446 protein-coding genes, 6 tRNA genes, 2 other RNA genes and 4 pseudogenes (1 of these 458 running past the window's edge) are annotated in these 445562 nt (G+C 62.7%); 265 read left to right on the top strand and 193 right to left on the bottom strand.

The window, feature by feature from the left end; genetic code table 11:
* Positions 1-97: 97 nt before the first annotated feature.
* From ABD928_RS03305 to ABD928_RS03290, 4 genes are all read left to right on the top strand, one after another.
* Positions 98-304: a cold-shock protein gene (locus tag ABD928_RS03305; protein ID WP_187714413.1), complete on the top strand. Its 207-nt coding sequence runs from the start codon at positions 98-100 to the stop codon at positions 302-304.
* A gap of 87 nt (positions 305-391) precedes the next feature.
* Positions 392-619: a hypothetical protein gene (locus ABD928_RS03300; RefSeq protein ID WP_187714412.1), complete on the top strand. Its 228-nt coding sequence runs from the start codon at positions 392-394 to the stop codon at positions 617-619.
* A gap of 182 nt (positions 620-801) precedes the next feature.
* Positions 802-2097 carry a metal-dependent hydrolase family protein gene (locus ABD928_RS03295; protein WP_345166059.1) on the top strand — a complete coding sequence of 432 codons (1296 nt, stop codon included), beginning with the start codon at positions 802-804 and terminating at the stop codon, positions 2095-2097.
* A gap of 105 nt (positions 2098-2202) precedes the next feature.
* Positions 2203-2337 carry a hypothetical protein gene (locus ABD928_RS03290; RefSeq protein ID WP_345166057.1) on the top strand — a complete coding sequence of 45 codons (135 nt, stop codon included), beginning with the start codon at positions 2203-2205 and terminating at the stop codon, positions 2335-2337.
* Between the two features lie 104 nt (positions 2338-2441).
* Here the strand turns inward: ABD928_RS03290 and ABD928_RS03285 are convergent, their stop codons facing one another.
* The 8 genes from ABD928_RS03285 to ABD928_RS03250 all read right to left on the bottom strand — a co-directional run bounded on the left by ABD928_RS03285 (position 2442) and on the right by ABD928_RS03250 (position 10202).
* The gene (locus ABD928_RS03285; RefSeq protein WP_345166054.1) at positions 2442-3227 is read right to left on the bottom strand and encodes a sulfite exporter TauE/SafE family protein; all 786 of its coding nucleotides are present in this window, start codon (positions 3225-3227) and stop codon (positions 2442-2444) included.
* Positions 3227-3676, bottom strand: coding sequence for a DUF6691 family protein (locus tag ABD928_RS03280; protein WP_345166051.1), 450 nt, complete (start codon positions 3674-3676; stop codon positions 3227-3229). Before ABD928_RS03280 ends, ABD928_RS03285 begins: the two co-directional genes overlap by 1 nt.
* Before the next feature lies 1 nt (position 3677).
* Complete coding sequence (locus ABD928_RS03275) at positions 3678-4109, bottom strand: YeeE/YedE family protein (protein ID WP_345166048.1); 432 nt, start codon at positions 4107-4109, stop codon at positions 3678-3680.
* Positions 4109-5068, bottom strand: coding sequence for an MBL fold metallo-hydrolase (locus tag ABD928_RS03270; protein WP_345166046.1), 960 nt, complete (start codon positions 5066-5068; stop codon positions 4109-4111). Before ABD928_RS03270 ends, ABD928_RS03275 begins: the two co-directional genes overlap by 1 nt.
* Positions 5065-5463, bottom strand: a complete 399-nt coding sequence (locus ABD928_RS03265; protein WP_187714409.1) for an ArsR/SmtB family transcription factor — start codon at positions 5461-5463, stop codon at positions 5065-5067. Before ABD928_RS03265 ends, ABD928_RS03270 begins: the two co-directional genes overlap by 4 nt.
* Positions 5464-5513: 50 nt before the next feature.
* Positions 5514-7826, bottom strand: a complete 2313-nt coding sequence (locus tag ABD928_RS03260) for an ATP-dependent helicase (RefSeq protein ID WP_345166042.1) — start codon at positions 7824-7826, stop codon at positions 5514-5516.
* A 687-nt stretch (positions 7827-8513) separates the two neighbouring features.
* A complete protein-coding gene (locus tag ABD928_RS03255) occupies positions 8514-9686 on the bottom strand; it encodes a DUF1996 domain-containing protein (RefSeq protein ID WP_187714408.1) in 1173 nt (390 codons plus the stop codon).
* 69 nt (positions 9687-9755) lie between these two features.
* Complete coding sequence (locus ABD928_RS03250) at positions 9756-10202, bottom strand: VOC family protein (RefSeq protein ID WP_223276275.1); 447 nt, start codon at positions 10200-10202, stop codon at positions 9756-9758.
* 176 nt (positions 10203-10378) lie between these two features.
* Between ABD928_RS03250 and ABD928_RS03245 the strand changes: the two genes are divergently transcribed.
* The gene (locus ABD928_RS03245) at positions 10379-10744 is read left to right on the top strand and encodes a PilZ domain-containing protein (RefSeq protein WP_345166037.1); all 366 of its coding nucleotides are present in this window, start codon (positions 10379-10381) and stop codon (positions 10742-10744) included.
* Between the two features lie 23 nt (positions 10745-10767).
* Here the strand turns inward: ABD928_RS03245 and ABD928_RS03240 are convergent, their stop codons facing one another.
* On the bottom strand, positions 10768-11169 hold the full coding sequence (locus ABD928_RS03240) for a hypothetical protein (protein ID WP_345166033.1): 402 nt from the start codon (positions 11167-11169) through the stop codon (positions 10768-10770).
* 176 nt (positions 11170-11345) lie between these two features.
* Here ABD928_RS03240 and ABD928_RS03235 point away from each other — a divergent pair, with 176 nt between their 5' ends.
* Positions 11346-12485, top strand: a complete 1140-nt coding sequence (locus ABD928_RS03235; protein ID WP_345166030.1) for an alpha/beta fold hydrolase — start codon at positions 11346-11348, stop codon at positions 12483-12485.
* Here ABD928_RS03235 and ABD928_RS03230 read toward each other — a convergent pair.
* Both ABD928_RS03230 and ABD928_RS03225 read right to left on the bottom strand, forming a co-directional pair.
* Positions 12482-12850, bottom strand: a complete 369-nt coding sequence (locus tag ABD928_RS03230) for a cupredoxin domain-containing protein (RefSeq protein ID WP_187714404.1) — start codon at positions 12848-12850, stop codon at positions 12482-12484. The two genes, ABD928_RS03235 and ABD928_RS03230, sit on opposite strands and share 4 nt — an antisense overlap.
* 63 nt (positions 12851-12913) lie before the next feature.
* Positions 12914-13636: a sterol desaturase family protein gene (locus tag ABD928_RS03225; RefSeq protein ID WP_187714403.1), complete on the bottom strand. Its 723-nt coding sequence runs from the start codon at positions 13634-13636 to the stop codon at positions 12914-12916.
* Between the two features lie 120 nt (positions 13637-13756).
* Between ABD928_RS03225 and ABD928_RS03220 the strand changes: the two genes are divergently transcribed.
* The gene (locus ABD928_RS03220; RefSeq protein ID WP_345166025.1) at positions 13757-14449 is read left to right on the top strand and encodes a TetR/AcrR family transcriptional regulator; all 693 of its coding nucleotides are present in this window, start codon (positions 13757-13759) and stop codon (positions 14447-14449) included.
* Between the two features lie 54 nt (positions 14450-14503).
* Here ABD928_RS03220 and ABD928_RS03215 read toward each other — a convergent pair whose 3' ends face one another.
* Positions 14504-14959, bottom strand: coding sequence for a ferritin-like domain-containing protein (locus ABD928_RS03215; RefSeq protein WP_187714402.1), 456 nt, complete (start codon positions 14957-14959; stop codon positions 14504-14506).
* A 157-nt stretch (positions 14960-15116) separates the two neighbouring features.
* Between ABD928_RS03215 and ABD928_RS03210 the strand changes: the two genes are divergently transcribed.
* The gene (locus ABD928_RS03210; RefSeq protein WP_345166021.1) at positions 15117-16694 is read left to right on the top strand and encodes a flavin monoamine oxidase family protein; all 1578 of its coding nucleotides are present in this window, start codon (positions 15117-15119) and stop codon (positions 16692-16694) included.
* A gap of 41 nt (positions 16695-16735) precedes the next feature.
* Positions 16736-17545, top strand: a complete 810-nt coding sequence (locus ABD928_RS03205; protein WP_187714400.1) for a TonB family protein — start codon at positions 16736-16738, stop codon at positions 17543-17545.
* A 14-nt stretch (positions 17546-17559) separates the two neighbouring features.
* On the opposite strand, the gene ABD928_RS03200 is transcribed toward ABD928_RS03205, so the two are convergent.
* A complete protein-coding gene (locus ABD928_RS03200; RefSeq protein ID WP_345166018.1) occupies positions 17560-18309 on the bottom strand; it encodes a hypothetical protein in 750 nt (249 codons plus the stop codon).
* 149 nt (positions 18310-18458) lie between these two features.
* Here ABD928_RS03200 and ABD928_RS03195 point away from each other — a divergent pair, with 149 nt between their 5' ends.
* The 3 genes from ABD928_RS03195 to ABD928_RS03185 all read left to right on the top strand — a co-directional run bounded on the left by ABD928_RS03195 (position 18459) and on the right by ABD928_RS03185 (position 20862).
* Positions 18459-19226: a class I SAM-dependent methyltransferase gene (locus ABD928_RS03195; protein WP_187714398.1), complete on the top strand. Its 768-nt coding sequence runs from the start codon at positions 18459-18461 to the stop codon at positions 19224-19226.
* Positions 19223-20521, top strand: a complete 1299-nt coding sequence (locus ABD928_RS03190; protein ID WP_345166015.1) for a dicarboxylate/amino acid:cation symporter — start codon at positions 19223-19225, stop codon at positions 20519-20521. The genes ABD928_RS03195 and ABD928_RS03190 overlap by 4 nt, the downstream gene beginning before the upstream one ends.
* 200 nt (positions 20522-20721) lie before the next feature.
* Positions 20722-20862, top strand: coding sequence for a hypothetical protein (locus ABD928_RS03185; RefSeq protein ID WP_187714397.1), 141 nt, complete (start codon positions 20722-20724; stop codon positions 20860-20862).
* Positions 20863-20937: 75 nt separating this feature from the next.
* Here ABD928_RS03185 and ABD928_RS03180 read toward each other — a convergent pair whose 3' ends face one another.
* Both ABD928_RS03180 and ABD928_RS03175 read right to left on the bottom strand, forming a co-directional pair.
* Positions 20938-21690, bottom strand: coding sequence for a LytR/AlgR family response regulator transcription factor (locus tag ABD928_RS03180; RefSeq protein ID WP_345166008.1), 753 nt, complete (start codon positions 21688-21690; stop codon positions 20938-20940).
* Positions 21683-22909 carry a sensor histidine kinase gene (locus tag ABD928_RS03175; RefSeq protein ID WP_345166005.1) on the bottom strand — a complete coding sequence of 409 codons (1227 nt, stop codon included), beginning with the start codon at positions 22907-22909 and terminating at the stop codon, positions 21683-21685. The genes ABD928_RS03180 and ABD928_RS03175 overlap by 8 nt, the downstream gene beginning before the upstream one ends.
* A 170-nt stretch (positions 22910-23079) precedes the next feature.
* On the opposite strand from ABD928_RS03175, the gene ABD928_RS03170 reads away from it, so the two are divergent.
* Both ABD928_RS03170 and ABD928_RS03165 read left to right on the top strand, forming a co-directional pair.
* Complete coding sequence (locus tag ABD928_RS03170; RefSeq protein ID WP_187715957.1) at positions 23080-23304, top strand: hypothetical protein; 225 nt, start codon at positions 23080-23082, stop codon at positions 23302-23304.
* Between the two features lie 196 nt (positions 23305-23500).
* Entirely contained in the window at positions 23501-24052 is a 552-nt protein-coding gene (locus ABD928_RS03165; RefSeq protein ID WP_395622438.1) for a hypothetical protein, read from the top strand.
* On the opposite strand, the gene ABD928_RS03160 is transcribed toward ABD928_RS03165, so the two are convergent.
* From ABD928_RS03160 to ABD928_RS03145, 4 genes are read right to left on the bottom strand one after another with little or no spacing between them, the layout of a single operon-like run.
* Positions 24049-24540: a 5' nucleotidase, NT5C type gene (locus ABD928_RS03160; RefSeq protein ID WP_345166002.1), complete on the bottom strand. Its 492-nt coding sequence runs from the start codon at positions 24538-24540 to the stop codon at positions 24049-24051. The two genes, ABD928_RS03165 and ABD928_RS03160, sit on opposite strands and share 4 nt — an antisense overlap.
* A complete protein-coding gene (locus ABD928_RS03155; RefSeq protein ID WP_187714394.1) occupies positions 24540-24914 on the bottom strand; it encodes a hypothetical protein in 375 nt (124 codons plus the stop codon). Before ABD928_RS03155 ends, ABD928_RS03160 begins: the two co-directional genes overlap by 1 nt.
* A 22-nt stretch (positions 24915-24936) precedes the next feature.
* Entirely contained in the window at positions 24937-26337 is a 1401-nt protein-coding gene (locus ABD928_RS03150) for a UDP-N-acetylmuramate--L-alanine ligase (protein WP_345165998.1), read from the bottom strand.
* A gap of 27 nt (positions 26338-26364) precedes the next feature.
* Positions 26365-28074: an N-acyl-D-amino-acid deacylase family protein gene (locus ABD928_RS03145; RefSeq protein WP_345165996.1), complete on the bottom strand. Its 1710-nt coding sequence runs from the start codon at positions 28072-28074 to the stop codon at positions 26365-26367.
* 691 nt (positions 28075-28765) lie between these two features.
* On the opposite strand from ABD928_RS03145, the gene ABD928_RS03140 reads away from it, so the two are divergent.
* Together ABD928_RS03140 and ABD928_RS03135 are read left to right on the top strand one after the other, a co-directional pair.
* Entirely contained in the window at positions 28766-29569 is an 804-nt protein-coding gene (locus tag ABD928_RS03140) for an LD-carboxypeptidase (protein WP_345165994.1), read from the top strand.
* Positions 29570-29652: 83 nt separating this feature from the next.
* The gene (locus ABD928_RS03135; protein WP_187714393.1) at positions 29653-29925 is read left to right on the top strand and encodes an SWIB/MDM2 domain-containing protein; all 273 of its coding nucleotides are present in this window, start codon (positions 29653-29655) and stop codon (positions 29923-29925) included.
* A gap of 105 nt (positions 29926-30030) precedes the next feature.
* Here ABD928_RS03135 and ABD928_RS03130 read toward each other — a convergent pair whose 3' ends face one another.
* A complete protein-coding gene (locus ABD928_RS03130; RefSeq protein WP_345165991.1) occupies positions 30031-30774 on the bottom strand; it encodes an NUDIX domain-containing protein in 744 nt (247 codons plus the stop codon).
* 86 nt (positions 30775-30860) lie between these two features.
* On the bottom strand, positions 30861-31142 hold the full coding sequence (locus ABD928_RS03125) for a hypothetical protein (protein ID WP_187714392.1): 282 nt from the start codon (positions 31140-31142) through the stop codon (positions 30861-30863).
* A 61-nt stretch (positions 31143-31203) separates the two neighbouring features.
* On the opposite strand from ABD928_RS03125, the gene ssrA reads away from it, so the two are divergent.
* The 3 genes from ssrA (at position 31204) to ABD928_RS03110 (ending at position 34705) form a co-directional block, all read left to right on the top strand.
* Positions 31204-31559, top strand: a transfer-messenger RNA (tmRNA) gene (ssrA, locus tag ABD928_RS03120).
* 159 nt (positions 31560-31718) lie between these two features.
* On the top strand, positions 31719-32594 hold the full coding sequence (locus ABD928_RS03115) for a hypothetical protein (RefSeq protein ID WP_345165989.1): 876 nt from the start codon (positions 31719-31721) through the stop codon (positions 32592-32594).
* Between the two features lie 77 nt (positions 32595-32671).
* Positions 32672-34705: an amidohydrolase family protein gene (locus ABD928_RS03110; protein ID WP_187714389.1), complete on the top strand. Its 2034-nt coding sequence runs from the start codon at positions 32672-32674 to the stop codon at positions 34703-34705.
* Here ABD928_RS03110 and ABD928_RS03105 read toward each other — a convergent pair whose 3' ends face one another.
* Positions 34706-35158, bottom strand: coding sequence for a hypothetical protein (locus ABD928_RS03105; protein WP_345165986.1), 453 nt, complete (start codon positions 35156-35158; stop codon positions 34706-34708). It lies immediately after the preceding gene.
* A 3-nt stretch (positions 35159-35161) separates the two neighbouring features.
* The gene (gene mscL / locus ABD928_RS03100) at positions 35162-35584 is read right to left on the bottom strand and encodes a large conductance mechanosensitive channel protein MscL (protein WP_187714387.1); all 423 of its coding nucleotides are present in this window, start codon (positions 35582-35584) and stop codon (positions 35162-35164) included.
* A gap of 140 nt (positions 35585-35724) precedes the next feature.
* Here mscL and ABD928_RS03095 point away from each other — a divergent pair, with 140 nt between their 5' ends.
* From ABD928_RS03095 to ABD928_RS03075, 5 genes are all read left to right on the top strand, one after another.
* Positions 35725-36321, top strand: a complete 597-nt coding sequence (locus tag ABD928_RS03095) for a LemA family protein (protein WP_187714386.1) — start codon at positions 35725-35727, stop codon at positions 36319-36321.
* 34 nt (positions 36322-36355) lie between these two features.
* Positions 36356-37222, top strand: a complete 867-nt coding sequence (locus tag ABD928_RS03090) for a TPM domain-containing protein (RefSeq protein ID WP_345165983.1) — start codon at positions 36356-36358, stop codon at positions 37220-37222.
* Entirely contained in the window at positions 37219-37896 is a 678-nt protein-coding gene (locus tag ABD928_RS03085) for a TPM domain-containing protein (protein ID WP_187714385.1), read from the top strand. The genes ABD928_RS03090 and ABD928_RS03085 overlap by 4 nt, the downstream gene beginning before the upstream one ends.
* Positions 37893-38408, top strand: a complete 516-nt coding sequence (locus tag ABD928_RS03080) for an NUDIX hydrolase (RefSeq protein WP_345165980.1) — start codon at positions 37893-37895, stop codon at positions 38406-38408. The genes ABD928_RS03085 and ABD928_RS03080 overlap by 4 nt, the downstream gene beginning before the upstream one ends.
* Positions 38409-38523: 115 nt before the next feature.
* Positions 38524-40668 (top strand): M3 family metallopeptidase, encoded by a 2145-nt coding sequence (locus ABD928_RS03075; RefSeq protein WP_187714384.1) that lies wholly within the window; start codon positions 38524-38526, stop codon positions 40666-40668.
* A 39-nt stretch (positions 40669-40707) separates the two neighbouring features.
* Here the strand turns inward: ABD928_RS03075 and ABD928_RS03070 are convergent, their stop codons facing one another.
* The 3 genes from ABD928_RS03070 to ABD928_RS03060 form a co-directional block, all read right to left on the bottom strand.
* On the bottom strand, positions 40708-40998 hold the full coding sequence (locus ABD928_RS03070; protein ID WP_345165978.1) for a hypothetical protein: 291 nt from the start codon (positions 40996-40998) through the stop codon (positions 40708-40710).
* A gap of 45 nt (positions 40999-41043) precedes the next feature.
* Positions 41044-41607 carry a hypothetical protein gene (locus ABD928_RS03065; protein WP_187715914.1) on the bottom strand — a complete coding sequence of 188 codons (564 nt, stop codon included), beginning with the start codon at positions 41605-41607 and terminating at the stop codon, positions 41044-41046.
* 85 nt (positions 41608-41692) lie between these two features.
* Positions 41693-42763 carry a phosphotransferase family protein gene (locus ABD928_RS03060; protein WP_345165972.1) on the bottom strand — a complete coding sequence of 357 codons (1071 nt, stop codon included), beginning with the start codon at positions 42761-42763 and terminating at the stop codon, positions 41693-41695.
* Between the two features lie 116 nt (positions 42764-42879).
* Here ABD928_RS03060 and ABD928_RS03055 point away from each other — a divergent pair, with 116 nt between their 5' ends.
* The 8 genes from ABD928_RS03055 to ABD928_RS03020 all read left to right on the top strand — a co-directional run bounded on the left by ABD928_RS03055 (position 42880) and on the right by ABD928_RS03020 (position 48624).
* On the top strand, positions 42880-43731 hold the full coding sequence (locus ABD928_RS03055; RefSeq protein WP_187714383.1) for a metallophosphoesterase family protein: 852 nt from the start codon (positions 42880-42882) through the stop codon (positions 43729-43731).
* A 32-nt stretch (positions 43732-43763) separates the two neighbouring features.
* Entirely contained in the window at positions 43764-44618 is an 855-nt protein-coding gene (nadC, locus tag ABD928_RS03050) for a carboxylating nicotinate-nucleotide diphosphorylase (protein ID WP_345165969.1), read from the top strand.
* 89 nt (positions 44619-44707) lie between these two features.
* Positions 44708-45193 carry a glycine zipper 2TM domain-containing protein gene (locus ABD928_RS03045; protein ID WP_223276264.1) on the top strand — a complete coding sequence of 162 codons (486 nt, stop codon included), beginning with the start codon at positions 44708-44710 and terminating at the stop codon, positions 45191-45193.
* Positions 45194-45327: 134 nt separating this feature from the next.
* Positions 45328-46734: an NAD(P)H-dependent flavin oxidoreductase gene (locus ABD928_RS03040; protein ID WP_187714382.1), complete on the top strand. Its 1407-nt coding sequence runs from the start codon at positions 45328-45330 to the stop codon at positions 46732-46734.
* A 5-nt stretch (positions 46735-46739) separates the two neighbouring features.
* Positions 46740-47213: an SH3 domain-containing protein gene (locus ABD928_RS03035; RefSeq protein ID WP_345165963.1), complete on the top strand. Its 474-nt coding sequence runs from the start codon at positions 46740-46742 to the stop codon at positions 47211-47213.
* Between the two features lie 65 nt (positions 47214-47278).
* Positions 47279-47494 (top strand): helix-turn-helix transcriptional regulator, encoded by a 216-nt coding sequence (locus tag ABD928_RS03030; RefSeq protein WP_187714381.1) that lies wholly within the window; start codon positions 47279-47281, stop codon positions 47492-47494.
* Positions 47491-48129, top strand: coding sequence for a hypothetical protein (locus ABD928_RS03025; RefSeq protein ID WP_345165958.1), 639 nt, complete (start codon positions 47491-47493; stop codon positions 48127-48129). Before ABD928_RS03030 ends, ABD928_RS03025 begins: the two co-directional genes overlap by 4 nt.
* 45 nt (positions 48130-48174) lie before the next feature.
* Positions 48175-48624 carry a RidA family protein gene (locus tag ABD928_RS03020; RefSeq protein WP_345165955.1) on the top strand — a complete coding sequence of 150 codons (450 nt, stop codon included), beginning with the start codon at positions 48175-48177 and terminating at the stop codon, positions 48622-48624.
* A 21-nt stretch (positions 48625-48645) separates the two neighbouring features.
* On the opposite strand, the gene ABD928_RS03015 is transcribed toward ABD928_RS03020, so the two are convergent.
* The 3 genes and pseudogenes from ABD928_RS03015 to ABD928_RS03005 all read right to left on the bottom strand — a co-directional run bounded on the left by ABD928_RS03015 (position 48646) and on the right by ABD928_RS03005 (position 51181).
* Positions 48646-49092, bottom strand: coding sequence for a hypothetical protein (locus ABD928_RS03015; RefSeq protein ID WP_187714378.1), 447 nt, complete (start codon positions 49090-49092; stop codon positions 48646-48648).
* A 56-nt stretch (positions 49093-49148) separates the two neighbouring features.
* Positions 49149-49915, bottom strand: a pseudogene (locus ABD928_RS03010) (MauE/DoxX family redox-associated membrane protein).
* A gap of 72 nt (positions 49916-49987) precedes the next feature.
* Positions 49988-51181, bottom strand: a complete 1194-nt coding sequence (locus tag ABD928_RS03005; protein ID WP_187714377.1) for an acetyl-CoA C-acyltransferase — start codon at positions 51179-51181, stop codon at positions 49988-49990.
* 108 nt (positions 51182-51289) lie between these two features.
* Between ABD928_RS03005 and ABD928_RS03000 the strand changes: the two genes are divergently transcribed.
* The 3 genes from ABD928_RS03000 to ABD928_RS02990 all read left to right on the top strand — a co-directional run bounded on the left by ABD928_RS03000 (position 51290) and on the right by ABD928_RS02990 (position 54706).
* The gene (locus ABD928_RS03000) at positions 51290-52441 is read left to right on the top strand and encodes an isovaleryl-CoA dehydrogenase (RefSeq protein WP_187714376.1); all 1152 of its coding nucleotides are present in this window, start codon (positions 51290-51292) and stop codon (positions 52439-52441) included.
* A 108-nt stretch (positions 52442-52549) separates the two neighbouring features.
* Positions 52550-53833 (top strand): MFS transporter, encoded by a 1284-nt coding sequence (locus ABD928_RS02995; RefSeq protein ID WP_187715912.1) that lies wholly within the window; start codon positions 52550-52552, stop codon positions 53831-53833.
* Between the two features lie 51 nt (positions 53834-53884).
* On the top strand, positions 53885-54706 hold the full coding sequence (locus ABD928_RS02990; RefSeq protein ID WP_345165948.1) for a c-type cytochrome: 822 nt from the start codon (positions 53885-53887) through the stop codon (positions 54704-54706).
* Here ABD928_RS02990 and ABD928_RS02985 read toward each other — a convergent pair whose 3' ends face one another.
* Positions 54707-56785, bottom strand: coding sequence for a M13 family metallopeptidase (locus tag ABD928_RS02985; protein ID WP_345165945.1), 2079 nt, complete (start codon positions 56783-56785; stop codon positions 54707-54709).
* An 87-nt stretch (positions 56786-56872) separates the two neighbouring features.
* On the opposite strand from ABD928_RS02985, the gene ABD928_RS02980 reads away from it, so the two are divergent.
* From ABD928_RS02980 to cysQ, 6 genes are read left to right on the top strand one after another with little or no spacing between them, the layout of a single operon-like run.
* Positions 56873-58474, top strand: coding sequence for a carboxyl transferase domain-containing protein (locus ABD928_RS02980; RefSeq protein WP_187714374.1), 1602 nt, complete (start codon positions 56873-56875; stop codon positions 58472-58474).
* A gap of 8 nt (positions 58475-58482) precedes the next feature.
* Positions 58483-58950: a nuclear transport factor 2 family protein gene (locus ABD928_RS02975; protein ID WP_187714373.1), complete on the top strand. Its 468-nt coding sequence runs from the start codon at positions 58483-58485 to the stop codon at positions 58948-58950.
* Positions 58947-59930 (top strand): biotin synthase BioB, encoded by a 984-nt coding sequence (gene bioB, locus ABD928_RS02970; protein WP_345165940.1) that lies wholly within the window; start codon positions 58947-58949, stop codon positions 59928-59930. The genes ABD928_RS02975 and bioB overlap by 4 nt, the downstream gene beginning before the upstream one ends.
* Entirely contained in the window at positions 59927-61804 is a 1878-nt protein-coding gene (locus ABD928_RS02965; protein ID WP_345165937.1) for an acetyl/propionyl/methylcrotonyl-CoA carboxylase subunit alpha, read from the top strand. Before bioB ends, ABD928_RS02965 begins: the two co-directional genes overlap by 4 nt.
* The gene (locus ABD928_RS02960) at positions 61801-62580 is read left to right on the top strand and encodes an SDR family NAD(P)-dependent oxidoreductase (protein ID WP_187714372.1); all 780 of its coding nucleotides are present in this window, start codon (positions 61801-61803) and stop codon (positions 62578-62580) included. Before ABD928_RS02965 ends, ABD928_RS02960 begins: the two co-directional genes overlap by 4 nt.
* Complete coding sequence (cysQ, locus tag ABD928_RS02955; protein ID WP_345165933.1) at positions 62577-63404, top strand: 3'(2'),5'-bisphosphate nucleotidase CysQ; 828 nt, start codon at positions 62577-62579, stop codon at positions 63402-63404. The genes ABD928_RS02960 and cysQ overlap by 4 nt, the downstream gene beginning before the upstream one ends.
* On the opposite strand, the gene ABD928_RS02950 is transcribed toward cysQ, so the two are convergent.
* Positions 63354-63575, bottom strand: a complete 222-nt coding sequence (locus ABD928_RS02950) for a hypothetical protein (RefSeq protein WP_345165930.1) — start codon at positions 63573-63575, stop codon at positions 63354-63356. The genes cysQ and ABD928_RS02950 overlap by 51 nt on opposite strands.
* Positions 63576-63766: 191 nt before the next feature.
* Here ABD928_RS02950 and ABD928_RS02945 point away from each other — a divergent pair, with 191 nt between their 5' ends.
* Both ABD928_RS02945 and ABD928_RS02940 read left to right on the top strand, forming a co-directional pair.
* Positions 63767-64687: a MarR family winged helix-turn-helix transcriptional regulator gene (locus ABD928_RS02945; protein WP_345165927.1), complete on the top strand. Its 921-nt coding sequence runs from the start codon at positions 63767-63769 to the stop codon at positions 64685-64687.
* A gap of 40 nt (positions 64688-64727) precedes the next feature.
* Positions 64728-65348: a hypothetical protein gene (locus ABD928_RS02940; protein ID WP_345165924.1), complete on the top strand. Its 621-nt coding sequence runs from the start codon at positions 64728-64730 to the stop codon at positions 65346-65348.
* 16 nt (positions 65349-65364) lie between these two features.
* Here the strand turns inward: ABD928_RS02940 and ABD928_RS02935 are convergent.
* Positions 65365-65440: transfer RNA gene (locus ABD928_RS02935), tRNA-Val, on the bottom strand.
* Between the two features lie 475 nt (positions 65441-65915).
* On the opposite strand from ABD928_RS02935, the gene ABD928_RS02930 reads away from it, so the two are divergent.
* The gene (locus ABD928_RS02930; RefSeq protein WP_223276260.1) at positions 65916-66080 is read left to right on the top strand and encodes a hypothetical protein; all 165 of its coding nucleotides are present in this window, start codon (positions 65916-65918) and stop codon (positions 66078-66080) included.
* A 9-nt stretch (positions 66081-66089) separates the two neighbouring features.
* Here ABD928_RS02930 and ABD928_RS02925 read toward each other — a convergent pair whose 3' ends face one another.
* From ABD928_RS02925 to ABD928_RS02905, 5 genes are read right to left on the bottom strand one after another with little or no spacing between them, the layout of a single operon-like run.
* Positions 66090-66647 (bottom strand): F0F1 ATP synthase subunit B family protein, encoded by a 558-nt coding sequence (locus tag ABD928_RS02925; RefSeq protein ID WP_187714366.1) that lies wholly within the window; start codon positions 66645-66647, stop codon positions 66090-66092.
* Positions 66640-67131: a F0F1 ATP synthase subunit B family protein gene (locus ABD928_RS02920; RefSeq protein ID WP_187714365.1), complete on the bottom strand. Its 492-nt coding sequence runs from the start codon at positions 67129-67131 to the stop codon at positions 66640-66642. Before ABD928_RS02920 ends, ABD928_RS02925 begins: the two co-directional genes overlap by 8 nt.
* A 44-nt stretch (positions 67132-67175) precedes the next feature.
* A complete protein-coding gene (locus tag ABD928_RS02915; protein WP_187480483.1) occupies positions 67176-67403 on the bottom strand; it encodes a F0F1 ATP synthase subunit C in 228 nt (75 codons plus the stop codon).
* 23 nt (positions 67404-67426) lie between these two features.
* Positions 67427-68203 carry a F0F1 ATP synthase subunit A gene (locus ABD928_RS02910; RefSeq protein ID WP_187715910.1) on the bottom strand — a complete coding sequence of 259 codons (777 nt, stop codon included), beginning with the start codon at positions 68201-68203 and terminating at the stop codon, positions 67427-67429.
* Positions 68204-68245: 42 nt separating this feature from the next.
* Positions 68246-68581, bottom strand: coding sequence for an AtpZ/AtpI family protein (locus ABD928_RS02905; protein WP_345165913.1), 336 nt, complete (start codon positions 68579-68581; stop codon positions 68246-68248).
* Between the two features lie 165 nt (positions 68582-68746).
* Here ABD928_RS02905 and ABD928_RS02900 point away from each other — a divergent pair, with 165 nt between their 5' ends.
* On the top strand, positions 68747-69565 hold the full coding sequence (locus ABD928_RS02900; protein ID WP_187714363.1) for a PdaC/SigV domain-containing protein: 819 nt from the start codon (positions 68747-68749) through the stop codon (positions 69563-69565).
* Position 69566: 1 nt separating this feature from the next.
* On the opposite strand, the gene ABD928_RS02895 is transcribed toward ABD928_RS02900, so the two are convergent.
* From ABD928_RS02895 to ABD928_RS02885, 3 genes are read right to left on the bottom strand one after another with little or no spacing between them, the layout of a single operon-like run.
* Positions 69567-69947, bottom strand: a complete 381-nt coding sequence (locus ABD928_RS02895) for a YdbL family probable chaperone protein (protein WP_187714362.1) — start codon at positions 69945-69947, stop codon at positions 69567-69569.
* A gap of 1 nt (position 69948) precedes the next feature.
* Positions 69949-70116, bottom strand: coding sequence for a YnbE family lipoprotein (locus ABD928_RS02890; protein ID WP_223276259.1), 168 nt, complete (start codon positions 70114-70116; stop codon positions 69949-69951).
* A 52-nt stretch (positions 70117-70168) separates the two neighbouring features.
* Positions 70169-73396, bottom strand: coding sequence for an intermembrane phospholipid transport protein YdbH family protein (locus ABD928_RS02885; protein ID WP_345165906.1), 3228 nt, complete (start codon positions 73394-73396; stop codon positions 70169-70171).
* A 105-nt stretch (positions 73397-73501) separates the two neighbouring features.
* On the opposite strand from ABD928_RS02885, the gene radC reads away from it, so the two are divergent.
* The gene (gene radC, locus ABD928_RS02880; protein ID WP_187714357.1) at positions 73502-74182 is read left to right on the top strand and encodes a RadC family protein; all 681 of its coding nucleotides are present in this window, start codon (positions 73502-73504) and stop codon (positions 74180-74182) included.
* 7 nt (positions 74183-74189) lie between these two features.
* Here the strand turns inward: radC and ABD928_RS02875 are convergent, their stop codons facing one another.
* Positions 74190-74432: a glutaredoxin family protein gene (locus tag ABD928_RS02875; RefSeq protein ID WP_223276258.1), complete on the bottom strand. Its 243-nt coding sequence runs from the start codon at positions 74430-74432 to the stop codon at positions 74190-74192.
* A gap of 107 nt (positions 74433-74539) precedes the next feature.
* On the opposite strand from ABD928_RS02875, the gene purB reads away from it, so the two are divergent.
* From purB to ABD928_RS02860, 3 genes are read left to right on the top strand one after another with little or no spacing between them, the layout of a single operon-like run.
* Positions 74540-75868: an adenylosuccinate lyase gene (purB, locus tag ABD928_RS02870; protein ID WP_187714356.1), complete on the top strand. Its 1329-nt coding sequence runs from the start codon at positions 74540-74542 to the stop codon at positions 75866-75868.
* The gene (locus tag ABD928_RS02865) at positions 75865-76377 is read left to right on the top strand and encodes a biliverdin-producing heme oxygenase (RefSeq protein ID WP_345165899.1); all 513 of its coding nucleotides are present in this window, start codon (positions 75865-75867) and stop codon (positions 76375-76377) included. Before purB ends, ABD928_RS02865 begins: the two co-directional genes overlap by 4 nt.
* 14 nt (positions 76378-76391) lie before the next feature.
* Positions 76392-78968: an HWE histidine kinase domain-containing protein gene (locus tag ABD928_RS02860; protein ID WP_345165896.1), complete on the top strand. Its 2577-nt coding sequence runs from the start codon at positions 76392-76394 to the stop codon at positions 78966-78968.
* Here the strand turns inward: ABD928_RS02860 and dnaJ are convergent.
* Together dnaJ and dnaK are read right to left on the bottom strand one after the other, a co-directional pair.
* Entirely contained in the window at positions 78965-80077 is a 1113-nt protein-coding gene (dnaJ, locus tag ABD928_RS02855) for a molecular chaperone DnaJ (RefSeq protein ID WP_345165893.1), read from the bottom strand. The two genes, ABD928_RS02860 and dnaJ, sit on opposite strands and share 4 nt — an antisense overlap.
* 56 nt (positions 80078-80133) lie before the next feature.
* Positions 80134-82065, bottom strand: coding sequence for a molecular chaperone DnaK (dnaK, locus tag ABD928_RS02850; RefSeq protein WP_187714354.1), 1932 nt, complete (start codon positions 82063-82065; stop codon positions 80134-80136).
* Positions 82066-82223: 158 nt separating this feature from the next.
* Between dnaK and ABD928_RS02845 the strand changes: the two genes are divergently transcribed.
* Entirely contained in the window at positions 82224-83468 is a 1245-nt protein-coding gene (locus ABD928_RS02845; RefSeq protein WP_345165889.1) for a glycosyltransferase family 87 protein, read from the top strand.
* Here ABD928_RS02845 and fabG read toward each other — a convergent pair.
* Positions 83393-84130 (bottom strand): 3-oxoacyl-[acyl-carrier-protein] reductase, encoded by a 738-nt coding sequence (gene fabG, locus ABD928_RS02840; protein ID WP_187715906.1) that lies wholly within the window; start codon positions 84128-84130, stop codon positions 83393-83395. The genes ABD928_RS02845 and fabG overlap by 76 nt on opposite strands.
* The gene (gene fabD, locus ABD928_RS02835) at positions 84130-85068 is read right to left on the bottom strand and encodes an ACP S-malonyltransferase (protein ID WP_345165886.1); all 939 of its coding nucleotides are present in this window, start codon (positions 85066-85068) and stop codon (positions 84130-84132) included. Before fabD ends, fabG begins: the two co-directional genes overlap by 1 nt.
* 70 nt (positions 85069-85138) lie before the next feature.
* Here fabD and ABD928_RS02830 point away from each other — a divergent pair, with 70 nt between their 5' ends.
* A complete protein-coding gene (locus ABD928_RS02830) occupies positions 85139-86476 on the top strand; it encodes an APC family permease (protein ID WP_187714353.1) in 1338 nt (445 codons plus the stop codon).
* A gap of 36 nt (positions 86477-86512) precedes the next feature.
* Complete coding sequence (locus tag ABD928_RS02825; RefSeq protein WP_187714352.1) at positions 86513-87841, top strand: APC family permease; 1329 nt, start codon at positions 86513-86515, stop codon at positions 87839-87841.
* Here ABD928_RS02825 and ABD928_RS02820 read toward each other — a convergent pair.
* Entirely contained in the window at positions 87771-88943 is a 1173-nt protein-coding gene (locus ABD928_RS02820) for an aromatic ring-hydroxylating oxygenase subunit alpha (RefSeq protein ID WP_187714351.1), read from the bottom strand. The two genes, ABD928_RS02825 and ABD928_RS02820, sit on opposite strands and share 71 nt — an antisense overlap.
* Before the next feature lie 56 nt (positions 88944-88999).
* Positions 89000-89518: a hypothetical protein gene (locus ABD928_RS02815; protein ID WP_345165882.1), complete on the bottom strand. Its 519-nt coding sequence runs from the start codon at positions 89516-89518 to the stop codon at positions 89000-89002.
* A 197-nt stretch (positions 89519-89715) separates the two neighbouring features.
* On the opposite strand from ABD928_RS02815, the gene rpsF reads away from it, so the two are divergent.
* The 4 genes from rpsF (at position 89716) to ABD928_RS02795 (ending at position 91737) form a co-directional block, all read left to right on the top strand.
* Positions 89716-90150 carry a 30S ribosomal protein S6 gene (rpsF, locus tag ABD928_RS02810; RefSeq protein ID WP_187714350.1) on the top strand — a complete coding sequence of 145 codons (435 nt, stop codon included), beginning with the start codon at positions 89716-89718 and terminating at the stop codon, positions 90148-90150.
* A 3-nt stretch (positions 90151-90153) separates the two neighbouring features.
* On the top strand, positions 90154-90378 hold the full coding sequence (gene rpsR, locus ABD928_RS02805; RefSeq protein ID WP_187714349.1) for a 30S ribosomal protein S18: 225 nt from the start codon (positions 90154-90156) through the stop codon (positions 90376-90378).
* Positions 90379-90390: 12 nt separating this feature from the next.
* A complete protein-coding gene (gene rplI / locus ABD928_RS02800) occupies positions 90391-91038 on the top strand; it encodes a 50S ribosomal protein L9 (protein WP_187714348.1) in 648 nt (215 codons plus the stop codon).
* 198 nt (positions 91039-91236) lie between these two features.
* The gene (locus ABD928_RS02795) at positions 91237-91737 is read left to right on the top strand and encodes a hypothetical protein (protein WP_187714347.1); all 501 of its coding nucleotides are present in this window, start codon (positions 91237-91239) and stop codon (positions 91735-91737) included.
* Between the two features lie 54 nt (positions 91738-91791).
* Here the strand turns inward: ABD928_RS02795 and ABD928_RS02790 are convergent, their stop codons facing one another.
* Together ABD928_RS02790 and ABD928_RS02785 are read right to left on the bottom strand one after the other, a co-directional pair.
* Positions 91792-92481: a glutathione S-transferase family protein gene (locus tag ABD928_RS02790; RefSeq protein ID WP_425569733.1), complete on the bottom strand. Its 690-nt coding sequence runs from the start codon at positions 92479-92481 to the stop codon at positions 91792-91794.
* A 22-nt stretch (positions 92482-92503) separates the two neighbouring features.
* Positions 92504-93004, bottom strand: a complete 501-nt coding sequence (locus tag ABD928_RS02785; RefSeq protein ID WP_398286219.1) for a DUF6456 domain-containing protein — start codon at positions 93002-93004, stop codon at positions 92504-92506.
* Between the two features lie 100 nt (positions 93005-93104).
* Here ABD928_RS02785 and ABD928_RS02780 point away from each other — a divergent pair, with 100 nt between their 5' ends.
* Positions 93105-93674, top strand: coding sequence for a helix-turn-helix domain-containing protein (locus ABD928_RS02780; RefSeq protein ID WP_345165875.1), 570 nt, complete (start codon positions 93105-93107; stop codon positions 93672-93674).
* Here the strand turns inward: ABD928_RS02780 and paaZ are convergent.
* A complete protein-coding gene (paaZ, locus tag ABD928_RS02775; protein WP_187714346.1) occupies positions 93671-95689 on the bottom strand; it encodes a phenylacetic acid degradation bifunctional protein PaaZ in 2019 nt (672 codons plus the stop codon). The two genes, ABD928_RS02780 and paaZ, sit on opposite strands and share 4 nt — an antisense overlap.
* A gap of 60 nt (positions 95690-95749) precedes the next feature.
* Here paaZ and ABD928_RS02770 point away from each other — a divergent pair, with 60 nt between their 5' ends.
* Positions 95750-96127, top strand: a complete 378-nt coding sequence (locus ABD928_RS02770; protein ID WP_345165872.1) for a VanZ family protein — start codon at positions 95750-95752, stop codon at positions 96125-96127.
* 62 nt (positions 96128-96189) lie between these two features.
* Positions 96190-96759, top strand: coding sequence for a L,D-transpeptidase family protein (locus ABD928_RS02765; RefSeq protein WP_187714345.1), 570 nt, complete (start codon positions 96190-96192; stop codon positions 96757-96759).
* Positions 96760-96761: 2 nt separating this feature from the next.
* Here the strand turns inward: ABD928_RS02765 and paaG are convergent, their stop codons facing one another.
* Complete coding sequence (gene paaG, locus ABD928_RS02760; RefSeq protein ID WP_345165869.1) at positions 96762-97547, bottom strand: 2-(1,2-epoxy-1,2-dihydrophenyl)acetyl-CoA isomerase PaaG; 786 nt, start codon at positions 97545-97547, stop codon at positions 96762-96764.
* A 70-nt stretch (positions 97548-97617) separates the two neighbouring features.
* Between paaG and paaI the strand changes: the two genes are divergently transcribed.
* Genes paaI through ABD928_RS02715 form a run of 9 tightly spaced genes read left to right on the top strand, consistent with a single transcriptional unit; the run spans position 97618 to position 106758 of the window.
* The gene (gene paaI / locus ABD928_RS02755; protein ID WP_187714344.1) at positions 97618-98043 is read left to right on the top strand and encodes a hydroxyphenylacetyl-CoA thioesterase PaaI; all 426 of its coding nucleotides are present in this window, start codon (positions 97618-97620) and stop codon (positions 98041-98043) included.
* A 32-nt stretch (positions 98044-98075) separates the two neighbouring features.
* Complete coding sequence (gene paaA / locus ABD928_RS02750) at positions 98076-99056, top strand: 1,2-phenylacetyl-CoA epoxidase subunit PaaA (RefSeq protein ID WP_345165866.1); 981 nt, start codon at positions 98076-98078, stop codon at positions 99054-99056.
* A complete protein-coding gene (paaB, locus tag ABD928_RS02745) occupies positions 99053-99337 on the top strand; it encodes a 1,2-phenylacetyl-CoA epoxidase subunit PaaB (RefSeq protein WP_345165863.1) in 285 nt (94 codons plus the stop codon). Before paaA ends, paaB begins: the two co-directional genes overlap by 4 nt.
* Positions 99337-100146 (top strand): 1,2-phenylacetyl-CoA epoxidase subunit PaaC, encoded by an 810-nt coding sequence (gene paaC, locus ABD928_RS02740; protein WP_187714343.1) that lies wholly within the window; start codon positions 99337-99339, stop codon positions 100144-100146. Before paaB ends, paaC begins: the two co-directional genes overlap by 1 nt.
* Complete coding sequence (locus tag ABD928_RS02735; RefSeq protein WP_187714342.1) at positions 100146-101219, top strand: ferredoxin--NADP reductase; 1074 nt, start codon at positions 100146-100148, stop codon at positions 101217-101219. Before paaC ends, ABD928_RS02735 begins: the two co-directional genes overlap by 1 nt.
* Positions 101220-101238: 19 nt before the next feature.
* The gene (locus tag ABD928_RS02730; RefSeq protein ID WP_187714341.1) at positions 101239-102438 is read left to right on the top strand and encodes an amino acid aminotransferase; all 1200 of its coding nucleotides are present in this window, start codon (positions 101239-101241) and stop codon (positions 102436-102438) included.
* A gap of 6 nt (positions 102439-102444) precedes the next feature.
* The gene (locus ABD928_RS02725; protein WP_345165854.1) at positions 102445-104502 is read left to right on the top strand and encodes an alpha-ketoacid dehydrogenase subunit alpha/beta; all 2058 of its coding nucleotides are present in this window, start codon (positions 102445-102447) and stop codon (positions 104500-104502) included.
* Position 104503: 1 nt separating this feature from the next.
* The gene (locus ABD928_RS02720; RefSeq protein ID WP_187714340.1) at positions 104504-105706 is read left to right on the top strand and encodes a dihydrolipoamide acetyltransferase family protein; all 1203 of its coding nucleotides are present in this window, start codon (positions 104504-104506) and stop codon (positions 105704-105706) included.
* A complete protein-coding gene (locus ABD928_RS02715) occupies positions 105706-106758 on the top strand; it encodes an AI-2E family transporter (protein WP_187714339.1) in 1053 nt (350 codons plus the stop codon). Before ABD928_RS02720 ends, ABD928_RS02715 begins: the two co-directional genes overlap by 1 nt.
* Here the strand turns inward: ABD928_RS02715 and ABD928_RS02710 are convergent.
* Genes ABD928_RS02710 through ABD928_RS02695 form a run of 4 tightly spaced genes read right to left on the bottom strand, consistent with a single transcriptional unit; the run spans position 106755 to position 110085 of the window.
* The gene (locus tag ABD928_RS02710; RefSeq protein ID WP_345165849.1) at positions 106755-107492 is read right to left on the bottom strand and encodes a metallophosphoesterase family protein; all 738 of its coding nucleotides are present in this window, start codon (positions 107490-107492) and stop codon (positions 106755-106757) included. The genes ABD928_RS02715 and ABD928_RS02710 overlap by 4 nt on opposite strands.
* Positions 107464-108246, bottom strand: a complete 783-nt coding sequence (locus tag ABD928_RS02705) for a hypothetical protein (RefSeq protein ID WP_187714337.1) — start codon at positions 108244-108246, stop codon at positions 107464-107466. The genes ABD928_RS02710 and ABD928_RS02705 overlap by 29 nt, the downstream gene beginning before the upstream one ends.
* Positions 108247-108299: 53 nt before the next feature.
* A complete protein-coding gene (locus ABD928_RS02700; protein ID WP_345165845.1) occupies positions 108300-109154 on the bottom strand; it encodes a hypothetical protein in 855 nt (284 codons plus the stop codon).
* Positions 109155-109176: 22 nt separating this feature from the next.
* A complete protein-coding gene (locus tag ABD928_RS02695) occupies positions 109177-110085 on the bottom strand; it encodes a hypothetical protein (protein ID WP_187714334.1) in 909 nt (302 codons plus the stop codon).
* A gap of 173 nt (positions 110086-110258) precedes the next feature.
* On the opposite strand from ABD928_RS02695, the gene ABD928_RS02690 reads away from it, so the two are divergent.
* From ABD928_RS02690 to ABD928_RS02670, 5 genes are all read left to right on the top strand, one after another.
* Positions 110259-110573 carry a hypothetical protein gene (locus tag ABD928_RS02690; RefSeq protein ID WP_345165841.1) on the top strand — a complete coding sequence of 105 codons (315 nt, stop codon included), beginning with the start codon at positions 110259-110261 and terminating at the stop codon, positions 110571-110573.
* Between the two features lie 43 nt (positions 110574-110616).
* On the top strand, positions 110617-110877 hold the full coding sequence (locus tag ABD928_RS02685) for a hypothetical protein (protein ID WP_187714332.1): 261 nt from the start codon (positions 110617-110619) through the stop codon (positions 110875-110877).
* Positions 110878-110972: 95 nt separating this feature from the next.
* The gene (locus ABD928_RS02680; RefSeq protein ID WP_345165836.1) at positions 110973-112736 is read left to right on the top strand and encodes a copper resistance system multicopper oxidase; all 1764 of its coding nucleotides are present in this window, start codon (positions 110973-110975) and stop codon (positions 112734-112736) included.
* The gene (locus ABD928_RS02675) at positions 112733-113914 is read left to right on the top strand and encodes a copper resistance protein B (protein ID WP_345165833.1); all 1182 of its coding nucleotides are present in this window, start codon (positions 112733-112735) and stop codon (positions 113912-113914) included. The genes ABD928_RS02680 and ABD928_RS02675 overlap by 4 nt, the downstream gene beginning before the upstream one ends.
* 56 nt (positions 113915-113970) lie before the next feature.
* Positions 113971-114414, top strand: a complete 444-nt coding sequence (locus ABD928_RS02670) for a YybH family protein (protein WP_345165830.1) — start codon at positions 113971-113973, stop codon at positions 114412-114414.
* A 187-nt stretch (positions 114415-114601) separates the two neighbouring features.
* On the opposite strand, the gene ABD928_RS02665 is transcribed toward ABD928_RS02670, so the two are convergent.
* Complete coding sequence (locus ABD928_RS02665) at positions 114602-115021, bottom strand: hypothetical protein (protein WP_345165827.1); 420 nt, start codon at positions 115019-115021, stop codon at positions 114602-114604.
* Positions 115022-115187: 166 nt separating this feature from the next.
* On the opposite strand from ABD928_RS02665, the gene ABD928_RS02660 reads away from it, so the two are divergent.
* Both ABD928_RS02660 and ABD928_RS02655 read left to right on the top strand, forming a co-directional pair.
* Positions 115188-116411: an NnrS family protein gene (locus tag ABD928_RS02660; RefSeq protein ID WP_345165823.1), complete on the top strand. Its 1224-nt coding sequence runs from the start codon at positions 115188-115190 to the stop codon at positions 116409-116411.
* 82 nt (positions 116412-116493) lie between these two features.
* Positions 116494-118701, top strand: coding sequence for an adenosylcobalamin-dependent ribonucleoside-diphosphate reductase (locus tag ABD928_RS02655; protein ID WP_345165820.1), 2208 nt, complete (start codon positions 116494-116496; stop codon positions 118699-118701).
* 29 nt (positions 118702-118730) lie between these two features.
* Here the strand turns inward: ABD928_RS02655 and ABD928_RS02650 are convergent, their stop codons facing one another.
* From ABD928_RS02650 to hemN, 3 genes are all read right to left on the bottom strand, one after another.
* On the bottom strand, positions 118731-119513 hold the full coding sequence (locus ABD928_RS02650) for a cytochrome b/b6 domain-containing protein (RefSeq protein ID WP_345165817.1): 783 nt from the start codon (positions 119511-119513) through the stop codon (positions 118731-118733).
* Positions 119510-120124, bottom strand: coding sequence for a DUF6448 family protein (locus ABD928_RS02645; protein WP_223276248.1), 615 nt, complete (start codon positions 120122-120124; stop codon positions 119510-119512). Before ABD928_RS02645 ends, ABD928_RS02650 begins: the two co-directional genes overlap by 4 nt.
* Before the next feature lie 76 nt (positions 120125-120200).
* Positions 120201-121556, bottom strand: coding sequence for an oxygen-independent coproporphyrinogen III oxidase (gene hemN, locus ABD928_RS02640; protein ID WP_345165814.1), 1356 nt, complete (start codon positions 121554-121556; stop codon positions 120201-120203).
* Between the two features lie 111 nt (positions 121557-121667).
* Here hemN and moaA point away from each other — a divergent pair, with 111 nt between their 5' ends.
* From moaA to ABD928_RS02595, 9 genes are all read left to right on the top strand, one after another.
* Entirely contained in the window at positions 121668-122678 is a 1011-nt protein-coding gene (moaA, locus tag ABD928_RS02635; RefSeq protein ID WP_223276247.1) for a GTP 3',8-cyclase MoaA, read from the top strand.
* 91 nt (positions 122679-122769) lie between these two features.
* Positions 122770-125502 (top strand): nitrate/nitrite transporter, encoded by a 2733-nt coding sequence (locus tag ABD928_RS02630; RefSeq protein WP_345165809.1) that lies wholly within the window; start codon positions 122770-122772, stop codon positions 125500-125502.
* Between the two features lie 12 nt (positions 125503-125514).
* On the top strand, positions 125515-129315 hold the full coding sequence (locus ABD928_RS02625) for a nitrate reductase subunit alpha (protein ID WP_345165806.1): 3801 nt from the start codon (positions 125515-125517) through the stop codon (positions 129313-129315).
* Positions 129312-130847, top strand: coding sequence for a nitrate reductase subunit beta (gene narH / locus ABD928_RS02620; RefSeq protein ID WP_345165802.1), 1536 nt, complete (start codon positions 129312-129314; stop codon positions 130845-130847). The genes ABD928_RS02625 and narH overlap by 4 nt, the downstream gene beginning before the upstream one ends.
* The gene (gene narJ / locus ABD928_RS02615; RefSeq protein ID WP_187714326.1) at positions 130844-131542 is read left to right on the top strand and encodes a nitrate reductase molybdenum cofactor assembly chaperone; all 699 of its coding nucleotides are present in this window, start codon (positions 130844-130846) and stop codon (positions 131540-131542) included. The genes narH and narJ overlap by 4 nt, the downstream gene beginning before the upstream one ends.
* A complete protein-coding gene (gene narI / locus ABD928_RS02610) occupies positions 131539-132333 on the top strand; it encodes a respiratory nitrate reductase subunit gamma (protein ID WP_187714325.1) in 795 nt (264 codons plus the stop codon). The genes narJ and narI overlap by 4 nt, the downstream gene beginning before the upstream one ends.
* Positions 132330-133238 carry a peptidylprolyl isomerase gene (locus tag ABD928_RS02605; protein ID WP_345165796.1) on the top strand — a complete coding sequence of 303 codons (909 nt, stop codon included), beginning with the start codon at positions 132330-132332 and terminating at the stop codon, positions 133236-133238. The genes narI and ABD928_RS02605 overlap by 4 nt, the downstream gene beginning before the upstream one ends.
* Positions 133238-133582 (top strand): hypothetical protein, encoded by a 345-nt coding sequence (locus ABD928_RS02600; RefSeq protein WP_345165793.1) that lies wholly within the window; start codon positions 133238-133240, stop codon positions 133580-133582. Before ABD928_RS02605 ends, ABD928_RS02600 begins: the two co-directional genes overlap by 1 nt.
* Positions 133566-133775, top strand: a complete 210-nt coding sequence (locus ABD928_RS02595) for a hypothetical protein (RefSeq protein WP_345165790.1) — start codon at positions 133566-133568, stop codon at positions 133773-133775. Before ABD928_RS02600 ends, ABD928_RS02595 begins: the two co-directional genes overlap by 17 nt.
* Here the strand turns inward: ABD928_RS02595 and ABD928_RS02590 are convergent.
* Positions 133772-134224 carry a hypothetical protein gene (locus ABD928_RS02590; protein WP_187714322.1) on the bottom strand — a complete coding sequence of 151 codons (453 nt, stop codon included), beginning with the start codon at positions 134222-134224 and terminating at the stop codon, positions 133772-133774. The genes ABD928_RS02595 and ABD928_RS02590 overlap by 4 nt on opposite strands.
* Before the next feature lie 248 nt (positions 134225-134472).
* On the opposite strand from ABD928_RS02590, the gene ABD928_RS02585 reads away from it, so the two are divergent.
* A complete protein-coding gene (locus ABD928_RS02585; RefSeq protein ID WP_187714321.1) occupies positions 134473-135084 on the top strand; it encodes a helix-turn-helix domain-containing protein in 612 nt (203 codons plus the stop codon).
* A gap of 41 nt (positions 135085-135125) precedes the next feature.
* Here the strand turns inward: ABD928_RS02585 and ABD928_RS02580 are convergent.
* Together ABD928_RS02580 and ABD928_RS02575 are read right to left on the bottom strand one after the other, a co-directional pair.
* A pseudogene (locus ABD928_RS02580) lies at positions 135126-135245 on the bottom strand (molybdopterin-binding protein); the annotation flags it as partial.
* A 56-nt stretch (positions 135246-135301) separates the two neighbouring features.
* Complete coding sequence (locus tag ABD928_RS02575; protein ID WP_187714320.1) at positions 135302-136543, bottom strand: alginate export family protein; 1242 nt, start codon at positions 136541-136543, stop codon at positions 135302-135304.
* A 117-nt stretch (positions 136544-136660) separates the two neighbouring features.
* Between ABD928_RS02575 and ABD928_RS02570 the strand changes: the two genes are divergently transcribed.
* The 3 genes from ABD928_RS02570 to ABD928_RS02560 all read left to right on the top strand — a co-directional run bounded on the left by ABD928_RS02570 (position 136661) and on the right by ABD928_RS02560 (position 138482).
* Positions 136661-137401 (top strand): sulfite exporter TauE/SafE family protein, encoded by a 741-nt coding sequence (locus tag ABD928_RS02570; protein ID WP_345165784.1) that lies wholly within the window; start codon positions 136661-136663, stop codon positions 137399-137401.
* Positions 137398-137976, top strand: a complete 579-nt coding sequence (mobA, locus tag ABD928_RS02565) for a molybdenum cofactor guanylyltransferase (RefSeq protein ID WP_187714317.1) — start codon at positions 137398-137400, stop codon at positions 137974-137976. Before ABD928_RS02570 ends, mobA begins: the two co-directional genes overlap by 4 nt.
* Before the next feature lie 371 nt (positions 137977-138347).
* Positions 138348-138482: a hypothetical protein gene (locus ABD928_RS02560; RefSeq protein WP_345165780.1), complete on the top strand. Its 135-nt coding sequence runs from the start codon at positions 138348-138350 to the stop codon at positions 138480-138482.
* Here ABD928_RS02560 and ABD928_RS02555 read toward each other — a convergent pair.
* The 10 genes from ABD928_RS02555 to ABD928_RS02510 all read right to left on the bottom strand — a co-directional run bounded on the left by ABD928_RS02555 (position 138479) and on the right by ABD928_RS02510 (position 145735).
* Complete coding sequence (locus ABD928_RS02555; protein ID WP_345165777.1) at positions 138479-139666, bottom strand: molybdopterin molybdotransferase MoeA; 1188 nt, start codon at positions 139664-139666, stop codon at positions 138479-138481. The genes ABD928_RS02560 and ABD928_RS02555 overlap by 4 nt on opposite strands.
* Positions 139663-140148, bottom strand: coding sequence for a cyclic pyranopterin monophosphate synthase MoaC (moaC, locus tag ABD928_RS02550; RefSeq protein ID WP_345165774.1), 486 nt, complete (start codon positions 140146-140148; stop codon positions 139663-139665). The genes ABD928_RS02555 and moaC overlap by 4 nt, the downstream gene beginning before the upstream one ends.
* On the bottom strand, positions 140145-140681 hold the full coding sequence (gene moaB, locus ABD928_RS02545; protein WP_345165770.1) for a molybdenum cofactor biosynthesis protein B: 537 nt from the start codon (positions 140679-140681) through the stop codon (positions 140145-140147). Before moaB ends, moaC begins: the two co-directional genes overlap by 4 nt.
* 3 nt (positions 140682-140684) lie before the next feature.
* Positions 140685-141143 (bottom strand): molybdenum cofactor biosynthesis protein MoaE, encoded by a 459-nt coding sequence (locus tag ABD928_RS02540; protein ID WP_345165768.1) that lies wholly within the window; start codon positions 141141-141143, stop codon positions 140685-140687.
* Positions 141143-141385, bottom strand: coding sequence for a MoaD/ThiS family protein (locus ABD928_RS02535; protein WP_345165765.1), 243 nt, complete (start codon positions 141383-141385; stop codon positions 141143-141145). The genes ABD928_RS02540 and ABD928_RS02535 overlap by 1 nt, the downstream gene beginning before the upstream one ends.
* Positions 141386-141888: 503 nt before the next feature.
* Positions 141889-142767, bottom strand: a complete 879-nt coding sequence (locus ABD928_RS02530; protein WP_345170133.1) for a sigma-70 family RNA polymerase sigma factor — start codon at positions 142765-142767, stop codon at positions 141889-141891.
* Positions 142757-143224 (bottom strand): carboxymuconolactone decarboxylase family protein, encoded by a 468-nt coding sequence (locus ABD928_RS02525; RefSeq protein WP_345165762.1) that lies wholly within the window; start codon positions 143222-143224, stop codon positions 142757-142759. Before ABD928_RS02525 ends, ABD928_RS02530 begins: the two co-directional genes overlap by 11 nt.
* Before the next feature lie 161 nt (positions 143225-143385).
* Positions 143386-143844, bottom strand: coding sequence for a GreA/GreB family elongation factor (locus ABD928_RS02520; protein ID WP_187714315.1), 459 nt, complete (start codon positions 143842-143844; stop codon positions 143386-143388).
* A gap of 66 nt (positions 143845-143910) precedes the next feature.
* Positions 143911-144369 carry a cupin domain-containing protein gene (locus ABD928_RS02515; protein ID WP_187714314.1) on the bottom strand — a complete coding sequence of 153 codons (459 nt, stop codon included), beginning with the start codon at positions 144367-144369 and terminating at the stop codon, positions 143911-143913.
* A gap of 424 nt (positions 144370-144793) precedes the next feature.
* The gene (locus tag ABD928_RS02510; protein ID WP_345165756.1) at positions 144794-145735 is read right to left on the bottom strand and encodes an HIT domain-containing protein; all 942 of its coding nucleotides are present in this window, start codon (positions 145733-145735) and stop codon (positions 144794-144796) included.
* Positions 145736-145926: 191 nt separating this feature from the next.
* Here ABD928_RS02510 and ABD928_RS02505 point away from each other — a divergent pair, with 191 nt between their 5' ends.
* Both ABD928_RS02505 and ABD928_RS02500 read left to right on the top strand, forming a co-directional pair.
* Entirely contained in the window at positions 145927-146511 is a 585-nt protein-coding gene (locus ABD928_RS02505; RefSeq protein ID WP_345165753.1) for a YdeI/OmpD-associated family protein, read from the top strand.
* A 387-nt stretch (positions 146512-146898) separates the two neighbouring features.
* Positions 146899-147390 carry a hypothetical protein gene (locus ABD928_RS02500; RefSeq protein ID WP_345165749.1) on the top strand — a complete coding sequence of 164 codons (492 nt, stop codon included), beginning with the start codon at positions 146899-146901 and terminating at the stop codon, positions 147388-147390.
* On the opposite strand, the gene ABD928_RS02495 is transcribed toward ABD928_RS02500, so the two are convergent.
* On the bottom strand, positions 147387-148148 hold the full coding sequence (locus tag ABD928_RS02495) for a GNAT family N-acetyltransferase (protein WP_345165747.1): 762 nt from the start codon (positions 148146-148148) through the stop codon (positions 147387-147389). The two genes, ABD928_RS02500 and ABD928_RS02495, sit on opposite strands and share 4 nt — an antisense overlap.
* Positions 148149-148266: 118 nt before the next feature.
* On the opposite strand from ABD928_RS02495, the gene ABD928_RS02490 reads away from it, so the two are divergent.
* The 3 genes and pseudogenes from ABD928_RS02490 to ABD928_RS15355 all read left to right on the top strand — a co-directional run.
* A complete protein-coding gene (locus ABD928_RS02490; RefSeq protein ID WP_345165743.1) occupies positions 148267-149025 on the top strand; it encodes a DUF5131 family protein in 759 nt (252 codons plus the stop codon).
* Between the two features lie 10 nt (positions 149026-149035).
* Complete coding sequence (gene tcmP / locus ABD928_RS02485; RefSeq protein WP_345165740.1) at positions 149036-150178, top strand: three-Cys-motif partner protein TcmP; 1143 nt, start codon at positions 149036-149038, stop codon at positions 150176-150178.
* A 364-nt stretch (positions 150179-150542) separates the two neighbouring features.
* A pseudogene (locus ABD928_RS15355) lies at positions 150543-151607 on the top strand (recombinase family protein); the annotation flags it as partial.
* Here the strand turns inward: ABD928_RS15355 and ABD928_RS02480 are convergent.
* The 3 genes from ABD928_RS02480 to ABD928_RS02470 form a co-directional block, all read right to left on the bottom strand.
* Positions 151581-151880 (bottom strand): hypothetical protein, encoded by a 300-nt coding sequence (locus tag ABD928_RS02480; protein ID WP_345165737.1) that lies wholly within the window; start codon positions 151878-151880, stop codon positions 151581-151583. The pseudogene ABD928_RS15355 and the gene ABD928_RS02480 sit on opposite strands and share 27 nt — an antisense overlap.
* 294 nt (positions 151881-152174) lie before the next feature.
* Positions 152175-152251 (bottom strand) — tRNA-Arg (locus ABD928_RS02475).
* 29 nt (positions 152252-152280) lie between these two features.
* Positions 152281-153354: an alpha/beta hydrolase gene (locus ABD928_RS02470; RefSeq protein ID WP_345165735.1), complete on the bottom strand. Its 1074-nt coding sequence runs from the start codon at positions 153352-153354 to the stop codon at positions 152281-152283.
* Between ABD928_RS02470 and phaR the strand changes: the two genes are divergently transcribed.
* The 3 genes from phaR (at position 153353) to ABD928_RS02455 (ending at position 155288) form a co-directional block, all read left to right on the top strand.
* Positions 153353-153886, top strand: a complete 534-nt coding sequence (gene phaR / locus ABD928_RS02465) for a polyhydroxyalkanoate synthesis repressor PhaR (RefSeq protein ID WP_187714306.1) — start codon at positions 153353-153355, stop codon at positions 153884-153886. The genes ABD928_RS02470 and phaR overlap by 2 nt on opposite strands.
* A complete protein-coding gene (locus ABD928_RS02460) occupies positions 153883-154359 on the top strand; it encodes a hypothetical protein (RefSeq protein WP_187714305.1) in 477 nt (158 codons plus the stop codon). The genes phaR and ABD928_RS02460 overlap by 4 nt, the downstream gene beginning before the upstream one ends.
* Positions 154360-154715: 356 nt before the next feature.
* Positions 154716-155288, top strand: a complete 573-nt coding sequence (locus ABD928_RS02455; RefSeq protein WP_187714304.1) for a hypothetical protein — start codon at positions 154716-154718, stop codon at positions 155286-155288.
* 3 nt (positions 155289-155291) lie between these two features.
* Here the strand turns inward: ABD928_RS02455 and ABD928_RS02450 are convergent, their stop codons facing one another.
* Positions 155292-157070, bottom strand: a complete 1779-nt coding sequence (locus ABD928_RS02450) for an ABC transporter transmembrane domain-containing protein (protein WP_345165730.1) — start codon at positions 157068-157070, stop codon at positions 155292-155294.
* 131 nt (positions 157071-157201) lie between these two features.
* Here ABD928_RS02450 and ABD928_RS02445 point away from each other — a divergent pair, with 131 nt between their 5' ends.
* Positions 157202-158434 (top strand): polyhydroxyalkanoate depolymerase, encoded by a 1233-nt coding sequence (locus ABD928_RS02445; protein WP_187714303.1) that lies wholly within the window; start codon positions 157202-157204, stop codon positions 158432-158434.
* 2 nt (positions 158435-158436) lie between these two features.
* Here ABD928_RS02445 and ABD928_RS02440 read toward each other — a convergent pair whose 3' ends face one another.
* The 3 genes from ABD928_RS02440 to ABD928_RS02430 are packed head-to-tail and all read right to left on the bottom strand — an operon-like array spanning position 158437 to position 160689.
* The gene (locus tag ABD928_RS02440; RefSeq protein WP_345165725.1) at positions 158437-159822 is read right to left on the bottom strand and encodes an MFS transporter; all 1386 of its coding nucleotides are present in this window, start codon (positions 159820-159822) and stop codon (positions 158437-158439) included.
* Positions 159819-160070, bottom strand: coding sequence for a hypothetical protein (locus ABD928_RS02435; RefSeq protein WP_187714301.1), 252 nt, complete (start codon positions 160068-160070; stop codon positions 159819-159821). Before ABD928_RS02435 ends, ABD928_RS02440 begins: the two co-directional genes overlap by 4 nt.
* Before the next feature lie 19 nt (positions 160071-160089).
* Positions 160090-160689, bottom strand: coding sequence for a DUF4126 domain-containing protein (locus ABD928_RS02430; RefSeq protein WP_187714300.1), 600 nt, complete (start codon positions 160687-160689; stop codon positions 160090-160092).
* A gap of 81 nt (positions 160690-160770) precedes the next feature.
* Between ABD928_RS02430 and ABD928_RS02425 the strand changes: the two genes are divergently transcribed.
* Positions 160771-161997, top strand: coding sequence for a TCR/Tet family MFS transporter (locus ABD928_RS02425; protein ID WP_345165721.1), 1227 nt, complete (start codon positions 160771-160773; stop codon positions 161995-161997).
* A 25-nt stretch (positions 161998-162022) separates the two neighbouring features.
* Here the strand turns inward: ABD928_RS02425 and ABD928_RS02420 are convergent, their stop codons facing one another.
* Genes ABD928_RS02420 through ABD928_RS02405 form a run of 4 tightly spaced genes read right to left on the bottom strand, consistent with a single transcriptional unit; the run spans position 162023 to position 165910 of the window.
* Positions 162023-163207, bottom strand: coding sequence for an acetyl-CoA C-acyltransferase (locus tag ABD928_RS02420; protein WP_187714299.1), 1185 nt, complete (start codon positions 163205-163207; stop codon positions 162023-162025).
* 10 nt (positions 163208-163217) lie between these two features.
* Entirely contained in the window at positions 163218-163673 is a 456-nt protein-coding gene (locus ABD928_RS02415; RefSeq protein WP_187714298.1) for a MaoC family dehydratase, read from the bottom strand.
* Positions 163674-163721: 48 nt separating this feature from the next.
* Positions 163722-164849: a mechanosensitive ion channel family protein gene (locus ABD928_RS02410; protein ID WP_345165716.1), complete on the bottom strand. Its 1128-nt coding sequence runs from the start codon at positions 164847-164849 to the stop codon at positions 163722-163724.
* A gap of 32 nt (positions 164850-164881) precedes the next feature.
* On the bottom strand, positions 164882-165910 hold the full coding sequence (locus ABD928_RS02405; protein ID WP_345165713.1) for a DNA topoisomerase IB: 1029 nt from the start codon (positions 165908-165910) through the stop codon (positions 164882-164884).
* A gap of 60 nt (positions 165911-165970) precedes the next feature.
* Here ABD928_RS02405 and ABD928_RS02400 point away from each other — a divergent pair, with 60 nt between their 5' ends.
* A complete protein-coding gene (locus ABD928_RS02400) occupies positions 165971-166540 on the top strand; it encodes a DJ-1/PfpI/YhbO family deglycase/protease (RefSeq protein WP_345165710.1) in 570 nt (189 codons plus the stop codon).
* Between the two features lie 35 nt (positions 166541-166575).
* Positions 166576-167103: a hypothetical protein gene (locus ABD928_RS02395; RefSeq protein ID WP_345165707.1), complete on the top strand. Its 528-nt coding sequence runs from the start codon at positions 166576-166578 to the stop codon at positions 167101-167103.
* Here ABD928_RS02395 and ABD928_RS02390 read toward each other — a convergent pair.
* Complete coding sequence (locus ABD928_RS02390) at positions 167100-167285, bottom strand: hypothetical protein (RefSeq protein WP_345165704.1); 186 nt, start codon at positions 167283-167285, stop codon at positions 167100-167102. The two genes, ABD928_RS02395 and ABD928_RS02390, sit on opposite strands and share 4 nt — an antisense overlap.
* A 413-nt stretch (positions 167286-167698) precedes the next feature.
* Here ABD928_RS02390 and ABD928_RS02385 point away from each other — a divergent pair, with 413 nt between their 5' ends.
* Entirely contained in the window at positions 167699-168343 is a 645-nt protein-coding gene (locus ABD928_RS02385; RefSeq protein WP_345165701.1) for a S24 family peptidase, read from the top strand.
* Here the strand turns inward: ABD928_RS02385 and ABD928_RS02380 are convergent, their stop codons facing one another.
* Entirely contained in the window at positions 168344-168514 is a 171-nt protein-coding gene (locus ABD928_RS02380) for a hypothetical protein (protein WP_187714293.1), read from the bottom strand.
* A 108-nt stretch (positions 168515-168622) separates the two neighbouring features.
* Between ABD928_RS02380 and ABD928_RS02375 the strand changes: the two genes are divergently transcribed.
* The 6 genes from ABD928_RS02375 to ABD928_RS02350 all read left to right on the top strand — a co-directional run bounded on the left by ABD928_RS02375 (position 168623) and on the right by ABD928_RS02350 (position 179218).
* Entirely contained in the window at positions 168623-168841 is a 219-nt protein-coding gene (locus tag ABD928_RS02375) for a hypothetical protein (RefSeq protein WP_317617519.1), read from the top strand.
* Positions 168842-168989: 148 nt separating this feature from the next.
* On the top strand, positions 168990-170873 hold the full coding sequence (locus ABD928_RS02370) for an autotransporter assembly complex protein TamA (RefSeq protein ID WP_345165697.1): 1884 nt from the start codon (positions 168990-168992) through the stop codon (positions 170871-170873).
* Between the two features lies 1 nt (position 170874).
* On the top strand, positions 170875-175041 hold the full coding sequence (locus ABD928_RS02365) for a translocation/assembly module TamB domain-containing protein (RefSeq protein WP_345165694.1): 4167 nt from the start codon (positions 170875-170877) through the stop codon (positions 175039-175041).
* A 48-nt stretch (positions 175042-175089) separates the two neighbouring features.
* Positions 175090-176508 (top strand): amino acid permease, encoded by a 1419-nt coding sequence (locus ABD928_RS02360; protein ID WP_345165691.1) that lies wholly within the window; start codon positions 175090-175092, stop codon positions 176506-176508.
* A gap of 2 nt (positions 176509-176510) precedes the next feature.
* Positions 176511-177812, top strand: a complete 1302-nt coding sequence (locus ABD928_RS02355) for an MFS transporter (protein ID WP_345165689.1) — start codon at positions 176511-176513, stop codon at positions 177810-177812.
* A 5-nt stretch (positions 177813-177817) separates the two neighbouring features.
* Positions 177818-179218 carry a hypothetical protein gene (locus tag ABD928_RS02350; protein ID WP_345165686.1) on the top strand — a complete coding sequence of 467 codons (1401 nt, stop codon included), beginning with the start codon at positions 177818-177820 and terminating at the stop codon, positions 179216-179218.
* On the opposite strand, the gene ABD928_RS02345 is transcribed toward ABD928_RS02350, so the two are convergent.
* Positions 179208-180140, bottom strand: a complete 933-nt coding sequence (locus ABD928_RS02345) for a PilZ domain-containing protein (RefSeq protein WP_345165682.1) — start codon at positions 180138-180140, stop codon at positions 179208-179210. The genes ABD928_RS02350 and ABD928_RS02345 overlap by 11 nt on opposite strands.
* Positions 180141-180182: 42 nt before the next feature.
* Positions 180183-181595, bottom strand: a complete 1413-nt coding sequence (gene glnA / locus ABD928_RS02340) for a type I glutamate--ammonia ligase (protein WP_187714288.1) — start codon at positions 181593-181595, stop codon at positions 180183-180185.
* Positions 181596-181830: 235 nt separating this feature from the next.
* Here glnA and ABD928_RS02335 point away from each other — a divergent pair, with 235 nt between their 5' ends.
* Entirely contained in the window at positions 181831-183258 is a 1428-nt protein-coding gene (locus ABD928_RS02335) for a PAS domain-containing protein (RefSeq protein ID WP_187714287.1), read from the top strand.
* A gap of 66 nt (positions 183259-183324) precedes the next feature.
* Here ABD928_RS02335 and ABD928_RS02330 read toward each other — a convergent pair whose 3' ends face one another.
* The 3 genes from ABD928_RS02330 to ABD928_RS02320 form a co-directional block, all read right to left on the bottom strand.
* Positions 183325-183828 (bottom strand): PilZ domain-containing protein, encoded by a 504-nt coding sequence (locus tag ABD928_RS02330; protein ID WP_187714286.1) that lies wholly within the window; start codon positions 183826-183828, stop codon positions 183325-183327.
* A 248-nt stretch (positions 183829-184076) separates the two neighbouring features.
* Positions 184077-184403, bottom strand: coding sequence for a PilZ domain-containing protein (locus ABD928_RS02325; RefSeq protein ID WP_345165677.1), 327 nt, complete (start codon positions 184401-184403; stop codon positions 184077-184079).
* 55 nt (positions 184404-184458) lie between these two features.
* Positions 184459-185205: a queuosine precursor transporter gene (locus tag ABD928_RS02320; protein ID WP_345165674.1), complete on the bottom strand. Its 747-nt coding sequence runs from the start codon at positions 185203-185205 to the stop codon at positions 184459-184461.
* Positions 185206-185265: 60 nt separating this feature from the next.
* Here ABD928_RS02320 and ABD928_RS02315 point away from each other — a divergent pair.
* A tRNA-Gly gene (locus ABD928_RS02315) sits at positions 185266-185339 on the top strand.
* Positions 185340-185364: 25 nt separating this feature from the next.
* Complete coding sequence (locus ABD928_RS02310; RefSeq protein ID WP_345165671.1) at positions 185365-186207, top strand: S1 family serine peptidase; 843 nt, start codon at positions 185365-185367, stop codon at positions 186205-186207.
* Positions 186208-186399: 192 nt separating this feature from the next.
* Here the strand turns inward: ABD928_RS02310 and ABD928_RS02305 are convergent, their stop codons facing one another.
* Both ABD928_RS02305 and ABD928_RS02300 read right to left on the bottom strand, forming a co-directional pair.
* Complete coding sequence (locus ABD928_RS02305) at positions 186400-188301, bottom strand: TIR domain-containing protein (RefSeq protein ID WP_345165668.1); 1902 nt, start codon at positions 188299-188301, stop codon at positions 186400-186402.
* A gap of 63 nt (positions 188302-188364) precedes the next feature.
* Complete coding sequence (locus tag ABD928_RS02300; RefSeq protein ID WP_187714279.1) at positions 188365-189123, bottom strand: competence/damage-inducible protein A; 759 nt, start codon at positions 189121-189123, stop codon at positions 188365-188367.
* A gap of 95 nt (positions 189124-189218) precedes the next feature.
* Between ABD928_RS02300 and map the strand changes: the two genes are divergently transcribed.
* The 3 genes from map (at position 189219) to ABD928_RS02285 (ending at position 192162) form a co-directional block, all read left to right on the top strand.
* Complete coding sequence (gene map, locus ABD928_RS02295) at positions 189219-190049, top strand: type I methionyl aminopeptidase (RefSeq protein ID WP_187714278.1); 831 nt, start codon at positions 189219-189221, stop codon at positions 190047-190049.
* A gap of 59 nt (positions 190050-190108) precedes the next feature.
* The gene (locus ABD928_RS02290; protein ID WP_187714277.1) at positions 190109-190516 is read left to right on the top strand and encodes an acyl-CoA thioesterase; all 408 of its coding nucleotides are present in this window, start codon (positions 190109-190111) and stop codon (positions 190514-190516) included.
* Positions 190517-190623: 107 nt separating this feature from the next.
* Positions 190624-192162: a tryptophan halogenase family protein gene (locus tag ABD928_RS02285; RefSeq protein ID WP_187714276.1), complete on the top strand. Its 1539-nt coding sequence runs from the start codon at positions 190624-190626 to the stop codon at positions 192160-192162.
* Here ABD928_RS02285 and ABD928_RS02280 read toward each other — a convergent pair whose 3' ends face one another.
* Positions 192163-192654 carry a PIN domain-containing protein gene (locus tag ABD928_RS02280; RefSeq protein ID WP_187714275.1) on the bottom strand — a complete coding sequence of 164 codons (492 nt, stop codon included), beginning with the start codon at positions 192652-192654 and terminating at the stop codon, positions 192163-192165.
* A gap of 2 nt (positions 192655-192656) precedes the next feature.
* The gene (locus ABD928_RS02275) at positions 192657-192896 is read right to left on the bottom strand and encodes a type II toxin-antitoxin system Phd/YefM family antitoxin (RefSeq protein WP_187714274.1); all 240 of its coding nucleotides are present in this window, start codon (positions 192894-192896) and stop codon (positions 192657-192659) included.
* Positions 192897-193144: 248 nt separating this feature from the next.
* On the opposite strand from ABD928_RS02275, the gene ABD928_RS02270 reads away from it, so the two are divergent.
* The 3 genes from ABD928_RS02270 (at position 193145) to ABD928_RS02260 (ending at position 195743) form a co-directional block, all read left to right on the top strand.
* Complete coding sequence (locus ABD928_RS02270; protein WP_187714273.1) at positions 193145-194470, top strand: cation:proton antiporter; 1326 nt, start codon at positions 193145-193147, stop codon at positions 194468-194470.
* 65 nt (positions 194471-194535) lie between these two features.
* On the top strand, positions 194536-195228 hold the full coding sequence (locus ABD928_RS02265; RefSeq protein WP_317617518.1) for an alginate export family protein: 693 nt from the start codon (positions 194536-194538) through the stop codon (positions 195226-195228).
* Positions 195213-195743 carry a hypothetical protein gene (locus tag ABD928_RS02260; RefSeq protein WP_317617517.1) on the top strand — a complete coding sequence of 177 codons (531 nt, stop codon included), beginning with the start codon at positions 195213-195215 and terminating at the stop codon, positions 195741-195743. Before ABD928_RS02265 ends, ABD928_RS02260 begins: the two co-directional genes overlap by 16 nt.
* 102 nt (positions 195744-195845) lie before the next feature.
* On the opposite strand, the gene ABD928_RS02255 is transcribed toward ABD928_RS02260, so the two are convergent.
* Positions 195846-196601: a phosphocholine cytidylyltransferase family protein gene (locus tag ABD928_RS02255; RefSeq protein WP_187714272.1), complete on the bottom strand. Its 756-nt coding sequence runs from the start codon at positions 196599-196601 to the stop codon at positions 195846-195848.
* A 95-nt stretch (positions 196602-196696) separates the two neighbouring features.
* On the opposite strand from ABD928_RS02255, the gene ABD928_RS02250 reads away from it, so the two are divergent.
* Together ABD928_RS02250 and ABD928_RS02245 are read left to right on the top strand one after the other, a co-directional pair.
* Positions 196697-197035, top strand: coding sequence for a P-II family nitrogen regulator (locus ABD928_RS02250; protein ID WP_187714271.1), 339 nt, complete (start codon positions 196697-196699; stop codon positions 197033-197035).
* A 43-nt stretch (positions 197036-197078) separates the two neighbouring features.
* Positions 197079-197303, top strand: coding sequence for a helix-turn-helix domain-containing protein (locus ABD928_RS02245; RefSeq protein WP_223276223.1), 225 nt, complete (start codon positions 197079-197081; stop codon positions 197301-197303).
* On the opposite strand, the gene ABD928_RS02240 is transcribed toward ABD928_RS02245, so the two are convergent.
* A complete protein-coding gene (locus ABD928_RS02240) occupies positions 197297-197491 on the bottom strand; it encodes a hypothetical protein (protein WP_187714270.1) in 195 nt (64 codons plus the stop codon). The genes ABD928_RS02245 and ABD928_RS02240 overlap by 7 nt on opposite strands.
* A 158-nt stretch (positions 197492-197649) precedes the next feature.
* Between ABD928_RS02240 and ABD928_RS02235 the strand changes: the two genes are divergently transcribed.
* From ABD928_RS02235 to ABD928_RS02225, 3 genes are read left to right on the top strand one after another with little or no spacing between them, the layout of a single operon-like run.
* The gene (locus tag ABD928_RS02235; RefSeq protein WP_187714269.1) at positions 197650-198093 is read left to right on the top strand and encodes a MarR family winged helix-turn-helix transcriptional regulator; all 444 of its coding nucleotides are present in this window, start codon (positions 197650-197652) and stop codon (positions 198091-198093) included.
* Positions 198090-199172, top strand: a complete 1083-nt coding sequence (locus tag ABD928_RS02230) for an HlyD family secretion protein (protein WP_345165651.1) — start codon at positions 198090-198092, stop codon at positions 199170-199172. The genes ABD928_RS02235 and ABD928_RS02230 overlap by 4 nt, the downstream gene beginning before the upstream one ends.
* Positions 199173-199182: 10 nt before the next feature.
* Positions 199183-200733: a DHA2 family efflux MFS transporter permease subunit gene (locus ABD928_RS02225; RefSeq protein WP_345165648.1), complete on the top strand. Its 1551-nt coding sequence runs from the start codon at positions 199183-199185 to the stop codon at positions 200731-200733.
* A gap of 48 nt (positions 200734-200781) precedes the next feature.
* Here the strand turns inward: ABD928_RS02225 and metC are convergent, their stop codons facing one another.
* Positions 200782-201963 (bottom strand): cystathionine beta-lyase, encoded by a 1182-nt coding sequence (gene metC, locus ABD928_RS02220; RefSeq protein ID WP_187714267.1) that lies wholly within the window; start codon positions 201961-201963, stop codon positions 200782-200784.
* Positions 201964-201990: 27 nt separating this feature from the next.
* Here metC and ABD928_RS02215 point away from each other — a divergent pair, with 27 nt between their 5' ends.
* A complete protein-coding gene (locus tag ABD928_RS02215) occupies positions 201991-202266 on the top strand; it encodes a DUF167 domain-containing protein (RefSeq protein ID WP_187714266.1) in 276 nt (91 codons plus the stop codon).
* Positions 202267-202363: 97 nt separating this feature from the next.
* On the top strand, positions 202364-202714 hold the full coding sequence (locus ABD928_RS02210) for a PilZ domain-containing protein (protein ID WP_187714265.1): 351 nt from the start codon (positions 202364-202366) through the stop codon (positions 202712-202714).
* 206 nt (positions 202715-202920) lie between these two features.
* On the opposite strand, the gene ABD928_RS02205 is transcribed toward ABD928_RS02210, so the two are convergent.
* From ABD928_RS02205 to rplM, 3 genes are all read right to left on the bottom strand, one after another.
* The gene (locus tag ABD928_RS02205) at positions 202921-203694 is read right to left on the bottom strand and encodes a dimethylarginine dimethylaminohydrolase family protein (RefSeq protein WP_187714264.1); all 774 of its coding nucleotides are present in this window, start codon (positions 203692-203694) and stop codon (positions 202921-202923) included.
* Between the two features lie 73 nt (positions 203695-203767).
* A complete protein-coding gene (gene rpsI, locus ABD928_RS02200) occupies positions 203768-204331 on the bottom strand; it encodes a 30S ribosomal protein S9 (protein ID WP_187714263.1) in 564 nt (187 codons plus the stop codon).
* A complete protein-coding gene (gene rplM / locus ABD928_RS02195; RefSeq protein ID WP_187714262.1) occupies positions 204331-204810 on the bottom strand; it encodes a 50S ribosomal protein L13 in 480 nt (159 codons plus the stop codon). The genes rpsI and rplM overlap by 1 nt, the downstream gene beginning before the upstream one ends.
* A gap of 232 nt (positions 204811-205042) precedes the next feature.
* On the opposite strand from rplM, the gene ABD928_RS02190 reads away from it, so the two are divergent.
* A complete protein-coding gene (locus ABD928_RS02190; RefSeq protein ID WP_345165639.1) occupies positions 205043-205534 on the top strand; it encodes a hypothetical protein in 492 nt (163 codons plus the stop codon).
* Here ABD928_RS02190 and ABD928_RS02185 read toward each other — a convergent pair.
* Complete coding sequence (locus tag ABD928_RS02185; RefSeq protein ID WP_317617516.1) at positions 205531-206136, bottom strand: LuxR C-terminal-related transcriptional regulator; 606 nt, start codon at positions 206134-206136, stop codon at positions 205531-205533. The genes ABD928_RS02190 and ABD928_RS02185 overlap by 4 nt on opposite strands.
* 80 nt (positions 206137-206216) lie before the next feature.
* Here ABD928_RS02185 and ABD928_RS02180 point away from each other — a divergent pair, with 80 nt between their 5' ends.
* Together ABD928_RS02180 and ABD928_RS02175 are read left to right on the top strand one after the other, a co-directional pair.
* Positions 206217-207104, top strand: coding sequence for an ROK family protein (locus ABD928_RS02180; RefSeq protein WP_187714260.1), 888 nt, complete (start codon positions 206217-206219; stop codon positions 207102-207104).
* A gap of 72 nt (positions 207105-207176) precedes the next feature.
* Positions 207177-208475: a sugar MFS transporter gene (locus ABD928_RS02175; protein ID WP_345165632.1), complete on the top strand. Its 1299-nt coding sequence runs from the start codon at positions 207177-207179 to the stop codon at positions 208473-208475.
* On the opposite strand, the gene cutA is transcribed toward ABD928_RS02175, so the two are convergent.
* Both cutA and ABD928_RS02165 read right to left on the bottom strand, forming a co-directional pair.
* Positions 208472-208801 carry a divalent-cation tolerance protein CutA gene (gene cutA / locus ABD928_RS02170; protein ID WP_187714259.1) on the bottom strand — a complete coding sequence of 110 codons (330 nt, stop codon included), beginning with the start codon at positions 208799-208801 and terminating at the stop codon, positions 208472-208474. The genes ABD928_RS02175 and cutA overlap by 4 nt on opposite strands.
* Positions 208798-209859: a COX15/CtaA family protein gene (locus ABD928_RS02165; RefSeq protein WP_345165627.1), complete on the bottom strand. Its 1062-nt coding sequence runs from the start codon at positions 209857-209859 to the stop codon at positions 208798-208800. The genes cutA and ABD928_RS02165 overlap by 4 nt, the downstream gene beginning before the upstream one ends.
* A 123-nt stretch (positions 209860-209982) precedes the next feature.
* Here ABD928_RS02165 and ABD928_RS02160 point away from each other — a divergent pair, with 123 nt between their 5' ends.
* From ABD928_RS02160 to ABD928_RS02115, 10 genes are all read left to right on the top strand, one after another.
* Entirely contained in the window at positions 209983-210348 is a 366-nt protein-coding gene (locus ABD928_RS02160; protein WP_187715897.1) for a MerC domain-containing protein, read from the top strand.
* A gap of 43 nt (positions 210349-210391) precedes the next feature.
* Positions 210392-210856: a Fur family transcriptional regulator gene (locus tag ABD928_RS02155; protein ID WP_187714258.1), complete on the top strand. Its 465-nt coding sequence runs from the start codon at positions 210392-210394 to the stop codon at positions 210854-210856.
* A 98-nt stretch (positions 210857-210954) separates the two neighbouring features.
* Entirely contained in the window at positions 210955-212880 is a 1926-nt protein-coding gene (dxs, locus tag ABD928_RS02150; RefSeq protein WP_345165619.1) for a 1-deoxy-D-xylulose-5-phosphate synthase, read from the top strand.
* Positions 212881-212900: 20 nt separating this feature from the next.
* Complete coding sequence (locus tag ABD928_RS02145) at positions 212901-213614, top strand: TlyA family RNA methyltransferase (RefSeq protein WP_345165616.1); 714 nt, start codon at positions 212901-212903, stop codon at positions 213612-213614.
* A complete protein-coding gene (locus ABD928_RS02140; RefSeq protein WP_187714257.1) occupies positions 213607-214107 on the top strand; it encodes a TspO/MBR family protein in 501 nt (166 codons plus the stop codon). The genes ABD928_RS02145 and ABD928_RS02140 overlap by 8 nt, the downstream gene beginning before the upstream one ends.
* A gap of 70 nt (positions 214108-214177) precedes the next feature.
* Complete coding sequence (locus tag ABD928_RS02135; RefSeq protein WP_187714256.1) at positions 214178-215170, top strand: aspartyl protease family protein; 993 nt, start codon at positions 214178-214180, stop codon at positions 215168-215170.
* A 95-nt stretch (positions 215171-215265) separates the two neighbouring features.
* Positions 215266-215565, top strand: coding sequence for an accessory factor UbiK family protein (locus ABD928_RS02130; RefSeq protein ID WP_187714255.1), 300 nt, complete (start codon positions 215266-215268; stop codon positions 215563-215565).
* Between the two features lie 2 nt (positions 215566-215567).
* Positions 215568-216077, top strand: coding sequence for a type III secretion system chaperone family protein (locus tag ABD928_RS02125; protein ID WP_345170132.1), 510 nt, complete (start codon positions 215568-215570; stop codon positions 216075-216077).
* Positions 216058-216912 carry a pyrroline-5-carboxylate reductase family protein gene (locus ABD928_RS02120; protein ID WP_345170130.1) on the top strand — a complete coding sequence of 285 codons (855 nt, stop codon included), beginning with the start codon at positions 216058-216060 and terminating at the stop codon, positions 216910-216912. Before ABD928_RS02125 ends, ABD928_RS02120 begins: the two co-directional genes overlap by 20 nt.
* 26 nt (positions 216913-216938) lie before the next feature.
* The gene (locus ABD928_RS02115) at positions 216939-218048 is read left to right on the top strand and encodes a branched-chain amino acid aminotransferase (RefSeq protein ID WP_187714254.1); all 1110 of its coding nucleotides are present in this window, start codon (positions 216939-216941) and stop codon (positions 218046-218048) included.
* Positions 218049-218051: 3 nt separating this feature from the next.
* Here ABD928_RS02115 and ABD928_RS02110 read toward each other — a convergent pair whose 3' ends face one another.
* Positions 218052-218396 carry a DOPA 4,5-dioxygenase family protein gene (locus tag ABD928_RS02110; RefSeq protein ID WP_345165610.1) on the bottom strand — a complete coding sequence of 115 codons (345 nt, stop codon included), beginning with the start codon at positions 218394-218396 and terminating at the stop codon, positions 218052-218054.
* 105 nt (positions 218397-218501) lie between these two features.
* On the opposite strand from ABD928_RS02110, the gene ABD928_RS02105 reads away from it, so the two are divergent.
* The 7 genes from ABD928_RS02105 (at position 218502) to amaB (ending at position 226979) form a co-directional block, all read left to right on the top strand.
* Positions 218502-218576 (top strand) — tRNA-Gln (locus tag ABD928_RS02105).
* An 83-nt stretch (positions 218577-218659) separates the two neighbouring features.
* Positions 218660-220048, top strand: coding sequence for a family 43 glycosylhydrolase (locus ABD928_RS02100; protein WP_345165606.1), 1389 nt, complete (start codon positions 218660-218662; stop codon positions 220046-220048).
* Between the two features lie 195 nt (positions 220049-220243).
* Positions 220244-220630, top strand: a complete 387-nt coding sequence (locus tag ABD928_RS02095; protein ID WP_187714251.1) for a hypothetical protein — start codon at positions 220244-220246, stop codon at positions 220628-220630.
* 103 nt (positions 220631-220733) lie between these two features.
* Positions 220734-223226, top strand: coding sequence for an FG-GAP-like repeat-containing protein (locus ABD928_RS02090; RefSeq protein WP_187714250.1), 2493 nt, complete (start codon positions 220734-220736; stop codon positions 223224-223226).
* Positions 223227-223279: 53 nt separating this feature from the next.
* Positions 223280-224368, top strand: a complete 1089-nt coding sequence (locus ABD928_RS02085) for a CaiB/BaiF CoA transferase family protein (protein WP_345165602.1) — start codon at positions 223280-223282, stop codon at positions 224366-224368.
* The gene (locus ABD928_RS02080; RefSeq protein ID WP_345165600.1) at positions 224365-225519 is read left to right on the top strand and encodes an aminotransferase; all 1155 of its coding nucleotides are present in this window, start codon (positions 224365-224367) and stop codon (positions 225517-225519) included. The genes ABD928_RS02085 and ABD928_RS02080 overlap by 4 nt, the downstream gene beginning before the upstream one ends.
* Positions 225516-226979 carry an L-piperidine-6-carboxylate dehydrogenase gene (gene amaB, locus ABD928_RS02075; protein WP_345165597.1) on the top strand — a complete coding sequence of 488 codons (1464 nt, stop codon included), beginning with the start codon at positions 225516-225518 and terminating at the stop codon, positions 226977-226979. Before ABD928_RS02080 ends, amaB begins: the two co-directional genes overlap by 4 nt.
* Here amaB and ABD928_RS02070 read toward each other — a convergent pair.
* Entirely contained in the window at positions 226938-227789 is an 852-nt protein-coding gene (locus ABD928_RS02070) for an EAL domain-containing protein (protein WP_345165594.1), read from the bottom strand. The genes amaB and ABD928_RS02070 overlap by 42 nt on opposite strands.
* The gene (locus ABD928_RS02065; protein WP_187714248.1) at positions 227786-228172 is read right to left on the bottom strand and encodes a response regulator; all 387 of its coding nucleotides are present in this window, start codon (positions 228170-228172) and stop codon (positions 227786-227788) included. Before ABD928_RS02065 ends, ABD928_RS02070 begins: the two co-directional genes overlap by 4 nt.
* A 180-nt stretch (positions 228173-228352) precedes the next feature.
* Between ABD928_RS02065 and ABD928_RS02060 the strand changes: the two genes are divergently transcribed.
* On the top strand, positions 228353-229009 hold the full coding sequence (locus ABD928_RS02060) for a PilZ domain-containing protein (RefSeq protein WP_345165591.1): 657 nt from the start codon (positions 228353-228355) through the stop codon (positions 229007-229009).
* A gap of 43 nt (positions 229010-229052) precedes the next feature.
* Positions 229053-229601 carry a peptide-methionine (S)-S-oxide reductase MsrA gene (gene msrA / locus ABD928_RS02055; RefSeq protein ID WP_187714246.1) on the top strand — a complete coding sequence of 183 codons (549 nt, stop codon included), beginning with the start codon at positions 229053-229055 and terminating at the stop codon, positions 229599-229601.
* Between the two features lie 69 nt (positions 229602-229670).
* On the opposite strand, the gene ABD928_RS02050 is transcribed toward msrA, so the two are convergent.
* A complete protein-coding gene (locus ABD928_RS02050; protein WP_345165588.1) occupies positions 229671-230405 on the bottom strand; it encodes an outer membrane protein in 735 nt (244 codons plus the stop codon).
* Positions 230406-231125: 720 nt separating this feature from the next.
* Here ABD928_RS02050 and ABD928_RS02045 point away from each other — a divergent pair.
* From ABD928_RS02045 to ABD928_RS02035, 3 genes are read left to right on the top strand one after another with little or no spacing between them, the layout of a single operon-like run.
* Complete coding sequence (locus ABD928_RS02045) at positions 231126-232130, top strand: KpsF/GutQ family sugar-phosphate isomerase (protein WP_223276218.1); 1005 nt, start codon at positions 231126-231128, stop codon at positions 232128-232130.
* Between the two features lie 53 nt (positions 232131-232183).
* On the top strand, positions 232184-233914 hold the full coding sequence (locus ABD928_RS02040; protein ID WP_345165586.1) for a glycosyltransferase family 2 protein: 1731 nt from the start codon (positions 232184-232186) through the stop codon (positions 233912-233914).
* A 4-nt stretch (positions 233915-233918) separates the two neighbouring features.
* Positions 233919-234683 carry a DUF5672 family protein gene (locus ABD928_RS02035; protein WP_345165584.1) on the top strand — a complete coding sequence of 255 codons (765 nt, stop codon included), beginning with the start codon at positions 233919-233921 and terminating at the stop codon, positions 234681-234683.
* 9 nt (positions 234684-234692) lie between these two features.
* Here the strand turns inward: ABD928_RS02035 and ABD928_RS02030 are convergent, their stop codons facing one another.
* Complete coding sequence (locus tag ABD928_RS02030) at positions 234693-235418, bottom strand: hypothetical protein (RefSeq protein ID WP_345165581.1); 726 nt, start codon at positions 235416-235418, stop codon at positions 234693-234695.
* Positions 235419-235774: 356 nt separating this feature from the next.
* Between ABD928_RS02030 and ABD928_RS02025 the strand changes: the two genes are divergently transcribed.
* From ABD928_RS02025 to ABD928_RS01985, 9 genes are read left to right on the top strand one after another with little or no spacing between them, the layout of a single operon-like run.
* Positions 235775-239332: a hypothetical protein gene (locus ABD928_RS02025; RefSeq protein WP_345165578.1), complete on the top strand. Its 3558-nt coding sequence runs from the start codon at positions 235775-235777 to the stop codon at positions 239330-239332.
* Complete coding sequence (locus ABD928_RS02020) at positions 239329-240813, top strand: hypothetical protein (protein ID WP_345165575.1); 1485 nt, start codon at positions 239329-239331, stop codon at positions 240811-240813. Before ABD928_RS02025 ends, ABD928_RS02020 begins: the two co-directional genes overlap by 4 nt.
* Positions 240814-240871: 58 nt before the next feature.
* Complete coding sequence (locus ABD928_RS02015) at positions 240872-243055, top strand: glycosyltransferase family protein (RefSeq protein ID WP_345165573.1); 2184 nt, start codon at positions 240872-240874, stop codon at positions 243053-243055.
* Positions 243040-243882 (top strand): 3-deoxy-8-phosphooctulonate synthase, encoded by an 843-nt coding sequence (gene kdsA, locus ABD928_RS02010; RefSeq protein WP_345165570.1) that lies wholly within the window; start codon positions 243040-243042, stop codon positions 243880-243882. Before ABD928_RS02015 ends, kdsA begins: the two co-directional genes overlap by 16 nt.
* Before the next feature lie 23 nt (positions 243883-243905).
* Positions 243906-244661, top strand: coding sequence for a hypothetical protein (locus tag ABD928_RS02005; protein ID WP_345165567.1), 756 nt, complete (start codon positions 243906-243908; stop codon positions 244659-244661).
* The gene (locus ABD928_RS02000; RefSeq protein WP_345165565.1) at positions 244658-245734 is read left to right on the top strand and encodes a GSCFA domain-containing protein; all 1077 of its coding nucleotides are present in this window, start codon (positions 244658-244660) and stop codon (positions 245732-245734) included. Before ABD928_RS02005 ends, ABD928_RS02000 begins: the two co-directional genes overlap by 4 nt.
* A gap of 9 nt (positions 245735-245743) precedes the next feature.
* Positions 245744-246874, top strand: a complete 1131-nt coding sequence (locus ABD928_RS01995; RefSeq protein WP_345165562.1) for an NAD-dependent epimerase/dehydratase family protein — start codon at positions 245744-245746, stop codon at positions 246872-246874.
* Complete coding sequence (locus tag ABD928_RS01990) at positions 246871-247857, top strand: FkbM family methyltransferase (RefSeq protein WP_187714233.1); 987 nt, start codon at positions 246871-246873, stop codon at positions 247855-247857. Before ABD928_RS01995 ends, ABD928_RS01990 begins: the two co-directional genes overlap by 4 nt.
* A gap of 20 nt (positions 247858-247877) precedes the next feature.
* The gene (locus tag ABD928_RS01985) at positions 247878-248966 is read left to right on the top strand and encodes a glycosyltransferase 61 family protein (RefSeq protein ID WP_345165559.1); all 1089 of its coding nucleotides are present in this window, start codon (positions 247878-247880) and stop codon (positions 248964-248966) included.
* A 10-nt stretch (positions 248967-248976) separates the two neighbouring features.
* Here ABD928_RS01985 and ABD928_RS01980 read toward each other — a convergent pair whose 3' ends face one another.
* On the bottom strand, positions 248977-249729 hold the full coding sequence (locus ABD928_RS01980) for a class I SAM-dependent methyltransferase (protein WP_345165557.1): 753 nt from the start codon (positions 249727-249729) through the stop codon (positions 248977-248979).
* 163 nt (positions 249730-249892) lie between these two features.
* On the opposite strand from ABD928_RS01980, the gene ABD928_RS01975 reads away from it, so the two are divergent.
* Positions 249893-250546, top strand: a complete 654-nt coding sequence (locus ABD928_RS01975) for a class I SAM-dependent methyltransferase (RefSeq protein ID WP_187714229.1) — start codon at positions 249893-249895, stop codon at positions 250544-250546.
* 2 nt (positions 250547-250548) lie between these two features.
* Here ABD928_RS01975 and ABD928_RS01970 read toward each other — a convergent pair whose 3' ends face one another.
* The 4 genes from ABD928_RS01970 to ABD928_RS01955 are packed head-to-tail and all read right to left on the bottom strand — an operon-like array spanning position 250549 to position 254099.
* Positions 250549-251469: a hypothetical protein gene (locus ABD928_RS01970; protein WP_187714228.1), complete on the bottom strand. Its 921-nt coding sequence runs from the start codon at positions 251467-251469 to the stop codon at positions 250549-250551.
* A gap of 23 nt (positions 251470-251492) precedes the next feature.
* On the bottom strand, positions 251493-252188 hold the full coding sequence (locus ABD928_RS01965) for an ABC transporter ATP-binding protein (protein WP_187714227.1): 696 nt from the start codon (positions 252186-252188) through the stop codon (positions 251493-251495).
* Complete coding sequence (locus ABD928_RS01960) at positions 252185-253000, bottom strand: ABC transporter permease (protein ID WP_187714226.1); 816 nt, start codon at positions 252998-253000, stop codon at positions 252185-252187. The genes ABD928_RS01965 and ABD928_RS01960 overlap by 4 nt, the downstream gene beginning before the upstream one ends.
* Positions 252990-254099, bottom strand: coding sequence for a KpsE/RkpR family capsule polysaccharide export protein (locus ABD928_RS01955; protein WP_187714225.1), 1110 nt, complete (start codon positions 254097-254099; stop codon positions 252990-252992). The genes ABD928_RS01960 and ABD928_RS01955 overlap by 11 nt, the downstream gene beginning before the upstream one ends.
* 186 nt (positions 254100-254285) lie before the next feature.
* Between ABD928_RS01955 and ABD928_RS01950 the strand changes: the two genes are divergently transcribed.
* The 8 genes from ABD928_RS01950 to ABD928_RS01915 all read left to right on the top strand — a co-directional run bounded on the left by ABD928_RS01950 (position 254286) and on the right by ABD928_RS01915 (position 263280).
* Entirely contained in the window at positions 254286-255584 is a 1299-nt protein-coding gene (locus ABD928_RS01950) for a polysaccharide biosynthesis/export family protein (RefSeq protein ID WP_345165551.1), read from the top strand.
* Positions 255585-255847: 263 nt separating this feature from the next.
* A complete protein-coding gene (locus ABD928_RS01945; RefSeq protein ID WP_345165548.1) occupies positions 255848-256750 on the top strand; it encodes a glycosyltransferase family 4 protein in 903 nt (300 codons plus the stop codon).
* 108 nt (positions 256751-256858) lie between these two features.
* Positions 256859-257425, top strand: a complete 567-nt coding sequence (gene rfbC / locus ABD928_RS01940) for a dTDP-4-dehydrorhamnose 3,5-epimerase (protein WP_187714224.1) — start codon at positions 256859-256861, stop codon at positions 257423-257425.
* Positions 257425-258483, top strand: a complete 1059-nt coding sequence (rfbB, locus tag ABD928_RS01935) for a dTDP-glucose 4,6-dehydratase (RefSeq protein ID WP_345170128.1) — start codon at positions 257425-257427, stop codon at positions 258481-258483. The genes rfbC and rfbB overlap by 1 nt, the downstream gene beginning before the upstream one ends.
* 10 nt (positions 258484-258493) lie before the next feature.
* Positions 258494-259396 carry a dTDP-4-dehydrorhamnose reductase gene (gene rfbD, locus ABD928_RS01930; protein WP_187714223.1) on the top strand — a complete coding sequence of 301 codons (903 nt, stop codon included), beginning with the start codon at positions 258494-258496 and terminating at the stop codon, positions 259394-259396.
* The gene (gene rfbA / locus ABD928_RS01925) at positions 259396-260259 is read left to right on the top strand and encodes a glucose-1-phosphate thymidylyltransferase RfbA (protein ID WP_187714222.1); all 864 of its coding nucleotides are present in this window, start codon (positions 259396-259398) and stop codon (positions 260257-260259) included. Before rfbD ends, rfbA begins: the two co-directional genes overlap by 1 nt.
* A gap of 289 nt (positions 260260-260548) precedes the next feature.
* A complete protein-coding gene (locus tag ABD928_RS01920) occupies positions 260549-261970 on the top strand; it encodes a capsular polysaccharide export protein, LipB/KpsS family (RefSeq protein WP_187714221.1) in 1422 nt (473 codons plus the stop codon).
* A 5-nt stretch (positions 261971-261975) separates the two neighbouring features.
* A complete protein-coding gene (locus ABD928_RS01915; RefSeq protein WP_345165543.1) occupies positions 261976-263280 on the top strand; it encodes a capsule biosynthesis protein in 1305 nt (434 codons plus the stop codon).
* A 4-nt stretch (positions 263281-263284) separates the two neighbouring features.
* Here the strand turns inward: ABD928_RS01915 and ABD928_RS01910 are convergent, their stop codons facing one another.
* Complete coding sequence (locus ABD928_RS01910) at positions 263285-264202, bottom strand: L-threonylcarbamoyladenylate synthase (protein WP_187714220.1); 918 nt, start codon at positions 264200-264202, stop codon at positions 263285-263287.
* A gap of 47 nt (positions 264203-264249) precedes the next feature.
* On the opposite strand from ABD928_RS01910, the gene ABD928_RS01905 reads away from it, so the two are divergent.
* Positions 264250-265941, top strand: a complete 1692-nt coding sequence (locus tag ABD928_RS01905) for an acyl-CoA dehydrogenase family protein (RefSeq protein ID WP_187714219.1) — start codon at positions 264250-264252, stop codon at positions 265939-265941.
* On the opposite strand, the gene ABD928_RS01900 is transcribed toward ABD928_RS01905, so the two are convergent.
* Together ABD928_RS01900 and ABD928_RS01895 are read right to left on the bottom strand one after the other, a co-directional pair.
* Positions 265938-266294: a GntR family transcriptional regulator gene (locus tag ABD928_RS01900; RefSeq protein ID WP_345165536.1), complete on the bottom strand. Its 357-nt coding sequence runs from the start codon at positions 266292-266294 to the stop codon at positions 265938-265940. The two genes, ABD928_RS01905 and ABD928_RS01900, sit on opposite strands and share 4 nt — an antisense overlap.
* A gap of 31 nt (positions 266295-266325) precedes the next feature.
* Positions 266326-266913: a nitroreductase family protein gene (locus ABD928_RS01895; protein ID WP_345165533.1), complete on the bottom strand. Its 588-nt coding sequence runs from the start codon at positions 266911-266913 to the stop codon at positions 266326-266328.
* A 110-nt stretch (positions 266914-267023) separates the two neighbouring features.
* Between ABD928_RS01895 and ABD928_RS01890 the strand changes: the two genes are divergently transcribed.
* From ABD928_RS01890 to glmU, 9 genes are all read left to right on the top strand, one after another.
* Complete coding sequence (locus tag ABD928_RS01890) at positions 267024-268835, top strand: peptide MFS transporter (RefSeq protein ID WP_345170127.1); 1812 nt, start codon at positions 267024-267026, stop codon at positions 268833-268835.
* Complete coding sequence (locus ABD928_RS01885) at positions 268822-270225, top strand: amidohydrolase (RefSeq protein ID WP_345165531.1); 1404 nt, start codon at positions 268822-268824, stop codon at positions 270223-270225. Before ABD928_RS01890 ends, ABD928_RS01885 begins: the two co-directional genes overlap by 14 nt.
* The gene (locus tag ABD928_RS01880) at positions 270222-271607 is read left to right on the top strand and encodes an amidohydrolase family protein (RefSeq protein ID WP_187714218.1); all 1386 of its coding nucleotides are present in this window, start codon (positions 270222-270224) and stop codon (positions 271605-271607) included. Before ABD928_RS01885 ends, ABD928_RS01880 begins: the two co-directional genes overlap by 4 nt.
* Complete coding sequence (locus ABD928_RS01875; protein ID WP_345165528.1) at positions 271604-272263, top strand: NnrU family protein; 660 nt, start codon at positions 271604-271606, stop codon at positions 272261-272263. Before ABD928_RS01880 ends, ABD928_RS01875 begins: the two co-directional genes overlap by 4 nt.
* A gap of 40 nt (positions 272264-272303) precedes the next feature.
* Positions 272304-273644, top strand: a complete 1341-nt coding sequence (gene glmM, locus ABD928_RS01870; protein ID WP_187714214.1) for a phosphoglucosamine mutase — start codon at positions 272304-272306, stop codon at positions 273642-273644.
* A 43-nt stretch (positions 273645-273687) separates the two neighbouring features.
* Positions 273688-274908 (top strand): bifunctional hydroxymethylpyrimidine kinase/phosphomethylpyrimidine kinase, encoded by a 1221-nt coding sequence (gene thiD / locus ABD928_RS01865; protein WP_223276208.1) that lies wholly within the window; start codon positions 273688-273690, stop codon positions 274906-274908.
* Positions 274909-275005: 97 nt separating this feature from the next.
* Positions 275006-275677 carry a ribonuclease HII gene (locus ABD928_RS01860; protein WP_345165524.1) on the top strand — a complete coding sequence of 224 codons (672 nt, stop codon included), beginning with the start codon at positions 275006-275008 and terminating at the stop codon, positions 275675-275677.
* Between the two features lie 146 nt (positions 275678-275823).
* Positions 275824-276963 (top strand): site-specific DNA-methyltransferase, encoded by a 1140-nt coding sequence (locus ABD928_RS01855; RefSeq protein WP_345165521.1) that lies wholly within the window; start codon positions 275824-275826, stop codon positions 276961-276963.
* A gap of 21 nt (positions 276964-276984) precedes the next feature.
* A complete protein-coding gene (glmU, locus tag ABD928_RS01850) occupies positions 276985-278337 on the top strand; it encodes a bifunctional UDP-N-acetylglucosamine diphosphorylase/glucosamine-1-phosphate N-acetyltransferase GlmU (RefSeq protein ID WP_345165518.1) in 1353 nt (450 codons plus the stop codon).
* Positions 278338-278367: 30 nt separating this feature from the next.
* Here glmU and ABD928_RS01845 read toward each other — a convergent pair whose 3' ends face one another.
* Positions 278368-279129, bottom strand: a complete 762-nt coding sequence (locus ABD928_RS01845; RefSeq protein WP_187714213.1) for a hypothetical protein — start codon at positions 279127-279129, stop codon at positions 278368-278370.
* Positions 279130-279142: 13 nt separating this feature from the next.
* Positions 279143-279763, bottom strand: a complete 621-nt coding sequence (locus ABD928_RS01840) for a hypothetical protein (RefSeq protein ID WP_345165515.1) — start codon at positions 279761-279763, stop codon at positions 279143-279145.
* A 301-nt stretch (positions 279764-280064) separates the two neighbouring features.
* Here ABD928_RS01840 and glmS point away from each other — a divergent pair, with 301 nt between their 5' ends.
* Both glmS and ABD928_RS01830 read left to right on the top strand, forming a co-directional pair.
* Positions 280065-281888 (top strand): glutamine--fructose-6-phosphate transaminase (isomerizing), encoded by a 1824-nt coding sequence (gene glmS / locus ABD928_RS01835; RefSeq protein WP_187714211.1) that lies wholly within the window; start codon positions 280065-280067, stop codon positions 281886-281888.
* Positions 281885-282607: an aspartate/glutamate racemase family protein gene (locus ABD928_RS01830; RefSeq protein WP_345165512.1), complete on the top strand. Its 723-nt coding sequence runs from the start codon at positions 281885-281887 to the stop codon at positions 282605-282607. The genes glmS and ABD928_RS01830 overlap by 4 nt, the downstream gene beginning before the upstream one ends.
* Here the strand turns inward: ABD928_RS01830 and ABD928_RS01825 are convergent.
* On the bottom strand, positions 282604-283518 hold the full coding sequence (locus ABD928_RS01825) for a LysR family transcriptional regulator (RefSeq protein ID WP_345165509.1): 915 nt from the start codon (positions 283516-283518) through the stop codon (positions 282604-282606). The genes ABD928_RS01830 and ABD928_RS01825 overlap by 4 nt on opposite strands.
* A gap of 150 nt (positions 283519-283668) precedes the next feature.
* Here ABD928_RS01825 and ABD928_RS01820 point away from each other — a divergent pair, with 150 nt between their 5' ends.
* The 3 genes from ABD928_RS01820 to alr all read left to right on the top strand — a co-directional run bounded on the left by ABD928_RS01820 (position 283669) and on the right by alr (position 285530).
* Positions 283669-284016 (top strand): UrcA family protein, encoded by a 348-nt coding sequence (locus ABD928_RS01820; RefSeq protein ID WP_187714210.1) that lies wholly within the window; start codon positions 283669-283671, stop codon positions 284014-284016.
* A gap of 89 nt (positions 284017-284105) precedes the next feature.
* The gene (locus ABD928_RS01815; protein ID WP_345165505.1) at positions 284106-284492 is read left to right on the top strand and encodes a GFA family protein; all 387 of its coding nucleotides are present in this window, start codon (positions 284106-284108) and stop codon (positions 284490-284492) included.
* A gap of 9 nt (positions 284493-284501) precedes the next feature.
* The gene (gene alr, locus ABD928_RS01810; RefSeq protein ID WP_345165503.1) at positions 284502-285530 is read left to right on the top strand and encodes an alanine racemase; all 1029 of its coding nucleotides are present in this window, start codon (positions 284502-284504) and stop codon (positions 285528-285530) included.
* Here the strand turns inward: alr and nth are convergent.
* The 7 genes from nth to ABD928_RS01775 form a co-directional block, all read right to left on the bottom strand.
* Positions 285445-286170 carry an endonuclease III gene (nth, locus tag ABD928_RS01805; protein WP_187714209.1) on the bottom strand — a complete coding sequence of 242 codons (726 nt, stop codon included), beginning with the start codon at positions 286168-286170 and terminating at the stop codon, positions 285445-285447. The two genes, alr and nth, sit on opposite strands and share 86 nt — an antisense overlap.
* Positions 286167-287246 carry a pyridoxal phosphate-dependent aminotransferase gene (locus ABD928_RS01800; RefSeq protein ID WP_345165497.1) on the bottom strand — a complete coding sequence of 360 codons (1080 nt, stop codon included), beginning with the start codon at positions 287244-287246 and terminating at the stop codon, positions 286167-286169. The genes nth and ABD928_RS01800 overlap by 4 nt, the downstream gene beginning before the upstream one ends.
* Entirely contained in the window at positions 287243-288532 is a 1290-nt protein-coding gene (locus ABD928_RS01795; RefSeq protein ID WP_345165494.1) for an APC family permease, read from the bottom strand. Before ABD928_RS01795 ends, ABD928_RS01800 begins: the two co-directional genes overlap by 4 nt.
* Positions 288533-288567: 35 nt before the next feature.
* A complete protein-coding gene (gene dapB, locus ABD928_RS01790; RefSeq protein WP_425569655.1) occupies positions 288568-289284 on the bottom strand; it encodes a 4-hydroxy-tetrahydrodipicolinate reductase in 717 nt (238 codons plus the stop codon).
* Positions 289285-289342: 58 nt separating this feature from the next.
* Entirely contained in the window at positions 289343-289780 is a 438-nt protein-coding gene (locus ABD928_RS01785; protein ID WP_187714207.1) for a hypothetical protein, read from the bottom strand.
* A gap of 134 nt (positions 289781-289914) precedes the next feature.
* Entirely contained in the window at positions 289915-290652 is a 738-nt protein-coding gene (locus ABD928_RS01780; protein ID WP_187714206.1) for a DUF72 domain-containing protein, read from the bottom strand.
* Positions 290652-291671 carry a sensor histidine kinase gene (locus ABD928_RS01775; RefSeq protein ID WP_187714205.1) on the bottom strand — a complete coding sequence of 340 codons (1020 nt, stop codon included), beginning with the start codon at positions 291669-291671 and terminating at the stop codon, positions 290652-290654. The genes ABD928_RS01780 and ABD928_RS01775 overlap by 1 nt, the downstream gene beginning before the upstream one ends.
* Positions 291672-291787: 116 nt before the next feature.
* Between ABD928_RS01775 and ABD928_RS01770 the strand changes: the two genes are divergently transcribed.
* Positions 291788-292501, top strand: a complete 714-nt coding sequence (locus ABD928_RS01770; protein WP_187714204.1) for an NAD-dependent deacylase — start codon at positions 291788-291790, stop codon at positions 292499-292501.
* Here the strand turns inward: ABD928_RS01770 and era are convergent.
* Genes era through lepB form a run of 3 tightly spaced genes read right to left on the bottom strand, consistent with a single transcriptional unit; the run spans position 292498 to position 294985 of the window.
* Positions 292498-293400, bottom strand: coding sequence for a GTPase Era (era, locus tag ABD928_RS01765; RefSeq protein ID WP_345165486.1), 903 nt, complete (start codon positions 293398-293400; stop codon positions 292498-292500). The two genes, ABD928_RS01770 and era, sit on opposite strands and share 4 nt — an antisense overlap.
* Positions 293397-294059 carry a ribonuclease III gene (gene rnc, locus ABD928_RS01760; protein ID WP_187714203.1) on the bottom strand — a complete coding sequence of 221 codons (663 nt, stop codon included), beginning with the start codon at positions 294057-294059 and terminating at the stop codon, positions 293397-293399. The genes era and rnc overlap by 4 nt, the downstream gene beginning before the upstream one ends.
* On the bottom strand, positions 294056-294985 hold the full coding sequence (lepB, locus tag ABD928_RS01755; protein WP_345165483.1) for a signal peptidase I: 930 nt from the start codon (positions 294983-294985) through the stop codon (positions 294056-294058). The genes rnc and lepB overlap by 4 nt, the downstream gene beginning before the upstream one ends.
* Between lepB and pgi the strand changes: the two genes are divergently transcribed.
* The 3 genes from pgi to gorA all read left to right on the top strand — a co-directional run bounded on the left by pgi (position 294984) and on the right by gorA (position 298719).
* Entirely contained in the window at positions 294984-296483 is a 1500-nt protein-coding gene (gene pgi, locus ABD928_RS01750) for a glucose-6-phosphate isomerase (RefSeq protein WP_345165480.1), read from the top strand. The genes lepB and pgi overlap by 2 nt on opposite strands.
* Entirely contained in the window at positions 296480-297316 is an 837-nt protein-coding gene (locus ABD928_RS01745; protein ID WP_223276202.1) for an aspartyl protease family protein, read from the top strand. The genes pgi and ABD928_RS01745 overlap by 4 nt, the downstream gene beginning before the upstream one ends.
* A gap of 62 nt (positions 297317-297378) precedes the next feature.
* Positions 297379-298719: a glutathione-disulfide reductase gene (gene gorA, locus ABD928_RS01740; RefSeq protein ID WP_345165477.1), complete on the top strand. Its 1341-nt coding sequence runs from the start codon at positions 297379-297381 to the stop codon at positions 298717-298719.
* On the opposite strand, the gene ABD928_RS01735 is transcribed toward gorA, so the two are convergent.
* Positions 298720-300051, bottom strand: coding sequence for a S41 family peptidase (locus ABD928_RS01735; RefSeq protein ID WP_345165475.1), 1332 nt, complete (start codon positions 300049-300051; stop codon positions 298720-298722).
* 163 nt (positions 300052-300214) lie between these two features.
* Between ABD928_RS01735 and ABD928_RS01730 the strand changes: the two genes are divergently transcribed.
* Positions 300215-301804, top strand: a complete 1590-nt coding sequence (locus tag ABD928_RS01730; protein WP_345165473.1) for a phytoene desaturase family protein — start codon at positions 300215-300217, stop codon at positions 301802-301804.
* Positions 301801-303000 (top strand): CaiB/BaiF CoA transferase family protein, encoded by a 1200-nt coding sequence (locus ABD928_RS01725; protein WP_187714199.1) that lies wholly within the window; start codon positions 301801-301803, stop codon positions 302998-303000. Before ABD928_RS01730 ends, ABD928_RS01725 begins: the two co-directional genes overlap by 4 nt.
* Before the next feature lie 3 nt (positions 303001-303003).
* Here ABD928_RS01725 and ABD928_RS01720 read toward each other — a convergent pair whose 3' ends face one another.
* From ABD928_RS01720 to ABD928_RS01695, 6 genes are all read right to left on the bottom strand, one after another.
* Positions 303004-303693: a hypothetical protein gene (locus ABD928_RS01720; protein ID WP_187714198.1), complete on the bottom strand. Its 690-nt coding sequence runs from the start codon at positions 303691-303693 to the stop codon at positions 303004-303006.
* Between the two features lie 16 nt (positions 303694-303709).
* Positions 303710-304414, bottom strand: a complete 705-nt coding sequence (locus tag ABD928_RS01715) for a hypothetical protein (RefSeq protein WP_223276201.1) — start codon at positions 304412-304414, stop codon at positions 303710-303712.
* A 1-nt stretch (position 304415) separates the two neighbouring features.
* Positions 304416-304919, bottom strand: coding sequence for a hypothetical protein (locus tag ABD928_RS01710; RefSeq protein WP_187714197.1), 504 nt, complete (start codon positions 304917-304919; stop codon positions 304416-304418).
* Positions 304920-304986: 67 nt separating this feature from the next.
* The gene (locus ABD928_RS01705) at positions 304987-306873 is read right to left on the bottom strand and encodes a hypothetical protein (protein ID WP_345165467.1); all 1887 of its coding nucleotides are present in this window, start codon (positions 306871-306873) and stop codon (positions 304987-304989) included.
* 68 nt (positions 306874-306941) lie between these two features.
* Positions 306942-307709: a hypothetical protein gene (locus ABD928_RS01700; protein ID WP_187714193.1), complete on the bottom strand. Its 768-nt coding sequence runs from the start codon at positions 307707-307709 to the stop codon at positions 306942-306944.
* Positions 307706-308911: a toxic anion resistance protein gene (locus ABD928_RS01695; RefSeq protein WP_187714192.1), complete on the bottom strand. Its 1206-nt coding sequence runs from the start codon at positions 308909-308911 to the stop codon at positions 307706-307708. Before ABD928_RS01695 ends, ABD928_RS01700 begins: the two co-directional genes overlap by 4 nt.
* Before the next feature lie 223 nt (positions 308912-309134).
* Between ABD928_RS01695 and ABD928_RS01690 the strand changes: the two genes are divergently transcribed.
* From ABD928_RS01690 to ABD928_RS01680, 3 genes are read left to right on the top strand one after another with little or no spacing between them, the layout of a single operon-like run.
* A complete protein-coding gene (locus tag ABD928_RS01690) occupies positions 309135-310418 on the top strand; it encodes a pilus assembly protein TadG-related protein (RefSeq protein ID WP_345165464.1) in 1284 nt (427 codons plus the stop codon).
* 2 nt (positions 310419-310420) lie between these two features.
* Complete coding sequence (locus tag ABD928_RS01685) at positions 310421-310876, top strand: TadE/TadG family type IV pilus assembly protein (RefSeq protein ID WP_187714189.1); 456 nt, start codon at positions 310421-310423, stop codon at positions 310874-310876.
* The gene (locus ABD928_RS01680; RefSeq protein ID WP_345165461.1) at positions 310873-311280 is read left to right on the top strand and encodes a TadE/TadG family type IV pilus assembly protein; all 408 of its coding nucleotides are present in this window, start codon (positions 310873-310875) and stop codon (positions 311278-311280) included. Before ABD928_RS01685 ends, ABD928_RS01680 begins: the two co-directional genes overlap by 4 nt.
* On the opposite strand, the gene ABD928_RS01675 is transcribed toward ABD928_RS01680, so the two are convergent.
* Positions 311273-312037, bottom strand: a complete 765-nt coding sequence (locus ABD928_RS01675) for an enoyl-CoA hydratase-related protein (RefSeq protein ID WP_187714188.1) — start codon at positions 312035-312037, stop codon at positions 311273-311275. The genes ABD928_RS01680 and ABD928_RS01675 overlap by 8 nt on opposite strands.
* A gap of 95 nt (positions 312038-312132) precedes the next feature.
* On the opposite strand from ABD928_RS01675, the gene fsa reads away from it, so the two are divergent.
* From fsa to ABD928_RS01625, 10 genes are all read left to right on the top strand, one after another.
* Entirely contained in the window at positions 312133-312786 is a 654-nt protein-coding gene (gene fsa / locus ABD928_RS01670) for a fructose-6-phosphate aldolase (protein ID WP_345165456.1), read from the top strand.
* Positions 312787-312856: 70 nt separating this feature from the next.
* Complete coding sequence (locus ABD928_RS01665; RefSeq protein WP_345165452.1) at positions 312857-313447, top strand: DUF4142 domain-containing protein; 591 nt, start codon at positions 312857-312859, stop codon at positions 313445-313447.
* 47 nt (positions 313448-313494) lie between these two features.
* On the top strand, positions 313495-314064 hold the full coding sequence (locus tag ABD928_RS01660; protein WP_345165450.1) for a DUF484 family protein: 570 nt from the start codon (positions 313495-313497) through the stop codon (positions 314062-314064).
* Positions 314040-314972, top strand: coding sequence for a tyrosine-type recombinase/integrase (locus tag ABD928_RS01655; RefSeq protein WP_345165447.1), 933 nt, complete (start codon positions 314040-314042; stop codon positions 314970-314972). Before ABD928_RS01660 ends, ABD928_RS01655 begins: the two co-directional genes overlap by 25 nt.
* 3 nt (positions 314973-314975) lie before the next feature.
* Positions 314976-316694 (top strand): glycosyltransferase, encoded by a 1719-nt coding sequence (locus ABD928_RS01650; RefSeq protein ID WP_345165443.1) that lies wholly within the window; start codon positions 314976-314978, stop codon positions 316692-316694.
* Complete coding sequence (locus ABD928_RS01645) at positions 316657-317466, top strand: FkbM family methyltransferase (RefSeq protein ID WP_345165441.1); 810 nt, start codon at positions 316657-316659, stop codon at positions 317464-317466. Before ABD928_RS01650 ends, ABD928_RS01645 begins: the two co-directional genes overlap by 38 nt.
* A complete protein-coding gene (locus ABD928_RS01640; RefSeq protein ID WP_345165438.1) occupies positions 317463-319100 on the top strand; it encodes a hypothetical protein in 1638 nt (545 codons plus the stop codon). The genes ABD928_RS01645 and ABD928_RS01640 overlap by 4 nt, the downstream gene beginning before the upstream one ends.
* Before the next feature lie 107 nt (positions 319101-319207).
* Complete coding sequence (locus ABD928_RS01635) at positions 319208-319726, top strand: CAP domain-containing protein (protein WP_345165435.1); 519 nt, start codon at positions 319208-319210, stop codon at positions 319724-319726.
* 64 nt (positions 319727-319790) lie between these two features.
* The gene (locus tag ABD928_RS01630) at positions 319791-320789 is read left to right on the top strand and encodes an NAD-dependent epimerase/dehydratase family protein (RefSeq protein WP_345165432.1); all 999 of its coding nucleotides are present in this window, start codon (positions 319791-319793) and stop codon (positions 320787-320789) included.
* Positions 320789-321742, top strand: coding sequence for an NAD(P)H-dependent flavin oxidoreductase (locus ABD928_RS01625; RefSeq protein WP_345165430.1), 954 nt, complete (start codon positions 320789-320791; stop codon positions 321740-321742). Before ABD928_RS01630 ends, ABD928_RS01625 begins: the two co-directional genes overlap by 1 nt.
* On the opposite strand, the gene ABD928_RS01620 is transcribed toward ABD928_RS01625, so the two are convergent.
* The 4 genes from ABD928_RS01620 to ABD928_RS01605 form a co-directional block, all read right to left on the bottom strand.
* A complete protein-coding gene (locus ABD928_RS01620; protein ID WP_345165428.1) occupies positions 321735-322166 on the bottom strand; it encodes an acyl-CoA thioesterase in 432 nt (143 codons plus the stop codon). The genes ABD928_RS01625 and ABD928_RS01620 overlap by 8 nt on opposite strands.
* A complete protein-coding gene (locus ABD928_RS01615; RefSeq protein ID WP_187714178.1) occupies positions 322163-323308 on the bottom strand; it encodes an iron-containing alcohol dehydrogenase in 1146 nt (381 codons plus the stop codon). The genes ABD928_RS01620 and ABD928_RS01615 overlap by 4 nt, the downstream gene beginning before the upstream one ends.
* A gap of 20 nt (positions 323309-323328) precedes the next feature.
* Positions 323329-323814, bottom strand: coding sequence for a DUF1465 family protein (locus tag ABD928_RS01610; protein WP_187714177.1), 486 nt, complete (start codon positions 323812-323814; stop codon positions 323329-323331).
* 95 nt (positions 323815-323909) lie between these two features.
* Entirely contained in the window at positions 323910-324104 is a 195-nt protein-coding gene (locus ABD928_RS01605) for a YdcH family protein (protein WP_187714176.1), read from the bottom strand.
* 165 nt (positions 324105-324269) lie between these two features.
* On the opposite strand from ABD928_RS01605, the gene ABD928_RS01600 reads away from it, so the two are divergent.
* Positions 324270-324431, top strand: coding sequence for a YdcH family protein (locus tag ABD928_RS01600; protein ID WP_187714175.1), 162 nt, complete (start codon positions 324270-324272; stop codon positions 324429-324431).
* 25 nt (positions 324432-324456) lie between these two features.
* Here the strand turns inward: ABD928_RS01600 and dksA are convergent, their stop codons facing one another.
* Positions 324457-324921 (bottom strand): RNA polymerase-binding protein DksA, encoded by a 465-nt coding sequence (gene dksA, locus ABD928_RS01595; protein ID WP_187714174.1) that lies wholly within the window; start codon positions 324919-324921, stop codon positions 324457-324459.
* A 294-nt stretch (positions 324922-325215) separates the two neighbouring features.
* Between dksA and surE the strand changes: the two genes are divergently transcribed.
* On the top strand, positions 325216-325980 hold the full coding sequence (gene surE / locus ABD928_RS01590) for a 5'/3'-nucleotidase SurE (RefSeq protein WP_345165424.1): 765 nt from the start codon (positions 325216-325218) through the stop codon (positions 325978-325980).
* A 2-nt stretch (positions 325981-325982) separates the two neighbouring features.
* Here surE and greB read toward each other — a convergent pair whose 3' ends face one another.
* Positions 325983-326471, bottom strand: coding sequence for a transcription elongation factor GreB (gene greB, locus ABD928_RS01585; RefSeq protein ID WP_187714173.1), 489 nt, complete (start codon positions 326469-326471; stop codon positions 325983-325985).
* A 9-nt stretch (positions 326472-326480) separates the two neighbouring features.
* Positions 326481-328448: a lytic transglycosylase domain-containing protein gene (locus tag ABD928_RS01580; RefSeq protein WP_345165420.1), complete on the bottom strand. Its 1968-nt coding sequence runs from the start codon at positions 328446-328448 to the stop codon at positions 326481-326483.
* An 83-nt stretch (positions 328449-328531) separates the two neighbouring features.
* Between ABD928_RS01580 and dapA the strand changes: the two genes are divergently transcribed.
* The 7 genes from dapA (at position 328532) to recA (ending at position 336626) form a co-directional block, all read left to right on the top strand.
* The gene (gene dapA, locus ABD928_RS01575; RefSeq protein WP_345170122.1) at positions 328532-329407 is read left to right on the top strand and encodes a 4-hydroxy-tetrahydrodipicolinate synthase; all 876 of its coding nucleotides are present in this window, start codon (positions 328532-328534) and stop codon (positions 329405-329407) included.
* Positions 329408-329424: 17 nt separating this feature from the next.
* On the top strand, positions 329425-329907 hold the full coding sequence (gene smpB, locus ABD928_RS01570; protein WP_187714169.1) for an SsrA-binding protein SmpB: 483 nt from the start codon (positions 329425-329427) through the stop codon (positions 329905-329907).
* Positions 329900-330484 (top strand): DUF2062 domain-containing protein, encoded by a 585-nt coding sequence (locus tag ABD928_RS01565; RefSeq protein WP_345165416.1) that lies wholly within the window; start codon positions 329900-329902, stop codon positions 330482-330484. The genes smpB and ABD928_RS01565 overlap by 8 nt, the downstream gene beginning before the upstream one ends.
* A 13-nt stretch (positions 330485-330497) precedes the next feature.
* A complete protein-coding gene (locus tag ABD928_RS01560; protein ID WP_345165412.1) occupies positions 330498-332561 on the top strand; it encodes a M13 family metallopeptidase in 2064 nt (687 codons plus the stop codon).
* Positions 332561-334927, top strand: coding sequence for a response regulator (locus ABD928_RS01555; protein ID WP_345165409.1), 2367 nt, complete (start codon positions 332561-332563; stop codon positions 334925-334927). The genes ABD928_RS01560 and ABD928_RS01555 overlap by 1 nt, the downstream gene beginning before the upstream one ends.
* Before the next feature lie 46 nt (positions 334928-334973).
* Positions 334974-335327, top strand: coding sequence for a response regulator (locus tag ABD928_RS01550; RefSeq protein WP_187714168.1), 354 nt, complete (start codon positions 334974-334976; stop codon positions 335325-335327).
* Positions 335328-335543: 216 nt separating this feature from the next.
* Positions 335544-336626, top strand: coding sequence for a recombinase RecA (recA, locus tag ABD928_RS01545; protein ID WP_187714167.1), 1083 nt, complete (start codon positions 335544-335546; stop codon positions 336624-336626).
* Between the two features lie 3 nt (positions 336627-336629).
* Here the strand turns inward: recA and ABD928_RS01540 are convergent, their stop codons facing one another.
* Entirely contained in the window at positions 336630-337904 is a 1275-nt protein-coding gene (locus tag ABD928_RS01540; protein WP_187714166.1) for a multidrug effflux MFS transporter, read from the bottom strand.
* A gap of 61 nt (positions 337905-337965) precedes the next feature.
* On the opposite strand from ABD928_RS01540, the gene ABD928_RS01535 reads away from it, so the two are divergent.
* Entirely contained in the window at positions 337966-339225 is a 1260-nt protein-coding gene (locus tag ABD928_RS01535) for a M24 family metallopeptidase (protein ID WP_187714165.1), read from the top strand.
* On the opposite strand, the gene ABD928_RS01530 is transcribed toward ABD928_RS01535, so the two are convergent.
* Entirely contained in the window at positions 339222-340538 is a 1317-nt protein-coding gene (locus ABD928_RS01530; RefSeq protein ID WP_345165404.1) for a dicarboxylate/amino acid:cation symporter, read from the bottom strand. The two genes, ABD928_RS01535 and ABD928_RS01530, sit on opposite strands and share 4 nt — an antisense overlap.
* Positions 340539-340644: 106 nt before the next feature.
* Between ABD928_RS01530 and ABD928_RS01525 the strand changes: the two genes are divergently transcribed.
* Genes ABD928_RS01525 through ABD928_RS01510 form a run of 4 tightly spaced genes read left to right on the top strand, consistent with a single transcriptional unit; the run spans position 340645 to position 344128 of the window.
* A complete protein-coding gene (locus ABD928_RS01525; RefSeq protein WP_345165400.1) occupies positions 340645-341616 on the top strand; it encodes a KpsF/GutQ family sugar-phosphate isomerase in 972 nt (323 codons plus the stop codon).
* A complete protein-coding gene (locus ABD928_RS01520; protein WP_345165397.1) occupies positions 341613-342410 on the top strand; it encodes a 3-deoxy-manno-octulosonate cytidylyltransferase in 798 nt (265 codons plus the stop codon). The genes ABD928_RS01525 and ABD928_RS01520 overlap by 4 nt, the downstream gene beginning before the upstream one ends.
* Entirely contained in the window at positions 342407-343210 is an 804-nt protein-coding gene (locus tag ABD928_RS01515) for a TIGR01459 family HAD-type hydrolase (protein WP_345165394.1), read from the top strand. Before ABD928_RS01520 ends, ABD928_RS01515 begins: the two co-directional genes overlap by 4 nt.
* Before the next feature lie 42 nt (positions 343211-343252).
* A complete protein-coding gene (locus ABD928_RS01510; RefSeq protein ID WP_187714162.1) occupies positions 343253-344128 on the top strand; it encodes a hypothetical protein in 876 nt (291 codons plus the stop codon).
* Here the strand turns inward: ABD928_RS01510 and ABD928_RS01505 are convergent.
* The 5 genes from ABD928_RS01505 to ABD928_RS01485 all read right to left on the bottom strand — a co-directional run bounded on the left by ABD928_RS01505 (position 344108) and on the right by ABD928_RS01485 (position 349788).
* Positions 344108-345097 carry an ELM1/GtrOC1 family putative glycosyltransferase gene (locus ABD928_RS01505; RefSeq protein ID WP_345165390.1) on the bottom strand — a complete coding sequence of 330 codons (990 nt, stop codon included), beginning with the start codon at positions 345095-345097 and terminating at the stop codon, positions 344108-344110. The genes ABD928_RS01510 and ABD928_RS01505 overlap by 21 nt on opposite strands.
* Positions 345097-346395 carry a lipopolysaccharide biosynthesis protein gene (locus ABD928_RS01500; RefSeq protein ID WP_345165388.1) on the bottom strand — a complete coding sequence of 433 codons (1299 nt, stop codon included), beginning with the start codon at positions 346393-346395 and terminating at the stop codon, positions 345097-345099. Before ABD928_RS01500 ends, ABD928_RS01505 begins: the two co-directional genes overlap by 1 nt.
* Before the next feature lie 54 nt (positions 346396-346449).
* Positions 346450-348477, bottom strand: a complete 2028-nt coding sequence (locus ABD928_RS01495) for an elongation factor G (RefSeq protein WP_345165386.1) — start codon at positions 348475-348477, stop codon at positions 346450-346452.
* Positions 348478-348642: 165 nt separating this feature from the next.
* Positions 348643-348897 carry a YdeI/OmpD-associated family protein gene (locus ABD928_RS01490; RefSeq protein ID WP_345165384.1) on the bottom strand — a complete coding sequence of 85 codons (255 nt, stop codon included), beginning with the start codon at positions 348895-348897 and terminating at the stop codon, positions 348643-348645.
* 72 nt (positions 348898-348969) lie between these two features.
* Positions 348970-349788, bottom strand: coding sequence for a BamA/TamA family outer membrane protein (locus ABD928_RS01485; protein WP_223276191.1), 819 nt, complete (start codon positions 349786-349788; stop codon positions 348970-348972).
* 447 nt (positions 349789-350235) lie between these two features.
* Between ABD928_RS01485 and ABD928_RS01480 the strand changes: the two genes are divergently transcribed.
* Positions 350236-350312 (top strand) — tRNA-Arg (locus ABD928_RS01480).
* Positions 350313-350316: 4 nt separating this feature from the next.
* Here ABD928_RS01480 and rpoH read toward each other — a convergent pair.
* The 3 genes from rpoH to ABD928_RS01465 are packed head-to-tail and all read right to left on the bottom strand — an operon-like array spanning position 350317 to position 353538.
* A complete protein-coding gene (gene rpoH, locus ABD928_RS01475; RefSeq protein WP_345165380.1) occupies positions 350317-351219 on the bottom strand; it encodes an RNA polymerase sigma factor RpoH in 903 nt (300 codons plus the stop codon).
* A gap of 57 nt (positions 351220-351276) precedes the next feature.
* Positions 351277-352230, bottom strand: a complete 954-nt coding sequence (locus ABD928_RS01470) for an RluA family pseudouridine synthase (RefSeq protein ID WP_345165377.1) — start codon at positions 352228-352230, stop codon at positions 351277-351279.
* Positions 352231-352272: 42 nt separating this feature from the next.
* Positions 352273-353538, bottom strand: a complete 1266-nt coding sequence (locus tag ABD928_RS01465) for a serine hydrolase domain-containing protein (RefSeq protein WP_187714157.1) — start codon at positions 353536-353538, stop codon at positions 352273-352275.
* Between the two features lie 102 nt (positions 353539-353640).
* Here ABD928_RS01465 and ABD928_RS01460 point away from each other — a divergent pair, with 102 nt between their 5' ends.
* The 10 genes from ABD928_RS01460 (at position 353641) to ABD928_RS01415 (ending at position 361777) form a co-directional block, all read left to right on the top strand.
* Positions 353641-354279, top strand: coding sequence for a histidine phosphotransferase family protein (locus ABD928_RS01460; RefSeq protein WP_345165374.1), 639 nt, complete (start codon positions 353641-353643; stop codon positions 354277-354279).
* Positions 354280-354352: 73 nt separating this feature from the next.
* Positions 354353-356683 carry a chemotaxis protein CheA gene (locus tag ABD928_RS01455; protein WP_345165372.1) on the top strand — a complete coding sequence of 777 codons (2331 nt, stop codon included), beginning with the start codon at positions 354353-354355 and terminating at the stop codon, positions 356681-356683.
* Positions 356683-357120: a chemotaxis protein CheW gene (locus ABD928_RS01450; protein ID WP_187714156.1), complete on the top strand. Its 438-nt coding sequence runs from the start codon at positions 356683-356685 to the stop codon at positions 357118-357120. The genes ABD928_RS01455 and ABD928_RS01450 overlap by 1 nt, the downstream gene beginning before the upstream one ends.
* 63 nt (positions 357121-357183) lie before the next feature.
* A complete protein-coding gene (locus ABD928_RS01445) occupies positions 357184-357549 on the top strand; it encodes a response regulator (RefSeq protein WP_187714155.1) in 366 nt (121 codons plus the stop codon).
* Between the two features lie 10 nt (positions 357550-357559).
* Positions 357560-358666, top strand: a complete 1107-nt coding sequence (gene cheB, locus ABD928_RS01440) for a chemotaxis-specific protein-glutamate methyltransferase CheB (protein WP_223276190.1) — start codon at positions 357560-357562, stop codon at positions 358664-358666.
* On the top strand, positions 358657-359514 hold the full coding sequence (locus ABD928_RS01435; RefSeq protein ID WP_223276189.1) for a CheR family methyltransferase: 858 nt from the start codon (positions 358657-358659) through the stop codon (positions 359512-359514). The genes cheB and ABD928_RS01435 overlap by 10 nt, the downstream gene beginning before the upstream one ends.
* Before the next feature lie 20 nt (positions 359515-359534).
* Positions 359535-360242: an N-acetylmuramoyl-L-alanine amidase gene (locus tag ABD928_RS01430; protein WP_223276188.1), complete on the top strand. Its 708-nt coding sequence runs from the start codon at positions 359535-359537 to the stop codon at positions 360240-360242.
* Positions 360243-360345: 103 nt separating this feature from the next.
* Positions 360346-360738 carry a cupin domain-containing protein gene (locus tag ABD928_RS01425; RefSeq protein WP_345165365.1) on the top strand — a complete coding sequence of 131 codons (393 nt, stop codon included), beginning with the start codon at positions 360346-360348 and terminating at the stop codon, positions 360736-360738.
* Between the two features lie 25 nt (positions 360739-360763).
* Positions 360764-361138, top strand: an RNA gene (rnpB, locus tag ABD928_RS01420) — RNase P RNA component class A.
* Positions 361139-361237: 99 nt separating this feature from the next.
* Positions 361238-361777, top strand: a complete 540-nt coding sequence (locus ABD928_RS01415; RefSeq protein ID WP_187714154.1) for a J domain-containing protein — start codon at positions 361238-361240, stop codon at positions 361775-361777.
* Here ABD928_RS01415 and ABD928_RS01410 read toward each other — a convergent pair.
* Genes ABD928_RS01410 through pspA form a run of 9 tightly spaced genes read right to left on the bottom strand, consistent with a single transcriptional unit; the run spans position 361774 to position 365203 of the window.
* Positions 361774-362220 carry a PaaI family thioesterase gene (locus ABD928_RS01410; protein ID WP_187714153.1) on the bottom strand — a complete coding sequence of 149 codons (447 nt, stop codon included), beginning with the start codon at positions 362218-362220 and terminating at the stop codon, positions 361774-361776. The genes ABD928_RS01415 and ABD928_RS01410 overlap by 4 nt on opposite strands.
* Entirely contained in the window at positions 362217-362630 is a 414-nt protein-coding gene (locus ABD928_RS01405; RefSeq protein ID WP_187714152.1) for a SufE family protein, read from the bottom strand. The genes ABD928_RS01410 and ABD928_RS01405 overlap by 4 nt, the downstream gene beginning before the upstream one ends.
* Before the next feature lie 38 nt (positions 362631-362668).
* Positions 362669-362911 (bottom strand): hypothetical protein, encoded by a 243-nt coding sequence (locus ABD928_RS01400; RefSeq protein WP_187714151.1) that lies wholly within the window; start codon positions 362909-362911, stop codon positions 362669-362671.
* Complete coding sequence (locus ABD928_RS01395) at positions 362908-363186, bottom strand: hypothetical protein (protein WP_187714150.1); 279 nt, start codon at positions 363184-363186, stop codon at positions 362908-362910. Before ABD928_RS01395 ends, ABD928_RS01400 begins: the two co-directional genes overlap by 4 nt.
* Positions 363186-363521: a hypothetical protein gene (locus ABD928_RS01390; RefSeq protein WP_187714149.1), complete on the bottom strand. Its 336-nt coding sequence runs from the start codon at positions 363519-363521 to the stop codon at positions 363186-363188. Before ABD928_RS01390 ends, ABD928_RS01395 begins: the two co-directional genes overlap by 1 nt.
* Before the next feature lie 17 nt (positions 363522-363538).
* Positions 363539-363805 carry a hypothetical protein gene (locus ABD928_RS01385; RefSeq protein WP_187714148.1) on the bottom strand — a complete coding sequence of 89 codons (267 nt, stop codon included), beginning with the start codon at positions 363803-363805 and terminating at the stop codon, positions 363539-363541.
* A gap of 25 nt (positions 363806-363830) precedes the next feature.
* Entirely contained in the window at positions 363831-364220 is a 390-nt protein-coding gene (gene pspC, locus ABD928_RS01380) for an envelope stress response membrane protein PspC (protein ID WP_223276186.1), read from the bottom strand.
* Between the two features lie 2 nt (positions 364221-364222).
* Positions 364223-364531, bottom strand: a complete 309-nt coding sequence (gene pspB / locus ABD928_RS01375; RefSeq protein ID WP_187714146.1) for an envelope stress response membrane protein PspB — start codon at positions 364529-364531, stop codon at positions 364223-364225.
* Between the two features lie 3 nt (positions 364532-364534).
* A complete protein-coding gene (pspA, locus tag ABD928_RS01370; RefSeq protein WP_187714145.1) occupies positions 364535-365203 on the bottom strand; it encodes a phage shock protein PspA in 669 nt (222 codons plus the stop codon).
* 164 nt (positions 365204-365367) lie between these two features.
* Here pspA and pspF point away from each other — a divergent pair, with 164 nt between their 5' ends.
* Both pspF and ABD928_RS01360 read left to right on the top strand, forming a co-directional pair.
* Complete coding sequence (gene pspF, locus ABD928_RS01365; RefSeq protein WP_345165358.1) at positions 365368-366420, top strand: phage shock protein operon transcriptional activator; 1053 nt, start codon at positions 365368-365370, stop codon at positions 366418-366420.
* 78 nt (positions 366421-366498) lie between these two features.
* A complete protein-coding gene (locus ABD928_RS01360; protein ID WP_187714144.1) occupies positions 366499-367050 on the top strand; it encodes a tetratricopeptide repeat protein in 552 nt (183 codons plus the stop codon).
* Positions 367051-367066: 16 nt separating this feature from the next.
* On the opposite strand, the gene ABD928_RS01355 is transcribed toward ABD928_RS01360, so the two are convergent.
* Entirely contained in the window at positions 367067-367645 is a 579-nt protein-coding gene (locus tag ABD928_RS01355) for a urate hydroxylase PuuD (protein WP_187714143.1), read from the bottom strand.
* A 142-nt stretch (positions 367646-367787) separates the two neighbouring features.
* Between ABD928_RS01355 and ABD928_RS01350 the strand changes: the two genes are divergently transcribed.
* Genes ABD928_RS01350 through ABD928_RS01340 form a run of 3 tightly spaced genes read left to right on the top strand, consistent with a single transcriptional unit; the run spans position 367788 to position 371060 of the window.
* Positions 367788-368444: a superoxide dismutase gene (locus ABD928_RS01350; RefSeq protein ID WP_345165355.1), complete on the top strand. Its 657-nt coding sequence runs from the start codon at positions 367788-367790 to the stop codon at positions 368442-368444.
* Between the two features lie 37 nt (positions 368445-368481).
* Positions 368482-369489: an alpha/beta fold hydrolase gene (locus ABD928_RS01345; RefSeq protein WP_345165353.1), complete on the top strand. Its 1008-nt coding sequence runs from the start codon at positions 368482-368484 to the stop codon at positions 369487-369489.
* The gene (locus tag ABD928_RS01340; RefSeq protein WP_345165350.1) at positions 369486-371060 is read left to right on the top strand and encodes an FAD-binding oxidoreductase; all 1575 of its coding nucleotides are present in this window, start codon (positions 369486-369488) and stop codon (positions 371058-371060) included. Before ABD928_RS01345 ends, ABD928_RS01340 begins: the two co-directional genes overlap by 4 nt.
* Before the next feature lie 3 nt (positions 371061-371063).
* On the opposite strand, the gene ABD928_RS01335 is transcribed toward ABD928_RS01340, so the two are convergent.
* From ABD928_RS01335 to dapF, 8 genes are read right to left on the bottom strand one after another with little or no spacing between them, the layout of a single operon-like run.
* Positions 371064-372137 (bottom strand): hypothetical protein, encoded by a 1074-nt coding sequence (locus ABD928_RS01335; RefSeq protein ID WP_187714142.1) that lies wholly within the window; start codon positions 372135-372137, stop codon positions 371064-371066.
* Positions 372134-372568 carry a DUF4383 domain-containing protein gene (locus ABD928_RS01330; protein ID WP_187714141.1) on the bottom strand — a complete coding sequence of 145 codons (435 nt, stop codon included), beginning with the start codon at positions 372566-372568 and terminating at the stop codon, positions 372134-372136. The genes ABD928_RS01335 and ABD928_RS01330 overlap by 4 nt, the downstream gene beginning before the upstream one ends.
* A gap of 43 nt (positions 372569-372611) precedes the next feature.
* Positions 372612-373373 carry an ABC transporter permease gene (locus ABD928_RS01325; RefSeq protein ID WP_345165346.1) on the bottom strand — a complete coding sequence of 254 codons (762 nt, stop codon included), beginning with the start codon at positions 373371-373373 and terminating at the stop codon, positions 372612-372614.
* Positions 373370-374308, bottom strand: a complete 939-nt coding sequence (locus tag ABD928_RS01320) for an ABC transporter ATP-binding protein (protein ID WP_187714140.1) — start codon at positions 374306-374308, stop codon at positions 373370-373372. Before ABD928_RS01320 ends, ABD928_RS01325 begins: the two co-directional genes overlap by 4 nt.
* Positions 374305-374919, bottom strand: a complete 615-nt coding sequence (locus ABD928_RS01315; protein WP_345165343.1) for an inner membrane-spanning protein YciB — start codon at positions 374917-374919, stop codon at positions 374305-374307. The genes ABD928_RS01320 and ABD928_RS01315 overlap by 4 nt, the downstream gene beginning before the upstream one ends.
* Complete coding sequence (gene ftsY / locus ABD928_RS01310) at positions 374916-375833, bottom strand: signal recognition particle-docking protein FtsY (protein WP_345165341.1); 918 nt, start codon at positions 375831-375833, stop codon at positions 374916-374918. Before ftsY ends, ABD928_RS01315 begins: the two co-directional genes overlap by 4 nt.
* Positions 375830-377011 (bottom strand): tRNA (N(6)-L-threonylcarbamoyladenosine(37)-C(2))-methylthiotransferase MtaB, encoded by a 1182-nt coding sequence (gene mtaB, locus ABD928_RS01305; RefSeq protein ID WP_345165339.1) that lies wholly within the window; start codon positions 377009-377011, stop codon positions 375830-375832. The genes ftsY and mtaB overlap by 4 nt, the downstream gene beginning before the upstream one ends.
* Positions 377008-377808 (bottom strand): diaminopimelate epimerase, encoded by an 801-nt coding sequence (gene dapF / locus ABD928_RS01300; RefSeq protein WP_345165337.1) that lies wholly within the window; start codon positions 377806-377808, stop codon positions 377008-377010. The genes mtaB and dapF overlap by 4 nt, the downstream gene beginning before the upstream one ends.
* 61 nt (positions 377809-377869) lie before the next feature.
* Between dapF and ABD928_RS01295 the strand changes: the two genes are divergently transcribed.
* The 4 genes and pseudogenes from ABD928_RS01295 (at position 377870) to rimM (ending at position 381155) form a co-directional block, all read left to right on the top strand.
* A complete protein-coding gene (locus ABD928_RS01295; protein ID WP_345165335.1) occupies positions 377870-378325 on the top strand; it encodes a hypothetical protein in 456 nt (151 codons plus the stop codon).
* Between the two features lie 155 nt (positions 378326-378480).
* The gene (ffh, locus tag ABD928_RS01290; protein ID WP_187714137.1) at positions 378481-379950 is read left to right on the top strand and encodes a signal recognition particle protein; all 1470 of its coding nucleotides are present in this window, start codon (positions 378481-378483) and stop codon (positions 379948-379950) included.
* 27 nt (positions 379951-379977) lie between these two features.
* Positions 379978-380418: pseudogene (gene rpsP, locus ABD928_RS01285) on the top strand (30S ribosomal protein S16); the annotation flags it as partial.
* 251 nt (positions 380419-380669) lie between these two features.
* A complete protein-coding gene (rimM, locus tag ABD928_RS01280) occupies positions 380670-381155 on the top strand; it encodes a ribosome maturation factor RimM (RefSeq protein WP_187714135.1) in 486 nt (161 codons plus the stop codon).
* On the opposite strand, the gene ABD928_RS01275 is transcribed toward rimM, so the two are convergent.
* Complete coding sequence (locus ABD928_RS01275; RefSeq protein WP_187714134.1) at positions 381147-382061, bottom strand: NAD(P)/FAD-dependent oxidoreductase; 915 nt, start codon at positions 382059-382061, stop codon at positions 381147-381149. The two genes, rimM and ABD928_RS01275, sit on opposite strands and share 9 nt — an antisense overlap.
* A gap of 50 nt (positions 382062-382111) precedes the next feature.
* Here ABD928_RS01275 and trmD point away from each other — a divergent pair, with 50 nt between their 5' ends.
* Both trmD and rplS read left to right on the top strand, forming a co-directional pair.
* Positions 382112-382849, top strand: a complete 738-nt coding sequence (gene trmD, locus ABD928_RS01270) for a tRNA (guanosine(37)-N1)-methyltransferase TrmD (RefSeq protein ID WP_187714133.1) — start codon at positions 382112-382114, stop codon at positions 382847-382849.
* Complete coding sequence (rplS, locus tag ABD928_RS01265; RefSeq protein WP_345165327.1) at positions 382846-383244, top strand: 50S ribosomal protein L19; 399 nt, start codon at positions 382846-382848, stop codon at positions 383242-383244. Before trmD ends, rplS begins: the two co-directional genes overlap by 4 nt.
* A gap of 3 nt (positions 383245-383247) precedes the next feature.
* Here rplS and ABD928_RS01260 read toward each other — a convergent pair whose 3' ends face one another.
* Positions 383248-384063 carry a DUF2189 domain-containing protein gene (locus tag ABD928_RS01260; RefSeq protein WP_223276180.1) on the bottom strand — a complete coding sequence of 272 codons (816 nt, stop codon included), beginning with the start codon at positions 384061-384063 and terminating at the stop codon, positions 383248-383250.
* 148 nt (positions 384064-384211) lie between these two features.
* Between ABD928_RS01260 and ABD928_RS01255 the strand changes: the two genes are divergently transcribed.
* Positions 384212-385240, top strand: a complete 1029-nt coding sequence (locus tag ABD928_RS01255) for an aspartate-semialdehyde dehydrogenase (protein ID WP_187714132.1) — start codon at positions 384212-384214, stop codon at positions 385238-385240.
* 77 nt (positions 385241-385317) lie between these two features.
* On the opposite strand, the gene ABD928_RS01250 is transcribed toward ABD928_RS01255, so the two are convergent.
* Both ABD928_RS01250 and ABD928_RS01245 read right to left on the bottom strand, forming a co-directional pair.
* Positions 385318-385980, bottom strand: a complete 663-nt coding sequence (locus tag ABD928_RS01250; protein ID WP_187714131.1) for a Fe2+-dependent dioxygenase — start codon at positions 385978-385980, stop codon at positions 385318-385320.
* Positions 385981-386985 carry a hypothetical protein gene (locus ABD928_RS01245; protein ID WP_187714130.1) on the bottom strand — a complete coding sequence of 335 codons (1005 nt, stop codon included), beginning with the start codon at positions 386983-386985 and terminating at the stop codon, positions 385981-385983.
* A 47-nt stretch (positions 386986-387032) separates the two neighbouring features.
* On the opposite strand from ABD928_RS01245, the gene ABD928_RS01240 reads away from it, so the two are divergent.
* Positions 387033-387479 (top strand): GFA family protein, encoded by a 447-nt coding sequence (locus ABD928_RS01240; protein WP_187714129.1) that lies wholly within the window; start codon positions 387033-387035, stop codon positions 387477-387479.
* On the opposite strand, the gene ABD928_RS01235 is transcribed toward ABD928_RS01240, so the two are convergent.
* Together ABD928_RS01235 and ABD928_RS01230 are read right to left on the bottom strand one after the other, a co-directional pair.
* Positions 387476-388669, bottom strand: a complete 1194-nt coding sequence (locus tag ABD928_RS01235) for a hypothetical protein (protein WP_345165318.1) — start codon at positions 388667-388669, stop codon at positions 387476-387478. The genes ABD928_RS01240 and ABD928_RS01235 overlap by 4 nt on opposite strands.
* Complete coding sequence (locus tag ABD928_RS01230; RefSeq protein WP_345165315.1) at positions 388644-390065, bottom strand: MBOAT family O-acyltransferase; 1422 nt, start codon at positions 390063-390065, stop codon at positions 388644-388646. Before ABD928_RS01230 ends, ABD928_RS01235 begins: the two co-directional genes overlap by 26 nt.
* 457 nt (positions 390066-390522) lie before the next feature.
* On the opposite strand from ABD928_RS01230, the gene ABD928_RS01225 reads away from it, so the two are divergent.
* The 4 genes from ABD928_RS01225 (at position 390523) to ABD928_RS01210 (ending at position 394016) form a co-directional block, all read left to right on the top strand.
* Positions 390523-391920 carry an epoxide hydrolase family protein gene (locus ABD928_RS01225; RefSeq protein ID WP_398286114.1) on the top strand — a complete coding sequence of 466 codons (1398 nt, stop codon included), beginning with the start codon at positions 390523-390525 and terminating at the stop codon, positions 391918-391920.
* Between the two features lie 53 nt (positions 391921-391973).
* Positions 391974-392360, top strand: a complete 387-nt coding sequence (locus tag ABD928_RS01220) for a cupin domain-containing protein (RefSeq protein ID WP_187714126.1) — start codon at positions 391974-391976, stop codon at positions 392358-392360.
* On the top strand, positions 392357-393019 hold the full coding sequence (locus ABD928_RS01215) for a TMEM175 family protein (RefSeq protein WP_345170119.1): 663 nt from the start codon (positions 392357-392359) through the stop codon (positions 393017-393019). The genes ABD928_RS01220 and ABD928_RS01215 overlap by 4 nt, the downstream gene beginning before the upstream one ends.
* A 76-nt stretch (positions 393020-393095) precedes the next feature.
* Positions 393096-394016, top strand: coding sequence for an alpha/beta fold hydrolase (locus ABD928_RS01210; RefSeq protein WP_223276177.1), 921 nt, complete (start codon positions 393096-393098; stop codon positions 394014-394016).
* 861 nt (positions 394017-394877) lie between these two features.
* Here the strand turns inward: ABD928_RS01210 and ABD928_RS01205 are convergent.
* Entirely contained in the window at positions 394878-396053 is a 1176-nt protein-coding gene (locus tag ABD928_RS01205) for an alginate lyase family protein (protein ID WP_223276176.1), read from the bottom strand.
* 310 nt (positions 396054-396363) lie between these two features.
* On the opposite strand from ABD928_RS01205, the gene ABD928_RS01200 reads away from it, so the two are divergent.
* Together ABD928_RS01200 and ABD928_RS01195 are read left to right on the top strand one after the other, a co-directional pair.
* Entirely contained in the window at positions 396364-397122 is a 759-nt protein-coding gene (locus ABD928_RS01200; RefSeq protein ID WP_187714122.1) for an alpha/beta fold hydrolase, read from the top strand.
* A gap of 89 nt (positions 397123-397211) precedes the next feature.
* Complete coding sequence (locus ABD928_RS01195; protein WP_345165304.1) at positions 397212-399083, top strand: M2 family metallopeptidase; 1872 nt, start codon at positions 397212-397214, stop codon at positions 399081-399083.
* Positions 399084-399135: 52 nt separating this feature from the next.
* Here ABD928_RS01195 and ABD928_RS01190 read toward each other — a convergent pair whose 3' ends face one another.
* The gene (locus ABD928_RS01190; RefSeq protein WP_187714121.1) at positions 399136-399567 is read right to left on the bottom strand and encodes a hypothetical protein; all 432 of its coding nucleotides are present in this window, start codon (positions 399565-399567) and stop codon (positions 399136-399138) included.
* 101 nt (positions 399568-399668) lie between these two features.
* Entirely contained in the window at positions 399669-400148 is a 480-nt protein-coding gene (locus ABD928_RS01185; RefSeq protein ID WP_345165300.1) for a peroxiredoxin, read from the bottom strand.
* Between the two features lie 100 nt (positions 400149-400248).
* On the opposite strand from ABD928_RS01185, the gene ABD928_RS01180 reads away from it, so the two are divergent.
* The 10 genes from ABD928_RS01180 to addB all read left to right on the top strand — a co-directional run bounded on the left by ABD928_RS01180 (position 400249) and on the right by addB (position 416474).
* Positions 400249-400821 carry a YqgE/AlgH family protein gene (locus ABD928_RS01180; protein ID WP_345165297.1) on the top strand — a complete coding sequence of 191 codons (573 nt, stop codon included), beginning with the start codon at positions 400249-400251 and terminating at the stop codon, positions 400819-400821.
* A 116-nt stretch (positions 400822-400937) separates the two neighbouring features.
* Positions 400938-402350: an adenosylhomocysteinase gene (gene ahcY / locus ABD928_RS01175; protein ID WP_187714120.1), complete on the top strand. Its 1413-nt coding sequence runs from the start codon at positions 400938-400940 to the stop codon at positions 402348-402350.
* 106 nt (positions 402351-402456) lie between these two features.
* Positions 402457-404391: a sulfotransferase gene (locus tag ABD928_RS01170; RefSeq protein ID WP_345165292.1), complete on the top strand. Its 1935-nt coding sequence runs from the start codon at positions 402457-402459 to the stop codon at positions 404389-404391.
* Positions 404392-404469: 78 nt separating this feature from the next.
* Positions 404470-405594, top strand: a complete 1125-nt coding sequence (locus tag ABD928_RS01165; protein WP_345165289.1) for a TIGR03032 family protein — start codon at positions 404470-404472, stop codon at positions 405592-405594.
* Between the two features lie 204 nt (positions 405595-405798).
* Positions 405799-408909, top strand: coding sequence for a TonB-dependent receptor domain-containing protein (locus tag ABD928_RS01160; RefSeq protein WP_187714116.1), 3111 nt, complete (start codon positions 405799-405801; stop codon positions 408907-408909).
* A gap of 148 nt (positions 408910-409057) precedes the next feature.
* Entirely contained in the window at positions 409058-411415 is a 2358-nt protein-coding gene (locus ABD928_RS01155) for a PAS-domain containing protein (RefSeq protein ID WP_345165285.1), read from the top strand.
* Complete coding sequence (gene tsaE, locus ABD928_RS01150) at positions 411412-411846, top strand: tRNA (adenosine(37)-N6)-threonylcarbamoyltransferase complex ATPase subunit type 1 TsaE (RefSeq protein WP_345165282.1); 435 nt, start codon at positions 411412-411414, stop codon at positions 411844-411846. Before ABD928_RS01155 ends, tsaE begins: the two co-directional genes overlap by 4 nt.
* Positions 411831-412829, top strand: coding sequence for an aminoglycoside phosphotransferase family protein (locus tag ABD928_RS01145; RefSeq protein WP_223276175.1), 999 nt, complete (start codon positions 411831-411833; stop codon positions 412827-412829). The genes tsaE and ABD928_RS01145 overlap by 16 nt, the downstream gene beginning before the upstream one ends.
* Complete coding sequence (locus ABD928_RS01140) at positions 412826-413587, top strand: nucleotidyltransferase family protein (protein ID WP_395623948.1); 762 nt, start codon at positions 412826-412828, stop codon at positions 413585-413587. Before ABD928_RS01145 ends, ABD928_RS01140 begins: the two co-directional genes overlap by 4 nt.
* Positions 413580-416474, top strand: a complete 2895-nt coding sequence (gene addB / locus ABD928_RS01135; protein ID WP_345165275.1) for a double-strand break repair protein AddB — start codon at positions 413580-413582, stop codon at positions 416472-416474. Before ABD928_RS01140 ends, addB begins: the two co-directional genes overlap by 8 nt.
* Before the next feature lie 2 nt (positions 416475-416476).
* Here addB and ABD928_RS01130 read toward each other — a convergent pair whose 3' ends face one another.
* Positions 416477-416623, bottom strand: a complete 147-nt coding sequence (locus ABD928_RS01130; RefSeq protein WP_187714114.1) for a hypothetical protein — start codon at positions 416621-416623, stop codon at positions 416477-416479.
* Between the two features lie 71 nt (positions 416624-416694).
* Between ABD928_RS01130 and addA the strand changes: the two genes are divergently transcribed.
* The 4 genes from addA to putA all read left to right on the top strand — a co-directional run bounded on the left by addA (position 416695) and on the right by putA (position 426573).
* Complete coding sequence (gene addA / locus ABD928_RS01125) at positions 416695-420129, top strand: double-strand break repair helicase AddA (protein ID WP_345165270.1); 3435 nt, start codon at positions 416695-416697, stop codon at positions 420127-420129.
* Between the two features lie 57 nt (positions 420130-420186).
* Entirely contained in the window at positions 420187-420531 is a 345-nt protein-coding gene (gene trxA, locus ABD928_RS01120; RefSeq protein ID WP_187714113.1) for a thioredoxin, read from the top strand.
* A gap of 178 nt (positions 420532-420709) precedes the next feature.
* Positions 420710-423442, top strand: coding sequence for a preprotein translocase subunit SecA (gene secA, locus ABD928_RS01115; RefSeq protein ID WP_345165266.1), 2733 nt, complete (start codon positions 420710-420712; stop codon positions 423440-423442).
* Between the two features lie 14 nt (positions 423443-423456).
* Positions 423457-426573: a bifunctional proline dehydrogenase/L-glutamate gamma-semialdehyde dehydrogenase PutA gene (putA, locus tag ABD928_RS01110; RefSeq protein ID WP_345165263.1), complete on the top strand. Its 3117-nt coding sequence runs from the start codon at positions 423457-423459 to the stop codon at positions 426571-426573.
* A gap of 145 nt (positions 426574-426718) precedes the next feature.
* Here putA and ABD928_RS01105 read toward each other — a convergent pair.
* Together ABD928_RS01105 and ABD928_RS01100 are read right to left on the bottom strand one after the other, a co-directional pair.
* Positions 426719-426793: transfer RNA gene (locus ABD928_RS01105), tRNA-Asn, on the bottom strand.
* A gap of 77 nt (positions 426794-426870) precedes the next feature.
* A complete protein-coding gene (locus ABD928_RS01100) occupies positions 426871-427629 on the bottom strand; it encodes an NAD kinase (RefSeq protein ID WP_395623366.1) in 759 nt (252 codons plus the stop codon).
* 181 nt (positions 427630-427810) lie between these two features.
* Between ABD928_RS01100 and ABD928_RS01095 the strand changes: the two genes are divergently transcribed.
* On the top strand, positions 427811-428638 hold the full coding sequence (locus ABD928_RS01095) for an EAL domain-containing protein (RefSeq protein ID WP_345165259.1): 828 nt from the start codon (positions 427811-427813) through the stop codon (positions 428636-428638).
* Here ABD928_RS01095 and mfd read toward each other — a convergent pair.
* Complete coding sequence (mfd, locus tag ABD928_RS01090; RefSeq protein ID WP_187714111.1) at positions 428635-432126, bottom strand: transcription-repair coupling factor; 3492 nt, start codon at positions 432124-432126, stop codon at positions 428635-428637. The genes ABD928_RS01095 and mfd overlap by 4 nt on opposite strands.
* The gene (locus ABD928_RS01085) at positions 432123-432389 is read right to left on the bottom strand and encodes an FAD assembly factor SdhE (protein ID WP_345165253.1); all 267 of its coding nucleotides are present in this window, start codon (positions 432387-432389) and stop codon (positions 432123-432125) included. Before ABD928_RS01085 ends, mfd begins: the two co-directional genes overlap by 4 nt.
* 63 nt (positions 432390-432452) lie before the next feature.
* On the opposite strand from ABD928_RS01085, the gene recG reads away from it, so the two are divergent.
* Positions 432453-434513, top strand: a complete 2061-nt coding sequence (gene recG / locus ABD928_RS01080) for an ATP-dependent DNA helicase RecG (protein WP_345165250.1) — start codon at positions 432453-432455, stop codon at positions 434511-434513.
* Here the strand turns inward: recG and tyrS are convergent.
* From tyrS to ABD928_RS01065, 3 genes are read right to left on the bottom strand one after another with little or no spacing between them, the layout of a single operon-like run.
* Positions 434510-435721 carry a tyrosine--tRNA ligase gene (gene tyrS, locus ABD928_RS01075; protein WP_187714110.1) on the bottom strand — a complete coding sequence of 404 codons (1212 nt, stop codon included), beginning with the start codon at positions 435719-435721 and terminating at the stop codon, positions 434510-434512. The genes recG and tyrS overlap by 4 nt on opposite strands.
* 40 nt (positions 435722-435761) lie before the next feature.
* Complete coding sequence (locus ABD928_RS01070; protein ID WP_262984978.1) at positions 435762-436205, bottom strand: glycoside hydrolase family 5 protein; 444 nt, start codon at positions 436203-436205, stop codon at positions 435762-435764.
* Positions 436206-436228: 23 nt separating this feature from the next.
* On the bottom strand, positions 436229-436885 hold the full coding sequence (locus tag ABD928_RS01065) for a glycoside hydrolase family 5 protein (protein WP_345165246.1): 657 nt from the start codon (positions 436883-436885) through the stop codon (positions 436229-436231).
* A gap of 45 nt (positions 436886-436930) precedes the next feature.
* Between ABD928_RS01065 and ABD928_RS01060 the strand changes: the two genes are divergently transcribed.
* The 3 genes from ABD928_RS01060 to ABD928_RS01050 all read left to right on the top strand — a co-directional run bounded on the left by ABD928_RS01060 (position 436931) and on the right by ABD928_RS01050 (position 440146).
* Positions 436931-437467, top strand: a complete 537-nt coding sequence (locus ABD928_RS01060; RefSeq protein WP_187714107.1) for a DOMON-like domain-containing protein — start codon at positions 436931-436933, stop codon at positions 437465-437467.
* Between the two features lie 9 nt (positions 437468-437476).
* Positions 437477-438673: an exo-beta-N-acetylmuramidase NamZ family protein gene (locus ABD928_RS01055; RefSeq protein ID WP_345165243.1), complete on the top strand. Its 1197-nt coding sequence runs from the start codon at positions 437477-437479 to the stop codon at positions 438671-438673.
* A 75-nt stretch (positions 438674-438748) separates the two neighbouring features.
* Positions 438749-440146, top strand: a complete 1398-nt coding sequence (locus tag ABD928_RS01050; RefSeq protein WP_187714106.1) for a methyl-accepting chemotaxis protein — start codon at positions 438749-438751, stop codon at positions 440144-440146.
* Positions 440147-440233: 87 nt separating this feature from the next.
* Here the strand turns inward: ABD928_RS01050 and ABD928_RS01045 are convergent, their stop codons facing one another.
* A complete protein-coding gene (locus ABD928_RS01045; protein WP_223276169.1) occupies positions 440234-440905 on the bottom strand; it encodes a DUF6975 family protein in 672 nt (223 codons plus the stop codon).
* 164 nt (positions 440906-441069) lie between these two features.
* Positions 441070-441387 carry a PspC domain-containing protein gene (locus ABD928_RS01040; RefSeq protein WP_187714105.1) on the bottom strand — a complete coding sequence of 106 codons (318 nt, stop codon included), beginning with the start codon at positions 441385-441387 and terminating at the stop codon, positions 441070-441072.
* A gap of 422 nt (positions 441388-441809) precedes the next feature.
* On the opposite strand from ABD928_RS01040, the gene ABD928_RS01035 reads away from it, so the two are divergent.
* Positions 441810-442325, top strand: coding sequence for a GNAT family N-acetyltransferase (locus ABD928_RS01035; protein ID WP_187714104.1), 516 nt, complete (start codon positions 441810-441812; stop codon positions 442323-442325).
* A gap of 314 nt (positions 442326-442639) precedes the next feature.
* Here ABD928_RS01035 and ABD928_RS01030 read toward each other — a convergent pair whose 3' ends face one another.
* Positions 442640-443992 (bottom strand): DUF4118 domain-containing protein, encoded by a 1353-nt coding sequence (locus tag ABD928_RS01030; protein WP_345165236.1) that lies wholly within the window; start codon positions 443990-443992, stop codon positions 442640-442642.
* A 125-nt stretch (positions 443993-444117) separates the two neighbouring features.
* Between ABD928_RS01030 and ABD928_RS01025 the strand changes: the two genes are divergently transcribed.
* A protein-coding gene (locus ABD928_RS01025; protein ID WP_425569650.1) for a potassium transporter Kup crosses the window boundary here: on the top strand, positions 444118-445562 show its 5' portion. 466 nt of this gene lie beyond the right edge of the window; 1445 of the gene's 1911 nt are visible here — the first part of the coding sequence; its start codon is at positions 444118-444120; its stop codon lies off the right edge, out of view.

The following is a 445562-nucleotide window of genomic DNA, read 5'->3' as shown; positions in this document are numbered from 1 at the left end:
AACGGTCTTCAGGCGCTTTGCGGCTCCTTATTCCTTCTATTCGCCTCTCCTAGCGGGAGAGGACCGATCGGCGGTCCTCCAGGAAGGAATGACACTCATGCCAATCGGCACCGTAAAGTTTTTCAACGACCAAAAGGGCTACGGCTTCATCGCCCCGGAAGACGGCGGCACGGACGCTTTCGTCCACATCACGGCAGTCGAGCGCGCGGGCCTGCGCACGCTGCAGAAGGACCAGCGCGTCAGCTACGAGCTGGAGCAGGACCGTCGCGGCAAGACCAGCGCGGTCAACCTTCAGTCCGCCTAAGTACGCATTTCCCTCCCGTCCTCGGGAGGACCTTCGGCCCGTTCCGCCACGCGCGGAGCGGGCTGCGGGAGCCCAGGAGTTTTGATCATGACCGTTGTTTCCCAACCGCATTCCAAGGAGCGGCAGGTCTACCTGCTCCGCGCCGAGCAGGCTCGTTCCGAAGCGGATGCCGCCACGCTGGACAATGTCCGCGACCGCTGCCTGCGCGCCGAAGCTGCCTGGATGCAGATGGCGGCCAGGGCCGAACGGTCCGAGCACATGCGTGCGCTGGAAGCCGCGGCAAAGGCGGAACGTAACTTGCAAAGCGCGGACTGAACCGCCTCGCAGCGTCCATTAAGCACATAGCCTACATTGTGGCAGCTTCGCGGAAGGGATAGCTCGGCGAAGCGGTTCGACAGTGCTCGCGACCCGCCAGTTCTCGTCTTTCCTTCGTGGAGATTGCGATGAACCTGCGAACGCCTCCATCAAGATGGATATCGTTCCTCGCGCCATTTGCGTTGGCGTTTCCATCAATCGCCAGCGCGCAAGGCACGCCACCGCTCGAGACCGAGGTCCTGTTCCGGAACGTCAGGGTGTTCGACGGCGTCGGGCCGAGCCTGTCGGGACCGACCAACGTCCTGGTTCGCGGCAATCACATCGCTTCGATTGGCCCCCAGGTCCGATCGACATCCGGTGCCAAGGTCATCGAAGGTCGCGGCCGCACGCTGATGCCGGGCCTGATCGACGTTCACGTCCACCTGACCTTCGGGGCGCTGACCCAGCAGCAGATGGCCTCGCCCGATCTGACGCCCGAGAAAGTCGGCAAGGCCGCGGCCGCCAACGCGACCGGCACGCTGATGCGCGGCTTCACGTCGGTCAGGGACGTCGGCGGGCCGATTTTCGAGCTGAAGCAGGCGATCGACGCGGGCCGGGTCAGTGGTCCCCGGATCTGGCCATCGGGCCCGACCATTTCGCAGACCGCAGGGCATGGCGACTATCGCACCCCGGACGAGGGACCGCGCCGGTGGACAGGCAAGGCGTCGCGTGCCGAACTGATGGGCGCCGGCTACATCGCCGACGGGCGCGACGAGGTCCTTGCGGCAACCCGCGAGGCGCTGCGGTTCGGGGCGAGCCAGATCAAGGTCATGGCGGGCGGAGGGACGTCGTCCGACTACGACCCGGTGGACGTGACCCAATACACGCTGGACGAGATGAAGGCGGCCGTGGACGCCGCCGAGGACTGGGGCACGTACGTCACGGTTCACGCCTATACGTCGCGGGCGGTGCGGCGGGCGATCGAGGCGGGCGTCAAGTGCATTGAGCACGGACAGCTCCTCGACGAAGACACGCTCCGGCTGATGGCGGAGCGCGGCATCTGGTTGTCGAGCCAGAACCTGGTCGAAAGCACCGACGCGATGAGCCCGCAGCGGCGGGAGAAGCGCAAGCCCGTGATCGAGGGCCAGGCCCGGCTGTGGCCGATGGCCAAGCGGCTTGGCGTCAAGCTCGCCTGGGGCACGGACTTCCTGTTCGAGCCGGAGCTCAACGCGCAGCAGAACGCGTACATCCTGCGGTTGAAGCCGTGGTTCACGTCTGCGGAAATCCTGAAGATGGTGACGCACGACAATGCGGAGCTGCTGGCGCTGTCCGGCCTGCGCTCGCCCTATCAAGGCAAGCTCGGCGTGGTTCAGGAGGGCGCATTGGCCGACCTGCTGCTCGTCAACGGCAACCCGCTCGCCAACGTCGACCTGGTCGGGAACCCGGCCAACTTCTCCGTCATCATGAAGGACGGCAAGGTCTTCAAGGAAACGACCTGACGGCGCTTGTGCGTCCACGCCACGGGGCGCGACGGATATCCGCGCGCCGAGAGGGCGTCGGGGCCGTTCGAAAGCCAGCGAGCGTCAGCTTTGCCAGAGGGGAAGTTGACCAAATTGACCGTGCCGGGCGCGGGAGAAGCGGGCGCGAATGGTCCCAATGTTCGCACTGAGGGCAGTGCATTCGCGGTTTCGGCCAGCGCCCCGATGAAGGCGATCTGCCTTTCCGCCGTCCAGCCTTAATGGCGCGGGCATCGTCCGGAAGTGAAATTGACTGGTTCGTGAAAAACGGGCCCATGAACCATATTGGATCATAGAACTAAGGCTGTAGGACAGCCTTTTCCGATCTAGGAGAGAAATTGACCGGCCGTTTGCCAAAGCATGTAGGTGGCGACGGCGAAGATTAGGATTGCAAAGACGAGGGTTAGCGCGTCCCGCTTTGCGGAAAGATGGCGAGCTGCGCGCGTTCCGACGATGCCGCCTCCCAGCCCCCCGGCGATAAAGGCCACGGCGAGTGGCCAGTCGACCAGCCCGGAAATGGCGTAGTTTCCGGCCGTCGTCAGGCCGAAGGAAGTTACACCGACCAACGACGAGCCGACCGCGTTGAGCATTGGCATGCCCGTTGCCGCGATCAAGCCAGGCACGATCAGGAAGCCGCCCCCTATTCCAAAGAATCCAGAGAAGAGCCCCGCTCCGAGCCCGTAAGCAACGAGTTTCGGAGCGTTTTCGCGTCCCAGCCGGACTCCGGCGTCGCCGGCATGACCTCGACGTTTGAGCATGAGGATGCCGACCGCGATCATGACCAGCGCGAACAGGAAGAGCAGCTTTTGGCCGTCGAAGTTCTTTCCGAGCGTTGACCCGGCCGCTGCGCCGGCAATTCCGGCGAGGGCGAAAACTGCAGCGCACCTCCATTTAACGTGGCCATGCCGGGCATGGCTCGCAAGTCCGGTGGCTGCATTGGCGGCGACGGCGAAAGCACTGGTGCCGATGGCCACGTGCGGATTGGAGACGCCGACTAGGTAAACCATGAGTGGAACGGCGAGGATCGAGCCGCCTCCGCCAACCAAGCCAAGCACGAAGCCGACGAGACCGCCTGAAAACGCGCCGAGAATGTACTGGGAGGTCTCCAGCATCAGGCGTCAGTCGGCGAATGCATCGGGCTCATTCGGCGCAGACCCGCAACGACGCGGTGCAGGAACATCCCGATGATCATTGCTGCAACGAACAGCCACGCCTGCCACATTCCGAAGGCGAGTCCGGCGATGGCCGGGCCGGGGCAGAACCCGACCATTCCCCAGCCAATCCCGAACAAGACCGCTCCACCGATCAGCTGACTGTCAAGCTGACGGTTTTCCGGGATGAAGAAGCTGCGTCCGAAAATCGGTGCCCTCAATCGCCGTGAAACGACGTACCCGATGGCTGACGCAAGCACGGCCCCGATCATCACGAAGGCAAGGGTTGGATCCCAAGACCCGGCGAGGTCCAGAAACCCTAACACGCGAGACGGATTGATCATGTCCGATACCGCGAGGCCGGCACCAAACAGAATGCCGGACGCCAGGGCTGGAAGGACTGTGCGCAAGTCAGGCTCCCATCAAATGTCGAGTGACGAATACCGTGGCGGCCGCGGCTGCCATAAAGGCGAGGGTCGCGGCGATTGAGCGAAATGAAAGGCGGCCGATCCCGCAGACGCCGTGCCCGCTTGTGCATCCGTTCCCGAGGCGTGTGCCGAAACCGACGAGCAGTCCCGCAGCGATCAGCACCGGTACCGACGAGGTCACTTCAATCTGCGGCTGGCGGATCAACGTCGAAGCCACAATCGCTCCAACCGGAAGACCGATCACGAAAGCAGCAGCCAGTCGCCACGGCGGTCCTGCATCCGCGATCCGGACTACCGTAGCGAACATTCCACTAACACCGGCAATCCGGCCCGTGAGCAAAAGAAGCAGTGCAGCTGCAGCGCCGATCAGCAATCCGCCGAAGACGGCAAATGCAACGGGGAGCGGTTCCAGCATTATAGCAGGTTGAGCGGCAGTTTGAGGTAGCGAGTGCCGTTCGATTCCGGCTCGGGCAAATGGCCGCCTCGCATGTTCACCTGCACCGAAGGCAGGATCAGGCGCGGCATGTCGAGCGTCGCATCACGCGCGGTGCGCATGGCCACGAAAGCGTCTTCGTCGACGCCTTCGTGGACGTGCACGTTGCTCGATCGCTCAGCGCGGACGGTCGTCTCCCAGGCGAATTCATCGCGGTTCGGGGCCTTATAGTCGTGGCACAGGAACAGGCGGGTTTCGTCCGGAAGTTCGAGTAGCCGGTGGATGGAGCGAAACAGCCGGTGTGCGTCGCCGCCGGGGAAGTCGGCTCGCGCGGTGCCGTAGTCGGGCATGAAGAGTGTGTCGCCAATGAAGGCAGCATCGCCGATCACGTAGGCCATATCGGCCGGCGTGTGCCCGGGAACATGGAGCGCGATTGCTGGGATTCCGCCGAGGCTGAACTTGTCTCCATCGGCGAAAAGCCTGTCGAACTGCGATCCGTCACGCGCGAATTCTGTGCCCTCGTTGAAGATCTTGCCGAACACTTCCTGAACGCTGCGGATGTCCTCGCCGATCGCGAGGGCTCCTCCCAGCTTCTGCTGAAGATAAGGCGCCGCCGACAGGTGATCGGCATGAGCGTGGGTCTCCAGCAGCCATTCGACGGTCAGGCCCTCCGCCTTGACGTAATCGATGATCCGGTCAGCGCTTTCGAAGGATGTGCGTCCTGCTGCCTCGTCGAAATCCATCACGCTATCGACGATGGCTGCCGCCTTCGTCGCAGGATCGTGCACGATGTGGGTCGCAGTGAAAGTCGGCTCGTCGAAGAAGGTGCGAACGACGGGGCGATGGATGTCGCTCTGGAGCGCTTGTTCGACCTGAGTTTCCGCACGTCCGAAGTGAACGGCCGCGTCGTTGCGCTGGATCAGATTCGCTGGAACGTTCATGGGCGGGTTCCTTTTGGGCCCATCTGCCGTGCTGGCTGCTTGTCCGCATTAGGTGATTTCCACGAAGGGTCGCCACCTTCCTTCGAGCAAAACATCTTATGAAGCAGGATCAGCACCTGAGCCGCACGTTCGTCACCGACCCTGTAGAAAAGAGTTTGGGCCTCGCGTCGGAACGCGACCAAGCCTTGGTCCCGAAGCTTTGCCAAATGCTGCGAGAGTGCGGACTGGCTTAGGCCAATTCGCGACGTAAGGTCGCCGACCGATATCTCTTCCTCAGCAATGAGATGGCAGAGGATTAGCAGCCGATTCTCGTTGGCGAGCATCTTCAGTAGCGCCGCGGCCTTGGCCGCATTAGCGGTCATTTCGGAAGGGGATATGGCGACTACTTTATCCATTAGCAGTCACTAATTTAGTGATTGTTCATATACAATCATGTGTGTCTAATTCAGCCTGCGCTGACGAACGAATCCAACACCTTCTTCAACCCCGCATGCTCGAACTCGATCTCGAGCTTGTTGCCTTCCTGCGCGACGATCTTGCCGTAGCCGAACTTGCCGTGGAACACGCGCTGGCCGAGCTCCAGGTCGGTGCGGCCCTGGTTGCCTAAGGATACCGCCGAGGCCTTCGCCTCGATCACGCGGGCCGGGTCGCGGTTGAAGCGGCCGCCCTGGCTTGCTCGCTGCCAGCCGGGGCCTCGCGTCGACGCCCGCATCGACTGGGCGGGGCCGAGGTGGGCGAAGGGGTCGGCGCGCTCGCTCCATTGCGCTCGCCACAGGCTCTCGCCGCCGGACATGGTCGTTTCCGTCTCGATGTGCTCGTCGGGAAGCTCGCCGACGAAGCGGCTGGGGAGTGAGCTGGTCCACTGGCCGTAGATGCGGCGGTTGGCGGCGTGCATGACCGTCGCCTTTTTCCGCGCGCGGGTGATGGCGACGTAAGCGAGGCGGCGCTCCTCCTCGAGGCTGGCGAGGCCGCCTTCATCGAGCGCGCGCTGCGACGGGAAGATGCCTTCCTCCCAGCCGGGCAGATAGACGACGTCGAACTCCAGCCCCTTGGCGGCGTGGATGGTCATGATGGTGACCTTCTCGCCCTGCCGGTTCTCGTCATTGTCCATGACGAGGCTGACATGCTCGAGGAAGGCGGGGAGGGTCTCGTACTCCTCCATCGCGCGCGTGAGCTCGGCAAGGTTTTCGAGGCGGCCGGCGCTTTCCGCGCTGCGGTCGGCCTGGAGCATGGCGGTGTAGCCGCTTTCGTCGAGCATGATGCGGGCGAGCTCGGCATGAGGTAGCTCGTTCGACATCTGCTTCCAGCGGTGGATGTCGGCGACGAAGCGGCCGAGGCTGGAGCGGGCGCGGGCCTGAAGCTCGTCGGTGTCGAGCAGCCGCGCGGCGGAGATGAGCAGGGGCTCCTGAGTCGCGCGCGCGTGCGCGTGGATGGTGGCCAACGCCTTGTCGCCGAGGCCACGCTTGGGCTGGTTGACGATGCGCTCGAACGCGAGGTCATCGGCGGGCTGGTGGATGAGGCGGAGGTAGGCGAGGGCGTCGCGGATCTCGGCGCGCTCGTAGAAGCGGAAGCCGCCGATGATCTGGTAGGGCAGGCCGATCGCGATGAAGCGCTCTTCGAACTCGCGGGTCTGGAATTGGGCGCGGACGAGGATGGCGACGTCGTCGAGGCTGAGCCCGCGGCGCTGGAAGCCCTCGACGTCCTCACCGATGCGGCGCGCTTCCTCCGGGCCGTCCCAGATGCCGACGACCTTGACCTTTTCGCCGTCACCCTTGTCCGTCCAGAGCGTCTTGCCGAGGCGGCCGGAATTGTTGGCGATGAGGCCGTCGGCGGCGGCGAGGATGTGGGAGGTGGAGCGGTAGTTCTGTTCGAGGCGGACGATCTTCGCGCCGGGGAAGTCCTTTTCGAAGCGGAGGATGTTGGCGACTTCGGCCCCGCGCCAGGAATAGATCGACTGGTCGTCGTCGCCGACGCAGCACAGGTTGCGCCGCGGCTCGGCGAGGAGCCTCAGCCAGGCATACTGCGACTGGTTGGTGTCCTGATATTCGTCGACGAGGATGTAGCGGAAGCGATCGCGGTAGCTTTCCAGCACGTCGGGGTGCGTGCGGAAGATGGTCAGCATGTGCAGCAGCAGGTCGCCGAAGTCGCAGGCGTTCAATGTGCGCAGGCGGTCCTGGTAGGCGGCGTAAAGCTCGCGCCCGCGCCCGGGGCCGAATGCCTCCGCTTCGCCGAGGTCGACTTCCTTCGGGGTCCAGCCGCGGTTCTTCCAGCGGTCGATGAGGCCGGCGAGCTGGCGCGCGGGCCAGCGCTTCTCGTCGAGATTGGCGGCGCTGATCAGCTGCTTGAGGACGCGGAGCTGGTCGTCGGTGTCGAGGATGGTGAAGTTGGATTGGAGGCCGACGAGCTCGGCATGGCTGCGGAGCATGCGCGCGGCGACCGAGTGGAAGGTGCCGAGCCAGGGCATGCCCTCGATCGCTCCGCCGCTGATCTTGGCGATGCGCTCCTTCATCTCGCGCGCGGCCTTGTTGGTGAAGGTGACCGCGAGGATCTGGCTGGGCCACGCCTTGCGGGTCGCGATCAGGTTGGCGAGGCGGGCGGTGAGGGCGGAGGTCTTGCCCGTGCCGGCGCCGGCGAGGACCAGCACCGGGCCCTCGGTCGTGAGCACGGCCTCCCGCTGCGGCGGGTTGAGGCCGGCGAGCCAGGGGGCTTCGCGACTCGGATCGGGCGAGTCGGGCAGGTTGGACGGCGATTCAGGCACGGACCTGAGGTAGGTTAGGGGGAACGGAACGGCAACTTTTTCGGACGACTCGAAAGAGTCACGAAACGTTCTAACCTTTGTTACCGATATCCCCGTTATCCACAGGCTTGAGCACGTATTTTTCGCTTCCCCGACTCGGCGGCGAGGTGCATTGTTCAAGGGTGATCGGGACGGAAGTCCCCGCCTCACCGGAGCGCCGGCAACGGCAGGAAGGAGCGGCGAGTGACGGAAGGACCGATCTCCGCCGACAGGCAATGTGAAACTCCTCGGAGGATCGCGGGGCCAGTCGGGAAGAGGCGCCGGAAGAGTTGATCTTCCTCTAGCGCGACGCGGTTCGGAAGACTTCGGTCGGAAGAGCAAAGCGAGACGCAAGAGTGGTCGACCCAAGAAGGGCCGCGGAACATCGGATTGTTTTGGTTTTCGGACCAGGCGACGATAGTTGAAAGACAAGCGAACCCTCGGGTGGCGCAGTCCAGTAGATGGTCGAGGCTCCTCTCACGAGGGAGCGATTTGATGGGAAGCGACGCCTGAGCTGGTGAACTTGGATTTCTGGATCGGATCTCTCGGGATCTGGACTTGAAAACCGGTAGATCCTTCGCTCGGCGCAGTGGGGGCTGGCAGCAATGCCGGCCCCCATTTCTGTTTGGGGTTTGCGATCACGCTGAGCCGGCTGGCTCCCTCAGATGACTAGTGCTCGTGCGCCATCGCCATCTGGTGATTGGGGATCGACGACAGTGGGACAAGGTGGGGGTCTTCGTCGCCGCGGGCCCAGGCGTCGATGATCTGCAACCCGTTCCCCATGTCGCCGCCCGAGCAGTTGAGCATCCGCTCGATGCAGCCGTCCGGGCCTTCCCACATCGCGTGCGCGTCCGGGTCCCAGGCCATGAAGAAGTCAGCGTGGAACGAGGCGCCCGCTTCCTTGCCGACCATCGCGTCCGATGAAAGGGACCACAGGCGAATGTCGTCGCCGGGCAAGATCTTGTAGGCCGAGCTCAGCTGGAAATCGGCGATCACGTAGGGATGCTTGTTGTCGCAGCGCGGTTGTCCGGAGCCCATGTCCCGCTGTGCGTAAGAGACGTGCGTGCGATGGTTGGGGCTGTCGAGGTTCTGTCCGTCCCAGCAGGTCGGGGAATGTCCTCGCGACCAGATTTCCATGCCGACCTGGCAGATGCCGGAATCGGCCAGCTTCTTAAGGGTCGGAAAGGCGCGCTGCTGCACCGGCTCGCCCTTGTGCACGCAGATCCAGTCGAACGAGCCGGTTGGAGCGGATTTCGTCAGCATGTCGTACCCGAAGATGAACTTGAGACCGTTGGGCAACGGCACGCACTTGCCCTGGTATGCCCAGTGCTTGCGGTCCCAGCAGACTGGATCACTGCTTGGCCGGCGCTTGTAGTAGATGGTGGTGTAGATCGGGCGGACCGCATTGCCCTTGCCGTCGAGCATCGCGGGTTGCCAGTAGCCCGAACGGTTCACCGCTCCACCGCAGGTGCTGTTCCCCTTCGTGCGAAGCGAACGGTAGGTCGAATAAGCGTCCGCATCGAGATTGCCGAAGAACTGGTGCAGGTGCGATTTGCCGGGCTGGCCCGGATAAACGATCGGGTCGTCGTAGAGCAGGTGGCCGGGGTTGCACTGAAAGCGGAAGGCTCCGACCACGTCGGGCGCGGCGGACGGCGGAATCTTGCCTTCGCCCCACGACTTCTGAAGCATCGTCGACAGGACGAACTCGCTCTTGATCGGAATCTCGCCGGTAAGCGGGTTGTGGGCTGCGGCCGCGGGGGCCTGCGTTTGCGCGACAGCGGCGGGACCTGCGGTGAATGCTGCCACAAGGACGATCAGCGCGGAGATGAACAGGCGACGCATGCGGAGACTCTTACATGGAAGGGCCGAACAAGAACATGAACCGATCCTGCTGTGCCGCGAGACGGGAAATCAGCTTCCAACCCACTGCACCAACTCAAGCGTAATTCCCTCCGGACCCTCGAAGAGCCGCAGCTTCCGGCTGATGTAGTCCAGCTCTTCACTCAGCATGGTGACGCCATTGGCCTCGAGGTGCTTTGCTGCAGCGCCCAGATCGTCGACCCGAAGCGCGAGATGGTTGAAACCCCGTTCCCGAAGATTTGTCGGATGCAGGCCGGGATCGGTCCCTGGCGTCGGCGTGAATTCGAGTAGCTGAATCTCGAACCGTGGGTTCGCACCTTCGAGCGCGAGCGTGATGTGCTGCGCCTTCATCTCCGGCATGCCCATGTAGTGCGCGGGAGCGCCGCCATCGATCGTCAGCACATGCTCCTCCCGAAAGCCGAGAAGGGCGAAGAAGGCGATGGCCGGGCCCGCGTCGGCCACTGCGATGGTCACGTGATCGACATTGAGAAACATCATGTGCCTTTCTCGATCCTACGAACATTGAACAATAGCCAGCGGTCGCTGCCTTTCCAGCCGCCCCCGAGAGATACTGCGCCGCCCGCAGGCGTCCGTTAATCACGTCCGGGAACAAAGGCTTAGGTTAATCGGCCCAAACGGGCGGTTCGAGTGGGGGGCCCAGGTAAGGGCCGAGTATGAGTATTTTTGGAAAGAGTTTCGGTGGCGGTCGTCGGGCCGCGCCGAGGACGGATGCGCCGCTGATCGCGGTAATCACGACCCTCACGGAATCGCATTCCGTGTTGGTCGTTGACGTGTCCTCCACGGGTGCCCGGCTGAGCGGACAACTGCTTCCCAAGATGGGCGCAGACCTGGTCGTCACAATCGCAGAAGTAAGGGCTTTCGGCACGGTCGCCTGGTCGGAGCATGGCGAGTGCGGAGTGACGTTCGACGTTCCGCTTTCGAATGGGGACGTGGAGCGTCTGAAGCTACGAGTGTCGACCGCTCGCGGCCTGCCCCCTGAAATCAGGGCCGCGTTCGACAATTGGGTCATGGGTTGCTGACGCTGAGATTCCTGCGAGTGCCCTTATTTGGCGCGCTCGTAGGGGACGAAGTCGCCGAGGATGCAGGCGCCGACAGTGGAGCCGGTGGGCATGTCGACGACGAGCAGCCGCTCTCCGCGGCATACCCGCAGGCGATTGCCCTCCCGTCCCAGAGTTCGAAGTCCGGATAGATCCGAGCAGCCCTGACCGGCCTGCAAGTCGTTGCGCCAGATGCGGGGGCCGTCGCGAAACAGCAGCGTGCCGTCGTCGATCCCGATCGGGCTTCGTGTCTTGTCCGGCGCGATGCAGCGCATCGGCTTGCCGGCCACGCGCCCGGCCAGCCAGGAATCCAGCTTCGCCTGCGTTTCCGGCGTTCGCTGAGACCCATCGGACGACGTCGCCCCGATCAACATGATTGCGCCAAGCGCCAGCAAGACTCTGCGCATCGCCGATCCCCCAGTCAGTTTCGCTGACTATTGCCAGATCGAGAAAACACGCAAGCGAGGCGGCCTTTCAGCCTAGTGGTTTCTACGGATGTTTCTGTTACGCAATTCGCCTCCGGCCGTCGGCGAGCCGGACGGGTTGTAGCGTTGCGTCTCGCCGCATGGCAGCAGGAGGCAGAATGCGCGCTGTACGGACGATCTCCACCTTCCTGATCCCGGCATTGATGTTGAGCGCCGCATCTCCTGCGTTGGCGCAGGGGCGCGCCGGCACGCTGATCAGCGCCGAGCCAATCGTGGAAACGCCGGGCGGGATGCAGGCGTGGAAGGTCCGCTATTGGACCCTGCTCGGCGATGGCCGGCCGGTGCAGGCGACGGGGATCGTCGCTGCGCCGCGCGAGGCCATTCCAGCACAGCCGCGAAACGTGCTGGCCTGGACCCACGGGACCTGGGGCGTGGTAACGAAGTGCGCGCCGTCCCTGAGCCCCAATTTCTGGAATGCGACTCCCGGGCTTGAAGCAGTCCGGAGCGGTTATGTCGTCGTCGCGCCCGACTATCCCGGGCTCGGCTCGGACGGCGTCCATCCGTTCCTGGTTGGGGTTGATACAGGCCGCTCGGTGCTGGATGCGGTGCGGGCGGCGCGGTCCATTCCGGGCGCTGCGGCCGGGAGCCGTTACGCGGTGTGGGGTGAATCCCAGGGCGGTCATGCGGCACTGTGGACCGGTCAGATTTCGGCCCGTTACGCGCCCGAGCTGCAGCTCGTTGGAGTGGCCGCCGCCGCTCCGCCCACGGATCTCGTGCAGAACCTGCGGCAGAGCGCGAATAAATCGGTTCGGACCTTCTTCACCGCGTACATCGGCTACACTTGGAACCAGCGTTACCACGCTTCACTGGCGCCGTTCGGCGGTGCACAGTCTCAGCGCATCCTGAAGCGGCTGGCGCAGAACAATTGCATCGAGCTCAACTCCAAGCCGAAGCTTGGGACGATTCTGGGCGTCGCTACCTTGCAGAGCCGATGGAAGACTTTGGATTTGGGTCGCATTGAGCCCTGGGCCTCGCTCGCTCATCGCAACAGTCCGACCACGCACGATTTCGGAGTGCCTTTGCTGATCGCGCAAAACCCAAAGGACGATCTGGTAGCGCCGGCCGTCACGCTCGCACATTCGAAGGCACTGTGCCGGTCCGGCGCCCGCCTGAAATACATCACGATCAGCGGGCCGGGTCATGCAACCAGCGCCAAGGACAGCGCAACGGAAACGCTTAGCTGGATTCAGGACCGCTTCGCCGGCCGGCCCGCGCCGAGCGACTGCCGTCGCCTCTAACGTACGACAATCGTCGTGTGCATCCCGAAGGTCGAGTGGAACGGGTGTCCGCAGTGAACCTTGTACTCGCCGGCGGAAGGTACGAGCGTGACCGTCTTCGTCTCGCCGCCCTTGAGGTCGACTTCGCCCTGTTTCACGTCGCCCGAGACGATCTTCGAATGGGCGAAGAAATCGGGTGCGGTAAAGTCGTGGCCTTTGCCGGCCGTGTTGACGAACTTGAGGGTCACTTCCTGACCGGCTGCCAAGGCAATCGGGCCGGGCTTGTAGCCGTAGCTGTAGAGCGAGATGGTCTGCACTGGCGGCGCGGCGATCGCGGCTGGAGCGACGATCATGAGAGCGGGGACTAGCAACAGGAGACGGCGCATCGGCGAAACTCCTTCCGGGGTTCACGCTCTTACCACATGTTCCTGAACGCCGGACGACTGAGATCAGGCGATCAGCTTGCCCCGAAGCAGGTCGCCGACGCGCTTCGAACCGCCGTCGTAGAAGCCGCACTCGCCGGTGAATTCCTTCGGGTTGTGGAACGTGCCGAAGATCATGTCCCACATCGGCAGGTCCGAATAATTCCGTGCGTGGACGCCGCGTTCGTGGTGCGCCGAATGACTTTCCGGGCGCTGGATGATGTAGCCGAGCCAGTGCGGCGTACGGACGTTCAGGTGCTGGAACATGCCGTAGAACGTCGCGATCACGTTGATGGCAATGGCTGCTTCCGCGCTGACCCCAAATCCGAGAACCAGAGCGAGGCTCCCAAGGAAGGCCCAGCCGATCGAATCAAATGGGTGGAAATAGAGCGCACCCCAGATGTCCACGCGCTCCGGGCTGTGATGCATCTGGTGGAACCAGCGCCACAGGAACGTCACGTTGTGCATAGTCCGGTGCCAGACGTAGATGCCGAGCTCCAGCAGGAGGAATCCTCCGACGATCTGGAGCCACAGGGGCAGGGTATCCGCGGCAAAGAGGCGGTGCTCGCCGAGCCATCCGTCCCAGAACAATGGCGCGTAAGTCGCAAGCGCGAAATAGAGGAGGGTGAAGGCCGTGCCCTGCAGCCGCCAATGGGCAACCGGCGGGAACTTGCGCCCGGCGAGCAACAGCTCGAGCGCGGCAAAACCGACGAAGAACCCCAGCGCAATGTAGTGGTACAGTCCGATCATCGTCTTCCCCGATCCTGGTTGTGGGGACGGATTTACCCAATTGGTCTATACCATCTCTAGCAGGAGCACGGTCTCTAGGGCGTGCCTTCTTGCAAAAACACAGAGATTCAGTGACTTGTAGTGAGTCTCGCGGGGGACAACGCGCTCATGGTCGACAAGCTGATGGAGAAAACTGGACCTGCGGTACAGTTGGAGTCGAGCGCGCAGACCAAGGGCGAGCGCACGCGAGAGAAGATCCTCGACGTCGCGTACGATGCCATCGTCCAGAAGGGGTTCGCGGCGACATCGATCGAGGAATTGGTCGAGGCGGCGGGCATTACGAAAAGCGGCTTCTTCTACCATTTCCGCGACAAGAACGACATGGCGCGGCAGCTGTTCGACCGCTTCCTTTCCGAAGACGAGAAGATCATCGAGACGCTGGAGGGACGGGCGCGCGAACTGTCGGACGATCCGCTGCAGGCCTTTCTCATCTTCCTCAATCTCTACGCCCAGATGATGGACGACATGGAGACGCTGCACCCTGGCTGCATGGTGGCCAGTGTCACCTATCAGGAGCGGCTGTTCGACGCCGAGGTGATCCAGATGAACACGTCCTACCTGCTGCGAATGCGCGGCCGATTTTCGGGCTGGCTGAACGAGATCGCGGCGGTGCATCCGGCAAAGGTGGAGGTCGACCTTGAAGGCCTCGCCGATACGCTAACGACGACGGTCGAAGGGGCGATTATCCTGTCGAAGGCGCTTGCCGATCCTGGTTTGATGGGACGCCAGACGCGGCTGTTCCGCAACCACGTGAAGCTGTTGTTCGGCGCATGAAGAAACGGCGGCGCCCGAAGACGCCGCCGCATATTCGCTAAACTGAGTCGAGGGTCAGGCGCCCGCTTCCATGCCGTGCTTGAGCTGGCTGATCTGGTCATGCCCGCGGCGGACCGTCTGGTAGGATTGCTCGACGGTCGCGCGACTGTCGCCGGTGAGGTCGCCGCTTTCGAGGGCGGTTTCGAACTTCTCCTTCAGATAGTCTTCTCCGCGCTCGACCTCGTTGACGATCGCTTTTTCGTCGCGTCCGGTGATGGCCGCCTTCAGGTCCTCGAAACGCTGGTGAGCCTTGCCGAGGAATGAGCCCGACTCTTCCGGATCGCCGCCGAGCCGGCGCACTTCCTCGCGCAGGCTGCTGACGACTTCCTGGCGTTCGTCGGCGTTGCGGCGGAAGATCTCCCGCAGTCGCTCGCTGTCGACGTTCTGGGCGGAATCCTCGTAACCCGTGATGCTATCGATTGTGGTGGCAATGAGCGTGTTGAGAGTGCTGATCTGGTCCTTGTTTTCCATCCGGAAGCTCCACTGTCCTTGGGTTAAGTTGTTGGAAGAACGCGCGAACAGCCGAGGCGATGCGTGGGCCGGCGGATAAATGAGGCATCGACCGCAAATCCTTGGCATCCTGCCGAACAGCTGGGGGATGGAGCGAGTCGAAACAGGGGGCAGACGAATGGCGATCAGTCGGCGTGAAGTGCTTATGCGTGTCGGCACGGTGGGCGGAGCGGGGGCGGCGCTCGCAGCGATGCAGATGCTCGGATTGTCGATGCCGTCGGCTGCGTCAGCGGCGGATTTCGCGTTGCCCAAGGCCTCGGGAAACGGGCGTTCGGTCGTCATCCTGGGCGCGGGGATCGCCGGGCTGGTCTCGGCCTATGAGCTTCAGCAGGCCGGCTATCAAGTCACCGTTCTCGAGGCGCGCGACCGTGTCGGCGGGCGCGCCTGGACGATCCGCGGCAACGACCCGCTGATCCAGATCGACCGGCCGGCGCAGCGGGCGAACTTTTCGGAGGGGCTGTATTTCAACGCGGGACCGGCGCGCATCCCTTCGTGGCACCACGCGATCCTCGGCTATGCCCGCCGCTTCAACGTCCCGATGGAGACCTTCGTCAACAGCCACATGGCGACCGGCTGGGACTTTGGCGGGAAAGTCCGTCCGGGCCGGCAGATGGTCAATGACATGCAGGGCCGCATCGCCGAGCTGCTGGCCAAGGCGATCGACCAGAACGCGCTGAACGCCGCCATGCCCAAGGAAGAGCTCGGCCAGTTTCGCCAGTTCCTGCGGTTCTACGGCGGCCTCAACGAGAAGGGCGTTCTGGTTGCCCAGCCAAGCTCCGGCTATTCCGAATGGCCGGGTGGCTACACTCAGGCAGGAAAGGCGCTGGACCCGCTGACGATCAGGGAAATGCTGCCGAACCGCGGGGCTGCGTTTCCCCAAATCTTCCAGGCGATCATCGATATGCAGCCGACCATGTTGCAGCCGGTCGGAGGCATGGATCGCATATCCTACGGGATCTACGAGCAGGTGAAGCCGAGCGTCCGCCTCAACACCCCGGTCAACGCGATCCGCCGGGTCGGCGACCGGGTGCGGATCGAACATGCGGGCGGAGTGACCGAAGCCGACTTCGCGATTGTCACGCTGCCGGCCAACATCCTGGAGCGAGTGCCAAACGACTTTTCACCCGCCAAGAAGGCTGCGTTGAAGAAGGTCAACATTTTGCGAAGCGCAAAGGTTGCGTTCGAGTCGCCTCGCTTCTGGGAGGCCGACGGAGTCTATGGGGGCCTCGCCTGGACGGACAAGCTGAACGAGAATGTCCTTTATCCCAGCAGCGGTCATCACTCGGCGCGGGGAGTCATCGTCGGCGCCTATGTCGCGGGCTGGACGCACGACAATACGCCCGACGCTTTCGTGAAACTCCCTATCGCCGACCAGATTCGGGTCAGCCGGGAGTCGATCGAAGCGCTTCACCCCGGCAAGTCCCAACTGCTGGAAAGCCCATTGGCCGTGAACTGGGGCCAGGTGCCTTATTCGGAAGGTGTCGGAGCGCTGTGGGGCGGCGGTCTCGGCGATGAGGGGCCGCGCGGGAGCGAATACACCGAACTGCTGAAGCCGGAGGGACCGATCGTCTTCGCCGGCGAGCATTTGTCGTATCTCGGCCTGTGGCAGGAGGGTTCCGCTTTGTCGGCGCAACATGCGCTGAAGCTAGTGCAATCGATGGCGTCCGAGAGGGCTGGCAAGGCTGCCGCGGCCTAGCGTATTGCCGTTTCGCTCGGTGATGTTGGGGAGATCAGCTGATGATTATCCGCGTCTTGCTCGTGGCATCGGTGGCGTTCGCCGGGGTTTCCCAGTCGGCCTTTGCTGCTCCGCCAATTGGTGCCTGGAAAGTGGAAGCCTCGGATTTGCGTTGCCTCGTAACCCGACAGTACGGCGATCCCAAGAAGCCGATTACGCTGGCTCTGAAGGCTGCGCCGACAGAAAGCACTTATCAGCTAGCGATCCTTCGTTCGGGATACCGCAAAGGGCAATTGCAATCTGATGCGACGCTGACCTTTGATGGGCAGAGTTTCACCGAAAGTTCGCTTAGCTATCCCACGAGTGGCAACAAGCGCGTCACCCACCTTATCAATCTTGGCACAGCGCAATCCTCTGCGGCCCGAACGGCGAAATCTGTGAAAATCGCGATTCAGGAAGGGCTCAATGACGAATTCGATCTCGGGCCCCTGCCCCAACCCGTTCTCACCGAGCTGAACGGATGCGTGGATCGGCTACAGGATCGTTGGAACATTGGGGATGAACGCCAAGCGAAACTCCGCGCTGGAGCGACAGGCAATCTCCAGAGGACCGCCGTAGTGTCAGGCGACGATTATCCTCTGACTTCACAAAGGCTGAATCAGCAGGGCTCGATACGCGTTCTCATTTTGGTGGATGAAACGGGAATGCCGAAGGATTGCTCTGTGCTTCAGACCAGCGGAAGTGCTTTGCTCGACTCGCGAACGTGTGGCGTGATCATGGAACGCGCGACGTTCTCGCCGGCCATCGACCAGTCGGGCAAGCCAGCCAAAAGCTCGTTTACCCAACGCATGTCATGGCGATTGGAAGGCTAGGTCTAGCGGCGGGACTAACCCCCAACCCCCGGCAACCGCGCTGCGATCGGCGCCCAGGTGCCGCTGACGATCAGCGCAACAGCGGCGAGCGTCGCCAGCGCGTAGGTACCGAACGCGACCTTTGTCGCGGGATGCGTTTTGCCGAGCGTGCGCTTGTCCCAAATGAACAGGGGCAGGAAGAAGGCTAGGGTCACGATCATCTGAACCGCGAAGAGGGCCTTGACCGGTGGGGCTAGCGGAATTCGGCCGAAGCTGGGACCGAGCACGACGACCATCGCCGCGCCGAGCATAAGACGCTTGTGCCATTGCGCTTCGCGACGGCGTTTCCAGCCCTGCCAGACGAGGAATGCGAAAGCAGGCATCGCGAGGAGGGGGAGCGCTGTCCAGTCGAGCGGCGTGGTGAAGGGCGGGACGTTATTGCGGACCACCTGCCACACGCCTGTCAGATACATGACCGGGATCATGGCGATGGCGAGGAACATCGATGCCGCGCCAAGCTTCATGTGAATGTCGCGGCGGCCAGCGGCGACGAGCTGCGTCTGGGTGACGAAGACCAGCATCCAGAGCGTGAACAGCAATCCGTGGAAAATAACCCAGGGCGGAAGGGTCGGGTTGGGGCGCGGGTATTCGGGGACGATTCCGCGCAGGTAGAAGCTAGGCGCGAAGCCAACGAAAACCAGCGCGGTCAGGAACAGCGCCATCCGCGTGTAAAAACGGCGCTCGCGGGATTGAAGATCGGCGGCCGACGAAGCAACAGTAGCCATTGCACTTCCCCCAAAGATCATGGCTGATTGGGAGCACAGTCCTAACGATAATCCCTTGGGCGCGCCATGCTGCACGTTTACAGAAGAGTGATTGTTGGCCGCCGCGAAGGCCAGATAGCCGGACGGCACATCAACAAGGGGGAATCCCAATGCGAACCATAAAATTGCTCGGCCTTTCGCTGGCTCTGGCGAGTGGGTCGACGCTGGCCACGATCGCGGTCGCGAAGCCGGCCGATGTGGCGGCCGCCGTCGCCGCGACCTCCAGCCGCAGCGAAGACAATGTGAAGCTCGACGAATCCCGCAAGCCTGCCGAGGTGCTCAAGTTCCTCGGGCTGCAAAGCGGGATGCAGGCAATCGACCTGTTCGGCGGCAATCGATACTGGGCCGAAATCATGGCGCCCGCCGTCGGCAAGGCCGGGCACGTGACGGTGTGGGAGCCCAACCAGTTCTACGGCAAGGAGACGCAGGAGAAGTTCGCCGCGTTCCAGGCGAAGACGCCGAACACGCACATGATCGTGCAGCCGTTCGAGGCAATCTCCCTGCCGGCCAAGTCCTACGACTTTGCGATGATCAACCTCAATTATCACGACGTCTATTGGGAGAGCGCAAAGTACGGCGTCGTCCGCATGGATCCCGACGTCTTCGTGAAGACGCTCTATGAAGCGATGAAGCCGGGCGGCATCGTCGGCGTCATCGACCACGTCGGTAATCCGGGCGACACCCGCGAGACGGTCGAGAAGTATCACCGGATCGATCCGGCGGTGGTCAAGGCGGATTTCGAAAAAGCCGGCTTCAAGCTGGAGGCGGAAAGCGACTTGCTTCGCAACCCCGCGGACGACCATAGCCTGCTGGTCTTCGACGCGAAGATCCGCGGCAAGACCGACCGTTTCGTCTACAAGTTCCGGAAGCCTAAATGACCACAGCCGATCGGGCCGAAGAGGCCGCCGCCAAGCCAATTCGTGGAGGGCGGCCTTATCTCGTCCTGATCGCCTTGATCCTCGGGCTCATCGCCGGGGTCATCGCCCAACGCACTGGCGACGGCCTCCGCGAGCCTGCACTTCAGGCCACCAGCCTGATCGGCCGCCTGTGGCTCAACGCGCTGAAGATGACGGTCATTCCGCTCGTCGTCGCGCTTCTGATCACAGGCGTCGCGGCGGGGGCCGAGGCGGCGCGCGCAGGAAAGATCGCGGCCCGATCGGTGCTGTGGATCGTCATCCTCTGCACGGCATCCGCGATCTTCGGAGCAGTAGCGGTGACGCTTCTGACGGGCGCGGTCCCGCTTCCGGAAGCGCAGGCCCAGGCGATGCAGGCCGGCCTTGCCGGGCTCGATCAGTCGGTGGCCTCGGGACCGATGCCCGCCGCGATCGACTTCTTCAAAGGCGTCATCCCCGGCAATGTCATCTCGGCCGCCGCCAATGGAGACGTGCTTCCGCTCGTGGTGTTCGCTCTGCTGTTCGCACTGGCGGTTGCACGAATCGACGTCACCCGCCGGCGCTCTATCGTCGAGCTGTTCCAGGGGATCGCGGATGCGCTGCTGATCATCATCGGCTGGGTGCTGCTGATCGCGCCGCTCGGTGTCTTCGCGCTCGCATTCAGCGTCGGTGCGAGCGCTGGCGGCGCTGCGTTTGCCGGGCTCGGGCATTACATTCTCGTCATCTCCGCAATTGGCGTGCTGGTTACTCTGTGGGCCTATCCGATTGCCTTGATCTGGGGCCGGATTGGTCTTGCCACATTCAGTAAAGGGCTCATCGCACCGCAGAGCGTCGCCATTTCCACGCGATCTTCGCTTGCCTCGCTGCCGGCGATGCTCGGGGCTGCAAAGGTGCTCGGCGTCCGGGAGCAGGTTGCGGACGTCACGTTGCCGCTGGCGGTCGCTTTGTTCCGCGCAACGGGACCGGCGATGAACACCGCAGTCGCATTCTACGTCGCGCATTGGCTTGGGTATGAGCCGACCATGGCGCAGATGATCGCTGCGACGGCGGTCGGCGCGGTGATGAGCTACGGCGCCGTTAGCCTGCCCGGCGAAGTCAGCTTCATCAGCTCGATCGCGCCCATTGCCATGGCTTTGGGTGTGCCGATCGCGCCCCTCGCATTGCTGGTGGCGGTGGAGATGGTGCCGGACATCTTCCGCACGCTCGGCAACGTCACGCTGGACGTCGCCGTGACCACCGTTGTGAACAAGAGCACGGAGTCCGTTTCAAGCGAGGACTAGATCGGGCGTTCGTCGAACTGCCGCCAGACGAACGGCCTTCGTCGACACATGTAAACGGTCGCAGACGGCCACGCGGCATTGGTCGAGCCGCACGGGACGCACGTGAACCTTCGTCGTAGCGGGATCGTGCGACGCGGCGGTTCGATCACCCCTCGACTTCCCCGATAGGCCGCCGCGCCGCAAATCAAGGGAGCGAGACGATGAAACTGTTGATGATTATCGCAGCCGCCGTCGCCTCGGCCGGTCTAGTGCTGCCGACGGTGACCCAGGGGCAAGCGGGCGAGGTTGGAAAGCAGGTGGCTTCGGCCGCGGCTGTCGCAACGCCCACGCTGCGCGCCTAGCCCGCCCAGCGAAATTCAGATTGCAGAAGTCCGGTTGCGGCGCCTCTCCTCAGGCGCGGCAGCCGGGCAAATGCTTTAGCGCCGGGCGATCGTACGGACCTTGTCGGTGTAGAGGCGGCCCACCGGCTGTTCCGTCCCGTCGCTGAGGCGAGCGATCCAGCGACCGGAGGGATTGCGCGAGAAGCCGGCGATGAAGTCCTTTCGAACGATCGCCGAGCGATGGAGGCGCACGAACAGTTCGGGATCGAGGCCCTCCTCGAGCGCATTCATCGAATGATGGATCAGCCAGCTGCGCCGGCCGACGTGGAGGCGCATGTAATCGCGCTCGGCCGAGACGCGGTCGACGTCCCGCGAGGCGATGCGAACGAGGCCTGAAAGATCCGATGCCCAGAACTCTTCCAGGTAAGGCGATGTCGATGCCGGCTTCGCTGCGGGCGCTTTTTCGCGCCGTCGGAGATGGTCGCGGGCGCGCTTCAGGGCGCGGTTGAGCCGGTCGGGCGTGACCGGCTTCATCAGATAGTCGACGGCTTCGACCTCGAACGCGGCCACTGCGAACTGATCGAAGGCGGTGATGAAGATCACGACGGCCGAAGGTTTCTTCGCGGCGAGCGCTCGGGCGACCTCGATTCCGTCGAGGCCCGGCATCTCGATGTCGAGCAGCAGGAGATCGGGGTTCAGCGCTTCGGCCATGCGAACGGCGCTTTCGCCGTCGCTCGCGGTGCCGATCAGGTCGACTTCCGGGCACTGCGCCAACAGCAGCTGGAGCCTCTCGGCAGCCAGCGGTTCATCATCGGCAATCAGAAGCCTCAGCGGCTGCTCTTCATCCATCCGAGCGATCCAGCGGCAGTGTCAGGAAGACACGATAACCACCGTCGGCGGTTGGGCCAAACTCACATTTCGCGGACGAACCGAAGCGCGCTTCGAGGCGCTGGCAGACATTGGTCAGGCCGACGCCGGTGCCGTCCGGCTTGCCGTTGCGGCTCCTCGAATTGGCTTCCGCGCCGCTGTTCTGCACTTCGATGGTGAAACGGCCCGGCCCGGCCTCGGCCGCGCGGATCGTCAGCGTGACCGTGTCGCGGGTGCCGGACACTCCATATTTGATCGCATTCTCGACAAGCGGCTGGAGCAGGAGGCCGGGGACCCGCGCGCTGCGGAGCTCCTGGGGAATATCGATCTCGACTTTCAGCCGGCGCGGGAAGCGGACTTTCTCGATGTCGAGGTACAGGCGTTGCAGCTCGATTTCCTCAGCGAGGGTCACGTCCGCCGATGCATCCAGCGACAGGCTGGACCGGAAGAACGTCGAAAGCTTGAGGATCATGTTCTCCGCTTCCTCGGGCCGGCCGCTCATGACCAGCGAGGAAAGCGAGTTCAGCGTGTTGAACAGGAAGTGCGGGTTGATCTGGTAGCGGAGGGCCCGGACCTGGGCGGCCTGGGCGGCGCTTTCCGCCTCGACTGCGCGCCGCTGGGCGGTGAGCGCTTCGGCCTGCGCCTTGGTCGCGAGATAAAAGGCGCTCCACGCCGCGAAGAAGAACAGCCAGACGACGGCGGTGTCGGCAGCGTAACGGACGCGCTTGTAGGCATCGAGCTGCCCCATTCGCGGCCAGGTGACGACCAGCGGCTCCTGCGCACGACGCTCGACGGTCAGCGTATGGCCCTTCTCGATGATGACGAAGCCTTCGCGCGATTGGTAACGGAAGACTTCCTTGGGCTCGCGCATCAGGTCTTCGATGGCGATGAAGGCGCCGGCCATGCCGATCGAGGCGAGCGCGGACGCGATGCCGGCGACGATTGCCTTGCGCCTGATGTTCGAAGTGCCCGCGAAGGTGGCGATCAGGACGTAGATCAGGCCAGTCAGCAAAATGCCGATGCCGATGATGATCAGCTTGTTGAACAGGACGGTAAAGGCGTCGGTGCCCATCAGGGCCCGGGCGGCGACGGTCAAGGCGTAGACGAACCAGAAGCCGAGGATCGACTTCAGCGCCAGCGGCCAGTCCGAAAATCGGCCCTGCTCGATGTCGTCGGCGGGGCTGGGCGAGAATGCTTGCATTTGGCTGTTAGTAATCACGCAATTCGCACCGTCGCAATTGCCGCCTGGCCTTTGGCAGAAGCGTCGCGGCGGCTCGTCGAAGCTGAACGCCAGATAAACGGGGCGAGTGCAGGAACGCAGCCACGCATTGCTCGTTCAGCCTTCGAAACGATTCGCCGAAGGACATCCATATGAACGACCAGGCCAGGGACGAGAAATCCAAGGTTCCGCCGCCAGTGATCTCCAACCCACCGGGCAAGGATCTCGAGGACAAATTGAAGGAAAATCCAGGCTGCGAGCAAGCCAAGGTCGATGTCGGAAGCGACGAATCGATGGACGCATCCGATCCGCCCTCCGCGGCCCAGCCGGGCAGCGACGAACCGGTGCCGTCTTCCGGATTTCCCGACAAAAATTAGGCTCTGACGGGGACTTATCCCCAATTCAGTTGCCCGGAATCAACAGCGGCATCGTTTTGCGACGAGTCGTTAAAGTTTAACGTTGCTGTCATGCCCACCGTCTGATTCAATCTGAATGGGGGTGGGATAAGTGGTTAAGCAAACCGCAACTACTGCGGCCGCATCATCCTGCCGGTGGGACTAAGGAGTCGGGGTGATGATCACGCGGACCAGCCAGCCAGCAAACGGCGCGTTGCTGATCTCTGAGATGAAGGAGTTCGCAAGCTTCCCTAAGGCGACGCAGCGCTACATTCGCCGCTCGCTGGATGTGGCTTACGGCCGTCGCGATGCGATCGAATGCTGGGCCCGAGATGAAGGCGAAGCCGCCTCGATCCGCGCACAATCCCGAATTTACAAGCAGCTCGACCATCTTCGCATGCAGGTGCCCGACGACAGCGGCCTCGACATGATCGAGCCGTTCATGGGCATGCTGATCACGCTCGCCGCGTTCGATCTCGGCCAGGACCGCCTGCCGAACTTCGCGGCATTCCGCTTTCTCTACGAGCGGCTGGTGGGTGCTTCGGCCCGTCCGTGGCTGCCGGCCTCGTTCTGTTCGGCTGCGGCGCTGCCGCACCTGCATCCGGACCGTCGCCGGACCCTGCTCCAGTCGATCAGCGAGAGCGCTGCGACGGCGCCGGGCTGGTCGAACCGGGAGCCGGTGTTCTGGCCGGAGTGGGTCGAAAAGGTGGACCTGCAACAGGCCGCCTAGGCGTCCGCTTTCACTGACGGATAGATGTCCGCGAGCGCGCGAAGCGTGTCTTCCGCATTCTTGTGATGAATGAACACGCCCCCGGCATGCTCCCATAAGTGCCGGTGGTTCTGACGGTCATCGACCAGGACGTCGCCACGCTCCATATGGAGATGCTTCTTGCGGGCGAGCGTCGTGATGATCGGCACGCCTGGAAAATGCTTCTTCGCCCAGCGTTCCTTCTGCGGCGCGGCCCAGGTTCCTAGCGGCACCCCGGTCAGGATCGTCGGCTTGAGGTGCTTCACGGCCTGAAACAGATCTTGGGCGTCCGGCATTTGCTTGAGGTCGCCGTAGAAATTGCCGTGGCGGGCCAGTCGCTTCCAGAACTCACCGCGGCCATGGCGTGCTTCGAACTGCGTCGGGCTCATTCCCAGCAGCAGCTTCGCGCCGGCGTCGAAGTCCGCGAGCACCCCGTCGCAATCCAGGAAAAGATGAGGCTGCTTCGCCATTAGATTCGCGCCGGCCGAAGATGGATCGCGATCGGGTGATCCAGCTCCTTCCAGCCACGCTCCTTCAGGACGTCGTTACTCTCGCGAGCGCGCCGCCCTTCCGCCAGCGACCATGTGATGTGATAGGTCGATCCGTCTGCGCGATCGGTGCTGCCGTCGATGGTCACCACCATGGCCTCGACGCCTTTTCCGTCGTCCGTCCTCCCGACGATCTGCGCGGTCACTTCCGGCGGGATCGACTCGTGCTCCGCTTCCGTCCGCACTGTCACGTGATGCGCGACTGCGTTTTCGAATTTGGGCGGGAACTGTCGCAACAGCTTCTTGCGGTCGTCTTCCGCAAGGAGCCATCCGGTGACGCTGCCGGGTTTGGCCATGCCTGCCCGACGCCAAACCGGCTCAGGAGTTCCGTTGGGCGAGACGCTCGACGAGAAGCACGGCGAATTCGCTGAGGGAATCGTCGCGCGCGCCCATGATGACGATGCGGTCGCCGTCGCGCGCCTCGGCCAGCAGCGCTTCGCCGATCGCGGCACGATCCGCGATATGTTCCGCCTGGCCGCCCCGATCGCGGACCTGATCGGCCAGCCAATCCGATCCCCGCGTGCGTTCGACCGTGCCGCCTTGATAGACGGGGTCGGGGAGATAGAGGCGGTCGTCGGGCGCGAGACCCTTGGCGAAACTGTCGGCAAGCTCCTCGCCCATTTTGGTCAGCGGCCCATAACCGTGCGGCTGGAACATGATCAGCAACCGGCCGGGCTGCGCACGCAGGGTCGCAAGCGATGCGTCGATCTTGTCGGGGTTGTGCGCGAAGTCATCAATGACCGTGACTCCACCAGCCGTCCCGACGTTTTCCAGCCGGCGCTTCAACCCCTCGAAGCGGCCGAGTGCCGCTGCGGAATCCGCTAGCGCAACGCCGAGCGCTCGCGTCGCGGCAATTGCAGCGAGGGCATTCGACGCGTTGTGGCGGCCGGGGACATTGAGCTGGACGTCGTGAGTCTCGTCGCCGGCGATCACGGTGAAGGTGCTTCCGCCCGGCAGCAGCTCCAAATTCTTGCCCATGAATTCGGCGCCTGGGGCGTCGAAGCCGTAGCCGATGCGCTGGTCGGCCGGGATGGCGTCGGCGATGGCGCGCGTCTCGGGGTCGTCGAGGTTCACGATAGCGCGGCGGGCGCGCAGCAGGAATGACGCGAACAGGGACCGCAGCTCGTCCATTTCCTTGTGGTCGAGGCTGATGTTGGTCAGCACCGCGACTTCCGGCCTGTAGAGCGCGATGGAGCCGTCGCTTTCGTCGACCTCGCTGACGAACAATTCCGGATCGCCGACAAGTGCGCTGGCAAAGGGTGCGGATGGAGTGACGAAGTTCTTCATCACCGCGCCGTTCATCACCGTCGGCTGGCGGTGCGTGGCGTTGAGGATCCAGCCGATCATGCCCGTCACCGTCGACTTGCCGCTGGTGCCGCCCACAGCGACGCTCCGCTGTGCGTCATTGAGCAACTGGGCGAGGAATTGCGGGCGGGTGAGATGGTCCAGGCCAAGCTCGCGGGCGCGGACGACGTCGGGCACCGTTTCCTCGACGGCCGCAGACGTCACCAGGGTCATTCCCGGCGCGAGCCCGGACCCGTCCTGAGGAAACAGGCCGATGCCGAGCGAGCGGAGATAAGCGAACTTGTTGGCAACGCGGCCGGCGTCGAGCGAGCGATCTGAGCCGGCGACCTTTGCGCCGGTTGCGCGGACGATCGACGCCAGCGGAAGCATGCCGCTGCCGCCGATGCCGCAGAAGAAGACGTTGGATTCAGTCATTGCCACACGGCCCTATTGGGCGGACGCTTATTTGCAAGCGCCTCCGTCCGCCCAGCCGGTCCAGCCCGGCCCGCGCACGAAACGGCCCGGCTTTGCGCCGGTGTGCTGCCCGTTCTTCAGAACCTGCGTGCCGTTCACGAAAACGTCGCGGACTCCGGTCGACAGCTGCTGCGGCTTTTCGAACGTCGCATGGTCCTGGATCCTGGCGGGGTCGAAGATGACGACGTCGGCATAATAGCCATCGCGCAATACTCCACGACCCTTGATGCCGATGTTGGTCGCCGGGAGGGAGGTCATGCGCCGGATCATGTCGGCCAGCGGTGCGGTCTTCTGGTCGCGGGCATAGGTTCCTAGCGCGCGCGTGAAGTTGCCGTAGGCGCGGGGGTGGGTGCTCGACTTGAGGAAGACGCCTTCAGGCGCCTGGGACTCGGCGTCGGAGCCGAAGCTCATCCACGGCAATGCCGTCTCGCGGCGAACATTGTCCTCGTTCATCAGGAAATAGACGGTGCCTACGCGGCTGCCGTCCTCGATGACGAGGTCCATTGCGGTCTCTTCAGGGCTCTTGCCGCGCATCTTCGCGACCTCGGCGAGGGTCTTTCCCGTCAGCGGCTTGAGCTTCGGGTTCTTGAAGCTGACGAGCAGCACCTTCTCGGGACCTCCGGCAAGCAGCACGAGATTCTCCCAATCGGCCTTGGGATCCTTCATCTCCGCGATGACTTTCGCCCGCGTTGCCGGGTCCTTCAGCCGCGCAATCCATTGTTCCAGCCCACCTGCCTGGACCCAGACCGGCATGGCCGCGTCGAGGCCTGTCGCACCGGCCGGATAGGTGTACATGTCGGCGGTGATCCGCAGGCCCTCGGCACGGGCCTTTTCGACGCGCGCGATCGCCTCGTCGAGCTTGGGCCAATTCTCCGCCCCGGCCTGCTTGAAGTGGTAGATTTCGGCGGGCGCGCCCGACTTGCGCGAAATCTCGATCAGCTCGTCGATCGCTTCGAGCAGCTTGTAGCCCTCGTTGCGCATGTGGCTGATGTACATTCCGCCGCACTTGCCGGCTTCCTCGGTGATCGCGATCAGCTCGGGCGTCTCGGCGAAATAGGCCGGCATGTAGATCAGCGACGAGCCGACCCCGAGTGCGCCTTCCTTCATCGCTTCGCGGACAAGCGCGCGCATGCGGGCCAACTGCTCCGGCGTCGGGTCAACATCACCTTCGCCAAGTTCGTGCATGCGGACCGTGGTCGCGCCGATGAAGGAGGCGACGTTGGGCGTGATCCCCTTCCTGGTGAGGTAGGTCAGATACTCGCCGAGCGTCGTCCACTCGATCGGATATTTGATGTCGCCTTGCCGCGCCACGGCGAGCTTCTTCATCTTCGGGTTGAGCGGACCCATGGAATCGCCCTCGCCAAAGACTTCGAGCGTAACGCCCTGCGTTGTGTCGCTGAGGCCGCGGCCATCCTGGATCAGGCTTTCCACCGCCCAGCTCAGCATGTTGATGAAGCCGGGCGAGACGGCCATGCCGGTGGCGTCGATGGTCTTCGTTGCCGCGCCGGGCGCCTGCGGCCCGACGTAGACGATCTTGTCACCCTTGATCGCAACGTCACCGGTGAACGGCGTCCCGCCCATGCCGTCGTAGATCGTGCCGTTGTCGATCAGCAAATCGTAGTCGGAGGGCGCTTGCGCCAGCGCCGACGACGACAGCAGGCCGGTGACGGCCAATGCGAACGCAATTCTTGTCTTCATGAGGTCCCCCTGTCGGACCCAAAGCTGCACCAACTTGGCCCACGACGCCACCGCCAAGATGTGGGCGGCATTGGAGGCTAATGGCAGCTTTCGAACTCAACCTGCCATTAGGCGGCAGGGGGGCAATTCTTTAGCGGGAACGCGCCCCGATCATTTGGCACCTTTACCAGCATCCACGTTTGTTGAAGGCGATGAACCGTTCGTTTTGCAAAGAGACGCCCTTCAGTAGTGTCGCGACTAAACCCCAAAGCCACTTGGTTTGGACCTAGGCCGACGTTCCCACCTCCCACTCCGATGTCGCCGCGACGCACAAAAACGTTGATTATTGGAAAGGATCGCTCGACCTCGGGCGCCAGGCTGTTCCCCATTGCCCGTAGTTCCTCGTTCGTTTCGGCGCTGCGGTCTCCGAATTCCATTTCCTCGTCGCGGGCGATTTGCCGAAGCACACGCTTAAGTTCGTCTGCTCCTGCTGATTCCGTGAGACAGAACTGGACTTGAAGGAAGGGTCTTTCGCCGGGGCGACAACTCGCCATCGCCGCCACAGTCAGAACGACCAGTACGCTCTTTCGGCGGCTACTCATCGAGCCAGCCTACCACAGAATGTCCGTTCTCCGCCCAAAGTCGCCATTTGCAGGTGTCGACGGCGTCCCACCCATTGCGGAGGCTCGCGGTCTCACCCTAAGCAGCGGGGATGAAGATTGCCGTCGTTGCTCCGAGCTGCACGCTGTCGCGCGAGGCCGCGGAGCGACTTGAAGCGCTGGTTGCCAAGCGCGGCGACTGCGAGCTTGCCATCCATCCGCAATGCTTCCTGTCGGACGGGCATTTCGCGGGGACCGACGACCAGCGTCTGTCGGCGCTGATCGAGGTGATGAAGGATCCGGAGTTCGGCGCGGTCTGGTTCGCGCGCGGCGGCTACGGATCGAACCGGATCGCGGAGGCCGCGCTCAAGCATCTCCCCGATGCGGCGCGTTCGAAACTGTACATGGGCTACAGCGACGCGGGATTTCTCCACGCGGGATTTCACAAGGCCGGACTGAACGTAGCCTGGGGGCCGATGCCGCAGGACCTGATGCGCGAGGGGGGTGAAGTGGCGGTAAGCCGGGCGCTCGACTGGATCGTCAATCGCGACCCGTCAGCGCTGGAGCCCGACCTCCAGTCTCCAGCGATGGCATTCAATCTGACCGTGCTCGCGGCCCTGCTCGGCACGGTGCTCGAACCGGACTTCACAGGCGTCGATTTGCTTATCGAGGATGTGAGCGAGCATCACTATCGCATTGACCGCACGATGTTCCATGTGACGGGCAGCGCGAACATCCGGAAGGTGGCGCGTCTGCGGCTCGGGAGAGTGGGGGATATCCCCGACAACGACCCCGATTTCGGGCGTGACGAAGTCGCGATCGTGCATGAGTGGTGCAAGCGATCCGGAGTGCCATTCGGAGGGCGCGCGGACATCGGTCACGACGTCCTGAACCGAGTCGTTCCGTTCCGACTGTAAAATCGCCGAGTTTCCCTCTGAAAACGCATTGCCAAGAGCGACTCTTTCCGCTCTATCAATCAGAGAACAACAGGAGGGCCGTTATGGCAGAAAAATCAGGGTCGGGGCGGAAAGCAGGCGGCGGACTGGCGAGGCCGGTTCAGCCTTCAGCGGATCTCGCTGCAATCACCGGTAGCGATCCGCTTCCGCGCAGCCAGGTTGTCTCGAAGGTGTGGGATCACATTCGCAAGAACAACCTGCAAAACCCTCAGAACAAGCGGGAAATCGTCGCTGACGACAAGCTTCGCAAGGTCTTTGGCAAGGACCGCGTGACGATGTTCGAAATGAATAAGCACCTTTCGAACCACCTGAAGTAGAAGCGTCGCCCTTGAGGCGAACAGGGGACTCGCAGGCGACTGTGGGTCCCCTTTTTATTGTGACGAGCACGCGACTCGGAAGAGATCGCAGCGACCGTCCGGCCGCTAGCCGCGCCAGAGACCCTCGAGCTTTTCCCGCGTGACCGGGAATCCGATGCCCTCGGGGATCGTGATGAACCTTTCCCCGTCGATTTCTTCGACCCACGGGCTGATCGGTTCGATGGCGTGCGATCCGGCGTCGGCGACGATCTCGTCGAAGCTGGAATGCTGCGCTAGCCGCTCAAGCGTACGACGGGTCGGAAAGATCAGCTGAATTTCACCGCGGCTGTCGCGGTCCAGGGCATTGGCGGCGGTGGTCCAGTGCGCGCCCGCGCATTCGTGCTCCAGCACGTTGGGCTGCCAGTCGCCGTCCGGTGCGCGCGCAACATAAAACAAGGTGTCGAAGCGCCGGGTGGCATGGAAGCGGGGCACCCACCTGGCGAGTGGCGTCAGGGCATCTAGGGACAGGTTCAGACCGTGCTCCCCGGTGAGATCCTCGAGTGCCCGGCCGGCGAGCAATTCGCGCTGCAAACCGGCCGAGAGATCGCTGGAAGGAACCGGTGTAAGTCCTACCGGAATCGCGGTTTCTTCGAGGGCCTCGCGGACTGCGGCGATCCTGGCGGCGCCATCAAAGGCGAAACGGTCACCGAGCGTGCGGTCCGCTTCGTCGATGCGCCCGCCGGGGAAGACCCAGGCACCGCCGGCGAAGGCCATCCCCGCGGCGCGCTCCACCATCAGGATCTCGGGCACTTGCTCGCCGTTCTCGCGAACGATGATCACGGTCGCGGCGGGTATGGCGTCATCGCTCATCACCAAGCGACCTAGGCGTGCGCGGAGCAAAGAAAAAGGCCGCCGCCCCGCAGGGACGACGGCCTCAGCCATTCCATCGTGGGCGATTACATGCCCTGAACGTCGTCCTCGACCTTCGACGGGCTGGTCAGGTTGCCGTCCACCGTCTCAGGGACCGTTGCGTTGGCCGCATTCTCGGCATCGAGCTGCTGCTGCTGGTTGCCGAGCGCTTCCATCTCCGCATTGGCGGCATTGGCGGCGAGATCGTTGAGCGCGTTCGCCTCGACATTCGCGGCCTCGGCTTCGTTCAGCGTGTCCGAGTCCTTGCTGCCGCACGCGGCGAGAGCCAGCGACGCGGTCCCAACAAGCAGAAAACCAAGCTTCTTCATCGACTTACCCCCAAAGGCGTTCTGTATCGGGTCACGCATAGCAACGCTGCAAAACCCATGCAAACTTGTCCCGAGGTTCCGAAATCCCTATCTTGGTCCCTGCCGGGGCAACCCGGCTATGTCGGTAGACTGTCGCGTGGAATAGACACTTCGGACCCGGGGGGCAGTACCCCGGCGCCTCCACCACCAGCCGCCAACCGGGCGAAATCCGGCGGTTGCTGACGGGGGCGAAATAGGATCGACGAGTGTAATAAAGACGCGGTTGCCGATCGGTATGGATGCCACCGTGACGGCTCATTCACACAAGTGCCAACGATAACGAGGCGCTCGCAATTGCTGCGTAACTGACGGCCTAACGGTCTAAGTTACAAAGACAAAAGCGCGGTCGGACCCCACCGGGCAACAGAAGGGGATTCCAGCGGTACGGGGAGCACCGGGCAACAGAAGCTCCCCACTTTCCTTTCCGTCATTGCGAGGAGCCGCAGGCGACGCGGCAATGCAGCCAACGTCTGGATTGCTTCGCCACGCTCGCAATGACGAGAATGGTTGGCTAGCGTCCTTGCAAGGGGGTACGCCATGCACACTTGGGGAAAGCGCATTTTCGCAGTGGCCGCGCCGCTACTGCTGACCGGCTGCCTTTGGGGCCCGGGCAAATTCGCGTCCGACCTGACGCTGAAGAAGGACGGCAATTTCATCCTTGATTACAAGGGCGAGATCGTCCTCCAGACCCCGCCGGATGCGGAGGCCAAGGTCGAGCCGTGGAAAAACGAATTTCTGCGCTGCCACAAGGACGGGAGCACGCGGGTGCTAACCTCGGTTCAGGGGTCCATGCAGGTCACGGAAGAGCCGCCTCCGGGCGAAGATTCAGTGCGCCCCTGCACTGCGGCCGAGCTTGCCAAGGCTAAGGGCGAATACGAAAAGCAATCGGCCGAGCGCGTGAAATCCAAGCGCGAAGACGCCGAGAACATGGCGAAGATGTTCGGCCTTCCAGGGTTCGACGACGAGTCCGCCAGAGCCTTCGCAACCAAGCTCGGCAAATATGCCGGATATCGCTCCGTCACCTATCGCGGAAAGGGCGTCTATGACGTCGACTATCATTTCGAAGGGCGCGCGACGCAGGACTTCGTCTTCCCCGCTCTGCCCGACAATGACGTAATCATTCCCTTCATCGCGATCCGGCGACGCGCCGACGGTTCTGTGTTCGTCAACGCGCCTGCTTTCACTGGTGGGGCAGGGCCGCTCGGGGCTCGCGCCGGCGCCGCCGCCGCGAGCCAGATGAAGGACGGTCCGGTGTCCAGGGCGCAGGGCCGCTTTACCATCGTCACCGACGGTGAGATTGCGACCAACAACAGCGAGGACGGCACGTCGCCGCACGCGCTCGGCAAGCAGGTCCATTGGGAAGTCGGCCCCGGGTCGAGCAAGATCCCGGAGGCGCTCGTCCGTCTGCAGTAAGCCGCGTTCGTCGAACGCGATTTGCCTCGGCCCGTTTGCGCCTTACGGTGCGCCCCCTTCGAACTAGGGGGTTCACCGTGCGCCATACGATTCTTTCCGCTTTGCTGGTCGCGTCCGCGCCAGCCGCCATTGCCGCTCCGACGCCAAAGGATCAGCTGCTCGTGCCGCCAAAGGACGCTGCGCACTACGTGGTGATTTCCTCGGCCGGCAAGCATGGCGACGAATATGCGTGGAAACTCCCCGATGGGCGGATGGCGTTTCGGCAGTCGATTCTGCTGCGCGGACTGATTTTCGAGACAGACGAAACCTTCCGCTTCGGTTCGGACAACATGCCGAGCGAGATCGTCATCCGCGGCGTGACGCCAAGTGGCGACGCGGCGGAAAACTATGCCGTGAGCGGCGGGCAGGCAGCCTGGACCAGCCCGGTCGACAAGGGCAGCGCGCCCTATACGAGTGCCGCTTATTATCTTCCGCAAGGCGGGACGTTCCTGTCCTTCGCGCCGCAGATCGACCGCATCCTCGCGGCTGGCGAAGCTGGCCTGCCGCTCCTGCCCTCGGGCAAGGCGACGCTGACCAAGATTTCCGAGCTTGAGGTCGAGGGGCCGCAGGGAAAGAGGAAGGTTGAGCTCCAGCTTCTGCGCGGCACGACTCAGACCCCGACGCCAGTATGGACGTCCGACGGCAAGTTCTTCGGAGCGCTCGTCGGCTTGACGCTTCTGCCGGAAGGCTATGAGGCCAACATGGACAGGATGCAGGCGGCGCAGGATGCGGCGATCGCCGGTCTGGCCCCGGCAACAGCAGCGAAGTTCCTGACCGCCGACGCCAAGCGGCCCGTGCTGTTCAAGAATGTGCAGGTCTATGACTCGCTCGGCGAGACGTTCGTGGCCAACCAGAACGTCCTGACTTCCGGCGGCAAGATCGTCAGCGTCGGCGCGGTTCCGGCGTCCTTGCCCGCGGGAACGCGCGTGATCGACGGTGCGGGGAAGACCTTAGTTCCCGGCCTGTGGGACAGCCACATGCACGTTTCGGACGACTTCACGGCGGTTAGCGAGCTCGCGCTCGGCGTGACGTCCTGCCGCAATCCCGGTGGGCCGCTGGAGCTTCAGGTGTCGCAGCGCGAACGGCGGTCGAACGGCAAGCTGCTGGCGCCCGAATGCTTCGATTCCGTCATTGTCGACCAGAAAGGGCCGCTCGCCGCGCAGGGAAGCATGGCGGTTGGCAGCCTCGAAGAGACTCTCGCGGCCGTCCGGAAGATTCACGACGCCGGCCTGACCGGCGTGAAGTTCTACACATCGATGAATCCGGCCTGGATCCCTCCCGCTGCGAAGCTGGCCCATGAGCTGGGGCTTCACGTCCACGGCCACATCCCCGCCGGAATGCGGACGCTGGATGCGATCAACGCCGGCTATGACGAAATCACCCACATTTACTTCGGAACGATGCAGGCGATGCCGGACGCAATCGTCGCGAAGTCGAACACGACCGCGCGGATGACCGGGCCGGGCCAGTACTTCAAGGACGTCGACCTCGATGCCGAGCCGATGAAGACGGTGATCAAGACCATGGCAGAGAAGAAGATTGCGCTCGACCCGACCCTGGTGGTCGTCGAAGGCGTGCTGCTTGCCAATGCGGGGCAGATCCAGCCGGCGTATACCGCATATGTCGGAACGCTGCCGGCAGCGACCGAGCGCGGCTTCAAGTCGGGGCCCATCCCCTATCCGGAGGGCATGACTCGCGCCGATGCCGAGGCAAGCGTCAAGAAAATGGGGGTCTACGTGAACAGGCTCCGCGCGGCCGGGGCGCCGATCGTCGCCGGCACCGACGGCTACGGCATGGAGCTGGTGCGAGAGCTCGAACTCTATGTCGACGGCGGCATGACGCCGGGACAGGCGCTTGCGACCGCGACCATCAACGCGGCCCGGAATGTGAAAGCTGACAACCGCACTGGTTCGATCACCGTCGGCAAGGAAGCCGATCTGGTACTCGTCGATGGCGATCCGTCGGAGCGCATCGGCGACCTACGTCACGTTAATCAGGTGATGAGCGACGGTGTCCTGATGGATGCCGACGCGTTGCGAGCGGAGGCGGGCTTCAACGGCCGTCCAAAATAGTCACACGTATTTCTGGTTGAGTTCGGGCGCGATGTTGCGCCCGGTCTCGCTCAATGCCTGGTCGATGATTACGGCTGCGACGACACGTCCTTCGCAGCCGTCGATCACCTGCAAGGCTGGCGCCGGAAGACGGTCGACCGCGTCGCGCGTGACCTCAGACATCAGCTGGAGGCTTTCGCCTTCGCCATGCTCGATGGTCCATTGCATGAGGTCGCCAAAACTCGACGTGTGGGTCCGCCCGTAGAGCTGCAGCAGGATCCAGTCGAAGAGCATTCGTAGCTCGGTTTCCTGGAGGATGCCGTCGAGGCCGGGGCATGCCGCAATCAGACGCAACCGGGCTATGCGCGGGAAGTGAGTGCGGATTCCCGCGACCGCTGCCCCCTGCTTTTGCTTGCGGCTCCATGACGCGAGCAGCACCACGAAGACGCCCGCAAAGATGACTAACCAGAACAAAGCCTAGCGCTTTTTCAGCTCGTCCCGAATCTCCGTGAGCAGGTCGACCTCCGTCGGGCCGGCAGGCGCGTCCTCGGCCTTCTTCATCACTTTGTTCGCGGTTCGAACAAGCAGGAAGATGATGAAGGCGAGGATGACGAAGTTGATGACGACCGTGACAAACTCGCCCCAGCCCAAGACTGGGATCCCCGCTTTCTTGAGCGCGGCGTAATCGGTCACCGAGCCGCCGTAGTCCGCCGGGATCTGGCCGAGCACGATGAAATGGCTGGAAAAGTCGAGCCCGCCGAAGATCGCGCCGACGATCGGCATGATGATGTCGCCCGTCAGGCTGGTGGCGATCGTTCCGAATGCAGCTCCGATGATGACGGCTACGGCGAGGTCGAGCACGTTGCCGCGTGCGATGAAGTCCCGGAATTCGCTGAACATGGAGGTTCTCCTTTCGCTTCGCGGAGTGGAGCCTAGCGCAGATGTGGACGTTTGGAAGTCAGCAGTTCACGTGTGTTGCTATTGTAAAACAGCTTGCCGCCCTCTACTTAGCGCGCCGGTTGCTCTTCAGGGGAAACGTCATGACCGCACTGCGTCGATTTGGTCTTCTCGCTCCACTTGCCGCTCTCAGCCTTGCCGGGTGCGGGCTCAACAGCGTTCCGACTGCAGAGGAGAACGTAAATGCGAAGTGGGGCGACCTGCAGGCGGATTATCAGCGGCGCGCGGACCTGATCCCGAACCTGGTCGAGACCGTCAAGGGATACGCTCAACAGGAGAAATCGGTGCTGGTCGAGGTGACCAACGCCCGCGCCAATGCCGGCCGCGTCCAGCTCAGCGCGGACGACCTTAGCGACCCTGCCAAGGTGCAGGCGTTCAACGAGGCTCAGAACCGGCTGACGCAGGCGATCATCCCGCTGCAGCGGTTGCAGGAAGCCTATCCCGACCTGAAGTCCAACACGAACTTCCTCGCGCTGCAGGATCAGCTGGAAGGCACGGAGAACCGCATCAACGCGTCGCGCCGCGACTATAACGAGGCGGTGCAGGCCTATAATACCCGCATCCGCACGTTCCCGGACGCGATCGGCGCCAAGATCTTTTATGGCGCCAAGCCGAAGGTGCCGTTTCAGGCGGCGGCAGGCGCGGAAGCTGCGCCATCGGTGAACTTCAACGCGAGCTGATCCACTGACCCGTCATCGCGAGGAGCGTAGCGACGTGGCGATCCAGCGGAAGCTTCTGGATTGCTTCGCTGCGCTCGCAATGACGGTGTTAGTATTGTGGGCAGCGCCAGCTTCGGCGCAGAACTTTCCGAAGCTGACCGGCCGCGTGGTCGACCAGGCAGAGCTGCTTCGTCCGGAGCAGGAACTCGACATCTCGAGCAAGTCGCAGACGCTCGAAGCACAGACCGGGCGGCAGTTCGTGGTCGCGACGGTGAAGAGCCTCGATGGCTTGCCGATCGAGGACTACGCTTACCAGCTCGGCCGCAGGTGGGGCATTGGCCAGGCCAAGGAGGATGACGGTGTCATCCTCCTCGTCGCACCGAATGAGCGGAAGGTGTGGATCACCACCGGCTATGGCGCGGGAGGGTTCCTGACCGACGCGATGTCCGGCGTGATCGTTCGCGAGAAGATCCTTCCGGAATTCAAGAAGAACCCGCCGGACTATGGCGCGGGAATAACCGCGGGGGCGGACGCCATCATCAAGCAGATGGAGCTTCCGGCCGACCAGGCGCAGGCCAACATCGACAAGGCCCGCCAGCAGGAGAGTCAGCGGCGGAGCGGCGGCGCGGGTTTCATCCCGGTCATTTTTATCGTCGTCATTTTCTTCGTGATCATCGGTTCGCTTTCGCGCGGCATGAGCGGACGGCGCTATCGCCGCCGCCGTGGCGGAATCGATCCCCTGATTGTGCTGTGGGGCCTCAATGAGCTCAGCCGCGGGTCGCGCAATCGTGGCGGCTGGGGCGGCGGCGGTGGCTGGGGCGGTGGAGGCGGCTTTGGCGGCGGCGGCGGGTTCGGCGGAGGCGGGGGCTTCTCCGGTGGCGGAGGCGGCTTTGGCGGCGGCGGCGCAGGGGGAAGCTGGTGATGCTGCAACTTAGCGAAGAGGATCATTCGCGGGTCAGCGCGGCGATTGCCGCGGCGGAGGCGAAGAGCGATGGCGAGATCATCGCGGCCGCGACGCCGCTCAGCGATTCCTATCATGATGTCGCGTTGCACTGGGCGGTGCTGGCGTTGATCGCAGTGCTCGCTTGGGCGGCGATCTGGCCGTGGGGACTCGAATGGTGGCTCGACGTCTTCCTCGGGTCGTGGCGGCCGGAATCGACGCTTCGCGAGCTGCTGACATTCCTGATGATCCTGGCGGTGCTGAAGTTCACCGCGGTCCTTCTCATCCTTAAGTACATGCCGCTGCGACTGGCGTTGACGCCTGGAGCGACCAAGACCCGGCGGGTGCGGCGTCGGGCGATTTCGGTGTTCAAGGCGGGCGCCGAGCGCCGGACCGTCGGCCGCACCGGCATCCTCATCTATCTTTCGATGGGCGAGCGGCGCGCCGAGATTGTCGCCGACGAAGCTATCCTCAAGGTCACGACGCCGGAGACTTGGGGCGAGGCGATGGCTGCTCTTCTCGAAGGCGTGAAGGCTGGAAGGCCCGCGGACGGGATCGTGGCGGCCATCGAGCGGGTCGGTGCGGTGCTTGCCGAGCACTTCCCGCGTTCCGCCACCGATACCAACGAGATTCCGGACAAGCTCATCGAACTATGACAGCGGACGCCGACGCTCCATTGGAAGTGAAGTGGGAAGGGAAGTTCGTCCGCACCCTGAAGCGCGGCCGCTGGGAATATGTCTCGCGGACGCGGGGGGTAACGGCAGTCGTCATCCTCGCCGAGACCGAGGGCAAGGTTGTCCTGATAGACCAGTATCGCGTACCGGTCGGCAATCGCTGCCTCGAGCTACCGGCTGGCCTCGTCGGCGACGAGGACCCCAATGCGACCGTCGAGGGCACGGCCGTCAAGGAACTCGAGGAAGAGACGGGTTACACCGCAGATCAAATCGAGGTGCTCGGCGAATTCCAGTCCTCGCCGGGAATGCTGACCGAGAGCTTCACTTTGGTTCGCGCGACCGGTCTCCGCAAAGTCGGCGAGGGCGGGGGCACGGACCATGAGGACATCAACGTCCATCTGGTCGCCCGCGAAGATATAGCCGCATTCGTCGCAGCACGACGGGCCGAGGGCATGGCCGTCGACGTCAAGCTGCTGAACTTCATGCAGTTCTGAACGTCAGCGACGGTTCACTTGCGGGTACCTATCTGCCGTTCGTCGAAGTCCCGCTTGTTGCATCGCGGCCGGTCCGCGATGCGGCGACACCATTTTTCCTTGATCGAGGGGTAATATGAAGATGCTGCTGGCCACGACGGCCATTCTTTCGATGGCCGCCATTGGCACGGCCGCACATGCGCAGGCGAAGGCTCCGGCCGCGTCCGCCAGCGTAGCGGTTCCGACCAACGTCCTGCTGGCCGACTGGTCCGGCCCGTACGATGGCGTTCCGCCTTGGGATAAGGTCGATCCCAAGCTGTTTCCGCAGGCGTTCCAGTTCGGCATCGAAGATCAGCGCCGCGAGATCGATGCGATCGCCAACAATCCGGCGCCGCCGACATTCGAAAACACGATCGAAGCGATGGAAAAGGCCGGGCAGCGCTTCTCTCGGGTCGAGAACGTGTTCGCCGTCATGACCGACAATATGTCGACGCCGGAATACCAGGCGCTCGACAAGGATTGGCAGCCGAAAATCTCCGCCGCGTTCGACGAGATCAATTTCAACGAGAAGCTCTTTCAGCGCGTGAAGTCGCTTTACGACCGCAAGGCGACGCTCGGCCTCGATGCCGTGCAGGACCGCCTTCTGACGCGGACCTACGAGGGTTTCATTCGCAGCGGCGCCAACCTGAACCCAGCGCAGAAGGCGCAACTGGCGTCGATGAACCAGGAACTGGCGACGCTTTTCTCGACGTTCAACGAGAGGCTGCTGGCAGACGAGGGCACCTACATCACCGCGACCGAGGCGGAGCTGAAGGGCGTTCCCGACGACGTGAAGGTCGCGCTCGCCGGCGCGGCCAAGGACCGCAAGCTTCCGGCCGGCACCTATGCGCTGAAGAACACGCGCTCGGTCGTCGACCCGGTGCTGTCGTTCGCGGACAATCGCGCGCTTCGCGAGAAGGTTTGGACGGCGTTCGTCAACCGCGGCGACAACGGCAACGCAAACGACACCAACGCGACCATCGCCAGGATCGTGAAGCTGCGCGCCGACCGCGCAAAGCTGCTAGGGTTCAAGAACCACGCCGAGTGGCGGATGCAGGACACCATGGCCAAGGACCCGGCCAAGGCGATGGACCTGATGATGCGCGTCTGGACCCCGGCGGTCGCCCGCGTGAAGGAAGAGGTCGCGGACCAGCAGGCGCTCGCCAACAAGCTGGGCGACAAGATCACCATCGAGCCGTGGGATTATCGCTACTACCAGGAGAAGGTCCGCAAGCAGAAGTACGACCTTAGCCAGGACGAGATTAAGCCGTATTTCGCGCTCAACAATCTCGTCGACGGCATGTTCTGGGAGGCGGGCCAACTCTACGGCCTCGGCTTCAAGGAAAATACGGGCAAGATCCCCGTCTTTAATCCGGATGTCCGCACGTTCGAAGTGACGGACATCCCGACTGGCAAGGTCGTCGGCGTCTTCTACTTCGACGCCTTCGCGCGTGACGGGAAGCGCTCGGGCGCGTGGATGACGACGTACCGCAGCCGCTCGAAGTTGCTCAACGACAACATCGTCCTTGCGTCGAACAACAACAACTTCACCAAGGGCGAACCGGGCAAGCCGGTGTTGATCAGCCTCGACGATGCGGAAACCCTGTTCCACGAGTTCGGGCACGCCATCAACTACCTGCTGGTCAACGTCCGCTATCCGAGCCTCGGCGGCTTGCAGCGCGACTTCGTCGAGTATCCGAGCCAGGTGAACGAGAATTGGCTGCTGACGCCGGAAGTGCTGTCACGCTTTGCGAAGCACTACCAGACCGGCGCGCCGATGCCGCAGGCCCTGGTCGACAAGATCCAGAAGGCGAAGACGTTCAACCAAGGCTTTGCCACGGTCGAATATCTCGGCTCGGCGATCGTCGACATGAAGCTGCACACCGACCCCAGCGGCGTGGTCGATCCGGACGCGTTCGAGAAGAAGACGCTGGCGGAAATCGGCATGCCGAAGGAGATCGTGATGCGGCACCGCATGCCGCAGTTCGGTCACCTCTTCTCGTCCGACGCTTATTCGGCCGGCTATTATTCCTACCTCTGGTCGGAAGTGATGGACGCCGACACCTGGGCGGCGTTCGAGGAGGCGGGCAGCCCGTGGGACAAGACGGTCGCAGGCAACTTCAAGAAGTATCTGCTGTCGACCGGCAACGAGACCGATCGCGCCGAAGCCTACCGCGAGTTCCGCGGCCGCGATCCCGACGTGAACGCATTGCTGAAGAAGCGCGGTTTTCCGACGAATTAGGTAATCGGCCCTCTTCGAGCGATCGACGAGGGCCCTTTCCTATATTGGCACGCAGGCGTTCGAGTTTCCCCCGCTCTTCGTGATCTGGCACGGGCTACGCTGAATCTCTTCGATCAGCTTGCGGTCTTCCATGCGCTTTTCTTCCCATTCCTGGCGCGTGCCGCAAAAGCGTCTTTTCGCAAGCCGGCTTCCGGTGACGATGATATCCTCGCAGATCTTCTCATTGGGGTCGCCGAAGCGCGTGGGGTCGGCGCTCGCCGTGAAGTCGGGAACAGGGGCCGGGGCGATTGCCGCGGCCATGACCAGGAACGCCGCAATGCCTTTGTGCATGAGCCGTCTCCCTCTCGCACGCAGATGAGTCGTGCGTTTCGAACTTTACACGAGTTTGGAAGAAGCGGCCAATTGCCGCGCCGCGACGCGGAAGGTCAGCGCCGACAGCAGCCAGAGACCTGAGAAGCCCATGCTGAACAGCGCGCCGCGGACGTCAGCGGTCAGTCCGAATGCACCGGCGGCGGCTTGGGCGAGACCGGCCGCGATCATCGCTCGCGCCATTCCGGACGCCTCGAACCGCGCGACGATTGCTCCAACCAGCGCAATGCCCAGAACGCCCGCGAACACCAAGTTGTAGGGATTGGACTCCGAACCGATCATTCCAACGGCCAGGTTTGTCCAGGCGGTGAGAAGGGCGGTCCCGACCGCAATCCCTGCAGCGGTTCGGTAAGCGCCATTGCTTGATGCCCGGGCAGCCAGTTCGCATACAGCGCATGCGCTCGCGAGCATCACACCCATGATAACGAAATCGCGCGCGTCCCAATCGACTTCGCTTGTGAACTGCATCGCGATCGCGGGCAGCAGGAGCAGGAACGTAGCGGTTCCCCACATGACGATTCGCCAACGGCTCCAGCGCGAGCCTGCGACAATATCCGTGACTGCTTCCATGTGCGCCTCCTTCAAACGACGCATTGTCAGTCACTCAAGCCGGAGCAGAAAGCCTGAGGAAGTCCTGAGCACTTGCTGAAAAGCGCTACAACTGCGCCTTTTTCGCTTCGGAGAGCGCCAGTTCGGCAAGAGGTTCGAGCCTCTCCACCATCTGCGCCGCATGAGCCGACGAAGCGTTGCCCCGCGCCAACCGGCCTTTGATCCCGTGAAGGATGGCGGCGAGCCGGAACAGGCAGAAGACGACCAGGTAATCCTTGTTGGGCAAGTGATCGCGGCCGGTGCGACGGCAATAGGCGGCGACATAATCGTCCTCGGACGGGATGCCCAAAGCCTCGAGGTCCATACCGGCCAGGCCGCTGAAGCTCGGTCCTCCGGGCATGCGGTACATCAGCAGGTGATAGGTGAAGTCCGCCACGGGATCACCCAACGTGGACAATTCCCAGTCGAGCACTGCGCGGACCGCCGGTTCGTCCGCGTCGAAGATCATATTGTCGCAGCGATAGTCGCCATGCACGACGCTGGATCGGCTGTTGTCGGCTGGGAGGTGCTTGCCGAGCCAGTCGACGAGCTCGTCCATTGCCGGCACGCGCCCGCCATCCGTGTCGGCGAGATATTGCTTCGACCACCGTCCTACCTGGCGTTCGACGAACCCTGTCGCCTTGCCATAGTCACCGAGGCCAATGGCGTCCGGATCGTAGCTGTGCAGCAAGGCGATTGTTGCGTTCATGGCGTCGAAGTGTGCGGCTCGCCGTTCCCGACTCATGCCCGGGAAATGCGCTTCCCAGACGATCCGGCCGGGCACCATGTCCATGACGTAGAAGGCGGTGCCAATGACGCTGTCGTCTTCGCACAGGCCGTACACCCGCGGGACCGGAAAGCCCTGGGCGCCGAGTGCCGCAAGCACGCGATATTCACGGTCGACCGCATGGGCGCCGGGGAGCAGTTTGCCCGGCGGCTTGCGGCGAAGGACGAAGCTTTGGGAGCCCTTGTCGACGCGGTACGTCGGGTTGGACTGGCCGCCCTTGAACTGACTGACCGAGATCGGCCCGCCAACTCCGGGGATGTGCTCGCCCATCCATCCGTCCAGCGCTTCGGTATCGAAGCGCAGCCGCTCGGATACTTCGCGCGTCCCGGTATTCGCGTCGGTACGGTCCATCGCCCCCGTCATGCTGAACTTGGTTCAGCATCCATGAACACCAGCGTTGGCGGCCGACTGCAAGTGCCGAGTTCATGGACCCTGAAACAAGTTCAGGGTGACAGTGTTGGAAGCACATGGTTCGCCTGATCCACCTTTCCGATCTTCATTTCGGCGCACACGATCCCCGTCTGGTGGATGCGGTCGTGCAGCGTGTCGACGAAGAGAAGCCCGACCTGGTCGTCATCAGCGGCGACTTCACCCAGCGCGCGCGCACCGAGCAGTTCCAGCAGGCATGCGAGTTCCTGGAGCGCCTGCGCGAAGCAGGACACGACGTTCTGGCCGTTCCGGGCAACCACGATGTCCCGCTGTACGACGTCTTTCGGCGCTTCCTGTCGCCACTGACCCGTTACAAGAGGTACATCGACGAGACGCTGTGCCCGTTTCATGAACTGCCCGGCGTATCGGTGCTTGGCATCAACACGGCGCGATCGCTGACCTTCAAGGACGGCCGCATCAGCCGCGAGCAGATCCAGTTCATCCGCAGCACGTTCGAACGCAGCGATCCGAACTGCCTGCGGGTCCTCGTCACTCACCATCCCCTATTCGCTCTTCCGGTCGGTGAAACCGGCGAAGTCGAGCGAGCAGCGGGGAGGAGCGGACTTGCGCTCGACGCAGCCGCAGAGTCGGGAGTCGACTTGCTGCTGGCAGGTCATCACCACACGGCCTCGACGCATAGCGCCCACGATCTCGTCACCCGCGCCGGACCGGCGCTCGTAGTCCAGGCGGGAACGGCGACCTCCGTGCGTCTTCGGGACGAGGAACAGAACTTCAACCGGATCGATATCGTCGACGACGCCGTCACCTTGACGCTGCAGGCTTTGAAGGGCGGCGGGTTCGAGTCCCGAACGACCCAGCGCTACGAACGCCGGGAGGATCATTGGCGGATCGTCGGCGACGAAAAGGTAGTCGAGGACGCGACTCACTAGCAGGCTGCGCGGCGCTCGCTTAGAGGCGGCGCATGGCTTTATCCGACCAGTTCGATGTTCAGGAATTCGTCCGCCGCGTGCTTGCCGAGGACCTGGGCTCAGGCGGCGACATCACTTCCGCCGCGACGATCGCGGCCGATGCTCGCTTCACCGCGGAGATGAACTGCCGGGAGCCGATCGCCATCGCGGGGCTTGAGATTGCTGCCGCCTTCTTCCGCGCGCTCGACAAGGATGTGCGGATCGAGAAGCTGGTCACGGACGGGGACAGCGTACCCGCCAGGTCGGTGATAATGCGCCTCGAAGGCAATGCGCGGGCCATGCTGTCTGCCGAGCGCTCGGCGTTGAACACGCTCCAGCACCTGTCGGGGATTGCGACCCTGACGCGACGCTACGTCGAGAAGATCGCGGGGACGGGGGCGATCTTGCTCGACACCCGCAAGACCATCCCCGGACTGAGGCTGCTAGAGAAATACGCGGCGCGGATGGGAGGAGCGGAGAACCACCGCATGAGGCTCGACGACGGTCTCCTGATCAAGGACAACCATGTCGCCGTCGCTGGCGGCGTGGCGAATGCCGTTCGTGCGGCGAAGGCTGCGAACACCGGGTTCCAGGTCCAGGTCGAAGTCGATCGCGTTGCGCAGATCGAGCCTGCGCTGGAAGCTGGCGCCGATCGCCTCCTGCTCGACAACATGCCACCTCCGGTTCTTCGCGAGGCGGTGGAGTCGGTTGCCGGTCGCGTCCCGCTGGAGGCCTCCGGCGGCGTGAACCTCGACACCATCCGCGGCATTGCGGAGACCGGCGTGAACTACATCTCGGTCGGACGGATCACCCAATCCGCGCCATCGGTCGACATCGGGCTCGACTATTCGCTGCAAGACCTGGGGTGAACGGCGCATTCAGCGCGTTGTCAGTTGCAAAGTCGTACTTAACTCCTTGACTGGCCCCGCGTGGCCACTGGTCATCGAGGAGTATTTCGATGTTAAAGACTGCAATCCTGACGCTCTCGGCAGCGTCGATGATCGCGGCCCCGACCGCCGCTTCGGCGAGGGACCACGATTGGAATCGCCATCACAGGGTCCGGGCGGTCGAGACGGTCCGCTACGTCCCGAACCGCACGCGCTACGTTTCGACGCGGTATGCGAGCCCCTACTACGGTTCGCGCTACTACGGCTCGAACGCCTACGGCGGCTATTACGGCAGCCCGTACTACGGCAACAGCTACTATGGCTCGCCCTACTACGGAAACGGGTACAACAGCCGCTACTACGGCGAGCGCTACCGCTGCGGCAACGGCACGACCGGCGCGTTGATCGGCGGTGCGCTTGGCGCAGTCGTCGGATCGCAGGTTGCGACCAGTCACAACCGCTATGGCTATCGCACGGGCAACGGTACGGCCGGCGCGCTGATCGGCGGAGCGCTCGGCGCGGTCGTCGGCGGCCAGGTTGCGCAGGGCCGCTGCTAAGCAAAGGTACCGATAGACAATCAAGGGCGGGCCGGGGAGAAATCCCCGGCCCGTTTGCTATGGGCGCTCCCCAGTGGATTTTTGCAGAATTGTCAGCAAGAGACCGTATATAGCCGCGAAACAGGAGAGACGAATTGTTCAAGGGGCTGCAGCCCATCCTTTACGGCGGACGCGAGGTCTGGCCGCTGGTTGAAGGCGGCAAGGGCGTCTCTGCGACCAATCACGCGAGTTCCGGCGCCTGGGCGGCTGCCGGCGGCATCGGCACCGTGTCCGCGGTCAATGCCGACAGCTACGATCCGGAAGGCCGGATCATCCCGCAAATCTACAACGGCATGTCCCGCCGGGATCGCCACGAAGAGCTTATCCAGTACGCGATCGACGGTGCCGTCGCGCAGGTCCAGCGCGCTTACGACATGGCGTCGGGCAAGGGCGCGATCAACATCAACGTGCTGTGGGAAATGGGCGGCGCGCAGCGCGTGCTCCACGGCGTACTCGAGCGCACGAAGGGCTTGGTCACCGGCGTCACCTGCGGCGCCGGCATGCCCTACAAGCTGAGCGAGATCGCAGCCTCCTACGGCGTCAATTATCTGCCGATCATCAGCTCCGCTCGTGCTTTCAGCGCATTGTGGAAGCGCGCATATTCCAAGGCGGCGGAATGGCTGGCCGCGGTCGTCTACGAGGATCCGTGGCTGGCTGGCGGTCACAACGGGCTTTCCAATGCCGAAGACCCGCGCGCGCCGCAGGATCCTTATCCGCGCGTTGCCGCACTTCGCCAAACCATGCGCGACAACGGCATCGCCGACAGCGTTCCGATCGTGATGGCCGGCGGCGTCTGGCGCCTCGACGAGTGGGAGAACTGGATCGACAATCCGGAGCTCGGGCAGATTGTCTTTCAGTTCGGAACCCGGCCGCTGCTGACCCAGGAAAGCCCGATCCCGCCCGAGTGGAAGGCGCGGCTGATGACTCTGGAAGAGGGCGATGTGCTGCTGCACCGCTTTTCGCCGACCGGCTTCTATTCTTCCGCAGTCCGCAACCCGTTCCTGCGCAACCTTGAGGCGCGGTCGCACCGGCAGGTGGCCTTTACCAAGGAGCCCCTCGGCGACCATCACTTCGAGCTCGACGTGGGCGTCGGCAGGAAGCGTGGCTACTGGGTCACCAAGGGCGACCTTCAGCATGCGCGCGAATGGTTCGCCGCCGGGTATAATGAGGCGCTGAAGACTCCGGACGAAACGCTCATCTTCGTCACGACTGAGGAGAAGAACCAGATCCGCCACGACCAGGCGGAATGCATGGGCTGCCTCAGCCAATGTTCGTTCTCATCCTGGGCGGACAATGAGAAGAATTCGACCGGGCGTCTCGCCGACCCGCGCAGCTTCTGCATCCAGAAGACGCTTCAGGATATCGCGCATGGCGGGCCCGTCGAAAACAACCTCATTTTCGCCGGGCACGCGGCGTTCCGGTTCAAGACCGACCCATTTTATTCGAACGGCTTCGTCCCGACGGTGAAGCAACTTGTGGACCGCATCCTGACGGGAGCTTGAGGTTCGTGCGTAAGGGGGTTCTCGCCGCAGTCATCCTGGCGCTCGCCGTTCCCGCGGCCGCGCAGGACAAGAAGCCGCCGTACTGGGCATCGATCGCTTCGGGCGAGGCAATGATGCGCACTGGTCCGGGGCGGAATTATCCGGGCGTCTGGCTCTACAAGCGCCGCGACCTGCCGATCCGGGTGGTAAAGACCTATCCGAATTGGCGCCTGATCGAGGATCCGGAGGGCACGCAGGGCTGGATGCTGGTTACGCTGCTCAGCGATCGCCGCACTGCCATCGTGAAGCCAGGCGATCCGCGATCCATTTATGCCAAGCCCGATGCCGGCAGCCGGCTTCGCTACAATGCCCAGCCGGGGGTGGTCGGCCGCATTGAGCATTGTGGAAACGGCTGGTGCCATTTCAGCGTCGACAAGCGCGAAGGCTATATCCGCACGTCCGACATCTGGGGCGTAAGTGACGGAGAAACCGTCGATTAATTCGTCTCTGCGAGTACCTGTCCAACACTCTTGACAGTCAAGAGTTCTGGACAGATGATTGGCGCGTGGAGAATCGGCTGAAGCACATCCGCGAGGCGCGCGGCTGGAGTCAGGGTGAGTTGGCGAGGCGCATTGGCGTCTCGCGGCAGACCATCAACTGTGTCGAAACCGACAAGTACGACCCGAGCCTCCCATTGGCGCTGCGCCTGGCGAAACTCTTCGCCGTGCCCGTCGACCAGATCTTCATCGACAAATGGGAACCGGAGGAACCGTCGAAATGAGTGCAACCATGGATGCCAGGAAAATGCGCGTCATGATTTGGCGCATGCTTGCGGGAGCTATCGTCGGAGCGGTCGCGTCCCTTTTGTTCTTCAAGTTCGTCGGCGAGCCGAACATGGACCTGAAGAACCCATCCGTGCTCATCGCGGCCGCGTGCGGCATTGTCTACCTGCTAATCGGTCTGATGGTCGCTTTGGGCGTGGCGGCGCCAAAGACTGGGGCGCACTTCCTCAACGTCGAGGATGCCGACGAACTTCGCGAAGAGCGGCCAAAGCTCAGGACCAGTGCAATCGCAACCATCTTGATCGGCGTCTTCGTGCTCGTTCTCGCCATGGCGGGGGGCGGCATCGACAACCAGGTCGCGCTGGCAATTGCGGCATTGTGCCTGATTGCCGTCGTCGCGGTGACCGCGGCTGGCGTGAAGCAATATGATGAGCTGACGTGGCAGCTGACGAGGGAAGCCTCGGCCTATGGCTTTTACGCGACCCTCGTCTTGTTCGGCGGCTGGGCGGCGCTTGCGCACCTCGGGTACGTGCCCTGGATCAGCCCGCTGGCGTTCGTGTCCCTGCTCATCATCCTCCAGCTCCTGACCGCATTCATCGCCGTCGGCAGGCGCGGAATGCTGATGCCCCGCTGAGCCGCAAAGATGCTATGACGGTCGCGACCACAACAGGGGGCGAAGATGAAATTGATCGCGTCGGTGATTTTGCTCATGTCCGCAGGTGCCGCACAGGCTGCGCCGCCGACCGTCGAATACTTCCCTGCGCCAGGGGCGATCACCGGCCGGCCCGCTCCCTTCTCCAGCGCGGTACGCGTCGGGGACGTGATGTACCTCTCCGGTCAGATCGGCATCGGACCTGACGGCAAGCTGCCGGAGACCTTCGAGGGCCAGGCCAAGCAGACGATGGAGAACGTCGGCGCCGCGCTGAAGGCGAGGGGCCTTGACTGGGGCGACGTGTTCAAATGCACGGTCATGATCGCCGACATGAAGAACTGGCCGGCGTTCAATGCGGTGTACGTGCCCTACTTCCCCGAAGGGAAGCTGCCCGCACGCAGTGCATTCGGAGCGAGCGGCCTTGCGCTGGGAGCCCAACTCGAGCTCGAGTGCCTGGCCTACGCGGGCCCAAAGTAGGGCCCGCGCAGCAGCGTCTGCTTATTGGGCGGGCGCCGGCATCGTCATCGGTTCATACGCAACTCGCGTGACGGTGAGCTTCTCGCCCTTGTCGCTGGTCGTTTCCATCGCCTGACCGACCTCGACGGCCTGAATGGTCCAGCAGACCTCGCCGTCCTTGTTCATCGCGCTGGTGAAGCAAGCCTTGCCATCCTTTATCACCGAGGTGCCGTGGTCGAGATGCTTGTCACCCGCGTTGGCGATGTAGTTGCCGCTGGCGTCGATCGACTCCTTGATGGCCTGGCCGTCCTTGTCGGTGAAGGTCCAGGTCGTCTCGTTGAGCTGGAACGCGGCGGGCGTCGCGGCGGCATTTGCGTCGACAGCGTTAACGTCGACGGCATTGGCATCGGCATTCGTGTCTGCCGGTGCTTCGGCTTTGTTGCAGCTAACCAAGGCAATTGCGGCAAGTGTGACGATCGTCAGGCGCATGGCTTTCTCCCCGTTTGAGGGGTCTCGCCATATCACCGGATCGTTTGGGCCGCGAATCAGAGCCACATTCGCGCCATCCAAATCGCCATCCCGACCATGAACAAGTTCTCGGTTAGCGAGACAAAGCCAAGTGGCACGTTCGACGATCCGCCGACGCACGCGCATTTCAGTTCTCGCTTGTCGACATAGACAGCTTTGAAGACGCTGATTGCCCCTTCGGTCCCGATGAACAGGGCAATTGGCACGCTCAGCCAATGCAGGCGATCAGACAGCATCAGAACGCCCGCTATGGCTTCGAGCACCGGATACAGGCTGGCGTATGGAACCCATCGCCGCGACAGCAGATCGTAGTTGAGAAACATCGCAGAGAACGATTCGACGTCCTGCAATTTCAGGAATGCCAGAACGATCATCGAAATGCCGATGAACCATTCCGCGGCTCGAACGGTGAAGGGTGTTTCGAAATTGGCGACGCTCAACGCCAATGCGCCCAGGGCGTAAGCGAGAACAAGGCGATAATGGGCACGTAGCTGGTTTCGCCCTTCGCCTGCACGCGCTTCCCGAAAAAGCGCCGCAGGTCGTCGTAGCCGCCGACGCGTTCGCCGTGAATGAAGGTCTGCGGCGTCGTCGTTACGCTATGCGTGGCTTTGAATGCGTCGGTTTCCTCCCTGGTCCGCAGGTGGCGGTCATCGACCTTGAACCCGCGGCTTTCCAGCAGGTGCTTCGACTTGATTCCCCAGGGGCACACATGGCTGGGCATGACCATCCGGTAGAGGATGGCGGTTTTCTCCGTCGCCGGAGCGATCGGGTCATGTTTGGTCATTGGAGTGTCCTTCGTCTTTAGAACGAGTCGGACACTCCTTTAGCTCCCGTACCGCGGTACGGAGTCAAGCGGTCAGACGAGTTCCACCGCCACGGCCGTCGCTTCGCCGCCGCCGATGCAGAGGCTGGCGACGCCGCGCTTGAGGTCCTTGCCTTTGAGCGCATTGATGAGAGTGACGAGGATGCGCGTTCCGCTGGCGCCGATCGGGTGACCCAGGGCGGTAGCGCCGCCGTGGACGTTGATCTTCTCGTGCGGGATGCCGAGGTCCTTCATCGCGAACATGGCGACGCAGGCGAACGCCTCGTTCACTTCCCACAGGTCGACTTCCGAAGCCTTCCAGCCGGCCTTTTCGAGCACCTTCTCGATGGCGCCGATCGGGGCGACGGTGAACTGCGCCGGCTCCTGCGCGTGGGCGGCGGTCGCAACAATGCGGGCGACCGGATCAAGGCCCTTGGCGCTGGCGACGCTCTCGCGGGTCAGGACGACGGCGGCGGCACCGTCGGAGATGGACGAGCTGGTCGCGGCGGTGATCGTGCCTTCCTTCGAGAAAGCGGGCTTCAGCTGCGGAATCTTGTCCGGACGGCCGCGGCCCGGGGCTTCGTCGGTGTCGACGACGGTCTCGCCGGCGCGGCTCTTGATGGTGACGGGGACGATTTCGTCCTTGAAGCCGCCATTGTCGATCGCGGCCTTGGCGCGACTGAGGCTCTCGATGGCGTAATTGTCCATCTGCTCGCGCGTCAGCTGATATTCGTCGGCGGTGCACTGGGCGAAGCTCCCCATCGCGCGGCCTTCTTCGTAGGCGTCCTCGAGGCCGTCGAGGAACATGTGGTCGTAGGCCGTGTCATGGCCGATGCGTGCGCCCGAGCGGTGCTTCTTGAGCAAATACGGGGCGTTGGTCATCGACTCCATGCCGCCCGCGATGATGAAGTCGGCATTGCCGGCCGTGAGAGCTTCGTCGCCCATGATCACCGTCTGCATGCCCGAGCCGCAGACCTTGTTGACGGTGGTCGCCTGGACCGACTTCGGGAGACCCGCCTTGAGCGCCGCCTGGCGGGCAGGGGCCTGACCAAGACCGGCCGGAAGCACGCAGCCCATGTAGATGCGGTCGATATCCTCGCCGGAGACGCCAGCACGTTCCACGGCGGCCTTCACCGCCGTCGCGCCCAGGTCGGTCGCGGTCGCGTCGGACAGCGAGCCCTGCATGGCGCCCATCGGCGTGCGGGCGATCGAAAGAATGACGGTGGGATCTTCAGCGGTGGTGGCCATCGAATGTGCTCCGGAGTCGGATTGTTGCGCCGCACATAAGACTGCCGGCTTGCTTGTTCAAACCTCAATGCCGGTGCTACGCGCGCCTCCAACACGAGAGGCTTTGAAATGTCCGACGCGACCTTCGACTTCCAGCTCGGCGAGATGGCCGACACCATCCGCGAATCCACGCAGCGCTTCGCCGCCGACAAGATCGCGCCGATCGCGGCGGAGATCGACGAGAAGGACGAGTTTCCGCGTCACCTCTGGCCGCAGATGGGCGAGCTTGGGCTGCACGGAATTACCGTCGCCGAAGAGGATGGCGGACTTGGCCTCGGCTATCTCGAGCATGTCGTGGCGCAGGAAGAGGTCGCCCGCGCGTCCGGCTCCGTCGGGCTCAGCTATGGCGCACACTCCAACCTCTGCGTGAACCAGATCCGTCGCTGGGCGAACCCGGAGCAGAAGCAGAAGTACCTCCCCAAGCTCATCAGCGGCGAGCATGTCGGCGCGCTCGCTATGAGCGAGGCGGGCGCGGGCAGCGACGTCGTCAGCATGAAGCTGAAGGCGGAGAAGGTCGGCAACGGCTACCGCCTCAACGGCACCAAGTTCTGGATTACAAACGGCTCCGAAGCCAACACGCTCGTCGTGTATGCCAAGACGGGCGAGGGCAGCCGCGGCATTACCGCCTTCCTGATCGAGCGCGAGATGGACGGGTTCTCGATCGGCCAGAAGGTCGACAAGCTCGGCATCCGCGGCTCGCCGACGGCGGAGCTGGTGTTCGACGATTGCTTCGTTCCGCCCGAGAATATCCTCGGCGAGGAGAACAAGGGCGTCGAGGTGCTGATGAGCGGGCTCGATTACGAGCGGACCGTTCTCGCCGGCATGCAGATCGGAATCATGCAGGCATGCCTCGACGTGGTCCTGCCCTACGTTCGCGAGCGCAAGCAGTTCGGGAAACCGATCGGGACATTCCAGCTGATGCAAGCCAAGGTCGCCGACATGTACGTCGCGCTCAATTCGGCGCGTGCCTACGTCTACCAGGTCGCCAAAGCGTGCGACGCGGGCAAGACGACGCGGCACGATGCGGCGGGTGCGATCCTGCTGGCGTCGGAAAATGCGGTGAAGGTCGCAAACGAAGCGGTCCAGGCGTTGGGCGGCGCGGGCTACACCAAGGACTGGCCGGTCGAACGCTACTATCGCGACGCGAAGCTGCTCGACATCGGCGCCGGCACGAACGAAATCCGCCGCATGTTGATCGGCCGGGAGCTGGTTGGCTCCTAACTCAGGTTAGGCCTGATTTTGCCCGCGTGAGGATTGCGCCCATAAGGTCCGCTGCATTGGCGGGGGACGTGAGTGCGCGATCGGCTGAGCATCGGGCGCATTGTCGAAATGAACATCGGCTTCTTCGGCCTGCAGTTCAGCTTCGGGCTGCAGCAGGCAAACATGACGCCGATCTACAAATTCCTCGGCGCCGACGAGGCGACCATGCCATTGCTCTGGCTTGCCGGTCCGATGACGGGCCTGCTGGTGCAACCGATCATCGGTGCGTTGAGCGACCGTACCTTGTCGCGGATGGGACGGCGCACGCCATATTTCCTGATTGGCGCGATCGTCTGTTCGCTGTGCCTGTTTGCCATGCCCTACAGTCCCACGCTGTGGATGGCGGCGTCGCTGCTCTGGCTGCTGGACGCGGGCAATAACGTCACGATGGAACCTTACCGGGCTTATGTCGCCGACCGGTTGCTGCCCGAACAGCAGCCTGCGGGGTTCCTGACGCAGAGTGCTTTCACCGGCCTTGCCCAGTGCACGTCTTATGCTGCGCCGTCGCTATTGGCAGCGGCCGGGGTGTCGACGGCGATCATGCCAGGGCACCCGATCCCGGACATCGTCAAGCTGGCGTTCGTGGTCGGCGCGATCCTGTCGCTCGGGACGATCGTCTATTCGGTCGTCCGCGTGCCAGAGCTGAAGCTCGACGAAGCCGAGAAGGCGCGCATTGCCGCCTTGCCGCGCGGCTTCGGCGCGGCTCTTGCTGAAGTCGTGGACGCGGTTCGGGAGATGCCACAGGCCATGCGACGGTTGGCGGTTGCGATGCTTTGCCAATGGTATGCGATGTTCGTCTATTGGCAGTACATTTCCCTGTCGGTGTCACGGTCACTGTTCGGGACGACCGAGGCCGCCAGCGCCGCCTACATCGATGCCACACTGACGGCCCAGAAGATGGGCGTCGTTTACAATGCGATCGCATTTGCAGGCGCTCTCATCCTGATCCCGGTCCTGAAGCGCTTCAGCGTCTCGCTGGTCCATGCCGCGTGCCTGGCCGCGTCCGGCGCCGCGATGTTGCTGATCGCGGGGGCGAGCGGGACGGCGACGCTTTACGCGGCGACCCTCGGCATCGGCATCGGCTGGGCCGGGATGATGGGAAACACCTACGTAATGCTGGCCGACGCCATCCCGCCGGAGCGGACCGGCGTCTACATGGGTATTTTCAACATGTTCATCGTCATCCCGATGCTGATCGAAACCGTGACGATGCCGCTGATCTACCGGCCGGTTCTTGGCGGCGATCCCCGGCATGCACTGATGCTGGCCGGCGCCCTGATGATGCTTGGCGCGTTGGCGACTCTCCGGGTGTCGTCGCGAACGTCGCGAAGGGAGCGGCTCGAAGCTGGCTGATTCGGCTGTCGCTTCCGACTGCTTTATGGCTGCGTCGTCAGGGGGACTTTCATGTGCCAGCGACTTCTCGCCATGGTTTTGCTTGCAGCAACGAGCGGCTGCGACCGGAAAGCGGCCGACGCGCCTGCAGCCGTCGCCGCGCCAATGGAAGTCGCATTCGACGGGGCCAACGTGAAGGATGCGGCCGCCCGGCTTGCGCATGGCAAGCGGATCGGCTGGGCGTTGGGTTGCCACGGCTGTCACGGCAAGGATCTGGACGGCCACCGCTTCTACGAGGCTTACGCGTCGAACCTGACGCGCGATCTCGCCGCATACAGCGATCAGCAGATCGAGCATGTCCTGCGGGTCGGCGAACGGTCAAGCGGCAAGCCCTTGTGGGGAATGCCGTCGGAAGTATTCCAGCACCTTAGCGACGCCGACATGACGGCACTGATTGCCGACTTGCGATCGCTGAAGCCGAAGGGCGGCCCGACGCAGGCCATGCTCCCGTTCGAGGCCGAAACGAAGGAACTGATCGCGAGTGGCAAGTTCAAGCCTGCCGCCGACTTCGTGAAGGAGTGGAAGCACAAGCGACCGGTCGATCTCGGACCCGAGTACGCGCAGGGCAGATACATCGCGTCCGTGACCTGTGCCGAGTGCCACGGGTCAGCGCTGCAAGGGGATCCCGGGTTCACGCCCGATCTGATCGTCGCCGGCGCTTACTCCCGCGAGGAATTCGAGACCCTCCTGACCGAGGGCAAGCTCCCGGGCGGTCGGAAATTCAAGAACCCCCTGATGGGCGAGGTCGCCGTCAGCCGCTTTACGCATTTCACGCCGCACGAACGCGACGCGCTCTACGCCTACCTCAAGGCACGCGCGGAGCTGCCGCAGTAACTACCAGACCTTTACCCGCTTGTCGGGCGCCAGATAGAGTTTCTCGCCTTCCTTGACGTCGAACGCCGTGTACCACGGATCGAGGTTGCGAACGGTCAGGGCACGGAATTGCCCCGGCGCGTGGCCGTCGGTCAGGACTCGTTGGCGAAGCTGCTCGTCGCGCATCTTGGTCGCCCACGCCTGCGCGTAGGCGATGAAGAAGCGCTGGTCGCCGGAATAGCCGTCGATGGCCTGCGCCTCCTTGCCGCCGAGCGAATGCTTGTAGGCGTCGTAGGCCGCGGCGAGGCCGGCCACGTCGGCGATGTTCTCGCCTAGCGTCAGCTTGCCGTTCAGGTGGAGTCCGGGAAGCGCTTCGTATTCGTCGTACTGCGCGGCCAGCGCATCGCCCGCCTGCTGGAAACGCTTGAAGTCCGCTGGAGTCCACCAGTTGCGAAGCGCACCGGTGGAATCGAACAGAGCGCCGTTGTTGTCGAAGCTGTGGCTGATCTCGTGCCCGATCACGGAGCCGATTGCGCCATAGTTGAATGCCGGGTCGGCCTTCGGATCGAAGAAGGGCCGCTGAAGGATTGCTGCCGGGAAGTTGAGCGCGTTCTGCACCGGCAGGTTGACCGCGTTCACCAGTTGCGGCGGCATCCACCATTCGGCGCGATCCATCGGTTTGCCGATCTTCGCGATCTGGTGGCGGTATTCTGCGAGACTCGCCGCTTTGGCGTTGGCGTAGGCGTTGCCGCCGATCTCCAGCGAGGAAATGTCGCGCCAAGTGTCGGGATAGCCGACGCCGACAACGATCGATTTCACTTTCTTGAGCGCTTCCGCCTTTGTCGACGGCGCCATCCAGTCGAGCGCCTCGACGCGGCGCGCGAAGGCAGCCTTGATCTCCTCGACCATCCGCTGAATTTCGGCCTTCGAGGACGCCGGGAAGTAGCGGTCGACATAGGTCTTGCCTACGGCGTCCTGGAGCGTGTCGCTGACTGCGTTCAGCGCCAACTCATCCCGCGGGCGCTCCTTGGGGATTCCAAGAAGCGCGGTGCTGTTGAACGCAAAGCTCGCATCACGGAAGCCCTTGGGGAGCACGTCGGCCTGCTGGTTGAGCGTATGAAACGCCAGCCAGTCCTTCCACGCATGCAGCGGCTCCGACGCAACGAGCGCCGACAGCTTCGGAATGGCGTTGGCATTATATGCTTCGAACTTGGGCGCGCTGCCGAGTTGCGCCGCGTCGAGTAGCGCTTTCCAGTCCAGGCCAGGCGCGTTCTTTTCCAGTTCCGCGCGTGACCAGACCTTCACGCCCTGGGCGAAATCCTCGCTTTCCTCACGCGTCGCGTGCGCGTTCGCGATCTTCGTTTCCAGCGCCATCACCCGGTCTGCCGCCGCCTTGGCGTCAGGGTAATTGGCAAGCTGCAGGATCTGACCGACATAGGTGCGGTACGTGTTGCGAAGGTCGGCCATCTTGGCGTCGCCGCTGAGGTAATACTCACGCTCCGGTAGGCCGATGCCGCCCTGCATGATGTAGGGCAATTGCTCGCCCGGCGTGCTCAGTCCCTGAGTGACGAAGATTCCGAACAGGTTCTCGGTGTGAAAATTGGTCGCGTTGAGCGGATCGGTGTCGGCACGCAAGGTGCGGCCGATGGCAGCGCTCAGCTGGGTCTTGTCGGCGATGCCGCCGATCGCATCGAGGTCCGCCTTGGCGGGGCCTAGGCCGGCTTTGTCGATCGCGTCCGTGTTCAGATAGGCATTGTAGAAGTTGGCGATCTTCCCCTCGTTCGAGCCGGCATCCGGATTCGCCTTGAGGATCTCGGCGATCATGTCCTTCGTCTGCCGCTCGCGTTCCTGGTCGGCGATGGTGAAGGCACCGATGCGAGAACGGTCTTCGGGGATGGGCGTATTCTTGACCCAGCTGCCGTTGGCGAAAGCGAAGAAGTCGTCGCCCGGCTTGACGGATTTGTCCATCGAGGCGGGCACGATTCCAAGTTCGGTCCCTTGGGCGGTGCTACCTTGTTCGGTGCCAGTGCCGGCTTGCTGGCAGGCGGAAAGCGACAGTGCGAACGCGGACGCAACCAGAAGCAACTTTGAACGGGTCATTCGGGACCTTTCATGGGGTTTTGCCAAGCGCTGCAGCAGCAGCTAGGCGGGCGCAGGGATTTTTCGACCAACGGACCACCTGAGGGCATGAGCGCACCAAGGCTTCAGACAAGCATCAGCCCGGACAACGACGAATTTCGTGCCCGCCGTGAGCACAACCTCTCGCTCGTCCAGAAGTTGCGCGCGGACGTCGCCGAGGCGGCGCAGGGCGGTCCCGAGAAGCATCGCGAGCGCCACGTTTCGCGCGGCAAGCTGCTTCCGCGCGACCGCGTCGAGCGCCTGCTCGATTCGGGATCGCCGTTCCTCGAAATCGGCCAGCTCGCGGCCTTCGATTTGTACGATCACGAGGTGCCGGGCGCGGGCATGATCGCCGGTATCGGCCGCGTGTCGGGCAAGCAGGTGATGATCGTCTGCAACGACGCGACGGTGAAGGGCGGGACCTATTACCCGCTGACCGTGAAGAAGCACCTCCGTGCGCAGGAGATCGCGCTCGAGAACCGATTGCCGTGCGTCTACCTCGTCGACAGCGGCGGAGCGAACCTGCCGCACCAGGCCGAGGTCTTCCCCGACCGCGAGCATTTCGGGCGCATCTTCTTCAACCAGGCGCAGATGAGTTCGAAGGGCATCGCCCAGGTCGCCTGCGTCATGGGCAGCTGCACTGCTGGCGGCGCTTACGTCCCCGCGATGAGCGACGAGAGCGTCATCGTCCGCAACCAGGGGACGATCTTCCTAGGCGGCCCGCCGCTGGTGAAGGCGGCCACTGGCGAGGAGATCAGCGCCGAGGACCTCGGCGGCGGAGACCTCCATGCGCGCAAGTCGGGCGTCGTAGATCATCTCGCCGAGAGTGACGAACATGCGCTGACCATCGTCCGCGACATCGTCTCGACGCTGCAAAGCGAAGCGGGCGCGGGCATCGAGCTTCGCGAGCCGCGAGCGCCGGCCTACGACCCGGAAGAGTTGTACGGCGTCATCCCGGAGGACGTCCGCGCGCCCTACGACGTGCACGAGATCATCGCCCGCATCGTCGACGGTTCGGAGTTCCACGAGTTCAAGCCGCTCTACGGCTCGACCCTCGTCTGCGGCTTCGCGCACATCTGGGGCATGCCGGTCGCGATCCTCGCCAATAACGGCATCCTGTTCAGCGAGAGCGCCGTGAAAGGCGCGCACTTCATCGAGCTCGCCTGCCAGCGCCGCACACCGTTGCTGTTCCTGCAGAACATCAGCGGTTTCATGGTCGGCGGAAAGTATGAGGCGGAAGGCATTGCGAAACATGGCGCGAAGCTGGTCACCGCCGTCGCTACCGCGAGCGTTCCGAAGATCACCGTGCTGATCGGCGGAAGCTTCGGCGCCGGAAATTACGGAATGAGCGGCCGCGCCTACTCGCCGCGCTTCCTCTTCACTTGGCCCAACTCGCGCATCAGCGTGATGGGTGGCGAGCAGGCGGCGAGCGTTCTGGCGACCGTCCACCGCGATGCCGACAAGTGGACGCCCGAGCAGGCGGAAGCCTTCAAGCAACCGATCCGCGATGACTACGAAGCGCAGGGCAATCCGTGGCATGCCACGTCGCGGCTGTGGGACGACGGGATCATCGATCCGGCGCAGACGCGGGATGTGCTTGGGCTGGCCTTCGCGGCCTGTCTGAATGCGCCGATCCCCGAGCGGCCGCAGTTCGGCGTGTTCAGGATGTGACGCAAAGCATGGCTGTAATTCTTTCATTTCTTGCAGCAGTTGCAGCTCAGGGATTGCCGCCGGCCGAAGCGCTGCCGCCGCCCGATGGCGACACTGCAGCAGTCCTCGCTCCGATCAACGCCGTGTTCGCCGCATTCGAAAGCGGAGACGCTGCAGGGATGCTTCGTTACGTCTATCCCGAGGGCCGAGTCACAGCGACTGGAACGCGGGCGAACTCAAGCGGTCTGCGGCAGCAAAGCTGGATCCAGTTCGCCGAGCGCCTGAAGCCGGGCGAGGGCTTTCAGGAGCGGATCAGCGACCCTGCAATCGAGATCGACGGAGACGTGGCGATGGTCTGGGCCCCGTTCGTCGTGCGCGTCGGCGGCAAGGTCAGCAATTGCGGCTACGACCATTTCGACTTGGTCCGCGACAACGGCACCTGGAAGATCATGAACCTGACCTTCTCTTCTCGAACTACGGATTGCCCGGCCCAATGACCCGCAACGACTGGACCCGCGCCGAGATCGCGGAGCTCTTCGACCTTCCTTTCACGGAGCTCGTGTTCCGTGCTGCGGACGTGCACCGGCATCATCACGCGGCGGGTGAAGTGCAGCTTTGCACTCTGCTGTCGATCAAGACCGGCGGTTGCCCCGAGGATTGCGGCTATTGCTCGCAGTCGGCGCATGCGGACACCGGCCTCAAGGCCGAGAAATTGATGGACGCCGACGCTGTCATCGCAGCTGCTCGTGAGGCCAAGGCGCATGGGTCGCAGCGCTTCTGCATGGGCGCGGCATGGCGTGAGCCGAAGGAGCGCGACATGCCGGCGCTGCTCGAAATGGTCAGCGAAGTGAAGGCGATGGGCCTCGAGACCTGCATGACGCTCGGCATGCTGACCGGCGAGCAGGCGCGGGCGCTGAAGGACGCGGGCCTCGACTATTACAATCACAACATCGACACCTCGCCCGAGCATTACGGCGACATCATCACCACGCGGACTTTCCAGGAGCGCCTCGATACGTTGGAGGAAGTGCGCAAGGCGGGAATGGCGGTCTGCTGCGGCGGAATCGTCGGCATGGGCGAGACGCGCGCGGACCGCGTCGGCTTCATCCATGCGCTGGCGACGCTCCCGCGCCATCCGGAGAGCGTGCCGGTCAATGCTTTGGTGCCGGTGAAGGGCACGGTGCTCGGCGAAATGTGGGGCGATGAGAAGCCGATCGACGACATCGAGTTCGTGCGGACGGTCGCGGTCGCCCGGATCACCATGCCGAAGTCGATGGTTCGCCTCTCGGCAGGCCGTGAAAGCATGTCGGAGAGCACGCAGGGGCTGTGCTTTCTGGCGGGAGCGAACAGCATCTTCACCGGCGACCGGTTGCTGACGACGCCGAATGCTGGCGACAACGCCGACGCGGCCCTGTTCGCCAAGCTGGGACTCAAGCCGTTGGTCGCGGAAGAGCCGATGCGGGTGGCCGCCGAATGATCTCGTCGCTGCTTATCGCCAATCGCGGCGAGATTGCCTGCCGCATCATCCGGACCGCGCGCGAGATGGGCGTGCGGACGGTTGCGGTCTACTCCGATGCGGATGCCAATGCGCTTCATGTGCGGATGGCGGACGAGGCGGTGCACATCGGGCCGAGCCCGGCGCGCGAGAGCTACCTGGTCGGCGAGAAGATCATCGAGGCGGCCAAGGCCACCGGTGCCGAAGCTATCCACCCGGGCTACGGCTTCCTGTCGGAAAATGCCGACTTCGCGCAGGCGGTGATTGACGCCGGCCTGATCTGGGTCGGGCCGAAGCCCGACAGCATCCGCGCCATGGGCCTGAAGGACGCCGCGAAGAAACTCATGTCCGACGCCGGCGTGCCGGTGACGCCCGGCTATCTCGGCGAGGATCAGGACCCAAAGCGCCTGAAGGCCGAGGCCGACACGATCGGCTATCCGGTGCTGATCAAGGCGGTGGCGGGTGGCGGCGGCAAGGGCATGCGCCGCGTCGACGACGGCGCGCACTTCGACGACGCGCTCGAAAGCTGTAAGCGCGAGGCAGCCAGCTCATTCGGCGACGACCGCGTGTTGATCGAGAAATACATCCTCTCGCCGCGCCACATCGAAGTGCAGGTCTTCGGCGACAGCCACGGCAACGTCGTCCATTTGTTCGAGCGCGACTGCTCGCTCCAGCGCCGCCACCAGAAGGTGATCGAGGAAGCGCCCGCGCCCGGCATGGACGAGGCGACCCGCGAAGCGGTCTGCGGCGCGGCAGTGCGCGCAGCCAAGGCCGTGAACTACGAAGGCGCGGGGACGATCGAGTTCATCGCCGACGCCAGCGACGGCCTGAAGGGTGACCGCATCTGGTTCATGGAAATGAACACACGCCTGCAGGTCGAGCATCCGGTAACCGAAGAGATCACCGGTCAGGACCTGGTCGAATGGCAGCTCCGCGTCGCATCGGGCGAAAAGCTTCCGAAGACGCAGGGCGAATTGTCGATCAATGGCTGGGCAATCGAGGCGCGGCTTTACGCCGAGGATCCGGCGAAGGGCTTCCTGCCGAGCGTTGGTCCGCTCGACCATTTCGATCTGGGCGAAGACGGCCGCATCGAGACGGGTGTTGAAGAGGGCGATGCCATTTCGCCCTTCTACGACCCGATGATCGCCAAGCTTGTCGCCCGCGGCGACGACCGCGAGGAAGCGATCGGCGAGCTTGCTTCCATCCTGGACGAGGTCGAAGTCTGGCCGGTCCGCACAAACGCCGGCTTCCTGTTCAACGCCTTGCTGCAGCCGGAGTTCGGGGCGGCCGAGCTCGATACGGGCTTCATCGAGCGTCACATCGAGACGCTTGTCCCTGACGCCGAACCGGACGACGCGATTTGGCGTGGGGCCGCAGTCGTAGCGCTCGCGCAGGATGAGAATGACGACGCCTTCGCCGGCCTTTCGGGCTTCCGCCTCAATGCCCCGCAGCGGACCAGTGTCGCGCTGGGCTTCCACGGCGACTTCCGTACGGTCTCGTCGGACGAGGGCGATTTCGCCGCCGTCTCAGGCTTCCGTGACGATGAGCGCGTGGTCGCCTTCTACGAGGGCAATGCATACGAATTCGACCTTGCTGCGCGGGGAAGCGTCGCCGGGCAGGGCATCGCCAACGGTGTGATCGCAGCGCCGATGCCGGGGAAGGTCACTGCCGTCGAGGTTTCTCAGGGAGAAACGGTTGCGAAAGGGCAACGTTTGCTCACATTGGAAGCCATGAAAATGGAGCATGGATTGACCGCGCCATTCGATGGCACGGTCGCCGAATTGAGCGCGCAGGCTGGCGTCCAGGTCAGCGAGGGCGCGGTCCTCGCTCGTGTCGAACCCAAGGAGACAAAATGAAGATTCAGGGCATTGCCGCGGTCGTGACCGGCGGCGCATCCGGACTCGGTGAGGCCACCGCTCGCGAGCTTGCAAGCCGCGGTGCCAAGGTCGCCGTGTTCGATCGCGACATCGAGAAAGGCGAGAAGGTCGCCGCCGAGATCGGTGGAATATTCTGCGAAGTCGACGTGACCAGCGACGAGAAAGTTGCCGCAGCGTTCGCCAAGGCGCGTGAGGCTCACGGGCAGGAGCGCGTGCTGGTCAACTGCGCCGGCGTGGCCAATGCCGCCAAGACCGTCGGCCGAGACAAGGAGACCAAGGAGCCGAAGGCGTATCCGATGATCCAGTTCGAGCTGGCCATCCAGATCAACCTGATCGGCTCGTTCCGCTGCATCGCTCACTCGGCTTACGGCATGGTCAATCTCGATCCGCTGGAAGACGGGGAGCGCGGCTGCATCATCAATACCGCATCGGTCGCGGCCGAAGACGGGCAGATCGGACAAGCGGCCTATTCGGCGTCGAAGGGCGGCGTGCTGGCGATGGCCCTGCCGATTGCTCGCGACCTTATGAACGACGGCATCCGCGTGAACACCATCCTCCCGGGTGTGTTCAAGACGCCGATGGTCGCGATGATGCCGCCGAACGTGCAAGACGCCCTCGGTGCGCAAGTCCCGTTCCCGAAGCGGCTCGGCAAGGCCGAGGAATATGCCGATCTCGCAGCCTTCATCGTCGAGACTCCTTATCTGAATGCAGAAGCGATCCGTCTCGATGGCGGCATCCGAATGGCGCCTCGTTGATCGATTACGGCCGGCTTCTGGATGAAATCGCGGTAGCGGCGCGCGAGGCGGGCGAGGCGATCCTCGAGGTTGTCCGGCGTGGCTACGACGTCGAGCACAAGCAGGACTCGTCTCCGGTCACTGAAGCAGACCGGGCGGCCGAGCTGGTCATCCTTGCGGCACTTGCCAGGGCCGCGCCCGGCGTCCCGGTCATTGCCGAGGAAGAAGTGGCTGCCGGCCGCATTCCCGCGCATGGCGACACCTACTTCCTCGTCGACCCGCTCGACGGGACCAAGGAGTTCGTCCGGGGCGGTGACGACTACACGGTCAACATCGGGCTGATCGCCGAGGGCGTCCCGCATCTTGGCGCGGTGTTCGCTCCTGCAACGCAGCGGCTCCATGGAGGCCTGGTCGGAGAGGGCGCGTGGCTCGAAGATCACAGCGGACGCATCCCGATCTCGGTCCGGCAGCCTGGCGAGCAGCTCGTCGCCGTGGCGTCGAAATCGCATTTCAACCAGCCGACCGCCGATTATCTCGCCCAGGCGGCGGGGGAGTGCGGCTACGTCGCGATCGGATCGTCGCTCAAGTTCTGTATTGTCGCCGAAGGACGCGCCGACATCTACCCGCGGCTGTCGCCGACCAGCGAATGGGACACGGCGGCCGGCCACGCGGTCCTGCTCGCGGCGGGAGGCATCGTCGATGGCCCCGACGGCAATCCGCTCGCTTACGGCAAGCGCGCCTTCCTCAACCGGGGCTTCGTCGCCACCGGCGGCTGGAAGCCGACTGCGATCGGCTCATTTCTCGAGCCATTCTCCGGCGGCGGGGAGATCCCTGTCGGGGTTTGAGCCAGATCGGACGGAGATGCGCGGGCGCATGGCCTCGACCTCCGCCCGCATCATCTCCAGCTGCACGTAAAGCTCAAGTGCCAGCGCGTTCCGGCCCTCGACCACGCCAATGCGCCAGGCGAGCCATTGCGCCTCGTCGATTGCCCGATTGAGTTCAGATAACCATTGCATTCGCGCCGAGATCGACGCGGCCTTCCTAGACGCATTCACTCGCGTGTCCCCCGCAGAGCGGCAACTATGGCGCAAATCTTTCTGCGGTCTTGGAATTCACTCCGTTTCGGACTCAGTTTTGGGCTGACTTTGCTCCGCTTTGCAGTCTAACAACGTTGTTGCTCGGCACGCTTTTGTAACTGGGGTGTCGCATGAACGCCTACTCGACCGAGCATAATAGCCAGACTGAATTGACCTCCGCTCCGGTTCTGATTGCCGGGGACAGCGAGGCTTCGCTTCGCAGGGCAATCATGACCGTTGAAGCCGCCGGGGCCCGCGTCGGCGCGGCCATTCCGCTTGAGCAAGCTTCGGAGCGTATTGAGATCCAGCCCTCCGCCTCGGCGGTCTGGATTGAATTGGAGCGAGATGGCGGGCCGGTGATGGATCGGCTGCTTGCCCAGGTCAGCCATGACGCCAGCGAGGGACGCTATTGCGCGGTCGTGTCTGCAAGCAAGGACCTGCTCGACCTGGCCTTCCTGGGCGTCGGGGGAAGCCCCGTCGAGCTGCTGATCGATGGCAACGATGCCGAGCGGGCGGCGGCCCTGGCTGTCTCGACCTCGGGCATTCATCAATATCGAAAAGTCTCGGACATCGCGTCTGATCGCAGTAGCGAGCGGCTACGTCAGCTCAGCGACGAAGTGGGACGGATCGCGTCGACGCTTGCGCGCCTGTCCTCGGGGCCCGACGCAACCCCGCGGACGATCCCTGAGCTGCGAACCGGGGACGCACCCCAGATTCCGGCCGAGGCCGTGCGCCAGGTCATTCGTGCCCGCCGCTTGCGCAACCGCTTCTTCAAGGAAGACCTGTTTGCCGATCCCGCGTGGGACATGTTGCTCGATCTTCTGCAGGCGGAAATCGCTCAGCTTCGCGTTCCCGTCTCGAGCCTTTGCATCGCCGCTGCGGTGCCCGCAACGACGGCCCTGCGCTGGCTCAAGACCATGACGGACCAGGGCATTTTCCGCCGCCGGGCAGACCCGCATGACGGTCGGCGTGTGTTCGTCGAGCTCTCGCCCGAAGCAAGCCTTGCGATGCGCCAGTACTTCGCCGAGGTTGGCCCGGTCGGCACCGTCTGACGGTCATGAATTATGAACCCGAGGCTGTTAGCCTGGTCTCATGTTCCGGTCGTCAGCGCCATTCGAAAGCCAGTTCCGGTGGGAGGTTGACCGCTGGGTCTTCCGCTTCCGTCAGCGTGGCGCCCCTGTGGAAGTTACCCGACTGGAGCGCGATCGGCTGGTAGCCCGCCATATCCAACGCACGCGGACCATCACCCGCACCTGGTTCGCGGGAGTCTTCGCGTTCTGTTTCCTGTCGGCGTTCGCCATGCCTTATGTTCCCAGCAGCTGGCTGGCAGCCGGGTACTTCAGCACGGCGATTCTGCTCGGCTTCGGGCTTCGCTACTGGGCGGACCAGGCGGTCACACTGCCGCTGCGGAGGCGGCTGCCGGTTGGCGAGAAGCTCGGCTTTCTCGGTGCCTGGATGATGCGGGCGGAAGTCACTTCCTGGCCGCAACTCCTGCTCGGCTTCGCGGCGGTGATTCCTGCAAGTATCCTTGTCCTTACCCTGCCGGACGCCTTCTCTCGGGTAGAGCGCTGGACCGGTGCAGCGGTGGTCATGCTGGTCGGTGCAATGCTGATGTTCATGGCGGCGCTGAAGCTGCTGATCGACTGGCGCGAGCGACGCCGCAATGCGTGGCGCGACGATCTTGAAGAAGCGCGCGATCTCAGGGTGGACTGAGGCACCTATTTGGAAATGGTGGGCGGTGACGGGCTCGAACCGCCGACCCTCTCGGTGTAAACGAGATGCTCTACCAACTGAGCTAACCGCCCTTGGCCTTGCGCCATGCCATGCGCCATATCATTCGGCAACGGACAAGGGGGTTCATGCGGGGATATCGGGATCCGGGACCGGAAGACGAGGCGGATGACCAATTTCGTTTCGAGGACCAGTTCGAAGCCGACGAATACGGTCTGACTTTTCGCAAGTTCGGGCGCGGACGTCCGGTTCGTGTTACGCCCCAAGAACGTGACGAATGCATCGATCGCTTCGAGCGTCTTGATGCCCTCCTCAATCAGGTTAGCTTCGCAGTCCTCATGGTGTGGATGTTGGCCGCCATGCGATGGGGCGGCACGGATGTTTGGTCGCAAGCGCTCTGGATTAGCGCGATAGCCGTGATGGTTCTCGTCGATTTGCGCGGCAAACCGGCTACTTTGGAGGATACGGCTGACTGCTCACTTTGTTCGGCGCGTTCCCGTCGGTCCCGAACGAACTATTATGGATCAGTACCGATCGAAGGCGGCACGATTGAGCTGGCCAATGGTAGGGCTTGCCGCAGCGCTTGGCGCTATCATGCTGTGGCTGACAGACTTCAGTCGCCCCTGGCACCTTCTCGAGCGCGCGCACGTCAGCTTCGCGCTGCTCGGTCTAATCGCACTATCTTTGGTGAAGATCTTCGATCGGCGGCGCTGAAACAGCTTCTTAGCGGCTGCCGATGCTCCGGATCGCGTCGGCGACGAGCGTTTCGTCAGCCTTGGCGTCGACGCGCTCGCGAATGATGCGGGCGGCGGCTTCGCGGGCGGCGTCGGCGGCGGTGGCGCGGAGTTGCTCGACCGCTGCACGCTCTTCGGCGGCGATCTTGTCTTCGGCCATGCGCTGGCGGCGCTCCACGAGGACCTCGGCATTGTCCTTGGCCTGGGCAACGATCGCTTCCGCTTCGTGACGAGCCCGATCGACGATGGAAGCCGCTTCCGTGTCCGCCGACTTCGTCTTGGCCTCATATTCGGCCTTGAGCTTTTCGGCGTCCTTGCGGAGCGATTCCGCTTCGGCGAGCTGGTTGCGGATCACGTCGATCTTGCTGTCCAGTGCCTTGCCGATCGCGGCCGGGACCTTTTTCGCGATGATGATCGCGATAACGACCAGCATCGCCAGGCCGATGAACATCGGCGCGGTGATCAGGCCGAACGCGGCCGGTTCGGCATGTTCCACCGCACCGCCATGCTCGACGGTAGCAGTGGTTTCTGCGTGCGGATTAGCCATTGAGCACCGCCTTGACCGCCGGCTGAGCGTCCTTCGGAGCAATCTTCTGGCCGGTCAGCTTGGCGACCAGCTCGCTCGCGGCGTCCGCCGCCACCGTTTCGAGATCGTGGCGAGCAGCGTCCGCCGCCTCGCGGATCTTCGCCTCGGCATCGGCAATCTTCTTGGCGACCTTGTCGTCCACGGCCTTCAGGCGCTTCTCGGTGTCGAGGCCGGCCTGCTGCTTGGCGTCCTGCGCGACCTTCAATGCCTCGCTGCGGCTCGCGTCGATCCGCTCGCGATACGCTTCCTCGGCAGCTTCCGCCTGCTCGCGGGCGCTTTGGGCGGCCGCCAAGTCTTCGGCGATCTTGCGGTCGCGGTCTTCCACGACCGACTGGATCTTCGGCACCATTCCGCGCCCGATCCAGAAGTAGATGATGCCGAACACCAACAGCAGCCAGAAGAGCTGGCTGATGAAGACTTCGGAAAGCTGATTAATCTGAGGCATCGAAGGTCCCGATTATCCGGCCGGACGAACCGGCCGGAGAATGATCAACGCGCGTAGAGAATGATCATGGCGACCGCGAATGCGATCAGGCCCAGAAGCTCGGCGGCGGCGAAGCCGATGAACAGGCGGCCCTGCTGGCCGTCGGCGGCTGCCGGGTTGCGGAGCGCGCTCTCGAGGAACGAGCCGAAGACGTTGCCGACGCCGATGGCCGCGGCGCCAACGCCGATGGCTGCAAGACCGGCACCGATGACCTGTGCGGAAGCGAAATCCATGTGAAACTCCTTTTATCGAACTCTTAGTGAAGGTTGACTGCGTCGTTGAGATACAGGGACGTCAACAGCGCAAATACGTAAGCTTGGATCGCGCAGACCAGCAGCTCCAACGCAGTCACGCCGACGATGAAGAAGAAGCTGATAAGCGCTACCAATAGACCCATCAGCCCACCGCCGCTGAGCGGGTCCGCGATGAACGCATTGCTCGTCCCAACAATGAAGTTTCCGAACACTTCCATCAGGATGTGGCCGGCGATCATCGCGACGAACAGCCGGAGGCCGAGACTGAACGGGCGGACCATGAACGAGATGAACTCGATGGCCGCGATCAGCGGGATCATGATCTTCGGCGTGCCATGCGGGACGAAAAGCGAGAAGAAATGGAAGCCGTGGCGCCAGAAGCCGACGATCAGGACAATCGAGAAGCTCAGGACGGCGAGGACGCCGGTGATGCTGAACTGGCTGGTCGTGGTGAACTGGTGCTGGCCCGGGATGACGCTGAGCGGGAACAGGCCGAGCAGGTTCGCGGTCAGGATGAATACGAACAGTGAGAAGATGTAGGGCATGAACTTCTTGCCCTCGGGCCCGATGTTCACTTGCACCATATTGTCGATGAAGCCGGTCAGGCCTTCCACCGCCATCTGCCAGCGGCCCGGAACGAGTTGGCGCTTCATTCCCATCATCATGAAGCCAAGGATCAGCGCGAGCGCGATCATCAGCCAGAGGGAATTGTTCGTGAAGCTGATGTCGTAACCGCCGATGTTCAGTGGAACGATGGGTTCCACCGTGAACTGGTGCATCGGATCGATCTTGCCTGCTTCGGCCACTTCGCTCTTACCCTCTTACGATCCCGTCCCGGGCGAATTGCCCGGCGGCGTTTTCGAAATTCGCATGACGTTCACCACGCCCACCCCGAAGCCCACGAAGAGCATGATCAGGAAGAACGTCGGAAAGGTCCCGAACAACGTGTCGAGGCCCCACCCGATAATCCCACCGCCCGCCGGAGCGCCGATGAGGTGGCTGAACATCAAACTCCAAATCCGAGTGCTCGGATTTGCCTGTGCCTTGCCGGTCCGTTTCGCCTCCGCCTCTTGCAACCGGTCGAGCCGCTGTTCGAGCGAATCGAGCCTTGCATCTGGTGGAAGCTTTTGGTCCTGCCCGGTCTCGTCCGTCGCCATGATCTTTCCCTGTGCGTCGCCCCGCCATGATTGGGGTGTTCAAAGGGCGAGAAACATGGCGGCGACCAAGGCCGCCTAGGCGCCGCTCCTTTATGAAGGGGGCGGGGCCAAGTCAACCGCCGCGAAGCCCTGTCAGCCAACGCTGCAATGTGTACACTCGACGGCATGAGAGCCAGCGTCATAATGCTCGTCGCGCTAGCGGCCTGCGGCCAGCAGTCAGCGCCTTCGTCTGTTGAGGAGAACAGGGCGCGGCCTGCCTCCAGCCAGCAGGTCCGTTCGTCGCCGCAGCCAATCGTGCCCGCCGCCAAGCCGTTCAAGGTCGAGGAGGAAACCAGCCTCTACAGTTTCGCCTACAGCTGGCCGGCGGAAGCTTCCGCGGTACCCGAACTCGTGGCGCGCTTCACTAAGGACAAGGATGAGACAAAAGCCGAGCTGATCGCGGGCGCCAAGGAAGATCGCGATGGCCGGCTGAAGGACGGCTACGACTACCACGCCCACGAGACCCAGAAGCATTATGAGACCGAGGGCCAGTCGGAGCGGCTGCTCAGCCTCGAGAGCAACGTCTACGCCTTCACGGGTGGAGCGCACGGGTCGAGCGGTTCGGGTTCCTTGCTGTGGGACCGCGAGCTGAAGCGCGAAATCTCGATCCAGGACCTGCTCCAGCCGGGGCAGAGCTGGACCGGAGCGATCCGGCAGCCGTTCTGCATCCTCCTCAATCGAGAGCGTGAGAAAAGGCGCGAGGAGCCGGTGAAGCCTGACGACCTGTTCGGCAATTGCCCGGAATGGAAGGAGCTTACAGTCCTCGTCACCGACACGGACAAGAATGGCCGGTTCGATCACATCACGGTGATCGCCGATCAGTATGTCGCCGGTCCCTACGCTGAAGGGGACTACGAGATAACGCTTCCCATCACAGCAACGATGATCGACCGCCTCAAGCCCGAGTATCGGTCTTCGTTCGAGCCCCGGCCTCCGGTGGAGTGAACTAGCCGCAATAGCTCGGCTGGGCGATGACCTGGCCGGGCTGGCGCCGGCGCCAGACACCGTCCTGAAGCAGATAGGCCTCGCCAACCTGCACGCGGGTCAGAAGTTCGCATCCGGTCGCGAGCCCTGCGACCTGCGGCGTCACCCCGCGACGTCGGCCCAGGTCGACGTAGAGCGATCGACGTCGAATGTTGATGGCATTGACCTGCCTGACGACTACCGGCGCCGGCTGGGACGCGATCCCCAGATATCCGTCGTAGCGCTCACCGACCTGCCCCGCGCGGCGGGCAGCCGCCAACTCGGCATAGCCCTGCTGCGCAGGGGCAACCGCCGGAACTGCCGCTGCGAAGGCCGCGACGGCCAGGAATTTCAGATCGCGCATCTTATTGCTTCGGCGTTTGCGGGAAGGCATCCGGGTTTTGCTGAATGAGTTGCTGTGCGTCCTGCTGAAGCCGGACGAGCACCTCCTGCCGGATCTCGACGTTGAGGTTGATTTCGATCGGTTTGTCAGGCGTCTTCACCGTCACGCAGCCCGCCAGCGATATCGCCATCAGGGCGCCCGCACTCAGCCTTGGGATCGATCTCCGGTATTTCATCATCGGCTCACTCGCTTGGCTCTGGGGTTGTAGACACATCCACCTGGTCCTTGATCGGTGGGACATTGGATTGCTGCTCTTCTTCCTTGCGGATGACGCGGGTCTCGGTCGCGAGGCCGGGCGTATCGAGCGGGAAAGGGAGTACCGGCGCGATGACGTCTTTCGGGTCCTTGAAGCCCTTGGCCATCTGGATCAGCGCGCGGAACGGCCCGTGGACGCTGAGATTCACCTTCAGCGGCACCTTCTTGAAGGCGTTGCGAACGAGACCGGCAGCAAAGCCACCGCGGTTGCCAAGCGACACCTCGCCAATCTCGAACCTCGAAGCAAATTCGCCGGCAAGATCGCCATCGAGGCGGATCGTCATTTCGTGATACTTCAGGTTGCTCAGCAGGTCGAAGGCCAGGCCGACCGCGATGCCCGCGTCGGGCTTGGTCCCATTGTAGGTGAAGTCCCCGCCCGGCGGCCGCGAATGCAGCCGGCCGCCGACAACCCGACCGCCGTTCTCGTCGAAAATCATCGGCAGCACGCCGTCGAAGGTTCCGGTGATGGTGATCCCTTCGAACCCGAAGCTGTCGATGAACTGCTTGGCGTCGAAGCCTTCGACCTCGAACGTCAGGCGCTTCGGACTGGGCCGGCCGAAGTTGAGAATCGTTTCATGAAGGATGAGGCGGCCGCCCATGAACGGCCATTCGCCGCGCTCGACCTTCACTAGCTGGTCGGGCAGCAGCTGGTATTTGATGACCCCGTTCTCCACGAGGATACCCGGGTTGACCGTCGCCACCGTCGCGGTCTGGCCCGGGGCGGTGACGAGACCCAGCAGGTCGGTGAAATGCCCCGTCGTGGACAGGCCGGTGACTGGCCCGAAGGGAGCGGCGAGGTCCATGTTCGCGGTGGAGAATTCGCCGGTCGAGGTGACCTTGCCGTCGCCATTCCAGTTGATCTCGCCGCGACCGCGAACCGTGCCCTGAACGAGGGCGATCACGCCTTCCGTCAGCCGTGTCAGCTCTTCCGGCTGCAGGCCTTCGTTGAAGGCGATCCCGGGAACATCGAGAACGGCCTGGCCGCTATCGCTGGCGAGCGAGTGGCGAATGGTGACGTCGGTGACCTTCGTCCCGCTGTCCGGATGCACCAGGGTTCCGCCGGCACGGATGTCGTCTCCGGACAAGGTCACGCGGAAGTCGTTGCTTCGTAGGGTGTAGAAACGCGGGGTCGGATCCCGATCCGAGAGGTTGAGGGCGCCGCTGACTGTCAGGTCGTTCTTGAAGAAGCGCCATTTGCCATCCGCGTCGCTCAGCACCAGCGGCACCGTCCCGATCGTCGAGCGGCCGCCGGCGAAGGTGCCGCTGATCCCGCTGCCGCCGAACGTCCCCTTGAGGTTGGCCGCGTCGAACGCGAATGGCGCCTCGGACCGGCCGATGCGGACGCCCAGATCGGCGGCCGAGAACTGCTGGCCGATGATTTGGGCAGTGTCGGCCCGGAGCTGAAGCGGGGACTTGCCCAGCCGCCCCGCGAGCTGTGGCTTACTGAGTCTTGCTGCGATGCGCAGGTCGCCTTCTGCGGGCTGGGAAACGATCGCCGCGCCGATCGCGCAGACGGGCAGCCTCGTCGGCCCAAACTCGATTTCCCGCATTCGGAACAGCCGCCAGCTGGTAACGATGCAGCCGCGGCCGACAGTGAACGCCCCCGCTGGGCCAAGCGTCCCGTTGAGCGGCAGGCGGAAGGCCTGGACCCGGCCGTCGGGGAACGGTCCGTCGAGAAGCGCAACGGTGCTGAAATCGGTGGCCCCGCTGGCGCTGGCCTGGAACCGGATCGGATCGAGCGCGAGCCGCGATGCCCCCGCCTGGTAGGGGGCGAAGCGCGCCATGCCGGTCATCGGTGCCCCGCTGCGTGGCTGGCGCAGGAGCACCTGGCCGTCGGGAAGGCCGCCACCGGCCATCTTGATCAGACCATCGATGCGCAGGCGTCCCGACGGCCAGTAATATGTGACTCCGTCACCGCCGGAGACCTGAGCGCGGGCGCCTGTCGGAGCCTGGACGTTCGCGGTCTCGATGCGGGCGGCACCTCCGCCGGGATAGTTCACCATCCGAATCGAGCCCGACGCGTTGAACGACTGTGACGCCTTGGCGATGCCGTTGCTGATCGAGACTGCAATCGGACCGATCGGTGTGTCCTTGGCCGCGGCCAGCGGGTCGACGACACTTGCCAGAACCGAACGATCAAGCGCGGCGCCATCGGCGGAATAGTTGGACACCAGTGACAGCGTGCCGGCGGAGGCGCCGATCAGATATTTGCCATCAATCCGGGTGCGGTCGGCATAAATGGGCCCGAGCCGCGAACGCTGGGCGGACGCATCGATCTTTCCGTAAGCGGCGGTAGGCGTACCCGTGAAAGTGACGTTGCCGGTCATCGCCGCGAGTCCATTCGCGCCGGCAACGATGCTTTGCGTCGTCACGCGGGCACTGCCGTCGAAGGCGGTGAAACTCTCGCTGAAGATGCTTTTCAATTCGAAGCGGGGCCGCTGCATCAGCAGGTTACTGCTGGGGCAAGTGAACCGTTCGGCCACGAAGGGCCCTTCGACATGAGGCCGGCGGGCGACCACCCGAACCGCGGTGTAGGCGCGCATGCCGTCGAGGCTGCACTTGCCCATGTCGATCCGTGGACTGATCGCCGCGACATTGCCCTTGAAGCCGCCCGTCAAGTTGCCGGTTCCCGCCAACGCGAACCCCACCGGGCCCATCGGAGTTTGGAGAGCGATGCTGCTGTCCGCGATATCGAGCACGACGTTGGGAAGTGCGAACGGCTCTCCGCTCGGCGCCGGCAGCATCTTGCTGACATCGCCCCAATCGACCTTGCCGTTGACGACCTTGCCCCGCAGGCGGACGCCGCGTGCGACGATGCGATAGACGCTGACGCTCCCGGTTAGCGTCCAGCGTACCTGGATCTGCGCGAAGCGGGCGGTGAGATCCGGGTTCTTGGGATCGCCAATGACGAGGTTGCTAACCTGCTCGGTGCGTAGTCCTACGCGGTCGAGGTGATAGGTCGCCTTGACGCCGCGCTTCTCGAACTGGTCCTCGAGAACTTCGGTCGCGATCGGCTTGCGGGCAATCCAGACGCCGGCGACCGCGATCGTCAGCAGGACGAGGAAAGCGGCGAGGGCGATCGCGGCGACCCGGCGCCAGCCGCGCCGGCGCTCGACACGTGTGCCGCCGGGAGAATCGCCGTCATCGCTCCGCATTGCTGCCATCGGCTCTTAGAAACCCTCCCGCTACGGCCCCGTTCCGTTGGCGACATGAACCCGGCGTTGCAAGCGGTGACCTTTGTCGCCTAGCGTCGGTGCGGGATGGAGTATGTTCCGGGTAACGCGTCAGGGCACCGCGCCCGCCTTCGCCAGCGCCTGTTCGACGGCGGGCCGAAGGCCCTGCTGGATCACGAGCTCGTCGAATATTTGTTGGCGCTTGCCATCCCGCGCCGCGACACCAAGGCGCAGGCGAAAGCGCTGATCGCGCAATTCGGCGGCATCGGGCCTTTGCTTTCTGCCGATCCCGAGAGCCTGAAGCGGGAGGGACTGAGCGACGGCGTCGTTGCCGCCCTCAAGATCGCGGAGGCGACCGCGCATCGCCTTCTAGAGGCTCGCCTCGAAGACCGGCCGGTCCTGTCGAGCTGGGACGCGTTGCAGGACTATCTGCGAGCGGCGATGGCCCATTCGCCGGTGGAAGAGGTGCGAGTCCTTTTTCTCAACGCCAAGAACATCCTGATTGCCAACGAGGCGATGTGGCGCGGATCGGTCGACGAGGCCTCGATGCACGTACGCGAGGTCATGAAGCGGGCAATGGCTCACGGAGCAACCGCGATCATCATCGTCCACAATCACCCCAGCGGCGATCCGACGCCAAGCCAGGCCGATATCAAGTTGACCAGAGAGCTGATGGAGGCGGGACGGCACATGAAGGTCACGGTGCACGATCATGTGATCGTCGGGACCCGGGGACAGTCGAGCTTGCGGACGATGGGCCTGATGTGACTTCCGATCAGGTCGTCGCGAGGTAGCGCTCCAGCTCTTCTGTTCCGCCGATCGGTTGGTCGTCGATCAGAATGAATGGGGTAGTGGCCAGGTTGTTCTCAGCCTTGAAGGTTTCCACCTCCTCGCGGCTCCTCAGGATGCGATCGTCCACCTGGAACCCGCACGCTTCGAGCATCTCCTTGGCACGAACACCGTACGGGCATGTGTGATCCGGCAGGACCATACGAAAAAGCGTGGCTTGACGAGTCATGATACGGGGTCCTCCAGACGCTCTTTCGGAAACGGCCCTAAACATCCCGCGTTCCTCGTCCGAATGCGATTTGATGCATCGCGGCATCCCTGCTAGCCGCCCGGCGCATGGTTCCCCGCTATTCCCGCCCCGAGATGACGGCCATCTGGTCGGCCGAAAACCGCTATCGCATCTGGTTCGCGATCGAAGTGTTTGCGGCGGAGGCGATGGGGCAGGTGGGGATGATCGCGGCCGAGGATGCCGCGACGATCCGCAAGGCGTACGACAGTGACGTTCTCGGCGAGATCGACGTTCCCGCCATCGACGCGATCGAAGCGGTTACCAAGCATGACGTGATCGCCTTCCTCACCTGGGCCGGCGAGAAGCTCGGGCCGGAGCGGCGCTGGCTGCACCAGGGTATGACGAGCTCCGACGTTCTGGACACGGCCCTCGCGGTGCAGCTGAAACAGGCCGCGGACCTGCTGATCGCCGATCTCGACAAATTGCTCGAGGCGCTGAAGACGCGTGCGTTCGAGCATAAACTGACGCCGACCATCGGCCGTAGCCATGGCATCCATGCCGAACCGACCACGTTCGGGCTGAAGCTGGCGCAGGCCTATGCCGAGTTCGATCGCAGCCGCGCTCGCCTGGTCGCTGCGCGCGATGACGTCGCGACCTGTGCGATTTCGGGAGCCGTAGGGACGTTTGCCAATGTCCGGCCGGAGATCGAAGCCCATGTCGCCAAGGAGCTGGGCCTGACGCCGGAGCCCATTTCGACCCAGGTGATCCCGCGCGACCGTCACGCCATGTTCTTCGCGACCTTGGGCGTGATCGCGTCCTCGATCGAGCGGCTGGCAACCGAGATCCGCCATCTCCAGCGCACCGAGGTGCTCGAAGCGGAGGAATATTTCTCGCCCGGCCAGAAGGGCAGCTCGGCGATGCCGCACAAGCGGAACCCGGTGCTCACCGAGAATCTTACCGGCCTCGCGCGCGTCGTCCGCAGCGCCGTCGTTCCGGCGATGGAGAATGTGGCGCTCTGGCACGAGCGGGACATCTCGCATTCTTCGGTCGAGCGCTTCATCGGTCCTGACGCGACGATCACGCTGGATTTTGCCCTGGCGCGGCTGACTGGCGTGGTCGACAAACTGCTCGTCTATCCCGAGCGGATGGAAAAGAACCTCAATCGCATGGGCGGGCTGATCCATTCGCAGCGCGTGCTGCTGGCGCTCACCCAGGCCGGCATGAGCCGCGAGGACTCCTATTCGCTCGTCCAGCGCAACGCGATGAAGGTCTGGGAGTCCGACGGACAGCTTTCGCTGCTCCAGCTCCTCAAGGACGACCCGGACGTCACTGCGAAGCTGACTTCCGAACAGTTGGAAGGCCTCTTCAACCTCGATTACCACCTGAAGGAAGTCGACACGATCTTCTCCCGCGTCTTTGGAGGCGCCAGCGATTGAGCGCGCGTTCGTATCTGCGTTCCATCACCAGGCCGGCCCATGACCGGGTAGACGCACTTTTCTCCGCATTCGATCTGTCGGATGACCGCTCCTACGCGGATTTTCTGGCGGCGCAGGCGGCCGCCTTCCTTCCGATCGAGGAGGCGCTGGAGAAAGCGGGTGCGGCCAGACTGCTTCAGGACTGGCCGCAGCGCCGGCGCTCCGATGCCCTCAGGGCTGATCTCGCCGCTTTGAGCCGGCCCTTGCCAACTCGCGCACGCGCTCCGGACTACGCTGACGAAGCCTCCATCTGGGGCGGACTCTACGTCCTCGAAGGCTCGCGGCTGGGGGGCGCGGTGCTCCGGAAGGATGTCGGAGAGCACCTGCCGAAAAGCTTCCTTAGCCCGTCACCCAAGGGGTCTTGGGCGGCTTTCGTTGCGGAACTTGAACGGAATCTCTACGGCAGCGTTGTTCTTCATCGGGCCGGGGTCAGTGCGCTTAACACCTTCGCCTGTTTCGAGAATTTGTAGGCAAGGGCGTCAATTTGAGCACCAACCGGACTGACCCGTCGCAAGCGGTCGACCTGACGAATTGCGACCGGGAACCGATCCACTTCATCGGAGCGATCCAGCCGATCGGGTTCCTGCTTGCACTGAGCAGCGACTGGATGGTTTCACGGGTCTCCGCGAATTTTGCCGACTTCTTCGACCGCGAGCCGAAGGATGTCATCGGCAAGCCGGCATCGACCCTGCTGTCGCCGGACGCAATCCACGCCATCCGCAACCGGCTGTCGCTTCTGCGCAGCCCGGACGCGTCCGAACGCATCTTCCGCTGCAGCCTATTCCCCGAAAGCCGTTTGTTCGACGTCGCCGTCCATATGATCGAGGGACTGATCATCATCGAGGGCGAGCCGTCGAGCGATCATGCCTATGGCGACGCCACGGGTACCGTCCGGGGGATGATCGCGCGTCTCGACAACGCACCGACGATCGAACGTTTCTTCAACGAAGGCGCACGGCAGGTCCGCGCCCTGACAGGCTTCGACCGGGTGATGGTCTACCAGTTCGACGAGACTGGGTCCGGTGCGGTGGTCGCGGAAACGGCCAAGCCTGGCATTGGCAGCTTTCTCGGCCTGCATTACCCGGCCAGCGACATCCCGAAGCAGGCGCGCGAGCTCTACAAGCGCAACTTGCTGCGCGTGATCACCGACATCGACAGCGAGCCGGTCCCGATCGTGCCTGCGCTCAACGAGCGCAAGGAGCCGCTCGACCTCTCATTGTCGGTCCTCCGAACCGTCTCACCGATCCACATCGAATATCTGCGAAACATGGGCGTGCGCGCGTCCATGTCGATTTCGATCATCGTCGAGGGTGAGTTGTGGGGCTTGGTGGCGTGTCACCACTACAGCCCGCGCTGCCCCAGCTTCGAGCGGCGTTCGGTCGCCGAGCTGTTCGCCCAGATGTTCGCGATGCGGATCGAGTCTCGCGAGCGGAAGGCGATGGTCGAATATGAACATCGCGCACGGGACATCTCCGATCGCCTGCTGAGCATCATCGCCTCGGACGAGTCCCTGCTTGGCGATCCGATGATCCTCAACGACATCATGAACGAGGCGATCCCGGCCGACGGCGTCGGCATCTGGCTCAACGGCAATTACGCGTTCGCCGGATCGACCCCCGATACGCGGGGGTTCGCGGACATCATCAATGCGCTGAACGGCGCCGCCGCGCAAAAGATCTACGCCACCGACCACATCGGCGACCTGGTGCCCGACGCCGAGCGCTACATGGACCAGGCAGCGGGAATGCTCGCCATCCCGATCAGCCGGTCGCCGAGGGATTATGTCGTCCTGTTCCGGCAGGAAAAGGTGCGGTCGGTGCGCTGGGCCGGCGACCCGCACAAGCCGGTCGAGTTCGGTCCGAACGGTCCGCGCCTGACGCCGCGCGAAAGCTTCGAAGAGTGGAAGGAGCTGGTTCGCGGCCGGTCGAACAAGTTCACGACGCCGGAGCTCCGGGTGGCTGAGACACTTCGGGCAACCTTGCTCGAGGTCGTGCTGCGAATGGCCGACGAGGCCAGCGTGCATCGCCGTGAGGCAAACGAGCGGCAGGAGCTGTTGATTGCGGAGCTGAATCACCGCGTTCGGAACATTCTATCGTTGATACGTGGGCTCATCCGCCAGTCGCGGCCCGGCCTTGAAGGCAATATCGAGGACTTCGCGAAGACCATTGATCAGCGCATCCATGCCCTTGCGCGAGCACATAATCAGATCACTGATGATCGCTGGGGCCCTGCGCCGCTCCGCGCATTATTCGATGCGGAAGTCGCCGCATTTGTCAGCGACAAGAAGCAGCGCATCCACCTGGAGGGTGAGCCGGCTCAGCTCAACCCTCAGGCCTATTCTTCGATGGCGCTCGTTATTCACGAACTCGTCACCAACAGCGCCAAGTATGGAAGCCTCAGCGACAACGGTGACGTGAATGTGAGCTGGGCGCGCGACAAAGCGAACTCGCTTGTCATCGACTGGGTTGAGGTCGGTGGACCTCCGGTGGTCGAACCAACCCGAAAGGGGTTTGGATCGACGATCATCCAGCACAGCGTATCCTATGATCTGGGCGGAAGCGCGGAGATCCAATTTCCGCCCGAGGGCTTCCGCGCCCGTTTCGTGATTCCGGCCAAGCATGTCGTTAAGCCAGAAGAGAATGGCGAGACGAGGGTCCGCGCTCCGCATCCGGATATTGCAATCACGTCGACAGACTTCGACCCGCAGTTGATTGCCGGTAAATCCGTGCTCCTGGTGGAAGACAGCCTGATCATCGCACTCGACGCCGAGGATGTCCTTCGCCGCCTGGGTGCGAAGAAGGTGGCGACAGAGGCGACGGTTCCCGGAGCGATCGCGGCGATCGAACTCGAGCGGCCGGACATCGCGGTCCTCGACATCAATCTCGGTGACACGACCAGCTTTTCCATTGCCGATCGGTTGGCAACGTTGGAAATCCCGTTCCTCTTTGCGACAGGCTATGGCGAGCAGGCACGGCTTCCAGACCGCCTCATCGACCGTCCGGTAATTCAGAAGCCCTATACCTTGGGGATCCTGTCGAGGCGGTTGCCCGAAATCCTCTAGAGCATGTCGCGGATCCGGCTGAAGAAGCCCTTCGAAGCGGGGCATTCGTCGCCGGTTTCGGTCTCGCGGAACTCCTCGAGGATCTTCTTCTGCTTGGAGTTGAGCCGTGTCGGGGTCTCGACCAGCACGCGCGCGACCAAATCGCCGCGTCCACGTCCGTTAAGAACGCTCATACCTGCTCCGCGCTGACGAAGCTGCTCGCCGGACTGGATGCCGGCGGGGATCTTGAGTTCGATCGTCTTGCCGTCGATGCCGGGCAGGTCGATGGCTCCCCCGAGGGCCGCTGTCGTGAAGGTCACCGGGCATTCCGCGATCAAAGTTGTGCCTTCGCGGGCGTAGACCGGGTGGCGCTTCATGTGGACGAAGATGTAGAGATCGCCGCCGGGCGCATTGCGCACACCCGCTTCACCTTCACCGGCAACACGGATGCGAGTGCCTTCGTCGACGCCGGCCGGGATGTTGACGGTCAGCTTGCGGCGCTTGAGCGCGCGGCCTTCGCCTTCGCAATTGTGGCACGGATCGGCGATCACCTGGCCGCTGCCACGGCAGTTGGGGCAGCCCCGCTCGACCATGAAGAAGCCTTGCTGAGCACGAACCCGGCCGTGACCGCCGCAGGTGTTGCAGGTCCTCGCGCAATCTTCGGAATTGCAGCCGCGGCCCTCGCAGTTTTCGCACTGGGCCATCGCTTCGATGGAGATCGTGGCTTCAGTGCCGCCAAACGCGTCCTCCAGCGACATTTCCAGATCGTAGCGAAGGTCCGCGCCGCGCGCCGGGTTTTGCTGCCCGCCCGCGCGGTCTGCAAACTCTCCGAAGATCGACGAGAAGATGTCGGAGAAGCTTTCGAACCCGCCGGCACCCCCGAACGGATCGCCACCGCCACCGTTCTGGAACGCCGCTTTTCCGAACCGGTCGTAGGCGGCGCGCTTTTGTGGGTCCTTCAGGCAATCATAGGCTTCGTTGATCGCCTTGAAATGCGCTTCCCGGTCCGCGCAGCCGTTGTGGCGATCAGGATGATGCTCCTTGGCGAGCTTGCGATAGGCGGCCTTGATCGTCTCAGGGTCCGCGCCACGCTGCACGCCAAGAACGTCGTAATAATCCTGATCCACCACTTACACGCCCCCGGTACGCGCGGCTGACGCCGGCTGGGTCACAGCCGGCATCGCCCTTAGCCCTTGTTCTCGTCGTCGACCTCGGAGAATTCCGCATCGACGACGTCTTCGTCGGGCTGCGACGAAGTGCCTTCCGCACCGGCTTCACCGGTGGCGGTACCGGCCTGCTCCTGCTGGGCCTTGTACATGGCCTCGCCGAGCTTCATCGCCGCCTGCGCGAGCGCCTGCGTCTTCTGCGTCATCTGGTCGGCATCGCCGCCTTCAACCGCAGTCTTGGCTTCGGCGAGCGCAGTCTCGATTTCGGTCCGTGTAGCCTCGTCGACCTTGTCGCCATGCTCCTTGAGCTGCTGCTCAGTCGAGTGGATGAGGCTTTCGGCCTGGTTCTTGGCCTCGGCCGCACCGCGACGCTTCTTGTCGTCCTCGGCGAACTGCTCGGCTTCCTGAACCATCTTCTCGATGTCGGAATCCGACAGGCCACCAGACGCCTGGATGCGAATCTGCTGTTCCTTACCGGTGCCCTTGTCCTTCGCCGTCACGTGCACGATGCCGTTGGCGTCGATGTCGAACGTGACCTCGATCTGCGGCACGCCGCGCGGAGCAGGCGGAATTCCGACCAGGTCGAACTGGCCGAGCACCTTGTTGTCGGCAGCCATTTCGCGCTCGCCCTGGAAAACGCGGATGGTCACCGCGTTCTGATTGTCCTCGGCGGTCGAGAAAGTCTGCGACTTCTTGGTTGGGATCGTCGTGTTGCGGTCGATCATGCGAGTGAACACGCCGCCCAGCGTCTCGATGCCCAGCGACAGCGGGGTCACGTCGAGCAGGAGCACGTCCTTGACGTCGCCCTGAAGGACGCCGGCCTGGATCGCCGCGCCCATGGCGACGACTTCGTCCGGGTTCACGCCGGTGTGCGGTTCGCGGCCGAAGAATTCCTTCACCTTCTCACGCACGCGCGGCATGCGGGTCATACCGCCAACGAGAACGACGTCCGCGATATCCTTGGCGTCGAGCCCGGCGTCCTTGAGCGCCTTCTTGCACGGTTCGATGGTGCGCTGGATGAGGTCGTCGACCAGCTTTTCGAGATCGGCGCGGGTGATCGTCTCCACGAGGTGGAGCGGGGTCGTTGCGCCGCCTTCCATGCGGGCCGTGATGAACGGCTGGTTGATCTCGGTCGTCTGGGCCGAGGACAGCTCGATCTTCGCCTTCTCGGCAGCTTCCTTGAGGCGCTGCAGAGCGAGGCGGTCGGTGCGAAGGTCGATATTTTCCTTCTGCTTGAACTTGTCCGCCAGGAAATTGACGATGCGAGCGTCGAAATCTTCGCCGCCGAGGAAGGTGTCGCCGTTGGTCGACTTCACCTCGAACACGCCGTCGCCGATCTCGAGGACCGAGACGTCGAACGTGCCGCCGCCGAGATCGTAGACGGCAATCGTCTTGCCCTCTTCCTTCTCGAGGCCATAGGCGAGCGCGGCCGCGGTCGGCTCGTTGATGATACGCAGCACTTCAAGGCCCGCGATCTGGCCGGCGTCCTTGGTCGCCTGCCGCTGCGCGTCGTTGAAGTATGCGGGAACGGTGATGACCGCCTGGGTGACGGTCTCGCCAAGATACGCCTCGGCGGTTTCCTTCATCTTCTGCAGAATGAAGGCGGAAACCTGCGACGGGGAATAATCCTTGCCGCCGGCCTGGACCCATGCGTCGCCATTGTTGCCCTTGACGATCTTGTAGGGGACGAGCTCCGTATCCTTCTTGGTGATCGGATCGTCGAAGCGGCGGCCGATCAGGCGCTTCACCGCGAAAATCGTGTTGTCCGGATTTGTGACCGCCTGTCGCTTCGCAGGCTGTCCAACGAGGCGCTCACCTTCCTTGGTGAACGCGACGACCGACGGGGTCGTGCGCGCGCCTTCGCTATTCTCGATGACCTTGGGCTTGCCGCCTTCCATGACAGCAACGCAGCTGTTGGTCGTGCCCAAGTCGATGCCAATGACTTTGGCCATATCTAGTCCCTCTCTTCAAAGCCCCTCTCGGCCCCCGAACCAGGCAGCCGAAATGTTGATTTCGAGGGCGATATAGGTGGCGTTTAGGGAACGACAAGGATTGTTCCTCTAAGGATCGGCCGCTCGGTTTCGGATGTATTGAGCCGGAGTTGCGTTGCGTGGAATTGCTGGCAAGCGGCCGAGTGGTTTCGGCGGAGCGAGTGCGCGCCGTCTCGACCGTCACTTTGGCTATCTCAATCCTTTGTATTGTCTGGCTCTTTGCGACGGCGGACGGAACGCTCGACGCCCTCGGTCGGCCGCCTGGAACCGACTTCTCGAACGTCTGGACAGCCGGCCGCATGGTGCTCGATGGCAAGGCGCCGTTCGTTTGGTCCTGGCCTGAACACTTCGCGGTTCAGCGGGCCGTTCACGGACGCGAGGAGGTAGATGTGTTCGGGTGGCATTATCCGCCACCGTTCCTGCTGATTGCCACGGCGCTGGCGACGCTTCCGTACGTGCCGGCGCTGATCGCCTGGCAGATTTCGACACTTGCGCCGCTGACGGTGATGATATGGCGGCTGCTGCCACGCCGGGAGACGCTGTTGCTCACGCTCGGCGCGCCAGTGGCGCTCATCTGCCTCACTCATGGTCACAACGGCTTCCTGACCGCACTTCTGCTGGGCGGAGGCCTGGCGTTGATGGACCGGCGACCGTTCCTTGCTGGGATCCTCTTTGGCTGCCTGATCTACAAGCCGCAGCTTGCCCTGATCATCCCGGCGCTGCTCTTGGCCGACCGCAACTGGCGGGCGATCGCAGGGGCCTTCCTGTCGGCGGCAATTCTGGTCGCGGCAACTCTGCTCGTGTGGGGGCTGCCCGTCTGGCAGGCCTTCTTTGACAGCCTTCCACTGACCCGCGCAGTCGTGATCGAGCAGGGCGTGACCGGCTGGCATAAGATCATGAGCCCCTTCGCGACCGTAAGGATGTGGGGTGGCGGCCTAACGATGAGCTATGCTGTGCAGTTGGCCGCGACCATCGCTTCAATCACCGCAGTGGTCGTCCTGACGTGCCGCAAGGCAGACGCGGATCTACGCAATGCGCTCGTCTGCGCCGCGACGTTGCTGTCGACGCCCTACGTGCTGGATTACGACGCAGTCGTGCTTCTCCCCGCTTTGGCCTGGCTGTGGAGGCATGGCCGGGCCAACGGTTATTTGTCGTGGGAGAAAAGCCTGATGCTGTTCGCCTGGTTCACGCCGTTGGTGGCGCGGCAGGTGGGCGAATGGACACTGATACCGCTCGGACTGGCGCCGCCCCTGATCGTCGCGGCGATTTCAGTTCGCCGCGCCGTCCATCAAAGCATGACCATCCCGCCGTTCACGTTCAGAGTCTGGCCCGTGACATATCCGGCTTCCTTGGACGCGAGATAGACCACTGCGGCGCCGATATCGTCACCCGTCCCCATCGCGCCCAACGGAATGCGAGACAGGATGCCCTCACGTTGCTGGTCGTTGAGCGCGTCGGTCATCGCGGACGTCATGAACCCCGGGGCGATTGCGTTCACGGTGATGCCCCGGCTGGCGAGTTCCTGGGCCACGGATTTCGTCATTCCGATCAGGCCGGCCTTGGATGCGACATAGTTTGCCTGACCCGGGTTGCCGGTCACTCCGACGACCGAAGTGATCGAGATGATCCGTCCGAAGCGGGCCTTCATCATCGGCTTGGCGGCTGCACGCATCAGGCGGAACGCTGCTTCGAGGTTGATGCGGATCACGTCCTCGAACTCCTCGTCCTTCATCCGCATGAGGAGATTGTCTTTGGTCACGCCGGCATTGTTGACGAGGATGTCGAGCTTTCCGAGCGCTTCTACCGCCTGCGGTACGAGCTGGTCGACCGCCGCGCCGTCCGAAAGATTGCAAGGTAGGGCGACGTGATCGCCACCGAGACTGGCTCGAAAACTCTCAAGCTTCTCGACATTGCTGCCCGACACCGCGAGGCGCGCACCTTGCGCCGAAAGGGCCTTGGCGATGGAGCTGCCGAGGCCACCCGAAGCGCCGGTCACCAGCGCGGTCATGCCGGTCAGGTCGAACATCATGCAATCTCCTTCGCGAGCGCTTCGATATCTTCGATCGACACGACGCTTGTCACCTTGGCATCGGGCAGGATGCGCTTGACCATCGGGCCAAGCACCTTCCCGCCGAGCTCCACGAATTCGACGACGCCGGTCTCGCCCATGTTGAGTACGCTTTCGCGCCAACGGACCATTCCCGTGACCTGCTCGACCAGAAGGTTGCGGATCGTGTCCGGATCGTTTTCAGCCTGCGCGGTGACGTTGGCAAAGACCGGTACGGCAAGATCGCCCACCACCACATAGCTCAGCGCATCCTGCATCGCGTCGGCGGCTGGCTGCATCAATGGGCAATGGAACGGCGCGGAGACGGGGAGGGCGATGGCACGCTTGGCACCCATCTCCTTCGCGATCTCGATCGCCCGGTCGATCGCGCCTTTGTGACCGGAGATGACGACCTGGCTCGGGTCATTGTCGTTGGCGACGGTGCAGACTTCGCCCTGAGCAGCGGCGTCCGCAATGCGACGCGCGAGCTCAAGGTCTGCACCCAGCAGCGCAGCCATTGCGCCCTGGCCGACTGGAACCGCCTGCTGCATCGCCTGGCCGCGCAGCTTGAGCAATTTCGCGGTTGTCGAAAGATCGAAGGCGCCAGCAGCACAGAGTGCGGAATATTCTCCGAGGCTGTGCCCGGCGACGAAATTCGCCGCCTTCGCAAGATCGACGCTGCCTTCCTTGGTCAGTGCCGCGAACACCGCCATCGAGTTCGCCATGATCGCCGGCTGCGCGTTCTCGGTGAGCTTCAGCTCGTCCTCAGGCCCTTCGCGCATCAGCCGCGAAAGGTTCTGGCCGAGCGCTTCGTCGACCTCCTCAAGAACGTCGCGCGCTGCCCTGCTCGCGCCGGCGAGCGCGTCGCCCATGCCAACCGCCTGGCTGCCCTGACCTGGAAAAAGGAATGCGCGCATTTCTGCCCCGTTCTGACCGAAGGCAGCGCCGATTGCACAGGGGCCGTGAAGCTGCAACACCTGTGCCCCGATGACTCACGAGATCAAGGCCCCGCCGCGCCAGATCGGCCTTTGGACCTGCCTCGCCCTGGTCATCGGCAACACCATCGGAACGGGCATCTTCCTGATCCCGGCCGCGCTCGCACCGTTCGGCTGGAATGCGCTTTACGGCTGGGGGATCACGATCGGCGGCGCGCTGTGCCTCGCCTATGTGTTCGCGTCGCTGGCCCGGCTGATGCCGGAGGCCGGCGGGCCTTACGACTACATCACCAGTGCGTTCGGACCGATGGCGGGCTTCTTCGTGATGTGGGCTTATTGGATATCGCAATGGGTTACGAACGCCGGGATCGGCATCGGCCTCATCAGTTACCTGTCGCCGTTCGCCCCCGAGTTCTTCGCCAGGCCGGCCGTAGGGCCGCTCTGCGCCATCGGCATGGTCATCATGATGACAGCAATCGCCCTCCGAGGGGTCAAGGCGTCCGGATCGATCCAGATCGTCACGACGATCCTCAAGGTCATTCCGCTTCTGACCGTAATCTTCGTCGCCGTGATTGTGCTTGGCACCGGGGACGGATCCGATGCAACCGCCGCAAACATCGCTCCAACACCCATCAGCATTGCGGCCATCGCGGGGGCCGCAGCTCTGGCTCTCTGGCCGATGCAGGGCTTCGAGGCCGGATGCATTCCGGCGGGGCGTGTGCTTGATCCCGGCCGGACGATCGCTCGCGCGACCCTGTTCGGCACGTTGTTCGTTGGCGTCGTCTATGTGCTCGTCACGCTTGCGGTCTTCTTGCTTCTGCCGTCGGAGATCGCAGCGCAGTCGAGCGCACCGCTCGCCGATCTCATTGGCCGTTTCTGGGGATCGGAGGCGGGGAAGATCATTGCGGCCTTCGCGGCTATCAGCGCGCTCGGCGCCCTGAACGGCTGGGTGTTCCTTCAGGCCGAGGTCCTGCTCGTGCTGGCGGAGCGGGGCGTGTTCCCGCGCTTCTTCGCCCGGGTGAACAACAAGGGCATGCCGGTCTATGCCCAACTGGTCGGCTGCACGCTGAGCGTCGCCCTGATTGCCACCAACCTGAGCGGCGGAATGATCGAGATTTACTCCTTCATCGTCCTTCTGGCGACGGTGGCCACTCTCGTTCTCTATCTCGCCGGCGCGGTGACGATGCTGGCATTGATCAAGCAGGGTAAAGCGAAGGGCGCCGCGGTAACCTTCACGGCTCTAGTCGGCGCCACCTATGCCTTGTGGACATTCTATGGCGCCGGTGCCGAAGCGACCATGTGGGGCGCAGCACTGCTGGCCACCGGAGTTCCTGTCTATCTCCTGATGAGGCGCTCAAGTCCGAGCGCGAGTGAAAGTCTGCGTCTGTAGCGTCCGCGTCAATCGAAACTGCGGGGGAGCAGAACGATGGCAGACAGCGACGAAGGCAAAATGGGCATCTGGATGACGTCGGCCCTGGTGGTCGGGACCGTCATCGGGGCCGGCATTTTCATGCTCCCGGTCAGCCTGGCGCCGCTGGGTCCTAATGCCCTTTGGGCCTGGCCGATCAGCGGTATCGGCATCCTTTGCATCGCGTTAGCTCTTGCACAGGTATCCCGGCTCGGCGGAGACGGAATCCAGGCCAACATCGAGCGCGAGTTCGGACCGACCGTCGCTTTCCTCGTCGCCTGGTCTTTCTGGTTTTCGAACTGGGTCGCCGGCGCGTCGCTGGCAGTGGGCGCCGCAGCCGCATTGTCCTTCGTCGGTGCGCCGTTCAACGCGAGTCAGTCGGTCGTGCCGCTGGCCATTCTCTGCGTCGTCGTCCTGACCATCGTGAATGCATTCGGAGTTCGCGCAGCAGGCGGCCTGTCAATCCTGACCGTGGCGATCAAGGTGCTGCCACTGTTGGCAGTGGTCTGGCTGTTTGCGGAGCGCGGGTCAGGTCCAGTTCCCTTCGAACAGCTTACACCAACGCCGATCACCTTCGCGAACGTGGCTGCCGCTACGGCCCTGACGTTCTACGCGCTCACGGGGTTCGAGAATGCGACGGCGCCGGTGGGCAAGGTCCGGGACGCAGAGCGTACACTGCCCCGCGCAATCTTCCGTGGGACGGTCTTCGTCGTCGTCCTCTACATGGCGGCGGGGACCGCCATCCTGCTGCTCCTGCCAGCGAACGTCATCGTCAACTCGCCTGCGCCATACGCCGATGTGCTGGTGTCCCGGTGGGGCAATGTCGCCGCATCGCTGGCCGCACTGACGATTGCGGTGAGTGCGTTCGGGTGCCTCAACGGACTGATCCTCGGCACCGGGGAATTGACCTACTCGCTGGCCTTGCGCGGCGACCTTCCAGCCTCGCTGGCGAGGACGCATGGCGCAGGAACGCCGGTTGCTGCCCAGGTCGTCGTCGCAATCCTGATGATCCTACTCTTGCTCGCCAACAGCAGCCGCGCGACCGCAAGCCTCTTCACCTTCATCATCTTGCTGCCGGCAGCGGGGATCCTGCCGCTCTACGCCGTCGGCGCTCTCGCAGCCTGGAAGGCGAACCCCAACACCGGTTCCCGGCTGATCGTCGGCGTCGCGCTCGTGTTCGTCCTATTCGCAGCTTACGGCGTCGGTCTCGAAGCGAACCTCTGGTGCCTTGTGCTCTTGGCCGCCGGTCTTGCGATCCGGGCGGTCATGCATCGGCTCAATTCGCGCGGCGGCTCCATCCCTCTGGGGGAGGCGATTCCTGCCGCGCCTCCGGGATCATCCGCCTGAGCTTCTTGGCGAAACTGCGAAGGCAAACCTCGCTCGTTCCTAGCGGACCGGCGACGTAGGCGGGCGATTGCATGCCGAGCTGCACGCGAGTGATCAGCTCGGTATCCTCGGCGTTCACTCGCCGATTGATGCGCCAGTTGAGGTAGCGGACCGCCTTCATCTCGCGGCGGTCGTCGGGAAGGCCGTAGCTGATCTCCCGAATGACGCTCTCAGTGGCACTGACCGGCAGGAACTGCATGAAGTCGACCTGGTCCGGGTAGATATCGAACGCGACGTTCGGGAAAAGTTTGTAATACAGCCACTTGCGCTGGTGGCTTTCCGGCAGGTGATCCACCCTCGGCAAGTGATGCTGATAGACACGCTCCGATGGATTGGCCGAGACTTTTTCGACGAGGTCGCCCTCCATTTTGTCGACCCAATTCTGTGCTTCGATCCGGTAGCTGCGTCCAAACAGGCGGGTCAGGCCGGGATGGCCGACAGGGATATGCAGGTGATCCGAATAATTGTCGGAGATCGTCTTCCAGTTGAGCGCGCGGGGGCGGAGCCTGACCTGCTGAAGCGGGCGCAGCTCCTCGAAACGGTACGGCTCGATCTCTTGCTCGTACGGAGCCATGATTTCGGCTACCGATGGGACCCCGGGCTCGAGCGTGACGAACAGGAACCCGCGCCAGTTCTCCAGTGAGACGGGGAACAGGCTGAGCTGATCCGTTTGCAAGCCCGGATATTCCTGCCGGTGCGGAACGCCCACAAGCCGCCCGTCACGTGAAAAGCTCCACGCGTGATAGGGACAAGTCAGAACCTTCGAGCAGCCACCGGTTCCGTCGACGAGCCGCGAACCGCGGTGGCGGCACACATTCGAGAAGGCGCGGATCTGACGGTCGTCGCCGCGAATGACGATGATGCTCTCGCCAAGATACTCCAGCGTGCGCCACTCGCCCGGTTCCGCGATCTCGCTCTCGTGACAGACGACTTGCGGCGATGCCCGCAGGAAGGCGCGCTTTTCGGCTTCGAAGAATTCCGGATCGTAATAGAGCCATCCGGGGAGGCTCATGTTCTCCAGCGGGTCGTTCGTCGGTGATACCGACTTGAGCTGCGTCGCCATGGCTCAGATGTGCCACGACTAGGGCTCCCGGCGCAATCGGGAGCCCTTCGCCGCAATCAATAGGCGCCGTAGGCCGTTGGGAACTGCGCATGGATGATTGCGCCCGTCGGCAACTGACACTGACCTGCGCCGCCGCCGGCCATACCGGAACTCGGCCGGGCGAGAGAGAAGTTGCATCGCATGAACCCGCCCGGCCCCTGCAAATTCGCGAGGATCTGGCCGCTGTAGTGGGTGATCGTTTCGTCGGACGGACCCCAGGGGCCCCATCCGCCCCAGCCGTAACCCCAGCGACGGCCGCCCCAGCCGCGACCCCAACCCCAGCCGGGACCCCATCCATTCCACAGCGAGCCGAAGTCCGTGACCCGGGATTCCTGAGTGACCTGGAAGAATTGACCCTGGAACACCTGCCCATTGGTCAGGCTGGCGACCATTGTTCCTCGGGTTGCACCGGTTTGAGTGTAAGTGAATGTCGCACCGACGTTGCCGACCGCCGACTGTCCCGTGCCGACGCCGGACGTGGTGCAGCCTGCCAAGGCCAGCACGGCGAGCGATCCGCCAATTGCAAGTTTACGCATAGTGAGCTCCTTCCGGAACGGTAACGAACGAGAGTGGCGGCGGCTCCGCTCCGGACTTGCGTTTTGGGGGCTGTTCCGTCATAGGCCCCACCGCTGGCGCGGAGGGTCACCTTCCGCGCTTGTGCTTTTTGGAAGACAGCCGGAGGGGCGTGCCACTGGGGCACGTCAGCGATCGGCCAACATAGGTGCATTGAAACATGCCGCTCTACGAGCATGTTTTCCTCGCGCGTCAGGATCTGGCTCAGGCCCAGGTCGATGCGCTTGCGGAAAACGCTACCAAGATCGTTACCGACAATGGCGGTAAGGTCGTCCGGACGGAGAACTGGGGTCTCCGCAACATTGCTTATCGCATCGCTAAGAACCGCAAGGCCCATTACGTCGCGCTCGACATCGATGCGCCGGCGCCGGCCATTGCCGAGCTTGAGCGCCAGACGAACATCAACGAGGACGTCATCCGTTTCCTCACCCTTCGCGTCGACGAGCATGAGAGCGGTCCGTCCGCGATGATGCGCCGTGGCGAACGCGACCGTGAGCGTGGCCCGCGCGACGATCGTGGTGATCGTGGTGACCGCGGCGGCTTCGGCCGCGACCGTGGCGACCGCGCCCCGCGTGGCGAAGAGATGGAGGCCTAACCCATGGCACGTGCATTTTTCCGCCGCCGCAAGAGCTGCCCGTTCTCCGGCAAGGACGCCCCCAAGATCGACTACAAGGACATCCGCCTGCTTCAGGGCTTCATGTCCGAGCGTGGCAAGATCGTTCCGAGCCGCATCACCGCGGTGTCCACCAAGAAGCAGCGTGAGCTGGCGAAGGCGATCAAGCGCGCCCGCCACATCGGCCTGCTTCCCTACGTCGTGAAGTAAGGAGAGGACGACATGGAAGTCATCCTGCTCGAACGCGTCGAAAAGCTCGGCAGCATTGGCGACGTCGTCACCGTCAAGAACGGTTTCGCGCGCAACTATCTGCTGCCGAACAAGAAGGCGCTCCGTGCCAACGAGTCGAACCGCAAGGTCTTCGAGGCTAATCGCGCGAAGATCGAGGCGGACAACGCCGAGCGTCGCACCGATGCTGAGAAGTCGGCCAAGGGCGTCGATGGCAAGACGGTTCAGCTGATCCGCCAGGCTTCGAACACGGGCCAGCTGTACGGTTCGGTTTCGGCCCGCGACATCGTCGAGGCGCTCGACGCCGACGGTGCCAAGGTCGTCAAGAGCCAGATCGTTCTCGATCGTCCGATCAAGACCATCGGCGTTCACGAGGTGAAGGTTGCGCTGCATCCGGAAGTCTCGGTCGTCGTGAAGGTCAACGTCGCGCGTTCGCCGGAAGAGGCGGACCTGCAGGCGCAGGGCGTCGACGTCCTTGCCCAGATGTTCGAGGACGAGGCTGCTCCGGCCGCGGAGGACCTCGCTCCCGAAACTCCGGCAACGGAGGAGGCGGAAGCCGCTCCGGCCGAGGCTGAGGCTGAAGCCGAGGAAGCTCCGGCCGCTGAAGCTGAGGCTGCCGAGACGGCCGAAGACGAGCAGTAAGCTCTTTTCGACGTCGGAAATTTGGGCCGCTGGAGCAATCCGGCGGCCTTTTTCTTTGCGGTTTCAATCCGTTCGTCGAGAAAAGGGCACTCGCGCTTTCCATTCGTCGCAATCCGGTCAGGGCTGGCGGAACGGCTGTCCCGCTCCCCCTGTTATGCATTCGAGAGCAAGCGGGGCGATGCGAGTAGGAGAGTGAGCATGGAAGGCGAACGCGAGCAGACCCGTGACCAGAACGAAGGCAGCGGACAGCAGCAGCCTTTGGGCCAGCAGAACCAGAACGAGCAGGGACAGCAGTCCCAGCAGCAGTTCGGGCAGAACCAGAACCCGCAGTCGACCGGTCAGCAGGGCGGCTCCGGTTCCCAGGAACCGGGTCTCGGCAACCAGGGCGACCAGGAATATGGCCAGAGTGGCGGGCAGAGCTCGACCGGTCAGGCCAATCAGAGCGACACGGATACGCTGAGCCAGAGCGACCAGTCGAATCTCGGCGGATCCCAGTCACAGTCGGGCCAGAGCCCCGATGGCGGCTTTGTCGGCAACCAGAACGAGGATTCCGGCGAATATCTGCAGCAAGGCGGAAGTCCCGAATCGGGCTTTGCCGAGCAAGGTCGCGGAGCGTCGAACCAGAGCGATATCGAACGCAACTCGGAGCGCTCGCAGGACAGCGAAAGCGACATCGAAGGTTCGAGCGGCAACATCTGACGCTTGAGGTCTTGAAGGAAGCGCCGCGCCCGCAACTACGGGCGCGGCGTTTTCTTATTCGGCAGGAACCGCCGTACGCTCGAGAAGGGCGGTTTCGCTTTCCACGAGCGGAGCAAAGCTGGGGCGGGACAGGATCCGCTGAACATAGGCGATCGTCTTCGGGTAACGGCTTTCATCAAGCTCGGTCCTGAGGTGCCGCAAGTTCACGAACGGGCTCGCGACGGAAATGTCCGCGACGGTGAGCGAATCCCCGACCAGGTAGCCGTCGCCCTCTGGCGCGACGCGCTCGATGTAATCGAGAATCGGCGGAAGTTCGCTGCGTTCCGCGAGGTCGGCAGCGTCCTGGTCACCCGGAATCCCAATGAAGCGCGGGCCGACGATGCGGTTGAAGAACATCTTGGCCCCGCAGGCGGCCATGATCGTGTCGGAAAACTCATCGAACCAGACGACCTTGCCCCGAGCTTGGGGGTCGGCCGGGATCAGAGACGGTGTCGGGTGCTTCGCTTCCAGGTAGTGGATGATCGCACTGGAATCCGCGAGGCAATAGTCGCCGTCTTGCAGGGCCGGCATCTTCTTGAACGGGCTGGCCTCGCAGAACTCCGGCGAATGGTTAGGAAAGCCGGTCCCCTTCAATTCAAATTCGAGGCCCTTCTCGTGCATGTAGGCCGCAACCTTGCGAACGAAGGGGTCGAGCCATAGAGAATCATTGCGCTGCCTTCCTTCGAATGGTCCGAATGTTCGCAGTAACGGCGCTCATCCGCGCATTTTAGCGGATGCGGTAATAGTCCGCGATGCGGTCGAGCGCGAGGGTCAGCACGAGCTTCCCGGCGCGCGCCGGCCAGCCCAGCGCGCTTTCGGCCTCCCGCATACCTTCGCCGGAACATACGACCCGCCAGAGAATGTCGGACAGGCCGGGGCCAGCAGCATCGATGGCGGACTGGAAGCGGCGCTTGGCGTCGATCTGCGCTCCGCCGAGGTCGACGTCGGAGCCTGACCCGCCGCGACGCCCGGATACCGGTGCCGCATCCCAAGCCATGGTGATCCGGGGCGCGAGCTGCGCTCGCTCCCAGTCCGAGCGGAGTTGCTCGCCCGCGTCGAACTGCCTGCGCGTCACCAACTGTCGCGAGAATAGCCACCCGAGCGGAGATTCGGCGAGGTTGACGGTAACCGATCGGGCCGCTCGTGCCTTTGATGAGCGTGCCTTCGGCGCGTTGTTGGGGCCGATAGCGCGCTCTGCCAAGATGCGTCCATTACCATCCCGAGTCATCCAACCTCCCGTTCAAACGATTCGCTGGGTGACTTGCCACAATGGAAAATCTGTAGGACAGAGGAAAAACCGTATAGGTTAAGAAGCGGCGGGGGCGGCAATGATCACGCGAATTCGGGAAGTCAGGAGAGCACGGGGGATGACCCTCGACGACGTGGCGAAGGCATGTAATCCCCCGACCACGCCGCAGACCATCGGCCGGTTGGAGACGGGGATGCGGACCGTCTCGATCATCTGGCTGAACCGGATCGCCGAGGCCCTTGGGGTCGACGCCGCGGATCTGGTTGATGGCGGTGGCGGCGAAAAGGTTGAGCTGCCTGTGGTTGCGGTGCTTGGCGTTCTTGGTGCAACTGCCCCCAAGCGCACGAGCGTCGTCGTCCCTCCGCGGCCGAAGGGCGGTCAGGTCGCTATCACCGTCTCAGCAAGCAAGGGCGATTACCGGGCCGGGGACGAGATTTGGTGCGAGACCGTCGAAGCCGACGGATTCGCTGGCGCTCTCAACCGGGACGTCCTGGTGCCGAGACCGGCCGGTCGCTTCCTGTTCGGCCGCCTCATCGACCGCGATGCGGAACGGCTGCAACTTCTGCCGCCGGGAGCCGGTGGGCGGCAGCAGATCGTCGCCAACCCGCCATGGATTGCCGTCGCCACGAAGCTGGTGCGTTCGCTTTAGGGCACGTTCTCGGTGAGAAGGTCGTAAGTGGCGACCAACTCGTCCTTCTGGTTGAAGACTTCGACCGCCCAGCGAACCACTCCGGTTTCCTCGCTCTTCAGCGACTTCGACCGAACACTGAGTTCGACCCGCATGGAATCGCCCGGATAGAGCGGAATCAGGAAACGGAGATTCTCAAGGCCTGTGTTGGCCAGCACGGGACCCGGATCCGGATCGACGAACAGGCCCGCCGCGAAGCTCAGGATCAGGTAGCCGTGAGCGACGCGGCCTTCGAAGATCGGTGAGGCCTTGGCCGCTTCCTCATCCATGTGGGCATAGAATTTGTCGCCGGTGAATTCCGCGAAATGCTCGATGTCGGCAATGCTGACCGTCCGGCTTTCGGTCTTCCATGTGTCGCCGATCTCAAGTTCGGACATGGTTCGCCGGAAGGGATGAACGTCGATAAGGTGCTTCGGCGCGCCCGGCACATATTGTCCGGTGATCGCGGCGATCATGGTCGGGGACGACTGGATCGCGGTGCGCTGCATGTAGTGCTTCACGCCGCGAATGCCGCCCATTTCCTCGCCGCCGCCCGCGCGTCCGGGGCCGCCGTGGACGAGGACGGGCAGGGGAGAACCGTGCCCGGTCGATTCCTTCGAGTTGGTGCGGTCGATGACAAGCATTCGCCCGTGGTAGGCCGCGGCACCACCGATGAAGTCGCGCGCAGCGTCGGCGGAATGGGTGAAGAGCGATAGCGCCAGGCTGCCTTTGCCGCGGTTTGCTAGCGCAATGGCATCGTCTAGGTCGCGGTAGGGCATGATTGTCGAAACCGGACCGAACGGCTCGACATCGTGGACGGCCACCGTCGACCACGGATCGTCGGTGCGCAGGAGAACTGGCGGGAGGAACGCTCCGCCTGCGACTGCCGAATCGGCCGACGGGTTACCCGCGACGATCCTCGCGCCGGCTGCTTCAAGCTCCGCGATCTTCTGCCGTACATCGTCACGCTGCGACAGGCTGACGAGCGCGCCCATGCGCGTGTCCGCGGATCGCGGATCGCCAACTTTCGTCGATGCGAGCTTTTCGGCCAGCGCCTGCTGGACCGCATCTAGGTATGCAGCCGGCGCCATGGCGCGGCGGATGGCCGTGCACTTCTGACCCGCTTTCACCGTCATTTCGATCGCGACTTCGCGGACGAAAAGATCGAACTCCGGCGTGCTAGGGGCCGCGTCTGGTCCAAGCACCGAGGCGTTGAGGCTGTCCTGCTCGGCGATGAAGCGAACCGACTCGCGCATGACGGTCGGATGGGTGCGGAGCTTCAGTGCTGTCGATGCGGAACCGGTGAAACTGACGACGTCCTGTCCGGTAAGATGATCGAACAGGTCGCCGACCCCGCCCACGATCAGCTGCAACGCGCCCGTTGGGAGAACGCCGGAGTCCGTCATGATCCGGACCGCCGCCTCGGTGAGATAAGCAGTCGAGGATGCCGGCTTCACGATTGCGGGAACGCCCGCGAGGAAAGTGGGCGCGAGCTTCTCCAACATTCCCCAGACCGGGAAGTTGAAGGCGTTGATGTGCACCGCCGCGCCCTGCAGCGGCGTGTAGATGTGCTGACCGACGAAGCTGCCCGACTTGGACAAGGGCTCGACCGCGCCATCCATCAGTACATGCGCGTCGGGAAGCTCGCGACGGCCCTTGGACGAAAAGGAAAACAGCGTGCCCGCGCCGCCTTCGATGTCGATCCACCCGTCCTTGCGGGTCGCGCCGGTGAGGTAGTTGAGCTCGTACAGCTCTTCCTTGCGGGCCATGATCGCCTGGCCGAGCGCCTTCAGCACTCGCGCCCGCTCGTGGAAGGTCAGCTTGCGCAAGGCCGGCCCGCCAACATCCCTGGCGTGCTTCAGCATTTCGCCGAAGTCGATGCCGCCCGATCCCGTCGTCGCGACCGGCGCACCGTCAATTGCGCTCTGGAGCTCCGCGAGCTTGCCTTCGCCAGGGGTCCAACGGTCGAAAGCGTAATTCAACAATTGCACGGTCATCGGGTCACCTCGCCGCGGCGTCATTGCGGGCAGCGGTCTCGCGACGCAATAGGAGCGCCGATGACCCAAGAGCGGCGCCTCACGATTCTCCGAATGACATTCTGGGCCGCGACTGTGTTCGCGTTCGTCATGGCGATCATTCCGATCCCGCCGCAGCTTCCCGGCGAGCCATCGGACAAGGTCCAGCATATGTCGGCGTTCGCCGTCCTCGGGGTACTCGCCTTCTTTGCGTATCCGCGCACGAAGATCCTGGCCCTGTGTGTTTGGCTGTCGCTGTTCGGAGCCTTCATCGAACTGGTTCAGGCAATCCCCGCATTGCATCGCGATGCGGACATCCTCGACTGGGTCGCCGATACGGTTGCTGCTGCAGTCGTCCTGGTCACCTTAAGCGTTGCATTTCGGCGCAGTAGATGGCCGGTTCCGGGTGGAGAATCCTGAGCGCTTGTGCGCGGCGGAAAAATGCGACAATCCTGCCGCCAAGAGCAACGCTGGGGTTAAAAATGCGTAAACTCATCAAGGGTTTAGTGGTTGTTACTGCGCTGGTGCTAGCGGGCTGCGAAACGGCTCCGCCGCCGCCGCCGAAGGTGGCCGAACCGGTCGCCCAGCCGCTTCCGTACCGTTGGACCCAGGGCAATGCGGAGAAGGCGCACAAGGCCATGGTCGACACGTTCGGCAAGGCCTTCCTGACGCCAGGCAATTTCGTCTGGGCGGAGACGGTGCCGACGGAGGGGAATCCGAAGATCGTCATCGATCTGCTGGTGCAGACCGCATACGTCTATCGCGGCGACGTCCTTGTTGGCGCGGCCTCGATCTCCAGCGCCAAGACCGGAATGGTGACGCCGCTGGGCTTCTGGAAGATTCTCGAGAAGCGAAAGGACTATCGCTCGAGGAAGTATAACAATGCGTCCATGCCCTACATGCAGCGCATCGACGAATATGGCATTGCGCTCCACGGCGGCGTGAACCCCGGGTATCCGGCGAGCCACGGCTGCGTTCGCATGCCGATGAAGTTTGCGGAGAAGCTGTTCGGCTTCACCAAGCTCGGCACGGAAGTGATTATCGAAGGCTAGGCCTAGCGCCCGGCGAAGTTCGGCGGGCGTTTTTCCAGGAAGGCGGTGACGCCTTCGCGATAGTCCTCGGAGAAGCCCAGTCGGCGCATCTGGTCGCGCTGGCGGTTGAGTTCCTGTTCGAGCGTGTGCGACCAGCTTTCGCGGATCATCCGCTTGATCGCGCAGAGTCCCAGGGGCGGGAGCGACGCGAGCTTCCGGGTGATGCCATCGACCTCAACGTCCAACTCTTCATCGTCGACGCATTTCCAGATCATTCCCCAGTCTTCGGCCGTCTCCGCGCTGATCGGCTCTCCCGTCAGGGCGAGCCCCATCGCGCGGGCCTGGCCGATCAAGCGGGGCAGGACCCAGGTTCCTCCACTATCGGGGATCAAGCCGATGGCGGCGAAACTCTGGATGAATTTCGCCGAGCGCGCCGCAACCACCATGTCGCAAGCAAGAGCGACGTTCGCTCCAGCGCCGGCGGCCACGCCGTTCACGCGCGCAATCACCGGGATCTTGAGCTCGGCGATCTTTCGGACGAGGGGATTCCATCCGGTCTCCACGGTCATGCCCAGATCGACCGGATGCCCCCCAACAGAGACCTGGCGATCGTTTAGGTCCTGGCCCGCACAGAAGCCGCGGCCGGCGCCCGTGAGGACCAGCACGCGAGAACCCGCTGCTTCGTCGATGGCGTGCTTCAGCTCGTCATGCATGGCGGCTGTGAAGCTGTTCAGCCGGTCAGGCCGGTTCAGCGTGATGCGGGCGACGGGCCCGTCGGTCTCCAACAGGATCGTTTCATATTCGGCCATCCGACTCTCCCCGGCCCTGACTACGAACAAAAGGGATGCCGAAACAAGCTGGCGCCGATAGTGAAAGCCGATGGACGCCGATCAACTCGCCAACCGCGTCGCGCATGAGATGCTGGCCGCCGAGGGGACGGGGCCGTCCTGGGGAATCGAAATCGAGGAGGCCCGTGAGGGCTACGTTCGTCTCCGGATGACCTTGCGCGACGACATGTTGAACGGGCACGGCATCGCGCACGGCGGAATGGTCTTCAGCCTTGCCGACACGGCGTTCGCTTATGTCTGCAACGGTGGCAATGAGCGAACCGTCGCCGCCCAGGCCAACATCGTCTTTCTCGATGCCGCGAAAGCGGGCGAAACGCTGATCGCGGAAGCGGAGGAAATCAGCCGAGTCGGGCGCAGCGGAGTGACTCGTGTCACGGTGCGGGCGAGTGACGGTCGGCCGATCGCCGAGTTCACAGGATATTCTCGGACGATCGGCGGCGCCATCGTCGAGGTTTGAACGTTAGGCCCGACAGAGCTACATCGCTGCCCATGTATACCACCGAGCTTTCGAAGACGGCGAAGATCCAGAACCTTGAGGACCCCAAGCTCCTCGAAGCATTCGAGGCGCGCGTTGCGGCTGACGAGTTCATCGAGCCGAAGGACTGGATGCCCGAGGCCTATCGCCGCACGCTGACGCGGCAGATTTCGCAGCATGCTCACTCTGAGATCGTCGGCATGCTTCCGGAAGGCAATTGGATCACGCGTGCGCCGTCGCTGCGCCGCAAGGCGATCCTGCTCGCAAAGGTGCAGGACGAGGCGGGGCACGGCCTTTACCTCTATTGCGCGGCGGAGACGCTCGGCACGAGCCGCGAGGAGATGATCGAGGCGCTGCACAGCGGCAAGGCCAAGTACTCGACCATCTTCAATTACCCGACGCTGACCTGGGCAGACATCGGCGCGATCGGCTGGCTGGTCGACGGCGCGGCGATCATGAACCAGGTGCCGCTGCAGCGGACGAGCTACGGCCCCTATGCCCGTGCGATGGTCCGCGTGTGCAAGGAAGAGAGCTTCCACCAGCGCCAGGGCTACGAAATCATGATCGCCATGGCGAATGGCACGCCTGAGCAAAAGCGGATGGCGCAGGACGCGCTCAACCGCTGGTGGTGGCCGTCGCTAATGATGTTCGGTCCGCCGGACGAGGACAGCCCGAACACCGCGCAGTCAATGCGCTGGCGGATCAAGCGCGAGACTAATGACGAGCTTCGCCAGAAGTTCGTCGACATCACCGTCCCGCAAGCGGACTTCCTGGGCCTCAAGGTTCCGGATGCCGCTCTCGAGTGGAACGAGGAGAAGGGCGGCTACGACTTCGGCGTCGTCGACTGGGAAGAATTCTACTCGGTCGTCCGCGGGGAAGGCCCTGTCGCGAAGGAACGCATGGAGGCCCGCCGCAAGGCCTGGGAAGACGGCGCCTGGGTCCGCGACGCTGCCGCTGCGCATGAAGCGAAGCGCCGCGAGAGGAAGGCCGCGTGAGCCATGACTGGCCGCTCTGGGAAGTCTTCGTCCGCACCAAGGGCGGTCTTTCGCATCGCCACTTTGGAAGCGTTCATGCTCCTGACGCGGAGCTCGCGCTCCGCCACGCGCGCGACACCTACACGCGGCGCATGGAAGGGGTGAGCATCTGGGTCGTGCCCTCGGCGGAGATCACCGCCTCCGACCCTGAGCAAGCGGGTGAGCTGTTCGAGCCGGCGGCCGACAAGATTTACCGGCACCCGACGTTCTACGAGATCCCGGACGAGGTGAAGCACATCTGATGGCTTCGCTGCCGCCGATCGACCTGCCGACCGGAGCGACCGGGAAGGGCAGCTTCGACGCGCCGTCCGCCGGTGCGCCGGACCCGGTGCGGTTCGACTATCTGCTGCGCCTTGGCGATGACTCGCTGATCCTCGGCCAGCGACTGAGCGAATGGTGCGGGCACGGGCCGGTGCTGGAGGTCGACCTCAGCCTTGCGAACCTGTCGCTCGACCTGATCGGGCAGGCGACGCATCTGCTCGAAGAGGCAGGCGACGGGGACAAGCTGGCGTTCCATCGCGACGTGCTCGATTTCCGCAATTGCTGGCTGGTCGAGCAGCCCAACGGCGACTTCGCGCGGACGATGGCGCGGCATTTCCTGTTCTCCACCTGGCAGCACATGCTGTTCGATCGGCTGACCCGGTCAAGCGATCGTTTCCTCGTCGAATTCGCGTCGAAGGCGGTGAAGGAAGTCGCGTATCACCGCGAACTGTCGGCTGAGTGGGTGATCCGCCTTGGCGACGGCACGGAGGAGAGCGCTCGGCGAATGGCGGAAGGGCTCGACTGGAACTGGCGCTTCGTGCCGGAGCTGTTCGAGGTCGACGAGACGCTGCAGGCGCTGATCGATCGCGGCATCGCGCCGGACCCGCGCGAGTTCGAGGATGAATATCGGTCGGCGATTGCTGCAGTGCTTGCCGAAGCCAAGTTGGAGGTTCCGGCTGATCAGCGCCCGATCCTCGGCGGCCGGCGCGGCCATCACAGCGAGCATCTTGGGCATCTGCTGGCGGTGGTGCAGTTCCTGCCGCGCACCTACCCCGACGCGACGTGGTGATGGACAAGCATTTCCACACGCTTGAGGTCGCGGAGATTGTCCCCGAGACCGCAGAAGCCAATTCGATCCGCTTTGTCATCCCGCCCGAGCTTCGCGAGTCGTTTGCTTTCAAGGCAGGGCAGCATCTGACGCTAAAGGCGGAGATCGACGGCGAGGACGTGCGCCGCAATTATTCGCTCTGCACCGCGCCGGCCGAGCAGGACTGGATGGTCACCGTCAAGCGGATCGCGGGCGGCCTATTTTCCAACTGGGTGGGCGACAATCTGAAGGCCGGTGACACGGTCGAAGTCATGCCTCCGCACGGCAGCTTCACGACCGAGTTCGCGCCCACCGCCAAGCGCCACATCGTCGGGATCGCTGGCGGCTCCGGCATCACGCCGGTGCTCTCGCTGTTGAAGACCACGCTGAAGGAAGAGCCCGAGAGCCAGTTCACCCTTCTCTACGGTAATCGAGACAGCAGCTCGATCATCTTCCTCGAAGAACTGGCCGAGCTGAAGGACCGCTACCTCGGCCGCCTGTCGCTTCATCATTTCCTCGCCGAGGAAGAGGGCGACATCGACCTCTTCAACGGCATGCTCGACCGTGCGCGCTGCGATGAGGCGATCACCTCGCTGGTCGGCGATCCAGCAAGCGTCGACGCCTGGTTCATCTGCGGCCCCGGACCGATGATGGATGCGGCGGAAGGCGCTTTGCTCGACCGCAACATCGACAAGGAGCGCATCCATATCGAGCGCTTCACCGCCGATCGCCCGTCCGCTGCGCTCGCCGCGGAGATGGCGCAGCTCCAGACGCAGGCGGCCGGCACGACGATGTCGGTCACGCTCGACGGCCGTACCCGGAAGGTTGCGTTCACCGAAGCCAACATCCTCGACAGTACTCGCGCTTCCGGTCTTCCGGCGCCGTTCGCCTGCAAGGCGGGCGTTTGCGCCACGTGCCGGGCGAAAGTGACCAGCGGAAAAGTCGAAATGGCTGCCCGCTACGGCCTGACGGACGAAGAGATCGCATCCGGCTACGTCCTCACATGCCAGTCGGTGCCCGTCGGCGACGGGGTCGCAGTGGATTACGACGCTTAGGCGCGCTAAGCGCATTTCCATGCTGACCGAAACCGACACTCGCGCTCGCGGACTGGCCGATTTACCGGCCGTCGAGACGGATTCCCTCCTCCAGCTGATCGCGCTCTGCAATGCCGATCCGAGAGCGGAGAAGATCGACGTCGGTGTCGGCGTCTTCCGGGACGGCGAGGGCCGCACTCCGATCCTGAAGGTGATCAAGGACGCCGAGCAGAGCCTTCTCGATACCCAGGAGTCCAAGTCCTACCTCGGGATGGCCGGCGACAAGCGCTATACCGAGCTCCTGCGGCCGATCGCCCTTGGCAGGCATGCTGGCGATGACCGCATCGCCGGCTTGCAGACACCGGGAGGCTGCGGAGCGCTGCGGCTCGGGTTCGAGCTCATCGCGACCGCCAACCCGCAGGCCCGGGTGATCGTCGGCACGCCGACCTGGCCTAACCATCCGCCGATCATTCGCGCGGTCGGGCTGCAGATCGTCGAATATCCTTATTACGACCGGGACGGCTGCCGTATCCGGTTCGAGGCGATGGTCGATGCCCTAAACGATGCGCGTCCGGGCGACGTCGTCCTGCTTCACGGGTGCTGTCACAATCCGACTGGCGCGGACTTGTCCGACGACCAGTGGGACGAAGTTACGCGCATCATCGTCGATCGCCGCCTGCTGCCCTTCGTCGACATTGCCTACCAAGGCTTCGCTCGCGGGCTGGAGCAGGATGCGCGCGGCTTCCATGGCTTGCTTGACGTCTGCGACGAACTGATTGCCGCTCATAGTTGCGACAAGAATTTCAGCGTCTATCGGGATCGTGTCGGTTCGCTGTACGTCAAGACCGGCTCGACCGAGGCGACGGCACGGGCGATGGCTCATGTGTCTCAGCGTGCGCGAGAAATGTGGTCGATGCCGCCCGATCACGGAGCGGCCGCGGTTCGCATCGTTCTCGATACGCCTGAACTGAAGACGCGCTGGCCCGACGAGCTCGCCGCCATGCGGGACCGCATCAATGCCGTTCGCAAGCGCATCGCGGCCGCGGACCCGCGCCTGGCCTACATCGGCGACCAGTTCGGAATGTTCTCCATGCTTCCGGTGACCAAGGACCAGGTGCTCGCCCTTCGTGAGAAGCACGCGATCTACATGGCTGATAGCGGCCGCTTCAACGTGGTGGGACTGAGCGACGAGCAGGTCGATCGATTTATCACCGCCGTGGTCGAGACGCTGGACGCGTAGCTCGCCATGGCCGATCGGGATCCGGGCCGAGTGTCAGCAGATGTGAATTGGCGCGAGGTTGCACGGCTTGTCCTGACCAGCCGCGAAATGGACCGTCTGGAGGAGCAGGAACTCGTCCCGGCCAAGAAGGTCCTCTACCAGTTCTCGGCGCGTGGGCATGACCTTGCCCAGGTGCTGCTCGGTCTGCAGCTCAAGGATGGCGATGCTGCGTGCGGCTATTATCGTTCGCGGCCGCTGTTGCTGGCGCTGGGCGTGCCGCTGGCAGATGCGCTCGGGTCGGGGATGGGCTTGGCGGGCGGCTACTCCGATGGCCGCGATATCGGCGTGGTGTTCAACTATCCCAATCCGGGCGGCGCTCACGCGCTTCCGATGTGCGGCGGGGTGGGGGCCCAGTATACGCCGGCGGCCGGATGGGCCCAGGCGATCGACTACAAATCGAAAGTGCTGAAGGAAGGCCCGGCGGACGCCATCGCCGTGGTGCTCGGCGGAGACGCAAGCTGCGCCACTGGTGGATTTTGGTCGTCGCTAACAATTGCTACGACACAACAATTGCCGTTGTTGTTCTACGTCGAGGATAATGGCTACGGCATCTCGGTCCCCTCGGAATATCAGACACCTGGCAAGGATATCGCCGCCAATCTCGCCAGCTTTTCCGGACTGACGATCTTCAATGGCGACGGCACGGATCCGGACGAGGCCGCCAGGCTGGTCAAGGACGCGGTGAAGCACGTTCGAGCCAGTCGCGCTCCGGCCTTGCTTCGTGTGACGGTCCCTCGATTGGAGGGGCACAGCTTCCAGGACACGCAAAGCTACAAGTCGGCGTCGGAGATCGAAGCCGAATGGTCACGCGATCCGCTGCCCAAGCTCAAGGCTCATTGCGCCAACCTGCAGATCGGCGACGACGACTGGGACCGGATCGAGAACGAAGTCGCCTGGGAAGTTGGCGCTGCCCGTGCCGAGGCGGAATCGCGGGGTGTGTCCTCGCCCGACACGGTGACGGATCACGTCTTCTTCGACGGCGAAATGCAGCAGGTCGGTGGCCTCTGGAGCACTGGCTTCAAGGCGCCACCCTCCACGACTGTGCCGGCGCCCGAAGGCCAGCGAATCAACATGGTCACCGCGATCCGCCGCGTGCTCGACCAGGAGCTGGCGAGCAACCCGCGGGTCTGCGTCTTTGGTGAGGACGTGGGTCCAAAGGGCGGCGTCCATGCCGTGACGCTCGGCCTGCAAGAGAAGTTCGGCCGCGATCGTGTGTTCGATACGTCGCTCAACGAAGAGGGGATCGTCGGCCGGGCGGTCGGAATGGCACTTGCCGGCCTGATGCCGGTCCCCGAGATCCAGTTCCGAAAATACGCCGAGCCCGCGACCGAGCAGATCAACGATTGCGGCACGATGCGCTGGCGGACGCACAACCGCTTCGCCGCGCCGATGGTCCTTCGCGTTCCGGGCGGTTTCTTCAAGTGCGGCGATCCCTGGCACAGCCAGACTAACGAGGTGCAGTTCGTTCATAATCCCGGGTGGAAGGTGGCGGTGCCGTCCAATGCCGAGGACGCAGTAGGCCTGTTGCGCGAAAGCTTGCGAGGGAACGATCCGGTGCTGTTCTTCGAGCATCGCGCGATGCTGGACGATAGCTGGGCAAGGCGCCCTTGGCCTGGCGACGAATATGTCCTCGAGTTCGGCCGAGCGAAGAAAACGCGTGAGGGCGATCAGATCACGATCGTCACGTGGGGAGCGATGGTGCCCCGTTCCGAATCTGCGACGGAAGGTGTCAGCGCCGACGTGATCGATCTGCGGACACTCATGCCGTGGGATCGCGAAATGGTGCTCGAAAGTGTTCGCCGCACCCGCCGCTGCCTGATCGTGCATGAAGACTTGCGGACCGGCGGGTTCGGGGCAGAGATCGCGGCAGTGGTCGCGGACGAGGCGTTCCTCGACCTCGATGCGCCGGTCGCCCGGGTGACCATGCCCGACATTCCGAGCCCGCATCATCCCAAGCTGATGGAATGGGCGCTTCCCAACGTCGAGCGCATCCGCGCCGAGATCGACCGGCTGGTGGGATTCTAAGGTGATCGAGGTCCGCGTTCCCGATGAGCAGGAAGGCACTAAGGCAGTCGTTCGCGCCTGGCTGAAGCAGATCGGCGATGCGGTGGCCGAGAACGACCCGCTGGTCGAGCTGGAGACTGACAAGGTTACGCAGGAAGTGCCTGCGCCCGCGGCGGGGGTTCTAACCGAAATTGTTCTCGATACGGACGCGGAAGCCGTTCCGGGCGCCTTGCTCGGACGGATCAGCGTTGAGGACGCTCCTGCGAAGGCGAGAGCTCAGACTGAGCCCGAAACGCAAGATGCTACCGTTAGCGAAGACGCGCCGCGTACGACTGGGCCCCTGCCTTTGCAGGGGCATATGGAGACGCGCCTCAGCCCGTCCGTGCGGCGGGCCTGTCTTCAGAATGGAATCGACCCATCGCGGATTGCCGGAACGGGACGCAACGGCCGGGTGACGCGGGAAGACGTGGATCGCGCCGTCTCTTCCGCAACCGTCGTCAGCGTCGGCGAACCCGCGACCGCCCAGCCGCGGCATTTCTCCGCGCAGGACATCCCGCACGACCGCATGCGCAGGTCAATCGCCGACAACATGGTCCGCGCGGTCAGCGAGGCTCCGCACGTCACCGCCGTCTTCGAAGCCGACTTTTCGGCTATCGCGGCGCACAAGTCTGCACTGGCCGCCAAGGGCAAGAAGCTCAGCTACACCGCGTACATCGTGAAGGCGGCTGCCGAAGCGATGGCGGTCGCTCCGGCGATCAACGGTCGTTGGGAGCAGGACCGCATCGCGATCTCGCCGACCATCGACGTGGGCGTCGGTACTGCGCTGGGCGAGAAAGGCCTCGTCGTCCCCGTTGTGAAGGATGCGGGCAGTCTCACTCTCGAGCAGATCGGCGCCAGGCTCGACGACCTCACGCGGCGCGCTCGCGAAGGGAAGCTCGAACGGTCCGACGTCTCGGGCGGCAGCTTCACCATTTCCAACCACGGGGTTTCCGGCTCGCTGCTCGCCGCGCCGATCATCCTTCATCAGGGGCAGGCGGCGATCCTGGGCATCGGAAAGCTTGAGAAGCGCGTGATCGTCCGTGAGGTCGATGGCCAGGATGCGATCCTGGTGAGGCCGATGGCATATGTCACCCTGACCATCGACCACCGCGTCGTCGATGGGCACCAGACCAATGCGTGGCTAAGCCGGTTCGTCGAAATCCTCGAAAGCTGGCGGGCCGCCTGATGGCTCGGAAGGCGGACGAGTCCGGGGACCGCCAATTCGTTCGCCGGGTCCTGATCGTCCTCGGCCTCGGCGCGCTCTTCATCCTGGCATGGCAGCTTCGAACTTTGCTGCTGATGTTCTTCGGAGCCATCGTAGTCGCGACCGTGTTCCGCGCTTTCGGCGATCGGCTCGAGAAAGCGATCGGGTGCCGGAACGGCATTGCGGTGGCGCTCTCGATTACGACAATCCTGGGCCTTGCCGTCGGCCTCATTGCCTTGTTCGGGTCGCACGTCGCCGAGCAGGTCGAAATCCTCCGCCGGACGCTCCCGGTGGCCTGGCACGCATTCGAAGCGCGCATGGGAGACCTCGGACTCGGCGACCAGATCAAGCACATCGCCCAAAGCATCAGGGCTCCGGGCGGCAGCAGCCTGTCCGCGTTCGCGGGAACGGTGCTCTCGATCGGAAGCGGCATCGCCGACGTGATCGTCGTCATCGTCGCCGGCGTGTTCCTGGCCACGCAACCGCGCTTCTATCTGACCGGCGCCGTCAAGCTGATTCCACCCGCAAAGCGCAGCCTCGCGCTGGAGGCTGTCTCGGAGTCGGAGAATGCGTTGCGGCTGTGGCTTCGAGGGCAGCTGATCGCGATGGTCGTCGTCGGGCTGCTGACGGGGTTGGGCCTATGGGCGCTCGGCATGCCGTCCGCCTTTGTCCTCGGCCTGATGGCGGGCGTTCTTGAATTCATTCCTTTCATCGGGCCGATCCTGTCGACGATCCCGGCCATCCTGCTGGCGCTGGCGGTCGGTCCCGACCAGGCGCTTTGGGTGCTGCTGCTCTATTTCGCCGTGCAGCAATTCGAAGGCTACATCCTGACGCCGCTGGTGCAGCAATATGCGGTAGACCTCCCAGGCGTGATCCTGCTTTTCGCGTTGATTGCATTCGGGATTTTGTTCGGAACGCTGGGCGTCATCCTGGCCGCTCCGCTGACGGTTGTCGCTTACGTGCTGGTAAAGCGCCTCTACGTGATCGAGGTGCTGCATACTCCGACACCGATCCCCGGAGAGACGAAGGGCTAGATTTCCAGCAAGGCGTACGGCCGCTTGAACTGTTCCCGAACCACGAACTGGGCGACGTTGTAAACGGGGATGCCGCGCATCGTTTGCCCTTCGTAAGTTCCATGATGCGCGTGACCATGGACGACGGCCTTCACATGGTCGAAGCGGTCGATGGCATCGGCCAGCCGGGCCGAGCCCAGATATTGGAAAATCTCCAGCGGCTCTCCCTCGAGCGTTTCGGCGATCGGAGAATAATGGAGCACTGCCAAGCTTCGCTCGGTGCGCAGCGTCCGTAAGCCATTCTCCAGCTTGCGCGCCTCGTTCAGGGCCTCGTCGACGAAGGCCTTGATGATCGGCTCTCCGAAGGGTGCAAGCTCGCCGCGGCCGAACCCGCCGAGAAATCCCTTCACTCCGGCGAAGCCGACGCCCTTGATCTCGATCGCCTGCTCGTCGAGCACGGTCATCCCTGCTGCGGTCAGAATGTTCGCGACGACTTCCGGTTGTCCGCATTCATAATCGTGATTGCCGAGCACGCCGATCACCGGGATCGCGGACGTCCGGATGTCCTCGGCGAGGATTTCGGCTTCGCTCGTCTTCCCGAAATTGGTGAGGTCGCCGCACAGCACGAGCACGTCGGCCACGCGTGAGATCTCCGCGAACATTTCGCGGTAGGGCGCGACATTTTGCTCGGTGACGTGGAGGTCGCCGATGGCGGCGACGGTAACCTTATCCGTGGGTTGCATAATTCTCTTCAAGATTGCCGACAGCTTCGGAGAAGCCCCACTCCGCAACGTCGATCTGATAGTCGCGGGGGCTGAAGATACGGCCGCGGCACACGCGCTTTCCCGCCGACGGCATCTCCAGCTGCGCGCCGAGCCGTTCGAGGAGTTCGTCCATGACCCAGCGCGGAATCAGGTGCCGCTCGCTCGGGTAGATGAAGCGGAAGTTGAGGACCGCGGTCAGCAGCACTTCCCAGTGCAATTCCATGCTGGAAATGAGCTGGCGCCAGTCGATGTCCTCCGACCTCTTGAGGAACATGTGCGTGACGTCGGCGCCATCGTAGCGGTAGCGGTCCTGGACATAGATCTTCGACCAGACGAACTGCGTTGGCGGGACCAGATGGACCTTGGTCTCGAACAGGACCGCCTCGGGGGCTTCCTTGAACCATTCATCGGTTACGTGCGTCGCGGACGTCGGCATGTTCGTGATGATGTCCACGAATTGCTCGCCCCGCGTGACCCGCGCCAGCCAGCGGTCGTCTACGATCTGCACGTCGAAACCGCGCTCCTTGAAGAAGCTCAGCATCCGCAGCGCATCGCCCGCCTTGGCGAAAACGTCGACGTCTTTCGTCGGCCGGATGATGCCCGTGTAGCAGGAGAGGGCGTAGGTGCCCGACAGCAGGAACGGAATGCCGGACTCGGCCATCAGGTGCACGACTTCGGCGTAGAAGCCTTCGCTGGAGCCTGGCGCCTCGAAATCATCCGGCGGAGTAAGCGGTTGATGGATCATCCACCGCCCAACGGGAGGGCGGCGGACGCGGTTCCCTCCTTGCGCCGGCGAGGTCAGTTCATGCGGCAGGGAGGCCGGCTGCCGTCACCTCCGAGCGAATAGGTGATGCAGGTCTGGAGCCGTTCCTGATATTCACGGAAGTGGCGCTGGTCTTCCTTGGCCTGAAATTCATTCTCGCGCTCGCGAGCGGCCCAGTTGGCCTCGGTCATGCAGACGCTCTTGCGAAGGTGCGTTCCCGGCGATTCGATCTGCTTGCACTGCACACTTTTCGACGGATCGCGAGTGCCGGTGACGATCACTTCCTGGTTGAGGGATTGCGACAGGGCCAGGCGGTATGCGCCTTCGGCCAGCGCGCTGCGCAGGTCCGCGCGCGAGAGGTTGAACGTATCGCCCTCGGAAACGCAGGCAGCATATTTCGGCACCATGGTGACCATCACCTGCCGCTCTTCCGCGCTTCCCGCCGCCGTCTTGAGGAGCGCCGAAGCATTGTCGGGGTCGGAGGCCGCAACGCAGGTTCCGAATGCGACGTAATCGATCCGCCTTTTGGCGTCGGTTCCCAGTGCGGCAAGCTCATTCATGTCCACGGTGAAAACTTCGATCAGGTCGCGCTTGGGGCGACCGCCGATCGTTCCGAAATCCGTTTTGAACAATTGCTCGGCGACGGCACCGCGGAGGATCCCGGCCTCGCTGGTCGGAGGAGAGCAAGACCGGCTTCCGTATTCGGCGATGACTTCGGCTTCTTCGGGCGATCCGGGCTGCGTCGCCAACAGCTCCGCACCTTCGTAGTTCTTGGTGGCACACACACCGAAGGCTTGCAGCGCGGTCGGCGCGGGCGGGGTGGCCGACGGGGCACCGGTGGGAAGCGACATCGCGAGGGCCGCCGTGGCAAGCAGAACTGGGCTCTTCATAAGATCGCCTTTCTTTCCTGAATTAGGTTCGCGCCGTTGAGCAGCGCAAAATCAAATGCCTGGCCTGATAGGTGAGGCTGCTGCAGCGGGACAAAGCATCGCTTCCGACCATCAGCCAGAAATGTGCTGCACCGTAGCTGCGCTTGCCCTTGCCGGTGACGACAATGCCACTGCCTTCCGTTTCATCCGCATCGGCGTCTTCACTCGCGACCTGCTTGTCGGGGAGCAAATAGGAGCCGCGATCGTCCATCACGCGGACGGCGAACTCGTTGAGCGGGAAGCCCTTCACGGAGAGAGTCTGGCCGAGCACCATCCTTCGCACCGGCCGCGGTACCCCGAACCTGACCTGGTGAACGAAGGGACCGCCCTCCCACAATCCGCTTCGTCGCTTGGATATCACGGAGGCCGCGGCGCCGGTCGTCGTTGTCAGCCGGTCCTCGAGCGTGAACCGCGTCAGGATGAGCTGCCCGCCATAGTCGAATTCGTAGTAAAGCCCGCGCTGCCGGTCGAAGCGCATCGGCAGCTGGATGACCTGTTCGTCGGCCGCGGCTTCGCGAAGCTTCAGGGTGACGCCGTTGCCCGGCAGATTGGCGGGATTGATAACGCCGTCTGCGTCCGGAATCGCTTCGCCTTTCACCCACATCACTGGCTTCGCGGATGTCTCTCCGCGGATCGTCAGTTTCTCGTTGCGCGTGTTGGCTTTCAGCCGGAGCGGCCCGACGGCGAGGGTCGCCGATTTGGTGCTGACCAGCCGAAGCTCCTTCGCGACCTTGTCATTGAGCAGTACGAAGTAGGGAGCGCCCGGATCGACCTTCAGCCGCAGCAACCGGCCGCGCGCCTGAGCCTCAACAATGTAGTTTGTCGATGAGTCGAGAGCGAATTCGCTGACCGCGTTGGGCGGCGGCGGGACGGTCGCGCATCCGGTGACCACGGCAATCGAGGCCGCCGAGATAACAGCTTTCGCGAGACGCCAATTCGTACAAGGCCGCACGGAGTAACCCCAAGACTTCCGGATCGGACCATTGGGGGACGGAATGGGTGCATGAGTCAAGGGCCGAGCCGATGGTCATTGCCCGTAAAGGTTCGGCGACCTATGTGGGCGCAATGACTTCGGCCGTTCTCAGGCTTCTGACGCTCGTCGGCTTGTTCCTCATGCCCTTCGGCATGGGCGGCATTGCCAACGCGCAGGTTGGCGAACCGGTGGCTGCGACTGACGGCCATTGCGGTGACCACCAGAAGCCGGCGGATGCTCCTGCCAAGATGAGCATGCATTGTGCTTCCTGCAGCGCATTGCCGGCGGCGTATTCCGAGGTCGGCTATGCTGAACTCAAGCCCGAGCCACCGCGGTTCGTCATCGCGACCAAGGCCGTGAGCGACAACGAGCTTGAGATCGCGACTCCTCCTCCAAGGCGGGCGTGAAGACTGAGATTTCAGTTTTCACGTTCAGTTTGGAGATTTTCACATGAAGACGTTCATCGGAGCGCTCGCGCTCGTCATCGCCGTTCCGGCTGCCGCCCAGACGGCGCCAGTCGCTGATCCTCACGCCAACCACGCCCAGCACCAGGGCATGGACCACAGCAAGATGCAGGGCATGCACGACAAGCATGACTGCAAGGATTGCTGCGAGAAGATGAAGGGCAAGGACGGCAAGATGGAGTGCATGGACAAGAAGGCCGAAGCGCCGGCTGCGTCCGCTGACACCCACGAGGGCCACTCGCACTGATCTGGCAGGCGCCGCTCCGAGGGGGCGGCGCCTTTCAGCCATCCGAACACCGCGCGGGCGTCCGGCGTCCGCACTCCATTGGTTAGGCGATACTCATGATCTTGCTCGATCGACGCAATTTCCTTGCGGGAAGCGCTGCAGCAGCCGGTCTCGCTGGCGCTTACCCCGGGTGGGCGATGGGCGTCAGCCCGGGGCTGGCCGCCGCGAAGGGGTCCAGCACGCTTAGCGGAAACGACATTGCCATCACGGTCGGAAACTCGGCGTTCAATGTCGATGGCCGGATCGCGCATGCCGTCACCATGAACGGCACGATTCCGGGTCCGCTCGTTCGACTTCGCGAGGGACAGAATGTTCGGATCACGGTGAAGAACGAGCTGGACGAGGACACGTCGATCCACTGGCATGGGGTGCTGGTTCCCTTCCAGATGGACGGCGTTCCGGGCGTCAGCTTTCCCGGAATCAAGGCCCATTCGACGTTCGTGTACGAGTTCCCGATCATTCAGTCCGGGACCTACTGGTATCACAGCCACTCCGGGCTCCAGGAACAGCTCGGCCATTACGGTCCGATCATCTTCGACCCGGCCGAGTCCGACCCAGTCAGCTTCGACCGTGAACATGTGATCGTTCTTTCGGACTGGAGCTTCCTGCACCCGCATATGATCTTCACCCGCCTCAAGCAGGAGGGCGGCTTCTTCAATCGGCAGAAGCTGACGCTGGAGGATCGGCTGAAGGGAGCCAATCCTCTGACGCCGGAAGAGCGGGCGATGTTCGCCCGGATGCGGATGGACCCAACCGACATCGCGGACGTCACGGCGGCGGCCTACACCTACCTGATCAACGGCCATTCGGCGGCAGAGAACTGGACCGGCCTGTTTCGAGCGGGCGAGCGGGTTCGCCTCCGGGTCATCAATGCGGCGACCCAGACCATCTACAACTTCCGCATCCCCGGCCTGCGAATGACCGTCGTTCAAGCCGACGGAATCAATGTGCGTCCGGTCGAGGTCGAGGAATTCCAGATCGGCAATGCCGAGACGTACGACGTCATCGTCGAGCCTGAGGACCAGGCCTACACGATCGTCGCGGAGACCATCGATCGTTCAGGACAAGGCCTCGCGACTTTGGCTCCGCGCCCTGGCATGCGCGCCGCCGCTCCGGCACTTCGCGAAAGGCCGGTCTTGCGCATGGCGGATATGGGCATGAGCCACGGCCCGGCCGGTTCGTCGATGCCGGGGATGGATCACACAGGTCACGGAGCGAGCGCCGCCGCCGGCTCGCCGGCACCTGCGCCGACCGATCACAGCGCAATGAACATGCGCGACAAGTCGAAGGTCGATTTTCCGGTTGGCGTCGGCGTCGACATGATCGCCCCCATGCCAACGGACCGCACGGGCCATCCCGGCATCGGGCTGGACGACGTGGGTCACAAGGTCCTGAATTACCGCGACCTGGTTGCGCTCAAGCCATTCAAGGACATGCGGGGGCCGACCCGGCGCATCGATATCCATCTCACCGGCAACATGGAGCGCTTCATGTGGTCGATGGACGGCGAGCAATTGTCCGAGCGTCCGGAGCCGTACCGGCTGGCGCGGAACGAACGGGTGCGGATGCGGCTCATCAACGACACCATGATGACCCATCCAATGCACATCCACGGTCACTTCTGGCAGCTCGTGAACGGCCATGGCTCGCACCAGCCGATGAAGCACACCGTCCGCGTGCTTCCGGGCAGTTTTGTCGATCTCGACATGACCGCCGACGCTCCGGGCGACTGGGCGTTCCACTGCCATTTACTCTACCACATGCACGCTGGGATGATGCGCGTCGTGAAGGTCCGCCCCCTGGAAGGAGGCGAGTCATGAAGCGCCTGATCCTCCTCCTTGCTGCGTCTGCACTCACGGCCTCACCGGCCATGGCGCAGCATGCCGGCCACGATATGCCCGGCATGAAGATGCCCGCACCGGCCAAGACGCCGGCGGCGAAAACGCCTTCACCCAAAAAGGCGACCGCCAAGAAGCCGGCATCCAAGAAGCCTTCGTCAAAGAAGGCGCCGCCAACGAAGAAGCCGCCAGCGAAGAAGCCGACGGCGAAGAAGCCTCCGGCGGAACCAGCAGCGGACCCCCATGCCGGGCACGATATGTCAGGCACGTCCAGGATGGATATGCCGAAAGCGCAGGCCGACCCGCATGCGGGCCACGACATGCCGGTCACCGACCCGCACGCTGGGCACGTCATGCCGAACGAGCCCTCTGCTGAGCATGCCGGCCACGACATGAGCGCGACGGCGGTTGACGTTCCGGTCGGGCCGCCGCCTCCGGAAGCATTGCAGGGACCCGAGAACGCCGCGGACACCGCCTGGGGCAAGGACGCGATGGCGGATGGGCGCGCCGTGCTCTTCAACGAGCATGGCAAGATGCTGATGTCGAAGATCCTGGTCGACCAGCTGGAAACGCGTTTTCGAAGCGGTCGCGACGGCTACTTCCTGAATGCGGAAGGCTGGTACGGCGGCGACATCGACAAGCTGTGGCTGAAGACCGAGATCGAAGGCGCTTACGGTAGCAAGCCGGAGCAGGCGGAATTCCAGGCGCTCTGGAGCCATGCGGTCGATCCCTGGTTCGACGTCCAGACCGGCGTTCGCTTCGATGCACAGCCGGACACCCGCGGCCGCCTGGTGGTCGGGGTGCAGGGCTTGCTGCCGTACTGGATTGAGTTGGATGCCGCGGCTTTCCTCTCCGATAAGGGAGACGTGACGGCCCGGGCCGAAGCGGAGCACGATGTTCGCATTACGCAAAATCTGATCCTTCAGCCACGTGCGGAGGTCGACCTGTCTCTGCAGGATATCCCGCAAGAGCGCGTCGGTTCAGGGCTGTCGAAGGCCGAGGTGGGATTGCGGCTGCGCTACCAGGTCACGCCCAATCTCGCGCCGTACGCGGGTCTTAGCTACGAACATGCCTTCGGCGATACCCGGCGCTTCCTTCGAGCCGATGGCGACGATCCGAGCAGTCTCAGCTTTGTCGTAGGCCTGCGGACTTGGTTCTGATGATCGATTGAGAGGGGTTGGAGATGCATTCGGCACTGAAGTTCGCATTTGGAATCTTGTTGGCTAGCGCAGCCGCGGCTCATCCTGAGCAGCACAAGCCCGCATCAGTGGATGCGGCTCTTGATCGGACGGTGCAACCTGCCGCGGCAGTCGTGGATGGTTTCCACGCTGCTCTCACGCGTGGCGACACCGACAGTGCACTCGGCTTCCTCGCCGATAATGCCGTCATCTTCGAAGCCGGCGGCGTCGAGCGCGGCAAAGCGGAATATGCGTCGCACCATCTCAGCGCCGACTCCGCGTTCAGCCAGGCCGTCTTGAGCGAAGTAACGCGCCGGACCGGTGAACTGGCCGGCGATCTCGCCTGGATCGCCAGCGAAGGCCGTACGACCGGCACCTACAAGGGCAAGCCAATCGATGTCGTCACGACCGAAACCATGGTGCTTCGCCGCAGCGGCGGAGCATGGAAGATCGTCCACATCCACTGGTCATCCGCCGACTGACGAACGCATTGAACGGAATGGCGCACCGGACATGAATATGATGGGCACTCAGATCACTGGGAAATATTCGTTCCGCTAAACCCTATTGTCGTCTCGCCCAAATCTAGAGTGCAAGGATCAATTAGACCCCGCCCCGTGGCGGCCGCCTCGCCGGCGTCAGCATCATAGAGCGGCGGCCGGACTCCGGTTACACCAAAGCGACGATCGTTACGATCGCAACCGCCCAACAGAAGATCAGCGCCGGTAGGATGAGCACCAGTACCATCGCCTCGCCGCCCGAGCTGTGACCGGTTGCTGTTTCGATCCCCTTCCGCATGAATTCGGACAGGGGGCGCGAGCGGGAAGCGCCACCGGCTTGCCCGGCAAATAGCGCGGGCACCGCGAAGAATGTGGTGAGGAATGCGAAGTTGACGCCCATTGGGACGATGAGGTGCGGCTCCGCGAGACCGACAGTGAGGACTGCCAGGAAGCCGAAAAACAGTGCGGCCATCGCGCGGAATATCGCCGGCGGGAGCTCGAACCCTTGGTCGACGCAAGCACGGGGAGTTGGGGGAGAAACGACTTCTTCGCGGGCAAGCAGTTTCGCATGGTCGATCTGGCGTGTCATATGTCCGACTCCTTGTCTGAAGTCGGCTTAACTGCGCTCGCAAAGACGCTTTTTGATTTAGGTCAAATCCAATCGCGACGGTCGGGTATTCACCAAGCTTACGTCGTCGATCGGATTTTGACGCAGTTTTCAGGCAGCGTGCCGCTACCCGGCAGGAGCGGCGAGGATGGAGGATTCGGTGCAGACTCGCGGTGAGCAGATGTTGGCGCTTCGCTATGCGCGAATGGCCGCCGCGCCGCCTTTCCTGCGGGGCGGCTTCAGGCCCTTCTTTTTCGGAGGGTCGCTCTGGGCGGTCGTTGCCCTGACGCTGTGGCTTCTGGCGCTCGCGGGCGCTGTTCAACTGCCAACCGCGTTCGATCCGCTCGCATGGCACCGCCACGAGATGCTCTTCGGTTTCGTCGGGGCAGTCGTCGGCGGCTTCCTGCTGACTGCAGTGCCCAATTGGACCGGGCGCCTGCCAATTGCAGGTCCGCCGCTGGCGGCATTGTTCGGACTTTGGGTCGCGGGGCGCCTGGCCGTCCTTTTCTCCGCCGCGATCGGAGCTGTCGTCGCAGCGGCGATCGATGTCGGTTTCTTTATGGTGCTGACAGCGGTTGCTGCGCGCGAAGTGCTCGAGTCGAAGAACCGCAATCTGCCGGTCGTCGGGCTGATCTTCCTTTTCGGGCTTGTCGACGCCGCCGATCATGGGGGGGCGGCGGGGCTGATCGATGCCGACCATGCTTGGAAATGCGCAGTCGCGTTGGTGATCATCCTCATTTCGCTCATCGGCGGTCGAATCATTCCGTCGTTCACGCGGAACTGGCTCAGCAAACAGGGCCTGCGGGAGGGATTGCCGGGACAGCCGGCGCCCTTCGACATGGCCATTATCGGCCTCACGGCCTTCGCCTTCCTGGCGTGGATCACGGCACCGCCGGGATGGCTCACCGGCACATTGTTTGCCGTCGCGGCGGCAGGTCAGGCCGCACGGCTTGCGCGCTGGAAAGGGTGGAAGACTTTCGCCGATCCGCTCGTGCTCATCCTTCACGTCGGGTACCTTTGGGTACCGATCGGCCTCGCCCTCCTGGCCGCGGTCGATTTCGGCGCGCCGATCCCTCGATCCACGGCCGTCCATGCCCTGACCGCCGGCGCGATGGCGACAATGATCCTGGCAGTCATGAGCCGCGCCACACTGGGTCATACAGGCCGTGAACTTCGGGCGAGCCTGCTCACGCAAGCCGCCTACGTATTGGTCACAGCCGGCGCGCTGCTGCGGGTCACAGCACCGCTCGGCCTTCTCGACTATCGCATGGGCATAGAAGTGGCGGGCGCAGCCTGGATGGGTGCCTTCCTGCTCTTCCTCGTCGCCTACGGCCCGATCCTGTCGAAACCTCGGATCGACGGCAAGCTCTGAGACGCACGATTGCGCTAGATCAAAGCGCGTCGTCTCATGGCTGCCAAGCTCCCCTCCAAGCCATGTGGAGGGGGGAATAATCGTGTTCGATGTCGCGCTCGCGGAAGAGATCTGGACTGCCAAGTATCGCTTCAAAACCAGCGAGGGGGCGGGTGACGGCAGCTTCGAGGAAACCGCCGAGAGAGTCGCGCGTGCCGTCGCGGGGGCCGAAGTTCCCGAACTGCGCGACCGATGGGAAACACGCTTCGGCGACGCCATCGCGGACATGCGTTTCATTCCGGCGGGACGGGTCCTCGCTGGCGCGGGCACGGACCGAAGCGTTACCCTGTTCAACTGCTTCGTCATGGGGACGATCCCCGACAGCCTCGACGGCATTTTCGAGCATCTGAAGCAGGCGGCGCTGACGATGCAGCAAGGTGGCGGAGTCGGAATGGACTTTTCGACGATCCGCCCCGCGGGAAGTCCCGTGCACGGGGTCGGCGCCGATGCCTCCGGACCGCTGACGTTCATGGATTGCTGGGACTCCATGTGCCGGACCGTCCACTCCGCCGGCCAGCGCCGCGGGGCCATGATGGGCTGTCTGCGCATCGATCACCCCGACATCGAAGCGTTCATCGACGCCAAGCGGGACCCGGCCCGATTCCGCAATTTCAACCTGTCGGTCCTGGTCACCGACAGATTCATGTCTGCGCTCGGAAGCGATGGGGACTGGCCCCTTGTCTTCCAGGGGGAGACGGCGCGGACGGTTCGCGCGCGTGAGCTTTGGGAGAGGCTCATGCGCGCGAGCTACGACGCAGCAGAGCCGGGGGTGATCTTCGTCGACCGGGTGAATGCGGCGAACAATCTTGCGCATTGCGAGACGATCAGCGCCAGCAACCCCTGTGGCGAGCAGATGTTGCCGCCATATGGCGCGTGCCTACTGGGATCGATCAACCTCGCTCGGCTCGTCCAGAGCCCGTTCGAGGGCGGGAGGCTCGACGAAACGAAGCTCGCCGAACTCACGCACACGGCTGTTCGCATGCTCGACAACGTCATCGACATCTCGCGATACCCGCTGCCGGAGCAGGAGGCCGAAGCGAAGGCCAAACGGCGCATTGGCCTTGGAATCACGGGCCTCGCCGATGCTTTGCTCTTTTGCGACGCGGCTTACGGAAGCAGCGAAGCGGTGGACCTCACGCGTCGCTGGCTCGGCATTATGAAGCGCGAAGCCTATCGCGCGTCCGCGCGCCTGGCGGGCGAGAAGGGTGCCTTCCCTCTCTACGATCCGAGCATGCTCGAGCGGTCGAACCTCGCCGATCTGGATGAGGGCACGCGCGCGCTCATCGCTGAGAACGGACTTCGCAACGGTTGCCTCACGTCGATTGCCCCCACCGGAACGACATCGTTGCTAGCGGGTAATGTCTCTTCCGGAATCGAGCCGGTTTTTGCCTATTCCTACACTCGAAAAATACTTCAGCCCGACGGTACGAAGCGAGAAGAAAAAGTCGAGGATTATGCCATGCGCGTTTGGCGGCAGGTCAAAGGTGACATCCCTCCGCCCGACGATCTGTTCGTCAGCGCTCAGACTCTCTCGCCTGCCGATCATCTGACGATGCAGGCCGCGGCGCAGGCGCTCATCGACAGCTCGATTTCGAAGACCGTGAACTGCCCGGAGGATATCAGCTTCGAGGAGTTCGCCGACATTTACGTCGAGGGCTATCATCTGGGGTGCAAGGGGCTCACGACGTACCGGCCGAACGCCGTTACCGGCTCGGTGCTGAGCGTAACGGGCATGGCGTCGACAGAACTGAAGAGCGAGGAGCCTTTGGCGCCGCGCGCTGATCAGCTTTACGGCACCACGTACAAGCTCAAATGGCCCGAAAGCGCGCATGCAGTTTACGTTACGATCAACGACGTCGACCAGGACGGCCAACGGCGGCCGTTCGAGATGTTCATCAACTCCAAGAACATGGAGCATTATGCGTGGACACTGGGCCTGACGCGGATGATCTCGGCGGTCTTCCGGCGCAGCTCGGACGTCGCCTTCGTCGCCGAGGAGCTCAAGGCCGTCTTCGATCCGCGTGGCGGTGCCTGGATGCAGGGCCGATACGTGCCCTCGCTGCTCGCCGCGATCGGCGACATCGTCGAGCGGCACTTGGGCGGACTGCTGCCGGAAGTGGCACCTCCCAACGCGTTCGCGATGGCCGCAACCAAGGCAATGCCGCAATGCCCGCAGTGCGGCGCATCGGCCCTCGTGAAAGTCGAAGGCTGCAACAATTGCCTCGACTGCGGCTATTCGAAATGCGGTTAAGCGGGATCCTCGCGGCTTGGTAAGCGCCCTTAGTCCTCTTCCCGCTCTTCCTCGACCGCTTGCGAAGGTTCGGCGCCGGTTTCAGTGCGATGCTCGAAAGCTTCGGCACTTCGGGGCATGAATGCCTGAGGATCATACTGGAGGATCGCGAGAATCGTCCCGACAATTACGATCGTTGCGGCAAGCAAGGCGGGGATGGATGGACGCCTTGCGTCAACGGCACCGGGGTGACGCGTCGCCGGCTTGTCGCCGCTTATCATTGCTCGCGGGAGATTCTCTTTCTCGATCAAGGACATGACGACGACTGCGGCGATATGAAGGCCGATCACCGCGAGCAGAGTCCAGGCGACCAGTTCATGCAAGTCTTCCGACGCTTCGCCACCGAATGCGCCCGTCCAGACAGTGACTCCAGTGAGTGCAAGCAGGAGCACCACCGCAACGGCCCCGAGCGGATTATGGCCAAGGTCGGATCCTCTACGACCATTCACGAGACCCGCGATGTGACCGGCAATGCGGGAGGGTCGAATAAAGTCCGAAAAGCGGCTGTGCTCTCCCCCGATGAAACCCCATACCAGCCGAAATGCCAGTAGGACTGCGGCAACCCAGCCCGACAGCACGTGCCAGTCGTTCAATGCGCTGTCCTCCTCGGAGGAGAGGAAGGCGACCGCGATGGTGAGCACTAATGCCCAGTGAAAGACGCGGAGCGGCAGGTCCCACACCCTGATCCACTGGCGTGTGGGGACGGCTTCTCGTCTCTCTTTCTCCGTCGGCACACGCGCTGCCACGGCCGGCGGGTCACCGCTAATGCTCATTCGTGGTGCTCTACGGGTTCCCGCTGGCCTTCGGCATAATGACCGGCTGCGTTGGCGCCCACCGCCTGGTGTAGTCCTTCGACATAGTGAACAAATGCGACGTAGCTCGCCACATATTCGCGTCCGGCGGCGAGATCATCCCGGCGAAAGTTCCGCTTCCGCTGAAGATCAGCGAACTTCTCGTGGATGCCTTGCTCGACCTCCTTCGCGGCGAACGTGGCCAACTCCGCGTCCGCGCCGCTCGCGACTGCCTTGTCTGCTAGCGGGATCGCCGGGCCGAGGTCCCGGCCGGCGGGCTTGAGGCCCGTGTACGGAGCACCCTCTCCCGCGCGATGCATGCGGACAAGTGTCTCGAAGAAGTAGCGGTCGGCCAGCTCGCGAGCTTCAGCATTGATCTTGCGGACGGCTACAGCCTCAGCGAAGGCACGGCGCACTTCCGCCTCGTCCTTCGCTTGGACCCAGATCAGGACGGAATTCGGATCGCCAGATTGAAGCGCCTTGCGCGCCGCAGCGACAACCGGTCCATCGAGACCGTCGCAATGGGCCGATGCGGGCAGCGGAAACAAGAACAGGATTGCGACCGCGAGCGAGCCAACTGTCAGTAACCGCATCGAGTGCCCCCCTAGGTCTGGCGAATATCAATAGCCGCATTGTCGGGGATTACGGAATTTCCCTAAGACGGGTGAGTTAGATTGCCCGGCTGTGGCGGTCATTTTCTGACAAATGTGCGTCGAACGCTGCGGCGATCGAGCGCACCAGCGGTCGGGCATGGCGTGTCACCGAAAGACGCGCGCCTTCGCGCTCGACGAGGCCGTCGGCGATCATTGATTCCAGCGGCGTGGCTGCAAGCAGCTTCGCCGGATCGGCGCCGAACCCCTGACAGACGGCGCCGAGGTCCACGTGCTGGTCGCACATGAGTCGCTCTATGATCGCGGCGCGCAGCTGATCTTCACCAGCGAAGCGGTAGCCGCGAGCGACTGGGAGCCGGCACTGCCGGACGAGCCGCTCATATTCGGGAAGGCGGACTTCGTTCTGGACGAAGCCCTGCGGCATGCGGCCGATCGAGGAAGCGCCGAGTCCGATCAACACCTCGGCCTCGTCGGTCGTGTATCCTTGGAAGTTGCGATGAAGCCGCCCGTTGGCTGAGGCCTTGGCAAGCGGGTCGTCCGGTAGCGCGAAATGATCGAGACCGATCTCCACATATCCCGCGCCGACGAGCGCCTCGGCAATGGCCCGGGACTGGGCAAAGCGCATCTCCGAATCAGGCAGGGCCGCTCCGTCGATCTTGCGCTGATGCGGTTTGAACGACGGCACGTGCGCATAGCCGAAAACGGCCAGGCGGTCGGGCCGAGGGACCAGGGCTTGCTCAACCGTCTGGAGGCACGATTGGACGGTCTGCCCAGGCAGCCCGTAGATCAAGTCGAAATTGATCGCGCGTACGCCATTCGAGCGAAGCAATCTCACTGAAGCTTCGGTTGCTTCGAAACTCTGGACGCGATTGATCGCCTGCTGCACCCCCAGATCGAATGTCTGGACGCCGATGCTCGCGCGATTGAAGCCGGACCGGCCAAGGGTGGTCGCCATTTCCGGAGTGAATGTGCGCGGGTCGATTTCAATGGCGATCTCAGCTTGGTCGGCAATGCGGAAATGCGTCTTCAGCCGATCCATCGTCAACTGCATCTGTTCCGGAGGCATCAGGGTCGGGGTGCCGCCCCCAAAATGAACATGGCGGACGGACAACAGACTGCCAGCGTAGCGAGCGACGAGGTCGATCTCCTGGCGCAGGCACTCCAGGTACCGAAGCACCGGCGCCTCCCGCGCGGCCACGGTCGTGTGGCAGCCGCAGTACCAGCACATGGCGCGGCAGAAGGGGATGTGAAGGTACAGAGATGCGTCTGTCGCAGGCAAACTCGCGAGCCAGAATCGATACTGTGCTTCGCCGACGTCCGGCGAGAAATGGGGCGCCGTGGGATAGCTCGTGTAGCGGGGAAGTCTGGCATCGGCGTACCGCGCGAGGAGCTCTGGCGACAGCGTATCGGTCATTTGGAGCGCGTTATCGACATCGCCAACACAGCCACTTGATCCAGATCATCGAGGCGGCCTAACCGAGGGACTAGCCAGCGCCGCATGAAGACGCGCGGTGAAGGGAGGTCCGTGAGCGAGGTTGCATCGCCTCACAAACCGGATGGTCTCGTCGACAGCTTCGGTCGACGGATCACCTACGTGCGGCTCTCCGTCACCGATCGCTGCGACCTGCGCTGTCGCTATTGCATGGCCGAACGCATGCAGTTCCTGCCCAAGCGCGAGATCCTGACCCTCGAGGAGATGGTCGAGCTTTCGGACATCCTGATCGCCCGGGGAATCCGGAAGATCCGCCTTACCGGCGGCGAGCCGCTGGTTCGCAAGGGAGTCATGGAGGTCGTACGGGGGCTTGGCCAAAGGATCGGCGCCGGACTGGACGAGCTTGTCATGACGACGAACGGTACGCGGCTCGAGCGGTTCGCCGGCGAGCTTCATGACGCAGGCGTCAGACGGATCAACATCAGTCTCGACAGCCGGCGGCCGGAGCGGTTCGGCCACATCACGCGCGGCGGCGATCTTGCGCAGGTTCTTCGCGGTATCGATGCGGCGCTGACCTCGGGGCTGTCCGTCAAGATCAACATGGTCGCGCTCGCCGGAATCAACGAGGACGAGATCGAGGGCATGCTGCGTTGGTGTGCGGCGATGTCGATCGACCTCACTCTTATCGAGACGATGCCCTTGGGTGAGGTCGAGGAGGACCGAACGGCGCATTACTTGCCGCTGGACACAGTGAAGCGCCGCCTTGAGGAACGCTTCACGCTCGTGCCGAGCACAATGCGAACGGGCGGGCCGTCGCGGTACCATGACGTGCTGGAACTTCGCTCTCGCGTCGGTTTCATCACGCCGCTCACGAATAATTTCTGCGATGGCTGCAACCGCATCCGGATCGCGGCGACGGGGACCGTCTATGGTTGCCTCGGCCACGACCAGAAAGTCGAACTTCGCGATGCGCTGCGTTCGGGACGCGCGGGCGCGGTCGACGAACTTCTCGATCGGCTTCTGGCCGGCAAGCCGAGACGCCACGAGTTCCGCATCGGCGGCGCACCCGCCGTGGAGCGGCACATGAGCGTGACGGGAGGCTGAGCCGCGCGCCAAATGATTCTGATCAATCCCTTCCCCCACGCTTGCTGCGAGAGGCACCGCACAACGATTCGCCGATTGCGGGGGAACTGGAATGGTTAGGACGAGCGAGCAGCCTGCCAAGGGCGCCAAACAGGCGCTTTGGTCCAGCACCATTGCCTTCACCGTGTGCTTCGCCGTCTGGACGATCTTCTCGATCATCGGCCTTGGCGTGAAGGACCAGCTCGGGCTCACCGAGACGGAATTCGGCCTGCTCGTCGGAACCCCGATCCTCACCGGCTCCCTCACCCGCGTCTTTCTTGGTGTCTGGGCGGACCAGTTCGGCGGCCGTCGGGTCTTCGCCGCGGTCATGGTGCTCGGGGCCATAGCGACGTTCCTGACGTCCTACGCCCACACCTATCCCCAGCTGCTGGTGGCGGCGCTCGGCGTCGGCATCGCGGGCGGTGCCTTCTCCGTCGGCGTGACGTACGTCTCGAAATTCTATCCCAAGGAACGGCAGGGCCTCGCGCTCGGAATCTTCGGCGCCGGCAACGTCGGCGCGGCCGTCACGAAGTTCCTTGCTCCGTTCGTGATGGTCGCCATGGGCTGGCAGGCTGTCGCTCAGGTATGGGCAGGGGGTCTCGCCGTGACGGCGGTCCTTTTCCTGATGTTCACGAAGGAGGACCCGGAACAGCTCGAGCGGGCCAAGTCGCACCGCAAGGCTGCAAGCATGGCAAGCCAGCTCGCGGCCCTCAAGAACGTGCAGGTTTGGCGCTTCGCCCTCTACTATTTCTTCGTCTTTGGAGCTTTCGTGGCCCTGGCCTTGTGGCTGCCGCGTTACCTGATGGGCGTCTACCACTTGGACGTAAAGACCGCCGGCATGCTCGCGGCGTTCTACTCGGTTCCGGCAAGCCTGTTCCGGATTTACGGGGGCAAGCTGTCCGACCGCTACGGTGCGCGGTCGGTGCTCTACGTCACCTTCGGCATCTCGGTGCTCACCACCTTCATGCTATCCTATCCGCCGACCACCTACATCATCGAAGGTGTACGCGGACCAATCACGTTCCGCACCGAGATGGGGCTGGTCCCGTTCCTCGTGACCATCTTCGTGCTCGGCTTCTTCATGAGCCTCGGCAAGGCGGCGGTCTTCAAGCACATTCCCGTCTACTACCCGAACCACGTCGGGGCGGTCGGCGGCCTCGTTGGAATGATCGGCGGCCTCGGCGGCTTCGTGCTTCCGCTTGCGTTCGGCTCACTGCTCGACCTGACTGGCGTGTGGACCAGCTGCTTCGTGCTTCTGTTCGTCCTGGCCTCGGTGGCGCTGACATGGATGCATTTCGCAATTCGCCAGATGGAGCGCGCGGCGCTTCGCCGCGGCGAGCCCGGCCAAGTGCCTGAGCTTCCGGAAATGCAAGGCTTTGGAGAGCCCGGGATCACCGTGCCGCCGCGTCGTGCAGGGCCAATCGCCGACTGGCGTCCCGAGGACGAGGAATTCTGGAAAAAGGGCGGCCGTGCGGTCGCGCGGCGAAACCTGTGGATTTCAACCTATTGCCTGATGCTCTCCTTCGCCGTCTGGATGGTCTGGAGCGTTGTCGTCGCGCGTCTTCCGGCAATCGGCTTCGACTTCTCGACCGACCAATTGTTCTGGCTGGCCGCGCTGCCGGGTTTGTCGGGCGCGACGCTGCGCATCTTCTACGCCTTCCTCGTGCCGGTCTTCGGCGGGAGGCTATGGACTACGCTCTCGACAGGCTCGCTTCTGATTCCCGCATTCGGGATCGGCTATGCGGTGCAGTCCCCTGACACGCCCTATCTCATCTTCCTTGTGCTCGCGCTTCTGTGCGGGCTTGGCGGCGGCAATTTCGCTTCCTCGATGGCAAACATCAGCTTTTTCTTCCCCAAGGCGGAGAAGGGGAATGCGCTCGCCCTCAACGCCGGTCTCGGCAACCTCGGCGTGAGCGTGATGCAGTTCCTCGTTCCGGTCGTCGTCACGATGAGCCTGTTCGGGGCACTCGGCGGACAGGCGCAGACCGCTTCTGATGGCGCCCAACTTTGGATGCAGAATGCGGGATTTGTCTGGGTGCCGCTGATCATCCTCGGCTCGATCGCCGCGTGGTTCGGAATGAACGACATCCTTAGCGCGAAGTCCTCGTTCGCCGACCAGGCCGCGATCTTTGGCCGGCTGCACACTTGGCTGATGTGCTGGCTGTACACCGGCACCTTCGGAACCTTCATCGGAATGTCGGCGGGCTTCCCGCTGCTCGCCAAGCTCGTCTTCCCGGAAGTGAATGCGCTCAAATATGCGTTCATCGGACCGCTGCTGGGCGCGGTTTCGCGTGCTGCGACGGGCTGGGTTTCCGACCGCTATGGCGGCGCACGCGTGAGCTTCTGGGTGTTCGTCGTGCAGATTGCAGCGACCGTCGGAATGATCTGGTCGCTGGACGCCCGTAGCTTCAGCGGCTTCTTCGTGATGGTCCTGCTGCTGTTCGTTGCGAGCGGTGTCGGCAATGCGTCGACCTTCCAGATGGTGCCGGGCATCATGAGGCGCGAGGTCGACCGGACCGAGCCGAACGTTCCGGAGCCGCAGCGGCGCTCTCAGGCCGAACGGGAGTCCGCGGCGGTGATCGGCTTTACTTCCGCAATCGCCGCGTACGGCGCTTTCTATATTCCGAAAGCCTACGGCTCTTCGATCCAGCTGACGGGCACTGCCGATGCTGCGCTGTGGGGCTTCCTGTTCTTCTACCTCAGCTGCGCAGCGCTGACCTGGTTCGCCTACAGCGGGCCGCGAGGCGTGCTTCATGACCTGGAGCGCAGGCCGAGACTTCGCACCACTTCCACCGTGCCCGCCTAAGAGGACTGTCGCATGAGTCATTTTCTCGACCGCCTGACCTACTTCCGCCGGACACAGGAGAAATTCTCCGATGGTCACGGGATCACGACGGACGAGGCGCGCGATTGGGAAGATGCGTATCGGAAGCGCTGGGCGGCGGACAAGATCGTGCGCTCGACGCATGGCGTGAACTGCACCGGTTCCTGCTCGTGGAAGATCTACGTCAAGGGCGGCATCGTTACCTGGGAGACCCAGCAGACCGATTATCCGCGGACCCGGCCCGACCTGCCGAACCACGAGCCTCGGGGTTGCCCGCGTGGGGCTAGCTACAGCTGGTATCTCTACTCAGGCACGCGCATCAAATATCCGCTCGTCCGCGCGAGGCTGGTTCGCCACTGGCGGGAGGCGCGCAAGACGATGACTCCGGTCGCCGCGTGGAAGTCGATCGTCCAGGATACGGAGAAGCGCCGCGACTGGGTGTCGAAGCGCGGACGCGGCGGGTTCGTACGGGTCGGCTGGGACGAGGTGACCGAGCTGATCGCGGCCGCCAATGCTTATACGATCAAGGAATATGGTCCGGACCGGGTGGCGGGCTTTTCGCCGATCCCGGCGATGTCGATGATCTCCTACGCGGCGGGCAGCAGGTACCTGTCCCTCATCGGCGGCAACCTCCTGAGCTTCTACGATTGGTATTGCGATCTGCCGCCGTCGAGCCCGCAAACCTGGGGCGAGCAGACCGACGTTCCGGAAAGCGCCGACTGGTACAATGCCGGCTTCCTGCTCGTGTGGGGCTCGAACATCCCGATGACGCGCGCGCCCGACGCGCATTTCTATTCGGAGGTGCGATACCGCGGCGCCAAGAGTGTCGTCATCGCTCCGGACTACAACGAGGCCGCGAAATTCTCCGACATGTGGCTCCATCCGAAGCAGGGCACCGACGCGGCGCTGGCGCTCGCCTTGGGCCATGTCGTCCTGCGCGAGTTCCACATCGACCGGCAGGTGGAATATTTCGAGGGGTACACTCGGAAATACTCAGACTTTCCGCTGCTCGTGAAGCTGGTCGAACGGGAGGGCAGGCTCGTTGCGGACCGTTTCGTCCGGGCAGCCGATTTTGGCGGCAAGATCGCGAAAACCAACAACCCGGACTGGAAATGCGTCGCCTATGACGAGCTGACCGGCAAGCTGGTCGTACCGGCAGGGGCCGCAGGTCATCGGTGGGGCGACCCGGGCAAGTGGAACCTCGAGGAGATAGACGAGGGAGGCAAGGGCGTCAGGCTGCGGGTGACGCTCGCGGAAGACCATGACTCAATCGAACCGGTGGCTTTCCCCTATTTCGGCGCCGACGCTCCGCACGACTTCGTCGCAACCGAGCATGATGACGTGCTGATGCGCAACGTGCCCGTCAAGGAACTGAAGTTCGCCGACGGCAGCAAGGGTTACGTCGCGACCGTCTTCGACCTGTTCTGCGCCAACTACGGCGTCGATCGAGGGTTCGGCGGAGACAATGTCGCCAAGAGTTTCGACGACGACGTTCCATTCTCGCCGGCATGGGCCGAGAAGGTCACCGGAGTGCCTCGACAAGCGATCATCCAGGTCGCGCGCGAGTTCGCGTCCAATGCCGAGATCACCAAGGGCCGCTCCATGGTGATCCTCGGGGCCGGCCTGAACCACTGGTACCACATGGACATGAGCTATCGCGGGATCATCTCGCTGCTCGTGATGTGCGGATGCATCGGCCAGTCCGGCGGCGGCTGGTCGCACTATGTCGGACAGGAAAAACTTCGTCCGCAGACCGGCTGGCTGCCGCTGGCGTTCGGCCTCGACTGGACCCGGCCGCCGAGGCAGATGAACGGCACCAGCTTCTTCTACGCGCACACCGATCAGTGGCGGTATGAGTCCCTGAAAATGTCGGAGATTCTGTCGCCGCTTGCGCCGGAAGGCGACTGGTCCGGCAGCCTGCTCGATTACAACGCGAAAGCCGAGCGAATGGGCTGGCTCCCGTCGGCGCCCCAGTTCGACGCCAACCCGATCGAATGGGGCAACAGGCTGAAAGAGTCAGGCGCCGATCCGGCTCAGGCGATTGCCGGTGCATTCAAGTCAGGCGAATTGAAGCCCGCCAGCCTCGATCCCGACAATCCCGTCAACTGGCCGCGCAACATGTTCTTCTGGCGATCGAACGTTCTCGGAGCGAGCGGCAAGGGCCATGAATATTTCCTCAAGCATCTCGTCGGATCGATGCATGGTGTCATCGGCACTGACGAGGAAGCGGCAGGTCTTGAGCGGCCTAAAGACGTCGTCTGGCGCGAAGACGCGCCGGTCGGAAAGCTCGACCTCATGGTCAACATCGACTTCCGGATGTCGACCACCAGCATATACTCCGATGTCGTGCTTCCGACTGCCACATGGTACGAAAAGCACGACCTCAACACGTCGGACATGCACCCGTTCATCCACCCGCTTTCAGCGGCGGTGGACCCGGCTTGGGAGACCAAGAGCGACTGGAACATCTTCCGCGAGATCGCGAAGAAGTTCTCCGACGTCGCTCCCGAGGTTCTCGGGGTTGAGCACGACCTCGTGATGACCCCGATTCAGCACGACACTCCGGGAGAGCTCGCGCAACCTTATGAGCCCAAGGACTGGCTGAAAGGGGAATGCGAACCGAGTCCCGGCAAGACCATGCCGAACGTGGCTCTGGTCGAGCGGAATTATCCGGAGACGTTCGCGCGCTTCACCTCGATGGGGCCGCTGCTCGAAAAGCTCGGCAACGGCGCCAAGGGCCTCAACTGGGACACGAAGCATGAGGTCGAACTTCTTGGCGATCTCAACGGCCGCGTTCTCGAGGGAACGACCGAGGGGCGGCCGAAGATCGATTCCGATATCGACGCCTGCGAGACGATCCTGATGCTGGCGCCGGAAACGAACGGCGAGGTTGCAGTGAAGGCCTGGGAAGCGCTGGCCAAGGTCACCGGTCGCGACCACTCCCATCTTGCCGAGGGCAAGGAAGAGGAAAAGATCCGTTTCCGCGACGTCGCTGCCCAACCGCGCAAGATCATCTCGTCGCCGATCTGGTCGGGGCTCGAGAGCGAGCACGTCTGTTACAACGCCGGTTACACCAACGTGCACGAGCTGATCCCATGGCGCACGCTCACCGGTCGGCAGCAACTCTACCAGGATCATCACTGGATGCGCGCGTTCGGCGAAGGCTTCGTCACCTGGCGGCCGCCGATCGACACGAAGACGGTTCGGCAGGTTCTCGGCAAGTTGCCGAACGGAAACACGGAGATCCTGCTCAACATCCTCACGCCGCACCAGAAGTGGGGCATCCATTCGACCTATACCGAGAACCTCATCATGCTCAGCCTGAACCGGGGCGGGCCGACCGTCTGGATCAGCGAGGATGATGCGAAGTCGGCGGGGATCGTCGACAATGACTGGATCGAGGTGTTCAACGTCAACGGCGCGCTGACCGCCCGGGCGATCGTGTCGCAGCGCATCATGCCCGGTTCGGCGATCATGTATCACGCCCAGGAAAAGCTGACGAACACGGTCGGATCTGAAATCACCGGTCAGCGCGGCGGCATCCACAACAGCGTCACGCGCATCAACATGAAGCCGACGCACATGATCGGCGGCTACGTCCAGCTTGCCTACGGCTTCAACTATTACGGGACCGTCGGCGCCAACCGCGACGAGTTCGTGATCGTCAGGAAGATGAGCCAGGTGAACTGGTTCGACAAGGCGGCCGACGACGCGATGAACGTCGAGGGCGGGACCGCGGACTGGGGAACCGGCGTCAGAAGCGATCAAGCCTCCCGAAAGGAGGTGGCGCGATGAAGGTCCGCGCACAGATCGCCATGGTCCTGAACCTCGACAAGTGCATCGGCTGTCACACCTGCTCGATCACCTGCAAGAACGTCTGGACCAACCGAGAAGGCGTCGAATACGTCTGGTTCAACAACGTCGAGACGAAGCCCGGCATCGGCTACCCCAAGGACTGGGAGAACCAGGAGCGCTGGAAGGGCGGCTGGGTCCGCAAGAAGAACGGCAAGATCGTTCCGCGGCAGGGCGCGAAATGGCGCATCCTGTCGAAGATCTTCGCCAATCCGCACCTGCCCGAGATTGACGATTTCTACGAGCCGTACACGTTCGAATACGAATGGCTGCAGAATGCGCCGGAGCTTCAGGCGCAGCCTACAGCGAGGCCACGATCGCTGGTCACCGGCGAAAAGCTCAACAAGATCGAGTGGAGCGGTAACTGGGAAGACATGCTCGGCGGCGAGTTCGAGAAAAGGAGCTGCGACTACAATTTCGAAGGCGTCGAGAAGGAAATCTACGGCCAGTTCGAAAAGACGTTCATGATGTACCTGCCGAGGTTGTGCGAGCACTGCCTGAACCCGGCATGCCTCGCGTCCTGCCCGTCAGGCGCGATCTACAAGAGGGCGGAAGACGGCATCGTCCTCATCGACCAGGAGAAGTGCCGCGGCTGGCGGATGTGCGTGTCGGGCTGCCCCTACAAAAAGATCTATTACAACTGGTCGAGCGGAAAGTCGGAGAAGTGTATCTTCTGCTACCCGCGCATCGAGACGGGCCAGCCAACGGTATGCTCGGAAACCTGCGTCGGCAGAATCCGATACCTTGGAGTGGTCCTCTACGATGCCGACAGGATCGAGGCCGCGGCTTCGGTCGAGGATCCGAAGGACCTGTACCCGGCTCAGTTGGACGTATTCCTCGATCCTAACGACGTCGCGGTGCAGGAAGCCGCACGCGCCGAAGGCATTACCGACCAATGGCTCGAAGCGGCAATGCGCTCGCCCGTCTACAAAATGGCCGTCGAGTGGAAGATCGCCTTCCCGCTGCACCCGGAATACCGGACTTTACCGATGGTCTGGTACGTCCCGCCGCTGTCGCCGATCCAGTCGGCGGCCGAGGCCGGCAAGATGTCGGTGCAGGACGGAATGCCCGACGTGCGGTCATTGCGCATTCCGCTGCGCTACCTCGCCAACCTGCTGACCGCCGGCGACGAGGAGCCGATTGCAGCCGCGCTTGAGCGGATGCTCGCGATGCGCGCCTACATGCGTGCGAAGAGCGTGGAGGGCCGCATCGACGAGAGCATCCCCGGGCGTGTGGGCCTGACGCGCAACCGGATCGAGGAGATGTACCGGATCATGGCGCTGGCGGCCTATGAAGATCGGTACGTGATCCCGACCGCCCGGCGCGAGCTGGACGAGGACGCCTATGTGCTGCGTGGATCTTCCGGCTTCGGCTTCCGAGAAGGGACACAGGGCAGGACCAAGGTCAACCTGTTCGGCGGCGGTGCCGACAAGGCAAGAGCCAAGCGCGAACCTCGAATGGACATTTCTTCATGAAGCTGACCCTGAGATCGCTCGCCGCTTTGCTTGGCTATCCTTCGGCGGAGCTGAAGGAAAATGCCGGCGAGATTCGCCACCTGCTTCGATCGGAGGGGGTACTGCCCACTGTTGAACTGGCAAGGTTGGAATCGCTTCTGGGGCGGCTCGAAACGACGGAGCTTCTAGACCTGCAATCCGCCTACAGCGAGTTGTTCGACCGCTCGCGCTCATTGTCGCTGCACCTGTTCGAGCACGTCCACGGCGACAGCCGTGAGCGCGGCCAGGCGATGATCGACCTCGGCCAGCAATATATGGAAAGCGGCTTTTTCCTTGAGGCCAGCGAGCTTCCGGACTTCGTGCCGGTGTTCCTCGAATATGCGTCGTGCCTGTCGGCACGGGATGCGCGCGAGATGCTTGTTCAGCCCGTGCACGTCTTCGCTGCACTCGCGGAACGTCTCGACAAGCGGGAAGCGCCTTACGGAGCGATCTTCCACGCGCTGATCGCTTTGTCGAAAGTGCGAGTGGACGCCGATGCTCGCGCACTGGTCGACGAGAACACACCGGCGGAAGATGCCGCCGATATCGATGCCGAGTGGGAAGAGGCGCCCGTCTCTTTCAACCTCGGCGGAGCGCATGAAATGGGTGGACCGACCGGCGTCGTCGCCAAGATCAGGGCCTCGAACCGCCCGGTGAACCAGGAGGTTGCACGATGATGGATTTCATCAACCAGCTCGCGTTTGGCTGGTATCCCTATCTCGCGGTGACGGTCCTCGTCGTCGGGAGCATCCTGCGTTTCGATTCCAACCAGTACAGCTGGCGCTCGCAATCGAGCCAGTTCCTGCGACGCCGTCAGATGGTCCTCGGCTCGAACCTCTTCCATATGGGCATCCTGGTTCTGCTGGTCGGCCATTTCATCGGCCTTCTGACGCCGATCAACGTCTTCGACGCGCTTGGGGTCAGCCACTCGTTCAAGCAGACCACGGCATTGGTCGTCGGCGGGATCGCGGGTTTGTGCGCGTATGTCGGATGCACCCTGCTATTGCATCGAAGGCTGTTCGACCCACGGATCCGGAAGAGCTCGTCAGTCGGCGACATCCTCGTCCTGGTGCTGCTCTGGTCGCAGCTCACGCTCGGGCTGCTCACCACCTGGTGGACTTTGAAGCACCTCGACGGGAGCGAGATGGTGAAATTCATGCGCTGGGCGAACGGCATCCTCACCCTCAATCCGGGAGCGCCCGATCTGATCAAGGAGGTCGCGCTCGTCTACAAGCTGCACATCATCCTTGGCCTGACTCTGTTCCTGATCACGCCCTTCACTCGCTTGGTCCATATCTGGAGCGCGCCCGTCTGGTACCTGCTTCGGCCCGGCTTCCAGATCGTGCGGACGAGGCGTGCGAAGGGCGCGGCGGCTTCCCCGACCCGCGGACCGGCCGGCGGCGCTCCCAGCTACGGGGGACCGACCGTGCTTCGCCAGATGGCGGAAAGCGGGCAGGAGGGCGCATGAGCCGGCGCCTCGACGTGATCAATCTCGGCGATCCGGCGCAACGGCCGGCGCCGAAGATGATGAGTTCGTGCGAGACGGGCGGGTGCGGCGGCGGTCCCGAGCCTCTGATCCCGCCTCCGCCAACGTTCGGCGAGGTCCGCGTCAACGGCGTCGAGATTACGCCGGAAGCGATCGCTCAGGAAATCCAGCACCACCCCGCGCCGGACGCCGAAACGGCGTGGGTCGAAGCCGCGCGCGCTTTGGCGGTTCGAGAACTGCTGCTTCAGGAGGCACGTCGGGCGGGTATTTCGGTTAGCCAGGCAGGGGACGAGGCTGGCCGCACCGAGGTCGAGGAGGATGCTCTCATCCACGGCCTTCTCGAAGAGCAGGTCCTTCCAGTCGAGCCGGGCGAATCTGAGTGCCGCCGTTATTACGATGCGAACCTCGATCGGTTTCGTACGCCGACGCTCTTCGAAGCAGCGCACATTCTGATCGAGCCTGACGGCGTGGATGAAGACGCGTGGACTCTGGCGTTTGAGAGGGCGCGGAAGATCATCGGCGAGATCGGCGATGATGCTTCGAAGTTCGCAGCGGCGGCCCGAGCGCATTCAGGCTGCGCATCGGCGCAGCAGGACGGGTCCCTGGGTCAAATCCGACGCGGCGAGCTCGTTCCGGAAATTCATTCAGCGCTGGAGGCACTTCCTGACTGCGGGACCTCCAGGGAGCCGGTCAGGTCGCGCTTCGGCTGGCACATCCTGAGACTGCACCGCCGTAACGAGGGCCGGACGATGACGTTCGACATGGTACGCGAGCGTATCGCCGACATGCTGGAAGCACGGAGTTGGTCGATCGGTGCGGCCCGGTACGTCGCGGATCTGGCTGCTCGCAACCACATCGAAGGCATCCGCATCGAGGGTACCAGCTGATGCCGCTGCTTGGGGACATGCTGGCGGAAGCGCGGAACTCGTCCGGCAGCTTCCAGGCATGGCTCGAACGCTCGGATCCGCAACTTGCGGGCGAAGTGAAGCGCGCCGCCGTCCAGCAGGGCATGACTCCGACTGGCTACGTCCGCATGGCCATGTCCGACTTCAACCGTTTCGCTTCGGAAGAGGACTGGGCGACTCTGACGTCCAGCCTCAAGAGCACGGATGATCCAGGGACGGCATGTCTGCTCGCGATGGTCCACTGGCGCTTGACGGTGCGCGGATGCAGCGAGCACGCTCCCCACGTTTCCATCCAGGAAGGGGATGAGAATGAACGAGCAATCTAGAGACGAGCCTAGAGACACTCCGCTCAACCCCGCCCTCAAGAGCGGGACCGAGACGATCTACCCTACGACGGAGTCGTCACCCGCTCCAATCGACACGACGTCGGCAACGGAAAATGAAGGTGAAGGATGGCCGATCGTCTGGCTGATCGTCACGGTCGTCGGCGTCGCGCTGGCCGTCTATTTTCTGCTCTAGCGCGACTGTCCGGGCAACTCGCGGACAAAGCAGGCGGTATCGAGTTTCAGTCCGAGCCGCTCCAGCCCCTCGCGGGCCCGTGACGACGGTTCGGCGGTACGCGCACTGACGGTCAAGTTCACCGCGCTGCAGTTGAGATCGACTGCGATCCGCTCAAGTTCCCGGCAGAGCATCTCCCTGACGCGGTCGTCGCCGCGCAGTTCGAATGCCACGATCACCTCCACGTCCAAGGTCTTTTGGTGACGTAGGTTCCCGACGGGCCGATAGGCCGCCACACCGTGAACGCAGTTGTCGGGCGCCGTTACGGCAAGCACGCCGCCGTCTCCCGCGAGGAGTTCCCTGCCGAATACCTGCCATCGTTCAAGGCTGACGCGCGTTGCCGAGCGGATGAGCGGATAAATCTCGGCCAGCCGGTCCAGTCCAACAGCTTCAACGGTCAAATCCGGCATTCATCCTCTTGGCGCAGTCATTCGGAACGATTGAACGCTAGGCCGGATCAGCTATTTGAATGTTGAGCCAGATCATTCGCTATTTCGGGCTGTGACCGAGCAGGACGAGCAACTTGCCTTACGTGCCGACTGGTAATCTGACATCACTGCCAGAAGGGCATCCGTGTGCGGACTGTCCCGTCCGGCCAATCACGATCTGCCGCGGCCTCGATGCTCCCACGCTTGCCGGAATGCGGGGGCTCGGCACGATGCAACGTCTCCGGCCGGAGCAGTCGGTCTTTCACGAGGGCGATCCGGCAAAGCGCGTGTTCATGGTCACTCACGGAGCACTCAAACTCTATACGCTCCTGGCCGATGGGCGGCGGCAGATCACCGGCTTCATGTTCCCGGGCGACTTCCTCGGCGTCAGCGTCGACCAGGAATATGCGTTTACGGTCGAAGCTCTCGAAGAGACGGAATTGTGGTGGTTTTCGCGAGACGCTTTTGATCGCTTTATCGCTGAGCATCCCCAAGTCGAGCGGGAGCTCTACCGCTTGGCCGCGCACGAGCTGGCGGAGGCGCAGCGGCAGATGGTGCTGCTTGGCCGCAAGGCCGCGGCAGAGCGTCTGGCGAGCTTCTTCCTCTCGCTCCTCGAGCGTGCGGAACGCGCGAGCGGCCTTCCCGAGAGGACCTTCGACCTGCCCATGAGCCGGATCGACATCGCCGATTATCTTGGGCTCACCAAGGAAACCGTGAGCCGGATGCTCGCGCACCTCCGAAGCCGCGGCCTCATCCGCCTTCAGGCTCAGGATCGCGTCGAAGTCCTCGACCGTGACGGTCTGCGCTCAATGGCGCAGGGTGAGAGTGTCGGATTGGCCTAGGCCGGGGAGGTCTTTCGTCCGCTAGATCGTCAGATGCCGGCTTACCACTGGTAATCCGTGCTGTCCTCCCAGTAGCCGCCCTTGCCCCGGTACACGTCCGACAGGCTCTCGACCGCCTGAATTCGCTGGATGTATTTGGCGTGCTTGTACCCAAGCTGACGCCACCGCGCATCGTCCTCAGTGGACGGCGGTGCTCGTTGGTTCGGCGGGGCGGGTCCTACAGAGTCCATTCAGCCTGAAGCCACAGCTTGCGCGTGTCGGCGCCGAAGTCCTTCGCGTCATAGTTGGCATACTTCAGCAGCAGGCCAACCTTGCCGATCTTGAATCCTGCCGACGCGTCCCACTCCGTCCCATATTCGAGATTGCTTCGGGCGCTGTCGAACTGATGGAAGGCGACATTCGCATTGAGGCCGGGCAGCATTTTGACACCCTCGAATGTCCGTCCGACCGAGAGATAGGCATCTTCGAGGCCGTTGGGCGGAGTGGTCAGGAACAGGTCCGCCCAGCCGTTGAACTTATGGAGCGTGGCGAGCGGCGTCTGAACTGCTCGGCCATTGTCGCTGCCAAGCCGTTCCCATCCGCCTGTGATGTTGAAACCGGCGAGCTTTGTTCCCGCTTCGAATGACCAATAATCGGCGGCATAGTCGAATGGATTTCGACCGTAATCCGACTGGCGTGCGTAGCTCGCGCGGAGTGAGAACTCCGTTGCTTTCCCCAACGGAACCGAACCGGCGAGATATCCGCCGTAGGTCTGGCTGCTGTTCGGCAGCGCGAAGCCTTCGTCATAGTCGATCAGGTAGCTGAACAGCTTGCCCTGAATCGGGCCGAGCTTGGTGCCGAGACCGGCGAATATGAACTTGCCGCCGATTGCGGCTCTTGGACCGGCATCTCCACCGAAAATGGTTCGCTGGCTGATGGCATAGGTCAGGTCCAGGAAAACCGGTCCGACTGCCGCTTCGCCTCGGATCGCGTCGAATGTTTGCTCGTTCTGCCGCCAGCCGACGGAGCCGACCCATCGCTGGTCATCGAGATTGATCCGCTGACGGCCGGCGGTGACGGTGAGCTCCTTCGACTTGTACTGCAGCTGCAGCCGGTTGAGCTCGACATTCTGCGGATCCGAAACCACGGCGAATTGCGGCCGCCGCTGGCCATCGATGATGACGAACGGGAAGGCATTGTAGTCGTTGACGGGCGCCAGCGTTCCCTCGCCTTCGGCCAGGATCGAGAATTTTCCGAGCCTCGCTTCCGCGCCTGCACGCAAGCGCAGCGTCAGGGCATCGGCCTCGAGCGGGCCCTGATCGACGGATTCGTAACGCAGTCGCGCGTCGACGATCGGCTTGATTTGCAGGTGATCGGGTTCTTGAGTGTTGTCCGCTCCAGCGGCGAATGCGGGCGTTGAAAGCGCGAGCAGCGCAAGGAGAACGCCCGTCGCCCGAATGAGGTGGTTGTTCACGCGCATTGCCCCTGCTCACTTGTTGTTACTTTCTGCGCCACTAGGCGGGATGGCGCACTGTCGAAGTGATCTATCGCAAAGCTATGCAGTCCGATCAGGACAGGCTGGGCGCTGGGAGGGTCGATGGACGGAACGACGATTGTCTGGATTGCGACGCTAATGGCTGTCGCGGCGGCGCTCTATTCAAGCGTCGGCCACGGTGGTGCATCCGCCTATCTCGCAATCATGGCGTTGTTTTCGGTAGCGCCTGAGACGATGCGCCCGACGGCGCTTGCCCTGAATCTGGTAGTCGCGACGTTCGCTGCCGGGCGTTTCGCTTTGAAAGGACAGACCGACTGGCCCATTCTTTCGGCATTTGCGGTGACTGCTGTGCCTGCCGCGTACATCGGCGGCAGCATGGAGCTTGCGCCTTCGATTTACCGGCCGCTCGTCGGAGCAATGCTGCTGCTCGCGGCGGTGCGCCTGTTCTGGCAGCCTGAACGTCTCGCAGCCCGGCCGGCACATCCACCTTCTTTGGCAGTAACGCTGCCGGCCGGAGCGGCTCTCGGCCTGCTCGCCGGCCTCACCGGCACCGGGGGCGGCATATTTCTGAGCCCCTTGATTATCCTGTTCGGCTGGGAAGATGCGCGGAAGACGTCCGGCATCGCGGCGGCCTTCATCGTGCTCAATTCGGCGGCTGGCCTCCTCGGCAATCTAGCGAGCGTACAGCGGCTTCCCGCCGAATTGCCGATCCTCGTCGTATCGGTCTTCGCCGGCGCTCTGCTTGGAACCTGGTTGGGCGTCTCACTCCTTCCTCGGTGCCGGCTGCTCCAGGGATTGGCGATCGTCCTTGTGATCGCTGCGATGAAGCTGTTCTTTACGTGAAGATCGCTGTCGTCATTCTCGCCGGCGGTGAAGGCAAGCGCATCGGCGGAAACAAGCCGTTGCGATTGCTGGGCGGAGTCAGCTTGCTCGAAAGAGCCGTGTGTTACGCGTCTGGCATTTCAAAGCTCTGCGCCGTCGCTGTCCGGGACGAGACGCAAATCGGGAACATCGGGATCCCCGTTGTTCGAGACGATCCAGAAATCGAGGGCCCGCTTGGCGGCCTTGTAGCCGCACTTCGCTTTGCGCGTGACGAGGGCGTCAGTGCGGTTCTGACCATACCGGCCGACATGCCGTTTCTGCCCACCGATCTTGCAGATCGACTTCTGGATTCGATCGGGCAAAGCCGTGCGGTGATCGCCTGCAGCGGCGGTCATCAACACCCGGTTTGCGGCTTATGGCGGACCGAAGGGCTCGACGCCTTCGCTGAATATCTCGCGTCGGGACGTCGATCGTTGAAGGGTTTCGCTAAGATCGTCGGCTACGTGGCCATCGACTGGCCAGTCGATCCGCTCGATCCCTTCTTCAACATTAATTCGGAACAGGATCTCGCTGAGGCCGAGCGCCTGCTGGCCTGACCCCTCTTTCCGAATAACCTGCCGCCAACCGGCGAAGTTCGCTCGACCAGTGTTGCTGCCGCGCATGCTTCGGCCGTGCAAGGAACGAGACATTCCCACTTGTCATCGTTTCGATCGCTTCTTCGTAAAGCGCGGCAAGCTGCCCGTGCGCTCGGCGAGCTTCCTCGCACGACGCCGCATCCGCTCTGCTTCGTTCAACCTGCTGTCGATAAAGAAGATAATTCAGGTCCATCAGCGCCTGTCCCGCTTAGGCGGCGCATTGCCATGCCGGCCCCCGCCGCCGCCTGGATCAACGCGGCCCTTGCCCGGCATTCCGCCGCTCGCTCCAACATATGAACCCGCCCATCGGGTCTGCTCATGAAGGCGGCGAGATGCTCGAACTGATCCGCTTGTTGGCTGAGCTCAAAGAGGCCTTGGCGGCCGAACGTCGATGGAAGGGCCATGCCACTGGGATTACGGCTCCGGCGGGCTTCCGCATTGATCTCGGTCAATCCGGGGCCAGTTAGAAGTCCAGCGCCCTGATCTCGTCGCCCGCGTGAATGTCCGGCGAATTGGCGTTCTGACGGACGAGCAGGTCGGCGTCGGCGAGCACCTTCTGTGCACTGGAATCCTGGAAGGCGAACACCTCCACGTCATTTCCGCTCCAACGGGCGCGGTGGAACGTTTCGCGTGCGCCGCAGTCCCTGAGCGCTGTTTTTAACGTGGCGGAACGCCAGCGTAGCGCCTCCATCGGCTCTCTCCCGGAGAGGCCTGCAAGGAGGGGCGCGAGCAAAAGCCGGGCAGTCACGAGTGCCGAGGTCGGATTGCCCGGCAGGCCCATCACCAGCGTACGCCCCGACCGACCGAACCAGACAGGCTTGCCGGGTTTGATGGAGACCTTCGAGAAGATGAGCGAGAGGGCCGCAGATCCGAACATCGCCTTGGCGAAGTCTTTCTCGCCGACGGACGCTCCGCCCGTGACGAGCACGAGGTCCGAAGATGCAATTGCGTGAGCGGCGGCTCGTTCCATGGACGAAAGGTCGTCGCGAAGTCTTTGGCGACTCACGATGGAACCGCCCCATTCGCCGACCAGCGCTGCCACACCCAGGGAGACGCTCTCGGGAATTGCATCGGGCCGCTCCGCGGCCATCCCGGGCTCCGCGAGTTCGTCGCCTGTGCTCAGGATCGAGACCCGCGGCCGTTTGAAGACTTCGACTTGGGCGATGTCTGCGGCGGCCGCGGCCACAATGGCTCGTTTGTCGAGCATTCGGCCGGGCCGGAGAAGCTCGTCACCATATTTGAAGTCGCCGCCACGCTCGCGGATATGCCGGGCCTTTCCGGGTTGCTCCTCGATGATCGCGTGCTCGCCGTCACGACGTACGTTCTCCTGAATGACGACCCGGTCGGCTCCTTCGGGCACTGGCGCTCCGGTGAAGATGCGGACGCATTCGCCCTCGCCGATCGACCTGCTCCAGCCGCTACCCGCGAAGGACTCGCCCACGACTTGCAGTCGCGCGGGCAGCGCCGTCAGGTCAGCCTCACGAACGGCGTAGCCGTCCATCGCCGAGACGTCACAGCGGGGCGACGCGATTTGCGCAATGACGGGCGCAGCAAGAACGCGGCCGGCAGCTCCGTCGATCGGGGCGCTTTCCTTTGCGAGCGGCCGAGCTGCAGCGCGGATCCGCTCTAAAGCCTCGTCGAAGCTGATCATGATTGGCCGGACCGGTCCCAATCGCCAGACTTGCCGCCGCTCTTCCCCGCAACCTCGATGCCGCCGATGATCATGGTTCGATCGATTGCCTTGAGCATGTCGAAGAGGGTCAGGCACGCAACGGATACCGCGGTGAGCGCCTCCATCTCGACGCCCGTCACTCCATTGGTCCGGACCTCTGCTCCGATACGAAAACCAGGCATCGCATCGTCCATCTCGATCGCGACCTCGGCCTTCGTGAGGGGAAGAGGATGACAAAGCGGGATGAGTTCGGCCGTCCGCTTCGCGGCCATGATGCCCGCCAGTTCGGCCGTGGCGATCACCGCCCCCTTGGGGGTGGTTCCTGCCCGCACCTGATCGAGTGTTGCAGGCAGACAAGTAAGCGAGCCAACCGCCCTCGCCGTGCGCGCCGTCACCTTCTTGTCGGATACGTCGACCATCCGCACTCTGCCGCTTTCGTCCAGATGCGTGAGCTGGCTCATGCGCAAAGGTGCCTCAGTCGTGGAATCTGGCCAGCGAGAGAGCAGGGACGATAACGGCTATCGAGCTCCTTCGAAAGCACGAGGTCCCAGCCGTCGCGGCACGCGCCGCTCGATCCGGGCAGGCAGAAGATGAACGTATCGTCAATCTGTCCGGCGCAGGCGCGGGACTGGAGTGTGGACAGGCCCACGGTGCCGGAGCTCGCCTGGTGGAACAACACGGAAAAACCGTCCATTTCCCGTCGGAATAGTGGCCTTACGGCTTCGGGAGTGACGTCTCGCGGCGCGAAGCCCGTACCGCCCGTCGAGATGATCACGTCGACTTGCGGGTCGTCGCTCCACGCCTGGACCAGGCCCCGGATCGCCTCGACCTCGTCCTTTACGATGGACTTGCCGGCAAGCTCGTGGCCAGCCTGCTGAAGCCGGTCGGCAAGCAGTGCGCCCGACTTGTCGGTTTGCTCGTCACGCGTGTCCGAGATCGTGAGCACTGCGATGCGAAGCGGATAAAAGGTCAGGCTCTCGTCTATTCCCGCCAAGTGTCACTCCCAACGGCCACGATCCGCATAATCTTTCTCGGTAGGCTCGATCCAGCTGGAGCCGGACGGGCCTTCCTCGCGCTTCCAGAATACGGCCTCGGTCTTCAAGCGATCCATGAGATAGTCGACAGCTTCGAATGCTTCTCGCCGGTGCACTGCGGATGCCCCGGCGAAAACTATCGCCTCGCCCGGCCGGATGTCGCCGCAGCGGTGGACCACACGCACATGGCTGACCTTGAAGCGCGCGGCCCCGTGTGATGCAATCTGCTCTAGCGACGCTGTTGTGAGATGGGGATGACGCTCAAGGACGAGCTTCTCTACCTGCTGGCCACCGTGAGCGGTGTCCCTGGCCAGGCCAACAAACGTAACGACCGCGCCATCTCCACCCGCAACCCGCGTGAGTTCATCCAACTCGGCAGCGGGATCCAGGCGGTGGTCTTCCAGGCGTGCGTAGACTGACATCAACCACCCGACACGGGTGCCAGGAACTCGAGCACCGCTCCGTCGGGAACTACATCCGTGTCCCGGGCGATCTCGTAGCCGATGCAGGCTCTTACTCGCTTGTGCTGCAGCGATTCTGCGCCGAGGGGATGTTCGATGGCCAGCCTGTCTCGCAGGTCAGCGACCGTGCAAGGCGTATCGACGGCGATCTCCCGTTCACTGCCGAACAGGTCCGCCAGCTTTCCGTAGAACCGAACCTTCAACGCTCTATCCTGCTGTGGGAGCAGCCATCCGTCGGCGTTTCCGCCGAACTGGCTGTCAGGTCAACTCAGCCCGGCGGCCCCTATGGATAACGGCAAGAGCTCCGGCGAAGCGAAAAGGGGAAGCCTGGCCAGAGCTCTTTCCGTCAAATTGCCCGGTGAGCGGGCTTCGAGATGATCCGATGGGGTGGGGATTAGTAGTTGGCTGCACCGGATCTCTCGTTTTTCTTCATGAACCCATGCGATGCGCGGGCGATGATTCAGATCATTTCTAGTCGGCACCGCGCTGGTCCCCGCGCCTCGCCCGCGTGCTTTTCCTGTAGCTTTTGATTCACCTTCTTCCCCTCTGCGTACGGAGAGGACGGTCCGTCATTCGATTTCATTCACCCGGAGGGAGCTCCGAGCGTCCCGGCGCGGCGCTTCTCGCCGCTTGAGAGCTGCAGGAGCTAATGTCGGGTTTGGGTGGAAAGCGGACATTCCCGCCGAGCTCGGCCGCTTCCGCTCCCTCAGGACGTTTGCTCCGCCAGCAACGCTTCTACGTGACGCAACTTATCCGGGTTGCGCACGATGTAGAGCGCGGTGATCTTTCCGCCTCGGACTTCCAGCGCCGTGGTCTGCAGCACCTCTCCGCGATCGATGCTCACGAAGCCGGGAAGGCCATCGATCATCACGTTACATAGCAATCGCGGTCGGTAGGCAGCCTTTCGCGCCAACCCCTCGAACAAGCGGATTACGCGATCCATGCCGCGGACGACGTTACGGAAGGCAAGCACCTTGCCGCCACCATCGGAAAAGACCGCGACCTCGTCCGCAAGGATTCCGCTCAACATTTTAATGTCGCCTTTCGTGCTGGCCTCATGAAAGGCGCGCACGAGTTCCGACGCGCTTTGCGGCGATAGCGTAAAGCGGGGTCGCGCCTCACGTACGTGGCGGCGGGCGCGAGATGCGAGCTGGCGAACCGCTGCGGGCTCACGTTCCAGCGTGGCCGCCACTTCGTTCAGTGGGGTTTCGAAAATGTCATGCAATAGGAAGGCGGCGCGCTCGAGTGGGGAGAGCCTCTCCATGGCCATCATGAGCGTCAGGGTGACGTCGTCGGCAATTGCCTCCTCGTCGGCTTGCTGCAACAGCGGCTCCGGCAACCAGGCGCCGACATATTCCTCGCGCCGAGCCCGCGCCGATTTCAGCTGGTCGAGGCACAGGCGAGTCACGATCCGGGTGAGATAGGCGGCCGGCACGTCGACTCCGCCGCTGACTACTGCCCAGCGGGGCCACGCGTCCTGGACGACGTCCTCCGCCTCGCTCAGCGACCCCAGCATGCGGTAAGCGAGGCGCAGCAACCGCGGTCGCTGCGCCTCGAAGACGGCCAGGCGCTGGTCAGGCTGCATCGCGCATCGCTGCGCCACGTGGCGGATGAGCGACGTGGAAGCCGACCTGAAGTCGATTCCAGACGTTGATCGCGCCGATGGCGAAGGTCAGTTGCACCCGCTCCTCCTCACTAAATTGTTCGGCGAGCGCGTTGTACGCGTCGTCCGGTGCGCCATCATCCGCGACCCGGGTCAGGGCTTCGGTCCACGCCAGCGCCGCCCGCTCGCGCTCTGAAAAGAGGTACGAGTCCCGCCAAGCGTTGAGCAGGTACAGCTTCATCTCGTCCACTCCACGCTTACGCAAGTCGCTGGTGTGCATGTAAATGCAGAAGGCGCAGCCATTGATCTGGGACGCGCGCAACTTCACCAGTTCCAGCAGTTCCGGATCGATCGCTTGGGCCAGCGCTTGCTCGAGCGCGACCATTGCCTTGAAGCCGGCGGGGAACACTGCAGACGGGTTGTCGAGGCGGGGGGTCATAGTCGGTCTCCTTGTAACGAGCATCGAGGCGCTCGAAACAAATGACGAGACAGGTCCGACCGATGTGACATCGGTTCGAAGAATGTTGAAAAATTGTCCCACGCCGGACGCCAGCCAATGTCCGCAATGGGTCGAAAGCGGACGGAAACGCGTGGAGTAAGTCAGGCGAGGGCGATGGCCAGGATGGTGAGGGTGTGGCCGTTGGGGAGTTCAATCTCATCGCCCAGCTCAGCGCCAAGCATTGCCCGAACTAGCGGCGCATTGAAGCCGATGCGTGCGGTCGCCGGGTCGCTCTCGTCGTGGCCGACAATCTCAACAGTCCGAGACTGATTGTCGCGCCTGTAGGTCACCAAAGTACCAATCGCGACAGTCTCGCCAGAGGGCGCCGGTGCCAACTGAGCGCTGGCTTGGCGGGCGTGCCAGTAGCGAGCATCTCGCAGCACGGCATTGCGCTCCTCTTCCGGAAGCGGATCCGCGAGACGAGCCTCAAGTTCGGCGACACGCGCTTCGATTAACGCGAGCCCGCGTGGCGTTACGAGGTTCGGGCCTGGAGGAATGGGCAGCTCGAACCTGGGCTCGAGATGCTCCTCGTCGCTCTCGCGTCGGAATGCGACGCTCATTGAACGGGATGTCCTTGGCTCATGCCCGTGAGGGTAGACACGTCCGCAACGGGTGGAAAGCGGACGCTAACGCGGCTTTGACGGCACCGGGTCGTAAAGAACGGAGTCGGTATGTCGCGCCCGGATAGCGGCTAGCTCCTCGACGGTCAGCGGCTTGGCCGGCTCACCGGCTGGGACAGATATGTCCCGCTGATACTTGTCGAAGCCGGGACGTGAGAAGACAGCCATGAGCGAGATAGGTTCCTTGCCGTCGTTCGTCAGCCGCACACCCGTGTTCGGCGGCATGAAGATGATGGTGCCGGGCCCAACCTTCGCTTCTTTGCCATCCAGCCACGCCGTGCCTGTCCCAGCGTGAATGAAGAGGATTTCCTCGGAGTGCGGATGTCTGTGGGGCGAAATAGTTTGCCCGACCGGCACGTCCTCCGTGAAGATGACGAAGTCCTTGGCTCCGCCGTTGCGCTCATCCACTTTGATGAGGAATGGCGCGGCCAGCGTAGAAAGCGCCGACGGCGGTGGACGCCGCATTCGCGGCTCCCCATCAGTTGGCTGAAGGACAAGCGGCTTGCTTGCGCCCGAGCCACGCACGTCCTGATGCGGTTGAGCCATTGCCGATGCGCCGCAGAGCAATGCCGCGGCGATCGCGAATGGAAGCGACGAGCAGCGGTTCATCATCGAAGCACCTCCCCGACCTGCTTAACATCAGGAGGCGTGAATGTCCGCTTTGGGTCGAAAGCGGACATTAGGCGTCAGGTATTAGCGCGCTACGCCGCGCTGGTCCCCGCGCCTCGCCCGCCTGCTTTTCCTATCGGTTTTGCTTCACTTCTTTTCCCCTGAAATGAGAGAGGAAGCGCATTGCCACAATTTGCTTCACCTAGAGCGTGCTGAACTACCACTCCCCATAGGCTTCCGCGGCAAATGGATGCTTTGGGTCGAAAGCTGCCAGCACGCTTCATCCATATTCGCCTCGGCCTGGGATGACGTGTCTGATGCCTCCACGTGGTCGCGCAACGTCACCACTCCTGCGAGGAATTAGGTGCAAGTGGGCGTGCATGATCGTTTGGCCAGCTGCGGCACCATCGTTCACGCCGACGTTGAACCCTGCAATCGTCCCGTCTTCCGACTGCAGCGACGTTCTCTGCGACACGCTCAGCTGATGCACCGCATTCAGTTCTGGTTGCGTCAGGTCGAGGTAGCTTGCGACGTGGCGCTTCGGGATGACTAGCGTGTGAAGGTGCGTGACAGGGAAGCCATCACGACGAACATAGGCCAGCTCGTTCTCTGCGACGATGCCACTTCTCGCCGTTTCACAGAACAAGCAGCCAGACTCTCGTTGCTGGTAGAGGTTTTTGTGATCCCGAAAGTCCGTGTCGTCGCGATCACGCTTCGAGGCGTTGCAAGTATAGCAGAGCGCCTGCAGGTTCGAGATGTCATCGCTGCCGCCATGATTGCGCGGGACGATATGATCGACCTCGAGAGCACGCTCATCGGCAGATACACCACACAGCTCGCATCTGAATCGCGCCCTCTTCAGGACTTCGTATCTGATGCTTCCTGAAAGAATCCGGCCCTGACGACGACGATGTGACCAGACTGCAGCTCCTCGTGCAGCGAGGTAGCGAGCGATCTGCTCATCGCAGATCCCGATCAGCTCGCGTCGCTCGTCTTGAGAAAGCTCTGGCGCTGCCACCAGCTCGTATTCGCGCCCTTCGCGTCGAACGAGATCAGGCTTCGACGTGAGTACGCGGCCGACCATGTTCTGAACGACCTGCTCGTAATACTCGACTTGAGAGGGATCGTGTTCGAGGATAGCGCGGGCGATGGCCTCTCGGCTGGCTCTTCCACCATTCAGCAGGAGCTCGCGCAGCATCAGGGGCTGGTAGATGTGCGACATGCGCATCTCGCTGGTGAGGAATTTTTTAAGGCGCGCGGAGCTCGGATTCACAGTGCTAGCCGCAGGACCACATACGCGCTTGGGCAGTCGATCATCAGCGCACGATGGCAGGCGCCCTTAACGGCAGCAATGGGTCGAAGGCGGACGGTCAAGCGGTTGCGAGAATAAGCCAATCGGCTATTTCCCTACGAGTGACTGAGCATCGCGGCGGTTTACCTGTTCTGGCCTTCGGCAACGCCGCAAGTTTTGAAGAGTGGCTGGACGATCAGCCTGCGGACGTTGCTGGGGCATGGCTAAAGCTTCCGAAGAAATCGGCGAGCGCGCCAAGCCTGACAAAAGCGGAAGCGGTAGATGTTGCGCTTTGTTACGGGTGGATCGACGGACAACTCGACAAATACAACGGCCAATATTGGCTCGTGCGTTTCACTCCGCGAAAAGCTCGCAGCAAATGGTCTCAGGTGAATAAGAAGCGAGCAATGGAGCTGCTCGCCGAAGGCCGGATGCGAAAGTCGGGTGTCGCGCAAGTCGACGCTGCCAAGGCCGATGGCAGGTGGGACGCAGCATATGCGCCGGCAAGTTCGGCGAAAATCCCCCCTGATCTTCAGGATGCACTCGACGCCAATCCTGAGGCAGCTAAGTTCTTTGCAACGCTGAAGGGCGCGAACCGATACGCAATTCTCTACCGCATCGGCTCCGTCAAACGCCCCGAGACGCGCGCTAGGAAAATTGCCGACTACGTCGCCATGTTAGAGCGCGGCGAGACCATTCACGGCTAGGTCGGCGGACGGCGAATGTCTGCTTTGGATCGAAAGCAGACGCTCCGGCAATGTCGCGAATGGGTCGAAAGCCGACATTAGCGCTTACTGCGAACCCGCCGCGGGGCGCTTGTCCCCGCGCCTCGCCCGCGCGTCTTTCCTATCAGTTCTGACGCACCTCTCTCCCCTCTGACGCAGGAGAGAAGGGTCCCTGACGCGTTTTGATGCACCTAGCGCGCTGCTGAAACCCCGCGCAGCGCTCAGCCCCGCGCCTCGCCCGCGTGCTTTGCCTAGCGTTTTGCTTCACGCCGACCACGAGCCCTGCAACGGGGCTGCAAAAACCGACCTGGGAGGTTAACTAGGAGGTCGCTGGTTGGAATCCAGCGGGGATCACCATCAAGTCGCGGAGTGAGCGTGCCGAATTTCGACGATATGTTTGACCGCGTCAGCGGGGATAGTGAACGCAGGCGGGTCGACAAGGCAGAGCAAGAGCGCCGCGAGAAGGAAGCACGGGACGCGCAATATGCGCGGGACAAGGAGGCTCTGATCGCCAAAGTCATGCCGGTTCTCGAAGACGCAAAGCGGCGCTTCGAGGCCAAAGGTGTTCCGGTGATCATCACTGACAACTGGTCGACCATCCCGCGTCTCCAGCATCCGGAAATCCAGTTCTACTGCGCCAAGGGCGACCAGCCGAACAAGTGGGGCGGCAAATACAATGCGCGCGGACGAAGCGCCTTCTTCTCCATCCGCGACGGCAAGTTCCAAGTGGGCCTTGGCAAATATGCTGGTCACGCGGTTGGGAGTGAGACGCTGAAAGGCGACGACGAGGAGATTATTCACCGCGCGATCGAGCAGGCGTTGAGCAGCTACTTCGAGGCCATCGAGGAAGGCGAGCGCTAACCCTCTAGCGGCTCGATCACGTCGAGGTAGAAGGCTCCGCCCTTCCAATCTCGCTCGACGCCCGCCGCCTCCGCGTCGTCGTACTTCGCCTTTCCGAAGTAGCGTTCTTCCCCATCAACCTCGATCTTGATCACGAGATCGCCGTTGTTCCGGCCGGTGTCGTCCGAGCAGATCACGCGGCGTTCGAGGATCACAGCGCCGTCGTCGAGGCGAGCGCCCGAGACCTCCTGAATGGCAATCGGCTCAACCTGCTCGTCGCGGCTGTAGATCACGCGCTCGGGATAGAATTCGATCCTGATGGGGACGCGGGGCAGTTCTGACGGCAGTTCGGCTTCCCGTTGGAGGATGCGGCGAGCCTTGATCCGTGGGCCGTCCGTATACCGCTCGAAGCCATGCTTCTCCCAAAACGTCAGCGACGTGCGCGGGGCGCACTCAACGTCCAGGATGTTCACGTTGTCGCGGCGGGCGCGAGCGATAGCCGCGTTGAGCAGCGCGGTGCCGAAGCCTTGCCGCTGCTTGTCCTTCCTTACGTTCGCTATGTCAGGTGAGTAGTGGCCGAGTTGGAATGCGATAGCTTCGCCGCCCTGCCGGATCACGTAGAAGTCCTCATCGTCGAGGGCCTTCGGGAACAAGTTCCGGTTGCACCAGAAGCCCTCGCCGTCCTCCTCGTACTCGCGCTCAAGCCAGCCGAGCACCTGATCGAGGTCTGCTTTCGTGCCGAGCACCACGTCGTCGGCTGTCGGTAGTCGGTCTTTCATGGCTGTTACATAGGCAGTGATCGCGGTGCATGAAGCGGGCTATCAGGACGACAGCAACTGTTCCCCGTTTGTGCCGTTCATTTTTTGCTGTATTTAGGCGGCGGGCCGGGGAGCGTAAGTGGCACAGAGTTCCGAGATAGAGTGGACAGACGCGACGTGGAATCCGGTGACGGGTTGCACGAAGATCGGTCCCGGCTGCGACAACTGCTATGCTGAGCGCTTCGCTGAACGCTGGCGAGGGATTCCGGGCCATGCTTACGAGCAAGGCTTCGACCTGCGCCTATGGCCTTCCCGCTTGGGCCAGCCAGCCGCGTGGCGACGGCCTCGGATGATCTTCGTGAACTCGATGAGTGACCTGTTCCACAAGGACGTTGATCGCAGGCACATCGACCGCGTTTTCGACGCGATGGAAGACGCCGATTGGCACGTCTACCAAGTGCTGACTAAGCGCAGCTCCTTAATGCGCGACTACATGCGCCGCCGTTATGGCAACCAGCCGGTCCCGCGCCATATCTGGCTTGGCGTGTCGGTCGAAGATGCACCGCGCTCGAGCCGGATCGAGCACCTCAAGCAGATCGACTCCGAGGCGCGGTTTATCTCCTTCGAACCGCTGCTCGGCCGGATTGGCGAAGTGGACCTGTCGGGCATCGCGTGGGCGATTGTCGGCGGCGAGAGTGGACCCGGCGCAAGGCAGATGGACGGTCGCTGGGCAACCGAAATCCGAGAGCACTGTGAGCGTGACGGCGTTGCGTTCTTCTTCAAGCAATGGGGCGGCGCGCGGCCCAAGTCCGGCGGTCGTCTCCTCGATGGTGAAGAGTGGAATGGCTTCCCTTGGCAGATCGTGCCGGAGCCAATCTTAGCATCGCTACGGCAATGAGGAGCGGTCTTTGGCAGCGCAGCTTGAGCAGTATCAGGGTCGAGAACAGTCGTTCATCAAGCACGAGTTCCTGACGCAATATCTCCAAACTGCGGCCTACAAGACTCTCCAAGGACGCTCATCCACCTTCAACTTCGTGGACGCGTTCGCGGGGCCGTGGAGCGTCACAACTGACGATTGTTCCGATGCCTCGTTCGATCAGGCATTACGGACCTTGGAAGCAGTTCGAGCCGACTTGGGAAAGAATGGCGTCCGTGGCCTGAAAATCCGCTTCTGCTTCTGCGAGCGTCGGCCGGAAGCCGTTGAGCGTCTTCGCGCCTACGCTGAGCAGCACAGCGCGTTCGAGATTCACGTCTTTCCCGGCTCCTTCGAAGACAATCTCGACGAGATCGCGAGAGCCTGCCGCGACGGCTTCACCTTCACGTTCATTGACCCCACGGGGTGGGACATTCGATCAGAGCCGGTCTTCGCGTTCTTGAAAAAGATGAACGGCGAATTCTTGCTCAACTTCATGGCCGAGCATGTGAACCGCCACGCCGGGTTTTCGAGCGTCGCGGCGTCGTTCGGCAGGTTCCTTGCTGACCCTGACTGGAAGGACGAGTTCAACGCCCTGCCAGCGTACCTCAGCAACGAGGAGCGCATTCTGCTGCTGTTGAAGCAGAAGATCAAAAGCAGCGGCGCGGCAACTTATGCGCCCGACATGACGATCCTCAAACCTCGCGAGAACCGCCGCAAGATGCGCCTCGTCCTCGGCACCCACTCCCGGAAGGGCGTCGCGGTATTCCGCGACGTTCACGAGAAGGTCGAACTCAGCGAAATGCAGACGAGGGCGACGATCAGCCAAGAAGAGACCCACCAGCCGGGATTTTGGTCGGTCGCGGAGGTAAGCGAATCGCAGCAGCAGGCGAGGGGCGTCGGGTCCGCTAATCAACGATACGCGGCCGAACGTTTGATCATGGAAGCGCTCTCGCGCGGCCCTGCGCGCTTCGACGATCTCGCCGCTGAGGTCATGGAAGCTCACGCAATGCGTCTTACGCAGACGAAAGACTTGCTCAATGTGATGAAGGCCCAAGGCCTCCTCACGTTCGATCTACCGGGAAGGACGAAGAAGCCGCAGCCGGACACGGTGATCACGGCTGTACCGCAGGCCTAACTGCCCAAAAAAATTCGTCAGCTGGACCGGCAATCGCTGTTGTAAGATCGCCCCTTACAACAGTGGACTGTTGCGCCGGCTGATTTTCAGGTCACCTCAGGAAACCCTCACGAGCGGAGGGTTGAATGACACTAGCCGGATCAATGCGGGCCTCAACGAGCGGATCTCAGACCCCAGAGGCGTCCGATGATGGTAGATTGCTCGATCCTCTCTTGCCCGTTGTTCCAGGCAGGAACACCGCGGCGAATGACAATCCCGCAGACTACGACCTGCAACCTTGCCTTCCCATCACAGACGAGGAAGTAACATTGCTTCACCGATACCTCAGTCGAGAGATTCTCGGGCTGTTTTCCTGAGGAGCGTTATGGTCACGAAGCCGGCATCTTCCCTTGAAGCTGTAGCAAGCTTGCAGCGAGCCGCGGCTTATGTGCGTGTCTCGACCAATCGGCAGGCTGAACATGAGACCAGCCTTGCCGATCAGGTGGCTGCGATCACGTCCTACTGCGAAGCGCGTAATATCGAGCTGGCAGAGGTGTTCCGGGAGCCGGGCGCGTCAGCGACGGATGACAATCGCCCGCAGTTCCAGGCGATGATCGAGGCAGCAACGTCGCGTGAGCGGCCTTACGATTTGATCATCGTTCACAGCTTCAGCCGCTTCTTTCGCGATCAGTTCGAGTTCGAGCGCTACCGTCGCAAGCTCGCAAAGACGAAGGTGAACCTGGTCTCCATTACCCAAGACGTTGGCGAGGGTGCGACTGGCGACCTAGTTCGATCCATCCTCAGCAAGTTCGACGAATATCAGAGCGCCGAGACGGCCAAGCACGTGCGGCGCTCGATGGTCGCCAATGCCCGGGATGGCTTCTGGAATGGGGCGGTCGCGCCGCTCGGCTACAAGGTCGTGATTGCCGAGCGCCGCGGCGACAAGGATAAGAAGGTGCTCGCTCTGGACGAAGCCGAGGCATCAGTCGTTCGGAAGATCTTCTCACTCTATCTGGAGGGCGACGGTTCTTCAGGCCCGATGGGCATCAAGAAGATCGTCTCCTGGCTCAACGGCCGGAACTATACCTATCGCGGCAAGCCCTTCCACGTCTCCAACGTGGACGTTGTGCTTCGGCGTACGACCTACATGGGCACGCACTACTTCAACCAGAAGGATTCCCGGAGCGGCGAACGACGACCGCGCGAAGAGTGGGTGCCGATCGCTGTCCCATCCATCATCGACGAAGAGACGTTTCTGACGGTCCAAGCACGACTTGGGCAGCGTAACCCGAGACGGACACCCGCGAGGGTCGTCTCGGGGCCCACGCTTCTGACGGGTATTGCCCGTTGTGGGTGCCCGGACTGTGGCGGCGCCATGACCATCCGAACCGGCAAGTCTGGTCGGTACCGCTATTATGCCTGCTCACGGCGAGCCACGCGGGGCGAGACTGCCTGCACGGGCCGTTCCATCCGGATGGAGAAGCTGGATGGGATTGTTCTCGCCGCGCTCGAGGAGCGAGTACTGGCACCCGAGCGTCTTCCCGAGCTGCTGACGGCGTTTCTGGAGAAGAGCGACGAGTCTGATCAGCGGAGGCGTGAGGAGCTTGCACTGCTCCGCGCTGCCAAGACCAACAGCGAGGGCGCGCTCAACCGGCTTTATGAGCTCGTCGAGCAGGGACTTGCCTCGCCAGGCGATTGGGACTTTGCCGAGCGCCTGACCCATCATCGGCACCGCATTGCTGCGCTCACCGCCGACATTGCATCGCTCGAACGACAGCTCGCCTCCTGCCAGCGCCGCATTACGCCGGATGTCATTGGCCGATTCGGCAAGCTCCTAAGCGACGGACTGCGAGGCGACAGCCCCGCACTCCGCCAAGCCTATGTTCGGCTACTCATCGAAGACGTGACGGTCGAAGCTGACAAGGTTCAGATCCGAGGCTCGCGAAAGGATCTGGAGCGAGCCGTCATAGCTACCGCAGGCAGCGGCGCCACCAAGGTGCCCAGTTTTGCACGGGAATGGCGCACCCGACAGGATTCGAACCTGTGGCCTCTGCCTTCGGAGGGCAGCGCTCTATCCAGCTGAGCTACGGGTGCGTGGGAGCCGCGCTTAGCCGCAGGTGGGGCTAGCGGCAAGCCGGGTCGAGGAATGCGGCGAGCGCACAGTGCAGGCCATGGCGGGCCGATCCGACAATCATGCCAACGTGCCCGGAAGGGATGTCGTGGGTCGTTCCGGCAGGGGCGCTGACCGCCGGCGTGATGCGGTCCTTGGATGCAGTGCAATTCAGGAGCGGGACGGCCAGCCGATCGCTCATCGCTCGGCCGCGGATCATCCAGCGGCCGGATCCGGGCAGGTCGGATCCGAAGAAGTCCTCGATCAGTTCGCGGGCGGCGGGGAAGGGCAGGGCCTCGCCCTCGTTCGCCCAATCTTCCAGGACGACGAAGCGCCGCTCGTTCGCCTCGCCTGCGTCGAGCTTCGCAAAGTCGGCGAACTTGGCGACCGTTCGTGACGGATCGAGCGACCAGAATGCGGCTTGAAGAACTTCCATCGGCAGCACCTTCAGCGAAGTTGCCGGCAATTTTGCCGCGCGCCAAAGGTCGAGCAAAGATTTTCGCGAGTCTTCTGGATAATTCGAAAATCGCCAGGGCGCGGCGATCGTCGCCACGCGCTCTGCGGGGGTGAGGTTTGCAGCCGCAATCGCCATTGTCCCGCCCAGGCAGTATCCGATGAGCGCCGGCTGTTCGTCGAGTTGCGCGATGAGCGGTGCTAGCAGATTTGAAACGTGACCGCCGATGTCGTGCTCCGCTCGCTCCCGCGCGGGTCCCCAATCGAGCAGCAGGCTTCGGCGTCCCATCTGCGCGATCGCCGAAGCGAGCGACACGTCTTCGTCCAAGTCGAGCACGTCGGGCGGGTTGATCAGCGACGGGACCAGGATCGCCGGCGGACCGGTGCCACCATGGTCGCGCAACACTGCCGGGCCAACCCTGGCGACCACGCGCCCCGTCGGCCGTCGAATAGTGCGCGCCGCTCGCTCGTATTTTACGAGCCCGTCGAGCGCCGCGCGGGCGGTCTGCGGGTCGTTTTCCCCAACCATCCGGACCATCTCGAGAAACAGTGGAAGTGGGCGCGGCGCGCGTTCATGTTGCAGCGCACTATGTTCCGGTAGTAGGTGGTCCGGGGAGTTATCGGAGCGGTTCATGGCCAGGTCCTCGGACAAGGTGACAATCAAGAAATACGCTAACCGGCGTCTCTACGACACGGAATGCTCTTCCTACATCACTCTCGACCGCCTTGCGGAGATGGTGCGGGAGGGACGCGAGTTCGAAGTCGTCGATGCGAAGACGGGCGAGGACATCACGCGCCAGGTCCTGACGCAGATCATCGTCGACGAGGAAGCGCGCGGATCCACCATGCTTCCGGTAAATTTCCTGAAGCAGCTGATCGGTCTTTACGGAAACTCGATGCAGGGCGTCGTCCCGCAATATCTCGAAGCGGCCATGGACGCGTTCCAACGCAACCAGAGCGCGATGCGCGACGCTTTCGGCGGCAAGGTTTTCGCCGATCTCGCGAAGCGCAACATGGAGATGTTCGAGAACACGAGTCGCGCTTTTTCCGGACCCGCCGCAAAACCAAAGGCGAAAACGGAAAAGCCGGAGGGCGATGCCGAGCTCGACAAGCTCCGTGAAGAGCTGGCGGCCCTCAAGGACAAAGTCGACCGGCTGACCAAGTGATCGGAACACATGTGAAGAAGGTCGCGCTCGCCGCGGCGGCTTGTGCGTTCGCGCTTGGCCCACTGCGCGCCCAATCGACAACCACCGATTTCAGCTATTCGCCGATCAGTCCGGGTGCCTGGGTTTACCGGTCAGTTGCGGGCGGAAGCGAGGCCGCCTTCGTCGACGGGACAGGCACCACGCGCGCGGTTGTCGCTTGCGGTACCGTCACGCGGCTCGTGACGCTGTCGCGAACGAGCGCAGTCGCGACAACGAGCCTTTCGTTCTGGACGAGCTCGCTGTCGCGCCAATTGACGGCACGTTTCGACTCACGGTCCGGGCGACTGATCGCGCAGGTCGGGGCCTCGGATGCACTGCTGGACGCGCTCGTCTTCAGCCGTGGGCGCATCGCGATCCTGACGCCCGGCTCACCGGCGCTGGTCCTTCCGGCGGGGACAGAAATTGCGCATGTTGTCGAGGATTGCCGCGCCTAGTTTCGGCGCACGCGAATTTCCGAAGATTGCAGATTTCCAGCGCATTACAAGTCTTGTGATTTGCGCGCACACGAATCATCTTCATCTCAGCTTCAACGCAGCGAAAGGAGGTGATCCGATGTCTCATGGTTCAGCAGAGAGGTCGGAAAGGGGGGTTCGTCGGCCGTAGCGCTGGACGGACGGCCAAACACTTCCGGCCGCTGACCATGTTCGAGGGGATCGTTGCTTTGGCAGCGGTCCCCTTTAACGTATCTGTGCAATTTGATTCTTCGCAATTACACACATGGTTCGTTGCCGAAACGGAACCGTACGGCAGTTGAAGTGTCTTCTGGGCAAGACCGAAAGGAACGATTGCGATGGCCAAGTCCACCACCGGGAAAAAGTCTTCCAAGAACGAAACTCTCGATAAGATTGCCAAGGCAGCGATGAGCCGCGAAATGCTTGCGGCCGGACTTGCCGCCGCAGCTGCCGCGATCAGCGCCAGCCCTGCCGCGCGCCGCAAGATTCGCGATGCTGGCCTGGATGCCGCGGACACCGCGCAGGCGGCTGCAAGCACCATGGTTTCCAGCGCTTCGAAACTCGGGTCATTGATTGCGGAGGCGGTCGCCGATGCCGCGCAGCGAGTCCTTTCCGGCAAGTTCACGGATGAGGGAGCGCCGGTCGCCGCCAAGAGCACCGCAAAGCGTTCGAGCGCGAAACGCCCTGCGGCGAAGAAGCCTGCCGCAAGGAAGCCTGCCGCGAAGAAGGCGCCGGCGGCCGCGAAGGCTTCGACGGCTACCCGCGCGAAATCCGCGAAGCCGGCGGCGGCTCGCAAGTCCACGACCACGGCTGCGCGCAAGCCCGCCGCTCGCAAGCGGACGACAACGGCTCGCAAGGGCGGTTCGAGCCGCGGCAGCGGGACTGCACCGACAGGCGGCGCAAAGAGCTAAGTCTTAGGCGGCGCGGTCTTCGAACTGGAGCCGCGCCAGCCTTGCGTAAAGGCCCTCGCGACGTGTCAGCGTGGCGTGCGTGCCTTCCTCGACGATCCTGCCGTGATCCATCACGACGATGCGGTCGGCCGCGCGTACGGTTGCGAGGCGATGCGCAATGACGATCGTCGTTCGATCCGCCATCAAGCGGTCGAGAGCGTCCTGCACCAGCCGTTCGCTTTCTGCATCCAGCGCTGACGTCGCCTCATCGAGGAGCAACAAGGGCGCATTGCGAAGCAGCGCTCGAGCAATCGCAATGCGCTGACGTTGTCCGCCCGAGAGGCGCGCTCCGCCTTCACCCATGAACGTGTCGAGACCATCCGGAAGCTTGCGCAGGAATTCCTCGGCGTGTGCGTCGCGCGCGGCTTGCCAGATGTCCTCTTCGCTGGCGTTCCAGTTGCCGTAGCGAAGATTGTCGCGCGCGGTTGCGGCGAACATAACCGTCTCCTGAGGGACCAAAGCGATCCGCTGCCGGATGTCGGCGGGATCGGCGTCGCGGAGATCGACGCCGTCGAGCAGCACTCGGCCGGATTGCGGGTCGTAGAAGCGCTCGGCCAGCTGGAAGATCGTCGTCTTGCCGGCTCCCGAAGGACCCACCAGCGCAAGTCGCTCACGCGCCTTCACATCGAGGTTGAAGCCCTCGAGAGCGGAGACATCACGCCGCGTCGGATAATGAAAAGTGACGTCTTCGAACGTGAGCTCGCCACGGGCGGGCTGCGGCAGCACCTTCGGGTTGGCCGGCGCCCGAATGTCGGGCTCCGCTTCCAGCAACTCGGTCAGGCGTTCGGAAGCGCCGGCCGCGCGAAGGAAATCGCCATACACTTCGGACAGTGCCCCGAAAGCGCCGGCGAGAAGACCGCCGTAGAGAACGAACGCCGCAATGGTGCCACCCGTCATCCGCCCGGCGGCGACATCCACCGCGCCCTGCCAGATGATCAGGGTGATGGCACCGAACATCAGGAAGATTGCACAAGCTGTCATGATGGCGCGCAGCAGGATGCGTTTCTTGGCGGTTGCGAAGACGCGCTCGACGGCTTCGGTGAAGCGGGAGGCCTCGCGGCCTTGCTGCCCGAAAGCCTGGACGATCTTCATCGATCCAAGCACCTCGCTGGTTACTGCTCCGACATCGGCAATGCGGTCCTGGCTGCTGGTCGAGATCTTGCGGACGCGGCGGCCGAGAAGAATGATCGGTCCCAGTGCAAGTGGAAGGCCGAGCAGCATCAGTCCGGCGAGCTTCGGCGACAAATAAATGAGGATGCCGACGCAGGCGATCGCCAGGACGACGTTTCGAAGCGCGACGGAAACCGTGGTGCCGACAACTTGCTCGATAATCGTCGTGTCGACGGTCAGCCGGGAGGTAATCTCCGCGGGCCGGTTCTCTTCAAAGAAGCCGGGCGACAGGCGAAGCAGGTTGCGATGAACCGCAAGGCGGATGTCGGCGACGGTGCGCTCGCCCAGCCAGGACACGAAGAAATACCGGACAGCCGTCGCGATGGCCATCACGCCGACCAGCATCAGCAGATATTCGAACCAGCGGGCGATGTCCCGCGTGGAGCCCCCGGTGGCAAACCCTTTGTCGATGATGAGCTTGAAGGCGTATGGGACGCCCGATGTCGCCGCCGCAGCAACCACCAGGGCTGCCGCCGCCGCTGCGATATGCCCGCGATATTGCGAGGCGAAGCGCCAGATCATGCGCAGGTTCTTGACGGAGCGGCCCTTGGGGCGGTTTGCGGCGCTGGCCATCGTTGCCGACTAGCAGCCGTGGCGCTGTCCCTCAATTGCGCACCGCAATGAGTGCAGTGCAACATGGCCCTTGCCGTTGGAGCAAATGGGGTCCACATCCATTGGTTCGTGGTGATGAGGGTGCCCCCTAAATGCTGTATGACGCCTACGAAGTTCAGCGCTCGTTTCTCGCGGGTGCGAGCAAATTGGCGGGAATGAGCGCGGGGTGGCTGAATAATCCAGCAAACCCATTTGCTTACGCCTCGATGAGTCCGATGATTTCGGCGGCTCTCGACGTGTTCGCCCATGCTGCGGCGCCACGAGGGAAGCCGGAATTCGGCCTGAAGGAAACGATCGTGAAGGGCCGCAAGGTCAAGGTTCACGAGGAAATCCTGGTCCGGGAGCCGTTCGGGCAGCTCAAGCGCTTCGTCCGCGAAGGTGTGGCCGACAAGGATCCGCCGCTGCTGATCGTGGCGCCGATGTCCGGACACTTCGCGACGCTGCTTCGCGGCACGGTGGAGCGGATGCTTCCGAAGCATGACGTCTACATCACCGATTGGCGCGACGCGAAGTCGGTACCGCTCAGCGAGGGCACCTTCGATTTCGACGATTACGTCGATTATCTCATCGAGTTCATTGAGGCGATCGGCGAAGCGAGGGGCGAGCGTCCCCACGTCCTGGCGGTCTGCCAGCCGTCGGTTCCGGCCTATGCTGCCGTCGCGCTGATGAATGCTTCCCGCAATCGCTGGCGTCCAAAGACGCTGACGATGATGGGCGGACCGGTCGACAGCCGCGAGGCGCCGACTGCGGTGAATACTCTTGCGACCGAGCGTCCGCTAGCGTGGTTCCAGAAGAATGCGATCGCCACCGTTCCGCTCTATTATCCGGGCGCCGGCCGGAAGGTTTATCCGGGCTTCCTTCAGCTCGCGGGCTTCATGACCATGAACCTCGGCAGCCACCTCGTCAGCCATTGGGAGATGTTCAAGCATCTGGTCGAAGGCGATGAGGAGAGCGCGACTTCGACCCAGAATTTCTACGACGAATATCGCTCGGTCGCCGACATGACTGCCGAATTCTACCTGCAAACGGTCGATATCGTCTTCCAGCGCCATCTGCTGCCCAAGGGCCAGCTGATGCACCGCGGCGACAAGGTCGATCCCAGGGCGATCAAGGACACCGCGCTGCTCGCCATCGAGGGCGAGCGCGACGATATTTCGGGCATTGGCCAGACCAAGGCTGCGCTGGACATCTCGACCGGTCTCGGCTCGTCCAAGAAGCAATATTTCATGGCCAAGGACGTCGGCCACTACGGCATTTTCAACGGGCGCAAGTGGCGCGAGCGCATCGCGCCGGTTGTCGAGGACTGGATCGCCAAGAACGCCTGAAGTCAGGCCTTCCGCATCCGAACTCCACCCAGCATGGTGAGCGCGACGATCCCTGCAAGCGCGGCGACTACCGCCGCGATCGTCATGGCGGAGTGAAATCCGTCGAAGAGGCCGGCGTCTTCCCGGCCCAGCACGGACCCGAGCATTGCGGTTGCAATCAACCCGCCCAGCCGGGCAACGGCGCTGTTGAAGCCGGACGCCATCGCAACGTGCTGTTCCTCGACCGAGCTGAGGACCGAGGACGTCAATGGCGCGACGGCAATCGTCATTCCGATCGCTGAAACAAGTATCGTCGGAAAGACTCCCGTCCAATAGCTGGCGTCAGGGCTGACCAGCCTTCCGAGCAGCATGCCTGCACCGACCACGATCGGACCGACGGTCAGCGGCAAGCGGGGCCCGATGCGGGCGGCGAGCGAGCCCATGGTCGGCGAAATGGTGGTCATGAGAATCGGCAGCGGAAGCATCGCCATTCCAGCCTGGACCGGCGAATAGCCGCCGCTGGTGATCAGCACGTACGGGATCAGAAGCATCGCCGCCGCAAACGCACCGTAGAGAAGGAACGTCATCAGGTTCAGCCCGGTAAAGCAGCGGTCGCCGAACAGGCCGAGCGGCATCATCGCCTGCTGCCCCCGACGCTTCTCGACGAGGAGAAACCCCGCCACCAAGGCGAGGCCGGCGAGGCCGGTGGAGATCGCGGCGGTACTCCATCGGCCATTCGCCGACCACAAGGTGAGCGCATAGGTCAGGCCGCCTAGCCCTGCCGTGATCAGCAGCGCGCCGGCATAATCGGTGCGGCCAGCGCCTTTTTCCCTGCTTTCCTCAACGAACCTCAGCGCGAGCAGGATCGCTCCCAGCGCAAGCGGCAGGTTGATGTAGAAGATCGAGGGCCAGCCGGCGTGATCGACCAGCCACCCCCCGATCAGAGGCGCGACCGCCGCCGCTGCGGCTCCGGCAGCAGCCCATATGCCGACCGCACGCCCGCGCTTCTCGCCTTCGAAAGCGGCGTTGAGCAAGGCTAGGCTGTTGGGGAGCAGTAGGGCCGCGCCGACGCCCTGTGCCGCTCGGGCAGCCAACAGGATGGGAAGGGTTGCCGCCAATGCGCAAAGCAGGGACGTGACCGCGAATATGCTGGTTCCAATGACGAGCAACCGGCGCCGTCCGTAATGATCCCCCAGCGCTCCGCCCAAGAGCAGCAACGCCGACAATGGGAGAAGATAGGCGTTGACCACCCACTGGACCTCGGCCGCCCCCGCTCCGTAGCTCGCGCGGATGGCAGGTAGGGCAACGCTAAGAACGGAGCCTTCGACGAAGGACAGGCTGGACGCGAGGACGCAGGCGACAAGCGTCCAGTTGGGACTGGCTTTGCGCGTTCGCGTTCGGGGGCTCAATCGACCCGCTGAGCCAGCGCAGCCTCAACCATGTCACGCCAGACTTCAGAATCGCCGGCCGCGGCCATCGCCTCGTCCGGCTCGCGGGCAGTGTGGAGGACGGCAAGCGCCTGCTTGACGTGCTCGGGCCAGGTGAGGTCGACTTTCTCGGCTGCGGATGGATCGCTGCCTTCCGCATTGCTGCTGTGCGCTGCGCCGGCGAGCACGCGGGCGATGCGTTCGACCAGTGGGCGATTGGATTCGGGCATCTTTGAACTCCTTGCCGGACTAAACAGCTTCACGGCGTTTGGGTTCAAGCAGACGCGTCAGCGCGCGCCGAGCCGCGATCACCAGCCAGATCGACAAGGCCACGAGCAGCAGAGCGATCAGTACGGCGGCGACCGGGTTGGCGATCGCAAGCGCGAAGAGGCCCACGGTGGCCACGTCCTCGCCGGTGGACACAACTACGTTCGAGAAAGGCTCCGGGCTGACGTTCACCAATGTGCGCGCTCCCGCCTTTCCGGCATGAGCGATGAAGGCTGCACCGCCGCCGAGAAGGAAGCTTGCCACCTGCCAGCTCGGATCCGCTGAATCGACGATGGCCAGGCTCAATAGGGCTCCACCGACCGGTCGGATGACGGAGTGAACGGTGTCCCAGATGCTGTCGACCCAAGCGATCTTGTCGGCGAAGAATTCCGCGAATGCCCCGGCACCGGCAATGCCGATGATCCAGTTGTTCGCGAGCACGTCCAGCGTCCGCAACTGCTCCGGAAGCGCGACCCAGCCAAACTTCATTGCGAGACCGGTGGCGAATACCACGAGATAGAGGCGCCAGCCCGCGAGCAGGCTGATCGAAGCGGCTAGCGCGACGAGTTCGACGGCGCTCATATGATTCGAGACTAGGGCCTACAGCGCCAACCGCAAACAGCTGTTTCGACATGGCTCAGCTTCTTTGCCATGCATGAACACATGGTGCGTTTCGAACATCGGGCGGTTCCCATTGTCCTCGCCGCCGTAACCGTCGACGTCATTGGTTTCGGCATTGTCATGCCGGTGCTGCCCGAGCTGATTACCGAGCTTGGGCGGATGGACCTTGCTGCGGCGACCCGGGTGTCCGGCTGGATGCTGGCGGTTTTCGCCCTCGCGCAGTTCTTCGCCGGACCCATCATGGGGAATCTCGGTGATCGCTTTGGCCGGCGCATCGTCCTGATCGCGGCCATGATTGCCTTCGCCATCGACTATTTCGTCATGGCCTGGGCACCGACGATCGCCTGGCTGTTCGTCGGTAGGGCGGTTGCTGGGATCGCCGGCGCAAGCATGGGCCCGGCGGGTGCGGTGATTGCAGACGTGACGCCTCCGGAGAAGCGCGCCGCCACGTTCGGACTGCTCGGCGCATCATTCGGGGTCGGCTTCGTGATCGGCCCTGCGCTGGGCGGAGTCGTGTCTGCCTTCGGCACCCGAGCGCCTTTCTTCGTCGCCGGTGCGCTGGCGGCGATCAATGCAGTCGCCATGCTGCTTTTCCTGCCCGAGACATTGAAGCCGGAGAACCGTCGCCCGTTCCGCCTTCGCGATGCGCACGTCATCGGTGCATTCAAGCCGCTTTTTCACGCCGGCAATGCCACGCCTCTGCTGATCGCATGGTTCCTCTGGCAGCTGGGCGGAGTCGTTTATCCCGCTGTCTGGGCCTTCTGGGCCGCGATCCGCCTTGGCTGGGATTCGGCGGCGATCGGATGGAGCCTGGTGTGGGTCGGTGCACTCCAGCTGCTGGTGCAAGTCTTCCTCACCGAACGTGTCGTGAAGCGTCTCGGAGAGTGGGGGGCGGCTGTCGTCGGACTTTCATGCGGGGCAGTCACGTTGCTCGCCTATGCGTTCGCATCACACGGCTGGCAGGTTTACGCTTACTTTCTGATCGGCTGCCTCGGCGCGTTGGCCTGGCCGGCCATGAACGGCCTGCTGTCGCGGATGGTCGACGCGACACGGCAGGGCGCACTCCAGGGAGGACTGGGGTCGATGAACAGCGTTGCTGCCATATTCGGCCCGCTGATCGCGGCGCAGAGCCTCGCTTGGGGAAGCCGCAACGGCTTCGACGGCGCTGCCTTCCTCGTCGCTGGAATCCTGATTGCGGCGTCGGCGCTGATCATCGCGTTCGGAACGCCGCGACGACCGGCCGACGCACTGGTGGCCGCCCAGGATTGAATGAGGAATTCGGGCTGGCGGCTTCCTAGAAAACCTCGAACAATCCAGCCGCGCCCATGCCGCCGCCGATGCACATGGTGGTGACGACATATTTCGCGCCGCGGCGCTTGCCCTCGATCAAAGCATGACCGGTCAGGCGCGCACCTGACATGCCGTACGGGTGGCCGATCGAAATCGCGCCACCGTCTACGTTGAGCAGGTCGTTGGGGATTCCGAGCTTGTCGCGGCAATAGAGCACCTGGACCGCAAATGCCTCGTTCAGCTCCCACAGGCCGATGTCGTCCATTTTCAGGCCGAACCGGTCGAGCAGCTTGGGAACCGCGAATACGGGACCGATACCCATTTCGTCCGGCTCCGTGCCGGCGACCGCCATGCCGACATAGCGGCCGAGCGGCTCCAGGCCGCGCTTCTCTGCGACCGTAGCGTCCATGATGATGCAAGCCGACGAACCGTCGCTGAGCTGGCTGGCGTTGCCGGCGGTGATGTGCGTGCCGGGGCCAAGCACCGGCTGCAGGGATGCGAGGCCTTCCAACGTGGTGTCGGCGCGATTGCCTTCGTCCTTGGCGAGCGAGACTTCCTTTTGCGAAACCTCGCCGGTTTCCTTGTCCTTGACGCTCATCGTCACCGTGACCGGCACGATTTCGGCATCGAAGCGGCCGGCAGCCTGCGCGGCGGCCGTTCGCTGCTGCGACTGGAGAGCATATTCGTCCTGCGCCTCGCGGCTGATCTTGTAGCGCTGGGCGACGGTCTCCGCCGTGCCGAGCATCGGCATGTAGACATCCTTGTGAATCGCGATCAGCGAAGGGTCGCCGCCGATCCGCATTTCGGGCGTCTGCACCAGGCTGATCGAATCCTGTCCGCCGGCGGCAACGATATCCATCCTGTCGATGATGACCTGCTTCGCGGCAGTCGCGATGGCCATCAGGCCGGACGCGCACTGGCGGTCGATAGTCTGCCCGCTAACGGTCACCGGACAGCCGGCGCGCAAGGCGACCTGCCGGCCGATATTGCCCGCCTGAACGCCCTGGGTGAGCACGCAGCCCCACGTCACGTCGTCGATTTCGCCAGCGTCGATGCCTGCACGCTCGATGGCCGGTGCAAGTGAAAGCGCACCAAGAGTTGCACCAGGTGTCGCATTGAACGCGCCCTTGTAAGCACGGCCGATGGGGGTTCGCGCGGTCGAAACGATTACGGCGTCGCGGACGGACATTCTTCTCTCCTCAAACGAACAGCAGGCCGAGCCATTCGGCCGTCAGTGCGGGCTTCTCCTCGCCCTCGATCTCTACGGTCACGGTGTGACGCAACAGCAATTGCCCGGGCGCTTTCTCGTCCACCGAGTCAAGCCGGAAGCGGCCGCGGATCCGCTTGCCGCTGCGGACCGGTGCAATGAAGCGCACGCGATCGAGACCGTAGTTGACCGCCATCCTGATGCTGTCCGGCACAAGCATCGCCTCCGCGGCCATGCGCGAAAGCATCGACAGGGTCAGGAAGCCGTGGCCGATCGTCCCACCGAACGGCGTCTGCGCGGCAGCCACGGGATCAACATGAATGAACTGACGATCCTCGGTCGCGTCGGCGAATTGGTCGATCCGCTGCTGGTCCATTGTTAGCCAACTCGAAACGCCGACTTCGGAGCCGATGCGCGAGCGGAGGTCGTAAAGGGAAGTAACTGGCACGATTGTCAGTTAGAACGGCCAGACGCGCGTGGGCAAGTCGAACTTCGCTCAGCCTTCGGAACCTGAAGCACCGCGCTCGGCATAGGGCATGATGAACGATCCGTCTGGTGCGGCCGTGAAGGACGTTTGCGTTGGATAGGCGAAGGCGATGCCCTCGCTTTCGAACGCGCGCTTCACGTTGACGATGATCTCGGACCGGTGGCGCGCCAGCGAGTCCGGGTCTCGCGTTCTATCGTCATAGACGATTTCGCAGTCGATCGAGCTCGGTCCGAACGCGAGGGCGCAGCAGCGGACGAGCTTGCAGTTCTTCACCGCGTCGACCGGTCCAGCCACGATCTCCGGCAATCGCTCGAGCGTCTCGGACGATGTCTGGTAGACTAGACCGAACGGCAACCAAGTGCGCCGCACCCGAGCGTCGGTGACGTTGTGTAGCTCCTGCTCGAGGAGCTTGGTGTTGGCCATGATGACCTGTTCGCCGCTGGCCCCGCGGAGGCGAGTGGTCTTGAGCCCGATCCGTTCGACCACGCCGGTCGTGGTGCCGTAACGGACGACATCACCCTTGCGGAACGGTTTGTCGAACAGGATCGAAAGGGCCGCGAAAAGGTCCGCGAAAATGCCCTGCGCGGCAAGGCCGATTGCAATGCCGCCGATGCCGAGGCCGGCAACCAGCGCAGTGACGTTGACCCCGAGATTGTCGAGAATGACGATGAAGGCGATCGCGAAGAGGACCACGCTGACAAGCACGCGGATGATCGACGTCGCGTTACTCAGCGCGGACTCGCTCGTTTCTTCGCCGACCTTCCGCGCAATCAGGCCGAGGATCAGCTCCCGAGCCCAGATCGCGCCCTGAAGGGCGGAGGCGACCGTGAAGCCGATGTCGACCAAGTGCTGAGCGCGCCGCGGAAGCTGGGCGTAGGTGGTGACAATGTCGATCGCCGTCATCACCATGAAAAAGACGGTCGTTCGCGCCAGCACGCGGCCGATGACGCTCTGCCATCCGAAATGCTGGGCCTCGGTTTCGCGGGCGACCATCCTTTGGCCGACAAGGCGCAGGATCAGCATCAGCCCGACGATGCCGGCCGCCACCAGTGCGCCGACCAAAGCGCTTTCGCGGTTCTCGATCAGCCAGGAGATGACCGATTGGGTAGGTTTTACGGCGTCGAATTTCGGCTTCATGAGGCGGCTTGTGGCGGCGGTGCCAACCGCAATCAAGTTTTCGCGGTACGCTTCTCGGCGCCAAGAAACTTGAGAAGGCCAACCTCTTCGGCCGACAGCCACTTGCGCTCGCGCGGCCTTTTCAGACCGTTAAGCGGGTTTCGCGGGCGGTCGCGAGCGGCTTCGATCAGCTTGGGATGGACATAGGATTTGCGGCTGATGGCCGGCGTATTGCCGAGCGCTTCCGCGACGGGCTCCAGGACCGTCTTGAGGCTGATGCGTGCCTTCTCGAACTCGGTTGCGGCCAGCATCTGCTCGAAGGCGATCACACTCGCGCCCCAGGTGCGGAAGTTCTTGGCGGTGAAGTCGCCTCCGGATGCTTCGCGGATATAGGCGTTGACGTCGGCGGAACTCACCGCGCAGGCTTCCCCGTCTTCGGCCATGTACTGGAAGAGATGCTGGCCCGGCAGGTCCTGGCATTTCGAAACGATCCGCCGAAGATTGGAATCCGTAATCGGCACCTCGTGGACGATCCCGTGCTTGCCGGTGAACCGCATCGTCAGCTTGTTGCCCTTGCGGCGGAGATGCCGCGACCTGAGCGTGGTCGCTCCGAAGCTCTTGTTCGCTTTCGCATATTGCTCGTTGCCGATGCGGAGGTAGCCCGTGTCGAGCAGTCGAACGACCGCCGCCAGCACCGCGTCTCGGCTCAGCGAGCGCTTCTTGAGGTCGGCCGCAACCCGGGCGCGGATCTTCGGCAAGGACAGTCCGAATTCCAGTGTGCCGGTATATTTCTTCTTATCCCGCCTAGCCCGAAACCCGAGGTGGTAGCGGTATTGTTTGCGCCCCCGAGCATCGATGCCGGTCGCCTGAAGATGGCCGTTTTCGTCCTTGCAGAACCACGCGTTCTCATAAGCCGGCGGAAGCGCGATCGCATTCAGACGTTCGATCGTCTCGCGATCGGTCACCCGGGCGCCGGATTCATCAAAATATTGCCAGTACCGGCCTTGCTTCCTGCGGGTGTAGCCGGGCTCGCTGTCGCTGCTGTGCCTCAGCCTGCCGCCGTTCCGCTTCTCATCGCCCATCGGCACGCTTAAGCGCCGGGAGGGCCAGCGAGTTCCTGACCGAGCCCAAAGGAGGTGCCTGTGCCCGAGATTTCGAATGCGCGAATCCTGATTGTTTCGAGCGACGGCTTCGAAGAATCGGAACTGTTCGGCCCGCGCCAGATCTTTCAGGATCGAGGCGCGAATGTGAAACTTGCGTCTCCGGATCTGAAGCCGATTCAGGCGACCGTTCACGACGATCCCGGCAGGACGATCCGCCCGGATCTAACGATCGAGCAGGCTCGCGCCGAGGATTACGACGCATTGGTCCTCCCCGGCGGTGTCCGCAATCCCGATCACTTGCGGACGAACGGAGCGGCAATCGAGCTGATCCGCGCCTTCAACCAGGCGGGAAAGCCCATTGCCGCCATCTGTCATGGTCCCTGGCTGCTGGTCGAGGCCGACCTCCTGCGCGGAAAGACGGCGACCAGCTGGCCATCGATCCGCACCGATCTTCGCAATGCGGGCGCGAATGTCGTCGACGAAGCTGCCGTGACCGACGGAAACATCGTCACAAGCCGCAACCCCGACGATGTACCTGCCTTCACGGAAGCCGTCATCCGGCTGGTCGAGAAGTCCGGTGCGATGGCGGCCGCCGAGGAAACTGCCTAACCGGCTGGAAAGGATTTCCCGTTACACCCGATCGCATGGGTGAGCGCGAAAACATTGGGTGGTCGCTGGCGTTCGAACTTGCGCCGGCTGCGATATTTGGGTCGGCGGTGGCTTTTGCGGCCGGGACGTTCGGTGGTCAGTCGATTGTCGCGGTGACACCCGTGGCAGCAGGCGCGGGAGCGTTTGGCGCAACCTGGCTTTTCCTCAGGAAATTCGGGGGAGAGCGAAGGGGCTTTCCGATCAGCCAGTTCGAGCAGGCTCCGGCGGAGTATGAACAATCGTCCGTTGCCGAACTGCTGGAACAGGCCGACGTGGTTGGCATCGTCGAGCGGCTCGGTGCCACCGAGGAAAAAGCGCCCGGTGAAGAACTCGTACTTGACGAGGTAGTGGAGCCTGAAGTTCCAGATTCGCGCGTTGTGCAGCTTTTCCAGCCTGCGGAGACGGCGGGCGAAATGCGAGAGCGGATTGAAACCCATCTGCGCGGTAATCCCCGGCGAACTCCGCCGGACGCGACGCAAGAGCTGCACGATGCGCTTGCAGCTCTCCGCCGCTCGCTCCGCTAATTCTCTATCGTCAGCGCCTCGATGGCGAAGCTGAGGGAGCCGTCGCGCTCGTGTGACGGCTTTCCGTACACGAGCACGTCGGCGACCAGCTGTCCGGGAATCGCGAACTCGCTGTCCGAGAGATCGCTGGTCATCATCTTGAAGATTTCATTGGCTCCTGGCCCTGGAATCCTGAACTGCATTTCGTGACGTTCGCCGACGAAAGTGAGCGATTGCCAATCGGTTGAACGATAGTGCGTAAGCAAAATCCTATCACGATTGACGAGTGCGCGGGCGAGGAGGGCACGTAGCAAGGCAGCGCCAGCCCGGGACATGGCAAGGCGGTTCATTGGACAGTCTCCAGAAAAGCACGGACACGCTCGACTGTCGCTTCGCGCGGCTCTCGCCCTCTGCGAAGGTCGAACACGAAGCGTGGATCGCCAACCGCGTCGCGACCGAAACGAGTCGGCGCGATTTGGCTCCGATTCAGGAACTTCTCAACTTCACGAAGTAAATGCACTTGCTATTCCTCATTACCCAACGCGACTCGGCTGCCCATTCCCTCCCAATGCAATTCCTACTTGTCTAGGGATTTTCCTATAACTATGAGGAAACCATGTTGAACGACCCCCGCACAGTTCTTGAGCGGCTATGCGCCGAGCGGGGGGAGGACTTTGCCGGCCTTTCGCGGATGCTGGGTCGCAACCCGGCCTACATCCAGCAATTCGTCCGCCGCGGCGTCCCGAAGCGCCTCGGTGAGGATGAACGCCGCAAGCTCGCACGATATTTTTCCGTCTCGGAGGCGCTACTTGGTGGACCGTCGGGCGATGAGGCGGTTGGTGGGTTGGTCGCCGTAAACCGCAGCGCGGTTCGTGCCTCGGCGGGACCGGGGGCAATCCCGTACGATCAAGTCGGCAAAGCCTATTTCGCATTCGACGAGGGCTGGCTGAAAAGCCTGACCCAATCGCCGGCCGGCCGTCTGTCCATCATCCGTGTCGAAGGCGATTCCATGGCGCCGACGCTGAACGCGGGCGACGATATTCTGGTCGACCTGGGCGACTGCAACGAAAGACTGCGAGACGGGATCTACGTCCTTCGCGCCGACGATGCGCTGGTCGTCAAGCGCCTCGCGCTTCATCCGGCCGGCCGGCGAGTCACTGTGCAGTCTGACAATCCCGCCTATCCCGATTGGCCGGATTGCGACATCGAGGCGATCAACTGTATCGGCCGCGTTATCTGGGCCGGCCGCAAGATCGGCTGATCAGCGGCGCGAGCGATCCAGCAACCAGATGGCTGCGGCCATCGCCGCGCCCGCAAACGTGCCGATCAATATGCCCTTCATGGGATTGCCAGCCATGACGCCCCAGATCGCTCCGGCGAGGATCGCGATCATCCACAGGAATCCGCCGGCCATCGGTTTTCGTGTCGCCATGAAATCGCTCATGGCAGAGCGCGGTCGTTGGCTCCACCCCTCCAAACATTCATGGTGAACGATCGGTTGACCAGGAATGTCGGTCATCGGGAAAGGGGTTCGGGGTTAATGGGAGACATGGACTCGCCCTACATCGCTGGCCGCCTTGCTCTCACGGAAGCTTCGGACCTTATCGACCGCTTCGGGGACGATGCAGGGTTTGAGGCCGCGGCGCGTGCGGAAAGCAGCCGCGATGCGGGCAACTTGCTTCGATTCTGCCATTGGCGGCAGATCGAGCGGGTCATCGCGACACTTTCCGACGAAGAAGTGCGTGGAACTGTGCACTAGACCATAGACCGGACTGGCGCCGTTCAGGAGCGCCGGTTAGGCTCCTATCATGAGAGCGTGGGGAAGAGCGCCGCTGACCGCATGCGCGGTCGCTGCATTGCTGTGCCCTTTCGCCCCCGCTTGGTCGCAATCGCAGGGATCCGCGGAATTGGATCCGAATGCGCCGCTCGATCCCATGCCGGACCTTGGCGTCGACTGGCCGGACATGAACGCGCCGGACGTGATTGCTCCGCTGGACGCCACCGAACCTGCTGCGGATGCGACTGAGACGAAGGCGGCCGAAGTCGATTCCACCAAGGAAAGCAAATACTCCGTTGTCCTGGAAGGCCTTCAGGGGGTCGATGGCGAGCGGGCGCTCACGGAAACGTTCAATACGCAATCGGCGCTTCGCCAAGGCCATGGCGAGGCATTGAATGCGGCGCAGATCGACCGGCGGTCGAGGGCGGACGCAGACCTACTGACCCAGCTCCTGCGATCCCGCGGCTATTTTGATGCCGTGGTCGATCCCCGGATTGAGCCGATCAAGGACGCGATCCGCGTTGTTCTGGTCGCCGACCCGGGGCGACAATTCACGTTTCAGTCGGTTGAGCTTCCCGGCCTCGAGTCGGCCGGCGAGGAAGCGGCATCGCTGCGCAGCGCATTCGCCGTCAAGGCGGGCGATCCGGTGATCGCGGAAAACGTCATCAATGCCGGTACCGCGCTCAAGGTCGCGCTTGGGGAGGATGGCTATGCGCTAGCGGAAATTGGCGAGCAAAAGATCGAAGCCGATCACCGAACGCAAACCGCCACCCTGGTCCTGCCCGTGCAACCCGGACCGGTCGCGCATTTCGGGAAGTTCACGGTCAGCGGCAAGCCTCCGTTCTCGGCCCGTCACATCGCGACCATCGCGCGGTTCGACACGGGTGACCAGTTCAAGCAATCGAAGGTCAATGACCTGCGACGTGCGCTCGTCGCGACGGGGCTCGTCGCGTCAGCCGATGTAAAGCTCGTCCCGTCAGCCGATCGGCAGACAATCAATATCGACGTACACCTCGAGCCCGCTCCGATGCGGACCGTTGCCGGAGAACTCGGCTACGGCACGGGTGAAGGCGTGCGCGTTGAGGCGAGCTGGCAGCATCGCAACTTCATCAATCCGGAAGGCGCCCTCACGGTGCGGGGCATCGCCGGCACGCAGGAGCAGATGGCATCGGTCGAGCTTCGCCGCAGCAATTTCCGCCGCCGCGACCAGACGCTCGACATCCTGGCGCTCGCCAGCAACGTCAATCGTGATGCTTATGAAGCGCGGACGCTCCGGCTCAGCGGCCTGATCGAGCGGCAGAGCAACATCATCTGGCAGAAGAAGTGGACGTGGAGCTACGGCGCGGACCTCATCGCGACCGACGAGCGCGGCATCTTCAACGACATCAATACCAAGGAAACGCGGGCCTTCTTCATAGGCGCGTTGCCGCTAAGTCTCCGTTACGACGGATCGAACGACCTACTGAACCCCTCGACGGGCTTTCGACTCGGCGGCCGCGTCAGCCCGGAGGTCTCGGTCAAGGGCTCGAATACAACATATGCGCGGATCCAGTTGGACGCGAGCGCCTACCGGCCGGTTTCGGACAGTGTCGTGCTGGCCGGCAGAATCAGGCTTGGGACGATCCTCGGGGCTGAGTCGTCGGAAATTGCTCCCTCCAGGCGTTTCTACTCAGGGGGAGGCGGCTCCGTCCGCGGGTATGGCTTCCAGCGCCTGGGCCCGCGCGACGCATTCGACGATCCGATCGGCGGGTCAGGTCTCGCCGAATTTGCCCTCGAAGCACGCATCCGTCTCAAAGCGTTCGGAGGCAATTTCGGAGTGGTCCCGTTCCTCGACGGTGGCACTCTAACCACGGACGCCATGCCGGATCTCAATAGCTGGCAGCTCGGCGCGGGCGTGGGCCTTCGATACTATTCGGCTTTCGGACCGATCCGGATTGATGTCGGAACGCCGCTCAATCCGCGGGCCAACGATTCCAGGATCGCCGTCGTCGTTTCTCTAGGACAAGCGTTCTAGCGTGGCCGAGGCCGCCGAAACCGCAGTCCCGGCTGCGCCGCCCGATCGGCCGAAGCGGAGCTGGCCGCGGCGCCTGGCGACCGAGTTGCTGGCATTCGTTGCGGCCATTTTCGCATTGGCCGTTGTCGGGCTGATCGTTCTCGACACCGCTCCGGGCCACCGCTTCATCGTCGACCGGATCGAGCGAATCGAGACGTCTTCTGGGCTGCGCTTCCGCATCGGGCGCATCGAAGGCTCAATTTTCCGCGAAACGAAGCTCAAGAACATTGCGGTGCTCGATCAGAACGGAGTCTTCGTCACTTCGCCCGAAATCGATATCGACTGGGCGCCGCTGCGCTGGTTTCGCAACTCGCTTTTCCTGGAGCGGATCGAGGCGGATCGAATAACGCTTCTCCGTCTGCCGAAAATGAAAGCGACTGGGCGACATGGCCCATTGCTTCCCAAGTTCGACATCCATGTTGGCGAACTCAGCATCCACCGGCTCGAGCTTGCGAAGGACGTCACCGGCGTTGCGCGCAGCGGGTCGGTCTACGGAAGCGCCGACGTGCGTGGAGGCCGGGCTCTCGTCGATCTCCGTGCAAAAATGGACCGCGGCGGCGACCAGCTCGCGCTCAAGCTCGATGCCGAGCCGGACGGCAACAGGTTCGATTTGGAAGTCCGCTCGCACTCTCCCGCCGACGGAATTGTTCCGGCGTTGCTTGGCTGGAAACGCTCGATCGATCTGGTTGTGACCGGCGACGGCTCGTGGACCGCATGGCGGGGTATCGCAGCGCTGGATGTTTCGAATCGGAAGGCTGCCCGCCTCGAGTTGACCGTTCGCGACGGTCGATACGGTCTTTCGGGCGCGCTTGCACCCGCGCCATTTCTGAAAGGGCGATGGAAGGCGCTGACGTCACCGACGGTGAAGGTGATCGGCGACGCCACATTCAAGGATCGGATACTTGGCGGGAAGCTGACCGTCGGTTCGGCAGCGCTGCGCGCCGTCGCAAGCGGCGCGGTCGACCTTGCCGAGGGCCGGTACGAGGACCTTCGCCTGGGCGTCGATCTGCTTCGTCCACAAGCGCTGTTCACCAACATGACGGGTCGCGACATCCGCATGCTGTGGACGCTCGACGGCCCGTATGAGACCGCGCGCTTTTCGTACCGCCTGACGTCTCCCGCCCTGAAGTTCGACGACATCGGTTTCGTGAACGTGCGTGCCGAAGGGAGCGGCAATCTTTCGCCGTGGCCGATGCGCGTTCCGCTGCAACTGTCGGCCCGGGCGATTACGGGCATCGGCGATGTCGCGGGCGACATTCTCGCCAACGCACGGCTCGACGGCGTCCTGACAGTCACGCCGAAGTTCGTTCGAGGTGATGGGCTGCAGCTCAGAAGCGCGAAGCTGAACGCGAAGCTCGGGCTGCTGTTCGATCTGGTGACCGGCCATTTCCGGGTGGTGATTTCTGGCGGACTGACGCGCTATTTCATTGAGGGCCTGGGAATCGTCGACGTCCAGACGGAACTCACGGTCGTGCCCGGCCCGAATGGCAAGGGCTCGAGAGTGGTCGGCACCGGCAAGGTCTGGGTCCGAAGGCTCGACAACAGTTTCTTTGCCAGCCTCACGGGCGGCCTGCCGAGAATCGAGACGCGGCTCGAGCGAGGCCCGGATGGGATCCTCTATTTCACCGGCCTTCAGCTTTACTCGCCCAAGCTTCGCCTGGCTGGCGAAGGTCGTCGCAACCATGACGGTACTTTCCACATGGTGGGCCGCGGAAAGCAGGCGCTCTACGGTTCGTTCCGGCTGACTCTCGATGGAGATATCGTCCGGCCGCGCGTTCAACTCTTCCTGGATAGCCCGAATGAGGCTCTCGGACTCCGCGACGTGAACGTATTGCTGGACCCGACAGCCGCGGGTTTCGACTACAAAGCGAACGGTCAGTCGCGATTGGGTCCCTTCACCAGCAACGGCCGCATCCTCCTGCCCAAGGGCGGAGCGGCGGTTATCTCGATTGCTGCCCTGGATGTCAGCGGGACACGCGCCTCGGGCGATCTACGCGCCGACCCGGGCGGCTTCACCGGCACGTTGACACTGGCTGGGGGAGGGCTCGACGGCACACTTGGCTTTGCGCCCGTGAATGGCGCGCAGAGGATCGAGGCGCATCTCAACGCGACAGACGTCCATTTCCCGATGCTGGCTGTGAAGTCGGGACGGATCGATGGCAGCATGATCCTGCAGGACGGCCGCACGACCATCGACGGATCGGTCAACGCACATGGCCTTCAGATGTCCGGCATGACCCTGGCCAGCCTGAAGGCCAACGCAAAGCTGGTGAACGGGTCAGGACAGATCCAGGCAGTGCTCGCTGGTCGCCGCGGCGCGGCATTCGAATTCAACGCGCTGGCGGATGTATCGCCCGACCGCATCGAGGTCACAGGGAAGGGTTCCGTCGAGCACCAGCCGCTTGTTCTGAACCAGGCTGCGGTCCTCACGCGAGCGGGTGACGGCTGGCAGCTCGCTCCCACCAGCATAACCTTTTCCAGTGGGCGCGCGGTCGTCGCGGGCCGCAGCGGATCGCTCCCCGAGGTTCACGTCCAACTGCAGTCCATGCCACTGGAAGTGCTGGATCTCGGCTGGCCCGATCTCGATCTCAGCGGAATCGCTTCCGGCCGGCTCGACTACGCCTGGAAGGGCAACCGCAACGGGCGCGTCGACCTCAAGATCCGTGGCCTTAGCCGGTCAGGGCTCGTGCTTGCGTCAAAGCCGATCGACGTCGGTGTCGCCGCCATCATCACCGGCGACAAGGCAGCGATGCGGGCTGTGGCGGTCAGTGGAGGCGAGACGATCGGGCGTGCACAGGTTCGCTTCGCGCCGATCGGTGGCGGGGACCTTGTGACGGAGTTGCTCAATGCCCCATTGCTGGCCCAGCTTCGCTATGCCGGCCCAACCGACACGCTTTGGCGGCTGTCGGGGATCGAGATCTTCGACCTGACAGGTCCGATTTCGATCGGCGCGGACATTGGCGGCAAGCTCGTCGATCCGACCATTCGCGGATCGGTTCACACGACGAACGGTCGCGTCGAGAGCGCAGTCACCGGCACACTCGTCGAACAGCTCCAGGTCGACGGGCAGTTCATCGGTTCACGCCTGGTTTTCAAGCGGCTGGCCGGGACGACCAAAGGCAATGGGTCCGTCGAAGGTACCGGAACGGTGGACTTCAGCGGTGGGATGGCCGCGCTAAACCTTTCGTTCAACGCCAGCCACGCGCTGCTGCTCGACCGCGACGACATCGCCGCGCGGGTCACCGGACCCATTCAGGTCCGTTCGGACGGGCAGGGCGGAACGATCAGCGGCAAGCTCCATCTCGACAACGGTCGGTTCACCTTGGGCCAGGCGAGCGCCGCTGCAGCCGTCCCGCAATTGCAAGTGCGTCACATCGGCCTCGATCAGGACGAGGTCATCGAAATTGCCGCCCTTCATCCGTGGAGGCTCGACTTCGACGTATCGGGCGGCGAGGTCAAAGTGCGGGGACTAGGGATCGACAGCATCTGGTCCACCAATCTGCACGTTACCGGCACGGCGGATGCGCCCCGCATGACCGGCCAGGCAAATCTCGTCCGCGGCGAATATGACTTCGCCGGCCGGACCTTCCGACTGGATCGGGGAATCATCCGCTTCCGGGGCGAATATCCGCCGGATCCGATCCTCGACATTCGAGCACAGGCGAACGTGCAGGGCCTGGACGCGACGGTGGTCGTCGGGGGCAGCGGGTTGCAGCCGGATATCAGCTTCACAAGCGTTCCGCCGCTTCCTGAGGATGAGCTTCTCTCCCGCATCCTGTTCGGCACTTCGATTACCAACCTGTCCGCCGCCGAGGCTCTGCAGCTCGCATCCGCGGTCGCCGCCCTTCAGTCCGGCGGCGGTGGACTGGACCCGATCAACAGCTTGCGGAAGGCCGTGGGCCTGGACCGGCTCCGGATCATTCCCGCCGACGTCGCAACCGGGCAGAAGACTGCCGTCGCGGCGGGTAAGTTCGTGACTCGTAGGCTGTACGTCGAAGTCATCACGGACGGGCAGGGCTATTCCGCCACGCGCGCGGAGTTCCAGGTGACCCGCTGGCTTTCGATCCTTTCGTCGATTTCGACGATCGGCCGGACCAGCGCGAACCTCAGGGTCAGCAAGGATTATTGAGCCGCACCCGCTGGCGTGCCAGAACAGCGCTCAGGCAGGGGAGGCTTCATGAAGAACTGGAATGTGCGCAAGCAGGTCGTCGCTCGCGAGGACCTTCCGGAAGAGCATCGTCTTGCGCAGTCCCTGTCCTGGCCGCACCTCGTCGCGCTTGGCGTCGGGGCAATCGTCGGTACCGGCATTCTTACATTGATCGGGGTCGGCGCCGGCAAGGCGGGCCCGGCCGTGATCCTGTCCTTCGCCATCGCCGGCGCGATCTGTGCCTGCGCAGCGCTCGCCTATGCGGAAGTCGCCACGATGATCCCTGCTTCGGGCAGCGCGTACACCTATTCCTACGCGGTTTTCGGCGAGCTCATCGCCTGGATGATCGGCGTGGCGCTGATCCTCGAATACACCTTGGTCGTCAGCGCCGTGGCCGTCGGTTGGTCGGGCTATGCGGCGGGTTTTCTAAGCTCGATAGGAATGGGGTTACCTGACGCCCTGATAAAGGGGCCAGAGCTCGGGGGGATCATCAACGTCCCCGCGATCTTCATTATCGTCGTTGTCGCCGGGATGCTGATTGCCGGCACACGCGAAAGCGCGACCGTGAATGCCATCTTGGTCGTTATCAAGATGGCGGCGCTCGCCTTGTTCATTGCTGTTGCTTTGCCGGTCTTCGACTCCTCGCATTTCCAGCCGTTCATGCCGTTCGGCTTCCCCAAATCTGGACCGTCGGGAAGCGAAGTCGGGGTGATGGCGGCCGCGGCGATCATCTTCTTTGCCTTCTACGGCTTCGACGCGATCGCGACTGCGGCGGAGGAAGCCAAGGACCCGAGCCGCGACCTTGCCATCGGTATCGTCGGGTCGATGGTCGTTTGCGTCGCGATCTACATGGTCGTCGCGGCCGCAGCGATCGGCGCGGTCGCCTACACCGGCTTTGCCGATAGCGCCGAGCCATTGGCGCTCATCCTGCGTGAGATCGGGCAGCCGTGGGCAGCACGCGTGCTTGGCGCTTCGGCAGTGATTGCGCTGCCAACGGTGATCCTCGCGTTCTTCTACGGGCAGAGCCGCATCTTCTTCACCGTCGCGCGCGATGGGCTGCTGCCAAGCTCGCTCGCACGGGTGTCGAGCCGCGGAACGCCGGTCCGCATCACGATCTTCACGGCGGTCGTCACGTCAGTTTTCGCAGGCCTGATCCCACTGACCTCGATCGCCGCCTTGGCCAATGCGGGAACACTCGCGGCTTTCGTCGCGGTATGTGCGGCGATGCTGGTTCTTCGCCAGCGGGAGCCGAATCGCGAACGGCGTTTCAAGACGCCGCTGCCCTGGCTCGTCGGCATCGCTGGCATCCTCGGCTGCCTGTATCTCTTCTACAGTCTGCCAACGCGCACACAGTTGTTCTTCTTCATCGCACAAGCGATCGGTGTGGTGCTTTACTTCATCTATGGGCACGGCGCCGCTGCTCGCGCCAGAGCCCAAAAGACCGCTTAGCCTTGGCGACGGCGGCTGCCGCAAGTTCGGCTGCGGACGCGCGGAAACGGATCCGGGATATCCTGGGCGGTTCGGCGGGCAATCTCGTCGAATGGTACGACTGGTATGCCTACTCCGTCCTGACCATCTACTTCGCGCCGGTCTTCTTCCCGAAAGAAGATCCGACCGCCCAACTGCTGAGCGCCGCGGCAATTTTTGCCGTCGGCTTCCTGATGCGACCCATCGGCGCATGGATGATGGGCATCTATTCGGACCGCTACGGCAGGAAGTCGGGGCTGACCTTGTCCGTTGCCTTGATGGCTGGCGGTGCACTGTTGATTGCGGCGGCTCCGACCTACGCGATGGCTGGAGCGATTGCGCCAACGATCCTTGTCGTCGCACGAATGCTGCAAGGTTTGTCGGTCGGCGGCGAATATGGCGCCAGCGCGACCTACATCTCCGAAAAGGCGATGCGCAATCGGCGCGCCTTCTGGGCGAGCTTTCAGTATATCACCCTGATCGGCGGGCAGCTGCTGGCGCTTGCCGTGGTCGTTCTTCTTCAGGCCTTGATGCCGGAATCTGAACTCCAGCAATGGGGTTGGCGGATCGCGTTTGGTGTCGGCGCAATCCTCGCCTTCGCCGTCTATTTCCTCCGCGCAAGGCTCGGGGAGACGGAGTCCTTCAAGAGGCAGAGCAAGGACCGGGCGCCATCGACGATCAGCCATCTATGGCGCAGTCATCCCCGCGAGTTCCTGATCGTCGCTGCAATCAGCGGCGGAGGCTCCGCCGCCTTCTACGCCTACACGACTTACATGCAGAAGTTCCTTGTCAACACGAGCGGATTTTCCAAGCCCACTGCAACGATGATCATGACCATCGCGCTCATCGTCTTCATGCTGATCCAGCCATGGTGGGGGATGGCGGCCGACCGATGGGGTCGGAAGCCGATGCTCTACATCTTCGGCTTCGGCGGAACCCTGGTCTCGGTTCCGATCTACAGCGCAATCAGCGGGGCGACGGAGCCGATGACGGCTCTCGCGCTGGTCCTGGTTCCGTTGGTGCTGCTCGGTGCGTACACATCGATCAGCGGCCTCATCAAAGCCGAACTTTTTCCGGCACACATCCGCACGCTTGGCGTGGCCTTGCCCTATGCGGTGGGCAACACCTTGTTCGGAGGCACGGCCGAATATGTAGCGCTTTGGTTCAAGCAGGCGGGTGTCGAGAGCGGTTTCTATTGGTATCTCTCAGCGGTCATTGGAATGGCCGCGATCGGCTTCGTGATGCTGCCTGAAACCAAGACGAACAGCCAGATCCTGGAGGAGTGAAGGCGTTGGCTCTCCAGCCCGCTGACCGCGTGAAATTCTACCTGGTCCTGGTCATCGCGATCCTCCTGGTCCCGATCACGCTCGGCGGTTCGAGGACAATCTTCAACGACGGTGACGTCAGCTGGCACATCGCCACAGGCGAATGGATTTTGTCGCATGGCACGATCCCGAAGACGGACCCGTTTTCCTTCTCCTGGGCCGACCGTCCCTGGGTCCCGATTGAGTGGGGCGCGGAAGTCCCGCTCGCCGCCGCGTATCGCATGGCGGGATATAGCGGCATCAGCGCGCTGGCCACGGCGGCGCTGGTCGCGCTGAACGCAATCGTCTTCACCAATGCCCTGCGATCGGTGCGACCGCTCCCGTCCCTCGGCGTCGTCCTGGCAATGGATGCAATCCTCATTCCGTCCTTGCTGGCCAGGCCGCATCTGTTCGCCTGGGCGCTGCTCGCCTTCTGGACAGTGCTGATGATCCGGGCGCGAGAGCGCGACCGTGCCCCGCCGCTGGCGGCCGCGCTCTTGATGGTCGTCTGGGCGAACATGCACGGCAGCTTCGTGATGGGGCTTGTCGTCGCAGCGGCGTTCGGGCTCGAGGCGATCTGGCAGCCGGATGGTCGCGCTCGGGCGTTCCGGCAATGGGGGCTGTTTGGACTGCTCCTCGCCATAGCGGTGCTCGTCAATGCCAACGGCATAGAGGGCGTTCTGCACCCCCTCCGGATTGCCAATCTCTCGATGCTTCCCTTCATCGATGAGTGGAAGCCGTCCAGTCCGCAACGGACTCCCTTCTTCTTCGTCCTCCTTCTGGCGGTTGCTGCGTTGATCGTGTGGAAGCGGCCAAAGATGCATCCGGTGAGATGGATGCTTCTCGCTTTCCTGCTCGCCCTCGCATTCCTGCAGACAAGGCATCAGGCAGTCTTGGCGATCGTGTCCGCCGTGCTCCTGCCCGCCGCCTTCGCCACGGTTCCGCGGGAAACTGAGATGACGAGGCCAGTCTGGTTGGCCGCCAGCGGGTGCGCTCTTGTCTTGATCGCGATACGGCTCGCATGGCCAATCACGCCTGATGAAGTCGAATCCAACCCGTGGAAGCTGATCGCGTCAGTCCCGGGCGAACTTCGGTCTCAGCCCGTGCTCAATGGCTACGTGATGGGCGGCCCTTTGCTTCTGTCGGGGATCAAGCCGTACGTCGACGGTCGCGGCGACATGTACGGGGACGAACTCGTCATCGGATACAAGAAGATCACTGACGGCGACGCCGCGATGCTCGATCAGGTTGTCGACAAATGGGGAATCCGCTGGGCGATCTTGCCCCACCGTTACAAGAAGCTGGTCGCGCTGCTCGAGCATGACCATGATTGGAAGAAGATCCGTGAGGATCGGACCGGCATCGTTTTCGTGCGCGTCAGCGCTTGAGGAAGCCTTCGAGGTCGGTGCGGATCTCATCGATCGAGCTGCGTCCCCACTTTTCGCTCCACGGGGAATCGTCGTCATCGTCGGCGTGCAGGAAGCTCGGGACGGTCCAGCTGTGGGGCATCACGTCCGGCCGTGCGTTGGCCAGGCACGCAAGGTCGAACGGTTGGACAAAGCGAAGGCCAGCCTGGTCGCCGCAAACCCACTGCACGATAGTGAAGAACTGGCCGGCATCTCCAAGGTCGAGGAGCACTTCGGCGCCGATCGGGTAATCGTCGACGGCTACATCGACGAGGGCACCGCCGGCGGAAACATTCCTTAGCCGCACCGGGTTGCTGTCGTGCGCGTAGTGGATTTCGCCTTTCCAGATCAGCGGGTGGCGTTTTTCGTCGCGGTTGCCGAGATCTTCCTCGACGGCCTCGACGTCCTCTTCGACGTCCAGCTCATCGAGCCGCACGTGATCGTCGGGGAAGCTCCGCTGAATGACCGAGAGAAGCAGCTCGGCGCGTTGCTGGCGATCGCATTCGATTCGCGTTTCGTGAGCAAATTCGACGCCGATCGCGCCGTCCTTGATCCAGCGCACCGCGCCTTCGAGCCCAAGACCTTCACCGAGCTGTAGCTCGACCAGGTCCCAGAGGCGCGGGGTGATGTCGCAACGAAGCATGGCGCCGCCGCTCGAAAGGTTCACGACCTCTACAGGGCGAGGTTCGCCTTTGAACAAGAGCATGGCGGATTCGCTGTCGAGGCGGTGGCGATTGACGCCGCGGTGGTTGCCGCGCCGCGTTTCTGCCCGCGGAACGCGCACGCTCCCAAGCTCGCCGCCAGCCCCCTCGAGCTGCGAATTCTTGTCGGTGACGACCAGGGCGGGTTTCTCGCCGCTCAGAATCGCCGCTCTGAAGCTGTTACGCGGGGCCTCGACACTCATGAGGCCACCAAATGACTGACTTCAGTTAATAAGACGTGAGCCTTACGACGAATAATACATGTCGAACTCGACCGGGCTCGGCGTGGTCTCCCAGCGCATCACTTCGTCCCACTTGAGTTCGATGTAAGCATCGATCTGGTCTTCGCTGAACACGTCGCCCTTGGTCAGGAAGGCGCGGTCGTTCTGCAGGTTGACCAAAGCCTCACGCAGCGATCCGCAAACGGTCGGAACGTTGACCAGCTCCTGCGGCGGCAGGTCGTACAGGTTCTTGTCCATCGGGTCGCCCGGATGGATGCGGTTCTGGATGCCGTCGAGGCCGGCCATTAGCAGCGCTGCATAGGCAAGGTAAGGGTTGGCGAGAGCGTCGGGGAAGCGGAATTCCACCCGCTTCGCCTTCTCGCCCGTGCCGTACGGAATGCGGCACGACGCCGAGCGATTGCGGCTGGAGTAAGCGAGGAGGACCGGGGCCTCGAAGCCCGGCACCAGACGCTTGTAGCTGTTGGTCGTCGGGTTCGTGAACGCGTTCAGCGCACGGGCGTGCTTGATGACGCCGCCAATGAAGTAGAGCGCGGTCTCGCTTAGGCCCGCATAGCCATTTCCCGCGAAGAGCGGCTTGCCGCCCTTCCACAGCGACATGTGGGTATGCATGCCCGACCCGTTATCCTGGGCGATCGGCTTCGGCATGAAGGTCGCCGTCTTGCCGTAGGCCTGCGCGACCATGTGCACGACATACTTGTAAATCTGCATGCGGTCGGCGGTCGTGACGAGTTCGCCGTAGGTCAGGCCAAGCTCGTGCTGCGCGGCCGCAACCTCGTGGTGATGCTTGTCGCAAGGAAGGCCCATCTCGATCATCGTCGAGAGCATCTCGGCGCGGATGTCCTGGGCGCTGTCGACTGGAGCAACCGGGAAGTAGCCGCCCTTGGCGCGCGGACGATGGGCGAGGTTGCCGCCGTCATATTCACGACCGGTGTTGGTCGGCAGCTCAATGTCGTCGATTCGATAGGACGAGGCGCTGTAGCCGTCCTCGAAGCGGACATCGTCGAACATGAAGAACTCGGCTTCCGGACCGACATAGACGGTGTCGGCGATACCGGTCTGCTTGAGATAGGCCTCAGCGCGGGTAGCGGTCGAGCGTGGATCACGACTGTAGAGGTCGCCGGTCGAGGGTTCGACGACATTGCAGAACAGAACGAGCATCGGCGTTGCGCTGAAAGGATCGATGTAGGCCGCTTCGAGATCCGGCTTCAGGATCATGTCGGACTCGTTGATGGCCTTCCAGCCAGCGATCGAGCTTCCGTCGAACATGAAGCCGTCGGTCAGCTGGTCCTCGTCAATCAGGCCCGACGCCATGGTCAGGTGCTGCCACTTGCCCTTCGGATCGGTGAAGCGGAGGTCGACCCATTCGATCTCCTCGTCCTTGATGCGCGAAAGAATTTTGCCCGCGTCGGTAGCCATCATGACCTCGTCTGAGTTGTGATTCGCCGCGAAAGCGGCCTGCACGAAGCGATTCCCGAAGCGCGGCAAAGAGTCAGGAGGCGCGTGAACTTTTCACGGCTTCTGAAGGGAACCGACCCGAAATGGCGCATTTCCGGAGCAGATGCGGGCGAAGCGATTAAAATCGCCGCAGATTTAACCTTTTCTAAGAAACAGGGGCGCAGAACCTCCAGCGGGAAAGTGCGGAGGGTTATCAATGGGTGCGCCTGCTCCAGCCATGAAGGCAGCCGAGGATTCGTCGGCGGAAGTCCTGCTGAGCAAGTTGGAAAGTGTCACGGCGGCCGAACGGCGCCGTCATGCGACGGTATACAACTACTGGTTGTCAATCCGCGGTGATCGCCATTTTCCCCCAATCCGCGACCTCGATCCCCTCGAAATCTCGGACGCGGGTCCCTCCAGCCTCCTTCTCGAGCTGATCGGCGGCGGCGAGGATGCGGAGATCCGCCATCTCGGGCAGTCGCTCAAGGACGGGCCCAAGATCGAAAGCATTAGCCAGGCCGCATCGCCGTCCTTGCTCGCCTGCATTGCGAAGCAGCTTCCAGCGGTGGCCAGCGCCCGCCAGGCCATCGCGTTCGAGGACGAATTTGTGAGCGAGGCGGGGACCACCCGCTGCGGCGTGACGTTACTGCCCTTCAGCTCGACCGGTACCTACGTCGACTACGTCTATGGCTTTGTGAGCCTGGCTGCTGGTGACGCCAAGGTTGAGGAGTCCTCGACACCGGAAGAGGTCGTGGAGCGGGAGCCGTCCGAGGAACCTGTGCAGGCCGAGCCGGTCATCGAAGACGAAGTCGCCGAAGTCGCGCCCGAGCCTGTCGAAGACGAACCCGTCCAGGTCGAAGCCGAGCTGGTCGAGGAGCCCGAAGCGATCGCAGATGTGGAGGAGCATTCGCCCGAGTACGAGGAAGCTTCGAGCGAATCCGAATACGATGAGCCCGCTCCGGACCCCGTCAGCGAAAAGCGTCCTGGCTTCGCCAAAATCTTCGACGCCATTGCCGGGGTCGGAAACTTCTATGGCAACGTCGTCCAGATGGACTCGAAGTTGCCGACCGAGCCGGTCCGAGAGGCCGAGCCGGAGGTGGTAAGCGAAGTCGAGCCTGAGGAAGCGCTGACGGAAGCCGAAGACCACGTCGAGCCCGAGGAGTTGCCGGTCGAAGCCGAAGGCTACGTCGAGGAACTCGAGGCCGAGCCAGAGCCGCAGGCGGCGAGCGTCGAAGAGACTGAGCCCGAACCAGAAGTTTCAAATTCCGTACCGGAGGGATTCATGCAGACCAGATTGTCGGAAGTTCGCTCGAAGGCGGACGAAGCCCGGGCGGCGAAGCTGCGCGCTAACGCTGCTTTGTATGAAGGACTGAGCGCTGCCTATGACTTCGCGCTCGATGCTGAAGAAAATGCAGAAGAATATCTGAAGCTGGTCGAAGCCCAAGGGCTCAAGATCCAGCTCCGCTCGCCGATGAAGCCGGTGGTCAAGCTGGCATTTGACGGCCTGTGCGACGAGGCAACCATCTCCCAGCTGGAATCGGTCCTCGCATGGGCGTTAAAGCACGATCTTCCGCGTGGCAGCCTGGCCGAGCGCATCGAAGCCGAGGGTGGCCTCGGCGCGATCCTGAGCGCCAAGGCTGCGTGATCTGGATTGGCTGGAGGCTGACCGGGGCGCCGCCCTGGGTCAGCCGCCGGCGGGAGAGGCCTAGCCTCAGGCGGGTGTTGATTTGTCGCCGGGTTTGGCTTCGCTGAGCCGGAAACCCTCGATCACCGCTTCCACGGCGCACTTTTTCGACAGCTCGGCGAGGGTCTCGGTGTCCGAACCGGTTTGATTGGTCGCGAGACGGTGAGTCCGGTTGGCGATGTCGCGGAGCTCGTTGATCGTCGATTCGGTCAGCTGATGCTGATCCTGCAGCAGTCTCTCGAGAACGGCTTCCGCGAGCGGAGTTACGAACTCGAAGCCGGCGAATTCCTGGGCGCGCCAGACGACCCGGCAATACTGGGTTTCAAGGCCCGCAATGCTCAGCCAGATCCAGGTATCGGCAGGCGGTACGTTGGTCGCCTCGACCCTGCAGCCGTGCGTCGAGATATCGATCACCCTGACGCCGACACGGGCGCGGCCGGCCTCTCGCATGGTCGCGCTCAGCCGCAGCGCGGCTCGTTCGGCGCGCCTGCGGTCGGGCTGACCAACGGGTTGTGCAACGGTCTGATTCATTTCGCCTTCGTCCCCTCATGCTTGAGGAGAGTGAACAAAAGGTTTTGAGCGGGACGACCTGAGCGGGAATCTCAGCGCAATAAGAGAAGCGGCCCGGAGCGCGAAGGCCCCGAACCGCTTCAACCTTGTGACAAGCAAGGGTAAGAATCGCAGCGGTCTTGCCGAGCCGCGAGACGATTCTCGAAGTGAATAAACGCCGAATTAATGTCGGTGTCCAGCCAATGGGCGGCCTCACCCCTGCGGCTGGATCAGCCTCTCTTCAGCTTCTCGACCGTCGTCGCGAATACGGCAGGATGGATCGGACGCACGAACTCGACACCGACATCGTGCCCCTTAACCCAACAGACATTCGCCTCAATCGATTCAAGCGACCCCAGCTTCACCCAAACCGTCTCGTCCAGGCGAGGTCTTTCAACGAATTCCAGCCGGCACCCTTCCGGAGAGATATCGTAGACATTGACCATGTAATGACGTTGGCCGCTGCGCCTCAATTGGACTTCGGCCTGCAATGGAACGCGTGCGTTGCGCCGGGGAAGCTGCGGCCCACCGAGCCCTGACCCATTTTCGCTTCCCACGCTGCACCCCCCAGAGATTGAAGGTCAATAGAACGCGGTACACGGATAACAAATGTTAAATCTTGGCGCGGAACGGCGTGAAATCTGTCCGTTCGTCAAAGACATCCACGCCTTCGCGGCGTTTCAGGAAGCCCACAACCAGATAGGTAACCGGTGTCAAGAGAGCTTCCCAGCTGACCTTGAGCACCCACTGCGTAAACATCACCTTGACGACGAGGTCGTTGGTCCACCCGGAGGCCCCCCAGAATGCTAGCGGGTAGAATATCAGGCTATCCACACCCTGACCGACGACGGTGCTGCCGATGGTTCGCGTCCAGAGATGCTTTCCCTGCGTCCAGACCTTCATCTTGGCGAGAACGAGACTGTTGGCGAACTCGCCTGCCCAGAACGCTATGATCGAAGCGAATACGATCCGCGGGACCTGTCCGAAGACCTGCTCGTAGGCGCTCTGGCCTCCCCAATCTGGCGCTGGCGGCAAGGCGACAACGACCGTGGCCATGAAGGCCATGAATACGAGGGCCGTCGTTCCGGCCCAGATGCAGCGGCGGGCGCGAGCATAGCCGTAGACCTCGGTCAGCACGTCGCCGATGACATAGGACAAAGGAAAGAAAAGGATGCCGGCACCGAACGGCCAGTCGCCGATAGCCGGCAAGTTGACTGTCGCCACCTTGCCCGCGCCGAGCACGTTGGAAAGGAGGAGGATCGTCACGAACGCGACCATAACGAAATCGAAATAGCGAAGAGCGCGGTCGTGAAGCGCTGCGGCTTCGACCCTTACCGGCTGATGTTCGGTAGCCCCCACGGTTCAAGTAGAGCGCGTTGACGGTGGGAGAGGCAAGACCTAATTCGGACGCGCTGCCGAGCGGGTATGATGTAGTGGTAGCCTGTCAGCTTCCCAAGCTGAACGTACGGGTTCGATTCCCGTTACCCGCTCCAGCCTGGCCATGTCGGGGGACTGTCCATGTTGCTGTTTCTTCTCGCTGCTGCTGCGCTTTCGGTGCAGGAGGCCGGCCCGCCTGACGAGCAGCAGGAGGGTACGACTGGGGCAACGCCGTGGCAGGTGCAGATCTACAGCGGCCATCCGGTCTGGACCCAGGAAGACAAGGAAAGCGGCCGCGATGGCTGGGACCTCGCTCACAAGTGCGGCGGGAGCCTGATCGCGCAGGGTTGGGTGCTGACCGCGGCCCACTGCATCAATCAGGCGCGGATCGATAACGGGCACCGTGTCAGGCTGGGCGCCGACTATATCGACAATGACGAGGGCGTGACCTTCAGGATCGACCGGATGGTTCGTCATGCCGATTGGAACCAGAAGGAGCATGCCTACGACATCGCGCTGGTCCACTTCGTCGCGGATCCTGAAACCAACCCCGTCAACGCCGGCCCAATTTCACCGATCGCGCTCTACGATGGCCCGCCCCTCGAGCCGGACGTCGATGTCTATGCGACCGGCTGGGGTCAGCTCGAAGAGAAGAAGGGCTCAGGCTTCCAGGCGGAACTTACGTCTGTCGACCTGAAAACGGTCGATTGCGCCGACTATCCGCAATACCAGAACGTCCCCGAATATCAGCTCTGCGCCACCGGCCGGACGCCCGGCGACGATGCGGATACCTGCACCGGCGACAGCGGCGGACCGCTCGTGCTCGAAGGGGACGAGCCGAGGCTCGTGGGGATCGTGAACTGGGGGCAGGGCTGCTACCGCCCGGACAGCGCGGGCGTTTACCTGCGCATCGACAATGAGCATTTCCGCGACTGGATCGCTCGCGCGATGGCGAGCGACCCGTCGGTCAGCGAACTTCGCTAGCGGTCGCCAGGATCGCCGCGATCACCGGGATCGCCGCGATCGCCTGGATCTCCACGATCGCCCGGATCGCCACGGTCGTCTTCATCCTCCGGTCCGAAAGCCGAGAATCCCAAATCGTCGTGCATCAGCATGGCCGCTCTCCTCACGGGAGCGCGGAAAATCTCACGAATCCGGCTCTCGCGATAGCCCTCGTCATGCGAAGCCCAGTTCCTTGACGAGCCGCACGAAGTCCGGGTCGCGAGCGATGGGGTCGAGCATCGGATCTGTGGCGATTGCGGTCAAACCGGCATCGCCCACCGCGCGCGCCCGGCGCAGGAGGTCGATCGCTTCGGAAGTCCTGCCGAACTGGGCCATGACTTCGGCCTGCTGATAGACCGCGGCATCGCCCAGTTTGGTGACGAGTTCGGCATACGCTTCCTGCGCAGCCGCCGGATTTCCGAAGCGATGCTCAAGGATCGCCTGGCTGGTCAGCCTGAACATGTCGCTCTTCTCCGACGCGATGGCCGCACGTGCTTGCGGCAGCTTGTTCATCAGCATCAGCGAATTGCCCATGAAGGCATTGGCGTTCGAGATTTCCGGGTTCAGCTGAAGAGCCTGCCGATAGGCAGCAACGGCATCGCCGTAGCGACGCGATGCATAGGCGATCAGCCCGGAAGCGCGATGCGTGCGCGGATTGAGCGGATCGAGCGCAAGCGCTCGCTCGATTGCATCGCGCGCCTCCGCGAAGCGCCGTGCGCGCACGACGTACAAGGCATAGAGGAGGACGATATCTGCATCGCCTCGGCCATACTCATAGGCTCGGTCATACGACGGCTTCGCGCCCCGTACGTCGAGGAAACCCGCAAACTTCGAATATCCTAGTGCCAGGTGACCATCGGCCAGCTTTGGGGCTAGATCGATGGCGCGTTCCGCCTGCTGCACCGCGGCGGTGTAAAGCGGCTTGAGCTCATTGGCCTTGGCGCTTTGCGATGCAAGCGAAGCGAGGACTCGCGACAATGCCGCATGGGCGAGCGCGAAGTTCGGGTCGGATGCCACGGCCAGTTCGAAATTCGCCCGCGCCTCGCGATCCGTCTCTTCGTTCTTGGCCAGATTGTAGAGCGCCTTGCCGCGAAGGTAGGCCTCATAAGCCTTTGCGTTCTCTGTCCCGCCAAGCGACGGCGCGTCGGTCGCCATCTGGACGGACAGGGCATTCGATACGTTACTTGCGATCTCGCTTTGGAATGCGAAGATGTCGCCGACCTGGCGATCTACGCTCTGCGACCACTCGGAGAAGCCGGTTTCACCATTGGTGAGGTTGGTCGAGACGCGGACCCGGTCTCCGGAGCGCTGAACCGAACCGTCGAGCAAATATCCGACCCCGAGCTTGCGGGAGATCGATTTCGCGTCTGTGTCATCCTTGCTGATGGTTGCCGACGTCGTGCCAGCGAGCACCTTCAGGCCAGCGTTGCGCGCGAGTGTCGACCGGATTTCCTCAGTCAGCCCGTCCGACAGGAAGGCCTGTGCCGGATCGCCACTGAGATTCTTGAAGGGCAGGATGGCAATGCTGCGCGCCTCGGGTTGAGAGCCGCCGAACCAGCCGCGCCAAGCGATGGCACCTCCTGCGGCCGCCACCACCGCTGCTCCTCCAGCGATCAGGACCTTGCGTCGATTGACCGGCTGGGACTTCGTGAGTTGCGCCAAGGGTTGCTGCCCGACAGCCGCGGCGATCGCACGTCCGACCGCTTCCATTTCCGGAGCATCCGCCTTCCCACGCCACCGCGACAGATCGATCATCTGATATTGACGGAAACCGAGGGGAGGGGTGCTTCGGTCGATCGAAACCGGAACCAGCCTCTTCCGGTCGCGGGCGTGGGAGGCTTCGTCGCGGACCCAGTCGGAATCGATCGAGTTCTTCGACCACAGCACGACCACCGCATCCGCCTTGTCCAGCGCCTCGTCGATGGACCTGGCGAACTGCGAGCCGCCTTCGATCAGTTGGTCCCACCAGACCGTATAGCCGGCGTTTTCGAGTGCTGACGAAATGCGCTGGGCGCGAGCCTTGTCGGCGTGCGCATAGCTCAGGAAAACCGTCGACTGACGCTCTTCGTTCGACATCCCGCCGACGCCCCCTCGGCGTCAGCGTTACATTGTCGCTACGGAGCTTGAAATAGGCCTTTTCTAGAGGCCGCCTGGATACGGCTCGTAGCCGGCTTCCGAGAGGCGACGCTGGAGGTCGGCCGAGGTGCGGTCGACGAGGTCGCCGTCGTCCGACCTTACCACGAAATTGGCGCCGTAACGGCCCTCCTTGAAGAACGGATAGCTGCCGATCGCTACGCCGGTGTGCGTTTCCTCGGTTTCGCGCAGCAGGTCGGCGACGTCGCTTTCGGGTGCGTATGCCCCCACCGTGGCGGATAGGACGGGCCGTCCACCTTCGAGCTTGCCGTCGAGCGCCTGGAGCATGGCGGCCGCGATGCTCGGCACACCGGCCATGATGTAGACGTTCTCCATCTTCACGCCGGGCGCGCCGGAGGTCGGGTTGGGAATGAGCTCGGCGCCTTCGGGGACCCGCGCCATGCGGAGCCGGGCCTCGCTGACGCCGCCGCGCGTGACGTAATAATCCTCGAGGATCTGCCTGGCCTTCGGGTGAACGATCACCGGCACGCCGAATGCTGCCGCGATCGAATCCACGGTGATGTCGTCGTGGGTTGGGCCGATCCCGCCGGTGGTGAAAACATAATCGTAGGCGGTCCGCAGCGCATTGACGCCGTCCGCGATGCGAGCCTGGTGGTCCGGCACCACGCGAACCTCTTCCAACCGGATGCCCTGCACATTGAGCCAGACCGCGACCTGAGAGATATTCTTGTCCTGGGTGCGGCCCGACAGGATTTCGTCGCCGATGACGAGGAGCGCAGCGGTCCAGACCTTTTCTTCAGCCATAGGACGCCCATACGCGCCGGACCCAGCCAAGTTCAAAGTGACTTTTCGGCAAGTCGCGGGTGCAAATTCGGCATCCTTCGCCTATGTTGCTGGGAATGACCGACTATATCACCGTTGGTGCCGAGGACCGGGTCGAAGCCCGCAACGGCCAGATCAAGCTTCACGGGCCCGAGGGATTCGAGGGCATGCGAAAGGCGGGCCGCCTGGCCGCCGAGATTCTCGATGCGCTGGTACCGCACGTCGTCCCCGGGGTCACGACAGCGGCGCTCGACGACATCGTTCGCGAGCACATGCTTCGTGAAGGGGCCATTCCGGCGACGCTGGGCTATCGCGGCTACACCAAGAGTTGCTGCACCTCGATCAACCACGTCGTCTGCCACGGCATACCGGAAGACCGGAAGCTGAAGGACGGCGACATCGTCAACATCGACGTGACGCCAATCGTCGATGGCTGGCACGGCGACACCAGCCGCATGTACCTGGTCGGCGACGTGCCCCTGAAGGCGCGCAAGCTGGTCGACGTGACCTACGAATGCCTGATGCTCGGCCTTGAGCAGGCGAAGCCGGGCAACCGCCTGGGCGACATCGCCGCTGCGATTCAACGCCACGCGGAAGCTCGCCGGTATACGGTTGTCCGCGATTTTTGCGGGCACGGGGTAGGGCGCCTGTTCCATGACAGTCCTGAAGTCGTCCACGCCGGCCGGCCCGGCACCGGTCCGGAGCTTCGGCCGGGCATGTTCTTCACCGTCGAGCCGATGATCAACATCGGCCGGCCTGACGTGAAGATGCTCGATGACGGCTGGACCGCCGTCACCCGCGATCGCTCGCTGTCGGCCCAGTTCGAACATTCGATCGGGATCACTGAGGACGGTTGCGAGATCTTCACGAAGAGCCCGGCCGGTCTCGACCACCCGCCCTATTTCTGAGGCGCGTCGGAACTAACAGTTAATTGACACTTTTGTCAGTTAATGGGAGTTTGTCTCCCATGAGCACGAGCTTGCACATGTTTCGACACCCGGTCGCGATCGATCCGTCCGACATCGACCACATGGGTCATGTCAACAATTCCGTGTACCTGAAATGGGTTCAGGACGCCGTGATCGATTATTGGCAGAGCGTCGCTCCGCCCGACGCGGTGGCGCGGCACCTGTGGGTCGCGCTCAAGCATGAGATTTCCTACCGCAAGCCGACCTTCCTCCAGGACAATGTCGTCGCGGAGGTGATCGCGGAGAAGGTCGAGGGCGCTCGCGCCTACTTCACCACGGTCGTCCGGCGCGGGCAGGACGTGCTCAGCGAAGTGAAGAGCTGCTGGTGCTGCCTCGACGCGGTGACGCAGCGTCCGGCGCGGCTGGCGCGTGATGTGGTCAGCAGGTTTTTGCCTCCCACCTCTTAGACGCTCGTCCACCGTCTGCTTTCGACCCATTTCTGCCACCAGGTAGGGAAGGTCGGGACGCGTCGTTCCTATGTTCTCAGAACGATTAGCCCGCTATCGCGAACGAAATGGATAGCGTCAGCAGGAATATCTTGGTTGTCGGCGGTGGAACGGCCGGTTGGCTTTCGGCCGCGTACCTCGCAAAGGCGCTCGCGCTGCAGGACAACCCGCATCTGAAGATCACTCTGCTGGAATCGCCCGACATTGGCATTATCGGGGTTGGCGAGGGGACCTTTCCGACGATCCGAGAAACGTTGCGCTTCCTCGACATCGATGAGCGCAAGTTCATCCGCCAGTCGTCCGCGACGTTCAAGCAAGGCATTCTGTTCAACGACTGGCTCCACGCGCCCCAGCCCGGGAAGCGGCACCATTTCTTCCACCCGTTCGAAGCCCCGTTCTATTCCGAGGAAACCAGCCTCGTTCCATACTGGCTGCTGCAGGAGTCCAACTCGCGGCCCTCCTTTGCCGAGGCCGTCACCATCCAGGACCGCGTGGCAGGCGCCAAGCGCGGACCGAAGCGGCCGGGTGAGCCGGATTTCGACGGCCCACTCAATTATGCCTATCATGTCGACGCCCACAGCCTGGCACGCCTTCTCGCCGAACGAGCGCAGGAATTGGGCGTGGTCCATATCTCAGGCGAACTCGAGCATGCGGAACTGACCGATGACGGCGCCATCGACCGCGTGGTTCTGAAGGACGGAAGCGAGCTGAACGCCGATTTGTACATCGACTGCAGCGGCTTCCGCGCCGAGCTGATCGGACGGGCCCTGGGCAGCCCGTTAGAGTCCGTTAGCGATCGGCTTTTCACCAACCGGGCCGCCGCCTGCAAGATTCCGTACAGCACGCCAAATGCGCCGATCGAAAGTTACACGCTGGCGACCGCGCATGAGGGCGGCTGGACCTGGGACATCGGCCTCGCCGGGTCGCGCGGGATCGGTTGCGTCTATTCGGGCGATCACATTGACGACGACCGCGCCGTTGCCATCCTTGGCGATTACATCGGACCGCAGTTCATAGAAGCCAATGTCCGCATCCTGGCATTCGAGCCGGGCTATCGCCAGAAGCAGTGGGTGCGGAATTGCGTCTCGGTTGGGCTCTCGGCGGGTTTCGTCGAGCCGCTGGAGGCGACGGGCCTTGTGCTGATCGAAGCGGCGGTGGGAATGATCGCCGAGCTATTCCCGCACTACGGACCCGTCGACGCCCCGGCACGCCGTTTCAACCAGCTGATGTCGGCGCGGTTCGAGAACATCGTGAAGTTCTTGAAACTCCATTACTGCCTGTCAAAGCGGGAAGAGCCCTTCTGGCGTGAGAATGCCGATCCGGCGACTATCCCGGAAGAGTTGCGCGAGCTCCTGGCACAGTGGCGCTACCGCCCGCCGGGACGTTTCGACTTCATCCTCGATGTCGAAAGCTTCGCCTTCTTCAATTATCAGTACATTCTCTACGGAATGGAGTTTCAGACCGATCTGTCGGCCGGCCGGTCCGACTTCCCGAAAGTCGCGGCCGCTCAGCGGCTTTTCGAGCGCATCCAGGCCTTCGGCGAGAAGGCCGCGCGCGACCTGCCTTCCCATCGCGATCTCGTTTCCGAGCTTACCGAAGCCGCCTGATCAGGCGCGGACAAAGAGACTCTTGAGCCAGATCGGGGCGCTTCGCGACGCGCGCCGCCAGTCGAGGTCGTCCGCGTCGGGCGTGTAGGTCCACGGGTTGATCGTCTTGACCTTTCCGGTGCGAAAATTGCCTGGCTCTCGCGTCGCGATGACCAGGCCATGCTCCACCGCCGTTGCGGCAAGAATGCCATCGCGGAAATCCGAATAGCCCATATGCGACCAGCGTCGGACGACGGCTTCGTCGATGGGAATGATCCTTCCTGAGAATGCAGGGCGAAAGCGCGTGTCGATCCATTCACGGATTGCGGCGGAAGACAGTTTGTCCTTTCGCTCCATGGACCGCGTTCCGTTCTCGAACTCCATCAGGGAAACGACGGACACGTAGAGCGTGCTCGGCATCTGCCCCGATACCCACTCCAGCAATTGTTCGTCTGGCTGAGCGGAGTCATGGCCGCGCATAGCCCAGACTACGCCGGTGTCCAGCAGGTGCACGCCTAGCCCTTCCGCGCCCAGGGCCCCGCCGAACGCCAGTCAGGCTCGGCGCTTATCGCTTCGGAGGACTTCAGGAGGTCGGCGATCGTGTCCGTCTTGCCCACGAGGTGGCGGTAGGCGTCGATACTCAACAGGACATGGGTCGGCTTTCCGCGGTCGGTCACGAAGACAGGCTCATACAGCGCGACTCGCTTCGCCTGGCTCACATCCTGATTGAATTCGCGGCTTCCGAAGCTCTTCAAAGTTCGGCTCCAATGATCCTACATACCTACAATTCAGGCGATAAAACGTAGGCACGTTACTACTTCGTGTCGTCCTCGCAACAAAAATTGCACAAAGTGCCGAAATCGCCGTTAGCGCTAACAATTCACTGTTGTGCGCGATGGAGTTTCCCACCTTCCTGTCTCTTGTTCGACGACCGGTTGGCGGCGGGGGAGGCTGAATAGTGACGGGACTTTGGAGCGAGACAGTCAAGGCGTTCGGGGACATCATGGGTGCGCATGGGCCGGCAGTGAACGCCTCGCACAGCTTCTCGCCGGGCGACTATAGCATTCACTTCTTCCTCCAGCTTGCGGTCATCATCTTCGCCTGCCGCGCCGTCGGCTGGCTCGGCCAGAAGTTCCTGGGCCAGCCTCAGGTCGTCGGCGAGATGATCGCCGGAGTCATCCTCGGCCCCTCTCTGCTTGGCCTGGCTTTTCCCGATTTCCAGGCGGCGCTTTTCCCGAAGGAGACGAAGAGTGTTCTCTACACGGGGGCACAATTCGGTGTCGGCCTGTACATGTTCCTCGTCGGCACGACGCTTCAGCTGGATCACTTCAAGACGAAGGCCAGAAGTGCGGCCAGCGTATCTGCTGCGGGGATCGCCACGCCATTCCTGTTCGCGATCTTGATCACGCCGTTTCTATTGACCGTGCCTGGCCTGTTCACGCCGGGGATCAGCCAGTGGAACGCCACCCTGTTCATGGGCGCCTGCATCGCACTCACGGCATTCCCGATGCTGGCTCGTATCATCAACGAGCGCGGACTGAACAACAGCTCGCTCGGCACGCTCTCGCTGACCGCCGGGGCGTTTGACGATGCGGTCTCCTGGTGCGTGCTTGCGATCGTGCTCGCCACATTCGGCGCGGGGCCAGGCGTAGCAGTCATCGCGATCGGCGGCGGCGCGCTTTATGCGACCTTCATGATCCTGTTCGGCAAGCGCCTTCTCGCACCGCTCGGGCGAGCGGTCGAAGCCAAGGGCGAGATGACCAACACGGTCCTCGCCGTAACGCTAGTGCTTTACTGCCTGTCGGCATTCCTGATGGACGCGATCGGCATCCACGCCGTTTTCGGCGGCTTCCTGCTCGGCGCTTTCATGCCGCGCGGCCTGTTCGTCCAGGAGCTCAAGCGAAAGGTTGAGCCGATTGCCGTCGTAATGCTGCTGCCGATGTTCTTCACCTACTCCGGACTCAACACTCGGATGGACATGGTGAACTCCATCCCGCTGCTGCTGATTGCACTCGGTATCCTGGCCATCTCGATCGCCGCCAAGTTCGGCGCGTGTTGGGCGGCCGCGCGGCTGTCCGGCGAAGACAATCGCACTGCGCTCGGCATCGGCGCGCTGATGAATTCGCGCGGGCTCATGGAACTGATCATAATCAACATCGGACTTCAGAAGGGCATCATCGGTCCGACGCTTTTCTCGATGATGGTGCTGATGGCCATCGTCACGACGATGATGGCCGGACCGCTGTTCGAGTACGTCTACGGCAAGAAGGCTCGCGAATCCGGAGAGCTCGACAAGCTTGAGGGCAGCATGGTGCAAAACGCCGCCTGACCTCCCGCCGCCCGCCTCGTCTCTCTCTAAACCCGGGCGGGCGGCATTTCTGCGAAGGATTTGCAATGAAGTACTTGGCGGCAGCAGCAGCATTGCTGATTCCGGGTGCGGCAAATGCCGAGACCTTCGCGCTCCGGCCGCTGATCGACCTTCGGGTCCGATACGAGCATGTGGAACAAGACGGGCTTCCTGACGATGCGCGGGCTTTCACGATGCGCATCCGACCGGGAGTGTCATTGTCCGCCGGGCCTTGGTCCGTCTTGGCAGAGGCGGAGGCGACTGCGGCCCTCGTCGATGATTACAACAGCGGTACCAACGGCCGCCTCGATCATCCGGTGGTGGTTGATCCGCAAAACGTTGAGCTCATTCGCGTGCAGATGCGCTACGCCGACGGGAAGGGCCACACTGCGACGTTAGGGCGCCAGGTTCTGGAACTCGCCGACCAGCGCTTTGTCGGATCGTCCAACTTTCGTCAGAACCAGCAAACGTTCGATGCGGCCCGAATTCAGCTCGGCAAAGCGAACGGCCCCTTTGCGGACCTGACATACGCCTGGTCGGACAGAACGGTGAACGGGACTCACGGCCAGGGCGCCAGACAGCAGGCTGTCTCAGGCGATAATGTCTTCGCCTTGGCAGGGTACCAAAGCGTTCCGGTTACGCTGACCGTCTTGCCTATTTCGTCGACCAGGACGAGCTTGCCGTTCAGGGCTTTCGGCTTTCCAGTCAGACTTACGGCGCAAGGATGGCGGGGTCTGTAGCCATCAAGGGCGTCGGCAAGGTCACTTATGCCTTGAGCGGTGCCCGTCAGAGCAACTACGGTCGAAATCCCAACGATTATTCCGCGAGGTACTGGTTAGCCGAAGCGACCTTATCCGGGTATCGCGGGTTTAGTATCGGCGCCGGTTATGAGGTTCTTGGAGCCGATGAGGGTCTGCCGCTGACCAGCGTGCAAACGCCGCTTGCCAGCTTGTTCAAATTCAACGGCTGGGCGGACAAGTTCACGACCACCCCTCCCAACGGGCTTCGGGATTTCTACGGGAGCGCGGGCTACAGCTCCAAAAAATTCGCGCCCTTCGATACGTTCGACATCACAGTGACTTATCACCGATTCAATTCCGATCGGCTCGATCAGCGCTACGGAAAGGAATTGGATCTACTGGCGAGCGTGAAGAAGAAACGCCTGGCGCTGTCAGCCCGCCTTGCGCGCTATCATGCCAGCATGTTCGCGACCGATACGACCAAGATCTGGTTGGAGGCGGATTGGGCCATCTGAAACCAATTGCTTCTCTTCTTCTTGCGGCCGTCCCGTGCCAGACGGCTGGAAACAGCGAGTGAATAGATTCACGTCGACCGCTCTCCGCCCAGCTTGACACTCCTACTCGGCGGCAACCGCCTCCGCCGCCGCATCCCACCGGGCCGTCAGGTCTTGCGCCGCCTCCACGTCCGGCGGGAAGTCGACCTCGCCCCATTCCGCGCCGTTGATGTCGAGCGTCCACACTTCTCCGGTCTGAGCGAGGTGGTGGATCACGCGGAGGTACCAGATGGTGGTCCCCTCGCTGGTGCGCATCGCCTTTTCGATGGCGCCGCGGAACTGCTCGGCGCCGCCTGAGCGGAACGCGAGCAAGCCGATCGACTCAGCGTTGACGCCTTCGGTGATGCGCTTGCCGATTGCGCGCAGGCGGCCATCGTCGTCGTCGGCGACGACCTTCATGTCGTCGTCGTCGTAGCCCTCCTTGCGGTCGATGGTGACGCAGATCCCGGACCGGTCGTTGCCGACAACTTTGGCCATCAGGTCGCGCGAAACCAGCGTGTCGCCATTCCATACCAGGCAATCGCCGCTCAGTTCCTCGCGCGCCATGTAGAGTGAGCCCGTGTTGTCGGCGACCTTGTAGAACGGATTGAAGATCGTCCGGACCTTCGGGCCGCCGGTCCGCTTCGCGATCGCCTCGTTGACCAGCTCGTCGTGGAAGCCGGTAACGACGACCGCCTCGTGCACGCCATTCGCCTCCAATGTGTCGAGCTGGCGGTCGAGCAAAGTGCGTCCGCTGAACTCGATCAGGCACTTAGGACGGCCGTCGACCAGATGTCCGAGCCGCGAGCCCTGGCCGGCGGAGAGGATGATGGCTTTCATTTCAGGCTTTCGATCGATTTGTGCGGCCCACTGCCTTCCAAATGCGGCCCTGATTGGGCATGATCGGGTCACCAAGTCAAAGTGCCGGGGGCGAGGTGAAGAAGGTCGAAGCGATCATCAAGCCGTTCAAGTTGGACGATGTGAAGGACGCCCTCCACGACGTTGGCGTGTCCGGCATCACCGTCACCGAAGTCAAAGGCTTTGGCCGCCAGAAGGGCCATACGGAGCTTTATCGCGGCGCCGAATATGTCATCGACTTCCTGCCGAAAGTGAAGATCGAGGTCGTCGTCGAGGACGGCATGGTCGACAATGTGGTCGAAGCGATTGCCGAATCGGCACGCACCGGACGCATCGGTGACGGGAAAATCTTCGTTTCGGACATTGAGCAGGCCGTTCGCATCCGCACGGGCGACCGTGGGGCAGACGCCATCTGAGGCCCTTCCCGCGAGCGTCGTTAAGCCGCTACAGTGCGTCCCGATGACCAGTGACGCGTCGAACAAGGAAATGCTGGCGTCCATGTCGCCCGAAGAACTTCGGAGCGCCATGCGGACCCTGGGCTATCGTACGCAAAACGATCTCGCCAACGCGATTGGTGTTTCCCGCTCGGCCGTGAGCCTCTGGCTTGAAGGAAAGGTCGGCGTTCCTCGACCGGTCGCGATGTTGCTTCGAATGCTGATTTCGGCGCAGCGTCGCGTTTACTGATCCAGGCGTTGCACCGGTTGGAGCTGGTGCGCCATTTTCAATTCCTCATCGGCCCTGTCGATCGCCTCGATCAGATCGGCGAAGCATGGCGTGTCGTCGACGGGCCAAAGTCGCGAAAAGCTCTTTCCTAACAGATCGACTTCCCGCTGGGTCAGCAATCCAACAGCAACGATGCGCTCATCAGCCACGGGTCGGGCTCCGGAATTAATCCAAGTCAATAAACGCCGGGCACGGCCGATTGTGCCGCTGCCCCCCCTTTGAAGCATAACGAGAATCTCGATTGTGTCGGGAACGCTACACTTAGTTTGGCGTTGAACTAATAAGCAGGCTTATTATATGTAGGGCTATGGAAGACTTGCCGTTTCAAATTGCCGAGACCGCGCACGCGCTTCGCAAGTCGTTCGACCGGCGAGCGTCGGCGCTTGGCGTAACCCGCGCGCAATGGAAGGTATTGCTTCGCCTGACGCGGATGCCGGGCCTCCGCCAGGTCGAGCTCGCCGACATGCTGGACGTCGAGCCGATCACGCTGTCACGCATCGTCGACCGGCTTGAAGAGGCTGGCCATGTCGAGCGAACGCCGGACCCCGCCGACCGTCGCGTTTGGCGGCTTCAAGTCACCGAGCGGGCAAAGCCGCTCGTCGCCCGCCTTCGAGGCATCGGACACGAACTGGTCGAAGAAGCGTTCGACGGGATCGAACCGAGTGAGCTTGAGCGCGTGAGCGCCATTCTCGCTCGCGTCAGGGAAAATGTTTCAGTGATCCAGCGCGGCCGGAAAGCAGCCGAGGCATGAACGAGATGAAGCAGGAAAAGATCAGCGGAACCCCCACCGAGGTGGATGAGGCGACCACGGCCGCCGCGGCCGAAGTCATCGACGAGCCCCGGCCGAGCAGGAGGCGCTGGCTGCGGCCCTTCCTGCTTCTCATCGTGCCCGCTTTGTTGTTGCTTGGCGGCGGCTACTACTGGCTCGAAAGCGGCGACAGCGTTTCCACGGACAATGCCGCGGTGAAGCAGGATATCGTCTCCGTCAGTTCGCAAGTGAACGGGCCCGTGATTGCCGTGAATGTGAAGAACGGCGACGTCGTGAAGCGCGGCCAGATCCTTTTCCGTATCGATCCGGAGCCCTTCCGCGTCGCGCTTGAGCAGGCGGAAGGCCAGCTCGCGGCAGCCCGGCTGCAGACCACGCAGCTGCGCACCCAGGCTTCCGGCACCGGCGCCGACATCACTGGCGCGGCGGCCAATCTTCAGATCAAGCAGAATGCTTTGTCGCGTCAGTCGGCGCTGCTGAAGCGCGGCTTCACGACGCGCGCCGACTATGAGGATGCGCTCAACGAGGTCCGCACTGCGGAAACCGCTCTGGCGGACGCCAGGGCGCGGGCAGCGAATGCACATGCGGCGCTCGCTCCGGGTGAGCAGCCTTCGATCGCGCAGGCCCAGGCGGCCGTCGACAAGGCGAAGCTCGACCTTTCCCGCACGGAGATCCGTGCGCCGATGGACGGCACCATCGCCAATGCCGACCGCCTCCAAGTCGGTCAGATGGCCGTGCAGGGGGTGGGCATGATCTCTCTCGTTCACAACCAGAACGCGTGGGTCGAGGCCAATTTCAAGGAAAAGGACGTCGGCAAGATGCTCCCGGGCCAGCGCGCGAAAATCGAGATCGACGCTTATCCGGGGCAGGAATTCAAGGCACACGTCCAGAGCATTGGCGCCGGCACGGGTAGCGAGTTCGCGATCATCCCGGCGCAGAACGCCAACGGCAACTGGGTCAAGGTCACTCAGCGCGTTCCGGTCCGAATCGCCTTCGACGGGTCACCCTCGAAGCCAATGATTGCCGGCCTGTCCTCGGACGTCACCGTCTACTTCGACAAGTAGGTCGCGGTTCTTGGCCGACACTCCGGCACATCTCGCTGCGCACCCGCTTCCTGCAGGCGAACGGATCATCGTCACCGTCGGGGTGATGATGGCCGTCCTCCTGCAGGTGCTGGACACGACGATCGCCAACGTGGCGCTGCCGCACATGGCGGCAGATCTCAGTGCGACGCAGGACCAGATCAACTGGGTCCTGACGAGCTACATCGTCGCGTCGGCGATTGCGCTGCCGATCAGCGGCTGGCTCGCCGACAAGGTAGGACGCAAGCGCCTGCTCCTGATCAGCGTGGTCGGATTCACCATCGCGTCGGTTCTGTGCGCCTCCGCAGTTTCGCTGTCCGAGATGGTGATCTTCCGCGCACTTCAAGGTGTCAGCGGTGCATTCATCGTCCCGCTCGCCCAGGCCACCCTGTTCGACATCAACCCGCGCGAGAAGCATGGACAGGCGATGGCGCTGTTCGGGGGCGGCGTGATGATTGGCCCGATCCTCGGCCCGGTCCTCGGCGGCTGGCTGACTGACAATTACAACTGGCGGTGGGTCTTCCTGGTCAACCTGCCGGTCGGCGTGATCTGCGCCCTGATCATGCTGCGCTACATGCCGAAGACGGACACGCTTCAGCGCAAGTTCGACATGTTCGGCTTCGCCCTGCTCGCGATCGCTCTTGGCGCCCTTCAGCTGTTCCTCGACCGCGGCCAGCAGGAAGACTGGCTGTCGAGCTGGGAAATTCGCATCGAGCTCGGCTTCGCGATCGCCGCGTCGTGGATGTTCGTGGTGCACATGATCACCGCCCGCGAACCGCTATTCGACAGGGCCCTGTTCAAGGATCGAAATTTCGCGACGGCGTTGTTGTTCATGGCGGTCACTGGCGTTCTCTTGCTCGCCGGCCTCGCCTTGCTGCCGCCATTGCTCCAGAACCTGTACGGATATTCGGTGCTGCAGTCGGGCTTTCTCACCGCACCTCGCGGTGTCGGCACCCTGATCTCCATGCTTCTCGCCGGACGGCTGACCGGGAAGATCGACTCCCGAATCCTGGTCGGCATCGGCGTTGCGCTAATGGGCATTTCGCTCTGGATGATGACCGGCTTTGCGCTCGACCAGCCGTCGCGGCCGGTGATCATGAGCGGGATCGTCCAGGGCCTCGGCCTTGGCCTCATCTTCGTGCCGCTCCAAAGTTTGGCGTTCGAGACACTTGCGCCGATGATGCGAACGACGGCGGCCGCCTTGCTGAACCTGTCGCGAAACATCGGCGGATCGATCGGCATCGCCGTCGTCAGCGCTCAGCTCGTGCGGATGACGCAGGTCGCGCACGCAGACATCGCGAGCACCATCACCGAGCAGACGATCCCGACCGCCGATCCAACCTTGCTTCAGACCATCGCGCCGGGCGGGTCGACGGCCATTGCGATGATCAACGCGGAAGCGACGCGACAGGCGGTGTTCATTGCCTATCTCGACGATTTCAAGCTGATGATGCTGGTCACCTTCGCCGTGCTTCCGCTGCTGCTGCTGATGAAGAAGGGCCAGCAGGGGAAGGGCGAGAAGCCCGCAATGGCGATGGACTAAACCGCTGACGAAGCGAGCCAGCGGGGCCGCCGAAATGATCGTGCCGGTTTACGCCGCCGGATAATCCGCGAGGGCAGCGGAAAGGTCAGCGATCAGGTCGTCGGGATCCTCGAGGCCGATGTGCAGTCGGAGTAGGGGGCCACCGTAATCGCGCAGAGCCGCAGTGCGCAGGTTGTCGGTATCCGCCGACATTGCGAGGCTTTCGAACCCGCCCCAGCTGTAGCCGATCCCGAACAGCTCCAGGCTGTCGATCAGGCGATCGAGATCGGCGGCGGAGCCGCCCTTGAGGGCAACCGAGAAGAGGCCGGTCGATCCTGTGAAATCCCGCTTCCAGAACGCATGCCCGGGGCAATCGGCGAAGGCGGGGTGGATGACCCGTGCGACCTGCGGCTGGTCCTTCAGCCAGTGGGCGACCTTGACCGCGCCCAGCTCATGCTGGCGGAGGCGGGCGCCGAGCGTGCGCAAACCCCTCGCAACGAGATAGGCGTCGTCGGGGCTGACATATTGCCCGAAGCTTCGGCTGGTTCGCGTCAACCTGGTCATGTGCGAGGTCGCCGCAGTCACGGCGCCCATCATCACGTCGGAGTGGCCGGAGATATATTTGGTGCAGGCGACCACCGACAAATCGACGCCCTTGTCGATCGCGGTGAAGAAGAAGGACGTGGCCCAGGTATTGTCGAGCAGGGTCGACAGCCCACGCGCCTTCGCCATCGCGCAAATGCCGGGAACGTCCTGCACTTCGAACGTCAACGATCCCGGGCTTTCCATGAAGACCGCGCGCGTCTTCTCGCCGATCAACGCTTCGATCTCGGCGGGCGACGACAAAGGATCGTAATAGACGGTGCTGACGTTCAGCCGCTTGAGCTCGCGGTCGCAGAAATGCCGTGTCGGTCCATAGGTGCTGTCGACCATCAAGAGCTCGTCCCCTGGCGCGAGAACGCTGGTCAGCGCGATGGATACCGCCGCCGACCCGGACGGAAACAGCATCGTCCCTTCCGCGCCGGGCTCCAGCTCGGTCAGCGCCTCCGCCAACGACCATTGCGTCCAGGTACCATTGCGCCCGTAGCTCAGCCGTCCGTTGACGGGAGGATACGCCTCCCGCGAGGCTTCCATATTGTCGAAGAGGACGGTCGAGGTGCGCGAGACTGGCACGTTGACCATGTTGCGCAGCCATTCCTTGCGCCGGCCGCCTTGGACGACTTTCGTGTCCGGATGCTTGTCGTTTGCCATTTGCGGTCCTTATCGACTGCGAAGCCGATGAAGAGTCAAATCGCCATCCGCGTGACGACGCGCTCCGCCCGGCCGGGCATCGGCGGATGGCGACCGGGTGCCGACGGTCGCGAGGAGCTGGAAGTCCGCGTCGCGGAGCCGCCCGCAGACGGAGCGGCGAACGCTGCTGTTATCGCCATGCTTGCCAAGGCGCTCCGCCTCCCGCGCGGCGACGTCCGCATAGTGAGCGGCGAGGCGAGCCGGCACAAAAGGATTGGTCTGCCGCTGGACGACGCGGAAGCCAGGAATCGCCTGTCCCGCTGATGGGCCTTTCGCAAGCAACCAGCCCCACTCGAATCAGACACCGCCGTTTACTTCTCGGCAGCACCGAAGTGCTAAGCCGTCGCGATTGGCAAATGTGATGGCAAGCTCGGCACCCACTGCTCATGACGGTGATCCCTTCGCGGACCGGCGGGCCTATCCGCGGGTCCCGGTGGCACTGCCTGCCTTTCTTCAGGTCCAAGATGAGCGACATTCGGTTCAGCTGCTCGACCTGTCTGCGGGGGGTGCAAAGTTGATCAGCCCGCTCTCGCTTGCAACCGGGACGGCCGTGACATTGGACTGCGGAACACTCGGCCGCGTGGCGATCGTCCGGTGGCGCAGCGGCGAGGTGATCGGAGTCAGCTTTGAGACGGAGCTCGAGGCTCGCGAAATCACTGCGCTCATCCAGCGGTCGGAGGCACTTCAGAAGCTCATGCAGACCCGGGAATAACGGCGGCAATCTACGATATTCCAGCCGGCGTGGTTAACGCCGGCGCGTTCGCAAGTGCACAAAATTCATTGTTGCAACTGCGAAACAAGTTTGAGATTGGTTGCCGGCACGTTCTTCATGGAGCGCCGGGCATGACGATCGCAATCTGCTTCCTTATCGCGCTGATGCGCGCCTGATCGCGCGGACTGGCAAGACGCGTCTCGCGACTAGTCCGCGATCAGGCTCATGCAGGTGACGCCGGCTTCGGCCTTCTGAAGCTCCGATACATCGACCTCGACTACATGCAGGCCCAGTCTGCGAAGTTTCTCCGCGGCTTTCGGATTGCCCGCGGGCAGGATGATGCGGTCGAATAGTCGCACGCAATTGCCGGCAGCCGGCTCTTCGGGATCCACGGCCACAGGACGAACGCCCGCAAACTGAGCGGCGTCTACGGCCTTCGGATTGTGAAGCAGGAGGGGAGTCCCCTGGTCATCCGCCCCGGCAAGCGTTGCGCCCGTCTTCAGGTGGAGGCACTCGGCCAACTCGGCCGTCACGACATTGAAGCCGAATGTCCCGGCCAACCTTCGTAGAGCCCCGATCCCCTCGGCATCTGTCCGCGTGGAGAGGCCGACGTATAGCGTGGTCCCGATGCGAAGAACGTCGCCGCCATCGACGTGCCCCGCAGGCAGGCGGTGCAGCGGGAAGTGGTCCGCGAGGCCGCTTGCGGTGGATGAGGTCTCCGCGGCGCGAGAGGCGACGCCCGGGTTGAGGATAATCGCGCGGCCGTCGAGGAGGAGAGCCGTGTCCTCCACGAAGACGCCATCGGGGTGCTCCGGGAGATCGGGGAGGCGAATGACCTCGTATCCCGCGTCCGACAGCGCCTGCTCGTAGGCGGAATGCTGAGCTTTTGCCCTGGCCGCGTCGATCGGCACGCGATCGAGATGGGTGAGCTCGCAGTCGGATAGTTTCGGGCTCACCGCCCGGGTGAAGGCTTTCGGCATGCTGTTGCCTTAGAATCGAAAAGGGCGGCCCGGAAGCTCCGGACCGCCCTTCGCGTGACGTTCGGTAAAGCGTTTAGCGCTTCGAGAACTGGAAGCTGCGGCGTGCCTTTGCGCGGCCGTACTTCTTGCGCTCGACGACGCGCGGGTCGCGGGTCAGGAAGCCTGCCTGCTTGACCGTCGTGCGGAGCGCCGGTTCGAAGCGGCTGAGCGCCTGGGCGATGCCATGCTTCACGGCGCCAGCCTGGCCCGACAGCCCGCCGCCCTTGACGGTGGCGACGATGTCGTACTGACCGGTGCGATCCGTGATGTCGAACGGCTGGTTGATGACGAGGCGGAGCGACGGTCGCGCGAAGTAGGTCTCCTGGTCGCGGCCGTTCACTTCGATCCTGCCCGAGCCTGGCTTCAGCCAGACGCGCGCAATGGCGTCCTTGCGGCGGCCGGTCGCGTAGGCGCGGCCATACTTGTCGAGCTGCTGCTCGCGAAGCGGCGTCTCGGCCTGGACCGGAGGCGGCGGCGGAGCGGCTTCAGCGGCCTCGGCCTGAGCCGGAGCAGCGTCTGCAGCGACCGGAGCCGGCTGCGCGGCCTGCTGGCCGGTCAGCTCAGCGAGGTCGGAAAGGGACTGGCGAGTGTCGGACATTATGCGCCCACCTTGTTCTTGCGGTTCATCGACGCGACGTCGAGAGTTTCGGGGTTCTGGCCGCCGTGCGGGTGCTCGGTGCCATTGTAGAGGTGCAGCGCGCGCATCTGGTCGCGGCCGAGCGGGCCACGCGGGATCATGCGCTCAACCGCCTTCTCGAGAACGCGCTCGGGGAAACGGCCCTCGAGGACCTTGCCAGCAGTAACGCCCTTGATGCCGCCCGCGTAACCGGTGTGCTTGTAGTACACCTTTTGCTGCAGCTTGCGACCGGTGAAACGGACCTTGTCTGCATTGATGACGACGACATGGTCGCCGCAATCGACGTGCGGGGTGTAGCTCGGCTTGTGCTTGCCGCGCAGGATATTGGCGATAATCGTCGCGACACGGCCGACAACCAGCCCGTCTGCATCGATCAGGTGCCACTTCTTTTCGACCTCAGCCGGCTTGGCCGACTTGGTCGTCTTCATCAGCGCCTTCATGGCGTTTGCCTCTTTCAAAAACGGGAAAGCGGCACCCAATTGGCGCCGCTGTCGGAGGGGCCAATGGCAGCGGAGGGCGAATTCGTCAAGCAAATCCGGCTGTTTGACGGCGGGTAAAATAATACCGGAAGCCAAGCAACCCGCTCCGGATTGCAGGAATGCTTAAGCAGCCGCTGCCCTGCCGGGACTTAACATTCTTGCCGCGTGGGGCCGCTCGATCGGAGCGGCGCGATTGAGGGCGGCGGCAGTGAAGCCTCGTGAGGACCGGCAGAAGGTGATGGTCAAGGCCAGGATGCGCAGCGGCGCGTCGTGGCACGACGTCTGCATCCTCAACGCCTCGCTTCATGGGCTCGGCATCCAGTCGGCTGAGCGGCCGCAGCGAGGGACCTACGTCGAGATCTGCCGCGGGACGCAGTCGATCGTCGCCCGGGTGGCATGGGCGAAGGGGCACCGCGTGGGGCTTCGGTCGCAGGATCCGATCTTCCTGCGGGCGCTGCTCAACGGTCATTCGACTGCTGCTCCGGAGAGGGCGGGGCGTCCGATCGAGCGGCGCCGGGCGTTACGAGTGCCCCAGGCGCGGCACGATCAAAGCCGGCTCGTCGGACGGACGATGGAGTTTGCGGGGATTGCAGTGATCGCCGGCGCCTTGGCCCTGAGCGCGTTCGGCGCGGTCGAGCAGGCCTTGGCAGCGCCGCTGTCAAAGATCAGCAAGGCGCTAGATTAGAAACCCGCTTCCACCGCGAGCCTGATCGCTTCCGCGGAACTGGTGACACCGAGCCGCTCGAGCAGCAGGGCGCGGTGCATCTTCACCGTCTTCTCGCTGATCTTCAGCTCCCAGGCGATCTGCTTGTTGAGCAGGCCGCGCGCCATGCCCTGGAGAACCTCCTTCTGCCGCGCAGGGAGACCTGCGATCAGGGCTACCGCGCGCTGACGGCGACCCGACAGGCGGTCATCCGAGGGCGGCCCAAGATCGACTTGAGAGCCGAGGAACCAGGCTAGTCCGCCCTCGGGGTCGAACAAGGGCGTGATCATCACTCCGTTGCGGAATGGCGTGCCGTCCCGACGATAGTTGAGGATGTCGACCAGGACCGGCCGGCGCCCGCGAAGCGCGTCGCGGATTTCGTCGGTGACCCAGTCTTCGGTGTTTTCTCCGGCAAGGAAGCGGCAGTTCCGGCCGACCACTTCATTTTCGTCGTAGCCGGTCAGCTGGCAAAAAGCGGAATTGGCGACCTCGATGGGATTGTCGGGCAGTCGCGGGTTGCTGACCACCATCGCAAGCGGGGACGCGCCTACCGTCTCGATCAACTGGCGATGGTCTTCGTTCAAAAACAGCTCCTGATTGCCGCGCTTACCTGTAGCAGTGTAGCCTGCTGGCCGGGGCGGCGAAAGCGATTGGGGAGAGCACCTTGGGGGAGTTGCCGTTCGCGGGAGTGGAACTGGGCGGCACCAAATGTGTGTGCACTCTTGCTGTTTCGCCGGAGCGGATCCTGCGGCAGGAGACCGTTCCAACGGCGACGCCCGAGGAGACTTTGGGGGCCATTGCAGAGATCCTGTCCGAATGGGCGCGCGACGGCGTTGCGGCCCTTGGGATCAACAGTTTCGGACCGGTCGATCTGCGGACGGGCTCGCCGACGTTCGGGTTTATCACCACGACGACGAAGCCTGGCTGGTCGCAAGTCGATGTTGCTGGGCGCCTTGCCCGCGCTGCGGGAACGTCGGTTGCGTTCGATACTGATGTCAATGGAGCCGCGCTTGCCGAAATGCGGTGGGGTTCGGGGCGCGGTTTCCATGATTTCGCCTACATTACGGTCGGCACCGGCGTCGGGGTCGGCCTTGTTGCCAACGGCCGGCCGATGCGGGGGTTCGCGCATAGCGAGCTTGGTCACATCCGCCCGGCGCGACTTCCCGGCGACACCTGGCCGGGTTCGTGCAGCTTCCACGGGGACTGCGTCGAGGGCCTTGCGTCTGGAACCGCTTTGAAGGCGCGCTTGCAGGGCCGCGCAATCGACAGCGTTCTCGAGGATGATCCGGTTTGGGAAAGCGTCGCGTCGGCCCTCGCGCAGCTTTGCCATACGCTTGTCTGCGCGGCGTGCCCGATGCGGATCGCGATCGGTGGCGGCGTCATCGAGCGGCAGCCTCATCTGCTCGCCCGGATCCAGACCATGTTGATCGAGAGCTTCAACGGTTACCTTGCATTGCCTCGGACGGACTATGTCGTCGCTCCGGAACTCGGGACCCAGGCGGGGCCGATGGGCTCAATCGCCCTGGCGATGGATGCAGCCTCGGCGCGGTAAGCCGTTTTCCGGCTTGTGACGTAGGGGCATCCCTGCCACCAAGACGCCGCCATTATTCTGGGGAGAGTGAGCTTGGCGCAATCGGACGGCCGTTCGGCAACAGTGACCAGCGCCTATGCGATCGTCACCTGCCTGTTCTTTGCATGGGGCTTCATTACATCGCTGGTCGATCCGCTAGTCGCGGCCGTGAAGGGCATTTTCCAGCTTAGCGATGTCGAAGCGCAGCTTAGCGCGTCGGCATTCTTTATCGCTTATGGCGTGATGAGCATTCCGGCCGCAGTTCTCCTTTCTCGGCGCAAGGCCGTCGGAACGGTGCTCATCGCTTTGGCGCTGATGGTCGCGGGCTGCCTGATCATGCTCGCCGCCGCGAACATCGCCGTTTACGAGCTTGTGCTGCTGGGCCTCTTCGTCCTCGCGAGCGGGATTACGATTTTGCAGGTTGCCGCAAACCCACTGGCAGCCGCGTTGGGGGCGCCTGAGCGAAGCCATTTCCGGCTCACCTTCAGTCAGACGTTCAACAGCCTCGGCACGTTTATCGGACCGTACCTCGGGGCTGCGCTCTTCCTGAAGGGCGTCGAGGTGAAGCACGGAACCGCGATCTCGGACGAGGTGCGAGCCCAATCGCTCGCCGGCATCGACCGCGCTTTCTTCTGGATTGCCGGGCTGATCGTCCTGGTCGGAATCGTGATCTGGTTGGGCCGTCGGGTGATTAGCGCTTCGGCGCCGGCACCGTCCGACGAGACCGCTCGTCGGGGGATATTGGCGACGTTCCGAGATGCGACGTCCTCGCCCTGGGCACTGTTCGGCGGCCTCGCGATCTTCCTCTACGTCGGAGCCGAGGTCGCAATCGGAACGCAAATGGCGTTCTTCCTCAACAGCGATCGCGTCTGGGGCATTCCTCTGGAAAGCGCCGCCAAGTTCGTCAGTCTCTATTGGGGCGGGGCGATGGTCGGTCGGCTGGTCGGATCCGCCTTGCTGACCAGGGTCGCGGCGCCGAAGCTGCTCGCGGCGTTCACCGGCATAGCATGCCTGATGTGCCTGTACGTCTTCGCGGTCGGCGGGGTGAACGCGGGCTATGTTGCGCTCTCGATTGGCTTGTTCAACTCGATCATGTTCCCGGTGATCTTCACGATCACGCTGGAGCGTTCGACGGCTTCGGAGGAGGCAACATCCGGCTTCCTGTGCTTCTCGATCATCGGCGGCGCTGCCATCCCGCCGCTTGTTGGACTGGTGTCGCAGAACAGCGACTACGTCACCGCCCTCATCGTGCCCGCGATCTGCTACGCGATCCTGTGCTTCTTCGCGATCTCGGCTGGACGAGCACGGATCGCTCACCCGACAGGCGTCGAGCAGCCGGTCTCGGCGGTCTAGGCGTTCCCGAGTGGGCCGACGCTTTGTTCGGCCCACTCGGCATAGCTGAGCAGCAATTTTTCGATCGGCCAGACAGCGATGCACGGCACGTCGTAACTGTGCAGGCCGGCGATGCGCGAAATCAACGCGTCTGCCGCTTCGCCAGTGGTCTTGAGGATCGCCGGCACTTCCTCGGCTGTCTCAACCTCGCCCTGCCAGCGATAGATCGACCGGCAGGTCCCAAGGATGTTGATGCAGGCGGCTAGCCTTTCCTCGACCACGGTTCGGCCGATGCGCTCGGCTTCCTCGGCAGTCGCGAAGATCGCGTAGACGGAGACGACGCTCATGCCGTCTTTCGTCCAAGGACGTGCGCTCCCCAGACCGTCGCGATCACCAGGCCTGCTCCGACCGCCTGATGCAAGGCGGCCAGCCAGATCGCGACCCCGCTGAGGACCGTAAAAATGCCGAGGAGAACCTGTGTTCCGAACGCAGAATGGATGGCAATCGAAGCGGCCCGACCGCCCTCGAGCTGGCGGATGTGGCGGGCGAAAATAATGAGCAAGACCACGACTACCCATGCCCACCAGCGGTGGATGAAGTGGATCAGGAAAGGATCATTCGTGAAGGCGTGAAGTGCACCCCGGCTCCAATCCACGCCATCCGGATAAAGGCGGCCCTGCATTGTCGGCCAGTCATTGGCGACCTGTCCGGCATTCAGGCCCGCGACCCACGCCCCGAACAGAAGCTGAATGAAGAGTGCGGCGAGCACGATCACCGAGGAGCCGTTCAAGCGGGCGGGTCGGCTTGCGCCGGTCTTCGCCAGCTGTCTCAAGTCCAGTGCAACCCACACGCAGGCGGCCATGATGGTCAGCGCCAGCAAGAGGTGAGCGGAGAGCCGGAAGTGGCTCACGTCGGTCCGATCCACCAGTCCCGACATGACCATATACCAGCCGAGCACGCCCTGGAGCCCGCCGAGGACGAGCAGGCCGACCAGCTTCCAGCCATAACCCTGCGGGATGGCCCGCTTCGCGGCGAACCATACCAAGGGCACGGCGAACACGACGCCAATCAGCCGGCCGATCAGGCGGTGCAGCCATTCCCAGAAGAAGATGAACTTGAACTGGGCCAGAGTCATTCCGGCGGGGCAGTTGATCTCCAGATACTCGGGTGTCCGCTGGTAGAGTTCGAACGCGTGCTGCCATTCTGACTGCGTCAGTGGTGGGATCGCTCCCGTGACTGGCTTCCATTCGGTGATCGACAGGCCGCTTTCAGTCAGGCGCGTGATCCCGCCGACGACGACCATCAGGAAGACCATCGCGGCGACGGCCATCAGCCAGTTGGAAATGGCGAGCGGACGCCTGGCCGGCCTGTCGGTCGCGCGGGGCAGGGGAAGGGTCGAGTCCATTGCGGCGGGCGTATCGGGCGGCGGGATCGCTTTGCCAAGAGCGCGAAGCCCGGGTTTGCATCATGAAATTTTGTCCATGTGATGTTGTAACCTTAAGAAGTGCACGTTATATCCTTGCCCATCATGGCAATCGCGCTTCACACCCGGAGGCTCGACCGGATGGCCATTGGCCTGTCCGGCCTTTGCCTCGTGCATTGCCTGGCGACTGCCGTTCTCCTGGGTGTCGTTTCGGCGGCGGGCGGGTTTCTCGGTGCCCCGATCATCCACGAAGTCGGCCTCAGTCTGGCCATGATCCTCGGCAGCTTCGCGCTGGGCCGCGGGATCATGGAACACGGCTTCATGTTGCCGAGCGCGGTGGGCAGCCTCGGCCTTGGTGTCATGGCGGGTGCGCTGACCCTTCCTCACAACGGATCCGAAGCGCTCTACACCGTCGTCGGCGTCGGCGTTCTGGCCCTCGGCCATCAACTCAACCGGATCGCGGGCGACTGAGCACGCGCTTGCGGGCCAACGGCCGCAGGACTATCTCCAACCCATGGGTGCGCACGAGCATCAACTTCATCAGGGCGAGTCGCTCAAGAAGGCCGCGCGCGAGCAGCTAACCAGCCGTGGCGAGCAGTGGACCGGAATGCGGGAATCGGTGTTCGAAGCCCTCGCCGGCTTCGACCGTCCGGCGAGCGCCTACGACATCGCTGAGGCGGTTTCGAAGAACCAGGGACGCCGGGTTGCGGCCAACAGCGTCTATCGGATCCTCGACTTGTTCGTGGGGGCCAACCTGGCGCGCCGGGTGGAGAGCGCCAACGCTTATGTCGCCAACGCGCATCCCGACTGCCTCCACGACTGCATCTTCCTGATCTGCGACAATTGCGGGCAGGCGGTGCACATCGATGACGACGCCTTGTCCGGCGGAGTTCGGAAGGCTGCGGCAAGCGCCGGATTTTCATCCGCCCGCCCGGTGATTGAGGTGCGCGGCACCTGCGGGGAATGCGACAGCAACTGACCCGGTCGGGGCAGTCCCCACCTGAGCAATCCGTGAGCAATACGTGAATTGGCCCAGCTTGGGTGACATCACGCCGGGTTCCCGATACATGCCAGCCCATGTCCGACCGGCCCGTAACACCGTTGCTCGACACGGTTCCGTATCCTCAAGATATTCGCAAGCTGGACAGGGAGAAACTCCCGCAGCTGTCCGATGAACTGAGGCAGGAAGTCATCTCCGCGGTCTCCGTGACCGGCGGCCACCTCGGTGCGGGCCTTGGCGTGGTCGAGCTGACCGTCGCGCTCCACTTTGTTTTCGATACGCCCCACGACAAGCTGATCTGGGACGTCGGTCACCAGGCCTACCCTCACAAGATCGTTACCGGCCGACGCGACCGAATTCGTACGCTCCGGCAAGGCTCGGGCCTCAGCGGCTTCACCAAGCGGAGCGAAAGCGAGTTCGACCCATTCGGCGCGGCGCATAGCTCGACATCGATCTCGGCGGCCCTGGGCTTTGCCATCGCCAACAAGCTGTCGGGAGATCCCGGCAAGGCGATCGCGGTCATCGGCGACGGCGCGATGTCCGCCGGCATGGCCTATGAGGCGATGAACAACGCAGAGGCCGCCGGGAACCGGCTGGTCGTGATCCTCAACGACAATGACATGTCGATCGCGCCGCCGGTCGGCTCGCTTCGCAACGCGCTCGCGCGCCTGGTCAGCTCGAACAAGTATCTCGCTCCGCGCAAGCTCGCGCAAAGGATCGCGCGGGCAATGCCGGAGCCGTTGCACCGCACGGCTCGGCGGATGGAAGAATATGCGCGCGGCATGTTCACCGGCGGCACGCTCTTCGACGAGCTAGGGTTCTACTATGTTGGCCCGGTCGACGGGCACGACGTGGAGGCGCTGGTCGAGGTGCTCGAGAACGTCCGCGATGCGGACATCGGGCCGATGCTGGTCCACGTCGTCACCCATAAGGGCAAGGGCTACGGACCGGCGGAAAGCTCAGCGGATAAATATCACGGCGTCGTCAAGTTCGACGTGGTCTCGGGCAAGCAGGACAAGGGCCCCGGTGGGGGTCCGCCCGCTTACCAGAATGTTTTTGGAGAGACGCTCGCAAAACTAGCGGAAGCTGATCCTCGCATTTGCGCGATCACTGCTGCGATGCCGTCCGGAACCGGCGTCGACAAGTTCGCCAAAGCCCATCCCGAGCGTGCGTTCGATGTCGGCATCGCCGAGCAGCACGGCGTGACCTTCGCCGCCGGCCTCGCCGCGCAGGGCATGCGGCCCTTCGTTGCGATCTATTCGACATTCCTGCAGCGCGCTTATGACCAAGTGGTCCACGACGTTGCGATCCAGAACTTGCCGGTTCGTTTCGCGATGGATCGCGCGGGTCTCGTGGGCGCCGATGGGGCGACCCATGCCGGAAGCTTCGACCTGGCCTATCTCTGCACTTTGCCAAATTTCGTCGTGATGGCGGCCGCGGACGAGGCCGATCTCGCGCGCATGGTCAAGACGATGCAGCTGCATGACAGCGGGCCGATTGCCGTCCGCTATCCGCGCGGAGAGGGTCGTGGAGTGCCGCTGCCTGCCGATCCCGAACCGCTGGAGATCGGTAAGGGCCGCGTCGTCAAGCAGGGCAGCAAGGTCGCGATTCTGTCGCTGGGAACGCGCCTCGCCGAAGCCGAGAAGGCTGCCGAGCAGCTGGAAGCCAAGGGTCTTTCGACCACCGTCGCCGACCTGCGCTTCGCCAAGCCGCTGGACGAGGCGCTGATCCGCAAGCTGCTGACCACCCACGAAGTCGCCGTGACAATTGAAGAAGCCGCGATCGGCGGCCTTGGCGCGCACGTCCTGACGCTTGCCAGCGACGAAGGCCTGGTCGACGCGGGTCTGAAGATCCGCACCATGCGCTTGCCCGACCGCTTCCAGGATCACGACAAGCCCGAGAAGCAGTATGACGAGGCGGGCCTCAACGCGCCCCAGATCGTCGAGACGGTGCTGAAGGCCCTGCGCGTCAACAGCGCGGGTGTCGAAGAGGTGCGGGCGTAGTCAAAGTCCGCGCAGACCAATTGCTGGTCAGCCGCGGGCTCGCGGACAGCCGGACGCGGGCGCAGGCGCTGATCATGGCGGGCGCCGTATTCAGTGGCGAGAGGAAGCTCGCGAAAGCGGGAGACATGCTAGCCGTTGAGGCGGCCCTCGAGGTCCGCGGGAGGGACCATCCCTGGGTCTCGCGCGGCGGGATCAAGCTGGATCACGGCCTCAATCATTTCGGGTTTGATGTGACGGGTGCCGTCGGCCTCGACGTCGGGTCATCCACCGGCGGCTTCACCGACGTGTTGCTCTCGCGAGGCGCGGCGAAGGTTTATGCCGTCGACGTCGGGACCAATCAGCTTGCCTGGAAGCTGCGCAACGATCCTCGCGTGATCGTTCACGAGCAGACAAATGCGCGCGCATTGACCGCAGAGCAGGTCCCGGAGCCGATCGACACCGTCGTGTGCGACGCGAGCTTCATCTCACTGGCGAAGGTGCTCGAAGCGCCGCTCAAACTGGCAAGGCCCGGCGCGAATCTGGTTGCGCTCGTCAAGCCGCAGTTCGAGGCCGGGCGAGAGGAGGTGGGGAAGGGCGGCGTCGTCCGGAACCCCGAAGTGCACGAGCGCGTCTGCCTACAGGCCAAAGACTGGGTTGAATCGCAGGGCTGGACGGTGCTCGGGATCGAACGAAGCCCGATTACGGGTCCGGAAGGCAACGTGGAATTCCTGCTGGGAGCGCAGAAGAATGGTTGAGACTGTCCAGCGCCGTGCATGGTGGAAATTTGCCATAGTCACGGTCCCCGCGATCGAAATCCTTGGCGGCCTGAGTGGCTGGCTCTCCAACTCCGGTTACGGAAATCCGTGGTTTGATGGCCTCGTCAAGCCGTTCTTCATGCCGCCGGGCTGGGCCTTCGGCGTGGTCTGGCCGATCCTTTACGCTCTGCTTGGAATCGCGGTAGCGATGATCCTGGCCGAGCCGCCTTCGGCGAAGCGTCGCAACGCGCTGATCCTTTTCTTTGCCCAGCTGGCGCTGAATTTCGCCTGGTCACCCGTCTTCTTCGGCGCCCGAATGATCTATCCGGCGCTGGTCATTATCGTGGTGATGGTTGGGCTCGCGGCGCTTGCAGCCGGCCAGTTCCGGCAAATTCGGCCGGTGGCGGGGTACCTGATGCTTCCTTACCTGCTGTGGCTCTGCTTCGCGGCCGCACTCAACTCGGCGATCGGGAACCTGAACCCCGGCGCCTAGTCGTTCGTCGAAATTCCCGCACGCACCCCGTTTCATGATATAAGTGCGTCCTCAAAGAAGGGTGCGGGATATGCGAATTCTGCCTGCCGTCGGCCTTGCCATACTTGGAACGGCGGCGCCCGTTTCGGCGCAATGGGTGAAGATGCCGGAGCAAATCCGGACCCAGGAATATGAAACGGTCGCCCAGCCCGACAAGGTCGATTCGACCACGCAGGCGACGGACCTCCGCTTCAAGGAGGATGGCTACGACCGCATGACGGTTCCGGTGAAGGTTGCCGGCCATGGTCCTTACCGGTTCCTGATCGATACGGGCGCCGACCGCACGGCAATCTCGTCGGATCTCGCCCGCCAGCTTCGGCTGAACGGCCGCAAGGGAACGACACTTCACAGCGTCACCGGCGAAACGCAGATCGAGACTGCCAATGTCTCGGTTCTCGACATCACCGCGAAAGAGGTGAGGGACGTCGATGCCGCTTTGCTCGAATCCGAGCATATGGGTGCGGACGGGATCCTCGGACTCGATTCCCTGCGCTCCCAGCGAGTCCTGTTCGATTTCAAGAAGCAGACGCTGACGATCGTACCTTCGGCGAAATTTGTCGCCGAAGACAAGGATACGATCGTCGTCACCGCGAAGGTCCGCAATGGGCGACTGATCCTGACGAAAGCGAATGCCGAGCATATCCCGGTCACTCTCGTGATTGATACCGGCGCTCAGGTGTCGCTGGGCAACGAGGCGCTTCGCCGCAAGCTCAGCCAAGGCGGCAAGGTCAAGCGGACGGGCGAGGTGGAGCTCCAGTCCGTTTCCGGGGCGAAGCTCATGGGCGAATACACGATCGTTCGAGAGCTGAGCGTGGGCGGCATCACGCTAAAGAAGATGCCGGTGATCTTCACCAACTCGCCGGCCTTCAAACGGCTTGGCCTTGACGACAAGCCGGCACTCCTCCTCGGTATGAACGCGCTGAGGAGCTTCGACCGCGTTTCCATCGATTTCGCGCGGAAGAAGCTGAAGGTCGTGCTGCCGGAAACGAGCGAGTTGGAAACCGCCACCTTCGCTCTGCGCTGACTTAGACCCTAGCGGGCGCGTCCGACCTTCCCTATCTGCTCGCTCGGGCGCTCGCCGAACGCGTTGCCCGGCCCTTGGCGGTGGAGGAGATTGCAATGCAGTCCGAGAACAAGCTGTTCGACGACTTCGTGAAGATGGTGAACGGCGTTGCCGGGACCATGGCCGGAGTGGGCCGTGAGGCCGAAGCCTCCATGCGCGAAAGAGCGCGGGAATGGATGGCGGGTGCGGATTTTGTCAGCCGCGACGAATTCGAAGCCGTGAAGGCGATGGCCGCTGCGGCCCGCGACGAGAATGAGGCGCTCAAGGCACGGATCGTAGCTCTCGAGGCGAAAGTCGGCGGGACCGCAACCGCGGCGAAGCGTCCGACAAAGCCGAAGTCGAGCCCGGAGGCCTGATCCTGAGCGAGGAAGACGTCCAGGAAGAGCGCGACGACGGCGCTCCAATCGAAGTTCTCGAACAATATTTCGAGGCTCGTGGCTGGGCGTGCGAGCGTTCGGGCGAGGGAGAGATCGTTGCATCGGCGATCGGCAGCTGGACTCAGTACGAGCTTCGCGGAGTGTGGCGTCCCGAGGACCAGGTGCTTCAGTTCCTCGCCTTCCCCGACATCAAGGTGACGGCGGAGAAGCGCCAGGCCGTGTACGAGAGCCTGGGGTTGATCAACGAGCAGCTCTGGCTCGGCCATTTCGAAATGTGGTCGGGGTCCGGCCTGATCGTCTTTCGCCACGCGACCATTCTCGACACGCGTGAGAACGACGGCCTGACGCTCGATCAGGCCGAAGCCATCATCGAAGCCGCGCTCGAGGAATGCGAGCGCTTTTATCCCGTGTTCCAGTTCGTGCTCTGGGGCGGGAAATCGCCGGGCGAGGCCATTGCCGCGGCCCTGATCGATACGCACGGGGAGGCTTAAACTGGTCCTGAATCCAATTTGGTTCATCGGCTGCGGCAACATAGCCGGAGCCATGGTCGAAGGCTGGCAGTCGGCGAACGTCGATCTCAGCGACGCGGTCGTCATCCGGCCGAGCGCGAAGCCCGTCCCGGGGCTCCGCGTCACCAGCAATTACGCCGCTGCGGGTCCCGCTCCGCGGCTGGTCATTCTCGGCTGCAAGCCGCAGCAGCTGGACGATGTCGTCTCCCGGCTGACGGCTCACCTGACCTCGCAGACTCTGGTCGTTTCGCTCCTGGTCGGCGTCGAGCTCGAGACCTTGCGGCAGAAGTTCTGGACGGCGGGGGCGATCGTCCGCGCGCTTCCCAATCTGCCCGTGGCAGTGCGCCGTGGTGTCATCGCCTTGTACGGCGAGGACATCCCGGGCGAGCTGCACCAGGAAGTCTCCCAGCTGTTCGCGCAGCTCGGCTATGCCTTGTGGGTCAACAACGAGAGCAGCCTGGCGGCGGTCGGCTCGGTCGCGGGCGCAGGCCCTGCATATGTTGCAAGTTTCGTCGAAGCCCTGGCCAAGGCCGGGGTCGAGCGCGGCCTTTCTTCTGAGCTAGCGGCTACCGTTGCTCTAGAGACCGTGCTGGGAACCGCCTGGATGGCCGCGTCCACCCACGAGAGCATGGGCGACGTCGTACGGCGCGTCGCCAGCCCGAATGGAACGACCGAGGCCGGGCTTGCCGTGCTTCGCCGCGACGACGTGCTCGACAAGCTGGTGTCCCTGACGGTGAGCGCGGCTTCGCGTCGTGCCGCCGAACTTGCCGAGGAGGCTAAGGGGCCCAAACTTGCCCAGGAAGCTCCTTCGGCCTAGTTCCGACCCCGTAACAGGGATGGAACATGATCGGCGAACTCACCTTGGACGATGACAGCCGCCTGGCGTTCGAACCGGCCGCAAAGCCGGTTCCCCCGGAAGAGCGCGCGCGCCTGCTCGAGGACCCGGGTTTCGGCCGGGTCTTCACGGACCACATGGCCATCATCGAATATGATGAGGCGAAGGGCTGGCACGACGCGAGGCTGACCGCGCGCCATCCGTTCACGATGGATCCCGCCGCACCGGTGCTTCATTATGCCCAGGAGATCTTCGAGGGGATGAAGGCTTATCGGCGGCCGGGCGGCGGAGCGGCCTTGTTCCGGCCCGATGCCAATGCCCGGCGATTCGCCAAATCGGCGATCCGCCTGGCCATGCCGCCGCTGCCCGAAGAGATGTTCCTGGACTCCGTCCGCGCGCTGGTGCGCGCCGACCGGGACTGGATTCCCGCGACCGAGGATGGGTCGCTCTATCTGCGGCCGTTCATGATCGCGAACGGATCGTTTCTTGGAATGCGCTCGTCGACGCAGTTCATCTACGCCGTAATTGCCTCGTCGGTCGGATCCTACTTCAAGGGTGACGCGGCGAGCGTATCTCTGTGGGTGACCCGTGAGTACGTTCGAGCGGCCCCTGGCGGTACGGGCGAAGCCAAGTGCGGTGGCAATTATGCGGGTAGCCTGGTTGCCCAGGCGGAAGCCGTCCGGAACGGTTGCGACCAGGTCGTCTTCCTCGACGCCACCGAGCGCCGCTGGGTCGAGGAACTTGGCGGAATGAACGTCTTCTTCGTGTTCGAGGACGGATCGATCCAGACGCCGCCGCTGGACGGAACCATTCTGCACGGTGTCACCCGGGATTCGCTGCTCACACTTGCGCGCGACATGGGGCTAACCGTCCGCGAAGAGCCCTATTCGATCGAGCAGTGGAAAGCCGACGCGGAAAGTGGTCGGCTGACCGAGGCATTCGCGTGCGGCACGGCGGCCGTCGTCACACCGATCGGCCGAGTGAAGGAAGCGGATGGTGAGTTCGCCATCGGCGGGCAGTCGACCGGACCGCTCACTTTGCGGCTTCGGTCCGCTTTGGTGGATATTCAACGGGGCGATGCTCCCGACCCGTATGGATGGGTCGAGCAAGTCTTCTGACGTCTATTCCCCGTCGTCGAAGATCGAGAGGTCCAGCATTTCGCTCGGCCCGAACCATATCACATGCTCGGTGTGGTCGACGTAATCCGAGCCGGTGCTGGTGTGGGCAAAAATCGTCAGGCCATCCCGGTTGAGCGCCATCCATTGTGCGAAGTCACCGAACTCCTCAGGCAGGACCGTGAGCTGGCAACTGCCGCGCGGGTGAGGCCCGACCGGATTGGTGTGAAAGTGGCCAATGCGGAGGTTGAAACGCTCGCGAGCGGCGTGGGCGAGCTTCTCGGCGCGATCCAACTGGTCCGCGTCGAAATAAATGTGCGCATGGAAGTCGCGAATGGGGTTCTGGCTCATCGCGGCAACACTTAGCAGAGGCTGACGCCGAGCGCGAAGCTTGGGGTTCCCTTGATAGAAGCGGCAGCTATAAGCGCGCCTTCCCCGCATCGACGGGCCGCCTGCTGGGGCGTCGCCAAGTGGTAAGGCACCGGTTTTTGGTACCGGCATTCGCAGGTTCGAATCCTGCCGCCCCAGCCAAGCGATCAAGTCGCCGCCGATCCGGACTTTCTCATCGTTTTCATGGTTTTATCGTTGGCCTGTGCCGCGTATCGCCACGCTGAATGGTAGATGTAACTCCCAATTTCGCCGTCGATGCCAACGAGGACGGGGAAGCGACGCTCTTCTCGGTTCGCGCGTCCGACGGCTATTCGCGCAACTATCGCGTCGGTGGCGGGGAGCATGGCGATTACCTTCGCTTCTTTGCCGACCTCGCCGAAGATTTCGGGACGCGCGGGCCGGGGACTCACGATTTTCCGTCGGCCGAGATGGGCGAGGCCAAGTGGCAGCCGCTTATCACCAAGAACCTCAGCGAGCGGTCGCTGTACGGGTATGGCGATCCTGCCGTGTCCAAGGTCGATGACGGCTGGATCCTCACCGCGACGACCAACGATGCGGACGACGCCTTTCCGATCCTGCACTCCAGCGACCTAAAACATTGGGAGCATCGCGGGTTCATCTTTCCAGAAGGGCGGGCGCCAAAGTGGGCAGCGACCGGAAAGCGTGTCGCCGACTTCTGGGCGCCGGAGATGGCGAAGGTTGGCGAAGAGTATTGGACAGCCTTCACGGCGCGCCAGAAATCGAATGCCCTGGCGATCGGACTGGCACACGCTCCGACACCTTTCGGGCCCTGGATCGACAACGGGGAGCCACTCATCACGGGTGGCGAGGTTCTATACCCCGGCACAGCCGCAAGCGGCGGCGTGATCGACTCCCACATTTTCGTTGACGAGGACGGTTCCACTTACCTGTTCTGGAAGAACGACACGAACGGGCTATGGCCAAGGCCTTTGGCCGGCCTGCTTCGCGATCACCCTGAACTGATTGAGCGTCTCTTCGAACGGGAGTCCGACCGCAGGACGGCCGCCTTTGCAGCCGCAGTGCAGCCCTGGGCGAACAGCCGGCGGCCGATGGAGCGCTTCTTCCTGATGCAGCCGCTGATCGAGGCAGCGCTCGACAACTGGCCGCGGGTAAAGCCGGCCCTCGTCGACTGCGGCCATGCGGAAAGGATCGTCGAAGCGATGCGAACGCCGATTCACGCGCGACGGTTGTCGCGGGACGGGCGCTCTTTCGCCGGAGACGAGCATATCGTCCTCGCCAACGACCTCGATTGGGAAGGTCATTTGATCGAGGGCCCCTTCGTGACCAAGCAGAATGGCCGGTACTGGATGCTTTACGCCGGCAACGACTTTTCGACGCCGGCTTATGGCATTGGTGTCGCGGTGGCCGATCATCCATTCGGACCTTGGCAGAAGAAGGCCGAGCCTCTCCTGAAGTCGGTCCGGGAATGGTGGGCGCCGGGTCATGCATCCGTCGCGCCTGGCCGAGACGGTAGGCCGCAGCTCTTCTTCCACGCCTTCTTCCCGCAACGATGCGGGTACAATGCCTTCCGAGCGCTGCTCACAGTTGGGTTGGAGTTCACCAATGAAGAGGTCGGGTTGCGCGCGATTTGACGCTGGCGGCGCGCGATGTCGTCCATGCTGCGCCTTCGTTCACAACGGGTTATAGTCCAACAATCGTGGTGAATTCCGTGGAAGCCGTGAGTTCGCAATCCAGCGTTAATGTTTACGCTCATAACCCTTTGACAAGTTTATGATTGTCGCGAGATTCACGGCGGGCTAGATGAGATGCGAGGGCGGGGAGGCGGAATGCGTGAAAGACTGGTTCAGACCGCGGCCGCCGTTATTCTTGTTGCAGCTGCAGGATGCGCCTGCGCAATGACCGCCGGCAATACATCGAGGGGCTGCAAGGTCATCGGTGGCGAAAAGCTCCCGGCGGATTCCGGTGGTTCCGATGTGCTCTGCCAGGCGATTGCGGCTGCGGTTGATGAACAGGCGCCAGGCGTCGGTTATCAGATTGAGATTACCGTGCTTCCGATGTCGCGCTTGAGCGCGAAGATCACGACGGCCGAGGGTGGGACGTTGCCGGAGCAAGGATTCGCTCAGATGGACAAACCGTTGTCCAAGAGCGCTTTCCAGCGCTTCGCCAGGGCAATCGCCGCCGAGCTAACCAAAGCCGGCGGAAAGAATTCTTGATATTTGTGCAGATCGAATTTCGCGGGCATCTTACCGCGTCGATGATAGTTGGTGACACCGTTTAGGCCGGTCAATCCGGGCGCGGTTGTGGGGAGCTGAGATCTTGGTCGATATTCCGAACAACAATACGACGACGACGACGATCGCGGTGGGCGGTTCGGTCGTGAACACGATCGAGACAGTCGGCGATCATGACTGGATCAAGATCAATCTGACAGCGGGACAAGCCATAACGGTCGCGCTGAACGGCATTACGTTGGGCGATCCGTTCCTCCAGATCCGGGATCAGAGCGGAAACGTCATTTACACCAACGATGACGTGAACCTCGGCGTCAACCTGAACTCCCTGCTCAGTTTCCAAGCGAGCTACACCGGCGTCTATTACATCGACGTTGGGGCTTATCAGGACCCGAATAATCCGAACGACCCGTATCCCGGTTCAACCGGCGACTATCAAGTGAACGTCACGGCTTATCAAACACCACCGGTCTGGACCAACGACCAGATCGCGAACCAGCTTGCGAGCGGGTACTGGGGTGGCACTGCCCACAAGTTTGTTCTCGATGCGACGCGCACGCTGACGGTGGACATCACGGGTCTCACCCCGGAAGGCCAGGCACTTGCGCGAGCTGCGCTGCAGACCTGGAGCCAGATCACCGGAATCACTTTTCAGGAGACAGCCTTAGGAACCGGGGCGAGAATCACATTTACGGACACCAGCGTTCCGCCCGACGATGGAGCGTATACTTCGTCCAGCTATTCCAACGGGAATATCACGCACTCAGACATCAACGTCGATGTGACGTGGCTTTCGGATTACGGTCCCAACATTGGCGGCTATGCTTATCAGGCCTATTTGCACGAGATTGGCCATGCGCTCGGTCTCGGACACGCCGGAAATTACAATACGACGGCTGATTATCCCTACGACGCGCTTTACCAGAACGACGCTTGGGCAACCTCGGTCATGTCCTATTTCAGCCAGACCGAGAACACGTATTTTAGCGGCCAGGGCTTCACCAGCGCGTATGTCGTAACGCCAATGGTTGCCGACATTCTGGCGATTCAACAGCTGTATGGTCTCTCGACGACCACTCGGTCGGGCGACACCATTTACGGCCCGACCGGAAATGCTGGATCGCCGTACACACTGGCAAACGTAGCTTATACGATCTTCGATACAGGCGGCATCGATACACTCGACTATTCGCAGTATCAGTCTGCACAGACGATCAATCTGAATCCCGAAACCTTCTCGAGTGTCGGGGGCGAACGTGGGAACGTCAGCATTGCGCGCGGCACGGTCATTGAAAATGCAATCGGTGGAGATCGAGCCGACATCATGATTGGCAATTCGGTTGCCAATACGCTGAGCGGGCTTGCCGGTGCCGACACTCTGACCGGCGGCTCCGGGAGCGACATGTTCCGCGACACGATATCCGATCACAATGGCGACACGATCACGGATTTCAGCCTTGGCGATGCAATCGTCTTCACCGATGCGGTGCTGGCGTCGTTCACGTTCAACCTGACCGGCAACACGCTGACCTACAGCGGCGGTTCTATGACATTGAGCGGCTTCAGCGGCACAATTGTGGCCACTGCTGCAGCGGGCGGCGGAGTTCAGCTGACGATTCAGCAGGCGATCGTGCAGGACGCCCGGAACGACTTCAACGGCGACGGCCGCAGCGACATCCTGTGGCGGCACGACGATGGTCGCATTACCGACTGGCTCGGGACCGCGAATGGAGGATTTGCGCCGAATGCCGCCAACTCGTTGAACGGCGTGTCGGTCGACTGGCAGGTCGCGGCGACTGGCGACTTCAACGGCGATGGGCGAGACGACATTCTCTGGCGGAACGTCGATGGGCGGATGACCGATTGGCTAGGGACCGCCACCGGCGGTTTCGCGGACAATGCCGCAAACGCCTACAATAGCGTCGCAACCCAATGGCATGTCGTCGGCGCCGGTGACTTTAACGGCGACGGCCGCGACGACATCCTGTGGCGGCATGACGATGGTCGGATCACGGATTGGCTTGGCACCGCCAATGGCGGATTTGCCCCCAACTCAGCAAATTCTCTGAATGGCGTGTCGGTCGACTGGAAAATCGCGGCAATTGGCGACTTCAACGGCGATGGGCGTGACGACATTCTCTGGCGAAATGTCGACGGGCGGATGACCGATTGGTTGGGAACGGCCACCGGCGGTTTCACGGACAATGCGGCCAACGCCTACAATAGCGTCGCAACACAATGGCATGTCGTTGGCGCCGGTGACTTCAACGGCGACGGCCGCGACGACATCCTGTGGCGGCATGACGATGGTCGGATCACCGATTGGTTGGGGACCGCCAATGGCGGATTTTCACCGAATGCCGCCAATTCGTTGAACGGTGTGTCGGTCGACTGGCAAGTCGCCGCAATCGGCGACTTCAACGGGGACGGCCGCGACGATATCCTTTGGCGAAATGTCGACGGGCGGATGACCGATTGGCTGGGGACTGCCACAGGCGGCTTCGCGGACAATGCGGCAAACGCCTACAATAGTGTCGCCACGCAGTGGGATGTCAAACCGGACATCTTCTGGGTCTAGCAGCTCAACTGGCACCCTTGTGAAGGTGGCCAATGCCGGTGCATGGACGCCGTATGGCTGGGCCGCTCAAGGGCATCAGGATTGTCGAGATGGGCGGCATTGGCCCGGCGCCGTTCGCGGCCATGATGCTTGCCGATCATGGTGCCGAGGTTATCCGTGTCGAAAAGGCGGGGATGATCGGCTTCGAGAACGACCCGCTGCGCCGGTCACGTCGGAGCATTTCGCTCAATCTCAAGCGTCCCGAAGCTTGTGAAATTGTCCGTCGTCTCGCCACCGATGCGGATGGCCTGATCGAAGGATATCGCCCGGGCGTGATGGAGCGCTTGGGTCTTGGTCCGGACGAACTGCTCCGAGCAAATCCGAAACTGGTCTACGGTCGGGTGACGGGATGGGGCCAGGATGGTCCATTGGCGCAGGATGCCGGGCACGACATCAATTATATCGCGCTGTCCGGGTTGCTGCACGGCATTGGGCCCAAGGACCGCCCCATTTCGCCCATCAATTACCTTGGGGATTATGCTGGCGGAGCGATGATGCTCGCGTTCGGCATGGTGTCTGCTCTCTTTGCGGTGCGCGCTGGCGGCAGCGGCCAGGTCATCGACGGTGCGATGAGCGAGGGTGCAGCACTGATCGGGGCTATGACCTTCGGCTTGCTTGCCGGGGGTCACTGGAAGGATAAGCGGGAGGCCAACCTCCTCGACGGCGGTGCTCCAAATTACGGGATCTACCGCTGCTCGGACGGCAAGTTCGTAGCGATCGGCGCCATCGAGCCACAATTCCAGCAAGCCCTCGCCAAAGGCCTAGCGCTTAGTCCCGGCGCGAGCCGGGACGAGATCGCGGCAGTCATCAAGACCCGCACACGTGACCAGTGGGCGGCACATTTCGCCGGGACTGACGCCTGCGTGACGCCCGTCCTCGAGCTCGAGGAAGCGCCCCTTCATCCGCACAACATCGCCAGGCGCACGTTCATCGACCTGGACGGCGTTTTTCAACCGGCTCCGGCGCCACGATATTCGAGCACCGTGCTGGCCCGGCCGGACCCACCGCGGCTCGAAGGCGAGGATGCCGAGGCGATCCTCGGAGAGCTCGGCTATTCAGGTGAGGATATCGCGCGGATGCGGGGTGAAGGCGCGGTGATTTGAACCCGCTTTACGAGACCATGGACGTCAGCGTGTTCGAGCGCATGAGCCTCGCCGCGGCAAAGCTCGGTGCCGTGAACCTCGGCCAGGGTTTCCCCGATTTCGGATGGCCGAATGCAATCCTGGATGCCGCTGCGGAGGCTCTCAAGTCCGAATCCAATCAATATGCGCCGTCGCGCGGGCTTCCGAAGCTTCGTGAGGCTATCGCTAGTCATTATGGACGGCACTACGGAGAGCGGCTGCAGCCGGATCAAATCTGCGTGACCAGCGGCGCGACCGAGGCGCTCGGCGCAATGATCCTCGCCGCGGTCGAGCCCGGGGATGAAGTGATCATCTTCACCCCCGCCTACGACAGCTATGCGCCGATGATCCGGCGCGCTGGGGCGACACCGCGGGAAGTTGCGCTCACCCCGCCGGAGTGGCGGATCGATGCCGATGCGTTGGAAACTGCGGTGACGGACCGAACCAAGGCAGTCATCTTCAACAATCCGCACAATCCCACCGGCCGCCTGTTCGCAGGTGACGAACTGCAGATCGTCGCGGATTTCGCGAACAGGCACGATTTCACAGTGATCAGTGACGAAGTCTGGGAGCATATCCTGCTTCACGGAGACCGGTTTACGCCGTTGGCGATGCTTCCCGGCATGGCTGACCGCACGCTCAAGGCTGGCTCCGCAGGCAAGATCTTCTCGCTCACGGGATGGAAGGTCGGATGGATCGTGGCATCGCCAGCCAAGGCGGCAATTACGGCGCGTGCCCATCAATTCCTGACCTTCTCCACCGCACCCAGCCTCCAGTCGGCGGTTGCCTACGGACTTACCGAAGGCGATGCCTGGATCGAGCCGATGCGCGGGCGCTTCTCGCGGGCCCTCAACCGAATGAGCGAAGGTTTGAGACAGGCAGGTTACGTCGTTCTCGAACCCGCTTCGACCTATTTCCTCTGCGTCGACCTTGAGGCGTCCGGCATCGAGGTCGACGACGAGACCTTTGCAAATGCGGCCGTCGAGCGGGCAGGGGTGGCGACAATCCCCGTGTCCGCCTTCGCAGAGGACAATCCGTCGCGTCATCTCGTCCGGCTCTGCTTTGCCAAGCGTGACGAAACCATCGATGCGGGCGTGCAAGCCATGGCCCGCGCAAGGGAGCTTTTCGCATGAGCCCGGCAGAAGAAGCCGCCAACATCTTGGAGCAGTTCGGCGTCGTGTCGACGGGCGATCTCGCGAGCTACTCGCCGATCGATGGCGGCGAGATCGGTCGGGTGCGGTTGGGCGACCCGGCTCTCGCAGGCGACCGAGCTGCCGATGCATTCTGGCGATGGCGATCTGTTCCCGCCCCACGCCGTGGTGAGCTCGTCCGGTTGCTCGGCGAAGAGCTACGCGGCGCCAAGGAGCCCTTGGCGCGGCTTGTGACCCTCGAGAGCGGGAAGATCGTTCAGGAGGGGCTCGGCGAAGTTCAGGAGATGATCGACATCTGCGATTTCGCGGTTGGGCTATCGCGTCAGCTATACGGGCTCACGATCGCCAGCGAACGGCCCAATCACCGGATGATGGAGCAATGGCTCCCGCTCGGACCCGTGCTGGTCATCAGCGCCTTCAATTTTCCAGTCGCGGTCTGGGCCTGGAACGCGGCATTGGCGCTCGTCTGCGGTAATCCGGTGGTCTGGAAGCCCAGCGAAAAGACGCCACTGACGGCCGAAGCGGTTTTGGCTCTAGTCCGAAGGGCATTGGCACGTTTCGGAGATGCGCCTGAAGGTCTCGTTCAACTCGTTCAAGGCGGTCGCGATGTGGGCGAAGCGCTCGTCGACGATCCGCGGATCGCGCTGGTTTCGGCGACGGGGTCGACCGCCATGGGACGCGCCGTCGGGCCACGGGTTGCGCGAAGGTTCGGGCGCGTTCTGCTCGAGCTTGGCGGGAACAACGCAATGATCGTTGCTCCGTCCGCCGACCTCGGACTCGCCGAGCGGGCTATTCTCTTCTCAGCGGTCGGGACGGCGGGCCAGCGATGCACTTCGCTTCGGCGCCTCATTGTCCACGAGGATGTGTACGGGCAGCTCGTGCCAAAGCTGAAGCAGCTTTACTCCAGCGTCCGGGTCGGCGACCCGCGGGAACGGAACACTCTCGTTGGTCCCCTGATTGATGAAGATGCATACGCGGCCATGGAACGTGCACTCGGCGGCGGACTGGAACGGGTCGATGGCGTTGCCGGGGGCTTCTACGTTCGCCCCACTCTGGTTGAAGTCGAGCAGCAGGAGGGGCGCGTCCTGACAGAAACCTTCGCGCCGATCCTATACGTGATGCGATACCGAAAGTTCGAGGACGCACTTCGCCTCAACAATGAAGTGCCGCAAGGGCTTTCATCCGCCATTTTCACCAATGATCTGCGCGAGGCCGAGCAGTTTGTGGCAGCGGCGGGCTCCGATTGCGGCATTGCCAACGTCAACATCGGCCCGTCGGGGGCGGAAATCGGCGGGGCGTTCGGGGGCGAGAAGGAAACGGGTGGCGGACGCGAAAGCGGCTCGGACAGCTGGAAAGCCTATATGCGTCGGCAGACCAGCACCGTGAACTACGGCAAGGACCTACCGCTCGCTCAGGGCATTCGCTTCAACATCGCCCCATAGCTCCAAATCTTCGTCGGATAGGAGTTGCGGCCAACGCTTCTTGAACTCGCGGTTCCAGTCGAGGAGCGCGTCCGGCTCGAGCGGCGGGGAGATCAGAAACCCCTGGACGACGTCGCATCCCAGCTCGCGCACGCAGCGGAGCTGTTCGACCGTCTCGACGCCCTCCGCCGTTGCAACAAGACCAAGGCCATGGGCGAGTTCGACGATCGTTCGAACAATCAGGCGGGAATCGTGCGCCTGGGGTAGATCGACGACGAAGCAGCGGTCGATCTTCAGCTCTGTGAAGGGCAGCTGGCGAAGTTGAAGAAGCGACGAATAGCCCGTCCCAAAGTCGTCGATTGCAAGGCCGATGCCCTTGATCCGGAAGCGGGTAAGCGTGTCCATCAGTTTCACGAACTGTTGGGTGGCGCCCTCCGTCAATTCCAGCACCAGTCGGTCGGCCGGCACTTCCATCTCGCGGCAGATGCGTTCGACGAGGTCCGGAAAGTCGAGACTTTCAAGGCTGACGGCCGAGATATTGAACGCAAGGCGCATCTCAAGGCCCTGGTCCTTCCATCTGCGCCATTGCTGGAAGGTGGTTCGCAGGCCCCACTCGGTCAGCTTGTCAATGAGGCCATGCTCTTCGGCGAGCGGTACGAAGCGGGTGGGGGAGACGGAGCCCAACTCGGGATCGTCCCAGCGAACCAGGGCTTCGACCCTCCCCAAGGTGCCGTCGCGAAGGCTGACCTTCGGCTGATAGACAAGACGAAGCTGATTTTCCGCAAGCGCCTTCCTGAAGCTTTCGAGGAGCTTGCGGTCTGCTGCCGTCAAGAGGGCACCACCGGCTTCAGTCGCTTGAGCAGGTTCTCGAGCTCTTCCAGTCGGACGGGCTTCTCCAGCGGCCCGGCCATCTGCAGGCCCTGCGCCTCACCCAGGCGGAAGGCGGATTCCAGAACCCGGCGATCAAACCCGCTGATAATCAGGACCGGCCCGGCAAAATCCTCGTCGGCCAGGAATCGCAGCAGTTCGACGCCATCGACCGGCATACCCAGATCCATCGCGACAGCGTCTGGCCGTTTCGCCTGAAATTCGGCGCGGAAGCTTGCGTCGTTCGACGTGATGGTCGGACTGAAACCGATTTCGCGGGCCGCACTGGCGACGAAATCGGCAAGCGCCGGCTCGTCATCAATCAGCAGCAGCTGAGGCTGCTTCATCGCCAACTCCCATCCAACCCGCGACCTTGTGGATTCTGCGCCTGAAAGCATGTGCACGTCAAACAAATGAAACGGCTTCTTAACCGTAACTTAGTAACGGAGAGCATTGGTTTTTAGCTCGCCGGAGCGCATTTCATGTTCGGATCGCTCATTCGTCGGAGAGAAATCCGTATTCCCAGTGTGGAAGACGGTACATTCGATTCGACCACTTTCTCGCTCAGCACTGCCGTTCCGCGCCCGTCGGAGCGTCGCAATGAGGAGCGCGTCGCTCCGATGCTTCGCGTCGCCAAGCTGGACGGTCCCTCGGGCGAGCAGCTGATCCGTGTTCGCAACGTATCCGCCGGTGGCCTGATGGCAGAGGCCGGGCAGCCGGTGTCGGTTGGTGATGAAGTATCCGTCGAACTGTCTTCTCAGAAGATTCCGGGCTCAATCGTCTGGATCCGCGAAGGCACGATCGGCGTGAAGTTCGATCAGAACATCGACCTGGGTGAGCTTTTGGCGGGCCGCAAGCCCCGTCACGGCTTCCGATCGCGGCCGCCCCGACTGGAAGTTAGCTGCAAGGCATCGCTTCGCGTCGACAAGATCTACTACACCGTCGATGTGCACGACATGTCGCTCGGCGGAATGAAGGTCGAGCCGATCGAGGAATATTGCCTCGGCAAGAAGGTCGTGGTGGTGGTCGAGAGCCTGCGGCCTGTCCGCGGCGAGATCCGGTGGTACTCGGACCGTAAGGCCGGGATCGTTTTCGACGAGCCGCTGACGTTCGAGGAACTGGCGGAATGGGTTGGCAAGCGGCTGGAACTCGCCAGCCTCAAGGCATCTTATAAGCAGGGCTGATCGAACCTACATTAGTCGCTCCCCGAATTAGCAGGAGCGGATAATGGCCCAAGACGTCGCCGTATTTGCAGGCGGATGCTTCTGGTGCACCGAAGCCGTATTCAACGATGTGGTCGGCGTGACCAAGGTCGAGAGCGGCTACATTGGCGGCGAGGTCGCCAATCCGACGTACAAGCAGGTTTGCGGCGGTGACACAGGTCACGCCGAGGCGATCCGGGTCACCTTCGACCCGGATGTCGTCAGCTACGATGACCTGCTCAATATCTTCTTCGCGACGCACGATCCGACCCAGCTCAATCGCCAGGGCAACGACATCGGCACCCAGTACCGGTCCGCGATCTTCCCTCAGAACGACGAGCAAAGTCGCCAGGCTCGCGAAGGGATCGAACGCTCAAACCCGGGTTGGGGTGGGAAGATCGTCACGACGATCGAGGCGAACGGCCCTTGGTACCCCGCCGAGGATTATCACCAGCAGTATTGGGAAGGCGAAGGTCAGCGGAATCCCTACTGCATCGCCGTAATTCCACCAAAGCTGCAGAAGCTCCGGAAGAGCTTCCAGGCCCGCACGAAATCGGCAGGCGCTCCCGCCTAGGCTTCACACTTTGGACAAAGAAAAACCCCGGGAGAGGCGACTCTCCCGGGGTTCTCTTTGCTTGGCTGCTTAGCCGCGCTCTGGCGCCGGCGGCGGCGGAGGCGGCGGCGGCGGCGGAGCCGGGCAGGCCTCGGTCGCCAGGATCACCGAGCCGTCCGGGCACGTCTGCGTAGCAGGCGGCGGGGGCGGCGGCGGAGGCGGCGGCGGTGGCGGAGGGGGCGGCGGGGCGGCTTCAGCGCCACCGAACCGGATGCCGGCACCGACCAGCATGGCCAGACGCGAGGAGTTCGTCCGGTAGTTTGAATACCGGGCTTCGCCCTTCACGTAGAACATGTTGCTGACGCTCTGTTCGACACCAGCGCCAACCTGCCAACCGCGGGTGCGGAAGTGGTTGTAGTAGCTGCCGAGTGGATTGTCGGCGTCGAAGAACTTGCGCTGCTCGTTGATGACCCAGCCGCCCTTGGCGTAAATCAGGGTCGACGGCGTAACGAGAGCACCGGCGCGAAGACCCGCGCCCCACTCTTCGAACGATTTGCGATATGCGACGCCCGGACCGTCACGCGTGACGTTCTCTGCCTTCGACATCCAGTAGCTGCCGTAGGGACCTACGACGAATCCACCGAGGTCGAAATCGGCGCCAATCTCACCACCGTAACCGAGGTGGTTGTCATGGTTGCCTTCGGAATAAAAGCGATCGACGCCCACATTCGCCTCTGCACGGATTCCGTACAGCGACTGGGCGCTCGCCTGTGAGGTCGCCAGCAAAGCTAACGCCGTGAAGGCACCGATACGAACTAGCCTCATCGAAAAATCCCCTTTCTCTACACAAGGAGTGACTATTAAACCCAGAACCGCGGGGTGGTTCCCGCTAAACAACAATTGTCTTCGAAACTCTTAAATCTGCGGCATTTTCACAATGTTCGCTCCCGTGGGCAGCACGGCTGGGGGCAAACAGTCAAGCGTCACACGTCAGAAATTGTCTAATGCAAATGCCGGTATTGCAAATCCGCAACAGTCATTCGGCGAACAAACTCAGCTCCTGTCAAATAGGACCTAACTTATAACACGATCTTGACTGAACGGTGATGACCGCCCCGATTTCGCCAATATCGTCTTGTTTTCGTAATGAATCCTGTCATCGGCAATCCATATGCGATCAGCAACCTCATGCACGAGGAGATCCGCCTCGGCCGTTCATGCTGCCAAATGCCTCAGAATTGAGAACGCTCCGAAGTCGACGGAATTAATATTCCGCTGATTGTTATAGAGTAAATAGCGAATAACACGACCGTACGGTAGTTCATCCTCGGTTCATCCGCGGGCTTCGACTGATTTTGGAGCAAATTTTGCCTTTACCCGGCACGATCGTGATGTCATGCCGCAACACCATTGACCGAATTAGGTCAAATCCCGTCGTCGATGCTGGAATATGAAAGCAAGGACGACTAAGCGGATGTTTCCTCATTGAGGTGATATTCGACAGGCGAGCTCGGTGCCTGAAACTGTATTTGCGAAGAGGGGCCAGTGACAGTTCAGCCTATCCTGCGGACGCAGCCTTGCGACGGCTCGATTCTCCGTCGTGGTTCCGAAGTAATCAGCATCGAAGCTCGGGCGCTAAGCGTCTTGGCGCAGGCGCTCGACGCCTCGTTTGTCGATGCTTGCAACGCCATCTTGGCGGCCCCTGGCCGGGTGGTGGTGACCGGTATGGGCAAATCCGGTCATATCGGACGTAAGTGGGCTGCGACGCTTGCGGCCACAGGGACACCTGCGATTTATGTCCATCCTGCCGAGGCGGCTCACGGCGATCTCGGAATGCTGGTTGCCGGAGATGTTCTGGTCGTCATTTCGAACTCGGGAAACACGAGCGAACTAAGGGCATTTCTCCGCTATGCGTCGACCATTCGGGTCAAAGTGATTGGCGTCGCATCGAAACGCGAATCCCTTGTTATCGAGCGAGCCGACATCAAGCTTTGCCTACCCGCTGCCAGGGAAGCATGCCCCGCGAACATTGCTCCGACGACCTCCACCACGATGCAGCTCGCGCTCGGTGATGCGCTCGCCATGGCTCTTATGGATATGCGCGGATTCTCACGCGATGACATGAAGGTCCTTCATCCGGGCGGATCGCTAGGGCTTCGCTTGACCCCCGTCTCCGAGATCATGCATGGTCCGAGCAAATTGCCTCTCGTCAGCCAGTCGGCGGAGATGCGGGATGTCATTATAACCATGACGTCCACCGGGTTCGGCATCGCGGGCGTGGTGAATGCCACTGGCAGGCTGATTGGAGTCATCACTGATGGCGACATTCGTCGCCATTTCGACGACCTGCCGACTGCAACCGCCGAGCAGGTTATGACAATCAACCCGAAGACGGTTTCCTTGGAAACTCTTGCTGAAGACGTGCTCGTTTTCCTGAACGAGAACGCAATCACGAGCGTCTTCGTTCTTGATAGCGATGCCTCAATAAATCCCGGAAACCCGGTCGGCATTGTCCATGTGCACGACTTCCTTCGATTAGGTCTCGGCTAGGCCGAAGGCGTACTGCCGGCTACACGCAAGGGGTTGGCAGGTCGTTGCCGACCATGGATTCGATTCATGCGAAGGCAATCTCCCTCGACTGGCGCAATGCTCCCTTGCTGAAACAATACCGATCGAGATTGCCGAACAGCACCAAAGCCCCGCAAAATGAGAAGTGGGGCTGGCGCAGACGGCAGTTGACGCTCCGCGTCCACTTTGATGCCTTTCGCTTGGAACCATGGCGATATCTGGAGGCGGTAGTTTGGCGGTTGCGCGGCTTGCGTCTTCGCGCACGAAACCGCTTCGCCGAGCTGATTGGCAAGTCGCCCAGCGCTTACGCTCTTTGGATCGAAAAGATCGAGCCAAAAACACGCGCTACGTCGTTCGCGTCCGCCCCGGGAAGAGCGTTCTCATTGATTGGCGTGATAGACTGTACGGAGAGTGAGGAGAATCTCGGAGAAACGATCTCTTCATTCAAGGGTGTGGAACGATTGATAGTTGTCGGCGGCGCCGACAAGATGGGGCCGTTCGTTTGGATTCCCGAGCCAACCGACCTGGCCGAACTGGTACCTGACGCGTCGTGGATATGTATTGCCCGGTCTGGCGACAGACTTTCGGAAAGCGCTCTGGATACCTACGCCGGGGAAGGCGGGCGCCTACCCAAAAGCTCGATCTTCTATGCCGACGATGACCTGATCGGGCTCAGAGGAGAGCGGCAATTGCCGCACTTCAAGCCGAGCTGGAATCCAGAATTGTTCGCTCACCATGATTTCGTGACCCACTCCTGCATTTTGAAAGTCTCGACATCGGCGCTCCGAAAGTTGCGGCCAGGAGGCTGGGTCCGAGATCTGGTCCTCGATCTAATTTCATCGGAAAACATCCCTGTGCGGATTCCGATGGTGCTGCATCATCGGCGACAAAGGCCAAAGGCAACAAGGAGCCTCGCTGCAGTTGGAGCAATTGGAGCTTCAAGTGCGGCTGAGGTCACCGTTATCGTACCTACACGCAATCAGCTCCCCCTGCTTCGCAATTGCATCAATGGCGTGAAGCAAGTGGACTACCCAGCCGTCGAAATCTTGATCGTCGATAATGGAACCGATGATACCGAAGCCCTCGAATACCTCCACTCGCTCGAAGGGCAGGGAGCTAGGATTCTGCATATTCCGGGTCCGTTCAACTATTCGGCATTAAACAACGCGGCGGTTAGACAGACTCGCACTGAATACCTTTGTTTTCTCAATAACGATGTCGAGATGATGGACTCGGCCTGGCTTCGATCCATGATTGCTCAGGCGATGCGCGCGGACATCGGAGCGGTGGGGGCCCGGCTCTTGTATCCCGATCACACAATTCAGCATGCTGGGGTGGTAACAGGCATAGGCGGCGGAGCAGGTCACGCTCATCGCTTCCAGGCGTTGGAGGCAGAAGGTTACTTCAATCGAGCAAATCTCCCGCAGCGAACTAACGCGGTCACGGGCGCCTGCATGATCTTGGCACGACATAAGTTTCTTGCGGCGGGTGGTTTCGATGAAGTGAACTTCCCCGTGGCGTTCAATGACGTGGACCTCTGCTTGAAGCTCAACGAGAGAGGCTGGCAGTCATTTTATGAGCCAAGGGCTACTTTGATCCACCACGAATCGAAGTCCCGCGGGGACGATCGGGCAAGGCTGAACCGAACGCGGTTCGCGGGAGAACTGGCGGCGCTGAAGCGCAAGTGGGGCACGGATTGCGAGCGCGACCCTTATCACCATCCACATCTTAGCCCGTTCTGCGAGCAATTCGTTATTGCCGTCTGACCCGATGGCGCGACTGCTTCTACCCGAAGTTACCATCTGCGCGGCAGCATCGGTAAACGTTACGGCTACTGTACGCGCGTTGAAGATCTGCCTCGACCGGATCGACTTCGCAGACTGCCTGCTGTTCGGGGCGGCGGATCACCCTGTTTCAGATTCCCGGATCCGCTTGATCGACGGCCCTCTTCTCAAGTCCGGGGCAGAATATTCCGAATTCGTGCTTCGCGGCCTCGGCGAGCATGTGATGACGTCCCACGCGTTGATCATACAGTGGGACGGCTTCGTGCTGGATGCGGCGAGGTGGGATCCACGATTCCTGGACTACGACTACATCGGCGCCCCATGGCCCCAATTCCTTGACGGCCACAATGTGGGAAACGGTGGATTCTCGCTTCGCAGCCGCAGGCTGATGGATGCTTGCCGCGATCCGCACTTCGTGCTCGGCCATCCGGAAGACATTGCGATTTGCAGAACGAATAGAACATTCCTCGAGCTTAAGGGGCTCAAGTTCGCGGATCGCTCACTCGCCGAGCGATTTTCCTTTGAGCGGGGAGACCCCGTCGGTCCGACATTCGGTTTCCACGGAATCTTCAACTTGATTCCGGTGCTCGGTGCTGATGGGTTCTGGGACCTGTACCGAAAACTCGACGACAGAAAGACTGCGGCCGTCGATTTCGGATTGCTATTCCATCAGCTAGCCAATGGTTCGAACGCAATCAGACGCCGCCTCAAGTTGACGATCGATTACTTGGCCGCAATCTCCAGATGGTGATTTCGGCAGTCACGCGGCAACGCGGACATCCCGCTCTGCATTCGCCTCTAGATAGAGGGCTCGTTCGTGGAGCCAGAGATCCGCGTAATCGCAGTTCTGCCATTCATCGAACCATGGACCGCCATTCGTGAAGTGAATCACGCGAGGCGTTTTCTGGGGTTTCGAATATTCCCCCTCCAGGAAATTCCAGTCCAGATCGAGTGCGCCGATTGCGGACTCGTTCTTGATCCACTCGAACCGGTGCAGGAACGCCGGGCTTACCGAATTCACGACCGCAGGTGTAAGCGAGCGAACATCGGGGTGGTCGCAGTTGAAAAGCATGAAAGACGACCAGTTCTTCCGCGGATAGACTGCTTGCTGCTTCCCATCCATCTTAACCTGCTGGGCCGGGGTGTATTCATGTTGGACGCAATACAAGGCCTTGCTCGCATCCAAACCTTCGAAAACGTTTCTAACATCCACAGTAAACAAGAAGTCACAGTCGCAGAACAGTACCCACCCATGAAGTCCCGCCAGGTACGGTGTCAGGAAACGAGTAAGAGAGAATTCTGTTGACGCACCGGTGTCCAGTGAGCGCGTGTACAAGCCAAGCTCCCGGAGAGCCGGTTGGCGCAAAGGGATGACATTCAACGCATTGTCGGCATGGCGAAGAAGGGAGTGCCGGCAAACTTGCCACGCAATATCTTCCCTGCTGTCGTAACCAACGAAGATTTTGGGTAACTGTGCATCACGCATCTACTATTCCTGTTCCACCCGCGCTCAAACGAGCAAAATCCTGCTAATCCGTTGTGGCGAGCCCCACCACCCGCACCATCTCAATTAATCGAACGAACGGCAACAACATGGTTGTTTCCCGTTCGAAAACCCCTTTATAGCAATCCGTCGGTAGCGAACTATCCCTTCAACGAAAATAGCGAAAAATCAAGAAGATGAGCGTCCCCCAGTTCGAACATGCCGTGGTCGTGCTCGGCATGCACAGATCGGGGACGTCTGCGCTCGCTGGGATGCTTGGCTTGGCGGGACTGGCTGTGCCGCGAACGCTCCTTCCGCCCAGTGCAGGTAATGAGCGAGGCCTTTGGGAATCCGAATCCGTGAAATCTCTCAATGAGGAGCTTTTTCGTGATTTAGGAACAACTTGGCACGGTGTGGAGGACGTTGAGCTATCTTCGCTTGGGCGGCGCAAGCTGGAGCAGCTTCGGAAACTCGCGCAAGAGACTCTGAAATCCGAGTACGACGGATCTGCTTCGATCGTCGCTAAAGATCCTCGGATGTGTCGTCTTCTGGGGTTGTGGCAGCCAGTCTTCACAACGTTGGCTGCGCGGACTGGCTATCCAATGATTTTGCGCAATCCGCTGGAGGTCGCGCAATCGTTGTCTCAACGAAACGGGTTCGACCCTGAATACGGATTGCTCCTTTGGGTGCGTTATCTCCTTGATGCGGAGTTGGGAACGAGAGGGCTCCCTCGGGTTGCCCTGACTTTCGATCAACTTCTGGATGACTGGCAATCCGTGCTGGAGCGCATCGCTAGGACGCTAAAGATCCCAATCGATGCGAGTTCAGTCGACGGCGAAAAGGTGGCCGATTTTCTTTCCACCGATCTTAGGCATCACCGCATCGCGGACGAGCAGGCCTTCATCGAGCTTGCGAGATTTCCGCAAATTTCCGAAGCCTATCGAGTCCTTCTCGGATGGACGACGGGAACGCCTGAATCTTCCGTCGATTTTGAAACCCTTGATCGAATCCGGGCCGAACTCAATCGAACGGGACCTATGGTATCGGACGCCCTTGAGCGGGCCAGGCTCGATCGCAAGCGCATGGCCGGTCTCAAATCGCAGGCTGACGAAACGGCCGCCGAACTCGCACGGGCAAGGCGCTCGACCGGAGATCTCGATGCCATCAGGGCCACTCTGGCCGAGCAATCGATTTCGCAGGCTCGGCTCGAAGAAAGATTGGCAAGCGCAGTTACGCTTCTTTCCGACGCGATTGCAAAGCGAACTTCGCTCGAAGAGGCGGTAGCGGAAGGCCTGCAAGTTCAAGATGATCTGCGGAGGCAGATCGATCGCATGCGGGAGGAAGCCTTTCGTGCGGCTGAGGAATATGGTCGGAGCCGCGAAATTTCCGATGAGCACCATCGACGTGAGATGGACGCGCTGGCTGCAAAATCCGAAGCTACTGCCCGTAGTCAGTCGGAAAGATATGAGGAAGCTGAGCAGCAAATCCAGCGGCTTGCCAAGAAACAAGATGCGCTCGAAACAGAGCTCAAGGACGTAAAGCGCAAGTATCGCTCAACTCAGCACCAGCTTGTCCGAGATCAAGAAAAGCTGCGAAAATCGCAGGTTCGTCTCGCGGAAGCAGAGGCGATCATTCTCGAGATGCGGCAGTCCCTGCCTTGGCGCATTTCGGCGCAGTCCGCCAAAATGCTCCACCGGATTGGAATGCAGATTAGCAGAGCGCTCGGTGGAGGGGATCGAAAGATTCGAGAGTTTCGGGTCGCGCAGATTCGACGATCTTCGTATTTCGATGCCGAGTGGTATCTATCAAAATACCCTGACGTGGCCGATTCCGGGTGCGATGCGGCGTTGCACTTCCTGCTGAATGGGAGCCGAGAGGGCCGCGATCCTGGACCGGAATTCTCGACCTCGACCTATCTGACGGCAAATCCCGACGTCGCAAGATCCGGCCAGAATCCGCTCCTTCATTATATTGAGTTCGGTCAGTCTGAAGGTCGCAGCATTTCGGCTCGGTCTCCGGTTCCCGCCGAGTTTACAGCCCTCGCATTCAACAGTGAGTTCGGGCCGGCGGCTCCATGTGCCAACTTTCCCATCGCGAAGTCAGCCCCTGCGCGTTGGACGCGCAGCTTCCAACTCGATGGAAGCAGGCCTTGTTTGGTTTCGATCGACGGTATTCCTATCGGCTATCTTGAGGATGCCCGGCACCGTGCCTCCCTTCAGGCCTCCTTCTTGGAATTGGCGCGCTTTTCTGGTTTCCCAAGCACCTCGAGTGAGGTCCGAGCGATCGAAATGGGATCGGTTGAGACGTCCGAGACGCTCATTGACGCTTGGCAAACGGGTGATGGCCGTCTTCGCACGAGATGGAGCGCGGACGGCGCGGGGTGCATCGTTCGGGCGTACCAGCACGATCCTGAAAAAGGTGGTTCCCTTGCGCTCCTTGGCGAAGGGCTTGTGATCGCGGCCACCGATTTCATCGATGTGAACCTGAGAAATCCCTTCTTCCCCCTTGTTTTTGTTTTGGCCGATCCTGACGGCACTATCCGCGGCTCGAAAATGCTTGTTTTTCCGTCGCTTTGTCGGGGAGGTGCGCATTTTCCCGAGCTGCTCTTGCTAGCGCGAGAAGCGAACAAGGAAACTCCAAGCGCCATCGACATTCTTGGTCATAGTGAGGCTTTGTCCGGTCACTTGCGGGCAAGCCTCAGTGATACTGGCGAACCGTTCTTGGGGGGGCTTGAGGTTGACCTGAACGGCGGTGACGGGTCCGAGCCATTGTTCCAGGCGGACATTCAAGCTTGGCTCTCAAAGGTACTGCGGATCGAGGTGACTTCGTCGCCGACCCCCGGAGATCAGCGGGGCGTCGATTACCTGGCAGCTTCTATCCAGGTGGATGGCAGTCGAGGCAAACGCGGCAGCAGGCTGAGACTTTCGGCTGACATGATCCCTACGATCAGTATCCTGGTCTCCTCCTGCGAAAAAGGGGCTCCGGTTACGAACGACGTCGTTCTTCCGGTGGTGCTGGCAGGTTCGGACCAAGCTAAGCCTGCCACCTTGGCGGAATTGCCGATTACGCACGCTGAGCTACTGAGAACGTCTGTACCGGGATATGCCGAAGCCTGGCCTAGACTTGTCCCGAGCGGTGTGAGTCAACTCGGAAGCAGGGCTCCCGTCGCCGCAATTCGGCAGCATCGTAGAGCGCCCACCGATGCAGAGCTGCTTGTCCCAGTGGCTCAGCCCGTACCACTGGGGCCACAGGATACGGGTGCAATTACGTGGCTAGTCGCTTCGGATGAAACTACATCGAGTGGGCTCGCCCAGACCATCGAGACGCTTTCGCTTCAAGCAGTTTCATTTCCCGCTGCAGTTTCATTCCTCGGCAACGCAGGCGCGGAGGTCCTTGCGCTCGCCCGGCGTCTTTTCCCCGGACGCGTGAGCGAGTTCGCGGAGATAGATCTCGCGCTGGCTGCAGTGGAAACACCGTTCGTGGGCTACATCGGTGCGAACGTGACACTCCACGACAATCGAACGGCGCGAGTACTCTCAACGATCCTTGAGGAACCTGCAGCCAAATCGGCATCCTGCGTCATCGTCTCTGCGGAAAGGCGGGGGAAGGGATGGCATGCGGCGATCGCGGATCAGGGAACGCTTGCTGGAGTTTCGGGATCTGACCACCCTCCCAAGTCGGCTCTATTCTGGCGTTCGAACTATCCGGCGTCCTTGCCGCCGCGCGATTTCTGGCTAGCGCGAACCTCGGTTGCGGCGGGTTGGCTCCAGCGAGCGGGACCGATGCGATCGGACGAGGGCATGCATGTCTGCACGTCCCTGGTCACGGCCGGTTACTTGGCCGAGCGGGGCGAAGGATCGCCGCTGCTCCGGCCCCCTATGGCGCAAAATGCCATGCGCCTGGAGTCACTCCTTTGAGGATCGCGGTTCTCATTCCGTCGGAGGAATACAAGACCTACGCCGGCGCGCGCATACGCTACGGGAGGCTGAAATCGCCCCTGGAGCGAATGGGCATTACGCTTGCTCTTGAAGATGTCGCCGCTTTCTCGGTTGACCAAACTGACTTCGATGTAATCCTCATAAGCAAGTGCCACGACGCTCGGGCCCTCGTCGCAGCGGCCGCCGCCGGAAGGAAAGGATTGTTGGTCGGGGTCGATCTGTTCGACGATTATTTCAGTCAGTCTTCGGACAGCCGGCTTGTGCGTTATCGGAACTGGCTCGGCCAGCTCTTGCCCCTCTGCCAATTCGCAATTTGCTCGACCCCCGCGATGGCGCGAATCGTGCACGGCTACACGAGCGACTTGCCTGCTCACGTTGTGAATGACCCCGCGGCCCCGGCCGAATTCGATGATCTCCCGAGGTTGCTCCATTCCAAGCTTGCGCGGGCACGGACCGAGAAGACCGTTCAACTGATGTGGTTCGGAGTAGGCGACAACCCTCACTTCAAAGTCGGCCTGAATGATCTGGCAGCATTCGGTGGAGTGCTTCGAACTCTGGCCAATGCTGAGAAGAATATCGAATTGACCGTGCTTACAAACGAACGCGCGCTTGATGCCGATGGATTGGCGCTTCTTGGGCGGCTTCCGGTCAGGTCGAAGATAGACCAGTGGACTGAATCCAACGAGAGGGATCTGCTCCTCGAAGCCTTCGCATGCTTCCTGCCAGTGAACGCGCAAGCATTCAGCGCCGCAAAATCTCAGAATCGCGCAGTGACCGCCTTGACGGCAGGGTGCCAGGTCATCTCGTCGGGATACCCTCTGTACGAGCCGCTCTCAGAGTTCATTTACCGGGATATTTCGGCGTTTCAGGCCGATCTGGACCACGGAACCATGAGGCACGCGCCGGGAAAACTGGAAGCATTCACCGCGGCAATGCAGGCAACTGCTTCTGCGGCAACAGAAGCCGCTTCATTCGCTAATTTCCTCAGATCTATACCGGCGTCCGAAGGGAACGCGCCCTCCTCAGGCGCGCTCATCCTCGTTCATGGGCAAGCTACGAATGGTGCCGCCCACAAGGCGGTTCATGCTTTGAAGGGCTTTTCCGTGGCCAGTCCCTATTGCCCAGCACAATTTGGATTCGATGTCATCTTTCGCGGTGCTCCGGGCGAACTCGTAATGTTGATTGCCGACAAGGCTGCAAAATCGTTGATTCCCGAATTTCGGGATCGACTAGGGGAGGAAATCCGTTTCTCGGAGAAGAAGTACTGGCGGGTATCGGGGGGCAATGGACTGTCCGGTCGGGAACTGCTTCCTGGTGAAAGCTGGCACGATGCCCCGCTGACTTTCCAATTGGCTACATATCGACCTGCGATGCGGCAAATTCGCGAGCTAATGGCAGAAGCGTTTGGGCCCAGCCAAGTGATCCTGTCCGAGAACTCTCCACTGCCCTTCTCGGCGTGACGACACCACTATGCCAAGCAATCGAACCGCAGTCTTTCTCGTAAATCTCGTCCAGGATGTGAACATCCTGCGGCCGCTCATATACATGGCCTCGCGCAGCTTCAGCCTGGATGTCTTGATCCTCGTTTCCACGAAGTTCACCGGCCGTGACATCTTCGGGATCTGGCAAAGGGAGTTGGCGCAAACCCAGTCCGAAACGAGTGCGCGCGTTGAGTATTTCAACTCCGACTGGGAGGCCTACCGGCATTTGAGCGGTGAGGGGCTCATTTTCGCAGCAAGTGAATCGTACCTCCACAACCATGTGACGACGCATTCCGTCTTTCGTTACGCCCCCCCATCGTATCTTAAGGTAACATTGCAGCACGGTTTCGAATGTGTCGGCTTCCGTCATAGTGCTGATCACGTTCGGGCTCACGGTGCGACGGCCTCTTTCGGCGCAGATATCGTCTGTGCTTGGCAACCGTCAGAACACCTCGTCTCCATGTCGGCTTCTCAGCGGAGCAAGCTGCTGGTGACAGGTCCGACCTCAGTGCTTCAGTTGCATTCAGCCGAAGTCGCGCGCGATCCAAGGCGCATGGGGATCGTCTGCGAAAACCTCCACTCGGTGCGCCTGAACGGTGCCGGCGACTTCAAGGGGGAGTTCGTCGACGCATTCGCCGAATTTTGCAGTGCGCTCGAAGAGGAAGGTCGTGAAGTCGCTTTGCGTCCGCATCCCGGTGGCCAATACGTTCTCAAGAACAAGGTCCCGCTGCCGCGAAATGCACGCATCGAGAATGCCCCGATGTACCGGGTGAATCTTCGTCAATTCGGCTACGGAATTTCGGCTCCATCGTCCGTACTGATCGATATGCTTCTTGCGGAAATCCCGACCGCCGTCTGGAGAGATCAGGGCGGTGGCATGGACGCTGGGAATTACGACGGTCTGTCCGCTGTCTCGACTCCTGCGGAGTGGGCCGAGTTTAGCAAGGCGGCGATTGAGGACCCTGAGCCCTTCGTCGAACTTCAGCAACGCTTCCTCGATCGGCAGGAAATGCCTCTTGATCCGCAAGACGTCTTTCAGCGCTATGCAAAATTATTCGAGACAGCCCGCCGGGTTGAGATCAGGCCCACGGCTTTTCTTCCAGAGCGCGAACGGGTTCTGTTCGTTGCCAACGGCAATGTTCCGACCCTTCAGCTGAGCTTTACGAAGCCGCTTGCTCCCATGGTCGCGCGGGGCGAGCTTGCAAGCAAGCTGGTGACAGAGCAGGAGCTTGGTCAGCTCCGCACGGATACCGATGCTCGGTCGCCGGAGATCGCCGACCTTCTCGATAGCTACAATCCTTCAATAATCATCTTCTGCCGCTACAGCGGTCCTGGATATGAGACCATCGTCGATTGGGCGCGAAAGAATGACTTGCCAATCGTCTATCACGTCGATGACGACCTCTTGGCAATTCCGCCCAACATTGGGCAACGGAAGTTCGAACATCACAACGCCCCCGAACGGATCGCCTCCGTCCGTTACCTCCTGACCGCTGCCAACCTGGTCTATGCATCAACTGAGAAATTGAAGCACAGGTTTCTTGAATATTTCCCGGACCTGCAAGTGGTGTCGGGCAGGATCTATTGCTCGGGATCTGTCCTGCGCACGCCGGCTCGTGGAAGTGCCCGAAAGGTCGGCTACATGGCTAGTGCAGACCACGCCCATAACCTCGAGATGATCTTGCCGGCGATCGAGCAACTCCTCGACCACAACCCGCTAGTGGAGTTCGAGCTATTTGGCTCAATCCCCGTTCCGCTGTCGCTCGAGCGATTTGGCAGCCGCGTTGTCACGGCACCGCCGGTGGCAAATTATTCGAAATTCCTCGAAGAATTTGCGGCACGTCATTGGGATGTCGGAATTTGTCCGCTTGTCCCGATCGACTTCAATCTGATGAAGGCGAACACGAAATGGGTCGAGTACACCGCGAGCGGGGCTGCGGTCGTGGCGAGCCGCGGAACGGTCTATGACGAGTGCTGCGCGGATGGCTGCGGAATTCTGGCGGCCACTACCGACGAATGGTTCGCGGCACTGGACCGACTGGTCAATGACGAAAACGAGCGCCTGGGAATGGTCCAGCGGGCCCAGAACCGGCTTGAGCAAGAGTACAGCGTTGGGCGCTTGCGCGAACAGGTGCTCGGGGTCATGAGGCTCGCCAAGGAGGCAATTGGGCCTCAAGCTCTTGAGCTCAAAGAGGAAAACGAAGTTTGTCAGACAGCGTAGTTCTTAAGGATGGCATCACGTTCGCCAATGATCGGCCGTTCGTCCTGATTGGAGGGATGAACGTCATCGAAAGCGAAGATCTGGTGATGGAAGTGGCGAGCAAGTTCGTCGAAATCACGGGCGACCTGGGGATTCCATATGTCTTCAAGGCCTCGTTCGATAAGGCCAACCGCTCGTCGATCGAATCCTTCCGGGGGCCCGGACTTGAGAAAGGTCTGTCTGTTCTCGCGGAGGTGAAACGCCGCTTCGACGTCCCTGTGCTAACGGACGTGCACGAACCTCATCAGGCGGCCGCAGCCGCCGAAGTGGCTGACATCCTTCAGCTGCCGGCGTTTCTGGCCCGACAGACCGACCTCGTCGTTGCCATTGCCCGCACAGGCGCGGTCATCAACGTGAAGAAACCGCAATTTCTGGCTCCGCAGGAGATGAAGCACATCATCAACAAGTGCCGGGAAGCGGGGAACGACCGGGTCGTCCTTTGCGAACGGGGTACTAGCTTTGGCTACAACAACCTCGTGGTCGACATGCTCGGCATGGACGACATGAAGCCGCTGGCTCCGGTTGTTTTCGATGCTACGCATGCGCTGCAACGCCCCGGGGGGCGATCCGACAGCGCGGGCGGAAGGCGCGCCCAAGCAACGGAGTTGGCCCGTGCGGGCATGGCGCTTGGAATCGCCGGCCTTTTCGTCGAAGCGCATCCGGATCCCGATAGGGCGCTTTGCGACGGCCCTTGCGCCTTGCCGCTTACTGCGCTCTCTGACTATTTGGGGCAGATGCTGGCGGTCGATCGGCTGGTAAAGTCATTCCCGACGCTGGTCACTCAATGAAAGCGCGTCGAGCGGAGTCTTCGTTGAGAAAGCCTAGAATTCTCCTGTTCGGCGATAGCCACAGCTACGCCGTTCAACGCGCCATCGAGAAGCGCGAAGGGAAGGGGAAGCCTGCGCCTCTCAAGGCCCACCGCCTGTCGAAGATCAAGAACGGCAAGATGCAAGGGGATACCAGCCTCGAAGAGTTCATCGAGATTGTGCGCCCACTCCGACAGCATGACATCGTGATCTCGATGATCGGGGGTAACCAACACGCCGTGTTCAGCACGATCCAGCACGCCAACCCCTTCGATTTTCTTGAGCCTGGTAAGGAGGCGAAGCTTCAGGACGGCGCGGAACTGATCCCATACCGGATGCTGGAGACTGCATTCGAGAAGGGCATCCGCAACGGAGATGGAAAGTCGATTGAAGCCTTGCGGAAGGCGACTTCGGCTCGCATGATCCATGTCCTTCCGCCCCCTCCGAAGTCCGACAACGAATTCATCCAGCAATTTCACGAATCCTTCTTTGCGAAAGAGGGGATCGCGAACCAGGGTGTTTCCTCACCCGCGCTGCGCTTGAAATTCTGGACTCTGCAGACGCGAGTTCTCGAGATGCTTTGCGATGATCTTGGCGTCGAATTGATGATGCCACCCGCAAAGGCCGTTGACCGGCGGGGATTCCTCGCTCGCGATTTCTACGCCAACGACGCGACCCACGCCAACCACTTCTATGGAGAGCTTCTGCTGCGCGAGATTGAGACTCGATTCACCGAAGACAAGACGCGAGGCGAGGCATGAGTCAGCATCCTTATAAGGCACTGCATGACAAGGCGTTCTGGAAACGCACAGTCGCAGGCCCCGCACCCGAAGATGTCGACCCGGTCGGAGTCTTCGAGCTTCGGATCACTGCAGAGACCAAGGTGGCAACCGCCGGAAGTTGTTTCGCGCAGCACATCGCGAGGCACCTCAGGAATTCCGGCTACAATTATTACGTCGCAGAAGCGGGTCATCCGATCCTGCCGGCCTCGGTCAGGGATCGAAACAATTATGGTCTCTTCTCTGCCCGGTACGGCAACATCTACACTGCACGTCAGCTTCTCCAGCTATTTTGGAGAGCGTTTGATCGCTTTTCGCCGGTGGAAGGCCAATGGAAAGAGTCGGAGGACGTCTTCCTGGACCCGTTCAGGCCGACGACGCAGCCCGGCGGATACGTGTCCGCAGAAGAGCTGGCCGCCGATCGGCGGCAACATCTGACCGCAGTTCGAAGGATGTTCGAGACCCTCGACGTCTTCGTGTTCACTCTTGGGCTCACAGAATGCTGGCGCTCCAAGGAAGATGGCGCCGTTTTTCCTCTATGCCCCGGAGTTGAGGGCGGCACTTTCGATCCGGGACGTTACGAATTCTACAATCAGCCGGTTGAGGATGTGATCGCGGATCTGACCGCGTTTCGTCAGGCACTTTCCGAAGTGAACCCGGAAGCGGAAATCGTTTTCACTGTTTCACCCGTTCCGCTCGTGGCAACGGCTCAGCCGGACGAGAACGTCCTGTCTGCGACGACATATTCGAAGTCGGTCTTGCGCGTGGCGGCCGAAACAGTCCGTCGGCGCTTCGCCAACGTTCACTATTTCCCCTCGTACGAAATCATTACTGGGGCGTTCAATCGCGGCACCTACTTTGCCCCTGATCTACGGAACGTCGTCGAGGACGGCGTGTCTCACGTAATGAGGCTGTTCATGCAGCATGCTACCGACGCCTCATCGGTGCCGCCAGCCTCAGCGATCCCGCGGGGAGCGAACGACGATGAGCATCTCGAAGTTGCTACCCGCATTGTCGAAGTTGAATGCGACGAGGTTGCGCTCGACAAGCGCTGAGAAAAGAGAATGCAGACGATCCTGATTACTGGGGGCGCCGGCTTCATCGGCCGCCATCTCTCGAGGGCAGCACTCGCCGCGAACTGCAAGGTCGTTGTCTTCGATAACCTGTCACCGCAGATTCACGGGGAAGACCCTTCGTTCGAAGCCCCTGCCGGCGCCATCTTCATTCGTGGCGACATAACCGCGCGGACAGAACTCGAAGCCGCTCTTGATGGAATCGATACGGTGGTCCACCTCGCAGCGGAGACCGGCACCGGCCAGTCGATGTACGAGATTGATCGATATTACCGAGTCAATGTTCAGGGCACTGCTCTGCTGTTCGACATCCTTGCCAACCGGCCGCACTCCGTCGCGAACGTCGTGCTGGCATCAAGCCGTTCGGTATATGGTGAGGGCGCCTATCTTTGTCGGACGTGCGCTCCCGAAGGAGTCCGGCGCTTTCCACCGACGCGCGGACCAGAGCAACTGAAGGCGCACCGATGGACGGCGCCCTGTCCGGTTTGCGGCGGTCGACTTGAACCGACAGCAACCCGAGAAGACGACGCATTGGCGCCGGCATCGATCTATGCCGCGACGAAGTTGGCGCAGGAGGACCTGGTTCGCGTCGCCTGCACGGCCCTCGGGATCGGCCATTCGATTCTGAGATTCCAGAATGTGTTCGGAGAGGGTCAGTCGCTTTCGAACCCCTACACCGGAATCCTCTCCATCTTCTCCACGCGGATCCGTCTCGGCTTGCCCTTGCCGATTTTCGAGGATGGCGAGGAATCCCGCGATTTCGTCCACGTTGAGGATGTGGTTGCGGCAGTTTTGCGCTGCGCCGAGCGGCCGCTCCAGGACGGCGTGACGCTCAACGTCGGACGCGGCGAAGCCGCCTCGATCATGCACGTTGCCCAGCTTCTCTGCCGTATTATGGGCTCGAACACAGAACCACACGTCACCGGCGAATATCGGTTGGGGGATATTCGGCATAATTTCGCGAATATCGAGCAATTGGAGAACATTACTGGGTTGCGGCCGGCGATCTCGCTCGAAGAGGGGATGAGACGGTTTTGCAACTGGGTCGATACTCAGCCGATCCCGGCCGACCTGCTTGAAAAGGCCAATGCGGAACTGCGAGCCCGGAAGCTAATGGCATGACGAACCGCATCATGCGTGCTCTCGGCTTTTCGCGTCCTCCTCGGCACGTCGCCGATGAAAAGCGGCCCGATGAGAACTGCATCCGGACCAAGTGGCTTGAATTGGAATATGCCGACGTTCCGCACCAGGGCCGGGTAATGCGGTTCGCCACGACGGGTTCATCAAGCAAGAAGAGGCTGAGATCCCTTTTCTCGAAAGAGCCGATCACGCTGGCCTGGATCGATACGTTCGAAGACGGCCAGACACTTTACGATATTGGCGCCAATGTCGGAATGTACACTGTCTACGCGGCCGTCATGCGGAACGCGAAGGTCTATGCGTTCGAGCCCGAGGCGCTCAACTATGCCGAGCTCAACAAGAACATCTACCTGAACGACCTCCAGGAACGTGTCCTTGCCTACTGCCTCGCGCTAAGCGACGTCGACAAGGTCGATAGGCTCCTGCTGAGCGACTTCGGTCTCGGCATCTCCTATCACGACTTCCAGGAGAACAGCTGGACCGAGGACAAGGAGTTTTCGGCGGACTGGAAAGTGAGCAAGGACAGCCGCAGGCAGCAGGGCTGTGTCGGACAGAAGCTTGATACATTGGTGGCGGGAGGCCTTTCGCCACCTGACCACATCAAGATCGACGTTGACGGGCTCGAGCATCGCGTAGTCAATGGAATGCTCCGAACGCTGGATCATTCCTCCCTCAAGACTGTGCTTATCGAGATCAATTTCGATAACCCCAAAAACCTCGAAATTGTTGACCAGCTAACCAGGCTCGGCTGGCGCTATTCGTGGGAGCAGTTGCGCACTCACCGGCACGTCAAGCTCAGTGTCGAGAAGATCAAGCAATACCAACAGCGTGGCGTCGGCGGTCTGAACTACATTTTCTTCAGAGACGATTTCTACGCCGACTATTTCATGGAGCTGTTCGAGCGCTACACGCCCGGCCAACCACTCGAATCCCAAGTCGCGATGAGTCATTGCCGGGGCAAATGACTGCGATGCAGTGGCCGGACGTGGTTGAACTACGTGATGTAGCGATGACGCCTTTGGCCGCAGGCAATAGCAAGACGCGTATGGCGATGGCGGCAGATCCCCCTTCGGCACTGCTTGGTCATCATCGCTATGGACGGACTGAAAGCGTCGTCAAAATACAACCGCTCGTACGCGCCGAAACCGACTTTCAGATCGTCGACGAGCCGATAATCTATGGCGGATTATTGTTTCGCCACTTCGGGCACGCGATCTCCGAAAGCATCCATCGGCTTTGGCCGCGCTTCGCGGTACCCGAGCTGGCGGGCGCAAAGTTCGCGTTCTTCCCGATCAACCACACCAAAGTCATGCCTTACGTAATCGAGGCACTGAACCTTCACGGGATTTCGGGGCGGCAGGTTCTTCGGGTGGAGCAACCGACGTTGTTTCGCCGGCTTTTCGTCGGACCTCAGGCGAGACAGATGGCCGGTCCAACAATCATTCCAGGCTACCAGCAGATGCTCGACGGGTCGCTTGACCGTCGGGCCGGTCCTGCCGGGGGCGGCCGACGCATCTACGTATCGAGAATGCACCATCACCATACCGGGTCATTCTATGGGGAAAGTTTCATCGAGGCCGCGCTGGAGGAGGAAGGCTTCGAAATCATCTACCCGGAGCGTTTTTCTCTCACCGAATTGATAAAGATCCTTCGTTCCAGCAGCATTGCCGTGTTCGCGGAGGGAAGCGCCATCCATGCGCTGGAACTGTGTGGATCGGCCGTGCCGGCGGTTTTCGTAATTGGGCGGCGGTCGGACTCGATCTCCCGTTTCACGCCTTTGCTCTCGAACATTTGCCGGAAGTGGACCGTGTCGGATCGACTGTTGTTGAACGCGGGAATGTCAACCGATCGGAAGAAGCACTCAGGCCTGATCGATCTGGTAGCCGTGTTCGAGGATCTTCAAAGCTTCGCCGAATTGACCACACCAGGGAACATCCGCGCGTCAGCACTTGCGGCGATCCGGACGGATCTCGAGAGGCACATCGGGGATCCCAGGAACGACACGAATGCCGATGATCGCGCTGGAAGTCTCAGGCGCGTCGTCGAAACAGCAATTTCGACCTTATCGCACTGATGCCGTCAGATCAGCGGCGTGCCGCCTCGATCCTTTTCAGGATCTGGCTCAGCGGGGCGCATTGGAAGCTGTCCTTCTCAAGAAAGATATCCTTGTATGCCTTCTCTCCGACCTGCGTGAGGGTGCGATCCGGAACGCTCCTGCGTGGCTCTCTCCACATCACGAGCTGCCCGTGATTGTTGTTGACCGTGCAATAACTGAACTGCTGACAGAAGGTCTCTACGAAGAAGACTAGTCGATAGACGTCTCCCATCCAGGCGCCGGTGGTATCGCCCGAAGCCTGGCGGATGAGTCTGGTTTCACGGCGGTTGGGAAGCGAAGCGACATACGAGCAGGGGAAAACATCATCGATGATGATGACGCCGCAATCCTTGAGGAAGGAAGTTGCGTTTACGAGATCGCGGATTGTCTGCTCAGCGGTATGGAGCCCATCGAGGTAGATGACATCGAAGGCCGTATCGCGCGACGCGATATTGCCGAAGTAGTCGTCGCTGGTTGTCTCGTGAAAGCTGGTTCCCGGAACTTCCTGCCTGACCGCTTCGAAGTCGAACAGGAATTTGGGATCGACCGCAACCTTCGTTCCCGCCTTGAGCGCGTTGAAGGTCATGCCCTTGTTCACCCCAATCTCAAGGTAATCGGGGGCGTCGAACAGGTCGAGGATCGCCTGAACAATGCGGTTACGTGAGATCGGGTCGTGCGGCGTGAGGCTTGGAAAGACGTCGCTCGCGGGCTCAACAGGAACTTCGGCCGGCGCCAGATTCACGTTCAATCTCCTTGGTTTAGGCTCCAAATCCCTTAGCCAATCATAGTGGAACTGCAACGGTTCAAATCGTCATCGTTCAGACAATTTACCACCTTCTATTGAAGAGGGCCTCGGCGTTTCCTATCGCCCGGTCCAACGCCAAAATCCCTTGGAGAATCAATCTGTGAGCCTGTGGCAAGATTTCCTAATCAATGACGACAAGGTCATTCACAAATGGGCACACTATTTTCCCATTTATGAGCGCCATTTCTCGCCGTGGCGCGATCGGTCGCTCGTTTTCTGGGAAGTCGGGGTCTACGGTGGCGGATCCCTACAGATGTGGCAGCGCTATTTCGGTCCGAATGCCCTCATCGTCGGCCTCGACATCAACAGTGACTGTCTGGCGCACGAAGCGCCCGGGATAAAGGTGCGCATCGGCAACCAGGCCGACCCCGTATTCCTCGCTTCGGTCATCGACGAATTCGGCGCGCCGGATGTCGTACTGGACGACGCCAGCCACCACATGAAGCCGACCTGGGACATGTTTGAGTTCCTTTACCCCAAGGTCCCGAAGAACGGCGTTTACATGGTGGAAGACATGCACACGAGCTACTGGCCGCACTGGGGCGGCGGGCTCCACGTCGAGGACTCGTTCATCAACAAGTGCAAAGGCCTGATCGACGAACTGAACGCCGATCACACCAAAGGCGAACTGGAATCCACCGAGTTCACCCGAACGACGGGAAGCATCTCATTCTACGACAGTATTGTCGTGTTCGAGAAAGCTAATGTCTGGTGGAAGGATCACTTCCGGACCGGAGCCGACACTCGCAAGTGAGGTTAACCGGCGCGTGATGCGAGGCTTTGCGATCCCTGCATTTCCAGGTGGACGCGTTCGACCGATGCATTGAAGCGGTTTTCGGGGTCGGCCATCGATGCGGCCCTGACGAACCACATGTAGACCATGGCTCGCTCGCCATAGACGATTTGGTGCGAAAGCAGCCGGGACTCTCCGAGCCATACCTCGCCGGGATCGAAAGCGATCCGGTGGCGTGGCTGATTGTCCATCCACGTGGCCTGCGTCCCGCCAAAGACCTTTCCGGTGACATAATCGATCAGCAGGTTGGGGTCCTTGCCGGCAAAACGGCCGAGATTGTGCTCAAGATAGAACTTGCGCACCCAGTCAGGAAACCTGTGGCTGAGGTTCCAGATACGGGGCCGACTATCGAGGTTCGCGAATATCCTGGCTTGATGAAAATCGTCGTCGATCGAGTGATTGTCCCAGTGTAGATTTTCGAAAAGGGTCCGCGTCAAGCGAAGGCTCGGAATCAGTCGGAAGGGTTCATACGACGGGAAGCATGTCTCGAATGTGCGTAGGGCTTGGTCATGGGCCGACTTCAAAGCGGCAGAGACGCGATCGAACGTTCGTGGCTCTCCGCGGCACAAGCAGTCGAAAATGGCTTGACGGAAGGAGTCGGCGAAGGTCAGCTTTTTCCACGATTTCCGCGGTGGTTCGCCTTCGAAGAAACTGGTGGAGACCAGCTTCTTCAGCCGCCTGCGCATCTCCAGATCGCTGACGGCGTCGGTCGATGTCTCAAGTTGCGAAAGTGCATCGAAATCGAAATCGAGCCGGTAATCCTTGAGTATCACCAGACGACCCTCTTCAAAAAGGTCAGCGATGCCTCCGCGAGACCGCACCTCGTCCAGCGTGATTTCGACGATGTAGTCTTCGACTTCGGGGTGACGCTCGATGACGGCCATGTTCTTAACCGGGTTGCCCGTAGCTATTGCATCGCGGCAACCATTTGCTCCTTCGTCGCGAAGCCCTCGCCAAGCGAAGCCTTGTAGCGGAAATAGACTTCCTCAAAGTCCTTATGCTCTTCGACGGTGCCGTCGCGGAAGAGCAGGAAGCGATCGCAATTGCCTTTCAGATAGCGATGGCTGTGCGAAACAATCAGCATCGCCTTGTCCTTGCGCTTCTCGAACAGTTCGACACGACACCGTTCCCGGAAACGCTCATCTCCGACAGCCATGACTTCATCGATGAGATAGCAATCGAAATCGATTGTCATCGAGATGGCGAATGCCAGACGAGCCCGCATACCGGATGAGTAGGTCGCGACCGGTTCGTTGAGGTAGATGCCGAGATCCGAGAATTCTCGCACGAATTGGAAGCGAGGCTCGAAATCCACGCCGTAGATGCGACATACGAACCGGACGTTGTCCGCTCCGGTTAGAGTGCCATGGAAGCCGCCCGTAAAAGCAAGCGGCCACGACACAGACATGTTGCGCTCGATCGTGCCCAGCGTGGGTGGCTCCGCGCCACTGATCAGACGGATCAGGGTGGACTTGCCAGCGCCGTTCCTGCCGAGAATCCCGACCCTTTCGCCCGGATTGATCGTCAGGTCGATGTTGGAAAGGACCCGACGCCAGCCTGCCTTCGTCGGATAGTCCTTTGAAACGTTGGTCAGCTTAATCATTCTTCGCTCGTGTCGAGTTGCGCCTGACGGGCGAGACTTAGACCAGCAAAGGTAAGGACGGCATTCACGGCCGCAACGTAGCCGACATCGTAATGGGCGGTCATCAGGGAACCGAACCAGCCTTCCCGCAGGTACTCGAGAGCATTGAACATTGGCAGGTACAGCGCAATTTCCCGCGCGTTCTGTGGAAGCGCGTCGGCAATGTAGGCGACACCCGACAGTGGCATCAGGAAATAGGACATGGGTGGCCAGAGCTTAGCCACGAGATCGAACTTCTCCGAAAGGCCTCCTATGGTCAGGGCAAGTCCGGCGCCAAACCAGCCAAGCAGGACCCAGCCCGCGAGCACCTGGAGTGGATCTTCGGGAGCCGGGAGCCATTCCATCGAATAGAATACGATCCCGAGAACGACGAAACTGGTCGACGTCGCCATGAATTCAAGCAGGATACGCGCGGTGTAGATGTCGATGACCGTCACCTGCCGGTGAAACAACAACGACATGTTCGATTTGAGCGCCCCGACGCACCGCCCCGGCATGTTCCGCCACATCAACAGCGAAGAATAGCCCGTCAAAGCGAAGGCGACGATCGGGATGCTCGAACTGTGGACTGAACGGAACGCCGACCACACGATCGTGATCGCCAGTGTGAACAGCATCGGCTCTATGAACAGCCAAAGGAAGCCGATGTTGTTCCGTCCGTACCGCGTTAGCAGTTCGCGCAGGAGCAAGGCTCCAACGACGCGCCGGTTCACCGTCCACGAGCTGTCTCTTAGGAGGGCGCCGGTAGATACGTTGGACTTGTTACTGGGCATGCTCTTTGACGCCAGCGAGAAGCATTCGAAGAATGCCGAAAGCAACCAGACCTAATACGAGGGTAGTCAGGATGCCCCTCAAGCGGCGCGGTTCAATGGGATCGTCAGGCAGGTTCGGCTGCACGATTCGTTCCACATAGGCCTGTTTCCGCTGAGCTTCGTTTCGAGCTTCTTCAAGCGATCCGAGGGAGGCGGCAAGTTGCTTGGCCGCGAACTGATCTTCCAGGGTTAGCCGCTGAAATTCCACGGTGGTGGCGGCGAGCGATCGCCGATTGCCGGCAACCTTTCCCAGTTCCCTGTCGATTTCAGCTTGGATCGTGCCAATTTGCGTGCCGACCACGGGGATTCGAGGGTTGTCCGGTGTATATTGCTGAAGCTGGGCTAGTTCAGTTTTGGCGGCGATTAGGTTGTCTTGAAGTTTTGAGACCATCTGCATCTGGACCGACGCCTGCTTCTCAGGATCGACGATACCCGAACGATTTCGATAAGCAGCCAGGGCAACCGCGGCAGCCTGGGCTTTGGCTTTCGCGCTGTCGACCTCGGTCTGGGCATAGCGGATGAGGTCCTGGCGTCCGCGTTGGTTGAGCCGGTTGACGGTTGCTTCCGACATCTCCAGCAATTCCTGATTGAACCGGTGCGCGTCCTCGGCCGTATAGGCCCGAACGGTCAAAGTGCTGATCGAGGTTGCGGAATCGTTCTGGAGTCTGATCTTCTTCTGAAAATACTTGTAAAGATCTTCGAAGGAGCCCGAGAAGCCGAGCGGGTCGAAGCGATCCGCGAGTGAAATCTGCGGACGCGAATAAGCGAGCTTGAACGCACCGTTCCGATTGATCGCGCGAAGCGCATCGCGCGATGTTGCGTACGACTGGGCAGCATAGAGCTCATCGCCTGCATTGGCGAAACCGGCACTCTTCAAGATCACACCGATTCCCGACGCTGCCGGCTTGTCCGGGCTTCGAACGACGAATTTCGATTCCGACACGTAAACGTCCGACGCCACGAGACCGTAATAGACGACGGCAACGATTGTCGGAATGACAACCGTTGCGAAGAAGAGCCAATTGCTGATCCTAAGCTTCTTGGATGCCGAGGCTAGCACTTGCTTCAGCCCAGCTCGTCTTCCGCCGGTACCTTCATCTTGACGTCCAAATGATTGAAATTCCTGAAACATCGCTGCGCCTTCTGGCTCTCTTGAGCGTAGCGCAGCCTTTCGATACGCCACCCTTAACACCCGTTGAATGCCATGTCTCTATAGGCGGCAGGGTCTTGGACTGTACATAACCAAATGCGGAAACTGCGGAGCCATTCACCATTGAGCAATGCGGCTAACCCTTTTAGAGAGCGCCACATTCTGCATTTTGGAGGGTTGATGGAGTATCTCCATCCGCGCGGCATTGCTGGCGGTCGTTCAGGGTTCGTTGTTGCCAGTGCGTTGCTTTTGGCCTTGGGCGCCTGCACGTCGCTAGGCTCTGCAGGGCCGAGCGCCAGTTCGATCAAGGGCGCGAACGGCGACCAGGTTGGCGCTGCCGATATCAAGGTCGTCGACGTAACGGACAATGTCGCTCGTCAGGTTTTAGCAAGTTCGAGGTCCACGCTCTTTTCCGAAGCCCTCGGGGATGTGCCACCGGCGGGAACGATCGTCGGCCCCGGCGACGTCCTCGAGGTCACGGTGTGGGAAGCTCCCCCGGCAGTGCTATTCGGAAGCAGCGCGAATTTCGGTTCGGAAAGCAGTTCTTCAGTGTTGGCCGCAGCAACAGGTGTTGGCCAGCGGACACCGATGCCAGAGATGATGGTCGACCGAGACGGGATGATCCATTTTCCGTTTGCTGGCGCAATCAGAGCTTCCGGGCGGACTCCGCACGACATCGAGCGTGAAATCGAAAACCGCCTTGCGCGGAAGGCTCACGACCCTCAGGTCGCGGTCCGCCTGGTGACTAACGCTAGCGCAAACGTAACCGTCGTTGGCGAAGTAGCGAAAAATGCTCGGGTGCCGCTGACTCCGCGAGGCGAACGTCTCCTCGATATTGTAGCCAGTGCGGGTGGCGTGAAGCAGCCGGTTGGCAAGATGACCATTCGAATCACGCGCGGCGATCGGGTCGTCTCGCTTCCTCTCGAGACGATCATTCACGACCCTGCGCAAAATGTGCGGCTGCAGTCTGACGACGTGGTTACAGCGCTTTACCAGCCCTTCAGTTTTACTTCCTTGGGCGCGACAGGAAAAAGCTCCGAAGTTGAGTTTGAAGCGACGGGCATCACGCTTTCTCAGGCGCTCGGGAGGGCCGGCGGCCTTAGGGATGACCGCGCCGACATCCGCGGTGTATTCATCTTCAGACTGGAAGATCCTGCCGCGCTAGATCCCGGTGTTGCCGCAACGGCGCGACGGACTCCCGACGGGCTCATTCCCGTGATTTACCGCGTTAATCTCAGTGATCCCAAGAGCTTCTTCGTCGCTCAAACATTCCCGATCAGGAATAAGGATGTTCTTTACGTCAGCACTGCTCCACTCAGTGACTTTCAGAGATTCGTGAGCATTGTCTCGTCGCTGGCATTCACCGCGTTGGGTCTTGGCCAGGCTATCCCTTGAGAAAGCGCCCTGTCGAGCAGGCTCCGATACTGCTCGATGTCACCCGGATGGTTTGGCGCACTTGGCGAGGGAGGCATCCGACCGGAATCGACCGTGTCTGTCTGGCCTACGTTGATCATTTCAAGGGCCGATCACTCGCCGTTCTTCAGTGGAAGGGTCGACACCGTGTACTGTCTGCCATCTGGTCAAGAAGGTTGTTTGAACTTCTTCTTTCCGGGCGATCGGTCGGGAAAGGAGCACTCTTTCGTACGCTCGCTGCAGCCATGCTCGTTGGTCAGCGCCCCCCTCCGAAACGGGGTCTGCGATATCTTAATGTCGGCCATACCGGACTGAATGACCGAGCGATTGCGGGCTGGCTAAAGCGCAACGACATTCGCGCATTCTACTTTATCCACGACCTCATCCCGATTGCGCATCCGGAACTCTGCAGACCCGGAGAGGGGGAGAAGCATCGTGAGCGGATGATCAACGCCCTCGAAAGCGCGACCGGAATTATCGGCAATTCGCAAATTACCATCGACGAACTTGCGGAATTCGCCGCGCTTCGATCGATTCCGATGCCCGCGAATGTCGTTGCCTGGATTTGCGGATATGGCTCCGGTCGGCCGGTGGCAGGCAAGGTGCTCGACCGACCCTACTTCGTTACGGTCGGAACGATCGAGGCACGCAAGGATCATCTTAAGCTCCTTCGCGTCTGGCAGCGACTCGTGAGGACGATGGGCCAAGAGGCGCCCATCCTCGTCATCGTTGGTCAACCCGGATGGGAGGCTGACGAAGCTATTGCGATCCTTGGGAATCTTGGGGATCTCAAGGCCAAGGTCCTGCACTTCGAGGACTGCGGCGATGAGGAGCTTGCGGCATGGATCGCAGGGGCCTGCGCCCTTTTGATGCCGTCGGTCGCTGAGGGCTTCGGGCTACCGATTGTTGAGGCGCTGAACTACGGCACACCGACCATCGCCTCGGAACTTCCAGTATATCGCGAAGTCGTCAACGATATCCCAACTTACCTTCCGCCGGGTGACGAGGTCGCATGGGAATTGACCATTTCGTCATTCGCGGAAGGCGGCCCCGAACGCGAGCGCCAGTTACGTCGGCTAGCGGATTACCGATCGCCATCCTGGGAAAGCCACTTTGCAATCGTGGACGGCTGGCTTGCAGGCTTTTGAGGCCGGTCGGCAATCTCTCTAGAATGTTCAGAACAATGGTTGAAACGAGAGATTGGAACGCTATTCCGGGCTCGCTCGGATCCAATTGAGATCATTCAAGGACAGTTGATGGAATTTCGTACCTTCGACATCGAGGGACCACTGGAAGTCGTCCCGCGCAAGATCGAAGACGACCGGGGCTACTTTTCGGAAATCTTCCGGTTGGGGTCCTTTGTCGAATGTGTCGGTCCCGTCGAATTCGTCCAGGACAACCAATCCCTGAGCGTGCGGCGAGGCACCCTTCGAGGCATCCATTTCCAGTCACATCCGATGGCTCAGGGAAAGCTCGTCCGCTGCCTCGCCGGGTCGGTTCTCGATGTCGCCGTCGACCTGCGAGGTGACTCTCCGACTTACGGACGCTGGGTCTCGACGACCCTCACGCCAGAGGAGAACAACCAGCTCTGGATCCCCGTTGGCTTCGGGCATGCCTTCTGCACGCTCCAGCCGAATTCTGTGATCGGGTATCGCGTAACCAATTATTACAGCCCCGAGAACGATAAGGGCGTGGCGTGGGACGATCCCGAGATCGCCGTTGAGTGGCCCGATCTGGTTGACCCGTCGACATTGTCGGCGAAGGACCAAACGCAGCCACGCCTGGCGGATCTGCCGGAGTACTTTTCGATGGAAGGCAAGTGATGCGCGTAATCGTGACCGGGGGTGCGGGCTTTATCGGCTCCGCTCTTGTTCGACATCTGGTCCTGGAGAGGGGTTATGACGTCCTGAACGTCGATGCCCTGACTTATGCCGGCAATCGAGCATCGCTGAATTCGGTCGAGGACAAGCCCAACTACCGCTTCCTGCAGGCGAACATTTGCGATCGCGGCGCCATGGAGAAAGCGTTCCAGGATTTTCGCCCGAATCGCATCATGCACCTTGCGGCCGAAAGCCACGTCGACCGCTCGATTACCGGCGCTGCGGATTTCATCGAAACGAATGTCATCGGAACCTTCACCTTGCTGGAGGTGGCGCGCGGCTATTGGTCGAAGCTTCCGGACGCGGAAAAAGATGCCTTCCGCTTTCTTCATGTATCCACTGACGAAGTTTACGGTTCGCTTGGCGAGGACGGGCTGTTCAGGGAAGACACGCCCTACGACCCCAGCTCTCCCTATTCGGCGTCCAAGGCGTCCTCTGATCATCTCGCGAAGGCGTGGCAGCGGACCTACGGCTTGCCGATCGTAGTATCGAATTGCTCGAACAATTACGGGCCCTTTCACTTTCCAGAGAAGCTCATTCCACTGACGATCCTCAATGCGCTCGCGGGTGAGCGCCTGCCGGTTTACGGGAAGGGCAATAATGTCCGTGACTGGCTCTACGTCGAGGACCACGCACGGGCGCTCGATACGATCGCGGAACGAGGGCGGATCGGCGAGACCTACAACGTCGGCGGTCGCAACGAGCGTCGGAACATCGAAGTGGTCCGGCGGATTTGCGAAGTCCTCGATCGGCTCGCCCCGGCGAACCGCCCACGTGAGGAATTGATCGAATTCGTGACGGATCGGCCCGGCCATGATGCGCGCTACGCCATTGACGCGACCAAGCTGGAGGACGAACTCGGCTGGCGGGCTCAAGAGGATTTCGATAGCGGGATCGAGAAAACCGTGGCTTGGTATCTCGACAACGAATGGTGGTGGCAGCCGCTTCGGGAACGCTATGCGGGTCAGCGGCTCGGCCTGCTGAAGGCTGCGAGAGCCTGAGGGGCAAGTCGTGCGCATCGTAGTAACTGGCGGGCCTGAGGGCCAGGTCCTCGAGTCCTTGCTGGAATTCGGGCCAAAGGCGGGACACGAGATCGTGGCGCTTGGTCAGCCCCAACTGGACTTGTCCAGTGATCCGAACTCGATCGTGGCGGCGGTCAGGGCGTCCCGGCCGGATGCCATCGTCTCCGCCGCCGCCTACACGGCGGTCGATAAGGCCGAGAGTGAGAGAGATCTCGCCTTCGCGATCAATGCCGAGGGCCCTCGCGCGATTGCTATGGCGGCGCGGGACCTCAGTGTCCCTCTGGTCCAGATTTCCACGGATTATGTCTTCGACGGCTCCAAGAATGAGCCGTACGTCGAGCAGGATCCTACGGGCCCGGCCAGCGTCTATGGCGCGTCGAAACGCGCCGGCGAGGAGGCAGTCCTCGCGACGCATGACAATTCGGCGATCCTGCGAACCGCGTGGGTTTACAGCCCGTTCAGTGCCAATTTCGTGAAGACGATGCTGCGCCTGGCAGGCGATCGCGACGAGGTTGGAGTGGTCGCCGATCAGCGCGGAAATCCAACCAGCGCGCTCGACATCGCGGAGGCAATCGTTTCTGTCCTGGAAAACCTCCAAGCATCGAATGACCCGGAGCTGAGAGGCGTGTTTCACATGACCGCGTCCGGCGAAGGAAGCTGGGCCGATTTCGCGGATGCGATCTTCCAATCGTCGGGTTCACGGGGCGGGCCGACCGCTGTCGTACGGAGGATCGAAACTCGTGATTATCCGACCCCGGCCAAGCGCCCCGCGAACTCGCGATTGGACAGCTCCAAGCTTGCGCGGCTGCATGGTGTACGACTGCCCGATTGGCGGCAGTCCACCGACGAGGTCGTCGAGCGTCTTCTCAAGTCTCTAAAGGTTACAGCGTAATGAAGGGCATCATCCTGGCCGGCGGCAGTGGTACGCGCCTTTTCCCAATGACCCTTGCGGTCTCGAAGCAGCTGATGCCGGTCTACGACAAGCCGCTTATTTATTATCCGCTGACCACCTTGATGCTCGCGGGGATCCGCGAGGTTCTGGTCATCACAACTCCGCACGATTCGGCCGCGTTCCGACATTTGCTGGGAGATGGTTCGCAGTGGGGCATGCAGATTTCCTACGCCGTGCAGCCGGAGCCCAAAGGCTTGGCGCAGGCGTTCACGATCGGCGCCGACTTCGTGGCAGGAGGTCCTTCTTGCCTCGTCCTCGGCGACAACATCTTCTTCGGCCATGGTTTTTCGGACACGCTGCAGGAAGCCCGCAGCAGAATGGATGGTGCAACCGTCTTTGCTTATCAGGTTGCCGATCCGGAACGTTATGGCGTGGTCGAGTTCGATGACGCGATGCGGGCACTCAGCATCGAGGAGAAGCCGTCACAGCCGAAGTCACATTGGGCGGTGACCGGCCTCTATTTCTACGACGAGAAGATCGTCGATATCGCTGCTGACATTCAGCCTTCGGCGCGTGGCGAGCTCGAGATCACCGACGTGAACCGCGTTTACCTCGAACGTGGGGAGCTCTCCGTGGAGGTGATGGGCAGGGGCTATGCCTGGCTGGACACCGGAACACCGGACAGTCTTCTCGAGGCCGCAGAATTCGTGGCTACGCTGGAGCGCCGGCAGGGCATGAAGATCGCATGTCCGGAAGAGATCGCATGGCGGACCGGTTTTATTGACGATGAAGGGCTGAACCGGGCCATCACCCGTCTCGGCAAGGGCGAATATGCAGCCTATTTACGAGGCTTGACGCGTTAAGGACGGAATATGCGAGCGAGCACACTCGCACGGTTGTCCGTCCAACGAAAAGCGGCTGTAATTAACCATTGCTATGAACATCGGTGAGTCCGAGCCTTTTCTGCGGGTGCCGCCTTTCCCCGGCGCCAATGTTGCGTCAATTCGCGGACCGGGTTCGGTCGCTGGTGACCGAAGGGTCCCTTCAGTTGAAACGGCGCTTGGCGAGATCGCCAAGCTTCGAGTGGGCGGTGAGTACTGGGCGAAACAGCCCGAGCTCCCTTGCGAGCCATTCACCCTTGTCAGAACTCTCATGCCGGTTGAGGCATTCCCGACGCTGGAGGCTGCGGAGCCAGTCTTGTTCTGGACCGATCAGCCTTCGGCAAACGTGCCCTCGGTTGGCAAGGAGGTCGGCCGCCTATGGGGCGCCTGCGATCCTTGGTACGTGCTGGACAATGCCCGGCGGATCATCGTGGACGGAGACGACGAGCTCGTCCTGATCGCCGCAATAAACGGCATTCCCGTAGCCTGTGTCGCCCCCGGTCGCTATTCTTCAGTCACGTCTCGTGAAGCGGCTGCTGCGTATCTCTCCGATCAGACCTACGTGAATCCGTACTCCGGCGCGCCAATGAACGTGATGGAGGCCGCAGCTCTCTGTGGTTTTTGGCGCAAGCTGATCGACAGCAACCGCGAGATTACGTCAGCGTTCGGATTTGCCTTCTGGAAGCAGCCGACCGTCGCACCCTTGCTGTGGGCTGGGGAGGACCCGGTTCCCTTCAAGACCGCGCTTTCGAGCGCAGACTCGGACGGCGAGATCGCTGTCTGGAAGTCGCGGACGCCGACTGACGTCCTCGCGAGAATCGAGCGGGAGGCGGACGCCGTCCTGGAGGTTGAGGACGGGTTCATTCGCTCCGTCGGCCTCGGCTCCGACTGCGTTCCTCCGCTGTCGATCGTTGTCGATCGTCTCGGTGTTCATTTCGATCCCGCCAAGCCGAGTGAACTGGAGAATCTACTCCAGAATGGAGCTTTTGATTCCGGGACGCTGCAACGGGCGCGCGATCTTCGAGAGCTGATCGTTGAAGTCGGTGTCAGCAAATATGGCTCCGGCTCGGCCAAGCTGGAGGCTCGGGAACCAAACAGACATTACGTGCTTGTTCCCGGTCAGGTCGAAGATGATCGCGCTGTCTTGTGCGGTGCGCAGGCTGTCGCGGGCAATCTCGACCTGCTCAGGCGGGTACGGGAGCAGCGCCCGGATGCGTGCATCATTTACAAGCCACATCCCGACGTGGAGGCCGGACATCGGATCGGAGCGGTTGAAGATCGCGAGGCTCTCGCTCTGGCGGACGAAATCGTCCGAGATCAGCCGATTTCCGCGCTGATCGATTACGTGGACGAGCTTCACGTCAACACTTCGCTTGCGGGCTTCGAGGCCCTATTGCGGAAGAAGCCGGTCACCGCGCACGGGGTGCCATTCTACGCAGGTTGGGGCCTGACGACCGATCTGGGCCCGGTGCCGGCGCGGCGCAGTGCGAAACGCTCTTTGGATGAGCTCGTAGCCGCCGTCCTCCTGACTTATCCTCGCTATCTGGACCCGGTGACTGGTTTACCCTGTCCGCCGGAAATCCTCATCCGCAGGATTGCCGAGGGCGCGGCCGGGCGGCAAAGTCACGGAGTTGTTAAGTTGCGTAGGCTGCAGGGTCGCTGGAAGAAGCGGCTGGCGGGAATCAAGGCGTAGAGTAAATGGCACAGCGTTCCTTTGTTTTTCTGCAGGGGCCTCCGGGACCGTTCTTCCAATTGCTCGGCGCCGAAATGGCAAAGCAGGGCGCTGAGGTTCACCGGATCAATCTCAGCGGCGGCGATGCGCTCGATTGGCCGGAAGGCGCGGTCAATTTTCGTGGTCGTTTCTCCGAATGGCCGGTGTTCTTCGACGACTTCCTGCGTCGAAATGGGATTACCGACCTGCTGCTCTACGGCGATTGCCGGCCGTATCACCTGGCCGCGCACGGCGTTGCTGCCCTCCGAGACGTCCGCACGCATGTCCTCGAGGAGGGCTATCTTCGACCGCACTGGATGACGCTTGAGCGCGAGGGCGTAAACGCTCGTTCGCCGCTGTCCCGCGACAAGAGCTGGTTCTTCCGCGAAGCGGCTACCTTGCCACCGGAGCCCGATTTGCCGCCGGTTACCGCCAGCTTCAAGCGGCGGGCGAGGGACTCGTACTGGTATTACCATCATGTTCTGCAACGGCGCTTTTCCTTTCCGCACTACCGGTCGCACAGAAGCACTCCGATCCTGAAGGAGGGATTCGGCTGGCTTTGGAAATTCTGGCGCGAGAAGCGGGCATCGCGGCACGCGACGCAGGTGCTTGGTGAACTCGAGGGGCAACCGAAATTCCTACTCCCCCTACAGCTATCAGGGGATTTCCAAATTCGAGCGCACTCGCCGTTCCCGGACATGCAGAGCGCTGCCAGCTATGTCGTCGAGAGCTTCGCGGCCAATGCGCCGGAGGACGTTCATCTCCTCTTGAAAGCCCATCCGCTCGATTGCAGCTTCTACAATTGGTCACGATTTGTCGGGGAGCACGGCCGCCGGCTCGGACTCGAAAATCGGCTGCACTTCGTTGACGGCGGTGACCTGGAGAAGATGGCACGCCAGTCGCGAGGATTGGTTTGCGTCAACAGCACGTCGGCCACGCTTGCGCTCTCTAATGACGTGCCCGTTTGCACTGTGGGCGAAGCGATCTACGACTTGCCTGGCCTGACGCATCAGGAGCATCTCGACACCTTCTGGTCTCGTCCGACCACGCCCGAGCCCGGGCTGTATGAGGCCTTCCGGCGTGTTCTGGTCGACCGCTGCCTGGTCAGGGGAGGACTAGCGAGCGAGTCCGCCGTGGATACGCTGATCCAGTCCATGGTGGAACGACTCCTTGTCGGGGCGGAGCAGCCGTCTTCGGCGACTGTCACGCAGCTTCGCGCACCGCAGACCGAGGAGCAGGCGGCCGGTAGGCGAACGAATATCGCTGCAGTTTCAAACCGGACGGGTCGCTAACCGATCACGCGGTTGCGGCGCGGTGCAAGCGATCGTTGATTGCGGCACCGAGGCCGTCGGCAGGGATGGGGGCAACCGCAATCCGCGCTTGTTCCGAGTCATCGGCGAGGTGAAGAAGGTCGAAAAGGCGCGCTGCGGCTTCGACAAGGTCGCCGGATTCACTGAGGTTCGCGTCACCGGCCACCTGACCGAAGCCGATCAGGAATTCGTCGCTTAGCGGCTCACTAGCATTAAGGCGCAGTGGCTTCGACGGGGCGTAATGGCTCGCGAGCTGCCCAGGGGCTTCGATCTTGTCGCTGTGCCCTTCGACGGCTTGAGCGACTTCGATTGGACCGCGTCGGAGAAGTCTAAGAGGACCGCCGGTCGCGGCGATGATGGTCGATTCAAGGCCGCGCTCGGTCGGTCCGGCATCGACGATCAGCGGGATTCGACCGCCGAGGCTCTTCAAGACATGTTCGGCGCGGGTTGGGCTGATGCTCCCGCTGGCGTTGGCGGATGGCGCGGCCAGCGGGCGCCCAACCTCCTGCAGCAAAGCTTGCATTGCCGGATGGGCCGGGACCCGCAGAGCGATCGTCGGAAGGCCTGCTGTAACCAGTGAAGCGATCGGCGAGGTCAATCGAAGCGGCACGACGAGGGTCAGGGGGCCGGGCCAATATTGCTTGGCAAGGTCCACAGCCTCGGTCGAGAATTCTCCGATCTCCGTTGCCGAAGCCAGGTCAGGCACGTGGACGATTAACGGATTGAAGCCCGGACGTCCCTTCGCCTCATAGATTCGAGCAACCGCTCCGGCATTGGTCGCATCCGCCGCCAGGCCGTAGACCGTCTCCGTCGCGACCGCGACCGGCAGCCCATTACGAATAAGATCCGCCGCTTCGGCGATCGCGTCCGTACTATACGGCAGGATCCGGGTGGCATCTGGCATGGCGCCGCCGCTATAGACGCGGGCAGCCGCCATCAAGTGGAGCAAACATGAGCTTCGCAAGCCCAGTCAGTGACCAACGCCTTGTCCTTGATCATGTCGTGCGCATCGCCGAACTCGCGAAATCCAATCGCTTTGCCGAAGCGACGCCGGACATGGTCGATGCGGTGCTTCAAGGTGCCGCCGAATTCGCGGAGGGTGAGCTTGCGCCACTCAACACGGTGGGCGACCGCGAGGGATCGCGCTGGGTCGATGGTGCCGTGACGACGCCGCCAGGTTGGCGGGAAGCCTATGCGAGGTTTGTCGAAGGCGGATGGATGGGCCTCTCCGGACCCGTCGAGGCCGGCGGGCAGGGCCTTCCGAACAGCCTCTCGGCGGCGATGATGGAGGATTTCAACGCGGCCAACGTGGCCTTTGCGCTGTGCCCGATGCTTGGCCTTGGTGCCGTGGAGGCGATCGACGCGCATGGCTCGGACGACCTGAAACGCGAATATCTGTCCAAGATCGTCAGCGGTGAGTGGACTGCGACGATGAACCTGACCGAGCCTCAGGCCGGAAGCGACGTGGGTGCGCTCAAGTCGAAAGCCGTTCCCGCAGGGGACGGCAGCTGGAAAGTCAGCGGGACCAAGATCTTCATCACCTACGGGGAGCACGATCTCACCGACAACATCGTTCACATGGTGCTCGCCCGCACGCCCGGCGCTCCGGACGGCACGAAGGGGGTTTCCCTGTTCCTCGTTCCGAAGGTGCTTCCGGACGGCACTCCAAACGATCTCGGTTGCGTGTCCATCGAGCACAAGATGGGCATCCACGCGTCGCCGACGTGCGTGATGGCCTACGGGGAAGAGGGCGGCGCAACCGGCTGGCTGATCGGCCCTGAGCTGGGCGGCATGTCCGCAATGTTCACGATGATGAACAATGCCCGCCTGAATGTCGGCCTGCAGGGCGTCGGGCTCGCCGAGCGCGCGACCCAGCGCGCGGTCGCCTATGCGCTAGATCGCAAGCAGGGCGTGAGAGCGGGCCTGCCGGTGCGGATCGCCGATCATCCGGACGTCCGGCGGATGCTCGTCCGTATGCGCGCTCTGACCATCGCCGCACGCTCGCTAGCCTATTACGCTTTCGGCCAACTCGACCGCGCGAACGTCGGCGACGGCGAGGCCGGGTTGCGCGCTGACGTCCTGACGCCGTTGGTCAAAGGTTGGTGCACGGACGTCGGCTGCGAGGTGGCCAGCCTCGGCATCCAGGTCCACGGTGGCATGGGGTTCATCGAGGAAACCGGGGCCGCGCAGCATCTTCGGGATGCTCGTATCGCCCCGATCTACGAGGGTACGAACGGGATTCAGGCAGCAGACTTCGTCCAGCGAAAGATAGGCCTGGACGGCGGCGCGGCGTTCGACGGGCTGATCGCGGATATTCGGGCCGACGCGCAGCACAAGGAACTCATCCTGCTGACGGATGAGCTGGAAGTGCTGGTGGCGAGCGCGCGCAACGCCTCGCCGGATGACCGCCTAACGGCCAGCTACCCGCTGATGACCATGGCAGCTGTCCTGACAGCGGGCTGGCTGGTGGAGCGACTGGGACGAGCGATCAATGCCGGCGAAGGTGGTGGAGGCAATGCCGGCCGGCGCGCTGCGATCGAATATTTTCTGTCGGTGATCGTGCCGGAAGCGGTTGGTCTCGGCGCCGGTGCGGAAGCTACGGCCGAGATGATCTACCAAGCTCCCGCGGAGGAGCTGGCCTAGGCGCTCTGCCGTTCGGCGAGGTCGGCCGGATCGATGCCGAGGCGGGCCATGCGCTCGCGGATCGCCGGCCATTCCTGTTCGATGAAGCGCTTGCGCTCCCCGTCCCGCAGACGCGCGCGTGCGCCCGGCGCGACGAACAGGCCGACGCCGCGCCGAACAGTGACCAATCCTTCATCCTGGAAGCCCTGATACGCCTTGGCGACGGTCAGCGGGTTCGCCTGCTGCTCCGCTGCCAAAGCACGAACCGAGGGAAGGGGGTCGCCGTCACGAAACTGTCCGGAAAGGATTGCGTCGGCAATTGTCTCGCGGAGGCGGACGTAGACCGGTTTCTCGTGACTCGTGCGAAGCGTCATGCTGTTCTAATACAGCACGTCGGATGTCTGGTCAATCTGCGGGCGACGCCCATTTCCGAACGACATGGCCCGGATCGGGACGCGGACGTTCCTCAAGCTCCCGTCCGGGGGTTCCCAGAAAGATGAAGCCGACGATGCGTTCGCCCGGGCCCGCGAAGGCGGCGTTGACGGTCGGCGAATAGGCCCGCCAGCCCGTGATCCACCCCCCGACATATCCCGCAGCGTGAGCGGCCGTGAGCAGGTTCATTGCCGCCGCCCCGGCCGAAAGCTCCTGCTCCCAGACCGGAATCTTGTGGTTCTGCACCGGCGATGAGACGAGAACGATCAACGCTTCACCTTGATGCGCGAATTCCTCTTCCTTCTCGTGATGTGCGTTTCCTGCCTGCGCATCCTCGGCATCGAGAGCCTTATGCAGAAGATTTGCGAGGGCGTTCCGCTGGTCCTTTCCGACGACGACGAAGCGCCAGGGCGCCAGCTTGCCGTGGTCAGGAACCCGCATCGCGATCTCGAGGATCTGCCGCAGCTCATCGTCTGAAGGACCGGGCCCAACCATTTCGCGCGGGCGGCCGGAACGGCGGGTCTTGAGCAAGGATAAGGTCGAGGAAAGGTCGTTAAGCATCGAGCCGTTCATCTAGGGAGGCCGGACGCCCGCAACAATCCGCTTCACAAGGAAGAATTGCCCGTTAGGGTCGCCGCCACTTGAGTACATCCGTGAGGGGAGACATCCGGATGGTCGATACACCGGCCGTAGAAGAACCTTTTTCGCCCGCTTCGGGGCGCACCAATCCAGCCAAGAAGGAAACCTGGTTCGGGCACCCGCGCCAGCTCGCTCGCCTCTTCACTACGGAGATGTGGGAGCGTTTCGGCTACTACGGCATGCGAGCGTTGCTGACGCTCTATCTGACCAAGCACTTTCTCTTCTCGGATCAGCAGGCGACCGGCCTCTACGGCGGCTACACGGCCCTCGTTTACCTGACCCCGCTAGTCGGTGGCTTCATCGCCGACCAGTATCTGGGCTCCAAGCGCTCCATCAAGTTCGGCGCCATTCTGATGGCGCTAGGCTATTTCACCCTCGCCTTTGGCGGTTCGGCGGCTAAGCCGATCGCGACGATCGATGGCCAGCGATACGAAGTTGTCCGCGACAATTTCGTCGACCGGCCGACGAGTGATCCGAACGAGGCGCGTTTCATCGTCGACGGAGGCCAGAAGCTCCTGATCCGGGGCAATGACGACGGATCCGTGTCGCTTCTGAATAATGGGCAGGAAGCGCGGCGACTTGCCAAAGGCACGGTCGAGTTCGGCGGCGAGCGCGACCCGCTGACGCTGACGATCATGTTGATCGCACTGTCGCTAGTTTCGGTGGGGAACGGCTTCTTCAAGCCGAACATTTCGACCATCGTCGGCGCACTGTATGATCAGGGCGACCGTCGCCGGGACAGCGGCTTCACCATCTTCTACATGGGCATCAATCTCGGCTCTATTGGCGGGCAGTTGCTCTGTCCCTTCCTTGCCGACTGGCTCGGTTGGTGGGCCGGTCTCAGCCTTGCCGGCGTCGGCATGCTGATCAGCTACGCCCTCATCCAGTTCGATGGCGGGCGCCTCGATGGCTATGGCGAGCGGCCCGCAGACGCGAAGAATCGCGACGTCGCCATCTACATCTGCGCATTGCTCGCGGTTCCCGTGTTCGTCTTCCTGTTCAGCAACCTGATGAACGCAACGGAGGCCGAACCTGGTTCGGGCTTCATCGGCTATCTCGCCTCGCTTCCGCTGATGGGCAAGCTGCTGTTCGGCACGTTCATCATCGCTGTGCCGGGAATCCTCGCCTGGTCTTTCGCGAAGGGAACGAAGCAGGAAGCGCAGATGATGACGGCGGCGATGATCCTCATCGTCTTCAACGTCTTCTTCTGGACCTTGTTTGAGCAGGCAGGATCGTCGCTGACCCTGTTCGCGGATCGCAACACCGATCGCAGCGTGTTCGGATTGTTCGCGATGTCGGCGCCGCAGACCCAGAACTTCAACCCGATCAGCATCGTGATCTTCGCGCCGTTGATGAGCCTGCTTTGGCTCGGATTGGCAAAGCGAGGCCTCGAGCCGTCCATACCGGTGAAGTTCTCGATCGCGCTCGTTGGCGTCGGAGCAGGATTCCTGTTCCTGGTGCTCGGAACGACGTTCGCCGGCCCCGAGAACAATTGGCAGGTTGGCCTCTGGTGGCTCGCCGGCCTCTACCTGATCCATTCGCTCGCAGAATTGTGCATATCGCCGGTCGGATTGAGCATGATCACCAAATTGTCGATCGCCAGGGTGGTTGGCCTGATGATGGGGGTCTGGTTCCTCTCGATCTCGGTTGCGCAATATGTCGCAGGCGTCGTCGCGCAGTTCGCGAGCGTCGAGACGGTGGGCGGTCAGGTCACCAACCTGAAGGTCAGCCTCGACACCTACGCAGCGACGTTCACGACCATCGCCTGGATCGCCATCGGCGCCGGTGTCGTCCTCTTCCTCCTGAGCTTCCCGCTCAAGAAGTGGATGCATGGTGTCAAATAAGTGGGTGACGGCGGCCTGTGCCGCCGCTGCCTTCCTTGCGTCCGGATGCGCGCAGACGCCGCCGCCCAAGAAAGCGGCGCCGCCTGTGCGGATCAACCAGGACCCGTATCCGTCGACCTACCAGCGCTACCCGGGAGCCGTGACCGCAATCCGCGGCGCGACTATCTTCGACGGGGAAGGCGGTCGCATCGAAAACGGCACGGTCGTTCTCGCCGATGGCGTGGTTCAGGCGATCGGTGGAGCCGACACGCCGGTTCCTGAGGGTGCCTATCAGGTCGATGGTACCGGCAAGTTCGTAACGCCCGGCATTATCGATGTGCACAGCCACCTCGGCGACTACCCGTCGCCCGGAGTCCCAGCACACAGCGATGGCAATGAGGCGACCAGCCCGGTTCGGCCTGAGGTCTGGGCGGAACACAGCGTGTGGCCGCAGGACCCCGGCTTCAGCCGGGCCCTGATGAACGGTGGCGTCACGGCGCTGCAGATCCTTCCGGGGTCGGCAAACCTGTTCGGCGGTCGGTCCGTCACGCTGAAGAACGTCCCCGCGCGGACTGTGCAGGGGATGAAGTTCCCCGGCGCTCCTTACGGTCTGAAGATGGCATGCGGTGAAAACCCGAAGCGCGTTTACGGATCCAAGAGCCAGATGCCCCAGACTCGGATGGGGAACATCGCGGTGGATCGCGCGACATGGATCAAGGCGCAGGCCTACAAGCGCAAATGGGATCGCTATAATAAGACCGGCGGTGATATGCCGGAGCGCGATCTGGCGATGGACACGCTGATGGGCGTGCTGAACGGCCAGATCCTGGTGCACAACCACTGCTACCGCGCCGACGAAATGGCCATCATGATCGATATGTCGAAGGAATTCGGCTACAAGATCACGGCCTTCCATCACGCTGTCGAAGCCTACAAGGTTGCCGATCTTTTAGCCGCCAACGGCATTTGCGCGGCGATGTGGGCCGACTGGTGGGGCTTCAAGATGGAAGCCTATGACGGAATGAAGGAAAACATCCCGCTGGTCGACCATGCCGGCGCCTGCGCGATCGTCCACTCCGACGATCCGAACGGCATCCAGCGATTGAACCAGGAGGCAGCGAAGGCGCTCGCCGACGGGCGTCGCATGGGTCTGTCCATCAGCGATGAGCACGCCTGGACCTGGCTCAGCTACAATCCGGCCAAGGCGCTGGGCATTGCCGACAAGACCGGCAGCCTGAAGCAAGGCAAGATGGCCGACGTCGTCCTGTGGAACGCCAATCCGTTCAGCACCTACGCCCGCCCTGAGCGCGTGTGGATCGACGGCGCGCTCATGTACTTCAGCGGCAACCCGCGGATGAAGCCCGTCAGCGACTTCGAGCTCGGACAGCCGGGCGAGGGAGACGTCAAGTGATCCGCGTGCTCATCGCCTGCGCGCTCCTTGCAACAGCGGCTCCGGTCGCCGCGCAGACGATCGCAATCACGGGCGGCACCGTTGCGCTCGGAGACGGCTCCGAGCCCATAACGGGCGGCACTGTCGTCATCCGCAATGGACGCATCGTCGCTGCCGGCGCCAACGTGCGCATTCCGCCCGGAGCGGAGGTCGTCGACGCCCGGGGCAAGTGGGTTACGCCCGGCATCGTCGCCGGCTTCTCACGCCTTGGCCTGAGCGAAGTCGATCTTTCCGGGCCGCTAACCGACGACAAGGCCCAGAACGGTCCGTTCGGAGCGGCGATCGACGTCGCCCCGGGTATCAATCCGTCCGACACGGCCATCTCGGTGAACCGGGCCGACGGGGTTACGCGCGCGATCGTGGCGCCGAACGTCGCCCGCAGCATCTTTGCCGGGCAGGGCGCAGTGATCGACCTCGGTGCCGACATGGAGCCGATCACGCGCGCTCGCGCCTTCCAATTTGTCGAGCTTGGGGAAACAGGCGGCAACACGGCGGGCGGGTCGCGGCCGTCCGCGTACATCCAGTTCCGCAACGCACTCCGCGAGGCGAGGGAACTGGGCCGATATTCCGGCTCGATCGCGTCGTCGGGCAGGGCGGTCGAAAACCAGGCCGACCAGCCGATCGTCCGCAACCCGAACGAGTCGCGCCTCTATGGGCCGGATGCACGACGAAGCGACGACGTGCTTCTCACCCGATATGATGCCGTGGCACTGGTGCCTGTGCTGCAGGGACGGCAGGCGCTGCTGGTTCACGTCGAGCGGGCTCGCGACATCCTCAACGTTCTGAGCCTGAAGCGTGACTATCCCGCGTTGAAGATCGTACTTGTCGGAGCGACGGAAGGTTGGCTGGTCGCCGACAAGATCGCTGCCGCGAACGTGCCGGTTATCGCTTCTGCGGTGAACGACTTGCCCGCGAACTTCGAACAGATCGCTGCGACCCAGTCGAATGTCGGAAGAATGCGGAATGCCGGCGTGCGCGTGGCCATCGGCATGATCGATGACAACGATACCCGCTACTTGTTCAACCAGCGGCAATATGCCGGCAATCTCGTTGCATTGAGAGATGTGCCGGGCGCCAGCGGAGTGCGCTGGGGTGAGGCATTGGCAATGATCACCTCGGGTCCCGCCGAGGCTCTTGGAATGGGTCGAGATATCGGCAGCCTCACGCCTGGCCGCCGAGCCGATGTCGTCATTTGGTCTGGAGACCCACTTCAGGTATCGTCCAACGCAGACGCGGTATTCATCGACGGGGTGCAACAGCCGATGGACACGAGGCAGACCAAGCTGCGCGACCGGTACAGAGACCTGAGCCGCGACGTGCTTCCTGAGGCTTACACGCGGTGACTCCGCAGGCCGGACTGTTCCTGTCCTGCATCGCCTTCGTCGGTCTTCATCTCCTTTGGTCGCACCCCATGCGTTCCTGGATGGTCAGCCATTTGGGGGAACGCGGCTTCCAACTCGTCTATTCGCTCCAGTCGCTGCTGTTCTTCGGACTGATGATCTATTTCTACCATGCCATCGGACGGGAGCCGCCCAACTGGCAGTTCGGCGCATGGGTTTGGCCTGTCGGGACCGTCTTGATGTGGCTGGCTTCGATCCTTTTCGTCGGCTCCTTCATCAGCAATCCGGCGCTTCCGGGCGCTCGCCTCGAGCGCGGGCGAATTCCGGGAGGCGTCTTCACTATCACCCGCCACCCCATGATGTGGAGCTTCGCGCTCTGGGCGATCGTGCACTTCCTTGTGATCGCCACCATGAAGGCGCTCGTATTCGACACCGCCATTTTCGTCCTCGCGGTCGTTGGATCGGTGGGGCAGGATGCGAAGAAGCGGAAGCTGATGGGCGAGCACTTCCACGAATGGCTGGCCCAGACCGCCTTCATTCCATTCACAAAGGGTGCGAAGTGGCCGGGCACGACCGCAGTCCTCGGCGGGACATTGCTGTTCCTGGTCGCCACCTGGCTTCACCCCGGGCCGGTCGGCATTTGGAGTTGGGTTGGCTGACCACTCGCACTGCTGAACCAGCCGCGCTAAACCGATTTCAATGACACGCAAATTCTTCGGTACCGACGGTATCCGCGGCCTGACCAATAGCGAGCCGATGACGGCCGAAACGGCGCTTCGCGTCGGGCAGGCAGCAGGTGCTCACTTCCTCCGCGGCGATCACCGCCATCGTGTCGTGATCGGCAAAGACACGCGCCTCAGCGGCTACATGATGGAATCGGCGATGGTCGCCGGTTTCACCTCCGTGGGCATGGACGTGGTGCTGCTCGGGCCGATGCCTACGCCGGCGGTGGCGATGCTGACACGGTCGATGCGCGCGGATATCGGCGTGATGATCTCCGCCTCGCACAACCCGTTCGCCGACAATGGCATCAAGCTATTCGGGCCGGATGGCTACAAGCTCAGTGACAAGACCGAGCAGGCCATCGAAGCGAAGATCGAAAAGGGCGTGAAGCTCGTCGCTGCGGAGAAGATCGGGCGGGCCCGCCGTATCGACGATGCCCGTGGGCGGTACATTCACCATGTGAAGTCGACATTTCCGGAACGGCTTCGCCTGGACGGCCTCAAAATCGTTGTCGATTGCGCGAATGGCGCCGCCTACCACGTCGCTCCGGAGGCTCTGTGGGAGCTCGGCGCCGACGTCATCCCGATCGGCGTGAAGCCGGACGGCCTCAACATCAACGCCGAATGCGGATCGACCAAGCCCCAGCTGTTGCAGGAAACGGTCGTCGCGAGCGGTGCTCACATCGGCATCGCGCTCGACGGCGACGCCGATCGCCTGATCCTGGTCGACGAGAAGGGACGCATCATCGACGGCGACCAGATGATGGCGCTGGTCGGGCTCGACCTTCAACGTCGCGGCGAGCTTCGCGGCGGTTCGGTCGTCGCGACGGTCATGTCCAACCTCGGGCTGGAACGCCGGCTTCAGCAGGAGGGGATTGGGCTCATCCGAACCGCAGTCGGCGACCGCTACGTTCTGGAGGCGATGCGGGAGAAGAAGTGCAATGTCGGCGGGGAGCAGTCCGGTCACATCATCCTGAGCGACCATTCGACCACCGGCGACGGGCTGGTCGCCGCACTCCAGGTGCTTGCCGCGCTGGTCGATAGCGGCAAGCCCTCAAGCGAGGTCCTGCACCTGTTCGACCCGGTGCCGCAGCTGCTGAGGAATGTGCGCTTCAACGGCGGCAAGGCGCCGCTCGAAACCGACCGCGTCCAGCAGCGGATTGCCGCCGCCGAAGCGGAGCTTGAGGGGCGTGGTCGCCTCGTCATCCGCAAGTCGGGCACCGAACCTCTCATCCGGGTCATGGCCGAAGGCGACGACCCCAAGCTCGTCGAGCGGCTGGTCGACGACATCTGCGAGGCGGTACAAAGCGCAGCGTGAACCCTTTCTTCGCAATTAGACGCGAAACCGGGACGCTGTGCGCATGGACAGTTTCGCCCCGTACGGCGCCCGAAGCGCCGCAATGACCGCGAAGCCCGCGCGAGTCCTCGTCATCGCCGGCTCGGATTCCGGCGGGGGCGCCGGCATCCAGGCCGACATCAAGACAATCACGATGCTCGGCGGCCATGCGATGACCGCGGTGACGGCCGTGACCGCGCAGAACACGACGGGAGTGACCGCCGTGCACCCGGTCCCGGCCGAGGTGATCCTCGCCCAGATCGACGCGGTCATCGAGGATATTGGCGTCGACGCGGTGAAGATCGGAATGATCGGCAGCGTCTTTGCCGCGGAGCAGCTCGCTCTGAGGCTTCAACGGCTCAAGGCAGAGAATCCCGATCTCCCGATCGTCTTTGACCCGGTCATGGTCGCGACGAGCGGATCCTCGCTGGCCGACGACGCCACGATCGCCGCTTTCGGCCCTTTGATGGACCTTGCGACGATCGTCACGCCCAACCTGCCGGAGCTCGCGCGGCTCAGCAATCAGGATGACCCGGTCGCTGCCGCTCTCGGACTCGTGGGCGATCACGGTTGCGCGGTGCTGATCAAAGGTGGTCACGAGGAAGGCGACACGCTCGCCGATGCACTGATCGAAACCGACAACATGACCAGCTGGCAGGGCCAGCGGATCGACACCACCAGCACGCACGGCACCGGCTGCACGCTGGCGAGCGCGATTGCCTGCCTTCTGGGGCAGGGCGACAGTTTGACGTCAGCGGTGGAGCGAGCGCGGACCTTTGTCCGGGTGGCGCTCTATGCAGCGCCGGACCTCGGGCATGGCTCGGGCCCTGTAGGGTCGACCAATGTCCGCCTGGACGTGGGTCCGGGACCGCGGCTCAACCAGGTGACGCTGACGGTGAAGGATTACGCCAAGTCCGTCGATTTCTATTCGAAGCTCGGCCTCAAGCAGATCGTCGACAGCCCGGAAAACTCCTACGCCCGGTTCGAGACGTTTGGCGGAGCGACCCTGTCGATCCAGGCCGATCCGGACGAGAAGATCTCGGCGACGACCGCCGTCTACCTCGAATGCGACGACCTCGATGCCCGCGTGGAGCGGCTCGCCCGCCTCGGTATTCTGTTCGAGCATGCGCCGCGCAACCAGCCGTGGATGTGGCGCGAGGCCCGCCTTCGCGACCCGTCGGGTAACATCATTTTCCTCTACAAGGCGGGGGAAGCGCGCCGCTTCCCGCCCTGGCGCGTCGAGTAGTTGTTGCGCTCCTGCGAAGGCAGGGGCCCAGTTTCTTGTGGAAAATCAGCGATAGGTCACTGGACCCCTGCCTTCGCAGGGGTACACAAGTGACTCAATGCCTCGCCGCTGCTCCTTCAAGATCGAGCTGGACTTCCCGCAGCCGCTTGCCGGCGTGGATGAGGCCGGCTGCGCCCCGCTTGCGGGGCCGGTGGTCGCAGCGGCCTGTATCCTCGACCGCAACAAATTTCCGCGCGGCATCGACGATTCCAAGAACTTGCCGCTGGAAAAGCGCGAGGCGCTTTATGCCAAGCTGACCAAGGTCGCGGCATTTGGCGTCGGCGTCGCCAGCGTGGAAGAGATCGACACGATCAACATCTACTGGGCGCGCATGTTGGCAATGAGCCGGGCGGTCGAGGCACTCGGTATCGAGCCGGCGTGGGTGCTCGTCGATGGCAACGCGACTCCGAAATGGCAGCGGCCGTCCAAGGCGATCGTCGACGGCGACGCCAAGTGCCGCTCCATCGCCGCCGCCTCGATCATCGCCAAGGTCACTCGCGATCGCATGATGGTGCAGCACGCGGAGACTTATCCCGGTTACGGATGGGAGCGGAATCGCGGCTATCCGACGCCCCATCACCGACGGGCCTTGCGCGAGCTTGGACCGACGCCTTTACACCGCCGCAGCTTCGGTCTGGTTCGCGATATGCTCGCCGCAGCTGCTCAACCGGAGTTGCAACTTCCGGAAATCGCAATCGCGAGTCCTTTGAGTCACACCACCACAGGTTGAGTCTCGGGAGTCCCAGGAGACTCAACATCTTGTGGTCGAGTCTTAGCGGACTCTCTTCGTTCTCAACCACCTCCAGGCGGCGTTAACCTCTGTTCGCTTGACCGCGAGTCAGGCCTGACTCACTTTTCACCGCAAGGGGGAGTTGCATGAACTTGATCGCCCGCATTGCGGAGACACAGGGCGCGCTGCGCCCGCGCACCAGTCCGGCGAAGCGAGAGCTTCCGCTCGACCAGATCCTGATGGGCGACTGCATCGCCGAGATGGCGCGCCTGCCCGACAAGTCGGTCGACATGATCTTCGCCGATCCGCCCTATAACCTCCAGCTGGGCGGTGACCTGTTCCGCCCCGAAGGCAGCCGAGTCGATGCCGTAGATGACGAATGGGACAAGTTCGACAGCCTTGCCGCCTATGATGATTTCACGCGCGAGTGGCTCGCCGAGGCCCGCCGCATCCTCAAGGACAACGGCACGATCTGGGTGATCGGCAGCTACCACAACATCTTCCGTGTCGGCTCTCTGCTTCAGGATGCTGAATTCTGGATCCTGAATGACGTGATCTGGCGCAAGGCCAACCCGATGCCGAACTTCCGCGGCACGCGCTTCACCAACGCCCACGAGACCCTGATCTGGTGCGCCAAGGACGAGAAGGCGCGCTACACGTTCAACTATCGCGCGATGAAGGCGCTCAACGACGACTTGCAGATGCGGTCCGATTGGGTGCTGCCGATTTGCAGCGGGCAGGAGCGGGTGAAGGACGACGAGGGCATCAAGGCCCATCCGACGCAGAAGCCCGAGGCCTTGCTCTATCGTATCCTACTGGCCTGCACGAAGCCGGGCGACGTCGTGCTCGATCCGTTCTTCGGCACCGGCACGACGGGTGCAGTGGCTCGCCGTCTCGGGCGCCGCTGGATCGGCATCGAGCGCGAGAAGTCCTACGTGAAGGTCGCCTTGCAGCGCATCGAATCTACTCTACCGCTCGATGAGAGCGCGATGCAGGTGGTGCCGGACAAGCGCTCTGCGCCTCGCGTGGCCTTCGGGCTTCTAGTCGAATCCGGAATGGTCGCGCCCGGGTCGATGCTGACCGACAGCAAGCGCCGCTGGCAGGCCAAGGTTTGCGCTGACGGATCGCTCGTGTGTGACGCGCACGCCGGCTCCATCCACAAGGTCGGCGCTGCGCTACAGGGTGCTCCATCGTGCAACGGCTGGAGTTTCTGGCACGTTGAGGACGGTGGAAAGCTGCAGCCGATCGATGCGCTTCGGCAAAGGCACTTGGCCGGTCTCAGCTAAGGTGCCATTGCTCGCACCCGAATGAGCGACACACCCAATTTCGCAGTCGTGATCCTAGCGGCAGGGCAGGGCACCCGCATGCGCTCGGACACGCATAAGGTCCTGCATCCGATCGCCGGCAAGGCGCTGCTGATGCACTTGCTCGACAGCGTCGATCGCCTCGGCGCCGAAAAGCGTGTCGTGGTAGTCGGCAAAGGACGCGACCAGGTAGAGAAGGCGCTTGTGGGGCGTGACGTTCTGATTGCGCATCAGGCAGAGCAGAAAGGTACGGCCCACGCCGTTCAGCAAGCGAGGGACGCGCTGTCGGGGTATGATGGATCGGTCCTGATCCTCTACGGCGACACGCCGTTCGTTGAGCCCGATACGCTGAAGCGCATGCTTGATCGGCTCGACGGGCAGGATGGACCTGGAGTGGTCGTGCTCGCGTCGACTCCCGACGACCCGCTCAATTATGGCCGTATCATTCTCGGCGAGGGCGACTGCATCGCCAAAATGGTCGAGTTCAAGGACGCGACCGACGACGAGCGGGCGGTTCGCTTGTGCAACAGCGGCATGATGGCCGTCCGCGCAGCCGACCTGTTCCGCTGGCTCGACGAGGTCGGCAACGACAATGCCGCCGGGGAATATTATCTGCCCGACGTCGTCAACATCGCGGCTGCCGAAGGACGTGACGCGGTCGTCATCGAAGGTGACCCTTACGAAACCGCAGGAGTGAATAGCCGCGCGGAACTGGCGCACCTCGAACTCGACTGGCAGCGCCGCCGCCGCGAGCGAGCACTGCAGGACGGCGCGACCCTAATCGATCCGGAGAGCGTCTGGTTCGCCGCCGACACCAAGCTCGGCCGCGACGTCACAGTGGAACCGCACGTAGTGTTCGGCCCCGGCGTCGAAATCGCGGACGGGGCGACCATCAAGGCATTCAGCCACATCGAGGGCGCTATCGTTGCGACCAAAGCGGTGATCGGACCTTTTGCGCGGCTTCGCCCAGGTGCGAAGATCGGCGAGAAGGCCAAGGTTGGAAACTTTGTCGAAGTGAAAAAGGCTGTGCTGGGCCCAGGCGCGAAGGCGAACCACCTTTCATACATCGGGGATGCAGACGTTGGCGCGGATGCCAACATCGGCGCCGGCACAATCACCTGTAACTACGACGGCTTCGGCAAGTACAGCACGGTGATCGGTGCTGGCGCCTTCATCGGCTCCAACACGGCGCTGGTTGCGCCGGTCAACGTCGGGGAAGGCGCGATCATCGGTGCCGGTTCAGTCATCACCAAGGATGTCGCTGCCGACAGCCTCGCCGTTGAACGCAGCGATCAGAAGGGCATAGCCGGCTGGGCCAAGCGCTTCCGGGAGCGGATGGCGAAGAAAGCCAACTAGCCGTCCGCGCCATCCGCCGCCTTATCGGTCTTAGCTCGTCGAGCCGGTCTGCTTGGCGAAATTCTCCGTCGCTTCGGTGAAGTTCTTCTGGAAGATGCTGACGAGCTCCGCGTCTGCCTCTGTCGTGTCTTCGCCTTTCTTGGCCGGGAAGATCTTGAGGCCATTCCCGCCTGTCGTCTTCTTGATCCGCGGCGCCCCAGTGCTCGCGTCGAACTGCCGCAGGATGAAAGACGTCCTGAGCGAGCGGCCCCACATCGCCGCCTTGGTGTAAAGCACGTCGGTGACGATCAACTCCGAATAGCAAGACGCCTTCGAGTCCGAGCGGCGGGTCAGGATCTTGTTGACCGTCTTGCGGTCGAGCGCCTCCTCGTGCGTTACAATCTTGGATGCAGGCAGCTTGAGAAGCGCGATGAGATCGAGCTTCTGAAGCGCGTCAAGCTGACCTCCCGGGTCGAGAGCGGACGCCATTTGCGAGCGGCGCGCCTTGTCGCCGTCCGCATGGATGGCGGCATCCAGCAGACCGCCTCCAAGCCATCCCGTCGTCATCGCCTGGAACCGCTCCGCCGGCCAGATGTGCAGTTCGCACTTCGGCTCATCGGCGACGGGAGCCGCGGCCGCCGTGACAACGGGTGACGGTGAGGTTTCCTGGACAGTCGAGGCTTCAGAAGATGCGGGTGCTGAAGGTGCCGCTTCGGATGTCACAGTCTCTGGCGCAGGCGCCGGAGCGACCTCCTGTGCAATCGCCGGACCGGCGGTGATCAGTGCCGCGCTGAGTAGATACATGAATTTCAAGATCTTCTCCCCCTCACTTACGCTTTTGCTTTGCTGAATTCTGCAGCAGTTCCTCAACTGCTCCCCGATAAGCCGCCTCGACGATCTGAGTCGCTTTCTCTGCCTCCGCGGGTGACCGAAGCTGGAATCCGGGCATCGGGGCGGCGCCGTAGCTGCTGAAGGTCGAGACTTGCGTGCCGTTTTCGAAGCGTCGAACGACTCCAAAAACGCGAACGGACCGCTCGGCGAGACCGCCGCGCTCAAGCATGATTTGCGGGAGCATGACTTCCACCGTGCAGGCGGCGGTCGACGGAGCCTTCGGGCCAGCCGCGATCGCTTCTCGGCGAGTGAGGAAGTTGGCATGGATCACCCGAGAAGTCTCGGAAATACCGAGAACGTGACCGACCACCACTTCGCTCAAGATCTCGCCCTGACGCCTCGGTGTCAGCCAATCGAGCGGACGGCCGGCCATCTCGTAATAATGCTTCAAATCTTGGTCGACGCGCTTGGTGGCGTCGAAATCCTCACCGACGCTGTGCACCCCATCAGCCGGGTAGATATGGACTTCGCATTGCGTGGACGTCTGCGCATTCGCCGCGCACGCAAGAACGCCTGTGCTCGCAAGCGCGAGCGCCCCAAACTTGAACAAACTCACAAACGGCCCCCTACCGATGTCTCAAGCCTAACAGCCAATTGCAGCCTTGGAAGAGGCTTTGTGACCGGCATAAGGCCGGCGCGCGCAAGAACCTGATCGCGGCCCTCTCCAGCCGAACTTCGGGTCAGCGGCCAGACTTTGTTCCGTCCGAACTAGAGCTATCCCGCAGAACAGCTCGGCTGATGTGCGTTAAGAGTTGGACGGTACCGCTGTAGAACAAGCCCAATATGGACCAGTTTACATCCATAATGGACGGACTACTCAGTCGGGCGGGTCGGACGCGGTCGTCCAGTGAGGGTCTATGTGCGGAATCGTTGGGATTGTCGGGAAAAGTGAAGTCGCTCAGCGGCTGTTCGACGGACTGAAGCGGCTCGAATATCGCGGATACGACAGTGCCGGCATCTGCACGATCGACCACGGTGAGCTCGTCCGTCGCCGGGCAGAAGGGAAGCTGGACAATCTCGCCCGCGAGCTGGCCAGGGAAAAGCTCGGTGGGACGATTGGCATCGCTCACACGCGGTGGGCGACGCATGGGGCGCCGACCGTCGACAATGCGCACCCTCACATCGTCGGACCGGTGGCGATCGTCCACAACGGCATCATCGAGAATTTCAAGCCGCTGAGAGAAGAGCTCATCGCCGATGGCCGCGAGTTCCGAAGCGAGACGGACACCGAAGTTGTCGCCCATCTGGTTGCCCGGGAGGTCGAAGGCGGCGCGTCGCCGCAGGACGCGGTCGCCGCCGTGCTGCCGCGGCTGCAGGGAGCGTTCGCGATCGCATTTCTGTTCCGCGACTATCCCGACCTCATCATTGGCGCGCGAATGGGTGCGCCGCTCACCGTCGGCTATGGCGACGGCGAGAATTATCTCGGCTCCGATGCGCTCGCTGTCGCCCCTTGGACGCAGCGGATTGCCTATCTCGACGAGGGCGATTGGGCGGTGGTTCGCCGCGAGGGCATCGAGATCTTTGACCGTGACAATCAGCCCGTCGAGCGGGAGATCGTCGAATCCGGCGCTTCTGCGGCTCCGGTCGAGAAGGGCAATTACGCCCATTACATGCAGAAAGAGATCTTCGAGCAGCCGATCGCCGTCGCTCAGACGCTCCAGAGCTATGTCCGTCCATTCGAGGGCGAAGTGGCATTGCCGACAGGCGACCTCGACCTCGCGACCGTGGGCCGGGTCACCATCGTGGCTTGCGGCACCAGCTTTTACGCGGGGATGGTCGCGAAATACTGGATTGAGCAGTTCGCCCGCGTTCCCGTCGACATCGATGTTGCCAGCGAGTTTCGCTACCGCCAGCCGGTGCTGGAGCCTGGTGGGCTCGCGCTCTTCATCAGTCAGTCGGGCGAGACGGCCGATACGCTCGCGGCGCTGCGGCATGCCCGGAGCGAGCAACAGCGGATTGCGGTCGTCGTGAACGTGCCGACAAGCTCGATGGCTCGCGAGGCGGACCTTCTGCTTCCCACGTATGCCGGGCCGGAAATCGGCGTGGCTTCGACGAAGGCGTTCACCTGCCAGTTGGCGGTGCTGGCCGCTCTCTCGGCGAACCTTGCCCGCGCGAAGGGCAGACTGAGTCGGGAAGAAGAGCAGGAAATCGTCCAGCACCTCCAGGAGGCCCCCGCCGCACTGAACGCAGCGCTCGGCCACGATGACGATATTGCCTCCATGGCGCATCTTATCGCGCCGGCGCGGGACGTGCTCTACCTCGGTCGTGGTCCAGACTATCCGCTGGCTCTCGAAGGCGCGCTAAAGCTCAAGGAAATCAGCTACATCCACGCCGAAGGCTATGCCGCCGGCGAGATGAAGCATGGGCCGATTGCGCTGATCGACGAAGCTGTCCCAGTGATCGTCCTCGCGCCGTCCGGGCCGCTGTTCGAGAAAACGGTCAGCAACATGCAGGAGGTCCGGGCCCGCGGAGGCAAGATCGTTCTGATCAGCGATGCCAAGGGCCTCGAAGATGCCGGCGAGGGCTGCATCGCGACGATCGAGATGCCCGAAGTGCACCCGCTGATCGCGCCCCTCGTCTACGCGGTGCCGGTGCAGTTGCTGGCGTACCACGTGGCGGTGACCAAAGGCACGGACGTCGATCAGCCGCGCAACCTCGCGAAGAGCGTTACGGTGGAATGAAGCACGTCGGCATCCTCGCGCACAGCTTCGAGGGGGCGACGCTTTGTTTTCACACGGCGTGCATGGAGGGCTTGGCGAAGCTTGGCGCGCACATGCATCCCGAGATCACGATGACCTGTTCGCCCATGGCGTTAGTGCTCGACGCATGGGAGCGGGGCGATAACGAGGAGCTGCGCGGCTTCTTCATGAACGATGCGAGGAAGCTTGCGGCTGCCGGCGCCGATTTCTTCGTCCTTCCGGATAACACCGCCCACATCGCGATGGAGGCCGCGGGAGAGCCTTTTCCGATCCCGGGCCTGAACATCGGCGAGGTGGTGGCGGAGCAGGCGGCGAAGGACGGCCGCGGAAAGGTCGGGATTCTCGGCACCAAGTATACGATGAACGGGCCGGTCTACCCGGGTGCGCTGGGCCGTCGCGGAATTGCGTGGGCCGTTCCGTCGGCGGAGGATCAGAAGACGGTCAACGACATCATCTTCGACGAACTCTGCCTTGGCGTTTTCACCGACTCGTCACGCGATGCCTATGTGCGCATTATCGAGAAGCTGAAGGCGGATGAATGCGACGCAGTGGCGCTGGTCTGCACGGAGATCCCGCTGCTGGTCAGCAAAGATGTGTCGCCACTTCCTACCTTGGAATCCACGCAATTGCTGGCCAGGGCCGCAGTTGAGGTTGCTGTCGGGGATAGGCCGATGCCAACCTGGCGCGGCGGGCCCGTCTAGGCTGCGACGGCGGCGCGCTGGGCTTCGAGCGCCTTCTTGTGGCGCATGATCCGCTCGTAGAGGAAATCGATCACGATCCTCACCCGCGGGGTGTGGCGGACGCGTTCGTGCGTGACGAGCCACATGACGCGGCCATGGTCGTCTTTCGGCGGAACGCACTGGATCAGGTCCGGGTCGGCGTCAGCGACAATGCAGGGGAGGACCGCGATGCCAAGGCCCGAGCGGATCGCCGACATCATTCCCATCGCTGAGGCATGATGCATGATGATCCGGTCATCGAGACCGAGGTCGTGCAGCCAAGCAGAATAGGCGCGCCAAAGCTTCGGCCCGCCACCGCCGATGAAGGCGTGCTTCTTCAGCTCGTGGCGCGTGGCAGGTACGCCGTGCGAAGCGGCATAATCCCGGCTGCAGTAGAGCGTCCAATCGTCGATACCGATCCGTCGGCCGACAATGCCAGCGGCGGGATCGCCATACGAGCTTCGCAGTGCGATGTCCGCCTCGCCCTCGCCGAGATCTCGCAGGTCCTGGCTGTCGTCGAGTTCGATCATGATCTCGGGATGCCGCTCGTGAAGTTCGCGAAGCATGGGCGAGAGCAGGCTTACGGCAAAGATTTCCTGGGTGGTTATGCGGACGGTGCCCGACGTGTCTCTCGCCAAGGCCGACGAAGCTTCGGAGAAGCCACTCGCGGCCTGTTCCACGACTTGCGCGCGATCCACTAGCTCCTCGCCGGCAGGCGTTAGCGAATATCCGGCTTGTCGCTTTTCGAAGAGGCGAACTCCGAGTCCCTCCTCCAGCGCCGCAATCCGCCGCGCGACGGTGGTCTGGCTGACGCGCAGGGCCCGCGCGGCTGCAAGCGTGCTTCCGTCGCGCGCGACCGCAAGGAAATATCGAAGGTCGTTCCAGTCGAACATGACCGCTTTCCTAGCGCCTGAAGGCGCTACTGCCGTTCTGCAATTTTGCAGAATGTTAGCACGAAATCGTTGCTTACGCGAACTGATTGCCGGGATTATCTGGATGGTCGCTCCGGTAAGCCGGTCCTGAATTTCAAAAGGGAAGCGACCATGAAGAACCCCTACGCAATCGCACTGCTATCAGCGCTGATCACCGCTGGCGCGCTGAAGGCGGCACCCGCATTTGCGGAGACGCCGGCTGTGCCACAGACTCACATTAGCTACGTCCAGACCGCCGATCTCGACCTATCCAGCACGAGTGGACAGCGGACCCTCGACCATCGCCTCGCGCAGGCGGCCCGCGAAGTTTGCGGCAGCCCCTCGGACGTCGACCTCGTCGGCCAGAACAAGGCTCGCGAGTGCCGCAAGGACGCGATCGAGAATGCAGCTGGCAAACGGGAAGCCCTGTTGGCCGCTGCCCAGCGCGGTGCCGTCTTGGCTGTCACCGCCAGCCGCTAGACCTTTCGAGTTCTCCAAGAAGGGCGTCCCGGCCTCCCCGGGGCGCCCTTCGCCTTGTCTGGCGCCGGTGCTCCACCTAGACCGCCGCGATGGTTGAGGTTTCGGGTGGCTGTCATTGCGGGGCAGTAAGGTTCACGGCGAGGATGCCGGACGGGCCTGCCGCCGCGCTTGAGTGCAATTGCTCCATCTGCTCGATGACGGGCTTCCTCCATGTGATGGTGCCGCATGCGGATTTCGAGCTGATCACCGGTCGCAACGACCTCGCCAGCTACCGGTTCGGCAGCGGGGCGGCGGAGCACCTGTTCTGCTCCAAATGCGGGGTCAAGAGCTTCTACCAGCCGCGTTCCCATCCCGACGCCTGGAGCGTGAACGCCAAATGCCTCGATCGACCGATCGACCTTGCCGTCGAACAGTTCGACGGACGGGACTGGGAGAATGCAAAGGCGCATCTCGACGACGAACAGCGAGGCCGTTAGGCGGCCGACATGGATCGCCCGCTGCGTTTGACTATCGACAAGACCTCGCTCGCCCAGAATTGGCGAACCCTTGCGGAGCGGGCGGGTGTGCCCGCGGGGGCTGCAATCAAGGCCAACGCCTACGGGCTCGGAGCCCGGGAGGCTCTCCACACGCTCGCCGAAGCCGGCTGCCGGGACTTCTTCGTGTCGATCTGGGCGGAAGCCGAGGAGCTTGGCCCTTTGCCCGAAGGGACGAACCTTGCAGTTCTGCACGGGGTTGGCCCTGCGGATATGGAGGCTGCGTCTAGGTCCAATGCCCGACCGGTCCTCAACAGCGTCGAACAAGTCGCTCGCTGGAAGCTTGCGGGAGCCGGCCGTCCCTGTGACGTGATGATCGATACGGGCATGAATCGCCTTGGGCTTCGGCCGGAAGAAGTGGGCGCGCTCGATGGTCTCGCCATCGACACACTCCATTCGCACCTCGCCTGCGCGGACGAGGACCATGCCCTGAACGGTACGCAACTCCAGCGCTTCCGCGAGATTGCGGGTTCGGTGCAAGCAAGGCGTTACAGTTTGGTAAATTCGGCCGGGATCTACCTGGGGCGCGATTACAGCTTCGATCTCGTGAGGCCCGGGCTTGCCCTCTACGGTGGCATCCCGCGTGACGAGGCACAGGCGGAAATTCGGCAGGTCGCGCGGGTCGAAGCGCAGGTCGTCCAGCGCCGCACCATCCGTGCCGGCGAGAGCTGCGGGTATGGCGCGACATTTGTCGCTGAGGCGGACGTCGAAGCGGCGATCCTCAACGTCGGGTACGCCGACGGGTATCTCCGTGGCTTCTCATCCAGGGGCACTGCCTTCGCGGGCGAGTTTGCCTTGCCTGTGCTGGGACGGGTTTCGATGGATCTGATCGCAGTCGATTGCGACGTCGCACCATCGCTCGGCGAAGGCGACTGGGTCGAGATCGATTACGACCTCAGGACTGCAGCAGAGGCTTCCGGCCTTTCGCAATACGAGTTGCTGACGACCTTGGGTTCCCGGTTCGAGCGACGCTGGGTTTAGTCCCCGGCGGCGGCGTCTTCGGCTTGTAGCGGCAAAGGTCGATCACGGGGCAGCGCCAGCATTCCGGCTTGCGCGCCTTGCAGATGTAGCGGCCGTGAAGGATCAGCCAGTGGTGCGCATTAAGCCGAAAGGGCTGCGGTACGACTTTTTCGAGCCTGAGCTCGACCTTCAGAACGTCCTTCCCCGGGGCTAGGCCCGTTCGATTGCACACACGGAAGATGTGCGTGTCGACAGCGAACGTCTCCTGGTGGAAAGCCGTGTTGAGCACGACGTTGGCGGTCTTGCGACCGACCCCAGGGAGCTTCTCCAGCTCCTCTCGCGTGCCCGGAACCTGACTGTCGTGATCGCGGATCAACGCTTGGGACAAGGCGATGACGTTCTTGGCCTTGGTGTTGAACAGGCCAATCGTCTTGATCACGTCGCGGACCTTTGCCTCGCCCAGGGCGACCATCCGCTCCGGTGTCTTCACTCGGGCAAATAGCGGACGGGTCGCGATATTCACGCTCGCATCGGTTGCCTGGGCCGACAGCACCACTGCGACGAGCAAGGTGTATGGATTTTCGTACTCGAGCTCGGTCGTTGGGGAGGGGTTCTCTTCCGCAAGCCGGCGGAAAAACTCGAAGACGTGTTCGCGGTTCATTTCAGGTCGTCCAGCGCTCGTCCGAGCCGCGCCAAGCCTTCGTCAAAGTCGGCGGGTGGAAGGCCAAGCCCGACACGGAAGTGGTCCGGCATTTCGAACCAGCGGCCGGGAACGACAGCCGAATCGTACTCTTCCCTGAGGAGTGCGGCGAGACGTTCCGTGTCTCCACCCGACCACTTGGGGAAGACCGTAATGCCATGCTCTGCCGGAGCCGCCTTAACGTCCTGCCGGCCTTCTGCGAACGCGTTCCAGGTGGCACGGTTTCGAGCGAGCATCGGCTGGTTATCGGAATTGATCATGTCGAGCTGGTCGAACGCGATGCAAGCGAGGCGCTCGGCCTGATGCGCCTGATTGACTCCAAGCAGGTCGTTCAGTCGCCACATGCGCTCGGCAAGGCCAGGCTCAGCGAGGACCCACCCGCAGCGGAGGCCGCTGAGGCCGTAGACCTTGGTCAGGCTGTTCGTGCACACGAACTCGCTGCCGAGATGAGCGGCGCTACGGCGCGGCGGAACTGCGGCGTCGAGATAGACTTCGTCGACAAGGACGTGCGCGCCGTGGCTCGAGGCGAGGGCGCCGAGGTCCTTCAGGATGCTCTCGCCGGTCAGATTCCCGCTAGGGTTGTGCAGATTCGTGAGAACGATGAGGCGTGTGCGGTGGCTGATCACGGCTGCGACAGCGTCCAGATCAAGTCGGAAACCTTCGTTCGGCTGCCGGTCGAAGCGCCTGATCTCTGCGCCGAGGAAACTCGCGGCGCCGAGGAGCGGCTCATAGGTGGGCCGCTCGATCAGGACCTCATCGCCAGGCTGGATCAATGCGGCGAGAGAGAGGAAATTCGCCATGGACGTCCCGTCGGCTGCGACGATGCGGTCAGTCGGCATGCCGTAGCGCGCCCCAATGGCGTCGCGAAGCGGCGCGTAGCGGGGGTGGCTTGCGCCATCCAGATCAAGGTCAGCCAGGCTGATTGGCAGTCGGTCCATGTGATAGTGCGGGACCTCGCTTGAGGTCAGGGCGTACCTCACCGGCGGCTTGAACTTTGCCCAGTGCATATAGTCCGACTGCATGATCCGGTTGGTCATGCCGATGGACGATTCTGTCTCTGCCAGAAGCGGCAGGCGGGGATGCCGAGAAGCAGGATCGCGTAACCGATCAGGCTGTTCACAACACTGGTCATGACCGTTGCGACCACGATGGCGAAGCAGGCGGCGACGAAGATCCCTGTCGTGACGGGATGGCCGGGCGCCTTGAACCCTGGTGCGACTGGATCACGGGCTCGGAAGATGAAGAGCGCCGCACCGGTCAGGCCAAAGAACAGGAAATCGACTGACACCACGTAAGCGAGGATTTGGCCATAAGTGCCCGACAAGGCGATGATTGCTGCTGCGATCCCTTGAAGCAGGATGGCGCGCACGGGGACGCGGCTGTGCTCGTTGACCTTGGTCAGTGAGCGGAAAAATACGCCGTCTTCCGCCATCGCGAAATAGACGCGCGGCGCGGTCAACATGCCCTGGCTGAGAAAGCCGAGGGCGGAAATCGCAATGCCGAGTGCGATGAACGCGGCGCCTTTCTCGCCCAGCGCCAGGCGCATGACATCGCTCGCAGGCGTCTTGGACTCGGCAAGACCCTGCGGCCCGAGTGCCTGCAAGCAGATGAACGCCACCGCAGTATAAAGAATGATCACGCCCACGACGCCCAGCAGGAGCCCGCGCGCAAGGTCGCGCTGAGGATTGCGCATTTCGCCCGCGACGAAGCTCGATGTCTGCCAACCGCCGTACGAGAACATCACGGCAGTCATCGCTGCGCCGATCCCCGCGATCTGCGAGCCAGCCTCCGCCGTGGGAGTGGGCTGGTAGTTCGCGGGAGCGAAAGCGAGGCCCGCGACAACGAGTGCCACGATCGCTCCGATTTTCAGGACCATGAGCAGGTTCTGCGTATTGCTGCCGGATCGGACGCCGAAGCAGTTGATCAGCGTCAGCAGGGCCAGCGCTGCGATCGCGACCAGGCCATCCGACAAGTTGAGTGCGCTCAGGTCATTGAAATAGCGCGCGAATGTGATCGCGACTGCGGCCATGCCTCCGGATTGTATGACGAGCAGCAGGGACCAGCCGTAGAGGAACGCCGGGGTCTGCCCAAAGGCGTCGCGGATGTACGCATATTGTCCCCCGACATCGGGCCTTCGCGCGGCCAATTCGGCGTAGACCAATGCTCCGGCAAGGGCGACGACTCCTCCCAGCAGCCAGACGCCGACAATCAGCTCGCGACTGTGGACGTGCCGGGCGACCTCTGCAGGATTGACGAAAATGCCGGATCCAATGATCCCGCCCATCACCAACATGGTTGCGTCGAACAGCCCCAGCCGTCTCACGAGGCCGTGAGATGATCCCGGGCTGGCGGCCTGCGTCAAACCGCGTCGGCCCCGACGACGTCGCGCATGGTGTAAATGCCCGCCGGCTTTCCGACGAGGTAGCGCGCTGCGGCGAGCGCTCCCCTGGCGAAGATCATGCGGTTCTCTGCCCTGTGCGAAAGGATCAGCCGTTCTTCGGGCCCGGCAAAAATCACATCGTGGTCGCCGGCGACAGTTCCGCCGCGAAGGGAAGCAAACCCGATCGCGCCTTCCTCGCGCTTGAGATTCGTGCCGTCGCGGCCGCGCTCGGTCCTCAGCTTCGACTGCCGTCCTCGGGCTGCGGCGTCACCTAAAGCCAGCGCCGTGCCTGACGGGGCATCCGCCTTCTGCCGGTGGTGCATCTCGACGATCTCGATATCCCATTCAGGCCCGAGCACGCTTGCAGCGCGCTCCACCAGGTCGGCGAGAAGCGCGACGCCCAGAGACGTGTTCGCGGCTCGCAGGACTGCAATGTCCTTTGCGGCGGCCGCGATCCGGCGATCGGCGAAGTCGTCGAGGCCGGTCGTGCCGACCAGGATCGGAATGGCGGCGGCGGCCGCACGATCCAGGCTGGCCTGAAGCGCTGAGGGTGCAGAAAAATCGATCAGGACGTCCGCATGATCTTGATCGATCGCGAACTCATCGGTTTGGGCGACTGCATCGGCGATGGCGCGGCCCATCCTCCCATTCGGAGCGAAGAGGCTGATGCGGATCGGCTGCTCGTCAGTGCGCATATCGGCACTGATGGCTCAGCGCCGGTGCCTGCGCAACAGGCACCGGCGCGAGACTCCTTTAGCGCTTGATCATCTCGACGTAGAGCGCGCTGCCCATCAGCTTGCGCATCTTCGTCCGGTCGCCGCTGGCGGCGTCTGCACTCTTGTCGGTTTGCTGCATGCGCTGGTTGATGAGGGCGCCGCGACGATCCGCTTCCGCCGCAGACGGGAAATCGTTGAAGCGGGTGAGGAGAATGACATTCGGCTCACCATCACGCGGATTCACGCTGTTCAAGATGTGATATTCGAGGAGCCAACCCTGCGACTTTGCGAATTCCTGGTTGGCTGCCCAAGTCTTGGTCAGCCAGTCCATGTAGTTTTCGAACTGTCCATCCTCGACGTAGATGCGGTTTGCTTGCCAGAACGGGCCGCCCTTGACGGAGCTGTCCTGTGCTGTGGCCGGCAGCGACCAACTGAGAGCAGCCAGCGCCGCAGCGCCGATCAGGAATTTTCGCATGTTTATCCTCCCCGAATGCCGAAGACATGAGCGCCTTCGGCGGTGGGGCGGCGTCGCCTGAAGGCGAGACGCCGTACAGCGGCGTCGTCCCGGTCGCGCCTATAGTGACGTTACGGGCCCGTTACTAATGGAAATTAGGAGAGACGCTGGAGAAGGGCTTTGGCGGCAGAGGGTGCCCGTACCTTGGCCCCGTTGATCATGAAGATGTAGGCATCGCCATTGGCGGACCAAGCCTTTGCTTTCTCCGCAAAGCCGTCCAGCTCCGGCTCGCCGTAACCAGTGACGACGTCCTCGTTCATCCGTTGGAGCCGCGCGTATCGAAAGCTTGCCGTGTCGGCGTCAACGCAGGGAAATTCATCGTCGTCGCCGTAGACTACAGCGACGTCGCGCTCGCGGCAGAGGTCGAAGAACGCTTCGTCGCGGAAGCTCTCGTGCCGCGGCTCGATCGCGTGACGCAGCCGGACACCCTCATGTTGGTCCGGAAGAAGCTCCAGGAAAGCTGCGATGTCGTCGCGATCGAACTTGCGGTGCTTGGCCAGCATCCACAATGTCGGGCCCAGCTTGTCGCCCAGCGCCGTCAGGCCTTGCTTGTAGAAGTTTCCAATGCCTTCGCCGGCGTCGGCGAGCTTTGGCCGGGTGACGCAGAAGCGCGAGGCCTTGACCGCGAACTGGAAGCCTTCGGGCACGGTGTCGGCCCACCCTTGCCAACTCTTCGGGCTTTGGCGGGAATAGAAGGTGGCATTGATCTCGATGGCCGTCAGTTGACGAGACGCATACTCGAGCTCGCGCTTCTGCGGCAGGTCGGATGGGTAGAAGGCGCCGCGCCATGGCTCGTAGGTCCAGCCGCCGATACCGATGCGGATTTGACCCACTAGTTGAGGTCCGGAATCAGCAAGCGATGAACCGTCCCGCGCTCGGTCGAAACGACCTCATGGTGCGCGCCCAGCTGCCTGACGAAGCTGTCCACGAGCTTCGATCCGAGACCGCTGCGTTCAGGCTTGGACGCCGCGGCAATTCCGCGGCCATCGTCCTCGACAACCAGCTCGAACAGTTGCCCAGCTTTGCCCTTCACGGACACGCTGCCGTGTCCCTCGCCATTGAATGCATGCTTGATCGCATTGGTCACAAGCTCATTCACGATAATGGAAATGGACGTGGCCATATCCGGGCTCGCGCTGACCTCCTCCACGTCGCAGACGACGTCGATTCCGTCGCGAGCGATGCCGCGGTCGATCTGGTCGACCAGGCTGCACAAATGCTCGTCGAGCTTGATCCGGTCGAGGTCGCCGCTACGAAGCGCCAGCTTTTCGGATGCGCTGGCAATCGCCTGGATGCGATCGGCGACCTGCCGGAGCGCCGTCTTGACGCTGGGATCCTGCGAGCGCTGGGCCTGGAGCTGAACGACGGCAAGCACCGTCGAATAATTGTTGCGGGTGCGATGATCGATCTCATCGAGAGCCTGGTCGAGGAGCTTCAGCCGGCGCTCTCGTTCCGCGACGCCCTTGGCGATCTCGCGCTGATAGAGCGCCATGACGAAGAGGATGAGCCCGACTGAGCAAGTGGCTAAGATGAACCCGCCAAGCCGGTCCCGGTCGACCCCGTTGGGCGTCAGCGTGGGACTGACGATCAGGTACCATGTGAGGACTTGGCCCAGGAGGAGCGCGATGAGCCCGCTCCGCCATCCGGCGATCAACGTGGCAATGACCACGGCCAGGAAGTTGAGGGCATAGGGAGCTCGGTCGCCTGCAACTTCGGTCAGCCCGAACCTGACAAGCAGCATGGCCAGCGCTGCGCCCAGACCGATGCCAATTTCGATCAGAAGCGCAGTGGCGCGATTGCCAACGCGATCCGGCAAACGCGAATACAGGATCTTGCGAATGTCCGCCCCCAACTCTGCTCGCTACGCGGGCCGAAAAACCACTAATATCAAGACCAAAGCGATTGTCACCGGATAAGGCCAATGGAAACTCTAACCCATGTTAGTCCGTATACTGGAAAGCTCAACGCATGAGTCGAGGGTCGTTAGGACGTATTGTCATTCTCACCGGCGCAGGCGTCTCGGCCGAAAGCGGTCTAGCGACCTTCCGGGGACCGGACGGCCTTTGGGAGGGACACCGCGTCGAGGATGTCTGCACACCGGAGGCATTTCAGAGAGACCCGGCGCTGGTCCATGCTTTCTACGATGCGAGGCGAGCCAAGTTAGGATCGGTGAAACCGAACGCCGCTCACGAGACACTCGCGAAATTGGACGCGCAATGGCCGGGCGAGTTGCTGCTCGTCACTCAGAACGTCGACGACTTGCACGAGCGTGCCGGATCGAAGCGGCTTCTCCACATGCACGGCGAATTGACTAAAGGATGGTGCCGAAGCTGCGACGAGCGCTTCGCTTGGTCCGGCGACATGGGCCAATCCGCCCGTTGTTCGTCCTGCGGCACGGCAGGCCAGGTTCGGCCGGATATCGTCTGGTTCGGCGAGATGCCGTACGATATGGAGCGCATCGACGAGGCCCTGCAGCATGCCGACCTGTTCGTTTCGATCGGGACCTCCGGCGCGGTCTATCCCGCAGCAGGTTTCGTGCAGACGGCCCGATACTGCGGCGCCCAGACTCTCGAGATCAATCTCGAACCGAGCCTTGGAAGCACGTTCTTCGATGAAAGCCGGATCGGCCCGGCAGGGAAACTGGTGCCCGAATGGGTCGATGAAGTGCTCAGCCTGGCCTAATCGGACCATTCCAGGCCGATATCCTCGTACAGCGCGCGATCTTCTCCCCAGCGCGGGTTGACCTTCACGTGCAGGAACAGGTGCACCTTGCGGCCGAGATGTTCAGTGATCTCCGCACGCGCATTCTCACCGATCAGTCGCAGGCGTGAGCCACCCTTGCCGATGACGATGGCCTTCTGGCTGTCGCGCTCGACGAAGATCTGCTGGTGAATGACGGTCGACCCGTCGGGGCGATCCTCCCAGCTCTCCGTCTCGATGGCGGTGGAGTAGGGTAGCTCCTGGTGAAGCTGGTTGTAGATCTGCTCCCGCGTCAGCTCCGCCGCGATCATCCGGTCGGTCGCGTCCGAAACGTCATCTTCGGGATAAAGCCACGGGCCCTCGGGCATCGCGCTGCCCAGCGCCGTCTTGAGCTCCGGAACGCCATCGCCGCTTGCCGCGCTAATCATGAAAACGTGATCCGGGTCTAACCGTTCGGTCAGCTTCAGTGATAGCTCGAGGAGCTTCGGCTTCTTGACCAGATCGACCTTGTTGAGCGCGATCCACAAAGGATGCTCGCGATGCTCAAGACCGGCCAGGATCTGCTCGACCTGCCGATTGAGGCCGGCATCGGCATCAATGACGAGGAGGATCAGGTCGGCATCGCCGGCTCCGCCCCAGGCTGCCGCGACCATTGCGCGGTCCAGTCGCCGCTTGGGCTCGAAGATGCCGGGCGTGTCGACCAGAAGGATCTGCGTCCTGTCGTTGATCGCAATCCCCATCAGCCGCGCCCGCGTCGTTTGCGCCTTCGGACTGACAATCGCGACCTTTTGACCGACGAGCGCATTCACGAGCGTCGACTTGCCCGCATTGGGTGCACCGATCACGGCGACGAAGCCTGCGCGGGTGGTCACGTCGTTCATTGCAACTGCTCCAACAAGGCCGCGGCGGCTGCGGTTTCGGCCTCTTGCTTGCTCAGCCCTTCGGCGGTTGCCTCGCCGACGTTTCTGACAGCGACCTTGACCGTGAACCGTGGCGCATGATGCGCGCCGCTCCTCCCGGCAAGCTCATACTCCGGCACGGACCAGTTCCGGGCAGCCGCAAGCTCCTGAAGGGCTGACTTGGGGTGCTTCGGCGCCAGGCCTTGCGATTCGACGTAAGGGCCCCACGCTCTGCGTATGAAAGCTTCGGCCTTGCCCAGGCCGTCGTCCATCAGGAGAGCTCCGATCAGGGACTCGACCACGTCTCCGACGACGTTGTCGCTTTGATTGGCGCCGTCCTCGCGTGCCTGTTTGCCCAGTTTGATATAGGAGGGAAGGCCAATATCCCGCCCAATTTCGGCGCACGTCTGGCGCGCCACTAGGTCATTGTACCGACGCGATAGCTTGCCCTCGGGCTCATGCGGGAACCGCTCATAAAGCCAGCGCGCAACGACCAGCCCAATGACTCGATCGCCCAAGAACTCGAGGCGCTCGTAGCTGTCCTTGCCGACGCTTGAATGCGTTACGGCACGTTGGAACAGGCCGAGATCCTTTGGCTTGTGCTGCAACGTCCGTTCGAGGAATTCGGCCAGGTCGGTCATTGCCGGGTGCCGTTCACGCCGCTGGCAATACGGTCGCCGCGAAGGGCGCTGAACCAGGTCCAGGGCTTAAGATACTCGGAAGATCCGTCAGTAGACCAGAAGATGACGGTGGCTCGCCCGATCAGGTTTTCCACCGGCACGAAGCCGATGCCGCCTTCCTGGACGGAGAATCTGCTGTCCAGGCTATCATCCCGGTTGTCGCCCATCAGGAACAGGTGACCTTCAGGCACGACGACATCCGAAAATTCATCGGCCCGCGGATTCTCGACCTGGTCGATCACGCTGTAGCTGCGACCGCCCGGGAGTGTCTCATTGAAGACGGGGTAAAGGCACGCGGCCGCACCGTCATCGGTCAGACCTGTCATGGCCGTTGCTCCTGGCACGACCCGGCAGGGGCTATTGGCGGAAATCGGCATCGGAAACGTGCCGGCTTGTTGGCGAGCGATCGGCTTGCCGTTGAGGATCAGCATGCCGCCCTGGACGGCAACGCGGTCGCCAGGGAGCCCGATAACGCGCTTGATGTAGTCCTCATCGGTGCCGGGTGCCCGGAACACCACGATGTCACCGCGTTCCGGGAGCGTGCTGAAAATCCGGCCGTCGAAAGACGGGAATCCCCACGGGAAGCTGTAGCGGGAGAAGCCGTACGGCCATTTGGCGACGAGCAGATAGTCGCCGATGTAAACGGTTGGCAGCATCGACCCGGAGGGAATGCTGAAGGGCGCAAAGACGAAGACGCGCACGACCCAGGCGATCAGCAGAACCTCGACGACCAGGCGCAAGAATCCGCCACGTCTTTCTGTTCTTCCGGTTTTTTCGCCCGATCGGCGCGCAAAGCTTAAAGCCATGGGCGAGCTTGTTTCTGGCCTGCGGCATTGCGTCAAGGCGGGGATGGTTTTTGCGAGCCGCCCGACTATGACGCCGCCCATGACCGCCGACGGATGGAGCGCGATCGACGCGCACGAGGTTCAGACGCTCGAAAAGCTCTTCGAGCAGGATGCAGACAGGCTCTCCGCCTTTTCACTGGAACTGGGCGGTCTCTATTTCGACTGGTCCAAGACGCATCTCGACAAACATCTGCTGAAGTCTTTCGTCGCCGTCGCAGAGAGCGCCCAGTTTGCGCAGACCCGCGAGGCTTTGTTCGCGGGAGCAGAGGTCAATACGACGGAAGGTCGCCCGGCCGAGCATGTCGCCGAACGCGGCACCGGGGCGCCGGACGCGGTGGAGTTGTCGAGCGCCCGTCGCGGACGAATGCGCGCCCTCGTTGATGCGATCGAAGCGGAGGCCTTCGGAGAAGTGACCGGCGTGCTTCATATCGGCATCGGAGGCTCGGTGCTCGGTCCGGCCTTGCTGGTCGATGCGCTCGGACGCCGGTCGGACCGCCTCGAGGTCCGGTTTTTGTCCAACATCGACGGCGAAGCGTTCGACGATGCCGTGTCGATGCTCGACCCCGAGACGACGCTGGTTGTCGCCGCGTCGAAGACTTTCACGACCGCGGAGACGATGGCGAACCTCAACGCGGCGATCGCCTGGCTGCAGGAGGCCGGAGTCGAAGATCCCTTCGGCCGTGTCATCGCAGTCACCGCCAGCCCCGAGGCCGCGATCGACGCCGGGATTGACGAGACTCGGGTGCTTCAGTTCAGCGAGGGCGTCGGCGGCCGCTATTCGTTGTGGAGTGCCGTGGGCCTTTCCGCCGCGCTCGCTCTGGGCTGGACCGCCTTTGAGGAGCTGCTTGAGGGCGCTGCCGAGATGGATCGGCATTTCCGCTATGCTGAGCCGGCCAAGAACGCACCGCTTATTTCGGCCTTCGTCGATCGTTTCTACGTCCGCAAGTTCGATTGCCAGAGCCGCGGCGCTTTCGCGTATGACGAGCGTCTCCGGCTCCTGCCGTTCTACCTTCAGCAGCTGGAAATGGAGTCGAACGGCAAGTCGGTGAAGGTTGACGGCTCTCCCGTTGGTCAGCCGACCGCTCCGGTCACCTGGGGTGGAACCGGAACTGACGCACAGCACGCCGTCTTCCAGCTCCTGCACCAGGGCACGATCCTCGTCCCAGTCGAATTCATTGCCGTAACGGAAGCGGAGGACAGCCTCCCGCCCGACCATCACCGGCAGCTTCTTCTCAACGCTTTTGCACAGGGCGCCGCCTTGATGCGAGGACGGCAGAGCGACGATCCGCACCGGAGCTATCCTGGAAATCGCCCGAGCTCGACCATCCTCCTCGATCGCCTCGACGCGAGGACGCTTGGAGCGTTGATCGCCTTTTACGAGCACCGCACGTTCGCCAATGCGATCCTCCTTGGGATCAATCCTTTCGACCAGTTCGGCGTCGAACTCGGCAAGCAAATCGCCCGCAAACTCGATGAGTCGGCTGACGATGACGCGTTCGATGCTTCGACGCGGGCACTGATCGACCGAGCCGGACTGTGAAATTTATTCTCTGCGCTGCAGTTTTGGCCATTTCGGCCAGCGCATCCGCAGAGACCTTGGCGCTCCACAATGGCCGTCTGTTCATTCCGGCAAAGATCGCCGGTGTCTCCACCGAAGCGCTCCTCGACAGCGGTGCCGAGGGAACGATTGTCGACCCGACCTTCGCAAAGCAGGCGAATCTCCCTAAGGGGGAAGCCATCAAGATCAAGGGCTCGGGTGGAGAAGCACCTGCGCGGGTGATCCCCGGCATTGCGGTGGAAGCGTTAGGCATATCGTACGAGCCCGAGGCACTAGTTGTGACGGACCTCTCCGAGATCTCTTCGAGGCTTCTCGAACATCCCACACATGCGATTATCGGACGGGAGCTGTTCGACGCGTCGCGCCTACGGATCGATATCCGCAACGGCTCGATCGATCCCGCATCGCCGGACCAGGTTCCACCAGGACAGCGCCTTGATCTTGCCGGTCATGCGGGGATCGAGGCGATCCCAGTAACCGTGAACGGCCTCGCGGCGCGTGCCGAGTTCGACCTAGGAAATGGCAGCGAAGTGCTGATTTCGCGCGCGATGGCCGAGCGATTGAAACTGAAAGTCGAAGGCCGCAAGTCCGGTGGAGGCATCGGCGGCGAGGTTCAGCGAGACCTGGTCAAGCTTGACAGTCTGCAGGTCGCGGGCGTGACCTTCCGCGACGTCACCGCGGCCATTGACGATCAGCCAAGCGCCAACGATTTCAACGTCGGAATTTCGATCCTGCGGAATTTCCTGATCACGACCGACTTTAAGGGCCGGGCGATCTGGCTCGAGCCGGTCGGTGCGGTTCCGGCATCGCAGTGATGCAAACAAGTGATTGGCGCGAAATCGGTCCGTGGGAGAGAAACGCGCCACGGAGGACGTGAATGGCTGACTTTGACCTGTTCGTAATCGGTGGCGGATCCGGCGGCGTGCGAGCTGCGCGGGTTGCATCCAGTCATGGCGCTCGAGTGGCCGTGGCCGAGGAGCACAAGGTCGGGGGCACTTGCGTCATTCGCGGCTGCGTCCCGAAAAAGCTGCTCGTCTACGGCGCGCACTTCGCCGAGGACCTCGACGACGCTGCCATGTTCGGCTGGGACGTGCCGCAGAAGCGTTTCGACTGGGCCGTGCTGCGCGACAATGTGCTGGCCGAGGTCGGTCGGCTGGAGGGTGCCTACACCGAGACGCTGACGAACCACGACGTCACCATCTTCAAGGAGCGCGCGACACTGGCTGGCCCGAACGCGATCCAGCTCGCGTCTGGTAAGACGGTGACAGCCGACAAGATCCTCATCGCGACCGGCGCTCGCCCGCTGATGCCCGAGTTGCCCGGCATCGAGCACGCAATCAGCTCGAACGAGACGTTCCACCTGGATGAGCTGCCGAAGCGGATTGTCATCGCGGGCGGAGGTTACATCGCCAATGAGTTCGCGGGCATCTTTCACCAGTTTGGAAGCCACGTAACGCTGGTGAACCGAACTGACGTGCTCCTGCGGGGTTACGACCAGCAAATCGTCGACCGCCTGATCCAGATCTCTATCCGCAAGGGCATCGACTACAAGTTCCACGCGACTATCGAAGCCATCGAGAGAGGCGACGACGGCAAGCTTCACGTCCGGATGACTGGCTGCGATGATATCGAGGCGGATCAGGTTCTTTTCGCGGTCGGCCGTCAGCCCAACACCGAAGGGCTCGGCTGCGATGCCGCGGGCGTGAAAGTCGGCGAAAAGGGCGAGATCGAGGTCGATGACGAGAACCGGACAAACGTTCCGTCGATCTTCGCGGTCGGCGATGTCACCAACCGCGTACAGCTGACGCCCATCGCCATCCGCGAGGGACAAGCATTCTCCGACAGCTTCTTCGGCAACAAGCCGCACAAGGTCGATTACAATTGCATCCCGAGCGCCGTGTTCAGCCATCCGCCGCTCGCCGGTGTCGGCATGACCGAAGGCGAGGCCCGCAACCGGCTCGGAACGGTGAAGACTTTCACGTCCGATTTCCGTCCGATGAAAAACGTGCTCGCCGGCCGGAACGAGCGCTCGCTCTACAAGCTCGTCCTGGACGGAGAGACGGACAAGGTTGTCGGCGTGCACATGATCGGCCCCGACGCGCCCGAAATTCTCCAGGCTGCGGCGATCGCGGTCAAAGCCGGCCTGAAGAAGTCCGACTTTGACGCGACCGTCGCGCTCCACCCGACGATGTCGGAAGAGCTTGTCCTGATGAGGTGATCAGGGGTTTCGGGCGGCGACCACTCGGCTTCCGTCGCTTCGGATCAGTTCGAGTTCGCTCGCGCTGTTCCCGGCAACCTTGAACTTCACGCGCTGCATCGGATCCTCCGCAAAGGCGAACTCGTTCGGTCCGATGGCTACGAGCCGACCCTTCGGCCCGCCTTCGCGCTGAAAGGTCAGCGTGCCGCCGTCATCCGTGATGTGGCGGACGCCGTAGACGCCGACGTACTGCGGCAGCGGCAACGCGGTAGAGACCGGCTTGATCTGCGCTTCGAGAACTCGGGCGCTGCCTTCGAGCACGTCCTTGTCGCGCCCGGTTGCAGCTGCCGCGAGCTTTCGAAGCGCGCTCATCTGCGCGACTTCCAGCGCGGTGTCCTGGCTGGCCTTGATCGTCGGTGCGATACCGACTTTCTCCCAATCCTTGCCGGTCGAAGCGAGGACAGCTCGGCCCACCGAGACGCTGATCACATAGCCGCCGGTGACCGGGAAGAATTCGTTCCGGTAACCCGCGCCGGCGGTCGATTCGCCGACCAGTTCACCAAGCTTGAAGCCGTTCACGTGCCCGATGAATTCTTCGGCCGCGCTGGCGCTTCGGCCGCCGGTCAGGACGTAGAGGGGCTTGCCGGCCAGGCTACCGGTGGGCGTGGCGACGCTCTTCCAAGTGTCACCCTTTTCGCCGCGCATGTAGAAGGTCACGATCGGAGTATTCGGCTTCAGAAAGTGACTGATCATGTACCGCACGGCGTCGGGGCTGCCCCCACCGTTCTTGCGCATGTCGATGATGATCGCGTCGCCGTCCTTCAGGAAGCTCATCGCATTGTCGTAGACGTCCTTTGTCTTCTCCCCGCCCCAGAAGAAGCCGATCGTCTCCATGTACCGGATGTTCCCAGGCAGGACCTTGAGCTGGAGGATCCCGTGGTTGAGCCCGTTCGCGAACCGTATCTCTTCCGGCGTCGGCGGAGCGTCATCAGCGCCTGCGCCCCGCGGACGGGCGGCGAGCTCGGCCGCCTGCTTAGGATCGGGATGCATGCCGAGATGCGCATCGTGCGCCACCGCCGTGAGATCGGCATTGATGCGCTCCGCGAGGACGCCCGGATCGCTGACGTCGTAATGCCCGTCGGCAAGACCCTTGGCCAACGTAGCCGAAAGTTGCGGGCGAAGCTCGGGGAGCACGTAATTCTCGTTCAGGATGCGCTGCACGTCGGCGACGACTGCCTGGGCATCGACCGCAGCCGCGGGCTTTGCTGCGCCCGCGCCCTGCAGTGCCGCTGTTGCTCCCGCCGGGGTGATCGCGATTGCTGCGGCGCCGACCAGAATTGCCATTGTCTTCATGTCCCCACTCCGAAATCAGATGTCGGCGTATTACTAGACTAATACGGCTGCGCGGAGTGCGCAAAGACGCGGCGCTCGGTGCCAAATTTTGGCAACAGCCGTACGACTGGCGGCAGCAAGGGCGGGGCTCTATAGGCCGGAAAACACCTTAGGTGGGGGATTGATGGAATCCGACGTCATCGTCATCGGCGCCGGCCATAACGGGCTGACCTGCGCCAATTATCTCGCGGCCAAGGGGCTGAAGGTCACGGTTCTGGAAGCGGCGGAGACCGTCGGAGGAGCTGCCGTGACCGACGAGTTTCTGCCCGGCTTCCGCAATTCCGCGGCAAGCTACACCGTCAGCCTGCTCAACCCGAAGGTCATTCGCGATCTCGAGCTTGAGCGCCACGGCTTGAAGGTCGTTCTGCGGAAGACCGACAATTTTCTCCCCGGCAACGGCGAATATTTGCTCTCCGGTCGCAACGGCCTGACCCGTAAGGAAATCGCGCGGCATTCGAAAAAGGACGCCGAAGGGTACGATCGCTACGTCGCCGACCTGGAAGCCGTCGTTGCACTGCTCAAGAAATGGCTGCTGCGTGCTCCGCCAAACGTCGGCGCGAGGCTCAGCGCAATTCCGAAGATCCTCACGCTCGGCAAGGACATGGCGGGCCTTTCGCTCGCGGAAACGCGCGTGGTACACGACTTCGCTCTTCGCAGCGCGACGGAAGTGCTGGAGCGCTACTTCGAGACCGATATCGTCAAGGCGCTGTTCGGCTTCGACGGAGTCGTTGGCAATTTCAACTCTCCGAACGCGCCGGGCAGCGCCTACGTGCTGCTGCACCATCTGTTTGGCGAGGCAGCCGGCGTGCCCGGTGCCTGGGGACATGCCATCGGCGGCATGGGCTCCATCACGCAGGCGATGGCGCGGTCGGCGCGCGAGAAGGGCGTGGATATCGTCCTCGGAACGCGGGTCGAGGAGATCATCGTCGAAAAGGGCAAGGCGGCTGGCGTCGTTGCCGGCGGCAAGGCCTGGCGCGCCGCGACGATCGTTGCCGGCGTCAACCCCAAGATGCTCTTTGACCGGCTGGTGCCTCAAGGTGCGGTCGATCCTGATGTGCACAGCCGAATGCACCACTGGAAGGGCGAAAGCGCGACCTTCCGGATGAACGTGGCTTTGTCAGAGCTGCCGAAGTTCACTGTGTTGCCGAAGAAGGGCGACCACCTGACCGCAGGCATCATCATGGCCCCGAGCCTTGGCTACATGCACCAGGCCTGGCTCGACGCGGAGCTCAATGGCTGGACCAAGAACCCGGTCGTCGAAATGCTGATCCCGTCGACACTGGACACGACCCTCGCGCCCAAGGGCAAGCATGTCGCGTCTCTATTCTGCCAGCACTTTCGCTACGATCTCGGGCCGAGCCGCAGCTGGGACAAGGAACGCGAAAAAGCGGCCGACGCGATTATCGCTACGGTCGATTCTCATGCTCCAGGCTTCGCCAAGTCGGTGATCGGGCGGCAGATCCATTCGCCGCTCGACCTCGAGCGCCGGTTTGGCCTGATCGGCGGGGACATTTTCCATGGGAAGATGAGCCTGGACCAGTTGTTCAGCGCTCGTCCGATGATTGGGGCGGCGGACTACCGCATGCCGCTCAAGGGCCTTTATCTTTGCGGATCGGGCGCTCATCCTGGCGGAGGCGTCACAGGCGCTCCCGGTCATAATGCGGCGCAAGCCATTCTCGCTGACCGCAAGCCGTGGAGCAGGCGCAAGCCGTGACCCCGCCGCTCGCCGGAGTCCGGGTGCTCGACCTTTCGCGCGTGCTTGCGGGGCCGTGGTGCACGCAGCTGCTCGCGGATCTTGGTGCCGAGGTGATCAAGATCGAACGGCCGGGTTACGGCGATGACACGCGGCACTGGGGTCCGCCCTGGCACGGCGAAGGCGACAAGCGCGTCGCCGCTTATTTCCTGAGCGCGAACCGTGGGAAGAAATCGGCGGCGATCGACTTCGCCCAGCCGGAAGGGGCAGAGCTGGTTCGGAAGCTCGCCGAACGGAGCGACATTGTCGTCGAGAACTTCAAGGTCGGAGGCCTCGAGAAGTTCGGTCTGGATGCCGAGAGCCTGCGCGGAGCCGATCCGCGCCTGATCGTCGCCTCGATCACCGGTTTCGGGCAGCACGGCCCCTACGCGGAGCGCGCCGGCTACGACTACATCATCCAGGCGATGGGCGGCCTGATGAGCATCACCGGCCAGCCCGATGGCACGCCCGGCGGCGGACCGATGCGTGTCGGCGTCGCCGTGGTCGACCTGTTCACCGGCCTCTACACGACCGTGGCAATCCTTTCGGCCCTGTTCCGGCGAGAGCGAAAGGGGGAGGGCGCGCACATCGATATGGCCCTGTTCGACACGCAGCTCGCCATGCTCGCAAACCAGGCGTCGAACGCGTTGGTCTCAGGCCATGACCCGCCGCGCCAGGGCAACACGCACCCGAATATCGTGCCCTACCAGCCGTTCGAGGCGGCGGATAAGCCGCTCGTGATTGCGGTCGGGAATAACAGTCAATTCGCGAAGCTGGCGGAGCTGTGCGGCCATCCTGAATGGGTGAGCGACGAGCGGTTCGCCAGTAATGCCTCGCGCGTCGCAAATCGGGAGCAAATGGTCGGGCTGGTCTCCGACTGCATCCGTCAGGACAGTGCCGACGCCTGGTTCGCGAAGCTCGAAGCGGCCGGCATTCCGGCCGGTCCGATCAATAACATCAGCCAGGCCCTGGCCGACATTCAGGCGCAACATCGCCGCACTGTGCGGACCTTGGCTGGCATGCCAACTGTCGGATCTCCGGTGCGCATCGATGGTGATCGCGCCGATTCAGACCTCCCGCCGCCAGCGCTCGGCGAGCATACCGATGATGTTCTCGCGCAGCTTTCAATCGATCCAGCGGAAATCGGCCGTCTCCGCGCGGAAGGCGTTGTAGGCTAGGCGCTACTGAGCGCTATCGAGACCGTCGACGAGCACGTCCAGCTGGTTCTGGCAGCCGTTCTTGATCAACTCCTGCGCCGCGTCCGTGATGTCCTGCGGGATGGACGGAAGCACCGCGAAACGCACCGTTTCGGGCGAAGCGCTATCGGCCATCGCAATTTGGTAATCGGTGCCGGAGGAAATTTTGACGGATGCCGGCCAATCCATTGTCGACTTGCCTGCCGGCCAGGTGACGGTGGTCGCCGCGCCGGCTGGACCCTTGATGCTGAGCTTCGCCGCGTCCTCCGAATTCGGGCGCCACATTTTCAGGCCGCTTCCCAATACGCAGACCGTCCCGCTTTGCGTGACGTCCAGGTTCCAGGGGCTGGGGTTGAGCGCGAGGTCGCCGGTGCGCATCGCGCCGAAGCGTGTGCGTTTTGCCGCCGCCTGGGACAATCCCTCAGCGCTCGCGGAGGCGGCCGGGAAGGTACCCGGCCCCCGCAGCGTGCGCTTTGCGCCGGGCGACAGGACAGTGACGCTGTCGCCTGCCTGCAAGGAAATCTTGGCGGTGTCGGGGAGAGCTTTTCCGGGCGGATAGGATTTCGCCGACGGGCCGACGGATCGAACGACGAGCGTCTTGGCCGAGGCGGCCCCGGCGCTGAGGACGATCAAGGCCATTGCTGCAGCAGCCATGTGCGGAATCCGGCGCGTCATCTGACAATCCCCCAATTCATTGAGCGTTTGCGACGTTATATTTCACGGCTTCCTGACCGGTGAGGCATCGCCGCGTCGACTTGTCGCCGCCGCTCGCCACGGCCTTCTGCTTGTACATGACTTCCGTCAGCAGCTTTCGCGACACACCCATCTTGATCAGGAAGTCGTTATCTTCGCTGGCGAGCATGGCGGAGTCCTGTTCGACATCGCCAATCAGCGCAGCAGCCTTGTCCGCGCCTTGCGAAACTTCCGCGTGAACCGCGTCCTTGTCGGCAAGGTGCGTGAACATGTGGACCACGAAATTTCCGCCGTCATCGATGAAGCGGATCGGGCCGCCCATGAAGATAAAATTGCAGGCCGAGAAGCAGGCCCATCCCGGCGGAATGCGCGTGGGGATCCCCGCCTTGCGGATCAGCATGCCCGCCTGATTGCCGACACGGGCATCGCCGCCTGGCGAGCGCAGCCAGATTTCGTCGATCGGGTCGTACTGCTTCAGCGCGTCCCTCAGTCGTAGCGCGGCGTCGGCATCGATCATGCCTTCGGCCTTGAGAATGCGACGAGCCTCGAACTCGAAGAGGGTAAAGCGCATCTCCCGGTACGTCGACCAGTCGAGCGTCCTCGGGCATGATGGATTATTGGGATCGCGCGGGATGGCCGCAGTTGCAGCCTCCGTATCCGCGACCGATACGCCGGCCGCGACCAACAGGGTGAGGAGGCTCACCCTATGCTTTCCGGTATCCGCTTTCGCCCTTTCCGCGGCACATCCGCTTGGGCACAGTGGTCTCTTCACCATCGATGATGACCACGTCCGTCACGGTCATGCACTGCGAACCGTCAGCAAGCTTCTGCTGGCCGGTAACCTTTGACGATCCCGTCACGTTCTGACGGGTTTCGCTCTTCCAACTCACTTCGGTGCCGACACCGCCCTCAAGCGCCTTGCTCGTGGCGTTCGCGGCCTGCCTTTGCTCCTTGCAGTCGAGGAGCTTGAGCAATTCATCGGTCACGAGCGATCCGACCGGGACCAGGCTGCTTGCAACACCACCGGCCCGCCCGAGAATCCCGCCCGTGAGTCCGCCGATCATGCTCCCGAACATGGAGCGCTTGGCTTTCTTCTCAGGCGTGTCCTCGCACTTCCCCTGTTCTTGGGCGCTATCCTGCACGGCCGGAATTGCAGGTGCAGTCGGCACAGCGAGCAGGATTGCCGCAATGGTCATGACGCGAAGCATTGGACTCGTCCCCCTTGAGACGCGCGCAAAGTATGCGCGTGGTTGAAGAGGGTCAATAAATTCAGATTTAATTTGCGGGACTTGGTGAAAGCCGAGATTCGAGCGCTTCGATCCGGCGTTCCAGCACATGCTCGCGCTCCTCGCGGCGAGACGCGATGCGGATGGCCATGGTGATTGGACCGGCGACGTCGACGAGAGCTTTTTGCTCATCCTTGCTGAGGATCGAGCCGTCGGGTCGCGGACCAATCAGTAGCCAGCCGATCCATTCCCCTTCGCTGGCCCGCGTCTGAAGCGGAACACGGATCGGGAAAGTCTTGTCGGACGAGGCACAGACTTCGTCCTGGCAGCTGTTGGGGTCGAATTCCTTGAGCCAGATGGCAGCGTCGGCCTCGCTGATTCCGCGAACGGCCGCGACCTTATTGTCGAGGAGAACAGCAAGGCGCGTTGTGCGAACGCCTGCTTCGACCCGCTTCAGCATTTCTTCGAGAAGATCCTGGGTCGAGGCCGTTTCGCGAAGCTCGCGGACGCACTCGGGAAGGTCGTCCCGAAGCATGACGAGGTTCCGCTGGAAGCGCTTTTCCGACCATCGCTGAATGCGCTCCTGGAGGGGGCTGATGACCACGGTCGCGATAGCTGCCGCGAAGACGACCGGCGCCGTGCTGCCGGTGTTCCCGTAATAGTTGAGGATGATCTGCTTCAGGCCGTCCGCGGTGGCCGCGAACACTGCCGCCACACCCAGCGTGATCAAGGCAAAGTTAGCCGACCGGCTGATGACCGCTTCCGCGTCGTAAAGGCGAAAACGGAGGAGGGCGATTAGAAGCCCAAGCTGAAGAGTCAGGAAAGCGAGGCCAAAGCTCAGTCCGCCCAGCAGCTCGAGAAGCATCTGGCTTCCGAACGAGCTGACGTGAAGCTTCGCTCCATCCATCGTCAGGGCGGCTGCGAGAAAGAATGCATAGCCGGAGAACCCGAACAGCGCCCATTTGATCTGCTGTCTCGCGTCGCCCTCGGGTGTCTGGCGAATGCGGGCGAACAGGGTCGCGACGGCGACGAGCATGAACATCAGAAAGGTCGCGCGGTACCAGTCGCCGGACAACACGAGCAGCACCGGCAAGAGCGCAAGTGCAACCAGAACGAACCGGGGTCGTAGCTGGCCGAAGGGGAAGAGCAGTACTCCGGCAAGCAGGCAGATGTTCCCAAGATCGTAGAGCAGCCGGTGAGCCCATTCCGGAACGTGCAGAACGTAGGTGAGGAAGCCCGCGGACGGCTGCTCCGCAGCGATGGTGAAGAGGATTGCCAGCGAAAGGATCGAGCTGATCAGGTCTTCGGGCTTACGGCGGTGGAGGATCCACGCCGCGAACAGCAGGAACGGATAGGTAATGAGGTGCAGCAGGTCGATGACGTTGAGGAGGATCGGCGGCAGCCCGAACCTGCCGGCGGCCTGGTCGATGTGCTGCTCGCCAAGCTTCGTCCTGAAGTCGCGTTCCGTACCGTCGCTGGAGCGCAGACGGATCGTAAGATCGGCCTCGTCCTCGCCTTCGATGATCGGGGAGAAAAGGGCGTAATCCGTTTCTGTCGCGTCGTGGGGCCTGGCGCGGCCGGCCTTGGAGATCGGCACGACCCTGGCAACGTCTAACCCTTCGATCGCGATGATGTCGTCGCCAGGCCTGACCTCTGCGGCCTTTGCCGCGTCGCCGACGGGGAACCGGACCCTGGTCAGGTCGTCTTCCGACAGCGCAAGTCCCGCACGGCTTCCGACGATCAAGGCGGAGTTCTCCCCCGCATCCGCAAACCGGAACCAAAGGCCAGCGATCGGTCCGACCACTGCCAGCAGCAATGCAGGAATCCAGATTAGCTGGAAAATCAGCACCGACCCGCGTTTGAGGTCGGGCAGGCGATCAGGGAACGTCAGGCGCGGACGAGCAGCTTCGACCCCTGATGCGGAATCCGTCGCCATTGTCGCCAGCAACCCCCGTTAAATCGCCCGCCTCTCAATAGCATGGAGCCCGGCCTGAAACAGGGGTCTCAGCTTTCGATCATGTCCCGATCTTTGCTGTCGCCGGGACGAAGGAGCTGTTGTCCGTCCTCGCCATAGCGGCTCTGGATGAAGCGGCCTTGCGTTTCGAACGCCGCGACATCCGACCGGGCCAGACGCTCTGCGACCTCGGCGAGCGCATCACGCCCGGCATGGAGTCCCTCGACCAGCCTCTCGTCCACGGTTACGTCCTCGCCGTCCTTGTGGCTCCGGAACTCGGCCGGGACATTGATGTAGCGGTCGATCAGGCCTGGCAGGTGCACCGACATCAGCCTGCGAGCGTCCTGAGCATCCGGATTGAGGTCGTCGATGCGCTCCAGTGTCTGCTTGAGCGATGGAAGGACCCTGCTGATTGCATCGATTTCCGCGCGCGCGGGCGCGGGCAGGGCCCCGCGTTGCCGATAGAGATAGGAATCGAAGCGTTGGACCATCGCGCCATTGGGCAGGTCAGCGGCGGGAGCCGTGGCGTTGCCCTTGCCGCTCGGCATGAAGCCGAGGAGCGCGGCGATGCCGATCGCGATCCCGACGGCCGCCAGAAATCCGAACATGCCGATGGGCTGAATCAGTCCGACGATGATGGTGATCAGGCTCACCACGCCAATCGCGACGCCCACACGCGATACGCGTCGGGCGAGGTCTGAGTTCAGCCGCTGCCGTTCGCGCCGCGCGGCCTCGCGAACCGCGCCGTCGCGCTCGTCCAGCTGCCGCATGACGCGGTCGGCACGCTGGATAACCCGATCGAACCTCTCTGTGCTCATTTGCTCTCAATAGGCGTCAGCGGAGAGACGCTGCCCTCCAGCTTAGCCTGGTTCACTCCCTCGGCACGAGCGATGTAGCCCTTCGACTTCTCGACCTCGGACGAAAGCGTGTTGACCGTCTGCTTCATGCTGTCGAGCGCCTGGAGTTTGAATCGGTCGATCTGGTCCATCGTCTCGTAGATATTCTGGAACGCCCGCTGGAGCGTCTCGAGCGGAATGGTCGAGGATGCAGCCTGCTCATGGATCGCTCCCGTCTGGGTCCGGAGCATCTCGCCGGTGCTGTCGATCATGCCCGCAGTCGTCGTGTTGAGCGCGGTGATCTGCTGAAGCACCAGCTTCTGGTTCGTCATCGCCTGAGCAACGGTCACCGCCGTTCGCAAGGCCGAGACTGTCGTGGTCGAAGCGCGATCGACGCCCTTCACCAACTCGACGTTGTTCTTCTTGACGAGGTCGAGGGCGAGATAGCCCTGAACCGTCACCGCCATTTGCGTCAGCAGGTCGGTCGTGCGCTGCCGCGTATAGAAGAGGGCACTCTCCCGGATCGCCTTGGCCTTGGCCGGATCCGTGGCATCGAGCTCGGCCGCCTTGTCTTCCAGCTTCTGGTCGAGGCTCTTGGAGATATGAACCATCTGCTCGAGCTTGTGCATTGTCTTCCACAGGCCGGCGCGCTCGGTATCGATGGCGGCATTGTCCATCAGCAGCTCGTCCTTGCCGTTCGCGAGGCTGCCCAGGATCTTCGAAATGTGCGTCTGCGAGCTGCGATACTTATCGAAATAGCGGTCGATGCTGTTGCCGAACGGGATGATGCCAAGAAACTTCTTGGTCTTGGTTGCGCCCTTCGGGTCGAGCTCCTCCACCGTACGGCGAAGCTCGGTCAGGTCTGCGCCGATGCCGCTATCCTTGTCGATGGCCTTGACCGGCCGGTCGAGGAAGCGGTTGGATGCGCCGGCGGCCTCGGCGATCTCCTTGCGGCCCATGGCGGTCAACTGGTCGACCTTCTTGCCGAACTCCGGGCTGTTCGCGTCGAGGGCGGCGAGCTCCTCGACGAACTGATCGACCCTCTTGTCGAGCTCGCTCGTCTCTTCGGTCTTCAACGGCACCAGGCCAGCGGCTTCTGCCGGCGCGATCGGGTTGAGAGCCTCCGGCGGGTCCAGCTTCAGCTTGGTGTCCGTCTTGGTCTCGGTCGTTGGTTCCGTGGCCATCGTCAAATCCTTGTCATCCAATCGCAGTGCGAGCGAGCAGGGTGGACATCACCCGTACGCCGCGCAAGCGACAACTTCTACTGTATTATATAACTAATACGCCCGCGTTCAAGGCCGCTCGCCGATCGCTCGTTAAGCGGCGTTAACCGAAACTTTGAACCTTTCCCTCACCTTGACCGGGATAGAGGCATGCAATGCGCATCGACTGCCTGAGGTTCGACAGATGATCTCGTCAATCAAGCGCCTGTGGCGCGACCGTCGTGGAAACACTCTTGCGATTGCGGGCGCGGCACTCCCGCTCGTGCTGGGATCGGCTGGTCTTGCCAGTGACACGATCCAGTGGACGCTTTGGAAAAGGCAGATCCAGCGCGCCGCGGACTCCGCCGCCTATGCCGGGGTTTACGCGATCGCATCGGGTAAGTCGGTGGGAAGCTGCAACAATCTGACCAACCCGACCTACGCCGATCCGGTCGCCTACGATCTCAAGAAGAACAACCTTACCGGGATTGCGACCTGGTGCGGTCTGACCAATCCGCCGACTGTCGGCAGCTATACTGCGGACTCGAACGCGGTTCGCGTCGTGCTCGAGATTCAGAAGAAGCTCGCCTTCTCCGGACTCTTCATGAACGCTGCCCCGACCATCCGCGGCATCTCAACAGCAACCATCGTCCCCAGCGGCGACTACTGCGTTATCAGCCTCGAGAACCAGGCGGTGACCGGCATCGACGCGACCGGCAGCACGGACGTTGATCTTGGTTGTGGGATGATCACGAATTCGACGTCGATGTCGGCGGCCGTGGCTACGGGTTCGTCCGATGTTGGCGCAAGCCCGGTTGCCGCCGTCGGCGGAATCCCGGCGAGCACGCACTGGCACACTGGAACCGTGCTTCAGCCGTTTACACTGGCGCAGGCTGATCCCTTTGCTGGCGTGACAGCCCCTCCCGCGACCGATTTTCCATCCGGCGCTTGCCCAAGCGTTACGGTGAATCCGAACACGAGCGCGTCGCTGACGGCGGGTTGCTACAGCAGTCTTAATCTGAAGGGGAACGTTACCCTTGGGTCGGGCACGTACATCATCGACGGCGGCTCCTTCAGCACCGGTGCGCAAGCCAACGTCAGCTGCAGCGGCTGCACCATCGTCCTGACCAACCGCAGTAGCAGTGCGACGGCCACCATCGGCGGGGTCGACATGAACGGTGGCGCTGACGTTGACATGACCGCGCCGAGCTCGGGAACGTACAAGGGCATCCTGATCTACCAGGATCGGCGAGCGACGGCGGACAACTCACAGAAGGTCAACGGTAATAGCTCATCGTCGCTGCAAGGGGCGCTCTATTTCCCTCGCGCGGACCTGACCTTCAACGGAACGACGGGCATGCAGACGAACTGCCTGCAGATCGTATCAAAGCGCGTGACGTTCACCGGCAACAGCGCGGTCAGCAACGTCTGTCCGGCTAACTCCGGCTCTTCCTCGTTCAAGGGCTCCAAGATTAGGCTGGTGGAATAGTCATGAGCACTAAACGCCTTATCCGCGATGAACGCGGCGCATCGATCATCGAACTCGCACTTGTCGCACCTATCCTGGGGTCGCTGCTGATCGGGATGGTCGATATGGCTCGCGCCTATTCGTACAAGCTGAAGCTCGAGCAGTCGGCACAGCGTGCGATCGAAAAGGTCCAGCAGTACCAGACGACGACCAGCACCTACGGTACCCTGCAGACCGAAGCGGCCGCGGCCGCCGGTGTTCCGACCGCCAACGTCACCATCGATTACTGGCTGGAATGCGACGGTGTGCGTGCCACGAATTACAACTCGGTCTGCTCAGGGTCCGCAACTTATGCGCGTTGGGTGACCGTTGCCGTGCAGGGCACGTTCACGCCAATGTTCCGGTCGAAATATTATCCGCGGGCGAATGCCGACGGCACGTTCACAATTACCGGCAAGACCGGAATGAGGACGCAATGAAGCGGCTTTCGATCCTGAAGCGCGACACACGCGGCGCCGCTGCCATCGAAATGGCGCTTGCACTGCCGGTGCTCGTCTCGATGATCTACGGCCTGTTCCAGGTCGGACTGCTCTACCAGGCCAACGCGGGTATGCAGCACGCGCTGGGCGAAGGAGCGCGGTACGCGACCCTTTGCATTCCCAGTAGCGGCGTTTGCACCAGCCCCTCAGACGTCCAGATCAAGGCGCGGATCACCTCCAAGCTGTTCGGGAAGGGTGACGGAGCGTTCACTGTGGCCGATCCGGTGCCCGGCACGGGTTACCGCGACCTCTCGATCAGCTACAGCAAGAAGATGAACTTCATCTTCATCGGGGGTCCGACGATCACTCTCAACCGCTCGAAGCGCGCTTACACCGCTAGCTGACCGCCTTCGCCCGGCTGGCGAAGAAAGCGGAGATGGCGTCGCGCACCTCGCTCGATGTCAGCCGCTCGGAGAAATGTCCGTTCTCCAGCTGCATGCGCTCCAGCACCTCGTCGGACTGACTGCGCCTCAAGAGCCGCTGGGTCAGGCGCAGCGCTTCGGACGGCTTGGCCCGAAGCGCTCCAACGATCTTCGCTGTCACAGCTTGAAGCTGACCCGCGGGCGCGACATGACTGACGAGCCCGAATTCCTGCGCCTCCTCCGGCCCGAAGGGCTCGCCGAGAAGAAGGTAGCGCGCCGCCCGGCGGCGCCCCGCCAGCCGCGGCAGGATCAAGGAACTTGCCGCCTCGGGAACCAGGCCAAGGTCGACAAAGGGCATCAGAAACCGGGTCCCTTCCTCGGCGATTACGAAATCGCAATGGAACAGCATGGTCGTCCCAATGCCGACCGCGTTCCCGTGCACCGAGGCCACCACCGGCACCTCATTCCTCGCGAGCGCCCTTAGCAATCGCCAGACCGGGATGTCGGATCCGTCGCGCGGAAGCTCGGCCATGAAATCGCCGAGGTCGTTTCCGGCCGTGAAGTCCTGACCCTCGCCACTTAGCGTGATCAGCCGAAGACCTTCGTCCGTCGCGGCGGCTTCGAATGCGTCCGCCAGCGCGGCATACATCGCGACGGTAATCGCGTTCCGCCGATCCGGGCGGGCGAGGGTGATCGCCAGGACATCCTCGTTGCGTTCGACCCGGACGTGCTCGCTCAATTGCCCCTCCCTCGTGACGGTGCGAATCGGGTGACGGCCCGCGAAGCACCGGCTATGCGGCTGCAAATCCACCAAAGCCGGGACTGACGCAAACCATGAAATTCTTCGCTGATACCGCCGAGATCGCCGAGATCCGCGAGCTTGCCGCCACGGGCCTGCTCGACGGTGTCACGACCAACCCTTCGCTGATCCACAAGTCCGGTCGCGATTTCATCGAGGTGACCCGGGAAATCGCATCGATCGTAAAGGGGCCGGTCTCCGCCGAGGTCGTCGCCCTCGACCATGAAGGCATGATGCGAGAGGCCGAGATTCTCCGGAAGATCGCCGACAATATCGCGATCAAGGTCCCGCTGACCGAGGACGGGCTGAAGACGTGCAAGGCGCTGACCAGCGATGGCACGATGGTCAACGTGACCCTGTGCTTTTCGGCGGTCCAGGCGTTGCTGGCGGCCAAGGCTGGAGCGACGTTCATTTCGCCGTTCGTCGGCCGCCATGACGACATCGGTTTCGATGGCATGCAGCTCATCGCCGACATCCGCCTGATCTACGACAATTACGACTTCGGCACCGAGATCCTTGTCGCCAGCGTCCGCCACCCGATCCACGTGCTCGAAGCAGCGAAGATCGGCGCTGACGTCATGACGGCGCCCCCGAAGATCATCCACCAGCTGTTCAAGCACCCACTGACCGACAATGGCATCAAGAGTTTCCTCGCCGACTGGGAAAAGACCGGTCAAGAGATCGGCTAGCAAAGAACTGCCGTAGGAACAGACGCTTAGCGGACCTGTTTTCTGTTCATCCAGAAAACGGGAGGTCCGAATGAGGTTATTGCTCGTCTCCGCCGCAGCGGCTGCTCTGTTGTCCGCCTGCGCTACAAATCCGCCAGAGCCGGCAGCACCGGCGGTCGACGTGAACTCGCCGCTCTACGCCCCGAACTATCTCGGAATGGCGGGGAGCAGTGACCAGTTCGAGATTCAGTCGGGACAGCTCGCGCAGCAGATGTCCCAAAACCCGTCGGTCCGGCAGATCGGGCAGATGCTGGTCGCCGATCATACGAACAGCACGCAGCAGCTGATGGCTGCTGCCCAGTCGGCCGGGATTGCAGCGCCGCCCCCGGCATTGCGCCCAGAACACGCGGCGATGCTTCAGCAGATACAGTCGGCTCCTCCGGGGCAGTTCGACATGGTCTTCCGCGACGTGCAGATCCAAGCGCACCAGCAGGCGCTCCAGCTCCACCAGGGCTATGCGAGCGGCGGCGACGTGCCAGCGCTGCGAACGACCGCAAGCAACATCGTCCCGGTCGTTCAGAACCATCTGAACATGCTGCAGGGCCTGCAGGTGATGGCTGCTCCGCCGCCTCCGCCTCCTCCGGCGTACCAGGATCCTGCACGGCCGGGCGAGCGCGGATGATCGCATCGTTGTAGGAAATTAACCGATGCGGGCGTAAATCTGTCCGCATGGCTAGAGTGATCCCGTTCAAGGACCACGCTCTCGCGCATCTGCGTGAGCGCCTGGGTGTTGTCGAGGAAGCCAACCAGGACCTGATTGCCTTTGCACGCGGGCATTCAGGAGCAGTGTCGGCCATCCACGAGGCTGTGCTGGCGGCGATGGAAGCCGACGGAACGGACGATCTCCTTCACGTCGTGACGCAGGAATGGCCGCTCATACTGGGCATCGACGCGGTCTCGCTTGCCTTGATGGTGGGTGATCGGGCTTTCCGTGCGGACTGCAATGGCGTCCACCAGGTCGAACCGCAGCTGCTGTTGCGGTGGATCGACCAGGTTGAGGGTGTGTCGATGCGCGCCGTGCCCCACGGTCATCCACTGTTCGGACCTGCCTGCGAACTGATCCGTGCCGAAGCGCTGATCAGTATCGATTGCGGTGATCGGCTTCCCGCCGGTTTGCTGACGCTTGGACAGCGATCGGAGCTCGATCTCGATGCTCGTCACGGGTCGGAATTGCTGATGTTCCTTGGCCGGAGTCTTGCGGCTATCATCCGCCGGTGGCTGGTGGACCCCAAGAGCTGAGCGATCATCCAGCGCGCGCGCTCGTCGAGCGGTGGGCTGGTCATCTTCTTCATGATCGCAGGCGCTCGCAGCATACCGCGAGAGCCTATGTCGCGACGGCTCATCGGCTGATCGACTTTCTTGGCGCCTATCGCGGGGAAGCGGTCGATGACGCGTCTCTGCTGGTGATTTCGGCGCAGGACTTGCGGGCCTTTCTCGCGGACCGCCGCCGCGAGGGTCTTGGCGCCGCATCGACCGCGCGAGAGCTTTCGGCTGTTCGCAACTTCCTGACCTATGCCGCTGAACAGCAGGGAAATCTGCCGCAACTGCCAAGGACCCGCGCCCCCCGGAGGCCGAGGACCCTGCCGAGACCGGTGGCGCCCGATGAAGCGGTGTCGCTTGCCGAAGATGCCGGCGACGCTGCTCCGGCGGAATGGATCGGCGCGCGTGATCTTGCGATCCTGCTCCTCCTTTACGGCAGCGGCCTGCGCGTCGCCGAAGCGCTTTCGCTGACCGGTAGCGTCCGCCCCATCGGCCAGGCCCTGCGGGTCACCGGCAAGCGCTCCAAGACGCGCGTGGTACCGATCATGCCGGCGGTGAGGGACGCGATCGACGATTATGCTCGCCAGTGTCCCTGGCCGATCGACAAGGACGGTCCCCTGTTCCTCGGGGTGAGGGGTGGACCGCTCAATCCCGATCTGGTTCGCCGCGCGGTTGCCGCGGCCCGTCGGCGCCTCGGACTGCCCGACAGCCTGACCCCGCATGCGCTACGCCACAGCTTTGCGACGCATCTGCTCGCTCGCGGAGCGGACCTTCGCGCGCTGCAGGAATTGCTCGGTCACGCCAGCCTGTCGTCGACGCAAATTTACACGGCCGTCGACGCTGCGCGCCTGCTCGACGTCTATCGTCACGCCCATCCGCGCGCCTGAATTATGGCAAAGCGGGGCATTCTTTACATCGCAGCCGAGTATCGCGCGGCTGAGGTGCGCGAGAAGAAGCACGAGCATAACTTCGAGGCTCGTCATGCCTCGGGCTATTTCGACCGGGTGATCTCGGTTCACCCCGTCGCCGACCTGGTGGGAGCCGAGAAAGGGCGGATTCACTTGATCCGCTTCACAAAGCGCCAGCTGGTCGTCGAAGGTATGAGCGAGCTTTACCGCCTTCCGCGTTCGCTGCTGCCGTTGAACTTCTTGCTGTCCCAGGCGGCCCTGTTGCGCGTGCTTAAGAGGCTGGTTCACAAGCAGGACGTCGGGGTCGTTGCTGCGACCGATCCATTTCTTTCGGGGCTGCTGGCCTGGGCGCTCAGTCGCATGACGGGTAAGCCGCTGATGATACGCATCGGCGGCAATTATGAAGAGCTTCACCGTGAAGCCGGCGCGCTCGCCATGCCGCGGCTGATCCCGTCTTACCGCTTGCAGCAGGCCATCGGCCGCTTCGTTTTGAAGCGCGCGGACCTAGTTGCGGGCAACAACCGCAATAACCTCGGGTGGGCCATTGCGAACGGAGCGCGACGGCACACCGCCATCATCCCGATTTCCGGGAACATCCAGCGTGTGCACATGATTCCGCCTGAAGACCGGACGCGCGGTGAGGAGACGTTCGCCAGGCTCGGCATTCCGTTCGGCCATCCAACCCTGCTCTATGTCGGCCGGCTGCTGAAGCTGAAGCAGCCGGACGAAGCGCTTAAGGCCATGGCTTTGGTGGTCGAGCAAGAGCCGACGGCCATCGGCGTCCTCGCGGGCGCAGGGCCAATGCAGGCGGAGCTGGAAGAGCTTGCCGATCGGCTCGGCATTCGCTCACGAATTTACTTCATCGGTCAGACCACCCAAGAGGACCTGTCCGAGATCATCCCCCATTGCGTGACGGTCTCGCCGTTGACCGGGCTGTCGCTGATCGAATGCGGGCTCGGCGGGTCACCGCCCGTGGGCTACGACCGTGATTGGCAGGGCGTCCTCGTACAGCTGTCGCGGGCCTGTGAAGGACTCCTCGAAGCCGCCGATTGCCTCCACGATTGTGCGCCGCATCAGCAAATCCGAAGGGCAGGGGGGATCGGCCTTTCCCAGCGGATAGATATTAAGGAGCCCTTCCGGCGCGGCGATAGCGCGATTGAAAACGTGTCCCGTCGCGATCGTTTCGTCGTTTCCGCCTGCATGGCTGGCCCAGAAGTTCACCGCGCCGCAGACCGCGTCGACGTCCGGCATTTGGTCCATGATTTCCAGCTGCTGGCGGAGCTTCAATGGCCTCCACCGATCGTCGGCATCGATGAACGCGACCAGCTCGCTGCTCTACTCTCGAAGCCCCAGGTTCCGGGAGGCGCAGGTGCCGCGGTTCTGATGTCCCGGATGCTCGAGATAGCGGACCCGTTCGTCGCTTGCGGCGAAACTCAATGCAATCTGCGAGCTGCGATCTTCGGAGCCATCGTCAACGAGGATCAACTCCAAATCGGCGAAGTCCTGTTCGAGCACGCTCTGCACGCATTCCGCGAGGAAATCCTCCGCATTGAAGAAGCTCGAGATCACCGAAACTCTGGACGCGGCCGCCATGACTCTCGCTTCTTACAGCAACTGCTGACGGGGAGTAGCCTTCCGTCATTGCTGCTGTCACACGTGGCGAATGCAGGGCGGCGTCATCTACGATTTCGGCATGAATAATGGCGACGACGTAGAGTATTACCTGCTGAAGGCCGACAAGGTTGTCGGGGTCGAGGCCAATCCGGCGCTCTGCAAGGCTGTTGAGGAGAGGTTCGCACAAGAGATCGCCGCGGGCCGGCTCGTGGTCTTGAACGTTGCCCTATCGACTGAGGATAGTGGGAGGTCGCTCGACTTCTACACTCACAAAACCAACCACGTTCTCAGTCAGTTGGCTGCGCCCGATCTTGAGAATGCGGAAGAGTTCGAGCGTGTCGAAGTGTTGTGCAGACGGCCGTCCGAAGTGATCCGCGATCATGGCGCGCCCCGCTACGTCAAGGTCGATCTCGAAGGGATGGACGGCGCCGTACTTCGCGAAATCTTCAGGGCCGGAATCCATCCCCCCGAAATCTCGGCGGAATCCCATTCCATCGATGTGTACGCCGCCTTGGTCGATGCCGGGTACAAAGCCTTCAGCCTTGTCGATGGATGGTCGGTCGCCGAGAAATATCGTGACGCCTTTATCGAGACGTCGAATGGCAGGCAGGCGTTCCACTTCAAGGCGCATTCGGCGGGTCCGTTCGGAGCAGACGTCCGCTCCGAATGGCAGGATCCCGAGACCTTTTTCTACACGCTCGCATCCGCCGGCCTTGGCTGGAAGGATATCCACGCGTCCTACTTCATCGAGCCTGCTCCCGCTCCCTCGTTCGGAAAGCGCCTCGGCCGTCAGACGCTCGCTTTGGCACGGCAGTTCCTGCGGGGTGCAAGGGCTTACGTCTCAAGCAAGGACCGATGATCGAGGCGGGATGTACGGCCGAGCGGAAGGCTGTCGGCATCGACACGGCCTGCATCCTATTGCTCGTGCTCATTTCCGCCGCTCCCTATGTCGCGAGCGTCGGCTTCTACAGTGACGACTGGGGCCTCGTTGGCGAGTTCCTGAAGGGCCGCACCAGCTTTGCAGATCTCCTCGGGGATTATCCTGGCCGGCCTGTCCAGGGCGCCTACATCCTGCTTCTTTTCAAAGTCTTCGGGCTCAATCCACTCGGCTATCACCTGATCAATACCGCTGTGATCGCGCTCTGCGCGCTTGCGCTTTACCTGCTCCTCCTCCGCCTCGACTTCAGGCGTCCGGAAGCATTCGCTACCGTGGCGGTCTTTACCGTTCTTCCGCAACTTTCCACCATTCGCGTCTGGGTCGCGACGGTGCAGGTGCCCTTGTCGATGCTTGCGGCTCTTGCGTCGATGCATGCCCAGACGTCATTCCTGAGGACAGGACGCTGGCCGTGGATCGCCCTAGCGGTCGCCTGCGCCGCCATCAGCGCGCTTTCCTACGAGATCTTCGCTCCATTGATAGTCGCCTTTCCGGTGGGGCTCGTCGTGGCCGACCGGCAACGCAAAGGTCAGGTGCTGCTCACTCGCGAGAAGGTGTTCCTGATCGCAATCACGGTGTTGACGATCATGATTTCGGTCTTGGTGAAGATGGCAATCAGCGACCGGATGCAGCCGCTTTCCAAGCTCTATCCGTTTCTTGCCATTCCGTTGCAGGCCTTCGACCCGGGGTTCGACTGGCGTACCCAGTCCGGTCCCAACCTGTTTGCCGGAATAGACGTCTACGGTTTCCAGACGCTGCGGGGGTGGGGGAACGCAATCAGCTCCCTCTTGACGGGGCAAATCGGCCTCGGTGCCATAGGTGCCGGGATCGCCATCGGCGGGTTGACGACTTGGCGAATGTGGAACGCGGGCCCTATGCGCCCAGCGATAATGGCCGTCGTCGGCCTCGCAACCTTCTTGCTCGGCCATGCCGTTTTCCTCGTCCTGGGCGGTCTTCTCCTATCTCCGACCGGGCTTTCCAACCGGGTCACAATGGCTGCGGCGCCGGGACTGGCAATGATCTTTGTCGCCGCCATGTGTTGGGTTACGCAATTGTCGAGCGAAAGGATCCGCGGACCGGTCATGGCTACTACCATCGGGCTGGTAGTTGCGGTCGCGATGCTTCGGATCTCGATCATCGAAAGCTATTGGGTCGACGCCTCGCGTCGTCAGCAGCAGATCCTGACCGCAGCAAAGCGAGACCTCGCCGGGCTGCCACAGGGATCGACGATCATCCTCGGGGGTGTTTGCCCATATGCCGGGCCGGGAGTGGTGTTCGAAACCTATTGGGATGTAGGACCCGCTCTTAGCATTATACTCGACCGACAAATTTCGGGAGACATCGCGACTGACAGGACGAGGAGCGGCCCGATCGGATTGGAGACATCACTTTACGGCGAGCTTACCGGCTACCCTTATGGTCTGGGTCTCTTTGGTTACCAGCCGGATCGCCGGCGGGTGGTCCGCCTTACGAACCCCAAGGTCGCTCGGGCGTTTCTGAGCGAGAGTCATGGAGCATCATGCCCCCGCAGCTATCCTGGCCAAGGTGAGCTGATCTAACCGCATTATCGATGAAATGAGTCCGATCGGCGGCAAAATGAATCGCCGGCATCTCTTCGTTGGCGACAAAGCTGAATAGCATCTTCCAACGGGTTGGGAATCGGACGATGTTCAAGGGACTCATTTGGCTGGCGCTGATCGCCGCATCGACGCCAGCGGCATCCGCAAGCCACCCTTATGCATCCAGTCTGACCGCCTATCGACTGTTGGCTGCTCACAATCAGGAACGAGCGCGCCTCGGAGTTGCTCCGTTGCAATGGGATCCTGTGCTGGCCGCTTCAGCAGCATCCTACGGACCAGTTCTGGCGAGAATTGGAAGGCTCAAGCATTCCCGGAGGTCTGGCCGGGCGGGTCAGCATGAGAATCTGTGGATGGGGACTCGCGGCGCCTATTCGCCGGAACAGATGGTTGGAAATTGGATAGCCGAGCGCGCGAACTACCGGCCCGGAATGCCATTTCCTTATGTGAGCCGGACTGGGAACTGGGCGGACGTTGGCCATTACACCCAGATGGTGTGGCGAAGCACGACGCGCGTCGGGTGCGCCATCTACCCGAGCCATCAATGGGACTATCTTATCTGCCGCTACTCGCCCCCCGGCAACATCGACGGCCGCACGGCAATCTGACGTGTCCGGAGGGCCAACGATTTAACAGTGGCGCTTCGGCATAACGTCCGGCTAATCGACATGCATGACGGTTCTCGTCACGGGGGTGGCTGGTTTTATCGGGGCGGCGACGGCCCGGCGCCTACTCGCGCGCGGCGACCGCGTGGTCGGCATCGACAATCTCAATGCCTATTACGATCCGAAGCTGAAACAGGCGCGGCTTGACGGTCTCGCGCGAGACTTCGGCGACCGCTTTCGCTTCGACCATCTCGATTTCTCGAACGCGGGAGCCCTGGAAGAGCTTAGCCGAACGGCGGATTTTGACCGGATCGTCCATCTAGGGGCCCAAGCGGGCGTGCGCTACAGCCTTGAGAACCCGCAGGTTTACTTCAACTCGAACCTTGTCGGGCATGGCAATATGCTCGAGCTTGCTCGTGCGCGCGGTTCAAGCCACTTCGTCTATGCATCTTCATCTTCCGTCTACGGAGGCAACAAGTCGCTGCCGTTCCGGGTTGAGGACCGCGTCGACCATCCGCTCTCGCTCTACGCCGCCAGCAAGAAGGCGAATGAGCTGATGAGCGAATCCTACGCCAACATCTTCAGGCTGCCTTCGACCGGTTTGCGCTTCTTCACCGTCTACGGGCCCTGGGGTCGCCCAGACATGGCGATGTGGATTTTCACCAAGGCGCTTTATGCCGGTGAGCCGCTTCCACTGTTCAACGGCGGCGAGATGCGCCGGGATTTCACCTACATCGATGATATCGTCACGGGCGTGGTTTCCTGCCTCGACGGCCCACCCGCGGATGACGGGTCGACGAAGGCCGGCGGCGGGATCGCGCCGCATGCGCTTTACAACATCGGTAACAACCGTAGCGAAGACCTGATGCGCGTCGTCGAACTCCTGGAGCAAGCGACCGGGCGGAAGGCGCTGATCTCACCGCAGCCGATGCAGGCCGGCGATGTAAAGAACACATTCGCCGATATCAGCGCTATCGAGGCTGATCACGGCTTCCAGCCAACCACCACCATCGACGACGGCGTGCCGCGTTTTGTCGACTGGTATCGCGAGTATCACGGGGTCTGATGCTTCCTCCCATCCTTTCAAACCTGCGGCTGCCCGTTATCGGAGCACCGCTCTTCATTGTTTCGAATCCAAAGCTGGTCATTGCCCAGTGCAAGGCGGGCGTCGTTGGCAGCTTCCCGGCGCTGAACGCGCGTCCGGCCGAGCAGCTCGATGAGTGGCTCCATGAAATCACGGAGGCGTTGGCCGAACATGATCGGGACCATCCCGAGGCCCCGTCAGCGCCTTACGCCGTCAATCAAATCGTCCACCGATCCAACGACCGCTTCGAGCATGACGTCCAAGTGTGCGCGAAGTGGAAGGTGCCGATCGTCATTACGTCGCTCGGCGCCCGGGAAGAGCTCAATCACGCAGTCCATGCCTGGGGCGGGATCACGCTGCACGACATCATCGACGACCGCTTTGCGCGGAAGGCGATCGAGAAGGGCGCTGACGGACTGATCGCGGTCGCGGCGGGTGCCGGCGGGCATGCCGGCCGCTGGTCACCGTTCGCCTTGATCCATGAAATCCGCCGTTGGTTCGACGGTCCGCTGGCTCTTTCGGGGGCGATTGCGACGGGTGAGGCTGTCCTCGCCGCTCAGGCTGCGGGTGCGGACCTCGCCTACATCGGTTCGGCCTTCATCGCGACGCAAGAGGCTCGGGCCAGCGATGACTACAAGCAGGCAATCGTCGACAGCAGTGCCGCCGATATCGTCTATTCCAACCTGTTCACTGGCATTCACGGTAATTATCTTCGAGCATCGATCGTCGCGGCAGGTCTCGACCCGGAGAATCTTCCGCAGCCCGGCGCGGATGCGATGAACTTCCAGTCGGCAACGGGTGCGAAGGCCTGGCGCGACATCTGGGGGTCGGGGCAGGGGGTCGGCGCGGTCGAGAGCGTGCTGCCTGCCGGCGAGCTCGTCGCCAAGCTGTCGTCGGAGTATCGCTCGGCGAAGTCGAGGCTTTGCGCTAGCTAAGCGTTTCCAGACGTTCCCGCCAATTGGCGGGGATAGCAACAGGCCGGCGGCTCGCCCGATCGACGACAACGTGGACGAATTCTCCCTCCGCCGCAGCGCTAACGGCGCCCTCGGCAAAGATCCCGATGCGATAGCGGATGCTTGACCGGCCAATCGCGGAAACGGCGAGACCCACCTCGATCGCTTGCGGGAAGGCGAGGGGCGCAGCATAAGTGCAGCGCGTTTCGACGACCAGGGCAATGGGATCGCCATGGGCGATGTCGAGCATCCCGTTCTCGACCATCCAGGCGTTCACCGCGCTATCGAACCACTCATAGTAGACCGTGTTGTTGACGTGGCCGTAGGCGTCGTTGTCGGCCCAGCGCGTAGACATCGTGCGCCATGTCTTGAAGTCCGACCGGGTGGCCGCCGGCGTGCGGCTCACCAGGCAGCCTCGTAAAGCCGCTGGGCATCGTATTCGGTAATTTCGCAGGGATTGTTCACGAGCAGCCGCTTCTGCTTCATCGCTTCCCGCGCGAGCAAAGGAGCCTCGGCAATATCGATCCCATAGTCGCGGAGGCGTGTTGCTATTCCGCTTTCGGCGACCAACTGGTCGAGACGGTTAATGAGCAGCGCTGCACGAGCCTGACTGCCTCCCGATTCGCACTGAGGTACGACGATCGGCGCCAGCTCCGCGTAATGGTCGCGCGCCGCTTCGGCGTTGTGCTGGAGCACATGCCTCAGCATCAGGGCGTTGCTCACGCCGTGCGGGAGATGATGGAGCCCGCCGAGGGGGTAGGCGAGGGCGTGAACCCCAGCGACGGGGGCGTTCGAAAAGGCCGCACCGGCGAGGTGGGCACCAAGCAGCATCGCTTCGCGCGCGGCGATATTCGCCGGTTCCGTGCAGGCCGTGAGCAGATTCTCTGAAAGCAACCGAAGCGCTTCGCGGGCGAGAGCGTCCGAGATCGGGTTCTTGAGCCGCGCCGAGGTGTAGGCTTCCACTGCGTGGACGATTGCGTCGATTCCCGTTGCCGCGGTTACGCTGCGGGGAAGCCCTACGGTCAATTGCGCATCGAGCACCGCCCAATCTGCCGTCAGCGGGCGGGCGTTGACCGCAAGCTTCACGCCGCCCTCGCAAGTGATGACGGAGATTGGGGTCGCTTCGGACCCCGTGCCTGCCGTTGTCGGGACGAGGACCAGCGGGAGGCGTTGCCCCTTGGCGACGTCGACACCCCAGACCTCATCCAGATTGTCGCCGGAGCCAAGCAAGTAGGCGGCGAGCTTTGCCACATCCATCGGACTTCCGCCACCGAACCCAACGACGGAAGCCACCTGCGCGGATCGTCCAGTGTCCACCGCCGTCTCGACAGTCTGACGCGACGGATCAGCCTCGACCTCGTCGAACAGGACGACCTCGCGACCGCTTTCGATCAGTGCCTCGCGCGCCTTGTCGATCAGTCCAAGCCCGACGAGCTGTTCATCGGTGACGAACAAGACCGGACCTGGAGGCAGCAGATCGGCCAGGGTCTCAGACTGGCCGTCACCGGCGAGGAGCCTTGGCCCTGGGTGAAAGGAAAAACTGCGCATGGCGCGCAGCCTATCAACGCTTAGCCGAAATTCCCACCAAGGCCGCGTTCCAGGCGACCCATCAGCGCCCGGGCCGGGCTTGCGATCGGCTCCTCGGTGACGACGCCCTCGTCGATCCGTTTGATTCGCGCGTAAAGTTCGCTGCTGGCCTCGATCAGGTGCTGCGCCGAGGGCGGGAGCTTGGAGACAAGATCGGGCTCGCTCTCGGCGGCGTGGCCGAGCCGGCGCTCCGGCCGGCGTCCTTCGCGGCCGGACAGCTCTCCGCTCTCGACTGCCCGCTGCGTGAGCAGCCAGGCGACAATGTGCATGATCCGAGTCGTCACCTTCAGCGACTCACAGGCGAATCCGACCCGTACGAACGGCTCGAGCGTGCTGCGATCGTCGCGCCCGGCGTCGTCGAAATAGGACCGTGCCTCGTCGGCGAGCAGCATTGCCTCGGTGTAGAGGCTGTCGATCAGCCGCGACGTTATACGTGCTTCAGCCGGCGGATTGCTCGAATCGTCCATCCCGCAATGACTGCCATTGTTCTTCTGGCCTGAAAACGCATGAAACGCCGCTGAGAGGCGCGCGGCGGCGGAATTATCCCGTTACGGGACAGTAATCATGCGATGATGTCGGGCGTGCTACGGTCAACCAGAAGCTGGATCTGGTCCTTGAGCTGGAGCTTCCGGCGCTTGAGTCGGGCGATCTCCAGCTGATCGTACAAAGGCTCCGAAGAAAGGGAGACAATCTCCTCGTCGAGGCGCCGATGCTCGGCCTTCAATGCATCGATCTCTTCTCGGAGAGTGTCGTTCATTTGCTTCAAATCTTCCCTTCAACGGCAATAGCATTGTTGCCATCCGGGCGCGATGAGCCGCGACCCCAGTCGGCTGAGCAGACATCAACGATACGAGACAAACCGCCAGAAAAGTGTTTTACTACTGACGCTATCCAGTCGCATTCAAGGAAAGGAATGGCACCGATGGACAAGGCACATGCCGAGGAGCTCACATCTCAGCACGCTCACCTCGCCGCACAAATTGACGAGGAAGAGCACCGTCCGCTCCCCGACATGATCAAGCTCCATGAGCTCAAGAAAGAGAAGCTGAGACTCAAAGACGAACTAGCCGGCCACTTCCACTAGGAAGCGCCCGTTCGCGGGACGGCAATCAGTCGTCCCGCGACACTTTCTCGATCCGCTCGTGGCGCTCTTGCGCCTCCAGGGTCATCGTCGCAATCGGACGAGCCTCAAGGCGAGCAAGCGAAATCGGATCGCCAGTTACTTCGCAATAGCCATATTCGCCCTCGTAAAGGCGACGGATGGCACTATCGATCTTGGCGATCAGCTTGCGCTGGCGGTCACGAGTGCGGAGCTCGATGCCCCAGTCCGTTTCGCTTGATGCGCGATCGGCAATGTCGGGTTCGCGGAGCGAGTCGACCTGAAGCTGGGCCATCGTCTGGCGCGACTCTTCGACGATGTCTTCCTTCCAGTCTTTCAGCTTGTGAAGGAAGTATGCGCGGTGAAGATCGCACATGAACTCTTCGTCATCGCTCGGCCGGTAACCTTCGGCGAGGATGATACGGTCGAACGGTATCGGTTGACCGCCGTAAAGATCGACGAGTGCAGTAGCCATTTGGAACCCCTCCCAGCTCGGACCGAACGTGCTCCCCCGAGCGCGCCGGACACCCCCGTATGCGCCGCCGCTGGCTGCGGCCGTGCCAACGGTGCAGCCGTGGCGGATTAGGTCGACTTTACCGGTACTTAGGAACCGGACTCAGTCGGTTTACCCCCACTCGCGCCTATAGATAAGCCGTTGGCGCTTAACAAGAACTGTCAAACGGGCAGTGAATAAATGACGATTCTGTTGCCGATTTAGCGCATGAGGCGCCATTGCCGGGTGTGCATCTGTCCCGCATAGGCACGGGCCATGCGAATTCTCCTGACGAACGACGACGGCATCAATGCGCGCGGGCTCGACCTGCTCGAGACGGTCGCTAGGCGATTCTCGGACGACATCTGGGTCGTTGCACCGACGGAGGAGCAGTCAGGTGCAGGACATTCGCTGACATTGACCCAGCCGGTCCGCGTTCGCCGTCACGACAATCGTCGTTTTTCCGTGACCGGCACACCGACCGACGCGGTCATGATGGCGCTGGCTCACATCATGAAGGAGTCGCCACCGGACCTGATCCTCTCGGGCATTAATCGGGGTGCCAATCTTGCCGAGGACGTCACCTATTCCGGCACGGTCTCCGCAGCGATGGAGGGCGCTCTCGCCGGCGTTCGTTCGATCGCGCTCAGCCAGGCCTATTCGCGTGAGGGGATGGGGGACACGGTTCCGTTCGCGGCAGCCGAGGCCTGGGCAGAGAAGGCGCTCGCGCCGATCATCGACATGGACATGGCGGCGGGTTCCCTCGTCAACGTCAACTTCCCGGCGCTTCCGCCCGAGCAAGTGAAGGGGGTTCGCGTCTGCCGTCAGGGAATTCGCGACTATGGCCGCCTTCGCCTGGTCGAGCGTCAGGACCCCCGGGGCTACACTTACTTCTGGTTCGGGCTCGCCCCGGTTGTCGAGACGCCCGGGCACTCCACGGATCTGGAGGTGATCGCCGATGGCTACGTGTCGGTGACACCGCTGCACCTCGACCTGACGCACGATGCGTCGCTGGAGCATTTGCGGCAGCGCTTCGCCTGAACTCAGGCCTCGGGGTAGTGGATGGCCATTACTTCGTAGCTCTTCTCTCCCGCCGGCAACCGAACCGTCCGTTCATCGCCGACGCGCGCGCCGACCAACGCTCTCGCCAGGGGCGCGCTCCATCCGATCCTGCCGGCCGATGCATCCGCCTCGTCGTCGCCGACAATCGTCAACGTCCGGCGCAAATCCTCTTCGTCGGCGAGTTCGATCGTCGCTCCGAACCGGATCTGGTCGCGTGAGCCTTGCGCCGCCGGGTCGACGATCTTTGCGGCCTTCATCACCTTTGCGAGGAAGCCCAGCCTCCGATCGATCTCGCGAAGCTTCTTTCGCCCATAGATGTAGTCGCCGTTCTCGGAACGATCGCCGTTCGCCGCGGCCCAGGAGATCGTTTCGACTAGCTTCGGGCGCTCGTTTGAGAACAGCTCTTCATATTCGGCTCGCAACTTGGCGAAGCCGTCAGCGGTGATGAACCGCGGTTGCCCCTGACTCATGATCGGTTCTTAGCCTGGAGCGCTCTTGCCGAGGAAGCGGGAGACGTGAACGGCCTGCGTCGGATTGCTCGGGTTCATGCGGTCGTAAACGACGCTGTTCTCGATCACGCGCTGAACATAGGCCTTGGTCTCGCTGTAGGGGATCTGCTCGATCCATTGGAGCACGTCCTTGCGGCCGCGCGGATCGCCATATTGCCGTACCCATCGGCCCACCGCGCCGGAGCCAGCGTTATAGCTTGCGACCGCCAGCGGCGCATTCCCGTCCCAGATGTTGAGCATGCGCTGGAAATAGGCGGTACCGAGCGTGACGTTGTACGAAGGATCGGACGTCAGACGGTAACCGTCGTAGCCAAGGCCCATCTTCCCGGCCTGCTCGCGCGCAGTCCCGGGCATCAGCTGCATCATTCCGCGCGCGCCGGCGTGGCTGACCGCCGCACGGTCGAATGAGCTTTCCTGGCGCGTGATGCCGTGAGCGAGCGACCACATCCGCCCGCCCTGCACCGCTACCGGCAGGCGAGGGTAGGCCGTCTCGACGTAGAAGGCATTGCCCTTCACGCGCGCCATGCGGGCCACCCACACGCCGATATCCTGACGATCGACCCGCTGCCCGAATTGGGTCGCGAGAACGCGCTCTGCGTCGTTGTTCAGCGACTCTGCTAGCGCGCGAACGAACAAGGTCTGTTCGTCGCGTCGGCCTTGCGACCCAGTGATCTGGACGGCCTGGACCAGCCTGCGGTTTCCGAATTCGGCGCGTTGCGCGGGACTGACGGCGAACGTCGGCAGCGGCCCCGGGGCGGGAATCGCACGCCCGAGCTGTTCCAGGGCGAGCTGTCCGTAGAAGAGTTCGGGGTAAACGGCCGCACGCTGGAAATAGGCGGTCGCGTCATTCCCTCGACGCGCCGAGAGGGAGGCCTTTCCGGCCCAGTAAAGACCCTTCGACAGGACCTGCAGCGACTTGCCGCCCCGCGAATAGCGGTCGAACATCACGACAGCGTCATTCGGGCGGTTGAGCCCGCTCCAGGCGGCGGTCCCGCCGAGCCACATCAATGACGTGTATTTGTCTCGTATTCCAAGCGGCTGATCGCTGACGTTCACGCCTGGCGGCAAGACATCGTCGGTCTGCCGCGTGATATTGTAGGCCAGCGTCCATGACCCGTCCTGCGCCGCGCCGTTGGCGAGCAGCAGCTGCATGTCCATGAAGCGCTCAGGGTCGACAGGGCGGTATCGAAAGTTGTGATCGCGAGCGAACAACTGGCGTGCAGACGATTCCCAATTCGCGTCGCGAAGGTACCGCGCGCGGTCCATCATCAGGCCGGCGTCTACGGTGACCTGGCCGATCACCGCCTGGTAGCGGGCTTCGGCGTCCGGCCAGCGGCTTTGCATCGCGACGCGCGCCGTGAAAGCGGCCTGCCTTGCCGGCGACGTCATCGCCAGGAAGCGCTGCGCGTCCGTCGGATCCTTGGCGAACAGAAGCGCGTCCGTCCGTTGGTCATGGTCCTGCACTGTGAAGTACCGCCCGTAGCGAGAGAGAATGCTCTGCTCGTCGTAGGCGCTGAGATCGGGAGAGGCCCATGCTGCCCGAGCGGCTGCCAGGGCCTCCGCGGTCCTGCCCGTAGCGCTAAGCGCATCGGTCAGACGGGCATAGCCGTTGCCGGTCTGCGGCTGCTGGTTCGAGAAGAATGCCAGAACCACGCCGGCATTCTCACCGGGGCGCATCGCCTTTTCCGCCCAGCCGCGAAGCTTGGACTCTTCCGGCCAGCCGGGATTGGCATTCAGGAAGCGGGCATAGTCGGCAAATGTGTAACCGCTGTTCTGCCTCAGCCTGCGCCAGTCATTCAGCGAATAGCCGACGCTGGAGCCATAGGCGGGGGCCGCCATCGCCGTGCTCTGTGCGGGCACGGAATAGGGCGACTGCGTGGACCCTGCCGTCGATGTGACAAGCAGGACGGTGAGCGCGACACCTCTCATGCTGGACATTATCCGACCGCCCTCCTTATCAGTCCCTGAACACCCGCCGTGATTATCCACGTCGCGGAGTCCCTCGTGAAGGCGAAAAGTTGATGTTTTACGGGTCGATACCGGCACTGGTGACACCTTTTTCCGGCAACTGTGTCGATGAAGACTCACTTCTGGCATTCGTCGACTGGCAGATTGAGGAGGGAAGCAGCGCTCTCGTCCCTTGCGGCACCACGGGTGAGGTCGCGACGCTGACCAGCGAGGAGCAGCACGCGATCTTTCGGCTCGTCGTCGATCATGCGAGGGGCAGGGTGCCCGTCATCGCGGGTTGTGGAAGCAATTCGACGGCCACCTGTCTCGACCATGTGAAGGCCGCGAAGGATGCTGGCGCGGATGGCGCATTGGTAGTCGTCCCGTACTACAATCGACCCAGCCAGGCGGGTCTCGTCGCGCATTTCCTTGCGGTTGCGGACGCTTCGGAGCTTCCGATCATCGTCTACAATGTGCCGGGGCGAACCGTGGCCGACATTTCGGTAGAATCGCTAGCAGAGATAGCCAGGCACCCGCGGATCGTGGGCGTGAAAGACGCAACGGGCAATTTGGCGCGGGTGACGGCGCAGCGGCTGACCTGCGGCGAGGACTTCTGCCAGTTGTCGGGCAATGACGACATGGCGCTCGGCTTCAACGCCATGGGCGGCGTCGGCTGCATTTCCGTGAGCGCAAACGTCGCGCCAAAGCTGTGTGCCGACTTCCAGTCCGCGACCCGCGAGGGGCGGTGGGACGACGCGCTGAAGCTGCAGGATCGCCTCTATCCGCTTCACGCGGCATTGTTTTCGGATGCATCGCCGGGACCGACCAAATATGCGTTGACCCGCGTGCGGCCGGGCTATCCTGAGGAGATGCGCTTGCCCTTGACCCCAGCCTCGGATGGGTCGAAGCGCGCGGTCGACAAAGCTCTGGAGCATGCAGGGCTGATCTGATCCCTATATAGTCTGACGTGTCCAAGCCCCTTCCAGCACCCTTCGACAAGAAAAAGGTCGTCGCCGAGAACCGGCGCGCGCGGTTCGACTATTTCGTCGACGACCGCGTCGAAGCGGGTATTGCTCTTGTCGGAACCGAGGTGAAGGCGCTCCGTCAGGGCGAAGGTTCGATTGCCGAGAGCTACGCCACCGTCGAGGGTGAGGAGGTCTGGCTGATCAACAGCCACATCCCGGAATACAGCCACGGCAATCGCCTGAATCATGAGCCGAGGCGGCAACGCAAGCTGTTGCTCAAAGGCCGCGAAATCTCGAAATTGCAGGGTGCGGTGCAGCGTCAGGGGCTGACGCTGGTGCCATTATCCATATATTTCAATTCTCGGGGAAGGGCGAAGGTCGAACTTGCACTCGCCCGAGGCAAGAAAGTGCATGACAAGCGCGACACGGTGAAGGAACGCGACTGGAAACGGGAGCAGCAGCGCCTGCTGAGAAACCGTGGCTAGGATCGCGGGCGCCATTCGCGGCTTCATGGCGAAGCACGCGCCGTCCCCCGAAGACGTCCAGAATAGCCGCTGGCTGAAACCATTCGGACACCGGATCCGCAGATCCGATCTCTGGCGATTCACCCGACGTTCGGTTCCGCGCGGTGTTGCAGTCGGGCTGTTCGTAGGAATCTTCCTGATGGTGCCGGGGCTCCAAATTGTCGGCGCGGCTCTGTTCTGCATGCCGTTCAGGGCCAATGTCGCGATTGCCGCCGCGATGACGTTCCTATCCAATCCCGCGACGACGCCGTTCTTCTTGGTTGCAGCGGTCAACGTCGGCAGTCGAATGGGCTTCAAGGCCGATCTCACCACGCTCCAGGCGCTCGCCTCCACTCATGCCAGCGTCTGGCGCTGGATGGCATGGCTCGTTTCCGACGCTGCTCCTGCAATGGTCGCGGGCCTGGCCGTCATCGGCGGAGTCTTTGCGTTCGCAGGATATTGGGTGTCGCTCGTCGGATGGCGCTGGTGGGTCGCTCACAAATGGGGACAACGCCGGGCGATCGCGCGCGAGGGCGCACAGGTTCAAGAAATCTCCTGAGGGAAAACATCATATGAAGCATTGGATTGTCGCTCTTGCGGCGAGCACCGCGCTCGCCGGATGTGCCACCGCTCCGGCCGATATGCCGCCGCCGCCCGCGGAAACGACGCCACCGGCCGCCGAAGCGCCGCCCGCACCGAAGCCCACCTATGGCTCGTTCGGCATCGATACGGCGGGGATGGACACTGCGATCCGGCCCGGCGACGACTTCTACGGTTTTGCCAACGGCACCTGGGCCAAGAGTACTCCGATCCCGGCGGACAAGTCGAACTACGGCATGTTCACCGTTCTCGACGATCTGTCGCGGCAGCGCACCCGCGAGCTGATCGAGAATGCCGCGAAGGATCCGAACAGCAAGATCGGCAATGCCTACGCAAGCTTCCTCGATACGGCCGCGATCGAATCCAAGGGCCTAGCCCCCTTTGAGCCGTGGCTTGGGAAAATCCGCTCCGTGAAGTCGAAGGCTGAGTTGGATGCGCTCTACGCGCAGGCCAACCGCCTCGGCATTGGCGGTCCGTTCGGCATGTATATCGGCCAGGACGACAAGGCGCCCGAGAATTATGCGCTGACCCTGTTTCAGTCCGGGCTCGGCATGCCCGACCGCGACTATTATCTCTCCAACGATGCAAAGCTGGTCGAGACCCGCGCAAAGTATCTCCAGCACCTGACCAACGTTCTTACTCTCGCCGGCGAAGCCAATGCCGCCGCGCGCGCCAAGGCGGTTCTGGATCTAGAGACGAAGATCGCTCGCGTTCACTGGACCAAGACCGACAGCCGCGACGCCAACAAGACCTACAACAAGATGACTGTCGCCGAGCTTTCGAAGAAGGCTCCCGGCTTCAACTTCAAGGGCCTGCTCAGCGGCATCGGTGCGAACGTGGATAGCCTGATCGTCGCCCAGCCAAGCGCGGTCGCCGGCGAAGCCGCGATCGTGGCGAAGGCACCGATCGGCGTTCTCAAGGACCAATTGCTAGTCCAGTCGCTCGACGGATATTCCGCGTACCTGCCGTCCGCGTTCGACAAGGAATCCTTCGCTTTCTACGGCAACACTCTCAATGGCACGCCGGAGCAGGAGGCCCGCTGGAAGCGCGGCGTCGACTTCACGACCGCAGCGCTTGGTGACGATGTCAGCCAGCTCTACGTCGCGAAGTACTTTCCGCCGGAAACAAAGGCCGCCGCCGACCAGCTGGTGAAGAATGTCATCGCCGCGATGGACCGCCGCATCGATACGCTGGAATGGATGGCGCCGGAGACCAAGGTGAAGGCGCACGCCAAGCTCGCCGCCTTTACGCCGAAGATCGGCTACCCGAGCCAGTGGCGCGACATGAACGGGCTTCAGATCGACCGGAACGACGTGCTCGGCAATGCCATGCGCTCTGCCGAATTCGAGCATGCCTATGAGCTCGGCAAGCTCGGTGGACCGATCCGCCGCTGGGAATGGGGCATGACCCCGATGACGATCAACGCCTATGCCAATTTCGGCATGATCGAGATCGTCTTCCCGGCCGCGATCCTGCAGCCGCCCTTTTTCGATCCGAACGCGGACCCGGCCGTCAACTATGGCGGAATCGGCGCCGTCATCGGGCATGAGCTCAGCCACCATTTCGACGATCAGGGCGCGAAGTACGACAGCACCGGCAAGTTGATCGACTGGTGGACTCCAGGCGACACCAAGGCGTTTACCTCGCGCCTCGACAAGCTCGAGCAGCAGTACAATGCCTACGAGCCGCTGCCCGGCAAGCACGTCAACGGTAAGCTGACGATGGGTGAGAACGTCGCTGACCTCGCCGGCCTCACCGTCGCTCACGACGCCTACATCGCGTCGCTCGGAGGCAAGGAGCCGCCGGTCATCGACGGGATGTCCGCAGACCAGCGCTTCTATCTCGGCTGGGCACAGGTGTGGCGGCGTAACTATCGCGAGGCCAATCTGCTGAATCGCCTGCTGACCGATCCGCACTCGCCGTCGCCGCAGCGGACCGATATCGTCCGCAACATGGACCCTTGGTACCCGGCGTATAACGTCCAGCAGGGCCAGAAGCTTTACCTCGCACCGGCTGACCGCGTACGTATCTGGTAATGCTGCATCAGGAACTGCCACCGATCGCCGACCGTCCACTGGACGGCGGCGGTCGCTGGCTGCTTCCGGGTCTCGGCGCGGCGGCAGTCCTGAGCGTCGCCGCAATCTATTTTAGTGTTGGACCTATCCCCGCCCTTGTGCTGGCGCTCCTCGCGTTGGCGGGCGCTGTGGGAGGCCTAATCGCTTTTCGTGCTCCGCCAGAGAAAGCGCCCGTCGAGAGCATTGTTCAGGGGCCGGATTACGGCTTGGTGGGAGCGGCTCTCGCACTTTGCGATGAGCCTGCCGCGATCACATCGCCGGACGGTGCACTTCTCGCCGCCAATGAAGCTTATCGGACGCGGTTTGACGCTGTACCACCCCTGAAACTCCCCGCTGACGAGGAATCCACGCAGTCGATCCTGACTGCGGTATCCATGGCTTGGCGTGACGGCGCGGGCTGTGTTGCGGGCGTTGCGACACTTGCCGGTACAACTGCAGTCGAAGTCCAACGCGCCGGTCTTCGCAACGACATGCTTCTCTGGCGGTATCCGACGCCTCCGACCGCGGACCCAGTGTCGCTCGCGATCCAGGGTATTTCCGGAGTGGCCGGCGAACGCCTGTCGAAGGCCGGTGTATTGGCCGCCTTGGTCGACGCAGATGGTAAGCTCCTGGCTGCAAACAAGCTCTTCAGCGACCGCGCCATTCCGCCGGGTCAAATGGATGGTCCGCGCTTCGCGGAACTCGTTCACGTGTCGGACGACGGCCTCTTCCACCTGCCGGTCGAGGGCGAGACGGGAAGCGCGATGCGAGCGGTTCACGTGCCGGTAAACCCAGTTCAGCCCAACGGAATTGGCACGTTCCTCCTGTTCGACGATTCCGGTTCCTCATCGAGTTCTTCGAACCTGCAAGCCTTGTTGGACATGATGCCGATCGGCTTGGCGCTGGTTGACCGTGACGGTCGGTTCCTGACCATGAACCAGGCGTTCCGGACTGCGTCCGGGATGAAGGGGAAAGCGGTCTATCCTGGTGACCTGGTCGTCAAGGAAGACAAGGCCGCCGTTGCCGATGCGGTCCGACGCAATGCGCGCGGTCCGGCCATGTCGGGCGACATTGCGGTCCGACTGACCCGCGACCCGAAGGAGCCAGTTGCGCTCACGATCGCCGGTCTTCGCGGCCTCGGCGATGCGGCTGTCCTGCTGCTGCTCAAGGACAACAGCGAGGAAGCCAAGCTCAAGCGCCAGATCGCACAGGCGACCAAGATGCAGGCGGTCGGTCAGCTCGCCGGCGGCGTTGCGCACGACTTTAACAACATCCTGACCGCAATCATCGGCCACTGCGACCTGATGCTGATGCGGCACACGCCGGGCGACAGCGATTACGACGACATCCAGCAGATCAAGTCGAACTCGAACCGCGCCGCCGGTTTGACCCGCCAGCTGCTCGCCTTCTCGCGTCAGCAGACCCTGCGCCCGCAGGTGCTCCAGCTTCCCGACGTCGTCTCCGAAGTTTCGCATCTGCTGAAGCGGCTGCTCGGTGAGACGGTAGTTCTCGTCGTCAAGCACGGCCGTAGCCTTGGTGCAGTGCGCGCGGATCCGGGCCAGCTTGAGCAGGTGATCATCAACCTCGCGGTCAATGCCCGTGATGCGATGGCAGCCAAAAGCGGCGGCACGCTCACGATCCAGACCTACGCTGTCCGCGCCGACCAGGTGGCGGAACTGGGCTCCGAAATCCTGCCGATCGCCGACTATACGGCGCTATCGGTCAGCGACACGGGTTGCGGCATTCCACCTAGCGTGCTCGGCAAGGTGTTCGAGCCGTTCTTCACCACCAAGGAAGTGGGGAAGGGGACCGGTCTCGGACTCTCCACCGTCTACGGCATCGTGAAGCAGTCGGGCGGTTTCATCTTCGCGGATTCGAAGGTGGATGAGGGCACGAGGTTCATCATCTATTTGCCCGTCCACCACGCCGGGGATGCACCGCAGGCGGCCAAGCCAACGAAGGCAACTGACAACGAGCTGTGGGGAAGCGGCACCGTTCTGCTTGTCGAGGACGAGCCCATGGTTCGCACCGTCGCCGAGAGGGCGCTCATCCGTCATGGCTACTCTGTGGTGACTGCGAACAATGGCTTCGAGGCGCTCGAAATCCTTGATCGCGGGGATGAGTTCGTTTTGCTGATCAGCGACGTGGTCATGCCCGAAATGGACGGACCGACAATGGTTCGCGAGGCTCGCCAATCCCGGCCCGAGCTCCCGGTGCTCTTCATGTCCGGTTATGCCGAGGAGCAGCTGCGCAAGTCGATCGACATTGACAAGGTTGCTTTCCTGCCGAAGCCATTCTCCGTCCAGGAGCTGGCCGAAGCGGCGCGCAAAGCCCTTACGCCCGCGTAGCAAATAGGGCTTGCGGTCGCGCGGCGGCGGCTTATGCCTCACGCTTATGGGGCAGCGTAGCATCCTGGTTGTTGAGGACGAGCCACTGATCGCGATGATGCTCGAGGACTTCCTCGAGTCTCTCGGCCATTCAGTCACCGCAACTTGTGAATCCGTCGAGGACGCGATGGCGGTTGCCGATCAGGGCGGCTTCGACTGCGCGATCCTCGACGTGAACTTGAAGGGCGAAAGCGTCTGGCCGGTGGCCGAGCGCCTGCGTGAACAGCAGATTCCCTTCGTCCTTGCGACGGGTGGCCATGTCGATCCGCCTCCTGCCCAGTTCGCCAACGTGCCGGTGATCGAGAAGCCGTACACCGTGGACCGCGTAACGCCGGCGCTTGAGGCAGCGTTCGCCGTCTGAGCTTCTCGGCAGCAGCGAAGCATTCCATTGTAGGAATTGAAGGCGTAGTCCAACGCTGCGTACCCGTTCTCCCTAAGGCCACGCGAAAGGCGCTGCTCTCCGTGGCGTTAGTGACTTTACCGCCACATGTTCTCCTCTTGTTCTCTAAGAACAAAGCATGTACGAAAAGAATATGGGGGCGGGGCTCGGCCGCCCGTTGACGAGAGGATGAGTAGCATGGCAGCGCAGCTCAAGGTCATCGGTAGCGGATTGGAAGTACCCGGAATGGATAGACAAAAGGCCCTCGAAGCAGCGCTCGCGCAAATCGATCGCGCGTTCGGCAAGGGCTCGGCAATGAAGCTCGGCAGCCGCGAGAAGATCGAGATCGAGACGATCTCGACCGGCAGCCTTGGGCTGGACATTGCGCTTGGCGTCGGCGGGCTTCCGCGCGGGCGCATCGTTGAGATTTACGGACCGGAAAGCTCGGGCAAGACGACCCTTGCGCTTCATGCGATTGCGGAAGCTCAGAAGAGCGGCGGAACGGCAGCATTCGTGGATGCCGAGCACGCGCTGGACCCCGTCTACGCCAGAAAGCTCGGCGTCGACATCGACGAGTTGATTGTCTCGCAGCCGGACACCGGCGAACAGGCGCTGGAGATTGTCGACACTCTGGTCCGCTCGAACGCGATCGACGTTCTGGTGATCGACTCCGTTGCGGCGCTGGTTCCAAGGGCGGAGATCGAAGGCGAGATGGGCGACAGCCACGTCGGCCTTCAGGCTCGCCTGATGAGCCAGGCGCTGCGCAAGCTGACCGGCTCGATCAGCCGCTCGCGCTGCCTGGTCATCTTCATCAACCAGGTCCGCATGAAGATCGGCGTCATGTACGGCAACCCGGAAACAACGACGGGCGGCAACGCGCTGAAGTTTTACGCGTCGGTGCGTCTCGACATCCGCCGCACGGGCCAGATCAAGGATCGCGACGATATCGTCGGCAACACGACCCGCGTGAAGGTCGTGAAGAACAAGGTCGCGCCGCCGTTCAAGCAGGTCGAATTCGACATCATGTACGGCGAGGGCGTGTCCAAGGTCGGTGAGATCCTCGACCTCGGCGTGAAGGCCGGCCTGGTCGAAAAGTCGGGCGCCTGGTTCAGCTATAACTCGATCCGGATCGGTCAGGGCCGTGAGAACGCCAAGGTCTATCTCAAGGAAAATCCCGACGTTGCCGAGCGCCTCGACCGGGCGATCCGCGGCAAGACCGAGGAAGTCGGCGAAGCGTTGATGGTCGGACCTTCACCCGAAGACGACATCGCCGCAGAATAATCCCTAGGCCTCCGCGGCGGCGGGCGGCTCCGGCTGCTCGCTCGCCGCGGTCGGTCCGGCAAAGAGGCGCCCGGGTTCCGTCAGGACGACGAAGGCCGATCCGGCCAAGGCGCAGCCTGCCATTCCCCAAAGGAACGGCAGCACCGTCCCGTTGAAGGCTTGCCCAATAGCGTAGCCGATGATTGCTGCGCCGATCGTGCCGACCACGCCCTGAACGGACGAGGCAGTGCCGGCGATGGCTGCCATCCGATCCATCGCCAGCGTGCTGAGGTTGGACGAGGCGAAGGCAAAGCAGACCATCGTCAGCGCCTGGAGGATTATGAAAGTCACCAGGCTTTCATGTCCGCTCACCCCTACGGCGAGATGGACCAAAGCGACCGCGAGAAAAGCTGCGGAAGCTCCGTGGCCAACGCGCCTCAGTCCGAAGCGGCCAACCACCCGCGCGTTGGTCCATGAAGCCAGCGCCATCGGCGCCGCGATCGCTCCAAAAACGAGGCCCAGCAGATGCGGCTGGTGAAACGCCTCCGCGACAATCTGCTGGATCGAGCTGATGTATGCGACGAGCGCTCCGAACGTGGCCGTCAGGGCAAGGGTATAGCCACGCGAGAGCGGCTCCTTGACCGCCTCGACGGCTGCGCTGATGATTTCGTCGGGCGCCAGACTTCGGCGATACTCGGGGTGCAGGGTCTCAGGCAGGCGGACCCACGACCAGGTAAGCATCAGCAGGCCGTAACCCGCGAAGACAAGAAAGATTGCGCGCCAGCTTCCGAAGAGCAGGATGACCTGCCCGATGCTCGGAGCAAGGACGGGCACGACCATGAACACCATGAAGACCAGGCTCATGACCCGCGCCATGGCTTCGCCCTCGAACAGGTCGCGCACCATCGCCACGACCAGCACCCGTGTCACCGCCGCGGATGCGCCCATCGCGACGCGTCCGGCGATCAGCAGCGGAAAGCTGCCTGCGAGACCGCATAGCAAGGCGAACAGCATGTAGAGCGCGACGCCCGCGGCGAGGATGGGCTTGCGCCCGAAACGGTCGGCCAGCGGGCCCCAAATCAGCTGGGTCGAGGCAAACCCGACGAAATAGGCGACGATGACCAGCTGCTGGTCATTCTCATGCACGACGTGAAGCGACCACCCGATGTCGGGCAGGGCCGGCACCATTGCGTCGATGGCAAAGGCGTTCAGGGCCATCAGTCCCGCGAGAAGTGCGATCGTCTCGCGCGGACCGGGCCGTGGCCCGGAACCCGGCAGCTGATGCAGATTGAACGGCATAGTGCCTGCTGGCCGAACTGATCGCGGCATGCAACAGTCAGTCCTTCGAAGGGGGTCGAACATGACAGCACTGAAGCTTTCTCGCCGTGCGCTGATGCAAAGCGGAGGTGCGCTCGCGCTGACGTCGTTCATCCCTGATCGCATCGCTGCGGCGGCAAGCGCCGACATCGCGCCGGTCAAGTTGCCTCCACCAATCTCAGCCGAAGAGCGACTCTCGCGCCTCGCGAGAGCCCGTGAATTGATGCAGAAGAACGGGATCGGCTCCGTGCTCGTCGAAGCCGGTCCAAGCCTCGACTACTTCACCGGCATCCAGTGGTGGCGGAGTGAGCGGCTAACGGCTGTCGTCATTCCCGCGCAGGGCGAGCCAATTGTCGTCACTCCGTTCTTCGAGGGTCCTTCGATCCGGGAGATGCTGGTCGTTCCGGCCGAGGTTCGAGCATGGCAGGAAGACGAGGAGCCGCTGAAGCTGGTGGCCGATTTCCTCAAGGAACGTGGCGTCGCAAACGCTCCGATCGGCTTCGAAGAGACCAACCGCTATTTCATCATGAACCGGCTGCAAAGGCAGCTTCCCGATGCCAAGATCGTCAGTGCAAACCCGGTCGTCCGGCAGGTGCGGATGATCAAGACTCCGGCGGAACTGGCGCTGATGCAGGCGGCGGCCGACATCACCGTCAATGCTTTCAGGAGCATTCACCCGAATATCCGCGAAGGCATGACGCCCGCTGACATCGACATGCTCTACGTGGCTGCCGTCGAAGCGCAGGGCGGAAAGACGGACGGCGGCCTGATCCTGCTCGGGGAGGCGGCGGCCTATCCGCACGGTTCAGGGAAGCCGCAGCATGTGCGCAAGGGTGAAGTCGTCCTGCTCGATTGCGGCTGCGATGTTCATGGTTATCAGTCGGACATCTCCCGCACGTTCGTTTATGGCGGCGCCCCGTCGGCCGATCAGCGCAAGGTGTGGGAGCAGATGCGCCGAGGCCAGGACATCGCGATGGCCGCAGCCAAGGTGGGTGCTCCCGCTGGCAGTGTCGATGACGCCGTTCGCAGCGCTTACGAAAGCTGGGGCTATGGTCCCGGCTACAAGCTACCGGGAACGTCGCACCGGACTGGCCACGGGATCGGCATGGAGGGTCACGAGCCCGTCAATCTCGTTCATGGCGAGATGACCCCGCTGGCACCTGGCATGTGCTTTTCGAACGAACCCGGAATCTATCTTCCCGGCAAGTTTGGCATTCGTCTCGAGGACTGCTTCCACATGACCGAGGCGGGCCCCAAGTGGTTCACCGTCCCACCGCCGAGCATCGATCGCCCGTTCGATTAAAAGTGATCGTCGATCGGCTTGGTCCGGGCAACATGTGACGGAGCATGCGGCGGCTCGATGTCGGCGGGCTCCTCGGGGTCGAGATCGCCCTCCCATTTTGCAACCACCGTGGCGGCCACCGCATTGCCGACGACGTTGGTTGCCGACCGGCCCATGTCGAGGAAGTGATCGACCGCAAGGATCAAAAGCAGGCCGGCTTCCGGAATGCTGAACATCGACATGGTCGCTGCGATCACCACCAGGCTGGCGCGCGGGACCCCAGCCATGCCCTTCGACGTGATCATCAAGACCAGGAGCATGGTGATCTCCTGGCCGAGGGTCAGGTCGATGCCATAGGCCTGCGCGATGAAGATCGTCGCAAAGGTCATGTACATCATCGACCCGTCGAGATTGAACGAATAGCCGAGCGGCAGGACGAAGCTCGCAATGCGCGGGGGCACGCCGAAGCGATCGAGTGCCTCCAGAGTTCGGGGATAGGCTGCTTCGCTGGAGGCGGTGGAAAAAGCGAGGACGACGGGGTCTCGAATGTAGCGGACGAGATGTCTTGTCCGGGGACCGACGATCACGAAGGCCGCTGCAATGAGCAACGTCCACAGGATCGCGAGGCCTAGGTAGAAGCTGCCAACGAATTTGCCGAAAGTGAGCAGGATCTCCGGCCCCTTTTCGGCGATCGAGCTGGTGACGGCAGTAAACACCGCCAGCGGGGCGAAGCGCATCACGTAATCGGTGACCTGCAGCATCACCTTCACCAACGACTCCACGCCCTTGACGATTGGCTTGCCGGCATCACCGATCGCCGTCAGCGCCACGCCGAAGAAGATCGAGAAGATCACGATCGGCAGGATTTCATTCGAGCTCATTGCCTCGAAGATCGACGCGGGCACGAGGTGCGTCACAAAATCCTTGAGATTGAAAGCTGCCGTCTCCACGCCACTCGCCGCCGTCGTCGGAGGTAACGGCAGGTTCAGCCCGACACCCGGTTGCAGCAGGTTGACGAGGATCAGGCCAAGGGTCAGCGAAACGAGGCTGGCAAGGATGAACCAGATCAGCGAGCGCAGACCGACACGACCAAGCGCCGCAATGTCTCCCATGTGGGCAATACCCGCGACCAAAGTCGAGAAGACCAGCGGGGCAATGATCATCTTGATCAGGCGCAGGAAAAGCGCCGTCACGATACTGAGATAATCGGCAATCTGCTTGAGCGTTTCGGCGCTTTCGGGCGAACCGTCGTCGATCGCGGAATTGATCGCCCAGCCGGCGATGACGCCGAGCAGCAAGGCCAGCAAGATGAACCGCGTCAGTCGCTTCGCCACACCATCACCTTCAAAGCCGAAACAGTTTGAGACCCAAGCGGTTGAGCCTCTCCGCGTCAAGCCGCGCTGCTTCACAGCCCGCGCTGCTCCCGCTAGTCGAGCGCCGATGGCCGATTCCGAAAAGGCGAACTTGCTCGAATTCGGGCGGCACGTGCTTCGCGACGAGGCGCGTGCCTTGGATGCGCTGGCCGAGGGCCTTGGTGAGGCTTTTGAGCACGCTGTCGACCTGATCGTCGGGTGCCGTGGCAAGCTGATCGTCGCCGGGCTCGGGAAGTCCGGGCACATCGGTCGCAAGATTTCCGCGACGTTCGCTTCGACCGGAACGACTTCGGTCTTTCTGCACCTCGCAGAAGCCATTCATGGCGATCTTGGAATGGCAGACTCCGGCGATGTCGCCATTCTGATCTCGCTTAGCGGGGAAACGGCCGAGTTGGAGCCGGTCATCGATCACTTCAGTGCCGTGTCCATCCCGGTTATCGGCATCACCGGCAATTCCCACTCGCTGCTTGCCAGAGCGGCCTCAGCGCCTCTGCTGTTGCCGCAATGGCGGGAAGTGGGACCGGAGAGCGTCGCCCCGACGACCTCCACGACGATGTCGCTCGCGCTCGGAGACGCCCTTGCCATGACGGTCATGCACCTCAAGGGGTTCGACAGGAGCGACTTCGGCCGTCTCCACCCCGGTGGAGCCTTGGGCGCCAGATTGAAGCCCATCAGCAGGGTCATGCACTCCGGCAATGAGGTTCCGCTGACCCGCGCTGATAGCGCAATGCGCGACGTGATCGTCGAAATGACAGCCAAGCGCCTCGGCGTGGTCGGAGTGATCGACGGCGAGGGCTATCTCGTCGGCGTCATCACTGACGGTGATCTGAGGCGACACATGGAGGAGGGGCTCGATCATACGGCGAGCGAGTTCATGACCGGCAGTCCGAAAACGATTAGGTCAGACGCGTTAATCGACGACGCATTGGCGATGTTCGACGAACATCGGATCACGACTTTGTTCGTCGTCGAAGGCAAGGACGAGCGGCGGCGGCCGATCGGCATCCTCCATATCCACGATTGTCCGGTGACCCGATGAACACTGTTATCCTGATTCCCGCTCGCTTCGCGTCGACGCGATATCCCGGAAAGCCCCTTGTCGAGCTGAAAGGAGTCGGCGGCGTCGCGAAGCCGTTGATTCAGCGAAGCGTCGAGGCGGCACGCCGCGTTTCGGGCGTCTCCGGCGTTTACGTCACAACCGATGACGAGCAGATCGCCAATGCCTGCAACAATTTCGGAGTGGGGGTCATCATGACGTCCCCCGAATGCCGCAACGGCACCGAGCGCTGTGCCGAGGCGCTCGCTTCACTTCACGACCCGGACTTGATCATCAATTTCCAAGGCGACGCATTGCTTACGCCTCCCGGCTTCGTCGAATCCCTGATCGCGCGGATGCGCGACGACAGCGATGCTCTGGTGGCTACCCCAGCGATGCGATTGCGGAGCGATGAGGTTCGAGCGCTACAGGCCGAGGAAGCGGCTGGTCGCGTCGGGGGGACTTCGGTCGTGACGGACGGGCAAGGATACGCCCTCTATTTTTCCAAGCGGTTGATCCCGCACCTTCCGGATGGATCATTGTCGGACGGGCTGTCGCCTGTCCGCCTGCATGTCGGGGTCTACGCCTACCGACCGGAAGCGCTCGAACGATATGCGGCGACTCCGGTAAGCGAGCTTGAGACGCTCGAGGGGCTGGAGCAGCTGCGGTTCCTGGTCGCCGGTGTGCCGGTGGCAGTTGTGGATGTCGCGACCCCTTCCTTCGCACTCCGCGAACTCAACAACCCGGAGGACGTCGGGCCAATTGAGCAGGCTCTTATTGATTCAGGTCTCGAATGACCGCCCTCGACGCGCTGCCCGAACGCTATCGTGTGATCCTCTGCGACATCTGGGGCGTCATCCACGATGGAGTACGGCTTTACCCAGGGTCCGCGGATCGCCTCCGTCAATGGCGTGAGGAGGGCCGCAAGGTCATCCTGATCACCAATGCCCCGCGGACGGCGGAGGCGGTGGAGCAGCAGCTCGACCGGATCGGACTTCCGCGCGACGCATGGAACGGCATATCGACGAGCGGAGAAGCGGGGATTGCGGCCCTTACTGCCAAAGGATCCCCGGTCGGGTTTATTGGTACCGGGGCAGATCGCGAGATCCTCGAAGGGCGCGGTGTGTGGATCGCTGAAAATGGGGAATTTACAGAGTTCGCTTGCACAGGTCTCGACGACGAGCGCCGGACCGTCGGTGAGTATCTCATGGAGCTGGAAGATCTCGTCACACGCAATGTCCTGATGCACTGCCTGAACCCCGATCGGATCGTCGTTCGGGGCGGTGAAACGGAGCCTTGCGCAGGCGCCCTGGCCGACTTGTACATCGATCTCGGCGGTCGCGTGGAATGGTATGGCAAGCCATTTCCCGCCATTTACCGTCACGCGTTGAAGCTCGCCGGCAGCCCTTCGATCGAGGAGGTGATTGCCGTGGGAGATGCGCTCCAGACAGATATTCTGGGAGCGGCCAGGATGGGATTTGACGCCGTGTTCGTGGCGGGGGGGATCCACGCTGGCGAGAGCTTCCCTGCAGAGTTCGCTGAAAGGAACGGCCTGGGCGACTGGCATCCGGTGGCGGTCGTCGACTCCCTTCGCTAAGGCCCAGCAATGCAATTCGTGCCGACTGCATAGAACAGCGACGTGAAGCCGACCGTCTTCATCCAGGCGAACGATCGCCAGCTGCTGGGCGCAAAGATTTCCGCGCACAGCTACAAGCGCAGCAGCAGGCGCCCGGACAGCTTCGACGTGAAGATCATGCGCGTGCAGGACTTTCCGCGATTGATGCAGCCCGGGCAGTCCATCCTTCGCGGCGGGCATGTCCGGCCATGGGATCCCGACGACCTGCAAAGCTTTACGCCGCTGCGCTTCGCTCCACCCAGCCTCATGAACTTCGAGGGTCGAGCGTTGGTCACCGACCCGGACTGCTTCGGCGTTGGAGATGTCGCGGACCTGCTGGAGCGTGACATGCGCGGGAAGGCGATCATGGCGGTCGCGCGCCCCGGTCATAACAAGCAGGCGGATTATATCGCTACGTCCGTCATGCTGCTCGACAACGCGAAGCTGCAGCATTGGAACTTCGACAACGATCTCGCCGACCTATTCGGTCACAGGTTCGATTACGTCGACTGGATCGAGCTGAAGCGTGAGGACCGTTCGACCGTTGGCTTCCTGGAGCCGCATTGGAACGACTTCGACCGGCTGACGAAGGACACTGGCATTCTTCACACCACCAAGCGTCGGACCCAGCCGTGGAAGACGGGACTTCCGGTCGACTACACGCTCCGCAAGCGCGGACCGTTCGATTTCCTGCGCCGCTGGGCCAATCGCCATTACGTATCGCACCCGGATCCGAAGCAGGAGGCTCTCGTCTATTCGGTGCTCGCGGACCTCGTCGATGAAGGTTCGGTCACCCGTGAAGAGCTGAAGTCTGAGATGGCGGCAAATCACGTGCGTCATGACTCGCTGCAGCTCGTCGAGCGCTATCGCGGCTGGAGCTTAGGGGACGCGCTGGCTTAGAAGTCGCTTTACGGCGTCGGCTGCCATTCGCACCGGATCCTCGATCGGATTGCAGAGCGGGCGATCGACCGTGCCGGCTAAGCCGAGACGATCGAGATTTGCCCAGAACTTGCGAATGTCGCGTCGGGAGATCGAGACGCCTTCGATGCCGAGCTTCTGGCGGCCTTCGCTGTCGAGCTCGACGGGTATCAGCCCCACCGGGTTCCCTGTCATCACCGCTTCGGAGATCATCGATACACTATCGGCGGTGACGAAGTTCTCATCCGCGTCGGCGAGAAGTATCGGATAGCGAACCTCTCGATCCAAAATCACGTGGCAAGCTACGCCAGAAGCTCGCACCGCTTCGAACGCAGACGCCGGAGTTCGCGGGCTTCCAATCACGATCAGGGTGCCGCCGGTCGATTTTGCCCGTTGCGCGAGCACCTTCAAGGAATTGACAAGCCGGTCCTCAGGCAGCCGCCAATACCGCGTCGGCCCGCCGAGTGCGGCTAGCAGGTGCGGACGCGGGAGCGAGTTCAAAAGCTTGCTCTCCGCGTCCGTCGGTTTCGGCGGTTTTCCATGCCGACCCAGGGCGATCGGAAGGACCAGGACATTCTCATCATGAGCAACGGGATATTGGGCAGTCGTAATGACCAGGTCGAACAGCCGATTTTCCGCCCGTGGATTGCCGAGGCGGACGATTTTCGTGTGTTTGCCGCTGCGCTTTCTGATCCAACGCGACACCGCGACGCTTCGACGCCCGATTCCAATCACGAGATCGGGCCATGGCGGTTCAAACGAATGTCGCGCGCGCCTGGTCAACAAATGAGGGCGCTTGGGAAGAAGGTTGAGCAAGAGCGCCCAGCTTCTCCGATAGGAAAGCGTCCGGGTTTCGAACGGCAGGCCGAGGGCTTCGGCCAGGGCGAGCAGTTGGTTGTTGTCGCCCCGGCGCCAGCCGAGCAGCACCCAGATCCGCGGCGTCGGTTCCATCACGCCCTGACCCGGCGGTATTCTCGAAAGAGCTGGAAAACGAGGACGATGACGGTGGCCGCATTACCAATGACGAAGGCCAGGGCAGCTCCGATCACTCCAAAGCTCCATGAGAGTGGCGCGACCGTCACGAAGAAGAGGATCGTGCCGATCAGGCGCGCGGTGAGAGGCGCATCCGGCCGGTCGAGCGCGTAGAGCATCGACGGGAGTGGGAAGCTGATGATCGCCAGCAGTGGCGCGATAATGAGGACGAGGATAATCGGGTAGGCGCCGATGAACTCCTTGCCGAACAGCAGCGAGATTAACGGCTTTCCGACGACGAGGATAATGAGGACGCTGAGAATGCTGGCGAAAGCGGCCATGGCGGTACCGCGCAGCATCAGGTTCCACGGTTTCTTCGTCTTGAGGTCCATTCGCACCACTTCCGGGTAGAAGGCCTTGGACAAGAGGTCCGCCGGCTTCGCGGCGCTGTCGGTCAAGCTGGAAGCCACTCGGAACAGGCCAGCGCCCGTTGCACCTAAAAGGCCGCCAACCACCAATCGCGCTACCGGCCCCCACGCAGTGACGAGGCTGGACGTTAGGTTGACGTGGATCGCGAAGCGCCAGGCCCCGGGAAGCATCTCCGGCCGCAAGGTCGGCCGAATGCCCTCTAGCATCCCCCGCCGCCGAAGCTCCCGCCAGGCCAGGAACCACATGTAAAGATCGCCCCCGAGCTCGGTAACGAACCAGATCGCGACATAGGTTTCGAAACCGCCATCCAAGGCGAAAGCAATGGCCGAAAGCACGGCGCGAACGATTGGATAGCCGCTGCCCTGCCAGCTGATCAGGTCGAAGCGGTCGAGTGCCCGCAGGACGCCGATCGGGGTCGCGGCGCCCATCGTCGGGAGCAACGTGCAATAAAGCATGGCAAGCCACAGAAATCGGTCGTCGATCCCGAACCATCGACCGATGAACGGCAGCAACATGACCGCGACGAGCATCCCGCCGAGGCCGCTCAAGACGTCGAGAGCGAAGGCGAAGCCGGTCGAGGCCTTAAACTCCTCATGTTCGCCGGTGACGAGAGCCTGCCCGCCGTAGCGGACGATCAGTTGCCACGATTGAAACTTGCTCAGCCCGCTCGCTGCCTTGGCATAGCTGGTGATGAGGATGAGCATGCCGAAAAGCTCGACGCCGAGCCCTCGCCCGGCAATGGCAAGCGTGGCGATTCCGGCGACGGCCGCCACCGCCTTCGACGCCGCCAGGTAGCCGCTATTCTTCAGCAGCGACCGGAAGTGGGCGTCTTTGAACCAGTGCCTCATTCGCCGGCTCGCCTAGACGAGCCGCCGGTGTCTGTCGTCAGCAATTTTCGGCGGTCAGGCCGGTTCTGGAACGCGCTGCTGAATCACCTTGTCCGCAAGCGGCCCGTTGAGCTCGGCCAGATGGTCGAACTCCGCCTCGTAGGTGGCAAGGCCTTGGCTCTGCGACCGAAGCTCTGCTTCCAGCCCGCCCAGCTCCGCCTCGGGCAACAGGGCCTCGACGCGGTCCCAGCCGGTCCAGCCATCACGCGGTCCCATGCCAAGCATCTGGCCGCGCCGTCCGGCGACCGCCGAGGTGATGCGGCTGGTGGCGCTCGACGGGCAGACGACGGTGATCTTGTGCATCGGCTCCAGCAGGTGGGGCGCAGCCGCTGACAGAGCCTCCTGCATCGCCAGCCTGCCCGCTAGCCGGAACGCGAGCTCCGAGCTGTCCACGCTATGATAGCTGCCATCGACCAGGGTCACTGCGACATCGACTACCTGGAAGCCGAGCGGTCCCTTTACCATGGCCTCGCGCACGCCGTCCTCGACTGCCGGGATCCACTGCTTCGGCACCGAGCCGCCATGGATCTTTTCTTCGAACTGAAAGCCGTCGCCGCGGCTGACTGGGCGAATTTCAATGATGACGTCGCCGAACTGGCCGTGACCACCTGACTGCTTCTTGTGACGGCCGTGCTGCCGGACGGGCTTCCGGACGGATTCCCGATAGCCGACGGCTGGCGGATGGCTCTTCACCTCGACTCCGTAGCGGCGCTTCAGCCGGCCGATCACGGTGCTGAGATGCTCGTCGTTGACGCCGCGAAGACGGATCTCGTGGTTCGCCTCGTCATGTTCGACGACCAGCCCGGCATCTTCCTCGACCAGCCGCTGGAGCGCTCCGGAGAGCTTCACGTCATCCTTGCGGTCGGCCGGTTCGATCGCGAAGGCGCAGTTTCGCGCCGGATATTCGATGTCGATGGCGGGCGGCAGCTTGCCCGAGCCGATCCATTCGCCACCCTTGACGCCGTCGACCTTGGCGATGGCGACAATGTCGCCGGGGTTCGCTTCGGTAATCTTCTGCGTCTTCTCACCCTGGACCTTGAACAGCGAGCCTGCGCGGGTGTGCTCGCCGCTTTGCGCTTTGAGGTCCGAGCCCTCGCGGATCTTGCCGCCGAGAACTCGGGCGAGTGCCAGACGCCCGATGGAACCATGCAGAACCTTGAACACGTACATCGACGGGTCCGCGACGGACAACCGCGTCGCCGATGACTGCGGTGCAGGAGCTTCGTGACGTAGGGCTTTCAACAGCCGCCTCACGCCCCATGAGCTCGTGGCGCAGCCGAACAGAACCGACACGCCGATGTTCTCGCCGGTCTCGCGAGCGAGGTCCTTCAGCACCTTCTCGCGGCTCGGCGTCTCATCCATCAGCAATTGCTCGAGCAGCTCGTCGTCATGATCGGCGAGTTGTTCCAGCATGTGCGTCCGTGCTTCGATTTCACGCGATTGCAGGTCGGCGGGAATATCGATCCGCTCGCTTTCCTGCCCCGCGCGATACTTGAAGGCGTATTCGAGCGCGAGATCGACAAAGCCGCTGACCTTCTCGCCGTCCCAAATGGGAATCTGGCGAGCAATCAGCGGAGAGACACTCATCGGCTGGAGGGCTGTCAACAGATCGCGGATGCGACCATGGGCCTGGTCGATCCGGTTGACGTAAATGAGATGGGGAATGCCGAGCTCGTCGAGCATCCGAAGGGCAGGGGCCGCGAGAGGTGCGCGCGCCGGATCCGGATCGACGACGACGATCGCCAGGTCGGCAGCAGCGACCGCGCGAGCGCCATCGGCGGCGAAACCGATCGATCCCGGCACGTCGATCAGCGCATATTCGTCGTCGAGATATTTGAAGTTGTAGAGGTTGACCTCGGTTGAGCCGCCACGCTGGCGGGCTTCCGGGCTGCTATCGCCGATGCTGCTGCCGTTTGCAGTGGAGCCAAGCCGGTCGGTTGCTCCGGCTGCGAACAGCATGGCTTCCGCCAGGCTGGTCTTTCCCGCGCCGGCCGGTCCGACCAGCGCGATTGCTCGAGTGCCGTTGGCAGCAGTTCCAGGCATGCGACTCTCCCTTCGTCCGTTCCCGGGCGCGCGAGTCGCTTGAAGGCGCTCACGCGCTCTTCTGAAACAATCAGCGTCGGACTGTTTGCCGCCGTTGGCAAGGGGGTCGGAAGAGATGCCGTCTCGATTCTGCGCCCGACAGATGTTTTCAGGGGGTGGCGGGCTTCAGCGGTGAGGGCAGCCGGGCCAGCAGCAGGGGCGGCGCTTCCCGTCGCGTAGGTTCTCCGTGCCCCACTTGATGCGCTTCAGCCGGGTCTCCTGCTTTTTTGCGGAGTCGACCCAGCAGATCCATTCGTTGCGAGCGAGGGGGGTGATAACTTCCCAGGTTGCGAGCGCTGCGGGTTCGGCGACCAACGCATTTCTCAGGTCGCCCGGCAACTCATGAATCACGCCGCCGGGAAGATCTTTCTGTTCGGTCATCAGCACTCTCGATCTTGGCACGCGGATCGCACGCCGGGCTTGATACAAGGATTGGTGTTCGTCGCCTACGGTTCAGAATGCTTCGCCGAGCCCAAGATAGATTCCGCTGGCGTCCTTACCCAGACCGAAATCGAGCCGAACCTGCACGTCGTTGTCGTTGAACGGGCGATAACGGACCCCGATGCCGCCCGCGGGGAGCATATTACCTTTCCCGACGATATCGCCAGCCGACGGGGCGATCCCTCCCAACCCCGCGAAAGCGACGCCGCCCCAGCGACCGATGATGTGCTGCCGGAGCTCGACTTGAGCTGCCCAGCTTGCACGGTCGCGGTAGCGACCGCTTGGATATCCGCGAAGCGCGTTGTCCGATCCGAACATGCACAGGTCGTAATAGGGGACATGGCCGGACGTCGCACAGATCCGAACATTGGCAGCAACTACGGTGCCAGTTCCTAGAGGTTCGTAAGCGCTTCCCGATAAAGAGAGCTTGTTGTGCGCGAAGCTGTTGCCCAGCACCTTCGCTCCAAACAGCCATGACGAGCTCAGCAGCACGCCCCGGCGCGGCTGAGTCTGGCTGTCGCGCGCGTCGTAGGCGAACGAGGGGCCGAGCATTGAAAGGGTGCTGTTCAGTTCGTCTTGGGGCGGAGGCTGCGTCCGGCCCGGATCCTCGTTGGGCTCCGCATTCGTCGTCATGAGACGATACTGGAGGCCCCCATAGCCATGCGGAAATACTCGTATTTGCGCATGCAGCCGGGTTTCGAACGTCTTGTTTCGGAGCTCCAGAGACTCGCCTCGATCGCCATCGGATTCGCCGACGCCGAAATATCGCTGGATGGCATTCAGGTAGGTCGCGAGAGCGTTGAACCGGAAACGGTCCTGGTTCAGCGACATGCTGTGATAGGCGCCTAGGCCTTTCGTACCGCGATTGGTCCAGATTACGCCCCCGCCCGTGATCCATTGCTGGGGTCCGCCATTCGGGTTGTAGAAGACGACGACACCCCCTGCGAGGCCGGGGCCGCTTGACGGGCTTGAGAATGGGACAGGCGCGATAAGGACGTCGGCTTTACGCCGGTCCTTTCCCTTGCCGGCGGGCTCTTCCTGAGCTGCAGGGGACTTGGTCTCGGAGGGTCCCGGGGATCTGATGTCTTGCGCGCGCGCAGGAGTTCCAAAGGCCAGGAGCCAAACGGTCAGCACAAGGACCCAGGATTTCGGACTTGAGCAATTCACCGGTATCGGTTGTCGCTTCGCCGCTCGCCTGTACATCGGGTGCTACCCCGACATCGATAGAGCCATTTCCCGCGTTGAAAACTCTCGGTCCATGGGTATTGGAAACGGCATCCGCTCCTAGCTCAACCGGATAGAGCGTCGGGCTTCGAACCCGAAGGTTGGGGGTTCGAGCCCCTCGGAGCGGGCCATTTCTCAGGCGGCGGGCAGAAGCCTCTTCTCGCCGGCCAGACGGATCAGCGCCGACTGCAGCTTTTCGAAAGCGCGCACCTCGATCTGGCGAATGCGCTCGCGGCTGACGCCGTAGACCTGGCTCAGCTCTTCGAGCGTCTTCGGCTCGTCGGTCAGGCGGCGCTCGGTGAGAATGAACTTCTCACGCTCATTGAGCGTCTCCAGCGCGTCCATCAAAAGGTCGTGGCGGACGCGGCTTTCCTGGTCCTCGGCGATCCGCTCGTCCTGGAGCGGACCTTCGTCGACGAGGAAATCCTGCCACTGACCTTCGCCCTCGGTGCTCGCGAGCGGGGCATTGAGGCTGGTGTCGCCGCCCATGCCCATACGGCGGTTCATCGAAACGACTTCTTCCTCGGTCACGCCGAGGTCCTTGGCGATCTTGGCGACGTCCGCTGGCTTGAGATCCCCCTCTTCGAACGCCTCGATCTGGTTCTTCATCCGGCGGAGATTGAAGAAGAGCTTCTTCTGGGCCGCCGTCGTGCCCATCTTCACGAGGCTCCACGAGCGCAGGATGAATTCCTGGATCGACGCGCGGATCCACCACATCGCATAAGTGGCGAGGCGGAAGCCCCGGTCGGGCTCGAACTTCTTTACGCCCTGCATCAGGCCGATATTGCCTTCGGAGATCAGCTCGCTGACCGGCAGGCCGTAGCCCCGATAGCCCATGGCGATCTTCGCAACGAGACGAAGGTGCGAGTTGACCAGCTTGGCGGCCGCGTCCGTGTCCCCATGCTCACGCCAGCGCTTGGCGAGCATGTATTCCTCTTCCGGGGCGAGGATCGGAAATTTCTTGATCTCGGACAGGTAGCGATTCAGCCCTGCCTCCCCGCCGCTTGCGGGGATCGAGACGACATTCTTTTGTGCCATGTGCTTCAAACGTCTCCCTGGGCCGGCTGCTTATTACGCTGCCTGGCACGTTAATTCCTATACCAAAAGGGCGGTGAACAGTTCCTGCATGTCCGCTGGCATGCCACTCGCGAACGATAAGCGGTTCTTCGTTACGGGGTGGACGAATCCAAGCTCCGCCGCGTGAAGCGCCTGACGATGAAAATTAAGCCTTTTCAACAGCTCGGAAGAACTCTTTGCCGAACGGCCGTAGACAGGATCGCCGAGCAAGGGATGCCCGAGCGAGGCCATGTGAACCCGGACCTGATGGGTTCGGCCCGTTTCCAGTCGGCACTCGACGAGTGCTGCATCGCGCAGGAATTCCAAGCGGCGCCAGTGCGTTACCGCTCTCTTGCCGCGACCACCTTCGACGATCGAGATCTTCTTGCGGTTGGTCGAAGACCGCGCGAGCGGGGCATCGACCGTGCCTTCTGAGGTCTTCGGTCTCCCCTTCACGATGGCCAGGTATCTCCGGTCGATCGAGTGGACGGCGAATTGCTTGGCCAAGCCCTCATGGGCCACGTCCGTCTTGGCAACCACCAGCAGTCCTGAAGTGTCCTTGTCGATCCGATGGACGATCCCCGGCCGGGCGACGCCGCCGATACCCGACAGGCTGCCGCCGCAATGGTGGAGCAGGGCATTCACCAAGGTCCCGTCCGGGTTACCCGCCGCCGGGTGAACGACGAGGCCCGCCGGCTTGTCGACGACCAGCAGATGCTCATCCTCGAAGACGATCCTCAGTGGAATGTCCTGAGGTACGTTGTGCGCCGGCGTCGGCTCGGGAACCGTGAGCTGGAAAGCCTCGTTCCCGCGGACCTTGGTCGCCGGATCGCGAACCGCCACCGAGGCCATCGACTGCAGCGATCCGCTGCGGATGAGCGCCTTTAGCCGTTCGCGAGATAAAGTCGGGAGCGCATCGGCAAGCGCGCGGTCCAGCCGCCATCCCGAATGGCTCGGCAGAAGCTCGACGCTGATGACCTGGTGGCCCCCCACGTGTTGGATATGGGGATTCTTTTCGCCACTTCAATATTCGGCTCAGTCGCCCGTCGGTCCCAGATAATCGTCCCCGTAAATTGCCCGCCGGATGTCGCGGTGGAGAGACCGGTCGAACGGATCTTTCTGGACGAAGAACACCGCCGTCAGCTTGTTGGCGGGATCGACCCAGAACAGGGTTGACCAGGCGCCGTCCCAGAAGAACTCGCCGACGGCGCCGCGATTTTCCTGAGTGTCCTTTGGCTGTCCGGTGCGTACAGCGAAGTCGATGCCGAAGCCGCCGTTCCCCTTGTCCGGAAGCCACTGCCGGTCGGTCACCCGCGCATCGAGCTCGTTGGTCGCCATCATCCTTACCGTCGACGGCTTTAGGATGCGCACGCCGTCCAGGGTTCCGCCGTTCACCAGCATCCGAGCAAAACGCATGAAGTCGTCGACGGACGAAATCAGGCCGGCACCCCCCATGGTGAGCTTACGCTCCGGATTGAAGTTCATGTGGCGGAAGTCGGCCTCGGACTTTCTTTGCAGCGTTCCGTCGGGGCCCTTGGCATAGCCTGCGGCAAGGCGGGGCAGGATCGACTCCGGCTGCGTCCAGCCGGTTTCCTTCATCCCGAGCGGCTCGAAGATATGCTGCCGCACATACTCTTCATACGGCTGCCCGCTCAGCTTCTGGACGAGCAGGGCCTGGACATCGACGCCCGCGCTGTAACGCCATTTCGTCCCAGGTTCGTAGAGCAGAGGGACCGTGGCCAGGCGGCGCCCGAACTCCGGCAGATCATTCGCGAGGTTGAGCGGGTCGGCCTTCGCGAATGCCTCTTCGGGGTAGGTTGGGCCCGGTCCATAGCCGAAGCCTGCGGTGTGACGCACAATGTCGCGGATCAGGATCGGGCGGCGCGGGGCGACCAGGATTGGATTGCCGGCAGTGTCCTTGCCCACGAACACCTTGGCGTTGGCGAATTCCGGCAGGTACATGGACAAGGGATCGTCCAGGCCGAACTTGCCCTGTTCCCAAAGCTGCATGAACGCCACGCCGCTCACTGGCTTCGTCATAGAGAAGATCTGGACAAGCGTGTCACGGCTGAAGGGGCGTTTCGCCTCCCGGTCCGCATACCCAGCGGTACCGAAATATGCTTCCTTGCCATCCTTCCAGACCAGAGCCGATGCTCCAGCGGCGCGGCCGCTGCTGACCATGTCCTGCAGTGAGCGGTCGATGCGAGCCTTGTCGATCGTCACGGTCGACGTCGGCGGGGCAGAGATTGCGGAACTGAGTGTCAAAGTGGCGGCGACGGCCGCAAAGGCGAGGCTTCTCACGCGCGATTGTCTCCAACAGGCTGGATCGCCAACATGCTAGCCGCCGTTCTCCCGGATGCGCAAACTTGCACGAAGGTGAAGTCTGGTTCACTCACGCCGACCATGAAGGACGTCGATTTCGCCAGCCTCCTGTGTTCAAGGCTTTGCCACGACCTGATGTCGCCCGTGGGGGCACTCAACAATGGTATCGAGCTGCTCGCTGACGAGCAGGATCCCGAGATGCGGGCGCAATGCCTGGAGCTCCTTGGCGACAGTGCCCGGGCTACCGCGAACAAGCTGAAGTTCTTTCGTCTCGCGTTTGGAGCCGGAGGGGGGTTTGGCGAGCTAATCGACGCGAACGAGGCCAAGGTCGCCCTTCAGGGCATTTTTGGGGCCGAGCGAAGGATCGAGCTTGGCTGGATGGTTGCTCCCGAGAAGCTCTCGAAAGGCGCAATGAAGCTTCTCCTCAACCTCGCGCTCATCGCCGGAGACGCTCTGGTGCGCGGGGGAAGGCTGGACGTGGGCGCCGAAACCACGGGTGCAGGACTGGAAATCGCGATCCGCGGTGAGGGCCCCCGTGTCATGCTGGACGCGGGTCTCCGTGAAATCCTGACCAAAGGCGTTCCAAGTGGCGAGATCGAACCGCGTGCGGCGGGAGCTTGGCTGGCTTCCACCCTAGCGGAGGAATCCGGCGGGTCGATCCGGCTGTCGGAACCGGCGCCCGAGGTGCTCATGATCGGCGCCGTGGTTCCCCGGAACTAGGAAGCATCAGGGCTAACGGCGCATTAACTCCTGATCGTCATAAGCGGCCCGAGAGGGGCGGGACCGCGTTGCGATGGACGATCTGATTTCCGAATTCATTGCCGAATGCCGGGAAATGCTTGAGGCGCTGGGCGGAGAGATCGTCGCCTGGGAGGCCTCGCCTGACGATCGTGCGCGTCTCGATTCCATCTTTCGCTTCGTTCACACCGTCAAAGGCAATTGCGGCTTCTTCGACTTCCCGCGGCTCGAGGCGCTGAACCATGCCGCAGAGGATGCGCTTGCCGAAGTCCGAGCCGGCCGCCGTCACGCCGACCCTGCACTGGTCAGCGCGGTCTTGGCGATCATCGACAAGATTGCCGAAATGATCGCCACCCTGGACGCTGGTGAGAAGCTGCCGGAGGGTGACGACACGTCACTCATCCTCGCTCTTCAAGAGCGGGCCGAAGTCACGACTGCTCCAGTCGCTGCGACAGTTGCGGAGGCCCAGAGCAAGGCCTCAGCGCCGCGCACGATCCGGCTTTCGGTGGAGTTGCTTGATCGCCTAATGAGCGGTGTCTCCGACATGGTGCTCGCCCGCAATGAACTTGCACGCCGGCTGCGGGAAACCACTAGCGAAGTCGCTGTCGACGGAGCTTTCGAACGCCTGTCTTCGATCATCGCCGAGATGCGGGACGCTATCACCCGCACCCGTATGCAGCGGATCGAGAACCTGTTCGTGGCCTTGCCGCGCATGGTCCGCGACCTGTCGGCCGAACTCAACAAGCAGGTCTTGGTCGATATCGAGGGTGGTGACGTCGAGCTCGATCGCGAGATGATCGAGATGATCCGTGACCCGCTGACCCACATCATCCGCAACGCCGTGGATCACGGCATCGAAACACCTGCGGAACGCCTCAAGGCAGGCAAGCGGGAAATCGGCATCCTGTCGGTGTCTGCACGCCAGTCCGGAAACCAGATCCTCATCGACATCCAGGACGACGGCCGCGGGATCAATGGCAAGAAGCTCGTCGAGAAAGCAATCGCGGCAGGCGTCATCGAGAAGGCCGAAGCGGCCGATCTCAGCCATCGCGAACAGCTTTCTCTCATTTTCGAGGCGGGTCTTTCGACCGCCAAGCAAGTGACAGCGATCTCGGGGCGCGGCGTGGGCATGGACGTCGTCCGTTCGAACATCGAGCGCATTGGCGGCATCGTCGAAGTCGACAGCACCGTCGGGGTGGGCACGCGCATGACTTTGCGCGTCCCATTGACGCTCACGATCATCCCGGCCCTCACGGTGTCCGTCGCCGGTCAGAACTTCGCGATTCCGCGCTCGGCAATCGACGAAATCGTCCGCGCGAATGGCGAAAGCGTCGTCCTCGAGAAGCTTGGCGGGGCAGGGGTCGCCACCATCCGCGGACGCCGCGTGCCGGAGATCGCCCTCTCCGATGTCCTCGGCCTCGAAAGCGATATCCCCGAGCATGAGCGCTCGCTCGTCGTGCTCCGGCCGGCCGGCGCCGACGTCTATGCCTTGGCCGTCGATCGCATCCACGATCATGAAGAGCTGGTCGTGAAGCCTGCCGCTCCTGCAGTGATGGCGACTGGCCTCTACGCCGGCACAACCCTTGCGGATGACGGTAGCCCCATTCTTCTCTTCGACCCTGCCGGCATCGCCCAGGTGGGGGGCGTGAAACTCGAAGTCCACGACCGTGCCGCGCGTATCGTCGAGGCTCCGGCCGCGCCGATCGACGCGGAAACGCCTGTTCTCCTCTTCCGCGGGCTCGATGGAGGCCGTCGAGCCATGCGCCTCGCGGTTGTCGACCGGATCGAGGAAGTGCCCGCCAGCGCCATTCGGCCCGGAGCCGGGGAATTGCGAGTGCAGCTCGGCGAGACGATCCTTCCGCTGTCGGGCGTGAACGGCGAACTGCCAAGCGAGAAGGTCCGCCTCTTCCGCTTGAACGACGGCTCGCGCGAGATCGGCTACGCCTTCCAGGAGGTCATCGATCTGTCGGTGGTCGGCAATGACGTCATACAGGCTGCATCGCCGGGCGAGGTATCCGGTGTCACCCTTGTGTCCGGCGAGCCGGCAGAGTTGATCGACCCGCACTGGCTATTCGCCAACATCGCCGCATCCGCAGTCCAGCCATCCGAACAGCTCGTCTGCCGGCTGCCCTCGGACGATCCCTGGATGCAGAACATGCTTCGTCCGATCGTTGAAGCCGCCGGCTACCGTGTGGTTTCCGAGCTCGACGAGGTCGAAGCGCACCTCGCGATCCTAGCCGACGCTTCTGAGGCAGGCTCCGCGGCTCGCACAATCCGCCTTCGTGCCGAACCCGAGCCGGCATCGTCGAAGGACGAAACCATTTATCGCTACGACCGCGCGGCGCTTCTGATGGCGCTGAAATCGGCCGGCGCAGGGAAACGCTGATGTCGGAGCTTCTGCTGATCGTGACCATCGCTGGCGAACGCGTCGCTCTTCCTGCGGCCTCCGTCGAGTCCGTGGTGGAGCTGGACACGTTGATCCCCGTCCCCCGGGCCGCGCCGCATGTCGCAGGTCTTTCGGCGCTTCGAAGCCGAGTGTTGACGGTGATCGACTGCATGCGCTCGCTGGAACTGGGCCATACCGACTGCTCGGACGGCATTCGCGAAGCGGCGGTCGTCGAGCTCGACGGCCATCATTACGCGCTCATAGTCGATCTCGTCGAAGACGTGGTCGAGGCGCTCTCTGAGCCGGTGGCTGTTCGAGCAGCCATGGGAGCCGGCTGGGAGCGCGTGTCACAGGGAATGGTCGATACCGAAGAAGGGCCGAGGTTGCTGATCGACATCGCCGCACTGGTCGGCGGCGCCGAGCGGCAAGCTGCTTAAGCTCTTCGTTACCGTTAGCGTTTAAGTCATCTCGCGAAAGCCGCAGTGGGAAGTGTTTGTTGTATGAAGAGCTGTTTGATCGTCGATGACTCGAAGGTCATTCGCAAAGTCGCAAGGCACATTCTCGAAACCCTGAATTTCGAGGTTGATGAGGCTGGCGACGGACGCGAAGCCCTTTCTCGCTGCGAAGAGAAGATGCCGGACGTGGTCTTGCTCGACTGGAACATGCCGGTGATGAGCGGAATGGAGTTCCTGCGCCTGCTTCGCCAGCGCGGGCACGACGACCAGCCCAAGGTCGTCTTCTGCACGACCGAGAACGACATGGCGCACATCCGTGCTGCCCTGGAAGCCGGCGCAGACGAATATGTGATGAAGCCCTTCGACCGAGAGACGCTGCACATCAAGCTTCAGCTCGTCGGCGTAGCCTAAGGCCCGCACCGTGGAGCGGGCGGTCGCCAGTTCGCGGGATCGTCAGCAGGTCCCGCCAGTCAGGAAGCGCCGGATCCGCCTGATGATCGTGGACGACAGCATGGTCGCACGGTCGGTGTTGTCCCGTATGGTCGAAAGCGACGGCTCGTTCGAGCTCGCGGCGGTGGCTGGAACCGCGGAAGACGCGATCGATGCGCTGCAAGCCGTCCGCGTCGACACCATTCTCCTCGATCTGGAAATGCCCGGGGCAGGCGGATTGCGCTCGATCCCACGCATTCTCGACAACGCCAGCGGCGCGCACATTATGATCGTATCCTCGATGGCCGAAGAGGGCGCCGAGGAGACGGTCGCAGCACTCGCGCTTGGAGCAGCCGACGCACTTCCGAAGCCGGGAACCGGCCGATTCAATGGGCGCTTTTCGGAAGTCCTGATCTCGCGGCTGAAGGCACTCGGCTATGCAGACGACCAGCGGCGGTCCGTCGCTCCAGTTAGCAAGATCGTTCACGCGCCGCTCCGTGCAATGTCGAACGATCCGATCGAAGTGCTCGCCATTGGTGCCTCGACCGGCGGCATTCACGCACTCAACAGCTTCTTTGAGACTCTGCCGCGGCGGATCGGCATTCCGATTTTGGTCACGCAGCATCTTCCGGCGCCCTTCATGCCGGTATTTGCTCGCCAGCTCGGCATCGCCGCAAAGCGCGAAACGCTGGTTGCGGAAGACGGCATGGCTCTTCTTCCCGATCGCGTTCTGATCGCGCCGGGTGATGCCCACTTGCTGGTCGAGCAAGGGCTGGATGGACCAGTCGCTCATCTGGATCGAAGCGCATCGTCCACCGGGTGCATGCCCTCCCTGGATCCAATGTTTGAATCGATCAGCACTTACTTCGGGAACGGCGCCGCCGGTGTGGTGCTGACGGGCATGGGCCGCGATGGGGCGCTTGGAGCGGCCAAGTTGGTCGCGGCCGGCGGCTCGGTTCTCGCCCAGGACGAGGCTAGTTGCGCCGTCTGGGGCATGCCGCGCGCCATCCTCGAGGCCGGCCTCGCGTGCGCCATCATGCCACCGGATAAGCTTGCTCGCCGTGTTGCGTCGCGTGTGGGAGACAGTGCTTGCAGATAAGCGATAGTTCCAGCCGGATCCTTGCCGGCTTGCTGGAGGCGCGTACCGGCCAACAGCTCACCATGAGCCGTCGCTGGCGGATCGAGACGGCGCTCTCCGCATTGCTTCGAGAGCGCAGCATCGCGACACTCGACGAACTCATCACGATCCTGGTCATGGGCAAGGAGCCCGGCCTGTCGAGCCAAGTGGTCGAGGCGCTTCTGAACAACGAGACCTATTTCTTCCGCGACCGGACGCCCTTCGACACGCTCGCCAGGCACGCATTGCCGGCGCTCGCGGCAAAGCGTGCATCGAAGAAGAGGCTGCGGATCTGGTCGGCGGGCTGTTCCACTGGGCAGGAAGCCTATTCACTGGCGATGATGTTCGCCGACGAGGCCGACAAATGGCGCGGCTGGACCGTAGATATTCTCGGCACGGACGTTTCGAGTTGCGTCATCGATCGCGCTCGCGCTGGGGTTTATTCGCAGTTCGAGGTGCAGCGCGGTCTCGCGATCACCCAGACCGTGCGCTGGTTTGAGGAAGGCGGCGATGGCTGGCGGATCATCGAGCCGCTTCGCCGGAACGTTAGGTTCCAGGTGCACAACCTGCTCGACCTGCCGCCCCAGCCGGCGGGAGGGTTCGACATCATCCTCTGCCGCAATGTCCTGCTCTATCTCTGCTCGGAGAAGAAGGCCCAGGCATTCGATCGACTGTCGTCCGCGATGGCCGAGGACGGCTGGCTGATGCTGGGCGCTGGCGAAACGGTCATCGGCCAGACGAAGAAGTTGGTTTCCGACACCAAGGTGCGCGGTCTCTATCGGCTGGACCATCGCAAGAACGACGATCGCCGAATGGCCGCGCAAGCCTGAAGGGCTTGACCTAGCCCCCAATGCTGTGCGCCTTTGCGTGGATGGACCTCGACATGATCGACAGGCCGTCGCCGAACTTCGACGACCGCATGATGCCGGTCTCGATGATCGTTCTCCATTACACCGGAATGCCGGACGCCGAAGGCGCTCTGAACCGCCTGACCTCTCCGGAGGCCAAGGTCTCCTGTCACTACCTGATCGACGAAGATGGGGTCATCTATCGCCTGGTCGATGAGGAGAAACGCGCCTGGCACGCCGGCAAGTCCCGCTGGCGCGGCATTTCCGACGTGAACAGCGCGAGCGTGGGCATCGAGCTGGTCAATCCGGGCCACGAATTCGGGTACCGCAACTTTCCGGATGAGCAGATGGCGTCGCTCATTCCATTGCTCGCCGACATCAAGGATCGCCACGGCATCGGGCGCGGCAACATCGTCGGTCATTCCGATGTTGCTCCCGCCCGGAAGGAAGACCCGGGCGAGCTATTTCCGTGGGAGGCACTCGCACGGTATCGCCTGGCCTTGCCGAGCCCGACCCGCGACCTGATCGATCCCTTCTGGACCGACGCCGCCTTCCTCCTCGCGCTTGAGCGGTTCGGCTACGACGTCACGGACGAGCAGAAGGCGGTGATCGCATTCCAGCGGCGTTACCGGCCGGACTTGATCGACGGGATCGTCGACGGCGAATGCCGCGCGAAACTCCTGTCGTTGCTGCTGCCGAGGCCGCAGTGACGAACCTCCGTCAGAGTTTTGAGCTATGATCCTTGCGTTACTTTCAGCTGCTCTCCTCGCGCAGGCCGCCGCAGGTCCGACTGCTTTTGCGTCCGCGGATGATGTGACCGCACAGGTCGAAGCGATGCGCACGTCGATGACAGCGGACCAGGGCTTCATGTGGAAGCCGTTGGTACGGAACGGCGAAGTCGTCGCCGCTCTCGAATATTGGCGAAAGCCGGCAAAGCCTGCGGTTCACCCCGACCAGGCGGAGTATTTCACGGTCGTTGCCGGGAGCGGAACCATGATCTCCGGCGGACGGCTTGTCGATCCGGTCACGACCAACCCGACCTTGCTCGAGGGGAGCGAAATCGAGGGAGGAGAGACGCGGGCGCTGAAACCTGGCGACGTCGTACTAATCCCTGCGGGCACGCCGCATTGGTTCGGGATTACCGGCGAACGCCTGGTCCTCCTCGGAACGAAGATCCCCCAATCGGCGACTGACTCGAACAAATAGCCGCTTGGCACTATATGCAGCCCTGCCAGAGGGCCGGGCGGCCGCGGCTTGCGCAAGCAAGGCGAGGAAAGTCCGGGCTCCACGGAACAACGGTGCCGGGTAACGCCCGGCGGGTCCTGCTTCGGCAAGGCTCAGGGAAAGTGCCACAGAAAGGATACCGCTCGCTCTCGGGCGGGTAAGGTCGAAAGGGTGCGGCAAGAGCGCACCGCGGGGGCGGCAACGTCACCGGCACGGAAAACCCCACCGGGTGCAAGACCGAATAGGGGCGGCATATGAGCTTGTTTCGGCTCGTCGCCCGGGTTGGTTGCTTGAGGGGCGGAGTAATCCGCCTCCTAGAGGAATGGCCGCACAGGCGCAGCAATGCGCTGGACAGAACCCGGCTTACAGGCCCTCTGGCAATACTGTTTCCCTGCGCAGGCAGGGGGCCAGTGCTTCTTTTTGGAAAAGCGACTGGGCTCCTGCCTTCGCAGGGGCGCGTTCAGCGTTTATCGGGGTCGGAATGGTAGGTCAGAAGAGATCGAACGACTGGGGATTTCCACGCTGGCGCGCGTACGGCGCCACCGCACGGGGCGCGACGAAGGTTCGGCTCTGCGACCGCGAGGGCTGTAACGAGGCCGGCGATCGGCCGGCGCCCAAGGCGCCCAACAGCAAGGACCGCTGGTATTTCTGCGAGCCCCACGCAGCCGAATATAACAAGAACTGGAACTACTTTGCCGGCCTCAGCCCGGAAGAGGCTGCTCGACGCGCGAAGGAAGAGGAGTCCGGCGCATCCGCCTTCCGCCAGTCCGCTCAATGGCAGTGGGCCGGCCCGGGCGATGGCACGCGCAGCCGGGACGAGATGCGTGCGCTTGATGTTCTGGAGCTCGACCCAGATGCCGAGTTCAAGGATGTGAAATCCGCCTATCGTCGGCTGGCGAAGGAGCATCATCCGGACACGAACGCGGGGAATAGGGAGGCCGCCGACAAGTTTCAAAAGGTCCAGGCGGCCTACGAGGTTCTCCGCAAGGCGGAAGAGCGGAAGACCGGGAAAGCCGCCTAGCGGCTGACCATGAAGGTCGCGGCGCTCTGTGCGATCGGATGCGCCGGGTCGCCGCCATGGGCGACGCCACGCACGAAGGCGACTTGCCGCGTCACCTTCACGCACTCGCAGCGGGCGAAGACGGTCTCGCCCTTGAGCGCCGGCCGCATATAATCGAGGCGAAGGTCGAGCGTGACGATGGGCACGAAGCGGCCAAGTTTCATCCACACCGAACCGCCGCTAGCCGTATCGATCAGGCTGACGATCGCACCGGAAGCGAGCACGCCCGTCTCCGGAACGCCGACAAGCTCTTCCCGCCAGGGCAGCGCGAGCTCCAGCCAGTCCGGACCAGAGTCCTGATAGTCGATTTCCAACGCGCTTCCGTGTCCGACCTTGCGGGCCAGCTCCACAAAGCGGCGCGGATCGAACTGGGCCGCCGCTTCGGCCGAATCCGCCTTGCTCATGCCGCCAGCCGCTGAGCGGTTTCGCGGACTAGCGCGATCATGTTGGGCACGCCTTGCGTCCGGCTGGCGCTGAGATGCTTGCTGAGTTCGAATGGGGCGAGGGCTTGCGCGACATCCATGCTGGCGACGTCCTCGGCCGACTTGTCCTGAACGGCGGACAGGACGAGCGCGACGATTCCCTTGGTGATGGCAGCGTTGCTGTCCGCGAGGAAGTGCAGTCGTCCATCTGCCGTCGTTGGGTAGACCCAGACGCTCGCCGAGCAGCCGCGGACTTTGGTCGCGTCTGTCTTCAGGGCGTCGGGCATATGCTCCAGCTTGCGGCCGAGGTCGATCAGCAGCCGGTAGCGATCCTCGCCATCGAGCAGCTCATATTCGTCAAGAATTTCCTGAATCGGCGGGAGGTCCGTCACGGTCGTCGCCTAGCAGGCGACGGAAACGCATTCTACCACTACCGGTTACGAAGGTCCTCGATCTCTCGCGAGAGGCTGTTTTCCTTCTCAACGGTAATCCGTTCGAGCACCTTGATGCGCTCCTTCAGTTCCGAAACCTCGTCCCGAAGCCGAGCGTTCTCCCGGCTTTCCTCGGCGGGCTCCTGGCCGCGGCCGTCACCGTTCTCCATCCGGCGCTTCAGCAAGGCGAAGAGGAAGACCATCGCGATGATGATGAGAACAAACTCGAAGGGGTTGTTCATCGAACTTTCTCTCCAATCTCCGGACGCGGCGCATCACGCAGGGCCTCGATCTGGGCAGCCGTCTCAACGCCCCGGTCGGTCACAATCTGCTCTAGCACGCGAAGACGCGCCTCGATGCGCTCGACGTGTGCGGCATATTGGGCGCTCTTCTCCGCAGCAAGGCTTGTCTGCGCCTCGATCTGCTTTTCCTTGACCCGAATCCACATCTTGAAAGGCGCGATTCCGATCGCGGCGAGAGGGATGAGAACCCAGATCCAGCTGGCGATGCTGTTCATCAGGCGTTTCCGCCTTTGTCGATCGCGAGAGCATCGATTTCGCGAGCGAGTCTGTGCGGTTGGTCGGTGACGATCCGTTCGACCGTCTCTAGGCGGTCCTTGATGGCGCTCAGTTCTGCGCGGAGTTGTGCGTTCTCACTCGTCAGTAGCTTGATCCGCTCGCCGTTCTCGCGGCTGTTGGATGGGTGGAGCGGCGTGCCCCACGACGTTTCGAGCGGATAGCCGTTCTTGATCCTGAGCCAGGTCGTGAAGACCCATCCGGCCACGGCGACGGTCACGATGACAGCGATCATCGGGAACAGGTTCGACAAAAGTGACAAAATCTCTGCGTCCATTGTCATATTCCCCTTAGTTACCGAACCTGTTCGGATTCACGGTCGAGCGCGTCGCGTTCCACCAAGGCGTCGATCTGGTCGGCGGTTTGGATACCGCGATCCGTTACGATCCGCTCCAGGATGGCGACGCGCGCCTCCAGCCGCTTCTTCTCGGCAGTTTCACGGGCCACGTCGTCGAGCGCTTTGCGGTCGGTGATCCGTAGCTCCAGATACTTGAAGCACATCCACATGATTGCGACGCCGCCAGCAATGCCCGCAATCGGAATGAGCACCGCAAGGTTCATGAAATCCTCCAACCCCTGATGACGACTAGCGAAGCTGCTCGATTTCCCGAGCAAGCGAACGGTTTTCGGTCGTGACGTAACTTTCGACGTCGGCAAGCCGGCGATCGATGTCCTTCAACCGCAGGCGGATATCTCGCGCGGTGCGGGCGGGTGACCGCCGAACCGACTGCCAGAATTCGCGCTCCTGGACATCCGTGCCTTCGAGCTCCCTCGGCTGTTCGGGGACCAACCAACCGGCAATGAAATAAACCGGCAGGATCGACCCGCTGCTGAGAAAGACGGCGGCGATCATCGTGATCCGGACCAGGCTGATGTCGAAGCCGGTATAGTCGGCGATGCCGGCGCAAATGCCCATGACTTTGCCGTTGCGCTTGTCCCGGTAGAACCGGGTCCGGCTGGGAGGCTGGTACGCCACGTTCATTCTCCTGTCCGGGCGCGGCTGCGACCACGGTTGCGGACCTGGCTAAGCTCGTCAGCGATGCGGTCGGTTGCGTCCGGCAGGCACTGCTGCTTCCAGTTCGGGTTCTCGGCAGTCATGATCCGTTCGATCGAGCACAGCCTGTCGTCCAGGCGGCGTGCGAGATCGTAAAGTTCATCCAGCAACTTCTCATCGGCACCGGTAATCGTCGCGGCCGTTTTCCACTTCGTGATGTAGTGGAACAGGATCCACGGGAGCCCGATGAACAGGATCGTGCATATGACGATCGGACCAATCACACCTTCCATTCTCTAATCCCCTTTGCGCTTCAGCGCCGCCTTCATGGCTTCCAGTTCTGCGTCGACCTGTTCGGACGCACGCAATTCGGCAATCTCTTCCTCGAGGCTCTTCGGCCCGGTCATGCCGAGCGCATCGGCACGACCCTCCGCGAAGTCGGCCCGGCGTTCCAGCACCTCGAACTTCGAGAAGGCATCTTCCGTCCGTCCGCCGTGCATGATCTCACGGGCCTTGGCACGCGTGACCGCACTCTCGAGGCGAGCCGCAATAGCATTTTGCCGGGCACGCGCCTCGCGCAATTTGCCCTGCAGCTTGGCGATATCCGCTTCGTAGGTCTTGAGGGTCTCGTCGATCTGATCGATCTCGGCACGAAGTCCGCCGGCCATGTCGGCAGCCTTCTGGCGCTCGATCAGCGCAGCCTTGGCAAGGTCCTCGCGGTCCTTGCTCAGTGCAAGCTCGGCCTTCTCGGTCCAGCTCGATTGAAGCTCCTCAAGGCGCTTCAGCGCCCGGCGCATTTCCTTGCCATCGGCAATGGAGCGCGCGGCACTGGCGCGGACTTCCACCAACGTTTCTTCCATTTCGAGGATGATCATGCGGATCATCTTCGCCGGGTCTTCGGACCGGTCGAGAAGCTCCGTCATGTTCGCCGCGAAGATATCCCTCGTGCGAGAGAATATACCCATTTCAAACTCCGCAATCGTAATCAGGCCTGTATGGCCAAAAGATATACAAGGATCGTGCCAGAATGCGCGAAATGGCTGAAGAATAGAAAAACTGCAGAAATTCGCCAATATCTCAACTGAAATATCTTGCCAACTGATGGGGCGAGACACCAATTATCAGCGCGATGGAGCGGACAAATCAGTTCGTCGGGCAGAGCCTGGCCTTTCTCGATGCTGTCGAGCGGGCGAGCCGTGCGGCGCCCCTTAATCGCCCGGTCCTGGTCATTGGCGAGCGCGGCACAGGCAAGGAGTTGATCGCCGAACGTCTTCACCACTTGTCGTCGCGCTGGGCGGGGCCCCTGGTAGTGATGAACTGCGCGGCGCTTCCCGAGACGCTGATCGAAGCCGAATTGTTCGGGCACGAGGCCGGCAGCTTCACCGGCGCGTCGAAGACTCGCCACGGACGGTTCGAAGAGGCGGACGGCGGAACGCTCTTCCTCGACGAACTCGGAACCTTGTCGATGCCTGCACAGGACCGCCTGCTGCGCGCGGTGGAGTACGGCGAGATTACCCGCATAGGAGCGTCCAAACCGATTTCGGTCGATGTCCGGATCGTCGCAGCGACCAACGAAAACCTTCCGCTCCAGGTCGACAAAGGTCATTTTCGGGCTGACTTGCTTGATCGCTTGTCGTTCGAGGTGGTGACCCTCCCGCCGCTGCGCGCACGGACGGGAGATATATCGCTGCTGGCGGATCATTTTGGTCGGCGGATGGCGGTGGAGCTGGAGTGGCCCAACTGGCCGGGCTTTTCTCCCCGGGCCGTCGCGGAGCTCGAAGCCTATAATTGGCCGGGAAACGTCCGCGAGCTCAGGAATGTGGTGGAGCGCGCGGTCTATCGTTGGGAGGATCCCGAGCGGGACATCGACGCCATACAGTTCGATCCATTCCATTCTCCGTGGGCACCGGCGATCGGGCAGGTCACCCACCCGTCGCATACGGACGCCAAAGTTTCGGAGGAGCCAGTTCCGAGCGCGGAAAGTCCGTCGTCGGCACCTCCGCCAGCATCGACCAGTGACTTCCGGGCCGCGGTGTCAGACTACGAGCGTGCCCTCCTGCAGAACGCGCTTGCCGCCAATCGCTTCAACCAGCGTGCGACGGCCGCCGCCCTCAATCTGAGCTACGACCAGCTTCGCCACGCCCTGAAACGCCACAAGCTGCTGGAAACCGACGGCGCCTGATCCCGACCGTTTGTCGAATTTGCAGTGAATGCGGGCGCAAAGAGGCGTATTCTGCCTCGGCAAGGTGAGGAGGCTTTTATGAAAGCACTAGTCCTTGCTGCCGGCGCCGTGGCCTGCTCTTTGGCGTATCCAGCATCCGCGGGCATTTCAGTCCTCGACGGCAGTTTCGCCGAGGGTTGTTTCAAGGCTGCCGAGCAGCGCAACGTCACCCTTGAGTCGATGAACACCTGCGACCGGGCCTTTTCGGACCAGGCTTTGTCCGACGAAGATCGCCTGGCGACTCACGTGAACCGCGGGATCGTTCGCATGCTTCGGAGCGACTACGGGCGTGCCGAGACGGATTTCAGCGCTGCCATGCAGATGAATCCGCAGCGATCGGAGCCGTACCTCAACATGGCGATCCTGCAGTTGAGGACGGGTCACAGCGAAGCGGCCGTGCCGCTTTTTTCGAAAGCGATCGAGCTTGGAACGGAGCTGCCGGAGGTTGCTTACTACGGCCGCGGGCTGGCTCAGGAAGACGTCGGCAACGTCAAGGCGGCCTATGCGGACCTGAAGCAGGCCGTCCAACTGAAACCCGCCTGGGACGCGCCGCGTCGCGACCTTGCCCGCTACAAGGTGAGCCGCCCGTAGACGGCTCGCCAAGTGCCTAGTGCATGTTGGTCATCGCCAGCAGCATCGGGATCGACAGCAGGGTGTTCAGCCGCGAGAAGATCATCGCGGTGCGGGCCGACTTCGCCTTCGTCGCGTCGTCCGCCTCGACGAGCCCAAGTGCCTTCTTCTGGTTCGGCCAGATGATGAACCAGACGTTGAAGGCCATGATCAGCGCTAGCCACATGCCAATGCCGATCAGGCGGTTGGATGGGTCGTTCAGCAGCAACGCATTTTCCTCGCCGTAGAGGTAGGCGAGGATCAGGCCGGTCACGACGGTGAAGACGGCACCCCAGCGGAAATAGAAGAGTGCCTTCGGAGCGATGTATTTGGTGACCCCCGGTTTCAGTTCGGCGGGTACCGTGGGCATGGTCGGAATCTGCACGAAGTTGAAGTAATACAGCAGGCCGATCCAGGTGATGCCGAAGAATACGTGCAGCCACTGGAACACGCCCAGCCACAAGTCGGTCGAGCCAACCGAGTTCTGGAAGCCGCTGTTCGGAAATACCACGATCAGAATGGCCAGCACCAACCCCGCGATCAGGACACCGTTCAGATTCTCAAAGAATTTTCCCATCGTTTCCCCCTTCGCCGACAGACGGCTCCAAGACCTTCTTACGGCCCCGAAACAGTGAGTCGCAAGGTTGTGCGACGAACCATGGAGCGACATGGGCCGAGCATCGTTATGCAGGCGAAATCCCCGAAGGAGACAGACCGCCATGGCCTTCCAGCTGCCCGAACTTCCCTATGCCAAGGACGCCCTTGTGCCGCACATCTCGGCGGAGACGCTCGAATTCCACTGGGGCAAGCATCACCGCGCCTACGTCAACAAGACCAACGAGTTCGTCAGCGCGAAGCCCGAGCTAGAGGGCGCATCGTTGGTCGAGGTCATCCGGCACGCCAGCGGAGGTGGTGAGAAGAAGCTTTTCAACAACAGCGCCCAGCTGTGGAATCACAGCTTCTTCTGGCAGTGCCTGACTCCGGAAGCGCAGCAGCCGAGCGGCCGCTTGGCGCAGCTGATCGACGATGGGTTCGGCGGCGTCGAGCCGCTGCTCCAGAAACTCGGCGACGAAGCGGTGAACCACTTCTCGAATGGCTGGGCCTGGCTCGTGCTCGACCGGGATCACTTGAAGATCACCTCGCTCCATGACGCGGACACACCGCTCGTCCACGACGGCATGGTGCCGCTCTTCACGCTCGATGTGTGGGAGCACGCATATTACATCGACTATCGCAATGAGCGGCCGCGGTTCGTGACCTCGGTCCTGTCGAACATCGTCAACTGGGACTTTGTCGCCCAGAACCTCGACGGAAACGGCGCTGACCGAGCCGATCAGGAGGGCGCGGAAGCCCGGTCTAGCGAGGCGATTTCATAGGCTTGCGAACGCCTCATCCGCGTTTCATACCAATGGCATGGGGGCGGGTGAGGCGAAACGGCCTTTGGCTGTGCGGATGGGTGCAAGCGCGCTCCGTGGGTTCATTGCGCTAGCCCTATTCATCCTTGTTCTTTTGCTGATCCTTCGCGGCCTTGCGGCTTGGCGCGAAGGTGAGGCGACGGCGCCTGCGGGCACCACTTACTTCGCAACGCCGGCGGGGCACGTCGCCGCTCGAGTCGCAGGGCCGGCCGATGGCATTCCCGTAGTCCTGGTGCACGGCACCGCGGCTTGGAGCGGTTTCTGGAGCGAAGTGGCCGATCACCTGGCGCAGCAGGGCTGGCGGGTCATTGCCATCGACCTGCCACCGTTTGGTTGGTCAGATCGCGATCCGAGCGCTCGCTATGACCGCATTACCCAGGCCGAGCGCCTGTCGGCCATTCTCGGCGTGCTCGGCAAGCCGGCGGTCGTTGTCGGCCACAGCTTTGGGGCGGGGGCAGTCACCGAGTTGGGACTGCGTCACCCGGAGCAGGTTCGGGGCCTGGTCCTCGTCGACGCCGCTCTTGGTGAGCTCGATCCCAAGACCGAGGCGCCTGTCGCCAAGGTCATGCGTGCCGAACCCGTTGCGCAGCTCGCGACGTCCGCAATCGTGACGAACCCCAACGCGCTAGAGCCCTTTCTGCGCTCACTGATCGAGCGGAAGGAACAAGCGCATCGTTGGATCCCGGTTCTTCGCGAGCCCATGCTGCGCGAAGGTTCGACGTCCGCCTATGCCGCCTGGCTTCCCAACCTGTTAACCAAGCAGGATGGTGCGCTGAGCCGTCGGTCGGCGACTCTGAGCGCCATCAAGATTCCCGTGGCGCTGATCTGGGGGGACGCGGACACGGTCACGCCGCTCCCGCAAGGCAAGCGCATTGAGGCACTCACCCGTGCACGATCTCTGACCATCCTGTCGGGTGTCGGTCACATCCCGCACATCGAGGATCCAGCAGCTTTCCAGGCTGCTCTCGATCAGTCCCTGAAGACGGTCACGAAGGAGAAGGAATGAAGCGCAAGACGCTCGTCATCGGCGCCTCAGTCATCGGCGTCGCTGCTGTTGGAACGACCGTTGCGCTGGAGCCCTTGGCTGCGGATCCTGATGGCGAAAAGGACTGCGGCGACGTACTGCCGGAAGTCCCGACCCCGCATGGGATCGCGGTTCAGGAGCAGGTGCCCGAGCCGCGCTGGGCGCAGAAAGGCGGGACGGTCAATGACGCGAGCTGCGTAGACCGAACCGCAATCGCCGGAGTAATCGCTCCGGTTAGCGAGCGGGAGGCGCAGCAGGCGTTGACCTACGCCAAGGCCAAGGGACTCACGATTTCCCCCGCCGGTGTTCGCCACAGCATGGGCGGCCATGCCTTCCGGCGCGGCGGGCTGATGCTCGACATGCGCAAGATGAATGCGATCAGGCTCGATCCGGAGAAATCGACCGTTACTGTCGGTGCCGGGGCAACCTGGCACGATATTCAAAACGCCATCCATCCGCGTTTTGCAGTCAAGGCGATGCAGTCGACGGATATTTTTACCGTCGGCGGCTCCATTTCAGTCAACGCCCACGGAATGGACCATCAGGCCGGGGCCATCCGGGATTCGATCCGCTCGCTTCGCGTCCTTCTCGCCGACGGGCAGGTGGTGACTGTTTCCCGAACGGAGAACCCTGAGCTCTTCGACCTGATCGTCGGGGGCTACGGCCTGTTCGGCATCATCCTGTCCGCGGAGATCGATGTCGTCCCCAACGCGATCTACCGATCGGAGCGGGAGCTGATCGCCACGTCGGACCTGCCCGGCCGGCTGACCCGGATCATCGCCGATCCGTCTGTCGGCCTGATGTACACACACATTTCAACCGCGCCTGGTTCGCTGCTCGATGAGGCGCTGATCTACACCTACCACCACACCGACGAGTCCGGTGCCGAGCGCGCGCCTCTGGCCGAGGTCGGCTCGGTCAAGATGCGTCGGCTCACGGTCAACTTGGCCAAGAAATCTACCGCCTTCCGCAGCTTCAAATGGTGGGCGGAAAAGAACCTCGAGCATCGGGCGGAAGCGTGCACTGTCACGCGTGCGCAGGCGATGAAAGACGGCGAGGCTTGCCTCGTTTCGCGCAACGACCCAATGCATGACAGCGTCCCATATCTCAGAAACGCTCTGAAGAACGACACGGATATCCTTCAGGAATACTTCATTCCTCGCGATCAGCTGCTGCCCTTCATCGACGGTCTCAGGACCATTGTCCGGCAGCACGACGCCAACCTTCTCAACGCTTCGGTGCGGGTCGTCGGCAAGGAAGACAACCGGCTGACCTACGCGCCCGCGCCCGCTTATTCGGTGGTGCTCTACTTCAACCAGCGGACCGACGCTGACGGGAATGCCCGGATGGCACGCCTGACCAGCGAACTGATCGACCTGGCTCGCGCGCGGGGCGGCCGGTTTTTCCTGCCCTACCAGCTCTATTATTCGCCGGAGCAGCTGGTCGCGTCCTATCCCGAGGTTCGGGAGGTCTTCGCCGCAAAGCGAAAGTGGGACCCGGACGGCCTTTTCAGCAACACCTGGTACGAACGCTACGCGCTGGCCGTCGGCTAACGCTCAATAGTCGTAGACGTGCTCTACCTTGCCGCCATCCCGCTGGATGGCGCGGATCGCAGGCAGCAGTTTGTGTACTTTCGTCGAGATCCCAACGCGGCGCCAACCGCGCGGTTCGTCGAGCGGGATGGAGAACAGCTCTTTGCCGAGTGACGCCGTCGACCTTCCAGGCGGCAGCCAGATCGTCAGGAAGATGTCGTCGTTCCCGCTGATCTCGACCAATTCGGCGTTACCGTTAGCGAGCTTGAGTAGCAGGTCGGTAAACTGCGCGTATCGAGGCGCCTCAAGGACCGTAAGTCCGTCGGCGAGATGCCCGGTCACCTTGAAGCGAGGATCCGCGCCCGCAAGCGCTTGCCCATTCCCTTGCACGACGAAGCGTAATGCTCGCTCGTCCCGGCCGAGGCTGGCCCCGGAAGCGAAACCGATCAGCTTCGCGTACCCCGTCTTCACGCCATACTCGCTGCTCAGCGCGAAGCGGCGCTCCCAATGCCGGAACTTGGCCTTGGGCTCGGAAGTGCGCCACAGGTCCGAAAGTGCCTTGCTAAACGGGTATTCGTACCAAGGCGTCTCATGCATGAAAGCGCCGTAGGACTGCTGCACCTTTGCGGCCAACTTATCGTCGGCGCTTTTGTAGCCGCCGATCCACTCCGAGATCCGCCCGATCGTGTTCTCATAAGCCGCCTTGAACAGCAGCTCGGCCGAGAAGCTGGTCCCGATCGTGTAGAGCATCACCTTGGCGTCGGTCTGGGCAGCGCCGGCGGTCGCCCGGTTTACGGCACACAATCCGCGCCAGAACCCTCCAATGTCCCGCAAATAATGGTAGCTGCTCGGCGGCTTCGACTGAAGGTGTCGTCCAAACTCTTCCGCGGAATAAACGATGTGCCATTCAGGGTAGGTCAGCCAGGTCCGGGATTCATCCCGACGCCACTTCGGATCGGCCAAGCGAGCCTGGTAGCCGCCGGTCGACAACCCGTCGATCGGAGCTCGACATCGCGTTTCGGTGACGACGATCGGGACGGCGACCAGCGCGAGGAGGACACCGCCCGTCCAAAGCGTAACTTTCCAGTGGCGTTTCACGCAGTCGCAGGCTCACTGCCAGCGCCGCGACGACGCGCGATCAGATAGCCGACGATGATGGCGAAACCGCCGATGGCGATGTGCGGGATGTTGGCAGCGATGCGGGTCTCCAGCGGCAGGTCCGCCGGCCCGTGCAGGATGATCCCGAGGTCGAGATAGCCCATGCCGGTCAGCAGGCCGCACACGCCGTCCAGGAAGTAGAGCGGCCCGAAGATTCGGAAATAGGTCCGTGTCGCATCGTACGATTTCCAGGCCGCCCAGGCCGCCCAGATGCCCGATCCGAGATGAAGGGCGTCGTCCCACCACTGCAGCTTGAACAGGCCGAACAAATAGCCGTCGTGGTCCATCAGCGGTGGCATGTATCCCAGTGCCGTCACGCCAACGAAAAGCAGGGCATAGGCCCAGCCCATCAGTCGCACGAACTTTTCCATGTTTACCCCCCCAAGTTTGCCCTGGGGAGCAATGTGCCTTCGACTACTGCTTTAGTCGATAGCCTGTGCGGAAGATCCACCAGATCACGCCGGCGCAGGCGAGGAAGAAGGCGAAGGTCGCCGCGAGCGCGGCCGGGAAGGATACGTCAGCCGTCCCGAAGAAGGTCCAGCGGAAACCGTTGATGAGATAGACCACGGGGTTGAACAAGGTGATGGACCGCCACGGCTCCTTGAGCATGTCGATCGAATAGAAGGCGCCGCCGAGGAAGGTGAGAGGCGTGACGATCAGCAGCGGTATAACCTGCAGCTGCTCGAAACCCTTGGCCCAGATACCGACGATGAAGCCGAACAAGCAAAAGGTCGCCGCCACCAGCAGCAGGTAGAGCAGCATGAGCAGCGGGTGCTTCACTTCGACATCGACGAACAAATGCGCGGTCACGAAGATGACGAGGGCGACGATGATCGCCTTGCTCGCGGCCGCGCCGACATAGCCGAGCACCGTTTCCAACGCGGACAGGGGCGCCGACAGGATCTCGTAGATCGTCCCCGTGAACCGCGGCATGTGAATACCGAAGCTCGCGTTGAAGATGCTCTCTGTGAACAGCGAGAGCATCATCAGGCCCGGCACGATGAAGGCCCCGTAGGGAATGCCGTTGATCTCGCTCATTCGGCTTCCGATCGCGGAGCCAAACACGACGAAATAGAGCGAGGTCGTGATCACCGGGACCGCGAGTCCAGTCCAGAGGGTCCGCCGGAAGCGGTGCATCTCGAACTTGTAGATGGCCAGGACGCCGTGGAGGTTCATGCGGCGGCTTTCTGGTGATTGATCAAGCCCACGAAAATGTCCTCCAGGCTCGACTGGTGGGTGTCGAGGTCCTTGAAGGCAATGCCTGCATCCCGCATCGCGCCCAGAAGCGAGGGAATGCCCGTCCGGTCGGCCTTGGCGTCGAACTCGTAGGTCAGCATTCCGCCGTCCTCGCTGAGTTTCAGGTCCCATTCTGCAAGCGCCGCCGGGACAGTCTCCAGCGCTTCCGCGAGCTGCAGGTGCAGGACCTTGCGGCCGAGCTTCTTCATCAACTCGGTCTTCTCCTCGACCAGGATCAGCTCGCCCTTGTTGATGACTCCTACCCGGTCGGCCATCTCCTCAGCCTCCTCGATGTAGTGGGTCGTGAGGATGATGGTGGTGCCGTTCTCGCGGAGGCGGCGGACCATGTTCCACATGTCCCGGCGAAGCTCGACGTCGACGCCGGCCGTCGGCTCGTCCAGGAACAGGATGTCCGGGTCGTGGGCGAGCGCCTTGGCGATCATCACGCGGCGCTTCATGCCGCCGGACAGTTCCTTGAGGATCGTCTTGCGCTTGTCCCATAGCGAAAGCTCGCGGAGGATCTCCTCGATCCGCTTTGGATCGGGACGGCGGCCGAACAGCTCGCGGCTGAAGCTGACCGTGCTGATCAAAGGCTCGAACACGTCCATGGTCAGCTCTTGCGGGACCAGTCCGATCCGTTTGCGCGCCTCGCGATAGTTCCTTTGCCAATTCTTGTCGTCGATCAGCACTTCGCCGGCCGTTGGCGTCACGATGCCGCAGACAATGCTGATCATCGTCGTCTTGCCCGCGCCGTTTGGGCCTAGCAGCGCAAAGATCTCTCCGCGCTGGATGTCGAGGTCGAGTGGCTTCAACGCGTGGGTACCGCTGCCGTACGTCTTCTCGAGGCCGCGAATGGACAGGATCGGATCACTCATTCGACGGGCGTCTCCGCAATGGATTCCGCTTTGCGCTCGGGGTCGAGGCCATGACGGAGCAGCATGGGCATGTTGGCGACCGCAAAAACCAGCGACACGACGGTGACTCCCCAGACCTTGATCGTGAGCCAGGTATCGAAGGTCAGCGTCGCGCGCATGACTTCGTTGGCAACGGCCAGCGCCAGGAAAAAGAGAGCCCAGTTGAGGCTCAGCTTGCGCCAGCCTTCCTCGGTTAACCCCGGGAAAACCGGTCCGAACAGCCACTTCAGCAAGGCCTTGCCGCGCAGTAGCCCGCCGCCCAGCATCGCCGCGAAGCCGAGGTAGATGAAGGTCGGCTTCATCTGGATGAACTTGGGATCGCGAAGATAGAGCGTGATTGCGCCGAAACCGAGGATCAGGGCGGTCGAAATCCAGACCATCGGCGAGACGCGCTTCACTACAAGCAGGCCCACGGCAATCGAGATGATCACCGCCACCATGAAGGCGAGGGTGGCGACCAGAGAGCCTTGCAGCCCCGAGCCCGCCAACTTGTAGGCGACGAAAAACACGATCAGCGGCCCGTAGTCGAGCAGCATGGTCCAGGATGAGCTTTGCTTGGCTTGCTCGCTCATTCAGGCGGCAATCCGGCAATGGCGCGGGCGACGGCCCGCGGGTCGAAGGGGCGGAGATCGTCGGCTGTCTCTCCGACCCCGATGGCATGAATGGGCAAGCCGAACTTTTCCGCGGCCGCCACCAGAACACCGCCTCGCGCGGTGCCATCCAGCTTGGTCATGATCAGTCCGGTCACTCCGGCGGTCTCGCGAAACACCTCGACCTGGGCAAGTGCATTCTGCCCAGTCGTTGCGTCGAGGACGAGCAGGACGTCATGGGGGGCCTCCGGGTTCAGTCGGCCCAGCACGCGCCGGATCTTGGAAAGCTCTTCCATCAGGTGCGACTTGTTCTGGAGCCGGCCGGCCGTGTCGACGATCAGCGCGTCGATGCCCGTGTCTGTCGCTTGCTTGACACCGTCGAAGACGATCCCGGCAGCGTCGCCGCCTTCCTTGCCGGAGATGACCGGAGCACCAATTCGATCGCCCCAGATCTTGAGCTGTTCGATGGCTGCGGCGCGGAAGGTGTCGCCGGCGGCCAGAAGGACGCCGTAATCCTGTTCTTTCAGCCAGTGGGCGAGCTTGCCGATGGTCGTGGTCTTGCCGGAACCGTTAACGCCGATCACCAGGATCACGTGCGGGCGGGGAAAGCCCCACACTTGCAGGGGCTTGGCGACGGGAGCGAGTATCTTTTCAATCTCTTCGGCAAGGATCGAGCGGAGCCCCCGCTCATCCAATTTGTCGAACTTCTGCCGGGCAATCGCCTCTCGAATTCGCTTCGAAGCCTCTGGGCCCAAATCCGAGGCGATCAATGCCTCTTCGATGTCGTCGAGGGTGGATGTGTCGAGGGCGGCACGGCTGGTTAGCCCCGTAAGGTTATCCGCGACCTTTTCCGCAGTCTTCGAAAACCCGCCGCGCAGGCGGTCGAGCCAACTCATGCCCACACCGCCGTCAAGCAATCGCCGTCACGTCCGATGATGTGCGCCTCGCCAATCTCACCGCGAGTCGCGCCGTCGATTTTCACCGGAGCGAAGCCGTCGCTGTGACCCTTGCCATTGTTCTCGATCATCACCGCCTGGTTGGACCCGACCAGACTGCCCAGCCAGCGCGAACGGCGTTCGGCCGCCGCTTCACGGAGCCTCGCCGCGCGCGCTTTCACAAGCTCCCGCTCAAGCTGCGGCATGCGCGCGGCCGGGGTGTCCGGACGAGGGGAGAACGGGAAAACATGGGCCGCGACCACGTCGCAATCCTCAAGCAACTTCAAACTGTTCCGTGCCATTTCCTCGGTTTCTGTTGGGAAGCCGGCGATCAGGTCCGCGCCGATTGTCGCGTCTGACCGTCCGACCTTGATCCGCTCCACGGTCCGCACAGCGTCCACGCGGCTGTGCCGGCGCTTCATCCGCTTCAGGATCATGTCGTCGCCCGCCTGAAGCGACAGGTGGAAGTGCGGCATCAGTCGTGGCTCACCCGCAATCAACTCGAGCAGGGCATCGTCGATCTCGATGCTGTCGAGCGACGACAGGCGCAGGCGGGCGAGAGCCGGGATTTTGCTCAGCAAGCGCTGGCAAAGAGCACCAAGGCCCAAGCCGTCGCGTTCGTAACTGGTGATATCGACGCCGGTGAGGGCGATCTCCTTGGCACCGCGCTCAAGCTCGCGCTCGACTGCATCGCGGATCGCTTCGAAGGGCAGTGACCGGCTCGGCCCGCGCGCCTGCCAGATCGAGCAGAACGTGCAGCGATGGTCGCAACCGTTCTGGATAGCGACGAAACTGCGGACGTGACCCAGAAATCCGGCGGGTACGACCTGTGACGTCTTGACGGCGTTTCGGCGCAAGCTACCGATCTTGTTGTCATTTCCGACGACCCGATCGACTTCCGGCATGTCTGCGAACGACTTCGGGTTAAGCTCGGCCGCACAGCCGGTGACAAGGACTTTTGCGGACGGACGCTGGCGGCGCATCTGGCGGATCGACTGTCGCGTCTGCCGCACCGCCTCGTTCGTAACCGCGCAGCTGTTGACGACCACCCAGTCCTCGTCGGTGGTCGCGAGACGGCGGATGGTCTCGCTCTCCGCGAAGTTCAGTCGGCACCCTAACGTAATCGTCTCGACGCTCACGCGAGCGCCTCCAGGTCGATCTCGCCCTTGAAGACGTAGGTCGCGCTTCCGCGCATGCGGATTGGCTCTCCTTGCGCCCAGGCGATGGTCAGCGAGCCTCCGCGCATTGTCACCTTCACCGGCGACTGCGCGCGCTTCGTGAGAATTGCGGCGACGGCCGTCGCGCTGGCCCCTGTGCCGCAGGCTCGAGTGATCCCCGCACCGCGTTCCCATGTGCGCAGCCGAATACCCTCGGGGTGAACTTCGGCGACGTTGACGTTGATCCGATCCGGAAAGACGGGATCGTGCTCGATCCGTGGACCGAGCTCGTCGAGATCGATGCTATCGGCATTTTCCACGAAGAAGACGACGTGCGGGTTGCCCACGCTCAGCGCGACGGGATTGTGAAGCTCGCCCCAGGCCATCGGCATCGGGTTGGTCGGCATCGCGTAGGTGACCGGGACTTGGTCCCATTCAAAGCGGGGCTCGCCGAGCGAGACTTCGACGTCGCTGCCGTCCTCTTCGCCCGTTACCAGGCCGCCGCCGGTCTCGATCGTCTTCGCATGAGTGAGGGCAACCACGCAGCGGGATGCGTTGCCGCAGCTTTCGACCTCGATCCCATCATGGTTCCAAATTCGCATCTCGAGATCGGCAACACTGGAGGTCTCGAGGACGATCAACTGGTCGCAGCCGATGCCGGTCTTCCGATCGGAGACCGCGCGGGCAAGCGCCTCGTCCATCGACAGCGGCTCTTCGCGCGCATCGAAGATCACGAAGTCGTTCCCGAGGCCGTGCATCTTGTGAAAGGTGCGTGTCATGACTTGCAGCGGCAATTAGGGACGGGCACAGGGCAAGTCCACCAGCCGCGAGTTAGGGAACATGCAAAGAGCCGCCAACGATGTGATGCAGTCGATCCTGTTTTCGGCTGTGCTCGATGCTGTCGCAGCACTGAAGAGCGCCTCCGGCGGTCTTCCGAACCAGCTTCTGCGTGATGTTCAGGCGATCCACCCGAATGTGACGTTCGCCGATCTTCCGAAGGAGTTGCAGGACGCGATCGCGAACAGCACCCGCGCGGCGTTCACGCAGCTGCTGAAGGAAGGCTACGCCGTGGGCCCACGCCAGCAGATGCAGGCGCAGCGTCCGATGGACCGTGTCCCGGAGCGTGACCGCCGCAATCCGAACGATCGCCGTACCGTGCGCCACGGGCAGGGGCGGCGAGGGCCTCCGCGTCCGGAAGGCGACGGCCCCGGCAATGGTCCGCGAGGACCAGGCGGACCGGGCGGGGGCCCTTCGCGCCCGCGCAAGCCCCCAAAAGGCAAGCCGCGGCTGAGTTGATTTCGGCAGGCGCATCCGCTAGGGCGCGCCCGTCTTTTAGACACAACATCGATGATCGCGCCCGAGGGTGCACGCTGGCCGATGAGGTTTCATCCGCCGGCGTATTTTGCGTTTTGCCTCCCTACATGGGGCCGGACATCGATTGGGAGACGTGAATGTTCGATAGTCTGAGCGATCGGCTCGGCAATGTTTTCGACCGGCTTCGTGGGCGCGGTGCGCTTACGGAAGCGGACGTGCGTGCGGCGATGCGCGAGGTGCGCGTTGCGCTGCTCGAGGCCGACGTTGCGCTGCCCGTTGCCCGCGACTTCGTCGACAAGGTCACCGAGAAGGCGGTCGGACAGGAAGTCATTCGCTCGGTCACGCCGGGCCAGATGGTCGTCAAGATCGTCAACGATGCTCTCGTAGAAACGCTTGGCTCAGAAACCGCCGAGCTGAACCTCGATGTCAACCCGCCGGCCGTCATCATGATGGTCGGTCTCCAGGGCTCCGGTAAGACGACCACCACCGCCAAGCTCGCCAAGCGCCTCACGGAGCGCGAGCGCAAGCGCGTCCTTATGGCCTCGCTCGACGTCGCCCGCCCAGCCGCGCAGGAGCAGCTCGCGGTGCTCGGGCGCCAAACAAACGTCGACACCCTCCCGATCGTCGCGGGTCAGCCGCCGGTCGAGATCGCCGCCCGCGCGATCCAGGCCGCGAAGCTTCAGGCCTACGACGTCGTCCTCCTCGACACCGCGGGCCGTCTCCACGTCGACGACGCGCTGATGGGAGAAATGAAGGCCGTAGCCCAGGCGTCGAAGCCCACGGAAACCCTTCTCGTCGTCGACAGCCTGACCGGCCAGGACGCCGTCAATGTCGCCAAGGGTTTCGCTGGCGAAGTCGACCTTACCGGCGTGATCCTGACCCGCATGGACGGCGATGCCCGAGGCGGTGCGGCGCTGTCGATGCGCGCGGTCACTGGCAAGCCGATCAAGTTCGCCGGCGTCGGCGAGGCGCTCGACAAGCTGGAAGCCTTCCACCCGGACCGCGTCGCCGGCCGCATCCTTGGGATGGGCGACGTCGTCAGCCTGGTCGAGCGCGCCGCCGAAACCATCGAGATCGAGGACGCCGAGAAGCTCGCGGCCAAGATGGCCAAGGGCAAGTTCGACCTCGACGACCTTTGGTCACAGCTCAAGCAGATGCAGCGCATGGGCGGCCTCGGCGCGCTTGCCGGCATGATGCCCGGGATGAAGGGCATGAAGGGCGCGATGGACAAGGCGCAGGATTCCAAGGCGCTGGTGCACATGGAGGCGATGCTGTCCTCCATGACCGCGAAGGAGCGGGCCAAGCCGGAAATCGTGAACGCCAAGCGCAAGATCCGCATCGCCAAGGGCAGCGGAACGACCGTTCAGGAAGTGAACAAGCTGCTCAAGATGCACCAGGAAATGTCCACGGTGATGAAGCGGCTGAAAAAGATGGGCGGGCTGGGCAAGCTCGCGGCAATGTTTGGAGGCGGCGGGGGCCTAGGGGGTCTCGCCGGTGCTGGCGGAATGCCTGGCCTTGGTGGTGGCGGAAGTCCCGCACTTCCGGGCCTCGGCGGCAATCACCCGTTCAACCTGCCTCCCGGTTTCGACAAGTTTGGCAAGAAATAACAGAAATTTAGAAGAAGGATTGAAGACATGGCAGTAGCAATTCGCCTCGCACGTGGCGGGTCCAAGAAGCGCCCCTATTACCGCATTGTCGTGGCGAACAGCCGCAACGCGCGTGACGGCCGCTTCATCGAGAAGGTCGGCACCTACAACCCGCTGCTGGCGAAGGATTCGCCGGAGCGCGTGAAGCTGGACGCCGATCGCATTTCGCATTGGCTGTCGGTCGGCGCGCAGCCGTCGGACCGCGTCCTCCGCTTCCTCGATGCCGCCGGCATCAAGGAGCGTCCGGCCCGCAACAACCCGAAGAAGGCGGAACCGGGCGAGAAGGCCAAGGAGCGCGTCGAAGAGCGTGCGAAGCGCGCTGCAGACGCTGAAGCCGCTGCCGCGGAGGCCGCTGCTGCTCCGGCCGAAGAGCCGGCCGCTGAAGAGGTCACCGAGGCTCCGGCTGAGGAAGTGGTCGCCGAGGAAGCTGCTGCTGAAGCTCCGGCTGCTGAGGAAGCTGAGGCCCCGGCCGAAGAAGCTCCGGCTGAAGCCGAAGCCGCCGCTGAAGAGGCTCCGGTCGCTGAATCGTCGTCCGAGCCGGCCGAAGGTTCGGTCGAAGATGCTCCGGCCGAAGGTGCCGAGACGCCGGAACAGCCGGTTGCCGAAGCTGAGGGCGTTTCGAGCGAAGAGCCTGCCGAAGGCGCCGCCGAGGACACCGAGAAGGCCGAGTAACGGACAAGATGACCGACAAGCGCGTCGCACTCGCCGCAGTGGCCGGCGCGCATGGCGTGAAGGGCGAGGTTCGGCTGAAGCTGTTTTCCGACAGCGCAGCCAGCCTCGCCCAACATCAGAATGTCTACGTAGGCGGTGCCCAGCGCCGCCTTCTTTTTGCTCGCGACGGCGGCAAGACCGCGATCGCGCGCTTCGAAGGCGTCGCGGACCGATCTGCAGCCGAAGCCCTTCGTGGATCGCTCATCGAGGTGGATCGCTCTGCGCTGCCGCCGCTCGAAGAGGGTGAATACTACCACGCCGACATCGTCGGGCTGCCTTGCGTCGATCGCGACGGGAAGCCGGTCGGCACGGTTGCCACGGTCGAGAACTTCGGCGCGGGGGATTTGCTCGAGATCGAGTTTCCCAACGGCAAACGCTCGCTGATCCCGTTTCGCGATGGCGTCGCCGACCTGGAGGACGGCCGCATCGTCCTCGATCCGGAATTCCTAGCGTAACAGCGGCTGCTCTTTAGCCAGATCGTTGCGGATCGTCGTCGCCGCGACGCCGCCTTCACCCATCGCATGGCTGATCTGGTCGAGCCCGATCACCACGTCTCCCGCCGCATAGAGTCCCGGCACGCTCGTGCGCTGCCGCGCGTCCACGCCGATGCATCCCTGCTCGCTGAGCCTCGCTCCGAGCTGCTCGGCAAGCTGCGTGTGCGTGTCGGATCCCAGCGCCGGATAAACGCTGTCGAAGGTGTAATGCCCCTCGGCGGTGTCGACGACGATGCACTTGTCCGAAATGGCCACCGCCTGAGCAGGCCCGTCCACGCATTCGATGCCCGCGTCCTTCAGTCGTAACTTGTCTTCTTCCGTGACCTTCAGCGCCGTGTCGGGCGCGATGAGCGTCACGTGAGGCGTGTAGCTGCGGAGGAATATGGCCTCCGCGACTCCCCGGCTGTCGCTGCCGATCACGCCGACGTTCTTGTCGGTGACCTCGAACCCGTCGCAGATCGGGCAGTAGCGAATCAGGCCACGCTGAAGCGCCTCGTCATGAAGCTCCTCATCCATCGGCGGCCGCCGGTTCTTCACGCCGGTTGCTAGCAGCACCGTCTTCGTCTCGACCGAGCCAGATCCCCACGTCGCGCAGAAGCCATTTTCGGTCTGGTCGAGCCGGGTCACATAGTCCCGCTCGATCCGCGCACCGTAGCGCTGCGCCTGCTCGCGCATCAGCCGGACGAGTTCCTTGCCGCTGATCCCGTCCGGATAGCCGGCATGGTTGTGGGTACACGGAATGCTTTCCGCACGCCCCTTGCCGTCGTCCACCACCAGGATGTCGAGGTGGAAGCGCGCGAGGTAGATCGCGGCGGTCAATCCAGCGGGTCCGCCGCCGACGATCAAGCAGTGAAGTGGTTCAGCCATTCGTGGCCCAATGGATTGCCGCAACTACGGTTCCAGACTAGCCCGCGCGCATGCCGTTCGCCGCGACCGTCCTGACCCTTTATCCGGAGATGTTTCCGGGTCCGCTCGGCGTCAGCCTCGCAGGCAAGGCGCTGGGTGAGGGCACCTGGTCGCTCGATACGGTGCAGATCCGCGACTTCGCCACCGACAAGCACCGCAGCGTCGACGATACGCCGGCGGGCGGTGGGGCAGGGATGGTGCTGAAGCCCGACGTGCTCGCCGCCGCCGTCGACAGCGTTGCCGACGGCCGCCCGATCCTCGCGCTCACCCCTCGCGGCAGACCGCTCAGCCAGGAACGCGTCCGCGAACTGGCAGCCGGCGAGGGGGTCATTCTCCTCTGCGGCCGCTTCGAGGGATTCGACGAGCGAATCTTCGAGGCCCGCGATATCGAACCCGTCTCGATCGGCGATTACGTCCTCTCGGGCGGAGAGCTTGGAGCGATGGTCATCCTCGATGCTTGCGTGAGACTGCTTCCCGGGGTAATGGGCGCGGCCTCCAGCGGTGAGGAGGAGAGCTTCGAAGCGGGGCTACTCGAATATCCGCACTATACCCGACCAGTAACATGGGAAGGACGCACGATCCCCGAAGTGCTGCGGTCGGGGGATCATGCGAAGATTGCGGCGTGGAGACACGCAAAGGCAGTCGAAGATACACGGCTAAGGCGGCCGGACCTGATCGAGCGCCACGGGGGCGCATCGCAGGCACCGCCCTCTGGCGCGCAGCGTGAAGATAGAGCGAGTAAGAAATGAACCTGATCGAGACTCTTGAGCGCGAAGCCATTGAAGCGCTGACCGCCGACAAGAAGGTCCCCGAATTCCGCCCTGGCGATACCCTCCGCGTTGGCGTGAAGGTCGTCGAAGGCGACCGCAGCCGCGTCCAGGCGTTCGAAGGCGTTTGCATCGCCCGTTCGAACAAGGGCGTCGGTTCCAGCTTCACCGTCCGCAAGATCAGCTTCGGCGAAGGCGTCGAGCGCGTCTTCCCGCTCTATTCGCCGTCGATCGATTCGATCGAGGTCGTTCGCCGCGGTGCAGTCCGCCGTGCGAAGCTCTACTATCTGCGTGGCCGTCGCGGTAAGTCGGCGCGCATCGCCGAGCGTCGCGACCCGCGCCGCGAAGCCGCCAAGGCGGAATCGACCGAAGCCTAAGGTTCAGTCGCGGCGCGACTTGATCGCGCTGCGATCGACCAGCTTCGTGTAGAGGTGCCAGGTCGCGTAGCCGAGCCACGGCAACACGACCGCCAGTCCCACGAATAGTGGGATCGACCCGAGCACCAGCAGTGCCGCGACGATGATCCCCCAGCGGAGCATCACGCCCGGGTTCTCCCGGACGGCGCGCCATGACGTCGAGACGGCTTCCGATGCGCTGATGTCGCAATCGACCAGCATCGGCAGCGAGACGACGCTGAGGCCCAGGACGAGGGCGGAGAAGGCGAGGCCGATCGCATTACCGATGACGATCAGCGCCCAGCCTTCCGGCGTCGTGAACACCCGGCTGACGAAGGCGCCAATCGAATCCGGCTCCCACCAGCCGAACAGTGCGATGTAGAGCGCGCTGGCGACAAATATCCAGGCGACGAAAATCCCCAGGAGCAACGCAGCCACGGCGCTGATCTCGTCGATTCCCGGGCGCTTGCGGACGTCGAGAAAGTGCTGCCAGTTCGAATGGAGGCCGCTCTCTCGCCGCCTCGCCATCTCGTAGAACCCGAGCGCGGCGATTGGACCGAGAAGTCCGACCCCGGCGACGATCGGAAAGAGCAGGGGCAGCAAGGCGCCGCCCATGATCGCGGTCGCTGCGACCAAGCCAACCAGCACGTAGATCAGCCCGACGAAGATCAGGTCGCCGCGCATCTCCATGAAGTCGGCCCAACCCTCACGCAAAGCCGCATTCGCGTCGGCGAATGTGATCCTCCGGACCGGGATGCTGGCCTTGGAGGGCTTGGAAGAGGAAATGGTTGTCGCGGGCACGGAGACCTCCCTTCACACTGAGGGCGCGTCTCGCGAGCTGCCGCGGGGCGCGTCGCTTGGGCGACTCTCATACCAAAAAATTGGGATCCCGACACTTGGTGAATCCACGCGGGTGCACTAGGTGCGATCCCGAAACGGAGACTGAAGAATGGGCTATCGGGTCGCAGTTGTCGGAGCGACAGGAAACGTCGGGCGGGAGATGCTCAATATCCTTGCGGAGCGGCAGTTTCCGCTGGACGAGATTGCAGCGGTGGCTTCGCCGCGCTCGACGGGCGACATCATCGACTTCGGCGACAGCGGGCAGGAGCTCAAGGTCAAGAACCTCGAGCATTTCGACTTCAGCGGTTGGGACATTGCCCTGTTCGCCGCCGGATCGGACGTCAGCAAAGTGCACGCGCCGCGCGCGGCGCAGGCCGGCTGCACGGTCATCGACAACAGCTCGCTCTATCGGATGGATCCGGACGTTCCGCTGATCGTGCCCGAAGTGAATGCCGAGGCGATCGTCGGCTACACCAGGAAAAACATCATCGCGAACCCGAACTGTTCCACCGCCCAGCTGGTGGTGGCGCTGAAGCCGCTGCACGACGCTGCCCGCATCAAGCGCGTGGTCGTCGCCACTTACCAGTCGGTGTCGGGCGCCGGGAAGCAGGGCATGGATGAGCTGTTCGAGCAGTCCCGCAACATTTTCGTCGGCGATGCCAACGAGCCGGTGAAGTTCACCAAGCAAATCGCTTTCAACGTCATCCCGCACATCGACACCTTCCTCGACGACGGCTCGACCAAGGAAGAGTGGAAGATGGTCGTCGAGACGAAGAAGATCCTCGGCCCGTCGATCAAGCTGACCGCGACTTGCGTCCGTGTGCCCGTGTTTGTCGGCCATTCAGAGGCGGTGAACATCGAGTTCGAGAACGAGATTTCCGCCGACGAAGCGCGCAACATCCTGCGCGAGGCGCCGGGGGTGATGGTCGTCGATAAGCGAGAGGATGGCGGCTACGTCACGCCGATCGAATGCGTCGGCGAATATGCGACCTACGTCTCCCGGATCCGCGAGGATTCGACGGTCGAGAATGGCCTCAGCCTGTGGGTGGTCAGCGACAACCTCCGCAAGGGCGCGGCGCTGAACGCTGTGCAGATCGCCGAGCTGCTCGGTCGCAAGCACCTGCAAAAGGCGGCGTAGACACCTTCGTCATCGCGAGGAGTGCAGCGACGTGGCGATCCAGCTGGATTGCTTCGCTATGCTCGCAATGACAATTGCTAAGGCTGGTCACCCCAATAGCGCAGCAGGTTCGCCTGGATTAGCTGCATCCGGCTGAAATTCTCCGGCGCCATCTTCAGTCCTTCGAGCGCGGCAACCTCATTCAGCTCGAACAGCATGTGCCGCCGAAACGGGTCCTTCACGCGGCTCTGGATGAAGGTGATCGCAACAAGCCGTTCGCCCTTCGTCACTTCTTCGACTTCGTGCAGCGTATCCGAAGGATAGACGATCGCCTGGCCGGGATTGAGCTTGAAGCAGATGCTGGCGTCAGCCAGTCGCACGTGAAGCGATCCGCCCTCGTAATCGCCAGGGTCGTTCAAGAAGACCGTGCAGCTGAGGTCGCTGCGGACGGTGCCGTGTGGCAGCTTGAGGTAGGCGGCGTCGGCATGCGCGCCGTAGTGCATGCCCGGCTTGTACCGTGTCAGCAGGGGCGGAGCGATTTGCGCCGGGAAGGCGAACTCGTGGAACTCTTCGCTCCGTAGCAACGCATCGGCCACGATCTTTGCGCTGCGCTGGTATGCGCCTTGCTCGTGGAGCTGCTCGTTCTGCTTCGCCGTGTTGTGCGGGTTGCTGATCTTGCCGTGCACGAAGGTCGCCGAAGCCGCGATCTGGCGGCATTCCGCCACCTCTTGCGGTGTCAGGATATCCAGGACCCGATACATTCAGCTCTCCGCCTGCGCCCGGTCGAGGGCCTTTCGAAGCAATGGCGCTGTTTCGGACGCCGCGTCGAGCATGGCAAGCGCGCTGTCGATATCGGCGCGATGCGTTCGCCCGGCTTCAGCAAGCAGCTCTCGGCGCAGCTCAGGGCTGTACTCGTACTGCGTGGCCTTGGAATAGCGACGGGTCAGCGGTCCCGTAGCGATTTCCTCCAGTCGCTTCTTGCTGGCGTCGAAGCCGAAAAACTCGGCCATCCAGGTCAGCGAGCCCCGCATGTCCTCGAGCACTGTGTCGAAATCGGCCCACCGCACCTCAGCATTCGAGACGGTCTGCAGGGCAACCATTTCCGATGCCCAGGCCGCCGCGGCCAGGTCTGCTTCGTGTCGCGGCGGCGGTAGTTGGACCCCTCGGTTCGCGAGTCTGGCCATCCGCTGCTCCGCGCGGCCTGCGAGTTCCTTCCGCGAATTCTCGCCGGCGAGAATTCCCGGAATGAAGGACTTCGGAGTCGTGTAGAGAAACAGGGCCTTCCCGTTGTCCGGGATCAGCTCCGCCGCAATTTCGCTAACGAAGCTGGTCGCCTTGATGAGGGCTGCTCCATCCGGCGTGAACGAGCGCGAGAACAGTGCCTGGACCAGCGGGATGAAGCGGGCCCGGACCTCCGCCGGGAAGAACGTCAGGTCCCGAAGTGCCCGCGGCTCGCGGACGGACAGGACCCCCTCGATCTCGCCGAGCAGTCTGGCGATCAAGGTCGAGCCGACATGGCTGATGTGAAAGATCCAGCGGGCGTCTCGTCGCGGATTTGACGGCGCCGATCCGAGCACACTGGCCCACGGCACGAGATGCGTGATCCTCGGCCGCTGCTGAAACATGCGATCGTCGAGGAAACTGGCCTCACGGTAGTCGTCGGGCGTCATCTCGACGAGCCGGACAAGCCCTGCGCGCGGATCGACCGCCTGCGCGAGCCAGGTCGCGTCCTTCCAGATCTCTTGCGCGCTTGGCCCGCTGGACATGCCGCCCCTTAGCCGCGCAAATGTCGCTTCACCAAGGGAGGATCAAAGTGGCTGACGAAATGTCCGGCGGATGTGCTTGCGGGCGGGTTCGTTACACGGCGAAGATCGCCGACGACGAGGCGTACCTCTGCCACTGCCGAATGTGCCAACGCGCGACCGGCTCAATCTCCATCGCCTTCAAGAACGTGAAGCAGTCCGACGTCGCCTGGGAGCATGAGCCCGACTGGTACGACAGCTCCCCAATTGCGGAGCGCTCCTACTGCCGCGAATGCGGGACCTCGTTTGGCTTTCGTTTCAAGGAAGGCAGCGAGAACATGGACCTGACCGTCGCCAGCTTTGACGATCCCTCGCGGTTCAAGCCGATGCATCACTTCGGTGCCGAGAGTATTCATCGCGCCTGGCTGAACACCGAGGGACTCAAGGAGATGCGGACCGAGGATTATCAAAAGCTCGTCGACAAATGGGTCGACGCGACGGGCAGCTTCCCCGGCTAAGTGGTCGGGACGCAATAGTCCTTGGTCAGCGGCGGCGGAGCGTCTGCGCGCAACTGCAGCCGAGGCGTCAGTTCCGTCAGTTTCCGAACGTAAATGTCGGTGAAGACCGTCGCGCACTTGCGTCCGAGGTGGGAAAATTCCGGCAAGGGAAGGTCCTTTGCGCCGGGCAGATCGTCGATGTGGATGCCGGCGCTCTCCGTGTTGCGCAGGATGACGTCCCAACCCTTGGCCTTGGGGACCTGGGCTTCCTCGTTCACGCGCAGTTCTGGCGCCGAGGGGGGACGAACGAAGATGACGTCGCCACCTCGGGTGCGAATCTTGTCCACGGCGGCCTTGGCCCTCGCATGACCCTTGGCGATGAGGTCCGGCGTGTAGGGGAAGGGGTCCTTGAAGCCTTTCCAGGCCCAGCGCGTCCTGGCGCGCCACGCCGGGTCATATTCCACCCGGTCCCACAGATATGTCGCCCGATGCTCACCGACTTCCTGCAGCTTCCAGATATCGTCCTTGGGGCCTTCGACGCCGGGCCGGAAGTCGTCGTCCAGCCGATGGGCGAGAACACTGAGGCGATAGTTGGAATCGAGGAAGGCGAGGTGACGCTGGAGCATGTGGTCGATCTCGTTCGACACGACCCGGTAGGGCGCCCTGAACTCATGCCATTTTTTGACGTAGCCGCCGTATCCGTCGAACGGCTGGAAGAACATCGTGTCGGCGAGCCCGACAATCAGGAGTCCGTTGAAATCCTTGTCGTCCGCCATGTCCTCGAGGAGGGTGAGCGCACTGGTCCCGTGGATCGCAAGCTGGATCGGCCGCACCCCGGTCAGCGCTTCGAAGCGGTCGAGATCGGTGTCGAACAGGATGCGGGAATCGCCGACGATCGCGACCGGCGCTCCGGCCGCTCTGATCTTCTCGTTGCTCCAGGAAATCTCGCTATTGTCGAGGTCGCCCGCGTGAAGGCCGATCCGTTCCCGCGCATTCACCTCGAGCGCGATCCCGCCGACGACCAACGCGGCCAGCACACCAAGCGCAATCCGTCCCCACGGCTGCGCCGGCACATCCCGCGTCGGAACCGGCTGAGCCTGGCCCGGCCGATCCGATGCGGTCAGCCTGAGGCCCGCCGGAAGCGCGCCTTCACGCTCGACGATGCCCTTCGGCGCGGAGCCGGGGTCAGAACTGGAAGTAGATGAAGGCACTGCCTTTCCCCTGTTCTGCAAGAACCGCGACCGCCATGATCGCCAGCAGTCCGCCGACGAGCCATGCGGGCGTTCGCTCCACCGCGATTTCCAGCGTCTTGTCGCGCATCCACCAATGCGTTCCGACAATCCCGCCGACGATCACGAGCGCATAGATCATCGGCAGCAGCGCGATCATCGGGATCGGATCCGCCGCCAGCCCCGCCATCGACTGCAGCATGGTCGAGGCGACGGTGAAGTCCTTGGCGCGGAAGAACACCCAGGTGATGTTGACCAGGACGTACGTCAGCAGGCCGAGGCCGACGAAGGCCAGCGGCCCCGGCGTCCAGCCTTTGAATCGCGCCCGCAGCCAGCGTTCAACCACCAGGTAGAGCCCATGGAGCCCACCCCAGACGACGAAGGTCCAGGCCGCTCCGTGCCATAGGCCGCCGAGCAGCATCGTCCCCATCAGCGCGGTATAGGTCCGCGCCGGGCCATGCCGGTTCCCTCCGAGCGGAATGTAGAGGTAGTCGCGAAGCCAGCTCGACAATGTGATGTGCCATCGCCGCCAGAAGTCCGAAAAGCCGACCGCCGCATACGGGAAGCGAAAGTTGTCGGGCATCGCGAAGCCCAGGCACATCGCAACGCCGATCGCGGTTGTCGAATAGCCCGCGAAGTCGCAGAAGATCTGCCCGCTGAACGCCAGCGTCGCGACCCAGGCGTCGAGCGCCATCGGAACGCCCCGATGCGCGTCGTAAACCTTCTCCACGACGGGCGCGAGGAAGCCGTCCGCAAGCACCACCTTCTGGAACAGGCCGAGGGTGATCAGCGCCAGGCCGAAGTACAATTGATGCGCAGTCGCTCGGCGCGTGTTCGCGAACTGGGGCACCAGCTCGGTCGGCCGCATGATCGGACCCGCGACCAGGTGCGGGAAGAAGGTCACGAACAGCGCATAATCCAGGAAGTGCTGCGCCGGCTTCGCCCGCCGGAGGTAGACGTCCAACGTGTAGGACAGGGTCGCGAAGGTGTAGAAGCTGATCCCGACCGGCAGGATGATGTCCCACTTCGGCGGCTGGTAATCGATGCCGATCGACGCCGCGAGCATGACGAAATTCTCGAGCAGGAACTCGCCGTACTTGAAATAGCCGAGCATGCCGATGTTCACGACCACCGAGATGATCATCCACATCTTGCGCGTCCGCTCCTGCTTCGCGCGCACCATCCACTGGGCCGCCCACCAGTCGACGACGGTCGAAACCCACAGTAGGATCACGAACGGCGGGTTCCACGCGGCGTAGAACAGGTACGACGCGATCAGCAGGTTGATCTTCTTCTGGTGCCAGCTGAAAAACGGCGCGTTGTGCAGCGCGAGCACGAGCGCGAAGAAGACCAGGAAGGTCAGCGAATTGAATATCATTGCGGACGCCCTCGGCGTCCGCTGTTCCCCGTTCTCATGTACAGCTTCCCCCGAATGCTGCACGCGCCGGCTAGCGAGACTCAGCTAGCGGGCGGGTCGGACGCTGGCACGGTGGCCCGCGGGTGGCAACGCTAAATATTCAGCGCCGAGTTAGTGGCAGCTTTCGACCCAAACCTGCCGCTAGTTCAGCTTGCCGCAGCATTCGACCGACTTTGGATAGTGGCTGGGAACTCCCGCTTACTGGCCTGTGGATAAGTTCAAGCTGAGACCTTCGAGTCGACTACTCACGGCAACGGCAGATGACTGCTAAGGCACGGCGGTTACCGCGATCGAGTCGATGCTTCGGAAAGTCGAAGCGCTCGTCATCGGCCCCGTCACGAGACTGCGGCCTGCGCCCCGGAGGGCGCCGGACCGACTGTACGTGTGCATCTCCTCACTTTGACGAGAAGGGCCCCACATGTTTGCACTGCATCCTCCGCTTGCCAGGCGTCATTTCCTTACCTCCACAGTGCTCGGCGCTGTCGGCGTCCTAATTCCAATGGGCGCAGCCGGCGCTCAGTCGATGCCTCCGCCGTCACCAACTCCTTCTCAGACCGTCACGCAGACGCCAGAGCCGACCTCATCGTCTGCGCCGATTGCCCGAAGCGCTTTCATTGGCGCGACGGCTGATCCGAGCGCCGACGCATCGATCCGACCTTTCAAATTCCACGCAACGGATGAGCAACTGGCGGACCTAAAGCGGCGGGTGAAATCCACGCGATGGCCCAGCCGAGAGCTTGTGCCAAATCCCACACAGGGCGTGCAGCTCGCGACGATGCAGAAGCTTGCCGATTATTGGGCGAACCAATACGACTGGAGAAAGATCGAAGCTCGGCTGAACGCGCTGCCGATGTTCGTGACCACAATTGACGGGCTGGACATTCACTTCATCCACGCCAAGTCAAAGAATCCAGGCGCGCTACCGATCATCGTCACCCACGGCTGGCCCGGATCGATCATTGAGCAATTGAAGATCATCGACCCGCTGGTGAACCCCACGGCTCACGGCGGAAAAGCCGAAGACTCCTTTGACGTCGTGATCCCGTCGCTTCCCGGCTACGGATTTTCCGGCAAGCCGACCGAGCTCGGATGGGAGCCAGTCCGCATTGCAAAGGCGTGGACCATGCTGATGCAGAGGCTCGGTTACGATCAGTTTGTCGCATCCGGCGGCGACTGGGGCGATCCGGTCACCGAACAACTTGCAGTGAATCATTCCGACCATGTTCGAGGTATTCATTTGAACATGCCGTCCGCGGTTCCCGAGGAGATTTTCGCGGCGGTGAACGGTGGGCCGGCCCCTTCAGGACTCTCGGCCGATGAGCAGAAGGCCCTGGAACAGCTGAAATTCTTTTTTGGGAAGGGCCTGGGCTACGCCAACGAGATGACGCTTCGACCGCAGACTCTCTATGCGCTTGAGGATTCGCCGATCGGCCTCGCCGCCTGGATTCTTGATCATGACGATGAGAGCCTGAAAATGATCTCGCGCGTGTTCGATGGGGTAAGCGAAGGGCTTAGTTGCGACGACGTTCTCGATAACATTACCCTCTATTGGCTGACCGAGACGGCGGTGTCTTCCGCGCGTCTGTACTGGGAGAACAAGCTTGCGTTCTTCAAGCCGCAGGGTGTGACCGTCCCGGTCGTCATCAGCTCCAACCCGACAGAACTTTACCAGGTGCCTGAGACATGGGCGAAGGCGGCCTTTCCGAACATGATCTATTACAAGCGCCACCCGAAAGGCGGCCACTTCATGGCCTGGGAACAACCGGAGTTTTGGACGGACGACGTTCGAAACGGCTTTAGATCTGTGCGCCACTGAACGATTGTGAGGGCGGTGCCGATCAAGTGCCGCCCATCCCTCGGGAGAAGACTATGTCACCCTTAATTGCGATTGCTGCGGTTGCAGCGATCCAGGGGCAAGCGCCTCCTGCGCGCCCTCCGGGCACTGAGCGTACCGACCTTCAGCGCCACGACCTCAGCATTCCCGGCTGGGAATCGCTTCAGGCTCGGGTCGATTTTGCTCCGGGCGCTTCCTTTCCAATGCACAGTCATCCAGGGGAAGAAATCATCTACGTCCTTAACGGCACCATCGAGTACGACGTCGAGGGCGAAGGAGCGTTTACAGTCAAGGCCGGCGACGTTCTGTTCGTGCCAGCTGGCGTGTTCCACTCGGCCAGGAATTCCAGCGAGGCGCCCGCGTCCGAATTGGCAACCTACGTGATTGAGAAGGGCAAACCGTTAGTCACGCTGAAAAGATAGGCGCGCGGACTGTCGATCCGGAACTGCGGCCGACCAATCGCCGCGTAGAGTCCTTTTCGGATGGCGTGTTTGCGATCGTCATCACCATCATGGTGCTGGAAGTCCACATCCCTGACAGACTTGCATTTGCAAGTGATTCCGTAACGCTCCAGCGGTTTGGCGCTGGCTACCTGACTTACGCGCTCAGTTTCTTCGTCATCGCCAATCTCTGGGTCAGCCACCATTACCTGATTTTTACGCTCAGCCGGCCAACCCGGACCACAATCTGGTTCAACAATCTCCTGCTGTTCTGCATCTCCTCGATCCCCTTAGCGACGAGATTTTTAGGGACGCATCCACTTTCGTCTGTAGCGGCGGCAGTTTACGGCTCGGTCGGCGCGGCAAGCACGGCGGCCTTCATGCTGCTTCGCTCGCACGCATCGCGGCGGAGCCACAACGCAGCGCACCGCGACATTCATCACCGCATCTTACGCAAGTCTGCTGCTTTTCTGGCGATTTACCTCGCCTCGATCCCTCTTGCGTTCGTAAACGTCTGGCTGGCGTGGATCTGCTTTGTGAGCGTTCCGCCCATGCTGGTCGTGCCGATCATCCGCGCACAAATCGTGACGAAGGGCTCGCCGGAAGACGAACATCACGACGTGGAGCATTCCTGTCCTTAAATTGGAGGCCAAGTTGGGTCAGCTTGATCGGAGAGAATTTCTCGGTGTGGCCGCAGCGACGCTGACTGCGAGTCAATTGGGTGCGGCCACTTCTGCGACGGTCCCAGCATTCGGGGCGATCAAGCAAATTGATGGCGGACTTTTGAACATTGGCTACGTCGAAGCTGGACCTGTACAGGGTATTCCAACTCTACTGCTTCATGGCTGGCCTTACGACATCCACGCCTTCGAGGAAGTCGTGCCCATCCTTGCCGCCGCTGGTCATCGCGTGATCGTCCCTTACCTTCGCGGATACGGTTCGACGCGCTTCCTGTCCGCCGACACGGTCCGCAATGGCCAGCCAGCCGCGCTGGCGATGGACGCGGTTGCTCTGTTGGATGCTTTGAAAATCGATAGGGCAGTCCTTGCGGGTTTCGACTGGGGTGCGCGAACGGCGGACATAGTGTCGGCGCTATGGCCCGAACGCGTCAGGGCTCTCGTGTCCGTCAGCGGCTACCTGATCGGCAACCAGCAGGCAGGAAAGCAACCGCTCCCGCCCGAAGCGGAATACCAGTGGTGGTACCAATTCTATTTCGCGACGGAGCGAGGGAAACTGGGCTACGAGAAGAATCGCATCGAGTTCAACAAACTGATCTGGCGTCTCGCCTCGCCGCAGTGGAAGTTCGACGACGCGACTTTTGCCCGCTCGGCGCTTTCCTTCGACAATCCGGACCATGTGGCCGTCGTGATCCACAATTACCGTTGGCGAATAGGCTTGGCGAAAGGGGATGCGCGGTACGACGATATCGAGGAACGACTTGCAGCGGGGCCCACGATCAGTGTTCCAACGATTACGATGGAAGGGGATGCCAATGGCGCTCCACACCCGCAGCCTGCTGCCTATCGCGCCAAGTTCACCGGCAATTATGAGCATAGGACCATCGGTGGCGGAATTGGGCACAATTTGCCGCAGGAAGCGCCGCGAGAGTTTGCCGAAGCAGTCTTGCAGGTTGCTTAGGGTCTCATCGAACGAACTACGCATTCTCGCCTATCCCTAGTGGCCGCTTTCGACCCATTGCGGACACTAGGCACATGCTGACCGCTGAGCCGTGAAGCAGCGACATAATGCCCTCAACGCTCAGACAAGCTAACGCATCGAGGACACAGCTCAGTCTCATCTGGCCGAATTTTGCGAATGGCAAATGTCGAAAGCGGGTACCCAGGGCACTCGGCGTGCCAGTGCCAAAAGGGCGTCTTGCGCTGACTGGCGATGCCGCGACGATACTCAATCATTCGGACCCCGGCGACCTATGATCTCCGGATCCTAACTAATGCTCAGATTAGCTAGAATGAGTAATATTACCTAGATGCCTTCTTCAGGTTTTGGACCGCCTCGAACCATTCCTGCCACTAGGGTTCACCCTAGTGTTTGGGACGGGAAGGAGGTTTAGGAAAGATGCATCGCTGAACTCGACCACTAAGCATTTCAGCGCCTGAGAGACATTGATTTGCGCTCCCGCTTTTCTGAAGGAGTGCACGTCGGCTCCCGGGACGAGTCCCCTAGCGAACGCCGTCAAGTTTAGCGCCAATGATGGCGTAGTGTCGGCGCATCTGCCAAATGCCATTGAACCCGTCGCGTTCGGCAACCAGTCCGAGAAGTCTGACGGCTCGGGCGCATCGCATAGGTGTAGATAACGTCAGCTTTCCAACCGTTTCCGCCGCTTGGGGGTTAGTGGCGGAGTTCGATCCATTCCTGCCACTAGGCTTCCGGTGGCAGCTTCCGACGCCATTGCAGCAGTGAGGATGAAAGGGTTCCGTCGAAGGTGCGCCCACGCAGCGGAAGTTGCTGCTGCTTGATCGAATTGACCAGCAGGACCAGCTACTGCTGCCAAACATATTCGCCATTTGCGCCGTGGGTCAAAGTCTCGTGGAATATGTTCAATTCCGACGCGCCGTCGGGTCTTACACGCTCAGAAATTAGCCGCTCGGTAAACGGCAAAGGCAAGCCCACGCGATAGTGGTAGTGATTGAATCCGACTTCAAAGGTATTGAAGACGGTGTCGGTTGAAACTGCGTTGGCGCAGGTACCTTGCATGTCGCCGGTCAAGAGTTGGCGGGCCAAGAGCTCCATTGCCGCGGTAAACCGCTTGGTTTGGGGCGTGTAAACATCCACACCCTGATTCCAGGCAATTTCAGCGGCGTGGAGGGCTGAGGCTAACCCAAACTGTGCATGATGGCCGTTGTCACGGCAGGTTTCTTGGGTCAGGCCATCGACCCACCGAACGGGATCGAACCAGACCGCCGGAGATATGCGATGATCGCCTGCGCCAGGCTCAAAATCGGATTGAAGAAAGATGTAGGCCTTGCTTCGAGCCTCAAGCCTTTGCAGACCAATTTTGAATGCGGAAACGTCGTCGTTGAAGACGGAGATTGTCATCAAAGCGTCGATCTGGGTCAGGTCGACATTGCCATTCCAGTGACTGGCCGTGAGCAGCTGCGGGTAGAATGCTCGCCGAAACATGGCCTGCAAGGCTGCTATATCGTCAGTGCTCCAGTCTGGAGACTCTCGCATGACTTCGGCTGCCTCGCCGAAAAGTGCGCCGATCCATCCAGCGTGCAATTTGTCCTGATCGGTCTTCCCGACGAATCCTCGTAAGTTCGCCCAAAGGTTGAGAATTGCGATAGCCCGTCGAGAATATTTGCGATTGCCCGTAAGGCGCCATGCGAGCGCATTGGCGTAAGCTTTCACGGCTTCTGCTTGCGAAGCCGCTGCCTGAGTTTGATCCTCCGCGTCGATGACGGTGAGAGCGAGGCCGGGCGCCTGAGCCTTCTGTTCAACCCTGTGGAGGATGCTTGCCCATGGCTCTTGGCCCTCGGCGATCCGTGCTCGCGCCCTGTCGAGCCCGGAAGCCGTGTTTAACGCGCCAGGGTGTAGAAATCCAGGATCGTCCTGCGCAAATACCGCTGAGGACACGGCTGAAGCGAAGAGTCCGAATGCAATCGACAGCACACCAAACCGTTTTCCTGCGTAAGGTCGTCTGGACGCTTTGCGCATACATTGATGGATCAAGGGCCAACGAGTCCTAAGATGTGCCTTGATCCGGTGACATTGAATCTAGGGTCTTACAATCCGCACTTTTGACATCACCAGCCTGCATCGCGACGGCAGCTATCCACCCATTCCGGCCGCCAGCCTGCAGATAGAGGCGTCCGGGCACGCCAACGGACCAAGTCCATTCTCCGCCGCAACTCGCATCCGTTGCAAAGTAGGAATGCGCCTGACATGTCGCGTCATCGATGAAAAATCGCTCCGCCGAAATCGCCGTTTGCAGCTTCGTTAGTGCGAACATTGGGACCATTCGCGGATGACGGGGGCTGTAATCCGCCGGTGGTCGGCTTCCGATGGCGTCGACCTGGCCTACCATGAACTGGGCGAGGGCAGGCCGGTCATCCTGCTCCACGGACTCTTTTCCGACGCGAAAATGAACTGGATTCGCTTCGGCCACGCCGACCGCATCGCCGAACAGGGTTTCCGCGTGATCATGCCGGATCTCCGCGCTCACGGGGCCAGCGGCCGTCCGCATGGTCCGGAATTTTATCCGAAGGGCATTCTGGCCCGCGATCTGCGCGAAATGATCGCCCATCTCGGTCTCGCCGACTTCGACCTCGGCGGTTTTTCGCTGGGTTCACGGACAACCGTCGAGGGCATTGGCGAAGGCTTGAAGCCTCGGCGCGCGATCCTCGGCGGTGCCGGCCTCGAAGGCTTGCGGAACTGGGAGCGTCGGAAGACCTTCTTCGTCGAAGCCATCCGACTGTTCGATACCGTGCAGCGCGGCGACCCGCACTGGCTGTCCATCCAGTTCATGAAGAGCCAGGGTGTCGACCGCATCGCCGCGGCCCAGCTCCTCGAAAGCTTCGAGGACACCTTCATGGACTGGCTTGAAGCCTTCACCATGCCGACGCTGGTCGTCTGCGGCAGCGAGGATGATGATAACGGTTCGGCCGAAGAGCTTGCGAACGTTCTTCCGAATGCCGTGTTTCGGGAAGTGCCCGGAACGCACATGAGCTCGGTTACCAAGCCCGAGTTCGGCATTGCCATCGCGGAATTTCTTTCCGCCGTTTGAAGATCATGCGCCACGGCTTGACGAAAGGGGGTGGCAAGTTCCAGTCGGGCCGCCTCGGGAGTCTGCCGAGCTTGGGGAGAGTCGATTCCATGAAATTTGCAGCATCTGTTTCGCTTGCGGCGATCGCGCTTGCAGGTTGCGCCGCCAACACGTCTTCCGCAGCGCCGGTCGCCGAAGTTCCGGCGAGTGCCGCCGCGCCGGCCGCGGACGCGCTTCCGTATCCGCTGACGCCTGATGGGGCCGCGCAGTTCATCGCTGCGGCCGAAAAGGACATGTTCGACTTCAGCGTCATCGGGGGCCGCGCCGCCTGGGTGAATGCGACCTACATCAACGACGATACCGATGCGCTGAACGCCTATTTCGGAACCATTGGGACCGAGAAAGGCGTCAAATATGCGACCCTCGCCGCCCAATATGCGCGGGTTCCCGGGCTCGATCCTGACGTCGCGCGCAAGCTGAACATTCTTCGCGGTGCTCTCGTCCTTGCTGCGCCGCAAACATCGGGCTCGGCCGCCGAGCTCAACGAGATCACGACCCGCCTGCAGTCGGCCTACGGCAAGGGCCGCGCGACGCACAACGGCAAGGTCATCACCGGCGACGACGCTGAAGCGCTGATGGGCGAGCTTCGCAATCCGAACGAGACCAAGGAAATCTGGCAGAGCTGGCACGAGAATGTCGGCCGGCCGATGCGCCAGGACTATACGCGCATGGTCGAGATCGCGAACGCAGGTGCCAAGGAACTCGGCTATGCCGATACCGGGGCCATGTGGCGGTCGCAGTACGACATGTCGCCTGAGGAGTTCTCGGCGATGTACGATCGACTGTGGGCGGAGACGAAGCCGCTGTACCAGGCGCTCCACTGCTACACGCGGTCCAAGCTCAATCATAAGTACGGCAATGCCGTGCAGCCAGCGACCGGCCCGATCCGCGCCGACCTTCTCGGCAACATGTGGGCACAGGAGTGGGGCAATATCTACGACGTCGTCGCGCCGAAGGGCTCGGGCGATATCGGATACGACCTTGAAGCGTTGCTGAAGGCGAAGAAGTACGACCCGGTGAAGATGGTGAAGGCCGGTGAGGGCTTCTACACCTCGCTCGGCTTCGCGCCGCTTCCAGCGAGCTTCTGGACCCGGTCGCAGATCACCCGGCCGCAGGATCGCGAGGTCATCTGTCACGCTTCGGCCTGGGACCTCGACAACAAGGACGACCTGCGCATCAAGATGTGCACCAAGGTCAATGCCGACGACTTCGTGACCATCCATCACGAGCTTGGGCACAACTTCTATCAGCGGGCCTACAACCAGCAGCCCTATTTCTATCTCAATGGCGCCAACGACGGCTTCCATGAAGCGATCGGCGACTTCATCGCTCTGTCGGTGACGCCGGAATATCTGGTGCAGATCGGCCTTCTCGACCGCAGCAAGGTTCCGGATGCCAGCAAGGACACCGGCCTGCTGCTCCGTCAGGCGATGGACAAGGTCGCCTTCCTTCCGTTTGGCCTGCTGGTCGACAAGTGGCGGTGGGGTGTGTTCAACGGCTCGATCACGCCGGCGAACTATAACCAGGCCTGGGTCGACCTGAAGCGCGAGTATCAGGGCATCACGCCGCCGGTTGGTCGTTCGGAAGCGGACTTCGATCCTGGCGCCAAGTTCCACATCCCGGGAAACACGCCTTACGCTCGCTACTTCCTGGCGCGAGTCCTTCAGTTCCAGTTCTACAAGGCCGCCTGCGACATGTCCGGCTGGCAGGGCCCGCTTCACCGCTGCAGCTTCTATGGCAACAAGGAAGTCGGTCAGCGGCTGAACCAGATGCTGGCGATGGGTGCATCGAAGCCCTGGCCGGATGCGCTCCAGGCCTTCACCGGCAGCCGCGAGATGTCGGCCAAGCCGATGCTCGAATATTTTGCGCCGCTTCAAACTTGGCTCGAAGAGCAGAACCGCGGGAAGCAGTGCGGTTGGTAGATTGAAAAAGGGGCGCCTCGCGGCGCCCCTTCATTGTTCGGTGGTCTTGAAGTCAGGCCGTCGTACCGGATCCCGATCCGGTGTGAGCGCCGAGCGAACCATTGCCGCCGCCGGTCTCACTCATGCCGCTCTTGCTGCGGGTGGCCGTTGGCCGCGACCCAGTGGAGCGCGAAGTGCGCGCCGAGCTGCTGCCGGTCGCCGCGCCGGAGGGTGAGCTGTCAGCGCCGGCGGTGTCGAACTCGTCGCTATCGCTGCCCGAGGAGCGCATGTTCTCGGTCCAGTCGCTGATCTGGCTGCTGAGGTTGCTCATCTGCTCGCTAAGCGCGTTGCGCTTCGACCAGAGGAACACCCCTGCACCGACCGAGGCTGCCGCGACTGCAGCGGCGGCGATCGGCCGGTCCTTGACCGTGTTCAGCCAGTCGCTGCTGTACTGGTTGCGGCCCGACGGATTGTTATTCCGGCCGCGGTTGTTGCTTCTTGCCATGTTGGAATCTCCTCCAGGTTTCGTTGTGTTTTCAACGCGCTGGACCGAGGCAAGTTTCAGTCCAGCGGTGAGGAGATGCGGATAAGCGACGGACGCCGCGCCTAAAGTTGTTCGAGCAGCGTCTCGGCGCTCGAGGCGCGATACTCGCCCGGCGCTTCGACGTTCAGCTGTTCGACGACGCCGTCGTTGATCAGCATCGAATAGCGCTGGCTGCGCTTGCCCATGCCGAACTTGCTGGCATCGAACGAAAGTCCGAGCGCATCGGAGAATGCGCCATTGCCGTCAGCGAGCATGGTGATGTCGCTGGAGCCATCAGCCTTGTTCCAGGCCGACATGACGAACGGGTCATTGACCGAGAGGCAGGCGATCTCATCGACGCCCTTGCCTTTGATGTCTCCGGCCTTCTCGACGTAGGACGGCAGATGGCGCGCGGAGCAGGTCGGCGTGAAGGCGCCCGGCACGGCAAACAGGGCCACGCGGCGGCCGGCGAAGAACTCGCCGCTGGTGGTTTGCTCGGGGCCGTTGTCGGTCGCCACGGTCAGCGGAACGTCCGGCAGCTTGTCGCCAACATTGATCGTCATGCGAAATCTCCTTGGAGGGAATACGGCTGATGCCCCTACAGCCGCGATGGGTGTCTTCTCAAGACTTGCCGCGTCAACTCTCGCGGCTCATTACCGATCCATGGACGAGCCGCGTTTCCTGTCGGGCAAATTGCTGCTGGCAATGCCCGGAATGGCCGACCCACGCTTTGAGCGTGCCGTGGTCGCGCTTTGCGTGCACGATGAGAACGGCGCGGTTGGCGTCGGGATCGGCCAGAAGCGCGCCGGCATGCGCTTTCGGTCCTTGCTGGAACAGCTTGAAATCGACCCCCGCGATGCCCCGGATTGCGCGGTCCACCACGGCGGCCCGGTCGAGCCGGGCCGGGGCTTCGTCCTCCATTCGACCGACTGGGGCGGACAGGACTCTCTCCAGGTCAACGGACCTGACGGGGCAGTGTTCGGCATGACCGGCACGATCGACGTCCTGAAGGCGATCGCTGAGGGGCAAGGCCCCTCGCAGTGGATTGTCGCTCTCGGCTATGCTGGCTGGGGCGAGGGCCAGCTCGACGAGGAGATGACGCGGCACGGCTGGTACGCCGCGCCAGCCACGCCGAAGCTGATCTTCGACACGCCGACCGACGAGCGCTGGGTCGCCGCGTTCAAATCCGACGGGATCGACATTCGCCTGCTCGCCAACGAGACCGGCGCCGCGTGAGTTGTCTCGTTTGGACATATAAAGAATTCTTTATATTTGCCTTGAGACGCGTGTCCGGCTAGGGGCGGCGCGACGCGCACCTTGCGCACCAGCATTCACAATTGGAGATTTTTGACGTGGCGACCCAGGCTGAAACGCGTTTCACCGATTATGTCGTGAAGGACCTCGGCCTTGCCGATTTCGGTCGCAAGGAAATCGAGATCGCTGAAACGGAAATGCCGGGCCTGATGGCGCTGCGCGATGAATATGGCGCTTCGAAGCCGCTGAAGGGCGCACGCATCACCGGCTCGCTGCACATGACGATCCAGACCGCGGTCCTGATCGAGACGCTGGCCGACCTCGGCGCCGAGATCCGCTGGGCCTCGTGCAACATCTTCTCGACGCAGGATCACGCTGCGGCCGCGATCGCTGCGCGCAACATCCCGGTGTTCGCGATCAAGGGCGAAACGCTCGAGGAATATTGGGACTACGTCACCCGCATCTTCGACTGGGGTCAGGACACGACTTGCAACATGATCCTCGACGACGGTGGCGACGCCACGATGTTCGCGCTTTGGGGCGCGCGTGTTGAGGCCGGCGAGGCTTTGTTCACGCCGTCGAACGAGGAAGAGGAAATCTTCGCTGCGACGCTGAAAAAGTTCCTGGCCGAGCGTCCGGGCTATCTCACCAAGACCGTCCAGGCGATCAAGGGCGTATCGGAAGAAACCACCACGGGTGTTCACCGCCTTTACGAGCTCGCCAAGACCGGCAAGCTCCCGTTCCCGGCGATCAACGTCAACGACAGCGTCACCAAGTCGAAGTTCGACAACCTCTACGGCTGTAAGGAGTCGCTGGTCGACGCCATCCGCCGCGGCACAGACGTCATGCTCGCCGGTAAGATCGCCTGCGTTGCCGGCTTCGGCGACGTCGGCAAGGGCTCGGCGGCTTCGCTCCGCAACGGCGGCGCTCGCGTCATCGTGACCGAAGTCGACCCGATCTGCGCGCTGCAGGCGGCGATGGAAGGCTATGAAGTCGTGACGATGGAAGAGGCCGCCCCGCGCGCCGACATCTTCGTCACCGCGACCGGCAACATGGACGTCATCACGCTCGACCATATGCGGGCGATGAAGAACATGGCGATCGTGTCGAACATCGGCCACTTCGACAGCGAGATCCAGATCGGCGCGCTGTCGAACATGAAGTGGACCGAGATCAAGCCGCAGGTCGACGAAGTGGAATTCCCGGATGGCAAGAAGATCATCGTCCTGTCGAAGGGCCGCCTGGTGAACCTCGGCAACGCGACGGGCCACCCGAGCTTCGTGATGTCCTCATCCTTCACCAACCAGGTGCTCGCGCAGATCGAGCTCTGGACGAAGAGCGACCAGTACAAGAACGACGTCTATGTCCTTCCGAAGCACCTCGACGAGAAGGTTGCCCGCCTTCACCTCGGCAAGCTCGGCGTTCATCTGACCGAGCTCAATGAGAAGCAGGCCGCCTACATCGGCGTGCCGCAACAGGGTCCGTTCAAGCCGGATCATTACCGCTACTAAGCGGCTCTGGAATAACAGCGAGGGGGCGTTTCCAGCGATGGAAGCGCCCCTTTTGTTTGCCGACGGGGCCGCTTTGGCTAAAGTCCGGCAAGAGGATCATGACTGAATGCGCTTGAAGCGGCCCTTCCTGAAACTGCCCATCCGGTTCGATGCGGAAGCCATTGCTGCAGAGGTCCGTGCCTTGCCGCCCTCCGCCTGGACGCCGCATCCGACGGGCTTTGTCGGCAATGAGGCCGTTCGCCTGGTCACGCCCATCGGCGAAGACAGCGACGCAATCGACGGCCCGATGGGTCCGACAACACATCTCCAGCATTGTGACTACGTTCGCCAAATTATGGCGGAGATTGGCGGTGTCTGGGGCCGCAGCCGCTTTATGGGCCTGGCGGCGGGGAGCGAGGTCCCACCACACATCGACATCCATTACTATTGGCGCACGCATTGGCGGATTCACATCCCGGTGATCACGAATCCGGGCGTCGAGTTCACCTGCGGTGACGAGACCGTCCACATGAAAGCCGGCGAATGCTGGGTTTTCGACAGTTTCCTCAAGCATGACGTCCAGAACCGTGGCGATGCCCAGCGCATTCACCTGGTGTTGGACACGGTCGGCGGCGGTCCTTTTGCCGACCTGCTCGAGGCTGCGGCGTCGGGTCCGCAAACGGAGCGATTCCTCCGGCCCGGAGAGCGCAGCGGAGATGGTCTTGTCTTCGAACGCCTGAATTCGCCCAAGGTCATGTCGCCGTGGGAAATGCGCTGCCACCTTGCTTTCACGCGAGAACAGGCGGGGAGCGATCCACGGACGATCAGGATATTGGATCGGGTCGAGAAATTCATCGATGCCTGGGCTGCGGTTTGGGCGAGGTTCGGCAGCGACGACGCCGGCCGTGGCGAATATGAGCGAGTCCTGGAACAGGCACGGAGAGATATCCTCGCTCTCGGCATCTCGGAGCTGGAGATGCCGAACGAAGTGCCGCTGCCGCGGATGCTCGACCAGTTAATCTTTGTCATGGCGCTCGCCGAGCCTGGAGGCCGCGTTGCCAAGGCGGAGGGCGGAATTGGGGAGCCGCTCAGGCAGGCGGAACCCGCTGCGGCATCGAACAGCTTTATGGACATGGGCGTTGGCGTCGTCGTTTCAGGATCGGCACATTCGGAGCAACGCCTGCAGCCGCCACCGTCGAACTCATACCGAGCGCGCTTCGATCGTCCGGTCATCGTGGTCAGCACGCCGCGCTCGGGCTCGACACTGCTTTACGAAACGTTGGAGCAGGCACCTGGCCTGTATTCGATCGGCGACGAAAGCCATCGTTTGATCGAGACGGTGCCGGGATTGGCGCCACAGCACCGTGGGTGGTCGTCGAATCGCCTGACCGCCATCGATGCGACTGCCGATCGGGCCGAGCACCTCGCCGAAGGCTTTTATCGCCAGCTTCGGGACCGTGACGGCAATGCTCCCGCCGGACGCGCGCGCATGTTGGAGAAGACCCCCAAGAACGCACTTCGGATTCCATTCTTCGACGCGCTCTGGCCGGACTCCGAGTTCGTCTATCTGTACCGGGACGTGCGGGAGACGCTCTACAGCATGCTGGAGGCGTGGCAGTCAGGCGGCTTTCGGATGTATCCGGGCCTACCTGGCTGGCAGGGGGCGACCTGGTCCCTGTTGTTGGTTCCCGGCTGGCGGCGTTTGAACGGCATGCCCTTGCCGGAGATCGTCGCTCACCAATGGGCAATCACAACCGAGACCATGCTCGACGATCTCGAACAGATCCCCGATCAGCGAGTGCACGTCGTCGACTATGGGTCCTTCCTGGCCTCGCCGCAGGCTGAGATGGAGTCTCTCGCGCCGGCCCTCGGGCTCGGCTGGGATCGCCAGCTTGGTCCATCGCTTCCGCTTTCCAAGGTGACGGTTTCCGCGCCTGAGAAGGACAAGTGGCGGAGGATCGAACCGACGATCAACACGATCTGGCCGATCGTGGAAAAGGCGGATGCCAGGGCACGCGAATTCGTCGCGCGCCGCCGGGCCGCGACCCGCGCCGCGGCCTAGCGCGGGCAATTTGGCGTTCCGAAGGTCGCGGGCTAGAGGCGCGGCAACCACCTCGCGCTCACGGAGAATGCGCCGATCATGACGGATCAAGTTTCGCCGCCGGTTCACGCCGGAGCCTCTCAGACGCCAGGCGTTCCGCCCGAAGGAGTGCCGCAGGAGACCAAGATCGGTGCGTCGCGTGGGCTTGCGGCATGGCTGACGCGGCATAAGACCAGCTTCGCATTCACCTCGTACCAGAGCGGGCGGTTGCTTCTGACCGGGACCATGCCGGACGGGACCATTTCCGTGAATCAGCAGCATTTCGGCCGGGCGATGGGCGTGTGCTGGGATCGGGATGGCCTCTGGCTCGCCACCCGCGCTCACCTGTGGAGGCTGGAGAACATCCTCAAAGCGGGTGAAATTGCGGAGGGGCGCTTCGATGTCTCGCTCATGGCCCGGACGATGTACGTCACGGGCGATATCGACGTTCATGAGCTTTCCGTCGACCAGACTGGCAATCCCGTGTTCGTAAACACGGCATATTCGTGCCTGGCCAAGCTGGACCCCATCCACAGCTTCAAGCCGATCTGGAAGCCGCCGTTCATTTCCGAGCTCGCGCACGAGGACCGTTGCCACATGAACGGTCTCGGCATGCTGGCTGGCAAGCCGAAGTATGTGACGACCGTCAGCCAGACGGACGTCGCCGATGGCTGGCACGGACGTCCACTCCCGAAGGGTGTCTTGATCGACGTGGAGGACGATCGGATCGTGAGTGACCGGTTGTTGATGCCGCATTCGCCTCGCTTGGCCGACGATGGGCGGGTCTATGCCGTGGATAGCGGGCGCGGGTATGTCGTCGAGGTCAATCCGCAGACGGGGGAACTGCGTGATATTGCATTTTGCCCCGGGTTCCTCCGCGGCATGGCATTGCTTGGCCAGTACGCTTTGGTGACGGTTTCGAAGCCGCGATACGGAACGTTTCAGGACATCCCGATCGGCGACGAGCTGGCTCGACGAAACCTGACCCCGATCTGTGCCGTCATGGTCGTGGATCTGGACGCGGGAGAAATCGTCGAGTGGCTCCGGCTGGAAGGCGAGGTTCAAGAGCTATTCGCGATCGAACTGATGCCGAACATCAAATGCCCGATGGTGGTGGGACCTAGCACTCCAGAGTTTTTGACGACGGTGACGTTCGATCCGGAGATATCCTCGCTCAACGCATGATCGAGGGAGCGGGCGAGGACTGTCCGGTGCTTCCAACCTGAGCACCAAGTCATGTTGCATTAATGCTACAATCGCTCGCGGATTTTCGCGGAGCGTCGCTCTTTGCTTTCTTTTCACAGAGGGTTTCGTAAGTCGTCCGCAGGGGAAATTTCCATCCACTCCGAGGGGGATCGACTTCACATGCGCCCAATTTCTTATGCATTTTTGACGTCTGCTTCCTTCGCAGCGCTTGCGATAGCAGCGCCTGCGAATGCGCAGACCTCCACGCCGCCGGCATCCGGCAGCGACCCGTGCGCGGCTCCTGCTGACCAGCGGGATCCGAGCGCCAATTGTCCTGCGGCTGAGACGGCTGCAGGCGAGGCTATTGCACAAGGTGCGACCACCACGGGTGCCGATTCAGGCATCGTCGTCGTCGGTTCGCGCATCCGTCGCAACAATTTCAACGGGGTCGACCCCGTCACTGTCATCAACCGCGACGCCGCGGTCGATGCCGGCTTCAATTCGACCGCTGAAGTGCTTCAGAGCGTCGGCGTCACGGGCGGCACCGGCCAGATCAACGATACCTTCGGTGGTTTCGTCGTTGAGGGCGGTCCGGGCGTGAACACGCTGTCGCTGCGCGGCCTTGGTACGACCCGCACCCTGATCCTGCTCAACGGCCGCCGTATTGCTCCTGCCGGTACCCGCGGCCAGGTGGGTGCTGCCGACTTGAACGTTCTGCCGACCTCGATCCTCGACCGGATCGAAGTGCTGAACACCGGCGCGTCGTCGATTTACGGTTCGGACGCCGTCGCCGGCGTCGTCAACATCGTGACGCTCAGCAAGTTCAACGGCCTTGCCATCGAAGCTGACATCACGGCTCCGGAAGTCGGTGCTGGCGCGTCGCAGCGTTACTCGATCACCGCCGGCACGTCGGGCGAGCGTTTCTCGATCCTCGGCTCGATCGAAGTGTTCGACCGCAACCGCATCACCCAGGGCGACCTGCCCTGGACCCGTTGCCCGCAGCAGCGCCGCCTGAGCCCGCTGGGCGTTAACGACACGAACAAGTGCTGGCCGCTTGAAGAAGGCGGCGTCACGGTCAACACGATCGGCACCGGCTTCTACTTCATTAACAATCCGGGCACCGACGTGGCGCCCGGCTTCGAGCCCAATCCTCCGGGCTACTATCTCTATTGTAACCGTTGGCGGCCGAATGCCGCGAACACCGCTGGAACCCTGCCGGGGTTCGAGTGCGTCGGCGGCCTGATCTACAACCCGACGACGGGTGGCGGTTTCGGCAGCAGCCTCGCGGTTCGCGATACTTTCGCTCCGTCGATGCTGAAGCAGGACGTCATCTCGCCGACCCGCAACTACACGGGCTATCTCTCGGCGACCTACGACACCGGCTTCTTCGGTGACGGCCAGCTCTATTCGGAACTGCTGATCACCCGCCGCAAGTCGCAGCAGAATGGCCAGCGCCAGTTCACTCTCGACTATGCCCCGAACAGCCCGTTGCTGCTCGCAGCCAATGGCGGTCTGTTCACAACTCAGCCGCGCCGGGTGAACTCTGCCATCGGCATTCGTACCTTTGCCGACTACGGCATCTACGACAGCAGCCAGACGCAGGACTTCGTGAAGTTCTCGGTTGGTTTCCGTGGCGACCTGCCGTTCCTGCCGACGTGGCGTTACGACTTCTACGCCAACAAGAGCTGGGCCGACGGCACCTACAGCTTCGAGCAGATCCTTGCGGATCGCCTTGCCCAGAGCTTGAACGTTCGCTTGGTCAACGCAGCTGGCACGCCGATCACGACGCCGGGTGCAACGATCGCCAACACGCCGGGCGCGCGTTTTGCCTGCGTGGTTACGATCGGCAACTGCGTTCCAGCTCCGGCGATCAGCAATGCGATCATCGGCGGCCAGGCTCGCACGGCGGCAGCAGCATGGTTCGACTACGTCACCGACGACGTGGTGGGCCATACGTCGTTCCGTGAGACGACCTTCAACGCGACGTTCGACGGACCGCTGTTCCGCCTGCCGGGCGGTGACGCTCAGGCTGTGGTCGGCTTCGAGTATCGCAAGTCGAGCATCAACGACGTCCCGTCGTCCGATGCGCAGCGCAACAACCTGTACAACTTCACCTCGGCGCCGATCACCAAGGGCTCCGACAGTGTCTGGGAAGCATTTACCGAGCTTGAGTTCCCCGTCCTCCGCAACGTTCCGTTTGCTGACGAGCTGACCTTCAACGCTTCGGGCCGCTTTACCCACTATGAATCGTACGGGTCGGACACGACGTACAAGATCGGCGGCAAGTGGGCTCCAACCCGCTGGCTGGCGTTCCGCGGCAGCTACGGCACCTCGTATCGTGCTCCGGCGCTGTACGAACAGTTCCTGGGTTCGACGACGGGCTTCCTGTCGGCTCAGAGCACCGATCCGTGCACCAGCCTCTTCAACGTCACCAACCAGACGATCGTCGCCAACTGCCTTGCCGATGGGTTGCCCAACAACTTCATCAACAACGGCAGCACGACGGTCATCCAACAGGGCGGCGCGGCTGCGGGTCTTGAGGCGGAGACGTCGAAGAACCTGACCTTCGGGACGGTGATCCAGCCGACCTTCGGTCCGGCCTTCGGTAACCTGTCGCTCGCCATCGATTACTTCCGCATCGAGGTGAACAACGGCGTGTCGCAGCTTGGCGCGGGTGCTCTCGCCCGTGGTTGCTACGACGGAACGCGGCCTGAGTATTGCCAGTTCGTCGTCCGCGCGCCGTACACCGGCTCGGGTACCGGCCAGCTGACGATCACCCAGTCGTACATCAACGTCGCGACGGACATGGTGAAGGGTATCGATTTCACCCTCCGCTACGACCGCGAGCTGGGCCCGGGCAAGCTCGACCTCGGCATCAATGCGGTTCGGGTTATCGACCGCGTCAACCAGAACGATCCGAACTTTGCGGCAACGCACTTCGAAGGTTCGATCGGTAATCCGAAGTGGGCCGGCACCGGTCACGTCGGATACGACTGGGGTCCGTGGTACGCTCGCTGGGGTGTCGAGTTCATCGGCAAGAGCAGCGATAACTTCCTGGTCGACCCGGCGGATTACCCGTCGAACGTCTACGACTTCTCGGTCAAGGACTACTGGCTGCACACGTTTGCCCTGCGTTATGAGCCGAGCAACCGCTACAGCCTGACGGCCGGTGTTCGGAACGTCTTCGACAAGAAGCCGCCGAAGATCACTGCCGAGGATCCGTTCGTGAACACCATTTCGAACATCCCGCTGCAGTCCGGATGGGACTTCCGTGGCCGGACGTTCTTCATCAACGCACAGGCGAAGATCTTCTAAGGTCAAACCTGATCAACAACTCGACGGGCGGGAGAAATCCCGCCCGTTTTTTTTGTCCGGACCTCGTCGGCTGAGCCCCCGAGCTTTCTTTCCTTTGCAACTGCGCGCCAGCGACTAAAGTCGGGCTTCTTCGGAAGTCTGGGGACTGATGGGCGAGATCGGGGGTTCGGGATGGCTGGTGCTGTTTATCGCGGGGCTCTGGCTCGCGATTGCGGCGGCCGTTCTGGTCATTGCCGCCCGCCGAATCCGGGAAGCGAGGTCGGTAATCGCCGCCGCCCGGTCGATGGCGTCCTTGCTAGAAGTGTCGCCTGCGAGGCCGCTCATCGCGCGGCCCGACGGCACGGTCGAAATGGACTCGAGGCTCGTCCGGGAACTTGGCCTAAAGGGACCAGTCCGGACATGGTCCGATCTTGGCGGAGAAAAATTCGGGCTCGATCTCGCCGCCCTCGATGAAATCCAGCAGGCTGTTCGCTCGGCATCGCTCTCAGGCGGGGGCGTCGAACTCCAGGCCAAGGTGGCGGGTTCGGATCGAGTGCTCGAAATCCGGGGGGCGCCAGCCCCTGCGCCCGAACCTGCCGGAACAATGCTGCTCTGGCTTTCGGACACGAGCACGGCGGAAGCGGAGCGGTCCAAACTCGATCTGCGAATCCATCAGACAGAGTCGGCGCTGGATTCGCTTACACACCTTATCGAAGCGGCACCGTTCCCAATGTGGTATCGGGGACCAGATCTTCGACTGGGACTGGTCAATCGCGCCTTCGTCGAGGCCGTCGAGGCCAAGGATGCTGGCGACGTCATTGCACGCTCGATCGAACTGATCGACGCTCCCGGCTCGGACAGCGCGCGTGCCTCCGCGCAAGCGGCGATCGAATCCGGCAAGTTTCATTACCGCATGCAGCCCGCGACGATCCGGGGGGAACGCCGCATGATGCGGATCGTCAATGTTCCGCTTCCGACCGGCGCTGTCGCCGGCTTCGCAATCGACGTTCAGGACCTGGAGGACGCGCGGGCCGAGCTTGCCCGCCACGTCCAGTCGCAACGGGATCTTGCGGACCGAATGACGGCGGGCACCGTGCAGTTCGACGGCGACCGCAACGTCAGCTTCTTCAATCAGCCGTTTGCCGTAATGGCCCAGCTCGATCCAGAATGGCTGGCAGAGAGCCCAGAGTTCGACCGCGTGCTGGAACGCATGCGCGAACGCAATCGAGTCCCCGAAGTCCGCGATTTTCCGGTATGGAAGGCCGAACGTCGGGAATGGTTTACCAGCCCGCAGGAAGTCATCGAGGAAGACTGGATTCTTCCCGACGGCGACCATCTCCGCATTGTCGCGCAACCGCTGCCTGATGGCGGTCTTCGGATGTTCTTTGAGGATCGGACCGAGCAGGTGCGACTTGCGTCCGCTCGCGACACCTTGCTGCGGGTTCGTGCCGCGACGTTCGACAACCTGTTCGAAGCGATCAGCGTGTTCGCCAGCGATGGACGGCTATACCTGTGGAACAAGAGGTTCCAGGACGTCTGGGACCTGGAGGAGGAACGCCTTACCGAGCACCCGCGTGTCGATGAGCTCGTGCCGGCGATGGCCCGCAAGCTCGTCAATCCCACGGCGGCGGCGCAGATCCGTGAAATGGTGCGGCACACCACCAACGAGAGGCAACCCGCGAGCGGTCATATCTCGCTGACCGATGGCCGGCATTTCGAGTTCGCTGCCGTGCCGCTGCCTGATGGCAACGCGCTCTTTACGATGGTCGACGTCACGGACTCGACGCGGATTCAGGAAGCCTTGCGAGAACGCGCGACCGCGCTCGAGCAAGCGGACCGGGTCAAAACGGACTTCGTGGCCAACGTCAGCTATGAATTGCGGACGCCTCTCACGTCCATCGGCGGTTTCGCGGAGATGTTGGCTGGCGGATACGCCGGGAAACTTGCACCTGCAGCCGCGGATTATGTGAGTGCGATCCTGGAGGCTGTTGATCGGCTGTCGAAGCTGATCGACGACGTGCTTGCGCTGACCCAGGGCGACGTCAGCGGAATCGCACTCGAAAAGGAGCGCGTGGACCTCGGTGGCCTGTGCCGGATGGCGGTCGAGACGGTGCAGGCCCGCGCAAAGGAGAAAGAGCAGAAGCTCGAGGTCGACGTCGCGCCGACCACGGGCTTCGTCTTCGGGGATGTGAGGCGCCTTCGAGAGTCGATCGAGCATGTCCTCAACAACGCCATTGCCTACACCGATCGAAAGGGACGGGTGCGGCTGGAGGCTACGGGTGACGAAGCGAACGCCGTCATTCGGGTTGTCGACAACGGCATCGGCATTTCGAAGCAGGACTTGCCGCGTGTCTTCGAGCGGTTCGACCGGATCAACGAAACCGGCGTCAGGGGTGAGGCGGCACTTGGACTTGGACTGCCCCTGACCCGTCAGTTCCTCGAGGCGCACGGCGGTGCAGTCGAATTGGACTCCAAGAAAGGTAAGGGTACCACCGTCACGCTGACGATACCCCGCGGCTCCCGATGATCCTGCCCGATGAGAGCGAAACACGGGCGTTCGGGCAGCGGCTGGCAGCACTTCTGCGACCAGGAGACGTCGTTACGCTCAGGGGGCCCTTGGGCGTCGGCAAGACTGCCTTGGCCCGCGCGATCCTCCAAGCTTTGGGGCATGAGGGCGATGTGCCGAGTCCCAGCTTCGCGATCGTCCAGCCATATGAGGATCTCTCGCCGCCGGTCTGGCACGTCGATCTGTTCAGGATAGAGGATCATGGAGAATTGGAAGAACTCGGCCTCGACGCGGCCGCGGACGGTGTGCTTCTGGTCGAATGGCCGGAAAAGGCAGGTACCGGGCTCTGGCCGCAAGCGCTTGCTTTGACCCTGGATTTTGCCGCGGACGGCGCGCGGAGCTTGACAGCGAACGTGCCGTCTTCATGGCAAGGGCGATGGCCTCCACCATGATTCCGCCGCCTCACGCGCCCCAATTCCTCGCTTCGTGCGGTTGGGAAGGTGCGGAAATCCGGCCGCTGGCAGGCGATGCGTCCTTCCGTCGCTATTTCCGCGTGCAGCTCGGCGACCGGAGCGCGGTCTTGATGGATGCGCCGCCCCAACATGAGGACGTTCGTCCCTTCGTCGCCGTAGCGGAATGGCTGACGAGGACCGGACTGACGGCGCCGGAAATCCTCGCGCGGGACGTCAGCGGCGGGTTGCTGCTCCTTAACGACTTTGGCGACGAGCGCCTCCGCGAATGTCTCGACAGCGATCCTTCGCGAGAAAGAGAACTCTACGAGATGGCGACGGACGTGCTGGTTCATCTGCACGGGCATCCGCCAATGCCGGGGCTTCCGCCGCACGGCTTGCAGCAATGGCTCGAAGAACTGAAGCTGTTCACCGAATGGTATTGCCCCGCCGTCGGCCTCACGGTGGACGAACTTGCGTATTGCTCCGCCTGGACGGAGGTTCTTGAGCCCATCGCGAACGACGGTCTTGGGCCCGTCACGGTCCTGCGCGACTATCACGCCGAAAATGTCATGCTGGTCCAGGGCCGCGAGGGAGTGAAGCATTTCGGACTTCTCGATTTCCAGGACGCGCTGGCCGGTCACCCGGCATACGACCTCGCATCCGTTCTGGAAGACGCGCGGCGCGATGTGCCGCCTGCGATCGAGCGCGCAATGCTCGATCGCTACGTGACCGCGACAAGCCAGGACGAGCGATTTGCGCGCGCTTATTGGGGCCTCGCCGCTCAGCGCAACACGCGGATCCTTGGCGTATTCACTCGCCTGTGGAAACGCGACAACAAGCCGCACTACACGCATTTCCAGCCGCGCATGTGGGGATTGCTGGAGCGCGATCTTGCCCAGACAGGGCTGGAGCCGGTCCGTCGCTGGTTCGACGAAAACGTCGGCCCGGAGTTTCGCCTCGCCCCGTGGAAGGAGGCGGCGTGACCGCTGCTCGCCGCGCGCTGAGGCTTCGTGCCGAAGTCTCGGCGGATGTGCCGAAGACGGCGATGGTTATGGCAGCCGGACTGGGCAAGCGCATGCGGCCGCTAACCGCGACCCGTCCAAAGCCGCTCGTCGAAGTTGCCGGCAAGCCTCTGATCGACCACGTCCTCGACCGGCTGCGCACCGCCGGAGTCGAGAATATCGTCGTCAACGTGCACTACCTCCCCGGTTCGGTCGAGGCCCACCTTGCAGCGAAGGCCGGCGGGCTCAACGTCACCATCTCCGACGAGCGCGAGCAATTGCTCGAAACGGGCGGCGGGTTGGTCAAGGCTGCACCCCTGATCCACGACGATCCGTTCCTGGTGGTGAATAGCGATAACCTCTGGATCGACGGTCCCGCCGATACGCTGAAGCTGCTGGCCTCGCATTGGGACAGCTCACGAATGGATGCTCTCCTGCTGCTCGTGCCGCACGCCCGGGCGCAGAATCATCGCGGGCTCGGCGACTTTCACATGGACCGGGCAGGCCGCCTGAGAAGGCGTGAGAAGGCGCGCATCGCACCATTCGTCTTCACCGGTATCCAGATCGTGTCCAAGGCTTTGCTGAGAGATGCGCCTGAGGGTGCATTCTCAACCAATGTCTTCTGGGACCGGGCGATCGAGGAAGGCCGCTGCTTCGGCGCAGTCCACCAGGGGCTGTGGTTCGATGTCGGGACGCCGAAGTCCATCGTCGAGACCGAAGCCTTCCTGCAGAATGGCTGAGGGGCACGGCGGCCAACCGGCCGTCTTCACGATCCCCACGCACCGGTCCTTTTCGGATTCCCTCGTCGCGGGCCTGATCGCGAGATTCGGGGCCGACCCCCTGGCGCTGGCGTCCGGACGGATCCTGCTGCCGAACAATCGTGCGGTCAGAACGGTCACGGACGCGTTCGTTCGCGCGAGCGGGTCGGGGCTGCTGCTGCCGCGCCTGATCCCGGTCGGCGATCCGGAGCTTGACGACCGCATCGGTGGTGCGCTCGATCCGGCAGACGATGACGACCCCATCCCGCCGGCGATCGATCCGCTCGAACGGCTGATGCTCCTGGCGGAGATGGTCCGTGGACCGGGAGAATCATCGGCCGAGGCCCTGCGTCTGGCACAGGAACTGGCGCGGACGATCGATGCCCTGGAGATCGAGGAGATTGAGCCGAGCCGGTTGACGGACGCTGCGGCCGATGCACCGGACCTTGCGCACCATTGGCAGAAGGCGCTGGAGCGGTTTCGCGCCGTTCTCGATCGCTGGCCATCGCTCCTCGCCGAGCGGGGTCGCATCGATCTTACCGATCGCCGCAATCGGCTTCTGCGGCGGACAGCGCAGCGGTGGTCCGAGAGACCGCCGAGTGGATTCACGGTTGCCGCGGGAATCACCACCTCGGCTTCGGCAATTGCCGACCTGCTGGGGCGGGTCGCACGAATGCCGAACGGACTCGTCGTGGTCCCCGGCCTGAGCCTGCTCAAGGCGATGCCGGACGCGGAATGGGACGCGCTTGGCCCCGACGACCGCGGTCGCAGCGAGGAAACCCACCCTCAATACCATCTGAAGCTGCTCCTCGACCGGATTGGCGTGGCAAGGGGCGAGGTCCAGCTCTGGCCGTCATCCGGGCGATCTGCGTCGCCTGCAGTCCGAAGCCGCGCGATTGCGAACGGGATGACTGGCGCAGATTTCAGCGACAAGTGGAACGCGCTGAGGCCGCCCGAGCGGCGGCTGACCGGCATCCGGGCCGTCGAGCTTTCCGATCCCGCGGCCGAAGCGCAGGCCATCGCTCTCGCGATCCGTGAGGCGCTCGAGACGCCGGGACGAACGGCCGCTCTCGTCACGCCCGATCGGCTGCTCGCCCAGCGTGTTTCCGCATTGCTCGGGCGTTGGGGAATCGAGGCGGACGATAGCGCCGGCCGGGCTCTGTCCCAATTGCCGACCGGCACTTTGCTGCTGGCGATCGCCTCTGCAGCGGCGGAAGATCTGGCACCGGTTCCCTTGCTCGCGCTTCTGAAGCACCCGCTCGTCGGGAGGGAGGGCGAGGAGCGGCGCCGGTGGATGGATGACGTTCGCTTGCTCGACGAGGCGCTGCGTGGGCCCCGACCCGCCGGTGGACTTGAAGGCATCGACGCACATGTCGCCGAGCACGCAATTCGTGACCGTGCCTGGAAGCGCCTTCGCCCGCGCCTCTCCACCCTCGCTGCCGTGCGGGACGCTCAGTCGCTGTCCGGTCTCGCAAGGGCGGCATCGGCCGCAGCCAGCGAACTGTCAGGCGAGAGGATCTGGTCGGGTGTCGCGGGTCGAGGAGCTGCGGACCTGCTCGCGGAGCTTCAGGCGCTCGACCGATCCGATCTGCCATTAGGGCCGAGCGACAGCGGTCCGATCCTGCGGCAGTTCCTGGATGGGGTGCGCGTCCGTCCGCCTTACGGCGGGCATCCTCGCGTGTTCATCTGGGGCCTTCTCGAAGCGAGATTGCAGCAAGCCGATCTGATGATCCTGGGCGGGCTGAACGAGGGGGTATGGCCCGCCTTACCAGCTCCCGATCCCTGGCTGGCGCCGAAGATCCGGGCGAACCTTGGTCTCCCTGGTCTCGAATTCCGGATCGGCCTTTCGGCGCATGACTTCGCCAGTGCTCTTGGGGCGCCGCAAGTGCTGATCACGCGCGCGCGCCGCGACAGCCGATCACCGACGGTCGCTTCGCGGCTGTGGCTGCGGCTGCAAGCGATGACGGGTGGGCTGGCGCACGATACCAGGCTGGAGCGGCTTTCGGTGGCACTTGACGATCCCGGTCGTCCGATGCCCGCCGATCGCCCGGCACCGAAGCCCGACAGGTCGCTTCGTCCATCCAGGATTTCGGTGACCTCGGTCGATCGCCTGAAGGCCGACCCGTTTGCCTTCTATGCGCAGGCGATCCTGGGTCTGCGCCGAATGGACCCGGTCGACGCGGAGCACAGCGCGGCCTGGAAAGGAACGGCCGTTCATGAGGTCTTCGAAACCTGGCTGAAGGAGGACAATTGCGATCCTGAGCGGCTGGTCTGGCGCGCTCGCGAACTCCTTCGCAGCGAGACGATCCATCCGATGCTCCGTGCACTCTGGCAGCCGCGACTGATGGAGGCGATCCGCTGGATCGAGGGGCAGGAGGTCGAGAACCAGGCCAAGGGACGCCGACCCCTCGCGGGTGAGAAGAAGGGCGAAGCGACGATCGAGGGTGTCGTGCTTCACGGCAAGGCCGACCGCATAGACCGGCTTGAAAGCGGCGGCATTGCGATCGTCGACTACAAGACCGGCAAGGCCCCGTCGCAGCGAGCGGTCGACGAGGGCTTCGCGCTGCAATTGGGCCTGCTCGGGCTCATCGCGGAGGCCGGCGGGTTCGATGGTATCTCGGGCAAATCGAGCACCCACGAATACTGGTCGCTCAGCAAGTATCGCGACCAGTTCGGGAAGTGCGTTCGGCCCGACAAGTCGATGGGCGCTGAGGAATTCCTCGACCATGCGCTTCGGAACTTCAGCGAAGCCGCCCGCAAGTGGCTGACGGGCGACGAGCCCTTCATTGCGAAACTGAACCCGAGCTACGCGCCCTATGGCGACTATGACCAGCTCATGCGACTGGAAGAATGGTACGGCCGCAAGTGAGGTTAACGGCGCGGCTTCTTCTTCACCTTGGACGCGTAGAGCAAGGCTGCGACGATCGCGGCCGAGCCGATCCCGACCGCCACACCGGCCTTCACGAGCTTCGTCCGGCGCTGCTCGCTGGCTTCGTCGCTGTCTTCGTTGTCGGCCATTTCGAACCTCTGAATGCTTACGATCGCCCCAACTTTATGAGTGCTGCGAAGACAATGGAAGCGCTCGCCTGATGGGGCGCCGGTTCAAGCCTTTGCCGTCCCTCCAGGGTGCTCAGGCCGCTGCGGTTGATCCCAACGTACATGCCGCGGTGTCGGCGTCGGCGGGATCGGGCAAGACTCAGGTCCTGACTGGCCGCGTCCTCAGCCTGCTGCTGAATGGCGCCGATCCCGAGACGATCCTTTGCCTGACTTTCACGAAAGCCGGCGCGGCGGAGATGGCGAACCGCATCGGGGCGCGCCTGGCCGCCTGGGTTCGGATGAAGGATGCGGAGCTTGGGCAGGACCTGATGGCCCTTCGCGCCGACCCCGGTCCGAATAGCCGTGAACGCGCTCGTAGGCTGTTCGCCAAGGTCCTGGAAGCGCCTGGAGGCCTTCGTATCCAGACCATCCACAGCTTCGCGCAGGCTCTGCTTGCGGCTTTCCCCGCGGAGGCGGGGATCACCCCCGGCTTTGCGCCGATCGAGGGCAGGGCGGAGCAGGAGCTGGCCCGCACGACACTGGCCAACCTTCTGGCGGACGCTGAAGCCAAGGGCGACGAACGGCTGATCGGGGACGTGCAATGCCTGAGCCTTCGCCTCGGCGAGGAAGGCGCGGTCCGGTACTTGATGCTTTGTGCGCACGCTGCGGATGCAATGGCGAAGCTCGGCGCACCGGATTCGATCGAGCCGTTCATTCGCGGCACAATGGGATTGCCCGATGCCTCGGTCGACGATTTCTTCGCTCATCATCTCGGCGACGACCGCATCGATCGCGATCTGTTGCGCGCCATCGCCGACGCAAACCGGCGCTGGGGAGCGTCGACCGGGCTTGGCCATGCGGACGTCATCGAGCGCTGGCTTTCCCTGACGCCGATCGAACGTGCCGCCTCGCTCACCGAGATCAGGAAAGTCGTCCTCACCGACAAGGACACGCTGAAGGTCTCGCCGGGACAGACGAAGGCTGAGCCCAATTACGAAGAGCATGCCGGTCGGCTTGCCAACCTCGTCAGCGAGTTGCTCGCCGTCCAGAACGGCGTTCGCCTGGCGGCCGACATGGCGGCGGGGCTCCGGGCGGGGCAGGCCTTCGCCATCGCCTATTCCGCGGCGAAGCGGAGCGCAGGTGTTGCCGACTTCAACGACCTGATCGCCTGGACCCGCGCGCTTCTGGCTACGCCGGGGATGAGTGAGTGGGTGCGCTACAAGCTTGATCGCCGCACCGACCATATTCTCGTCGACGAAAGCCAGGACACCAACCGCGAGCAGTGGGAGATCGTGCAGGCGCTTGCGGGTGAGTTCTTCGCCGGCTCGGGCGCTCGCGAGGACCGCAATCGCACCCTCTTCATGGTCGGCGACTTCAAGCAGGCGATTTTCGGTTTCCAGGGCACCGACCCGAACGAGTTCCGCCGCGCTCGCGAATGGGTCCGCAAGCAATCGTCCAGCGCCCGCTTCGCCTCCGGCATGCTGTTTGCCGACGATGACGATGAGGCAGCCGCGCTGGAATTCCGCGATCTATCGATCGAGGCCAGCTATCGCTCCGCGCCTGCCGTGCTTGACGTCGTCGATGCGGTGATCGCCGACGTTGGATACGAACGAATGGGCCTCCCGGAGCGGCCAAACCAACATCAGGCACACTTCGACCGCAGGCCCGGGATTGTCGAACTCTGGACGCCCTTCTCCGTCGAGGACGGTGTGGAGGAGGAAGAGGGCGAGGAAGGCTGGCTAGGCGAGGATGCCCGCCGTTACGCCAGTGCCCTTGCCCGGCAGGTTCGCAGCTGGATCGATGAGGGCCCCGTGCTGGCGTCGACCAAGCGGCCGCTCAGCGCGGGAGACGTCCTGATCCTCGTGAGAAGCCGAGGCGAGCTGGCGTCGCTCATCGTGGCGCGCCTGTTCGAGGAGGGCGTGCCGGTGGCGGGTATCGACCGCCTGCACCTTCAGGAGCCACTGGCGGTCAAGGACTTGCTGGCGACGATTGCATTCGCCGCGCAACCGCTCGACGATCTCAACCTCGCCAACCTGTTGGTCTCGCCGCTGCTTGGCTGGAGCCAGGAACTGCTTCTCGAGCTAGCGCACGGCCGCGACCGCATTTCGCTCTGGCAGCGCCTGGGGGAACGCGCGGATACCCGGCCCGAGTTCAGGAAAACGAGGGACGAGCTTGGCCAGCTTCTGGCGATGGCCGATTTCACGACACCGCACCGCTTCCTGGAGACGATCCTCAGCGGGCCGATGGACGGGCGAAGGAAGCTTTACGGTCGGCTCGGGTTGGCCGCGCGGGATCCGATCGACGAGCTGCTGACGAGCGCACTCGATTTCGAGCAGCAGGAGATTGCGTCGCTCGACCGCTTTCTGGACTGGTTTTCGCGTGGGGAGGTGGAGATCAAGCGTGACCCTTCGGCGCCGACCAACGCGGCGCGGGTGATGACGGTGCACGGCGCGAAGGGGCTGGAAGCTCCGGTGGTCATTCTCGCCGACGCAACGGCCGATCCGGCGCGCCTGGGCGGCGTTCAGCGTACTCTGGATTTCCCGATAACAGGAGTGGGGGAAGTCCCGCTTATCCGCCCGCGCAAGGCGGAGCGTGTCTCTCCCTTCAGCGAACTCATCGCAGTCGAGGAAGCTCGGGACCTTCAAGAGCATTGGCGGCTCCTTTACGTCGGCCTGACTCGCGCCGAGGAGCGGCTGGTCATCGCCGGGATCAAGCCGAAAACGAAGGACGGCGTCAGGCCTGAGAACTGCTGGCACAGCAGCGTCGAGCGGGCGCTGGTCTCGCTTGGGGCCGAACCCGTGGTCGAAGAGCCATGGGGGCAGGTCCTGCGTTACAGCGGCTCAGTTCCTGTCAGTGCAGTCAAACCGAAAGCGGACGCCGCGGCACTTCCGAACCCGCCGATTCCCGCTTGGGCCACAGCCCCGGCGCCTCCGGAGTCCCGCCCTCCGCGGCCGCTCGCTCCGTCCGCGATCGCCGAAGACCGGGAGGCCTTGCCGCCGCCGAGTGAAACGATGCGCGCCGCCGCCGAGCGGGGAACGTTGATCCACCAACTTCTCGAACGGTTGGCTGATGTGGATCCGAAGCACCGGCACGCGACTGCGCTGCGCTGGCTTGAGCGCTCCGCGGGCGTCACCGAGGAGGGGAGGCGGACGGAGATTGCGGATACCGTTTGCGAAGTGTTGTCGGATGTGCGGTTCGCCGCCCTGTTCGGAGACGGCTCTCTCGCTGAAGCACCTCTCGCCGCGACACTGCCGGACGGCACGGTCGTTGCCGGAACCGTGGATCGGCTGTTGGTTGAGAAGGATCGCGTCTCGGTCATCGACTTCAAGACTGGCCAGGTGCCAGCATCGGAAGGCGAAATACCCGGTCCGCACCAGTCCCAGATGAAGGCCTACACCGGCGCATTGCGGGTCATCTTCCCCGGGCGGGAGGTTCGCGCGGCGCTACTTTACACCAGCGGACCGGCGCTGTTCCAATTGCAGTGTTGAGACTGCCGACCACACTCCCCATATGTGCGTTAACTTTTGTCACGGAGACATTTCGAAATGGCCACCAAGTCCGTCACCGACCAGAGCTTCCAGGATGATGTCTTGGGTGCTTCGGGTCCCGTTCTCGTCGATTTTTGGGCAGAGTGGTGCGGTCCGTGCCGGATGATCGCTCCCGCGCTTGAGGAAATCTCGAACGAGCTGGGCGAGAAGGTTTCCGTCGTGAAGATCAACATCGACGAAAACCCTGAGACCCCGGGCCGCTACGGCGTGCGCGGCATCCCGACCATGCTACTGTTCAAGGGCGGACAGCCGGTCGCGCAGAAGGTCGGCGCCGCTCCTCGCAGCCAGATCCAGCAGTGGCTGGAGAGCAACCTGGATTCCCAGTCGAGCGCACAGGCGTAACGAATCGAAATCCTGCGGCCGGACCGGTGGCTTTTACGGCCTCCGGTCCCGCTCGCTGTTAAACCCTCGTTTCATTGACTAGAGCTAGGGGGCTGCCTACATCGCCCGCCACAATTTGCCGGCTGTTGTGGGGGCAGTCGTTCAGGCCGTCTAAGCGCCCGGCACGTAAAGGATTTCCATGATCGCCGCACTGGCCAAGAGCATCTTCGGATCGTCTAACGATCGCTATGTCCGAAGCCTTGGGAAATATGTCGACGCCGTAAGTGGGTTCGAGCCGGCCATTTCGGCCATGACCGACGAGGAGCTTCGCGGCCAGACCGACATCTTCCGTCGCCGCCTGGAAGGCGGAGCCAAGCTCGACGATCTCCTTCCGGAAGCCTTTGCGACCGTTCGCGAAGCCGCGCGGCGCACGCTTGGCCAGCGCCACTACGACGTCCAGATGATTGGCGGTATCGCGCTTCACCGCGGCGAGATCGCCGAGATGAAGACCGGCGAAGGCAAGACGCTCGTCGCGACGCTCGCCGTCTACCTCAACGCTCTGCCGGGGAAGGGCGTTCACGTCGTCACCGTCAACGACTATCTCGCCCGCCGCGACGCGGAGTGGATGGGGCAGATCTACCGCTTCCTCGGCCTGACTGTCGGCGTGATCGTCCCGAACCTTAGCGACGAGGAGCGGCGCGAGGCCTACAACAGCGACATCACCTACGCGACCAACAACGAACTCGGCTTCGACTATTTGCGCGACAATATGAAGTACTCGCGCGAGCAGATGGTCCAGCGGCCATTCAACTTCGCGATTGTCGACGAGGTCGACTCGATCCTCATCGACGAAGCGCGCACGCCGCTGATCATTTCGGGTCCCACGGATGACAAGTCTGAGCTCTATGTCTCCGTCGACAAGATCGTGAAAAGCTTCGTTCCCGAGGATTACGAGAAGGACGAGAAGCAGAAGACGGTCGTCCTCACTGAAGAGGGTACGGAAAAGGCCGAGCGGATGCTCGAGGAAGCGGGCCTGATCGAAGGTCGCAACCTCTATGACATCGCCAACACGCAAGTCGTCCACCACCTGAACCAGGCGCTCAAGGCGATCGTCATGTTCAAGCGGGACATCGACTACATCGTGAAGGACGGGAAGGTCGTCATCATCGACGAGTTTACCGGACGCATGATGGACGGACGCCGCTGGTCCGATGGTCTTCACCAGGCTGTCGAAGCCAAGGAAGGCGTCACGATCGAGGCCGAGAACCAGACCCTCGCATCGATTACCTTCCAGAATTACTTCCGCATGTATCCGAAGCTGTCGGGCATGACGGGCACGGCGATGACCGAAGCCCCGGAATTCTTCGACATCTACCGGATGAACGTCGTATCGATTCCGACCAACGTGCCGGTGAAGCGCGTCGACGATGACGATGAGTTCTACAAGAACATCACCGACAAGTTTGCGGCCATCGCGAAGGAGATCAAGCACCGCCAGGAGCTTCGCCAGCCAGTGCTGGTCGGCACGGTCTCGATCGAGAAGTCGGAAATGCTATCCGAGTTCCTGCAGCGCGAGAATATCCAGCATTCGGTGCTCAACGCGCGCTTCCACGAGAGCGAAGCGCATATTGTCGCCCAGGCGGGCCGCCTGGGCGCAGTGACCATTGCCACGAACATGGCCGGCCGCGGCACCGACATTCAGCTTGGCGGCAACCTCGAGTTCCGGATGCAGGACGAATTTCCCGACCTCACGGAAGGGACGCCCGAATATGAGGCGCAGGCCGAAAAGATCCGCGCCGAGATTGCGATAGAGAAACAGCAGGCGCTGGATATCGGTGGCCTGTTCGTGCTCGGCACCGAGCGCCACGAGAGCCGGCGCATCGACAATCAGCTACGCGGGCGATCAGGCCGCCAGGGCGACCCCGGCCTCTCGCGTTTCTATCTGAGCCTCGACGACGACCTTCTGCGCATCTTCGGCCCGCAGACCATGTTCGCGCGCCTGATGAACAAGAACCTTGAGGATGGCGAAGCGATCGTCAGCCCGTGGATCTCCAAGGCGATCGAAACTGCGCAGAAGAAGGTCGAAGCGCGTAACTACGACATCCGCAAGCAGGTCGTCGAATTCGACGACGTGATGAACGACCAGCGCAAGGTCATTTACGAGCAGCGCGCAGACATCATGGACGCCGAAGACGTCAACGAAGTCGTTGTCGACATGCGCGCGGAAACGGCCGTTTCGCTGGTCACTGCGCACTGCCCTCCAGGCTCGTATCCAGAGCAATGGGATGTGGCCGGGCTTAGGGAAAGCGTGGACCTGATCTTCAATCTTCAGCCACCGCTCGAGGAGTGGCTTGAGGAAGAGGCCGTCGAACAGGAGACGATCGTCGAGCGTTTGCAGAAGCTCGCCGACGAGAAGATGGAATCGAAGCCTGCCGAACTCGGGCTTGAGCGCTGGAACAATTACGAAAAGAGCGTGCTCCTCCAGACGCTGGATCACCACTGGAAAGAGCATCTCGCAACGCTCGACGCCCTCCGCGCGGTCATCCATCTGCGCAGTTACGCGCAGAAGAAGCCGATCGATGAGTATAAGCAGGAGGCATTCCTGCTGTTCGAGCGCCTTCTGGTGTCCATCCGTGAGGAAGTCACTCGCGTGCTCATGAGGACGGAAATCAGGCTCGAGGATCCGCCGCCCATGGAGCTTCCGGACTTCATCACCCAGCACATCGATCCGCTGTCGGGTGAGGACGACACGGCCGACCGCGATGCAGGCTCAGTCCTTTCGAGCCTCGGCATTTCGTCGCTCAATATTCCGCAGCCGGAGCTCCCTGCGGGAGAGAACGGCGAAACCATGACCCCGCCGCTCAGCCGCAACTCGCTCTGCCCGTGCGGCTCGGGCAAGAAGTTCAAGCATTGTCACGGCCAGCTGGCCTGAGGGCAGCTGCGGGCATGGCCCAGGTCAATCGCAACAAGGTCAGGCTCGCGTATCGCGCTGAAGAGGACGAGGTCGTCTTGGAGCGGCTTTCGCAAGCGCGCATGCCATCGGATGCGCTAAGCGAAGCAAACGCGATTGCGAGGACGCTGGTGAAAGGCGTTCGCTCGCACAAGCCGTCCGGCCTCGACGCATTCCTGCAGGCCTACGATCTCGGCAGCGAGGAAGGGGTCGCGATGATGTGCCTGGCTGAGGCGCTTCTCCGCATCCCCGACGCGCATACTGCGGATGAGCTGATCGCCGACAAGCTCTCGGGCCCCGACTGGGCCGAAAAAATCGGTCAGTCCGACTCATCCTTCGTCAATGCGGCGACTTTCTCGCTGCTGCTGACCGGCAAGGTGCTGGAGGGAGCCAACGATCGCAGCGACAATTGGAAGGCTGCGCTTGGCCGCGCCGTCGGCCGCCTTGGCGAGCCGGTGGTTCGCGCCGCCGTTCGCGAAGCGATGAAGATCCTCGGCCGCAATTTCGTGTTTGGCCGCACCATCGACGAAGCGCTCCGCCGCGCCGCGCCGGAGCGATCTCAGGGGCTGACGCACAGCTTCGACATGCTGGGAGAGGCTGCGCGCACGATTGCGGATGCCGAACGTTACGCCGAAGCTTATCGCAACGCGCTCGATCGGATCGCCAAGGAGGCCAAGGACGGCTTCCGCGTGTCCCCGGGAATTTCGGTCAAGCTATCCGCGCTCCATCCCCGCTACGAATGGAGCCACGCAGACGAGGCCAAGGCCTACATCCTACCGATCCTAACCGAGCTGGCGCAGAAGGCGAGCAAGGCGGACGTTCACCTGACCATCGATGCCGAGGAAGCGGACCGGCTCGAACTTCAGATGGACATGCTCGAAGCCTTGCTTGCCGACGACAGCCTGTTCGCCAACGGCTGGGGCGGTCTCGGCATCGCCATCCAGGCGTATCAGAAACGCTCCGTTCCGTTATGCGAATGGGTGGTCGAGGCCGCACGAGCGCATCGGCGCAAGCTGATGGTTCGCCTGGTGAAAGGCGCCTATTGGGACACGGAGATCAAGGCTGCGCAGGTAGCCGGCCTGACGGACTATCCCGTTTTCACCCGCAAGGTGGCGACCGACGTCTCCTATTTGGCATCGGCGAAGATCCTGCTGGCTGCCAGCGACGCCATCTATCCGGCCTTCGCCACTCACAACGCCAACACAATCGCCGCGATCAAGGCGATTGCCGGAAAGACGCAGTTCGAATTCCAGCGCCTGCACGGCATGGGCGAGGGGCTCTACGAAGAGCTTGCCCAGCTCGAAAGGGGCATTGGCGACCCGCAAACACCGGTGCGCATTTATGCGCCTGTCGGCAGCCACAAGGAACTGCTGGCCTACCTCGTTCGTCGCCTTTTGGAGAACGGTGCCAATTCCTCGTTCGTGAACCGCATTGCCGACGAGCACGTCAGCCTCGACGATCTCGTCCGCGATCCCGTCGCGGATCTTGATGCTCTCACGCCCAAGCGGAATCCGAAGATCGTTCTGCCAACCGATCTCTTCGGCTCAGCGCGCCGCAACAGCGCTGGCGTCGACCTCAGCGATCCGCTGGTGCGCGACCCGTTGATGGAACGGCTGAAGGGGCTCGAAGCCCGCACGTGGACCGCCAAGCCAGGCCTTGGGAAAGGCGAGGGCAGACCGATCGTCTCGCCTCATGATCACCGCATCGCTGTCGGGACAGTGTTCGAAGCGACGGCCGAAGACGTCGATCGCATGGTTCGCGCTGCTCATGACGCTCAGGTCGAATGGGACTCGCTCGGTGGAGAGAAGAGGGCGCAATTTTTGGAGCGCGCGGCCGATCTCTACGAGGAACATGCGGAAGAATTCTTCTCGCTCTGCACGCGCGAAGCCGGAAAGACATTGATCGACGGCGTGCTTGAAGTGCGCGAGGCGGTCGATTTCCTGCGCTTCTACGCGTCGGAAGCCCGCCGCCAGTTCAGCGGGCCGCTGCCGCTTCCAGGGCCGACCGGAGAGCAGAACGAGCTCCGCCTCCACGGGCGCGGGGTGATTGCCGCCATCTCTCCGTGGAATTTCCCGCTCGCGATCTTCACCGGCCTCGTTTCGGCGCCGCTTGCTGCGGGCAATGCCGTTATCGCCAAGCCCGCGGGGCAGACGCCCCTGATCGGCGCCCTGGCAATCGAGTTGATGCACCAGGCTGGCATCCCCAGGGATATTGTTCAGCTCGCGCCCGGCTCGGGCAGGGTCGTCGGCGGCACACTGACCGCACACCCCTTGCTTTCCGGCGTGGTGTTCACCGGCTCAACCGAGACTGCGCGCACGATCAATCGGACACTGGCAGAGCGGGCTGGACCGATCATTCCGTTTGTCGCCGAGACAGGTGGTCAAAACGCCATGATTGTCGACAGCTCGGCGTTGCCGGAACAGGTGACCCGCGACGTCATTTCCTCGGCCTTTCAAAGCGCCGGGCAGCGATGTTCGGCACTCCGCGTGCTGTTCGTTCAGGAGGATGTCGCTGACGGCATGATCGAGATGATCTCGGGTGCCATGGAGGCTCTGACGGTCGGCGACCCGCGCGACCTTCGCACCGACGTCGGCCCCGTCATCGACGAGCCTGCCAGGAAGGTGCTCGAGGACCACATTGCGTGGCTCGACAAGAATGCGAAGAAGATCTGTCGCTTGAAGCTGCCGAAAGAGGCCGAAAACGGCTGTTTCGTTGCTCCGTCTTTCTATGAAATCCGGTCGCTGAGTGAATTGAATCAGGAGAATTTCGGGGCGATCCTCCATGTCGTGCGCTTCGCTGGGGACAAGCTGCACGAGGTCATCGAGGCCATCAACACGACAGGCTACGGCCTGACCCTCGGTCTGCAGAGCCGAATTGATACGGTGCGCGACTATGTGGAGAAGCACGCGCGGGTCGGGAATTTCTACGTCAATCGCAACCAGATCGGTGCGGTGGTGGAAAGCCAGCCGTTCGGCGGCGAAGGCCTTTCCGGAACCGGCCCGAAAGCTGGCGGCCCGCATTATGTGGCTCGCTTCGCCACGGAGCGCGTGACCTGCATCGACACCACGGCGGCAGGCGGCAACGCCACTCTGATGGCTGCGATCGACGGATAGTTTGTCCCTCCGCGGGACGCCGTGGACCAGCCGGAACAGCAGCACGTTCTAGAGGTGCGGGGTGGTCTTCCCAGACACGAACGCGCCTCGCCGAAGCGGTCGGGCGAAAGCCTGGCCGCTTCGTTCGTCTGGCGCGCAAAAGAAATGGCTCCCCGGGCCTGATTCGAACAGGCGGCCGTCCGATTAACAGTCGGATGCTCTACCGCTGAGCTACCGGGGAGCGACCGCGCAGCTCACGCCGCGCAGGCAGGCGGGCTAGATAGCGAAGCTGCCCCTAAAGGCAAGTGCCATCGCCCCTTAAGTGGCGAATTGCTCCATCGCGATCCGCTCGTCGAGCGCATGCTCGGGATCGAACAGCAACGTCAGCGACCGCTCCCGGTCCAGGCTGACCTCGACGTTGACGACGTCGCGAACCTCGACCTGATCGGCAACGGCGGAAACCGGGCGATTCTCGGCTTCCAGGATGCGGAAGCAGACCGCGGTGTCGTCGGGCAGGATCGCACCTGACCAACGCCGTGGCCGGAACGGACTGATCGGCGTCAGCGCGAGCATCTTGGCGGCAAGCGGCAGGATCGGCCCTCTCGCAGACAGGTTGTAAGCCGTGGAACCTGCCGGCGTCGCCACCAGGACACCGTCACAGGCCAGTTCCGGCAGGGCGACGCGGCCGTTGACGAGAATCTCGATCTTCGCTGTTTGCCGCGTCTCGCGGAGCAGCGAGACTTCATTGATCGCCGCATGCCGCCGGACTTCGCCGGTGTCCGTGGTCGCCGTCATTTGCAGCGGAGCAACGCGGATGGCCTTGGCGCCCGCGATGCGCTCGGAAAGCCGATCGAGCCTCCATTCGTTCATCAGGAAGCCGACGGTGCCGCGGTTCATCCCGAACACCGGCTTCGGTGTCCCCGCATCGAGCATCGCGTGGAGGGTTTGCAGCATGAAGCCGTCGCCGCCCAACGCAACGAGCACATCCGCGTCGTCGGTGTCCGCCCACGCATATCGCCGGCGAAGCATCGCCTCGGCCGCCTTGGCGACCTCGGTGTGGGAGGAAAGAAGGCCGATCTTCTGGCTTGCGAGGTCAGGCTTCGTTTCCTCACTGCCGAACTTGGCCGCGTCAGCGCTCAAACGCCGCTCCTTTCGCGCTTGAACATAGGGATTTTCCCTCCGCACGCCACTGTCCCGTTGTGGGGCGAGGGCAAGGTGGCCCGTATCCGCCCTTGAGAGGCAGGCTTAGCCAGTGTGCATGCAAAAGCGCATCGAAGCAGAGACCAAGGAACGGGCCGATGAGCGGAGGGCTCCAGCGCAGCGCCGCCGCTCCGACGAGTTGCTCGCGGCAGTCATCGCTCACCAGCAGATCTCCGTGGTCTTCCAGCCTCAGATCAACCCGAGGACTGGCGAGGTATTCGGGGCCGAAGCGCTAGCGCGCTGGGAGAGGGCTGCCAGCGCAGAGGATCTCTTTGCTCGTGCGGAAGCCGCAGGGCTCTCCGAGCAATTGTCGCGCCTTGTCCAGTACAAGGCGTTGCGCGCCGCAGCGGCATGGGAAGGGCCGCTGCGGCGCCTTCGCATATCCATCAATCTGCTGCCTGCCGACATCCTCCAGGACAGCTACGTCGATTGGCTGCTTGGACAGATCAATTCCGTCGGCATCGATCCGAAAAGGGTCACGATCGAGATTACGGAGAATGCCCTGCTCAGCGATCTCGAGACCGTTGCCGAACGGCTCGCGATCCTTCGCAAGGAGGGCATCAAGGTTGCGCTCGACGATTTTGGAACGGGCTATGCCAGCCTGTCCTATCTCGGCAGCCTTCCACTGGACGCGCTGAAGATCGACCGCGGGCTGGTTGCCAGGATTGGCACAAGCGAGCGCGACCGCATTGTCGTTAGGTCGATCTTCACTCTCGCCCGCGACCTCGGCCTTGCGGTCGTGGTCGAAGGTGTGGAGAGCACGACACAGCTCCTGCTTCTCGCGGAGTGGGGGTGCGACATGTATCAAGGCTTCATCGGTGCAGGAGCGCTCGACGAGATGGAATTGTCGCGCTTCGTCGCGGTCTCCCGCTCGACAGCGGCCTAAGCCGCTTCTTTCTCCCGCTCGGCAGCCGCAGCGACGCGGGCGAGCCCCGTCGAAAGCTGAAGGGCCCCACTGAGCCGCGCCTCGGAAGTCGGCCAGTCGCGGCTGATGACCAGCTTGCTGTCTGGCCGGAGCTTCGCCGTGCCCTTGAGCCGATCGATGTAGCCGAGCAGGCCAGGGAGATCCGGGAAGCCGCTGTCGGCAAAGGTCACAAGCGCGCCCTTCGGTCCGACGTCCAGCTTGGCGATCATCGCCCTTTTCGCGTTAAGCTTGGTCTCGACGATCTTCAGCAGGTTTTGCGTCTCAGACGGCAACGGGCCGAAGCGATCGATCAATTCCGCCGCAAAGCCTTCAACGCCCTGCTTGTCATCTAGCTCGCCGAGGCGGCGATAGAGGCCCATCCGGAGGTCGAGGTCGGGAACATAGGTTTCTGGAATGAGGATCGGGGCATCGACGCTGATTTGCGGCGTGAACTCTTCCTGCCGCGGAATCCCGCCTGCCTTTTGCTCGACGATCGCGTCCTCAAGCATCGACTGATAGAGCTCGAAGCCGACTTCCTTGATATGACCAGACTGCTCATCGCCGAGCAAGTTGCCCGCCCCTCGAATGTCGAGATCATGGCTCGCGAGCTGGAAGCCCGCGCCGAGGCTATCGAGGTTGGCGAGCACCTGAAGCCTTTTCTCCGCCGTCTCCGTAATCGACCGGTCGGCGGGCGTGGTGAGATAGGCGTAAGCGCGTATCTTGGATCGGCCGACGCGCCCACGCAGCTGATAGAGCTGAGCGAGTCCAAAGATGTCCGCACGATGCACGATGAGGGTGTTGGCGCTGGGGATGTCGAGACCGCTCTCGACGATCGTCGTCGACAGCAGGACATCGTACTTGCGGTCGTAAAAAGCGCTCATCCGCTCTTCGACTTCGGTCGGTGCCATCTGCCCATGCGCGGTGACCGCTTTGACCTCGGGCACCTCTTCGCGGAGCCATTCCTCCATCTCGGGCAGGTCGGCAATCCGTGGAACGACAAAGAAGCTCTGCCCGCCGCGGTAATGCTCGCGCAGCAGGGCTTCGCGGATCACGACGGAGTCCCAGGGTGAAACGTAGGTGCGAACCGCCAGGCGGTCGACCGGTGGTGTCTGGATAACGCTCAATTCGCGCAGTCCGCTCATGGCCATTTGCAGCGTTCGCGGAATCGGTGTCGCGGTAAGCGTCAGCACGTGCACGTCGGCCTTGAGGGCCTTCAGCCGCTCCTTGTGCGTGACTCCGAAATGCTGCTCCTCATCGACGATCACCAGCCCCAACCTCTTGAACTCGACGCCCTTGCCGAGGATCGCGTGGGTGCCGATGACGATATCGACCTGCCCATTGGCGAGGTCTTCGCGTGTTTTCTTCGCCTCCGCGGCAGGCACGAGACGTGAGAGCCGGCCGACGCGGATCGGGAAACCTTCGAGGCGTTCGACGAAGTTCCGGTAATGCTGGCGGGCGAGGAGGGTGGTCGGCGCCACCACCGCGACCTGCATCCCGGACATGGCCGCAACGAATGCTGCCCGAAGCGCAACTTCGGTTTTGCCGAAGCCGACGTCGCCGCAGACCAGTCGGTCCATCGGCTTGCCGCTCTCGAGGTCGGCAAGAACTTCCTCGATCGCCCGATCCTGATCGTCGGTTTCTTCGTAGGGGAAGCGGTTGACGAACTGCGGGAAGGCGCTGTCCGGCTCCATCACCACGCCCGGGCGCGTAGCGCGCATTGCCGCCGTCTTGATCAGCTCACCGGCGATCTCGCGAATGCGCTCCTTCATCCGCGACTTGCGCCGCTGCCAAGCTTCGCCGCCAAGGCGGTCGAGCACCACGCCTTCGCTTTCGTTGCCGTAGCGGGTCAGAAGCTCGATATTTTCGACCGGCACATAGAGCTTGTTGCCGCCGGCATATTCGAGCGCGACACAGTCGTGAGGAGACTTGCCGACGTTGATTGACGTCAGGCCTTCGTAACGGCCGATGCCGTGATCGTTGTGAACGACGAGATCGCCGGGCGTGAGCGTCGCCAGCTCGGAAAGAAACGCCGCTGCGCCCTTCCGCTTCTTTCGGCGACGAACGAGTCGGTCGCCGAGCATGTCCTGCTCGGTGAGAACCGCGATGTCGGGCGCGGTGAAGCCGTGATCCAACGGAAGGACTAGAAGGGCGGGCTGCGTCTTGCTGCCGAGCGCTTCCTGCCAGCTATCCGCCAATTTCTCGGATTTCAGCCCATGGTCGGACAGCAACCCGGCAAGACGCTCGCGAGCCCCGCGCGTGTAGCTGGCAAGGATAACTTTGTGACCGGTCTTCCGTAGCTTGGCGACATGATTGACGACGGCTTCGTAGATATTTTCCTGGCGTGTCCGTTCGGGAGCGAAATCCCGCGCCGGTTCGACGCCGAAGCTGACGGTGCGGGCACTTTCGGGCTCGGGAAACGGTGACGTCAGGTGGATCGGTCGATCCGCAACGGCCTGCGTCCACTCTTCTTCCGTAAGATAGAGCGCACTCGGCTCGAGCGGGCGGTAGCTTCCAGCTTCCCCCGACATGGTCTTACGGCGATTGGCATAATAATCGTCGATCGATTCCCGGCGCGCGGCGAGCGCCTGATCGACACCGGAATCGCGAACGATCAGGTCGTTCTCGCCAAGATGGTCGAAAAGCGTCGTCAGCCGTTCCTCGAACAGCGGCAGCCAATGCTCCATCCCGCTCATCCGCCGGCTGTCCGAGATCGCTTCGTAGAGCGGGTCGCCGGTCGCCGTGGCCCCGAACGTCTCGCGATAGCGCGAACGGAAGCGCTTGATCGTCTCTTCGTCCAGCAGGGCCTCGGAGGCGGGCATCAGCGTGAACGCCTTGGCCCGGTCGGTCGAGCGCTGGTCGGCGGGATCGAACTGCCTCAGGCTCTCGATCTCATCGCCGAAGAAGTCGAGGCGAAGGGCGAGGGGCTCGCCCGCAGGATACAGGTCGATCAACGACCCGCGAACGGCATATTCGCCATGCTCAGCCACCGATTCGACGCGCTCGTAGCCAAGGGCATTGAGCTGCGACACCAACTGATTCCGGTCGATCCGCGCGCCCGCCTCGATCCGCTTCGTGAGCTGGCGAACCCGGAACGGTGTGAGCAGCCGCTGGCTCGCAGCATTTTCCGTCGCCACCAGGAGTTGCGGGCCCTCCGCTTTGGCTTGCAACGCGTTCAAGGTCGCAAGCCGCTCAGCCATCACCCGGAGGGCGGGTGAGGTCCGGTCGTAAGGCAGGCAGTCCCAAGAAGGCAGGGTCAGCACTTCGACTTCGGGCGCAAACAGCGGGACCGTTTCGGCGAGTGCCCGCATGGCGCTTTCGTCGGAGGCGATCACCACCGCCCGGCCGCTTTTCGACGAGCCATGCGCGGCACGCGCGAGATCGGCGGCGAGCACGGGCAGGAAACCGGACGGCACGCCAGCGAGGGTCAAAGGCTCGGATGAGCGCAGGACGCGCTGCAGCACGTCCGTCATCGGGCGATCCGAATATAGTCGAGGCGCTTGAGGGCATCGATCATGGGACCAGCGAAGCGCGCGGGGGCCTCGGCGGTTCCGATCGCCCAGGCCATGATGTCGACGTCCTGCTCATTGAGCATGTCATTGAACAGGACTCGCTCGTCAGCACTCCACGACTCACCGTGCGTGTCGAAGAAACCGCCGATCAGCATGTCCGCCTCGCGCGTACCGCGATGGTGCGCTCGCCAGTGCAGGCGCCTCAATTCCTCGTCTGGAAGCATGCGTGCGATGTAGTGATTCCCGGTCTGGATTGCGAGCGCCGCGTGAGGCGCTAACACCCCAGCATGCGGCCCGAAATCCTGAACCCGCTGTTTGCCGAGGTGGAGACCCTTCCAGGTGTGGGCCCGCAGGTCGCCAAGCTGTTGAAGCGCCTCGACATTACCCGCGCTGTGGATCTTCTCTATCACTTGCCGACCGGCGTGATTGAGCGGGTACGGGCAAAGTCGGCGCACTCCAGCCTGCTCGGCAGCGACGTGATTATCGACTTGAAGCCGTTCCAGTTCCGCCAGCCACGCTCGGGACGAGGTCCGACACGTGTCTTCGCATCTGATGCCGACGGCAACACGGTCAGTCTCATCTATTTCAACAATCCCGGCTGGGCGAAGAAGAGCCTGCCGATGGGCGAAACGCGGACGGTGTCCGGCAAGCTCGAGGCTTACGGGGACGAGTGGCAGATCATCCACCCGGAGGTGCTGCCGTCTGACAAGGGCGCGGAACTCGCCATTCGCGAGCCCGTCTACCCGCTCACAGAGGGCCTGACGAACAAGCGGCTTCGGGAGCTGGCGGCGATGGCGGTCGAACGCGCGCCCAATCTGCCCGAATGGATCGAACCCAGCCTGGCGGCGCGCGAGGCGTGGCGCCCGTGGCGCTCTGCCGTTGCAGAGGCGCACCGCGACCCGGGGTCCGACGACCCACGCCGGCGGCTCGCGTACGATGAGGTTTTCGCCAACCAGCTTGCACTCATGCTTCTGCGCCAGGCGTCGCGCCGGCACCGCGGCGTTGCGCTTCCGGGTACCGGCGAGATCATCGCTCGCCTGAAGCTGCCGTACCAGCTGACCGGAGCGCAGCGGCGGGTCGTCGAGGAAATCCGCGGCGATATGTCTCAGACCGCGCCGATGCTGCGGCTGCTCCAGGGCGACGTCGGATCGGGCAAGACGCTCGTCGCCTTGATGTCGATGCTGACAGCGATCGAGTCGGGTGCGCAAGCGGCGCTGCTCGCACCGACCGAGATTCTCGCCCGCCAGCACCACGCGACGCTCCTGAAGCAGGTCGACAGCATCGGCGTCCGCGTCGGCATCCTGACCGGTCGCGAAAAAGGCAAGGCGCGCGAGTCCGTCCTGATGGGGCTCGCCGATGGATCGATCGACATTCTCGTCGGGACGCACGCCATTTTCCAGGAGAAGGTCGCCTACAAGAACCTCGGTCTGGCGGTGATCGACGAACAGCATCGGTTCGGGGTGTCGCAGCGCCTTCTGCTCGCGGCCAAGGCGGAACGCCCACCGCACCTCTTGGTGATGACCGCCACGCCGATCCCGCGCACGCTGACCCTGACCCAATACGGCGAGATGGACGTCAGCCGGATCGACGAGATGCCGCCGGGCCGGACGCCGGTGGAGACCCGCGTCATCAGCGAAGAGCGCTTGAGCGAAGTCGTCGACGGGCTCGGCCGCCATCTGGCGGCTGGAGGACAGGCCTACTGGGTCTGTCCGCTCGTCGAAGAGAGCGAGAAGAGCGATGCGGCAGCTGCCGAGGAACGAGCAAGAATCCTTCGGTTGCGTTTCGGCGACGATAAGGTCGGGCTTGTCCATGGCCGCATGAAGGGCCCCGAGAAGGACGCAGTGATGTCCCGCTTCGCTGCCAATGCGCTGTCGGTTCTCGTCGCCACGACGGTGATCGAAGTCGGTGTGGACGTGCCGAATGCAACGCTGATGATCGTCGAAGGCGCCGAGCGCTTCGGCCTCGCCCAGCTTCATCAGCTTCGAGGGCGCGTCGGGCGAGGTTCCGGCAAGAGCACATGCCTCCTGATCCGCGGCCAGACGCTCACGGAGGTCGGGCGCGCGCGACTGGCGCTTATGCGCGAAACCAATGACGGCTTTCGGATTGCCGAGGAGGATTTACGGCTGCGGGGGCCGGGAGAAATCCTGGGGACCCGGCAGTCTGGCGAAGTCGCGTTTCGTGTTGCAACCGCCAAGGACGTCGAAGAGCTTGCCCAGATCGCGCAAGACGACACGCTGATCCTTCTCGATCGCGACGGGGGCCTCTCGGGACCGCGCGGACAAGCGGCGCGAACCTGCCTCTATCTGTTCGAGCGCGACCAGGCGGTTGGACTGATCAGGAGCGGCTAGGGAACGAGCAGGCCGTGACGCTTCTTGCCAAGGCTCAACTTCCCACCGGTAACAATTAAGCCGGGATCGCTGACGATTTCGTCATTCAAGCGGACCGCACCCTCGGCAATCTTCCGCTTCGCTTCCTTGTTGGACGGTGTGAAGCCGATGGCCGTCAGCGCCTGGGCGATGCTCACGCCTTCGCCGGTCGAAAGGGTCGGAAGGTCGTCGCCGAGCCCACCTTGCTCGAACGTCGCCCGTGCCGTCTCGGCTGCAGTGTCAGCTGCTTCACGCCCATGCAGCATTGCCGTCGTCTCGGTGGCGAGCACGATCTTCGCTTCGTTGATCTGCGCGCCAGGTAGCCGCTCAAGCCGTTCGACCTCGTCGAGCGGAAGCTCCGTGAACAGTCGCAGGAACTTGCCTACGTTGGCGTCGTCCGCGTTCCTCCAGAACTGCCAGTAATCGTAGGCGCTCAACTGCTCTTCATTGAGCCAGACCGCGCCTTGCGCCGTCTTGCCCATCTTCGATCCGTCGGCATTGGTGATCAGCGGCGTCGTGACGCCATAGACCTCGGTCCCGTCGATCCGGCGCGCGAGCTCGATCCCGTTGACGATATTACCCCATTGATCCGACCCGCCGAGCTGCAGCCGCAGGCCGTAGCGCCGCGACAGCTCCAGGAAGTCGTAGCCTTGCAGGATCATGTAGTTGAATTCGAGAAACGTCAGCGGCTGCTCGCGGTCGAGGCGCAGGCGTACGCTGTCGAACGTCATCATCCGGTTGATGGTGAAATGCCGCCCGACGTCCCGAAGAAACGGGATGTATTCCAGCTTGCTCAGCCACTCGTCGTTATTGACGACGATGGCATCGGTCGGCCCGTCGCCGAACGTCAGGAAGCGCTCGAACACCTTGCGGATGCCGGCGATGTTGGTGTCGATCTCCGCGTCGGTCAGCAGCTTGCGGCTTTCGTCCTTCCCCGTAGGATCGCCGACCTTAGTGGTCCCGCCGCCCATCAGCACGATCGGCTTGTGTCCGCTTTGCTGAAGGCGCCGGAGCAGCATGATCTGCACCAGGCTCCCGACATGCAGGCTCGGCGCGGTCGCGTCGAAGCCGATATACCCGGTCACGATCTCCTTCGACGCGAGGGCGTCGAGGCCCTCGGCATCGGTCAGCTGATGAATGTAGCCGCGCTCGTCGAGGAGGCGGAGGAGGCCGGACTTGAAGTTGGTCATCGTCCGGTCGGCTAGCATTGCAGGGCAGTAAGCAACAAGCTCATTGCCCGTTGGACACGTCTTTGGGCGCCTGAAGTTGCTTCAGGACAAAGGTGAGTTCGGGGCTGACGGTGAATGGCGGATTGCGGGATATGTCCTGCCCAATGTCCCACAGCACCGGAATCATTCCTCTCGATTGGGCGGTGAGTGCGACGGAGGCCATCCACTTGGCGCGAGAGCGCGGATCCTTCGAATTAGCCGCTCCGAACTCTCCGACGAAGACGGGAATATCCTTCCGCTTTGCAAAGTTTTCCATCTTGTCGAAGTTGCGTCGCAATTCGGCAACGTCTTCGGCGGTCCCCCAGGTCTGCCGCATCTTCCCCCAGCTTTCGTCCTTCGTCATGCCTGCGAACGGCCACGGCGTGTAGTAATGGACCGACAGGAGGAGTTTGTTTGCAACGGTGTCGCGCGGGACGATGAACATGTCCGTCGCGGTCTTGTCGATGTCGGTTGTGTAGCCCGCGATGATCAGAAGCCGCCTGGCATTATTGCCGCCATTGCGCGGACTGTGTCGATGAAGGCCTGATTGACCCGCCCAAGCGCTGCGTGGGCGTCGCTCTCCGATCCACTGCCATCGAAGTGTGATTCTTCGTTGAATGCCTCGAAGATCAAACGTTGATCGCGATTGGCGAAGTGACGGGCGATCTGGGACCAGTAGCTCCTGAATTTCCGGTCCGCTTCGGGACTGAAGGTATGGAAGGCCTTCCCGAACTTCTTCTTGTCTCCGGAATCGATCCAGCCGCCATCCCAGTGAATGTTGATGACGCAGAACATCCCGGCAGAGGTGATCCAGTCCGCGACCTCCCCGACCCGTTCGAGCTTTTCGCGGTCGATCCGACCATTATCGGCGTAAGTGTCCCACGCAATTGGCAGCCGGACGGTCTTGAAACCGAGGCTGGCAACATGGTCGATGAAGGCCTTCGTGATTGGCGGATTGCCCCAGCCGGTCTCCCATGACGCTGTATTTTCCAACGTGTTGCCGATGTTTACGCCGACTCCCATCCGCTGTGCTGCGCTCCAGGCGTCGAGATCGATCTGGACCGCAGGAACGGGCGGGGCGGCCGCCGCCCAACTCGCTGGAAGAGCGAGCAGGAGTAAAGCCAGGAAAGCCCGGAAAAGCGTCACATTTCCTGCTTAGCGCGCCAGTCTTCCTCCTGCTACTGAACAACCGTGCAGCTCAGCCTCATCCCGCATCAGGCGACTCCGTCGGGAATCGGCGACCTGAAAGTCTGGGCCAGTGTCGATCACGCCGCTGCATTCGGCGCGACCGCGACGGTCAACATCTGGTTCGGAATCGGCGCACCCGCATCGCGCTTCGTCATCCCCGAGGCGGAAGACCCTTCGCGGACTGACGAGCTGTGGAAAACCACATGTTTCGAGGCATTTCTTCGCGAGACCGGAGCCGACCGCTACCAGGAATGGAACTTCGCGCCCTCAGGCCAATGGGCGGCCTACGAATTCTCCGGCTATCGCGACGGCATGGCGGAGCTGGATGTCGGCGCACCGCCCTACATCCGCATGGAGGACAATCTTACCTGGTGGACGCTGGGCGCGACCATCGCGGTGGAGGCCGGCAAGAGCTGGGAGCTCAACCTTGCGGCAGTGCTGGAAGAAACCAACGGCACCAAGTCCTATTGGGCGCTGGCTCATGCGCCGGACAAGCCGGATTTCCATTCGCCGGATTGCTTCGTCGCAAAGCTCCCTTAAGCAGCCAGCATGAGCCTGTTTGGAATCGACCGTCTCCTCGCGGATCCCGATCTTCGCCGCCCGCTGGAAGGCCAGCGCATCGCGCTTCTGGCCCACCCCGCGTCCGTGACGAAAGACCTGACCCACAGCATCGACGCCTTGTTCGCTGCAGGCCTCAAGGTTTCGGCCGTGTTCGGCCCGCAGCACGGCGTTCGCGGCGACCTCCAGGACAATATGATGGAGTCTCCCGACTTCACGGATCCAACCTATGGCATCCCGGTCTTCAGCCTTTACGGCGAGGTTCGCCGACCGACAGGCCAGTCGATGGGAACGTTCGACACCATCCTGATCGACCTGCAGGATCTCGGCTGCCGTATCTACACCTACGTCACGACCCTTTTGTACGTGCTCGAAGCGGCCGCGGAGCACGGGAAGGCCGTCTGGGTGCTCGACCGTCCCAATCCAGCGGGTCGACCGGTCGAAGGGCTGATCCTGCGATCTGGCTGGGAAAGTTTCGTCGGAGCCGCCGAGATTCCGATGCGGCATGGGCTGACGCTCGGCGAGCTGGGCGCCTGGTTCGTCGACCGCTTCAAGCTCGACGTCGATTACCGCGTGATCGAGATGGCCGACTGGCAACCCGAAGGCCCCGGCTTCGGCTGGCCGCAGGAGCGCGTCTGGATCAATCCGAGCCCCAATGCCGCCAACGTCAACATGGCCCGCGCCTACGCCGGCACGGTCATGCTCGAGGGCACGACGCTGAGCGAGGGCAGGGGTACAACGCGGCCCCTGGAGCTGTTCGGCGCTCCCGACATCGACGCGGGCAAGGTCATCGCCCAGATGCACGAGCTCGCCCCAAGCTGGCTTGAAGGCTGCAAGTTGCGTGAGATCTGGTTCGAGCCGACCTTCCACAAGCATGTGAAGCAGCTGTGCAGCGGCGTGTTCATCCATGCCGAAGGGCCGTTTTACGATCACACCTATTTCAAGCCGTGGCGGCTCCAGGCGCTCGGCTTCAAGGCCATCCGCAATCTCTATCCGGATTACGAACTTTGGCGCGATTTCCCTTATGAATATGAGTTCGGGAAGCTCGCGATCGACGTGATTAACGGTTCAACGCTACTTCGCGAATGGGTTGACGATATCAACGCCACGCCGGACGACCTCGATAGCCTCACGCTTCCCGACGAACGGTCCTGGGACGAGCAGAGCCAGGCCTTTCTCCGCTACTGAGCGGCGTGGTTAACGAAAGAGTAGGGGCTTGCCTCTATTCCAATCTCCGAAGGCATTCGGGGAGCGGGCTGGTCCATGGCCACACACGGTATCGAGGAAGTCACTGAACACGCGATCCGCAGCGTTGCGCGCGATTGTGGCTCCCTGTCCATGGAATGCAGTGATGTCGCCGGTTACGTCCGCGATGTCGGTTCGCGCATCACCGAGCATCTCAACATGCTCGATAGCCTGGAAGAAGTGACGACGCGCCTGCTCGCCGACCAGGCGCGCGTGTCGGACTCCACCGACGAAGCGCGCCTCCTGTCGGAACAGGCGCGTGCCAAGCTCGAAGCGGGACGCGAAGCCATCGACGGCACCATCGCGGGCTTCAAGGGCCTGACCGAACTCGTCGTTCAACTCGGCGAACGCATGGCCGGCTTCGCATCGGCGATGAACCAGGTGCAGACCGTGTCCTCGACCATCGAGACGATCGCCCGCAAGACCAACATGCTCGCGCTTAACGCAACGATCGAGGCCGCCCGCGCCGGTGATGCCGGCCGCAGCTTCGCCGTCGTTGCCGCCGAGGTGAAGAAGCTTGCTCACGATACGCGTGCAGCGACCAGCCAGATTGCCTCGACGATCGGCGAGTTGACCCGCGAGGCGAGCGCCGTCACCACCGAGATCAAGACCGGCGTCGACCGTAGCCGCGCGGCCCAGTCAGGCTTCGGTCAGATCAGCGAGACGGTTCGCGAGGTCTCGGAAATCGTCACCATGGTCGACCGCCAGACGGAGGGCATCGCCCATTCGACCAGCATGATCCAGACCAGCGTGGACCGCGTTAAGGCCGGCCTCACCGACTTTGCCGGCGACGCCCGCAACAACGGCAGCCAGCTGCTCCAGGCCCAGAAGCGGCTCGAGCATCTGGAAATGCTGTCGAACACCATGCTCGACACGCTTGCCAATTCCGGCGCCGAGATCGACGACACGCCATTCATCCTGAAGGCTCAGGAAGCGATGCGAGCCATCCAGGGGTCCATCGAACGCGGCATCGAGACCGGAGAGATCTCCATCGGCGAGGTGTTCGACCGCGATTACAAGCTCATTCCGGGTACCAATCCCGAGCAATACGACACCGCATTCTGTGCATTCGCCGACAAGTACGTCCAGCCGATCCTCGACCGTGTGAAGGGCAGCGACGATCGCCTGATCGGCTCGGCGATCACCGACGTGAACGGCTATTTGCCGACGCACCTCACAGAGCGCAGCCATACACCCGGCCCGGATCCGGTCTGGAATGACGCCCACTGCCGCAACAAGCGCATCTTCATGGACGATACGACGCAGGCGGCAATCGACAGTGAGAAGCCGGCGATGCTCGCGACTTACCGCATGGAGCTCGGCGACAAGTTTATCCCGGTGAAGAATGTTTTCGTGCCGCTCTGGATCAAGGGCCGCCGCTGGGGAAATTACGAGCTCGCCTACCGCGACGATTGAGCTCCGCGCTCCTGCATAGGCAGGAGCCCAGTGAACTCTTCACATTAGGGAATACTAGGCTCCTGCCTGCGCAGGAGCACAGTCCGATCAATAGTCCTTGCGAGCTTCCGAGCGGGCTTCGAGCAGGTCGAACAGCCCGCGATGCTGCAGCAGGAGCTGCTCGCCGCCAAAGCCCAGAGCCCGCTGGCTGGCTGGAGTGTCCGATGCACCCTCGATGACCGCGACGATCGACGCTTCATCGGGCAGCGCAGGGGCCGGCGAGTCGATCCCGGCACGAGATGCAGCGCGATCGAGGATGCGGCGGATCGGCCACCAGTCGCCGACCAGCGCCGCGGCGGCCCCGAGGGCGCAGCCACGACGTTCCGACGTCGCCAGGATTTCCAGCGCATTGCGCTGGGCGTTCATGGTCGCTTCGGTTTCGGCCGCTCCCGGCGTGCTGGGCAGGGGACCAACAGCCGACGTCAACCGAACGAGGAACAACCGCTCTCGCTCGAAAGCCTCGGCGGCCCGCGCAAGCCAATCGCTCGACGGACCTTTCGGGGCATTTTGATAGGCATGTTCGACCAGGCTCGGCTGGTTTCCGTGAAGCCCGCAGAGCAGGTGCACGGCGTCCGCTAGATCGCGCGCTGGATTGAGGCTCGAAGCTTCGAGAAGGGCATTGAGGTGACGATGGCGCGACGATCCGTCCGCGGCGACGCGGGCAAGATGCGCTTCGGCTACGCTGACCGCTGCACGGTCGACGGACCGATTGATCGCCATCCTACTCCCCTCATAACACGCAGGGCGCTGCCCTTAGTCAGCGGACAGTAGCCGAAGGGCGTAAAGAGGAGGTTAGCGCGAGCCTCCGATCGTGGAACATGGCAGCCGCCGAACGGAAAAGGGGCGCCCGTGCGGACGCCCCTCTGCCTGGGAATTGAGGAATATCAGGCGGCGATCAGCTCCGGCTGGCGCTCGTCCTGGACGAATTCGTGCTTCGCCGCGATCGAGACGGGCTCCGCGGCCTTGGCACTGCGCGGCTTCGGAAAGAGAAGACGCGAGCTGACGACGACTACGCCAAGCCCGACATAGGCACCGAGCGCGAGCCACGGGCCAAAGAACAGCAAGGCGATCAGGCCGACGCGCAGAAGGAAGGGGCTGATGTGGAGGTCTTCCCCCGCCGCCTGGCAGATGCCGAAGAGGCTATCCGGCTCGTTCGAGTCGAAATCGTCATCCTCAAGGGTGGCGGTGTGAACGTTCTGCATCGGTCTTCCTTTTTCCTGCGGAGCCAGCGGCGCCGTCGATGCAGATGCTTAAGCAGGAGGCGTGCCATTTGCGTGAAAGGCGCATTTCTACGGGATTTCAGCTGAACGAATGCTGGCCAAACGGCAGTTGCGAGTTGGTGCGATGCGCCAAAGTTGGGAATTTGCACGAACCCGCAGGACCGTGAGCGTGGGAAGCTTTCGTCGGTTGGAGGAGGAAGCCCTGCCCTCTGGGGAAGGCGAAGGGTGGGGCAGGGCTTCACTGACGCTTCTGTCCACTGATCCCGTGCGGAAAAGGGGTGAACCGCCCCGGGACAACTCGGAATTTACCGGGTGTGCCTTAAGCCCGTGCGAAGGATGAAGGTTAACGCGCCGTCAATTCCTCACGTTGCGGTCCCCCCTGTGCAGTGCAAGCAAACGCCCCCATGATCCGGGATGCAGAGGAGACCGACGCCGCGGCGATTGCGGCCATCTACGCGCACCATGTTCTCTACGGAACAGCGTCCTACGACCTGACCCCGCCATCGACCGAGGAGACGCTCGCCAAGATCCGCCGCATTCGCGAAAACCGCTGGCCGTTCATCGTCGCGGCGAGAGATGGCGAGCTCCAGGGCTATGCCTATGTTACCCAGTTCCGCGACCGCCTGGCCTACGCCTGGGCGTGCGAGACGAGCATTTACGTTCACCCGGATTGGTTGGGCCGCGGCATCGGAAAGGCCTTGCTCCAAACGCTTTGCGAGAGAGCGGATGCGGCCGGTTTCAGGCAGATTGTCGGCGTGATCGGCGGCGCGGAACCGGCGTCAGTTGCGCTCCACGCTTCTTGCGGCTTTACCGAAGTGGGCAGGCTGAAGGGAGTCGGCTGGAAGCATGGGCGCTGGCTCGACAACGTCTACATGCAACGATCGCTCGGAAGAGCGTCTACCGAGCCACCTGAAGCCTGATTTGGGGGAGGTTGGAAACCCTGCCCTCTGGGGAAGGCGAAGGGTGGAGCAGGGTTTCCTTTGTCGTTCCGGCAGGACCGCTCCGAAAACTCGCTGGGCCGGTGCTGCTGAACCCTTATTTACCGGTCACGACTTAAGCGGGTGCCAAAGCAATTGGTTACCGTCTCGGTCATTCTTTCAGGCCGAAAACAAAGAAGAAGCGGCCCGACCGAGCGACGATCGAACCGCTTCTCTTCCGCCAACAGGCGCTGCCTCTGGGCAAGAGGGCGCACGTTCAGGAAAACGTCCGCTGAAACTGGCCGTTCCGAAGGCTGTTACGATTTGGCTTCGACGTCGTATCGAGCGCGGAGACGATACCCCACTGCCGGTTCGTTAATGATCAGGCTGGGGTGAGTCGGATCCCTTTCAAGCTTCTGCCGAAGCGCCCGAACCGCGACTCGCAGGTAATCCGCCTGCGTTTCTTGCGCTGGCCCCCACGCGGTCCGCAGCAGATGCGCGTGGCTGAGAACCTGGCCCGGATGCTTGGCCAGCTCGGCCAGCACGGCAAATTCCTTCGGAGTGAGGTGGACCTCATCCCCGTCCCGCATCACTGCTCGCTTCAAGAGATCGATGGTCACGCCTTCGGCCTCGAGCGGCCGCTGGTCTTGCTCGACGCCCAGATCGACCAGATTGGAAAGGTAGCGGTCGAGCTTGGCGGCTTCGGCGCTGATTGTCGAAACGCTTTCCTTGTCGTCCACGCCGCTCCGCCTGAGCTTGCCTGCCAAATCCCTGATGACCGACAACGAGGGACGGAGGTCTTCCCCAATGGACGACAGCAGGACCGACCGGATTCGGTCGCGCTCGCGGACTCGGGTGAACTCGCGCGCTTCTCCTTCCAGACGCGCGCGCTCCAGGGCGAGGGCCACCTGATCGAGCAAGTTGTCGAGCAGTTGGATCTGGTCTTCGCGGACCGGTGGCGCACCGTCGTCACGGGCAACAGCCATGGCCGCGATGACGGCCGAGCCGGCCTTCACCGGATGAAACTGCCATTCCGTTGGCACCGCCCGGTTCAGGCCCCGGCCGGCCCGCTCACCGACGTCCAAGGTTAAGGCCGCTGCAGCGAAGTCGCTCGGACCCAAGCCCATTTGTCCCGGAGCGCTCGAAAGCACCCGCGGCTCGCGGCCGTTCTCGACCAGCAAGGCGTTACAGTCGAAGATCATCGCCAGCTCACGGGTGGCGACATCCGCGATTTCCTTGTCCGACGTACAAGTCAGTAGCCGGCGGGCGAGGCCCGCGATGGTCGCATTCCGAGCGGCGTGCGCTTCGGCCAGCCGGGCCTGCTTGCGGATCGAGGACGCGAGTTGGCTCGTCAGTGCGGCTGCAGCGAACAGCACGACGACCGTTACGATGTCGTTCGCGCTGTCGATGCGAAATGTCATGTGCGGCGCGGTGAAGAAGAAATTGTAGGCGAGTGCCGAGGCCAAGGCTGCGAGAAGTGCCGGGCCAAATCCGCCGAGCACGCCTGCAGCAAGCACCGCGGGCAAATACAGGAGATCGACAGCGGAATTGCCCCATCGGGGTGCAAGCAGAAGCCCCATGATCGTCGACGCCGCGACGAGAAGAATCGCCTCCGCATAGGCGCGCGCCTGCGCGGCGGCCGAGCGGTTTGATTCAGTTAGACCGACCATCACCGCAAATTGGGCCCGACCAGCACAAACGTCGAGTGGTCGACGCTTGATTCCCGCCCGTTCTTCATAGGAACCACACGGAATCCACATGGAATCTTTATGCCCTCAGACCTCACCTTCGGGGCATGGCTACTCTTACGGAAACGCCGGCCGTCGCGCCGGAATCAGCACACGAGGCACAAACCCACTCGCTCCCGATGCTCATGCTGGGCGCGATCGGCGTCGTTTACGGCGACATTGGCACCTCGCCGCTCTACGCGATGAAGGAAAGCTTCCTCGGCGCGCATCCGCTCGCGGTCGACAGGCTGCACATCTTCGGGGTGCTCAGCCTGATCTTCTGGTCGCTGATGCTGATCGTCACGATGAAATATGTCCTGGTCGCCATGCGGGCGGACAATAAGGGCGAAGGCGGGTCCTTTGCTCTTCTGGCGCTGATCTCCCGAAACCTTGGCGACAAGAAATGGGCGAGCGGCCTTGTCACTCTCGGCGTCCTCGCCACAGCACTGTTTTACGGCGACGCCATCATCACACCGGCGATTTCCGTTCTATCAGCCGTCGAGGGGCTTACGGTTGTCGAAGCGTCGTTCGCTCCATTGGTGGTTCCGATTGCCGTTGTGATCCTGATCGCACTTTTCCTGGTGCAATCGCGTGGAACCGCAAAGGTGGGCCTCATCTTCGGCCCGGTCGTCCTCATCTACTTCGCCGCGCTCGCTGTTCTGGGCGTTACCAACATTGCCCAGCACCCCGACATCATCGGCATCGTTAGCCCGACTTGGGCGGTGAAGTTCTTCCTCTACGATCCGAAGCTGGCGTTTCTAGCGATGGGCTCGGTTTTCTTGGCAGTGACGGGCGCCGAGACGCTCTATGCGGACATGGGCCACTTTGGCCGCAAGGCCATCGGCGTGTCGTGGCTGACACTGGTCTATCCTTGCCTGGTGCTGAATTACATGGGGCAGGGCGCGCTGTTGCTCAGCAATCCCGCGGCCGCGGAAAATCCCTTCTTCATCATGGCGCCCGAGTGGGCGCGGCTTCCGCTGGTGGTCATTGCTACCGCAGCGACGATTATCGCCAGCCAGGCGGTCATCTCGGGAGCATTCTCCGTTACCCATCAGGCGATCCAGCTGGGCTTCCTGCCGCGCCTGCATACCACGCATACCAGCGCCAAGGCGGCCGGCCAGATCTATATCCCTGCGGTCAACTGGACCTTGCTGGTAATGGTCGTGCTGCTCGTTATCGGCTTCGGTGCCTCGACCAGGTTGGCGGCTGCCTATGGCATTTCCGTCAGCGGCACGATGCTCATCACCACGGCCATGCTCGCCGTGCTGATCTTCCAGGTGTGGAAATGGAATCGCGCGCTGGCCTTCTGCACCATCGGCCTGTTCTTCGCGGTGGATGCGATCTTCTTCGCCTCGAACATCACCAAGATCGCCGACGGCGGCTGGTTCCCGCTGCTGGTCGCGTCCGTTATCTTCACGGTGCTGACCACCTGGGCGACGGGCCGCGCCCTCATGCGCCGGCGGCTGGAAGAAGACACCATTCCGATGGAGGTGTTCATCAAGTCGGCGGCGTC

The organism is Sphingomonas daechungensis (assembly GCF_039543105.1).
In the GTDB taxonomy this organism is placed as follows: domain Bacteria; phylum Pseudomonadota; class Alphaproteobacteria; order Sphingomonadales; family Sphingomonadaceae; genus Sphingomicrobium; species Sphingomicrobium daechungense.
This window is presented reverse-complemented; position numbering and strand designations above follow the sequence as displayed.

Excerpts from the sequence above, each read along its gene's own strand:
- ABD928_RS02910 (WP_187715910.1), bottom strand. The coding sequence starts at position 68,203 with ATGCACCAGTTCACGGTGGAACCCATCGTTCCACTGAACATCGGCGGT.
- moaC (WP_345165774.1), bottom strand. The coding sequence starts at position 140,148 with ATGAGCCAGCTCACGCATCTGGACGAAAGCGGCAGAGTGCGGATGGTC.
- ABD928_RS02665 (WP_345165827.1), bottom strand. The coding sequence starts at position 115,021 with ATGACACGCCAGATCGACCATGCGAAACTGCTTGCCCGCGAAGAAGTC.
- ABD928_RS02330 (WP_187714286.1), bottom strand. The coding sequence starts at position 183,828 with ATGAATCAGACCGTTGCACAACCCGTTGGTCAGCCCGACCGCAGGCGC.
- ABD928_RS03000 (WP_187714376.1), top strand. The coding sequence starts at position 51,290 with ATGTCCGACGCGACCTTCGACTTCCAGCTCGGCGAGATGGCCGACACC.
- ABD928_RS01625 (WP_345165430.1), top strand. The coding sequence starts at position 320,789 with ATGCTTCCTCCCATCCTTTCAAACCTGCGGCTGCCCGTTATCGGAGCA.
- ABD928_RS02115 (WP_187714254.1), top strand. The coding sequence starts at position 216,939 with ATGATCGGCGAACTCACCTTGGACGATGACAGCCGCCTGGCGTTCGAA.
- ABD928_RS03300 (WP_187714412.1), top strand. The coding sequence starts at position 392 with ATGACCGTTGTTTCCCAACCGCATTCCAAGGAGCGGCAGGTCTACCTG.
- ABD928_RS01515 (WP_345165394.1), top strand. The coding sequence starts at position 342,407 with ATGACCGCCCTCGACGCGCTGCCCGAACGCTATCGTGTGATCCTCTGC.
- pgi (WP_345165480.1), top strand. The coding sequence starts at position 294,984 with ATGACCGCCGACGGATGGAGCGCGATCGACGCGCACGAGGTTCAGACG.
- ABD928_RS02705 (WP_187714337.1), bottom strand. The coding sequence starts at position 108,246 with ATGATCCATCAACCGCTTACTCCGCCGGATGATTTCGAGGCGCCAGGC.
- ABD928_RS01735 (WP_345165475.1), bottom strand. The coding sequence starts at position 300,051 with ATGAAGACAATGGCAATTCTGGTCGGCGCCGCAGCAATCGCGATCACC.
- ABD928_RS03080 (WP_345165980.1), top strand. The coding sequence starts at position 37,893 with ATGACAGCGGACGCCGACGCTCCATTGGAAGTGAAGTGGGAAGGGAAG.
- ABD928_RS01200 (WP_187714122.1), top strand. The coding sequence starts at position 396,364 with ATGACGGGGGCTGTAATCCGCCGGTGGTCGGCTTCCGATGGCGTCGAC.
- ABD928_RS01895 (WP_345165533.1), bottom strand. The coding sequence starts at position 266,913 with ATGCTTAACGACCTTTCCTCGACCTTATCCTTGCTCAAGACCCGCCGT.
- ABD928_RS02000 (WP_345165565.1), top strand. The coding sequence starts at position 244,658 with ATGAGTCAGCATCCTTATAAGGCACTGCATGACAAGGCGTTCTGGAAA.
- ABD928_RS02255 (WP_187714272.1), bottom strand. The coding sequence starts at position 196,601 with ATGAAAGCCATCATCCTCTCCGCCGGCCAGGGCTCGCGGCTCGGACAT.
- ABD928_RS01390 (WP_187714149.1), bottom strand. The coding sequence starts at position 363,521 with ATGGACGCAGAGATTTTGTCACTTTTGTCGAACCTGTTCCCGATGATC.
- ABD928_RS02100 (WP_345165606.1), top strand. The coding sequence starts at position 218,660 with ATGGTAGATGTAACTCCCAATTTCGCCGTCGATGCCAACGAGGACGGG.
- ABD928_RS03250 (WP_223276275.1), bottom strand. The coding sequence starts at position 10,202 with ATGATGTTTCTCAATGTCGATCACGTGACCATCGCAGTGGCCGACGCG.
- cutA (WP_187714259.1), bottom strand. The coding sequence starts at position 208,801 with ATGAGCGTCGTCTCCGTCTACGCGATCTTCGCGACTGCCGAGGAAGCC.
- alr (WP_345165503.1), top strand. The coding sequence starts at position 284,502 with ATGGATCGCCCGCTGCGTTTGACTATCGACAAGACCTCGCTCGCCCAG.
- ABD928_RS01345 (WP_345165353.1), top strand. The coding sequence starts at position 368,482 with ATGGGGGCGGGTGAGGCGAAACGGCCTTTGGCTGTGCGGATGGGTGCA.
- ABD928_RS02890 (WP_223276259.1), bottom strand. The coding sequence starts at position 70,116 with ATGGCGATATCGCTGGCGGGCTGCGTGACGGTGAAGACGCCTGACAAA.
- ABD928_RS01970 (WP_187714228.1), bottom strand. The coding sequence starts at position 251,469 with ATGGCCGTCATCGAGCGTCACCCCGAAGTCGAAGACTACATCGTCGAA.
- ABD928_RS01690 (WP_345165464.1), top strand. The coding sequence starts at position 309,135 with ATGATCTCGTCAATCAAGCGCCTGTGGCGCGACCGTCGTGGAAACACT.
- ABD928_RS01630 (WP_345165432.1), top strand. The coding sequence starts at position 319,791 with ATGACGGTTCTCGTCACGGGGGTGGCTGGTTTTATCGGGGCGGCGACG.
- ABD928_RS03180 (WP_345166008.1), bottom strand. The coding sequence starts at position 21,690 with ATGGATGAAGAGCAGCCGCTGAGGCTTCTGATTGCCGATGATGAACCG.
- ABD928_RS02675 (WP_345165833.1), top strand. The coding sequence starts at position 112,733 with ATGAAGCGCCTGATCCTCCTCCTTGCTGCGTCTGCACTCACGGCCTCA.
- ABD928_RS02305 (WP_345165668.1), bottom strand. The coding sequence starts at position 188,301 with ATGTCGAACGAAGAGCGTCAGTCGACGGTTTTCCTGAGCTATGCGCAC.
- secA (WP_345165266.1), top strand. The coding sequence starts at position 420,710 with ATGATCGCCGCACTGGCCAAGAGCATCTTCGGATCGTCTAACGATCGC.
- ABD928_RS01400 (WP_187714151.1), bottom strand. The coding sequence starts at position 362,911 with ATGAACAACCCCTTCGAGTTTGTTCTCATCATCATCGCGATGGTCTTC.
- ABD928_RS01600 (WP_187714175.1), top strand. The coding sequence starts at position 324,270 with ATGGACAAGGCACATGCCGAGGAGCTCACATCTCAGCACGCTCACCTC.
- purB (WP_187714356.1), top strand. The coding sequence starts at position 74,540 with ATGGTTCCCCGCTATTCCCGCCCCGAGATGACGGCCATCTGGTCGGCC.
- ABD928_RS03185 (WP_187714397.1), top strand. The coding sequence starts at position 20,722 with ATGAAACTGTTGATGATTATCGCAGCCGCCGTCGCCTCGGCCGGTCTA.
- ABD928_RS02570 (WP_345165784.1), top strand. The coding sequence starts at position 136,661 with ATGGACGGAACGACGATTGTCTGGATTGCGACGCTAATGGCTGTCGCG.
- ABD928_RS02310 (WP_345165671.1), top strand. The coding sequence starts at position 185,365 with ATGTTGCTGTTTCTTCTCGCTGCTGCTGCGCTTTCGGTGCAGGAGGCC.
- ABD928_RS02450 (WP_345165730.1), bottom strand. The coding sequence starts at position 157,070 with ATGGCCAGCGCCGCAAACCGCCCCAAGGGCCGCTCCGTCAAGAACCTG.
- ABD928_RS01255 (WP_187714132.1), top strand. The coding sequence starts at position 384,212 with ATGGGCTATCGGGTCGCAGTTGTCGGAGCGACAGGAAACGTCGGGCGG.
- ABD928_RS01230 (WP_345165315.1), bottom strand. The coding sequence starts at position 390,065 with ATGATATTCAATTCGCTGACCTTCCTGGTCTTCTTCGCGCTCGTGCTC.
- mscL (WP_187714387.1), bottom strand. The coding sequence starts at position 35,584 with ATGTTCAGCGAATTCCGGGACTTCATCGCACGCGGCAACGTGCTCGAC.
- ABD928_RS02095 (WP_187714251.1), top strand. The coding sequence starts at position 220,244 with ATGCGTGAAAGACTGGTTCAGACCGCGGCCGCCGTTATTCTTGTTGCA.
- ABD928_RS02110 (WP_345165610.1), bottom strand. The coding sequence starts at position 218,396 with ATGAGCCAGAACCCCATTCGCGACTTCCATGCGCACATTTATTTCGAC.
- ABD928_RS02510 (WP_345165756.1), bottom strand. The coding sequence starts at position 145,735 with ATGTCGCACATCTACCAGCCCCTGATGCTGCGCGAGCTCCTGCTGAAT.
- ABD928_RS02285 (WP_187714276.1), top strand. The coding sequence starts at position 190,624 with ATGGATAGCGTCAGCAGGAATATCTTGGTTGTCGGCGGTGGAACGGCC.
- ABD928_RS02520 (WP_187714315.1), bottom strand. The coding sequence starts at position 143,844 with ATGAGCGTCGCATTCCGACGCGAGAGCGACGAGGAGCATCTCGAGCCC.
- ABD928_RS02030 (WP_345165581.1), bottom strand. The coding sequence starts at position 235,418 with ATGCGTGATGCACAGTTACCCAAAATCTTCGTTGGTTACGACAGCAGG.
- ABD928_RS02735 (WP_187714342.1), top strand. The coding sequence starts at position 100,146 with ATGGACAAGCATTTCCACACGCTTGAGGTCGCGGAGATTGTCCCCGAG.
- glnA (WP_187714288.1), bottom strand. The coding sequence starts at position 181,595 with ATGGCTACCGACGCGGGCAAAATTCTTTCGCGCATCAAGGACGAGGAG.
- glmM (WP_187714214.1), top strand. The coding sequence starts at position 272,304 with ATGACACGCAAATTCTTCGGTACCGACGGTATCCGCGGCCTGACCAAT.
- ABD928_RS01910 (WP_187714220.1), bottom strand. The coding sequence starts at position 264,202 with ATGCCAGATGCCACCCGGATCCTGCCGTATAGTACGGACGCGATCGCC.
- ABD928_RS01500 (WP_345165388.1), bottom strand. The coding sequence starts at position 346,395 with ATGAGGCACTGGTTCAAAGACGCCCACTTCCGGTCGCTGCTGAAGAAT.
- ABD928_RS02390 (WP_345165704.1), bottom strand. The coding sequence starts at position 167,285 with ATGCAGTTCAGGATTCCAGGGCCAGGAGCCAATGAAATCTTCAAGATG.
- narH (WP_345165802.1), top strand. The coding sequence starts at position 129,312 with ATGAAGGTCCGCGCACAGATCGCCATGGTCCTGAACCTCGACAAGTGC.
- ABD928_RS02155 (WP_187714258.1), top strand. The coding sequence starts at position 210,392 with ATGGGTGCGCACGAGCATCAACTTCATCAGGGCGAGTCGCTCAAGAAG.
- ABD928_RS02410 (WP_345165716.1), bottom strand. The coding sequence starts at position 164,849 with ATGAAGCCGAAATTCGACGCCGTAAAACCTACCCAATCGGTCATCTCC.
- ABD928_RS02375 (WP_317617519.1), top strand. The coding sequence starts at position 168,623 with ATGGGAGACATGGACTCGCCCTACATCGCTGGCCGCCTTGCTCTCACG.
- ABD928_RS02290 (WP_187714277.1), top strand. The coding sequence starts at position 190,109 with ATGAGCACGAGCTTGCACATGTTTCGACACCCGGTCGCGATCGATCCG.
- putA (WP_345165263.1), top strand. The coding sequence starts at position 423,457 with ATGGCCCAGGTCAATCGCAACAAGGTCAGGCTCGCGTATCGCGCTGAA.
- ABD928_RS02920 (WP_187714365.1), bottom strand. The coding sequence starts at position 67,131 with ATGCCTCAGATTAATCAGCTTTCCGAAGTCTTCATCAGCCAGCTCTTC.
- ABD928_RS01040 (WP_187714105.1), bottom strand. The coding sequence starts at position 441,387 with ATGCAGAACGTTCACACCGCCACCCTTGAGGATGACGATTTCGACTCG.
- ABD928_RS01250 (WP_187714131.1), bottom strand. The coding sequence starts at position 385,980 with ATGTATCGGGTCCTGGATATCCTGACACCGCAAGAGGTGGCGGAATGC.
- ABD928_RS02725 (WP_345165854.1), top strand. The coding sequence starts at position 102,445 with ATGGCCGATCGGGATCCGGGCCGAGTGTCAGCAGATGTGAATTGGCGC.
- ABD928_RS01245 (WP_187714130.1), bottom strand. The coding sequence starts at position 386,985 with ATGTCCAGCGGGCCAAGCGCGCAAGAGATCTGGAAGGACGCGACCTGG.
- ABD928_RS03150 (WP_345165998.1), bottom strand. The coding sequence starts at position 26,337 with ATGACTGAATCCAACGTCTTCTTCTGCGGCATCGGCGGCAGCGGCATG.
- ABD928_RS02480 (WP_345165737.1), bottom strand. The coding sequence starts at position 151,880 with ATGGGTCAGGCGCTCGGCAAAGTCCCAATCGCCTGGCGAGGCAAGTCC.
- ABD928_RS01490 (WP_345165384.1), bottom strand. The coding sequence starts at position 348,897 with ATGACCGAACAGAAAGATCTTCCCGGCGGCGTGATTCATGAGTTGCCG.
- ABD928_RS02660 (WP_345165823.1), top strand. The coding sequence starts at position 115,188 with ATGGAGGATTCGGTGCAGACTCGCGGTGAGCAGATGTTGGCGCTTCGC.
- addA (WP_345165270.1), top strand. The coding sequence starts at position 416,695 with ATGGGGCGCCGGTTCAAGCCTTTGCCGTCCCTCCAGGGTGCTCAGGCC.
- ABD928_RS01030 (WP_345165236.1), bottom strand. The coding sequence starts at position 443,992 with ATGGTCGGTCTAACTGAATCAAACCGCTCGGCCGCCGCGCAGGCGCGC.
- fabG (WP_187715906.1), bottom strand. The coding sequence starts at position 84,130 with ATGTTCGACCTGACCGGCATGACCGCGCTGGTGACCGGCGCTTCGGGT.
- ABD928_RS01720 (WP_187714198.1), bottom strand. The coding sequence starts at position 303,693 with ATGACGCGCCGGATTCCGCACATGGCTGCTGCAGCAATGGCCTTGATC.
- ABD928_RS02815 (WP_345165882.1), bottom strand. The coding sequence starts at position 89,518 with ATGCGTAAACTTGCAATTGGCGGATCGCTCGCCGTGCTGGCCTTGGCA.
- addB (WP_345165275.1), top strand. The coding sequence starts at position 413,580 with ATGGCTGAGGGGCACGGCGGCCAACCGGCCGTCTTCACGATCCCCACG.
- dksA (WP_187714174.1), bottom strand. The coding sequence starts at position 324,921 with ATGGCTACTGCACTCGTCGATCTTTACGGCGGTCAACCGATACCGTTC.
- fabD (WP_345165886.1), bottom strand. The coding sequence starts at position 85,068 with ATGCGCGCATTCCTTTTTCCAGGTCAGGGCAGCCAGGCGGTTGGCATG.
- dapB (WP_425569655.1), bottom strand. The coding sequence starts at position 289,284 with ATGCGCACTGACGAGCAGCCGATCCGCATCAGCCTCTTCGCTCCGAAT.
- ABD928_RS01860 (WP_345165524.1), top strand. The coding sequence starts at position 275,006 with ATGCCTCGCCGCTGCTCCTTCAAGATCGAGCTGGACTTCCCGCAGCCG.
- paaI (WP_187714344.1), top strand. The coding sequence starts at position 97,618 with ATGGACGCCGATCAACTCGCCAACCGCGTCGCGCATGAGATGCTGGCC.
- ABD928_RS01680 (WP_345165461.1), top strand. The coding sequence starts at position 310,873 with ATGAAGCGGCTTTCGATCCTGAAGCGCGACACACGCGGCGCCGCTGCC.
- ABD928_RS02685 (WP_187714332.1), top strand. The coding sequence starts at position 110,617 with ATGAAGACGTTCATCGGAGCGCTCGCGCTCGTCATCGCCGTTCCGGCT.
- rfbC (WP_187714224.1), top strand. The coding sequence starts at position 256,859 with ATGGAATTTCGTACCTTCGACATCGAGGGACCACTGGAAGTCGTCCCG.
- ABD928_RS03125 (WP_187714392.1), bottom strand. The coding sequence starts at position 31,142 with ATGAAGAAGCTTGGTTTTCTGCTTGTTGGGACCGCGTCGCTGGCTCTC.
- ABD928_RS01145 (WP_223276175.1), top strand. The coding sequence starts at position 411,831 with ATGGCCTCCACCATGATTCCGCCGCCTCACGCGCCCCAATTCCTCGCT.
- ABD928_RS03245 (WP_345166037.1), top strand. The coding sequence starts at position 10,379 with ATGAGTATTTTTGGAAAGAGTTTCGGTGGCGGTCGTCGGGCCGCGCCG.
- ABD928_RS03230 (WP_187714404.1), bottom strand. The coding sequence starts at position 12,850 with ATGCGCCGTCTCCTGTTGCTAGTCCCCGCTCTCATGATCGTCGCTCCA.
- ABD928_RS02540 (WP_345165768.1), bottom strand. The coding sequence starts at position 141,143 with ATGTCAGTCTACGCACGCCTGGAAGACCACCGCCTGGATCCCGCTGCC.
- ABD928_RS02650 (WP_345165817.1), bottom strand. The coding sequence starts at position 119,513 with ATGAGCATTAGCGGTGACCCGCCGGCCGTGGCAGCGCGTGTGCCGACG.
- ABD928_RS01180 (WP_345165297.1), top strand. The coding sequence starts at position 400,249 with ATGGACGAGCCGCGTTTCCTGTCGGGCAAATTGCTGCTGGCAATGCCC.
- ABD928_RS01315 (WP_345165343.1), bottom strand. The coding sequence starts at position 374,919 with ATGAGCGAGCAAGCCAAGCAAAGCTCATCCTGGACCATGCTGCTCGAC.
- ABD928_RS02260 (WP_317617517.1), top strand. The coding sequence starts at position 195,213 with ATGGCGGGGTCTGTAGCCATCAAGGGCGTCGGCAAGGTCACTTATGCC.
- ABD928_RS02680 (WP_345165836.1), top strand. The coding sequence starts at position 110,973 with ATGATCTTGCTCGATCGACGCAATTTCCTTGCGGGAAGCGCTGCAGCA.
- phaR (WP_187714306.1), top strand. The coding sequence starts at position 153,353 with ATGGCCAGGTCCTCGGACAAGGTGACAATCAAGAAATACGCTAACCGG.
- rnc (WP_187714203.1), bottom strand. The coding sequence starts at position 294,059 with ATGACCGACCTGGCCGAATTCCTCGAACGGACGTTGCAGCACAAGCCA.
- ABD928_RS01820 (WP_187714210.1), top strand. The coding sequence starts at position 283,669 with ATGAAGAACCCCTACGCAATCGCACTGCTATCAGCGCTGATCACCGCT.
- ABD928_RS02300 (WP_187714279.1), bottom strand. The coding sequence starts at position 189,123 with ATGGCTGAAGAAAAGGTCTGGACCGCTGCGCTCCTCGTCATCGGCGAC.
- ABD928_RS01825 (WP_345165509.1), bottom strand. The coding sequence starts at position 283,518 with ATGTTCGACTGGAACGACCTTCGATATTTCCTTGCGGTCGCGCGCGAC.
- ABD928_RS02625 (WP_345165806.1), top strand. The coding sequence starts at position 125,515 with ATGAGTCATTTTCTCGACCGCCTGACCTACTTCCGCCGGACACAGGAG.
- ABD928_RS01960 (WP_187714226.1), bottom strand. The coding sequence starts at position 253,000 with ATGCCCAGTAACAAGTCCAACGTATCTACCGGCGCCCTCCTAAGAGAC.
- ABD928_RS01415 (WP_187714154.1), top strand. The coding sequence starts at position 361,238 with ATGGTAGGTCAGAAGAGATCGAACGACTGGGGATTTCCACGCTGGCGC.
- rfbB (WP_345170128.1), top strand. The coding sequence starts at position 257,425 with ATGCGCGTAATCGTGACCGGGGGTGCGGGCTTTATCGGCTCCGCTCTT.
- ABD928_RS01130 (WP_187714114.1), bottom strand. The coding sequence starts at position 416,623 with ATGGCCGACAACGAAGACAGCGACGAAGCCAGCGAGCAGCGCCGGACG.
- ABD928_RS02600 (WP_345165793.1), top strand. The coding sequence starts at position 133,238 with ATGCCGCTGCTTGGGGACATGCTGGCGGAAGCGCGGAACTCGTCCGGC.
- ABD928_RS01385 (WP_187714148.1), bottom strand. The coding sequence starts at position 363,805 with ATGAACCTTGCGGTGCTCATTCCGATTGCGGGCATTGCTGGCGGCGTC.
- ABD928_RS02915 (WP_187480483.1), bottom strand. The coding sequence starts at position 67,403 with ATGGATTTCGCTTCCGCACAGGTCATCGGTGCCGGTCTTGCAGCCATC.
- ABD928_RS01155 (WP_345165285.1), top strand. The coding sequence starts at position 409,058 with ATGGGCGAGATCGGGGGTTCGGGATGGCTGGTGCTGTTTATCGCGGGG.
- ABD928_RS03055 (WP_187714383.1), top strand. The coding sequence starts at position 42,880 with ATGGTTCGCCTGATCCACCTTTCCGATCTTCATTTCGGCGCACACGAT.
- ABD928_RS01410 (WP_187714153.1), bottom strand. The coding sequence starts at position 362,220 with ATGAGCAAGGCGGATTCGGCCGAAGCGGCGGCCCAGTTCGATCCGCGC.
- ABD928_RS01520 (WP_345165397.1), top strand. The coding sequence starts at position 341,613 with ATGAACACTGTTATCCTGATTCCCGCTCGCTTCGCGTCGACGCGATAT.
- ABD928_RS02900 (WP_187714363.1), top strand. The coding sequence starts at position 68,747 with ATGAGAGCCAGCGTCATAATGCTCGTCGCGCTAGCGGCCTGCGGCCAG.
- ABD928_RS02445 (WP_187714303.1), top strand. The coding sequence starts at position 157,202 with ATGCTGTATGACGCCTACGAAGTTCAGCGCTCGTTTCTCGCGGGTGCG.
- ABD928_RS01915 (WP_345165543.1), top strand. The coding sequence starts at position 261,976 with ATGGCACAGCGTTCCTTTGTTTTTCTGCAGGGGCCTCCGGGACCGTTC.
- ABD928_RS02795 (WP_187714347.1), top strand. The coding sequence starts at position 91,237 with ATGGAAGGCGAACGCGAGCAGACCCGTGACCAGAACGAAGGCAGCGGA.
- ABD928_RS03015 (WP_187714378.1), bottom strand. The coding sequence starts at position 49,092 with ATGCGCCTGACGATCGTCACACTTGCCGCAATTGCCTTGGTTAGCTGC.
- ABD928_RS01220 (WP_187714126.1), top strand. The coding sequence starts at position 391,974 with ATGTCACCCTTAATTGCGATTGCTGCGGTTGCAGCGATCCAGGGGCAA.
- ABD928_RS02525 (WP_345165762.1), bottom strand. The coding sequence starts at position 143,224 with ATGACCCCCCGCCTCGACAACCCGTCTGCAGTGTTCCCCGCCGGCTTC.
- ABD928_RS03130 (WP_345165991.1), bottom strand. The coding sequence starts at position 30,774 with ATGAGCGATGACGCCATACCCGCCGCGACCGTGATCATCGTTCGCGAG.
- ABD928_RS01325 (WP_345165346.1), bottom strand. The coding sequence starts at position 373,373 with ATGAACCTCCACGGCGTCCTGGCCATCTACAAGTTCGAGATGCACCGC.
- metC (WP_187714267.1), bottom strand. The coding sequence starts at position 201,963 with ATGGCAAACGACAAGCATCCGGACACGAAAGTCGTCCAAGGCGGCCGG.
- rpsR (WP_187714349.1), top strand. The coding sequence starts at position 90,154 with ATGGCACGTGCATTTTTCCGCCGCCGCAAGAGCTGCCCGTTCTCCGGC.
- glmU (WP_345165518.1), top strand. The coding sequence starts at position 276,985 with ATGAGCGACACACCCAATTTCGCAGTCGTGATCCTAGCGGCAGGGCAG.
- ABD928_RS02035 (WP_345165584.1), top strand. The coding sequence starts at position 233,919 with ATGGCGCGACTGCTTCTACCCGAAGTTACCATCTGCGCGGCAGCATCG.
- gorA (WP_345165477.1), top strand. The coding sequence starts at position 297,379 with ATGGCTGACTTTGACCTGTTCGTAATCGGTGGCGGATCCGGCGGCGTG.
- ABD928_RS03240 (WP_345166033.1), bottom strand. The coding sequence starts at position 11,169 with ATGCGCAGAGTCTTGCTGGCGCTTGGCGCAATCATGTTGATCGGGGCG.
- rplI (WP_187714348.1), top strand. The coding sequence starts at position 90,391 with ATGGAAGTCATCCTGCTCGAACGCGTCGAAAAGCTCGGCAGCATTGGC.
- ABD928_RS03265 (WP_187714409.1), bottom strand. The coding sequence starts at position 5,463 with ATGGATAAAGTAGTCGCCATATCCCCTTCCGAAATGACCGCTAATGCG.
- ABD928_RS02420 (WP_187714299.1), bottom strand. The coding sequence starts at position 163,207 with ATGTCCGTCCGCGACGCCGTAATCGTTTCGACCGCGCGAACCCCCATC.
- rplS (WP_345165327.1), top strand. The coding sequence starts at position 382,846 with ATGAACCTGATCGAGACTCTTGAGCGCGAAGCCATTGAAGCGCTGACC.
- ABD928_RS02700 (WP_345165845.1), bottom strand. The coding sequence starts at position 109,154 with ATGAAGAGCCCAGTTCTGCTTGCCACGGCGGCCCTCGCGATGTCGCTT.
- ABD928_RS01550 (WP_187714168.1), top strand. The coding sequence starts at position 334,974 with ATGGGGCAGCGTAGCATCCTGGTTGTTGAGGACGAGCCACTGATCGCG.
- ABD928_RS01555 (WP_345165409.1), top strand. The coding sequence starts at position 332,561 with ATGCTGCATCAGGAACTGCCACCGATCGCCGACCGTCCACTGGACGGC.
- ABD928_RS01195 (WP_345165304.1), top strand. The coding sequence starts at position 397,212 with ATGAAATTTGCAGCATCTGTTTCGCTTGCGGCGATCGCGCTTGCAGGT.
- rfbA (WP_187714222.1), top strand. The coding sequence starts at position 259,396 with ATGAAGGGCATCATCCTGGCCGGCGGCAGTGGTACGCGCCTTTTCCCA.
- ABD928_RS01055 (WP_345165243.1), top strand. The coding sequence starts at position 437,477 with ATGAGCCTGTTTGGAATCGACCGTCTCCTCGCGGATCCCGATCTTCGC.
- ABD928_RS02205 (WP_187714264.1), bottom strand. The coding sequence starts at position 203,694 with ATGCCGAAAGCCTTCACCCGGGCGGTGAGCCCGAAACTATCCGACTGC.
- dnaK (WP_187714354.1), bottom strand. The coding sequence starts at position 82,065 with ATGGCCAAAGTCATTGGCATCGACTTGGGCACGACCAACAGCTGCGTT.
- ABD928_RS02690 (WP_345165841.1), top strand. The coding sequence starts at position 110,259 with ATGACTTCGGCCGTTCTCAGGCTTCTGACGCTCGTCGGCTTGTTCCTC.
- ABD928_RS02585 (WP_187714321.1), top strand. The coding sequence starts at position 134,473 with ATGCAACGTCTCCGGCCGGAGCAGTCGGTCTTTCACGAGGGCGATCCG.
- ABD928_RS01705 (WP_345165467.1), bottom strand. The coding sequence starts at position 306,873 with ATGGCGACGGATTCCGCATCAGGGGTCGAAGCTGCTCGTCCGCGCCTG.
- ABD928_RS02130 (WP_187714255.1), top strand. The coding sequence starts at position 215,266 with ATGCAGTCCGAGAACAAGCTGTTCGACGACTTCGTGAAGATGGTGAAC.
- ABD928_RS02830 (WP_187714353.1), top strand. The coding sequence starts at position 85,139 with ATGACTCACGAGATCAAGGCCCCGCCGCGCCAGATCGGCCTTTGGACC.
- ABD928_RS01185 (WP_345165300.1), bottom strand. The coding sequence starts at position 400,148 with ATGACGATCAATGTTGGCGACAAGCTGCCGGACGTTCCGCTGACCGTG.
- ABD928_RS02455 (WP_187714304.1), top strand. The coding sequence starts at position 154,716 with ATGGCCAAGTCCACCACCGGGAAAAAGTCTTCCAAGAACGAAACTCTC.
- ABD928_RS03025 (WP_345165958.1), top strand. The coding sequence starts at position 47,491 with ATGAGTGCAACCATGGATGCCAGGAAAATGCGCGTCATGATTTGGCGC.
- ABD928_RS03060 (WP_345165972.1), bottom strand. The coding sequence starts at position 42,763 with ATGGACCGTACCGACGCGAATACCGGGACGCGCGAAGTATCCGAGCGG.
- recG (WP_345165250.1), top strand. The coding sequence starts at position 432,453 with ATGCGGCCCGAAATCCTGAACCCGCTGTTTGCCGAGGTGGAGACCCTT.
- ABD928_RS01095 (WP_345165259.1), top strand. The coding sequence starts at position 427,811 with ATGCAAAAGCGCATCGAAGCAGAGACCAAGGAACGGGCCGATGAGCGG.
- amaB (WP_345165597.1), top strand. The coding sequence starts at position 225,516 with ATGAGCCCGGCAGAAGAAGCCGCCAACATCTTGGAGCAGTTCGGCGTC.
- ABD928_RS02050 (WP_345165588.1), bottom strand. The coding sequence starts at position 230,405 with ATGAGGCTAGTTCGTATCGGTGCCTTCACGGCGTTAGCTTTGCTGGCG.
- ABD928_RS01350 (WP_345165355.1), top strand. The coding sequence starts at position 367,788 with ATGGCCTTCCAGCTGCCCGAACTTCCCTATGCCAAGGACGCCCTTGTG.
- ABD928_RS01650 (WP_345165443.1), top strand. The coding sequence starts at position 314,976 with ATGGCAAAGCGGGGCATTCTTTACATCGCAGCCGAGTATCGCGCGGCT.
- ABD928_RS02715 (WP_187714339.1), top strand. The coding sequence starts at position 105,706 with ATGGCTCGGAAGGCGGACGAGTCCGGGGACCGCCAATTCGTTCGCCGG.
- ABD928_RS01455 (WP_345165372.1), top strand. The coding sequence starts at position 354,353 with ATGGACGATCTGATTTCCGAATTCATTGCCGAATGCCGGGAAATGCTT.
- nadC (WP_345165969.1), top strand. The coding sequence starts at position 43,764 with ATGGCTTTATCCGACCAGTTCGATGTTCAGGAATTCGTCCGCCGCGTG.
- recA (WP_187714167.1), top strand. The coding sequence starts at position 335,544 with ATGGCAGCGCAGCTCAAGGTCATCGGTAGCGGATTGGAAGTACCCGGA.
- ABD928_RS02435 (WP_187714301.1), bottom strand. The coding sequence starts at position 160,070 with ATGCCCGAATCCAATCGCCCACTGGTCGAACGCATCGCCCGCGTGCTC.
- ABD928_RS03255 (WP_187714408.1), bottom strand. The coding sequence starts at position 9,686 with ATGCGTCGCCTGTTCATCTCCGCGCTGATCGTCCTTGTGGCAGCATTC.
- ABD928_RS01560 (WP_345165412.1), top strand. The coding sequence starts at position 330,498 with ATGAAGCATTGGATTGTCGCTCTTGCGGCGAGCACCGCGCTCGCCGGA.
- ABD928_RS01730 (WP_345165473.1), top strand. The coding sequence starts at position 300,215 with ATGGAATCCGACGTCATCGTCATCGGCGCCGGCCATAACGGGCTGACC.
- ABD928_RS02985 (WP_345165945.1), bottom strand. The coding sequence starts at position 56,785 with ATGACCCGTTCAAAGTTGCTTCTGGTTGCGTCCGCGTTCGCACTGTCG.
- ABD928_RS02595 (WP_345165790.1), top strand. The coding sequence starts at position 133,566 with ATGAACGAGCAATCTAGAGACGAGCCTAGAGACACTCCGCTCAACCCC.
- ABD928_RS01035 (WP_187714104.1), top strand. The coding sequence starts at position 441,810 with ATGATCCGGGATGCAGAGGAGACCGACGCCGCGGCGATTGCGGCCATC.
- ABD928_RS02230 (WP_345165651.1), top strand. The coding sequence starts at position 198,090 with ATGAACGAGATGAAGCAGGAAAAGATCAGCGGAACCCCCACCGAGGTG.
- ABD928_RS02925 (WP_187714366.1), bottom strand. The coding sequence starts at position 66,647 with ATGGCTAATCCGCACGCAGAAACCACTGCTACCGTCGAGCATGGCGGT.
- ABD928_RS01645 (WP_345165441.1), top strand. The coding sequence starts at position 316,657 with ATGCAGGGCGGCGTCATCTACGATTTCGGCATGAATAATGGCGACGAC.
- ABD928_RS01320 (WP_187714140.1), bottom strand. The coding sequence starts at position 374,308 with ATGAGTGATCCGATCCTGTCCATTCGCGGCCTCGAGAAGACGTACGGC.
- ABD928_RS03275 (WP_345166048.1), bottom strand. The coding sequence starts at position 4,109 with ATGCTGGAACCGCTCCCCGTTGCATTTGCCGTCTTCGGCGGATTGCTG.
- rpsF (WP_187714350.1), top strand. The coding sequence starts at position 89,716 with ATGCCGCTCTACGAGCATGTTTTCCTCGCGCGTCAGGATCTGGCTCAG.
- nth (WP_187714209.1), bottom strand. The coding sequence starts at position 286,170 with ATGAACCGCGAACACGTCTTCGAGTTTTTCCGCCGGCTTGCGGAAGAG.
- ABD928_RS03210 (WP_345166021.1), top strand. The coding sequence starts at position 15,117 with ATGGCGATCAGTCGGCGTGAAGTGCTTATGCGTGTCGGCACGGTGGGC.
- ABD928_RS01900 (WP_345165536.1), bottom strand. The coding sequence starts at position 266,294 with ATGACGCTTCGCACGAGTCACGAGAAACCGGTCTACGTCCGCCTCCGC.
- ABD928_RS01695 (WP_187714192.1), bottom strand. The coding sequence starts at position 308,911 with ATGGCCACGGAACCAACGACCGAGACCAAGACGGACACCAAGCTGAAG.
- ABD928_RS03195 (WP_187714398.1), top strand. The coding sequence starts at position 18,459 with ATGCGAACCATAAAATTGCTCGGCCTTTCGCTGGCTCTGGCGAGTGGG.
- ABD928_RS03115 (WP_345165989.1), top strand. The coding sequence starts at position 31,719 with ATGCACACTTGGGGAAAGCGCATTTTCGCAGTGGCCGCGCCGCTACTG.
- ABD928_RS02590 (WP_187714322.1), bottom strand. The coding sequence starts at position 134,224 with ATGCCGGATTTGACCGTTGAAGCTGTTGGACTGGACCGGCTGGCCGAG.
- ABD928_RS01170 (WP_345165292.1), top strand. The coding sequence starts at position 402,457 with ATGCGCTTGAAGCGGCCCTTCCTGAAACTGCCCATCCGGTTCGATGCG.
- ABD928_RS01950 (WP_345165551.1), top strand. The coding sequence starts at position 254,286 with ATGCGGAAACTGCGGAGCCATTCACCATTGAGCAATGCGGCTAACCCT.
- rimM (WP_187714135.1), top strand. The coding sequence starts at position 380,670 with ATGACCGACAAGCGCGTCGCACTCGCCGCAGTGGCCGGCGCGCATGGC.
- ABD928_RS02380 (WP_187714293.1), bottom strand. The coding sequence starts at position 168,514 with ATGGCGACACGAAAACCGATGGCCGGCGGATTCCTGTGGATGATCGCG.
- ABD928_RS03140 (WP_345165994.1), top strand. The coding sequence starts at position 28,766 with ATGAAGATTGCCGTCGTTGCTCCGAGCTGCACGCTGTCGCGCGAGGCC.
- glmS (WP_187714211.1), top strand. The coding sequence starts at position 280,065 with ATGTGCGGAATCGTTGGGATTGTCGGGAAAAGTGAAGTCGCTCAGCGG.
- rpsI (WP_187714263.1), bottom strand. The coding sequence starts at position 204,331 with ATGTCCGACACTCGCCAGTCCCTTTCCGACCTCGCTGAGCTGACCGGC.
- ffh (WP_187714137.1), top strand. The coding sequence starts at position 378,481 with ATGTTCGATAGTCTGAGCGATCGGCTCGGCAATGTTTTCGACCGGCTT.
- ABD928_RS01275 (WP_187714134.1), bottom strand. The coding sequence starts at position 382,061 with ATGGCTGAACCACTTCACTGCTTGATCGTCGGCGGCGGACCCGCTGGA.
- ABD928_RS02770 (WP_345165872.1), top strand. The coding sequence starts at position 95,750 with ATGACCCAAGAGCGGCGCCTCACGATTCTCCGAATGACATTCTGGGCC.
- ABD928_RS02530 (WP_345170133.1), bottom strand. The coding sequence starts at position 142,767 with ATGCAGCCTGACCAGCGCCTGGCCGTCTTCGAGGCGCAGCGACCGCGG.
- ABD928_RS01965 (WP_187714227.1), bottom strand. The coding sequence starts at position 252,188 with ATGATTAAGCTGACCAACGTTTCAAAGGACTATCCGACGAAGGCAGGC.
- ABD928_RS01995 (WP_345165562.1), top strand. The coding sequence starts at position 245,744 with ATGCAGACGATCCTGATTACTGGGGGCGCCGGCTTCATCGGCCGCCAT.
- era (WP_345165486.1), bottom strand. The coding sequence starts at position 293,400 with ATGAACGACGTGACCACCCGCGCAGGCTTCGTCGCCGTGATCGGTGCA.
- ABD928_RS02495 (WP_345165747.1), bottom strand. The coding sequence starts at position 148,148 with ATGAAAGACCGACTACCGACAGCCGACGACGTGGTGCTCGGCACGAAA.
- ABD928_RS01700 (WP_187714193.1), bottom strand. The coding sequence starts at position 307,709 with ATGAGCACAGAGAGGTTCGATCGGGTTATCCAGCGTGCCGACCGCGTC.
- ABD928_RS02210 (WP_187714265.1), top strand. The coding sequence starts at position 202,364 with ATGGCAAGCTCGGCACCCACTGCTCATGACGGTGATCCCTTCGCGGAC.
- narI (WP_187714325.1), top strand. The coding sequence starts at position 131,539 with ATGATGGATTTCATCAACCAGCTCGCGTTTGGCTGGTATCCCTATCTC.
- ABD928_RS01355 (WP_187714143.1), bottom strand. The coding sequence starts at position 367,645 with ATGGGAAAATTCTTTGAGAATCTGAACGGTGTCCTGATCGCGGGGTTG.
- ABD928_RS02215 (WP_187714266.1), top strand. The coding sequence starts at position 201,991 with ATGAAGAGTCAAATCGCCATCCGCGTGACGACGCGCTCCGCCCGGCCG.
- ABD928_RS01085 (WP_345165253.1), bottom strand. The coding sequence starts at position 432,389 with ATGCTTCCAGACGAGGAATTGAGGCGCCTGCACTGGCGAGCGCACCAT.
- ABD928_RS02945 (WP_345165927.1), top strand. The coding sequence starts at position 63,767 with ATGAACGCCTACTCGACCGAGCATAATAGCCAGACTGAATTGACCTCC.
- ABD928_RS01190 (WP_187714121.1), bottom strand. The coding sequence starts at position 399,567 with ATGGCAAGAAGCAACAACCGCGGCCGGAATAACAATCCGTCGGGCCGC.
- ABD928_RS01205 (WP_223276176.1), bottom strand. The coding sequence starts at position 396,053 with ATGCGCAAAGCGTCCAGACGACCTTACGCAGGAAAACGGTTTGGTGTG.
- ABD928_RS02470 (WP_345165735.1), bottom strand. The coding sequence starts at position 153,354 with ATGAACCGCTCCGATAACTCCCCGGACCACCTACTACCGGAACATAGT.
- ABD928_RS03200 (WP_345166018.1), bottom strand. The coding sequence starts at position 18,309 with ATGGCTACTGTTGCTTCGTCGGCCGCCGATCTTCAATCCCGCGAGCGC.
- ABD928_RS02560 (WP_345165780.1), top strand. The coding sequence starts at position 138,348 with ATGCTCGAACTGATCCGCTTGTTGGCTGAGCTCAAAGAGGCCTTGGCG.
- ABD928_RS03020 (WP_345165955.1), top strand. The coding sequence starts at position 48,175 with ATGAAATTGATCGCGTCGGTGATTTTGCTCATGTCCGCAGGTGCCGCA.
- ABD928_RS02980 (WP_187714374.1), top strand. The coding sequence starts at position 56,873 with ATGAGCGCACCAAGGCTTCAGACAAGCATCAGCCCGGACAACGACGAA.
- ABD928_RS01580 (WP_345165420.1), bottom strand. The coding sequence starts at position 328,448 with ATGTCCAGCATGAGAGGTGTCGCGCTCACCGTCCTGCTTGTCACATCG.
- ABD928_RS02140 (WP_187714257.1), top strand. The coding sequence starts at position 213,607 with ATGGTTGAGACTGTCCAGCGCCGTGCATGGTGGAAATTTGCCATAGTC.
- ABD928_RS01360 (WP_187714144.1), top strand. The coding sequence starts at position 366,499 with ATGAAAGCACTAGTCCTTGCTGCCGGCGCCGTGGCCTGCTCTTTGGCG.
- rplM (WP_187714262.1), bottom strand. The coding sequence starts at position 204,810 with ATGAAGGCGCTGATGAAGACGACCAAGTCGGCCAAGCCGGCTGAGGTC.
- ABD928_RS02990 (WP_345165948.1), top strand. The coding sequence starts at position 53,885 with ATGTGCCAGCGACTTCTCGCCATGGTTTTGCTTGCAGCAACGAGCGGC.
- ABD928_RS02960 (WP_187714372.1), top strand. The coding sequence starts at position 61,801 with ATGAAGATTCAGGGCATTGCCGCGGTCGTGACCGGCGGCGCATCCGGA.
- ABD928_RS01050 (WP_187714106.1), top strand. The coding sequence starts at position 438,749 with ATGGCCACACACGGTATCGAGGAAGTCACTGAACACGCGATCCGCAGC.
- ABD928_RS03285 (WP_345166054.1), bottom strand. The coding sequence starts at position 3,227 with ATGCTGGAGACCTCCCAGTACATTCTCGGCGCGTTTTCAGGCGGTCTC.
- ABD928_RS01430 (WP_223276188.1), top strand. The coding sequence starts at position 359,535 with ATGCTGTGCGCCTTTGCGTGGATGGACCTCGACATGATCGACAGGCCG.
- ABD928_RS02875 (WP_223276258.1), bottom strand. The coding sequence starts at position 74,432 with ATGACTCGTCAAGCCACGCTTTTTCGTATGGTCCTGCCGGATCACACA.
- ABD928_RS01505 (WP_345165390.1), bottom strand. The coding sequence starts at position 345,097 with ATGGAACCGACGCCGCGGATCTGGGTGCTGCTCGGCTGGCGCCGGGGC.
- ABD928_RS02780 (WP_345165875.1), top strand. The coding sequence starts at position 93,105 with ATGATCACGCGAATTCGGGAAGTCAGGAGAGCACGGGGGATGACCCTC.
- ABD928_RS01905 (WP_187714219.1), top strand. The coding sequence starts at position 264,250 with ATGAGCTTCGCAAGCCCAGTCAGTGACCAACGCCTTGTCCTTGATCAT.
- ABD928_RS01485 (WP_223276191.1), bottom strand. The coding sequence starts at position 349,788 with ATGTCGCTGAACCAGGACCGTTTCCGGTTCAACGCTCTCGCGACCTAC.
- ABD928_RS01295 (WP_345165335.1), top strand. The coding sequence starts at position 377,870 with ATGCAAAGAGCCGCCAACGATGTGATGCAGTCGATCCTGTTTTCGGCT.
- ABD928_RS02765 (WP_187714345.1), top strand. The coding sequence starts at position 96,190 with ATGCGTAAACTCATCAAGGGTTTAGTGGTTGTTACTGCGCTGGTGCTA.
- dxs (WP_345165619.1), top strand. The coding sequence starts at position 210,955 with ATGTCCGACCGGCCCGTAACACCGTTGCTCGACACGGTTCCGTATCCT.
- ABD928_RS02135 (WP_187714256.1), top strand. The coding sequence starts at position 214,178 with ATGCGAATTCTGCCTGCCGTCGGCCTTGCCATACTTGGAACGGCGGCG.
- hemN (WP_345165814.1), bottom strand. The coding sequence starts at position 121,556 with ATGACCGATACGCTGTCGCCAGAGCTCCTCGCGCGGTACGCCGATGCC.
- dapF (WP_345165337.1), bottom strand. The coding sequence starts at position 377,808 with ATGACACGCACCTTTCACAAGATGCACGGCCTCGGGAACGACTTCGTG.
- ABD928_RS02335 (WP_187714287.1), top strand. The coding sequence starts at position 181,831 with ATGGGTGCGCCTGCTCCAGCCATGAAGGCAGCCGAGGATTCGTCGGCG.
- trmD (WP_187714133.1), top strand. The coding sequence starts at position 382,112 with ATGCCGTTCGCCGCGACCGTCCTGACCCTTTATCCGGAGATGTTTCCG.
- ABD928_RS02515 (WP_187714314.1), bottom strand. The coding sequence starts at position 144,369 with ATGCGGCGTCCACCGCCGTCGGCGCTTTCTACGCTGGCCGCGCCATTC.
- ftsY (WP_345165341.1), bottom strand. The coding sequence starts at position 375,833 with ATGAGTTGGCTCGACCGCCTGCGCGGCGGGTTTTCGAAGACTGCGGAA.
- ABD928_RS03170 (WP_187715957.1), top strand. The coding sequence starts at position 23,080 with ATGAACGACCAGGCCAGGGACGAGAAATCCAAGGTTCCGCCGCCAGTG.
- ABD928_RS02995 (WP_187715912.1), top strand. The coding sequence starts at position 52,550 with ATGAACATCGGCTTCTTCGGCCTGCAGTTCAGCTTCGGGCTGCAGCAG.
- ABD928_RS01855 (WP_345165521.1), top strand. The coding sequence starts at position 275,824 with ATGAACTTGATCGCCCGCATTGCGGAGACACAGGGCGCGCTGCGCCCG.
- rpoH (WP_345165380.1), bottom strand. The coding sequence starts at position 351,219 with ATGGCACAAAAGAATGTCGTCTCGATCCCCGCAAGCGGCGGGGAGGCA.
- ABD928_RS03095 (WP_187714386.1), top strand. The coding sequence starts at position 35,725 with ATGACCGCACTGCGTCGATTTGGTCTTCTCGCTCCACTTGCCGCTCTC.
- lepB (WP_345165483.1), bottom strand. The coding sequence starts at position 294,985 with ATGGGCGGCGTCATAGTCGGGCGGCTCGCAAAAACCATCCCCGCCTTG.
- ABD928_RS02785 (WP_398286219.1), bottom strand. The coding sequence starts at position 93,004 with ATGACTCGGGATGGTAATGGACGCATCTTGGCAGAGCGCGCTATCGGC.
- ABD928_RS01920 (WP_187714221.1), top strand. The coding sequence starts at position 260,549 with ATGCCGGTTGAGGCATTCCCGACGCTGGAGGCTGCGGAGCCAGTCTTG.
- ABD928_RS02645 (WP_223276248.1), bottom strand. The coding sequence starts at position 120,124 with ATGCGGTTACTGACAGTTGGCTCGCTCGCGGTCGCAATCCTGTTCTTG.
- ABD928_RS02395 (WP_345165707.1), top strand. The coding sequence starts at position 166,576 with ATGGGTGAGCGCGAAAACATTGGGTGGTCGCTGGCGTTCGAACTTGCG.
- ABD928_RS01540 (WP_187714166.1), bottom strand. The coding sequence starts at position 337,904 with ATGCCGTTCAATCTGCATCAGCTGCCGGGTTCCGGGCCACGGCCCGGT.
- pspA (WP_187714145.1), bottom strand. The coding sequence starts at position 365,203 with ATGGGTATATTCTCTCGCACGAGGGATATCTTCGCGGCGAACATGACG.
- ABD928_RS01460 (WP_345165374.1), top strand. The coding sequence starts at position 353,641 with ATGAAGGACGTCGATTTCGCCAGCCTCCTGTGTTCAAGGCTTTGCCAC.
- ABD928_RS03160 (WP_345166002.1), bottom strand. The coding sequence starts at position 24,540 with ATGGCGAAGCAGCCTCATCTTTTCCTGGATTGCGACGGGGTGCTCGCG.
- ABD928_RS02345 (WP_345165682.1), bottom strand. The coding sequence starts at position 180,140 with ATGAGTGTCGAGGCCCCGCGTAACAGCTTCAGAGCGGCGATTCTGAGC.
- ABD928_RS02425 (WP_345165721.1), top strand. The coding sequence starts at position 160,771 with ATGGTGCGTTTCGAACATCGGGCGGTTCCCATTGTCCTCGCCGCCGTA.
- ABD928_RS03175 (WP_345166005.1), bottom strand. The coding sequence starts at position 22,909 with ATGCAAGCATTCTCGCCCAGCCCCGCCGACGACATCGAGCAGGGCCGA.
- ABD928_RS02270 (WP_187714273.1), top strand. The coding sequence starts at position 193,145 with ATGGGTGCGCATGGGCCGGCAGTGAACGCCTCGCACAGCTTCTCGCCG.
- ABD928_RS01165 (WP_345165289.1), top strand. The coding sequence starts at position 404,470 with ATGACGGATCAAGTTTCGCCGCCGGTTCACGCCGGAGCCTCTCAGACG.
- ABD928_RS01525 (WP_345165400.1), top strand. The coding sequence starts at position 340,645 with ATGGCCGATTCCGAAAAGGCGAACTTGCTCGAATTCGGGCGGCACGTG.
- map (WP_187714278.1), top strand. The coding sequence starts at position 189,219 with ATGACCGACTATATCACCGTTGGTGCCGAGGACCGGGTCGAAGCCCGC.
- surE (WP_345165424.1), top strand. The coding sequence starts at position 325,216 with ATGCGAATTCTCCTGACGAACGACGACGGCATCAATGCGCGCGGGCTC.
- ABD928_RS01885 (WP_345165531.1), top strand. The coding sequence starts at position 268,822 with ATGGTGTCAAATAAGTGGGTGACGGCGGCCTGTGCCGCCGCTGCCTTC.
- ABD928_RS02825 (WP_187714352.1), top strand. The coding sequence starts at position 86,513 with ATGGCAGACAGCGACGAAGGCAAAATGGGCATCTGGATGACGTCGGCC.
- ABD928_RS02885 (WP_345165906.1), bottom strand. The coding sequence starts at position 73,396 with ATGCGGAGCGATGACGGCGATTCTCCCGGCGGCACACGTGTCGAGCGC.
- ABD928_RS01710 (WP_187714197.1), bottom strand. The coding sequence starts at position 304,919 with ATGCTTCGCGTCATGACCATTGCGGCAATCCTGCTCGCTGTGCCGACT.
- ABD928_RS02605 (WP_345165796.1), top strand. The coding sequence starts at position 132,330 with ATGAGCCGGCGCCTCGACGTGATCAATCTCGGCGATCCGGCGCAACGG.
- ABD928_RS01890 (WP_345170127.1), top strand. The coding sequence starts at position 267,024 with ATGGTCGATACACCGGCCGTAGAAGAACCTTTTTCGCCCGCTTCGGGG.
- tsaE (WP_345165282.1), top strand. The coding sequence starts at position 411,412 with ATGATCCTGCCCGATGAGAGCGAAACACGGGCGTTCGGGCAGCGGCTG.
- trxA (WP_187714113.1), top strand. The coding sequence starts at position 420,187 with ATGGCCACCAAGTCCGTCACCGACCAGAGCTTCCAGGATGATGTCTTG.
- ABD928_RS01990 (WP_187714233.1), top strand. The coding sequence starts at position 246,871 with ATGACGAACCGCATCATGCGTGCTCTCGGCTTTTCGCGTCCTCCTCGG.
- paaZ (WP_187714346.1), bottom strand. The coding sequence starts at position 95,689 with ATGACCGTGCAATTGTTGAATTACGCTTTCGACCGTTGGACCCCTGGC.
- ABD928_RS01225 (WP_398286114.1), top strand. The coding sequence starts at position 390,523 with ATGTTTGCACTGCATCCTCCGCTTGCCAGGCGTCATTTCCTTACCTCC.
- paaC (WP_187714343.1), top strand. The coding sequence starts at position 99,337 with ATGGCTTCGCTGCCGCCGATCGACCTGCCGACCGGAGCGACCGGGAAG.
- ABD928_RS01660 (WP_345165450.1), top strand. The coding sequence starts at position 313,495 with ATGGCTAGAGTGATCCCGTTCAAGGACCACGCTCTCGCGCATCTGCGT.
- ABD928_RS02820 (WP_187714351.1), bottom strand. The coding sequence starts at position 88,943 with ATGGCGACGCAGCTCAAGTCGGTATCACCGACGAACGACCCGCTGGAG.
- ABD928_RS01815 (WP_345165505.1), top strand. The coding sequence starts at position 284,106 with ATGGTTGAGGTTTCGGGTGGCTGTCATTGCGGGGCAGTAAGGTTCACG.
- mfd (WP_187714111.1), bottom strand. The coding sequence starts at position 432,126 with ATGACGGACGTGCTGCAGCGCGTCCTGCGCTCATCCGAGCCTTTGACC.
- ABD928_RS03045 (WP_223276264.1), top strand. The coding sequence starts at position 44,708 with ATGTTAAAGACTGCAATCCTGACGCTCTCGGCAGCGTCGATGATCGCG.
- thiD (WP_223276208.1), top strand. The coding sequence starts at position 273,688 with ATGGACAGTTTCGCCCCGTACGGCGCCCGAAGCGCCGCAATGACCGCG.
- ABD928_RS02245 (WP_223276223.1), top strand. The coding sequence starts at position 197,079 with ATGACCAGTGACGCGTCGAACAAGGAAATGCTGGCGTCCATGTCGCCC.
- fsa (WP_345165456.1), top strand. The coding sequence starts at position 312,133 with ATGAAATTCTTCGCTGATACCGCCGAGATCGCCGAGATCCGCGAGCTT.
- paaA (WP_345165866.1), top strand. The coding sequence starts at position 98,076 with ATGTATACCACCGAGCTTTCGAAGACGGCGAAGATCCAGAACCTTGAG.
- pspF (WP_345165358.1), top strand. The coding sequence starts at position 365,368 with ATGGAGCGGACAAATCAGTTCGTCGGGCAGAGCCTGGCCTTTCTCGAT.
- ABD928_RS01330 (WP_187714141.1), bottom strand. The coding sequence starts at position 372,568 with ATGGAAAAGTTCGTGCGACTGATGGGCTGGGCCTATGCCCTGCTTTTC.
- ABD928_RS03135 (WP_187714393.1), top strand. The coding sequence starts at position 29,653 with ATGGCAGAAAAATCAGGGTCGGGGCGGAAAGCAGGCGGCGGACTGGCG.
- ABD928_RS02895 (WP_187714362.1), bottom strand. The coding sequence starts at position 69,947 with ATGCGCGATCTGAAATTCCTGGCCGTCGCGGCCTTCGCAGCGGCAGTT.
- ABD928_RS03155 (WP_187714394.1), bottom strand. The coding sequence starts at position 24,914 with ATGGCCAAACCCGGCAGCGTCACCGGATGGCTCCTTGCGGAAGACGAC.
- ABD928_RS02065 (WP_187714248.1), bottom strand. The coding sequence starts at position 228,172 with ATGAAGCAGCCTCAGCTGCTGCTGATTGATGACGAGCCGGCGCTTGCC.
- ABD928_RS03070 (WP_345165978.1), bottom strand. The coding sequence starts at position 40,998 with ATGCACAAAGGCATTGCGGCGTTCCTGGTCATGGCCGCGGCAATCGCC.
- ABD928_RS03065 (WP_187715914.1), bottom strand. The coding sequence starts at position 41,607 with ATGGAAGCAGTCACGGATATTGTCGCAGGCTCGCGCTGGAGCCGTTGG.
- ABD928_RS02905 (WP_345165913.1), bottom strand. The coding sequence starts at position 68,581 with ATGGCGACGGACGAGACCGGGCAGGACCAAAAGCTTCCACCAGATGCA.
- ABD928_RS03005 (WP_187714377.1), bottom strand. The coding sequence starts at position 51,181 with ATGGCCACCACCGCTGAAGATCCCACCGTCATTCTTTCGATCGCCCGC.
- ABD928_RS01450 (WP_187714156.1), top strand. The coding sequence starts at position 356,683 with ATGTCGGAGCTTCTGCTGATCGTGACCATCGCTGGCGAACGCGTCGCT.
- bioB (WP_345165940.1), top strand. The coding sequence starts at position 58,947 with ATGACCCGCAACGACTGGACCCGCGCCGAGATCGCGGAGCTCTTCGAC.
- radC (WP_187714357.1), top strand. The coding sequence starts at position 73,502 with ATGGAGTATGTTCCGGGTAACGCGTCAGGGCACCGCGCCCGCCTTCGC.
- ABD928_RS02730 (WP_187714341.1), top strand. The coding sequence starts at position 101,239 with ATGCTGACCGAAACCGACACTCGCGCTCGCGGACTGGCCGATTTACCG.
- ABD928_RS01340 (WP_345165350.1), top strand. The coding sequence starts at position 369,486 with ATGAAGCGCAAGACGCTCGTCATCGGCGCCTCAGTCATCGGCGTCGCT.
- ABD928_RS02630 (WP_345165809.1), top strand. The coding sequence starts at position 122,770 with ATGGTTAGGACGAGCGAGCAGCCTGCCAAGGGCGCCAAACAGGCGCTT.
- ABD928_RS01445 (WP_187714155.1), top strand. The coding sequence starts at position 357,184 with ATGAAGAGCTGTTTGATCGTCGATGACTCGAAGGTCATTCGCAAAGTC.
- pspB (WP_187714146.1), bottom strand. The coding sequence starts at position 364,531 with ATGGAAGGTGTGATTGGTCCGATCGTCATATGCACGATCCTGTTCATC.
- ABD928_RS02965 (WP_345165937.1), top strand. The coding sequence starts at position 59,927 with ATGATCTCGTCGCTGCTTATCGCCAATCGCGGCGAGATTGCCTGCCGC.
- ABD928_RS01635 (WP_345165435.1), top strand. The coding sequence starts at position 319,208 with ATGTTCAAGGGACTCATTTGGCTGGCGCTGATCGCCGCATCGACGCCA.
- ABD928_RS03075 (WP_187714384.1), top strand. The coding sequence starts at position 38,524 with ATGAAGATGCTGCTGGCCACGACGGCCATTCTTTCGATGGCCGCCATT.
- ABD928_RS01665 (WP_345165452.1), top strand. The coding sequence starts at position 312,857 with ATGAGGTTATTGCTCGTCTCCGCCGCAGCGGCTGCTCTGTTGTCCGCC.
- ABD928_RS03225 (WP_187714403.1), bottom strand. The coding sequence starts at position 13,636 with ATGATCGGACTGTACCACTACATTGCGCTGGGGTTCTTCGTCGGTTTT.
- ABD928_RS02360 (WP_345165691.1), top strand. The coding sequence starts at position 175,090 with ATGAAGAACTGGAATGTGCGCAAGCAGGTCGTCGCTCGCGAGGACCTT.
- ABD928_RS03305 (WP_187714413.1), top strand. The coding sequence starts at position 98 with ATGCCAATCGGCACCGTAAAGTTTTTCAACGACCAAAAGGGCTACGGC.
- dapA (WP_345170122.1), top strand. The coding sequence starts at position 328,532 with ATGTTTTACGGGTCGATACCGGCACTGGTGACACCTTTTTCCGGCAAC.
- ABD928_RS02430 (WP_187714300.1), bottom strand. The coding sequence starts at position 160,689 with ATGAGCGCCGTCGAACTCGTCGCGCTAGCCGCTTCGATCAGCCTGCTC.
- tyrS (WP_187714110.1), bottom strand. The coding sequence starts at position 435,721 with ATGACCAACTTCAAGTCCGGCCTCCTCCGCCTCCTCGACGAGCGCGGC.
- ABD928_RS01395 (WP_187714150.1), bottom strand. The coding sequence starts at position 363,186 with ATGAACAGCATCGCCAGCTGGATCTGGGTTCTCATCCCTCTCGCCGCG.
- ABD928_RS01685 (WP_187714189.1), top strand. The coding sequence starts at position 310,421 with ATGAGCACTAAACGCCTTATCCGCGATGAACGCGGCGCATCGATCATC.
- ABD928_RS01605 (WP_187714176.1), bottom strand. The coding sequence starts at position 324,104 with ATGAACGACACTCTCCGAGAAGAGATCGATGCATTGAAGGCCGAGCAT.
- ABD928_RS01770 (WP_187714204.1), top strand. The coding sequence starts at position 291,788 with ATGAGTCGAGGGTCGTTAGGACGTATTGTCATTCTCACCGGCGCAGGC.
- ABD928_RS03235 (WP_345166030.1), top strand. The coding sequence starts at position 11,346 with ATGCGCGCTGTACGGACGATCTCCACCTTCCTGATCCCGGCATTGATG.
- paaG (WP_345165869.1), bottom strand. The coding sequence starts at position 97,547 with ATGGCCGAATATGAAACGATCCTGTTGGAGACCGACGGGCCCGTCGCC.
- ABD928_RS01615 (WP_187714178.1), bottom strand. The coding sequence starts at position 323,308 with ATGCGCAGTTTTTCCTTTCACCCAGGGCCAAGGCTCCTCGCCGGTGAC.
- ABD928_RS02950 (WP_345165930.1), bottom strand. The coding sequence starts at position 63,575 with ATGCAATGGTTATCTGAACTCAATCGGGCAATCGACGAGGCGCAATGG.
- ABD928_RS03270 (WP_345166046.1), bottom strand. The coding sequence starts at position 5,068 with ATGAACGTTCCAGCGAATCTGATCCAGCGCAACGACGCGGCCGTTCAC.
- ABD928_RS02265 (WP_317617518.1), top strand. The coding sequence starts at position 194,536 with ATGAAGTACTTGGCGGCAGCAGCAGCATTGCTGATTCCGGGTGCGGCA.
- ABD928_RS02235 (WP_187714269.1), top strand. The coding sequence starts at position 197,650 with ATGGAAGACTTGCCGTTTCAAATTGCCGAGACCGCGCACGCGCTTCGC.
- ABD928_RS02405 (WP_345165713.1), bottom strand. The coding sequence starts at position 165,910 with ATGGGCGATGAGAAGCGGAACGGCGGCAGGCTGAGGCACAGCAGCGAC.
- ABD928_RS02555 (WP_345165777.1), bottom strand. The coding sequence starts at position 139,666 with ATGATCAGCTTCGACGAGGCTTTAGAGCGGATCCGCGCTGCAGCTCGG.
- ABD928_RS01535 (WP_187714165.1), top strand. The coding sequence starts at position 337,966 with ATGACAGCACTGAAGCTTTCTCGCCGTGCGCTGATGCAAAGCGGAGGT.
- ABD928_RS02975 (WP_187714373.1), top strand. The coding sequence starts at position 58,483 with ATGGCTGTAATTCTTTCATTTCTTGCAGCAGTTGCAGCTCAGGGATTG.
- ABD928_RS01045 (WP_223276169.1), bottom strand. The coding sequence starts at position 440,905 with ATGGCGATCAATCGGTCCGTCGACCGTGCAGCGGTCAGCGTAGCCGAA.
- ABD928_RS02040 (WP_345165586.1), top strand. The coding sequence starts at position 232,184 with ATGGATTCGATTCATGCGAAGGCAATCTCCCTCGACTGGCGCAATGCT.
- ABD928_RS01495 (WP_345165386.1), bottom strand. The coding sequence starts at position 348,477 with ATGCCTGGAACTGCTGCCAACGGCACTCGAGCAATCGCGCTGGTCGGA.
- ABD928_RS03165 (WP_395622438.1), top strand. The coding sequence starts at position 23,501 with ATGATCACGCGGACCAGCCAGCCAGCAAACGGCGCGTTGCTGATCTCT.
- ABD928_RS01800 (WP_345165497.1), bottom strand. The coding sequence starts at position 287,246 with ATGACCAACCGGATCATGCAGTCGGACTATATGCACTGGGCAAAGTTC.
- ABD928_RS02165 (WP_345165627.1), bottom strand. The coding sequence starts at position 209,859 with ATGGACTCGACCCTTCCCCTGCCCCGCGCGACCGACAGGCCGGCCAGG.
- ABD928_RS01945 (WP_345165548.1), top strand. The coding sequence starts at position 255,848 with ATGCTCGTTGGTCAGCGCCCCCCTCCGAAACGGGGTCTGCGATATCTT.
- greB (WP_187714173.1), bottom strand. The coding sequence starts at position 326,471 with ATGAGTCAGGGGCAACCGCGGTTCATCACCGCTGACGGCTTCGCCAAG.
- ABD928_RS02575 (WP_187714320.1), bottom strand. The coding sequence starts at position 136,543 with ATGCGCGTGAACAACCACCTCATTCGGGCGACGGGCGTTCTCCTTGCG.
- msrA (WP_187714246.1), top strand. The coding sequence starts at position 229,053 with ATGGCCCAAGACGTCGCCGTATTTGCAGGCGGATGCTTCTGGTGCACC.
- ABD928_RS01785 (WP_187714207.1), bottom strand. The coding sequence starts at position 289,780 with ATGCGAAAATTCCTGATCGGCGCTGCGGCGCTGGCTGCTCTCAGTTGG.
- ABD928_RS03190 (WP_345166015.1), top strand. The coding sequence starts at position 19,223 with ATGACCACAGCCGATCGGGCCGAAGAGGCCGCCGCCAAGCCAATTCGT.
- ABD928_RS01610 (WP_187714177.1), bottom strand. The coding sequence starts at position 323,814 with ATGGACGATTCGAGCAATCCGCCGGCTGAAGCACGTATAACGTCGCGG.
- ABD928_RS01830 (WP_345165512.1), top strand. The coding sequence starts at position 281,885 with ATGAAGCACGTCGGCATCCTCGCGCACAGCTTCGAGGGGGCGACGCTT.
- ABD928_RS02160 (WP_187715897.1), top strand. The coding sequence starts at position 209,983 with ATGGCAATCGCGCTTCACACCCGGAGGCTCGACCGGATGGCCATTGGC.
- ABD928_RS03215 (WP_187714402.1), bottom strand. The coding sequence starts at position 14,959 with ATGGAAAACAAGGACCAGATCAGCACTCTCAACACGCTCATTGCCACC.
- narJ (WP_187714326.1), top strand. The coding sequence starts at position 130,844 with ATGAAGCTGACCCTGAGATCGCTCGCCGCTTTGCTTGGCTATCCTTCG.
- ABD928_RS03205 (WP_187714400.1), top strand. The coding sequence starts at position 16,736 with ATGATTATCCGCGTCTTGCTCGTGGCATCGGTGGCGTTCGCCGGGGTT.
- ABD928_RS02940 (WP_345165924.1), top strand. The coding sequence starts at position 64,728 with ATGTTCCGGTCGTCAGCGCCATTCGAAAGCCAGTTCCGGTGGGAGGTT.
- ABD928_RS02385 (WP_345165701.1), top strand. The coding sequence starts at position 167,699 with ATGTTGAACGACCCCCGCACAGTTCTTGAGCGGCTATGCGCCGAGCGG.
- ABD928_RS03145 (WP_345165996.1), bottom strand. The coding sequence starts at position 28,074 with ATGAAGACAAGAATTGCGTTCGCATTGGCCGTCACCGGCCTGCTGTCG.
- ABD928_RS01640 (WP_345165438.1), top strand. The coding sequence starts at position 317,463 with ATGATCGAGGCGGGATGTACGGCCGAGCGGAAGGCTGTCGGCATCGAC.
- ABD928_RS02085 (WP_345165602.1), top strand. The coding sequence starts at position 223,280 with ATGGCTGGGCCGCTCAAGGGCATCAGGATTGTCGAGATGGGCGGCATT.